Genomic DNA, 461,373 nt, shown 5'->3' on the forward strand with positions numbered 1-461,373 from the left:
ATATCCAGCATTGCCCCTCCCGCAAGGTTTCTGTTGAAGAATCGATTGTTCATATCATAGTCTTTGAAGCTTCCAAAATTCATGGTTATGAGATTGACCTTGCCAAGTGCACCCGAGTCCAGTAACTCCTTAAGTTTTCTGTAAATAGGCATATGATAAATAGTCATCGCTTCGCCTATGATCACATTGTGCTGCTCCGCCAGTTCCAGCATATCTCCAAGTTCACCGCTGTTCAATGTTATAGATTTTTCCACAAGTATATGTTTTCCATTCTCTATCGCTCTTCTCATAAACTGTATGTGTGTATTGTGTGGAGTCGTTATATGTATCACGTCCACTTCCGGATCCGTGAACATCTCATTGTAGTCTGAATAAACCTTACCTATGCCATACTTCTCAGCAAATGCCACCGCTTTGTCATACGTCCTGTTACCAACCGCATAAATGTTCCTGCCATTCTTTTTGAGTGCCACTGCCATCTCATTTGCGATAACTCCTGTTCCGAGAACTGCCCATTTGATATCTTTCATGTCTGTTTCCTCCATATATAATTATGTATTTGGATTGTATATACACTTTTATTCGACAGTATTCCTCTCAGAGAACCTTCCATATCATCCACAGATATATGTCCAGATATCTCTCCGTCATCCTTGGCATCCACGAGTTCTCTCGCCAGCGATATCTTGAGATGGTGAAATCCCTTCAGCTCTATTCGTTTGCAGAATCTCGACACCGAGGCCTCGCTGACACCGCACTCCTTTGCCAGCTCCCCGACTGTCATATCCACAACCTTCTTGGGATTCCTAACGATATAATCGCCTATTTTCTTTTCTGTATCAAAGAATGAATCCATAGATGCGCATATCTGATTTATAACTGATCCCTCCATATTTTCCTATTTTCTTTCTTCTTTCGAAAATAATCCATCATATAGCGTCTTCTATACAATGCCACTAATAGTTTTCTTAGTTAAATTTGTTTTCATATTTGTTGCAGACTTTAAATCTATTTTCATGCCATTTACAACTCTACCATTCTTCTCCCATCCAGTCAAACAAATGTATTTTCACTTGAAACTCATTTATCAAATAAAAACAGAGTATCTGGAACCCCTATCACGATACTCTGTTTTGAATGACTTTCTTCTATATAAATATCTATTCGTTTTATTCGCCATGTGCAATATTTCTTGCTACGTATACACCGCTTGCAGATGCGTGTGAAAGGGAGTGTGTTATTCCGCTGCCATCTCCTATGATATACAGCCCCTTGTATCTTGTCTCAAGCTTATCATCTACTTCAACCTCCATGTTGTAGAATTTGACCTCAACTCCATACAACAGTGTATCTTCATTTGCCGTTCCTGGGGCTATCTTATCAAGAGCGTAGATCATCTCGATTATTCCATCCAGAATTCTCTTTGGAAGGACAAGGCTCAGATCTCCCGGTGTGGCATTGAGCGTAGGTGTGATGAACGCTTCCTCTATCCTGCTCTGGGTGGAGCGCTGTCCCCTTATGAGGTCGCCAAATCTCTGCACTATTACTCCTCCGCCCAGCATGTTGCTGAGTCTCGCTATGCTCTCGCCGTATCCGTTGGAGTCCTTGAACGGCTCTGAGAAATGCTTTGCCACAAGGAGCGCAAAGTTTGTATTATCCGTCTGTTTTGCAGGATCCTCATAACTGTGGCCATTTACCGTTATGATTCCATTAGTATTCTCAGTAACCACGGCACCCCTTGGGTTCATGCAGAAAGTTCGCACCTTGTCTCCATACTTCTCCGTTCTGTATACTATCTTGCTCTCATAGAGCTCATCCGTCAAATGTGCAAATATAGCTGCAGGGAGCTCTACTCTGACTCCTATATCTACTCTGTTAGATTTTGTGGGCACATTAAGATCCTTGCACACTGTCTCCATCCATTTACTTCCGCTTCTTCCAACGGATATGATACATTTGTTACAAGCAAATGTACCCTTCTTGCAGCATACACTATATGTTCCATCGTCCATCTTTTCCACCGTTTGTATAGGAGTGTCAAAATAGAAATCCACCTTGTCCTGAAGATATGCATACAGATTCTCTAGAACTATATAGTTGATGTCCGTGCCAAGATGTCTGACCGAAGCATCAAGCAGATGAAGCCTGTTCTGCAGACACACTGTCTTGAATCTTGTGCCGGCAGTGGAATAAAGCTTCGTACCCTCTCCGCCGTACTCCATATTGATATCATCCACATACTTCATGAGGTCTATGGCCTCGTTCTTGCCGATGTACTCATACAGACTTCCGCCAAAGTCATTTGTAATATTGTACTTTCCATCGGAAAATGCACCTGCACCGCCAAATCCGCTCATGATCGAACAGCTATCACATCCCACGCAGCTCTTGATCTTTGTGCCGTCTATCGGACATTTTCTTCTCTTAAGCTCATGTCCAGCCTCAAACACTGCAACCTTGAGATCCGGAGCCTGCTTTGTCAGCTCATATGCAGAAAATATTCCTCCTGGTCCTGCTCCAATAATTATCACGTCATACCTCATACGCGCACCCTCCAAAATCATTTTATATTTTTTGTAAAACCCTATCCATACTCTGTATCCACACACATATTTTTACACAAAAATATAGTTGACCACGGCAATCCATGTCGTAGTCAACTATTATCGGTAGCTGGTAGATACGCCCAACCATATTATGGGCTTATACATATATAATTGTAATTCTTTCGTCATAAAAAATGATTGCACTATTCATATTTACTATATCTCACGCAAAATATCTGTGCTCATGTGGATGCCACAAACTGATCGTCCACATTGCATCCTTAAAAATTATAGCATATTACATTTAGTTTGCGCAAGCGCCCCGTCGCAATGCTCATTATATATATCATAACGATGCTATGATTGCCGCGATGAATGTTCCAAGCAGGATTAATATGCTTATTACCAAAAGCACTTTCATAAGTGTTCTTTTTCGCTTCCTCATGTTTTCTAAAACTCCGGTTGAATAGAACACCGCAACCAGCAACGCACCTATAGCAACTCCCATAAGCGTCCCCATCAAATAATCATAGACCGGAAGATTGTTATCTCTGCTGATCACCATCATCGTCAATCCTGCAATCAGTGAAATCAACCCCACTATGCTAAATATACGCAACCTCATCAACAATGTATTCTTCTCAGTTTCTGCATAATCCGCTACAAGCTGCAATCTCTCTTTCTCTTCCTTATTCATGTCCTCACCCTTCCTTTCTCCATCAATGATATCCCTGATATCAACATCATAGAAATCTGCCAGTTCCACCAGGATACTGAGATCCGGCATATTGCTGCCTGTCTCCCACCTTGACACACTGCGGCTTGTTACTCCAAATCGCTCAGCAAGCTGTTCCTGGGTAAGCTGTTTTTCCTTTCTCAGTTCTCTTAGGAATGAACCGGACTTTTTCTGATCCATATCTGTTGCCTCCTTTCTATTGAACATCAGCCCATTTTAAGTTGCCTTCGGCAAGGGCTGATGCTACATGTCAAGCTTTTGCTAAAAACTTGACACATTCATTGACAGAATAGTGTTTTTCGGGTGTTTTTTACAGGACATGATGCGAGAATTGGCTGTTTTCAGCAAATATGTAAATACACCAGATCACTAAATCAGGTTTAGTCTTTTTTATCATTTTAAGTCCCATACATAAAAATATAGTTGACCACGACATTTTTATTGTCGTAGTCAACTATTATCAGCAGCCGATAAATACCCCAGCCATATTATAGATCTATACGTATTATATTATTGTTTTTCTTCTATATTGCGTCTCTTCTATATAAATAATAATTAGCTATTTTTATAATTACCACCATATCCGGCACCATACTGAGCATTGCCATACGGATTGTAATTGTCATTGCCATTCGCCGGATCATTGTACTGGAAATTGCCATAACCGGGGAGTAGAAATTCTTCATTTACTCCCCAAAATAATATTTAACAATGTTCTATATTATAATTCTTATAAATCTAGCTATTACAATATATAATCTCCAATTATTGAAATTATTTTCAGCTACTATATATCACATTCTATTAGACACACTTTTTATTTTTGTTTCTGCTTTACATTTATTATTTAACGATTCATTTTTTTATTCAGATAAACTACATCTGAATTTTGCTACTATATTATCATCATTCAAGTACTCATCATAATTATACTTGGTTATTTTTTCAAATGCATTTTCTTCCATTATATAAAACTTATTAACGCTATACAGTTTATGAGATTCTAAACTTTCTTTGTATTTCTTATTAAGCTTGTCAAGCATTTCTTTATTATCATCTGTGTTGAGAATAAAGATTTTATTCATTGCAGAAACATTGTTATCATATTCCGAATTATTCTTATCTTTAACTTCAGTTATCTCTGAATATACTTTTACATTTTCTGAATTAACTAATTTTACTATAATATTTTTTATATATGATTCATAATCATCTCTTAATAATAGATTCAAATAATCATCAGTTATAATCTCTTTATCATCTATCTTAGAAACCGTTACTGTTACAATATCACTTTCTGTTAGTCCTTGTGGATAAACTATTAATTGTTCATCTTGTAGCGAGTTTGGAGCAATATAACCTTCATAAATAAATTCTTCATCATATTCACTATCTAAATACTTATATAATTCCTCAATTCTTTTGATTGCAATCCTCTGTGAAGATAACAAATCATCATAATTGGTGGATAATCCCGCTTCCTTTAATATTTTCTTCTGTCTACTTGTTAATTCTACTTGAGAATTCTTCTGTGAATGTTCTGTTTTTATTTTTACACCACACCCTACTAAACATATAATAAAACAACAAATCAAAAATAATGCACTTTTTTTTCGCATGTCGCTATCCTTTCCAAAACTTAATATTATCCTTATCTGTTTTTTCAAATGCTACCCGAGTATCTATAATTGCTTTATGAGTTTCTTTAACTAAAGTATCTAATTGTGTTTGAACATTATCTAAAGTTTCTATAACGTTTTTTATTTTTATTTTTCGACGTTTTTCAACTTTTCCGTGTTGCCCTCATAATTACAGGATGCTACAATCGGGACATGGGTGCTAACCGTCTATCGGTAGCACCTTTTTCTGTATTCACATTAACACGCATCTACGTGTATGTCAAAGTATTTTATCCCCTGTACCCTTAATATCCTATCTGCAAATCTCCTATCCTTAGATCTTCCCTCTGAGGTTTTTATGTCATTTGTCGGGGCAAAGCTCATTTTTTGCTCTAAATTAGGGTCAAAATAGGGTCAAAACCCATTTTTAAGCAGAAAAAAAAGACCTCCGAGGGCAAACCCTCGAAGGTCTGAAAATCCTTTATTTATGCGGTTTATCAGCGATTACTCGATGATAGTTGCAACTCTTCCTGAACCTACAGTTCTACCACCCTCACGGTCTGATTTGGTCGCATTTAGAAACTTATATGTTACGGTTTTTGCCATTTTGTGACTCATTTTATGGGTATTTCACCTATTATTTTTACTTTTTCCGAGGAAAATGTTGCAAATTCATATCACGATAATCCGCTATTTTCCGTTCACCTATGTACTAATATAACATGGGCGAAAAAAGATGTAAATTGGAAATTTTAACAAAATCAGGGTTGTGATACACATTTTAGGGGGGGGCGTGATACACGTTTTTGTGTATCATAGCGTGGTGGGATAAGTTTTAGCATACGGCACCAGTGCCACGATACACAGTGTGATACAAATTTGAGAAAAGTACACTCCGAAAGCCTATTGTGTGTATCTTTACTTAAAATACTTTAACCAGAACTTTCACTTACTAAAACCTACTTTGGCTTATATAGTGAAAACGGCTTATTCTTCTGAAGTAATATGGCATCCTGATCATTTTCTGTTATGTCTGAAATATGCCTATAAACCAACTGCTTTTTATGTATTCCATACTGCGGAAGTGGTTTGATTTCTCCAGTCTTTTCATTCAATACAGCAGGCATTAACATATATTCTCCATATTGATGATATGCATCTTTAAAGTAATTAAATGATTGGAAATTATCCCTAGGATTTGCACGAATTATACGAGATACGTTAAGTATCATCGTCTCGTCCGCAGAAAAACCACCTTTTTCGGCTCGCTTCATAGCTTCATCAATATTATTTCCAACCACTACGTAATATCCTGATGTCTCCCCCGGTACATCTCCTTCTACTAATGCAATCCTTATATCTTCTTTTTTATCATCTCTTCCTATTATCTTTATCCAATCTTCAAAAATCTTAATCGCATATTTTTCATTAACAAACGGCAACAGCAACGCCGGCAACGGCATATATCCTAATACAAAACCTGCCCCACGCCAAACTGCTTTATTCCACGCCTCAATATCTATCATCGAAGTGATAAATAAATTTTTTCTTTCTTTTTCTGGCAATGGTCTCAATTTTCCAAGCGGCGGTTTTTCTTTCGTATTAATGCCTCGCAATCTCCAATATAATCTATCATATCCATTCTCGTTGCTAATATTATAATAAGTGCTTCCCTGAAGCGGAATTGGAATATACTCCAAATCGCTCTCATCAAAAACAACCGGAATATATTTGTTGTTCATTGTATCCGACATATATAATTTCTGATATATGAGATTCCCTTCCCATTTAACACCCCGACCTTTTCCCAGTTCTACATTTCCATATATTTTATCATAATATCCTTTTGAACCAATCACTATAACATAGTCGGCTCTATTTATACTATTTTCCATCCATCTTGGCCAACCTTCAGAAGGAGCCTCTTCATACTGATCCAGAATAGCATCAATTCCTTCTCTTCTCAATTTGTTAGCAAAAGAAAGTACTTGATCTGCAAATGATAATGAATCTTGTGAATAACTTATAAAAACAATGGGGTTCTCTTGTTGTGCCATTACTCTCACCTCCAAATCTCTATTGAACTTCATTTTGTCTCAGCGCTATTTACAATCTTCATATTTCTAATCATATCATCTAACTTAACCAAATGGTCATAAACGCACTTTATATCAGCACGTTCGAACTCCTTTTGTTCATCTTCGAAATGGGTTCCTTTATTCAGGACGCGCCAATTCCCAGCTTCTTTAAGGCTCTTGAGTTCTGCATTAATGTCTTCCATACCTTTTATCTTACCAGTTTTCTTAATCAAACCATCCACTATAGAACTTAAATCTGGTAAACTCTTGGGACTTCTCATCCCTACAGATATCGTCGCATCTGAAGATTTAGCAATTAAATTCCACAGATTATATGAAATACACTCCATTGCTTGTCGACATTTTGAAGCAGCATCTTTTGTTTCATTTTTATTGTACTTATCCTCTGCAGCCATCAATGGCGTTTTTGAATCAGAGTATTCTACTATTACACCTCGTTCCTCTAATGAATCTGCCGGAATAAATTTATACACAATAGCATTTTCTTTTACTCTCTTTTGACCTAACTTATCTTGCAATTTAAAAATGAATTGGTCTCCGTGTGTAGACAATATAATCTGTGTATTTGCAAAATCGGCATGATTCATCAACAAATCCGCTACACCATTTCTATGATCATCATCAATGGCATTTACGATATCGTCAAATATAATAAAGTTTAAATTATCATGCACCGCTTTTGCTAAAAGAATTGACAAGCCCAAAATTTTAATATGGCCTTCACTTAAAACTTGTAACGCTTCCGATGTGCTACCATCAGCAAATGTAATATACATTTTGTCAGAAGTTGCATCCGGTAAAATCAATTCTTCTATCTTTTCAAAATCTGCATCATCATGATTGATTGTATTATAATAATCGACGATTTTCTGTTCTAAATCCTGTGCTACCTGCCTCGGCAACTCATTATTATAATTAACCAAACTACCAATTATCTTATTATAAGCTTCTATAATTTTTACATTAAATTCACAAATTCTTTTTTCTTCGTGAATTTTCTTTATTGTATCCTCGCTTTGTTCATCAAACTCCTTAATCTCTTTTTGGCATCTCTTTATTATCTGCTCCTTTTCATTCATCTGAGTTTTTAATGTCACAAGTGCATTTCTTACAGCACTAAGCTTTGCAACTTGTTGATCATATTCAGAATTTGATTTGTTTGCCGCCTTATTGTATTCTTCTATTTTGTTTCGGGCAACTATCTTGTCAAATCCCTTTAATTCTTCACAAAATTCAAACCACTTACTCACAGTATCCACATACATTCGAATATCTTCCAATTCTACGGAAACCATATTGTCTGTTTTTATTTGTAATAGTTTAAAAAATTCTTGATTTCCCGAAATAAAATCTAATATCTCACGAATGTTCTCCCTAGCATTTTGAGCGGCATCATTGATTTTTTTCTGTATCAGTTCTATTTCAGTAAATGTTTTTAACTGCTCTTTAGCATATTCATATGGATTTCTTTCAGCATTAGCCAAATTCGTTCCACAAGCAGGACAATTCGTTGTTTCTTCCAATTCAGATATAATCTCATACAAATTTTTATAATTTACCTGCAGAGCCATATCCGATAATTTGTTTCTATTTTCATTAACAATTTTAAGATTTTTCTGCAATTTTAAAATATAATTTATAAAGCTTTCAATATGTTCTACCGGTATTGGAGTAACATACTGTTTATCTCGCTCTGCAATTTTTACAGTCAAAATACCTGTCGTGGGATTCTCAAGATAATCTAACGCACTGTCAACCTCTGTTATTTCCCGTTTTTTAAGTTTTGCAATTTCTTCTACAAGCAAATCTCTAATTCTATTTAATTCATCTTTGCTTTCTTGAAGTTGTTTTTCTTTAGAATCTCTCGATAGCTTTTTTTCTTCAAATAGTTTCTCCGTAACAGAACTTGTTGTTAAATATTTCTCATCAAAATTTGTCGTGAACCCTTGTACAAACTCGTTAAAGGCTGATAGTCCAAATAAAGCAGCTATTCTCTCACTCTGATTCTTAGAATTCAATACACTAATATGAGAAAAATCAGCAATTCTATTTTTTTCTACAAATGCGAATCTGTATGCATCATAATCAATTATGGCTTCATCTTCCGAGCCATCCTCATATGTACAAGTAATCGTAGGCTTTTTTCCTTTTTTAGTCGCAGTATTTTTGATGTAAGTAGATAGTTTAATTTTATTTGCATCTGCTTCTTCAATAACACCAAGCAAACTGTATTCCAAAGCTTCACTAAAACTGGATTTTCCAGAACCATTAGGTCCATAAAGGAATACATACTGCTTATCAAGATTAAATGTTCGACTCACTGAAAAACCTCTAAATGAATCTACTTCTAAGCCATTTAATTTCTTTATCTTCTTTGTATTCATTTCCGATCCAAATGATAAAGTCTCAATAGTTTTATCACATACGCCTTGCTTCTCACCGATATACTCCACAAATTTATTAGCTCTTTTACCACCAGCAGTCCCGCCAGCTTCTATAAGAGTTTCATAATGTTTTAGTAAAATATTGACCAATGTTATATCGTATTCATTCAGTTCTTCTAATGTTTCCGACCAACGTTTCAACTCTCTGCCTACAATTTCACTCATTTGTACCATCTCCAATACCTTATATTAATTCGCATTAATTTTTTTATACATCTTACCTTTCGTACTACCGGTACTCTCAATCAGTCCCTGTTCCGTCATATCCTTAAGCAGTACTTTAATTCTTGATTCCTTAACACCTGCAATACTTTCGAATTCATAAGCTTTATACCACTTATCAGGCTGCATAGCATTCAAAATAGCATCGTATTTTTCCTGTGTTTTTTTCGTCACTTTTTTTTCGCCACTTTTTTTCGTCACTTTTTTTTCGCCACTTTTTTTCGCCACTTTTTTTCCGCCACTTTTTTCCGCCACTTTTTTTACAAAAGGAAGTGACAGTATCGTTCTATCCGGATCAAATCTCTCTTCAATCACCGGTTCTTCCCAGCCTTCATCTGCCCAAACATTAAAGATATTCGGCACACCACTTCCAGCTCGTTCACCAATATTGATGAGATTAAACATTTTCATAAGAGCCTTGTTTCTTGGATCGGATTCGCCACCAAGACGCATCTGCTTTTTACCCGTTCTGACATAGCCCGGATTTGCCAAAATCATCTTGTCCGGTTCCTTGCGAACAACAACACCTCGCAATCCGTGATAATCTGCATTAATCAGGCAGTTTGCCAAAGCTTCACGGAGTGCCTTGTGCACCGGAGTGTCGTCAATGCGTTCACCTCCGACCATTTTGAAAGGTACCTTAATGTCTTTAATAATCTTGTTATAAACTCTAAAATAAAAGTCACACACGTTTCCGGACCATTCACCGGAACTGGACTGCAATCTGTCGCTCCAGCGTGTTGTAGAATCTAACTCTTCCCTGTAGTCCAAAAAATACTCAGGGAAGTGGCGTACAATGTTATATTCGTCCCCAAACATCAGCATACCTGCTGCCGTAGGATGCAACTTTCCGTCTTCCTCTGAAATAGCAGCCGCACCAATGCTTCTCAAATACTCATGATCGCTCAGACGCTCAAAGGGATGTCCCTCTTTTAAAGAGCGATGGCTGTTGCGATATCCATGAATGGTATCATAATTCAAATCTTCCATCGGAACCTTATCAAGCACTTCCATATCCATAGTACGCTCGGTCTGATCACGGAGCATGGTCTTTACCTGCAATCTGGTACAATGATAATCGCCCTCATAATTACGGCGGAAAGTGCCATTAAAAATATCATTGTTGATGTATACCGGCTTCTGCTCACGCTTCGCCATGGGCACATAAATAACCATAATGACATCTTTATTGTCACCGACTTCATACATCTCTACGTCATCTTCCGACAGGAGATTAATATTCACTTTCTTAGAATTGTTGATGGTATCCCAAAAGTCTTTTCGGAGCTTGGACGCATTCTGAAGACCGGTAGTTTTCCAACTGCCATCTTTTTCTTCTTTGACACCAAGAATAATAACACCGCCATAGCAATTTGCAAAAGAAGAATATGTGTCCCACAAAGATATTGGTAAACCACCATTTGCTTTCTTCACTTCTCTTCTGTTGTCTTCTCTGTATTCATCAAATTGTGAAAGGTCAAAAGTATTCTCCAAAAATCTCATCTCGCTTTCTATTTTGCAAAATATAGATTCTAATTATTAACTGCTAAATTCCCAATTTTTCAAATAAAACTTTATTTCGTTTTTCGGCATCCAAAATAAGTTTATTGTATGAAATAAGTTCTATATATGCGCGCTTCTTTTCATGATATTTATACATCCCTAGCTTATCCGGAGTTTCAATAAAATCCCTATCTTCTGCAACTTTAATCATTTTTGGGGTCAGATCACATACAGCATATAGATAAAACTGAGTATTACTACCAACCTTAATGAGTCTTCCATTTTTATCCGTCACTTTATTCGTACATAGTTTATCTACATATCCTAATAGTTGTTGAATGGGATTTTCTTTTGCATCATAATCATCACGCATTGGTCTTTTCAACTCAAATATAACTATTGTTTCAAATTCTCTTCCTGTATTATTTTCGTCTGATAATGCTATTGGATGATCTAACATCAAAATATCAGTACGCTCCTCTTTAGGATTATTATCAAACGGAATATCAGAAGAAATATATTCACAATATGCCAATCTTTCATCAATCAGCCATAAATTATGCGCTTCATACTCAATGTCTTCTGAAGTTTTTCTCATCGGATAAATTAAATTATGGATATAAGACTCTTTGTTAAATCTTCCATCCTCTTTCAGATGAATTCCTTTTCGTAACATCTCTAGAATAATTTTCCTATGATAGACATATTCTGCAAGTGCCGACTTATTTGCTTCACTTATCTTCTCAAATTGTTCCTTGAATTTTTGTTCATATTGTCCTAAATCATCTATACCAGTTGACATTTTATCCAGCATATCTTGATTTTCTTTTTTTAATTCCACATCAAATTTTCTTTTAATTCTATATAGTTCTTCGTCAAGTTTCGCATCACTTAATGTAGGTTTAATCGCATTTATTGAATCAGGCATATACTTCAACAAATGACCAAATTGCGGTGCACTACTCGAAATATATTTTCGTATTCTTGCATCTTTTTTTTCACGAACTTCTAATAAATAATCTTTTAAATACTCTTCAACCTGTTCTTTTGCCTTTGAAACAATATCATCCATGGATATATCATCTTCACCTGCAGTTTCTGAAATATCAAATGAAGTTCTATTCATTTCAACGTTATCATCCAAATATTTTCCTGTTAATATTCCTACATAATAGAACCCCTTATCATCATATATATTTTTATCCAAATCGACTAAAGTTTTATCTAGATCCACAGGTTTTACCATTCTATCATTAGCATATAGATAAATCTTACTTCCACCAACAGATGCATCTTGGATTTTAGCATTTACTAAAGAGAATTTTTCAGTTCCAACAACAAAATTAATCGGATTATCCTCTCTCTTTATTCGTTTTTCAAACATATCATTAATACAATATCTTTCATCATCAATAACACTAATAATCGGGCAATTCGGAGACATAAGATATATCATGCAATGCTGCATAATTTTTGTTGCTATAACTTCTGGGCTTTTTCCAACATGCTTCCTATATACTGGTTTATAATCAATTAGTTCTACCGTTGTACAATAATCTCTTTCTTCTACTTCTTTTAATGAATCATCAATATCCAATTTATCTATTGAGAATTCAAACTCTCTCTTTACCCATGTATCATCATCTTTATAAATACTAGTAATTTTTGTATTATCAAATGCCTTTAACCACGAAAATCTACCAACTCCTTTTCCTCCTTTTTCTGCACGATATGTAGAGTCAGACTGCAAAAAAGATTTCATGTTATTGTCGTCTAATCCAATGCCATTATCTGAAATACTGAAACCAATTATTTCATTTATTGTACTATTTATTCCTTCCACTGGAGCAATTTCCTGCGGTTCTCGTATTATCTTTATATCGATTTTCCCCTTAAAATTCTCACGTTCCATCCTTTCTTCAATAGCATATATTGAATTCACAACCGCCTCAAACAAGGGAATTAGTGGTTGTGTTTTTGGCAAATCAAAATTCTTTACTCTACCAGCTAGGTCAATTGTAAATCCTGCCATAACAGCCTCCTATATCTCGATTCAGGTAATCGATATTAAAATTTTTCCTCAATCGCTACCCAATGTTCATCTGCCATACTTTCCGCAAACTCAGTATTATTAATATACAACTGTTCATCTTCATCCCTTACAAATCCCCATTTGAGACCATACTGTTCTGCATAACGCTTAAATGCTAAGAATTTATTACCCATTTGCATATCAATATTTTTACTGTGTCCGGAAGCCTCGCCACCTTTTGTTTCAATAAGCCATGTTTCTCCGTTTTCTTTCTGCACAATGTAATCCGGATAAAACAACCACTGTTTCTGCAATGCATCCGTGTATACGATTGACAAATACTGCTGCCCGGCATCTCCATTCTTGTAAAACCACTTCACCTCACGATTATTTTCGCAGTAACGCTCAAATAATCTCTCAGGTAAAGATCGTGTTCTATCGGTACAAAATGCTGTTGTATATTTCCAATATGCATATAAGCGGAATTCTTGTTCTTTCTTAACTTCACTGAACTTATACATCTCTTGTTCCGGAATTGTGAACGTATCTGTCTTAGGTTCCAAAACAAAAGATTGCTGAACATTCATCTGACTGGTAACATGTTTAAAATCCATTTTTAACTTCTGCGTATTGTTAATAATAAATGCATAAAAAGCGTTCGTATCTAATGCAAGAAATTTATATTTATTATTCTTTCCTTTTCGAAACATTCTTTCCAGAATCGCCTTTACCTTTTGTGATTGCATACCGGTTACCTTTTTTATTTCATCTATCGCATGCAGCAAATATATACCATGCGTATGAGTGTTCACCTGCGTTTTCATCACAATTTGTCGTTGTGCATCCTGTTTTGTCAATTCCTCCGTTGTACGAAAAATTCCTCGCAAAATGTGACTATCAATTTCTTCATCAAAATTATAGCCTGCTCCTGCCAAATTAACTTTGTTATTTTCTTTATTCCCAGTTAATGAATAAGTAATTTTAAAGTATTCATGTACTTTTAGCAAGGTTTCACGTTCGCCCAAGCCATCGTAATCCAAATTACGCAATTCTTTGGTAAGCGAAAATCCTTTTACTTCATCTTTCAAGAATAAGCGCCGCAACTGATATGCCTTATCCAAGGAAGATAATACCCCTTCCTTATACTTTGTATCCAGCGTATACAAATAACAAAAGTCCAATACATTTATACCATAATGCTTTCGTTCCGGCATTCTTCTTATACGTCCAATCGTCTGAATCTGAAATTCCTCACTTCCACCTTCTCGCAACTTAACAAGTATCTTTGCCCGAGGACAATCCCATCCGGTAGATATAGCTTGCTTCATAAGCAAAAATGCAGGTGTACCATCTAAAGCGGTTAAATCGTCTGCCACCATCTTGTCGTCACTCATCCAAATATTAACCATTCCATTGTCATATGTATATCCCAGGGACTCCAGTTTTTCCTCAACAGCTTTAATTGTTTCAGATTGTCCGGCAGGAAACTGAATCAAAACAAGCGGACGTATATTAGCTCCTACCAACTTATAATTTTCTGCAATTTCTTTACGCTTCTCATCTGCCAAATCAAGTAGATAGTCATAATCATTTACTATCTGTTTATCCTCATCTACACCTTCATTCACATAAATTGCACGTGTAATCAGCCCGGCATTTATAACCTCATCTTCCGGTATTTCATAATACTCCTGATGACTGACTTTATTTGCTGTCGCAGACACACGTATAATATTCTTTGCTGCAAAAGCATTTATAATATCATTCGCCTTGCTGGTATTATTAGTATGTTCCTCATCAATGATAACTACAAAGTTTGTTCCCTCTTTGTGGGCATCTGCAATTCTATCAAACAGATTTTGTCTCTCACCATCCTTAAGTGCATTATTTCCACGCTTAGTTACAAGTTCCCAATTGATAAAAGTGATGCTTCCCGGCGTGAAACCAGTTAGTAAGGAATACAATAAATTTCTCGTATCTCTCTGTGGTGTAATGCGTTCCATTTGTTCCTTACTTTGTTCTTCCAAGTCTCCTTTACCCGGACATAGCCAAACAAATGCTGTATTATTATCTGTATTGTTCAAATATTCATCAATATATTTAATCAGAATAATTGTCTTTCCCGCACCGGTGGGAGCCTTGACAGTAATCACTTTCTTGCTATCTCGTTCTACCGTCTTTTGAATCAAGAAGTCGACGCAATCATTCTGAAACTCAAAATCTTTTATCCCTTTTACCATAATTCTCCCGCCTCTCTTAATTCAAAAGCGAAATAATAGTCAGGTATTGTATACATATCCGCTGCTCCAAAAAGCACCTCTTGCGATGCGGTTAGTAACACATCTTGAAATACATAAATCGCTTTAATCTCGTTATATTCAGACCATTTTTTTTCTAATTCATCAGCCTCATCATCACTCATAATCATGATATAAGAATTATCATCAATTTTAATACCATGTTCTAATTGAATCATTTCGGTCACATGATCTAGCAAAGCGTCTGCTAAATACTCTTCGGATTTTGATACAAAATCTGTATGGTAATACTTTAGATTTGCCGGAATACCTTCCGAATATATACTTCCATCCTGTCTTTTACCATTAATAACTGTTTTAATTCTTTGATATGTTATATCTTCACAAATATTGTTTTCGTTATTCGTACAGAGAATAAACTTACGATGTCCTCCATCCTCCTTATTCAACTCCAAAACTGCTTGTGCTGTAGTTCCTGAGCCAGCAAAAAAATCAAGCACAGTTACATTTTTTTTAACCATTCTTTGAAGTAACCATTTAATCAATTTAACGTCTTTGGGATAAGAAAATGCCACATTTTCAAATAATTGTTTTATAGTTTTTGCCCCCTGCGTACTTGAAAATTCATCTATAATACCCATTGGCCTATTGGTTCTTTTAATAATATTCCCTTCATTATCACAATTAAGATATTGTTTCGTATAGACAGTCCAAATTCCCTTTGCGTCCTTTTTTATCTCTATAAATCCATTTTTTAACCCCCACATGTATTTATCCTTTGACCATCTCCAACATGCTTTCTTACCACTATTATTATCTTTTGGATTAATATATGTATGATCAGGAGTTTCTATTGGATAATCTAGTGATTCTGAATACTGAATTGAACCCATACCCAACTTCTGTAGATAATACTTACCTCTGATCCTCTCATATTCATCACTACATTTATAACGTTCCTCATTACTTATATTTACTCCAGCTATCTCTATCATTGTAATATCTTTGGCGTAAACCAAAATATATTCATGTTTTATCCTGAATAGCTTACTATCCGAACTACCGCCACCTTCCTTATTGGCCCAGACCAAATTCGCAACAAAATTATTATCTCCAAATATTTCATTGCATAGCAAACGCAAGTTAGCTTGTTCAACATCACTAATACTAACAAAAATTAAACCATCGTCTGTTAATAAATTTCTGGCTAAATTAAGTCGCAAAGACATAAAAGATAGCCACTTACTATGGCAATAAGTGTCCTCTTTAACCACAAAAGCATCATCATACACAAAGTCTTTGTTTCCTGTATTATATGGTGGATCAATATAAATAACATCCACTTTTCCTCTATGCGTTTTCTCAAGCAAATGTAAACTATGCAAATTATCCCCTTCCAACAGGAAATTATAGTCCTCGCCCGGTGCCATACATATTTCGCGTTCTTTTACTTCCGTAAAAACCGGAATATTATCACGCATCATTACATCAACAGCTTCCTCATGCTCTTCCCATACAAGTCCATAGCGTTTTGATAGCAGTTCTTTTTCAATCTGATTTATTGCAATCAAAGACTCATCATCGCTATGCTGTTCTTTTAAAGTTTCCAAAAACTCTATCATTTTATCCCGACGGATTTTAGACAAATTGCTCATACGTTTCTCCTGTTCTATACTTCATATTCCTGTTTTTCCTTTTTACTCAAACACAAGTAGTTCAAGTAACACTTCTGACATTTTCCCTTGCTACATTTTCGTGGCAAATCATTGTTTCTAATATTTGAAGCAGCATCTCTGATATCACGACTTACATTCTCAAGCAATCCTTCAGTTACTCTCTGACGTTCACTTTCAGAATTATCCAAATTATAGATTTCCAAATAATCTGCAGTTTCCCCAGTTAGTTTTTGATATCCCAATGCATATATTTTTAACTGTTCTGCATTTATACACTCTGTAACCTCTCGACTAGCCGTTTTAAAATCAACGATATAAGTTTTCTCTTCACCGGATATTTCACGACGTTTTACCAAGTCAATCCGTCCATTTACCTTTATTCCATCTCCCATATCCAGTTCAATATCCGCCTCCGCCATTGTTATATTTGCAAAATCATCCTGATTTTTAGTTACATATCCAGCTATGGATTTTTTTGCACCTTCCAACATGTTGTCTTGTAGCTTAGGATTTGCATAAGGTAAGTAAAAGCTGTCATTCACAATCTGTTCAATATCCTCAGATGACAATGTTTCTCCACTTAAGAATCTTCTATGTATATTCATAACAATCTCATGCATTGTCTTTCCATACCCTAACGCTGGTACAATAGGTTGTACAAATCCGTAAAACATGGATAACTTAAAACGGTATGCACAGTCAAAGTAATCCTGTAATATAGAAAAATTAAGATTGAGTGGGGCTGCATCCTCGCTCATAGGCGGAATATGGTTCCCTGTATATACCATTTTTTCATCAAAGCCAAGCATATATGGAGATTCTTTCGCTTCTACCATAAACTCTGATACTTTCTTTTCTCTTGCATTTCCAGGAGATCGGGTTAGGAATAAAAACTTCTTTGCGCGCGTAATAGCAACATAAAACAATTTACGTTCCTCTTCTACGCCTCCTGCAAATCTATCTGCATTTGGAATCCAATCCTTTTCTATCACATGCCAAATACTCTTTCCTCCCATCTTTGCTGACGGAAAGTTATTATGATTCATCTGTGGAATAAAGACCGCAGTAAACTCCAATCCTTTGGATTGATGCACTGTCATAATATTCACCGCATCTGGTCTAATATATGTATTCGCAATATGTCCTTCTGGATAATATCCATCTGCGGTGTATTTTAAGAAATTACAAAAGCTACTAAGCTTATTAGCAGGTATTGTGGTGTAATAAATCGTTTCAAAATCATTAATTACCTGACTAAACTTTCCTAAATTATATAAAATAATCTCTGATGAATTGCTCTCATCTACAATTGATATTCTACGTAAAAAATCATGATATACCTTCTGTAATACAAACTCTCCATAGAATTTTTTGGATTTTACATCAATTACATTTAGCGTAGCAATTGCTTCTGCTATTTCCTTTTCATCTAATTCATAATCTATACTTTTCCAAAGCTGAAATAATTCCATCATTCCGATTGTACCGGCAAGATAATCAAATATTCCCTTTGCCGCCTGACATTCGGCAGTGCTGAACAGCTCATTTACGCCTTCAATAATGTATGGTATCTCATACTCGTCAAACATTTTGGCAATATCCGGTCCATGCTTACGTTTTCGAAGCAGAACAGCCATCTCAGAGTATTTAACACCCGAATCATGTAATGCCTTTATACGCTTCGCAATGAATTCATATTCTTCATCGCACTCATCAAACTCCCTATAAACCGTATCGCCTTCTTCATATTTTATGAGTTTTCCTGATTCCATTACCTTCGGTAAGCGCTTTTCATTATTTACAATAACACGCTTTCCAATATCGACAATCGCTTCTGAACTCCTATAATCTGTTCCCAAAACAATATACTTATTGATTCCATATCTTTCTCTAAAAGTGAGTATATTCTCCGGATCACTTCCTCTAAACTGATAAATCGTCTGATCATCATCACCAACTATGCACAGATTACATCCACCTTGTTTGATAAAGTGAATCAACCTTTCCTGTATTGGATTTGTATCCTGATACTCATCTACTGTCAGATACTTTATCTTACTTAAGATGATATCTGCGAAATCCTTATTGTTTTCCAACTGATTAAGCATCTCCTGCATAATCAAAGAATAGTCAAAATAATTCTTTCTATAGAATGTGTCTTTGTATTTATCAACTGCAGCTCTTGTTTTTTCATCCCACTTGTCTCTTTCAAACCAATTTTCATTTAATGTACTAATTACACTCAAGAATAAATTGGTCTCTGTATATATTTTCAACCCCAAATCCGGCATACCACAGAAGTTATAATTTTTCTCAATATATAGCTTCGTCTTAATTTCATCTAAAACTGTAAATTTCTGAAACTGAACAATATATTCCTGTAACATCTTCAAGCAGAAACCATGTATTGTACCAATATACATATTGGCAAAGCCCTTCGTATTTTCCAACACTGCTTCACCATATTTATAAACCCTGCTCTTTAATTCTTCTGCTGCTTTCTCCGTAAATGTAAATGCAACAATATTCTCAGGCAAAATATCTGGATTTGATTTTAAAATATTAATAACCCTACGGGTAACAACACCGGTTTTACCGGCACCTGCACATGCAATTATTTCCAAGTCCTCATCAATAGTTTTTACCGCTTCAATCTGATTATCAGACAGATTTTCAAACAAATCCATTGGTTATCCTCCTTGCCAAGTCTAAAAAATTAAAGACTATTTATTCAACATATAAGTATACAGGAAATGGTGTCCAAAAATCCGGACTCATTCTTTCACATATTCCATAATATCTCCATAGTCCACATCAAGCGTCTTGCAAATCTTGCCCAGCACACCCAATGTCACTTCTTCATCTCTCCTAAGCTTCGTCATTGTATTAGGTGCTATTGCTGCCTGCTTCCTCAAATCCGCTTTGCTCATTTTTCTATCCACTAATAACTTCCATAATCTGTTGTATGATACAGCCATAATGTGCCCTCCATCATGCATCAAAAAGTATCAAAATTCTATTAAACATTATAACATAAGCTTTTTTCATCTTCAAGAAACCTTCGCATAACCTTGCGATGTTTTAAAAGTTCATTCAGGCTCTTCTCACACGATATTTTCCGCTGTTTAATCTCTTACTTGTGCAAAACGAAATTCCCCCTACTCCTTATTTGTCCCATTTCTCAGTTTTTCTTCTCGCCTCTTCCCGTCCTTCGCCAGATACGCACTTTGTGCCCACAAGCCCCTTTGTGCATTCGGTTAAGGGGCAAAGCCCCCTAAAACCCCGTTTCCATATAGGTGCTCCACTTTTTGGAGCCATATCATCAAAATAGCTCCACTATTTGGCGTCACTTTTCAAAAGATGCTCCATTTTTTGGAGCCACTACAAAATTATCAAAATATCTATCATCTGATGGTGCTCCACTTTTTGGAGCCATTTTTACAAAAGTGCTCCATTTTTTGGCGTCACTTGCTAAATGGTGCTCCAAAAAGTGGAGTACCTCTGTTATATCCAAAGGGTTTTAGGGATTTTTCCCTAACCAGTACAGCATTTTGCACCGGATATCCAAAATGCGTATCTGGCAAAAGACACTTCTAAACTTACCTGCATCATTTTACGACATAAGAATACCATTTCAGAAAATAGCAAAACCGACTGGATTTCTCCAGCCGGTCCTCACCCCGCTTGTCTTTCTACCATACACCCAAGTCATCTAACGCATCCAACCACACCTGTATTTCCCCGCTAAGCATTAACCTCACATACTCCACCGGGTCATCTAGCGCCAGTGCATCCATCCGTCCTTGGGAGTTTGGAGTGGTCCGAAGACCCTGCTCCCATTTCCCACAGTCAAGACTTATGATGTGATTGGTATCGTAGTGAACCACATTCACCGTGTTATTCTGCTCGTTGTAAAATCCTCTTACCATTCTCATGACCATCCACCTGCCTTTCGAAAACGCATCTCTGTTGCCATATCCACTAGATTGCCTTCCGGTTCCCCGGTAGCCTCCGCATTGAGTAAATCTGCCACCTGCTTCTGCTTATTCGGATAAAGGTGTCCGTAGATATTCATGGTCGTATTCACAGAATCACGTCCCACCCGCTGAGCGATTACCAACGGTTGCATCCCCTTCTCAATTAACAAAGCAATGTGCGAATGGCGAAGGTCATGCACACGGATAGGTTTTAGTTTCGCCTGCTCCGTCTTTTGTTTCATCTTCTTTTGAATTGCCCTGTCCGTGATAGGGAAGATTCGGTCCTCCGGTGTCACTCCATATTGTCTGTCCACAAAATCCTTCATCTCCTCTGCCAGAAACTTCGGAATAGTAATCTTGCGATTAGAGCTCTCTGTCTTCGGTGGTGTAATATAATCTGTCTGATTTCTCCTGTAATAGGTCTTGGAGATGTTCACCGTCCCGCTTTCAAAATCAATATCCTCGCTGGTAAGTGCCAGCAGCTCCCCTACCCGGCATCCAAGCCAGAATAACATCTGAAAGATAATTCGGTACATCTCCTCATCCGAACTAAAACCTTGTATAAACTGTTCGTACTCATCCTTGGTCCAGAAGTTTAACTCTTTAGCATTCGGACGCCCCATTTTATCCACCTTCTTACAGGGATTGTCTTTCAGATCATAGAACTTCTCTGCGTGGTTAAAAAGTGCTGTCATCTGGTTCTGTATCATTCTCAGATACGTTGGCTTGTAATCCTGATTCAAAAGCGCATTCTGCCACTTGATGATATCCACCGCAGTAATTTCATTCATCTGTTTCTCACCAAAGTAAGGAATGATTTTGGTTTCAAACAATGTCCGCTTCGTCATTATGGAACGCTCCTTCAGTCTCGGTGCCTTATCCTCAAAGTACACTTCTACAAAAGAAGCAAACTTCATGTCCATACTGGCACTCTGCTTCTGTAAAAAATCACGTTCCCACTGCCGGGCATCCTTCTTGGTAGCAAATCCGCGTTTCATCTTGGATTTACTCTCACCAAGCCAATCCTTATAGTTGCACTTGCAAAACCAAGTGTTTCGTTTCTCGTCCTTATAAACCGGCATACTCATTACCTCTCTTTCTTGTAGTCGCCACACCTAGGATTACTCCGGGTATGGCTTATTCAGTTATCAAAGTTCATCTATTGCGCTTCGCCATATCCGTAGCACTTCTTTTCGAAGTAGGCTCTCGGAACGGAACCTGCCTTGGTAAAATAACCCTGTGCTTTCAGTTCCTTATTCCATCCACGGATAACTGCATAAGCGGTTGATTCTGCAATTCCCAGAAGTTCTGCAACTTCCTTCGCAGATAAATAGCGTTTCGTCATACTCCTTCCTCCTTTCCACTAAAACTTATGTACGCTCTTGCACATGGCACTCACCTCCCATTCGCCAAGTCAGTAACCATATTGTTACTGTTGGTGTTTTGATTATGCAGTAACATATGTGTTTCTGTCAAGGAATGAGCGAGAATTTTTATCACTTATAAAAAATGCTTCTTTTTATAAAAATCTCTTCCCCATAGATCCAGCTCTGCATTCTGTCCTGAATTGTGAACTTTTCTATTGCTATACAGTAACATTTATGTTATTGTATTATTAGAAACGATATTGTTACTATTATGAAATTGGAAGGAGTTACACGATGGCTATTGGTGAACGAATAAAACGAATCAGAAATTTCCGCAAATTAACACAGGCACAGCTCGGTGAAGCTGTTGGTTTATCCGACGTACGAATCCGTCAGTACGAAATCGGCAACCGCACACCCAAAGAGGATATGATACAGGAGCTAGCAAAAGCTTTGAACTGTAATTACCGTTCCATCTACGAGCCTTCCCTCTACGCAGCGGAAGATGTAATGTATGCTCTCTTTGAATTGGATGAGCACTACAATATGCCCCTCTACGAAGTTACAGATCCCGAAGACCCTACCGAGAAGCATATCGCTGTTGGTTTTGATTATTCCTTACTTGATGATTTCCTGAATACCTGGAAAAAGAAAAAAGAGGACTTAGCCTCCGGTAAAATTACCAAAGAAGAGTATTTTGAATGGAAGATTAACTGGCCTCACGCCGAAGATTAGAAACACGTGTATCATACGCGTATCACAAGCCCATTTTGAGTGAAGAACTTGAAAAGGGCTTTTTCTATGTTCGACCATCTTCCGTTGAGAAATGTAACCTCGCCTGCCGGCTCGGTCGTGGCATTCGCCACATAAGAAAAGCCACTAATCCCAAAGGTCTTGAGCAAACTCAATCCCTTGGTTTTAGCGGCTTTCTTGCATTTCTCATTGCTAACACGCAAAAACCGCAACTCCTCATAAAATGAGGAATTGCGGCTTGTATTTAAGTTTCTATGATACGAAATCAAAGATTACTCGATGATAGTTGCAACTCTTCCTGAACCTACTGTTCTACCACCCTCACGTTTTATTCATGTGTCAAATGTCGTCAAATATGTCCATTTTCCGTGGGTTTTGTCCATATATCACACGCATTTTACACCCATTCCATGAGGTTTTCAATTTTTTAGGGTCAATATAGGGTCAAAGGCGCTAAATAGATGGGGCTTTAGTCGTCAACATCATGACCGTAATACTCCTCCCAGCTTCCAGCACCCGACTCAATCACCGGGTCATTCAAAAAACATATCTCATCGTCTTTTGCTTTCTTGCTGAGAACTTCCGCAACCAGTTCTTCGTCTTCTATATAAATATCATTATAGAAGTTATACAGGGAAGCGTAAACACCATTTGCTTTTGCAAGAAAAGCGTTTTGGGAAATCAAATCTTCTGCTGCCTTCGCCTGACTATTAAGCTTCTCAAGTTCTCCCGGAAGATGAGAGAATATTATATCCGTAACATCATCTATATCAAGCTCTGGAATAACGAACTCCTTCATTTTCTGTCTCAGATCATTGAAGCTAAATGAATTATAGGCAATATAGTTAAACACAAGCTTCTCCATGCGCTTGTTGTCCTCTTCTTCCATCTCACGTAAAGCATAATCCATATCGTCTTCCGACATTTCTGTATCTGCTTCACAGCAGCCCGTACCCTCATAAATATTTAAATAAAACCTGTGAAGCATATTAAATACGTGCGCTGCCTGTTCTAAACCCATCGCCTTATCAAGAGGGCTTGCCTTTTCATCATCAGGACTTGTTATAAGCTCTTCTATTTCAGATGGTAAAATGGAATATATGATCTCGGTGATCGCATCCAACTCCATCTCCGGCAAGTCGCCGCTTTCCATCTTTTCACGAATTTCTTTATAGTCAAGCCCTATGTATGCTACATACTCAAACAACTTCCGCTCGGCGGTATACTCTTTTTCTTTACTCATCGCAGGTATCTCCTTTCACAGTTTTTCTTAAAATACCTCTTACCTGTGTTTTACCGACTGGAATACACATAAGATAGATATTATCCTGCGTCAGATCCATGAAATCTCTGACATCGTACATGTATGTTAAAATCTCTGACTTTGACATCATGTCGCCGGTCCTGTAACGTTTCCCCTTATCTTCACAGTAAAACAGTGAGTCTTCTTCCTCATCTAAGATATCAAGCAAGTCATCAATAAAGACGGAGCGGTTTAATGGCTTTTCGCTTGGGTAGTTTTTCCTAAGAAAACCCTTGTACACCTCGAAAAGCCATGAGAACGGAACAATATCCCAGACAAGTACAGGTTCAATTTCTTTCCAAAGCTCACGGATCGGATCATTCAACGTCTTGATATCATCAAGCTCACGAAGACAGATATCAGGGATATGGTAGTCCTCGTCACAGTCCACACACATAAGAGCATGATTTAAGATGTATCTTAACACACGCTCATCCACAAGCACTGTAGACTTTAAATATTTGTTTTCTTTTCCGACAAAGCTTCTAAGAAATGGGATTGACAGTATTCTTCTGTAGGCAGATCCTGTTGTGTCTTCAAGCTTCAAGTTATCATTTAAGCAAAAGATACAGCGACCAGAAAATCTAAAATCAAAACTATCTCTGTACTTATATTCAATTCTGATGATATCGCCTGTTGCAAGGAGCTTCGCACGTTCCAAACCTTCAAGCTTCTTATTCTTTGATACCCTGTTCTCATCGGATAAAATAACAAGCTTGTTGAAAATGGCGGGGCCTATGTATTTATCCTCTGATAACTCACGGAGAGATATGGAACTTGTCCGCCGTTCTCCGCACAGACTGCGAATTGCTCTAAGGAGTGAGCCTTTACCATTTGCACCTGTATTTGAAACGAAAAATATCAATTTATCAAAGTGTGCAAATGGGCGGCATACAGAAGATATGACTTCCCACAAAAGGTCGTAGAGTTCTTTTCTGTCATCTGCGATCTCCATAAGCCACTTATCAAAATTGAAGATGAACTTTCCATCTTCTGTATCAAATTCAAACTCAGGATTAACAGCAGTTGCATCAAATGGCACAGACATTTTCCCAAGAAAAACATATTTGTCCGGGTCAAATGGATAAAGTTTCTTTGTGGAATAATCGAAGACGCCATTTGCCACAGGCACAAGGTGCTTATCCATAGTAAGGTGAGCAATCGGAGCTTTAAGCTTGATTGAAATAATTACCTCTTTAATATCGCTCTGCTTGGCAAGGTAATTGAGCTTTCTCACAGCATCCGCAATCAGATCATCAGCAGGAACATACAAGCCGTAATCTCTGCTGCTTTTGTCGTTATCGTATATGGCTAACATCGTCTCAGAGTCGCCGTCAGGGTTACAATCAATATTCACAACATTGAACATGTGTACAATTACATCCGCCATGACGGCATTATCGAGACGATCTGGAGCCTTATAAGCCGTATGGTAAATATGATTGTGGTTATAAATTTTGTTTTTAATAAAAGCAACAAGCTCCTCTTCCACATTCTCAAGCGGAGTGGTAAGTGAAACATGTCTGAGATATTCCGCAGTTGTCTCCCTTAAAATAGCATTTCTAGTCATCATAATATCCGCCGCCTTTCTTTACTACTGATAAATACCAGTCTTCATCCCATTCCGAGTCGTCCATCTCATAAAAGCTTATGATCTTAAACAACCTGTCAATCTGCCTGTCAAGAAGATTTATTTTCTCGTCTTTCTTACGTGAACTGCTTAAGATATTGCGTGTACGTTCACGCTCTCTTATAAGGCACTTCTCAATAATACCTTCTGCGCTCTTTTTGCTGACATTTGCAACAACCCCAACATGGGACTCTTCGTTAAAATGTGTCATATCTACGATGCCTGTTGTGACAAAGTTTAAAACAAGTTCATCAATCAGCATCTGTTCTGTTTCATTGTCTAACATTTTGTTCTCTCCTTTTTTCTGGCTTTATATAAACCAGTTATTTTTTATATCCGTTTCAGGCACCCCCCCACGAGGTGCCTATTTGAAAATATCAAGGAGATAAAATAAGATGCTAACTATGGTAACTTATGAATATCTGGCAAATAACTCCCGGCAGTAAAATCAGATGGCAAAATATATCTTATAAGTCAAGCGACATTACGCTCGTCATCAGACGAGGCAGCGCTTGACCAGACCAAAGAGATACCACAATAAAAAAAGAGGTCTAGGTAATGACCACAGTCATCAACTAGACCTCGTAACTATAAAAAAAAGGAAGCCGGACGCATCCAACTTCCTTAGGCATAGTCCGCAGACGTCCGCCGCAATTCTGTAATATATTATGCCATACTAAAGGCTTTTATGCAATAGTTCTTTATGATATATTATAAATATTTTTTTAGTAGTTCTAGCTTTGTTCTAGTATCCGTGTATACAATAGTATTGAAAATGGATGTAGAAACCTTTGCTCTCAACTCTTCAGAGTTTTTTTCATACAATTTGATAAACGACATAATTTTTTTCTTTGGGCATTTCAATAATTTCATCATGAAACTTATGAGAATTACATAATCAACAATAGAGTCAAACTTAATATTAGTAATTCCTGTTTCAGCACTTATAAATCCATCTATTCTCCTACTTACTTTACCTGTTTTAAATCGGGTATCAAAAATTATATTATTATGAGCTACGGAGTTCCTTAAATCCTTTAATGTATACACTATCATTGGTAATAGCTTACCATCTCCGTCATATACAACCTTTATACCAACGCTCTCAGAAACCTTTTTCCTAACATCAGGGGCAAGGCAATCAATAAATGTACCAAATTCGCCAAGACAAATTAATTCAAATATCGCCCATATAGGAAGTGGCTGGTCTTTATCATAATAATGATTTACTATAAACCGCTTGCCATAGTCTCTGGAAATAAGGCTGTACACCTTATTTCTAAGATTCATCCTCTTATTTATAGCCTTTTTGTATCCATCACTGCCTATCGGATATGACTTGTAATCCGTTAATAGCTTTGCATAAATATCCGCAAATCGTTTACTGTTTGCTTCCTCTAAAATAACTTCTAATACATAGTTTTTAAACGTCGTTTCCAGAAACATTATCTCTGGATAAAACATCGTCTTAATTGCCATATCATACTCATAAATCGCCTGCACCTCATCAAAGGAATTAAATGTATACATATTTGTCGGATTATTATGATAACGATATCCCTTATACCCATGGAAATATCCCATATATCTAAGTTTTTTCTTATCACCACTTCCTAAAATTTTTAATCCTTTTGTATCTCGCATATATGCCATTAACGCATTTATACTTTTAGGCTTCTTTTGCATTCACACCAAACTCCTTTAAATAAAAATCAAATTACAAACTATAATATTGCATCATTATATTTTATTATATCTAATCTATGATACAAAATCTATGTTTTTTTGTACTATATATTTAAAGGCTTTGTTACTACCTATACTGCTTGGCACGTGCAGCCGCTGCATTCGCCCGGTTTCTTGCAGTCTTAGCCTGATAGGAATTTCTATTGTAGGCTTCCTGTTTCCTTGCGTAATATTCAAGGTATGCAGCTTCTTTCTTAGCCTGTTTCTCTTCATAATAGTAATTGTTAGTGTTTTGATATTTTCCTGTACCCCAAAACCTGTCAATACTATCTGTCATACCTTCAACATTCCACTGCCGAAGTTTCTCCTTAACCATCCTGTCTATATCCTCTTGATCCTTCTTCTTCTGTTTCTTTCGCCACTCAATAAACCTTTTAAGATAGGACTTCTCATTTTTAGCTTCTACTTTCTTTGGTGGATTTCTCTTTGCTTCAAGTATGGCTATTGCCTGCCCTACTGAAGAAGCCTTCCCCCTTTTCAAAAGCTTTATTATCTGGTTTAAGGATGAGTTATCGTAATAGCTGATATAAAAGTTGCCAAGACATTTACTAATCACAGCCCAATATCCCTTTTTCGCACCTGAGCGCCAGATAAGTTTATATACCGGCTTCCTTGTAAGAAGAAAGAGAAATATAGTTCCAAAGATAATCGTATATGACAGGCAGTCTTTTTCACCAAAGTAAGCATTAAGCCCAAACCAAAAAGCTGCCGGCGCAGATATCAGAAAAGCAAGCGATCCCAGCTCACCTTCTGCGAGCCAGTGGTTTAACCACAATCTAAAGAAATATAGTTTATGCTGCCTCTTAAACTCCTTCACCTTTTTCACCTGTGCGATCTGCGCATCATTTTTTCCTGCCATAAAAAACCTCCCTCTATAACCCATTATCATGTGTACTACTTACCGTACATATAGTAAACTAATTTGTTATCTTTGTAAATATATCTCAGCAAACAAAACCCCTGACATCTGAGCTAGGCTAATTGTTTATGATATTGAAAAGTGTCAGTAGATCATGGGAACTGACAAGTGAACTTTCTGACAAGGCATGCTTTAGGATGTCGGCGTCGATTGGTCGCATTAGAATGATGCTCCTTTCTGGTGAAGATGTTAAGGATATGATGCAAATAAATAACAGAAATTCATTGATTAATCAATGAATTTCTGTTATAGTGTAATTGTTATATGAAACAGCATATCTAAGTGCAGAACTACTTAGTAGCTCCACACTTAGAACACTTCTGTATAGATACATATTCAGCCTTATGGTGTACAGTGTGTGTCTTAGCCGGAATTGTCTTAGTTGTATATTCAGCATCATGATGAACTGTTTTGTACTGTGCAGCATGATGCTTAGTTTCATATATTTCTTCAACGTGATTATTGCTTCTGCATGGTCCATCACCGAGCATGTGTATAAAACAATCATGTTCTTCACACCATTCGAGTCCAACACCAGTTACATCTTCACCAGTATCGTTCTGAATTACACGTTCGCCGACGCAAACTTTCTCATCATAAGCATCCTTAACGCATACTTTTTCATCCCATGCGTCCTTTACCTTAACCTTCTGAGTCTTCTCAGGCTCATCGACGATGGTCTCGTCCCAGGCATCCTTAACTACCTTCTGTTCAGTTACCCAGTTATGTGAGCAACCAGTCTTTTCAGTTGATGGCTCCTCAGTTGGCTGTGGAGCAGGTGCCTTGGTTGTGTCTTCGGTTGGCTTTTCTGTGGTAGCCTTAGGCTCCTCCGATACGTTTTCTGATGGCTTCTTATCTGTCTTATCGGCAGTTGCCTTATCAGTCTTGCCTGACTTTGCTGCCTTATCAGAAGTCTTATCAGACTTAGAGTCTGTGTTCTTATCCTTGGATGTGATAGTTACGTTATGGTCATCACCTACAAGGTTCTTCCAATAGTCCTTATCTACATCCTTAGTGTTGATAGTTACCTTTGTTTCAGTGGTTGCATCAGTGCTTGATGCAGTGGTACCGTTAGTACCTACGTTTACGTTCTTGTGGTTGCAGCCAACGAGTGAGATAGCACCGCCTACGAGCATGAGTGTGAGTGCTGCTGCAGTTAATATTTTCTTATTCATGATAGATCACCTTAATTTACCTTTCTGTGTTATTGCGACTTTTATGTAAGTCACGGATGAAGCTTAAAAATGTTATTAGTGACAGTTGAGTCTTTTTAGAATTTGCCTATAACACGGATTACATAATTAAATCCCTCCCCCATAAAAATATAGAAATTTTATATCTCTACCGAACATCCGACTGAGGATGTATAATAGAACCAAATTATATCTACGATAATTTATAGGGCACTCGTGAACAGATATTCAGTTGCTGTGCAACTATATATCTGCTCATGAGCAAGCGGAAAAAAACACCCTTAGTTTTTTTCCGTGCAGTAAGAGCTTTCACCGAAATGAAATGGAGATGAAAGTGTGTCTCAGACACAACACCGTCGGCTGTGCCGACCATATCAGACAATATATATATATATTGTCTGATGTGTCAGTGTCTCTTATGCCCTTTATACTTTTTTCTCGAAAAATATGACTTTTTAACTCCAAATGGCGATATGCCTTATTTATCAATGCTTGCGCAGGGTGCAATTCGATGCCTAAAAGGGGGTGCAATTAAGGTAACCTTCGTTACCTTAAGGCTCATAAACCGCATCAATGCTAGTGCAGGTAGTAACCTGCTCAGGCATGTCGATGACACAGGGGTGCAAATGATAAAACCCCCGAAAAAAATAGCTTTTGTCACCCTATTTTCACTACATCATTGATGTACTATATTTACTACTATATTGTGGTATATTCATACTTTATGGAGCAGCCATAATCACAAGATCGACTAACTTTTCATACCAAAATCTTTAATACCTGCTACGTCAATGTAACCCAATATGCTATAAAGCATTGATAATCTCGCCCATTTCGAGACTCCAGAAAGTCCATTTTATAATTAAATAACCCATTTCGTGACCAGTAAAAGTCCATATACCGGTTAAATAGCCCATTCGGAGACCAATATAAGTCCATATACCGGTTAAATAACCCACTTGGAGACCAATATAAGTCCATATACCGGTTAAATAACCCACTTGGAGACCAATATAAGTCCATTTCCATAGAATATAACCCACTTGGAGACCAGCAAAAGTCCAATTACTAATTAAATAACCCATCTGGAGACCAATATAAGTCCATTTAATTTAGATATAGCCCATTTGTGGGTCAAATTAGGGCTATATAATTTTTATATCGACTTTGTTATATCATAGTTTCTTCAATATGTAAAGGTTGCCGTACGCACGTTATCTCTTACATTTTCATTTATCGTACACAATTATAGAATTTTATTATATATAATTACGAAACGGAGGAGTAAACTTTGATATCATATAAACCTCTTTTTAACACCATGAAGCAGCGAGGAATAACCTCTTACCGTCTTGAAAAGCTGGGATTTTCAAGAACTAATTACTACAGTATCAAACACGGCAATCCAGTCAACACAACTACTATCGACTCCCTCTGTAGATTGCTTAATTGTAACGTGTATGATATCCTCGAATATATACCTGATGATAAGATAGACGAATATCAATAAAAGACCGGGAAGTTAATTTAATGAGACACGAGACACTCAATTTTTTAAACTTTTAAAATTTCATACATGTAAAAAATAAAAAAGTATATTTTTTGCGTGTCTCATGTCTCACCCTACTTTTCCCTTGTAAAAAAAAAATGTGGACTGACCGAGCTTTACGCTCGGCACGTCCACATTTTTCGGTTATATAATTATCTTTAATCTCTGTTCCTCTCTTATAAACTCTCTCCATACCTTAAGAGCAAAGGGGAAGGAGTCAGTAGGGGGGAGTGTCAAGGCTTTCGTCAGGAGCTTCCATATTATATAACTCCTAACTTCTATAATGAGTGTACAATCTTATCTGCAATGCCAAGCTTTACAGCTTCATCGGCATTTAAGAACCATTTACGATTAGTTATCTTGCCACGAACCGTTTTCTTACTTAACCCTGTTCGCTCAGATATAATGTTGAGTGCCGTTTCTTTATGGTTCTTTAGATCGTCGCAGATATAATCTATTCCCTCTATGCTCTCATTTGAGATACTACCACCTGAAAAACACGGCTCATGGAACATCACACGGCTATATGGCATGAGGCATCGCTCAGAACCGGCAAGGAACACCAAAGCAGCAGCACTGTACGCATATCCTGTCACAACTGTTCTGATTTTCAACGGAGTGTGAAGCAGATAATCATACAAGTTAAGTGATGTAAGGCTGCCACCGGGACTGCTTATGTAGATCGTCACATTAACATCAATCTGATTGATGATACCTGAAAAGGTGCAATCTTCTTCGATAATTATAAGCTGACTAAGCAGGGAGTCCACTGTATCAGGTGTAATTCTCCCCTGAAGCCAGAGTTTTCTATCGTTAAACATGTAATCTTCCATCGAGACAAGCCTGCTTCCATCCTTGCCACCAATACCTATACTTGGGTCTCTAAACATATATATTTCCTCCTTAGAAATCTGATAATCTGTAGTGACAAACTGTGTCTTTCCTCTCTGAAATCTTTAGCCGGACAGAGACCGCTGTTGCTTTCGGACTGTAGACGCTGCAACTGCATCTTCGCTATATGCTATTGTCAAAGAGCATATTTCACGCTCTTTTCTTGCAAAAGAAAAGGCACCAGAGGGTACACTTCTAGCGTGAAATACTCTCTGATGCCTTAAAAAGGTCTTTATAAACTTGTAATCACTCCCATTTATGGGAACGGTTTTCAATATAGCACAGTTCAAAGGATGAAGTCAATACCTATTTGGTAATATTGGATATCTTATTACTCGAAGCGTCATACATGAAAACGTCATCAGACAGATAGCTTCCGGAGTCCTGCAAGGTCTTGTTCGCAGATCTAACTATCTCTAACATACCTGTTTTGTCAACAAAAGCGTCCTCCGGGATAAGGAAAAGCTCATGTATACTTGATGGCAGGATGTAAACTCTGTCACACCTATGATCTTCGCAGAACGCCTTTAACACATCATCATACAGAATAACGGACGCTCCGTTTATGCCTACGATATTTGTGATAATGTATACCTTGTCATCTATGTTGATCTTTTCAACTGCATCTTCGCCGCACACACGCTTTATCCAACTAGCAAGACTCCTTACACTATACGGAAATTTCATTTGCGTATTACGCTTTGCTATTTCGTACACAACTTCAAGCGGCATGCCGATGACGTCAAGCATCTCTTTCGTAAGCTTTGATGTGTAAATCCCTTTGTCACTTATACTTACAAACACATGCAGTACAGCGACAAGACCATCTGCTACAGGCACATAGACACAGTTAGATAAATACTGCTCATTGTTATCTGTGCCGGTCAGCTTTACAATGACTCTTTTCAAAAGCTCCGATTTGTTTAAGAACACAAACGGATCAATATTTGCTGCCATCGCATCCTTTGTATTCTCATCGACTATCCTCTGGACTTCGACACTTACATCCTGTATGGACATGCGATTGTCCATGTAGCGTCTGTAGTAGTCGTTTAGGTAGACATTTGGCGATACACGGTTATTCTTAGTGCGGACTGTAACCCCTACAAGTATCTCATCGTGGTTCTTCACTACCTTCTGAACTTCTACATCGTCATACTTTCCAAGCAGGAGATCCCTCACTTCATTTGCAAAATCTGTCAACTCTTTCAGGTCGTTTGCCATTTTTACTTTACCTCTCTTTCGATTTTTGTTCTTCGATTGAGCATCACAAGATGCATAAAAGCCATTTGCAATTTATGCAACGGCTATTAGAGGCAAAAAAAATGCATCAACAGATACTATCTGTTAATGCACTGTATAACGTTATTTTGCAGCATCAAGCATATTGGCTAATTCTCTCTGCTTGTTCGGATAGAGGTGTCCGTATGTATTCAGCGTGATCTTAATATCCTTATGACCTAATCTTTCCTTAATTCTCATCGCATCAACACCCCGATCTATCAGATATGATGCATGGGAATGCCGTAAGTCATGAATACGGATGCGCTTAACACCGGCTTTTTCAATATCACGCTTAAACTTATTTTCTACTGCCTTAGGTACGACAGGAAACAATCTCTCATTCCTCGGGTACTTGTACAGCCGGTTATAGTAGTCCTTTACCTCTTCCAGTAAGAAATCCGGCATACTGATTGATCGTATGGAGTTCTCAGTCTTAGGAGCAGTGATAATATCCTTTCTTTCCAGCCTGTAGTATGTCTTAGTAATGCGAAGCTCCTTCCTGTCAAAGTCAAAATCTGATATTGTAAGCGCAAGAGCTTCACCAATTCGTATACCTGTCCAAAACAGCAATTCAAAAAGCACGTAATACTTATCAGACTTATCTACAACAGAGATAAACCTGTCATATTCTTCCTTTGTCCAGAAATCAATATGGTCTGCATCTGATTTTCCCATCTTCTCAACACTTACACAGGGATTTTTAAGACCATATATCTTTGCAGCGTGCGTATATAATGCTGTAAGCTGGTTCTGTACCATGCGAAGATATGTCTGTGAATAGCCTTTCTCTTCCATGGCATTCTGCCACTGGATGATATCCGATGATGTAACCTCATCAACTTTCTTGTTCTTGAAGTACGGAAGAATATGCTTGTCAATCATGTACTTTTTATTATAGACAGTACGTTCTTTAAGCTTGTTCTTCTTGTCTTCAAAGTATATTTTGACATATGCTTCAAATGAAATATGCATGCTTCTATTTTCTTTTGCAATGAAATCAGCCTGCCAGCGTAAAGCATCCCTTTTTGTCTTAAACCCCCGCTTAGTAGTCTGGTGTCTGTCACCTTGCCAGTCTTTGAAATAGAACTTACAAAACCAACTTGCGGTCTTGTCGTCTTTATACACACCCATTAAATCAACCCCTTTCAACAAACAAAGGTGTTAGCTAGGCTAACACCTTTGCTCAGAACTTATGCACAACTCATACCGTACCATCGCTCATTAAAATAAGCTCGTGATACTTTTCCGGGAATGGTGATGTAATTATTTGCTTCAAGCTCTGCATTCAGGCTTCTTATCATCTGATATGCTTTTGAGCGACTGATCCCAAGTAAGCCTATCAAATCATCAGCAGAATAATATATTTTCTCCATGCCATCACATCCTTTCCTTAAATTTATGTTGGGGCATTTATGCCGTTTGGTGTACGTTTTTTCCTCTCTGTATATATAATACCTTCTCCTCTATACACAGTCAAACGACCACAAAAGGCTGTAAATCTCCTCATAAACGAGTAGATTTTTCTTATCTCAAAAAAAAATCTGCTCATATATGAGCAGAAAAAATAATTATAAAATTTTTATAAATTTTTATTTTTCGACAATTTTCATTGCAGTAGTGGGCTTCGGCATCACCTGCTTTTGTGCCGGATACACATTCGGTAAAGATAGTAATAAACCACAAAAGTAACCGCCCACGTCTGGAAAACTAAGCGGCATTTTTGTCAAACTAATTTTCTTGGGCTAACCGTCTGTCGGTAGCACCTTTTTCTGTATTCAAATTAACACGCATCTACGTGTATGTCAAAGTATTTTATCCCCTGTACCCTTAATATCCTATCTGTACCCTCTCTGTTTTTAGAACTTCCCTCTGGAACTTTTTGTGTCATTTGTAGGGTCAAAGCTCATTTTTTGCTCTAAAATAGGGTCAAAATAGGGTCAAAACCCATTTTCAAGCAGAAAAAAAGACCTCCGAGGGCGAACCCTCGAAGGTCTGAAAATCCTTTATTTATGCGGTTTATCAGCGATTACTCGATGATAGTTGCAACTCTTCCTGAACCTACAGTTCTACCACCCTCACGGATAGCGAATGTAAGACCCTGGCTCATAGCGATTGGGTGGATGAGCTCGATTGTCATCTCTACGTTATCACCAGGCATGCACATCTCTGTACCAGCTGGAAGGTTACATACACCTGTAACGTCTGTTGTTCTGAAGTAGAACTGTGGACGATAGTTGTTGAAGAATGGTGTATGACGACCACCCTCGTCCTTTGTCAGAACGTAAACCTGTGCTGTGAACTTTGTATGACATGTAATTGAACCTGGCTTACAAAGAACCTGTCCTCTTACGATGTCCTCTCTCTTGATACCACGAAGAAGGGCACCGATGTTATCACCAGCCTGACCTTCGTCAAGGAGCTTTCTGAACATCTCGATACCTGTTACTGTTGTCTTCTGGATCTCTGGCTTGATACCAACGATCTCAACTTCATCATTGAGGTGAATTACACCAGCCTCTACTCTACCAGTAGCAACTGTACCACGACCTGTGATTGTGAATACGTCCTCTACAGGCATGATGAATGGCTTATCTGTATCTCTCTGTGGATCTGGAATATATGAATCAATTGTATCCATAAGCTCCATGATCTTGTCTCCCCAAGGTCCCATTGGATCCTCAAGAGCCTTAAGAGCTGAACCCTTAACGATAGGACAATCATTGAATCCGTACTCCTCAAGCTGCTCTGTAACTTCCATCTCAACGAGCTCGATAAGCTCCTCATCGTCTACCATATCACACTTGTTAAGGAATACAACGATGTAAGGAACACCAACCTGACGTGAAAGAAGGATATGCTCCTTTGTCTGAGCCATAACACCATCAGTAGCAGCAACAACAAGGATAGCACCATCCATCTGAGCTGCACCAGTGATCATGTTCTTAACGTAGTCAGCATGTCCTGGACAGTCAACGTGTGCGTAATGTCTCTTCTCTGTCTCGTACTCAACGTGAGCTGTAGAGATAGTGATACCTCTTTCTCTCTCCTCTGGAGCCTTATCAATGTTCTCGAAATCTGTAGCTGTGTTACCAGCAACTCTCTCTGAAAGAACCTTTGTGATAGCAGCTGTAAGAGTAGTCTTACCGTGATCTACGTGTCCGATTGTACCGATGTTACAATGTGGCTTACTTCTATTAAACTTTTCCTTTGCCATGATATAAAATCCTCCTTAAAAATTATACCCCACGCGGGTTACTCGGCTAAAAATCATTATATAGAAAATACTAGAGATTTTCAACCATTTTTTATCTCTTTATACTAGCAGGCTAACGATATGTAATCTTTAACCTGCCAGCATATATAATTTTTTATTTATATGACCTGAAAGACCAGGAAAATGTCTTTCGTCAAATATCTTACTTAGAATGCTCTGCGATAACCTTCTCCTGAATGCTCTTTGGACACTGAGCGTACTTCTCAAAGAACATTGAGTAGTTACCACGACCCTGTGTTGATGAACGAAGCTCTGTTGAGTATCCGAACATCTCTGCAAGTGGAACGAATGCTCTGACGATCTTACCACCGCCGATATCATCCATACCCTCGATCTGTCCTCTCTTAGCATTTAAGCTTCCGATTACATCACCGAGGTACTCCTCAGGCATTGTAACCTCAACCTTCATGATAGGCTCAAGAAGAACTGGGTCAGCCTTAGCCATAGCCTCCTTGAATGCCATAGAACCAGCGATGTGGAATGCCATCTCTGATGAATCGACCTCATGGTATGATCCATCGTATACGTTAGCATAAACACCAAGTACTGGGTAGCCGCCAAGGATACCAGCCTTAGCTGCCTCTTCGATACCCTCTCCAACTGCTGGGATGTACTCCTTAGGAATAGCACCACCGACAACTGTTGACTCGAACTTGAATGTCTCCTCACCGTTAGGATCCATAGGCTCGAACTTAACCTTACAATGACCGTACTGTCCACGACCACCTGACTGCTTAGCATACTTGCTGTCGATATCAACTGGCTTTGTGAATGTCTCCTTGTAAGCAACCTGAGGTGCACCAACGTTTGCCTCAACCTTGAACTCACGGAGAAGACGATCAACGATAACCTCAAGGTGAAGCTCACCCATTCCGGCAATGATTGTCTGTCCTGTCTCTTTGTCTGTATGAGCCTTGAATGTAGGATCCTCCTCAGCAAGCTTTGCGAGTGCCTCACCCATCTTACCCTGATCATTCTTGGTCTTAGGCTCGATAGCAAGCTCGATAACTGGCTCTGGGAATTCCATTGACTCAAGGATAACTGGATGCTGCTCATCACAGATTGTGTCACCTGTAGTTGTAAGCTTGAAACCTACAGCAGCTGCGATATCTCCTGAGTAAACCTTATCAATCTCTTTACGAGCGTTGGCATGCATCTGTACGATACGTCCTACACGCTCCTTCTTATCCTTTGTTGCATTCAGTACATATGAACCTGAGTTCAGTGTACCTGAGTAAACTCTGAAGAATGCAAGCTTTCCAACGAATGGATCTGTCATGATCTTGAATGCAAGAGCTGAGAATGGCTCATCATCTGATGAATGACGAACAACCTCGTTACCGTCTGGATCAACACCTGTGATATCAGGGATATCTGTTGGTGCTGGCATGTACTCGATAACACCGTCAAGCATCTTCTGAACACCCTTGTTCTTGTAAGCTGAACCAAGGAATACAGGAACTGCCTCACTTGCGATAGTTGCTCTACGAAGAACCTTCTTCATCTCATCGATTGATGGCTCCTCGCCCTCAAGGTACATCATCATTAAGTCGTCATCTAACTCGCAGATCTTCTCGACAAGGTTCTCATGCCACTTGTCTGCAAGCTCCTTAAGGTCATCAGGGATAGTTGTGATCTCGATGTCCTCGCCCTTATCATCTTTGTAGTAGTATGCTTCCATCTCGAACAGATCGATCAGACCGATGAAGTCTGACTCTTTTCCGATAGGGATCTGTACTGGAATTGCATTCTTGCCCAGACGATCAATGATTGTCTGAACTGAGTAGAAAAAGTCTGCACCCATTTTATCCATCTTGTTGATGAATGCCATACGAGGTACATTGTATGTGTCAGCCTGACGCCATACGTTCTCTGACTGAGGCTCTACACCAGCCTTAGCATCGAATACACCTACAGCTCCGTCAAGTACACGAAGTGAACGCTCAACCTCAACAGTGAAGTCAACGTGTCCCGGAGTATCGATGATGTTGATTCTGTGCTCTAACGCGCCAGCCTTTGGTTTGTGATGATCCTCAAGTGTCCAATGGCATGTTGTAGCAGCTGAAGTAATTGTTATACCTCTCTCCTGCTCCTGCTCCATCCAGTCCATGGTAGCTGTACCGTCATGAGTATCACCAATCTTATAGTTAACACCAGTATAGTATAAGATACGCTCTGTAAGAGTTGTCTTACCGGCATCGATATGAGCCATAATACCAATGTTTCTTGTTCTGTCCAATGGATATTCTCTTCCAGCCAACGGATTGTCCTCCTTTTGCTATTTTTCGTAACACATCTATTGTGTCCCATATACACATAAGCATGCATACAAATGCATTCTCACACAGATAACTAGAATCTGTAGTGAGCGAATGCCTTGTTTGCCTCTGCCATCTTGTGCATGTCTTCTTTTCTCTTTACAGATGCACCTGTGTTGTTAGCTGCATCCATGATCTCCTTCGCAAGTCTCTCTTCCATAGTCTTCTCACTTCTTGCACGTGAGAAAGCTGTTAACCAACGAAGTCCAAGAGCCTGTCTTCTGTCAGGTCTTACATCGATAGGTACCTGGTATGTTGCACCACCGATACGTCTAGCCTTAACCTCGAGGAGTGGCATAATGTTGTTCATAGCCTCTTCGAATACCTCTAATGCAGGCTTACCAGTCTCTTCTGCGATACGATCAAATGCACCGTAGACGATCTTCTGTGCTACACCCTTCTTACCATCTAACATAATGTTGTTGATAAGCTTTGTAACGACCTTATTGTTGTAAATTGGATCCGCTAATACGTCTCTCTTTGCGATATGTCCTTTACGTGGCACGGTTCTTCCCTCCTTAATTATTTATTAAATCTTCGGTACTCACATTCTCTATATAATTATGGAATGTGTTCGTGCTGTTATCTGTCTTAATTGTTTCTATCTGAATTATTATCTATATAAAAACATGACCTTACCAGCACAAATTAGAATTGTGTTCTAGCATGTTTTATTTTGCATCCTTAGGACGCTTTGCACCATACTTTGAACGAGCCTGACGTCTCTTTGCTACACCTGCTGTATCAAGAGTACCTCTGATGATATGGTATCTTGTACCAGGTAAGTCCTTTACTCTTCCACCACGGATAAGTACAACGCTATGCTCCTGAAGGTTATGACCCTCACCTGGGATATAACTTGTTACTTCGATTCCGTTTGAAAGACGTACTCTGGCGATCTTTCTAAGAGCTGAGTTAGGCTTCTTAGGAGTAGCTGTCTTAACTGCTGTACAAACTCCTCTCTTCTGTGGTGAGCTTGTCTCTACTGGCTTCTTCTTAAGTGAGTTGAAACTTCTCTGAAGAGCTGGTGCAGTTGACTTCTTCTCTACTGTCTGTCTTCCTTTTCTAACTAACTGGTTAAATGTTGGCATGTTTTCACCTCCTGTATATAAATTAAAAATGATAAAGCATGTTTTTACGCATGCTTTATCATTATATAGTCGAGTATTTTCTCTGTCAAGCATTTATTTGACAAATATTTTCTTAACGAACTCAAAGACTCTCTCTGTTTCCATTGCCAGTCTGGCTTGATCAAATTCTGTATAACCTTCATTTACAAGAAACGCCTGTCCCATTATATATTTGTGCATTTCCTCATTTATCTGATCTGCAACAATCTCATCACAGTGAAGTGTCTCAACTAACATCTTCTCTGTCCTGGTATCCTTAAACAGTCCATGTCCCGAGTCATTGTCTGCAACGAGCTGTCTGAACAACACCCTCTCACTGTCTGCAAACTCACAGAGAATAGTGGTCTGGCTGACATAATCCGCATTCTCTTTCTTACACAGACTTGTCTTCAGGGAACCGTAAACCTCATTTATACGCTCTGTTGTAATCTCTATAACAGCTCCCATATCAACAAAATTCTCATATATTGGTTGTGTTGAACAGGAAATCTCTTTTGCCAGTTTTCTTGCTGTTATTGCGGCAATTCCTTCTCTTCTGGCAAGGTTATACGCCGCTTCTAATATACCTTCTTTATTGATTTTCTTTACAGCAGCCATATTATTCCATTTCTTTCTTACTAAATATTTCCAAAAAGAAATCCGGCATATCCTATTTCTCACAGGTATATCTGAATACCTTTATGAGAAATTGACATATCCCGGATTCCCCTTATATCCTTCATGTCGAGCAACTTCGCAGCCACTACTTTTTTATATACATCCAAGCAAATGAGTGATTACTCTTCGTCAGCATCTCCGGCTGTATCAAGGGTCTCAAATACGATCTCCTCTGAATTTACATTCTCTAACTCTTCGTAATCATCTGTATCCTCATCTTCATCAAAGAAGTTAAGCTCTTCCATATCAGTGTCAAGCTTTACTGAACGATATCTCTTCATTCCTGTACCAGCAGGTATAAGCTTTCCGATGATAACGTTTTCCTTAAGTCCGATAAGTGGATCAACCTTACTCTTGATCGCAGCATCTGTAAGAACCTTTGTTGTCTCCTGGAATGATGCAGCCGACATAAATGAATCAGTTGCAAGTGATGCCTTTGTTATACCAAGCATTATCTGTGTTCCAGTTGCAGGCTCCTTGCCCTCTGCGATAAGCTTCTCATTTGTATCTTCAAACTCAAGCAGATCTGCCTGTGTTCCTGGAAGATAATCTGAATCTCCCGGCTCATCAATTATGATCTTCTTAAGCATCTGTCTTACGATGATCTCAATGTGCTTATCATTGATATCAACACCCTGAAGTCTGTAAACCTTCTGAACCTCACGGAGCATGTAATCCTGAACTGCACGAACACCCTTTATCTTAAGGATATCATGTGGATTAACTGATCCCTCTGTAAGCTCATCACCAGCCTCAAGTACCTGGTCATCAAGAACTCTGATACGTGAACCATAAGGAATAAGATATGCCTTTGACTCACCTGTCTCATCGTTTGTTATGACAACCTCTCTCTTCTTCTTGTTGTCACGGAGCTGTACCTTTCCGCCAAACTCTGCAATGATCGCAAGTCCCTTTGGCTTTCTGGCCTCGAAAAGCTCCTCAACTCTTGGAAGACCCTGTGTGATATCGCCACCGGCAACACCACCTGTATGGAATGTTCTCATTGTAAGCTGTGTACCAGGCTCACCGATTGACTGTGCAGCGATAATTCCAACTGACTCACCAACCTGTACAGGCATTCCTGTTGCCATGTTCGCACCGTAGCACTTTGCGCACACACCGAGGTGTGACTTACATGTGAGGACTGTTCTGATCTTAAGCTTTGCATCTGATCTTACAACTTCGTTTCCATCGTCATCCTTAACGGTGAATGGAACGCCGTTGGCATCGACACCCTTCTTAACAATGAGCTCAGCTCTCTTAGGAGTTACCATATGATTTATCTTGACAAGCATGTTGCCCTCTGCATCATATACAGACTCTGCAAGGTAACGTCCTGTGATTCTCTCCTGAAACTCCTCGATCATTTCCTTGCCCTCTCTGAAGGCCTCAATGACCATACCCGGAATTGAATCTCTTCCTATACTACAATCAGGCTCTCTGATTATAAGATCCTGTGATACATCTACAAGTCGTCTTGTCAGGTATCCTGAATCGGCTGTACGAAGAGCTGTATCTGACAGACCCTTACGAGCACCATGCGCCGAAATGAAATACTCCAGAACGTCAAGTCCCTCTCGGAAGTTAGACTTGATTGGGAGCTCAATGGTCTTACCTGTTGTATCTGCCATCAGTCCTCGCATACCTGCAAGCTGCTTGATCTGCTGATTAGAACCACGGGCTCCAGAATCAGCCATCATGAATATATTGTTATATTTATCAAGGCCTGCGAACAGGAGATCCTGCAGATGTTTATCTGCCTTCTCCCAGATCTTAACTACTGCCTGATATCTCTCCTCGTCTGAAACAAGACCACGTCTGAACTTCTTGGTGATTTGGTCAACGAGCTTCTGTGCATCCTCAAGGATATCCTTCTTCTCATCAGGCACCTTCATATCTGAAATAGATACTGATATAGCACTTCTTGTTGAATACTTATATCCTATTGCCTTGACATCATCAAGAACCTCTGCAGTCTTTGTTGCACCGTGTGTATTGATACACTTGTCAAGGATTGGCTTGAGCTGCTTCTTTCCTACATGGAAATCTATCTCAAGCTTCAGAGCGTTCTCACGAACAGTTCTGTCTACATATCCGAGATCCTGTGGAATGATCTCATTGAAGAGGAGCTTTCCAAGTGTTGTATCGATAACACCTGTAACTTCCTCGCCCTCGAACTCACCGGTTCTTCTTACATGGATCTTGGTGTGAAGTGTAATTCCACCATTCTCATATGCAAGTATTGCCTCATTCTTGGACTTAAAATATCTTCCCTCTCCGATCTCGCCTTCCTTTTCCATTGTCAGATAGTAGATACCAAGTACCATATCCTGTGAAGGAACGGCAACAGGCGCACCATCTGATGGCTTCAGCAGGTTGTTAGGTGAAAGCAGAAGGAATCTACACTCAGCCTGTGCCTCTACTGTAAGTGGAAGATGGACAGCCATCTGGTCTCCATCGAAATCGGCATTGAAGGCTGTACATACGAGTGGGTGAAGCTTTATAGCCTTACCGCCTACAAGCACTGGCTCAAATGCCTGGATTCCAAGTCTGTGAAGTGTAGGGGCACGGTTAAGCATAACCGGATGCTCCTTGATGACATCCTCAAGAATGTCCCAAACCTGTGGCTCAAGCTTCTCTACCATCTTCTTTGCCTGCTTGATATTGTTTGCCTTACCTGTAGCTGTAAGCTCCTTCATAACAAATGGCTTGAACAGCTCGATAGCCATCTCCTTAGGGAGACCGCACTGGTAAATCTTAAGCTCTGGTCCAACTACGATAACTGAACGTCCTGAGTAGTCAACTCGCTTACCAAGAAGGTTCTGACGGAAACGTCCCTGCTTACCTTTCAGCATCTCTGAAAGTGACTTCAGTGCTCTGTTACCAGGGCCTGTTACCGCACGTCCACGTCTACCGTTATCTATAAGTGCATCAACTGCCTCCTGAAGCATTCTCTTCTCATTTCTCACGATGATCTCAGGAGCACCGAGATCAAGGAGTCTGCGGAGACGATTATTTCTGTTGATGATTCTTCTGTACAGATCGTTGAGGTCTGATGTTGCAAATCTTCCACCTTCAAGCTGTACCATAGGTCTGATATCTGGTGGGATAACAGGTATTACATTCATGATCATCCACTCAGGTCTGTTCTCTGATGTTCTGAATGCCTCCATTACCTCAAGTCTCTTGATGATCCTTGTACGCTTCTGGCCGCTGCATGTCTCAAGCTCTTTCTTAAGCTCTGCGCTCTCGGCATCAAGGTCTATTGCCTTGAGAAGCTTCTGTATAGCCTCTGCGCCCATCTCTGCAACGAATGAACCGTAACCATACTCCTTCTCTGCCTCTCTGAACTCCTGCTCGTTGAGGATCTGCTTGTAAGCAAGCGGAGTATCCTTTGGATCTGTTACTATATATGATGAGAAGTACAGTACCTTCTCAAGCACTCTTGGTGATATATCAAGGATCAGTCCCATACGGCTAGGGATTCCCTTGAAGTACCATATATGTGATACGGGAGCAGCGAGCTCAATATGTCCCATACGCTCTCTACGAACGTTGGACTTTGTTACCTCAACTCCACACTTATCACACACGATTCCCTTGAATCTGATCTTCTTGTACTTACCACAATTACACTCCCAGTCCTTCTGTGGTCCAAATATTCTCTCACAGAACAGACCGTCCTTCTCAGGCTTAAGTGTTCTATAGTTGATAGTCTCAGGGCGCTTTACCTCACCATGTGACCATTCTCTTATCTTTTCAGGAGATGCAAGTCCGATTTTTATTGCGTCAAAGTTCAATGACTTTTCCTGTTCTGCATTGTCTACATTGTATTCTGGCATCTTACAAAGCTCCTTTCTTATTCTTCCTCATTATTATCCATATAATCTGAATCGCCGAGGTCTTCCATATCACTTATATCGCCGTTCTCATCAACCTCTGAGAATCCGCTTGCCTGAAGCTCATCTGCGTCATCGCCTCTGAACACCTCAGGTGCATCGCTCTCATCCATATCATCGTCTCTGTCTGATGATCTGTCGCTGAGAAGTCTCTTGATACTTGTGTTGTAATCATAAGCTTCCATGGTCTCGCTGAGATCAACTTCAACCATCTTCTTGTTGCCTTCCTCGTCCTCTTCCTCTCTTACGACTCTTACATCAAGTCCGAGAGCCTGGAACTCCTTGAGAAGTACCTTGAATGACTCAGGCACACCAGGTGCTGGTATATTGTCGCCCTTGATAATAGCCTCATATGTCTTAACACGTCCTACAACATCATCAGACTTAACTGTCAGAATCTCCTGCAGTGTGTATGAAGCACCATAAGCCTCAAGAGCCCAAACCTCCATCTCTCCGAAACGCTGTCCACCAAACTGAGCTTTACCACCCAGTGGCTGCTGTGTTACCAGTGAGTACGGACCGGTTGAACGAGCATGGATCTTATCATCAACCAGATGGTGCAGCTTGAGGTAATGCATGTAACCGATAGTTACAGGGGCATCAAAGTTCTCACCTGTTCTACCATCACGGAGCTGAACCTTACCTGTTCTGTTGATAGGCACGCCCTTCCACTCTGCTCTGTGGTCTCTGTTCGTGTAGAGGTAATCCATAACCTCAGGCTTTACTGTATCCTTGTACTTAGCCTCGAAGTCTTCCCATGTACCATTTGCATAGTCATTGGCCATCTCCAGTGTATCCATGATGTCAAACTCTGTAGCACCATTGAATACAGGAGTGGATACCTTGAATCCAAGAACCTGTGAAGCAAGTCCGAGATGGATCTCGAGAACCTGTCCGATGTTCATTCGTGAAGGAACGCCCAGTGGGTTAAGCACGATATCAAGAGGACGTCCGTTTGGAAGGAATGGCATATCCTCAACAGGGAGCACTCGTGAAACTACACCCTTGTTACCATGACGACCAGCCATCTTATCTCCGACCTGGATCTTTCTCTTCTGTGCTATATATACTCTGACCTTCTTGTCTACGCCTGCCGGAAGATCGTCTCCATCAGCACGTGTAAATACCTTTGCATCTATAACAATACCGAATGCTCCGTGTGGAACCTTCAGTGATGTATCTCTTACCTCTCTTGCCTTCTCACCGAAGATGGCACGAAGAAGTCTCTCCTCTGCTGTCAGCTCAGTCTCTCCCTTTGGAGTAACCTTTCCAACGAGGATATCACCGGCACGAACCTCTGCGCCGATTCTGATGATACCATTCTCATCAAGATCCTTGAGGACATCATTTGACAGACCTGCAAGATCTCTTGTGATCTCCTCCTTACCAAGCTTGGTATCACGAGCCTCACACTCGTATTTCTCTATATGAATTGATGTGTATACATCATCCTGTACAAGTCTCTCGCTGAGAAGAACCGCATCCTCGTAGTTGTAACCTTCCCATGTCATGAAACCGATCAGTGGGTTCTTACCAAGTGCGATCTCTCCGCCAGATGTTGAAGGGCCATCTGCGATAACCTCTCCAGCCTTTACGTGGTCACCCTTGAACACGATAGGTCTCTGGTTCATACAGTTACCCTGGTTGCTTCGTGCAAACTTGATGATGTGATATACATCCTTTGTTCCATCCTCATCTGCTCTTACACAGACCTCTGTGCTGTTTGAATATTCTACAACACCATCTCTCTTGGCAACGACGCAGACACCTGAATCTACAGCAGCCTTTGCCTCCATACCTGTTCCAACCACTGCTGACTCTGTCATCATAAGAGGAACCGCCTGACGCTGCATGTTTGATCCCATGAGGGCACGGTTAGCATCATCGTTCTGAAGGAATGGAATCATCGATGTAGCAACTGAGAATACCATCTTAGGTGATACATCCATGAGATCAACCTTTGACTTAGGGAACTCGGTTGTATCAGCTCTGAATCTTCCTGATACATTGTTCTTGACAAAGTGTCCATTCTCATCTATAGGCTCATTAGCCTGTACTACTCTGTATCTGTCCTCCTCGTCTGCTGTAAGGTAAACAACCTCATCTGTAACAACAGGGTTAGAAGGATCTGTCTTATCAAGCTTTCTATATGGAGCCTCAACGAAACCATACTCGTTGATACGCGCATATGTAGCCAGTGAGTTGATAAGTCCGATGTTAGGACCCTCAGGGGTCTCGATAGGACACATTCTACCGTAATGTGTATAGTGTACATCTCGGACCTCGAATCCGGCTCTGTCTCGTGAAAGTCCACCAGGACCAAGGGCTGAAAGTCTTCTCTTATGAGTCAGCTCTGACAGAGGGTTATTCTGATCCATAAACTGTGACAACTGTGAACTTCCGAAGAACTCCTTAACAGCAGCCGTTACAGGCTTGATATTGATGAGGGACTGAGGTGTGATAGACTCAGCATCCTGTGTTGTCATTCTCTCTCTTACAACTCTCTCAAGTCTTGAAAGACCGATTCTATACTGGTTCTGAAGAAGCTCTCCAACCGCTCTGATACGTCTGTTGCCCAGATGGTCGATGTCATCGTCATTACCAATGCCATACTCGAGGTGAATGTTGTAATTTATGGAAGCAAATATGTCTTCCTTTGTAATATGCTTTGGTACGAGGTCTGACATGTCTCTCTCTATGGCAGCCTTGAGCTTCTCTGTATCATCGCCATACTCCTCGAGGAGTCCCTCGAGAACCGGATAATATACTCTCTCCACAATGCCAAGCTCAGCAGGATCAAAATCCACATAGTTGGCAATATTGACCATCATATTAGAAAGAACCTTAACGTTTCTCTCCTCTGTCTGGATCATAACATAAGGAACTGCTGCATCCTGAATTGTGTCTGCAAGCTCCTCTGATACTGTTGTTCCAGCTTCAGCGATAACCTCTCCTGTGCTAGGATCGATAGCATCCTCAGCAAGGACATGTCCTGCTATACGAGCCTTGAGAGCAAGCTTCTTGTTGAACTTGTAACGTCCAACCTTTGCAAGATCGTATCTTCTCGCATCAAAGAACATAGCATTAATAAGGCTCTCTGCATTCTCAACTACTGAAGGCTCGTCTGGTCTGATCTTCTTGTAAAGCTCTACCACGCCCTCTGCATATGACTTTGCAGGATCCTTGTTAAGACTCTCCATGATCTTTGGCTCCTCGCCAAATAAATCTACGATCTCCTGATCTGTTCCAAGACCAAGTGCACGGATAAGAACAGTCACAGGTACCTTTCTGGTTCTATCCACACGAACATAGAATACATCGTTGGAATCTGTCTCATACTCCAGCCATGCACCTCTGTTAGGAATTACTGTACATGCATACAGCTTCTTACCAACCTTATCATGTGTTATATCATAGTAAATACCAGGTGAACGCACTAACTGGCTTACTATAACTCGCTCTGCACCATTGATAACGAATGTTCCTGTCTCTGTCATAAGAGGAAGATCACCCATGAATATCTCATGATCTGACATCTCCTTAGCATCTCCGACTCTGAGTCTGACCTTGACTCTGAGAGGCGCCGCATATGTTGCATCTCTCTCCTTGCATTCCTCGATACTGTACTTCAAGTCATCTTTACAGAACTGAAAATCTACGAACTCAAGACTATACTGTCCAGAGTAATCAGTGATAGGAGAAATATCCCTGAATGCTTCCTTCAGACCGTCAGTTAAGAACCAGTTGTATGAATTCTTCTGAACCTCTATGAAGTTAGGCATCTCCAGGACGTCCTTCTGCTTAGCGTAGCTCATTCTGTAGCCTTTTCCAGACTTGACAGGACTAATTCTGTTCTTTTCCATCGACACATTCACCCCTTGGAATTTATTTTTATGCTTTTTAAGACAAACCTTAGTTTAAATAAGTGTTTTAAAGCCATTTATCACCATATTATGATGTGTATGCACACGAAGCCATAATAGTGACAGTTTACTATCCTAACAGCAAATGCAATATTTGTCAACTATATTTTGGAAATTTTTTAGATTTTTTTATTAATTGAGAAAAGATGTATAGAAAAACCGGCCCGGCGGGATGAGATCCATCTCCGCCAGGCCGAATAAAGTCTGATAATAAAATAAGGATCAAATTACTTTAATGTAACCTTAGCGCCCTCAGCCTCGAGCTTTGTCTTAGCTTCCTCAGCCTCTTCCTTAGTAGCGTCCTCCTTGATTACCTTTGGAGCACCATCTACAGCGTCCTTAGCTTCCTTAAGACCTAAGCCTGTAAGCTCACGAACAACCTTGATAACCTTAACCTTGTTAGGACCAACCTCTGTAAGCTCTACGTTGAATGAATCCTTCTCCTCGGCTGCTGCTGCACCGTCTGCACCTGCTGCTGCAACTACAACACCTGCTGCTGCTGATACGCCGAACTCCTCTTCACAAGCCTTAACTAAGTCGTTTAACTCTAATACTGATAAACCTTTGATTACTTCAATAATTTCCTGAGTTGTCATTATGTTTTTCCTCCATATAATATAATTTGTTATTTTGTAATGCATCCACACATCATTCTCGTATCATGCGGATACCCTTTGTCCATGATATAGACAGTTGAATATCTGACAGCATATGATCCCGGCAGTGCCGATATATACATCAGATGTTCTATCAGGCTTAATATTAAGCCTCCTTCTGCTCTGCGATCTGCTTGATAACACGAGCGAAGTTTGCGATAGGTGACTGGATACTTCCAAGGAACTTGGAAATAAGCGCGTCTCTTGAAGGGATCTTTGCAATAACCTGGATTCCTTCTGCATCGTAGAATGTACCTTCTACAACGCCGCCCTTAAGCTCAAGAGCTGGGGCATTCTTTGCGAAGTCTGCAAGAACTCTTGCAGCCGCTGTAGCGTCATCCTTGCAGATTGCAAGACCAGTTGGTCCCTCTAAACAACCCTTAAGGCCTTCGAACTCTGTTCCCTCGATAGCGAAGTTAACCATTGTGTTCTTGTATACCTTGTATACAACACCAGCTTCTCTTAAATTCTTACGGAGCTGTGTATCCTGCTCAACTGTAAGACCACGATAGTCTACAACTACTGCAGTAGCAGCGCCTTCAAGATTTGCCTTGATCTCTTCTACTATTGGCTTCTTTAACTCTACCTTTGCCATAATGCGCCTCCTTATTTTACTAATGACTGCACATTCCAAGATATAAAAAAACTCTCAAAGCCCTAAGACCTGAGAGTAGATTGTTAATTCAATAACGATATCTTTCCTCGGTAGGTGATATAACATCTTACGCCCTGGGGCACCTACTGTCTTCGGCAGTTCATCGTTGTTCAATGTAACACACCGCAAATACAATGTCAATAATTATTTTAATTTTTTTGCACAGCCTGCTGCAGATCCGTTTATTGCCAGACTCACGCGCCGATCGTCTCGTCCACAGCATTTGCTATTGCGTCTGCTATGGCTTCAAAATTGTAATCATACAGGTAATTGTCGTAATCATTGTTGATAAAGCCTGTTTCTATGAGCACTGCGGGCATTTCAGTCCGGCGCAGCACCGCCAGCCCCGGCCTCTCCTCAACATTTATATTTCGAAAGCCCAGCTTTTCAAGCTCGCTGTTGATCTCCTGTGCAAGATTGTATTTCACTCCGCTTTTATCGTAGACAAGGGTCTGCACTCCGCTGTACTTGTTGGCCTCCGGTGCAGAGTTGCGGTGAAGCGATATAAAATAATCTGCTCCGCTCTCATTTCCCTTCTGTGCTTTGCGGACCGGAGAATCGTATACATCCTCCGTTCTGGTGTATACCACATCATATCCCCTGCGGGTGAGTTCATCCCCAAGTGCCAGCGCCAGGTTCAGGTTATCGTTTTTCTCAAGCCTGCCCTCATACGATGCACCGTTGTCATATCCGCCGTGCCCGGCATCTATCATAATTTTTGTTGCCATATAAAACATCCAGCCCCGGTTGTTTATTCCATTTATAATATGTAACAACCGGGGCTGTGATAACACGTTTATTCAAGGTTTATTATTTGAACCAGAGATCCAGATCCACGTCTCCGGATATACCGTCAACGGTTCCGGACTCGGTGTACTGCCATCCTGTATATTTGTATGGGAAATTAGGAACATTTGCATAGTGTGCAAGCCACAGCTCGTAATCCCCGAGTCTGTCCATGTCAAGGCACTGTGCGAACATATTCCTGCTGGCATATATCATTGGCGTGTAGCCTGCCGCCTTTATCGTCTCACAGAAGCCGACTATGCCATCCGTTCTCTCATCATTCGATGCGTTGTCGCCTCTCGCCTCACTGTCGCCGATAAGCTCCGAGTCGATAACTATAGGATACTTGACGTTCATCTTGCCTATCTGTTTGAGGACAAAATTCGCTTCCTCTACACCCTCGTCATATGTTATCGCCTGGGTGAAGAAGTAAAGCCCTGTCGGTATTTTGTATTTGATGACGGCCGCCTTGCTGTCCTCAAAGCTTGAATCCAGCATCAGTCCGCCCTGCGTGTAGCCTCTGTAACCCACTCTGAGCATAACAAAATCTATGTCTTTGTTCTTCGCCAGAGTCTCCCAGTCTATGTCTGACTGGAATGTTGACAGATCCACACCCACCAGTGTGTCCTTTATATTGTCATCGCTGTAATGCATATATCCATCGTCGCCCGTGTAGAACTTCTCAACATCGAGATTGTTTCTCTCCACCTTGTCGCTGATCTTGTACAGCAGCGCATCAGGGCCGAGTTCTCCGACATTGATGTACGCTGTCGGTATATAGTTCCAGTAATTGTCATATATAAGACTGGTTATCTCCGTATCCTCGAGCGTATATCCCGATTCATAGGAAAGCCCCGGAGATGCCTTGGAGTTGGTAAATCCTCCCGCTCTTCCTATAAATATTCCTATAACAATTCCAGCAATAAGACATACCGATCCAACCAGTATGCACCAGTTTCTGGTAAATTTCTTTATCTGTTGTGTGTCCATATCTCTACCTGTCTCTTCCTTCTTAGCTTAGTCCGCCTTAGTCCGCATACACTGATTACATATTATCAAGGAAATGTTCCGTGCCAAGCCGCAAATGTATGACCTTGTCATACTTCTTCTTTATGGCATGTCTGAACCTTCTCGCCTCACTGTGTGAGAACATTCTCTCAAGATCCGCTTCTCTGAGTATCGGTTCATCACAGAGTATCTTGTACTTGATGTTCCAGTCATACATAAGACTTGTGCAGTTATCTATGCTCACCCGCAGCATCGTTCCTTTGTTTTTACCCATGAACACGCTTCTGTTCCATCTGTGTTTTGCAACCGAATTCTTGGCATCAAATACAACCTCAGCCCCCGGATACTTCTTCCATATCGCATCCAGGAACAACTTCAGCTTGTCCTTGTCAAAATATCTCATCATATCGTATACAACAAACAGGATCGCCACATTCTGAGGCTTCTGCACTTCATCAAGCCATTCGTAATCAAATATTGAACTTCCTATGTTGACCTCTCTGTCCCGGATCTCCATGTATTTTCTTCTTATATCTATGCGCTCCGGGAGATCAACATTGTACCACTTTATACGGCCGTTATCCACACGGGAAAACATGGTATCCAGTTCGCATCCGACATTGACGATAATTCCGTCCGCATATCTGTTTATGAAGTTTCGGACCCTCTCGTCCACAGCGACCAGCCTCTCCATCATGACTGTCCTGTCGTAAAATGTGTATCTGGCATTCCTCTTCTTATGCTCGATGCCCAATTTGTCCGTGAGCTTTATGGCCTCGTTGTCCTCATATAACTTTGGATAACGCTCCGCCATCATCGCCCTGCACCAGATGTCATTCTCTATGTCAGCAGGTACAAAATCCGAATCTCCCTTGATGCAGCCGGCGATCTTCTTCATGATGGTCTTGCACTCCGGTATGAGGGGATGCTCGAGGTAATCGTGTGTCACCGCATAATACTGATAGTAATGCACCTTCATATTCGTCCTGCTCGCGTTATCATACAGCCTTCTGGCATAGCAGTTGAGCATGTCGTCATTTGTCGTGAATATATCCATCTCATCGCATATATCCGTTATGTCGTAATACACGGGACTTGTCATATCCGTCCTGCCTGCCGCATCCTTCACCCAGTAAGCAGAGAGGAAATGCTTTATCCCCGGCGTGTAGTAATATCTGTACATAAAACGGCTCTTGTCACTCATCTTCTGTTCAAGCTCCGTGTCCTCAAATTCCGTGTCAAGAACCGGGGAGCACAGTATGAGCTTGTCCGGTCTTCTCCTGCCCTTCTTCCACAACTGTATGGCAAGCGATAACGCCAGACAGCCTCCGGATGAATGTCCGAGAAGCACCAGACGCTGGACATCCTCCGAGTCACACAGCTTGTCATACGCACCCGTAAGCATATCCAGTGCCTCTGTCACCGAATGCTCCGGCGCAAGCGGGTATATCGGAACCACCGCCCCATAGCCGGTTCTCTCCACCGTGTCGAACACAAACTTCCATTCATTGTGTGTTATCCTCGACACAAATCCTCCACCGTGTATATACATGAAGAACTCCGTCGCCCTGCCGTCTTTAGGCATCACATAAAAGCACAGTCCGCCCTTCTCAAACACCGATCTGACCTTAAACTTATCTTCATTATAAGAAGGCGGATTATAATCCTCTTTTTTGTGAAGCTTAACCGCTGTTTTATATATGTCAGAGGCTTTCATATGCCTGTCATCAAGCATGACGTGCCCCATCTTTTCTATTGCAATAGTTAAGTAATTCTGACTCTCCATTGTCCACCTTTCCAAATGTCCGGTCTACAACTCTCTTTCAGTTATTTTTGCACATGTCAATAATATAATCAAGAAATGATTTTATTTACTGTTGCAATATTGTCAATTTATGATATTATAATTGCGGTAAACAGGATGCATACAGCATAGAAAGGCAAATCTTATGAATATTACGATGTTAAAGAGTAAGATACACCGCGCAGTTGTAACTCAGGCTGAGCTCAATTACGTCGGCAGTATAACTGTAGATTCTGAGCTTTTAAAGGCCGCCGGAATCCTTGAGTATGAATTAGTACAGATTGTTGACATAGAAAATGGTAATCGTTTCGAGACATACACCATAGCTGGAGAGCCGGGATCAGGAGTTATGTGCCTCAACGGTGCTGCTGCCCGTCAGGTCCAGGTCGGAGATCACATAATTCTCATGTGCTACGCATCAATGACACCTGAGGAGGCAAAGGAGCACACGCCTAAGGTCGTATTTGTTAATGATGACAACTCCATCTCACGTATTACCGATTATGAGAAGCACGGAGAGCTTTTCAGCTAGATCATATATAGAATAAAAAGAACTATTCGTTTTAACTAAAGACGAATAGTTCTTTTTTATATTCGGATATGACCGGTCTTATCTGTCGGCATCCTCAAGGATAAGTCTGCACATCTCCGGCACATTTACCTCATCCATAATTATGTCTGCTTTTATGTCTCTGTCGGCATCATCCACCGGGGATATATTGGAGTGTACATAACAGGTGTGGAGTCCGACCTGCTTCGCCGCCAGCACATCACATACCGCGTCATTTCCCACCATTATGGATCTGTTCGGATTGATATGATTTCTGTCCAGGAGCTGCTGATAGAACGCTGCATCCGGCTTCATTGCACCGAAATCCGAAGAGAGCGATATATCTGTAAAATATCCCTCTATGCCAAGTGACTGAACCTCAGGGAAGGTGAAAACTCTCTGTGCATTTGACAGGATGTATAATTTCTTTCCGGCCTGCTTGAGCTGTTCGAGCATATCCGTCACGCCGTCATACAGTCTTATATATCCTGTAGACGCCTTGCGGAACTCCTGAGCCGCAGCCACTGTCAGCTCTGCACAATCGGACGGTGTCTGATCTTTTTTCAACGTGAGCTGCTCAAATACCTCAAGTATCTGTATCTCAGGGAATTTGAACCTCTTCTTTGCCATGGCCTGTTCTGCGCGTCTGATCTGTCTCTTGTACCTTGATCTGAGTCCTGCCGGATTGTATTTCACTCCGTGCTGCGCATAGAACTCACACATATGTTTCCACACAGCGATGTCCTCCTCATCAGTGTGAATGTCTATCAATGTTCCATATAAGTCAAATATAATATTGTCGTACACGTCATACCTCCGGGTAATTCTTTATTTTTTAGCGATAGCAGGCTCTCGCACCGCCAATGTATTTTGCACGGGTTCTCGCCATAACCACATGTGCACTTCCGACCATGCTGTGCTCAGATCTGACCGGAACGGCCACCGGCGCAAGATGCATGCCTATGAGAGTATCTCCTATATCAATGCCTGCCTGTGCCTGTATAGCCTCGATAGCCACTGGCTCCTTCATATCTGCGTATGCCGCTGTGGCAAATGAACCGCCCGCCTTGAGCTGTGGCACAACATTGACTATCGGTATCCTGTTCGCCTTTGCATATTCCTTCTCAACTATTATTGCCCTGTTCAGATGTTCACAGCACTGCGCCGCCATGTAGACACCTGTGTCTTTGAGTTCATCGAGTATTGCTCCCGCTATACATTTGCCGATCTCCTCACTGGAGAATGAGCCTATCCTCATATTTGCAACTTCGCTGGACGAGCAGCCGACCACCAGTGCATCGCCGGGTTCAAGTCCCGCAACTGCAAGAAGATCCTTCACAGCGCCGCGGACCTCATCTTCGATCTCCTTCAAATGGTCAAAGGCTTCTGTTGAAACGCCCTGTCCCGCAGGTCTGAGTCCTTCCTCAATGCTCGTAGGTTCAGCTTTCTCCGGCTCAGAAATATCCTGAACCTCCTCATATTCATCCTTATCTATGGACACCGGCACACCGGTCTTGCCGAGCACAGTCACGCCGCCGTACCATGTGCTGTCCACCTTGAGCACATCGCCCACTTCATATTCCATTGAGTATTCATCTTTCTTTTTTATTATCTTCACCATCTTTGCCATGTCACAGATCTCCTTTCCTGTACATTTGCATTTACATGCGCTTTATTATCTTATATAGAAGAGAGCCATACATGACTCTCATAACCTTTTCGTATTCGTCCCGTGTCACGTACTCCCCGTAGGTCATCATCTCATATGTAACACCGGCTTCTCTGACCTGGTAATCCAGGCAGGACAGGCCATTGCGCTCGTAGAACGCCTTTCTCCGACACCTCTGGTCGTAATTCGGCGCATTCTCATCAAGGGGCTCGATATTCAGAAACAGCTTCTGATCCGGATACTCTGCTCTCACCCTTTTTAATATTGCAGAGCCGTATCCACCATCTCTTGCCGATTCATCTATCGCAAGGAACATGAGCGTTTTCACCCTGTCATCACCTATCACATATGTCAGTCCGACAAACCTGCCCGAGTCCACAACCGCACGAAACCTCGCCTTTCCCTGTCTGCATCTTCTGGTGAGCATCCACATAGGAGGTCTTTCTTCCCTTGGGAACGCAGTCACGAACAGGTGCTTTACCTGTTTTCTATAATCATCAATATCAACAAATTTTAATTCCATATTATAACCTTCTAAGCTCAGTCGTTCTATCTGTAAACATATTTTATCTGTCAACATATTTTATCTGGACATCTCCCGATGTGGTATCGACAATGCACTTGTTTTCATTTTCCATATGAGACTCAGGTATGTCCACCTCTCCGCTCTTGCTGTTCACAAGGAAACGTTTCTCCGACAAGAATGATATATCCACGTTACCACTCTCCGTCGCAAACCAGAGCATATGTCCATCGCACGCATCTACATTTATATCTCCTGAAGATGTCATGAACTGTCCAACCTTTGCCGCCTTTATATTATACCCCTCAAGCAAACCCTTGCCCGCGGATATTATGACATTGTCGCCGTGGACGTTCATTATCGAAAAGTCGCCGCTGCTGCCATTCACCTTCACACTGTCCGCATCCACAGAAGCCATGGTGACCTCACCGGAATCTGTGACGACATTTACATTTTCTGCGGTTATATTGGACAGATACGCTCCGCCATTCACCTCAGTTACTTCAAATGTCCCACAGGATATCTGCACACTGGACACCAGAGTTCCCGTCTTCGAGGTCATGGATATATCTCCATACTCTCCCTCCGGTATACTCACCACGACATAAGGATCGTCTCCAAAGCCCATGTCTGAACCAAATGTCCTGTTGTCGGCACAGGTCATGACCAGCGCATCATCCTGCACCGTCACGGAATGTATGACGTCGGGCGAATCGAAATATGTGACGTGACATTTGTCATCATCGGATTCCACCAGTTTCACATCCATGTCGTCTGCCACCTGTATGTTAATGTCCCGGAACTTCTCAGTTATGGTCATCTCTTTTTCTGTGTAAGAGCTTTTCGCTTTTGCCTTTTTTTCTTCTTTCATCGTCATACGCGCCTGTCTTCCAAGCCCGGCGGATATGATCACCGCAGTCAGCATGACTCCGACCACCAGAACAACTATGGCCCGCATGATCCATTTTGCAACTTTCAAATGCATTTACCTCAATACAAATATGTTTTACATCCAACCCATTATATATACAAAACGGATGTATTGCAAATCCTGCAATACATCCGCGTGTTGTAACTCTATAATTCTATATATCCAGTGCCATGTGGTTCATTATTTCTTAACCACAGTATTTTTTGCAGCACTCCATGTTGAATAATATGTCACCTTGCCGACTGTCTTATAACATCTGACGCTGACATAATATCTCTTGTTTTTAACCAGCTTTGTCACGTTTGCAGATACCTTTGCCGCACCCTTCACCTTGATGGTCTTTGCTCCTGTCATGTTGCTCTTGAGTGAGTATCTGATCTCATAACCTGTAGCCTTGGCATTCTTGCCATATGTAATCTTCAATGTCTTTGAAACGCTGTTTGCAAGTTTTGTCACTGCCACTATCCTGTATGTATACTTTGTTCCATTTGTATTGTTTGTATAGGTCACAGTGTAATTTGATGCTGCAATCACCTTGCCCGCTGAATCCTTGACTGTGACTGCAGGTTTCTTTGCCTTCGTGTCGTATGTGTAGGATGTTGCTGCCAGAGTCACGCTCTTGATCTTGGCGATCTTCTCCTCTGTGAGCTCATAATGCGCATCATCACCTGTGCCAACCTTCTTTGAAATGATCTTCACACCGTCAGTCGTTGTAGTTGCCGCCTTGATCTGAGGCTTACATAATAGAAAAAATCCACAGGTCGGCTGACATTTGCCAGATATCCTGTGGATCCTTAGACTTCATTATCACTATACAATTATTTCCCCAGCGTGTTCGCCCTGTTGTCGATATTCTTCTGGAAGTTGATGACCTTATGGTCGTATGGCTCATCCATCAGCTTGGACTGGATCATAAAGTCCGCTGTGGCTTTGTTGTTCGCCATCGGTATGTCGTACACCTGAGCGATACGGAGCAGAGCCTTCACATCCGGATCGTGTGGAGCTGCGGTCAGGGGATCCGAGAAGAAAACCACGAAATCTATCCTTCCCTCAACAATCTTCGCACCTATCTGCTGGTCTCCTCCAAGCGGACCGCTGTTGTAGCCCTTCACCTGAAGATTTGTCCTGTCTGTTATCATGCGGGCTGTAGTTCCCGTTCCACACAGCTCATGCTGGCTCAGTATGTTCCTGTTGTCCTCGCACCATCTGATGAGCTCTTCCTTCTTCGCATCATGGGCTATAAGAGCTATCCTTTTCTGCTTTGGTATGGTCATTGTGATGTAATCTGCACTCATGTCTGTACCTCCTGTTCCTGCTATTTGCGAGCATTACTCCCATACCCTTACTCTACCCAATCCATCCATCATTTTCAATATAAAACACTATAATACAGAAAAAATTTACTGCATTATTACATTTGCAATTTTGCCGAACTTTCCTCTGTTTTTTCTCCCATCTGTGTGGTATTCTCTTATAGGACGCTTTATAAATTTAAGTATTCTTACTTATTACATTATTTCATAAAGAGATACACAGACAAAACCATATGTCTGTTCAATTATAGTTTAAGGAGATTCACAAGATGAGAAAAATTGGCTTTGACAATGACAAATATCTGTCCATGCAGTCTGAGCATATCAGAGAGAGGATCGGACAGTTCGGAGACAAGCTGTATCTGGAATTTGGTGGAAAGTTATTCGACGACTATCACGCATCCAGAGTCCTTCCAGGATTCGCTCCGGACAGTAAGCTTCAGATGCTTCTCCAGCTTGCAGACCAGGCTGAGATGATCATATCTATAAATGCTGCCGACATAGAGCGCAACAAGATCAGACACGATCTCGGCATCACTTACGATCAGGATGTCATCAGACTTATAGGCGTATACAAAGAAAAGGGACTGTATGTGAGCAGTGTGGTAATCACCAGATACGCTGGACAGTCTTCTGCGGATGTTTTCCAGAAGAAGCTTGAAGCAATAGGGATCAAGGTTTACCACCACTATTCAATCGATGGATATCCAAACAACGTAGAAAAGATCGTCAGCGATGAGGGATACGGCAAGAACGAGTATGTTGAGACTACCAGACCTCTCGTCATCGTCACAGCACCTGGCCCTGGAAGCGGCAAGATGGCTACATGCCTCTCCCAGCTCTACCATGAGAATAAGCGCGGTGTGAAGGCTGGCTATGCAAAGTTTGAGACATTCCCTATCTGGAATATTCCTCTCAAGCACCCTGTAAACCTGGCATACGAGGCTGCAACTGCCGACCTCAACGATGTGAATATGATTGATCCGTTCCATCTGGAAGCATACGGTGAGACCACAGTCAACTACAACCGTGATATAGAGATCTACCCTGTCCTTGCGGCTATGTTCGAGGGAATCTACGGACACTGCCCATACAAGTCACCTACAGACATGGGTGTCAACATGGCAGGAAACTGCATCGTTGACGACGAGGCTTGTCAGGAGGCTTCAAAGCAGGAGATCATCAGAAGATATTATCAGTCCGTGAACAGATTTGTCAGAGACGAGGCTACAAAGGATGAGGTCTACAAGCAAGAACTCATCATGAAGCAGGCAAAGATCACCGTGGATGACCGCGCCGTTGTCCCTGTTGCTAACAAGCTTGCCGAGGAGACCGGTTCTGCTGCCGCTGCACTTGAGCTGCCAGACGGAACCATCGTCACAGGTTCTACCTCAGACCTTCTCGGGCCTTCATCAGCAGTCCTCCTGAATGCCATCAAGATACTTGGCGGCATCGACAAGAAGACACACCTGATCTCAAGAACATTTATCGAGCCTATACAGAAGCTCAAGACTCAGTACCTTGGCAGCAAGAATCCAAGACTCCACACAGACGAGGTTCTCATCGCCCTGTCCATGTGTGCAGTATCAGATCCAAATGCCAAGCTTGCTCTGCAGCAGCTTCCAAAGCTTGCCGGATGCCAGCTTCACACATCTGCCATACTGTCGGCGGTTGATATGAACACATTCAAGAAGCTTGGAATCGAGTTCACGAACGAAGCGGTGTATGAGGACAGGATGTAAGCGCATAATATTTTCGAATTTTTATGAAAAAACGGCAGAAAGATACAAAATAATTTAAAATTGTATCTTTCTGCCGCTTTTTTGCTGTTTAGCGATAATTTTGTGATATTTTGAACATCCAGCTACTCTTCAGATAAAAACAGTGCGTTATCTCTTCTCCTTATACATCATGAGATGTGCCACCATAAGAAGTGCACTGGATATCCAGATCGACTTGAACCCCAGATGCAGCGTGCACACGCCGCCAGCTCCGGCGCCAAGTGCGAATATGATGATGATTCCATAATAGTGCATGGCCTTTCTGAGTGCCCCAGGCTCTTTGTCCCTGAGGTATACCGACAGACTCTCCGTTCCGCTTCGGAGATTTCCTATACACATCGTGCTGGCATAGCCGTAGCCATTTACTTTTCTGAAAGTCTGAACCTGCATGGAGCAGGCAAATGACACAAGCATCGTGGCGAGCAGATTGAACCTCACCGGTATGAATCCAACCGCAAACAATATCACGATCTCCACCAGCACAACTATCTGTCTCCAATGTATGCGGGATGCATTCTTGTATCTATGGCTTATCCTCTCCGCCACCAGCACGCCAAGTGCAAATGCGATCAACGGAAAAAGGTATCTCAATGCAATCTTAAAATCTCCCATCATAAGATGCTGGCTCATGAGAACCACATTTCCTGTCTGGGCGTTGGAGAACACCTCATCTCTGGCATTGTATGTATATGCATCCTGAAATCCCCCCGAAAGCGCAAGTATCGCACTGAGCAGGAATGTTTCGGATGTCTGTCTGAGTTCTCTGTTCTTTCTTAGCATACGCATCGTCTCTTTTCTATCTATATTTAATATTTGCAGTCTGTCTCATGCAGTAGGTAGTTCCCTGATACAAACTGCAATCCAATTAAACAAGATAACACAAATTCTTTATTTTACAATATGTATTCTTTTATAAACATTCTGTTAAATATCCTTGGCTGTTATTGCATTTTTTACCATAACAAATTATTATACTTACACAACTTGACAAATGCAGGTTCTATGCTATTCTATAGTCATATGGAGAGTCCTGCCAATTATATAAGTGGACATTCAGCAGAATAGCGTCACCTTTCAGGTGAACTATAAAAAGGACTATGTACGCATAGTCCTTTTACATTTTATAAGGAGGCATATTGAAACACGAATTAAAATTATATTGGATAGATATGAAATATATCCGCAATCTACACGCCAAAGATGACAGAATATACAACTCAAGTCCACAACTAGCTAAACATACTCGACCATATATCGGAATTATAGTCACTTGTAATGGTCAAAAATATTGTATACCATTAACATCCTTCAAACCAAAACACGAAAACATGTCTGATAGGATTGATTTTTCTCGAATTATTATAAATAGCAAAATCATCGCCGCTCTCAATTTCAGCAGAATGATTCCAGTTGAAACATCCCAATTATCAAGAATAGATACCAAAATAAGAAAGCACGATACCTCTGAAATTGCCAAAAGAAAGCAACTCTACAGGCAGGAGCTCCAATGGTGTAATGAAAATTACGACAAAATAGTCAACAAAGCCAACGTTCTTTACAACAAATACATGTCCGGCGAATATTTTAAACGAAGGCATGATTGCTTAAACTTCGCAGAATTAGAAAAGATATGCAAGCACTATAATTCACAATAAAAACCGCCACAGTCGGAAACCCATCCGGCTGCAGCGGTTTGCTATCCTTTATATTACAATTTACATTGCCTTCTTATATATCTCAGCGATCTCCTCCTGTGTGAATACCACAGGGTTGTTAGCTATGCTGGCTGCTGAAACCTTCATGCAGTTCTCAGCCATCCAAGGAATATCCTTCTCCTCGATTCCGAGATCTGAAAGCTTGACATCCAGATCAAGATTCTTCAGAAGAGTTCTGATCTTCGGTGCCAGATCATCCGCCGTGATACCACCAAATATTCTGGCGATCTTCGCAAACTTGAAATGATCTCCCTTGTAGGATGCCTCGATGATAACAGGTGTCAGAGCTGCAAGTCCCTTGCCGTGAACTATATCCTTAAGTCCGCTGGCCGGATGCTCCATTCCGTGAGCCAGTGTAACTCCGGCTGTGTTGATGACCATACCGCCTATGGTGCTGGCCAGTGTTATCTTCTCCCAGCTCTCCTGGGTTCCTCTGCCCTTATATACATCCACAAGATTGTGGGCAATAAGATCAATCGCATATAGTGCAAGCGCATCTGTAAATGGCTGCGAGATCTTTGATGTGTATGCCTCCATGCAGTGACACAGTGCATCAAATCCAACTGCTGCAAGCACATGCTTTGGCATGGTCTTCATGCAATCCGGATCCACGATGGATACCTTTGCCACGATGGCATTGCATCTGAGTGACTTCTTGTCGCCATTTTCCGGATTGGTGAGAACCGCAAATCCATTTCCCTCTGAACCTGTTCCGCAGGTTGTAGGAATAAGCACAAGCGGAAGTGCCGTATCGCTGACCTTTCTGCCAAATATGTAATCGTTGATATCTCCATCATTGAGTGCCAGGAACGCTATAGCCTTTGCGCAGTCCATGATGCTTCCACCACCTATGGCAACGACCACATCACAGCCATTTGCCTTGGCAAATTCTGCACCTTCCATAGCTGTTGTAGTGAGCGGATTCTGTGCAACCTTATCAAACAGTGCAGTCTCAAGACCTGCTGCTTTCAGACTGTCATTTACCTTGTCATACAAGCCTGACTTCTTTGCACTGCTGCGGCCTGTGACGATGAGCGCTTTCTTACCATACGGCTTAGTGAGTTCACCGGTCTGGGCAACCTTTCCGGTACCAAATGCAATATTTACAGGAAGATTGTAGTTGAAGGCAATAGGCTGAACAAATTTTGTCTCATCCTCCTCAGCCATAACAAGCTCGATAGCAGCCTTGACCTCTTCCTCTCTGTTCTCTTCCTCATCTACGATCTCATCATCAATGAGGACATCGACATGTGAAGCGAATTTTTCTTTATATTTAAGCTTACATATTATGAAGAATACCACACCAAGAAGTGACCAGCCACCCGCCATAGCCCATTCCTGCCATACGAGTGCACTTCCTGAATTTGGAACTATGTACATCACAACCATAAAACCAGACATGAGGACTGCCAGTGCACCAACAATCTTATAATGCTTAACCTTATATGGTCTCTTCATATCCGGTGCCTTCTTCCTGAGTATCAGGAATGAAAGGGATACCATGCAATATGCAAGACAGCATCCAAAGTTACCTGCGTCAACTATCCATACCAGCATCTTACGGCCTGCAAGAGGAGCAAGAACTGAGAGGAAACCGATGAGGTAAAGTGCATTTACAGGTGTCTTGTGCTTCTTGTGAAGCTTTGCAAATGTCTTCGGGATCATGTATGACTCTGCCATGGAGTACATTGCACGGCTTCCTCCGATGAGGAATGAGTTCCAGCTAGTAACGATACCGCACATACCTCCTACAATAAGAACCTTCGACATAATACTGCTGTTGAACGCCTTTGCCATGGCATCCGCTGTAACAAGACCTGATCCATCCATGGATGCAGCTACCTCAGATGAATTCATGACATAACCTACACCTATGATGATAAGTGCATAGAAAAGAACCGCAAGAACAATTGAGAGTATCATGATCTTACCGATCTTCTTGAGAGGTACATTGATCTCCTCTGCAGCCTGTGGGATTACGTCGAATCCAATGAAGAAGAATGGTGTGGTAACAGCAACTCTGAGGATAGTCTTAAATATCTCCCCTGTGGAGTCTCCGTTGAACATCTGTCCGTCAAGGTTTGAGGCATCTCCTGTCACAACTGATGCAACTATGAGAAGAATACCAACACCGCCGATCACAACTGTAAGTATGGTCTGCAGAAGTGCTGCTGTCTTCGCGCCCTTTATATTGATATATGTTATAAATATCGCAACTATTATTGCAACCGCAAGCCACGATGCATAGATATCAAAACCTGCCACCGTGTACAGATATCCCTGAAGGAACTTTGGATATATATAAGTGATGATGGTTGGAAGTGCACACGCCTCGAAACATACAACACTGACATATCCAAGTACAATAGCCCATGTACATATGTAAGAACCTATCGGTCCCATAGCCTTATAGCTGAACACATGCTCGCCGCCGCACTGAGGCATGGCCGCTGTAAGCTCTGCATATGTGAGTCCAACGAAGAATACCATCACACCGCCAAGTGCAAATCCGATGGCCGCTCCTATTACTCCACCTCTCGTGATCCAGTCGCCTGAGGATACTACCCAGCCCCAGCCGATCATGGCTCCAAAGGCTATCACCAGTATGTCCCAGGCAGAAAATACTTTATCAAATTCTGATTTTTTTCCTGCCATAATATCATCCTTTCTAATACATCCAAGCACACCATCCACAGTTTGTTAAAATGTTAAAAAAATGGCGTCAGGAATCACACTTTTCGTGTTCATCTGACGCCATTGTCATTTTCTATATTCGCGATGTAGTTGGAATTGCATATATATGTTAATTCACAATTTCTTTTATGCTTAATCCTCAAATCTCAGATCTATCATCTGAAGTATGTACTTTGCAGTTTTCTCAAGGCCAAGTACACTGGAGTCTATCATCATGTCTCGCATGCTGCAGTCTCTCATATCTCCACCTGTCATGTAGTTATATCTGGAACTGAGCATCCCATCGTTGTACTTGACAAGCTCAGCCGCCTTGTCATGATCAAGCCCCTTCTTCTCCATGACATACTGTATTCTCTTTTCTGTAGGTGCATATATGAATACATTCAGACAGTCATCTCTGTCCTTGAGTATATAATTGCTGCACCGTCCTATGATGATACAGGAAGATTTCTCTGCAAATTTATTGATAACCTCAAACTGCTTATAAATAACCCTGTTTGTAAGGTTTGCATATCGCGGTCCAAAGCTTGTATCAAATTCATACTTGACTGTCTCGCCCTGATCCGCCTTCTTGACAAGATCTCTGTCAACGCCAATCTCCTCAACGACCTTATCTATCAGATCTCTGTCGTAATACTCAACTCCCAGAGATTTCGCTACCATCTTGCCAATCTCTATTCCACCGCTGCCATATTCACATCCAACGGTCACAACAAAATGTTTCATCTACATCGCTCCTTCCAGGGGCTTCGCGTTTCCCCTATTTACTTAATTCTGCCACTGCATCTGTGATGATCTCAACAGCCTTATCACACTGCTCTTCGTTCACGATAAGTGGTGGGATCATACGGATTATATGAGCTCCGATGGCTGTGATCAGAAGCTTTCTGTCAAGACATCCATGTTTTACATCCACACCGCCGATCGTATCATCAAACTCAACACCAACCAGGAGCCCCTGATGTCTTACTTCCTTTACATGTGGGATCTTCTCAAGCTTTGCTGCGAAGTAATCTCCCATCTTCTTTGCATTTCCTGCAAGATCTCTGTCAAGCAGCTCATTTACCTCTGCAAGTGCTGCTGCACATGATACAGGATGTCCACCAAATGTTGTTCCATGTGAACCAGGTGTAAATGCCTTTGCAACCTCAGCGGTTGCACATATAGCTCCAATCGGCATTCCGCCGCCGAGAGCCTTTGCCATGGACACGATATCCGGCTTGATTCCGTAATTCATGTATGACATGATATTTCCTGTTCTGCACCAGCCTGTCTGAACCTCATCTATAAGGAGAAGCATGTCATTCTCATCACAGAACTCTCTGAGTCCCTTCATGAATTCCATTGTTGCAGGATGTACACCGCCCTCGCCCTGTACAGGCTCAACCATGATCGCTATAGTGTTCTCTGTACATGCATCCTTGAATGCCTGAAGGTCGTTGTAAGGTGCATATGAGAAGCCGTATGTCATAGGACCAAATCCCACCTGGCAGCCATTTCCCGGCTGACCTGTTGCTGACATGGCGCCGAATGTTCTTCCATGGAAGCCCTGCTTTGCAGTCACGATATGGTAACGGTTTGGACCATACTTCTCAATACCATACTTACGGGCCATCTTGATCATAGCCTCATTGGCCTCTGTTCCTGAGTTCTGGAAGAATATCTTGTCCATTCCAATAGTCGTACAAACCTTCTCAGCAAGCAGTGCCTGTGGAATTGTGTAAGGATAGTTGAATGTGTGCATGATGTCACCGACCTGATCCTTGACAGCCTCAACAACCTTCTCATTGCAGTTACCTGCGCTGTTTACTGCGATTCCGGCGTAGAAATCAAGATATCCGTTGCCGTTCTCATCATATATGTACATGTCCTTTGCTGTCTCAGCGAGGAAATCGAAACGCTCATATGTCTCGATCATGTACTTGTCTACCTTGTCCTTAATGTCCTGAAATGTTAATCCTGTGTCTTTTAATTTCATAATCCTTACCTCCACTACATTTTGTAAAATCAGAAGAATCATGGTGCCGGATCGTTTTTGTCCCCAAGCATCAAAAAAGGCAAAGGAGACTGCGGACGAATGTTCGTCCAGGCTCCTTTGCCTTAAATTCTTGTTCTTTATATTTGACACACTTAAGATACCACTCAATATAATACATGTCAACACCTTTTCTTAATTTTCTTAAGATTGGCTTATTATCTGACTTTATTTGTATTACCATGCACTTCAGAACATTATTTTATTGAACATTTTGTGCATTATATTGGACAGATGATAATCTTTTACAACCACATTGTATGTACATTATTTTACACTTAATACCGCTCATATTTCCATGTTAGTGATAGTCCAGGAATACACATATACAGCTCACCTTTTCATTCCCATCGTTGCTGTACACATGAACCTTATCAGTCTCAAACCTGTATATCTGGTTCTTGCCGACCTTCTGTTTTGTATCACCTGCCTCAACAGTCAGAACACCCTCTGTAACCGACAGGTATTCTCTTGTCTTCTCACCATGGGAGCCGCTGACATATGTGCCTCCCGGCTCAATGTCTATACGGTATATCTCCACCTCATGGCTGTCCTCATACGGAAAACACGTCCACACTTTATACTGTCCCTTTGCCTCCTTGATTGGAACAAGCTCCTCTGGATTCACAAGACAGGCCTCCATCGGCGGCGGATCAATAAGTTCATGAAACTCAACTCTGAGGCCGCTGGCTATCTTGCCCATGACACCCAGAGACGGATTAGCAGTGCCCTTCTCAATCTGCGCCAGCATGCTCTTGCTGACACCCGTCTGCTCAGACAGCACATCCAGGCTCATACCTTTGGAGGTCCTCATTCTATTCAGATTCACAGCAACATTATGTGATAAATAATCCATCGTACCCCTCCCGCTCAACATTATCACAAGGCATTTCCCGCTTTCGCGGGTCCTCCTTGTGATATATTACTGAGCGGGCGCATTCCTATGCACTCCGTGCGGCGCCCGCATTATCTCAAGGCATCTCCCGCTATCGCGGGTCCTCCTTGTGATATATTATGTCGTGTATCTTCTAATTTTTCAAGCGTCTACTTAGACGCCGCCTCCACTGCTGCCTCGAAGATATCCAGGCCGGCGGCAAGCTGCTCATCTGTGATGACAAGCGGTGCAAGGAATCTTATGACATTATTGTAAGTTCCTGCGCCCTCAACCAGCAAGCCACGTTTCCAGCACTCGGTGATGACCGCAGAGGTAAGCTCAGGAGCAGGCTCCTTGGTCTTCTTATCCTTGACAAACTCTATTCCTACCATTCCACCGAGTCCTCTGACATCGCCAACGCACTCATACTTCTCCTTGAGCTCATTGTATCTTGCCACAACCTTCTCACCAATCTCACATGAACGTCCTGCAAGATCATCTCTCTCCATGATCTCGATAGTCTTGAGGGCTGCTGCACAGGCAAGCGGATTTCCACAGTATGTACCGCCTATTGTTCCAGGAGCGACAGCCTCCATGATCTCTGATCTTGCGATGATGGCTGACAGCGGAACACCTGCTGCTATAGACTTGGCTGTTGCTATGATATCAGGCTGTACGCCTGACTCCTGCCAATATACACTGGCAAATATTCTTCCTGTTCTGCAGAAACCGCTCTGTACCTCATCCGCAATAAGAAGGATTCCATGGTCATCACAGAGCTTTCTGACAGCCTTTACCCACTCGATAGGTGCAGGTATGAAACCACCCTCGCCCTGAAGAGGTTCAACAACAACTGCCGCAATGGTATCTGCCGCTGCGCACTGTTCAAATACATCTGTGAGCGAATTCATATAGTAATCAAGAGCTGCCTCCTGTGGCATTCCCTCAGGATTCCTGTAGTAATATGGGAACTGTGCCCTGAACACTCCATTTGCAAGCTCACCCATCCCCTTTGCATAAGCCTTCTTGGATGTCATGGCCATTGTGTAATGTGTTCTGCCGTGGAAAGCTCCCGAAAATACGATGATATTTGGTCTCTTTGTAAAGCTCTTTGCAACCTTTACAGCATTCTCATCAGCTTCAGCACCACTGTTTGCGAAGAACACCTTCTTCTCGTCGCCCTTTACTGGTGCAATGGACGCAAGCTTCTCAGCGAGTGCCACATATCCCTCATGGGTTACCACATTGAACATGCCGTGGAAATATTTGTCAGCCTGTGTCTTGACAGCCTCAACGACCTCCGGCTGTGAGAATCCGATATTCAGGACTCCGACACCACCTATCCAGTCTAGGAACTTGTTGCCATCCACATCCTGTATCATGGCACCCTCACCCTTGTCTATAACAACCGGATACGCACACCTAATGGCAGATGGCACTGCCTTCTCTCTTCTCTTTATTACCTCCGCTGCCTTTGGTCCCGGCAGTGTCTCTGTGATTATCTCTGGTAAATCTGTTCTAAGCATAATTTTGTCCTCCTTTATTTTTTCAACCAGCAGCCTGTGCACCAGGGTCAGGCTTCCTTTCTGAAACACCGGCTGTCTTTTTTACTCTGCATATAGAATCGCACAACCGTAGGTGTTATGCCATATTCCCCAGGCACAAAATATTAGAACGCATTTGTGCTCATAGCACATTTTCCACCATTGACACAGGTCTGATATGCAGTAATAATAATATATAATGTGCTTTTCGCAAGACTATATATGTGCGCGTAATACAGGAGGGAACACTGACATGGCCATTTTTCTGAGAGATTTGTACTATGATACCAAACGAAAATACAACCTTAACCTGATATCCGGTGGAAAGGGAATGGAGAACATCGTAAGCTGGGTATACATATCAGAGGATATATCCACATCCACATTCTTGAACGGAGGGGAACTCATCATCACAACCGGCGTGACCTCCGGTGAACGCGAGGACTGGCTCAGGGCATTTATCAAAGAGCTCATAAAGAGGGGAACCTGCGGACTCATTCTGAATACCGGCAGATATATATTTGAGGAGGACATAACCGATGAGATCGTCAGACTGTGCTACCGCTATTCATTTCCTCTTTTTACCATGCCATGGGATACAAGGATATTCGATATCACCCACGACTACTACAACAGGATATTTGAAGACTCCAGGGATGATGGCAACATGACCGCAGCATTCCAGAATATCCTCATGGGGAATTCCCTGACCGACGAGCAGACTGACACAATAAAAGGCTCCGGATTCAACAATGGCTGCTACAACGTTCTGTCCATCGATACAGAAGCAACAGATGAGTTCATGTATATCCTGCAGAAGGTCTGCAACAATACAGATCTTGTCTTCCATGCATTTGTATATGATGGCAATCCGACAGTTATCCTGAGATGCCCTTCCTCTGGATCCATCGCAGACAAATGCAGTGACATCGCAGAGGCTCTGGCGGCAAGATTCCCGGACCGCAGCATACATATGGGTTCCGGAAGCCCGGTTCTGTCCCTGACAGAACTCCCCTTGAGTTACCGCCGTGCAGTTTCTGCAAGGGAATTTACCGCAGACAACATATATTGTGATTACAACAGTCTCGGATTCCTGCGTATTCTTCTGGAAGTTAATGATGCCCAGCTCATACACTCATTTATCGCAGAGCAGCTCGGTGGTGTCATAGAGTACGACAAAAACCATCACTCAGCTCTGACGGACACTCTGTACGAATATCTTAAGTGCAGCGGCAGTGTTCAGCACATCTCTGAGAAAATGTTCTGCCACAGGAATACGATAAATTACAGGCTCCGGATAATAAAAGAAGAGCTGGAATATGATCTCTCCAATGCGGAGGTCAGATTCCAGCTCATGGCTGCATATAAGCTCAGAGAGATACGAAAAGTATAACTCTCTCCAATTATATCCATTACATAAAATGTGCATACACCGATGCAAGTATAACCGTAAGTATTCCCGTAACTGCAATCGACAGACTGCTCATGGCTCCCTCAACCTCGCCGATCTCCATAGCCTTGGCAGTTCCGATGGCATGGGCTGATGATCCCAGGGCAAGTCCCTTTGATATAGGTTCTTTAATACGGAATATCTTGAACACGATCTCTCCGATTATATTGCCGATCACTCCGGTCACAACTATGACTGCAACCGTGATGGTCACATATCCGCCAAGCTCTTCCGAGACACCCATTCCGATAGCTGTGGTTATGGACTTCGGAAGAAGTGTCACATAATCTTTATGGGAAAGTCCCATGACCTTGCACAACACAAGGACTGTAGTCAGACTCGTTATAACTCCGGCAACTATACCGCCGAGCACAGCCTTATAATTGTGCTTTAAAAGCTCCCACTGCTCATAGAGTGGGATTGCAAGACACACTGTAGCCGGTGTGAGGAACCAACTCAGATACTTTGCGCCTTCATTGTACACATCGTAATCCACATCAGCCACAACCAGCACCACTATAGTCACTATGATGGACACCAACAGTGGGTTAAGTATAGCTATCTTAAGTTTCTTTTTAAGTACACTTCCAAACATATATGCCAGAAGGCTTATAGTCACCCCTGCAAATATGGACGATTCAAACATATCACTCATTTTCAGTCTCCTTCTTCCTGTCTCTCCTTATTATAAGCTGTGATACCCAGCCTGAAGCAAGCATGACCGTTATGACGACAACCACCGTTATGACGCTGACTGGCACAAGCACAGGCTTAAGCGTTCCCCACGACGACATAAGGCCCACACCAGCTGGTATGAACATGACCGGCATGATCTCTATGAGAAACTTGCCCACACTCTTCACATCGTCCAGCTTGAGGATCTTGGTCTGTAGGCAGATAAACATGATAACCATACCATATATACTCGCCGGAATCGGTAGTGGAACTATGTACTTAAGTATCTCACCGATAAAGGATATGGCGAGGATTATAAGAAACTGCTTCAAATATTTCATCTTTTTTGTCTTCCTTCTATATATTTATCATACACATATGGAGCAACGATTCACAACCTTGGTATACATGCCTGTATACAACCTCCACATATCGAGCCTTTTTCATAAAAAAGGAGGTTCGATACACAGATATAGTTACTCTGTATATTCAAACCACCCTTTAACCCTTTGATTATTATATTCTCACTTTGATTTTATTCAATAGAATATTCTGCTTTTTCTAATTTTTGATAAATATAACAAATTTTTTATTACAATCCTAGAATTTTTCGTAAATGTTTCTATCCGCTATTATACTTGCAATAATCTCATCCTACGAATTTTTCATGATCACTGTGTTCACAATATCCGCCGCGTGCTCGCACACATCCATACAGTTCTCTATGCAGGCATATATGTTTTTCCACACGACCACAGTCCTAAGGTCACTCTCACCGTACAGTCTGTGCATATTCTCCACATACAATCTGTCTCCCTGCTCCTCAAGATCATTTACCCTGATTATGCTCTGCTCAATGGTCTTTGAACTCTTGAATCTCTTCAATTCTCCGATCACATCCTGCAGTGCCTTGATGCACTCGAGGAGCAGTTCTACCATCTGGGGTACATCCTCTCTGATAGTATCCACATTGCACATATAAATCTGCAGGAACACATCCTCAACAGCATCGGTAATATCATCCAGATAGTTAGACAAGGCAACCAGATCCTCCCGTTCAATCAGTGTTATGAACGCCTGACTGAGCACAGTCATCATCTTATGTTTCTTGCCATCGGCCTTCTGCTCAAGCTCATGCATACGATCAAGATTTTCCTTGATGGTGTCCACCGAAAAATCCACGACTACGTTCTTCAGAAACTCCGCAGCCTGATACGAGATCTCCACACATGTATTCAGATTTTTAAAATAAAACTCGTCCTTTTTCTTCTTCATAGTTTTTCTCCTTATAATCAAAACTCTATATTCGTAGGTGATTGAAAAACTCATAAGCTGTAATAGTGTAAGTGATTTTTGCATTACCAAATCAGGGGAATACGCAGCCGCCGGTCCTTAGGTGGCGCCTGCATTTTCAACCACCTACAAACTACCCCAGCCACACGATCAGCAGCTTTGCCATGCCATATCCTATGACACCGCAGCCAGGAAATGTGAGCACCCAGGCGAGCACCATATCACGCACCACCTTGAGGTTGATCGCAGATGCCCTCTTCTCAGCACCCACGCCCATGATGGCTGTCGTCTTCACATGGGTGGTGCTGACCGGGATTCCGCATACCGTCGAGAGCAGGATACAGAGTGCCGCCGACAGATCAGCCGCAAATCCCTGATATTTCTCAAGTTTTACCATATCCATTCCAACAGACTTGATGATTTTCTTTCCTCCAATCGATGTTCCAAGTCCCATGACAACCGAACAAAGTATCATCATCCATATTGGTATCGTTACATTTTCTGCACTGCTCTGTCCATTTACGAGAAACAGCCCAAGCAGGAGAACTCCCAGGAACTTCTGGCCATCCTGGGCTCCGTGCATGAATGCCACCGCCGCCGAGCCGGCCACCTGTGCTTTTGAGAAGAAAGCATTTGTCTTTCTTCTGTCAAAGCGGTAACAGATAACCGTGAGCAGCTTGCACACCACAAATCCGACTGCGAATCCGAGAACGGTTGACAGCACAAGACCATATATTACTTTTATCCACTCTGAAGGATTTACACCGTCCAGTCCTCCCTGAAGTGCTATGGCTGCGCCCGTAAGTCCGGCTATCAGGGCATGGCTCTCACTTGTCGGTATGCCGAATGCCCATGCACCGATTGCCCATATTACGATCGCCGTCATTGCCGCACACAGAGCGATCATCGCCGAGTCTGTGTCACCTCCAAAATTCACCATGTTCTTGATAGTCATGGCTACCTTTGAATTGACAAGCGACATGATAAGCACCCCAAGGAAATTGCAGGCAGCCGCCATAATTATCGCCTTATCCACATCTATGCATCTGGTAGACACACACGTCGCTATGGCATTTGGTGCATCCGTCCATCCATTTACCAGAATTACTCCAAGTGTCAGCAGAACGGCGATCAAAAGCGCCGGATGGCTCACAACCTGCTCTGCAAAATATGAAAATGTAATATTCTCCAGCATGTCTATCTCCTCTTGTCCTGTATGGCCTTAATGATCTGTATTATCGCAGTTGGTGCAAATGCAAGTCCCGCTATCTTCAGCACATCCGCCGCTCCAAGACTTACCACGCTGAACAGACTGTGAAGTCCCGGTATGAACAGGACCGCAGCCAGAAATGCCACTCCGGCTAAAAATGCATATACGCTGTATTTATTTGATCTAAATCCAAGCTTAAACATCGACTCCTCACTTCTGCAGTTAAAACCGTGGAACAGTCTGGCGAGTGTCAGTGTTGCAAATGCCATGGTAGTGGCTTTTGCCGGACTCACCGGCAGGCCAAGATGGAATGCTGTCATGGTCGCTATAGCGATGAGAAGGCCCTCCGAGAGCATCTTTGCCATAAAGTCAGATGTCAGTATTCCCTTCTTAGGATCCCTCGGTTTTTCTGAGAGCAGCGATGGATCAGCCGGCTCCATTCCTATCGCGAGCGCAGGAAGAGAATCTGTGAGCAGGTTGATGAACAACAGATGTACAGGTGCAAACGGAACAGGCAGGGCCGCTATCGAGGTATAAAGCACCGCCAGTATTCCAGCTGTGTTTCCTGACAGCAGGAACAGTATCGCATTCTTTATGTTCCTGTATACATTTCGTCCATTTGACACCGCCTTGATGATGGTTGCAAAGTTGTCATCTGAGAGTATCATAGCCGCCGCATCCTTGGACACCTCCGTGCCGGTTATTCCCATGGCAACACCTATGTCTGCCTTCTTGAGTGCAGGGGCATCATTGACACCATCGCCTGTCATGGCTACTATATTGCCGTTCTTCTGCCATGCATCGACTATCCTTATCTTATTCTCCGGTGACACCCTGGCATATACAGATATCTTTGTTATGTCACGTGCAAGCTCCTCATCAGACAGAGCGTCAAGCTCCTCTCCCGTGAGTGCCATGTCCCCATCTTCGTATATTCCGATCTGCTTCGCTATGGCAACCGCTGTGATCTTGTGGTCTCCGGTTATCATGACCGGCTTTATGCCCGCACGCCTTGCATCGGCAACCGCTGCCATAGACTCCGGGCGTGGCGGATCCACCATGGACACAAGTCCAAGGAATGTAAATCCATACTCAGTATCAACTCCCAGTACCTCATCACTTTCCTTATATGCAAATGACAGTACACGGAGGCCATTCTCTGAGAATGCCTTGTTCTGAGCCTTGATCTTCGCTTTTTCTTCATCTGTCATAGGCTTTACGCCATCGCTGTATCTCACGCTCACGCATCTGTCAAGCAGCACATCCACAGCACCCTTGGTGAGTATGGTCGGAACCCCATGAAGCAGATACTTTGTACTCATAAGCTTTCTGTCCGAGTCGAACGGAACCTCCTCCATTCTGTCCATGCAGTCCCTGAGTACATCCTCCTTCAGACTCCATTTTACAGTCTCCGCAGGAACAGAGATACCTGTACCATCCGTCTCCATGCCTGGCATCATGTGGACCTGACGGAACATCTCAAGCAATGCATATTCCGTCGGATCTCCTATTCCTTTTCCATCCACTATGCTGGAATCATTGGTGAGAACCGCATCATATAGCAGATATCTGTGGAGCTGGTTATGGGAATCAAGCTCCTCCGGCTTGTAAAGTTTTCCATCCAGATATATCTCCTGCACGGTCATCTTGTTCTGTGTAAGTGTTCCGGTCTTGTCTGAGCAGATGACTGACACGCATCCAAGGCTTTCAACCGCCTTGAGGTTCTTGATGATCGCATTCTCCTTCGCCATCTTCTGGGTGCCAAATGCCTGCACGATGGTAACTATCGAACCAAGAGCCTCAGGTATAGCTGCAACTGCAAGGGCGACTGCGAACATCATGGAATCAAGCACCGCCATCTTCCTGTATATACAGAGGACAAATACCAGCGCGCACACGATCATGATGAATGCCGCAAGCCTTGCACTGAACTTGTCAAGGCTCTCCTGAAGCGGAGTCTTTCTTTCCTTTGCCGCATTCATAAGTCCTGCGATCTTACCGAGCTCCGTATCCATTCCTGTTCCGGTCACAAGCACCTCTGCTCGTCCGTATGTAACAAGACTTCCTGAATACACCATATTTGTCCTGTCTGCAAGAGGCACGGAACCTTCTATTATTGCATCATTCTTTTCCACATTTGTAGATTCTCCGGTGAGTGAACTCTCATTTACCTGGAGTGAGAAGTTCCTGAGTATCCTTCCATCGGCAACTATCATATCGCCCGCCTCGAGCAGCACGATATCACCCGGAACTATCTCGCGGGACGGAAGCTCCTGCTTCACACCATCTCTCATAACTTTTGCATTTGGGGATGAAAGCTGTTTCAAACTGTCAAGCGAACGCTCAGCTTTCACATGCTGCACCGTTCCAAGCACAGCATTCATGACGAGTACCGCCAAGATTACTATGGTACTCTCGATATTGTCAGAAAACATAGAAATGACCGCTGCTATGATCAGTATGATCACCAGCAGGTCACAAAACTGGCTGAGGAACACCTGTAATGTGCTCTTTCTCTTGCCTTCCTGGAGAACATTTTCTCCCTTTTCACTGCGGATCTCCTCTGCCCGCTCCGTCGACAGTCCGCGGCTGTCTGTCCTGAATTCTTTTAGTAATTCATCACCGGAACAGTTCCAAAAATTTTTCTCTGTCATACACACCAGACTCCTTTTCTTCTTAATCTCTGTAAACAGGTTGTGTGTGTCATGCAAAGAAAAAGGAACGAGACCTTCATTGCATGATAAACACACAATAAAAGTCTCGTTCCTTTCAAGTTCTATATACACTACTATATATACTCCGAAAGCGTGCGTCCCGGTTCCCTGCACAGGTATGTCCCAGCCAGAAAACGTGATGACGAGATCGCACAACATCTTATAACCGATGTGAACTACTCCCTGATATTTCCGACATAATAACACGGGAACCCTTTGATTGTCAAAGGATTCCCGACTAGTATTTGGTAAAGAATTTATAAACTTTTAATTCAGCGCATCATATCCGCTCTCCTTTGTACGGATCTTAGTTGCAGTACGGATCTCGTAGCTGAATATCTTGCCGTCTCCAACCTCGCCTGTATATGCCGCCTTCTGGATAGCCTCGATGGTCTTCTTCTCCCATTCCTCAGATGACACAACTATCTCAAACTTGATCTTCGGCTGCATCACCACATCTACCTCAGTACCACGGACAAGCTTCTTATATCCTCTCTGTGCTCCGCATCCCATAACCTGAGACACTGTAATTCCATTTACATCTATAGCGTTCAGTGCTTCCTTGACGTCCTCAAAGACCTCCTCGCGCACGATAGCCTCAACCTTTATCATCATATCAGATCTCTCCTTCCTTATTCTAAAATCTATCTATACCAATAAACATGCAATTCGAACCTCATAACATATACCTAGTTGAGATTGTTTAGCACTACCAACTCAGGGATATACGAAGGCGCCGGTCCTTAGGTAATCTTCGATTACCTGCAACAGCCAACTCTCCCGCTATGCGGGTCCCTCTCTATTGCATATACCGCTGCAGCCTGAGTTAAGCGGAAGCGCTCCCTGATTGGTATTCTAAATCAGTTCAACAATCTATACATATCTGGTTCGCAATTGCATCTTCCTACGAATCAAGTCCATTGAATGTTGGATATGCACTCTCACCGTGCTCTGAGATATCCAGACCTACCTTCTCTTCTCTGTCTGTTACACGGAGTGGTGTGAAGAGTCTCACGATCCCAAGACAGATAAGTGTTCCGACTATGGCTACCGCGATTGTTACAACGATACCTAAAAGCTGCACCAGGAACAGATGTACATCGCCAAATACCAGACCATCCCAACGGGCTACACTGTTGATCGAGCTCTTTGCAAATAAACCTGTTGCGATACCTCCCCAGATACCTCCGATACCATGACATCCAAATGCATCAAGTGCATCGTCTATCTTCAGCTTACCCTTCAGGAATGAGATTGTAAAGCAGCAGATCGGGCTGACAAGTGCACCGATGATGAATGATGACCAGATCGGTACGAATCCTGCACCAGGTGTTATAGCCACAAGACCAACTACAAGACCTGTTGATGCACCGACCAGAGTAGGCTTTCCGTCCTTTATAACATCTATTATCATCCATGAGAGCATTGCGCTGGCACTGGCAATCGCTGTTGTCATAAATGCATGTGCTGCAAGACCATTTGCGCCGAGGGCACTTCCGGCATTGAAACCGAACCATCCAAACCAAAGAATGAATGCACCGAGTGCGACAAATGGAATGTTGTGAACTCTGTATGCTGTGTTCTCGTATCCCTTTCTTCTTCCAAGGATGATAGAGAATACAAGGGCGCTCACACCTGAGCTTATATGCACTACATTTCCTCCCGCGAAATCAACTGATCCGATCTCTCCGAGGAAACCACCCTGGCCCCATACCATGTGAGCCATTGGGTAATAAACGATGATCGACCAGAGCATGATGAAGAAGAACAACGCCTTGAACTTCACACGTCCGACCAGTGAGCCGGTGATAAGCGCCGGTGTGATCATGGCGAACATCATCTGAAATGCAACGTATACAAGGTGAGGTATATTGTCCGCATAAGGACCAGCCTCATCCATCTTTATCCCGTTAAGTGCAAACCACTTGAGATCTCCTATAACACCTCCGTGGTTCGTGCCAAATGAGAGCGAGTAACCGAACAGCACCCACATGACAACTGAAAGTCCCATGATGGCTGTACATGCCATGATGGTATTTACAACATTTTTCCTCCTGACGAGGCCTCCGTAGAAGAATGCAAGTCCGGGTGTCATGAAGAACACCAGAGCCGCACAGATCATAATAAAACCAGTATCTCCCGTATTCATAGTTTCTTCCTCCTTAACCTTTATTCACCCGAAGGATGCGATATCTCATTCTCCCGGTACTACATACGCGAAAAGGCGCCAAACGAATCTTTTCGATTCATTTGACGCCTTTGTCGTGATTTATAATAGCAGACTTCAGAAAATAATGCAAGAGGTAATTTTAAATTGTTTTTCTCAAGCTGTTTTGTTGTTTTTATGAAGTTTCTTAACCAAGTCTTTGTTGTCGGCTCAATTTCGATATACTGGACTTTTTTACGGCGTGCTATCCTACGCCACCCCTGTAGACTCCATTCCAATCTTGCCAGCTGCTGCCATACTTGCATTTGCCGTAACCGGCATATGTTCCTTACATGCAATTGCAACATCACGCATGGATGGCACTGACACACTCTCTGTCTGCCAGAACCGCTCTGTAACCACGGATATTGCATGTGTGATATGTCTGTAATCATTCTCGCATCCCAGAGCCTCACTGACATATCTGTAATGAATTTCCTCAAGATATTCAACTATATCTATTCCATCATCAATACTATCTAAATTTACATTATCGGATGATATCATCTGATTCACATAGTCATGCAGCTCTGTCTCGTATTGGCAGTGTTCTCTAAGATTCCCAGAAAATATACTGTTGTGCGGATATGTGAATGAATCCGCCACATAGTGAACAAGCTTTCCGAGAAGAAAGCTCTGTCTGACAGTTCCCATTCCGCCTTTCTCAAGTTTCTTTGTAAGTTTTTCCATATACTTCATGACATTTTCGTAATTGTGTCCTCTAAGTTTCTCCTCGTCACGGATGCTGCCCCTGAAATAAGTCAGCATATTGATATCCGGCTCTATGCTGCCAAATATGAACGCCGCCTTCTGCAGCTTAGATGCGCCGGCATCCATGTGATCCATAATATATCTGCTCAGATTCATATGGTCTGCTGTTCTCATATTTAACGCCTCCTGCCTGTTCTGCCATCAAGCACAGCTTGATAAGCTTCTCATGTACAAATGTATCCTCTATATCTTTTTCGTTGTATATAGTGTAAACGATAGATATAAAATCCACAGGAAGAAACTATAAATACTTTCTAAATAGACCGTAAAATATTCAGAAATTCATGGCAATTAAGAGAGTTCCAGCAGTGATGCATACCACGCCAACAGCCGCTTTCTTGGTCAGCTTTTCGTGGAACACGATTCCTGAAAATGCAATGGTGATGAGCATGCTCAGCTTGTCTATCGGTACTACCACGCTTGCCGGTCCGTCCTGAAGTGCCCTGTAATAACACAGCCAGGATGCTCCCGTGGCTATTCCGGAGAGCGCAATAAACAGCAGCTCCTTCTTCTCTATGCCCTTTATCTCATGCTGTTTTCCTGACACAAACACCATAAGCCAAGCCATGACAAGAACCACCGTTGTCCTGATCGCCGTGCCCAGATTTGAGTTGATATCCGATATCCCTACCTTGCCGAGTATCGCTGTCAAACTGGCAAAGACAGCTGAGAGCACCGCGTACAGCAGCCAGCTGCCATGCAAAAGTCCCATTCCCCGCTGTTTCTGTGCCACACTGCCACCGTCTGTTGACATATATTCGACATCTTTCCCTGACATCTCCTGATCATCTGCAGTTTTCTTTTTGGTGATCATAAGCATGGTGCCCACACCTATCATAACTATTGAGATACCCTTAACCCAGGTGATCCCCTCATGTAGGAATATGAGGGCAAGCAGAATCGTGAGCACGGTGCTTGATTTGTCTATGGGAACGACCTTGTTGATATCCCCTTTCTGCAGCGCCCTGAAATAACACAGCCAGGATGCTCCAGTTGCAAGGCCGGAGAGGATCAGAAAGAGAAGTGTCTTACCGCTGATATGTGTGTCTGCAGTCCAGGCTCCTGTGACAAGAACCATCAGCCAAGCAAACAGCAGAACCACAACTGTCCTTATAGCCGTCGCCACATCAGAATCCGTCTTTCTTATACCGCATTTTGCAAGTATCGCCGTGATCCCCGCAAATGACGAAGAACTCACTGCAAATAATATCCACATTTTACGCGCCTCCCATTTATATGTGACCGTAAGCCATACTTACATTTATCATTTTGTATCATCTTTACTATAGGGTAACACTATTTTGGCTCCAAATCCATCCTTGCGGCAACCCCGCTCAAAGCCGCATAAAAGGCAGGCTCACATAAGGACACTTTCAAAAAGTGACCGATTGAGAGCAGCACAACGCCACAGAGATTTAAAACTCTGTGGCGTTGTGCTTTTTTATAGCTAACAGGAAAATGATTAGAAAAAATTTTGATCTTTGATTAAGGTTTCGGACGGCAAATTGGCACAGGCTGTGTTTTATACTCCCCAAAGCAAAGCCAAGCACCATACCGCAGGCGATAATGAGTCCGTACCAAGCGATATTCAGCCCTTCAATTCCGAAAAGATTTTCTATTGCATATCGGTTCAAATCCTTGTTCCCTCGCTTTTCTCAGTCTACCCGCAGCATACGGTAACCGACGCCGATATGCGTCTGAATGTATTGCGGACTGTCCTTTTGCGACTCCAGCTTTTTGCGCAGGGTCGCCATAAACACCCGCAGAGAAGCAATATCTTTTTCCCAGCTGCTGCCCCAAATCTGCTGCGTGATATAGGTGTGCGTCAGCACCTTTCCGACATTATGAGAGAGCAGACACAAAAGCTTGTATTCAATCGGGGTCAGGTGTAATTCCTCCCCATTTAGATAAGCGCAGCCGGCAGCATAATCAATTTTAAGCTTGCCGTTTTGGAAAACGGGTGAGTCGGCGTCGCCGCTTGCCTGAAGCAGCAGCAGCCGTCTTTGCGTGACCCGAAGGCGTGCCAAAAGCTCCTCTATGGAAAAGGGCTTTGTCAGATAGTCGTCCGCCCCGGCATCCAGCGCCGTGATTTTGTCTTTATCCTCGCTGCGCGCACTGATCACAATAATGGGCATATTTGACCATGAGCGGATGCTTTCGATCACCTGTGTGCCGTCGATATCCGGCAGCCCCAGATCCAGCAGAACGATATCCGGGTTATGGGAGGTCGCTTCTATAATAGCGCTGTGTCCGTTCTCCGCGGTCAGGTAGCGGTAATCGTGCGCCTTTAATGTTGTTACGATCAGATTGCGGACGGGACGGTCGTCCTCCACAACGAGAACAAGGGGTTTATTCATTCAGAGTCACCTCGCTGAGCGGTAAAGTAAAGGTAAATATGCAGCCGTGCGGTACGTTATCCGTAAGCGTCAGCGTTCCGCCGTGCAGCTCTACGATAGATTTACACAGGGTAAGCCCGATCCCGAAGCTTCTGCGGCTGTCTGCGACGGTATTTTTTCCGGTGTAAAACATCTCAAAAATATGCGGCTTCATATCGTCTGCAATTCCGTTTCCGTTATCGGTAACTCGGATCACGGCATCCCCACCCTGTTTTTCGGCACTTACGCAGATCTCGGAGCCTTGTTCGGTATATTTCAAAGCATTATCAATAAGGTTGACAATGACCTGCACGATAAGATGTGCGTCCATACGGGCAAGGATCAAATCGTCGCACCTTACCGTCACCTTGTGTCCGACGGATTTTTTCTTCAAGTGCGAAACGGCTTCGTTGACCACTTCGTCTACAAGCTGGTCGGTAAGCTCCAGCTTCAGGCGTCCGTCATTCAGCCGTGTAACATACAGCAGATTTTCCACCACGCCGATCAGCCATTCGGAATCGTCATAAATATCTTTATAGATCTGCTGCTTGGTTGCTTCGTCCAGGCAGTTTCCGTTATGCAAAAGCGTGTCCGCATTACCCGAAACGGAGCAAAGCGGCGTGCGCAGATCGTGTGAGATCGACCGCAAAAGGTCGGCGCGCAGCTGCTCGCTTTTTGCAAGATCTGCCGCCCGTTCCTTTTCGGCGGCGTTGTGAGCATTATCCATTGCCAGCGCACATTCGTTCACAACCGACAGTACGATGCTGCTCTCAAATGAATCGGGTCTTTCGGGTTTCATCGGTATCCCGATTACACCGTATACTCTGCCGCCTGCACGGATCGCAAGATAAAGACATTCGGATTTTCCAAACTGTGCTGTCGCTGCTCCTGCACGGCAATCGTTTTGAAGCACCCATTCTGCGGTCTGCCGCTCTGCATCGCTTAGCAGCTTTTCAGCGTGTGTATCCTTTTTTTCGGCATACAGCCGCCCGGACAACATTCCGTTTTCGCCTTTCGTATAGGCAACAATACTGCGGTCAAGCAGCCGCGAGAGCTGCATACAGGTCACGCTTAAAACATCATCGTTGCTTTTTGCTTTTTGCAGCAGACGATCAGTGTCGAACAGCACCTGCACACGGAACGCGGAGCGAGCCGAGAGCCTTGCATGATCTTTCAGCTTCGAGGCAAGCGTGCCGGTGAGAACGGAAGACGCCAGCATGACTGCAAAGGTAACGGGATAGCCTACGGCATATGTCTGAAAGGACAACCTGGGTTCGGTAAGGAAAAATCCGAACAATACAACACTTAGAAGTGAGCCTGCCATACTGCAAAGGTATCCTTTGGTCAAAACGGAGATCATCAGCACACCTAGGATGTATACCGTAACGATATTGGTATCGGGAAAGTCGAGATGGTCGAACAGAAACCCGATCGCCGTACATACGGCAAGCGCCAGGACGGTCACGGCAATATCCCGCAGCGACGGTATCTCTGCACCTAAGAACAGACGGCGTCTGTGCGGCTTTGTGTAGTTCAGTGCATCGGGAATAATATGAATGTCAACATCGGGGGCGGAGGAGATCAGCTTTTCAGTGAGAGTCGGTCTTCCGAACAGCCATCTGCGTCTGGCACTGCTTTGCCCGATCACAATTTTTGTGACATCGGAAAGCCTGACATATTCCGAGATCTGCAGCGGTACATCCTCGCCGTGCGTCATAACGATCTCGGCGCCGAGCCTTTGCGCGAGCTGTATGTTCTGCGAAAGTCGGGACTGATCCTCATCATTTATGACCGTATCCGTCTGCACATAGATGGCGGTAAATCTTGCATGAATGGTCTTAGCCATCTTTGCGGCGGTGTGTATGATCCTTGCATTGGATGGCGAAGAGGATAGGCAGACAAGAATATGCTCGTCTGTATCGAATTTTGACTGTTCGTTTTGTACTTTCATCGGTTTCACCGCCATTTTTATTTTATTATTATACAGTAAAACTGTAAAAAAATCTACCGCAGTCTAAAAATCATTCTTCTGCCCATCGGAAAGAATAATATCGACATTTCCGTGCGTTTCACGAAAACGGCGGATCTCACATAATATTTCACTTTCGGACAGCCCCTGCGGCAGCAGAATTTCGGAAGGCTCACGGGATTCGTTTTCCTTTAACAATGCTTTTCTGTTTTCTTCAAGAAATCGATCCAGCCTGCTCATAAGATAAAATCCGAAAGCAAATATGCCAAGCAGGCTGACGATCAGCAATAGTTCAGCCATCCTCACTCACCTCTGTTAAATGCGAAAACACTTTTGCAGTTCTTTGTAAGCACCGAGAACCAAAAGAGTGGTCTTGTTCGTAAGAACGGTTTCCGGTGAAACTGCCATATTGATTTTTCCGTTCTCCTTGGTCGCCATGATATTGATGCTGTATTTTCTGCGGATATCCAGCTCTCCGACGGTTTTTCCGATCCACCCCTCCGGAACCTCTACCTCAAAAATGGCATGAGCCTCATCGACCTCGATGTAATCCCGTATGTGATCGGCGGTGTACCGAATAGCAGCCCAATTTGCTACCTGTTTTTCTGGGTAAACGACCTCGTCCGCTCCGTTACGCAGAAGAAATTTCTCCTGCACATCACGCTCGGCACGGGATACAACTAATTTTGCGCCGAGTTCTTTCAGCAAAGAAGTGGTTTCCAGCGAATTTTGAAAATTTCCTCCTATGGTGACTATGCACACATCAAAGTTTCCGATTCCGAGCGACTTTAAAAATTCCGTGTTTGTGCTGTCACCTATCTGTGCGTTAGTAACGATCGGCAGAATTTTATTGACCCTTTCTTCGTTGCTGTCTACCGCCATCACCTCATGCCCGAGCTTATTCAGCTGCAAAGCGATATGCCTACCGAATCTGCCGAGACCTATCAACAATATGTTTTTCATAATATAGTAACTCCTTTATCCGACTGTGATATTTTCGAGCGGCAGCTTTGCACCGCTCTGATTTTTATTGGAGATCGCCGCGTAAATCAGGGTAAGTCCGCCGACTCTGCCAAGATACATCAAGACGATCAAAATAAGCTGAGAAAGAACACCGAGCTGCGGTGTGATCCCAAGGGTAAGCCCGACCGTTCCGACAGCGGACGCCGTTTCGTAAAGGCAGGTGCTAAGCGGCAGACCTTCTGCCGCGCTGATAACAATGCCGCCGACAAAAAACAGCAGGAAATACATTACGGCAACGGCTGCGGCGTTTTTCACTGCCGAACCGTCAATGCGCCTGCCGCAGACTTCGACATCGTCCTTTTTGCAACAGACGGAGAATGCACTCAGAATCAGAACGGCAAGCGTGGTCGTTTTCATACCGCCTGCCGTGGAGCCGGGCGATCCGCCGACGAGCATCAGCAGAATCATAATTGCCTTGGAGGAACCGGTCATAGCGGGAAGATCGGCGGTATTGAAACCGGCGGTTCTCGGTGTGACAGACTGAAAAAGCGACGCAAGAATCCTTTCGGCGAGCGGCAGCCCCGTAAAATCACAGAAGAAAAAGAATACTGCGGGAGCGATAATGAGGATTGCCGTTGTTACCAATATGACCTTACTTTGCATACGGTATTTTTTGAAATGCCACTTGTTTGTGCAAATATCGTCCCAGGTCAAAAATCCAATACCGCCCACAATAATTAAAAGCATAATTGCAATGTTTATTGTAGGCTCTCCGATGTATCCCGTAAGAGACGGGTATTTGTTTTCTGCGGTGCCGAGTATGTCAAAGCCGGCGTTGCAAAAGGCGGAAATCGAATGAAATGCCGCCATCCAAATTCCCTTGATACCGAAGTTTCCGCAAAATGTCGGCAGCATGACGATCATTCCGATAAGCTCGATCAAAAAAGTTCCCCGTACAATAAAGCGGGTCAGGCGGACGATCCCGCCGACCTTCGGGGCAGAGATGGCGTCCTGCATGGTACTGCGCTGCATCAGCGATATTTTTCTGCCAGACAGCATGGCGAAAAATGCCGCAACTGTCACAACACCGAGCCCGCCTATCTGGATCATCAGCAGTATTACCGTCTGCCCGAAAGCGGACCAATAACTGCCCGTATCCTGCACGACCAGCCCCGTAACGCAAACGGCCGAGGTCGATGTGAACAGCGCCTCGTGAAACGGCGTAACAACTCCGGCAGTCGATGAAAACGGCAGCATCAATATCAGTGCTCCGATCAGAATAACCCCGGCAAAGCCCAAAACGATCAGCTTAAAGGATGACAGTCGCTTTTTTCTATGTGTAATTTCAGACATATATACTTCTCCTGTTTTTGTTTGTTTATAAAGAGTATATTATGAAATATAAAAAAACGGTGTAATGATCCGGTGTGCTGTATTAAGATTGCATTAAGATGCTCATTCTTTGAAAAAACAGTGCAGAGTATAGCAAACGCCGAAGGTGCTATATCCATTCTGACAGAACGCGGCATCATATCATGATCAGACATTCGAATAAAATATCCCCATATAATTTCTGGAAATAAAAAATTTCAGAATTATATGGGGCATTTTATGTCTGTTCTATATTTCTACTAATAAATTATTCACACAAACATATATATCATAGATAATCATACACTTTACAAAAGTCCCTTAACGTCCTCCGCGATCATCTCTGCATCAAGACGATTATCCTTAAGAACCTCTTCGACATCGTACCTGTCAAGGAATTCCTTCTTAAGACCATAATTCAGCACCTTCATATCTGAATCGCCATAGAATCTTGCAATCTTCTCACCGAATCCGCCGTCCAGTATACCATCCTCGATGGTGACGACAACTGAGTGGTCTGCCTTGAGGCTTTCAAGAAGTTCCTCATCGAGACCTGTGATATAGTAAGGATTGATGACAGTGGCATCTATACCAAGCTCACTCTTCATCTCGTCTGCTGCAGCATTTGCCATACTGTAGAAGGTTCCAAGGCCGAGTATGGCAACCTTGCTTCCCTTCTGTGTCACCTCATATTTATTCAGATCTCCAAAGTTCTTCGTCACAGGGCTTCCACTTACCATTGCACCGCCTGGGAGCTTGATGGCCACAGGATGCTCATTCTGCTCTATGCTCCAGTCAAGCATAGCAATATACTCTTCCTTTGTTGTCGGAGCAAGATATACAAGATTCGGGATATTTGAAAGCATAGGGATATCCTGAAATCCCAGATGTGTCACATCATTCATTCCATATACAGATCCTGCAAATGTCACTATAGTGGCTGCATTGTTGTTGATACAGAGATCCTGGGATATCTGGTCAAATGTTCTCTGCACAAATGAGCTGTACACACCGAACACTGGTTTTCCGCCGCCTGCTGCAATTCCCGACGCAAGTGCCACCGCTGTCTCCTCTGCGATTCCCACGTCGACAAACTGCTTTCCGGCCTCACGTCTCTTATCCTCTGTAAATCCTATAACCGTCGGTGTTCCCGCTGTGATGGCAACGACCTTTGGATCCTTCTTCATCTTGTCAAGCAGGTAATCACAGGACACGCTTGAGTAGTCCTCCTCGTCACCTTCAAATAACGATCTTCCTGTCTCTATGTCAAATGGTCCGCTGTAGTGCCACTGCTCCTTGTGCTCCTCAGCTGGGGCATAACCCTTTCCCTTGAGGGTTCTGATGTGGACCACAACAGGCTTCTTTGAATCTTTTACCTTCTGGAATGTGTCTATGAGGGCTGCCACATCATTGCCTTCATGCACGTAATAATAATCAAGTCCCATGGCGCGGAACAGATTGCACTCTGCTGTTCCATTAGTGTCTCTGAGTAATTTGAGATTTGTATAGAGTCCTCCGTGGTTCTCGGCTATGGACATATCGTTGTCATTTACAACTATGATAAGGTTGCCATCCAGTTCTTTAGCGTAGTCCAAGCCTTCAAGGGCCTCTCCTCCTGACAGGGAGCCATCGCCTATCACCGCTATCACATTGCCCTCTGCCCCCTGGAGATCCCTTGCCTTTTCAAGGCCTGCAGCCAGACTGATGGATGTTGAAGTATGTCCAACCGTGAAGAAGTCGTGCTCGCTCTCATGCGGGTTGCTGTAACCAGTCACATCATCATAGTTCTCCTCATAGAGGTATGCATCCTTTCTTCCAGTAAGCATCTTGTGCGGATAGCTCTGGTGTGACACGTCATACACAATCTTATCCTTTGGTGATTCAAATACATAGTGAAGTGCTATGGCTGCCTCAACCATACCAAAGTTTGGTCCAAAATGTCCGCCGTGTTTGCTAGCTCTGATGAGAAGTGCATGTCTCATCTCGTCTGCAAGTGTTCCCATCTCGTCTACTGTCAGTTTCTTTACATCCTGTGGTCCGTTGATATTTTCAATATACATTTTTTCTTTATCCTCCTGTTTTTACATAGTGCATTCGCCATCGGTAATTTTCCTGTCCCATACAAGCTTGCCGGTCTTCACGGCCTCCTCATATTTGGATATCTTGTAATGTAATCTATCCATGGTGGCTTCGATCTGTTTTCTCTGCTCCTCAAGCTTCTCATACTGCTCCTTAAGGAGATCCAGCCTCGCGCCAAATGTAGCATCTCCCATCTGGACCAGTTTTACATATTCAATAAGCGCCTCTATCGGAACCCCAGCATTTCTCATGCATACGGTGTGTTCAACCCAGCTGACGTCCTTTTCCTGATAATCCCTGTTGCCGTTGGCATTTCTCGCTACAGGAGGGATAAGCCCAACCCTCTCGTAATACCTAAGCGTATCAGCGGTGATATCAAACTTTTCACTTACTTCTTTGATAGTCATATTGCCACCTCTTTCTCTGAATCCATCCAATATTGAATATAGCACTTGGAGCAGACTCCAAGTCAACCCCCAATTTTCTCCCTTATGGGGACGGAGGTACCTGACCCCCTGGGAACGGAGGTGCCTGACCCCATACAGGAATATAAAAGAGGCGGGCAACGTAGTTACCGCTGTCCGCCTTTATAAGCATGAATATGTCAACTTCTTTTATGTTACGCACTGATTCCAACTGTCGAGCAGATGTTTACTGCAATGATATCATCCACTGTTACACCAAAGATGGCGGCCAGAATGATCAGGTTGTCTACGGTTGGCATAGCCATACCCTTCTGCCACTTGTATATCGCATTTGGAGTGGCAAATCCAAATATATCCTGCAGATCCTTTACAGAAAAACCTGCATTCTGTCTAAGCTTCACAATATTTCTGCCTGTTCCTGTCATGTCAATTGTTGGTACATTACACATAATACTTCCCTCCCAAAATTCTCATCTCATCTGCATTGCTACAATTGTGACAGATTTCTTCTTCACAAAGACGAGTTCAAAAACACGCAAAAAACGCCCATCCACATGAATACTTCTATAATACTCACATGGATGGACGCTTTTTCGTACATCATGATTCCAATCTATAAATGCTGATAGATCTGGCTGATCTCAGTCTATCGAAACCTATCTGATCTGTTATGTATTTGCTCAGATCATTCAGGTCAGCATATTTGTATGATCATGTTCCGTACGCTCTCGCCCTGTACCATATGAGTACATATGTTCACGCAGCTTATCATCTGTATATAAAGTATTCCCTGCCACATCACTATTAAACTCTCGGGGTATGTATTTAGCGAAAACTATACTTAACATGATTCTTTCCTTTCCTGACTACCCTTCCGGGTTCCTTTTCCTAAGTCATTTTTTATTGGTGTGTCCTGATTTTCTTCTTTTATTTGACCACCTAAACTGTACTCTACCACAGATATAATTATTTGTCATTACACTACTGGTAGAAAACATACATTTTTATGGCCTTTTTATATCATTTGACATCTCTTTTCTGGCCTGCAACGTCACCGCCTCATCTGCCATCACTTTTCCAGTCTGCGATGTCACTGCATCTTCAGTCGCTGTTTCTTCTGCCACTTTCTCTTCCGCAGCTGCCAGCTCCCTCTCTATCCAGGTCATGATAACATCCACCAGATACTCCTGCTGTCTTGGACCAAGCTCCACTCCCGGGGCAAATGTATGCCACTTACGTATGCATTCCCGGCAGCATGTAGCCGTGGCATGCTGTGCCACAAACACCGGATGTCCCCGCATGGGAGTCTGCTTTCCGTCATTTGGTATGAATGCCGGAGCTTCCCTCTGCGCTATGAAATCCCGTGCATGCTGTCTTATGGTATCCAGCCCCTTTTCATGTATATAGTCGATATCTTTCTGTGTCAAATGAAATCCACTGCGAAATTTCGACCTTCCCAGACGCTCAAAAAGCCGGGCGTACCATTCTTCCTTTGTCAACCCTATCATCTCCATTTATAAGTGCCATCGTATTTCCTCCGTATGAAAACTGATTATAGAAGCTGATTAAGCCTCTGTGTCTAATATATATCTAATCCGTACATTTTCCAAGTTCATTGTTCACTGCCTCACGAATCTTATAAAAAAATTTTTTAAAGACCATAAAAAAACTCTTGATACTCGTATATATATTGAGAGTTAATGATATACCAGTTACAATAAATCATCGGGACGATACGATGGGCTTTACAATAAGGAGGTTTCAACTATGAAAAAACGAATGACAGCTTTACTACTCAGCGCCTGTATGTGTGCAGGTCTTGCCGGCTGCGGCACAAATACACCGGGGAATAATCCCGGTCACACCAAAACTGATTCGTCGGTCACTTCCCTCACTGACAACATCACTGTGACTTCGGTCAAAACGGATATAACATCATTTGACCAGCTAAAGAACGGAATCAATGAATTCTCTATGAATATGTATTCTGCACTTCCAGCTGACAAGAACATATTTTACTCACCTTACAGCATTGCAAGTGCACTGTCCATGCTGGATGTAGGTGCCGGCGGTACAACAAAAAATGAGCTAGAAAACGCTCTCGGCATAACAGACCTTGATGAGTGGAACGATGAGATGAAGGCATATCTGTCAAAAGACTGGTCTCAGAATACATTTGTCAACACAGCAAATTCAGTATGGATGAACAAGGGAACGACTTGGGCGGCCAATATAAATTCCGACTTTCTTATACCTGCCAAGGATTATTACTCCGGTGAAATCTACGAGGCCGACTTCGATGGTCAGGCAGACAAGGTCGTTCAAAATGTCAACAACTGGGTGAGTGACAACACCAACAAGATGATCCCTGAAATCTTAAAGGAGATTCCTGGTGGAACCGTAATGATGCTCATAAACGCAGTTTACTTCGAGGGGAAATGGGATACTCCTTTTACCGAGGATAAAACTTTTCAGAGCAGCTTCTACGGAACCGACAAGGAAAGCGTTGTTGATATGATGCATCTCTACGGTGAGCACTTCACATACATGGACAACGGTGAGATCAAAGGAATCACTCTTCCATACGACGGCGACAATGTTGTCATGAAGGTGTTCATGCCAACCGCCGATGACGGAGACATAAATGAACTCTTTGACAAACTAAGCAACGAAGAAAAACAGAAGCTCATCGACTCTCTGGATAATGCCAACAACGTAGAGATCGATACACTCCAGCTCCCAAAATTCACAGATGAGCAGAGTATCGACGGTCTTGACGACATTCTGAAAAACATGGGAATCCAGTCGGCATATTCGGAGAGTGCTGACTTCTCCAAGATCGCCGATGGCATAGCCGTTTCATCAGTCAACCACAAAGCAAAGGTGATCGTGGACGAGAACGGAACCAAGGCCGCAGCAGAGACAGACATCATGATCAAGGAAACAGCAATGATGCCAAGTGAGGAAACATATAACTTTATTGTGGACAAGCCATTTGTGTATGTGATTGAAGATCAGAGCACTGGCATGATCCTGTTCATGGGCAGGGTGAATTCGCTGTAATTTTTGATTATCGACACATACCAGGACTTGCTTCAGCAGCTTTTACTCGCAAAAAATGGAACATTTTCACTTTTCTTTGCGAATATCAAAAAAGCACACAAGATCTCAAAATCTTGTGTGCTTTTTTCTATAGGCCCGCTATTCCGACTTTCTCTCTGAATTCTCATTGGATTCTGTCGTGTCACCTGTTTCTCTGAGATTCTTCTCTCTTATATACTGAATAGCCTCTTTTACGGCTGCTTCCTCCTCATCCTTTGCTATCTTTCTTGCATAGGATACAGTCTTTACTAGGTTGGCTATGAGTATAATGGCAAGCGGAACAAGAATTATGGGTACAAATATAAGTGGGTTAGACACAAGCCTCACTATCTTGCCAAGTATGAGTGACGACCACACCACCCTGCCAAGCAGGTCTCTTGAGTCCACATCGTAACGGTCCACCACATTATTGGCATCGCCTTTTGTAATATACCTGTAATTATTACCATCTGTCTCTATCGAGACAACTCTATGTGTATTTACTGCACCAGAAAGAGCCGGATCCGATGAATAAAATGATATGACATCATTCTCATGTATGGCTGATGGATCTGTCTGCTTAACAATTGCCTAGTCTCCCCCATTTTTTAAATAATACAATATTATATATCATAATAACGTATTATTATATGGGAAAATGTCAAGTATTCATGTATTAGTAATCTGCTTTTGTGCATATTGCAATATTGCATATGTGCACTATGTTCTACATTCTATCGTCTTGTGAAAATTTCGGGCCTACTGAGCGGTTGTCGCACGGCACCAGTCAAGTACAGCCGAGTAATAAGCCATCACACTCTCATGCATCTTGCAGATCATATCCACATCAAGTTCTTTAACCGCATTCTCCAGCTCCTGCGCCTCATCGCCCAGTTCCATGGCTCCGATCGTTCTGGATGTACTTTTTACCGTATGTATCAATATCCTGTAGCCGTCCCAATCTTTTTCATCATAAGCCTTCTGTATCTCTGCGCGCTTGTCGTCAGCTGCATACATTGATATGATTTCTTTCAAAAAGTCTTCACTGCCCCCGCAGTATGTAAGACCTTTCTCGTGGTCAATGTGAACTTCTTTACAAGATATGTCTAAATCCTGTTTTGAAAACCCATCTCGAGTCATATTTTCACATTTTTCTACCGCGCAAGTCTCTTCCGTAGCTTTATTCTGTTTTCCCATAACATCTGTTTTTTCGTCTACTGTTCCGGCACCCATTGTTGGGCTTTCCCGATCTTCATCACATACCGCCGGATCCACCAGCTTATCCTCAGGTATATATCTCATCAGGATATCTTCCAGCACCTCCGGCTGCACCGGCTTGCTGATATAATCCTTAAATCCTTCCGCCAGATACATCTCTCTTGCACCCATGACAGCATTTGCAGTCATGACTATATATGTACTCCTGCCACACAGGCTGTCGCGCATGAGCATAGCACGGTGAAATGTCTCCATGCCATCCATCTCAGGCATCATGTGATCCATAAGGATGATATCATACCTGTACTTTTTTATAAGCTCCAGACACTCGGCACCGCTGGCACAGGTCGAAACCTTCATACGTGTAGGCTTAAGCATCATCTTGATAACTTTCAGATTCATGACATTGTCATCCACAACAAGAACACTGACATCCGGGGCACACAATTTGCTCTTATACGTCTTTCTCTCCTTCATATACTGTCTGTACCTGTCCTTAAAATCGCCTATTCTCTCATCGGACAGACGTTCCTGGCTGATTTTTACCACAAATGTAGTCCCATGTCCATACTTACTATGGCAGGTTATACTTCCACCCATCATTTCCACAAGGTGATATGTGATGGCCAGTCCAAGTCCTGTCCCCTCTATAGATCGGTTATTCGACAGATCAAGCCGCTCAAAATCTTTGAAAAGTCTCTCCTGATCTTCCTCTTTTATTCCGATTCCAGTATCACGAACAGCCATGACCAGTTCCACATTATGGGGATCTGCACCATGATCCTCCATATGGACGGTCACTCTGATCGAACCTTTCTTCGTATACTTCACAGCATTTCCAATAAGATTTATCAGGATCCGGCATATTCTGGCGGAATCGCCTTTCAGATCATTGTACAAAATCTCCTGAACCTCGGCATCAAGCTCCAGATTCTTCTGTCTTGCTCTGGACTCCATAACAGACAACACATTGCTGAGCAGCTGGCTGAAATGATATTCCTCATTGACTATCTCCATCCTGCCCGATTCTATCATGGAGAAATCCAGCACATCCCTAACCAGATCTACCAGGATATCACTTGAGCTCTGTATATCCCTGGCACATTTCATGGTTTGTTCCTCGTGTGTCTCTCTCATTATTATCTCATTCATCCCCACTATGGTATTTAGCGGAGTCCTGATCTCATGGGACATATGCGCAAGGAACTCGGATTTGGCATGGTTCGCCACATCAGCATCATCCTTCGCCCTGGTAAGCTCCTCATTTATCTGCTCTATCTCCTCTAGTTTACACTTGTATACGGCATTCTGGAATCTCACTATGGATCCGATAACTATGCCGAATATTATAAGGCTCTGGAGCATGTCTACATACACACTTCTCTCATTTGCCAATGGGATCACCAGTTCTGGGTATTTATACGAGACTATGTAACATGCAACCACCATTATGATCTGGACAGCCAGCATGACATAGCAAAACATGCCATCTATCAGAAGGAATGAGAATATCATGCCTAAGCCAAACCAGAAACCCATACCGCTGTACGCTCCGCCCGAGGTGAAGAACATCATCGGAAATGCCATCAAAGTTATAACAAAAACGATCACTATAGCACTCTGTCTCACCATCTTTTTTGCATTTGCAAGGTAAATGCATATGCCGAGCACAGTCAACGCGCTCAATATGGCAACATCTTGTATAAGTGGAGTTTTGATGATCAGGCTCGCTATAAAGCTGATGATCCCGCCAATGGTGCCTCCACCTGTAATTATATTAAAGAGGAGAAGCTGCATATCCGTATCATTGTTGAGCCTCTTCTTCCAAGGTACAGCCTTTGAACTTTTTTTATCTGATTTCTCATTTACTATCTTCCCCAAAGTGTCCCCCCATCTGTATTTAACCGATAACTCCGTACAAGGTCTCAAGGAAAACTATTGGAAGGAACGGCTTCGTAATATAATCCTCAACCCCCATCTGTCTCGCTCTCTCTATCAGCTTATAATCCTTATAAGCTGTTACGAATATGACCGGTACGTCTGTGATCTTTCGTATCTCTTCCAGCGTCTGGAATCCATCCATGTCTGGCATCTCGATATCGAGCAATACCAGGTCTATCTGCTGATTTCCCACTATGTCTATGGCCTGCTTTCCGCTCTCAGCCGCAATGACCTTGTAGAGGGGCTCGTTTTTGCAGATATTCTCTATAAGTCTGATATTTATCTTCTCGTCATCTACAACGAGGATATTGCTGACCATCTTCTCGACCTGTCTCATGTTGTAGTCTTCATCCTCATCAATCATACTGAGCATGACTTCTGCAATGTCCGGATCAAACTGACTGCCCTTGCCCTTCTCCATCTCATCGCGCACTATCTTCTGTGGCAGGGCGTATCTGTAGCTTCGGTTGGATGTCATGGCATCATAGCTGTCTGCCACCGCTATGATTCTTGCACACCTTGGTATATTTTCTCCCTTCAGCCCGCTTGGATATCCTGTTCCATCGTACCTCTCATGGTGATACTTTGCGCCCACCGCCAGCTCCGGAAATGCATTTATATTCTTGAGAATATGGTATCCATTTACACAGTGAAGCTTTATCATGGAGAATTCTTCATCCGTAAGTCTTCCCGGCTTGTTGATTATGTTGTCCGGAATACGTATCTTACCCATATCATGAAGCAGTGCTATCTGATATATCTCGTCCTGCTCCCTGATCGTTCCGCCCATCCGCTTCACCAGCTCACGACTGTATCTGGCAACACGCACGGAGTGGCCTTTTGTGTATTTGTCCTTTGCATCTATCGTCTTGGCAAATGCCTGCATGACCATATTATTCAGGTCTGTGAGTTCGTTATTTGTCTCATCGAGCTTGCTCATGATTGCATCCGTACTATTCTTGGATCTGGTACAGAAGAACACTATAATTATATATAAAACTATTCCAACGCCTATATCGTAGCCTATCAGGTTTCTTATTCCGTGGTACAGCTTCTCATTTGTGATGACCATGACCACATACCATTCATCAACTATGGAACAGCTGAAAACCGTCACCTTCTTGTCATCAACAACCGCTTGAAATGGTTCGCCGTCATTGTTCGTTATGCCCTTCATGAGTGCAGACATTTCACCCTGGGTATAGTCCTGTCCTACATCTTTCTTGTCTGAATGGGTTATCACCAAGCCTGACTTGTCGCAGACGAATGCATATCCCTGACCATTTAATTTGATTTTTTCCGTCTCAGCCTGTATTTGATCCAGAGTTACATCCAGAGATATTACGCTCACACCATCATAGAGTAACTGGCTGACTGACATCAGAATATCACCTGTCTGCGCATCGATGTACGGCTGGCCCAGGGTTGGCTGGCCGTCTGCCGCCACTGCTGCCTTGTACCATGCCCGCTCCTGAGGAACATAATCATCGTTGGGAACCCAGTCTGTGCCATCAAGATATTCGCCGTTTATAAAGCCATATACACCTGTGAACGCCGCATCTATATCCTGGAGATAATAATCTGATTCATTCGTGAGAAAGTTCAGTATATCCTGCCCCGACTGACCTTCTCTCATCATATGCTCCACAGTGATCTTCGTAACTTCCACCGCATCCACAGCTCGATTCAGATACGAATTCATATATTCCTGCTCCTGCTTAACAGTCTCTGCCGCCAAAGCCAGAGTATCATTCACTGACTTCCTATAAAATGTCATGATCGTACATAACGACAGTACCACAATCGCCACAAAACTCACTATCAGCGTCAGTATATACTGCCTCTTGCTTGCATTCTTCATACCGAATCCCCCATCTCACGTACATTATTCCGGTCCCAGATCAGCTCAAGTTTATACTTACATATAAATATAATTGTAACACACTACCACCATTAATCAAATATTTAATGGGGGACGGAGGTACCTGGCACCTCCGTCCCCAGAGATAAATGACACCCGTTAGAGCGCGCCCATGGCGCGCAAACAAAAACAACCTCCTGGCGGTTTCCCACCAGAAGGTCGTCAATTCCTACCCCGAATAGGCAGGCCATTGCATACATGTTGTCAAATGTAGGAAGGCATTCGCCCCTCTGCCACTTGTAGATCGATACAGGTTCATTGAACCCGAGAAATGCCTGCAATGCTTTTACGGTGATTCCTTTCTGCTCTCTCACTTCTTTGATCCTCTTGCCTGTTGCGCAAAGGTCGATCATTGGAAAATTGTTCTGTGTCATAAATGATACCTCCCATTGTAAATGCTATAAACTATCTGACTACCAATATCTCCAATAGTCCTATAACTGGGTCAATATCCCGAACACTAATAATAAAATATGTCAGAAGGAATCTACAGATACTATAACACAAATAAACCACAGGTTAAAAGTAAACCTGTGGTTTAAAATCACTATGTTTTTATATATGCTCACATATGCTCAAAAGTGGCTTAATTCCTACGTTTTTACACTTCCATTATTCATGACAATATCATGACAAATCAACTTTTTGCCCCTTTTTTGCCCCTAAATCAGGCTATTGCATGAGTTCATTTACTCTCTTCTGAATCTTATCAGGATCATAACCTGCCGCCTTGAGGCGGTCAACACGCTCCTGACCATTTCCCCACTTTCCGGCTATGACTTCATGAGCAACTGCATTGATGATCTTATCCTGTGTCATCTGTGCTGCCTTGACAAGTTTGTTGACTGCTGCCTGAACCTTGCTATAGTCATATCCAGCCTTTGTCAATCTGCTCTTGCGATCAGCACCATTGCCCCAGTTGCCCGCAAGCACCTCTTTAGCCAGTGTGTTGATGCTCTTCTTTGTTGTAGATGCTGATGTCTTCTTAGCCTTGCCTGCCAGCTTATTCCAGCTCGCCGCACTGATATAAGCCTTGTTGAGATCAAGGCTGCCACTGTAACCTGAGAGCTTACCAACGGATGTGTACTGTCTGATATCACATTCGTATCGACCTTCATTCCATGGATGCTCCTGATATCCCGTCCACTCGTAATCAGGGTACTGAGCGACCCACAGGCCATATCCAGCTTTCTTTACTGCGTCCATGGCACTCTTCTGCACGTAGATAAGCGGCTTAATGCCTGTCTTTTTCTGTACGTAGCTGCACCACTGTAAGCACCATTCCAGATCCTTGACACCAAACAGATTGTTGTTCTTGGCTTCCCAATCCAGAACAAGTACCGCCTTGCCGATGTACTTCTTTACATACGCAAGGAAGTGGTCAGCTTCTTTCTGTGGATCTCCGCCATTTGCATAGTGGTATACTCCCAGAAGTTTTTTTCTACTCAAAACTTTATCGCAATGCGCTGCAAAGTATCTGTTCTTGTAGTCTGTTCCCTCTGTCGCTTTCACGATACAAAAGTCATACGCTATCTTACCGAGGTCTATTCCGGCATCCCCCTGCCATGCGCTGATGTCTATTCCATTCATTTACCATCACGCTCCTTTCTCTCCATATCTCCGCCTCTGTAAAATCGCTTAAATATTTCGATCAGATAGTCCCATCCTCTGGTACAGATGAATGCAATAATAAAAGCACCAAAGAATACAGCTACAGGGTAATACCATAGCAGCCGAATATCGAAATATGATAATGCTACAAACAAGCATATCTCACATATGATGAGACTTGTCATAAGCACCTGAAAAGAGGTTGGAATCTTCTTCAGTATTCCAACCTCTTTTGTAAACTCTGTGATAACTGTGATCAATGTGCAAATTACTGCAACAACTAATAATAATATTGCTAACTTATCCATGATTATATCTCCTTCCTATTCCTGATCATGTGCTGCTTTATTCAAATGCTTTTCCATCTTGTCGATTGCTTCTGTGACTGGCCCGTTACATCCAAGTTCCTTGAGACCTTTCAGGCATGCAAGTGTACCATATGTAAGCAGACACTGTTCTTCCTTCATCTTCTTAATCTCCACATCCTGTTCATTCTGCCTGGAATACCATTTATATATTGATATGAGTATCCCTCCTATCAATGCAAGAGCTCCAAGTACCTTCCCAGCCTGAATTATTGCTTCAAAATTTATATACATGCTCAACCCCCCTATATAAGATTCTTAGGTCTTGCAACTCCCACAACGACTAAGCTTATATTTGAATCTGCTTTGTTTGTATTTTTTGCTTTTACAGTTATCGAATATGTAGTCTGATTCATTGAAGAAGCTTCATATCCCATGTATGTGACACCACTAGGGATATTTTTAGGAATAACTAATATTCTACCCGTATTTATTGGAAGCTCTACATCAACGGCATATTGAAGTGTCGTTCCTGCGTCAGTTCCTGGTATAGTCGCTGTTGCGCCTACTATATCAGATATAACAAGGCTTTTTGTTGCAATTTTTTCCGCATAGCTTTGCGCATTAGCAGCATCTGTTTTTGCGGTATCTGCCGTGCCCTGCGCCTTATCCGCTTTCGACACTGCGGTATCTGCTGTTTTCTGCGCTTCCTCGGCCCTACCTGTAGCTTCCTCAGCCTGTGATGCTGCGGTATCTGCAGTAGACTGTGCCTTTGCAGTAGCCTCTGCCGCTGTTTTTTCAGCTTTCGATATCGCCTGATTGATTTTCTTTGTAGTTAAATCCGACTCCTCTTTTGTATATTTATTACTAAGTGGAGGGAAAGTTGATGCAATCGCAACCGGCCCACTTGCATTTATTCCATCGTGTACAATTTTGTAAAGCGGCATGTCGGCGACACTTACATTATTGGCTATTATGCCAGTTTCATACACAGGTAACTGTGGCTCCTGTGAGGATTCTACAGACTGTCCTGTCAAGATCAGCAATGACATATCCTCAAGACCTTCCTCTGACAGCGTGTATCTTGCAACAAGCATATCAATTCGCTTTTTACCTGTTTCTCCACTAGGGAAAGTAAGATCTTCATATGTACCTGTAACCCTAGCATGGCACCCCTGGAACATAATGTCACACGGATATACTCTAAGTGTCGTTGAATTAACCAGCACTGGTGGCTGGGAGACCGACAAAAATCCATCGCCATCCCATTCTGCTCTGTGCAAGGCTCTATCATCTGCACTCGTTACATGTGGTTTCCCTGTTTTTCCTGTTATTATCTTCATAAAATCCGCCTTTCTTCTATGACACTGAATATTCAATGTCTATGCTGTTATCATCTATCTTCGCTATGATATTTGTTATCTGCTTTTTTACTGTTGCTCCTGTGATTTTCTCTGTGCCACCTGTGATATCGCCTATCTGCATTGACATATCTGGGAGTGTCATATCTAAGCTGTCCACATTAAGCTCCTGTATTCTTGCTATACCGCCTGTTCTAAGCTCATCAATATTTGCTGCCGAACTATAATCATATATTGCTGTGCGTTCTTCCAAACCTTTATATGTCTGCGTATCAGTGATATTTCCCACCTTATCAACGTACAAGTGCAGCACCTGACGGTCTTTGAGCTCGCCTTGACCAAGGCAGATAAGATGATTATATCCATTCTTGACCTGTGTGATATTGTAGTTGATATCCGATCTCATACAATCCTTATCCTCTGTATAATCGTAAGGCACCGCACTACTCATAGTCACATATCCATCTTTAATCGCAAGCCTGAGAACCCTGTTCTGGGTGCTCAACAGCGCACATATGCCATCATAGAGACTCACATATCTGTTGAACTGAAATGATTGTACATTCCATGATTCGCCTGTCATTCTGTATATGCTGCTAAGTCCAGCCACTTCAATGAGCTTATTGATCACTGTAACTGCATCACCTGATACAATCTTGTAATCCGTCCCCGCCGGAGGCTCTATGATCTTGTCACACAAGATTCCTCTGAGATTTCGGCCAGTGTATTTGATTTCTCTGTCGGATGTCACCACACCGACATTATCAACTATTCCGCCGTACTCAGTGTTGTTGATATACCACCAAGAACCGCCTTGCAGGATGTTGTTATCCTGCGCTACAGTGACCTCGAAATCCTTATCCTTTGCAACATCCACATCTATATTGAAGTTCTTGAGAGATCCCTGTTCTACCCTGTCTGCATCAGTGTATATCAACCTTATGTCCATTTTGGTTCACCTCTCTCATGTATTACACTTAAATCAAAATCAAAGCTTCCATTCCACATCACACGATGATTCCCGGGGGATATCTTTTCAAACACATCGCTTTGCTTGTCCCTGTATCTGAACATGTTTTCCTGTGTTCCATCTGCTTTCACAAGAGTTATCGTAAGCTCTGCAGAATTAATAACAATCTTATCTCCATCGCCAACAACACACCTAACGCTGTAGTAATGATTGTCAACATATATGACTGGATTAACAGCACCACTATGTATGCTGAGTACAAAATCACAGCTTCTGAAGTCATCTACCTCTAGTTTACTGATATTGTCAGAAATTGAGTTGTAATCATATTCATAACAATACTCATAGCCTTTACCTTCAATAAACTCATCTGGTACATGCTTATAGTTGTGCAACTCTTCCTTCATCCATCTGCCACCATCTGTTACTACTTTAAGTGACAGATTCATCGATGTAGCCACGTCAAGATAATTGCTCTTCGCCGAACTAAACACATAGCATTCAAGATAGTAATCTCCTATATAGAGCCTTCCCTTCTTTTCTGCTATAATATCCTTCTCACAAACTTCATACAGCCTATTCTTAATATCTGTACACTTTTTCTTATTTGCCGCAGATATAACAATAGGGATGGTCTTTGAGACCACCCCTTTTCTAAAATTCTCGGCACGGTTTCTGCTGCTGTCGTATGTCCACTCATAATCTCTGAGATCATTACTGTTTGCAAATGTTCCTTTCTTGCCAAACTCTATAACCTCACCGAGATGATTCACATATTTAAGCTGTTCAAGCATTTCTCACCATCCTTCCGAACTCTCTGCCATCAAGTTTCAATCTCACACCCTCTGTAAGAGCTGTCAGTATCCACTCATACATGTTGTCATCTATGTGTCTTATAATCTCCAGTATCTTATAAAGTACCTTCAGTGATTCCGAATCACCAGCCACTGCACCGCCTGTTGCCTCTGCCATATCCTCCGCAACTTTCCTGATCCAGCCGGTATTCTTCTCAAGTGGCACTACAGCCTCAGCTCCATTACCCTCAAGGATACCAACCTGGCCACGCTTAAGCACACCACCTTCAGCAAGCTGAGGAGCGTCAAGCTCATCTATCCTTGATATCGACACCTTAGGGATCTTATTCAAAATAGATATAGCTGAATTGATTGCCCTGATAAAGCCATTGATAATCCCTGTAGCCTTGCTCAGTATCGCATTGACCGCTGATGTCACAGCACCAGATAATCCGTCCGCTATTGCTGTTCCAACCTTGCTAAATATATTCTTAATCTTCTGCCATGTAGAGCTAAAGAAATTCACCATCGGTGAAAATACATTCTTTATACCAGCCCAAGCCTTGCCAAATATATCACTGAACCATGTGCCTACGGCAGAGAATGTGCCCTTAATACTTGACCATATTCCACTAAAGAACTCTGGTGCAGCGTTCCACGCCTTCTTGATTCCCCGCCAAGCTGCAGCAAATGATTCTTTACAGTTATTGATCGCTGTAACTATCAACTTGATAGCAGACTTAAGCGTTCCTGAAAGCATCTTACAATACCATTCAAGGATTGGTTGCAGCACATTTAGGTAATCTTCCATCAGCATCGAAAGTAATTCCACCAGTGGTGGTAATATCATATTGATAAGATCTGTCAGCGGTGTGACTACCTGCATTACCAAGTCGATAATCGGTGTCAACATATCCAAAAACGGCTGTAACAATTCAAGTATAGGCTGCAAAATAGCCATCAAAACAGGCAGTAAAGACTGAATAATCTGAGTCACCGGCGGCAAAAGCATATTGATCAGATTCGTAAGTGGCGGTAAAACCGCCTGAATAATCTGCATCATCGGTGGTAAAAGCAGATTAAGCAGTGTTGTCAGTGTTGTCAGCACAGGTCCAACCAACTGCAGAATCGATGGTAAAATCGATGTCAGGGTGCTAAAAATAGAATTTAGAGCGGTTGATATCGACTGTCCCAATTCCCCACCTATGCCGGGCAGTAATGTCTCAAGTATTCCGGGCAGATTATTGACCACCTCAGACAACAACGATGTCGCTCCCTGTATCAACGATGGCAGTAACTGCTCAATAAGAGGCGGTATGTATGGTGCCAGCTTCTGTGCAAGACTTGATATACCTGTAACCACCCTCGGCAGTGTATCGGCTATCCTTGGTACAAGATTATCTGCTACAGCCATAGCCGAATCAACAAGGTTGTTCATCAGCACTCCCATATCCTGAGATGGGTCAGCCATACCTATGAGCAGATTCGTCCATGCGGACTTCATCATGCCAATAGAACCTTGAATGGTTGTGGCCGCTTCCTTGGCTGTTGTGCCTGTTATCCCCATATCAGTCTGTACAACATGAATAGCCTCTATCATCTTATCAAACGATACACTATTGACATTATCTGCTGTCACAGTCATGGTGTCACCAAGTACACCAGAGTCATTGATAAGCCTTGCCATCTCGGATGCAGTACCACCATAGCCAAGTTTCAAATTGTCAAGCATTGTATAATTCTGCTTGGCAAAACCCTGATATGCGTTCTGAATCATCTCCATACTGGTGCCCATCTTATTGGCATTATCTGACATGTCTGTTATGGCCAGATTCGCATACTCAGCCGCCTGTGCTGTATCGCCTTCCAAACCTTGCAACAGCGAAGCTGAAAAGCTCGTTACAGTGTCCATGTAATCATTCGCCGACAGTCCCGCCGTCTTATATGCATTATTTGCATACTCAACAACCTTATCTGAACTGTCCTTGAACAGTGTCTCAACACCACCGACAAGCTGCTCGTAGTCCGCATACCCGCTTACAGCCTTAGCAGTAATGCCAGCTATTCCAGTGGCCACAGCCGTTGTTGCGACAACAGCTACCTTTGCTGCCTTGAGCGCAAACTTGCCGATATTGCCAAACACAGAACTCATCTTTTTGCTTGTCTTCTCTGCCTTGTCGCCAGTCTCTTCAATTTTCTCATTCGCATCCTCATTTGATACTGCGATTCTTCCCAGTATCTTAAATACTTCCAAAAGGGTCTACCCCCTTTCCTCGATAATAAAAAAATAGAGACACACGTTCTGTGTGCCCCTATGGTTTAAAATTCTCTATGATCGACATGGAATCCTTTATGGTTGTTTCAAGTTCGTCTCTGCTTTCAAATGCCCCTGATCTGACCGGCTGTGAACTGCCACCTGATGTGCCATACAGCCTTGTCTTGAAGTCATTAAATGATATGTTCTCCCAGCACTTATGGATATACATATCCCAGAGCTTATCGTCATCGTCTAACCGCACGAATGTGCATACAAACTCATCAAAGCTCTGATTGTCTATCATCGTATCAAGCAGAGTGTACGGATCCGCATATCTGTGAAATATCAGATCCATGAACTTGAGATAGCCTACTGTTTCTTCTCGAACAATCTTGAAACAACCTTGATAAAATCCGCAAAGCCCGGAAGTGTGACCGCATCATATAACATCTGTGTGAATACAGAGAGGTCAAGATCTGCTACCTCATCCACTGTCATTCCTGACAGGTGTGACAGGCAGACAAATACCTCATGCTGACAGTCTGACAGCTTAGCCAGTATCACATCTACAAGCTCAAACGCAAGGCCAACACCCACATTCTCAAGGAACTTCGATGTGTCCTCATCATCCTCATCACCAGCAAGTTTCTCACGTTCCTTCGCAATGAGCTCTTTGAACCCATTGCCGCTGAATGAATCTTTGAAGTCCTTTACCCCCAGCTTGCTGAACAGCTTCAAGAATGAAGCGATATCTGTTGCTTTGGGATTTCTAAGTGTATATGGCTTGATCTCCTGCACATCCTCTACTGCCTCAGTATCTTCAACTACTTCGGCATTCTCTACTGCTTCTATATCTTTGTTCTCTTTTATCTCGGTTGTTCCCATGATTATCTCTCCTTTTCTATGTCAATTAGTCTGTTACTTCTGTACTGGAATCTATAGACTGCTGAACCTGCTCCGTTGTCGTGCCGGTAGGCAAATAGATGTGGTATGGCAGTGTATCAGCTGCTGGTGACAGATCCGCATAGCACTCCATTGTCAGCGCAAATGTGCCGTTCTCCTTGTTCTTGCCCTCTATCTCAAGGCCTGATGTACAGAGCGCATTGTCAAAGATCACGATAACAGGACGACCATCTAAGAATCTTCCAATGTATCCGAAGTTCTCAATGTAATCATCCTTTTCAATTCTTGCCTTGGATTCGATCACATCGTATCCTTCCGCTGTTGATGTGCCATTCTGTCCGATAATAGCCATCTTGATCGTCTCAGGCGACAGCTCCACCATGTTTGTATCCATCTGTGCTGTCTCGCCTGTCTTAACTGTTAACTCCTTAACTTTAACAAGCTCACCATCAACCTCTATATCCTTGAGCTCAGGTTTGATTGACAGCTTTGTGCCGCCGGATGTTGCACCAATCAGAGACTCTGCAAAGTTCCAAGCCTTCTTTGATGCGTCATACTTCAAGCCTTTGTGAATAGTTCCAGCACCAAACACAATGTTCTTCGGTGTCTTGTCTGTGATACCGGATGACTTAAACTCTTCAAAAGTTAATGTATCTGCCATGTTATAATCACCTTCCATTCTTATATTCCTTGATTGTTAAATTGATCTGTATATGTTTGAGGTCTGCATCCCCTGTTGGCACTGGTGACGCATTCCCATAAGAAACGGCAACCCCCGCACCACTTGCAAGGATTGCCGTTCGTTCAATATTCTGTTCTATCTTCTGCTTGTACTTCTCCAGGCTGAACCACGAGCCTCGTGTGAATCCATCTATGATGAATGTTATTTCCTGACACCCATCCTCTTCAGGAGTATCACCCTCGGAGTAATCACCAACAAAGTATGCCTTTGGTGGATCATCCTGCCACTCCATGAATGCATATGGAATCTCAAGCTCATCTTTGAGTACACTGTTGATATATGATAATGTCTCGCCTGTCATGCCATCACCGCCTTACTCACTGAATGTCTGATTGAGAATAGAACCAAGTCGCTTGATAATCTTGCTCTTGGTCTTGTCAAAGGCTTTCTGTAAAGGTCTGAGTGGCTTCTTACCATAGGTAAAAACAGCTACTATATTTCCTGCCTTATCCTTTTTTACCTTACTGAACTTACTGGCTTGTTTCAAGCTCATTCCATCAGGTCCCACAGGAGCCCACCATCCGCCTTTACGGCCATTCTTTTTCAAAGCATATTCGCCTGTGCCGTATTCTTCCCAGATAGCATTCTCCCTAGGATTTCCAATTACAGCCTCACCCTTATCTTCATCGACATAGTGAGTCCATTCGCCTTTGGTGTGACCTGTATCAACTCTTGTCTGTGCTATCTTTGTCTGAGCCTCAACCTCTACAGCAACTTCATACAGGAATGCAACAATAGCATCATTCAGAGCTGCCTCAACCTTTATTCTGTTGTCTGTGAACTCCACATTTCCCATTACTGCCCTCCTGTATACTTCAGATATATCTCAAGCTGCTCATGCATCCCCATCGGATCATCTATCAGCATGATGTCATATACCTGGCCATTAACCACCATACGGCTGTTCTCAGCCTTGATCATGTCACTGAGCTGTTTATAATCAGCCACGAACATATGCGTGGATTCCTGCACCTTGGCATTGTATGTTGTGTACTTACTGTCACCGCCTGAGAGGTCAAGCCATCCGGTCAAGGTATCTTCAGATATCCATGTGACTTCCTGTTCGCCTATCTCATTTCTGGTTATGCTTTTAACCTGTATATCTGCAACTGCATTTCCGCCTATTCCTCGCATCTCAAAACCTCGCTTTCATGTACGGTTTTAAGAAGCCAAGAAGCGACTTTGGATATCCCATGAGGGAATTGTCGCCATCCATATTGAAATAGGTCACAGAGTGCCTACTGATAGTCTCAGACTGCACACCAACCTTATCCCTGTTGTTCAGGTCCCATGAAAGCATGTTGGCAACTCCCAGCTTGATATCCATCGGATATACTATCTTTGTCACCATGGCGACCGGTTCGCTTACAAGCTCCTCATTCACCTCTATATGTCCATTGTCCATATCCACAGCTTTGATGGTGTACAAGCCATCGTTGTAACGTGACTCTGACACCTGTATAGTGTCGCCAACCTTGAACAGCTCAGATGCATACTGAAAGCCTGTCACAGCGTCCACAGGAGCCACAAACCGCCTGTTCCTGTCCTGAAAGTTATTGTTTGTGTACTTCCGGATCAACAGCTCCAGTGCCTGAAGCTTAGCCTCAAGCACTGAATCTTTCTCCTCGGTGTCTACATACTTTTTCAACTCTTCGACAGTCATGATCATATGACCACCGCCTTACTTCTTAAACTTAGCAAGTACAACCTTTGAAGCGTTGGTGAGTGCAGCACCATAATACTTAGATGCTGTGATATCATGTCTCTGCTTCTTCGGTAACCATTCGTGATCAACCTGAACATCTTTCTTGAGGAAAATTGTAAGAGCAGGAGCTTCCTCTTCTGTAAACTCGGTCTCATCTGAATCAGGCTGAAGCTTGATAATAGGGCAGAGATAATACTGTGAACCAGCTGCAAGACTCTTAACCTTATCACCGATTACAAGCTCATCTTTGCATGTTGGCTGAACTGTACTAAGATGCTTGTTTGTGTCTGACTCAGCAGTTGAATCAGCCACTATAGTAATAGTTCCCTTCTCTGTGTCTTTCTCGTAAGTCATAAGCTTGATCTTCTTTGACTTCTTAACCCAGCATGAACCAATCTTACCTATAGAGCCTGTCACAATAACGCTCTTATCAAACTTGTCCGCTGACTTAAAGTTGTCATCCTTGAGAAGCGTTCCCTCCTGTTTAGGGTTTATGAACATAACCTTCTCTATTCCATCCTCTTCATCCTCGAACTTTGTGTTAGCATCAACAATGCCATCATATCCGATTACTGCAAGAGTATCTGGTGTATATACATTCTCTGATGTGTATGCAGCATCAAGCAGATCATTATCCAACTTGCCTACAATAGACTTTGAAAGCTGAGTCTCAGCCTGTCCAACAGGGTTTCCTAAACCACTATTGATTGCTGTCTGATATATTGATACGCTCTTAGCTGCACACTTAATAGTGAATGTCTTCTTTGTTGCTGTGAGCTTAGATGCCTCAATTTCATCCCCTGATTCCGGATCAAAATCCTCAGCATCGCCGATATACTTCCATGATGGAACTGTCTTTGTATCTCCTGGTACACCCTCAAGGGATGTATCAACATGGGCATACTTTAAAAGCTTGGCCTGTGCCTCTACCTTTGCATCAATCATATCCCCCATTACTTCTGGGTTAATGATGTCACTTACCTTTGTAATTGCCATATTCTTTCACCTTTTCCTTTCTACCTTACTTTGTTCCATGCATAGCAGCTTCATATAGCTCAGGTGTTTCCTGGGCAATCTTAGCACGCTCTGCATATGATTTCTTCAATATGTCTTCTCTCGTCAGTCCTGTATCTTTATTTGTAGGATCTGGCAGTCTATTCTCAATGATGTGCCTCTCGCCATCATCTGAGCCGGATGAAGCTGTGAACTGAGCCGGGAACTGTGTCTTTAAGTCTGTGAGCATGTTATCCCATCCCTTTATGTGGCCTTCATCATCAAGCTTAAGCTCCTCATTCTTCTCCTTGAGGGCTGTCTTGATCTTATAGGTCATATAATCAGTATCAACCGCATGAGCCTCAAGCAGAGCCACCTTGATAGCTGAGTTGACCTTAGTCTCCTCAAGCTCTTTCTGGAGTCTTGCATTCTCAGTCTCGTAAGTTGATATCTTCTGCTGCATGCCCTCATCACCCTTAGAGGCCTTCTTAAGCTCCTCTATGAGCTTATTTGCATTGCCAATCTCCGTGTCTTTGCCGGTGATCAGTCCGTTGAGCTTCTCAAGTTCTGAATCATACTTCTCCTTGCTGACGTACTTGCCCTCGGACAGATCTGTGTATCTTACATGCTTGAGCTTATCTGTCTCAGCGCCGTTCTTCTCGTCAATCTTTGCCTGCACCTGCTTATACAAGTCATCTCCTAACAGTTCCTTTAATTCCATCGTTTCCATCCTTTCTTGGCTTTAATCGTAGCCACACATGGCAGTTATCACTCTTGCCGGAGTTTATTCTTTGTCGGTCACAGTTTTATTGCCTTAAGCCGATTTTGGGCATAAAAAAAGACCATGTTTTTATCATGGTCTGAATTAGCTAAATATTATGTTTTAATTATTTATTTTAAATATCCATTCTCATACAAAAAAACGTTTTCTTCAACTGTCAAAGCTGAAAAAGGGTTAACCCAAGAATCATCCTCTGTTTCAAAATCAGGTGTTTTAAATTCCGATGGAATAAAGCCGAGTTTATCGCATATTCTCTGATATTCTATCTCTTTATCCATCACAGCACCTCCATTTTTACTCCAGCATCTTCAAATATGCTTCTTACATCGTCATTATACCCCTTTATCTCTAATTGAGCAAGTGCAGATGACGCTATTGGCGCATTAAATTTCTCTTTATCCACTGAATATTTATATATCTTCCCGTCGTGGCATGCGACTAGTCCAAATTTATAAGCACGTTTTTGGCAAACCATTAAATCTGCCAAGCTTGGCACGCCACTTCCCGGGTGATTATGGATTGCTATGATTGTATTTGGCCTGCTGTTGGCTAACATTTCCATCATTGCCTTATTTGGCTTTGCTGTACTTTCCTCATGATATTCCTTATTTATTTTAGATTTTCCAGTCATATAGTCAACAAATGCAATATCCTCGTATCTTGTTCCCGAACGATGAGTTAACATTTCTTTTGATCGCTGCCATGCGATTCTATTAACCCTATCACTATCTGATATTTGATTGAATTTTCTTCTGTAATCCGGAGATTCTATTATTTTTTTATGAATAACTGTATCTTTATAAATATATTTTGGTTTACTTTGTTCTTTTTCATGCTCAATCTCACACGACACCTTAAAATACTTCGTCTGGTACTCTTCAAAATCCTTTGTCTTATCCAACCCGAAGTATTCCGCTCGCTCCCTCAGTGTCTCAAGTTCTTCATCATCCAGCGCCCATCTGGCACGCTGTAAGAGACAGCAACGACAGTTACAGTCTTCCGCCGGATCTCCAAACATTCCAGGAGCCTTAATCTTACGACCACCAACCTCAAAGGGCTCATCGACTTCCCGGATCTGTCCATCAAGCATCTGATGATGTTCTCTCGTTGCTCCGTCAAGAGTGGCATCCCACTGTTTCAATACATCTGCCCCTTTGCTTTTTGCAATATACATAGCGTCCAGCGCTGACTGTACCTGTATACGATGCCCTTCAGTCCTCGCAATGCGGATAGAGTTGTTATAAGCCCTCTGAAATGGAGTATTTGCCATGTGTCTTGAGAGCTTACCAGCCACCTCATTCCACGTTGAGCCATTTGCAATGCCTCTTGATACCTCTGCTCTGACCGCTTTCTTGAGGTATGTCACATCCTCGCCCATTTTGTCGTAGAGCGACTTACTGAGCTTGCTGTCCGTCTGAATAGCTCTCACAACTGCCGCCTGATCTATCGGCATGATGATTGGGATGCCTGTCTTTTGCAGGTCATACATGACACCTGTGTATCCGTCTCTATAGCACTTCGTCAGGTAGTCAGACACAGTTGCATATGAGTTAGACTGCAGGTTACTCAGAACACCCTCAAGCTGCACTTCCAAAGCCTCCTGATACTGTTTCTGATAGATGATGCTCTGCAGATTCTCCATATCAGTTCGTTCTGAAAGCTCTCTTATCTTCTGCTCACAATCTCTCAATGCCCGCTGATATACCTGTTTGAGTTCTTTGATTGCCTGCTTTTCTCTATTCAGTTGAGCTTTAGTTACTTGCTTTTGCGCTTTATTCATATGTTAACTCTCTTCTGATTTTGGTAGCTCTATTGCTATTCTCCAAATTGAACTTGTATTGCCTGGAATGAAATACTCTTGGTCATTTATAATAAAACTTTCACCAGAAACACCTGATGCAACATCTGGCCCAGCTAATATATAGTATGCTGATGGAATAGCGAGATACCCTGCAGGATACACATATTGAGCAAGACTTACCACGTCATGTATGTTGCTATCTTGACTCCATGCCTGAGCATAATGAGATGCCTCATCCACATCAGAATAAATGATGTACCTAGCAGAAGTGAATGACATATAAGCTATTCTATCTTCATTTGTTTTTAGATCTTTTGCAGGCAATACGATATGTAATAGATCAGTAATGTTAGATCCCTCACTGAATATTCCAATTCCGAATACCACTCCTTCTTTGCATGATACAAAATGCAAAAATGCATTAGCCGCACCACTATTGGCTGATCTAGTCAAACTCATGTTATACGAATAACAATATGTAGATGTGGACGGAGTAGCCCCCTGAATCACAGTTGTCATAATCAGATTAGCTCCAGAAAGACTAAACTTAAAACCTGTTGTGTTGTGCTCATCATCTCCCATGTATAATATCCACGTAGTGTTAGACTCTACAATATTTAGTTTCATGCCAAGGGCTGCCGCAATCTCCTGCATTTTTGCGTCATTTACGTCCGCATTGTAAAACGTTGAATCCGCCTCTTTTTTTCCCAGTCTTATTCTTTGTACAGTATATCCCATCAACTAACCTCCGTTTCTGTTGGCAATAATCCATATATGCCGCATACATACCCATATGGTTTTGTATATAAAGATGTATTAATAATCATCCCATACGCTCCTGTACTAATTTTTTTCGCATTAGCAATCATATCATCAAAAGATTCATTGCTTGCGGTCGGCACTCCCTTCTCAGTGATGACCGCCGCAAGCCTTCCTTTGACATCACTGCCATGTTTTTTTACTTCATCAAGTTCCTTGTAAAGCTGTCCTGCAAGATCTGTCATATACCGCTCTTCAATCTCACTCTCAACTGCTTCACAGCCCTCAAGAACCTTCATTCTTGTGAGCTTGGTGTTGATCTCGTTGATGATGTTACCCTCACTATCAAGCTTCTTGAAGCATACAGTGAAGCCGACATTGCCCGGCACTGTACATGCAGTAGCACCAACAAGCCAATCAAAGGTTATAATGCTTGCATCATCAGAGAGTGTATAATTCTCTATAAAATACACATCTTTCTGCTCTTCTTCATTCACATAGTTGATTGATATCTGATATTCAGTGAGATCTATGCCCTTATACGTTGCCGGCACTTCAAATGTCAGCCGGTTTACATCTTTGTCATGATATACACCGATGACCTCGCCAGCCGGCATCTTCACCGCTCTTGTATCTAAATCTATCTTGTATCTTTTATTTTCCATCTGCTCCACCTCCGTTCTCGACATCTGTATTGATGTTATCAAGCACCTTCTGAGCCTCTTCCGTGTTCTCCTCCTCATTCTTAGGCAGCTTGTCCTTGATCTCCTCATAATCAATATCAAGCCAATCACAGATAGCTTTGATAATAGTCTCATCATTAAGTATGCTTGCAACATTAAGTATTGTATTGATCTCTGTCTGCCTTACCTGAGCCTCTGTAAGTTCTATTTGTGCATTTTCCTGTGCATTGCTCATAATCTCATGAGCGAACTCAAAATAAACATCCTCGGCCTTATATGCCTTGTTCTCAGCCTTGTTGATCTCGTCAATGACAATCTCTACTATCCTCCTCAAGAACTTTCTAAGAGCTTTCTCTATCTTTTTTGCCTTAAGGTCAAGCAATGAGTAGGCCGCCTTAATGGCTATATTCGTAGTTGCTGATGTGTCCTTGAGTCCGGCGGTATTCAGCCCCATGCCAAACCTGTATATATTCTTTTCATCAAGCTCCAGCTTAGCTTGCCTTGCCTGGTATGGGACGTCAACAGTCTTGACATCTACGTCACCATCCTCACCTATACCTATGATCTTCTTTGTTTTGAGGTTTGTCTGAAGCTCATTCAGGTTGTCTCCCTGAAAGCCTTTGATAGCATATAGTGGGGAATCAAAGTCTATGAGGTTGTTTGACAGGCTTGAGGCCATCAGGTCATAGTCATCTATGAGTGGCTTTACAGGCTTAAGGCTTGAGAACTGCTTCTTGTTGTTATCCAGCCGGAAGAATGGAATATAGCCAAATCCATCAAAGTAGGTGGCCTTATCTCCATTACTCTTTGTATAAAGTACATGAGGCTTTGGGTTGATTGGTTCAGTATCGTCTAACACCACCGCCCCATTATTAACCTGAACATAATAATATGTTTGCTTATCATCCCAGACCTGTATTCTCTCAATAGTCTTGTGCCCTTTGTCTATCCTGTCCGTATAGTGGTAAATCGTGTATGCACAGCCATCATCTGTGTCCTTAGCTCTTACCTCAATAACTCCGATACTGTCAGCATTGGCAAATGACATCATATCTTTGGCGTTCTTGTATGCGTACATATACGCAAAGCCTTTGACCTGCATATCCGTGATAGCGTCAGAAAGCTCAGACATGAACTCATCATTGTTGTTGAAATACTTGTCCATGTGCTTCTGCAGTTCAGTGTCGTTGGACTTTACAATGCCATCCCCTGATAAGATATACTGAGTGCATTGGTCAACCAGCTCTGTGAAGAACGGATGCGGTATCTTCACATTGCTTCTAGTCTTGTCCTCTACCAGTTCGCCGTCCGCATTGTAATAGAACAATCTATACTTCTCTATGTCATGATCGCCGTCATAGTATCTTTCGCCTGTCCGGGCGAACTGCTTCTTTTCTGATGTGCGGTCACTGTCTATCAATTTTTTTATCTCGTCAGGGGTTAGCATTCTTCCATCTCCTTCATGTCAATTTAAAACAGCCATGAACGAGGCTTACGCCATCCCTCAATGCCGTACCTAAGAGCTGCCATTGCATCGTCCATCACCGGTACAGGCTCATCAAGATATTCGCCTGTCTTTTCATCTTTTTTCCATTTCCACTGTTGTAGCTCCTTGATAGTATTCACGCAATGAGGAGCAACATATATTCTTCGTCGTATAATGTGATTCTTATCGACCACACCTTTGAGCCAGTCTATCTGAGCCTTGACAGATCCAGCAGAACCGCCCTTGTCAACGCCCTTTGCACGATAACCAGCACCCTTCCATGTTTTGATCCTGTCTGGTTCTGCGGAATCACACCACATTGTCTTATTCGTTGGTATAGCATGTTGAATCGCCAGTGGAATAATCTCCGCCGTCTCTTTCTCATGCACATATATCTCATCTAGGATGTATATATCATCATCCTTGATACCCAGAAGGAGGATGGCATTGGCATGGTTGAATCCAAAGTCTTGTCCTATTGCTATATCGTCATAGTCATTAAGGTTCTGAGATACCTCAGCAACTTCCCAGTTGTGCAGGATGAGGCCGCCTATCTCACCCCATTCACCCAAGCCATATATCTTGTAACCTTCCGGATCTACTTCCTTTCTACGCTCCATACGGCGGTGATATGCCGCATCGATGAAACGATTCCCCAGGTATGTACTGTGATGCGTCAGTACATCGGGATCGTATCTATCAAAAAAGACCTTCTTTATCCAGTGATTCTTATTTACTGGATTGAAGGTCATTCTTATCTGGTAAAACTGCCCTGGTGGTAGCTCTCCACGCAATCTATCATCTATAATTTCCACATCTGCCTGTGTCAGCTCTGTTGCTTCCTCGCACCACACATCTGTGAGCTTTCCCTTCTGGAATGTGATTGACTTAAGCTTCTCTCGTTGCTTATCATCATTCATCCCACGGAATATAATGCGGTTGCCATTCGCTCGGCATTCAAGCGAGAGCGGCGATGTGGTCATCTTCCAATATCGCTCCGCCTTATCTCCAAACATCCGATACACGGCACCTGTAAGCTCTGCATAGGTGCTGTCTCTGTTCGTGATATCTGATTTACGGACACATACAAGGTTCCTGCCCTTATCCTTCATCAGCCGCAGGATGTAGTTCTGCGCTGTGTCAACACTCTTCCCAGATCCGGCAGAGCCTTTCATCACGATATATCGTTTTTTGCTCCGATCTACTTTCTTGAATCCCGGATTTGCTTTTACGTCAATATTCAATCAGCACCACCACCGCCGGTATCGTCATCATCGCCGTAGTCGATATTGATGTTGAGGTCCATATCTACATCAGCCTCTACCTTCTCAGTATATAAGCCATATGCTTTACCAAGGAGCTCCGCTGCCTTATTGGCATCCGACAGCCTTGCTGGTATCTCCACGATCTGTGGTGTCTCTTTCTTGACTGTCTGTTTTCTCATTGTGCCGTTATCATCTGGAGCATACATCGAACGTTCTTCACTGGTCGTTACAACAATGCATTCTTTCTTTTCTCGTCTCATGGTTGCTGTGAGATACTTTAACACCTCATCTTGATCGGCAATCAACGCTTTTTCTTTTTCTGCCATGCGTTTTGCTATATATTCCTGCACCTTAACATTTGTTAACAACCTTGCTGCTGCTTGTGCGGCTGTTTTCGGTGAATACCCTGCCCTTATAGCTGCCTGTGTGGCATTAAGGTCAATCAAATATTCATCACAGAATCTCTGCTGTTTAGCTGTCAGTTTTGCCATAATGTCACACCTTCTTTCTGCTACTTTCTCACCCTCTTCGGGATCACAATCTTGTACAGCGGTTTACATACATTCTTTACCTCTCCACCCCAATTTATAGTTGGCTGAAATTTGTATATCTTAGTGCACTTAACCATCACCTTTATCATGGCTATTGGTAAAGCCAGCCTGCCAAGTATCGGATGTATGTATTCAAAACTATATTCAGGTCTCACGACCTCAAACCTTTTAATCTTACTCATATCTCACACCTCAAACAAAATAGCCCAGTGGGGAGAGATCAGCGTTCACTTTTCACAAGGGGAGGTGCAACCACTGGGCATAAGAAAAGGGACACGACCGAAATGGCAAACAGTCATGTCCCTTATGAATCAATATAATTTTACCATACTAGTATACCACGTTTGCTAGGTGCTATGTGGTGCTAAATGGTGCTAAATGGTGCTATTTGGTGCTGAGTTTTCCAAGACCTTAATTCTAAATGCCTCAAGTGCAAAACCATGTATATGTTTTATCCTGCCATATGAATAATCAAGTTCTTTGGCAATCTCCTTCAGGTCCTTATATTCAATATATTTCATGAACAATACATTGATGTACTTCGGTTCGTCCAGCATATGTATCTGTCCTATGACCTTATGCTTGAGCTCCGTGAACCGCTCTATGTCCTCATGAATCTCCTTCTCAAGGTCAACATACTTTGCCACCTTTTTGCTCATAGAATCAGCCTTAGCGCTTGTCTGTACCTTTTCTGATGAATAATCAAATGCACCGGTGCAAGTTGCATCTTCCTTGAGTCCTGCAAGCTCTATCTTTCTCTGTCTGATCTTAACATCCAGAAGCTTCACCTGTTTCAAATACTCTTTTGCTTTCACCGCCTCACCTCCTACTTGTTCTCCCGGATGGTGAAATCCAAGCCTGTTTCTTCCTTTAGTGTCTGTATCAGATCATCCCAGATAATTTCTTCATCACACAGCGCATCAGTCTTTAAATTAAATCTTTCGCAGAATCTCTCAAGCCTCTTCTGTCCAAAATCAAACTCATCCCGAAGTACCATGCAACTCATTATCAAAATACAATCTATTGTATTCAGTTTGATTTTATACACAGCTTCATCAAGCTGCTTCTGGTTGACCTCAAGCGGAACAAATATGGCTCCCCTGGTCCTGAGTTCTTTCTCTGCTGCTTCCATGCCCTGTGTCTTGATGACATTCATCAGCCATGCAGCACCCGCCATTCTTGCTTCGTGTAGCTTTCTATCTGATTTTGCCATCCTCTCACTCCTTCCGCATGAATCTGTTCATCAAATGGTTGTCTGGATCCATCTTCATTCTGAATCCTATCTGTCCTTTATTCTCTATCACTCCCGGATCATTGAGCTCTGCCCCGTCAAGAAAGCTTCGGAGCTTCTTCATGCAGTCCGGGCATAAATCTCTTGATCCTGTCACATCATCGAACACATCAACTATCCTTGCCCTTATCGCCGCTCCGTGTTCAAACGGCAGGTCGTAGAACCCGCCGCATCTATCGCATTTGCCTGCATATGCCATTATGTATCACCTCTCTAGTAAATAATATATTCTTTGTATTTATTCAGCAGATTCTCCAATCTGATACAGTCGTTTGATCTGTCCATGTATCCTGCCATGAAAAATCCCTGTTCGATATTGCAAATTCTAAAGTATATCTTTTTGAACATCCATTTATACAGTTTTCTTTTAACCATTTGCTCAAATCTCCTTTATCAATTCTGGATCATCAAAAATGTTGCCGATAACTTTCACTCTGTTCCCACACTGTATATATTTAAACAAATCGTCGTTGTTTAAGCTTTTACTTCCACGTCTCCCCATTGCAATAGAAAAACTCGCTCGATAATCCGAAAAGAATACCTTTCCTTTTCGCTTTTTTGTGTCTTTATTTGGGAATGGACAATCCTCATTGTCAAATTGGAACTCTACAATATCATTCTCCCAAATCAGTTTGCCGTTCTTATCTTTCAAGCCTGTGCACTGACAGATAGTATCTGGTCGCACTTCAAATGCAAATGGCGAACCTGCTTTATTGCTGATATACCATTTATCATTTTTGCAATGCAAAAATCCTGTAACCCACTCTCCATTACAAATTTTCGCCTTGAATAGACATCTATCTTTCATCCACTCCACCTCTCTTCACGATCTCCACAGCATCATCAAAATTAACCACCAGCTCTCCGCCCATGCCCTGATTGCCGTACCTTTCAAATGACTTGTCCTGCAGCTCTGAAACAGCCTTGTCCACATCGTAGACTGTTGGATGCTCCTCAATAAGTTTTTTTGTCTCAATTCTCATTGATTTCTCTGACTTACGTTTCTCTAGTCCTTGTTTCTCAAGTGCCTTTATCGCCATATCAAATGCCTTTCCGGTATCATTCACATAGGCATAATGTGAATATCTATAATCTGTTGTTTCCTTTAATTTGGCTATTGCTTCTCTCTCTTCCATATTCCCACACTCCTATCTTCTCAGCCTTGCCACGGCCGCATTCCACTCGTTTATGAATTTAAGCACCCACGTAGCCGGGTATGTGCTTACAGCATACTGTTTTGAGATTGCAACTGCCCTTGCCCAGTTCGGATCCTGTTTGATCTCGTCTGAAATCTGTGCCATCACTCCTCAACCTTCCTTTCTGCTTCAATCCATCTGAGTGTGCATTCATGACAATGCCCTGTGCATCTACAGCCATCAAATCCGGCCTCATTCGGGCACATGATAATCTGTGCCAACTCTGTATCACTGAGCGACCGGATGTAGTCGCCGTTTGTCATCGGTTCATAGTTGTCCACAGCGTTCTTAGTACAGTGTGCGCATGGTTCCTGTGTCTCGTCCATGGCTCTGTATTTGCAGTTTTCGCAGCCTCCTGCTCTCTCTGGTACTATCTCCATCGTATTTCCCCCTTCCTGATCATCTCTCTTATGTCTGTGTTGCATCAGCACATGGTGCTCATATACCTTGATGATTGTCCAGCACTTCCAAACTCTCACCGGGACATTCTCCTCTTTTCCGTTCTTTGTGAGGATCTTCACCACCCGCCCCGGTCGGCAGATGGTGTTGAATGTAGCTTCTAATTTAAAATCTGTCATGTGTTCTCCTTTTTACTCGGCTTTAATTTGTATTTTTGACCAGTCAACTGTTTGCAGTATGTTCCACAATCTCTCTTCCCGTGATCTCCATGCAGTCTCAGCATATGTGTGTGCTTTTGCGCCATAATGATAATCATTTGACTTCAAATGTTGCACAGCAGCCTCATGTGTGAAGAAAATACCAGAATCCACCGGATATTCTTCATAGTAGCTCATGCTGATATCCAATTCATAAAGCGCATCTTCAAGATCTTCAATGCTATATGCATCATCCATGGCATCTTTTAACTCTTCTGTCCACTTACCTGCATCCTTCAAGCTCTGGATAATCATACTTTTTTGCTCTTCGTCTCTTCTTAAACAGTACATTTCTCCTTCATATATGACCTCACACGCATTTTCGTCATACAAACAAACACCATCTGGATTATTCAATTCATCTCCATATATTCTTTTATAGTCGCGTATTACCCAATAGCGTGGGTCAGCCTGACATAAATGATCTTGTGTATTCATCTCTCTCTGAAGGTTGACCAAAAAATCTATATCATCTTTAAGTAGCTGACGTTTTTCGGTCGTATCTTCATGTCGTTTCGTTTTCCAAAATTTCGCCATATTAAAAGCCTCCTCTATACAAAACATAACTGTCCATTCTCTTCTTCGCCTATCCTCATGTTTGGCACCCTCTTCCTTACGCAAAGTTCAGGAAGATTCGCCCTTACCATCGCCGCCGGTATAGGTGGACAGACTGCATTTCCACATCTCTTAACCTGTTCACTTCTTGAATATGTCTTACCTGTGTTGTCATGATCTATGATGTAATCATCCGGAAACCCTTGGCACCCATATAACTCCTTTGGCTCAAGCATTCTGAGACCAATGTCCACTATCTGATACTCAACACCTTGGATTGTTACAAGACCGAACCGGTCTCTTGATGTCACTGTGTCAAGTGGCTGTTCTATATCCTGCCCTGTACCCTCTCCGTAGTATTTAATCAAGAATGCTCTGACCTCTCCAAAATGTCCGGCTGATGTTGTCACTGTATGCAGCGGTTCTCTCTCATCCTGTCCTATCCCTGTCTTGTAAAACTTGCTGAGGAACGAAGTCACAAGGCCATATCTGTTTGAACTGTCCACTGTCATAATTGGATTCTCTATGCCTTGACCTCGCACCCCTCCTGAATTGGTCTCAGAATGGTATTGGATAAGAGTCGCTGCAACCAGCCGGTTATGATCTACTGTCGTTATCGTATCAATTGGGTCTTCGGCTTTACTTCCACCTCCTTGGTAATTCCCGCCATACGTTTTATCTATAACCGGAGCAAGTCTCGGTTCACACAAATAATGCTTCCCACTACTCACAATGGTTGGTAACGGCTTCTTTATGTCGTGAACTCTCGGCGATTGTCCTTTTCGTTCTCCATATCCAATGGGTACAATGAACGGCTCTGGATTATCCAGAACGAACTTCTTCAGCCCTCTTGCAATCCTCTGCATAGTCTTTGGCGCAAGTGGCCTCACCGCCCGAATGCCGTACTTCTCCTTGATCTCCTCTGATGTATCAAAGATGCTCGGACATGGCAGGCTGAAATCAAGCTGTGTATATGCCCCAACATAAGGCTTGAGCAGTCCCTCCTTGACCTCTTTGCTGTCCGCTGGCGCGTGTGTAGGCTTTGGCCACATGATAGGTACACCATCACACCTTGCGATCATGAAGAACCTTTTTCTTTTAGTCGGTGCTCCGTAGTCTGCCGCCACAAGCTCTCTGAACTGTACCTCATATCCCAGCTCATTGAGCTGCTTTACAAATTGCCTGAATGTATCTCCTTGTTTTGCCTTGATTGGATGATGTCCTCTGTTGAGCGGGCCCCATGTCTTGAACTCTTCGACATTCTCAAGCATAATCACTCTCGGTCTCACAAGTGCCGCCCATCTGCATGCTACCCATGCAAGCCCTCTGATGTTCTTATCCTTTGGTTTCCCACCCTTGGCCTTGCTGAAATGCTTGCAGTCCGGAGAGAACCAGGCAAGAGCTACCGGATGTCCCTCACAAGCTTTCACAGGATCAACCGCCCACACATTCTCACAATAGTGCTTTGTGTTTGGATGGTTGACCTTATGCATCCTTATGGCTTCCGGGTCATGGTTGATAGCAATATCAACGCTGTAGCCTGTAGCCATCTCAATCCCTGTTGATGCTCCACCACCTCCGGCAAAGTTATCAACAATAAGTTCTCCGTTTATCATGGCTGCACCTCTAAGAAATCAAACAATGTCGGTGAATCAACCTCATTCTCCTCTGCCTGTAAATATCCAACACCATCTCTGAAGTAATCCGGATTGAGCTCACATCCCTTGCCAAATCTGTGCATCTTGACCGCCATCATTGGTACTGTCATAAGGCCGCCAAACGGATCATATACCACATCGCCCGGATTGCTGTACCTGTTGATAATCCTCTCAACAATATCAAGCTGCAGCGGGCACACGTGCATCGTTGCCCTTCGTCTGCTTTGCGTCGTGTTGAGCGTCCTCATCCGGTTTATGTCATCCCATACCTCAAGCTGATTCCAGGATCCCGGAGCAACCACCATGAATGTAGCTGGAAGCCTGCCATCTGTATCCAGGTACTTTGCAAGTGCCACATGCTCCTCATAGTTGTATATGTGCTCTCTGCTGTACTGCCTGTACACTCTCTGTAAGTTATCCACAGATACACCCTCAAGCTCCTCTTTGCTTATCAGCCTGTCTCCTGAACTTCGCCAATATCCGTGGGCATCTATCTGCCACTGTGCCCTCGTGTATTCATCTTTGGTTTTCGTTATCGGTTCATCGGCATAAGCTGTTGACCTGTCAGTTGGCAACTTACGGAACAGCAGAATGTACTCAGGGCATCCCACCCCCATCTTGGAACCATCCTTGCACTGTTCAGACCATCCAAGGCGGTATGTCTGGTTGTTCTCCCTTACCACATCAGTAACCACAGTGATCATGCCGAAATACTGGAATCCGTGGCGCATATAGTGTTCTATGCAGTCAGCATGGAATGGCTCAATAGTCGGCATTCCTGTGCCAGTGGCATTTCCAAACAGCACTCTATCCTTAACGTGGATGGCTGCCACTCTTCCCGGCTTCAGCACCCTCAGAAGCTCCGGCGTCAGGTAGTCCATCTGTTCAAAGAACCGCTCTGTATCCTGATTGTGTCCAAAGTCGTTATAATTTGCGCTGTACTCGTAGTGATTGCCAAATGGTATTGATGTGTGTATCAAGTCAACGCTGTTGCTCTCCATTGCCCTTGTCTCTTCCACACAGTCGCCATACACAGCCTCATAATGCTTACCTCTTACCGTTCTCTCTTCTCTTGTACCTTCCACACCCATCTTCCTCTCTAATCTCTCCGTTTTGTTTGCTGAATCAAGGCCATACTTCTTCACGATCTCAATCATCTTCTTGACCATGTGATTATGATTCTTCCACTTCTCGATCAGTGCGTCCTTGATCTCCCGCTCATTCTCCATGTAGATGATGTCTATAACTACTGTGTCATGCTGCAGGAACCTGTAACACCTGTGCACAGCCTGTATGAAGTCATTGAACTCATAATCAATACCAGCAAATATCTCCCGGTGGCAGAATCGCTGGAAGTTACATCCTGAACCACTGATTGACTTCTTGGTGGCAAATAGCCTTGTCTTGCCATTGCTGAAGTCTATGACTCTCTGCTCCCTAAGGTCGTAGTCCATGGATCCGTATATGTCCACTGTCTCCGGCAGAGCTTTCTTAATAGCGTGTCTCTCTGCTTCCTGATCGTGCCACAGAATGAAATGATCCTCCGGAGAGCTATCAACTATCTCCTTCATCTTCTCGACTCTGGCATCTATGCTCTCACGCTTGATCTTGGCTGCCTCTTTAAGTCCTGTGCTTGCCTGCGTGAAAAGCTCCATCTGGCCGTCCCTGTCAACTGAATCTCCGTAGTGTATCGGTATTTCGTGCCACCTCACATCCAATGGAGGTAGAACGTATCCATCATCGGAGTAATCTGGATTGAGATCCGATGGTTTTGTGATAAAGAGCGCCCAGCTACTCACCCACAACCAAAACTCATCTTCCATGTTCGGGTACAGTGTCAGGTTATTTGCCTTTGTTGAATCCCTCTGGAAAAATCTTGTAAGTGCCTGTCCTGTGTCCATGACTTCAAGATATCCAGCATAGTGTATAAGCTCCTTGTACTTGTTCGGTGATGGTGTAGCGGTCGCTACGAGCTTGTAAGGTACATTTTTGAACTTGTCAAGGAACGTCTGGTATGTCTTAGATCCAAATGATCTAAGCACGGATGCTTCATCAAGTGAGGTTGCCGCAAAATACGATGGATCTATATCTCCGTCTCTCACTCTCTCATAGTTCGTCAGAACGATCTGACTTGTGCTTGCCTCAACCTCTTCCATGGTTCGGCAATATTCAGGTTTCTCATAGCCCAGAAGCTCTACAGCATCCCTTGTGAACTCCTGCTTAACTCCAAGCGGTAATACAATCAACGCTCTACCACCGGTATGTTCTGCTGCAAGGTGGCAAAACTCTATTTCCTGTGCAGTCTTGCCAAGCCCAAACGACTCAAACAAGGCTCTACGTCCACCCTTCAGCGCCCATGCCACCGCATCACTCTGATGTGGCTTTAGGGCTTTATTTATGCGGCTCTTATCGACCTCAAAGCCGCTGTCAGTAGCAAGCTCTATCTTGCTCTCTAAAAACTCTCTGTATGTCATTCACTTCTCAGAAACCCGCTATAGCATTACCCCGGCCGGAGGTTCGGCTCCTTTCGTGTGTTATTTATTATTCAGCTCATCAGCCAGCATCTTCTCAAGCTGTCCAAGCTGCTCAGAATGATCTGTCTGTTTGAAGTTTGCAAATCCATTTGGATTCACGTTCCGTGGCTGTCCTCGGCTCTTACCGTCATCCTTAAGCGCATATAGGCCTGTCCATCCCTGCATTATCGACTGATTGAGAATCTGTACCTGTTCATGCTTATCGTGTGATAGCGACTCAAGCTCGTTCATCATCAGCGTTATGGCCCTGTCACTCATAGGCTTCTTGATGTCCTTACGAAACTTGATGAACTCTACTATGGCATCATTAAGCTCTGGATCATCGCTGTACACTGGTTCAGACTTTGGTGCTGTCTCCCCGCCTTTTTCTTTTGTATTTTTCTTTTTACTCTCTTTCTCTATATCTATTTCTATATCTGTACGGCTAACATTAGCTTTACTGTTAGTTTTACAGTTAGTTTTACAACCATTTACATCAGACTTATTATTAACATCACCTGTTAACCTCTTCTGTTTTTCCCTGTAATCTCTCATGTAATCCTTCATGTAAGCCTTTTTATTATCAAGCTGATCAAGCGTCTGGTACTTACCCCATTTTGGAATTGTGATCACTCCATCCACAATCTCAATCATGCCGTACATTGCAAATATATCTATGGCCTGTTTTACCATGGCTGGCTTCTGGCCAAACAATGTAGCAAGCATATCAGCGGTATATGCCACACCGCCCTGAGCAAATACACCGCTATTATTCATGCGCCCCGCAAGGCACAACAGTTTAATCCATATGAGGATTATTGAATCTCCCTTGGGAAGAGCAGATATAAGCATAATCTTGTCATCTGTGAATATATCTGTTGCCAGCTTTATCCATTTTGCTTCTGCCACCCATGTCACACCTCCTTGATCCTTATTCCATACTTATAAAGCATCAACTTGCGCTTTATGATGTATTCCTTTGTTCTCATGCCCTTTGTATCTTCCACAACCATTTCAAATCCATCCCAGTAAACGAAGTCCGCTATGTATGAGCACTTACACTCCAAGAGCTTCCCTGGCTTGAATCTGCCCTTGTTGGGTCCTTTTTCATATATCTCATTTGTGTGTTCTCTCTGAGCTGGTATAAGCTCAAATTCTCTCTGAAGCTGCAAGCCTGTTATCTTGCCAGCTTTCTCAAGCAATTTCAGCTCTGTATATCTCTGAGCTTCTTTCTTGCTGTCAAATGTGATGCCGTCTACAACAACCTTCCTGTTGCCGTATTTAGCTCGTGATCTGTTCCAAGCCATTGTTACTCCTTTCTCCCTGTCACCCAAATGAGTGACAGGGATATATGCTTAAACCTCTGCGTTACTGTGTGATGTATTAACGCATGTCATGAACTCTACTTGAAACTTCCGAACAGTGCCGCTTCTGCAGCGTTCATCTGCTGTGGCTCTGTCTGTGGATTCTCTGTCGGTGTCGGCTGTGGATCCTGAACACTGTTCTGTGTATTCTGAGCATTATTCTGAGTATCCTGTGGCTCTGCCTGTGGAGCCTGTGCTTCTGGTTCATTCATCTCTGTTGCTGTGGCTTCCACATACTCATCATTGTCATTCTCAACGTATGTAGGATGTCCCTCAGCGTCCAAGGTTGCCATGTCGCCCTCAAATGCCTTCTGGAGTTCTATGCTCATTACTCCCCACTTGCTGATCAGCTGTCGGAGCATTGTCTTGTAAGCCATGCCATCAAAATTCTTATACCAGAACGATGAATACATCCAGGAATCACGAGGATCATAGTTACCGGCTTCATAGTCAGCATATGATACTCTCTGCTTCTCTCCGTACTTTGTCTTGATCTTTCCAGCATCCTTATAAAATGCCTGTGAATACTTGTCTGCATGAGCAAGCATCTGAGCCTTGCTCCAGTACATCGTCTTTCTGAATCCATTCACGAGCTCAAACATTGCATAGTAGCCGATGGTCTCAGCCTCTTCACGCTTGTCCCAATCATCTACCATGAGATTAACCTTGATGTCCTCGTTGAGTGGATCGAAATATTCAAGCTCTCCCTCCTTGATAGCAACAACATTCAGTCTCTTATACTGACCAGAACGGATCGCAAGCTGGATATATCCCTTATATCCCATCTGGAACTGAGCTTCCTTAACGCCAGTCTTTGTATTGTTGAATGGGACCATGTAATAGTGTCCGAGCTGTGGGGATGGTGAAAGCTGTAAGCTCTCGCCGAGAAGTGCAGCTGAAAGAATCGACTGATTCGTGCACTCCTGAAGTGTAGGGTTGGTATTATATGCTGATACGATAGCAGATATAAACCTCTGTCCATTCTTTCCACCAACCACCTTGTTGATCTGATTCTTGATTGCATCTTTTGTAAGATACTCTGTAATTCCCAGATTCTGCTGTGCTTTACTTTTTGCTACTAAACTGTTATTTACTGCCATTATTTTCTACCTCCGCTATTATACTCATTAACTCTGTCCCCAGGTCTAACATATCAATACTGCTGCTATTTAACTTTGCGGTCTCTACAGCCTTGTCTATAATCTGCTTCGCCGTATCTGTTCCAAAGTCTTCTTCCACGATGGCTCGTACGCCTCTTATAGCTGTCATCATTTCGGCGATCAGCATGATTGTTGCCCCATCCAAATGCACCGAACCTTTATTTAATACGATCATCTTGACCACCTCCTATTCGCAGAACGACCAACTGCAATGCGGGCATCCTGTTATAAGGTTTGTTCCTGCCGCCTCTACTGATATTCCTCTTTCTATCGATGTACCATTTCTTTTTATCTTTTCATATATGTTCTTATTGCAGCGATAACAGATGCCATCATCCGGTGCAAAGTAGGGGAGGCAGTTCTTCTTGCAATATCTTTCCTGTGCCTCTATTGCCTCACTTATGTTGTAATGTTCCATCTACATATCCTCCTAATGCATAATCGTATCTTCTAACATCTTGCGCAGTACCTCTTTCAGAGCCTGTGGCATTTCCCCTGTGTTGTCCCTGTTGCTTCTTGCTTTGGACAATATGTCAAACGTATCATTTATAAGCCCCTTCATAATCTCGTCAAGGTCTCCCTCAGCTCTGGATGCTTCCATTGCTCTGCTTATCAGCTCTTCTGCAGCTGACTCTCCATACTCTTTAGCAAAGGATTCTCTCATTCCCTTCACCATAAATGCCAACTCCGATACAAGAACCGGTGTTGTTCCTCTCATTGATACTGTTCCTGTTTCTGACTTAATCATCTTGTTACCTCCTACTTAATCGCTCTAAATGTTATATTTCTGCTCTGGAAGAACTCTCTCAAGGCTGCTGCATCATCCGTTGTAAGTTCAACCTCAAACTTGACTACCATCTTCTGTGGTTCCGGCTGTGATTCCTCTACTGGTGCTGGCTGTGCATCCTCAGGTGGTGTCATAGCCTGTGCCATTGCAGCTCTCTCCTGTGCCTTGCGTTCTTCTTCAGCCTTTCGCCTTGCCTCTTCTGCTGCTTTTCGTGCCTCTTCTGCAGCCTTTCTCCTTGCCTCTGCCTCAGCCTTTGCCTTTGCGATCTCTGACATTCTCTTAGCCTCAGAAATGGCCTTGTTAATGTCTAATGTCTCCTTAAATACCTCTGTAGCCTCAAAGCCAAACTCCGGGAGCTGGCTAAGTGTAAGAACTCCATTGCCGATCTCATACATCTTAGACTTCATCTGATCTTCAATACTCTTCATTGATGTAGACGCATTCAGCCACTTAGGATCCTGTATCTTCTCAAGCGTTACGAAGTTCTGAAAACCTATCTGGGAAAACAGCTCTTCAATGGCTTTCTGCTTTTCAGCCTTGCGCTTCTCGTCAAATGCCTTGACCTGTGAGTCTATCTGCTCAAGGGCTTCATCTGTAAGGCCTGCAAGCTCTTTCATCTTCTCTTCAAAGTCATTAAATGGTTCAAGATATTCTTTCTTCTTGGTTATTCTCATATCCGATATAGCCTTCTTCAGCTTGTTCAGCCTTGCTCTGTCATCTTTTGCAAGCCCCTTCTGATCTTCTGAATAATACGCATTCTTATATGTCTCTACTTTGTCCATGATGTAAGCCTTGGCTTCATCATAGTTCTCGATGTTGATCTCACCTGTTTTAATCGGTGATATTCTAAGTTCAAATGTCTCCATGTTAACCTCCTAATTCAGCACCAGCTCCATCTGGTGACTCTCCTTGTTCTCTCGCACCATTGCCATGATGCGTGCTGTCTGTCGCTGTCTCTCTTCCTCACAGTCGCAGTGTTCGCCTGGATCCAGGTAAGCACCACACTGCGGACATTCGTTGTAATACATGCCATTTCCTTTCATATCTCCGGGAGTATCAGCGGTGGTTCTTTCTTTGACTGTACGCACTCCCAGAAGTCTCTTTCAGCGTCAATAAGATACTGAATGTCTTTCTCTACCTCTGACCGCTCTATCTTGTAGTGCCTGGTCTGCAGATACACATCACCGTTGAACTCTGACTTAAGCTGAGCCTTGAGCACCACAAAATCAAATTCCGTTACCATCAGGTAATGTAGGACCTGTATGTAGTAGTTGTCCGGGATCCTGTGATCCCATTTCTCCTTCTGCCTCGACTGTAAGATATTCGTGGTCTTACATTCCCATATGCCTTTACGGCCATCCTGATCTATGAGCCAGCCATCAAGAGATGCATGCGCCCACGGATACTTGTCATTGAACCAGATGTTATTTTCTTCATAACACACCTGATATTCCGGATAGTCCAGTTTGAACATTCCACGGAGAAGCGGCTCGGCTTCTGTTCCATATTTCACATATGGCTTATCCGATATATCGACCGGTTCAATTCCATATGCTTTTTCTTTCCAAAGCTCCACATTGCTTTTATATGGATTCATTCCCACAATAGCAGATGCATCAGACCCGCCTATCTTGGTTCTTGCCTTAAGCCATTCTTCGTGGCTTCCAAGCACTTTCATCTCAACCATGTTCTATTCCTCTCTGGCATCTTCAATGCTGTTCATAAGTTCAAGCACGCCATAAAGTCCCAGCTCCGTAAACACGGTTCCAAGCAAGTACGCCACCAATCCTACCGCCGGCAGTGCAAGCAGCACTTCTACGTTGAATAAGATGTTGTAGGCCAACAGCAAAAATAAAATAGTCATTATTACAAGACTCACGGCCTTGACAGCCTTTGTGTCTAAGTTCTTCCTCTTCATTGCTTTTCTTCCCCTTTTCTGCTATGATTTTCTTGAGTTATTTCTTATTTGCACCGGCGGAACTGCTATTCCAAAGGTGCTTTTTTTACTGTCAGGGATCTAATTCATCCCAGTTTATGACGGCTTCTTTTGCTACCTTATTTATGTCGAACGGCGGCACTCGTCTGCCAGCGTCAAGCTGTTTCTTGTACTTCAGATAATCCACCAAGGCAAGCACATTGACCCTTGTTACTCCGGCACCATCCAGTATGGTGTATGGTCCATATCTGCCAGACTGGACATATCTGTCAAGATCTGCTATACGTCTGGTTGCTGTAGATAATGACATCTCAAATATCTTCATCATTTTCGCCTTACTTATGTACGGCAACCGGCCAATCTCCCTGACACCTATTACCTGTATGTCCTTGACTGCTCTGCTCATTGCTCTCATCTCCTTTCCTGTGATATAATTGATAAAAAACTAGGGGGGATCTTATGCCTGTCACAAAATCAGATATCAAAATATTGAATTATGTCCACCATCGTCATTTCCGACCTGTCACCTATATGTCTCTTTCTGGTAAATTCAGCAAGCATGAAGTAGACAATCTTATCAAAGGTGAACTCTTATCCTACGTTCCTATAATCGTTGATTATCAGGGAATCCCATCGGAAAAGCTTGCCGCCGAATCTGCAATATCACTTACCAAAGATGGTATATATGTAGTTGAACAGAATCAGTGGTTTGATACCCAATATCTGCTTACGCAAATAATCGTCCCTATACTGGTTGGTGTTGCAAGTGCCGTCATCACAACAGTCTTATTACGATTACTGTAGCTATGCCTATGGCTGCTCCTATCAGTCCCATCACTGCAGGTCTGATATAATCGCACCAAAGATCTTCCATGAAGTACGGCTCCTTGAGTTTCTTCTTAATCTTTTTGAACATCTATGATCTCCTTTCTTGTTATGTGTTACAATGGTAAAAAACTAAGGAGGTTCGCTCTATGTATGAATACGATTACGATAAAGTCACCCTAAATTTGGAAGAAAAATATAAACTCTTTATTACCAAACGCAAAAAGAAAACAACCGAAAAGTTTTTAGGCGATTCTAAAGAATATTTACTTGGAATTCGTTTCATTAAAGCCAACTACTCTGGTCAGCGAAATGAAATAGGTGAACAAATACCTGATGGTACATATTCTATAACCTGGTATTATGGCCGTTATCTTATATGGAAAAGGAATAAAGCTTTTTATGGAATGCTTTCATCGTTTGTAACTCCTATAGTTGTTTCCATAATTACATCAGTACTAACAGTAATAGTCCTACGCATATTAGGCTTAGGATAAGAATTGCGGTTCTGTATCTGCGTTCCTTCTTGTAAAGATGTTCAAAGAACTTCACTTCATCATCTGAAACTGGAAAAATCTCCTGGAAGGCTTTTCGTTCTTCTAGGATTTTTTCGTTCTTCATCTCTTTTTTGATGGCTTTCAGGTCATTTGCTTTCAATGTTTTGTTTAACTCCTCTGTTGTCATGCCTCTCCTTTCTTATTTTTCTTTATTCCTCCATGTGTTATAATCACTCTAACAAAAGGATTTATTTACAAGGAGGGATTTTATGGCACCTATAGTTGTTGCAATCATTTCAGTAGTTGGATCATTTGTTGTAGTCTATCTAACAGCAATAAAGGAATTATTTACACAGAAGTATCAAATTCGCCGAGAACAGCTTGATAACTTCTATATACCTTTCTATCAGTTCTATTGCCGTGGACTTCTGCTCTATAACAAACTCAGTAAACTTGGTCCTGAGGCAAGAGGTAATCTCTTAGATTTATTGACCAGTAACATCTATCTCATGGAGCCTGAATCACAAGCACTTTATCCTGATTTTTACCTTGCCTTTCTCAATATGCTTGAGGCTGAAAATGGCAACAAGGACTATCCTTTAGATAAATGTTCTGAAGAACTTGATATTGCATTTAACAGACTAAAAAATGCTGTATTCACCGAGTACAAAGGAATATTAAAGAAATGCAATCTCCCAGTACCTTCAATACCGCAGCAGTAACCATTCTATCTTTGAGTACGCACGCAATTGCTGATATATTTGCAATCAGAACAACAACTACCACTATCCAACCAAACATCTTTCCTCTCCTTTCTGCTGTCCATTTTAATTGGATTCAGATGGCAAAAAAATATAGTCTAACGGCATATCATACAGTCTTGACAATTCCTTAGCCTGTGAGATTTTAGGCTCTGATGTGCCTTTTTCCCAACTAACAATAGTCTGCTTACCTACTGCCATATGTTTTGCTACTTCTTCCTGTGTCATTCCTGCATTTACTCTTGCTGCCGCTAAACTAATCTGGATCTTTTTCTGTGTTTTCAATTTTGCTCTCACTTCCTTTCTGTATCATGTTCACATTGTATATCCATTTTAATTGGATGTCAATACCAAAATTCATTTTAATTGAACTTTTTGTTGTCAATTATTCAATATTGTTGTATTATAATAATAAGTTTTAAAAGGGGGTGCACCTTATGTCAGACGATAAACAAAAAGAAGTGTTTGCAAGAAATTTAAATAAATATTTAGAAAGAAGTGGAAAAACCCAAAAAGAGGTTGCTCAGGCAATTGGAGTTATTCCTACTACATTTAATACTTGGTGCTTGGCACAAGCTCTACCTAGAATGGGCAAGGTCCAACTTCTTGCTGACTATTTTGGTATAAACAAATCAGATCTTATCGAGGATAACTCGGATACTGAGTATTATTTAGACGCTGAGACCGCAAAGAAAGCACAAGAGATATTCGAGAACAAGCAGCTCTCTCTTCTCTTCGATGCTGCGAGAGATGCCGATCCAGAGGATTTAGAGACTGTTCACACCATGCTCATGGCTCTCAAAAATAAAGAAAAGAAGTAATGTACAAAATACATCCCACTGATTTTGTTATTATGACTTTAATTATGCCGTAAAGGGGGATGATTGTATGAATTATGATATAAATGTCCAGATGATGGATTTGAAATCATCGAAGATAAAGGAAACTGTGACAGAGAATGATGACGGCTCATATACCATCTTTCTCAATTCAAGATTTACACAGGAGCAACTAAAAGATGCCTACATCCATGCCATAGGTCACATCACCAGAGACGACTTCAACAAACACAGCTCTGCTGATGCTATTGAGGTTTATGCGCATGGATTAAATAAAAAATAATGAAGGAGAGATTTTCATGAAAAAGAAACTATTAACAATTATGGCTGTATCAACACTAGCTTTGTCTCTTACCGGATGTGGTAATGCAGATAATTCTACTACTGTTTCCACCACCGAAACTGTAACAACAGAGGCCACCACTGAAGCAACAACAGCAACTTCTACAGAAGAAGAAACCACTGAAGCTGTCACATCAGAAGAAACTTCAGAAACAGAAGCTCAGTCTGGTACATTAGATGGTCTTGCTCAGTATCTTCTGGATCAAGGAGTTGTTACAGGTTCAACATCGGAAACTATGTACTCATATATCGGAGCAATCGGCGGATTCAAGTATCTTGATTCTAATGTAGAAGTTTATGAGTACGACATGAACTCAGATACGTATAAGCAAATAGTTGATACTAATAGCGTGAGTGGTCTTACTGTGTCCGCTATCAATGGGCCTTACGTTCTTATGTTTAGTAATGATGACGTGAACCAGTCTGTAATAGACGTATTCAATGCATACAAATAAGAGCTTTTATATGATATAGAATAAAAAAAAGGGGGGCTAGTTGATATGTCATTATTTGGACCATCAAAAAGAGAATTACTAGAATGGCAAGCATTTGTTACAGGCCAGCAATCGTCAAAACTTCACATGACTAAGGCACAGCTAAAGGCAAGTACACAGCAGATGGCGAACGACAGTCTTAGAATATCTAGCGACTGCATTAGGATTATTTCTGAAACAATAAAGCCTGAAGTGTTTTTTTCAAGGATGGATTTATTATATCAGCATACATATAAATTATCTATTTGTGAAAAATACATACAATTCTCAGGTGCATTACCATCACAGGCGTTGGCACAATTTGGACAAGATCATTTTAATGCTGTGCAAGCTTTTATTAACAGATATGCCCAAGCCACATATAGTAAAGCTGATACACTAAAGACACCCAAGGGAAAACTGAACCAAGCAGCAAAATTCTATGATTCACTTATCCCTTATTTCAATAATATAGAACCTCAAAATATACAGATGATTGAAAATATAAAGCAATCCATGTATGCTAATTTTGATGACAAAAAATAAAGTTCAAAATAAAAAAATCCCCCAGGTGCTACCAACACCTGAGGGAAGTTACCCACAAACCGAAGGCTTATGACTAACGTTTCAACAAACTACATTATATCATAAGCCTTCTCATTTTAGTAGGCTTATTTTTTTATGCCTATTTTTAGATAGGATGGTGATTTTATGTGGTGTGAAACACAGAAAAATGGATCAGTGAAATACTGTGAGAGATATACGGATCCGCTCACAGAAAAGGTGAAGAAGGTCACTGTGACGATGCCTAAGGCATCCCCGCAGAACCGCAACAAAGCGGCGAGAATTTTGCAAGGCAAAATAGATAAGCTGTTGACTGCATCACCAGTTAGATCAGATACAACGCTCAAGGAGCTGGCTGATGCTTATATAGCATCATTGCGACAGCGCAAAAGGAAAGAAAGCACAATCAGAACAGAAAGCACTAACATAAATTGCTGTATAAATATAATCGGTAATGACGTACTTGTTGATAAACTCTCTCCTCGTTATGTAAATGATAGACTTCTCTCTTCGGGGAAAAATATAGACACCGTGAATACATATATAAAATTCTTAAAATTCGCTTTGAAATGGGGAATTAAAAGCGATTATCATTCAAACAATGATATATGGTTCAAGCTTGACTATATCCATAAGGAGAGCCCAGATGAGATACCAGAGGTATACGATATCAGTAACGAATACCTTGAGCCTGATGAAATCAAAAAACTACTTAATTACTTTAGAGATAACAACCAATGGCAGGATTACTATACATCATATTTCATGATCCTTACAGGGATGCGTATAGGTGAACTCATTGCTCTTGAAGATGCCGACGTTGATTTAAGAATAAACACTATACACATAACAAAAACTTATTATCCTTCAACAGGATATGTTACATCTGCAAAAACAAGCGATTCGATCAGAGACATTCATATACAACCTGAATTGCTCACGCTCATCAAAAAGTTACGACTTTGGCGAAAAGAGGTTCTATTTGAAAAAGGTATTAAGAGCAGCCTCTTCATACCAAATTTAAAAACAGGCAACTACATGGTTTATTTAACATATAATAATCATTTAAAGGCCGCTTCACTTAAATCTCTTGGGAGAGAAATAACGACACACAAACTGCGCCACACTCACGCATCTCTCCTAGCTGAAGTTATGTCTGCAGAACAAATATCTCGTCGACTTGGACATCATGATGACAAAATAACCAAAGCAATATATATTCATGTTACTCAAAAGATGCAGCAGAAAGATAATGAAGCTGTTGACACCATATCAATTATCAACTAAAAAAAGACGACCACTCAGTTTTCACACTGAATGGCCGTTTTTTAAATTTTGCCCCTTTTCTGCCCCTATGAGTTATTTTCATAGGCTGCAAATGGCTTTAAAGCTTGATTTTCCTTAATTTTCTATCAAGTTGATGATAAACCTGTGGTTTAAAATTTTTTATTCAGTTTTCCCGTTCTGCTTCGCAAGCTTGTACTGGGTCATCTTCCTCTTGGAAGCTATGCGCTTATGCTTCTTTGCCTCAGCCCGCTCCGCAGACCGGTCAGGAAGAATGCCACAGGCCTCAAGGGCTCTCGGCCATGGCCCAAGGTAGGATTTTATCCAGCCAACCTGCTCCGGTGTAAAGTCTGACTTTTTCGGATATCTTCCAAGTGAAATATATGCATCCAGAAGCATCTGACAACATTCTTCACGTGTATAGCCAGCTCTCTTGTTCTCCATACCTCTTTCCTCCGGATCATCTCTGCGTTTCTATGGCCTGAGAATTATTTTACTTTGACAGACTTCACTGAGCTGCCAAGTCCCATGTATCTCTTGCCATTTATTGTCTTGTAAGCTCTTACTCTCACATAGTATCTCTTGTTCTTTGCTAGATTCTTGATAGTTGCACTGCCATACTTTGCGCTCACATACTTTGTCTTTGCAGACTTAAAGTTCTTGTTTGTAGCATATGTTATCTGATATCCGGTAGCACCGCTTACCTTCTTGTAGGTCACCTTAAGACTTCTGCTGCTGTTTGATGCAAGCTTTGTTATTGATGACTTTGCAGGGGTAACTATCAGAGTTACGATTCCGCTTGCCTTGTTGTAATTGCTGTTGCCTGAGACAGTGATCTTTATCTGTACTCTGCCCGGCTTCTTGGTTCTCACAAGACCTGACTTGCTGTTCACTATCGCAATATTCTTGTTTGTTGATGAGTAAGTTACAGTTCCCTTACCAGCAGCCTTAACGGTTATATATCTGTTGTATACATATAATGTGTTGCCTGTCACTGTCTGGTCTGCCTTATTGATCTTGAAGGTCTGCTCAACACTGCCTGTATAATCGTTCTTACCTGTTATAGTTACCTTGGCTGTTCCGGCGTTCACGTTATTTGCATACGATGCTGTATAATCAGCCGCCTCAAGTTTCTTACCGTCAACTGTTACTGTAACCTCAGGCTTCTGTGCCTTGCCTGTATATGTCACATCTGCAACTTCTATAACTGTGTTGTCCTTTGTGAGTGTAACCTTTGTATCCGGCTCCTCTGGCTCTACAGGAACCTCCTTGACTGTTATCTTGATAACGATCTGTCCAGCCTCGTAGTTCTCTGTTCCCTCAGATGAAACTGTGATCTCAGTCTCACCGACAGCCTTGATTGTCACACGTCCTGTCTCAGGATCTACCTCTGCCACCTCTGGTGCAGATGATGCAAATGTAAGTGTACCCTGTCCTGTAACCTCGAGATCAAATGGCTCTGCATTTTCAAGAACCTCGATCTCAGTCTTTTCTGTAGTTATCGTCTTTGTAGACTTCTTTATCTCGAACTCGCCCTGAATTGTACCAGAGAACTTACCAGTTCCCTTTACTGTACAAGTACCCTTTCCGGCATTTACGTTATCACTGTATGTAACCTCATAGCTGCTTGGATCAAGCTTCTTGTCATTTACATATACGGTAACTTCCGGTGTGAGCTCCTCTCCAGTGTACTCTGCGTCTGCTATCTCAAGCTTTGTATTGTCCTCAGTGAGTGCTGTCACTGCCATGATCTTGTACCATGCAGTTCTTCCACCTCTTGATGTGATCCTGCACACAACATCATTTGTCAGGTTGATCTTGGCTGAAAGTCCGTCAACCACAACATAATGGCCATCCGCAGTTGTCTTGTATGTCATGTCAAGCTTTACAAGATCTGCGCTCTCCGGCAATACAACACCGACCTCAAATGGATCAGCCTTTGTTCCTGTTCCATTCAGAACCTCTCCATTTGCCTTGTATGTGTAGATAGAATTCCAATTCTCATCGGATTCTGTCTCTGTGGTAAATGTTATCTCTGTTCCATCTATTGTCATGGACTCAAATGTAGGAAGTCCTGAGAATGATGCTGCTACATCTGCTCCTGTGAGCTCATAGTGAAGCTCGATAGTGTCGTTATCCTTTGCAGCCAGTGAACCAAGCCCACCGTTGTCAAAGTCGTCTCCGTTGTATGACAGCATCCATCCTGACATTGAGTAGTCAGCAACTGATGCAAGTCCGTTTACAGATACGATATATGGGCCATAAGCTGACTCTTGAATATCGTAGGCTATTCCGGCATTATCCAGTGCACGCTTTACAGCGTCAACCGCGGAAGCTGCCTCAACCTTTGTGTTCTTAAGGATAACTCCATCCTTTGATGCACCATTTATTCCGGCTGCACTTGCTGTGTAGTCATATACACCTATGTTGAAGATAGTAACTCCGTCAATTACAGTTCTTACCTTCTTGTATGTCTCTACAAATTCTCCATCTTCTGCTGTCAGAGGAACATTTGCCATGATCTCTGCTGCAGGTGCCACGTTCAAGATGGCCTCTCCGTCATTGATCTTGGTAACTGTGTCAGCTGTGAGCTTCTTGACTGCCTCTATATTAGCAGCCGATACATATGAAGCCTGATTCTCTGTGATGCTCTCATCTGCTGCGGCTGTGCATGAATATGCAGATCCTGATATTGTCAGATCCTCTGAATAACCTGCAAATACGCCTGTTGTGGCTGCGTCACTGCCATTTACAGTTCCTGCGCTGTAGCAGTCTGTGATCTCCACGCCTGCGTCATTTGACGTATTACCCTTGAAAACACCTGCAATACCGCCTGCATTTGTCTGGCCTGTGATCGTTCCTGCATTGTAGCATGAAATGATCTTGCATCCAGGATCCTGTGGATAGTATTCATTGTGGCTTCCGAGTATTCCACCAACATTTGTCTTGGCTGTGATGTCACCATAGTTTGTCGAATTCTGTACGCAGATATTTCGGCTGCTCATAGATCCTATGATTCCGCCGACGGTACCACCGTTTTCTGCCTTAATAGTTCCATGATTTACACAGTTCTCAATCACTGTGTTGCTTATTTTGTTCGTGTTACAGTATCCTACCAGACCACCTATCGAAGCTGATGTATTTGTGCCTGTGTAAGTGATATTTACTTTAGATGTACAACCTGCTACTCTTGCCGGTGCATCTGTGGTTCCCTGATACAGGTATCCCACAACCGCTCCTGCTGCAGTCTTGGTGCTCATGATGATAGTTCCCTCTACTGTGAGGCCGCTGATCCTTGCACCCGCCTGTCCAAATATTCCTGAGTAGCCTATATCATTCTGATACAGATTGCTGATAGTATGTCCCTGGCCGTCAAATGAACCCATGTATATGGCACCCGATGTACCTATTGGTGTCCAGCTATATCCTGAAAGGTTGATATCCGCTGTGAGCACTGCATTTATGTCGACCTTCTTATTGACATTTACCTCATTTTCAAACCAGTACAGCTCTGCACCTGTGCTGATCTGGTATACTCCGTCAACCTGTTCGGGCTCGGTCTTGCTCTCGCCATCCCAAGCAGTTGCACTTGACGCTGTGAGGCTGATGGTCTGTGACATCTCGCCGGAAGTATCCTCCGGGATCTCAAATGTTCCCTCGGCATACATGTATCCGGCACACTTCATAGTGTAATTGTACTGTCTGCCTGCAAGACCATTGAAGCTGCCGTCATTTACTGTTACGGCATTTCCTTCAGTATCCTTTATGCTTACCTTATATCCTTCTACTGCTTCGTTTGTAGCACCATCCACTACATCAAGCTTTACCTGGACAAAGTCTGTCTTTGCCAGCTTAAATGACATATCCGGGAGACTTCCAAGGTATGCCACACGTACGCTTGCTGCCATCTGTACAGGCTTTCCTGTTGCATGGCGGACCTCTCTGTGTGAACCGTATGGCGAACCAAATCCGCCCTCATACAGAACTCCGCTCAGCGTGTACTCGTCACCTGCAAAATACTGAGGTATCTTGACTGTAACTGTCTGGGCAGCAGGATATGATGCAAATGCATACTGGTTGCTTGCTCCTGAGAATTCATTTCCCTCACCATCTGACAGTTTTATAGTTCCGGCCATGTTGTAAATTCCTGCAAGCTTGTTGGCCGGAATATACAGACCGTCGTATGCCTTCTTGCCATCCTCTGTACGCTTACCATATGAAACCTCTATGGTATCACCGGCTCTGAGTTCATCTGCTGAGATCTCGTCACCATCAGCGTTCTTATATGTGTATGATACCGGGACTTCCTTTGCACGTACTACCTGATATGTGCTAACTCCGTCCTTTGTCACCTTTATTATGTTTGATCCCTCTGTGAGACCGCTTACAGTGTAGCTTCCATCATCATTCTTCTTGACATCTGCTGTTGTAAATCCACTGTATGTAAGCTTGTTTCCCGTGATCTGTGGATGAAGAACTGATACTGCCACTCCATCCTCCGGTGTAAATGTGTACTCTGCACCGGCTGCTCCCTCAAGATAATACAGAACATCGATCTGTGCATCCAGATTGTCTACAGCAGTCTTAGCAGTCTCTGTGTTGCGTCCTGCATTTAATGTCATATTTGTCTGAATGTCTGAGCCGTCATTTCCTACAGTGAATACGACTACACCTGTGTTTTCAGGCCAGATCGCACTGAAGAATGAACCGCCCATACCAGGCTTGTTGATCTCTGCATCATAGGTTACGAGAAGTATCGCTGTTCCCTCTGACTTTGCCTCGATCTCTGCTATCTCTGAATGCTCGCCAGGTACAACGCTGATCACATCACTTGATGGGTTACCATTCTCATCGATAACTGTGTAGTGATAATCAGGCTCTGCTGATTTTGCATTCATGATACCCTCTATAGCCTGCCAGTTACGGAAGCACTCAAGGTGATACTTGTCACCCTTCTGCATTGACACATAGCCCTTCTCATTGGATGTCATGTAGATATCTGCGACATCTGAGCTGTTGGCTGACATGTCATGTACAACTGTGCCAGGGCCATATGTGCTGTCGCCGATGTACATATCCTCGGCTGTTACCTTGTACTCAGCATCTGTGGTTGTGGAGAACCAGTTCCAGTATGTAACTCCCTCTCCACCAGTTACACGGTAGTAATATGTGATACCACTTCCAAGCTTATACTTGTATGTGTCATATCCGGCATCCTTGCTGTCTATCTTGATGCCAGCCTCATCCTTATATATATAGTATGTTGAAAGTGTACCAACTCTGAGCTCAGTTCCCTCTGGAACTGTGAACTCTACTGTCTTTGCCGCTGCAAGAGCTACTGAATAACCGTAGCTTCTGTTGGATGTAAGTGTGTTTGACACAGTCTTAGAGATATAGTCATCTGCTCTATCTCCAACCGGATCATATGTCACTGACACCATATCAGCATAGTAGAACAGTCCTGCATACTTTGCCCAGGAGTCATCTGACCCCTCCCTGGTCTTTACAAACTCTGCATGTCTGTCCACATTGTCAGGAGACATAACCTTACCTGTGACGGTATAATCAACGTCTTCCTTCCAATATTTTTTGTTGCCATCTACAGTGTCATAACCTGTACATGCTATATCTGTGATGCTGTATATGCTGTATGACTGCTGTGGATCGTCTGTGACTACGAGATCTATAGATCCCATATCTGTCTTCTCGTCACCGCTCTTCTGATATGCTGACAGACGGTATGTACCCGGCTCAAGCTCAAGGGTATACTTGCTGCCATCAGGCTCTCCAACTTCAATCTCATTGCCCTCTGAATCAGCCAGAGTCATGTAAGGAGCAGAATAATTCATGGTTACAGATACTGTATTTCTCTTGTCACCCCTGATCTTCTTCTCAACTGCCTGAACCTCATCTGCAGTTGCAGTGAGATCTGTCATGACCGCCTGAACCTCTTCACGTAGAGCCTCGTCCTTAGCTATCTCATCTGCATGCTCTGCATAGAGCACATAGAGCTCTGTCTTGTCCTGAGTCTCATAGTATGCATACTCAGAGTCAAATGTATTCTTATCCGGATTGTAGCCATATCCCAGATCTGCGCCATAATCTGCGAGCGTGAACTGCCAACGGATAACGTGTGTATTGTCTACTCCGGCTGCAGAATCTACCTGATATTCTCCTGCGCCGACATTTCCCAGTATATTGTCAACTGTGTTCATCCAGCCAGACATGCTGAAATAATCAAACTGGCCAAGATCTTTTCCTGTCTTGTCCTTAAGCTCAAGTGCCTTTCCATTCTTCTTCTGATAAGCATCCTTAAGCTCCTGTGGAACATTTGCAGCTCCCTTATCAATGCCCTTTATGTTGGCAAGATAATAATCGGAACTATTGTATTTGTCTGTTCCTGAAGGTTCTGTTTCAAGTCCCTCTTTCTTGAAAAACGCGTAAGTAGCCTGTGATACGGTAAGCTTAGACAGGTCGATGTCTATGCCTTCCTCTTTCCAGACTTCACCGATCTCTTTGTAGGACATTCTCTCCGGCTCGATATAGAAGCCCTGACCAAGAGTAAATCCCTCAAGAGACAGCACAACGTACTCAGTGCTGTAATCAACTTCGCCATCACTCTCTGCGGCGGCAGCCTGAACATAGCCCCAGCTTGCATTTGAAGCAAATGGTGCCACTAAAACTGCGCATGCCAATAAGAATGAAAGCATCAATGTCCTGATTCGTTTCATCTCCTATTTTCCTTTCTTTATTTAATTGTAGGTTATAAAGCAGGGAATATGTATTCTGCTTTTCCCACGCCCAAAAGCTAACAGATGAACTGTCGTGTCATCCGCATCCGGGTACTCCGCATATCCCGGCTGTCTGTGTCTGTCAGACGCCGTCACGCGGCCGGAAATCTCATAAAATCTGCGGGCATTCTGACTGAAAGACACAAGTCTTAACACAGTAATGGCGGTTGCACCGGAATCTCACCGAATTTCCCCCTGATCGGATGCTTTTCAGGACGGCATCCGAGCAGATTTTCACTATGAAATCACAGGGTTTATAGTAATTGTGAATCGGGTAATTGTCAACTCCAAGTACCACTTAATGTACTTTTTTGTCATATTTTATTAGTAAGGTGAGATATGTGTTTTATCCATATCACACATTTCTGCATAATATGTAAGTAGAGAGAAATTACTGAGAATACCTTTGGATTTCATTCTGCTGTCCACAGCATACATTTGGTTTACAAAAGCCGGGTATCCCTATTTTATAGAGATATCCGGCTTTTCTTCTGGCTCTTATTCTGATTACTTTTTAGTTACGGAAGCCAGCTTATTCTGACCTCTTTGAGCTGTCCTGTTGTATCGTCAAACTCAAATGTATAGCCGCTGCTTCCCATATAAACCTCAGAATCTACACTGTACTTGACTATCTTGCCATCTACTTCTGCATTCTCACCGCACTTTTCAAGCAACTGATCCTTGGTGATAGTTGTAGGGAATGAGAAGTTCACCTGCTTTGCGCCGTCAAGCATCATCTCACTGATCTCTGCATTCATGCTGGCATCATAATCCGGGTTTGGCACAAAAAGGTGTGAATACCTTACATATGAGAGAACGCAATCCTCTGCCTTCCGCTCACTGTCAGTAAAGTTGCCAAACATAAACTGCATCGTTACGTAGTCATTGATTTCTGCTGTGTATCTGTCAGTTTCGTAATTTTTATTTACATTGTTGCCACTGTTATTGAGAGAATTCTGCTCAAATGGTATTCCACCGTCTATAAGATCCTTCAAGGTGGACTCACCTAAAGTGAATTTCTTTCCATTATATACAAATGACCTATTGTCAAGATCTGCGTAATTCTCGCTGAGTCCCGATGCCAATGTGAAATCCTCATATACAGGCATCGTAAATTCTGTGGATTTCTCACTGTCATCACTGTAATCGGTTTCATCTGCATATGAATCATCAGATTCAGTATCACCTGTATCCTCAGCCTCAGATTCCTCCTCCGTTGCCACTTCTGTTTCGGTTACCTGCTCTGTTGACTCCGTCTCTCTGGTGGATTTGCCATCATTTCCACATCCAACTATAGAAATTCCCATCACCACCGTGATAAGTCCTGCAATCAGCATTTTCTTGTTCCTCATATAATAATCCTCCTTAAAACCTAGTGGCTTTATTATTAAGAATGTCACTATATTTTATCAAGCCGTAATCGGTTGCAACGGGGCAACTATGGGTAGCGAACCGAAATCATAGGTGTTTTCGTCACTTTTTTGTAATCTATAGTGTTTATTTCTCCGTAATGTTCATGAAACTATAATAAGTGTCTCTGTCCATGGCATCCGGATTATCATCGGCAAATCCGCTGACTGTATATATGTTCCCATCCTTCAGATCAGCATATGCATTAAAATAGTATGTGATATTTCTCTTGCCGTCCTTTATATATAAGGTCGAATATGTGTAGTAATAAAATGTCACACCATTTACCTCACACTGACCTTCCTCTGTTACCTTTGATATTCCGGCCCCGGTCTTTCTGTCTGCCATATCAGATGCTGTCATCCAGCTATATGGTACGATCGAAGTCACAACCGTGATCTTATCACCGTCTGAATAGTATGTCTTACCTGACAAATCCTCATTCTGAAGGCTGTAATTTTCAGGGATTTCATATGACACGGTAGTATCTCCATTCACGACACTGTCCACTACTCCCGTCTCCATAGCTTCGTCCTCCTGCCAGTATGCGCCTGTCATATCATTTGTCTCATCTGTGGGAACGGCCCCCGCAACAATGGCCACAGCTTCATCGGCAGCCTTCTCATATACCTCAGCTCTCTCCGCCCCGCTCAGCGCATCTATATCTATCCCATCAAATCTTATCGAAGTAAAGAAACGCTGCCCTTCCCCGGCATCACATATAAGCTGATAAAAATATGATCTGTCGAACTTCGCACCTCGTTCATTTGCAAGACTCGCTATGTATCTGATATATTCCTTCCCCTGTATCTCGAACTTCTCAGGCTCCAGCTCCATCACATAACCTGCGTCCTCAATATTTTTCTTGCGCTGCTCTCTGTTGTCCCAGAAATCCGCCATCGTCTTATCCTCCACATCGATCTGTATCAGATAATCATCACAGCTTCTTATATTAAGGCAGCCACTCTCATGTATGATTGCCTGTCCTACCGGATTCACAGAGAAGGCATATCCCTTGAACACTATATGCCAAGGCTCTGTCTCATCGTCAGCTATTTTATTTCCATCCTGTTCAGTTTCACTTTTTTCTTCCGTCTTCTGCGCACTGTTCAGATCAATAACGCCCATAAACTCAAGAGCGACAAATGCAGCTCCCGCCAGTATGCATGCTATTACGATCGCGCAGACAATTTTTTTACATTTTTTCATCGGCTGTCTTATCCTCAAGTATGATCTGAAGTGTATCTTCTTTCTTCATCCTTCTTATCTCAAGCCCAATTAGGATCAGAAGAATAATAAACACCAGCATGACAAATGCTGCGGCAATTATGGTTGATGTCTTGTAATTCAGAAACAGACCATCACCGTCCACCCCTGTGTACAACTGTATGTAATCTCCATCTCGTACCCCCGGTACATCAAGCCACACAGTATCCATGATCTTTCGGCCATTGTCATCCAAATATGCCAGATCAGCTTTTGTATACTGCTGATACACCTTCTCCACGCGCACATTTCCGTTCTTATCTGAATGGCTGATCCACTCGTTCCTCACAAACAGCACCGCCACCACAATTACACAGAAAACGCATATGGCTGCCATCACGCAAAATAATATTTTCAATCTGGCAAGCCTGCCTTTTCCCCTGAGATTCTTCAGATGGACAGCATTATTCGCTGAAGTCCCATCCCCGGACACCTCTTCCGGCGCCTCCGGCTCATCACCCTTTCCATATATAAGTTCTCCAACCTGTACATCCAGAATCTCACATATACACACAAGCCTGTCCAAATCAGGATACGCCTTATCCCTCTCCCACTTGGACACAGCCTGTCTGCTGACTCCCATCTTTTCCGCAAATTCCTCCTGATTCAGCCCGGCTTTCTTCCGGTACTCCTGAATCCTGGATCCTATAAGCAGCATTTGTTTTCCTCCTTATCTCCATCTGTTATACTGTTTTTTTCAAACAATTAATCCATGCTTTTGCCAAAGTTATATGCCCCTCTTTTGTAGGGTGTGATCCGTCTAATGTTTCATAACGTAAATTCTGTGATGCCAGATCTGCAACTTCAATTCCCGCAATTTCTGCAGCAATTTTTATTGCCGCATTGTATTCATATATCGATACACCAGCCCATTTATGTGGAAATTTCCAACTATTATCGCCTTTCATATAACTTTCCATCAATGTCCCACATATAATTCTACTTTTCGGATAATTCATCTTTATCTTTTGCAACATATTATAATAGGACGAGAAAAATGAAGGGCTTCCCAACTTATCATTTGTAATATGAACACCGTTTCCAAAATCATTAAACCCTAAATATATTAGAATCATATCAGGTGTGTACTGCTCTGTATGCAAATTTGATGTACGCTGATCACAATTTCCACTAGGGAATTTTTCACCTGCAACCTTACTTCCAGAATAAGAATTATTAACACAAATGTAGGCGTTAATGAACTGGTTTACCTTTGCCCACCATGTATCATATACCGATGTCATGTCATTTCTTAAAGAGTTGTACTCATCATAAAACACCTTATATCCAATCGGATTATATCCTGAATATGTACTTATAGAATCACCCAAAATAGATACAAATTTTACTTTATTTTTCATTGAAGTCCCCTCTACTTTCCTCTCTTCTTCAAAGTTTCTCGACGTTCTAGTCTATTCTTAACCTAATCGGCCCTAATCGTAACATTTCTACTCAATGGGCCAATCGATAACGCTTTTAACACAATATCCTGACACACTTTCGCTGACGCCTTATCTCCCTGATAACCATTTTCATTTGCTTCTTCAATAAGCTTCTGTATATTTATCATCATAAAACCTCCAATCTAAGTGTCTCCATTACCATGTTTGACTTTGGTAATTCATACGCATATTCTGCAACTAAAGTCATATCCAGTTCATGAACAATCTTTCTATAACTTGCAATTAATTCTTTGTACAAATCAAAAGAAAATTTTCTTTTATTCCGTATCAGTTCCACAAGAAGACGCTCTTTATCATAAATTACAATATCCACACCATCATAATTCATTGTAGTTTTGCCCATATCAAATGCTTCGCTGTTTTCATAAAAATGCTTCACTCTTTCATCGCTGATTTTTCTTGTATTTTTCGGTGTCGCAACATAATAAAAATTTGGTATGGTATCCGTCAATCCATAGTAATAAAAGGCACTATTCAGAGTTATAATTGCATTGGGATATTTCTTAGAAATAATCTCCAGCTCCGGCACATATCTCTTATCAGAATAGATGCCTTTTTCTTTTACATACAGTTCCCCTTCTTGAACACATTTTTTAATTTTATAATCCGTTCCATATTTTTCCAAACACTCCTGATATGACAGCAACATTTTCCTTCATATGTTTTTCTGATTTAGCACCGTTTATCTATTTTGTTCCATGCTCCACAATCATCTCAACATTCTCAAATACATCGACAAACACCTGCTTTGCTCTTTCTAAAAGCTTACGGCATATCTCTGGTTCCTCAAACAAAAAACTAACACGCAGTTCTACGCTTTTAACATTTGGGTACTTTTCTTTATATTGTCCTGAATCTATGTACCAGATATAGGTATTGAGTTTATCTTGCAACAGCAATAAATGTCGATTCATATCTGACCAGTCCATTCCGTCTGTAAGAAGAAGTAACAAGCTGGAGGTGTCTTGTTCATATGCCAAGCCATCAATGGTATCTGTTTTTTCAATATTAAACTTATCATCGTTATTCTCTAACTCCATATCATCACCTATTTCCTTTATTGTATCCTCCGTATGCATTGATGTCGCATTTTTCGAATACACTTTTGATTTCCTGCTCATTTCCAGCCTCTACCAATTGCTCAAAATCCTTCGGCAGCGTCTTTCTCTTTGCTATAGTACCATTCTCCTTTCCGAATTCAGAACTATATCAAAATAGCTTTCATCATTTTTACTTAAATATAGATTCAATTCCTTTTAAATCATCTATTTTTATAATAGGAATAACAGCTTTATCGTAATTATCAAATCCATTGAACAAACTTATTAGTTCGTAACCTATCAACCTCAATTCACGAGCAATCACATTGCTTTGTAAAATATCATAATTGATTTCTTCATGAATCTCCTTCCCATTTAAACAGTAGTTTTGTAATTCTTCCTGATACATCCGATCCAATAAAGTCAAATCTAACTGTTTCTCACATCCAATATCGGATAATATACGATTAATCCCCTTCGTAAACTGCTCCATAGACACCTCACCATCCAAATGAAACAGGAACCCCCGATCAATTAATGCATCAACCCATGCATCATAGAACTCATTAAATGCATCTTCTGTATTATTTTCCATTAATAATCGATACTCAGGCAGAACTGTGATGTCATATCTTGAATTAGTGATAATCTCATTAAAAAACTTATACAAATTTATGTCAGTTGTCTCTTCTTCATAAACAATGTCATAGCCATCATAATCACAGGCAATATCAAATAAATCTTTCTTTTTTTTCGTACCATGTAATAACTTTAAAAAGCTCATGATCCATCCTCCGCTTAAACTAATATCTCTGCCTAACTGCTTCCTCGTATCTTTCAATGGGGCCCATTTGGTTCATTCCCGTCAAGTAGCGGCTTGTGCTCTAACTCTGTAGTCATCTTATTGCCTCCAAAACCACAAAAAAGTATATCTTTTCTAAATCACATTGTAATTATATCATTCAATTTTTTCAATTCTTCTTCATAGGCACAATCTGTCCAACAGGAACTAATATTTTTTCTTTTACATATTTCTGCCTTTGCATCTCCAAATGCGCTTCTCGTTTTTTCAAGATTTTTCTCTCGTACATTCTGCCCCGCTGCGTTCCTTCTCCAACCACAAAAATATACCTTAGCTTCTTCTTCAATTTTTCTTTTTTTAGAAGCAATTTTTAATGTCTCTTTATAATCTGGGCGCATCATAAATTCTTTAGGAATTCTTTTATTTAACGCTTCAAAAAAGTCTAGCGGAACAAATTTATGCGTTGGATCATATTTTATTTCAAGATAATCTACCAATTTTTTATAATCATCAATAAAACATTTGGCCTTATACCCTTTCTCTATTTCCAATTCAAATACCACCGGATATAATCCTAAAGTTGTCAAATACAAGCGGTATGGAATTATATCCGTCAAGAAAATACAACTAAAAATTTTTCCATTAAACCCAAATGGAAATGTTGCTCTCTCTTCTCCCTTTTTCATCATGTCTTTATGCAGGGTTCTTAATCCAGTAAATTCAAACATTTTCATCCAATCACCTTCGTTCTTATACCAATATCAATTTCATTATATCACTTTGGCGAAAAGTATCCTTTCGCCAAAATGTATATCTCCTGTTCCCCCAAGCCTATCCCCTGGGGTAAACCTCCACTTATATCATCACTCTACGGAAACAGAAACGCACATCTATTTTATTCCCCAAATGGCAAAATCCTTTGATTTATTGAGCTTTTCTCGACAGAAGGCAGACTGTTTCGACTATTGTTTCATTTTCCAAGGGCAATTCTTTCACTTCTGTTCCATTCACCGGGACAGGGAAGTTGAAGATAATCTTCCTAATCCAGTTGCCATCCGGCTGCTTTTCCGGGAATAACTCAATCCGCTCAATAAACGCCCGCATGAACTCCTTCCGCTCCACTTCGGAGGCTGCTTCATAGACCTGATCGAATGCCAGCAACAGGCGGTAGATATTATCACCCGAAATCTTCTCCTGCCGGATACTCCGTATCTGGCTTTGCACATCGTCAATCTGGACTTCAATCTCATCTATTGCGCCATATTGCTCGTCATATCGGCGCTGCAAATCAGAAATTTTCCGGTCATAATACGGGTCATTCACATCTAAACCGTCCATCTGCCGTTCCAGTCGGGCCTTTGTGCCTAATGTCTGCCGAAGCTGCGCCTGTAATGCTTCCAGCTGCTTCTCCAAATCGTTCGTATCGACAGCGGAGCCGATTTTCGCCTTGATTGCATCCGCAAACCGTGGGTCACTGACCATAGCAGAGATGATTGACGCTACCATGCGGTTCATTTCCATCTGCTCAATATTCAGCCGGAAGGTACACTCGTGGCCTGTTGGCGTCACCGTATTCTTGCAGTAATAGTAATAGCGGGTCTTTTTGTCCTTGCTGTGGGCTTTCGCAATATTCCCGTACAGGCTTTTGCCGCAGCAGGGGCATTTCAGAATACCGGACAAGATATGTGCGTGGGTAGGGTCATTGACTTTCTCACGCCGGTAAGCATTGATTTTCCGTTTTTCCTGCGCGAGGTTCCAATCTTCTTCTGAAATGATAGCCTCATGCTTCCCCTCGTACACAGGGAACTCCGATTGCTCAACTACGTGCATCTCATTCCGTGTGCCGATCTTCTTCTCTGTCCGGCGTCTGCCATAGGCGATTTTTCCCATATATACCGGATTATCAATGATACTCTTCACAAAGCTGGCAGAAAAACCGGGAATGGTGCCGTTCTGCCTTAACTTCTTCACAAAGCCCTGCCGGTTCAGATATTTTGCCACGCCACTGACACCATCGTTGGTGTGAATATAGCGGTCAAAGATGGTGCGGATCACGTCCACTTCATCCTCAGCAATCAACAGTTCGCCTTTTTCAAGGCGGTATCCATAAGGGGCAAAGCCACCGTTCCATTTTCCTTCACGGGCTTTCTGCTCCCGTCCGGCCATCGTCTGTGTCCGAATATTTTCACGCTCTATCTCTGCCACCGCAGAAAGGACAGAAATCATCAGCTTGCCGGAATCTTTGGAACTGTCAATGCCGTCTTCCACACAAATCAGATTGACACCGAAATCCTGCATCAGCTGCAAGGAATTCAGAACGTCAGCGGCATTCCTGCCAAACCGGGACAGCTTGAACACCAGCACATATTCCACACCGTCTTTGCAGTCCTGAATGTCTTGCAGCATCCGCTGAAATTCGTGCCTGCCCTGAATATTCTTGCCGGAAAAGCCTTCATCAGAATATTCACCAGCCACTACCATATCTTCGTATTCAGCGTATTTCCGCAGTTTGTCTCGCTGAGCATCCAGACTATATCCGTCCACCTGCATGGATGTAGATACCCGTGTGTAGAGATAACATTTTGTTTTAGTTTTCTTCATGCAGGCCGCCCCTTTCTTCCAGCTCTAAACATTCATCCGTTACTTTCTTCTTCGCCAGACCTTCATTCTGAATGTAGTACTCCAACAAACGGAGTACATATTCCGGCGCATGGCGGTTATCCAGTTCCCATTCTGTCACAGTCCGATAGGGAATCTGAAAATATTTACAAAATTCCTTGCGATTCATGCCAGTGCTTTCCCGCAATTCTTTTATTTTGGTTTTGCAGTCCATTTCATTTACCCCATAAAGCAAAAATACACGTTGCGTATTTATTATAGCATACGCCAAACAAATACGCAACGTGTAAATTTAATTTATATCAAGCGGCTTTGTCAAATTCCTGATACACAGGAACGGGTTGCTTTCCTGATGCCGCAGACTGTGTACGGCCATCCTTCTCAGTCTCCTGCATCTGCCCCAACAGCTGTGGCCCGTACTTCTGCAACAGCCGCGCCATCACATCAACACAGCGGTCAAATGCCGCATTATATTTCGGATCATCATAAACTTTGCTCAATAGGCCGCTCCTTTCCTCTATGGCTGCTCTGCGCATAGATGTTCAAAACTTCTGCCGGTATCTGTTCCAAAATCGCCACGGCACTGTCATAGTCGCGCCGCAGCTTGAGGTCTTCGATCTGCTTTAGGGTGCTGACCTTCTGCGCCGATGCAAGAGATTCTTCCAGTTCGGCATTTTTCGTTTTCAACTTTTTGTTTTCGGATGCTGTTTTCGTGAAGGCTACGCCATATTTCCGCAGCAGTGTGTCCATCTTCTCCACGCTGGGAATATAGGTATCCAGAATCTTGCAGATTTCCTCCGCCCGGCTTTTGGCGTTAAAGGGATTGATTCCAGTGAGCAGATCCTCCAGTTTGCTTTTCTGTTTGGTCAGTCTGGTCATCTCCTTAAATACGCGGGGCGGGATATGGTCGCGCCCGGTCAGGCTGGCGCTCTCGCCACGCTCCAAATCTGGAAACTTCTTGACCATGTGTTTCCAAAACTCATCCTGCCACCAGGTCAGCTTCTTTTTATTGCCCATGATGTCTTTGGCGCTGAGCCTGCCATCCTCCGTCAAAGGGACAAAACAAAGGTGCATATGGGGCGTTTTCTCGTCCATATGCACCACGGCGGATATAATTGTCTCTTTGGACTGATGCTGTTCCAAAAAGTGCAGAGCTTCCTCGAAAAATACCCGAATTTCCGCCCGTTTCTTTCCCTTAAAGAACTCCGGGCTGGCTGTGAACAGCGTCTCGATCATACGGATACTGTCTTTCCGGGTACGGCATCCGGCAGCGGCAATTTGCCTCTCTGACTCGGCCCGGTACTTGCCGGGCGGTTTGACCAGATGGAAGTTGTACTTGCTTCGGCTGGTATCCACATCGGGATTACTGGCGTACTTTTCCTTTGTGCGCTCGTTATGGGCCTCGATATTGCCGATTTCAGGCCCCTTATATTTGGCAAATCGCATAATCGCGTATTGTGCTTTTTCCATACTCAATCCCTCCGTTTCTGCCAGACAATGTCATATCCCAGCACGTCAGCCAACTCCACGGCCTCCCGATACCGCAGCGATTCCCGCTGCAATTTTCCGGAAAGATTGGATACGCTGTCGCTCCACCCATACTCATCGTGCAGCTGGTCAACGACTTCCTGCATGGTGTAACCGGCGCGGATGATCTGCGCCTTGATTTCGTTTCGGATACTTGACTTCATAAAATATATTCCTCCATTTTCGCAAGTGAAGCCCTTTGTCACTTGATAGATAAAACATGATTTTCGGTTGCGTCATAAAAAGAACCGGCTACGCTGGGGAGCGCACCGGCTTTGGTCAATGGTGAAATTTGTGCAAATGCTGTTTTGCGATAGAAATGATTCCCTGCGTATCGTTGGTCAACGGCGGAATATTCGACTTCACAGAAATGCGGGACTTTTCACTGTTCGGGCTGTATTGTCACAAAATGCTGTAATCTGTACGTCGTTCCGTGAGCCGCCATCCGGCGAACTGTATACGGATAAAAGAGAAACATTTCGCTGTTTTGAGATTGCTCTAAAATATGCCTGCAAAATCACCGCTTTTACTGACCGCTTCAGGTGTGGTCAAAATGACCACACCTACTTCACAGCACAAAAGCGCGAAGAATTTCACGGTTCTGGTGGTGGACAAAATATCCATAACCACTTTTACACATCAAAATAGGTGTACCCAAAATGGGCACGACCACTTTATCCAAATGAAGCGCCTCTACAATATATGAGGTAACAGGGTCAATCGCTGCGTACATACGTACCGGCGACCAGATCGGAAATCAATCCCGCCAGTCTTCCGGTACGTACGTACACTGTGAAGCGTCCGTAAACTCGTTTATATGCGGCCTTGCCACTGCCTCGATCCCCATAAAGCCCCATACCCGGCGTCCTGCCGAATTGGTAATCGTGTTGCAGTGTTCCAGATTGTACTTACCGCAGGCTGCCACCAGCGCATCGCTGAAGCTGCGGCGTTTGAGTGCAGTCAGGCTATTTTCCTCGCACCACATCCGGTAAATGTCGTAGCAATCCTTTGAACTGATGGACGCATCCGCTTTCAGCCGGATATAGCCCTCGGATTCCAGAAAATCAAACACGTTATTGTTGTCCCGCTTGACGGCCTCCCGGTTCTCTTTGGTGCGCTGGCTCTCGGTGAACTTGAAGTTGTTCGCTACCAACCGCTGCAATCCCGCAAAAGCCCACAGCAGAATGCCCTCCACCTCGGCCTTCATCTTCTCTGCCAGGTCGGGATCATCCACACGGTCGGCAGGTTTCTCTTTGGCGGTCAGCACCAACTGCCGCCGATAAAAGCCATCACTGCGGTCAAAGAGAGCCTGCAAGTCGCCATTGCTGAATGCCAGCAGCCGGGCGCACATCCATCCCTGATAGCTCTGCTTGCCTTTACGCTCCAAATCCATTTTACCCTGTGCGGTGACGATGGATTTGGCATAGTTGGTCTGCCGCAGGGCCTCCATCCGCATATCATCATCGACACACAGCAGAATGTGTTCCAGATCAGCGCGGGCAAAACGGTTCTCGGAAATTTTGCCGATGCTGCCGTCCTTCATGTTGCTGCCGAACAGGGCGGACAGCACCGCGCCGATCTGGCTCTTACCCTCGCCGCCATTGCCCTTAATGACCATCATGCGCTGTCCCTTGTTGCTGGGGATCAGGCAGTAGCCGATATATTCCTGCAAAGTGGGAATGTCCTCCGGGTAAAGAAGCCCATCCAGAAAAGCCAGCCAGCGGGTCGGCGTGGGCGCATCGGGATTATAGGCCACCGGCAGGCGGCAACGCACGATGTCCGGTTTTCCCTCCGTAAAGGAGCCATCCAGAAACAACGTGCCGTTTGCCAGATGAATGCGGTCAGCCTCCGGCGGGAAATCCTCTACCAGCGCCGCCAGCTTCATCAGCTCCACGATATTGCTGATTTTGCGGGGGATATTGCTGACCGCACAGCATTTCAGTTCCTCAAAAATTTCTCCACGCAGTGGCAGCTCATCGGTCACGCGGCCATCAGGCGTGAAAAAAGCCCCGTTTGTGTAGATGATTTTGTGTCTGCCGAGAAAATCATCACAAAACAGGGCTTCATTGATACTCTTGCCGTCAAACCAGATGGGCTGGTTGGCCTCACGCGATTGCTCGTTCTTCGCCACGGTGCTGCACCTCCTTTTCCAGACGTCTGAGCCGCTGCTCCAGCGCGGTGATAGTGCCGTCCTTCAGCAGCATATCCACCGCTTTCACACGCTGCTTCAGTTCCGCAAACATGAGAACGTCCAACAAATCATTTACATACTCGATCATATGACAGGCTTCCACAAAGCGGTCATCCAGTTCATCCTCCGGCGATTGCGGGGCATATTCGACCTTCCAGCGTTCCAGCAGATGCAGATAATCGCAGAGCACCCGCTGGCAGTGTATCTCATCGTTGCGGAAAGCCCGCGCCAGCGGATAGGGCTTTTTCAAAGCCATCGCTGCCGGGGGCTTGTCCGGGTCGATGCCAAAGTCATAGGCCAGCTTCTTTGCGGCCTCGTAGCTGCTCAGGCCGAACAGCCGCGCCACAAAATCGATCACATCCCCGGTAGCCCCGCAGCCAAAGCAATAGAAATAATCCCTGTTCAGCTTCATGCTGGGATGCCGGTCATCGTGGAAGGGGCAGCAGATCATATCGCCCCGGTTGACCTTACAGCCGTAGTATTCGGCGGCCTGCTTCACGGTGACAGCGGATTTTACAGTTTCAAATAAATTCATAGGCTTTGTCCTCCATTATTTATTGACGGTATCTGCCCGTCTGCCTGAATATACGGGGAAAAAGCCTATAAACCGAAAAATCCGCTAAAAGTGCAAGAAATGAAAAAACGCCGCCCTGAAATCTTGCAAAAATGCAAGACCTCAGAGCGGCGAAGCCAGCGGAAAGCATTTGCCCGCGCTGGTTTTATCAGGTATAATGGATAAAGAGAGTTTTCAGAAGAGAGGTGCGTCACATGGAGGGAGCCTATCTGCCCGGCAATATCCGGCAGCGGATGCAGGAGCTTATGAAGGAACATAAAATTACCCAGGCACAGCTGGCGACCCGCATCGGCAGCACCGAGAGCGCCATCAGCCGGTTTGTCAGCGGTAAGACTGATAAGATCAGCACAGAACATTTGCTCCGCATTGCGAAAGTGTTTGAAGTCTCCACAGATTTCCTGCTGGGGGAAGTCAACACGCCCGACCGGACAAATTTTGATATTGAAGAACTGGGCCTGTCGGTGCAGGCGGCGCGGAATCTGTACACCGGAAAAGCCAATGCAGAGATCGTCAACCGCCTTTTGGAAAGCCCTCGCTTTGCAGAAGTCACCTATATGATTGAGCAATATTTTGACGATACGCTGGCCGCCGGTTTCGCCGGACAGAACCAGATGCTTACTACTCTCAGCGCCATGCTGCGCCGAAGCAATAAAACAGACGCTGCGGTGCAGGCGGCCAGAACTGTCAACCGGCAGAAAGTTCCCGTATATCAGGCAGACCTGACGATGATACAGAACACATTTATGGCGGCGCTGCGGGAAGTGAAGAAAGAGATCGGCAACGATTTCACAGCAGCGCAGTCCTTGACCAAGGGCATCACTCAGCAGATGTTTACCGAACTCACCAAAGGGGCGGATGTTCATACTCCGACCATCACGCCCGAAATGATTTCCGCCGCCGTCACCCAGAGCGCAGCGGGGATGGACGGTGTGCAAAAGGAAGCATTAGACAAGTTCGGTCAGGCGCTGACGGAATTTCTCCAATCCACCTTAGACCACGCGCAGGAGAAGCAAAATGCCGACCCGGAGCAATGAGCAGCTGTGCAGACTGGCACAGAAAGGGGATACGGCTGCCCGTGACATTCTGCTGGAAAAGAATCTGGGATTCATCCGAAAAATTGCGCTGGAGCAATACCGAAACATGGGGCTGGATGAAAATGATATTGGAATTGATTTGGATGATTTGATGCAGGAGGGAAGTATCGGCCTGCTGAACGCGATCCCTTTGTTTGATGCCGGACGGGGCATGAAATTTCTGACCTATGCAGCACCGGCGCTCCGCAACGCCATGACGGACTGCATCCGCGCCGCCCTCGGTTTATTTGAGCAACGGATGGTGGATAAGAAAGACGGCCCCGGCTTCCAGAGAGTATATCTGGATGACGTTCTCTCAGAGGATGAACGGATGCTGCGGATCGAAGCCATAGCCGACCCTCACACCCAAACGCCGGAGCAAATCTATATCCAAAAAGAGCAGCTGATAGAATTGTATGCGGCGCTGGACAAGCTGACAGCCAGAGAGCAGACCTATCTGCTGTACCGCTATGGCTTTACCGATGGAATCGAGCACCCACTGATCGGCGCGGCGCTCCATTTCCATCTCAGCGAGAGCTGGACAAAGAAGGTGGAGGGCGAGGCGATGGACAGCCTGCGCGGAAAGCTGCCGTGGTGGTTCTGATACGATGGGAAGCAGCGGCTGACGGGGGCTTTGATATACCTTTGTTCCGCAAATGACACGGCTGACAGACAGTGCTTGCCCGCACCGCCTGCCAGCCTTTTTCTGTCGCTTATGCTGCCCCGCAAGGGGCAACCTTTCCCGCCAGAACGCCGCAACTGTGGCCACACTTTTCAGGGTGTGCTACAATTCCGGCTGCCATCTGCTCCACAAAGGTATAACACACTAGACTTTCCTACGGAAAATCGTGTGCCACGAAACCGCCGGTTTCTTTGGATTCTTCCGGTCAAAGGGGAACACTATCCCCTCTGAACACCCCAGACAAAGGAGAACGCTGTTCCCTTTTGGAATCCCCTTGCCAATAGGGATGCTACCGCCCTATTGAATGATTTAGATAAAAAACAAAATAAAGCATAGTTCGCCAGCACACCGCTATTCTGTCATTACCTTACACAGACATCTTGTAACTTTTTCGTTAATCCTATTGACTCTGATACTTCGGAAGAGATATAATATATTTGCTACTTAGCGAGCCTAAATAGCAAAGCTAAAGAGAGGCGACGATATGAATAACAAATATGTCCAGCAATTCAAAAAAGGCTCTCTGGAAATGATACTTTTATGCCTAATCGGACGCAAGGAGACTTATGGATATGAAATTATAACTAAATTGAACAATAGTGCGTCTGTTTTGGGATATGCGAAAGAGGGAACCATTTACCCCATTTTGTATCGTTTGCAGGAAGCAGAACTAATCAAATGCCGATTGGCTCCGGCTGCGGCAAATGGCGGCTCAAAAAAGTATTATTCTTTAACGGATAAAGGCAGGAATGTACTTGATGAACTAATCTTATTTTGGTCAAGCTATGAAAACTGCGTAAACGGCTTTATAGAAAGTTATCAACAAGCGAGGGTATCCAAATGAAAGAACAATATATCAAACAGGTTGAAAAGGAACTATCTTTACCACGCAAAATGAAAAAAGAGGTTGTACGTGACTTGAATGAAGTTTTTGCGTCTGCTATGGAGCATGGAGAAACAGAGCAGCAGATTATCCAGCGTTTGGGGACGCCAAAAGAATTTGCAGACAGCACCGCAGAACAGTTTGGCATTGATAACACCAAATCGAAAAAAAGGAACGGTATCATTTCTACTCTTGCTGCGCTTGTTATCGCGGCTGCTGCCTTTTCGGTATATGCTGTTACACAATCAGGAAAAGTACCAGAAGGAGCAATCGGACAAGCCGACGCGACAACAAATATACAGATTGAGGGCGCGTTTGCCTTTGATATTTCGCAAATCCTTTTGGCTATTGGGTTTGCAGCAACAGCTATTGCTCTTTTGTTAATTATCCGAACCATACACAAAAACAGGAGGTAACCAATGAAGAAATATATTTCTGTATTCACAATCATGATTATGATTTTTTTGGCTGCGTGTTCTAATCAAAATACCTCATCTACACCGACAAGCAATGAGAACAATACGCAATCTAATAGTGTTACAAAATTGGACGAGGGTGTTTGGCCTGAGAATGAGTACACAGAGGGGCTTCCTGTTGCGCCTGGTACGGTTGCATGGGCTACACTTGATACAGAACATGAGAATTGTAATATCAACCTTACCGGTATTAGCGAAAACGACTATAACGAGTATATGGAGCTTTTGAACCAAGAAGGCTTTTCCGTAATTGAAAATGTGTCAGAGGAAATCGAGGGAGAAAACTATGTTTCTATCGGGACACTTTTATCAAACGACGAAAAGTGGTTAAGTATCAGCTACATACCCAATAGTCTAACTATCTACATTTCCTTTGACAATAACTGAAAGAGATCACGGAATAGCAAAGCCAGCCGAGCCAGTCAACGGTCAAGATGAACGGCGCAAGCGCCGCCGTTGACAGCCCCGCCCGCCTTTGCAGATAGGCAATCAAGGGGCGACAGCAAGGAGTGCTGCCGCCCACAGTATTATCAGAGAGGGAGAATTCTATGAGAAATCGGATTGTAAAAGTGACAGAAGTTGTAGTCAGAAGCGCTTTTTACATCATCTCAAACTATGTATTTGTTAGCATGGGACTATCATTTCATACTCAATGGATTTCAATTCTATTTTTGCTTTCAATGGTATGGTCTACTATTGATTACGGAAAGTCCATAAATGAAATAATCGAAAAAAAGGTAATTGCTGAAATACTATGTATATGTTGCATTGCACTGAGTATAGCGATGGCATATTTTGTGGGATATATTCAAGGAGCATTCGTTTCCCTCTGAAAATACAGGGCCACAACTTTCCGCTTAATATATCAGCATGGAACAAGTTATCAAAAAGTCATGAATGCTCGTAGCTCACCGGCCCGGCCAGCAAAAGCAGTAAATCTGAAATTGATTTACTGCTTTTTTGCTCAATAGACTCTTAAATCATCTGAAAATATTTCAACGCATCCCTGATCGCCGCTTCCTTCTCCGGCGGACATTTTGGCACTTTGGCATCTTCCTTCTTTGACAGGTTATAATTTTGCCCCACATCCAGCCCGCACTTGCGCTTTATCTGTGAGATGTACAGGGAAGATACCTTCAAACCGGTATGCTCCAACACATACGCCTTGATCTGCTCATAAGTCGCGCCCTTCTGGAAGCCGGACATATCCATATCTTCCAGCGAGAACTCCACCCGCACCTTCTTCGAGTCGATTTCTCCCTTGGAAAGCAAAACAACAGTCTCTACATGAACAGTACCCGGAAATTGATCGACAGCGCATGCCTTAGTCACGAAATATCCGTTCTCCTGCAGAGTCACCAGATCCCTGGCAAGTGAGGTAGGCTTGCAGCTGATGTACACAAGCTCCTTCACACCATAGTTGATGATCTTCGTCAAAGCTTTAGGATTGATTCCATCACGAGGCGGATCAAGAACTATGAAATCCGGCTTCTCCTCTATGTCATCTATGACCTTAAGAACATCCCCCGCAATAAACTCACAGTTGTCAAGGCCATTGAGCCCGGCATTCACACGGGCAGCCTCCACAGCTTCCTCGACTATCTCCACACCGATGACCTTCTTTGCGACAGGCGCAAGAAGCTGGGCTATCGTTCCGGTTCCGCTGTAGAGGTCGAATATGACGGCATCCTTTGTGTCACCCACATATGAACGCGCTTTGTCATAGAGCCTTTCTGCACTCTTTGTATTTGTCTGGAAGAACGAGAACGGCGATATCTTGAACTGAAGTCCGAGGACCGTCTCATATATATACTCTGTTCCGTATAGCAGATTTGTCCTGTCACTGATGACCGCATCCGCCATGGAGTCATTCTCCGTGTGGAGGATTCCTGCGATTTTTCCCTCAAGCGGCAGCTCCAACAGCCCCTTCACGTATGCATCAAGGTCGAGAGCCGCCAGATTCTGGGTGGTTGTCACCAGATTCACCAGCAGATCGCCATTTGTCGCCGAACGTCTGATAACCAGATGGCGCAGAAGCCCCTCGTGCTGCATCTTTTTGTAATATGGGAGTCCCGCCTCCTTGCAGAACTGGACAGTATATTTCACTATCTTGTTCAGATCATCATTTACTATATAGCAGTCATCCATCTGTACGATGTCGTACGTGCTGTTCTTCTTGTGAAGTCCCAGTGCCAGCGGACCATCCTTGTACTCATCGCCAAATGAGAACTCCATCTTGTTCCTGTATCCCTTTGTCACAGGAGATGCAATTATCCCCTGCCACTCATAAGGATGAGCCTCACCATCGATCACACCGTCAAGAAGCCCTTTGACAAGCTCCTCCTTCACCTTCAGCTGATTCTCATAGCTGAGCGTCTGGTAGCTGCAACCACCGCACATACCAAAATGCGAACAAACCGGTGAAGCATCCTCAAGCTCCGATTTCTCAAGGACCTCAAGGAGCCTTCCGTCCGCCTTGCCCTTCTTCAGCTTGGTTATACGGCAGCTCACCTTCTGTCCTTTTATCGCACCCTTAACTGTTACTTTTCTGTCATCCATATGAAAGCTTCCCTTGTTTGGGAACTCATATGTGTTTATCACACCTTCAACTATATCGTGTTTCTTCATATCATTTTACCTGTCCTTTTCTATCAGTCTCTATCGTCATCTTAATTCTGCAACCGCTCATTGTACGGAGAGAAATCTACATATAACTCCTGCACATCTGCCTCTTTTTTGTTGACCATAAGTCTCTCCAGCAGTTCGTCTGCATCCGCCTGTCCAATAACAGATCTGTACAACTGAAGCAGCTTGAGCATATTATGATACTTCTCCATCATAGATGAGTTGTAGAAATACGGCACCAGTCTTTTTATTCCAGCCACCTCAAGCTTATTTCCATCTCTTTTTCTGGCAACAAGCCAGTGTGGTATAATGCCACAATTTAATTTCTGATTGCCTTCTTCGCACAACGAAGCCTTTGCAGCCTCAAATGCATTATCCAGAAGCTTTGTTATATCATCAGTGCATATCCTGGTCTCCTCTTTATTGCCATACCATTCCATAACAGCCTTTCTCACCGCAAGACAATTATACCTGTTTATTCTGCCTTCTCTCTGTTCAAAATCAGTAGGATTGGCTGGAATAGACAAATGTACTATTCGATCCGCATAATTATGGAAATCCAGTCCCTCCTGACCTATAGAGGTCGTAGCAAATACAAATGGCGCAAATGGCGAGTTAAACGCAGCCTGAAGATTGGATATACTACTCACTTTATCGTCGTCATTACTGCTTCCTATACATCGCGCATAATATGTCTCTACGCGACTTTCCGCCCTTTTCTGCTCATTGCCTGTCCTGGATATCTGAAGTCTGCCATCTTTTGTATGTTCATACAATGTAATATTGATTTTGGTTGCCTTATGTACATTATGGCAATCTGACAAGAATGCCGTGTTCCCTATATATTTCAGCTCTTGCAATACATACTGAAGCTTTCCTTCTTCACAGTAATCCTTTATAGACTGTCTGAGACTATCCACATCCATCTGTAAAGTGCCTCCACTGTCCCTAAGGGCAAAACCTTCTTTATTCCTTTTTATCGGCAGTCCCATCTCAGACCACACGGCAAACATACCTGACTCTGATGTCGTAAATATCTTTTCAACCGTTTTTATACCTTCATCACCACTATTACCCCGCTCCGGATTTTCTTCGAAACCAGCCACCAGGCCCAGTATTTGTTCTAATATTTGTTCTAGTATGTCCTTTGCACTTTCCTGAAAATCCTGAAGTTCTTTCTCCGTAATACTCTTATCCTGTTCCTGTTTCAATATCCACCAGATAAGTCTCCGTGTCACTTCTCGGCTGATAAGCCATGCCATAGCTCTCGGTACAACAACTCTGTCTGAGAACATAACGGTCTTGCCAAAGTTTTTGTGCTCTGCAAATGCACCTTTAAGCTCTTTCCAACCGACCACAGAAGGAACCCACAGAAGTCTGGCTGCTCCTGGATGATTCAGAAGTACATCCTCCCTTGTCATGCCATTATACTTACCAGATTTCAGCATAGAATCGATATCCAGAGATTCTATGTCCAGAATATACTCCAACACCTTCTCATAAACTCCATGCCATTCCCCTAGTGTTTTGGACATATCTTTAAAATCATCTTCAAGAATATAACATTTTGAATTATTTTTATATCTTATTTTTCCAGCGCCAACATCTTCATCAAAATTGCGTTTAATTTTATAGCCATCATCGCCGCCGGCCTGTTTGTTCCCTCGATTCATGAACGAGAGAACATATGGGATTCTCTCAGCATATGCTGTCGCTGTACCTGTACCTATATGATACCTGCCATTGCCTGTATCATATTCAACAAGCTCATTCGTATAATCAAGAAGGGCTTTAATCCCACCACATCCGATTTCCTGTTTATCAGTATCTTCAGCGTCTGTGCAGTCTTCTCTCAATTCACGTAGCACATTGATTCTCTCCATTCTGGTAAACACTGATCCCATCTGCCTCTCAAAGGCGTTTTTCTTTTCCAGAACATTTTCCTTGCTTTCTCTGTCCGATCGTGAATATTTTTCAAGTGCAGTCTTATAAGCCTCAAGGGAACTTGAAATTACAGACATACCATTTGTTCCCCCTCCTTTTTCAAGGAAGCGGCACACATCATATATACTTGCATTTTCCGTGCCTGCTGTATCGGTATCCGTCTCATCCTGATCTGCATTTTTACTCATATACATCCTAAATGGAGTTGCAGACAACATCAGAACATATGGATTTCTGTCTTCCCCATCAGACTCCTGTTCCAGAACCTTTCTTATGATACTTTCCTCATCATCTGAAGCCTGACCTATGATCTCCTTGAAATTTTGGAATTCATCCATAATAACCAGCCCGCAGTCCAGCCAGTCCATCGTGATCTCCGCAAAGCCTTTCCTTACGATCTGCCAGGTATTATAAAAGTTTTCTATTTCATATTCATCACCATTACGGCTATCCCTGATAATATTACATGCTTTATTAAACTCTTCATCACACTTACACTTGGTCATGTACAGACCCATCATCTTTTCAAAATCTTCATTTCCCCGACTTGCTTCTGCTGAAATAATTTCATCATCAGAAAAAGCCCGTATCAGTCTATACAGATATTCTCTCTCTTCTACCTTGCCCCGTCCCTTTATATCGATAGATGTCCTTTGTGTCATTGGCAATATTCTAAGTCTGGTCTTCAATGCATTGACTCTGCCCAAAGATTCATATGTGTGATCATTTCCATATACCTTATAATAATCTTGAAGTACCGCTTGAAATTCCACTTCATATTTAGATGAATTGAACTCTTTCCCCGAAAGACAACTGGCACGATTCGTCCACCCCTCGTCTTCATTTTTACCAAGTCCGAGTTTTTCCTCATTCTGCTTGGCGATATTCGTGTTGGAACATATATAAATAACATTAAAATAATAATAATCCGCTTCGTTTTTTATCTGTTCTCCAGACTTGCCGGCAATTTCCTGCTCAAGGAGTTTACACATAAGGCACCTGATGACGCCCCTCGCAATAATAGTCTTTCCAAGGCCCACCTCATCTGCAAGAAGAAATCTTCCGCTGGTACACTCTCCCATATAACTGTCAACGATCCTTCTTATAGCACGTTTCTGATAATCTGTATATTCAATTTCTGTCTTTTCTTTGCCCATAATATCCAATTTCCCCTTTTAAGCATTCGAATTGCGCCATCATATTTTCGACCAGCTTTTTATCCATACATGCAATTTCTGCCTGTTCCTCCTGTGACATACCTTTATTTCGAAGCGCATGCACTTCGTATATGGACTTCACACGATTCTTATACCCTGTTAGAACTGAATCCAGGCTTCTCTTCTCGTTTATACATCTTTGAATCAGCTCTTCTAACGTAGGAATACAATTTCTTATATAGCACTCATACTCCTTAACGCCCAGCCGTTTCCCAGAATCATCAGAGTCATTCTCCGGCTTATCTATACTGCTGTCTTTATAATTTCTGCTGCTTAACAAACCTGCTATTTTCTCATATATCAATATTCTCTGCACATCTAACAGATTATCTGCCGCGTCTGTCTCGTCTCCATCATTATCATTGGTCTGAGCACACCAGCATATATGTATGTTTGCCCGAGCGTATTCTTTGTTCTTATATTCAAGTGTCAGGATAAACTGCTGCCCTGCTTTTCTCCTGTTAAGTCCTGACCAGGATATATCAGTCTCCAGAACATCAGAATTGGGATCTTCCGATATCTCATCAGCAAATGTGATTTTTAGCAGATTCTCACTTCTTTCCGGATAATCGACAGGACATATCTTTACGGATATATGATCGTATTCAGCACTTTCATCCCTCACGAATTTATTTTCTTCTGGGATATTTCGCTTTGCTATAGATTTTTCAAAAGTAGTCAGGCCCTCATTGATCGAAGTGATCAGCTCACCGACATTATCCTTCTCTTGCGCCGTCGCAATCCCGGTCCTGCAAACGGTCAGCGTATAATTATCACTTTGGCTGAATTTCACAGCATACATCTGGCTTATCTGTAGTGCCAATTTTCTAAACTCACTATCTATATCGAGTTCATACTCTTCAGACTCAGTGCCTTGGGGTCTTTTTCTATATGTATACAGTCTATAATCTTCTTGAAAAACTGTCTTTATATAGTCATACCGCTGTTCCGTTATATCTTGAAGCTTCACCACCAGTTCTCTGTTATTTCCAAATGCTCTGTTGGAAAAATTCAGTGATCCCACATAAACCCATTGATCTTTATCTGACAGATATGCCTTAAAATGTGAACTTGATGGTTTTCTGTTTACCTGATTCTCCTCTATCTCATACACAAAGAACTGGCGGCTGTCAGTTTTGTCATCATCCTCCACTATCTGCTTTTCAGCACAACGTTCATACCCCAGCTTTGTCAGTTCATTTTCCATAGTATATATGTTAGTTTTCTTTGGGCATTCTCTCAGAAAACTTTCTGATAAAAACGGTGAAAAAATGTGATCTGCCCCTTTTAGCATATCTTTGAATTCTGTACCTGGGAAAGCTTCCCCAAATGCTGTGATCTCCGGGAGCTCATCCTTTTTAAAGTAATATGAGTCCACAGCAAGATTCTCTATTACCTCGCCTATATTACGGTTGTCGATATATGGACTATCCGATCTGCCGTTTTCTCTTTCATATCCAAGCAATCTATCTATCGCACCTGATATATCAGCTTTTGTGCCTTTCAGTTTTACATATTTGTCCCTGTCTGTTTCAGGCACGTCCTGTTCTCTGTACGCCTCAAGCTCCATACATGCAGCAAATTCCTTGTTGTGTGAATTCACCAGATTCATACTGCCTATAATCAATCGGAACAATGTATCTGCCCCCTCGGCCGTCTTATCTTTTTTCTCAAACTTCACCAGATACATTTTGGGATGGAAACTGTGATCGCGCTCTCCAAGCGAAATCGTGTAATACGCCATAAATCGTCTTGTATACTGATACATCGTGGAGGCCGAGCTTTTGTCATAGCCATTATTACATACAAATCCTATGTGTTTCTCCATCCATTTCATGTCCTCGATACCTTTATCGAACAGCATCTTCAACCGCTCTGTGATCGACAGACTTGTACCACTGTCCATACCCTTTGCCGGTATATCCCTCATATATAACAGTGCCGACAACAATGCTTTTGCATCAATACTATATGTGCACAGCAATGCGCCCGTGGTTTCATATCCCTTTGGTGGACGAAGCTTGTCCAATAAGTATATATCCTCTATATTTTCCATATTTACTCCCATTTTATATAATTATAAAACAATTCTGATATATAATAGCTTACACACATGGTTATGGTTCCCGGATATCTGTTTTGACTTTCTGTAGGACGATACTCCCACCTGAATGTGTCTATATAATCCTCTGTGTCTTCTATATTTCTTAGATTAGTGCCTAATTTTGACGCAGCCCCCTGCACGTGTTTCTCTCTTTCCTCCACGATACTGGCAATTTTCTCTATATCACTTGTATTTATGTCTTTCTCCAATTCTATGGTTAATTTATTAATAAAATCCCAGCATTCACCTAAATCCCCGTCTTCCCCCTGACTGATAAAACTTTTACAATCTTCATATTTCTTTTTCCAGTAATTTTCTATTTTTTCTTCTTTTATTTCAGTGCTAATCTCGAAATATACTGCAATCTCAGATCTGATTTTTTCTTCATATGATTTACGTTTATCGTCATCTCTGCTGAACAGCAGCCATTTATAACTGAGCTTGGCAATATACTGGATAATAGAATATATCTGGGACTGGCGAAGATATTCATACATATAAAATCCATTATCTTTCCCTACTATACTCTCGCCATACTTGTCATACTTGTCAATTTTTTCAAATTCATAAAGATACTTACTCTTTGGTTTTATTTTTAACTCTTCAAGTAAATCTTCAAGTTTTTCATATTTGAATTTACCCTCTTTACCTTCTTTATATAATTTTGATACAGAATCTTCCCTTAGTACATCTTTTTTATTTGATACAGGTGCTAGGAAACTGGCGATAATATTTGATGTATATGAATATCTGCATATTCTATCATCATCCGGCATCAACACCCGCCTTATATAATCCAGTTTCTCTATTTCATCCAGTTTCCCCGGGCTATAGATATAGTCCTTTTCATAATCTGTAAGATCCTCTACATCTGAGCCAACTTCAACATTATCTATCACATTTTTCACAAATTTATATCGGTCTGTTTCTTTCAGTATGTCCAATAAGCATACACCATTTATCGAATACTTTTCGTCCAGATAATGCAGCATCTTCATCTTATTCTTATATTTCTTGTAAGCGCGATCCTTTGCATCATCAAAGAATCCCTTTCCTTTGCACTCCTCACGATGTTTTTCAACTATATGATGACTGATCATTCTTTCATAATAATCAACATCATCCTCTGATCCTTTTTCTTTAAGTACATGATATATGGCATTGAGATAATATATATATACAAGGTTAGGCATAAGTGTCGTACACTCTGGAAACAGTATCTCCGAGATCCTGTTATTCATCGGTCTGAGCCCCAGAACATCCTTGTTATTTGCCTCCTTAAAAAAATTGCTTATTCCCCTATCACCTTTCCCATACAAACTGCAAAAGCCAAACTCCACAAGTATCCCCCTTCCCATACTCAAAAATGCCGGACACCTACATCACAATGAAGTGCCCGGCACCAATTATACTACCTTTATATCTGCTCTATCCCCACAGATCCTCAAAAAACTTCTTCCTCTTCTTCTCCTCCGGTATGGAACATCAGCCATTTAAAGCTACCTTCGGCAGGGCTGATGCTACATGTCAAATTTTCTTCGAAAACTTGACACATTCGACTCTACCCTCGGCAGCTCATTCTGCGCAAAAAACGGCGTTCCGTGCTGGTCAAAATCAAGCAGCATATACGTTCCAATCCGGTTGTCCCTCGGCAGAGCCAGACTTCCCGGATTCACTATATATGAACCCTTGTAGCTCGTCAGGTCACGGCGGTGGGTGTGTCCATACATTACGAAGTCATATCCTTCCGTGTCGATAAGCTCCTCCAGATATGAAATACCGCTGTTCACACCATACCTGTGTCCATGCGTTATAAATGCCCTCTTATCTCCGATGTTGAATTCGTCATATATCGGGAGCTCCGGGTTGTAATCGCAGTTGCCCCTCACCATGTGGATCTCACAGTCAAACAGATCATGTATCAGCTTTTCATCTCCCTCAACATCTCCGAGATGTATCAGCATTTCCACGTCGCCAACTATATCGTGTATCTGTTTTAAGCAGCTACTCTTGCCATGAGTGTCACTTATTATCAGTACTTTCATCTATTCCTCCTAACGAGAATCCATCGATCCCACTGATCATTAACTGATTTATTCCTGATTCTCACTTACTCTCCCTGTGCGCTCTGATGACGTTCTTCATCAGTCTCAGTGCATTTCCCCTGTGACTGATCTTGTTCTTCTCCTCAGGATCAAGCTCCGCAGTGGTCTTGCCCAGCTCTGGAAGGTAAAATATAGGGTCATACCCGAAACCGTTCTCGCCGCGCTCCTCGTAGCCTATGATTCCCTCTATGGTTCCGCGCTCTGTGTACTCGCTTCCATCCGGGAACACTGCTGCTATAGCGCATACAAATCTTGCTGTCCTCTCAGGATCTGGAACCCCGGCCAGCTTGTCTATTATGTACTGGTTCTTTATCCTGTACGATGTGTCCTCGCCTAGGAATCTCGCGCTGTATATGCCAGGCGCCTTGTCCATATAGTCGACCTCAAGTCCTGAGTCATCCGCAAGCACCAGGCATCCGCTCTCCTTGCTGATGGCTCTCGCCTTGATCAGAGCATTCTCCTCAAATGTCTGTCCGTCCTCCACTATGTCTATATCGATCCCAGCCTCTTTCATGGACTGTATCTCAAATCCGAGGTCAGCAAGTATCATTCGGACCTCCTTCATCTTTCCTTCATTTCCCGTTGCAAATATCAGCTTATCCATAATAGTTCTCCTTTCCCACAGCTTACATACACTTCCTGTTTATTCTGTCTTATCCGTAAATGCCTTGAGGCAGACGTTACATTTTCTCTCTTTTTCCGCACTGTACCACTGATTTCCATACAGACTTATATAGCCTTCTCCATCGGAGATGTCAAAGCTGTCGGTCATGGAATCCGCATCATACTCTATGGCTATCGGGTATTTGCTGCCCGGCGTGGTTATATGTACTATGACCGCAAATTTCTTTTCATCCGGGAGCTTGACCACATCATCCAGGTTGACCGTGTAGTATCCTGCGTACTCCATCTCGCCTGACGCGACAAGCTTCTTATTTGCCAGATCGTCAGTGTCCTCAAAATTTGTAGCCACATATACTTCATATGTCGTCTTTGCATCAGTAGCATAGAATGACACAGCCTCGAGCTCCTCGCTCTTGCCTGCCGTGTAAACATTTGCAAAATAGGCATCCTCCTGGTCAAATCCAAGAACTCCTACCCAGCCCAGCTTGTCCGACTGGTATATCTTATCGTAGTTGTCTGCACCCTCAAGTCTGGTGTACACAACACTGGTCTCGCAAATATGCGCATCATAGTATGATATATAGAAATATCCATCCTCGCCAAATTCGGTTCCCCAACTGTTCTTACAGATAAAAGCACCATCTTTCTTCGGCGCCTTGTTAAAGTTGTTCTTGCTGTAATTGTCATCCCATCCTACTATTACCACATCGTGGTTGATTCCCTCTGAACCATCATAATAGTACGCATGAGTCTCCTCGTTGTAATACTCCGAGCTACTGTCGGCATCTATCATATCGCTGTATATCGCAGTCTCCACACCGCCCTTGGTGTACACTGCCTCTTTCACAGCCTTCAGATTCTTGTCGTCAATTATCTCCGCCTCCTGCAAATGCTTCACGGCCTTAAGCTTGGAGTTCGTCTTGTCATCCCCGTACGGATCATCCTTCTCGAGAACCGGTCCCTTCCAGGATGCAAGATATGCAATACTCATCCTGTACTGGCCACCCTCAAACTGTTCAACGCCAAATCCGTTGTTCATGGTCATGTTATCCACAGAGAACTGCAGCTTTTCATCCGGCATAAGAGTTGTCTCAAGCGCAGCCAGCGACGCAAATGCCCAGCATGTTCCCGAGTCTCCCTGGTCTCTGACCTCTGTGACCCTGCCCTCTTTTCTCATGTCGTAGGCGGCCGGCAGCTTACTGTCCTCACCGACCTTCTGCAGGGATACACGGCCTGTGTCATAATTGTACTCACATGTATAGTCAAGCGTGTCCGCTATATACTCTATAGGGACAAATGTCTCGTCATCCTTCTTTATCGGCGCATCCGCGATCTTCACGTCCTTGCCGTCCAGCTCTGCATCCTGGGAATCAAGCACCAGTCTGGCGACTCCTTCATTCCTCTTGATCACGATACTGCCATTCACATACTCTATGTATGTGCACTTCATCTTATCCTTGAGCATCTTCAGCGGCATCATAAGGTGAAGATTATTGCTTACATACGGCTTGTACTCGTCCTCTTCCACCTCACTGCCATTTACATACAGTGTGAGTCCCGCTTCATTGTAATCGCCCGCAAGCTTCTCAGACATGCCGGAAACTGCGTGTTGATCCTCCTCGTTCTTCTCCAGACGTCCCGACGGCTCCTTTGTTCCGTAATACGCCAGAGCACCTATGGCAAGGATCAGAATTATATATACAAATTTCTTCAAGCTTCTTCTCTCCTTCGTTTAGGCGGCTTTGGTCCCATAAACTGATAGAAATATGATTTTATCATTCCGTTGTATATCTTGCGGTTTCTGTCAGCCTTTCTGCCGATATACTTCTCCGCATCCGTATACGATGTGATGAGGAACATTGACCAGTCATCAAGATTCCTATAGCTCTCGCCGATGGTCCTGTACAACTCAGGCAGAGCCTCCTTCTCCTCAAGTCTCTCTCCGTAAGGTGGATTTGTGATTATAAATCCATACTTCTTCGGATTTCTCAGATCCTTCACATCCCTCTGCTGAAAATGGATGTGCTGCTCCACTCCTGCTGCCCTGGCATTCTCCATGGCACACTTCACCATATCGCCATCCAGATCATATCCCTGTATGTTCATCTTCACATCGCGGTCTATGAGATCATGAGCCTCATCCACCGCATTGTACCATATCTTCTTGTCACAGATCTTGGACCACTCCTGGGCCGTGAACTCCCTGTCCATTCCCGGTGCGATGTGTGCGCCTATCATGGCCGCCTCTATCGGAAATGTTCCACTTCCGCAGAACGGATCTACAAGGACTCTGTCGCTGTGCCACGGCGTGAGCATGATCAGCGCGGACGCCAGCGTCTCCGATATAGGAGCCTTTCCAACCAGCTTTCTGTATCCCCTCTTGTGAAGTGACACACCTGACGTGTCAAGTGCTATGGTCACTATATCCTTGAATATAAATACTCTCACCGGATAGCTTGCACCATCCTCCGTGAACCATGACACTCTGTATGTCTGCTTCAATCTCTCAACCATAGCCTTCTTGACTATGGACTGTATATCCGATGGACTGAAGAGTGCACTCTTGTTTGATGTCGCCTTGGACACCCAGAATTTTGCATCCCTTGTCAGATACTTCTCCCAGGCGATGGCCTTTGTTCCCTCGAACAGCTCGTCAAATGTGGCGGCCTTGAAGCTGCCACATTTAAGCATGATACGCTCGGCTGTCCTTATAAAAATATTTGCCCTTGCAATCGCACTCTCGTCTCCGGCAAATGTGATCCTTCCGTCCTCCACCTGGACTATCTCGTATCCAAGATCAAGTATTTCTTTTTTCAGTACCGACTCCAGTCCAAAATGACATGGAGCTATAAGTTCTACTCTACTCATTTCCTGCCCTTTCTGTGGGTTGTATATTTGTTCTATCTCTGTCTTGTGAGCGGGCCTCTGTACTGCGCCAGGCCTCCCACCGTGTTGATAACTCTGTATCCATCCTCGCTCATGATGAGCGCAGCCTTCATGCTGCTCACCCCATGAGCACAGTATACCAGCAGATATTTGCTTTTGGGAAGAGTATACTCCCTCGCTTCTATCAACTCAAATGGAATATTTACCGCCATGGGGATGTGTCCCTCCAGAAATTCATCGCGGTCCCTGACATCCACTATTATGCCGCCCCTTGCAACAGCTTCACGTATGATGTTACGTATGGGAATACTTGTGAATCCCATTTCTCCACCTCCTTCATACCGACAGAAAAACCTCTTCTGTTATATGATATGAAGGAAATGTCTCATCGACACAATAAAAACGAAGATCCCGGCAGGCGAAAAGCCAATTCCGTCTGTCGGGACCTTATAATTACTTCTTAAGCTGTGCAAGACGCTCGGCAACCTGCTCAGACATCTCAGTGTACTTGGCAAGCTTTGCCTTCTCCTCCTCAACCTTTGCGGCTGGGGCCTTGTCAACGAACTTTGGATTTGCAAGCATTCCTGATGCACGCTTGATCTCTCCGGCAAGCTTAGCAGCCTCCTTCTCAAGTCGCTCGATCTCCTTGTCGATATCCACAAGCTCCTCAAGAGGAATGTATACAGCGGCATCGTGGATCAGTGTTGATACTGCATTCTCATCGATTCCTGTCTTGTCCTCCTGAACGTGTACCTCGCTGGCATAACCCAGTGTGGCAAAGAAGCTCTTTGATGACTCAAATATATGTCTCACGTCCTCCTTTGCAGATACGACATATACCTTTGCCTTTCTGCTAGGTGGTACGTTCATTCCTGTACGAAGGTTTCTGATGGCACGGACTGCTGCCTTGATAGTGTCAACAGCGGCCTCGTCAGCCTCAAAGTTCCACTCGTCTGTGTACTCAGGCCACTTGGAGATCATGATCGACTCCTCCTCGTCCTGAATGTTGCAGAAGATCTCCTCTGTGATGAATGGCATGTATGGATGAAGAAGCTTAAGTGCCTGGATCAGAACTGTCTTAAGTGTCCAGAGTGCTGCTGCCTTTGTCTCATCCTCATCGTTGTAGAGACGAGGCTTAACCATCTCGATATACCAGTCACAGAACTCCTCCCAGATGAAGTCGTATACCTTGGATACAGCGATACCAAGCTCGAACTTCTCCATGTTGTCTGTCATCTCTTTTGCAAGTGTGTTGACCTTGGACAGAATCCAGCGGTCAGCTATTGTCAGGTCAGACAGCTTCACATTTGTGAAATCTGCCTTCTCCATGTTCATCATGATGAAACGTGTTGCGTTCCAGATCTTATTTGCAAAGTTTCTGGAATTCTCAACTCTCTCCCAGTAGAAACGCATGTCGTTTCCAGGAGCATTTCCTGTTATAAGTGTCAGACGAAGGGCGTCTGCACCGTACTTATCTATAACCTCAAGCGGGTCAATACCATTTCCAAGTGACTTACTCATCTTACGTCCCTGGTCGTCTCTTACAAGTCCGTGGATCAGCACATGCTTGAATGGGCTCTTGCCTGTCTGCTCAAGTGCTGAGAATACCATACGGATTACCCAGAAGAATATGATGTCGTATCCTGTTACAAGCACGCTTGTAGGATAGAAATACTCGTACTCCGGAGTCTTGTCCGGCCAGCCAAGTGTTGAAAATGGCCACAGTGCTGATGAGAACCATGTATCAAGTGTATCCTCATCCTGTGTAAGGTGTGTGCATCCGCACTTTGGACATACTGTAGGAGTCTCACGGCTGACGATGGTCTCACCGCACTCGTCACAGTACCATGCAGGTATTCTATGTCCCCACCAGAGCTGTCTTGATATACACCAGTCACGGATATTCTCAAGCCAGTGGATGTATGTCTTGTCGAACTGCTCAGGCACAAATGAGAGCTCATCTGTCTTGATGATGTCAAGAGCTGCCTGGCCCATCTCCTTCATGCGGACAAACCACTGAGGCTTGATCATTGGCTCTACTGTTGTCTTACATCTGTCATGTGTTCCTACGTTGTGGCTGTGCGGAACTACCTTTACGAGAAGTCCCAGTGCGTCAAGGTCTGCCACCATCTGCTTTCTTGCCTCGTAGCGGTCCATGCCTGCATACTTGCCTCCGAGCTCATTTATGGTTGCATCATCGTTCAGTATATTTATCTCCTCGAGGCCATGACGCTTTCCAACCTCGAAATCGTTAGGGTCGTGGGCAGGTGTGATCTTTACACAGCCTGTTCCGAACTCCTTGTCAACATATGGATCTGCGATAACCGGGATCTGTCTGTCTGTAAGTGGCAGCTCCAGCATCTTTCCAACTATATCTGTATATCTCTCATCGTCAGGATTTACAGCAACAGCTGTATCTCCGAGAAGTGTCTCAGGTCTTGTTGTTGCTATCTCGACAAATCTTCCAGGCTCCCCAACTACAGGATAGTTGATGTGCCAGAAATAGCCGTCCTGCTCCTCATGGATAACCTCTGCATCTGATATGGATGTCTTACATACAGGACACCAGTTGATGATCCTTGAGCCCTTGTAGATGTAGCCCTTCTCATACAGTCTCACAAATACTTCCTTGACAGCCTTGGAACATCCCTCGTCCATGGTAAATCGCTCTCTGTCCCAGTCCGCGGATGAACCCATCTTCTTGAGCTGGCTCACGATACGGTTGCCGTACTCTTCCTTCCATGCCCATGCATGCTTTAAGAACTCCTCACGGCCGATCTCTTTCTTATCTATTCCCTGCTCCTTCAGCTTCTCTGTAACCTTGACCTCGGTTGCGATGGCTGCGTGGTCTGTACCAGGCTGCCACAGTGCTGAGTAGCCCTGCATTCTCTTGAATCTGATAAGTATATCCTGCATGGTATTGTCCAGGGCATGTCCCATGTGGAGCTGTCCTGTTACATTTGGAGGTGGCATTACGATCGTAAATGGCTTCTTGCTCCTGTCAACCTCTGCGTGGAAATACTTCTTCTCCTCCCACTTTCTGTAGAGTCTGTCCTCTATCTGGGAAGGATCATATGTCTTCTCTAACTCTTTCATCTCATTCTTCCTTTCTATTGTTACTGATTTCTTACTGTTTGATAAATCCGGACCGGACTTTTTACCCCGGAGCTTTCTTATTCCCTATGCACTGCACAAAAAAACCCGCTCTCCGGACATTCTGTCAGAAGGGCGAGTAAATATTCGCGTTACCACCTTGTTTTGTATCTCATCTTATCCTATAACGGGAACGCCCCGGCATGGCTTATCCTTGTTAATTATCTTTCAGCCATGCAGCTCAGAAGCTACCTTCACAAGTCTCTGTCAGGAACGGTCTCACAGCCCACGAACCATTCTCTCTGTCTGACTCCACATGCTACTCCTCTTCGTCACAGCATTTGCATATATCTTCTTTATTCATTGTGATAGTACAACATAGGCTGGCTGTACGTCAAGCACAAAGTCATCCTATCTGGTTTCTGAACTGATCCTTGAGTGCACTCAGGATGGAATTCATACGCCTGTCATAGTCCTCTATGTCGCCGTGCATTCTGTTGTACACAGCCTTCTGGACTTTGTTGTATATGGACATCTCATGTACATCCTCCTTTGAATCAGCGATCTCGTTCATCAGATCGTCCAGGAATCCGGCCGGCATACCGCGCTTTCTTATCTCCCTCTGGAGTGTCGCCGTGTCCACCGTCACCGCCATTACACAGAAGTATTCTATCAATGACTCATTGTTCTTATTCAGCGCAAATGCTCTGATGAAAGCATCCTTTGCCTCCTCAAGCTGAAGATTGCCCGACAGCGCAACGCCTTTGTTGTGATATATATTTCCAAGGAACTCATCGTACTCACCATGTGACTCCTTGTACTCTATGATGTCATCGTATATGGCGTCAGCCTTGATGTAATGCTTGTACATCATGTAGCTGTCAGCTCTCTTCTTGTCCAGCTCATACGGCTTGAGAGTCCTGATCCTCTTGCACTCGTCCATGAATTCCTTCACTTCATCCTTGCTGTAGAACTCACCAAATGTAAGTATCTCCACCATGATATCCTGGATATACGCATTCTTGGCATTGAGCGCGTCTATCTTGTCCGCAAGATCCTCCATGTCTATGGCCGTTCTCAGCCAGTTGCTGAGTCTGTCCGCAAGGTCGTCTTTACCTATGAGCACCATATTGTTGAATATGTAGTAGCACAGCTCCTCATATGAATATATGGTTATCTTCGTATTGAGGAATGTGTACGGATTGTCCGCTGTCTTTGTCTTACAAATAATAATTCCACTCATATGTGTATCACTCTCCCGGATCAAAATGCTGTCCTCTGAGGTATGACGGGATGCTGAACGCACTCTGCTCATACTCATCGGAATCTTCGTCATCCAGATCCTCTTCATCTATGGTTTCTTCATCGTCCGGCTCTGACTCGTCGATCTCAGTCTTGCTGTCATCTGCATCGTCTGTAATGTCATCTGATTCTGATTCGTCATCATCTACCTCATATGCAGCATCCACAGATTTCGTTTCGTCATCATCTACCTCATATGCAGCATCCACAGATTTCGTTTCGTCATCATCTACCTCATATGCAGCATCCACTGATTCCGTTTCGTCATCATCAATTTCATCTGAAATGTTCTCAGGATCAGAGACCGCATCATCTTCTAACTCTTCAGCCTCCGTCATATCCGCCGCATCGTCGTCAGTCTCTTCCACAACATCCTCTGCTTCCGTTCCGAAATCATCCGGCTCTTCCACAGGCTCCGGCTCCACAGGTGACGCTGTTCCGTAATATACCACAGGCTCTTCATGTACCTCCGGCTCGGCTTCCACCGTCTTTGCATTACCATGCTCCACCGCCTGATCTTCGCCTCTCAGTTCCTCGGTGTCACCCATGCGTATCCTGAGCTCCTCTTCCCTTCGCGCTGCCTCAAGCTTCTCCGCATGCTTTCTCCTGATGGCTTCTATGTCAAATTCTTTTCTGTATATCTTATTTGTGGTAGGATACAAACTTCCAAATCCAAGATCACGGATGACTATCGCGCCCTTATCCGCACCATAATACTCCACGGATATCGACAGCTTTGTCGTCTTCTTTGGTCTCGCCGGAAGTCCGTATATCTCCACAGTCTCCCGCCATTCTTCCTCAGTCAGTATATCCTGGTATACGATCTGTATCCTTCTTGTGTTGTCGAGGAATACCTCTATGCTTCCGCGGGTGTTGAACCACTCAAGCCCGCCGTATGCTATCGGCCAGAACGTCTTCTTCTCATCCATGAGATTTATTCCGATATTTGTCTTGACCGTCTGCTCCGTATCTATAAAATATCTGCTGAGCGCCTCCGTGTACACACCGCCAAGCGATCTGTAACATGCACCCTTTGTATATATATTCTGTCCAACAAATACCCTTCTGCCCTGACACAGAACCGCAGCCGACTGCTTCATCCAGTTGTCAGCAAATCCTATTCCCGTGAGGAATACAGAGGATATAAACACCTGTGACATACATTCCTTAACTATATCCGCAAATGCCTCATCCATATCCTCATGGTATTTTCCAAATCTTTTCATGTTCATCCTGTCATGGAAGTTCACATGCTCAACGGTCACTATCAAAGGATATTTCCTTGTCATATCTATCCTGTAAAAATCCAGCCCGCTCCTGCCGAAATCAAACAGTCCCACGCTGTTATTCCTGAGCGGCTCAGGCTGTGCAAATATATAGCACAGGCCACTGTCCAGATGGCTCACTATATTAAACTGGTCATGGGTCAGACGGAGTGCCGACTTAAGTCCTCTGACTGCAGCTATGATGCGCGGATCTGTGTCAGCCACTGTGACTGTCAGTTTCTTTATCACAAAACCCTCAAACTGCTCGGTAAACTGTCTTATATGCAGTATCATCATCTTCACAAGAAGATCTCCCGCCTTATAATTACGCCCCGCAACTTCTATATTCTCATTTCTCAGGGTACACTCATACACCTGATCCACAACCGTTCCATTTTCCTCGAACCTGCAGGCTGAAGCCTTCGCCCCTGCACACCAGCCAGCCAGATCTATGAACTTGTAAGCTTCACTCTGTCCGTCATCCGTCTTTTTGTTGTACGCGCTGTAGAACATGATGTTAGGGAGCATATATGTATCCCTCGCCTCCTTGTGGTACACCGATTCCGGCTCCCGCGTGTCAACATTATAATAACTAAGCTGTGTATATTCCGGGCCAAGATCCAGACCCAGATATAACTGTGTGTCAGACATAAATTATGCCCCTCCTTGTGAAAAATCAAAAAGTTAAAGCAACATCAAATTGGCGTCGAAGAAATGGCTGTTGTACAGATATGTGTCCATTGCCTGTATGAGCTCATGGTCATTTCTTGTCTCCTGGCTAACCAGCATGCTATTGATAAGTTCAAAGCTGCTGCTTCCATCCTTATGGAATGTCTCATTTTTGAGTATGTCGCTCTCAACCACGACTGAAGTTCCAACCACTCCATCGATGGAGTAGACAAGCGACTCTCCGTGGAATACGACAACTTCCTTAACATACACTCCCGGAATTATCTCATTCATCCTCTCGGATTTGTAGTTTGCCATACTGCTGCTCTCCTGTCCAAAGCTGTAGCTGACCCATACCTGCTTTCCGCTTTCACCCTTGAATATGACATATGTCTTGAATCTCATATCCCCTGGCAGCTTTACGATCGACTCAAATTTTCTGAAGAACGGAAGTATCTTGCTGTATTCTATAAACTGTTTTACATTTGCCTTGATCCATTCCTGCTGCTCCTCAGTGTATCGTCCACTTCGGTTGCTAAAATAATACAGCAGGCTCATTCTGGATATCTCGTCCTTTATATTGCCCTTGGCGATCTCCTTGTACAGATCCTCCATTATATATGAAGGGATCTTCTGATCCTTTATAAAATACTGGTGCGCGCAATATCTGAGGAAAGCTTTCACCACCATGCCTCGGCTGCGGCCGCGATAGTACACCTCAAATATATCGTATATGGACTCTATATATCCGTCCGCGAACATCATCTGTGCGAGTATGTTCTCAGACAGCATATCAATATTTCTGTAATTTGAATTGACCGACTTGAAGAGATTTGCCATCTCCTCGAGTGATCCGTTGTAATTGTTGATGAGATATGACAGTATCTTCTGTCCGGCGTACCCTCTCCTGTATATATACACGCATATGGATATGAGCAGCCTGCTCTCATCGTATCTCTTGTCATCGATTCCAAACTCGGCTATCTTGATCAGCTCATCTATATCCACATCCACATAGCCAAATCTGTACATTCCCTCAAATGCATTCTCATACATATCCAGAGCTATATAATATGTATTTATCCTGGAAGCATATGAAGGATCCACGTAATCCAGATCTATCTTGGACAAATATTTTCCGAGAATGTCCGCATCGAAATTCTCATGATAATACTCAACCATATGGGTAAGCGCTTCCTGTCTCACCCTGTAGCTCACCTCAGGGCAGAGTGCGATATCTCTGGCAAGATTTATCTCCTTTGCATCCCTGTGTGTAAATATATCTATATCGTTGTAGAGGAACAACAGGTATCTGTAATCCCTTGGACTGTACTCGTGACAAATGTCCAGATAGCTCCTCTCGTCTACGATTCTCTCCATTCTGTACTGTACGGTGCTCACATATCTGCCGCCGTTGTCATCCAGAAGTGTGACTATGGCAGACGGCGATATTATCTCTACATATGCCTCACCATTAACCACCGGAACCTTGACCTCTCCGCCAAGCTCACTGTGGGATACCAGTATGTGTGTTATATTCTCATTATCACACACGAACTTTCTCTTGAATATTATGTTGATGAGCTTTGTGGCAAATTCCGGTTTCACCGTATCAGGATCAAGGAATTCATCGTATATGACTGTCAGGTCATCGCTCACATTCCCCTGAAGTATCATCTTCTCCATAAAACGCTCAATGGCAGGGACAAAATCCCTGTACACAGACTTCTGGTTCTCCTTGTTCATGATGACATTTGCATATATATACGCCAGCTCCTCGTCCGTCAAAACGTTCTTGTAACTGAAATATCTGAGTATGGCCTCAGGTATCTCATCGTAGTGGTTTTTGTCCATGCTCCTGATAAAGCATTCATTCAGACCAACATACTTGAGATCCTTGTCCGATGCGTCACTGTAATATCTGTGATAACACGGATCGTACATCTTATTCTTGATCAGTATTCCGCAAATGGCATCCAGAGTCGTCCTGTCATGCCTCATATCGTATATCTGCTCAAGCATCTTAAATGCCTGCTCGTCAAAATCCTTCTGTCTCGAAGCAGTCTTGACAAACTCCACGATGACATCCTCTGAGACAAATTCATTTCTCATGCCCCATCTGAGGGCTGCGATCTCAAGCGGTGCGATCTTCTTCATCATGAGCGGCTGCTTGTTGAACATGTCGCATATCTCAAAGTATATTACCGGACTGTTTACACCTGAGTTAAACAGCTTCTGTATATCCTCGTAGAGAACCCATTTGTCCTCTGTATAATTCACATCCACAAATAACAGTATCCAGAAATAGAACAGCCTGTTCTTGTCATTTGCCTCAAATCTTTCTCTGACCATGGCAGCAGTTCTGTCTATGATGAACTTCTCCCTGCGCAGAAGCGACTTCAGGTAACTGAGATAACACTTCTCCATGTCCTCCATGCTGGTGAAATTGGCGTCCGCATCTATTCTCAGGAATTCCTGCTCGACAAATTCTGTGTGTCCCTCCAGAATCTGCATATGAAGCAGTCCCAGCCTGTACATTCCATACTCCGGTCTGTATTTTATAAGGGTATTCAGGGCATCCCTGGTCTCCGCTATGTACTTCTTCAGATCGATCTTGTCCGTTCTGAAGTCAATATATGCACGGATCAGAGCCTCCTCCGCCCTCTTGATGGTGAATCTCGTCTGCCTGCTCTTTGGAGTCATCTTGATGACCTCAGGCTTTCTGATGCTCACCTGTATTCTCATATTCTGATACGTGTTCCATATATAAATGTAACCCGATGACTCCCCATCATGGATCTTCTGCGGATCTATGAGGAAACTGAGGTCAAATGTGTTGCCATCGAAGCTGTTCCACTTCAGCACGCTGGTCTCAGGTATGAGGAAATCGCAGTCCGATGCTATCTTGGTATTCGTGTAGCCCCAGGTGTTCTTGGTGATCGTAACCGATGCCCTGACCAATTCGGATGGCATCTCAACCAGCAGATCGTTCTGAGCCACGGACAGTGTGAGTGCCCTCTTCTTGTGTGTATACACAAGGAATTCCTCCATGGCCTGTCCTATGGACAGTGACATTCCCAGTGTGTCATACACCCTCTGAAGCTTTTCATCCCTGCCTATAAAAGTGCGCACAAAATCCTCGCTTCCGAATATCCTTATGGCATCCTCCCAGTTCTCCTCTGCATATGCTGCAAACTGGAACAGATCCTCGAGCTTCTTACCCTCGACCTGAATATATGGCGCGACTATAGCTATATGATAAGGGATGATAAACTCTCCCCCATCAGTGATTATATTTATATGACCCTTGAATGATTTGCCTTGCTCGATTCCTCGGGCGTCAAATGAATAGCTGACTCTGTTCTTCCTGCCCACAAATGTGTGACTCTTGAAATCCAGTATATAGCGGCTGTCGTATACCATCAGTTTCACTGCACAACTGTTTGAAGAATCCACTGTAAACTCTCCATCATACACAGTTCCCGCCTCGATATTCAATTCTATCTTGCTGACTGATATGGCTACCGCTGGTCTGTCAACCTTAAACTCACCACGAGCATACTGTTCAACTATTCCCTTCATCGTCTGGTCTCCTGTATCTATTTCTATTGTCTTTTTGTCAAAAATCACTCATAGTGGTTGTATTTGAAGCTTCCAATCGGTATAATTGACAAAAAGACATATATTCAGATTATAACAAAATATTGTCTCTTTTTAAACAATATATACAGAAAAATAACTTAAAACAACTGAAAAAGGGGTTTTTTTATGAAAAATGGGGTTATCAATCTAAAAACAGAGAATCTCCTCAGTCAGGTCGAAACTGTTCGTGCAGATCTTAACATGAATCCACTGGGAGTTCCCGAATCTGTTACTAAAGCTATTGCGGACAACATGAGTCAGTTATCAGTATACCCTGATCACAACACAAAGAAATTAAAGGAGGCCATATCCGCATACTCCGGAGCAAAGACAGACGACATAATCGTCGGCGGCAGCTCCTATGAATTTGTCAAGATACTGTGCGAATTTACCTCGCCTAAGAAAGCTATCCTGATAACACCTGGAGCACAGAATTACGAAAAGCTGCTCTCTATGAACAGCTGTGAGATAATCTACTACTCCACACCTGAGGAGGAGGATTTCACCCTCGACATCGCAGATTTTATATCGAAGTTGTCAGAGGACATCGATATTATATTTATATCGAATCCTAATGGTACAACATCACAGATAATCGATGCAGAGTCTTTGGAATTTATAGCCAAGATATGCGATGGCAATAACATAACCATGGTCGTTGACGAGGAATACATGGATTTTGTTGATGATCTGGAGAGTAATTCTGCCATTCCTCTCACATCGGAATACGAGAATGTTATCGTGCTGCGAAACACAACGAAATTTTTTGCAGTTCCCGGACTCAGGCTGGCATATATGATCACATCGAATCCTGTTCTCAAGAAAACACTTGAGATCACCGGACTGCCATTTGCGATAGGCAAGCTTGTGGAGGCCGCCGGAGTCGCCATGTTCACCGACGAAAAATACATTGCCGAATCAAGAGAGCTCATCAGAACCGAGCGCAACCTTGTGTACTCGGCACTGTCCACCCACAAGTCGATCAAGCTGTACAAACCGGCCGCCAACTTCATACTGATCCGTATCCTGAGGGATGCTATTTCCGCGGGTGATGTGGTGGATTACTGCATGCCAAAGGGTCTTTATATACGAAGCTGTGCTGATATAGGCGGACTTGACAACAAATACATAAGATTCTGTTTTATGAATCCAAAACAGGATGACCTGCTGGTCAACACCGTGCTGGAAATAGTCTAGGAAATTACTGTTTTATTTACAGACAACATAATAATAGAAAAGGAGAATTTAAACTATGGAAAACATGACAACCAAGATCACATCGTCTTATAACAATGCACTGGACATCAAAGTAGTTGACGGACATTTTGCAACTAACCATTCCCACATCAACAGATACATCGATATGACAACCATCAAAAGCAGAAGAAAGATGGCTCTCGCTGCTGCCAAATCCATGGCTACAGAGTATGTTGCAACAACGATCGTTGACACCATCGTCTGCATGGACGGAACAGAGGTTATCGGTGCTTACCTTGCAAATGCCCTCACAGAGAACGGTATCGTGTCCATGAACCAGCACCAGACCATATACATCATGACACCTGAGGTTCATTCTTCAGGCCAGCTCATATTCCGTGACAACCTTCAGCCAATGATCAAGAACAAGAACGTTCTCCTTCTCCTTGCATCGGCAACCACCGGCAAGACAATCAAGCAGAGCATCGAATGTATTGAATACTACGGTGGAAGCATCTCAGGAATATCAGCTATCTTCTCAGCTACAGACGAGGTTGCAGGCCACGAGGTTCACTCTCTGTTCAGCAAGAAGGATATCGACGACTATGCTTCTTATTCCGTTGACGAGTGCCCTATGTGTAAGGCCGGCAAGAAGATAGAAGCCATTGTCAACAGCTATGGTTATTCGATGCTGTAATACCACAGAAACAACACAACCTTTCCCTCGCCGCTCACATAAACTAAAACGGCTGCCTCGATGGCATATGGCCTTTCTTACCGAAAACCACACACCATCAAGGCAGCCGCTTATTTTATATTATTCTATTTTCCAAGATAAAATTTCTTTGACCTTTTATGATATACGATCACTCCGGCCAGTGCACCGATCACCGCTGCCACAATAAACCATGCCCATATCGGCACATCTTTGATATTGTAGCATCTGATGTTGATCCACATCTGGTTGATATCCTTGGTGGCATCCTCATCGAAATACTCCATGACCGCACTTCTCTCTATGGCGTCCTGTGACGGATACTGAGCCCCAAGCTGTCTGTTGACCTGTTCCGCAGGAGCTCTGAGAACGTAGTCAGGATCTGAGTTGTCCCCTGTGAAGAAATATCCAAGTGGATAATCAACAACATCCTCCTCGTCATCTTCTGCACCATAAGTGTAATCCAGATAAGAATATACCGTATCGTCATCCCCACCTGCTATGACTGAGGTATAACCAATGTAATACATGTTGCGGACTGCATTGTCAGGTCTTGACACAAAGTTGATAAACGCCTCGGCCGCCTGCTTTCTGTCAGCGTCACCGTCTATTCCATTTTTCAGCATGACCCATCCGTCAAAGTACAGATTTGTGCACTCCTCAGGGACCGCAAAGTCAAGCTTCACACCATCCTCCTCAGCCTGATCCATGGCATAAACTGCATCTCCTGACCACTGGTAATTCGCGACAACCTTTCCTGTTATCATGTCTGCCTTACCGCTGTCAGTCTCAAATGAATACACATTATCCTTTATGTCCTGAAGAAGATCCTGTGACTTTGCTATAGTCTCAGGACTGACATCGTTCATGATATCCTTGAGCTGCTCTGAGTAATCATCCTGAGCCCTGAATTCAGTGTCCATCAGCTTGTCTCTCTGCAGTGCTCCGACTGCGGCAAAGTAGGAATCTCTGACATTGTCTTTTATGGTGATCTGTTTTGCAAACTTAGGGTTGTTGAGGACTGTCCATGTTCCCGCCTCGTCAGCAGTCATCTTCTCCGGATTGTACAGAATTCCCGTAATTCCAAACATGAAGCCAGCCGCATATTTGCTCCAGGTCTCACCATTTATCTCATGAGTCTCAAATGTATCTCGAATATATGGCGACACACCATTTATATAATAATTCTTGTCGTTGTTCTCATCGAAAAAGCCATCAGATAAAGGCTCAAGCTTGTTCTCAGACATAAGCTTCATGATCATGTACTCCGAAGGACATACAAGATCATACACATCGCCGAGAGTCAGCATATTATAGAGATCCTCATTGGTGCCGAAGCACGAATACTGAACATTCACCTTCACACCATAATTCTCGTAATACCAGTTCTCGAAATCCTCCACCATGGAATTCTCACCAAATATAGTTGTTCCATTGTCCAGTTCCAGGGCTTCGTCTTCATCCCAGCCACCCTCGTCAATGTACTCTTCCCAGCTGCACACCCTGAGAGTGACCTCTTTTTCAGTAGCAGATGCGCCGTCACTCTTGACAGAAGCAGCATCTCCTATATCCTCCGCTGCCATTACCGGCAGCATCTGTCCGGCAAGCAATGAAACAGCCATGACTGCTGCCGCCAGCTTTCTGGAAATCGAACGTCCAAAACATATATGTCTTATCATCGCTCCACCTCCTTCTTTCTTCCGGCCACATTCATAGCCACAACGATTATGACAACCAGTGCAAAAATGACTGTTGAGAGCGCCCACAGGGCTGTCTTAACTTCCGTCTGTGAACCCTTTGTCGCATTTACAACGTAAGTACTTATGGTGTCAAATGTCGCAGGCTTGGTGTATGTCGCGATGAAGTAATCATCCAGTGACAGTGTAACAGCCAGCGCAAATCCCGAGATAATACCCGGAAGTATCTGAGGTATCACTACCTTTGTGAGTCCCTGGAAAGGTGTAGCTCCCAGATCTAACGCAGCCTCATACAGACTGCTGTCCATCTGCTTGAGCTTTGGCACTACCGACAGATATACGAAAGGTGCCGACAAAACCACATGGCCGATGACAAGCGGAACATAGCTGTCCTTGCTCATGCCGAATGCAACTATGAGCAGTATACATATAGAGAAACCTGTCACAACATCTGCATTTACAACAGGCACCTCATTCATGGCATTTATCGATGCTGAAGCCCATTTTTTTGAATAAAAAGCACCTATAGCACCGAGTGTTCCTAGAATGGTTGCTATCAGTGCTGAACCGGCAGCCAGAAGAACAGTTCCAACGATCATTGACCTCAGCTCATCTTTGGTGAACAGAGTCACATAATTGTGGAGCGACCATCCGTGAATGCTTCCGATATTTGCCGATGTCGTAAAGCTGTACACAGCCAGTATCAGTATAGGCATATATATGAGAAGCAGCATAATGCATATAAATATAATCTTAGACCATTTCTTCATTATAACAACGCACCTCCTCTGCTTCCACCGTCGTCATCCGTGTACTTGTTTGTCACAAGTGTGAATACAAGTATTATCACAAGAAGGACGAGTGCTATCATGGAACCGCCGTTCCAGTTGTATGCTGAGAAGTAGCTTCCTATCAGACTACCCATGATGTATGTGCTGTTGTAAAGCATGTCAAGCACAACATAGTTAGTCATAGATGGTAAAAATACCATAACTATTCCGCTGACGATTCCCGGAACGGTGAGCGGAAGTGTGACCTTGACAAATGTCTGGAAGCTATTTGCCCCAAGATCCACAGCAGCCTCCATAAGACTGCCATCAAGCTTCAATATGGTTGTGTATATAGGAAGTATCATAAATGGCAGGAAATCATATGTCATTCCTATAACCGAATTGAGAAACGGGTGGAATGCCAGATTGCCCTCTATAACCGTGAGCACTTCCTTGAGTGCTGTGATCCTCAGTGTGAAGTTGATCCACATCGGGAGCACGAACATCATGACAATTACCGATTTCCTTTTCATCTCACTTCTCGCAAGTATATATGCGATCGGATATGCCAGCAGCAGACACACCAAAGTAGTCGCTATGGCAAGCAAAAAGCTGTATGCCAGAGTACCTATGGTGTTCGGGCTGGTAAAGAATCCCGTCAGATTGTCAAATGTAAACCTGCCCTCGCCGTTGGTGAAGGCATAATAAATAATTACAAACAGTGGTGCAACTACAAAGCATATGAGAAATAATGCGTATGGGATGCCCAGCTGTTTTCTTGAAAAACGTAAGCCGTTCATGTTCATCCCTCCATCTACCTTTTAAGTGAAAACTTCATCTTATCCTCTGGAATTATCAGGCTGACTCTGTCCTCCATGTTCCACAGGTACTCGTCATCCACGATAAAGTCCTCCTCATTGTCAGTTCTCACCACATAGCTGTAGTGGTCTCCCTTATATATAAGATTGATGATATGTCCGCAGAGTATACCAGCTTCCTCGTCATCACTCATGTCGATATCCTCTGGAAGTATAGATACTATTACCTTGATCTTCTCACGGTCTATCGCCTCACCATTTGCATCCACCAGCACGCCATCCTTCATGGCTGAACCCGGAACGATCTCCGTGAGGTCACATGATACCTTACCGTCAAATACGCCGAGGGCATAATTTCTATTGACTGAGCTCTCAATCTTGTTGATTGCAGTCTCCGATATCATGATGTGTATTCCATCAGGTTCAACATTGAGGCCAACCTTGTCTCCAACCTTGGCGGACTTTGTGGTCTGAATAACTATCTCATTTCTTCCGGACTCAACGGTGATCTCATAGTGTACACCCTTGAACACAACAGATGTCACAACTCCCTTTACAGCGCCCTGTTCAGGTGTAGTGATCATCACATCCTCGGGTCTTACTACGGCGTCCACCTTTGTTCCAATCTCCACGTCATCCAGACAGACAAATTCTGCACCACAGAATCTTACCTTTAACTTGCCCGTCATAATTCCGTTGAAGATGTTACTCTCGCCTATGAAATCCGCAACAAATGCATTCTTTGGCTCATTATATATATCTTCAGGAGTTCCTATCTGCTGTATCTCACCCTCGCTCATGACAACTATCTTGTCTGACATGGTGAGTGCTTCCTCCTGGTCATGTGTTACATAGATAAAAGTGATTCCCAGCCTGTCATGCATTCCCTTGAGCTCTATCTGCATCTCTTTTCTCATCTTGAGATCCAGTGCGCCAAGAGGCTCATCCAGAAGAAGTATCTCTGGCTCATTGACAAGAGCTCTCGCTATAGCTATTCTCTGCTGCTGTCCACCCGAAAGCGTGGCGACTTTTCTGTCCTCAAAGCCCTCAAGGTCAACCATCTCAAGGACCTTCTTGACCTTCTTCACGATCTCTGCCTTAGGAAGCTTCTTGAGCTTGAGGCCAAATGCTATGTTGTCAAAGATATTCAGATGTGGGAACAGCGCATACCTCTGAAAGACCGTGTTGATAGGTCTCTTATTTGGTGGAAGCTTGCTGATATCCTGTCCATCCAGTAATATCTCTCCTGAAGTAGGAATCTCGAATCCTGCTATCATTCTAAGTGTCGTGGTTTTTCCGCAGCCTGAAGGGCCTAAGAACGTGACGAACTCGCCTCTCTTCACTTCGAGGTTAAAGCCGTCAACTGCTGTGAATCCATTGTCATAGGTCTTGACAATGTTTTTCAATTCAATGATATTGTTGGAATTATTGTTGTTTTTTTCCATTTATTTCCTCCTTAAGTATCGTGACATACTCCGTCACTTACTTACAGTGCCCCAACAAAGCGCATTTGTCATCTGCCATTCCAAATGGACGACAAGAGCGACCGCCCCGCCGTCAGCGGACAACAAATCCACGCTCCATGTATCACTGCTGTATATCTCACCAGCCCGGGGAGCAAATAACGAAAAGCCTATCTGATAGCTCTCCTCGCATGAGCACAACTTTATCTTGCCCTCATACTGTCGGGGAATCAAAAACATGTTAAGAAAAAACCCCTTTATGATACCGGGTGATGGCATGGATCACGGTTAGTAGCCCTATCCACCTGCCTCTCCATGTCGAGATACATTTTAAGGCACGGTATCCAGGGTAAAATAGCTAACAGACTTCCTATTTTTCCCAAAATCCACGAAGATCATTCTGCATTTTATGCAGAAAAATCGACCCTGTCTCCAAACATTCCGCATATTCGCGGCTGCATCCCTGCAATTTGAAACAAAGTCGATTTATTCTAACATATAATCATTGGTAATGATATATATTTTCATTTAATTCTTTAACAAAACAGGTCGTTACCTGTTATTTCATTCTGAACAATGCCGGAATGACTAAAGAGGCAGTCACATTTTACTGAATCCATCAAATCCGAATCGCTATTCAGATAATAGCTAATAAATTCTAGATCAGAAGTACCGCCAGCTGCACCAGTGCTGACAGCCATATGAGAACCACCAGATATATCTTTGCCGCTTTTGTCATGTCGAACCTCCACACACAATAATCCATCACTCTTCAGGACATGCTATGCAAAACCTCAGAATATTCTGCAACACATTCTATATTTATTTTGTTCAATAAGAGTATTTTTATGCCTGAGTTCGGAAGTTCCCACAGTATCATCTGATAATCCTTCTTTCCGTTTTCCCATATTTCCATGTATATACATACGTAAGCTTCATCTGCCCGTGCTCTGACTGCCATTCAAGATGTCCGTCTTTCATCCGAAAATCTATACCCAGCTTGTCCGTGTCTATCTCTCCTGGCTGGTATGCTCCATCTTGACCGTCACGAGATACATCGCTGATACCAGCGACCTCATGTCTCACCTTCTCAACATCCGCCTCCACCTGCGCTTTGGCCATGTAACCAGCCGCAGAAAACATAGCCAGATCAAAAATCACGGATACAAAGCCAGCCAAAAATACAGTCATTATCTTCTTAAACAGATAGGTTCTTACCTTTCTGTCATCGACTGGTTCAAGCCTTCCTCTATATCTTCTATTGTCAGACTGTCTATAATATACAACTGCCCCAGCCACCCAGAATACAGCAACAATACACAGGCATATTCCAGGAATCGACACTCCGGGGAGCCAGCGCCACCACCCTACATAATACTTTATGACCACCACTGCAAAACAAAGTGCACATGCAGCCGTGATACATGCTGATATCACGCTATCCCTGTCCCTTCCATCAACGATGCAATAATCTTCTCGTTCTCTCGGCAGATTTTCCAGCACACAATTATATTTCCTTCTGTCATCTGGAACCTCATATCCGGCCTTGATCAGTTCTCTCAGGTACAGCCATGCGTCCAGGTAGGCAAGCCACAAACCAACCATAGGGCAAAATGTAATAACGCTGGTCACCATCATAACATCGCAAAATGTACTGACAATATCATCAAAAAACACACCACAGATCATTCCTGCAAGTGTAGGGACAGATACCGCCACCACAGCAATCAGAATTATACGCATTACGCGCCTGTCATATTTTATCTTCATACGACTTCACCCCATTTTTGAACATCAAATAACTTATTATCTCCTACCTGCACTACATCAATGCCAGCCCCACAAACATCTTAACTGCTGTCTCTATGATCTCATCCGGGAACTCGAATCCCGCCGTATGGAGCTGGGCATGATCCTCACCATCGCCTACGCCGAAGAATGCTCCCTTTGTCTCCTGCAGATAGTATCCGAAGTCCTCCGACCACCTCATCGGCTCAGCAAGTTCTGTAACCACAATATTCTGGTCAGCAGCACATTTTCTAAGTTTGTCCACATTCACAGCATGATTTTCCGTTGCCGGGAACCGCTCTATCTCCTGTATATCAAGGGTGAAGCCCCCATCGTCCGCAGTATTTTGTGCAATCTGCTTTATCTCATCCACATACCCGGCAAATACCTTTTCTCTCTCAGCCCTCACCGTCATGCGCAGCGTTCCTTCTGATGCAGCCACACCGTAATTGGCACTTCCAATATCCATTCCGATGAGCGTCATCCTGACAAATCCCCTGCTGCGGTTGTACTCCTCCGTAAGCTTCTCTATCTCCAGCAACAGCCTGGCAAGCGCAGGTCCCGGATTCTTTCCCGCCTCAGGATATGCCGCATGGCTGGCTGTCCCTATCATATGTATCTCAAGCCCCGTTGATGCGCATGCAAATGTTCCATCTATCGTCAGCACATGATTTCTCGGATATCCCGGTATGTTATGAAGTCCATAAATCTCACCTATATTCTTCTCAATTATAAGATCTCTGCACAGCCTTGCCCCGGCACCGATCTCCTCGCCGGGCTGGAAAATGAAATAGACGTCCCTGTGTGTATTTCCGCATTTTTCCATTGCACGGGACAGCCAGGCCGCAGCCCCACATAATATACTGCTATGTCCATCATGCCCGCAGTAATGTCCCGGCTTTCCATCCTGCCCACACACTGCATCCATGTCTGCCCTGAACGCGATCGGCGATCTTTCTTCATCCCCTATTCTGTCATAAGAAGATTTCAGCACCGCATAAAACCAAGCACCTCTATCCACGATCTCAAGGTCAGTATTCTCCCTGAGAAACGCCATGAGCACCGCCTTAGTCTGCATCTCATGCATCGAAGCCTCAGGAATGCTGTGAAGCCTGCGCCTGAGGTCATATATCTTTGTCATCAGCTCTTTGTCAATTTCCATAATGCCTCCGTGCTCCTTCTCATCTATCACAGCCCAAGACACATCCTTATAATACCGAGTATCAGCATATGCACTGGATAGAACAGGTAATTCACCAGCTTATTCTGCCTGCCGCGCTTGCCATTGTATGTCAAAGTCAGTCCAAACCCCAACAATGCCCACGGTTCCTTGAACATCGCCAGGTAGCAGAACGGTATTGCAATTGCGGACTTTTCATGAAATATATACAGGAAATATCCTATAAGTATGGCGTGGTAGTCATAATCAACCGCAAGATTCATCGATATAAGACACACTATGGCAACTATCGGTATCGTTGCTATAAACCATACTGCCTTGGGAAGCTTCTCCATTTTTTTCCTCAGCACATCAATGATCCATATCATTGCCAGCACCATCGCCAATGTAAACATAATATTATTTGCATTCCATTCAAAGAATACGCCACTGGAGAACATGTCATAAGGGATCTCAGATATCACGCCAAATATAAGCAGCATTCCAAGATACTTCCACTTGTTTCTCGTATGAAAATATCCTTCCACCAACATATATATGAATATCGGGAAAGCTATCCGCCCCAGGACATCAAATACATCACTTACAGCCGATATTATTCCACCATCCAGATACGGATACAGCAATGTCTTATTCGTATGATCTATGAGCATTGAAATGAACGCTATATACTTAAGCTGTGCTCCGGAAAGCAGACCTATTCCGTTCAATGTTATTTTTCTGCACGTTTCACAAGTTGCACCCTCTGCCTGCTCAAAGTTATTTTTTATTTTATAATTATGAACTTTCATGCAATTTCTCCTTTGTTTTCCCAACATTTACTGATGTTTTAGTCCTAATAAGTACAGTAGTCGTTTTTAGGCCCCCGCACTTATGCACTACCACACTTTTCAACAGTGTTTTCACTATAAGTATAACATAACTGCATTGAATAACAGAGCTTAACTTTTTTTCAATACGCTTAAATTTATGACATTGCGCATTTACATGTAGTCAGCATATTTGCTGGATAAATAAACAAAATACCAGTCTGCAAAATCAGATGTTTTTCTAATCTTTGCAAGCTGGTATTCGATCACCCTCTGTGTCAATCTGAGCATATGACCTATATGTTCAGATCGTATTTCTCCACCTCAAGTTCCACACATCCGTCAGTTTCAAATACAATAGCCCGAGCATTGCGCGGTGTATATATAACTGTAGACAGCACTTGTTCTCCATCATTTACAAATATCTCTATGGAATTCCAATCCATCACTATTCTCATTTTTGAAAGTCCATTGCCATTCTTGATTTTGACCTTGCGCACACAGTTTGTATCACGTATCCATCCCGCAAATGTTCTGTCTATCTCAAGCATTTGTGCTCCCGGGGTATAGCTGACATTGGTTTCATGAATCTCATTCTTTGCAAAGTGCATTGTAAAATGTCCGCATTCAGCTTTCTTTATATCAACTGTCATATCGATAACTCTGCCGTTAATGCCTTCATATGTCTTCTCACCACGCAAAGTATCATTAACTACCAGCTTGTTCTGCCTGTATCCACAAAGCTCTCTGACCGGAGTCTGAATCAGCTTGCTGTCAGAGATCATTAGTTCTCTTGGAACTGCCATCATACATGCCCACTTCTGTCCACGTGGCAGCGTATTTACGCTGTCCCAAGACTGCATCCAGCCAATCATCACTCTTCGTCCATCAGGTGTTCTTATAGTCTGTGGTGCATAAAAATCAAATCCACTGTCCACAGATACCGCTTTTTCATACTTGAAAATATGTTTCTCTTCATCCACATCGCCTGTGAAGAATACCACGTTATTTCCATTGTGAAACTCTCCATCTGCTGACATGTCCTGTGGGGATACTATAAGCACCTTATGTCCATCCATCTCAAAATAGTCTGGGCACTCCCACACTGCGCCAAATCTGCCTGTTTCATCCTTTGCAAATACTGATTCAAATTTCCAGTTGTACATATCATCTGAAGAGAACAGTACAACCTGAGGGATTCCATCATATGTCCGGTTTCCAGCCAGCATATAGTACCTGCCGTCCGCGTCCTTCCAGACCTTCGGATCTCTGAAATCAGCACGGCTGCATTCCTCCGGCATGATCTTCCCATCAACAACAGGATTGCTGGATATTTTTTCATAACTAATTCCATCGCCTACAGCCATACACTGGTTTTGTATAACATTCTTAGTTCCATCAGCCAGTTTTTCCTCAACTACTCCTGTATAGAACAATACATGCTTCCCGTCATTCTCTATAGCAGTTCCTGAAAAGCACCCAAATGAATCAAATTCCGAGTCTGGCGCCAGCGCAGTTGGAAGCTCTTCCCACTTTATGAAATCCTTTGAACTGGAGTGTCCCCAGTGCATCGGTCCCCACTCCGTGCTGTATGGATGGAACTGATAAAACAAATGTGCCTTTCCTCCATATAGGGAAAATCCATTAGGGTCGTTTAACCAGCCCACCGGAGTTGTAAGATGGAACTCCGGCTTGTCTGCTCTGTCTACTCTGTTCTTTTCTATATATTCATCTGCCTTCTGGCATGTATACATACTGTGACCTCCTTCTGTTTGATTAGATTGTTTTTTCGGTTGTGCTGTCAAAGAAGTGCAGCTTATGTGGCATGAATACGAACGAAACCTTGTCGCCTATCTGGCTTATCTCATACTTTGATACTCTTGCAACAGTCTTGCTTCCCGCAAACTGGAAATACAGATTATTTTCATTTCCCGTCCACAAGAAGATCACACCCGTTCTTCTGCGAAGGGATACAACCGACTAGTTCAATATTCAACAAAAAGATCAAACCGCCCACATCCCTTTATTTATCCGGGGTGTGGGCGGTTTTTACCAAAACTTCTGCTTTTTACTGCGCATACTCAAACTGATGCTCTTTGTAGTGATGAGCCTCCTCCAGCATCATGTCCTTGACCTTCATAAGTCTGACCTGAGTGCTTCGCTCATTCTCATCAAGCTTCATGCTTATATACTTTATGCCCTCCCGGGTCTCCGGGATAATGACATGCTCAAGAGCATTTACGCGCCTTCTGGTCTTCTCTATCTCCGCTGCAAGCATCTGGCAGGACTTCTCAACCTCCGCCAGCCTCAGCATATCAGGAAGTATATCCGAGAGGGACTTCACTGCATCATCCAGCTCTCCGGATGTAAATGCAAATCCATATGAATATATGTCATTTGAATTTGCGCTTTTCGTCTTATAGTCGTACACCGGAATGTCAACACTCATTACATTCCTGTCGCCAAGAGCGATCCGCACCTCCTGCTTCGGAGCCATGAGCGCCGTACTCAATGTCTGCTCATTCATCCCCGCCTTCGCTATTACGAAGTTGGTGTTGGCAGCTTTGATGCCAGCCTCAACCTTCTTTCTCAGTTCCATATTCTCTCTTGCCATGTCAAGGAACTGCCTCATCAGTTCATCTCGCTTATCCTTCAGGAGCTTATGACCTCTGGACGCCGTAACCAGCTTCTTCTTAAGCCTTGTCAGCTCCATACGTGTAGGATTGACAACCACATTAGCCATCCGTCTTCTCCTTTCTTCCAAATATATTTTCCAGTTGCCTGACATGTATTATAAAATCAACGTGCATATGGCAATTTCGAATGTTATACACTGAATTGTGTCCCCCTTTGCGGCATATATTGCCAATAGGGGGAATTTGAGGTCGCCGGTCCTTAGGTGACGCCGTGAAGGCGGCACCTTAGTACCGCTGCAGACCGAAATAAGCGGAAGCGACCCCCGGTTGGCAATATATGCCGCAAGAGGGGCCGAACACAACCCATATCTTTCGAAATTGCCCACGCCCTCTACTTTCCGTAATACATGTCAAGCCACTTGTCGTCGATACGTTTCAGCTCGCCTCTAGGAAGAATGGAGAGAAGCTTCCAGCCGATGGCCAGTGTCTCCTCGATACTTCTGTCAGTGCCGTACCCCTGGGATACATACTCCTTCTCAAATGCCTCTGCAAACTTTGCATATATGATATCTATATCAGAAAGTGCCGACTCACCCAGGATAGTCATGAGCTCCTTGGCATCCTTTCCTCTTGAATAAGCAGCAAATAACTGGTTCATGGTGCTGGCGTGATCTCCTCTGGTCTTGCCCTCACCGGTTCCCTTATCCTTAAGTCTGGACAGCGATGGAAGTACATCGATAGGCGGTGTGACTCCCTTTCTGTACAGCTCTCTTGAAAGAATGATCTGCCCCTCCGTGATATATCCCGTAAGGTCAGGTATAGGATGAGTCTTGTCATCCTCAGGCATGGTCAGGATCGGTATCATGGTGATACTTCCATTCTTGCCCTTCTGTCTTCCTGCTCTCTCGTACAGAGTTGCCAGGTCAGTGTACATGTATCCAGGATAACCACGGCGTCCCGGAACCTCTTTTCTTGCGGCTGATACCTCACGAAGTGCATCCGCATAGTTCGTGATATCCGTGAGGATTACCAGAACGTGCATGTTCTTCTCAAATGCAAGATACTCAGCGGCGGTAAGTGCCATTCTAGGTGTGGCGATACGCTCAACCGCAGGATCATTTGCCAGGTTGATGAAGAGGACTGTTCTGTCTATGGCACCAGTCTCCTTGAAGCTCTCTGTGAAGAAGTTTGCCTCCTCAAATGTGATACCCATGGCTGCAAATACGACGGCGAATGGCTCATCTGTTCCGCGCACCTTTGCCTGTCTTGCTATCTGTGCTGCAAGCTGGCTGTGCGGAAGTCCTGAAGCCGAGAATATCGGCAGCTTCTGTCCTCTTACCAGTGTGTTCAGTCCGTCTATGGCTGATATACCTGTCTGAATGAACTCAGACGGATAGTTCCTGGCAGCCGGATTCATCGGCAGACCATTGATATCTCTTCTCTCATCAGGAAGTATCTCAGGGCCGCCATCTATAGGTCTTCCAAGTCCGTCAAATACACGGCCAAGCATATCTTCTGATACGCCGAGCTCCATACTCCTTCCAAGGAATCTTACTTTGCTGTTTGAAAGATTGATACCTGTCGAGTTCTCAAAGAGCTGTACCAGGGCATCCTCACCATTTATCTCAAGGACCTTGCATCGTCTGATCTCGCCGTCCGCCAGCTCAATCTCACCCAGCTCATCATAAGCTACATTCTCAACTCCGTGCACCAGCATCAGAGGACCCGCAACTTCCTGTATAGTTCTATATTCCTTTGGCATAGTCTTAGTCCTCCTTCTCTATAGCTTCCTGAAGCTCCTTGTCAAGCTCCCTGGATATCTTCTCGTACTCTTCATCCACATTCTCAGGAAGCACATATTTGAATCGTCCGATCTTTTCTCTGATCGGCATGTTCAGAATATTTCTTATGCTTGCTCCACCGGCCAGTGCCTGCGCTGACTCCTCATAAAATGCCATGATGAGCTCCATCATCAGAAACTGCTTGTGAAGCGGTGTGTATGTGTCCACATCATGGAATGAGTTCTGGTGAAGAAAATCCTCTCTGATGGATCTCGCCGCCTCCATCTTCAGTCGGTCTCCCGCTGAAAGGGCATCCATACCTACCATCTTAACGATCTCATCGAGCTCTGCCTCCTCCTGAAGCAGGGTCATCATCTTCTGTCTGTCGACCATGAACTTTTCATTTACATTTTCCTCGAACCATTTGCCCATATTGTCCACATACAGAGAGTATGAAGTCAACCAGTTGATGGCAGGAAAATGTCTCTTGTACGCAAGCGATGAATCCAGTCCCCAGAATACCTTGACGATTCGAAGTGTTGCCTGTGAAACCGGCTCGGAAATATCACCACCCGGAGGAGAAACCGCACCGATAACCGACAGTGCACCGGTTCTGCCCTCGCTGCCGAGAGTCTTGACCATTCCGGCTCTCTCGTAGAACTGTGCAAGTCTTGAACCGAGGTAAGCAGGGTAACCCTCCTCACCAGGCATCTCCTGCAGACGTCCTGACATCTCTCTGAGCGCCTCAGCCCAACGCGATGTGGAATCCGCCATGAGTGCCACCGAGTAACCCATATCACGGAAATACTCAGCTATAGTTATACCCGTATATATAGATGCCTCTCTGGCCGCAACCGGCATATCCGATGTGTTGGCTATGAGGACTGTTCTCTGCATGAGTGAATGTCCGGTCTTCGGATCCTTCAGCTCTGGGAACTCGTTCAGAACATCTGTCATCTCATTTCCGCGCTCTCCGCATCCGATGTAGACAACGATATCCGCCTCAGCCCACTTTGCAAGCTGATGCTGGATAACTGTCTTGCCGCTTCCGAAAGGTCCGGGAACCGCAGCCACTCCTCCCTTTGCTATAGGGAAGAATGTATCTACAACTCTCTGTCCTGTGATAAGTGGCATGATCGGTGGTATCTTTTCCTGATATGGACGGCCCTTACGAACCGGCCACTTTTGCATGAGTGTCAGCTCCCTGTCACCCTTGTCTGTCTCAACCACACACACAGTCTCCTCAACTGTGAATTCTCCTGCCTTTATCTCTTTGATGGTTCCTGTCACACCATAAGGCACCATGATCTTCTGTGTGACGACCACAGTCTCCTGAACTGTTCCTATCACATCGCCTGCCGACACTTTATCACCCACCTTGGCAGTCGGCACAAATGTCCACTTGATATCTCTCTTCAGCGATGGGACTTCAACTCCTCGCTTCAGGTTGTTACCACATATCTTCATGATATCATCCAGCGGTCTCTGGATTCCATCGTATATACTGCTTATAAGTCCCGGTCCCAGCTCAACCGACAGAGGCATTCCCGTTGACTCGACCGGTGCTCCCGGTGCAAGTCCTGATGTCTCCTCGTATACCTGAACTGATGCCTGATCTCCGTGCATCTCTATGATCTCGCCGATAAGTCTGCTCTCACTTACACGCACCACGTCGTACATATTTGCATCACGCATGCCCTCAGCGATGACCAGTGGTCCGGCGACCTTCTTAATCTTTCCTGTAGCCACTTAACAGCTCACGCTCCCTTCTATACTCACTCGCTCCATAGATAATTGCGAATCCTCTTTCCGATATGATTGAGGCAGTTTAGTATATCAATCAGTGGTCGCTTCCGCTTAACTCAGCCTGCAGCGGTACTAGGATGCCGCTGACGCGCCATCTAAGGACCGGCGGCTTCGTATTCCCCTGATTTGATAATACTAAACGCCTCTATCAAAATCGAATTATACCGATTTCGCAATTACCTATATCCGCTCGTTTCACCATTATTTTCTAATCATTCTTCATTAAATAAAATATCCGAGCCTACAGCCTGCTCAACGGATTTCTTTACTCCCGCTATTCCGGCCCCTGTATTGCCAGATATCCCCGGTATGAGAATGATCGCAGGCTTCATAACCTCTCTGTATCTGTCTATCTCTTTATTGAGATCCGAAGCCAGTGCCTCGGTCATATATATGACTGCATAATTGTCCTCTGCCAGCCTTTTCAGCAACGTGACCCCATAATCCAGATTATCTACAGGGAATGTATCCAGGCCCAGAGTTGCAAATCCGTATATACTGTCATAATCGCCCATAACAGCTATCTTATACATACATCTCCCTTACCCTTTCCCTGATAGCCTCCTCCGGAAGCTGGTTCAGCTTGCATGTCAATATGATCCTGACTGTCTTTATCTCGTTGAGCCTCGCCAGAATGTACGCCACTATCGGTCCCACCGTAAATGGGTTGTACTTCTGAGGCTTTATCGTTTCTATGATACGGTTGTCACACCATCTCTCAAATGCCGATGCCGACTCAGAAAGTGCCTCTGCCCCACCGGCGTATGCTGTATCTGCAAGGTATCTCTCTATCTCCTCCATGCCAGCCACCGCAGCCGTCGCCAGCCTGTCAATATCCAGAGTGTTGCACTCCGCCATGGCTCTCTTCATGAAATCCTTGTTTTTGCCTGTCTTCATGGATCTCACCGCTATCTTGATATCTGCAACAGCCACCGTCGTCTCTGCATAATCCCTGAGCAGGCTGTCATCTGCCTTCTTTGCAGCCTGCATGATCGCCAGCAGTGTTCCTCGATCTATCACAGCATCGCACATCTGTCCATCTCCAGCCTGTGCCATACAGTCCCAAGCCTCCCTCGCGCAGTCTCTCATGTGTTCTGGAAGTCTGTCCCACGCCTTGTCACTTACGATGGACAGCATCTTCTGACCGTCTATCTCGGCATTGTCGAAGAACACATGGGCAGGAGTCTCCCCAGCAACCACAGTCTTGATCGCCGCCTTGAGGTTGTGATACAGATCTGGAAGTCTTATGACATCGAACACGGACATATCATCCACCATCTCAGCCACAGCAGCCCACGTCTTGTCAGTCTCCGCCCTAAGTATGTCATTTTCATCCATACTGGCTTTATCACTATCGCCCCAGCCCTTCTCTATGATGAACTGAACCGCCTTCTTGTAGGAATCCGTGGCCACGAGCTGTTCTATGACTGCCTGACTCATAAGCGTCATCTCAAGTGCCCTGATCCTGGCAACTGCATATATATATTTGTCTGCCATCTGCCTACCTCCAGCTATCTGTTATCAACAAATAATAATTCATTTACCTTGTCTGCCAAATGTTCTCTGTTCGCGTCCAGCATTGCCCTGAATGAACAGTTTTCCTCGATTCCTCCGTAGATCAGGATAAATCCTCCATCTATATCACAGTTCCCATTGGACACCGTAAGGCTTCCTCCATGAGCTGCAGCTATCTGCTCTATCTGCTTCTCAGTCTGTGGTGTAAGTCGTTTTCTGTCTTTCCCGGAGAAACATATCTCTCCGCTTTTCGGCTGTACCGACTTCTCCAGACATTTGACGATCACCTGGAAATACTCCTCATCCGGGAGCGCCACCATTGCGTCATATGCCTTATCCAGCATATTCCCAATTATGGACTGCTTTGCCGCAAGTATCGCCTGTCTCTTCTTAAGCTCTGATGAGGACTTTGCCCTGAATGATCCGGACTTTTCTGCCTGGGCAACCTTCTCTCTGGTCTCCTCATTCATCTTATCCACAGTCTTTTTGGCATTTGCAATGATGGAATCCGCGTTTCTGGCAGCCTGAGCTTTGATCTCTTCAGCTTCCTTCTGCGCTTCCTGAAGGATCTGTTCTACGATTGTTTCCAATCCCGTCATAAAGTACATCCTCCTTACGAAAAGTTATAATTTGATTCCATTTACTGCAAGAATTGATACCAGAAGTGCAAGGATCGCATATGTCTCAACCATGGCTGGGAAAAGCATCGCCTTACCAAACTGATCAGGCTTCTTTACAACTATTCCAACTGCTGCAACTGCTGTCTTGCCCTGGTGCATTGCTGATACAAGACCAACTACCGCTATTGGAAGACATGCTGCAAGCATCATAAGTCCCTGTGCTACTGTGAGCTCCTTCGGTGTTCCTGAAAGGATTCCTATGTTGGACAATGCTATGAATCCAACAAGAAGTCCGTAGATACCCTGTGTACCCGGAAGAAGCTGGATGATAAGAACTTTTGCGAATTTGCTTGGATCCTCACTTACTACACCTGCTGCCGCCTGACCAGCAACTCCTACTCCATATGCAGATCCCATGCCTGCAAGAATTACTGCCAGCGCAGCTCCCACTAATGCCAAAACCGTTCCCATTGTCATAATATTTTCTCCTCCTAAAATTGGTTTCTTATTTCTGTGTTTCTGTACCACTTACTATATCAACGTACTTCGTATTCTCCCTGAACGGCCTGAATGGATTGCCGCCGCCCTCGTAGAATTTGCCGAAGAACTCTACATACTGGAGACGGCATGTGTGCACGTATGCTCCCAGCATGTTGATCGCAAGGTTGAACAGATGTCCTACTATAAATACGATGATGAACACTATGGCTCCGAATATTCCATCGCCAGCCATGCTTCCCATCTGGTTTATTACCTGTGCTATAACTCCCGTCGCAAGTCCCAGTGCAAGAAGTCTGGAGTACGACAGCAGATCTGACAGCCAGCCTGTCAGGTTGTATATGTCATACAGTCCAAGTGCAAGTCTGAGCACCGGATTCTTGTGGTCTCTTCCCGACATGAGCACGATGATCGCAGCTCCCACAATCGCCAGTCCGTAGCTTGTATTCTTAAGCCAGCCAGGGAAATTGAACTGCATCTGTGCTATGGATGCGAACAGCTCCGTCGGCATGAGCATCAGCACAAGTCCTGTGATGAGCATGAACCACGACAGCACGTCGCATATGAATGATTTCACATCTCCCTTCTTCAGACACATATATCCCTTGAGTGCCAGTCCGCCGAACAAATGCATAAGTCCGAACAGCAAAGAGAATAACAAAAGCTTCATTGGGTCATCCAGCGGTGCAAACCATACCGGCTTGAACGTCACCTCGTGGTGGAAAAACGTCCTCGATACCACCGTTATCAGGTCTCCGAAAAAACCACCAAATAATATTCCCCATATCAGTGTGGATATACCACAGTACATGAACAGACGCAGGGACTTTTGAAGTCCGTTCTCCATCTTCGGGAATTTCCTGATCAAAATAAAACATGCCAGGAATATGATGAGTCCATACGCCGCATCGGACAACATGAGTCCGAACAGGAATATATAGAATATCGCCATCGGTGTGGTTGGATCCATCTCACCTTTTCCCGGAAGTCCAAATGACTCCAGTACACCCTCCGCCGATGCGAACATCTTCGGATTCTGAAGCTGTATAGGTGCCGCTTCATCCTCCGGAACATCATATACATCAGCCATCAGGCTGAAATTCTCATTGAGTACAGCCACTACCCTGTCTGCATCTCTCTCCAGCACATATCCCGATATGACAAATGTGCTCTTTGACTGGAGAAGGCTTCCAAGGACCTTATATTTATCCGCCCTTATGCGGTAATAGTCAGCCAGAAGTCTCAGCTTGTCTCTGTCATCAGCCATGGATACTAGTTCATTCTTCTTGTCCTCTATCCACTGTTCGAACTCCCTTATATCCGCCCTGTACTTATCCGTCTTCTGTTCAGGTGTTCTTTTGGAGAAATACGAAATTCTTGTAAATCCATGGGATCTCAATATCTCCTCCACCCTCTGTGATACAGTTTTAATGGCTATTGCCACCATACAAGTCTGGTCCTTATCAGATCCTACAACAGTGACTGTGTATCCCGCTATCTCCGGTTCCGCAGAGCTTATATACCCCTGAATATCCGTCTCCGTGAGCCCCGGTGGCATAGTTCCGATCATCACATCCGTCTTCTCGGTCCCTGTGGTATTGATCGGTATGTCCATATTCAGCCACGGCGCCAATCCGTCTATAGCCACCTGACATTTGACTATTCCCGCCTCGCAGCCGGCTATGTCCTTGCTGATCTCCTGGATCTTTTTAACCTTACGATTATAATCCCATCTTCCAGCTATGATCTCCTGAATGTCAGCCTCTGACGCCTCCTGACGTCCTTCCAGGCTGGCAAATATGGATTTCTCCTCCGGAGCATATTTATCAATTATCTGTAAGGCTTCATCTGTATTCTGTACTCTCTTCTCGTACTTTGCTCTCTGGCTTGTGGTACTCATCTTCCTGAAGTCATCAGTCTCTTCGTTATCAGTCTGTATCTCAACCATTCCCAGCGACTGGAGCTTCTCAAGAATTGCTTTTCTGTCCCTCTTCATGGCACAGATCTCAATCTTCTTCATAGGAAGTACCGCCATACATTTACCCCCTTTCTTAAAATGCCTGCAGGACTTTTCATCCCACCAGCTCTGCGATGATCATGGAAGTAACCTCGCCTTCCATGGACGCTGCACGTTCCCTGAGATGTGCGATCTCAGCGGTGGCAATATCCATCGCCTTCACCGTGAGCTTCTCCTCCTCAGATCTGCCGGCTCCCTCGGCACTCTTCATGCTTTCTCTCGAAGCTGATCCTGCGGCCGCGATCATATCCGCAGCCTCCTTCTTTGCAGCAGCTACTGTATAGTCGGCTTCTTCCTTGGCCTTGCGAATGATCTCGTCAGCTTCAGACTCTGCATCGGTTATCTTCTTCATAGTCTCCTGCAGCATAACATTCCTCCCTTATAAAAATTTATGAGCAGACTCAATTCCATAAACACTTCATCAAAGCATCACTTTAGATTATTATGTCAAAACTCAAGTAATATTATTTTATAATGAGTTGGCTATATTGTAAATAAACATTTTGTAAAGTTTGTACAACCCCCTTGATATTTTTTTATTGTTAATGTACAATGTGACTATGTTGATAATACTTATGTTTATCCATTAATCATTTTTCTTCCTTTTAACGCGGTTATATGTCGAACAAATGATGCAGTTTGACGAAAACCGTATAAAAAAAGATCCCATGACAGTCTTGACCATACTGTCATGGGATTCTTTTTTGAGTATGAACGGGGTCCCCCTTACGGCATAACTTATGATACTACTCAATCATTCCGATTCTTCTTACGTGACGCTCATCATTTGAGAATGGTGTGTCGAGGAATATGTCGACTATCTTAAGTGCAAGTCCAGGTCCTATGACTCTGGCACCCATAGCCAGCATATTTGCATCGTTGTGCTCTCTTGTCGCCTGTGCCGAGAAGCAGTCGTGGCAGAGTGCAGCTCTGATTCCCTTTATCTTATTCGCTGAGATCGATATTCCTATTCCTGTTCCGCAGATGATGATTCCCTTATCACACTCACCTGAGGCTACTGCCTTTGCTGCTGCCTGTCCATATACCGGGTAGTCAACTGACTCTGTGCTGTAACAGCCAAAGTTCTTGTACTCAAGGCCTCTCTCCTCAAGATGCTTTATAACCTCCTGCATAAGCTCATATCCGCCGTGGTCACATCCAAGTGCTATCATGTTCTGATTCTCCTTTTTATATAATATTTTTTTCGAAATTAACTAACAGCTTATTATCCTGTGTCCTGCAGCCTTGATGAGACGGTTCATGATGGCGTAGCCCATGTCCCCCTCCTCAAATGACTCGCTGTATATATACTGTGCACCTATGTCATCACAGGTTCTGAGCAGACTGTACAGTCCGGCAGACACAGTTATCTCGTTCTTCTTGCTTCCGGCATCGTATACGTTCTCGCATACTCCGTCATCATAAAGACTGACATTGTCAGTGTCACACAGTACCGCAGTCTTGTATCCCTGCGCCTTTTTCTCCGCAACAAGACTTCTTATCTTCTCAGCCGCAGCCAGTCTATCGCCCTCTACTATGCTGAGTTCTCCCTTTGGAGCATAGTGTGTGTACTTCATCCCCGGAGCCTTAGGTCTCAGAGCATTGTTCATACCTGTTATCGCCGGATCTATAGTCACATCGCCAACGATATCCCTTATCATCTCCGGAGTGATATATCCAGGCCGCAATATAGTCGGTCTGTCTCCGGTCATGTCCACTATCGTCGACTCTATACCGATTCCGACTGCCCCGCCGTCGATGATCATATCTATCCTGCCGTCCATATCCTGCTGCACATGCTGCGCAGTGGTCGGGGATGGTCGTCCGGACAGATTGGCACTTGGAGCTGCGATATACACTCCCGAATCCTTTATGAGCCTCATGGCAACCGGATGCGATGGCATCCTGATGGCAACCGTATCAAGTCCGCCAGTGGTCGTGTGCGGAACGACCTCTTTCTTGTTGAGTATGATGGTGAGTGGTCCCGGCCAGAATGCTTCCATGAGCTTCTTCGTGTCGTCACTCACTGTCTCCGCCAGTTCATACACGCTTGATGTCTCTGCTATATGGACTATGAGCGGATTGTCCGATGGCCGGCCCTTTGCCGCATATATCCGATGTGACGCATCCGGATTCAGCGCGTCTCCTCCAAGGCCATACACTGTCTCTGTCGGAAATGCTACAAGACCACCTCTCTTAAGTATCTCCGCCGCCTGCTCATACATGCGGTCGTCATCCACTCCTGCTTTTGCAATTATAGTGTTCATCACTTTACCTTCTTCTATAATAAATTGTTATCGCTTCTATATTATTGCATATACGCCCATATTTTAGCCCAGCACTGCATGTGTGTCAAATGTTTAGGCTATATTTGGGTAACATATATCATATAACGTCCGCCGCCGTCATATAAAATAGTAATTACACTTCCCGGGTATCACCGATGCGTACTTCCACCAAATTATACATACTTGTATTTGCCATAATATTTGCAGTAATACTTCCTCCAATCCTCTGCTACATATTTATAGTCCGTCCCGCAGACCATACAGCCGGGCAGGATACTTCCACCAATACAGGAAATGAGCACACATCCACCGAAGGTTTGGACACCACAGATGCGGCCAAATCATTTACGATCCTCATCGATCCGGGACACGGCGGATTTGACCCGGGTAAGGTCAGCCCGGATGGGATCATGGAAAAGGATATAAATCTGGCCATCGCCTCAAAGCTGGCATCGGCACTTACGGATCAGGGATTTTCCGTGTATCTGACCAGAGACTCCGACAAGTCCCTGAACAGTGAAAATGCATCCAGCAAGAAGACTTCAGATCTGAAAGCCCGCACCAACCTCGCCACAAATGTAAACGCTGATCTCTACATCAGCATCCACCAGAACAGCTATTCAGCCGAGTATGTCCACGGAGCGCAGGTATTTTATTACTCCACTTCCTCCGGTGGTAAAGCCTTGGCGGAGTGCATCCAGGAGCATCTCATCTCCGAAGCCGATCCATCCAACACACGGGCAGCAAAGGGCAATTCCGAATACCTTGTTTTGCGGGAAAGTCCATGCACCGCCGTCATCGTTGAGTGCGGCTTTCTGAGCAACACAAAGGAATGTTCCGATCTGTGCAATGATGAATACCAGACCGCCCTAGCAAACGCCATCTGCAATGCAGTCTGTACATGGCATGAACAGCACGCCAAATAAAACCAGGAGCTCTGCTGTGACAGCGGCAGAGCCCCCAAATAGATGTTAAGTGTAATTCTGTGCATATAATTATGTTCTATATGCTACTGCTGCCTTTTAACCCCCTATAGGCATCACCCCCAAATAGTTTATTTTTCCAGCCCTGCCATGCAATGTAAAGACAGATGTGTTGTGATGTATTATTCTCCTTTTATGTGCCATGTGTCAGTTATGGAAATGTGTGAGCACTGTCATATCACTATCTCTGGGAATTGTATCTGAGACGATAAGAATCAGACAGAATTTGTAGAAAAATAAAGAAATGAGCTCATCTAAATATCCTGAGCACGTCCCGCTCACAACTCCACAATAACGCATAAAAAGCCATTTTCCAACCCCATTTGAGCATATTTTATGAAATTTTCATAAAAGTATACATAACGTAGAATTAGGGATATTTTTTCACGGAAAATTCCAATATTTTCTCCATATATCCTATTTACTTGCTTGACAAATGTGGTAAACTATAATACACATTTTAATACCATTAAATTATTGAAGGGGGTCGATTCTATGAAGATTGAACGTCTAAGTGAAAATCAGATAAGATGCACACTCAACAAAGCCGATCTCACCGAAAAGCAGCTCAAGATCTCCGAGCTTGCCTATGGCACACCGAAGGCAAAAGAGCTCTTCAAGGATATGATGCAGCAGGCATCTGTAGAATTAGGCTTTGAGGCTGACGACACTCCACTTATGATCGAAGCCATACCGGTATCACCAGATTGTCTCATACTCATTGTGACAAAGGTTGAAGATCCGGAAGAACTGGATACCCGCTTTTCCAGATTCTCAAAGACCAGCGAATATGATATTGATGACGATGACGAATACATGGATGATGATGACATAGATGACGATCTTGACGACAACGATGAGTCCAGGGATAACAACGGAACCATCGCAAGACTTGAGATCAGTGGATCCGGTTCCGTTCCACAGGGCGTAAGAGAGGCACTTGAGGGCATTTTCAACACCATATCCGGACTTGCCGGAACCGCAGGAGATTTTGCCGCTGCGGCAAATGGCAGCAATACATCATCTGATGACAGCACCACAGGCACTGCCGCCAGTACAACAGGCAGCACAAAGGAATCAGGTTCAGCAAGGGAGAGCATGTGCTCACTGTACATCTTTGACTCACTTGCAACCATCATAAGTGCAGCAAAACAGGTTGCTTCTTTCTACTTCAGCGAGAACTGCCTGTACAAGAATCCTTCCAACGGAAGATATTATCTGGTTCTCACGAACAGCAATAACACAAGCCAGGAATTTGTGAGAGTCTGCAATATCCTTGCAGAATACGGAACAGCACAGAAACTCACATATGCCATGCCGGCACATTTCAAGGAGCACTTCACCGCTATTATGCCGGAGGAAGCACTTCAGACACTGTCAGCATTATAAGTAATAGCCAGAGATTCCGGCGCAGCAAAAAAGACGTACCGCACAAGCGATACGTCTTTTTGTTTTATATGTCAATATCATCATTCTCGATAACTGCTTTTGGATTGGTGTAGAAGAGCTCCGTCATGTAATCCTCTCCATACTTTCGCTCTATGTACTCAGCACACTCCCTGAGGTATGGTGCTTTATCCTCTGAATCCAATGCATCACTTGCCACAAAGTGAACAAGCTCTCCCTTGAGAAGCTTTCTCGAAAAATTCTTGATGTCATGTCCAAGATCTCCAACCACAGCCGATGCACTTATCTGTACATATGCACCAAACTGAATGAGCTCCTCGACCTTGTCCTCGTCTTCCTCAAGACATTCATACTGTTCTACATTGGCAACTATCGGTATATATCCGTCCATATTGATGTCTCTTATAGCTTCAGATATCGTCTCAAAATCCACATCATAAGGGAATCTGATCATAACATACTTGCTGTCTGCCATGGAATCCAACTGACCAGATATGATCTTCTGGTGGTTCTCATCGTTATACTCTATCTCTCTTCCAAGATAGACTCTGTAATCCGGATCTATCTTTCCAGCTTCAACGTTGAGCTGTTCCACAAGTCTGTCCAGTTTGTCTCCATCCATTATCGGATTCTTCTTGTTGTATGGCGGGGTGGCAACTATCGTCCTTATTCCCTCATCATACGCTATTCTGAGCATCTCTGCCGCTTCCCGGAAATTATCCGGTCCATCCTCTGTTCCCGGTAAAATATGACAATTAATATCTATCAGTCCAAATATTCCCTGCCCGGGAGGATTTGTTCCGTCTGTCTTCATATATCTCTCCATCCTTTATAGTACACCTGGTTACTTTGGCAAGTATACTACTCAGCCTCCTTTTTTGCAAGATAATCATTGATCTCCTGCTCAAGCTCCTCTGCATCAAGTCCGTGAACGGCTGCTGCCTCCTCAAGACTCTCTCCTGCTGCTGCAAGGCATCCTATGCAATGCATACCTGCTGCCATCAGTATTGCTGCATTTCCTGCATCAACTGCAAGAATGTCATTTATAAGCATGTCTTTACTTATCTTTACCATTATTTATATCCTCCTTAGATTGCGCTCTTACTCAGCATTCACATTATATTATACCCAATTTTAAATGTCTATCCCTTTTATTGTTACTTATTGATAAAACCCGTTGTTGATAAATATTATTATCACTTGCTAATTAATGAGTTTTGTTTTACAATAAGCGTGTGATTATTTTTACTTTATAAGGAGGAAACAATTATGGCATTCGTTATTGGCGATTCATGTATCGGTTGTGGTTCATGTGCTGGTGCTTGTCCAGTAGGTGCTATCAGCGATAATGGCGGCGTATTTGTTATCGATGGTTCACAGTGTATCTCATGTGGTGCTTGTGCTGGTTCTTGTCCAGTAGGAACAATCGCAGAGGAGTAATCTACATGATCCGTAACATTCGGATCCATGCTAAGTAACTTATACTACAACTATTATAAAGAAAACGGAGCGGTAACTCGCTCCGTTTTCTTTTTATCTTTATTCCTCAACATAAGTGTAGGATTCATTGTGCCACTGGAGCATCATATCCGTATACTCATCTCTTGACACAACTATCTCCTTGTCCTCGACAGGATCATAATATCTTATGTCTGCCTCATTATAGCTCACTATGAGAACATATCTGCCATCGCTTATCCTCGATATTACCGGTATTCCCGAACTCACATAACCGAGGAGCATATCCAGCGAAAGACCTGTAACATCTATGCCCTGTCTCTTTCCAAGAGAGTTAAGAGCCTCGACAGGATCTGTATACTGTGCTATATCATCCTCTGTCACCTGTACTCCCTGATACGTCAGAACCATGTACAGACAGTCGCCGAGTGACGCATCCACACTTCCCGTACTGCGATGGAATATTCCAGAGGCAATGGTGTTGTATTCCTGGCTCTCAGCCTGCCTGTATATTACCTCGCCTTCGCTTGACACCACTATACCTGATACAGACACTGCATAATTTATCGCATCACCCGCCACGTCATATATCTTTGAAAGTCCAAGATTGTCGTACACATGATAGGTCACCTTATCACGCACTACTGTCATTATCATACTTGCAGCATCAGGATCTATCTTTTCCTTTGTTATGTTCAGCGCCGGTATATAGCTCAGATACATATTTGACGGAACCGTAAAATACAGCCTGTCATATCCGGTTATGGATGACAGATGGGTAGTTCCTATCGTCTCCTTTGTATCGTCCTCCTTGAAGGTTATGAAATCATCGTCCACAGACTTGAATCCACTGTCGGATTTCTCTCCTCTTGTCAGATACAGCAGATTCGTATCCACATCAACCTGCATCAGATAATACCCGCTCTTTGCGTATTCCTTTATCTGCTCGCCATCGCTGTTTACTATATACAATCTGGATGCAGGTATGTTATCTCTGGACTCCTCGCTGTACCTCGTACCAACAAATGACTCAGCATCCACATCAACCTGCGCATCAGATATGCTCGACACTCCGTATACCATATCCGAGTCCTTAAAGCCATAGCATATCAGACATTCCCCTGCTCCGGCGGTGATCTCATAACTCTTTCCGGTATGCATATTCATCAGAGTCAGCTTTGTATTGCTGCTCTGGTCCTCGCTCTCTCCATACGCCATAACTTCCATGTTCACCGACACCTTGACATCGCTGGCTGACAGTCCCTCCGCAATATAAGACTGCTGTCTCGTCCTCATGTCCACGGCGTTCACCTTTCCGCCGAGCATGTAATAAAACTTATCTCCGTCGTAATATGTCAGTCTGGAGGTCTCGCTCTTCATAGCCTCATAAGGCACATTGCACTCGACGAACAGAAGCTCGTCCACCTCCAGAGTCGTATAATCAAATGTATACAGCGCAACTCCGAGCTTTCCCTCATGATCTCCGCTGTTCATATATCCATACACCGCAAATGTCATATTTCCATCTTTGTCAAAGCTTATGATGTTCATGTCATGGTCGGCGTAAGTGTTTGAGTCATTTGCATGGTCATCCATTCCTGATCCGTACACCAGAGTTATCTGTCCATCGCCGTAGTCATACATCCAGAGCTGTCCATTTCTCACAAATGCGATCTTCTTGTTATCCTCTGTGTAGCGGTATTCCAGATCATCCGATGACACGATACCTATCTCATACACATTGTTTATAGCATCTATGCCGTCTTTGTCAAAATACTCGTCCACATATCTGTCATAGCTGAGCATGGTGATCTTCGGCTCAGTCTCCGTAACAGTATCTGCATCCTGTTCATCCGAATAGGCCTCATCATACGAAGCTGTTTCGTCAAAATATATTCCATCAGTGCCGGCTCCGTCCGCCTCATCAGTCTGGCTGGCAACAGGCACATCCTTGTAGCTGATCTTATAGAACTCCTTAACTGTATAATAGCTCATGACATCCTGCGATGTGATGGACATGGCTTTATATTCCATCTCGATCACCGCATAGTTGACATCTATCTCCTTTATATATGTGTTTACATCGCTTATAACCGTAGGCTTAAGCCCATCCCAGAGGAGATCCGAGTATGCATTTGCAAGGTTCACATGTCCCAGTCCGTAGGAATCTCCCGTTCCGCCACCCGTGTATTCCTGCTTGTAGGTTCCTATGACCGATTCCGACTCCAGCTTGTCAAATGCAAATGTCGCATCGTGGAAATCCTTTGCGGCATTCAGCAGTTGGGACTCATGATAATTGTCATTTACGACCACTCTGGTATAGTATGAAGCACTCCTGCCATCACCGCTCTTAAGCTTGACAACCAGCATATACTCCATATCCTGCTTGAGATCCATTCTCGCACTTATATCAAGCACATCGTAGCCATCAGTTCCCGAGGCCGCCTCCAGATCACCCTTCTCTATAAGGGAATCTCCGGATATCGACCTGATCTCATACGAATACGACGCATCCTTAAATGCATCATTCTCCACCATTATCTCAAGATTCTTATTCTCATCTATCGGCGTCACAGAGTCCCTGAGAAGTGTGAGGTCGACCTCCCCTGTATAACCATGCATACAATTGAGAAGCGAATCGCCATAGCACACATAAGCTAATGGCAACTCTGCATCCTTCATCTCCGCAGCCAGATTCTTGTAACTTCTATTCTGAAATATATTGACCAAATATATTGTGATCACAAATATTGCTGCCATCACAAGTATTCTCACAAGTACATTTATTTTCTTCTTCACTTAATAAAACCTTCTTCTACGTCTTCTATGCCTGTCGCGTCTCATACAGAATTCATTGCACACAAGCAGTTCGATTATATTTCTCATAACACAATTGGCGCATCCGGGTCCCTCTGGAACATATGGCGGTTCCTCGTACGAAGCTTCACCTGCCGAAGCCATTCCTGCATAACAATCCTCCGATATCTGCCCACTTTCGCTCAGATCATCGTACACCCTTCGCGCAACACGGCGCATCTCTTCTCTGTCAGGATATTGAACAAGCATCGGACTGCCCTCATACTCGAGCTTGTCACACTCCTCCTCCACGGCCATACTGACCTTTCGGAGTTCTTCCGGGTACATCTCCTTCATGTACTCAATATCCCTCATCATTTCATCTGTCCCATCATCACAGTCAGGAAGCATGATTCCTGTCGAACTCATACTGTATCCACCAGTCTCACCCATACCGGGTATCACAGGTGTCTTGATATTATAGACATTTCCATCCCTTATAAGCCCTCTGAGGTTTTCATCGTCCGGGCTGTAAGGAATATACTTAAATTCTTCACTCATACAAATCTCCCTATCTGCATTGTTGTGTGTCTATTACATAGATATGCAGATGGGGAGAATGTGTGAATATCTCTGTTACTTTTTTCAGAGCTTACTTTATCTGTCTCCGAATGAGATTCCAAGTGTTCTTGCCTCGCTGATGATGTCGTCATCAGGAGATACGTATTTGAGCTTTCCTGCACTCTCTGAGAGTGGGATAGCTGTAACCTTGTTGTCAAGGAATACAACAAGCTTTCCAAAATCCTTTGCCTTTATGAGCTCTGCTGCCTTTGCTCCAAATCTTGATGATATGACTCTGTCATATGCATCCGGACTTCCACCTCTCTGGGTATGTCCAGGTATTGCTATTCTTATATCCTGTGTTGTGTACGCCTTGAGCTTATCAGCCAGCTCATACGCAACTGATGGATATGGATTGTTGGCTATCGCTTCTTTTCTCTTCTTCTTTGGAAGCTCTGCGATCTCCTTCGGAATAGCACCTTCGGCAACTGCAACTATCGTGAAGCCCTTGTTGTCCTTTGTTCTCTTGTCTATAGCCTTATATACCTTATCGATATCGTATGGGATCTCCGGGAGCAGGATCACATCTGCGCCACCGGCGATTCCGGCGTGGAGAGTTATCCAGCCAACCTTGTGGCCCATAATCTCAACGATAAAGATTCTGTTATGCGATGCAGCGGTTGTGTGGATACAGTCTATTGTCTGGGTCGCTATATCAACAGCACTCTGGAAACCAAATGTCATGTCAGTTCCCCACAGATCATTGTCTATGGTCTTTGGCAGACCGATGACATTGAGTCCCTCCTCACTGAGGAGATTTGCGGTCTTCTGTGAACCATTTCCACCTAAAACGCACAGGCAATCCAGCTTCAGCTTCTTATAGGTATCCTTCATGGACTTTACCTTGTCCAGACCATCCTCAGTTGGCTCTCCCATGAGCTTGAATGGCTGTCTTGAACTGCCGAGGATCGTTCCACCCTTGTTGATAATACCTGAGAAATCAGCCGGCTTCATCTTGATATAGTTGCCTCTAATGAGTCCCTTGTAACCCTCAAGGAATCCATAGATCTCAACCTCGTCAAACAATTCATACAAACCCTTTGCGATTCCGCGCATAGTTGCATTTAATGCCTGACAGTCACCACCACTAGTCAAAAAGCCTACTCTTAACATACTCTGCACCTCTTTCTTTTATTTTTCTTATGTACACAGACTGTCTGTATACATTATAAGTATACTCTTCCCTCAAGAGCCCTCAGAAGCGTAACCTCATCTATACACTCCAGATCTCCGCCTACAGGCACACCGCTTGCTATACGGCTGACCTTGATACCGGCCGGCTTCACAAGCTTTGATATATACATCGCAGTCGCCTCACCCTCCGGGCCTGAACCTGTAGCGATTATGAGCTCATCCACATCTTCATTCTGAAGCCTTCTCATGAGCTCGGATATCCTGATATCCGCCGGGCCGATACCCAGGGCAGGATTTATAACTCCGTGGAGCACATGGTAAACGCCATCAAACTGTCCTGTTCTCTCATATGCCGCCAGATCCCTCGGGGTCTCCACCACCATTATCACCTTGTGATTCCTGTTTGGTGAACTGCATATAGGACATACCTCCCTGTCAGTTATCGTGTAGCAACAACTGCAGTATTTTATGTTCTTCTTTGCATTCACAATGGCATCGGATAACGCCAGCGCCCTCTCCTCAGGCATACTGATTATGTGAAACGCCAGTCTCTGAGCCGTCTTGGAGCCTATTCCTGGGAGTCTTCCCAGCTCTTCTATAAGTCTGTTTACTTCTCCTCCATAAACTTCCATTAGAACGGCAATCCTCCAAGTCCCATTCCACCTGAGATCTTGCCCATACTGCTATTGTAGTCATCCTCCTGTGCTCTCAGTGCCTCGTTCACAGCCGATATGATAAGATCCTCAAGTGTCTCTATATCATCAGGATCAACAACCTCAGGATCAAGCTTGATCTCCATGAGTTCCTTCTTACCTGACACCTTTGCAGTGACAACTCCTCCACCTACAGATGACTCATACACCTTATCCTCAAGTGTCTTAGTTGTCTCCTCCATCTGCTTCTGCATCTTCTGTGCCTGCTTCATAAGATTGTTCATATTACCAGGCATCATACCTCCTGGGAAACCGCCTCTCTTAGCCATTACAATAGTCCTCCTTATTCTGATTAAATAATTTATAATATGATATCATCATTTCTTATCTATTGGAAAGTTGATCTTGTTCAGGTTCAGTATATTCTCCGTCTCAAGCCTTCCATTATCACTGTGGGAATTCCTTGTACAAAGTATCTCAAATTCAATCTCTCTTCCAAGATATTCCTCGATCACACTCTTCACATGCTCCACATTCTCAGGCTTGTCAAAGTATAACTTCGGCATATCGTCATCCGTCAGCGGGATCATGAGCAGAAGTCTTCTGTGATCATCGGACAGTATGAGCTTCGTCCTTATGGCCGGATCAGCATCATTTCTCTTGAGATATCTTCTCGCAGGAACCGACAGCTTCTCCAGTATATCATTCCAGTTCTCCGCAGCTCTCTGCAGATCCTCGAACTCTGCCTTTGGAAGCTCCATTGCCAGCTTGTCCTGATATTCCTTCATGCCCTTCTGATCTATCACATCGTCAGCCGGGCTTACGGAGGCAGCACTTTGAACCGGCGCAGCCTGTATGCCATTTGCCTCAAGGTCATCAAGCTTCTTCTCAAGCATCCTTACCCTCTCGATCAGACTTGTGGTATCAACCTCCATCTGTGGTCTGCACAGCTTTATAACAGCCATCTCAAGCACTATCCTCTTCTGTGAGGAATACTTGATGCTGGCGGCTGTATCCGAGAACACGTTTATATATCTTACTATGGTGCTCTCCTCCATATGACCGGATATCTCTCTTATGCGTTCCAGATTCTCCTTGGTCATATCCAATCTGTCGCCCTCCGCCGAGGACAGCTTGACAACGAGTATGTTCCTGAGAAACCATGTAAATTCATTTACGAAACGGCCAAGCTCACGTCCCTGCCACACAACTTCGTCAACCACATCTATGGCATGTTCAACATCAGATTCCAGCACGCACTCCAGAAGTCTTGCAAATGTATCTATGTCCACAGCTCCTATGGTCTCAAGCACATTATCATATGTAAGCTTCTGTCCGAGATTGAATGCAACGCACTGATCCAGAATAGACAAGGCATCTCTCATGGAACCATCGCCGGATTTTGCGATATAATCTATCGCCTTCTTATCCGCATCAAGTCCCTCCCTGTTCATAAGCTCCTCCAGTCGATCCGAGATGACATCCACCGGGATACGTCTGAAGTCGTACTTCTGACACCTTGACGATATGGTTATAGGTATCTTGTGGGACTCCGTGGTAGCCAGTATGAATATTACATATGATGGCGGCTCCTCGAGAGTCTTTAACAGAGCGTTGAACGCTCCCGGAGACAACATATGAACCTCATCTATGATGTATACCTTATACTTGCCCTCAGTAGGAGGATATGCTACCTCCTCCCTTATCTGCCTTATATTGTCAACACCATTGTTGGAGGCCGCATCTATCTCAATGACATTAAGCGATGATCCATCCGATATGGCTCTGCAGCTTGCACATTCATTACATGGGCTTCCGTCCACCGGATGCTCACAGTTACATGCCTTGGCAAATATCTTGGCGATCGAAGTCTTACCTGTTCCTCTTGTACCGCAAAATAAAAAGGCATGACCAAGTCTATCATTCTTAATCTGGTTTCTAAGAGTGGTAACTATATGATCCTGCCCCTTTACCTCGTCAAAAGTATCAGGTCTCCATTTTCTATATAAAGCTACATACGACATCACCAATACCTACCTTTGTATCATAAAACTCACACAGACTATTATATCTGAATTTACATTTTATATCAATCAGATAAGCAATATTTGAATATGGTATTGCCTGGTGCCTATACACAGAACATCTCTGTCCGCAAGCTGCCAGCTCCTGCCCGCCGGAAGCCTGATCCCATTTATGACAGTTCCATTTGTGGAATCAAGATCTTCGACATAGATCTTCTCTGCATCCTCGTATATCCTTATGTGCCTTCTACTGACGCTGATATCCTCTATAACCTGATCCGCCTGTCGTCTGTCCCGCCCCAATACAACTCCCTCCGGCGTCACCGGAAATTCAGTAGCCACAATGCCTCCGTCTTCGATCAGTCTCACAGACAGTCTCTGCTCCTGTGCGGACTCTCTGCCATCGAGATTATGCTGTGTAAGCAGGGTTGTACAGTCATCCTCCGAGCCAAGCACCGTGGTATCGCCAGGTATTTCGTCAGCCAAACTTACATGTTCCAATGCATCAACATTCTGTTTTTTAGGTCTTCTGTTTTCATCTTCCTCCGCATATCGCAGCTCTGAGCACTCCACGCCCTCCTGTCCCCGCCGTTCATCCTCAGCAGCAGACAGCTTCCTCTTCATCTCCACATAGACAAATAACTCCACGGACAGCACGATGAGTGCCAGCATTATAAATCTCACATCCGCCGCATGCCCCTGTATATAAAATTGAACAGCCGCTATTCCCGTAAATGCCGCCACAGTAAATCCTATGAGTATGAAAAATATCCTATCATATTTGTTTTTCTCCGTTGTCGGTATCGTCAACGCCGCCGCACTGCTTTGATCCGTTCCGAACACCTCATCCATCAAAAGCTCCTGCTCACGGGCCGCAGCCAAAGATTCCACATTTCTTTTTCTATTGCCGGAGCAGCATTTTTCCTGCTCACGGGCAGAGACCTCATCCACATATTTCTGCATCCGCTCCATGTCATAATTTGCCGACACCACCATGTCATATATCTCATACATAAAATCCACAAGCTCAGTGTCCCTGTGATCTACCCTCTTTATGATCTTCTCCACAAGATTCTTTATTCCCATTCTGACATCCGTTCCCTGTCCCGGCACATACACGTATCTGAAACTCTTCTCTGCATCCGAGTAAAATATCTTGTCGGATTCTATCAGAAGATTGTCCGGCTCAAGCATGTATTCTCCCGTCTCCATGACCACACTGCACAACGATCTTATGAGAGCAACAGCCTGCTCCATGGACATTATCCCCCTGTCAGATATATCGTCCAGGCTCTTCATGCCATTTATTTTGCAGTATATGAACATATCTCCGTTGATGGCCCTGAATTCCGGCTGTATTATTCCCTCGACAAAATTATTGTACAGCATGTCCGTCTCATAGGAATTTATGGCTGCTGCACTGACCTCCACCACAAAAAAAGTGTTAATTCCCTCTACCTGGCAATAACTTACCATATTCCTGCCACCTCCTAAGTTCATTTCCTACATCCCTTATCTCCTGTCTGGCCGCAGTCTTTCTGTCACATCTGCCGTCATCTATCAATATCTGTATCCCCGGAAATGACTCTCTGTAAGTTATCTCCGCAACCAGATTCTTCCCATTCATGGCCATTTCCGCATTCACACCATCGGCACATATCACGGTCTCGGATACATTTGTGGACATCGCTTTCTCTGCACTGTCCGTATCCCCCTCACCACTCTCATTGATCCTGTATTCCTCTCGGTTGTACAGTACCAGATATGCCTCCCCCGATGCCGCCGCATGGTTAAACGCTATAAACAACATGTTCATCACCACAAACACGGCACACACAAGTATCGGTGTTATCAGGCACATCTCCAGAACTATAGATCCATTGTCATCCATATATCTGACTCCTCCTGTCTTTTCTTCTCTTCTCCTATCTTTTCCCGCACTCTGAGCACTGAGGAAGTCCCCCGCACTCTGACTTTTTCTTTCTGTATATCGTCCGCTTCAAGCCGGAGCAGCCCAGCGAATAGTGATATTTGTCTCCCTGTTCAGTGACATAAATCACACCATTGCTTTTATATCTTCCACAGATCCTGCACGCCGAAAGCCCGGAATATCTGTCATCCAGAACCTCCCCACTCACGCTTCTCACAGATATCCTGATATGGTAACAGCTCCGCGAGTTGTGGTACACCGAACCATTCTCAGCCACATACACATACTCATCATCATCGTCATCATCCTGCGACCTGTCATATCCCAGGTACGCCCTCTGTCTTATCCTGTCCACGCACCCCACGGTGGATCCTCCGGCAAATGGCAGATTGATCTTCAGCATATATCTGACCTTGAGGCACACAAATCCGTCATCCGACAGCTCTGCATTTATCACCTTAACCCCGGACATTCCGCCGTCGACATATGTGTTCACCGTGCCTTTGTCATCTATGTACTCCCTGATCTTCCTGTTCGCCAGCACGAGCGACACACCATCTGCCATACCTTCAGCATACGGCCCCATGTCCGCGCCCTTTTCGGCTAGCTCATACGCATAGCTGTATTCCGCAAGATACGCAGCCGTCTCATGTAAGCCCTCATATATCACAGTCCGTGTCCGTATACATCCGGCCATGGCAAACACAGTCAGCATGGCAAATATAAACACTGGCAGCACCAGCGATGCCTCCACACTGGCACTACCATGGTCACATCCCAAAGGAGCTGTCTTATATATTCTCCTGCCATACCTGATCCGAACAAAATCTATAGTAATATGCGCTTGGAGAGGCGATTTATCTTTCATATATTTACTTTTCAACATACAACAAGAGAACATATAACACCCCCCTTCAGGATATTTTCATATCTCAATAACTCACACACTGCCTGAAGCTGTACCTGTACAGTCCGTCATCTATCTTCGATACGCCCTCGTGATCTTCTATAAACGATGCAAATTTCCTGTCCTGACTGACCTCAACATCAAATGTCAGAGAATACATCATATTCTTCATCTCAAACGACTCATCCGTCTGTCTGAAATTAAGCTGTATAAGATCCGCCATCCTGTAATACATGCCTCCTTTATTCTCTATCAGAAGTATCGCCAGATAATCCCTGTAGCTCACAGCATCCACGCCTTCATAGTCCACGGAATCCAGATTCATCAGCTTGTCAAGATTGTTGATGTCCGTCACCCAGTATTCGTCTGTCTTCATAAACTGAACGCTTTTGCCGTCAAGCAGCAGCCTTATATCAACAATTGTCTCAGCATAAGCCCAGCATCCGAGCAGCAGATATTTCGCCGCCCCATAGGTGACCCCCGGCACAAGAGCCAGCACCGCAGCTATGGATGACACTTCGGCCATCTTTGCGCTGTCTGAGAGCAGATATGCCAGATTGAGCGGCAGTCTGTGAAGCACTATCCTGTTCACGACCCCCTGCAGATTGTCATGGTCATTATCCTTTCCGGCGATAATGTATTCCACCTCACACTCAAATGGTCTGTCCTGTTTCCTGTCAGTAAATGTATTGAAATTCGCCAGTGCATACCCGACACCATATATGTCATCCACTATTCCGGTCTGTGATCTCTCTCCATCCAACATGAGCTGCCTCTGGAATTTATCCAGATCGTCAAATTCTATGTCCTCCCACTGTCTCGTATCCTCCGCCTGTCCGTCTGACGGAAAGCCATCCAGATCGTATGCCTGATCTGACACCACCCGCCCGGATGGCGTGACAACATTCAGAAGTCCACCTGTCAGGATGCTTTTCAGCGCTTTTCTAGGATCCGTACCGCTCCAACTGCTCTCATCCTGATTCGACTCATTCTTACCATTTTCCACAGCTCCAGAAGCATCCTCCATGGCCTTATCCCCGGATGTTATCATCTCAAGAATGTCTTCTATTCCCTTCTCCTCCATGTACACCTTCATATGGTCGGTTATCTGCAGCTTCATATTCTCGCAGTCATTCTCCAGAAGTCCCCTGCACTCTGCCAGCGCCACATCTTCAACGCTCATATTGTCGCCCTGACCATTTTCCAGAGTATATTCCAGATAATCCTGCGCCATCTGCTCAAGCTTTCCCTCACCGTGTCCGCCAAATGTGCTGTCGACCGCCAGCAGATGATACTCCTCAAACAACTCCTTGTCGTACGCCGCCTTCACATCACAGGCTGCGCCCTCGGCCGCCATTGCGGCCTTGGCACTGCCCATTCTTATCCGCGCCATCTCAAGCACGGAGAGCCCCAGAAGCAGCATGGAGATCAGGATTATACTCAGAAAAACCGTTACATGTCCCTGATTTCTCATACAGCTCCCCCTTAATATATCTTCTTTGCACTCTTGTTGATCGAGTTCCATATGTTGTTCACCAGAGAAGTTATCTGCTGCTTGAATATGACGCACATCGCGATCAAGACCACCATTATAAGGATTATTTCGACCACTCCCATACCTGACTCATCTTCCATAAAATCTTCCCATCTCTTCATACATTTTTCCTCCTTAAAACTTATTATCTTAAAAATTTATTATTGCGGGCAGCATGACTATTACCATGACCACTCCCAGCAGAACCACCATCGGAAGAAGCAGCTTTGTCCCGGCTTCCTCCCCCTTTCTCTTCGCCATCTCCTTTCTGGTCTGCATTGCGTTCTGCTCCTCGCCCGCCATCATGATCAATATATCTCTCGTGCCTTTCTTCACATTCTGTGACAAAAGCGACATGAGCTTTATATACATCGGCAGATTTATCCTGTGCCCCATGTTGTAGTAAGCCTCACTCTCGGATACTCCTGCCTGGATCTCATTTAGCGTATAAATCAGTTCCCTGGTCAGAACACTCCCGCCCTGATCCGTACCGGCACAATCTTCCCTGCCACTCTTCACTATCCTTGCAAATGCACCTCTGACCGTGACTCCTGCTCCAAGATAGAGCGTCAGCTTATCCACAAGCTCCGGGTACTCCGACATGAGCTCGTCGGATCTCTTTTTTTCCATTCCCTGGATCTTCGACCTGTTTCCACCCCATATACAAATGGCTGCGAAACCACCGAGAAACAGTATCATAAGACCGCTTCCGCCTCCCGAGGTGGGCCTGACCGCATATCCGTTTATCTGCTCCGGCAGCGCCACCTCGCTCGAATCTCCACTTCCCGCCTGTATCTCCCTGATGCCTTCCCTTATATCCTTCAGAGCCTTTTCCCTGCCTGTCTCTTCCCTTCCGCACACGCGTATCTGATATGTTCTCTCCGCGCTCAGCTCCCTGTATGTAAGAACAGCCGTGATGGACACTATTCTGTCTTCTCCCTCCGCTATATCGCCGATACGTCCATCGGACGACACCAGCTCGTTGTCCTCGCTTATCCACTGCACATCGAGTCCGAGCGCATCCAGGTGATCCACAAGCTCCAGATCATATATCACTTCGTCGGGGGATTCATTTTCCCCAAGATACAGGTCTTCAATCTCACCAAATCCCTGCTCAAACACTGCTTCCATATCGTCAGGATCATATTCCAGCGGCATGACATCCACATCAAAATCAGTCTTTTCTCCATCTATGTCAGTCTCCAGAGTGACGGTGGACACATCCCCTCCGTACCCATCTCTGGTGAGCACCACCTGATGAGGCGCAAATGCTTCCTTTGCCACAAGGATCACCGCAAGAATACATGTCACCAAAAGCGTCAGCAGGATCTTCGCAATAATGTCTGTGTACATCTCCGCACATTTATCCCTCGCCGCGGCATCCGTACATATGTATACCCTCTTTATCTTCGTGAGCATCTTGTCATTGTCCATATGCGGTTCTATCCAGCCGTATATTTTTCCCGCAGCCCTTTTCAGCATATCCATCATCCTTTCACATATGTATATCTGTGATCTTTCTGCCCCATATCACCGTCGCCGCCGTGATCACCAGACACGCACTCATGGCAGCTATCCCCAGAGCATTGCCATACAGCGCATCCATATATCCAGGATTACACACCCTCAGATACAGAATGATGACAAATGGCATGGCAGACATGATATTCTGCTCCAGCCGTTTTGACGTTATCATCGTGTCTATCTCTTCCTCCACTTCCAGACGCCTGTCAATATTTTCAACCATCTTCTTCATCATCCTGATGAGATTTCCCCCGGAGCCCTTTGCAACTGCGACCACATGAGCAAATTCCTTCACATCCTGAAGTCCTGACCTGTCCGCCATATCCCTCAAAAGACTTTCAACATCAGAGCTCATCTCAAGGCCGTTTATTATGAGCAGCATTTCCTGTCTGATATAAGATTTCCCCTGATACATTCCGTCCAGCTCGTGACAAGCTGGAACAAACGCTTTTTCCAATGAATATCCCGCCGCCATATTTGCGGACAGGGACAGCAGCATTTCCTTAAATTCATTATTAAGTTTATTCTTTCTCTGCCGGCATTTACCATCGGCAATTTTCCTGAGAAATACCAGAATCCCCGGCGTGAACACCAGGCACGGTATAAGACTGTCAAAGAAGAGCACCGACACCATCACCGCTATGACTGAATACACAGCGATACCGGTTACGATTTCCCTGACACTTAGTTTATAAGAATCATAATCTATACCCTGTCTCAGCACACATCCCTCCTTGAATCACTGCTCTCATTAACGCTTATAAATCCAGCCGCCACGAGCTTTGATGTGTTGTGAAGATCATTTATCTTTCTAAGCATTCCTTCCACTCGCCCCCTGTCCTTTCCCATATTGCTCTCATGAAATTCATACAATTTATTCATGACAAATTCACCTCCTTCCAGTCCTGTGACCTCGCTTATCTCTATACATCTTCGGGATCTGTCCCTCAGTCTTCCAAGCTGGACAACTATGTCCACCGCCGACGCTATCTGCTGCCTTATCGCCAGAACAGGCATATCCGCACCCATCAGAACCATGGTCTCAAGCCTCGTCAGCATGTCCCGGGCAGAGTTTGCATGTCCTGTTGACAGGCTTCCATCGTGTCCTGTGTTCATGGCAGTAAGCATATCTATCGCCGCCGCATCCCTGACCTCACCCACTATTATCCGTGAAGGTCTCATTCTGAGGCTCGTCTTGATAAGATCCCTTATGCTCACCGCATTTTCGCCCTCGACATTTGCACTTCTCGCCTCAAGGCTCACCAGATTGTCGATGCCCGCAAGCTGAAGCTCCGCCGAATCCTCTATCGTGACAATTCTCTCATCCGCCGGTATATACCCTGACAGGGCATTCAGAAATGTCGTCTTGCCCGCGCCGGTTCCTCCCGAGATGATTATGTTGTAGCCCGCCACGACCAGATTCTTCAGGAAATCGGCAACCTCCATGGTGACTGATCCGATCTCCACCAGCTTGTCCATGGTCATCTTGTCCTTCGGAAACTTTCTTATGGTCATCACGCTGCCGCTCAGGCTCACCGGCGGCAGCACCACATTCACTCTCGAACCATCCTTAAGCCTTGCATCCACTATCGGCGATGCCTCATTTACTATCCTGTTGCACTCCGCTACGATGCCCTGGATTATGGTCTTGAGCCGTTCCTCGCTCTCAAATGCCTTGTCATACCTGTACATCCTTCCTGCCCGCTCGACAAATATATTGCTGTAGCCATTTATCATTATCTCAGTCACCTCTTCATCGTCGAGAAGCTCTGACAATATATCAAGCCTCCTCAGACTGTTGAACAGTTCCTTCTTCAGCGCAAGCTTATCCCTCACACTCAGCACATTCCCGGACTCAGATTCGAGAATACACCTGTCGATCATATCGCTGACCTGCTCATCTCCTATGTCACCCGACATATCTATACTCTGCATGACCTTACTTCGTATCAACTGTCTGTCATCCTGTTTCATCTTCTGCTTCCTATTTCACTTTCTATAAATCTCAGCATCTCCGCACTTCCCGGAACCGCCAGCGGCACGTTCAACCTGTGCAGCCTCCGAGCAATCTTGCCGAGCTCCCTTCTCTCCAGAACCCTCTCGAACATCCCAAGCTTGTCCTGGGACAATTCATCCTTAAGCTCCGGAACCATTATCTCGTCAAATGCCCCAAGTATCGCCAGATCCTTGAGAACCGCCTGTCCCATATCAAACACAACCGTTGTATATCTGCCCCATCTGCGGAACTCGTCGATGAGCCACACCATATCCTCCGTGTCCAGCTCCAGTGCATCTATGTACGATCCCAGATATCCAAGCACGCTGTATTCCTCAAGCTCCACGATATTTTGCTCCATATATCCGGTCAGATCCGGTGACCTCTGTTTCACCAGATATATCACATTCGCCAGAACATCCTCATGGTCGTGAAATGCACTGTACTCCTCCATGCCCACATACAGGCCGCCCCGCACCTCATCATTCATGCACAGGCTGACCGCAAGGTTTGTCTTACCACACCTCCCTATGGGTGATATAACTGCATACGACCTGAACAGCTTTCTTCTGCGGTCCGTATCGTCTATATTCATATATCTGAGGATCTCTGAAGAAATGTTCCGTACCCTGGAATATTTGAATATCCTGTTATGGCTGATCTCTTCTGATCCATCGACTCTATCCCTCGTCATAAATATCATCCGGCAGGCCACCGGCACTTTGCTCTCATCCAGAGGAATATTCTCATCCATCAGCAGAACATCCAGAGTCTTAGTCTCAAGATACCCATACAGTTCTCCCTCCGATGAAAATGCAAGCGCAAACAGCGGATTGTCCCTGTCCGAATTGATATGGTTCATAAGACTTATCATGTAAGCCCTGTCACCATCCAGTATTCCAATCTTGTACTGCTGAATTTTGTCACCTCCACTCTATAGTGCACACGTAATACATGACTCCGCCCATTATGGCAGCAGAGAAATGTACCCTAGACTTCATCAGATTCCTATAAAATTGTTTTGTTGAAATTTCTTTACGATTCGTAACTGACATTAAAACTTCTTTTAAAAGAAAAAATAAAGATATAACTCCTCCGGCCAAAAAGGAGTAAACAATCACCCGGATCACATCGGTTCCTACAAATGTGCCAGCCGTCGCCAGCAGCTTGATATCACCTGCCCCCAAGGCTTTTTTATGAAATAATACAAACAAGATCACCACAGGAATAACACAGCCTGCCACACTGCTCAGAAGTCCATCACACGGTCCTCTGACAACTGCCGACATCAGGAATCCCTGTATCATGCCAACTGCGATAAGCCTGTTCGGAATCCTCCAGTCTCTGAAGTCCGATACCACCGCCATGCTCACAGTTGCGATCAATGGTATTACATAATATATGATCTCTGTCCTCCCTTCTCTCTGAGTTGTAAGCACACCTTACACCCTCTCTCAGCCTTTGTAAAGGGGGGATTTCATAAAGAAAATTTTATAAATTGCGGCTATATACAGGCTGTATATTGCCCAATTTCAATATACAAAAAGCCCGTCCTGTTACGAACGGGCTTCTGATTTTACAGCATGTATATATAATTTTTTTTACTAAAATTGTCCATTTCCCATGTTCTGATTGTTATTTGGGTTCCGGTTATAGTTCTGGTTAGGACTCTGATTAGGATTCATATCAGCCTGCTTCCTTGCCGCCATGGCATTATCAATGTTCTGTATCTCGCTCCTGCTTATGGCTATACTGTCCTGAAGAACCTTTACATTGTTGAAATACTGGAGCAGCTCCTGAGGTGGATTCTCCTTGTTCTGCTCGTAGAAATACTTGCCGATCTCGACCATGTTCCTGTCGATCATCTGCACCTCATTTGATATCTTGTTGTTGAGCTTTGCCTTCTGCGCTGCGTCCTTCGTCTCATCCACCGCATTATTTGCAAACTTCTTGGTCTTGTTGAACACATCCTGGAAAAAATCTGACATATCATATACCTCCATGTAATATAGATCTTTCTTTATCTGCCTTAATATATCCATGTAAAACTAAAAAAACCGGGAATATGGGTGTTGATTCCATAATCCCCGATTTTTTATTTGACTTTGTTTCTCACTATGTCATGTATACTTATGGCCTTTCACATCAGTCGTCTATGTACTTATTCAGTGTATCAACCACATCATTGAGATTATAAGGCTTTGCGATATAATCATCAAGCTGGTTCTCAAGGATCCTCTCCTTGTCACCGAACATGGCTCTCGCCGTAACCGCAATGATCGGAAGTCTCTTTCTCTTCTCCTTGCGCTCTATCTCCCTGATCTCCTGTGTAGCTGCTATACCGTCCATAACTGGCATCTGTACGTCAAACAGTGCCGCATCATATATCTTGGTCTTGAACAGTTCAACAGCCTTCTGGCCATTCTCAGCTATATCGTATGAGAATCCTGCCATACCGAGAAGCTTACCGATAACCTGCTGGTTGACCGGCTCATCCTCTGCAACAAGTATCCTTGCCTTGCTGTGTGCATTGATGGAGAATACCGCTGGCTCCTCCTTCTCCTTGAGAAACTCATCTGCCGCATCCGCAGCCTTGATGACCTTGAGAGGTATCTCAACAATAAATGTTGAACCTATATCTTCCTTACTCTGAACTGTGATGTTACCACCCATCAGCTCAACGATCTGCTTGGTGATGACAAGTCCCAGACCTGAACCACCGTACTTTCTTGTATCTGATGCATCTACCTGGCTGAATCTTATGAACAGCTTGCTCATGTTAGCCTCTGAGATACCTATACCGGTATCTGCAACTGCCATTCTGATCTTAATCTTGTTGTCTCCATCATCCATGGATGCTATCTTGACTCTTACGCTTCCCTCGGATGTAAACTTGATAGCATTTGAAAGCAGGCAGTTGAGAACCTGCTGGATTCTCTGTCCATCACCGCGGACAAGCTTTGGAATATTGCTTCCAAATGAACAGTCGAGCTGCAGTCCCTTGTTGGTTGCGATCGGAACCTGTGCAGCAACTGTGTCCTCAATGGCAGTCCTGATGTCAAATGTCTCTTCCTTGATCTTGTACTTACCAGCCTCAAGCTTGCTTATATCAAGAATATCATTGATAAGTCTGAGCAGTGTGTCTGCACAGTTCTTAGCTGTGATAAGGTTATCTCTGTAATCAGCCTGAAGATCCTCAGCCATAAGTGTGAGCTGGAGCATACCGAGAATACCGTTTATAGGCGTTCTTATCTCGTGGCTCATGTTTGCAAGGAACTCGGCCTGTGTCTTGTATGCTGCATTCGCATCCACGATGGCCTTGCTGAGCTTCTCCTCAGTCTCCTTCTGCTTGGTCACATCTATGACTACCATGTTGATGTAATCAGCCTCAGACTTATACATAACCGTGTTGAACACCTTCTGAAGTGACTCCATGGTGATCTCAACATCCATCAGATCTCCCTCTTTGGTGCCGGAGTTGTTATAAGCTGTGAACCATGCATTGATATCCTGAAGTACCTCTATCTTGCTCTCCTTCAGTATCTTGTCCTTGTAGTCAGACACATCGAGCTTGAAATACTCCCCAAATATCTCATTGGCGTCTACTATCTCGTAGTTTGTTCCGTTGACAGGATCATTAACGATCCTCGCCTGTGCAAATCCTATAGGAAGGTTCATGAAAAGCTTCTTATACTTATCAGACTTTCCTGCTGATCCCATGTTGCCATCTCCGAATACCAGTAATACCAGAACAGCAACGACCGCTGCCAGGACGCCACATATAATAGCTCCCACACCTATACCGGCGACTCCCAGCACTCCCGCCAGCAAAGCCAGAACAGCCATGGCCAGTGCAAGCGGCTTAATCCCAATTTCCTTAATTTTGTCCATTAATGCACCTCTGTTTCTATAAATATTGCGTTTGCCACATAGACACTCCTATGCATATCCACATGGATACATTATATTATAAATAATTATTAAGGTCAACGCTCATATAGTTTTTTATGCTGAATAATGTACAAATTTTCTCTGTTATTTTGTACATATTGGACTACTTTTTATGGTCTCCCAGCCATTCTACCTCGTTATTATGCATATTTTATCTATCAACAGATCTGCATTACTCTATCGCTGCTTCATCATCTGTCCGATCCTCATCCTCTGGCTTCCCCTTTTTGCTACCGCGCTTCTCCTTGATGGTCTTCGCATTCATAAGCAGTGCAAACACAAGCCAGCCGGCAAATGTGAATATCAGGCCGCTCTTGAGTCCTCTAGGGAAATACTTGAACTCTATCACATGGTCTCCCTTCTCAAGATCCAGTGCGATAAATGCTCCCGCAACAGTCTGTATATCGGTCTTTCTGCCATCAACATAGGCAGTCCAGCCCGAATCATATGGTATGGATGTGAACATCAGGCCAGCCTCATCGACTGATATATGTCCCTTCACATATCCATCCTCAAATTTGTTGATATTTAACTGATTGTCAGCCCATCCCTCATACGCCTGGTCAAATGCAGCACCGTTGAGAGTGGCTATCGTAAGTCTTGCAGATGTATTGTCAGGTACACCCGCAGAGAAATAATACTCGACCTCCACGTTGGTTCCCTTTATCAGATGTCCCACATGGTATGTCTGGTACTGAAGTCTCTCGTAATTCTGCTCCTCACCGTTCACATATATCCTTATCTTGGTGATTCCATTGCAGTTCGCTATGATGTACAGATCATTCTGTTCCTCTGTTATGTCAAAGCTGAGTCCAAAGCTCACGATACCCGGTGTGATATCGGAAAGTCCAAAGTATTCACTGTACGGATTGTCATGTGTTATCGTGATGTCATTTGAAGAGCCAGTTACCTCCGGATATATCTGGCTGAACGTACCAGCCACCCCAGTCGACTTTTCCACGAAATTATTTATACTGTCAAACATATTCGATGCGTCAGAAGTCCAGTCTTTCAGCTCGTTATTCACCATGAAGCCCAGCTTGAGCGCCCGGCTGTTCTGGTATACATCAACGCCATCCACTGTATCCACATAGTCCATATCGTAGGACATATGCTCATCCTGTCTCCTGAACAAATATCTTATGCCCAGAACCGAACTTGACACCGGATTTGCTCCGTCAAACAGGAACTCATTGGCACCTGTGTAGAAACCAAGTCCGTGCATGGCATTCACAAGGTCATTTGAAACCGTCGAACCAAACAGGCTGACTCCCTGCATATTGTAATAGGTAGATTCATCCACCACCTTGGTGTTGTTGAGCTCCGTTCTATACGGAAAATGGCCTGTCTTAACAGAATCTATAGCGGCCTGCACACTAGCAGCATCGCCATAGTAATCCGGTATGTTCACCGTTCCGTTGCTCTCGTATCCCTTTGCCGCGCTGAACACGATCTCAGTCAGACACAACACTGAAAGTATAGCTGCCACTGCGAATCTGCCTTTGCCGCGGACAAGTCCCAGCACCAGGATTCCCGCCGAGTACACAGCAAACAGCACCCATGTGAGGATAATTACCGTCCTGTCCATATCAATATTCTTGTCTTCATAAACCAGTAAACCGAACGCCACGATGATTCCCAGGGCTATTCCCGGTATCTGCTTCTTGTCTGTATTTGCAATGGCCTCGTATCCCATGCTCAGCAGAATGAAGATGAACAGGAATGAAAATCTGTTCGGGATTCCGTACTGATCATGGAAGCCGTGCCATATATAGTTGAGCAGCGTATTGTTGAAGCTCATCATGAGAAATACGATCAGTATCACATTCTTAAGCTTCTCGTACCATTTGATCTTTGTATTGAAAATATATATTCCTATCAGCAGTATGGCAAATGTACCGCAGTACAGGTTCACACCGCCGTCAAACTGCTGGCTCTTTATCGGCTCAGTCAAGACAAACATCTGCTTTATCATATCCCATATGCTTCCGTACCACTCCCATTTAGGGAAATGTCTGGTGGCAGACGCCGTGGTGTTAATCCCGATATAAGCCGGGATCAGCAGAAACGCAGACATAGCCGCAGCCATGACAGATGTTCCCGCAAATCTCAAAGTGTCCTCTGCGCCCTTGTATATGTTCTTGTGATTGGTGAGTATAAACTGGAGAACCAGGAATACACATATCATGAAACATATATAGTAGTTACACAGAAGTCCATAGAACAGACTGAGTGTGTACAGTCTGTAGTTGCTGCCGTCCTCCATCATCTGCTCGAAGCCCTGCATGATAAGCGGAAGTATCAGTATACAGTCCATCCACATGAGATTCCATGAATATCCTATGACATAGTTGCTGAGTGCATATGCCACAGCAAATGGAATGATGAGCAGGTTGTTCTTGTTCCTGCACTTGTATCCAAGATAGCTCGCCATGGTCATACCGGACAGAGCTATCTTGATACTTATGAGCAGGCACATCGCTATGTACAGATGCTCCCTGCTGAACAGCACGATTATAAAGTTCAGAGGGCAAGCCATATAGTAGGCGATTATGTCAAGCAGATTGCTTCCCATGCCTATGTCCCACGTATAGAACAGGCTTCCCTCGTTCACCAGTTTGTCATGATAATCAGAGAAGAATGGCAGATACTGGTGAAGACTGTCCACCATGGTAAGGCTGTGTCCGCCAAATGGTCCTATCTCCGCCACCACCCACAGCACGAACATAAATATCGCCGGGATGATAAAAGCGATTATCATGATATAGTTGTCAGCAAATATATCCTTTACAGGCTTTTTATCCTTCTTAAATACGAAGCATTTGCTGAATATATAGTTTATTACAAGTACAACTACCTGAATTATTATCTTTGATATAAACTCATTGTATCTGAAGGAGTCGCACAGCAGGTTGGTTCCAACGACCTCCACCACCATGGCAAACAGACGCATGCCCACAAATGATATGAACTCCCTTATGATCCGGCCTACGCTCTTCCTCTGCTCCGACCTGAACACGTAAAATCCATTTGCAAAGTAAGCAAATAATATGGCAAGCATTATCGCTATGATATTCGCCGCACTTCGCGACAGATCCGTCACAAGTCTCAACACAAAGAATGATACAAGATTCACAGCCGTGGTCATTCCTCCGGCTATAACATATCTGACCATCTCTTTCTCCATAAGCTTTTTTATTTTGTCTACATATTCATTCATATTTCCATACCGATTCCTTACATGATATTCAATAGTTATATCAAATATGATGTACTAATTATAGTTACATATTCTTAAATATTTGCTACTTGAAGTTCGCAAGAAGATATACAAGAGGTGAATTCCAGTAGATCGTTACCTCATTACATGAATAACTCTGTGCGTTGTCGACATAGCATCTCTCCTTTGGAATCTTTGCAAGAACAGCCTTCGCATATGGATCCTCAAGGTTTCCATCGGCACCGCCCACAAGCATTCCAGGCATTGCCTTGCCCAGTGCCTCTGAAGGTCTGTGGTGTGGATTCTCAGGAGTCTGTGAACCATATCCTGTCACATAACAGTAGCTGACTGCATTTCTTCCAAGTATATAGTTGAGCTGGTCTGCCGCATAGTCCACATATGAATCGTCGCCCAGAACCTTTGATGCCATGAGCAGAAGGATTCCGTTATCCGCAACGACCATGTTGCTTCCCCATACATAAGAGCCGCCTGTTGTTGAACCGAAGCCGCTGCCGGCATAGTTATCTACAAGCTTGTCAGCACCCTTCTTAAGTATCTCCTTCTCTGCTGCGCAGTCCTTTACATTTACACAGTAGTCATATATTCCATAATATCCGACATCCGCCCATCCAAGGCCGTACTTAACGCTTCCCTCGATGGCTGTCTTCACATAATCATTGTAGCTCTCATCACCTGTTGCGATATACAGCTCCGCTGCTGCCCACAGGTACTCATCGCTGTCATTGCTGTCAGGATACTCACCTGTAACTATGCTTCCAACGTTCTTAAAGCCTGCATCTCCCTGATGCTGCTCAAGATACTTCCATGCCTTCTGAGCTGCAGCAAGACATGAATCTGCAAATGCTGCATCGTACTTTCTGTATACAACTGAAGCCTTTGCCATAACAGCCGCAAAATCGCCTGTTGCTGTGTTGGATATAGGTGAGAGTATCATCTGAGCAGTCTCCTCAACAGCAGCCACCATCTCAGGGAACACCTCTCCGGTAACCTTGTGATAAACTCCGCCGCTGGTCTCATCCTGCATCTTGAGCATCCAGTCAAGCTCGTATCTGACCTCATCCAGAACGTCAGGAACACCGTTGCCGCTCTCAGGTATTCCGATAGCGTCGTCCTTTGCCGCATACTCTGAATCCTCATATGTAAGGAGCAGATCCTGTACCGCCTTTGCGCCCGGAACAACATATCTTCCGTAGTCTCCGGCATCATGCCATCCGCCGGTCACATCCTTTGCAACATCTGAGCCGTACACTATGGCAGTTCCCGTGTGACATGCAGCGTGTGCAAAATCACCGGCTATGGCTGAATCAAGCTCTGTTCCACATCTCTGGTCATAGAACATGAGCACTGACGCCTTGTATATATCGTCATACACGCCATCCCCAACAGGGAACTCGTATGATTCTGCTCCGGTGTCGAGAACTATCTTGTATGTACCCTGATCCTTGACATCAGAGAAATCTATAACCGCACATTTGTCGCCCACAGCAGGATCGTAATCCCAGCCAGATACGTCACCCTTGCTGACTACCTTGTCATCAGCGACGCTCTTTACCTCGTAGCTCTTGGCGTCTCTGTCAGTCACTGTGGCAAGCTTCTTCGCATCCTTGCCGTAACCCATCTGGTTGATGCCAACCAGCTTTGGATCAGGAATACCCTCAACGCTCTGTGCGCTTGAGGCGTCAACTACAGTGAGCTTGATATTGTCAAAGTATACCTTGTGAGGCACGCTGTCATCACCAACGCCCTCGAAATGTCCCAGATTCATACACATTCTAGGTGCCGGATCCGATGCCTCGCTCATGGTGAACTGGTTGGATATGTGCTGTGTCTCAGTGCCTATCGTTATGTCATCCATCACATAAGCGTGGTAATCACCGCCATTTATCTGAAGTCTGTACTGAATTCCTCTCTCAATGGTGCTGTGCACGTCAAATGACAGCTCATACACACAATCCTGGTTGAGCTCAAATCCGTCATAGTATATCTGGTTCGCATAATCCAGGCTTCCTGTTCCGGTTATATCCAGACACAGTTCTCCGTTCTCTGCTCCGAGTACGGCCTGTCCGCCATTTGAATATGTATGGCACTCGTCCGTGTCATTGTCATCAAAGTTCAGGTCTATCAGGACATCCCCTGCCTTGACCTCTGTCTTCTCCTGTTCAGCCTCCTCCGAAGCAGCCTCCTCTGTCTTCTCCTCCGAGGTCGCAGCCTCGCTGGTCTCCGCCTGGCTTGTCGCCTCTGTCACATCGTCCTTGCCCTGACCTCCGCAGCCAGCCAGCATGGACATACCCATAGCCGCAGCCATCGCAATGGCCAGTACCTTCTTCATCTTTGCCATGTTAACCCTCCATAAACCTTATAATCTCCTGAAACGCCATATGTCCCCCAAAGATATCCAGTGCACTCCCTATGGTCACGTCTATCCTGTTCCTTCCGAGACTTCTGAGCTGTTCCAGATCGTCAAATGATGCCACACCTCCGGCATATGTCATCGGCAGCTTTCCCCATCTTCCAAGCATGTCCGCAACATGGGTCTCTATGCCTGACGCCTTGCCCTCCACATCCACCGCATGAACGAGATACTCGTCGCAGTATTCTGAGAGCCGGTCAAGCGTTGCCTCCTCCACCTTTACATTTGTAAATTTCTGCCATCTGTCAGTGACAATATAATACTCTCCGTCCCTCTTCCGGCAGGACAGATCCAGCACCAGATGTTCTCTGCCCACAGCCTTCTCAAGTGCCTTCAGGTTGTCGTAGTTGATCTCTCCATCCCTGAACACAAATGATGTGGCTATGACATGTGACGCACCCATATCTATGAACCGCTGTGCATTGTCAGCATTTATTCCCCCGCCTATCTGCAGTCCTCCCGGATATGCAGCCAGAGCGAGCTGTGCCTGTCTTACATCGGCGTCATAGTATTCGCTGGACGCAGGATTGAGAAGTATGATATGACCACCCTTAAGTCCATAGCTTTTGTACAGTTCAGCAAAGAAGTCTCCGTCCTTCTGTGATACAAAGTTTTCATCTGCTCTGTCACCCTCATCACAGAGACTGCCTCCAACTATCTGCTTTACCTGTCCATTGTGTATGTCTATGCATGGTCTGAATTTCATATCGTCTGTCTCCTGTCGCGTTTGTCACCTTTTGGTGTAAATTTTGCTCATATAACTGCTATTTTATCATACAAAATACAAATATGACACAATAAATGGATTAACCAGGCAAAACTTTATTTGATTACATGGGCCAAAGGCTTTACAATAGATACAATTATGTGCTTTATGGAAAGGATGGGGAACAACTTATGAATTACTCACTAAAAGCCGAACTGGACAACTGCTATTCCTATGCCGATTCGCTGGACAACGACGGCTACGGTGCGCGCCAGAAGACAGGACTCAAGACAAGAGAGATGCTTCAGTTTGACCTGCTTCAGTTTCTTGCATATCTGTCCAGCTCCGACCAGGCAGAACTTACCCTGGAGATAAAATTTGTCCGCGAATACCTGAACCAGCACTTTACAACAGACAAATTCCGCACATTCAAATATGAGAGAACAACCAGGGATTTTGCCGTGACACCACCTAGATCCCTTACATATTTTGTACAGGGCGATCTGGCCCGGGCAAAGGTAAATCCCAAATCAGTATACCGTTCCAGAGATTACGTCAGAATGTTCAAGCTCATGGGTCAGGAATTCATCGCCTGCAACAACATGACTGACGACAACGAGATAGCAAGGCTCACAGGCTACTGCCTCATGCTCGACAAATATCTCAAGTCCATGAACCTGTACGCCATAGATCCAAGCCCACTGCTCGACAAGTACAACGCACTCCCAAAGAGTGCTTCCCCAGTCTCACAGACTCCGGCTAAGTCGACAGCTTCCGAAAGGGCTGAACCCGTCAAGGATGTGGACACTCTTCTCGAGGAACTGAATTCCATGACCGGTCTCGAGAGCGTGAAGAAGGACATCACCAACCTCGTAAACCTTCTGAAGATCAAGAAGCTCCGCGAGGAAAACGGCATGAAACAACCGTCCGTATCTCTCCACCTTGTATTCTCCGGCAATCCGGGAACAGGAAAGACCACGGTGGCAAGACTTCTTGCAAATATATATAAGGGTCTGGGCATACTGTCAAGAGGACAGCTTGTCGAGGTCGACAGAGGCGGACTTGTTGTGGGATATATTGGTCAGACAGCCGTCAAGACAACCGAGGTCATAGAATCAGCCCTCGGCGGGATCTTATTTATAGATGAGGCTTATACTCTCACCGCAGGCAAAGGTGAGAATGATTTCGGCCAGGAGGCAGTGGACACGCTGCTCAAAGCTATGGAGGATCACAGAGATGATCTCATAGTCATAGTTGCCGGCTACCCGGATCTCATGGAACGGTTCCTGAGCTCCAACCCGGGACTTCGTTCCAGATTCAACAAATTCATCACATTTGAGGATTACACCGGGGACGAGCTTATGTCCATCTTCGAGAGCATGTGTTCCAAGCAGGAATACAAGCTGGACGATGATGCCCGCGCATACGCCTCAGAATACTGGCACGACAAAGCCGCACATCACGACGATACATTTGCCAACGCCCGTGAAGTCCGTAACTTTATGGAATCCGCCATATCCAGGCAGGCCACCAGAATAGTTTCCATGGACAACATTGACGTAGCCACACTTGAGACCCTTACAAAGGAAGATCTGATGGCTTAGGCTTGTAATATTTTTTGGATAAAGAAAGAGAGGTATTTTATTTTGAACAGATCATTATCGACAGATAATCCTATCATGTATTTTCTAACCATAGTGTGCGATATAGTAATATTGCATTTTCTGTGGCTGCTGACTTCCTTGCCAATCCTCACGATAGGTGCATCGACCACAGCACTCTACTACACCACCATGAAATGCATCAGAAACGGTCAGGGCGGCGTGGTCAAGCTGTTCTTCAAGAGCTTCAGGGAGAATTTCAAACAGGCTACAGGGATAGGAGTTCTGGCTCTGCTTGCCGGTGTCCTGTGTGCATTTGACATGTGGTTCGCCGTGAGCAGGAACATCAAGAGTATGCTGGTCATATTCACCATCATGTCACTTATCTACCTGTTCACTGTCCTGTATGTATTCCCACTTCAGGCGCAGTTTGAGAACACAGTCAAAGCGACCATCAAGAACGCATTCCTCATGTCCATCAAGAATCTTCCATGGACACTTCTCATGGTTGCGATAACGGCAGCGATCGCAGCGGGATGCTATTTCAGCTCCACCGTGCTCGGTCTTATGCTCATATGTGTCGCAGGACTTCACGCTTATCTGTGCTCACTGGTATTTGTACACATCTTCAACGAGTACATGCCGGAGGAGGAAGAGAAGAGCGACGAGGACTTCCATATAGTTGACGATACAGACGAGGACTAACACCCCTTGCCAACACATACAGATGAATAATATACATGGCGTGCGCCGGCTTTCTTCATAAGGCCGGCGCACACGTCTATGGTGACACCGGTTGTATATATGTCATCCACAAGCAGGATATTTCTGTACTCCGGGTACACTCTGCCTATGTCCATGGATGTCTTTATGTTGTTTGCCCTCTCCAGGTTGTCCAATTTCTTCTGCGGTGTGGTGTACTTTCTTCTCACCAGCATATCCTCACAGAATTGAAGCCCCAGTTCATCAGCGACAACCTTCGCCAGTACAGCCGCTTGATTGTAGCCGCGCTGTCTCTGCTTTCTCCTGTGCAAAGGTACACTGGTGACCGCATCTATTCCATACCTTCTGACATACGGGCGCACCTTCTCCGCCATCTGAGCTCCGTAGAAATCACAATATTCTTTTTTGTTATGGTATTTTATCGCCAGAACACTGGCTTTGACGGGTTCCACGTAATTAAATACAGGGAAACCTTTTTCGAAATTTCTTGAATGTTTTTCACAGTCCAGACAGAGCTCCCGCTCTTCACTGTCGACCTCCTTGCCGCACACCATACATGACGGAGTCTTCACATAGGGAAGGCTGTTATGCCCTCTGCATATCAGCCCTTCTCCCATCGGAAGCACCTCGTCACATATCGCACACCGGCGGGGATACAGGAGATCCGTGAGCAGTCGTCCGAACCCGAACTTATCTGCGCATCGTTTCATCTTCTCTCCATCTCCCTGAGTCTCAGTGCAAATGAGGTGTATCTCTTCTGTTCATCCTCATTGTCTATCATCGTATTTACCAGTCCTATATTGCCCACTATGACCACGCTTCTTCTGGCTCTCGTCACCGCCGTGTACAGCAGGTTTCTGTTCAAAAGCTTAGGTGGGCATCTGAGAAGCGGGATCACAACCACGGGATACTCACTTCCCTGCGACTTATGTATGGTTATCGCAAATGCATGCTCAAGCTCCTCAAGCTGGTTGTATGGATACTCAGTCTGTCTTCCATCGTCAAATTCCACCACGATCCTCTGCTCGTAGTCGTCAACAGCCTTTACAAATCCAATATCGCCGTTGAACACTCCGACTCCTTCCTCCTTGGCAAATCTGCCCGACGGATCCAGTATCTTCCACTCCTGCTTGTAATTGTTCTTGACCTGCATGACCTTATCGCCCTGTCTGAACACCACATCGCCCCGGTCATGCTCGGGCTTTCCGTGTCCCTCCGGATTGAGGACATCCTGAAGCTGCTTGTTGAGGTTCTCAACACCCATATCATACTTACGCATAGGTGTCAGCACCTGTATATCCGATTTATCCACACCAAAATATGATGGAAGCTGATTTGTCAGAAGCACCTTGAGCTCTGCCACGATCTCATTATAGCCATTCCTTGGAACAAAGAAGAAATCCCTGCTCTTGTTCTTGATCTCCACATGCTCTCCATCCTTTATCCTGTGGGCATTGCCTATGATATCGCTGTCCTCGCCCTGTCTGTATATCCTGTCCAGCACCGACACGCTGAACACACCGGACGCTATGATATCCTTGAGCACATTTCCCGGGCCAACTGACGGAAGCTGATCCGAATCACCCACAAGCACAAGTCTTGTGCCCGGAGCCACAGCCTTGAGCAGACTGTAGAAAATGCTGCTGTCAACCATGGACATCTCATCTATTATGATAACATCGGCCTCAAGTGGATTGCTCTCATTCCGCATAAATGTATACGCAGAAGTCTCTTCTCCTTCCACTCCACCCGTAAGCTCGAGCATTCTGTGTATGGTCTGTGCTCCGTATCCTGTGGCCTCTGTTATCCTCTTGGCTGCACGTCCTGTAGGCGCAGCGAGAACTATCTTCATCCTGAAGCTCTCGTATATCTTGATAAGTACATTTATGATCGTTGTCTTTCCGGTTCCGGGGCCTCCGGTTATGACCGCAACGCCGTGATCCACGGCATTTCTTATGGCAAGTCTCTGGGCATCAGCCAGCTTCATATTCTCTGACTTTTCTACCGTCTCAACAACCTTGTCTATCTTGAGCTTTGCCTTTGAGAAATCTATGTTGAGCTCACACAGAAGTCTTGCCGAATTGAGCTCCATATAATAATTAGGTGCTGCATACACGGCATTTGTCACGTTTGACTCTGACTCCGTATCCAGCAAATCCATGTCTATGTCAGCCACCGGATCATCAAGGCTCACATCTGGGAGCTCCCCTGAATCTGGATCGTCCTTCAACTCCTTTATGATTATCTTGCCGGCAACGCTGAGCTCAAGTATCTGATTGCATATAGACATCTCAAGCTCCGGATCATATGGCATGTACTCATTCATCAGCAATGAATATGTCTTGTCTACCAGCATCTTCTGGGGAATATACATATGGCCAAGTCCATTTGCACCGGATAGGGCATACATAATAGCGGCTCTTACCCTGAAATCCGAATCTCTTCCGATACCAAGTCTGTCCGCAATCTCGTCCGCTGTCCTGAATCCAACGCCCGTTATATCCTCTGCTATCTTATAGGGATTTGTCCTCACTATGTCGTACACTTCGTCACCGTATTCATTGTAGATCTTTACAGCGAGGTTCACCGGGATATTGAGACCGGTCAGGAACATGAGCGCATCCTGCATCTCTTTCTTCTCGTTGTATGACACGGCAATGTCTCTGGCCTTCCTCTCTGATATTCCACGTATCTCCGCAAGGCGCTCCGGCTCTTCCTCGATTATCCTGAGTGAGTCCATGCGAAACTTCTTCACTATACGTTTTGCCAGAGCCTCTCCGACACCCTTTATGATGCCCGAACCGAGGTACTTCTCAATACTGAGCACATCATCCGGCATCTTGATCTCACATGAGGTGAATTTGAACTGCAAATCATAAGTTGGATGCTCTACATAATCCCCCTCCGCCGATACATAGATCCCCTCTGCAACGCCGTGAAGATTCCCCACAAAAATATCTTCGCCGTCCTCGCCCTCAACGGCGAAGACGGCGTACCCATTGTCTTCATTCTTATATATAACTTTCTCTACGTAACCTTCTCTTACCAAGTTTTCTCTCCTCTGAAGACTGAGTCCTCAGCTCCTGTCTTAATTGTTCTTCTCGCTGAGAAGCTCGATGTACTTTCCTGTACCAATGGCCACCGCTCTGAGTGGATCCTCCGCTGTCATGGTGGTTATTCCTGTCTTCTCCTCAAGCAGCTCCTCAAGTCCGTGGAGCAGCGCACCACCACCAGTCAGAACTATACCACGATCTGCAATATCAGCAGCAAGCTCAGGAGGAGTTCTCTCCAGAACTGAATGAACAGCTTCACATATCTGGGACGCAGGCTCACGAAGTGCCTCCTCCGTCTCATCCGATGTGACCGTAACAGTCTTCGGAAGACCGGTTACAAGGTTTCTGCCTCGTATATCCAACGTTATATTCTCAGGTCTTCTGTAACATGTACCTATCTTGATCTTGATCTCCTCGGCGGTTCTCTCTCCTATGAGAAGGTTATGCTTCTTTCTCATGAATCTGACAACTGCCTCATCAAAATCATCTCCGGCCACCTTAATGGATGCACTGACAACAGGACCTCCGAGAGAGATGACTGCTATATCGGCAGTTCCACCACCTATATCAACTATCATGTTACCACATGGTCTGTATATATCTATTCCTGCGCCAATGGCTGCTGCCACAGGCTCCTCAATTATGGACACATCCCTGGCACCGGCCGCATAAGTTGCATCCTCAACTGCCTTCTTCTCAACCTCTGTAACCTGAGAAGGTACACATACGCTGATCCTAGGTCGTCTTCCAAAATAACTCCTTCCGACAGCCTTCTGTATGAAATACTTGAGCATCTTCTCTGTTATCGTATAATCAGAGATTACGCCCTGCCTGAGAGGTCTGATGGCCACTATATTACCCGGAGTTCTTCCAAGCATAAGTCTCGCCTCTTCACCAATAGCCACTATCTTATTAGTATCCCTGTCGTATGCAACTACTGAAGGCTCCTTGAGTACGACTCCTTTGCCTTTCACATACACCAGTATACTGGCTGTACCTAAATCTATACCAATATCTGCGCTTGCCATCACAAGTCTCCCTTCTATTCGTTCACGTCCCTTAATATTACAAGAGATGCATTGCTGCCGTCAAGCCATTTCATGCTAACTTCAGTCAAATCCATGATCTTGTCGAGACTTCTTATATAGCTTCTCCAGTGGACCTCCTTGCTGTCCGTAGCCAGATGCTGATCCGGACCTCCCATGAGCTTGTACTTATCTCTGAGATTCTCTATAAGGAGCTTACTGTCCTTGTCTGTAAAATCATATCCAAGCATATCGTTCAGAGTCCTGTTCGAGAACAGCACTCTTCCAGTATCAACTTCTCTAATAAATATACCCTCATCAATATAGTTATATGTATCGAGGAGAACACTGTTTATGCGTTTAACGCTGTCATCGCTCTCTATCTTCTCAATGGCACTTCTGAGTACATCACCTGTCTGCTTTACAAATTCAATCTCCTCTGTGGTCCACAATTTGTTGATAGAGGTATTCGCCAACACAAATACCGCTCCATAATTGCCATTGACATACACAGGAACTGCGGTAAAGCTCTTAACAGGCCCCCCTGACATGATCTTCTTAGCTGCTTCATCCATATGCTTTGCATCTATCACAAGGTATCCCTTGTCCACCAGCTTGCCCGAGCCCTGACCATTCTGCCATGATCTGAACTTCATGTTGGCGCGCTGCCACTCTGTCACATACTCCTCCGCAGACATGCTCTGATTCTTGGACCAGATATACTGGCAATCCAGATCTCCCTGCTTGTCCTTCACATACAGGGCTGCCACGTCAGCATTTAAGACCTCGCCCACCTGTGCTATCACGTCATTGATAACCTGCTGGGAGCTCTTATCTGAAGTGTTCAGGGCATCAAGCAGAATCTTCTGCCACTGCAGCTTGTTCTCCATTATGACCTCCTCTGACTTGGCACGGATCGCCTCCTTTGCCAGGATCTGAGAGCTGAATGCGTATTCGGAGAAAATGCGTCCAAGCTGCCACTGCACCTTGTATACGCTCTCCATTTTCTTCGCATCCTCGTCATCATATGAGCAGCATATCCATGTTGCCACATGCTTGCCATCTATCATGATCGGTGCACCACAGATCATACTTCCCGTGATGTCATCGTCCATTTCCATCATAACCGGAACATTGTTCCTGAGAACTACCTCATTTAACTTCATATATATCTGCTTATACTGAGGCTTCTCAAACATATCATAGAAATAACCCATATGCTTCTGAGGGCCGGCCGGCTCAACCATCTTCTTGCCCACAGGATCTATGATAGTTGTATAAAGTCCTGTGAGTGCAGAGAACGCCTTCGTTATCAGAGTCCACTTCTCGGTATCTATCTGATTCCTTTCCTCATCCGACTGGGTATTTGTCTTCATAATGTATGAGAGCTTGTCATCGAACTCCTTCTTAGCGCGCTCAACACTGTTCTCAAGAGCCTTCTTGTCCGTAATATCAGATATAAAATACTCAACCGTGTATGTGTTATCAGCCGCCTGTGTCACAGAGCTCTGGGACTTCACCCAAATAACCTCGCCTCTGTCGTTGACTATCCTGAACTCTTCCTCGTAGTCCTTGTCCTCGCGCTTCGTGGCGTTTCTGACATTCGCCATAACCCTGCTTCTGTCCTTCGGATGAATATAATCCTCTATGAGTCTGTCACCAAGCTTGATGGCATCCACATTTATTCCCATCTGCTTGGCGTTCGGGGTTATATACTTGAAGATCGGTCTGCCATTCTCGTACTGCTGTACCATGACAAAGCTCTTGATCTTAGACATGGCAGATAATATATACGCCGCCTGATCCTCATTGTATCCGGTCTCCTTGTCCTTTATGAACAGGAGCTCTATTCCATCCATGTCGCCATCTGTGGTTCTCACGATGTGACACTTAAGTCTCATCTTATTTATATCTCTGTGAGCTGATACGATCCTAGTCTCCATCTCAAAATCATCCACTCCGGTATTCTGAACCTTGTAGAGCTGTCCGATCAGAAGGTCATAATCACTCTTAGGGAGCAGGTCGCTGAGTCCCACCAGCCCACTGTAGAAATTGCCATCTGTATATCCATACTCAGATATGTTCTTAGATACGTATCTCGTTCTCCATACACCCTCCGGCTTATACAGATACAGAGCTATAACGCCTATATGGTTTATGATCCTCTCAAGACTCACGCTTCCTATCGTAACGTCTGATCGAAGCTCAAACAATACCATATACGCCTTCTTGTCACCATATTCAAACTGGTTGACAAATCCACTGACTACATATCTGTCCTTGTCGTTAACTATAAGTCCAAGTCTGTGCCATATGATAGCCTTCTTGTCGTCAAGTGTCGGCCAGAACTCATCGCTGACCATAAACTTATCCGGCTCCATGGCAATGGATTCAACATCCGAACCCACGATCTTAACTGCGGCATTGTTTATGCTGAGGACTTCACCATCCTCGCAGAACACAACCGCAGGATATTCAACTATTCCCAGAAAATCTGAATAACCACTAAGTCTGTTTATCTCCATAAATATCTCTCCATATATCCACTGCACAAGTGCAGTTTTATCCCATTATTATACACCCCGTATATTATTTACCCCTTAATGCACATAAAACTTTCCTATGTCCCATCACATAGAAAAGTTTCATGTTACCATATATCATATATTACTACTGTGCATCCTCAGCATCACTAACCATAGCAGTTGCCTCGCTCTTCAGTCCGGTAAATGCCTTGTCGGCAACATCCTTTGTTGAAGCACATGCAGAAATAACATTGTCCAGTGATGACAGAAGATCTGACATATATCTGCTTACGCTCTCGCACTCCTTCTTCACATTGTTGCGAAGTCTGGTTGCATCATCTGTGGCTGCATTTCTTGTATTGGCAGCATCCTTCTGAGCTTCCTCTCTCATAACCTTGCACTCGTAATCTGTCTTTGCCGACAGAGCCTCTGCATCTGCGTGAGATTTATTTCTTGTCTTCTCTGCCTCTGAGTATGCCTCATCCTTCATGCTGTTGCACTTTGCCTCGGTCTGATCATACATCTGCTGGCACTGTATCTCTGTATCTGTCTGGAGCTTTGTGCATCTCTCCTTGACATCTGTCTCGTATGCCTCGAGCTCTGCAGTTATAGTATTCTTCTTGTCTGTGCACTCCTTCTCAGTCTGTGCGATCAGTGCGTCTGCGCTCTCACGGGCCTCAAGAAGTGTTCTTGATATTGACTCGTATCTTCCTGCATTCTCAAGCTCTCTCTGCTTGTATGCATTGATCTGCTCCTTGAGTGACTCTATCTCGCTCTCCTGCTCTGAATTGGTCTTCTTGAGAGTCTCTATGGTCTTGGAAGACTCTGTCATATTGACCTCTCTCATGGTCTTGAGACTCAGAACAGCCTCGCTGAGCTTGTTGACGTTCGCCTTAAGCTCCTCTACTTCTTTATTGTGCTTTTCCTTAAGTTCATCAATATAGTAATCAACGGATGCCTTATCATATCCACCAAACTTCACTGTCTTCAGTGATTCTACTCTATCGTCAGTTACAACATCTTCTACCTGTTTTGCCATGACCTTACCTCCGAAAAACTAATCCTATTGTAGATACTCCGTAATTATAGCACACATAATTCTGTAAGCAAAGTATTTTTACCTTTTATGATTACAAACCACTTTTTTTATGCTATATTGTAACTGCTCATTGAATTTAAATTTTACGGAGGATCATATAGATGAAACACCATTCAAAACTTGTCATATTAGGTCTCGCGGCAACCCTCGTGATGACATCACTCACAGGCTGTCTTCACCGCAAGAAGACCACCTATCAGACATACATGCAGAACATTCTCGACGTCAACTACAAAGGAAGCTTTGACGGATACGTGAAGGACAACGACGGCTCCGAGGAGGACGCCTCAGCCATGTACAGCGACAGCATAGATTATCTGGCCGGCCAGCTCATCAATCATTACTCACTGAACAACGCAGAGACAGACGAGGTGGATGCTATATTTGACGAGACCGCAAAGGTCATCTACTCTAAGGCCAAATACGAGGTGTCAAGAGCCTATAAGAGCGGAAGCGACTACTATGTGGACGTGACCGTGTATCCTATGGACATTCTCAATCAGGCATTTGACGATGTGTTCGCATATATCGACGACTATAACAAGAAGATCAGCGCCGGCGATTTCAACAACACCACAAAGGAAGATTACGAGAAAGAATTTGCCCAGGGCGTGTCGGATATCCTTCAGAATAAAGCCGCAGACATGGATTACCGCAGTCCTGTTGTGGTCTCTGTGAAGATAACCGATGACGGCGACTATTACTGTGTTGACCCGGCGGGGCTGTCCCAGGTTGATGCATCCATGCTTGCAATAGAGGGTTCCCAGCAGAGCTCAGGCTCTGACAGCTCTGACAGCTCAAGCGAGGACAGTTCAGACGAAGGCGATATCTCCTCGGGTGGCGAGACCGCCGAGTAACTATATGCATTAAGAATGTGTCTTAAGAATATACATTAAGAAAAGCTCAGCCTGTGTGATTTCTACTGAATCCATCACACAGGCTGAGCTTTATATATATGTTATCTCCGGCTACTTTCTCACCCTGACTGACTTTGTCTTGCTCCATGCTGAGTAGCATCTTGTGCCAAACTTGTTCGAAAAGCTTCTAACCCTTACATAATATGTTTTTCCGCCTTTAATCCGCTGCTTTGCTCCAAGACTCGCAGTCGTCTTGCTTCCACCGCTTAACACCGTGAATGCATATGTACCCTTTTTAAAGTTTGATGTTGTTGAATACTGGATCTGATAGCCATCTGCGCAGCTTATCTTTCCCCACTTTAATCTTACAGACGCAGCCGATGGGCTCTTTATCTGGCTTATACCTGGTATCTTCGGGCTGACAGTAACAGGTATTATCTTCTTCACCTTCACATGATTCGAATCTCCAGCATATACGGTGATGTTTGCCTTGCCTATATACCGGGCTGCGATCGTTATTGTTCCAGCAGAGTCTACCTTTACAGCTTTTTTATCCGAGCTGTAGCTGAGCTTTCCGGCACGTGCGCTCACGCTCTGTGAAATAGATATTCTCTTCGAGCTGGTTGACATCTCTATTCTGTAGCTGCGCTTTTTCAGCGTTATGCTGTTCGGCGCCTTTTTGATCGTAAAATTGATCGTCTTCTGTCCCTGATATGTGCCAGCGCCTATAATTACAGCCTCTGCTGTTCCGGCTGCTTTGTTCTTATTGTATGAAACCGTATAATCTGTATCCTTCTCCAGCGTTTTGTCGCCAAGCTTTACTGTTACAGCCGGCTTCTTCGAATTACCATCATATGTATATTCTGTCTTGTTAAGTGTAACCTTTGCTGACGATATGCTCTTACGCGTGAGCTTTGAGCCATACGCATAGCTAGTCTCACCCTTTTCTCCACAGTATACACATGCATAGTAATACTCTGCCGGAGAATCATAATCTGCTGCCTTCTTCAGATATCGTGCAGTTGTTTTCTTTGCTGTGTAGCTGTGATCGACTGGGTCTGTTGCTGTACCGGTTTCAAAAATCTCACCACACATGCTGCAGACAACATCTCCTGTATATCCGCCGCCCATACAGGTAGCTTTCTTCTCTCCTACAAGCGTTCTATCATGGTCTGTCTTTGGAAGAATCTCAGTAGTCCTGCTGAGTTCTGCCTTGCACACGGTGCAGTATATAACCTTGTCTCGGCTGCCTTCAGCCTGACATGTAGCCAGATTTACATTCTCATACACAGCCTTTCCCTGGGTATGTCCGAGTGGCTCTGTCTTCTCATCCTTTGTCTTTTGGCATCGCTCACATGTGTATCTGATCAGACCTTCTGCTGCACACAAAGCTTTTTTCTTAACCACGCCTGAATCCCATCTATGTCCCAATGCACCAATGGCTATCTTCTTGGTACTCTGATAACTCTTGCCATTCAGCGTGCATTTTGCTGTACACACCTTTGCACCATCGTTCTCGCAGGATGCCTGCGTTATCTTGCTTGTTACAGTCATCGGTTCACTGATCACATGACTCGAATCTCTGGTACAGGTGAGAACCAGCTTGCAAGTGTTGCCATTTGCTGACCACTCATACTTTGGGGCGTAATCATGTCTCAGGCTATCCCCATGTGTAAATGTCTTTTTGCGATTCACTCTTCCACAGTTATCACAGGAATAATAATATTTCGCAGCAGTTGTACAGGTCGCAGCCTGTGCAAGAGTTTCATCATTTACTATTTCCGCAGTGTATGAATGTCCGCCTATCTCTGTTATATCAAGTTCATACTCAGCCTTCACCCACGGATTATATTTACTGGCAACCGTAATCGTTACAACGCCGTTGCCGATTGCCGAAAGTGATGCCGCAGTCCTAGACACTTCATTCACCTTTACAACAGTCTCATCCGACGATGTAACCGCATACTCATGTATGTCCGCTCTCGTTGGCCAATCCATTATATTTATACTCAGTTCCGCTCCAATTTCATACTCACTTGGTGAAGTAGTCCTGTTATCGCTGTCCTTCTCCTGCCAATACACATATCTGATACTGGTAGGAAGTGACACGATCTTCTCATATCCGCACTTTGAACACGTCTCTACTGTCTGGCTTTCACCCTCATCTGCCTCTGATATGACATACTCATGTCCCCCCTGATCTGCCACATTGAACGTGTATTCCTGACAAATTGAGCTGTCATATTTATGAACTATTCTTATGGTTACATCACCTGTTCCGACCGCCGTAAGCTTAGCATCATATCTTCTATAAGAAGATTCCGGATCACTCACTTTTACAATACCTTCATCCGATGATGTAACTATAAACTCAGAGTTGTCGACCTTCGTTGGTGCATAATCTACTTCCAGATTGATCTCATCACCTACTTCCACATCAGCAGGCTTGTAATATCCATTACTATCACTCCACCATACAGTACGTGTTATTGCCGTCGGGATTGTCACCGTTTTTGTCGTCCCGCACTTTGAACAAATTTTTTCTGTCTCTCCAGATCCCGGTTCTGCCTGACTTATTACATAGTCATGACCACCCACATCTGTTACCGACACAGTGATTACCCTCTTCATATCCGGATTCACGACCGGATATACAGTAACCGTCGTCTCACCTATCTTATTCATATGGAATGTTCCAGCATAGTTAGACGAAGGGGTATACGAAATAATAGACGGGTCTGCTATATCAAACACGAATTTGTCATCGGATTTGCTATCTGATGCCGTCGAGAAAGATATGTATGTCTCTATATCCTTTCCTACTTCGAACTCCTGATCATATGTGGCTGATGAAGCAGTTTCCGATAATCTCCAGTACACGTACATCGTCTTTGGTCCTGTTACTTTACATCTCGTACATACGCCATCTGTAAAGCTATGCCCAAGAGCCGGAACCTCATCCTCTATCTTTTTGTAGCCACATTTAGCGCATGTGTATACTGTTCCACCTGTCTCTGTACATGTGGCCTCTTTTTTCACACCTTCACCATACACATGCTCCGTGCATGCATCATACCGCTGTCCAAGCAGCTTATCCAGCTTGGCCTGCGCTGCATCCACCTTTTTCTGCCACTTCTCCGGATCTACAGTCTCATAATATTCATCAAACAGCTTCTCAAATTCAGCTATTGTGTACACCTCATATTGGCTAGTATAGTTTGAAAGCTTGCTTGCATTGAAGCATGAAGTATTGCCATACCTGCCATAGAGTGTGAATCCGACTCCCATCACCTGATCTGCTGCCCAGAACATATTGGTATAATGTCCAACCGTGACTCCCTCCGAATCCGCCTTTTGTTCAACAGCTGTAAGCTGACTCTGCGAAGTTATGGATGAATATCCCAGCTCATCCCTTATCTTGTTAAAAGATGCCTTCTCACTGTTCCATCCTGCCGCCGGATCAGTATATCCAAACGCCAGATTCTCACATGACACCTGAAGAAGTGAATGATTTGTGAGTCCTGCACCTCTGTCCGCGCCTGACTGTGCCACCGCCATGAAATAGAAATTAGTCTTAGCCGCATTCCTCTTCATTGCCCCGACATAGTTTTCGTCTGTGTCCCTTAACGAATTAATTTTATTCAATACCGCAAATGTCGCCTTTGTGTTTTCAAGCGATATGGCGTCTTTCTTATCTCCGGTAACAACAACCTTGTTATTTCTCGATTCCGGAAGACCTGTATTATTTCCTCCCGCCCACTTGGAGAAATCTTCCTCACATGCCTCCTGCAGGACAGCCTTGGCCCGATTCAGATCATATTTCTGTTTTGTTGTCAGGTTGCTTTTCGCAAGCATCCAGTCTACAAAACCTATAGAGCCCTGATCATATACGGTCATCACTTCACTCTGATCTTTCTTCACCTGTTCCAACTCACTCTGAGCCTCTTCTATCTGCTGGTCAAGGGTACTGGCCTTAACAGTCTGAATACCTGTCGTCTGAATACCTGCCGTCAGCATCAGCACTGCACACATTACCACTGTTGCTGCTTTTTTACACAGTGTCCTTCCCGATAAGCTTCCTTTTCTTTTCATAATCTTTGATACTCCCCCTTTTTTCACATTCTATTTATATTACCCCTTTACCCACATGTACTCCGGCGCGCCCATGCAGGGGATTTATTATAAAATAAGGAGACTCATTATAATAATAAACAAGTCTCCTTATCCAGTATAATATACTATTTTATTTCTCCTTGAAGGTGAACTCCTCGTTCGCAAGCTTGAATCTGATACCATCTATGAGCATCATATCCGTTCCGCTGCTTATGATCTTGCCACCAAGGTAAGTGTGGTTGGTCGACTTGTTATCTCTCAGATAGTACACGCCGTTGACATTGATAATGTAAGCATGGCGGCGACTGACTGAATTGTTGTCAGTTACCTGATAGTCAACTCCCTGTGTAGACTTACCGATACAGAATATCGGCTTGTCGATCCTTATCCTCTCACCTGTTCTGGTTCTTATGATGACAGGGCCGCTCTTGCCACGGTTGTTGGCTGTGAGAACTGTTGTCGAACCGTCATCGTTGTCATCAAATCCAATATCATTTGATGAGAAATCCTTAACTTCCTTTGCAAGCTTGAATGAAGAAGTTGTAACATGAGGAGTCTCAGGAACCTCTACCTTAGCCACATTGACCGGGCTGACTCCCGCTGACTTCATAAGCTCCTGCTCATCCTCAGGATGTGCTATATTGTCATTCTTCAGGTCTGTTATAAACTTATAAAATTCTGACAGATAAAATGTAGGATTGTGATCAAAGTATTTGATAAGCTCATATCCGGCATCGGATGCCTTCTTATTCGCAAACTTCATATTGCCCATAAGATCCCTTATAAACTTCTCCATATTACATCTGTCCATAGGCTTATCTATAGGCAGGAATATGAGCTGAACAGCCATATTCTGGAAGTCTATATACATATATCCCTTATTCAGTATAACCTTTCCAATGGACAGATCATTCGCCTTGAGATACATGAGCTGATCTGCAATACTGAATATCAGATCAACCAGCTCATCCTTGTGTATCTTCTTCTCAAGGAACTGATTCATGGTAGTCATGGCTGGAATAGAATATGTCAGAGCTCTCTGACCATCTATATATTCCTCATGGCAGAACGCATTATTGCCCACAAACTGAGCATTGTACAGCTCTACCTCATTGTGAAGAACCTCTACATCGTCTTCAATCTTAAAGTACAATTTGTACTCATCACACAAATACATCTTATCACTCATATAAAACCCTCCGATATTTATCGCACGATATCCATGTAAGTCCCGGAGTCAATTATTCTACTGTAACTGACTTTGCCAGATTACGTGGCTTATCTACGTCCAACCCCTTTGCATCGGACGTGTAATACGCTATAAGCTGCAGGATGACAGCAGCCGAAAATACCGTGAACAATCCATCCTGCTTTGGTATGGATATGTGTTTGTCACATACATCTTTATCATTGTACTCTTCATCCATGCTGACAAGAATGACGTATGCGCCTCTTGCCTTAACCTCGCGTATATTGGAAATCATCTTTCCGTATACAGATTCCTGTGTAGCCAAAGCTATGACCGGAACGTTCTCAGTTATGAGTGCTATCGTTCCATGTTTTAACTCCCCTGCCGCATAAGCCTCAGCGTGAACATAAGAAATCTCTTTCAGCTTCAGTGCACCTTCCAGTGACAGTGTATAATCCAGTCCTCTTCCTATGAAGAATGCATCCGGAGCCATCTTTATATAGTTTGCAACTGTCTTTACTTCATCTGCCTGCTTGAGTGTCTCCTCTATCACCGGGATAACGCCCTGAAGCTGTCTGATGAATGCCTTTGCCCTGTCCTCAGAGTATATACCCTTGACATAGCCAAGTCTGCATCCAATGAGATACATTGCAGCCATCTGTACCGAATATGCCTTGGTACTTGCAACTGCGATCTCAGGACCGGCATGTGTATAAAGGACGTAATCGCTCTCTCTGGCGATGGTCGATCCCTTTACATTGACTATGGACAGAACCTTTGATCCACATCTCTTGGCAAGTCTGAGTGCCTCGAGTGTGTCAATAGTCTCTCCTGACTGTGATGTAACTATTACGAGAGTCTTTTCATTTATGAGTGGTTCCTTGTATCTGAATTCTGATGCTATCTCAACATTAACAGGAATCTTTAACTCCTTCTCAATCATGGCCTTGCCGACTATTCCGGCGTGCATAGCTGTTCCGCATGCAACCACTGTGATGTTCTCAAGATTCTTAAACACCTCATCATCGATGCCGTCCTCAGTGAAATCAGGAAGCTCATTCACTATACGAGGAGTTATCGTGTTTCTCAGTGCCTCTGGCTGCTCATAGATCTCCTTCAGCATAAAGTGCGGATATCCACCCTTCTGAGCTGCCGTTATGTCCCATGTTATCTTGAGCATCTCCGGCTCTACCATGTTCCCCTTCATGTCTTCTACTCTGATGCCTGTGCTTGAGAGTGTCAGTATATGATACTCCGGCACAACAAAGTATTCCTTTGAAAATGATATTATCGCTGTGAGGTCTGATGCAATGATCGATCCCTCATCTGTGTATGAAGCGATCATCGGACTTACATTTCTCACTGCGTATATCTTGCCCGGTCTGTCTGCAAACATAATGCAGAGTGCAAATGAACCGGCTATAGCCTTAACAGCCTTTCTGATAGTCTCGATGGGATTGCCATCGTACAGTGTGTCCAGAAGTGCTGCTACTACCTCTGTGTCCGTCTCGGATACCAACCTGTCGGCCAGTCCGTATTCTCTCACAATGTCGTTATAGTTCTCTATAATTCCATTATGTATAAGTGCCACATCTCCGCACCTATGTGGATGTGCATTCACATCCGTAACTCCGCCGTGAGTAGCCCATCTCGTATGGCCTATTCCACAGGTTGATCTGTACACAGGACTGTCGTCGCTGCACATCTCCCTGAGGTCTTCCACTCTGCCGGCTTTCTTCTTGATCGTCAGTGTATCATCATCATTAAGCAGTGCTATTCCCGCACTGTCATATCCCCTGTACTCGAGCTTTGCCAGTCCGTCAATAAGAATGTCCTTGGCTGGTTTCTTTCCTACATATCCTATGATTCCACACATATTAAATTAATCTCCTTTCGGCTTATAACCACGCTGTATACTGATAATATTATAATATGGCGCACTTAAAAAAGGTGAAACCACCATACATAACAGCTATGGGTGTCTGGTCATGATTCTTTGTTTTGGAGTTACCCCCATATTTGGATATCATGTGCGCATCCAGACTCTGCGTGAAGGCATCCGCCGAATATTCGATAACCTTCAACCTCGTTATCCCTGAAAGCCAAAGCCCAGGGGTCATGGCGCTAAGATTTCTAAATCTTTCCAAAGGCACACTCCTCCTGTCCGTGCACCTAACAAAATTCTATCATGAAACATCTAATAAATCAATGCAGAAAGGCCTCTGCGTATAATCTTTGTAACATAAAATTTACTTCAGCTTTATAAATAAAAACAGGGAAACACCACGGATCCCGGCCGTGTGCCCGGCCTGTGATGCTTCCCTCATTATATCCACTATTTTATATCTTAGCTTATAAAGCATCCACCTGGGAAGTCCTTCTCGGTGGTCAGGAGTGACAGATTGCCCTCAGGATCCTCTGCGCACAGAAGCATACCCTCTGATACGACTCCGGCAAGCTTACATGGCTTAAGATTTACTATAGCCACAACCTTCTTACCTACCATATCCTCTGCTGAGTATGTACCCTTGATTCCTGATACTATCTGCTTTACATTGTTCTTGCCAAAGCTTACCTGTGAGCAGAGAAGCTTTCTTGAATTAGGAACCTCCTCACATGCAACAATCTCGCCGATCATGAGCTGCATCTTCTGGAACTCCTCAATGCTTATCTCCTGCTTGTCAACTACATCAGGATTGGCCTTGAGTGCCTGGACCTTCGCCTCAGCTATCTTGATCTTCTTGGTCTCAGCAGAATTCTCCTTCTCTTCCTTCTGCTTCTTGGCCTGCTCGTACATGGACTCCTTCTCCACTGGAGCGAACTCGGCAACCTTAGCCATAACTTCCTTCACGTCAAGACGTGCGAATAGGATCTCAGGCTGCTCTGTTACCTTTGTTCCTGACTTGTACAGACCAAACTTTCCAAGCTCTGTGACCTTTCTCTTCTCGGTATTGAGCTGTGCCATGATCTTCTCAGTTGTCTCAGGCATATATGGCTCAAGGAGTGTTGCACCTATAACGATGCTCTCGACAAGGTTGTACAGAACTGTGTTCAGTCTGTCCTTCTTGTCCTCCTCCTTTGCGAGTGCCCAAGGCATTGTCTCATCTATGTACTTGTTGCATCTCTTGAACAGTGCAAATATCTCTGTGATCGCATCTGCAACCTTGAGCTTATCCATGCACTCTGCAACCTTGTATCTGCAGTCCATAACGACCTTCTTAAGATCCTCATCGACAGGCTCTGTGACGTTGGTATTTGTCACAATGCCACCGAAATACTTGTTTGACATCGATATGGTTCTATTGACCAGATTTCCAAGTGTATTTGCAAGCTCTGAGTTGAGTCTCTCAACCATGAGCTCCCATGAGATAACTCCATCATTCTCAAATGGCATCTCGTGAAGAACAAAGAATCTGACAGCATCCACGCCAAATATATTGACCATATCGTCAGCGTACATTACGTTGCCCTTCGACTTACTCATCTTGCCATCACTCTGGAGGAGCCAAGGATGACCGAATACCTGCTTTGGAAGCGGAAGTCCGAGTGCCATCAGCATGATAGGCCAGTAAATGGTATGGAATCTCAGGATATCCTTGCCGATCAAGTGAAGATCTGCCGGCCAGTATTTATAAAACTTCTCATCGCTCTTTCCATCTACGTCATATCCAAGTCCAGTTATGTAGTTTGAAAGTGCGTCAACCCACACATATACAACGTGCTTTGGATCAAAGTCCACTGGGATTCCCCACTTGAATGATGTTCTTGATACACACAGGTCCTGAAGTCCCGGCTTAAGGAAGTTGTTAACCATCTCGTTACGTCTTGACTCAGGCTGTATAAACTCAGGATGCTGCTCTATATGCTTCATGAGCTTGTCCTGATACTTGCTCATCTTGAAGAAGTATGCCTCCTCCTTGGCCTCCTGAACAGGTCTTCCACAGTCCGGACACTTGCCATCTATGAGCTGTCCATCTGTGAAGAACGACTCACATGGTGTACAGTATTTTCCTACATAATGTCCCTTATATATATCACCCTGATCGTACAGCTTCTTAAATATCTTCTGTACCTGCTTCTCATGGTAATCATCTGTTGTACGGATAAACTTGTCATATGAAGTATTCATGAGATCCCATATTCTCTTGATCTCACCTGATGTCTCATCAACGAATTCCTTTGGGGTCTGCATGTTCTCAAAAGCCTTGTTCTCGATCTTCTGTCCATGCTCATCTGTTCCTGTCATGAATCTTACATCATAACCTGCGAATCTCTTGTACCTTGCAATGCTGTCAGCCAACACGATCTCGTAGGTGTTGCCTATATGAGGTTTACCTGATGCATATGCAATGGCGGTTGTAATATAATACGGTTTTTTTGCCATTTCAAAAACCCTCCCTGAAAAAATACTACAAGCACAAATGAAATGCTTGTGCAACTTTACCGAAAAACTCCTCGGTAATTGTAAATTATATGCCTTTTTATTATTTATTGTCAAGAAGATGGGATATTAAATAAGTCTGTTACGATGGTCATTCTATAACACTGCCAATAAACTTGTCATCGTCTCTCTCTCAAAAGCGCATCACATTCCTGAGAACGGCAAACATCACCGCCCCGGCAATACATATAAATATAAGTATATTGTCAAATCGCGATAACTTTCTGTTTCCATATCTTACGAATACATAATCGTTTTTTACAATTATGTATGCCAACGCCGGAAGAGCTATAAACATAAATTGATTATAAGCAAATGCCTTTGCAAGATCCAGCCTTACGGCCGCAAGGATAGCCCGTGTTATCCCGCATCCTGGGCATAAAAATCCGGTTATCTTTCTGAATATACATGGTATGGCAAGTCCTGTCACTCTTATGAATATATAATAGAGGATGCCTATCCCCACGAGGATGGCATCCCTTTTAATTATCGCATTTCTTCTTGATTTCTGTATCTGATCCATGCTCTGTATTTCTTTGTCTCCGCCGACTACTGCTGGCTGTTATCACTGCCTGAAGCATCTGCTGATGTGTTAATATTCTGATCTGACTGCTGGCCAAATGTATTCTGGTCTAAACCGGCCTGCTGACCATATCCCTGCTGATTGTATGCATTCTGATCATATCCCTGCTGGCTGTATGGCTGCTGTCCGTATGCCTGCTGGTTATATGCATTCTGGTTATATGCATTCTGGTCATATCCCTGCTGACCATATGGCTGCTGTCCGTATGCCTGCTGGTTATATGCGTTCTGATCATATCCCTGCTGGCTGTATGGCTGCTGACCATATCCCTGCTGATTGTATGTATTCTGACCATATCCCTGCTGGTTGTATGCATTCTGATCATATCCCTGCTGACCATATGGCTGCTGACTGTAGGTCTGCTGACCATATCCTGTATTCATCTGAGGTATAGCCTCTGCATATTTGTTTGCAGTGTCCTGCATAAGCGCATATGCAATAATTCCAAGTCCAAATACCTGAAGAAGGACGTATAAGATGCCTGAGTTGCTTGATGGTACACCGTTCTTATTCTTTATGATATCAACTTTCTCGCCCATCTTATATGCCCAGAACCATCCATAGATGTTACATGTAACGATAGTGAGCAAAAGCGACATTCCACCACTTGTTGCATCTGTCTCTCCTGACTCCTGATTGATATCGTCTGTTAGCACAACAAACCAATACAATCCATATATTCCGCATGTCACAATTGAAAGCAGAATACATATTCCAATATTCCTCTGTTTGATCATAATTGATAATCCTCCTTAAACTTAAATCCTTAATTGAATTATGTAGGACTTGTGTATGACTGCAATTATTCCACTCATATGTAAACCACTGCATAACTGCAATAAAAATAACAGAATAGCCCCGCAGACACAACTCAGTCTACGGGACTATTTTCTCATACATTTTGTCTGTACGCAACTGCATCTATACATTTTTCAATGTATATTTGTATGCAATTTGATTCATTACGCATTTTTATTGATGGTATCCTGCATAATAGCATATGATACAATTCCAAGTCCACATAACTGGAGCAGAAGGAAAAGTATGCTTGAATTTCCTGCTGACTGACCATTCTTTGTCTTTATTGCATCAATCTTCTCGCCCATCTTGTATGCCCAGAACCATCCATAGATATTACATGTAACGATAGTAAGCAACAATGCTACCCCACCGCTTGTTGCATCTGTCTGTCCGGATTCCTGATTAGCATCGTTTGTAAGGCAAACGAACCAATACAGTGCATAAATTCCAAATGTAATGATTGAAAATACTATGCACAAAGCAATGTTCCTCTGTTTGATCATAAAATGTCCTCCCTTGATTTAATTATAAATTTTTTATAAAAATTTTATAAAATATATAAAACCATATATATACATCTTTGTCAATAAAAATCAAAAAATTAAGCTGTTTTTTGCTTTATTATCTATATTTTTTTATAATCAGGCATAAATCTTCAAATATTTACATTCATAATTTATGTGATGTCGTAAACTGTTTTACTTTTGAAACCATGTGCTATATAATAAAATTTCAGACAGACATATCTCAACACCCGTATCCTAAATATATTGCCAGGATCCACAGATTATGTTTGTCCGTATTGCAAACAATTTATAATTCTAGAGAAAAGAGGACATTTGTTATGAAAAACATGCTTAACTTCAAGAATTTCACAGCTGATGAGCTGATGGATATTCTCAATCTGGCACTTGACATGAAGAAGAACCCTGATAAGTACGCTCACGCTCTTGAGGGCAAGAAACTCTACACTCTTTTTGAGAAGACTTCCACAAGAACATTTCTTTCATTTACAACAGGTATAACTGAGCTCGGCGGTACATATTACAACCAGCTCTGGAAGGATTCCAACTTTACACTCGGTGAGCCTGTATCAGAGATTAAGTATGTATGCAGGAATGTAGATATCATCATGGCACGTCTTGTAAAGAATGAGACAGTCGAGCTGTTCGGCAACAATGTTACTGTTCCATTTATCAACGGATGTGACAGTTCTTATCATCCATGCCAGATCCTGGCAGATGCCCTCACTATTATAGAAAAGTTTGGCAGTCTCGATGTAAAACTTATGTACATCGGTGCCAAGAATAATGTATTCAACTCTCTTGTTGAGTTCTTCGCAAAGATGAAGAAAGGAACCATCTATGGACTCACACCACTTGTAAACAACACTGTATGTGGTGATGACTTCTTTGAAGCAGCAAAGGCTACAGGCCACTATGTTGAACTCGATCCTACCATGAGCATGGAGGAGGCAAAGAAGTACGCAAAGGATATGGATATCCTCTACACAGATACATGGGTAGACATGGAGTTTTTCAACAACCCTGCATACAAGCAGCAGAAGGAAGAGACTCTCGCCAAGATGATGCCTTACCAGCTCAACGAGGAATTTACAGAGGGCAGCAAGGCTATAGTATTCCACGACATGCCTATGCACCAGGGATTTGAGATCTCACAGGGCGTTATCGACAAGAACCTCAACCACATTTTGGATGAGGCTGAGAACAGACGTCACGCTGAGAAGGCTGTTATGTATACCCTTCTTAATTCTTAAAATATTCATTCTGATAACCTAAGGAGGATCATGTCAAATGAGACATTTAATAGACCCAATGGACCTGTCAGTTGAGGAGGTTGACCACCTTCTCGTGCTGGCACAGGACATCATCGACAATAAAGAGAAATACAGCGAAGTCTGTAAGGGCAAAAAGCTTGCAACTCTGTTCTTTGAACCAAGCACACGCACAAGACTTAGCTTCGAGGCTGCCATGATGGAACTTGGCGGAAACGTTCTCGGATTTTCATCTGCAAGCTCCTCATCTTCAACAAAAGGTGAGAGTGTGGGCGATACCGTCAAGATCGTCAGCTGTTATGCCGATATTATAGCTATGAGACATTATAAAGAGGGTGCCCCGATGCTGGCTTCCATGAAATCAGATGTTCCTATTATTAATGCTGGTGACGGCGGTCACAATCACCCTACGCAGACATTGGCCGATCTTCTCACAATAAAGAGAGAGAAGGGCAGACTAAACAATATGACCATAGGTTTCTGCGGAGATCTTATGTTTGGTCGTACGGTTCATTCACTTATAAAGGCCATGTCACGATACAAAGGCATAAAATTTATTCTCATATCACCGGATGAATTAAAATTACCTGATTATATAAGAACAGAAGTCATCGAAAAGAATAATATACCATATGAGGAGATTTCCTCTCTTGAGGATGCTATCGGATCTCTGGACGTTCTCTATATGACAAGAGTCCAGAAAGAACGTTTCTTCAACGAGGCGGACTACATAAGACTGAAAGATACCTATATTCTTGACAAGTCAAAGCTGGCTCTCGCTAGGCCTGACCTGTCGATCCTTCACCCGCTTCCTCGTGTAAATGAGATATCTGTTGAGGTGGATGACGATCCGAGAGCATGTTATTTCCGACAAGCACTCAACGGCAAATATGTCCGAATGGCACTCATCATGGACCTTCTCGGACTCGACAAGGATTTTAAGGCATAGGAGGAATGATCATGAATATTGACAGTATTCAGAATGGTATTGTACTTGACCATATAACAGCAGGCAAAGCCCTGCAGATATACAACGATCTTTATCTTGATAAGCTGGATTGCTCCGTTGCTATAATCAAGAATGTTAAAAGCGAGAAGATGGGAAGAAAGGACATTCTTAAGATAGATCAGGATATCGACATAAACCTTGATGTTCTGGGGTATATCGACCCGGATATATCCGTCAACATCATCAAGGACGGCAAGCTCGTTGAAAAACGTAAGATCGAACTGCCTGAGAGACTGGTTGGAATAAAGAAATGTACCAATCCAAGATGCATTACGACCACAGAGCAAGGAATAACCCATATATTCAAACTCACAGACAGAGAAAAGCGAATTTACAGATGTATATACTGTGAAGCAGACAAGTAACTGTTTACTTTTCAGTTTTATGTGCTATAATCTATAAAGTTGCGATAATCCGAGAATTATCTAAGAGGTGAAATATGGAACAGTATGTTATCAAGGGAGGTCGTCCTCTGGAGGGCGAAGTTACCATTGCGGGTGCTAAGAATGCCGCACTTGGAATACTTGCCGCTGCAGTCATGACCGACCAGGAAGTCACAATAGAAAACGTACCGAACGTCAGAGATACAAGAGTCCTTCTTCAGGCCATTCAGGGTATCGGCGCAAGGGTCCGTTACATAGACGAGCACACGGTTGCTATATGTGGTGGAACCATCAATCCGAATACCGATCTCTGTGTCGACGACGAATATATCAGAAAGATCAGAGCATCCTACTATCTGCTCGGCGCACTGCTTGGCAAATATAACCATTCACAGGTCGCTCTTCCAGGCGGATGCGACATCGGAGCCCGTCCGATAGATCTGCACATAAAAGGTTTTGAAGCACTTGGAGCCCACGTTGATATAGCAAACGGTATGATATCCGTTGAGGCTGATGAGCTGATCGGAAGCCACATTTACATGGATGTGATCTCAGTAGGTGCCACCATCAATGTCATGATGGCCGCCGTAATGGCAAACGGCAAGACTACCATAGAGAACGCAGCCAAGGAGCCACATATCGTTGATGTTGCCAATTTCCTCAACAGTATGGGTGCTAACATCAAGGGTGCCGGAACTGATGTCATCCGTATCCGTGGCGTAAAGTCACTTCACGGAACTACATATTCCATCATTCCGGATCAGATCGAGGCAGGAACCTTCATGGTTGCAGCAGCAGCCACCAGAGGCAACGTCCTCATCAAGAACGTAATTCCTAAGCATCTTGAGGCTATAACCTCAAAGCTTACAGATATAGGTGCCACTGTCATCGAGTACGATGATTCAGTGAGAGTAATGTGCAACAAGAGACTCAAAGCTACCAACATCAAGACTCTGCCATATCCGGGATTCCCGACAGATATGCAGCCACAGATGGCGGTTACACTTGCACTGTCCAACGGAACAAGCATCGTCACCGAGAGCATATTTGAGAACAGATTCAAGTATGTCGCAGAGCTTTCAAGAATGGGCGCACACATCAGAGTCGAGGGCAACACCGCTATTCTCGATGGTGTGGAGACATTCACCGGTGCAAATGTTGCAGCACCTGACCTGAGAGCAGGCGCAGCACTTGTAATTGCGGCACTTGTGGCCAACGACTTCTCTACTGTATGTGATATCAAGTATATCCAGAGAGGCTACGAGAAGTTCGACGAAAAGCTTCGCGGACTTGGTGCTCTCATCGAGAAGGTAGAGACGGACAAAGAGATCCAGAAATTCAAGCTCAAAGTAGGTTAATATATACGACATAAGGCGAAAAGCTTTTGCCGGTCAGCACTTGTCTGACCGGCAAAAGCTTTTTTATTGCAATTTTATTACTTTTTTATAACTTTTTTCACAAAAATGGTGCTCATTTGCAATAATTATGGTAAACTTAGACTGATGTAATTTTGTCATAAATACTATTTTATATATAGATTTGTTTTATGAAAAATGGAGGTTACTATGGATATCAATACTAAACGAACCCGGACTACTATTTCTATCGTAATGCTTATTTGGGCGGTCGTCTGCATCGCGGTGACCGGACTGTATGTGGGAAACAATCACGCAGAAGCCGCGACCACGGGAACTCTCACGTCTGACTACGTGTATTTCCGCAAATCACCAAACGGCACGCCTATAAAATATAACGGCTCGGCCATACTCCTCAGGAAGGGTCAGAAGATGACCGTACTAAGCACTTCCAACAAGACATGGTACAAGGTCAAGCTTACATACAAGAAGAAGAGCTACACCGGTTATGTGTACTCCGCATTTATCAAGGTAACAAGGACAACCTCCAAGAAGGCTCACCTTCGAAAAAATGAAAACTATGTATATTTCCGAAAAACGCCAAACGGCACGCCGCTGAAGTATAACGGATCGCCGATCATGCTCATGGGCGGTCAGAGCATGACCGTACTGAGCACTTCCAACAAGACATGGTACAAGGTCAAGCTTACATATAAGAAGAAGCGCTACACCGGTTATGTATATTCCAAGTTCATCGTGATCGACTCCACTTCAGCCACAACAAAGGCCACGACCAAGGCTACTACGCAGCAGCCTACCACAGCGGCTCAGGCAGCCAAGAGCGGTTACGTGAATGAAGACTATGTATACTTCCGCCATACGGCAGCGGGTACACCTATAACCTACAACGGAAGCGCGATCATGCTCATGAAGGGACAGGCACTCTCCGTGACTGATACATCCAACAAGTCATGGTACAAGGTCAACCTCACATACAGCAGCAAGAAGTATACAGGATTTATCTCCTCATCGCTCATCACAATGGGAACATACAAGGAACCTGACGGTAACCAGACATCGGATGCAGCATTTGAAAAGCAATTATCCGCCCAGAACTTCCCTGAGAGCTACAAAGTGCTTCTCAGAAAGCTCCATGCGGAGCACCCAAACTGGATATTCAAGGCGGTACACACCAACCTTAACTGGAACGACGTGGTCAAGAACGAGGTCAACGTACAGGGACGTGTCAACAACCTTGTAAACTGTACATCTTACAGTCCTAACTACGGCTGGAGATCACAGACCGTTGGATACAACTACAAGACAGACTCCTACTCATCATATGATGGTTCAACATGGTTTGCAGCCTCGGACGATCTTGTAAAGTATTACCTCGATCCGAGAACATATATGTCATCCGCAAGCTCCATGTTCGCATTTGAAAAGCTGTCATACGACTCATCACAGACAAAGTCAGGAGTTGAGGCTATATTATCTGGTTCGTTTATGCACAATGCGCACCCAACCGGTTCGACCACCACATATTCGTCCATGATAATCACCGCAGCACAGAAATCCGGCGTCAGCCCTTACCACATTGCTTCACGTATCAAGCAGGAGGTCGGAGGCTCGATAACCTCGGGAACAAACGGTAAGAATGCCACATATCCCGGCATATATAACTTCTACAATATCGGTGCATTTGAGAGTGCATCAGGCAACGCTATAACAAACGGTCTGAGATGGGCTTCATCGGGCACATCGTACAACAGGCCATGGACAACACCTGCCAAATCAATAATCGGCGGTGCGATGTATATCGGAGAGTCCTACATCAACAAGGGTCAGAACACTCTGTATACTCAGAAGTTCAACGTAACCTACACAGACTGCCTGTACTGGCATCAGTACATGGGAAATGTACAGGCCCCTACAACAGAGGCATGGAAGGTATATGATGCCTACAAGTCTTCAGGAGCACTCAACAAGGCCATAACATTTGCCATACCTGTTTACAAGAATATGCCAAGCACAGCAATGAAGATGCCTGCGGCTAATCCGGGCAACCAGAACAACTACCTGAAAACACTCTCTGTAAGCGGCAAGAAGCTGTCACCTACATTTGCAATAAACAGCACTACACAGTACACGGTAAATGTGCGCTCATCTGTATCAAGTGTGAAAATAAACGCTTCACCTGTAAGCAGCTACTCCACAGTGAGCGGAAAGGGAACAAAAACCCTGAAATCAGGAAAGAATACATTTAAGATAGTATGTAAATCCCAGAGTAAAGCTACACGTACTTACACCATAATAATTAACAGAGGATAAGGAGGACTCGGTGGATAACCGTATATGAATATTATGAGGACTACAAGATTTAGCTTTAGAACGTTTATGACAGAAGTTGCATGTGTGTTGACTATGATGCTTTTCATGCTTCATACCACTTATGCCGCTACAGTCGCATTTAGTGTTGAGGTTCCATCCACCACGGTCGTTGTTGGCGATACCGTGGAGATCAAGGTAAGTATAAACGCAGCCGATCAGGCTTTATCAAGCTACAGCTACAATATCACATATGATTCCACATTGCTCAAGGCTGTGAGCGGCGGCACCGTGGAATCTGAGGGCACCGTAAGCTACTCCCAGGCAAATGTAAAGCCTGGAGATGCAATGACAGCAACATTTACATTTACCGCCATTGCAAGCGGAACTGCCAGCATAGAGACATCAGCAGTTGAGGTCATCTCCGACACAGAAGAGTCGATAGACATGACACCGTCATACAACTCGGTAACCATCAGCGATAAGTCAGCCGCCGCTTCCACCGAAGCAGCTTCATCTACTGTCAGCGATACCGGTTCAGAAGCCGAGCCTGCAACACCTCTTGCATTGATCGACAGCGAGACCAAGCCTGTTGTTACTGAGGATGAGGTAGGAACACTCACAGAGGCAGATCAGAACGCATCCGCACCTGCAGATACCCTTGTAAGCGTTCACTCAAACAACAACACTTATAACATCATTCCAAAGCCTAATTCAGTCTCAGTGCCAACCGGATATCTTCCAGTGAAGATCAACCTGAACGACACGGACATCAGAGCTTATATGAAGGGAAGCAGTTCCAACACCGTTCTCCTCTACGCAGCAACAAACGACGGACACCAGGGCTGGTATTTCTTCAATCCAAATGAAGGAACTTTCCTTGACGCAACGGATCTCATCGAGGAGACGGATTCGCTGTCCAGCTTCATAGACAAGCACAAGTTCGTAATAATGCTCATAGCCATCATAGTTCTTGTGATACTGGTCGTTGTCATCATCATCCTTGCTGTCTCACTCAAGGGTCTCATCGCTGATTACGAGGCTCAGATAGACAAGCTGAAGAAGGACAACGAGGAGAAGGAAAGCACAGCAAATGAAACATCAGAAGCTGCCGAGCCTTCCGCAAAAGCCGCTGAACACGTCAGAATGCCTCACCACGACAATAGCGAGGTGCCCACCATCAACAACAAGGCGCTCTTCCCTGGGGACAACGAGGTTATCCACGAGAGTTACGCAGACTCCGATTACGACAATCAGGTATCTCCTGATGAGGACGATGTCATCCACACTGACGACTATGACGACACTGCATTTGAGGATGTCGCCGATGACAGCGAGCCTATAGATTCAGCATTTGACGTCAAAGAGGATACGGAGAGTACGGAGAGCAAGATCCAGGCATCCCTCGACGAGATAGATGCGGCACTTGAATCCGCAAAGAAATACAAAGATTAATACTCACGGAATAACGTGATATACAAAAAGCACATGTATCAGTTTCAATCTGATACATGTGCTTTTATATTTGTCTGAATTTTTTTAATCTGCTTATAAGTATGCTTTCAGCACATCCACCTTGTCCAGCTTCTCCCATGGGAGATCAAGATCTGTTCTTCCGAAGTGTCCGTAAGCTGCTGTCTGCTTGTAGATAGGTCTTCTGAGGTCAAGCATCTTGATGATACCTGCTGGTCTTAAGTCAAAGTGCTCTCTAATGATCTCGACAAGCTTCTCATCTGAAAGCTTTCCTGTGCCAAATGTGTCTACCATGATGGATGTAGGTCTTGCAACACCGATAGCGTATGAGAGCTGTATCTCACACTTGTCAGCCAGACCTGCTGCAACTATGTTTTTAGCCACGTAGCGGGCCGCATAAGCCGCTGAACGGTCTACCTTGGTACAATCCTTGCCTGAGAAGGCTCCGCCGCCGTGACGGGCATATCCGCCGTATGTGTCAACGATGATCTTACGTCCTGTGAGACCACTGTCTCCATTTGGTCCACCTATTACGAATCTTCCTGTTGGATTGATGAAGAACTTGGTATTCTCATCGATGAGCTCCTGTGGAAGAACCTCGTCGAATATATACTTCTTAACGTCAGCGTGGATCTGCTCCTGGCTGACTTCCTCTCCATGCTGTGTTGAGAGAACGACTGCATCAAGTCTTACAGGCTTGTCATTCTCATCGTACTCAACTGTTACCTGTGTCTTACCGTCCGGTCTTAAGTATGGGAGTGTTCCGTTCTTTCTTACCTCTGTGAGCTTTCTTGCAAGCTTGTGGGCAAGTGCTATTGGATATGGCATGTACTCAGGTGTCTCATTTGTTGCAAATCCGAACATCATACCCTGATCTCCGGCACCGATCGCCTCGATGTCATCCTCGCTCATGAGGTGCTCCTTTGCCTCGAGTGCCTTGTCAACTCCCATGGCAATATCTGATGACTGCTCGTCTATGGCTGTGATAACGCCGCATGTATCGCAGTCAAATCCGTACTTTGCTCTGTCGTATCCGATCTCTCTGATCGTCTCACGAACGATCTTCTGAATATCCACATAAGCGTTGGTTGTGATCTCTCCCATGACAAGCACAAGACCTGTCGTGATGGATGTCTCACATGCCACACGGCTCATTGGATCCTGCTCCATCAGTGCGTCAAGCACTGCATCTGATATCTGGTCACAGATTTTGTCAGGATGTCCTTCTGTTACTGATTCCGATGTAAATAATCTTCTTTCCATACTACTTCCTTTCCTTTTTGTACATAAGAAAAACCGCTTCGTATGAGCGGTTTGATCGTGTCTGTCAAGCCTCTCATTGTTCGAGCACAAAGCCTGTATCTCCTACATCTCTGCGTCGCTCAGGTCGGCACCTTCCGAACACATCGGGGTTGCCATGGCTTCTTCGTCCCTTCTGACTCCACCATTCTGAATAAGAGCGTTTTTCTAATATCTATAAATGCAATCATTACTCTATATCATTGAGAGTTATTAGTCAACATATTTTTGGGGGAAATGATGCTTAATGAATTATTTTCCATATAAACCATATAAGCAGCAAATGCAGGGGATAAAACAGGTAGAAAAAATACTTGAGCTTCATCCTTCCTCTCTCTCCGCTGTACATATTCACAGGTATCATCGCCAGCAGAGCATATAGCTGATTCATGCCCAGGCAGAGAATGTATACCAGCGAACTGAGCACCACGATCTCAATGTTCTGCTTCTTATTGAAATATGCCAGAGTATAAGCATCCGCTCCACTCCGCTCCTTCTCGATCAGATAGAACATAACTATGATTCCCACTCCCGCCATGCCGTAGTCGAATCTCAGGAACTCCGCCAGAAGTGCTGCGGCCAGTGCGATCTCGACCTTCCATCTTCCGATTGGCCCCCGGCTATCCATGGCGTATATGGCAAACAGTCCGGCTGTCAGGGTGAATAATATGTTCTGAGCCCCCGGATACCAGATCGTATCGTGCATTGCCAGATCAAATGGTATCTCTGACACCACCGCAAATATTCCAAGTCTCAGAAGATACCTCCTCACGTCGGATGTACGCAGAAGCCCCTGTACAAGCAGGAATGCAAATACAGGAAATGCCAGGCGCCCCACAGCGCGCATTATGTAGTTGTTATCCATGAATACTATGCCTATGTGATCTACGGCCATACACACACAGGCTGTCAGCTTGAGCGCATTTGACGACAGCCGCCTCAGCCCTCTTTCCTCAGTTTCTTCATTATATTCCATATACAGTCCTTTCCTACCGCCTGCTCTTTCTATCATTAACACCGTAACAGAAAAAACAGCACATGACTTATGTTCATCATGTGCTGCTCTTCTCACAAAACCTTATATATCTATCTTCAATCGTCTAGATTCTCTTTCTGAGAGCCTTAGACAATGCTGACAGCTCCTCTGTATCAGCCTTACCCGGTATCCAGGTCATAGTCACGTTGTCCTTGATGTATCTTGGAACAAGATGCATATGGAAGTGGAATACAGTCTGGCCTGCTGCCTCGCCGTTGTTCTGAAGGATATTCAGTCCGTCCGGATTCAGCTCAGCCTTCTGTGCCTTTGCCACCTCTGTAGCTATAGTAAATATCTTGGCTGCTGTCTCAGCATCCATGCTGTATATATTGTCAAAATGTTCTTTCGGGATAATAAGCGCATGGCCCTTGTTAGCAGGATTCACATCAAGTATTACTCTGCAGATACTATCCTCATAAACTGTCGCTGATGGAATCTCACCGTTGGCTATCTTACAAAAAATGCAATCGTCCTTATTCATATAAGTTTTACCTCCTCATTGCCTCTATCCATTGTAAACCATCTGACAAAATATTACAAGCACCAAAGAGAACACCAGTTTTATACACCAGTCAAATAATTCTATAATATTGACCTGTAAAAATCATTCTTTCTGTCCCTGCTCTGCGGGAATGTCTTTCTGGCACCTGCTATGACCGCAGGATCAAGCTCCGCAACGAGCAGTCTGTCGCTCTCCCTCTCAGCCAGTTCATTTCCAAATATATCATATATATGTGAGCTAGGAACATATCTTTCCCTTTTTCCCATGCCCACTCTGTTCACGCCTATCACGTATGCCTGATTCTCAATGGCCCTCGCCCTGAGCAGTGCTTCCCACTGGGCGACTCTCTCCTCAGGCCAGTTAGCTATCACAAGTATGGCATCGTAAGAATCCCTGGCCGCCGAAAATATCTCCGGGAATCTGAGATCATAGCATATGTATCCGCCCAGCCTCAGATCCTTGACATTCGCCTGACAAATGCGGCTGCCTGCCCGGTACACCCTGTCCTCACCGCTGAACGAAAAAGGATGTATCTTGGTATAATCCATGATCACCCGATCTCCACTGACAATCGCCAGCTTATTTTCAAATACCTTCCTTCTGCTCTCATCAAACTCACCGCTTCCATCAGCCATAAAAGCTTCTATATAACCAAATGCCATGGCCATATCGTATTTCCTGCTGTTCTCCATGAAAAACGAAACGCTCTCCGGTATCTCACCATCCCTGTACGCCTCCCACATGCGCGCGGGCATCATGGTAAATCCCGTCAGCGTCATCTCAGGAAACACCAAGAGCTCAACGCCATTCTCATATGCCTCCTGCATGACCTCAAGACAGTGCTCCCTGGCATACTCCTTATCCTCGTATCCAATATCGATCTCCGTGATTCCGACCTTTATCATATCCCGCCTCCTGTGTATACACTCTGTATATTGTTCGAATTCTATATTAAGTATTTTACACAATAACGTGTGTTTTGCAAATGTTAACCTGCGCTCAAAATTTATGGTTGACATTTCTCCCGTGTGTATATATAATGTCAACCATAGCCCTTGTGTATAGGTTAACAAATCCAGGCAGTATTCGTCATCAGCCCGTCGAAGCTACCTGGATTTGTTGTGAATAAGCTGTACACGGGCATTACAATCACTGGAGGATTATTACAAATGAAAAAAGCATTTACCACTGTAGAGCTGGTCATGATGGCCATGTTCACTGCAATTCTGTGTGCATCCGCTTACCTGAGCATTCCAACACCGCTCCCTAACGCAGCACACATCACATTACTCAACTTTATGATAATTCTGATAGCTCTCGTATTTGAGCTCAGAGACTCAACGATCATAATAGCACTTTGGATGATCATGGGTGCCATCGGCGTTCCTGTATTCATCGGCGGAGGCGCAGGCCTTGGATATCTGTTCGGAGTATTCGGTGGATACACCTTCTCATTCATCATTGCATCAATCGTAGTCGGTCTCATCAAAGGCAAAAAGTACAAGAGACTTAAGTATACCATCGTTGCGATCATAGGAGTCGTGATCATTGATATCGTGGGAATGATCTGGTGGAAGTTCAACGGTAACCTCACATGGAAGGTTGCATTCTTATCAGGTTTCGTGGCATTCATTCCACTCGACCTCGTTAAGGCTGTCATCGCCGCACAGCTCGTTCCACTGTTCAAGAGACTTCTCCCTGAGAAGGACGACAAAGAGGCCAATGAACAGGCAAAAGAAGCCTGATTAATGGAAATACACAAACTTAAGTGCAATTATAGCTGTCGGCTATGATTGCACTTTTTTGTTACCATCTCGTTTAGTAAACATATTTACTAAAATTAAAAGGGTCACAAACCCGTATGTTATCATTTTTGCGGGTGATCGAATGCAGTATATGGAATTTAGCAAGGATAAAAAGTATATAGAAAGAATCCGGGGACTGCGGGAAGATCATGACTTTACACAACAATATGTTGCCCGCTATCTGAACACCTCACAGACCATGTACGCACGTTATGAAAGGGGCGCAAGCGCGCTGCCAATCCATCACCTTATATATCTCACCGAGTTATATAACGTGTCATCCGATTACATTCTTGGAATCACCAACAACCCTGTTCCATACGAAGAATATTACAGAGAAGCCGCTGTCACCGACCAGGATCCCAGATCACCGGGAAAATACAATATACACTGGAAGGGCAACAGCTAATTCTTTCCCGCACATTTGACCACTATCAACCTGTCACCGGCTTTCACGTCATCCCCCTCAAGGCTGTTGAGCTTTCTTATGGAATCAAGACTGGAATAATACTGTTTTGCGATCGACCATATGCTGTCACCGTCACGCACAACATAGCCCACTATACCTGGCGCCACCGCTTTCTTCTTCATATCGACCGGAGCCACCGTCATGTCATCGATAAGCTCTATCTCTTTCCGGGTAAATATGGTCATTCCCATATCCACTATGGCTTTTATCTCCACCTCGTCATTGCCCGGCAGCGCCGCCGTGATCTGATTGAGTGCAGGGGTAATCCTGATGGAATCCTGAGTTCTGAGCGGAACAGTCTCCACCCTGTATGAAAATGGAGCTACCACCTCCATCTGACACAGAGGTCTGCTGTCATCCGATGACACATAAAGAACTGCCGCCTTCACAGCACCCTCGACGACCACGGCGTCATCCGCCGGCCTGACATCGTCTATATCCACACTGCCCGTCACATTTACGATCTGGAGAATGGACGGCTGGCTGCTCTTGAGCCTCTCCTTCTTCACGACCCTCGTCTTTGCATTGTTTCTCATGAGAAGGTTCTCGTAGCTGAATCTGCTCCTGACGGGATCGACCTGCGCAGAATATGAGAACATATCCTTGAGAAGGTCTGCCTCCACGTCCTCGTACACCTTGATGTCCACATTGAGGCTGCTCTCCACCTGGAGTATCCTGTCCTCACCGCCGTCATTTGCACGCACGGACACCGAACCGCGGGATGCGGTTATCATATCGTCCAGTATCATATCCTCGTCTATTCCATCGCAGTTCACAGTGTCCTGGAACTCCCTCGTGGCGCTGACATACTGCACCGGAGCCACCTCGTCATCCGGCTTGTATATGACAAATATGTCCATCTTGCCGCTTATATGTACCCCCACATCCGTGGCACGGCTCTCTATCTCCGAGAAGTTCACCTGATCCCACAGCACACGTCCGATATTCGGCTTATTTGCCGGGATCTCTATGTCCTCCTTTATCTTCATTATGTCTCTGGAAGACGCCGCAAGATTTGTAAAGCTTACCTTCTCCGTCATGCACTCTATACCAGAGCCGTTTGCTATGCCCACGGCGCCCTCCGCGGTGATCTGCTGGCACGCCCAGAGCTTCACGCCCACAAGCCCTCTCACCTCGTATTTTCTGGAATTTATCACGGTCACGTACAGATCCTCCAGCACACCCTGTACGGAAACCTTATCTCCCAGCGACAGTTCATCCGCATTTATCGTCTCCTCAAATGGCAGCTCTCCGTCATGGCTCTCAAATGAATACCCCTCCCGGTCCGTCTGGTATAGGATGGCGTAGCTCACAGTTCCTGTGATGCGCGCCTTGCCCTCCATGACGTCTATGTTTTCTATCGTCACCTGTCCTTTGCTGGCTATCTGTCTGTCTATATCCCCCTTCACATCAGGGACATTGAAATCGTCATCCACGGTAAACTCAACATATTTTGCCGCCTTAAGATTCGTCGTTGTGATCCTGTTCTTAGTAAGCTCCATATTTTCCCCACCTTATTTTTTATGATATACCGTTCTACTTGAATACAACCGGAAGATCCATCTTCACTATCCTGACCACCATATAAGGAAATGATACATTGTCTCCCTTCACGCCATCCGTCGGAGTCGCCACCTGCCTTAAAACTCCCTTGATGTAAATGGCATTGTCGTCCTTGTACATCTCCTCCAGAGTCACCCCAACGTCATCCCTCTCCTGCATGCCCGCAGCGATGACTATATATGTATATGTGCTGTTTGAATATACGAGATTAAATGGGTTTTCCTTCTTTTTGTCTATGATGGTAACCAGTTCATCCGGCAGCATGGTCTCATCGCACACGTCATAGAGCAGCGGCTCACCACTGTCCGACACCTCAAACCTTGCACATCCAACGCAGAATATCATGAGCTCCAGTGCAACCACCAGCAGGAAGGTAAGTCTGCCCCACATTCTCCCTCTTAGAAACTCTTTTTCATTTTCCACATGTATCACCTCCACCATTTGCTTTTTAAGGTGTCTGGCTGTCATTTTAAGCCACTTAACACACTTTGGTATAGTATATGTACCCCATTTGCTCTTTATGTCTGTGAACGCAAAAAAGAGGCGGGATATCCTGTTTGATATCCCGCCTCCGTATCAGAAGCTCGTCCTTCTGTATATTATTCTGTCATTCTACTCTGCGTCTGCAGGTGCGCTCTTCTCAGCCTCGATCTCGGCCTCAGCCTCTGGTGTGACCTCGATTCCAAGCTCAGCGAGCTGTTTGTCGTCTACATAGTCAGGCGCATTTGTCATGAGACATGATGCATCCTTTACCTTAGGGAATGCGATTACGTCACGGATAGAATCCTGCTTTGCCATGAGCATGACCAGACGGTCAAGACCATAGGCAAGTCCTGCGTGAGGTGGTACTCCGTACTTGAACGCATCCAGAAGGAATCCGAATCTCTCGTGAGCCTCGGCCTTTGTAAAGCCAAGGCACTCGAACATCTTCTCCTGAATGTCATCCTGATGGATTCTGACTGAACCTCCACCGATCTCATTTCCGTTTAATACTATATCATAAGCCTTTGCACGAACCCTGCCCGGATCAGAATCGATGTACTGAAGATCCTCCTCCATAGGCATGGTAAATGGATGGTGCATAGCTGTGAATCTGTTCTCCTCGTCTGACCACTCAAGAAGTGGGAACTCTGTGATCCACACGAATCTGTATACATTCTTGTCCACAAGTCCCATGAGCTCTGCCAGATGGCATCTCAGTGCGCCGAGGACTGTCCATACGATCTTTGTCTTGTCCGCTGCGAACAGAAGCAGGTCGCCAGGCTTTCCATCCATGGCTGCCACAAGGGCGTTCATCTGCTCCTCTGTCATGAACTTGGCAAATGATGACTTGTAGCTTCCATCCTCGTTGATAACTATATATGCAAGTCCCTTTGCGCCGTATGTCTTTGCATACTCGATAAGGGCATCTATCTTCTTTCTAGGCATGCTTCCCTGTCCCTCGGCATTGATACCGCGGACTGTTCCGCCATTTGCAAGGGCACCTGTGAATACTCCGAACTCACAGTCCTTGACAACATCGCTGACATCCTTGAGCTCGAGTCCAAATCTGAGGTCAGGCTTATCTGAACCAAATCTGTCCATTGCCTCCTGCCATGTCATTCTCTGAATTGGAAGCTGGATGTCGAGATCAAGTATCTCCTTGAAGAGCTTTGCAAGAAGACGCTCATTTACATCGATTACATCGTCAACGTCAACAAATGAGAGCTCCATATCCATCTGGGTGAACTCCGGCTGTCTGTCTGCACGGAGATCCTCGTCACGGAAGCATCTTGCGATCTGGAAATATCTGTCGTAACCAGAGCACATAAGAAGCTGCTTGAAGAGCTGTGGTGACTGTGGCAGAGCGTAGAATGTACCAGGGTGTACACGGCTTGGCACAAGGTAATCTCTTGCTCCCTCTGGTGTTGACTTGGTCAGCATAGGTGTCTCTATCTCAAGGAATCCCTCATCTGCCATGAACTGTCTGGCGATGGTGGCTACCTTACTCTTCATGATAAGATTTCTCTGGAGGTCAGGACGTCTGAGGTCGAGATATCTGTACTTGAGCCTTATCTCCTCCTTGGTCTTGCTGTTCTCCTCTATAGGGAATGGAGGTGTCTCTGCCTCTGACAGTATACGGAGGCTGCTTGCAACGACCTCGATGTCTCCTGTTGCAAGGTTCTCATTCACTGCACCCGCACGCTTGCACACTGTTCCCTCGATGGCTGCAACGAACTCTGAACGGAGCTTTCCTGCCTTCTCGAAGCACTCTGCGCCACACTGTGACTCCTCAAATATAACCTGTAATATTCCACTTCTATCTCGAAGATCTACAAAGATTATTCCACCTTTATTTCTGCTCTTCTGAATCCAGCCCATCACGGTAACTTTCTCACCTATGTTGGCACTGCTAACCTCTGTACATCTGTGGCTTCTCTTAAGCCCCTGCATAGATTCTGCCATCTTACGCTATCCTCCTAAAATTAAAAACTTTCCTTATGTCACTATACACTTTTTTCATTTTTCGTCAAGACCTGGAATATCGCCGTGAAGCACCTGATCCACCCTGCTCATGATGTCTGTGGTGTTGATCAGCCGCTGGAATGCCAGGAACGCCCTCATGTCGAAGTGTCTCACCTCATCTATCACCATTCCAAATGCCGTATCCGCGTCAAATGCCTTCCTATATGGTCTGTCGCTGACCAGTGCACTGAACACATCGCACACTCTGATAAGTCTTGCGCCGAGTGGTATCTCCTCGCCCCGCATCCTGTACGGATATCCCGAGCCGTCATAGTTCTCATGGTGATAGTGCACCATATCCACTATGTCCTGATCGTAGCCCTCACGCTTAAGTATCTCCGCGCCAAGCTTGGCATGCAGCCTGACGTATCTCATCTCCTCGATCTTCATCGCACCCTGCCGCCGTCCATATATGTAAGGACTCACCTGCAGCTTGCCCACATCGTGCAGCATTCCCGCCACGGCAACCTTGTGTATGAATTCCTCATCGCAGCCCAGCTCCCTCGCCAGCTCAGATGCCAGTATACTCACACACATTCCATGGCGCACCGCATCATTCATATCAACTGAATAGCATTCTTCTGCATCCTTCTCCAATGCTAATCCCATATAAATCCCGCTTTCTTACGCTCGATCATCTCATCTATTCGAGCTATATAATCGTCTACACTCTTACAATTCTCTATTCTGTCTATACGTGTCCCCTCTGTCACTCCGTCATGTCCTGGTCTCACCACAAGCTTCGATGAGCTTCCGGCACCGAGACCGATGATGTCAGTCCTCTCCTCCATGATGAGTATATTGTACAGGCACTCAAGCCCCGGCTTCGAGTAACCCACGTTCTCCAGATTGCCGGTCATGTTCTTCTGTCTGTACAGATAGTATGGATCAAGCCCCATCTCAGCCGCCGCCCTCGTAACAGCACCAAGCTGGCTGTCTATATCCGACTTCAGGGTGTCACGGTATTTGTCCATCTCTATGTTCAGATTCGCCGCCCTCTTGATGGCAAGGGTGTGAACCGTCAGACTTTCAGGGGAAAGCTCCTTCACCTGTCTCAGCGTGTTCTCCACACTGTCCGTGTCCTCTCCCGGAAGTCCCACTATCAGATCCATGTTGATGTTGTCAAAGCCCGCTCTCCGGGCATTCTCCATGGCTATGACCGTCTGCTCCGGCGTATGTGCCCTGCCTATGGTCCTTAATGTCTCCTCGTTCATGGTCTGTGGATTTATGCTTATACGCGTCACTCCGTGGCGCTTCATGACCTCAAGCTTGTCAAATGTGGTACTGTCCGGTCTGCCCGCTTCTATGGTGAACTCCCTCACCTGTGACAGGTCAAATGACTTCTCTATCATGCTGCAGAGTCTGTCCATATGCTCCGCAGATATGGATGACGGCGTTCCGCCTCCCACATATATTGATATGAGCCGTTTTCCGGAATATGCCTCCGCAACGTATGCCATCTCTTTCTCGACTGCGTCCAGATATGCACCCACCTTATTCTTATATACCGCGATCGGATATGAGGTAAATGAACAGTACAAACATCTTGTCGGACAGAACGGTATGCCTATATACAGACAGTATTCGTCCTCCTCCGCCACAGAGTCTATGATTTTTTTCTCCCTGTCAGCCACCGCCACTGCCAGCTCGGCTTTCTCACGGGAGGTTCCATATATCTCCTGGTAGTTTCCTATTATATCCTCTGAGGTCATCCCTGCTTCCATATAAGACACAGCTATCTTCGTAGGTCTGATACCCGTCAGGGAGCCCCACGGAAGTCTGCGGTCTGTATACTCCGAAAGCATGTTGTATATCGCCAGCTTTAACGGATTCCTCACGGCACTCTTATCCCGGCAGTCGCCATCCACAGGGATCTGTGTGCTGCACGCCAAAGTCCGCTCTCCTCCGTCTGCTACAGAATACAGCTCTATATTTATTCTATTGTCATCTATATCCGCCACAAGCGCCTTGTCTATCTCCGCCTTAAGCTCCGGCTTTTTGTCAAATATCTCCGGAACCACTATTCTTTCACCGCCGTAGAAGGCCTGGAGACTCACCCGGAGATCATTGTTGTAATCTTCTATATTCTGTATCAGTAATATCATATTTCCACCATGATCCGCCCATCAGAAGAACGGATTCATCTTCTTCTCTTTTCTTATAAGTGTTGTCTCCCCGTGTCCAGGGTACACCACGGTATCATCAGGAAGCACAAACAGCTTCTCTCTTATGTTCTCGAGCAGCGCATGCTCATCACCTGTAGGGAAATCCGATCTTCCCACACTGTATTTGAACAGCGTATCCCCTGAGAACAGTATATTCTCTGACTCGAAGTAATAGCACATTCCGCCTCTGGTATGTCCCGACACACTGATGCATCTCATCTCAGTGCCAAGCAGCTTCTTCACACTGCCGTCGCTCAGATAGTGATCCGTCTCAGTCTCTATCGCCTTTTCAAATACACTGGTCATCATCGCCGACAGGTTCACCCTGCTGTTGCCGAGAACTTCCTTCTCGTCCTCCGAAGCATATGTATCCGCACCTGTGAGCTTCTTCAGATCTCCCATCGCCGCCATGTGATCCACATGACCGTGAGTGAGATAAATGCCAACGCAGGTATACTCATTCTTCTTCAGTGTGTTGTATATATAATTCGCATTCCATGAAGGATCAATGACTATCGCCTCCCCGGTCTGCTCATTTGCCACTATATAACAATTCGTCTGGAATCCTCCCAGCTCACTTCTGATAACTTTTAATTCCGCCATATAAACCTTTCCGGCCATCAGCCCGTAGTTCTCTCTATATCAATTATATTATCAACATTCCTTATCTTGGCAATTATCGTATTCAACTGTTCCTTCGACTTGATCGCAAATGAGATCGTGATCGTAGCCTTGCCCTGCTTGCTTGTACGGCTGTTGATACTGTTTACGTTTATATTTGCCTCGCTGAGGATCTTGGTTATGTCAAATAATATGCCGTTTCTGTCATCTGCATATATATTTATCTCGGTCATGTATGTGTTCGATGCAACAGCGTCATCCTTCCACTCTGCCTCGATGACTCTGGCTCTGTCCGCCTCGCTCATGCACAACACATTTACACAGTCAGTACGGTGTATGGACACACCTCGTCCTCTGGTGATAAATCCTATGATCTCATCCCCCGGAACAGGTGAACAGCACTTGGAGAATCTCACGGCAACGTCATCTATGCCGTTTACGATTATTCCACCCTTGCCGGTATGGTTGCCATGGTTCTTCTTCACCGAATACTCGTCCAGAACCTCAGCGTTCGTGGCAGTCTGTGGCTTGTGCTCCTTGTTGTACTCATCAATCAGACGGTTTACTATCTGACCTTCCTTGATTCCGCCATGTCCAACGGCGGCAACTATGGAATCCCAATCCTGGAAATTGTACTTCTTGTATATCTTCTCCTGATACTCAGGCTTTGAGTACATGGAGTAGTCTATTCCCTTTGATTTGCAGTAGTTCAGTATGAGCTCTCTTCCGCGGCTGATATTCTCATCCTTGAGCTGATGCTTAAACCACTGGTTGATCTTTGTCCTCGCCTGTGTACTCTTGACTATATTCAGCCAGTCACGGCTTGGTCCTGTGGAGTTCTGTGAGGTTATGATCTCCACACGATCTCCGTTGTTGAGCTTGGTATCTATAGGAACCTGTCGTCCGTTGATCCTTGCACCGACCATCTTGTTGCCCACCGCCGTGTGAATGGCATAAGCAAAATCTATAGGTGTGGATCCGCTAGGAAGGTTCTTAACATCTCCGGCAGGAGTAAAGCAGTATACCTGTTCAGCAAAGAGATCAAGGTCAGTCTTGACAAAGCTCATGAACTCCTTGTTGTCATCGGTATCCCTCTGCCACTCAAGGATCTGACGGAGCCAGGAGAGCTTTTCCTCCTCCTTCTGCATGACCGTACCGGTTATGTTCTCCTTGTACTTCCAGTGCGCAGCGATACCATACTCAGCCGTTCTGTGCATCTCGTAGGTTCTTATCTGTATCTCAAATGGCTGTCCCTCAGGTCCGATCAGTGTGGTGTGAAGGGACTGGTACATGTTGGACTTAGGCATGGCTATGTAGTCCTTGAATCTTCCCGGAATAGGCTTGTACATCTCATGAATGATACCCAGTGCTGAGTAACAGTCCCTGACCGTATTCACCTTGATACGTACCGCAAATATATCGTATATCTGATCCAGAGTCTTGTTCTGGTTCTTCATCTTCTTATATATACTGAAGAAATGCTTTACTCTTCCGTCTATCTCAGCCTCAAGTCCGGCATTATCAATATGCTTCTTGACATCGGCAACGACCCTCTTGATATAAGCATCCCTCTCGGTAAGCTTCTCGTCTATCTGCGCCTTGAGATCCTTGTACACATCCGGCATGAGGTACATCATGGACAGGTCATCCAGCTCGACCTTGATCTTGCTGATACCAAGTCTGTGTGCGATAGGCGCATATATATCCATGGTCTCTCTGGCCTTCTCTATCTGCTTCTCCGGTGACTGATACTGGAGGGTTCTCAGATTGTGGAGTCTGTCCGCCAGCTTTATCAGTATGACTCTGATATCCTTCGCCATGGAGAGGAACATCTTACGCAGATTCTCCGCCTGAACCTCTATCTTGTCCGTGGTCATCTTGAGCTGTGTCAGCTTCGTAACTCCATCCACAAGGAAAGCAACCTCCTCGGAGAACTCCGCTGCTATCTCCTCAGATGTCATGACTGTATCCTCAACGACATCGTGGAGTATCCCTGCCACTATCGTCTCCTTGTCGAGCTCAAGCTCTGCCAGGATTATGGCCACATTCAGAGGGTGCATGATATAAGGCTCCCCGGACTTTCTGAGCTGTCCCTTGTGGGCAGCGTCCGCCACCTTATATGCCTTCTCTATCATAGTGATGTCGGCAGATGGGTGATATGTGAGTATCCTTGAGATAAGCTCCTTATACAATTCCTCCGGCGGTGTAAAATCTGCCGGTGTGGACAGATCTATCTCTCTCTTCGCCTTCATCTGCTTATTCGCCTGCTCCTCCAGCTTTATAAGTTCATTCTGAGGAACATTCTTGCCAGACGCAAGAGCCTTCTCGATGGCTGCTATTCCATCCTTCGTGGCCTGCTCCGAGGTGATAACACCTGCTTCCGCAGCCCTCTTTGTCTCCTGAGCTATTATATTGTCCTGTGTCTTATCCAATGTCTCTCCCATATGCTCACCACACTTCCTGTTTTATTCTGCCCTGATCATTCGCCCTCAAACTGTACTACTGAAGCCACGTCATATTTGGAAAGTCTCTCTCTTCCCTTCAAGTCTGTCAGCTCTATGAGGAATACCATCTTGACTACTATTCCGCCAAGGCTCTCTATAAGCTTAGCCGCAGCCTCTATGGTTCCACCTGTTGCAATAAGATCATCCACCAGCACAACCTTCTCACCCGGCTTGATGGAATCCTTATGTATCTCTATAGTAGCCTGTCCATACTCAAGATCGTAAGACATCTCCACGGTCTCTCTTGGAAGCTTGCCCTTCTTTCTCACGAGAACAAGTCCTTTGCCGTTCTTGTAGGCCAGCGGTGCTCCAAATATAAATCCTCTGGACTCTGCTCCGGCGATGACATCGTAATCTACTCCCTCCAGCAGCTTGTCCATCTCATCGATGGCCAGCTTCATGCCCTCAGGATTCTCTGTTACACTTGTCACATCCCTGAATATGATTCCCGGCTGTGGAAAATCAGGAATACTCTTGATATACTTTTCTACCTCACTCATCTTACGTCCTCCTGTATGATATATATTACAAATGTACTTAATAGTATTCTCATCAAAGTCAGCTTATATTCCCTTGTTATAGGCCTCCATCTTCATCTGGAGTGAACGTCTTCCCATATATTCATTGATGGTCGGATAGTATGCGACATCTATCACTACGGCGTTCGGCTGACCATTTAACATTTTAACACATTCATCCTCTCCAAACCACTGTTTTATGTTATTCACAAATGTATCCGGATCAAAATCTATGGCATCCACGCACCTTCCGTACCCGGTATCAAGCTGGAGCTTCAGAAGATTTTTGTTTCTTCCAAGTATCTGCGCCCTTCGCACCGGTACTGCCGCCTGTGCAAACAGCGGTTTCCTGTTACCCTTTCCGTATGGTTCAAGCCTCTCGATCTGTTCCGTCAGCTCTATGCTGTTGTACGCCAGCGGCATGGCCACATCTATCATCAGCTTAGGTGTTATATCTTCATCCGTCAGCACCGCCGCTTCATTGAGCTTCCGCCTCAGCTCGTCAAGCCTCTCCTTCTCTATGGAAAAGCCCGCCGCCATGGCATGTCCGCCAAATGCAGTGAACATCTCCCGGAACCGGTTCAGCTCCTCGAACATGTTGTAGCTGTCTATGGATCTTCCCGATCCTTTCAGTATCCCCGGCGTCTCTGCGTCCGTGAACACCATCACAGGTCTTGTGTATGCCTCCTTGAGCCTGCTGGCGATTATTCCCACAACGCTCTCATGTACAGCCGGTATATACACCACAAGTACCTTGTCCGCAAGGGTAGCCGCCTGTCCGAACTCTCCGTTCACAGTGGCTGTCTCAAGCATATCTGTGATATGCCGGGCTCCGGCCTCCGTCATGCTCTTTCTCTCATTGTTGACAGCCAGCAGTTCCCTAGCCCTTGCCTCGGCGACATTTGGATCTCTCTCAAGCAAGAACTCAAGGCTCTGTTTCGCATCCCCCAGTCTTCCCGCCGCATTGATGCACGGCCCTATCAGAAATCCCAGATCATACGTTGATATCTTCTTCTCATTTCTGCCGCTGAGCCTCATGAGGGCATTCAGACCCGGATTGCGGCTATCCTTCAGACTTTCAAGGGCATATTTTACATAGAGTCTGTTCTCATCCACCAGATCCATCATGTCACAGTTGGTAGCCAGCCCCAGGATCTCCATGAATTCATTTACCTCGCTCTCGGCTATCCCGCATATCCTGTACATGTACTGGATGAGCTTGAACGCAACGCCGGCCCCGCATAGCCCCTTGAATGGATATTCACAGTCCTGCCTCTGATTGTCTATGACCGCATCCGCCTGGGGCAGCATATATACCCGCTCGCCGCCATCACTCTCCTCAAATGGGATCTGATGGTGATCCGTGACGATGACCGTAAGCCCGCGCTCCTTCGCATATCTCACCTGTTCTATCGCCGCTATTCCATTGTCGCAGGTTATGATAGTATCAACACCATCCGATATGGCGGCATCTAAAAGTCTTTTATTTATTCCGTATCCATCATGCACTCGATGTGGAATGTCGTAATCCACCACGATGCAGTCATCAGCGCAGCTTCCGTGCAGCGCCGCCCATGTTCTCCGAAGACCGAGAAGCAATATATAATTGGAGGTAACCCCGTCCACGTCGTAGTCCGAGATTATCCTTATTCTCCTGTTATCGCTGAGCTTTTCCTTTATTATCTCACCGGCTTCCACCATATCCTTCATCAGTGCCGGATCGTGCATGGAATCCCAGCCGCCATCAAGGTACATAGCTATGGCTTTCTCCCCGGTGACTCCTCTGTTCGTGATAACCCTCGCCACAACAGGACTCACACCGAACCTCTCGCCTATGGCATTAAAGTCCGCTCTTTTGCCCGCCACTCTCCACTCTGGCTTCTTCACATATTTATCTATTATATCCTTCTGCTCCGGTGTCAATGTCATCTTCTGTTCTCCGTATTATTTTATCGCAGGAACATATCCGCATCCCTGCTGTATCCATCCACATATTTTAGCAGACGCATTATGGTATTACCAGTGTAAATGCCGCCATTTTGCCTGTAAATGTTGACATTTCACCTGTTATGTCTATTTGCTTTTTATTGTATAAATGTTATAATAAATATACATTTTGAATATATCTTTTGTGCATTTTGATGGCAGTATCTGAAAGTTCTATCACAAATGCGCAGTGCAAAGGAGGAGATATTTTTATGGCAAACAGATTCGTACTCAATGAAACCTCTTACCACGGAGCGGGTGCCATCGCTGAGATCGCCACAGAGGCAGTCGGCAGAGGCTTCGCCAAGGCTCTTGTGTGCTCAGATCCTGATCTGATCAAGTTCGGTGTGACCAAGAAGGTCACCGATGTTCTGGACGGTGCAGGACTTGCATACGAGATCTATTCCAACATCAAGCCAAACCCTACTATAGAGAACGTGCAGCAGGGTGTGGCCGCATTTAAGGCTGCTGAGGCAGATTACATCATCGCCATAGGCGGCGGATCATCCATGGACACTGCCAAGGGTATCGGCATAGTTATTGCCAACCCTGATTTTGCAGACATCAGAAGCCTGGAGGGTGTTGCACCTACAAAGAATAAATCAGTTCCTATATTTGCAGTTCCAACTACAGCCGGAACCGCAGCAGAGGTAACTATCAACTACGTCATCACAGATGTTGAGAAGAACCGCAAGATGGTATGTGTTGATCCTAAGGACATTCCTGTTGTGGCATTTGTCGATCCTGAGATGATGAGCTCCATGCCAAAGGGACTCACAGCAGCCACAGGTATGGATGCACTGACACACGCAATCGAGGGTTACATCACCGCAGCCGCATGGGAGCTGTCAGACATGTTCCACCTCAAGGCAATCGAGATCATCAGCCGTTCGCTCAGAGGGGCTGTTGCCAATACGCCTGAGGGCCGTGCTGATATGGCGCTGGGCCAGTATGTTGCAGGCATGGGCTTCTCAAATGTAGGTCTTGGAATCGTTCATTCCATGGCTCATCCACTGGGAGCTCTGTATGACACACCTCACGGTGTTGCCAACGCGATTATCCTGCCTACTGTAATGGAATACAATGCAGAAGCAACAGGAGAAAAGTATCGTGAGATAGCAAGAGCCATGGGCGTCAAGGGCGTAGACGACATGACCCAGGAAGAGTACAGAAAAGCTGCAGTTGACGCAGTACGCCAGTTGTCCATCGATGTAGGCATTCCTACAGACCTTAAAGACATTGTAAAGCCAGAGGATATTCCATTCCTGGCACAGTCAGCCTACGATGACGCATGTCGTCCGGGCAATCCAAAGGAGACTAGCGTGGAGGATATCACCAAGCTCTACGAGTCATTGATCTAACTGACCCATTAGATCAAAATATGTCAGTCCTTTGCCGGGACTTACATATTATATATGGGACCTCACCAGTCCCCTTAACCCCCTAAAAACTAACTAAAAGAACTCCTGTTACAGAGATTTTGCTCTCTCTGCATCAGGAGTTCTTTTTTTATTCGTCGGATCCATCTGTCATGCTCTGATGGACTCAAGAATATACTCTTGAAACTCATTCATATTCTTAAATATAAAATCTGCCTTATCCCTCATCTCATCATCCGGCTGCACGAGGTCCGGGATCATGGCAATCTTCATCCCTGCCGCATATGCTGCTCTGACTCCGTTGTATGAGTCCTCCACCGCCCATGCACTCTCCGACTCAACTCCAAGCTCTTCACAGGCCTTCAGGAATATATCCGGTGCGGGTTTGCTCCGATCTACCATGTCTCCACATACAAGCTTGTCGAAGTAATCTATCACCCCGAGGTTGATGAGCTCCATGGTGACTACCTCTTTTCTGGTGGATGTGGCAAGGGCACATGGTATGCAATTATCCCTGAGCATCTTCAGCATGTCCGTAACTCCCGGCTTCAGCACAAGCTCTCCCTCTGCCGCTGCACGGTGGAATTCCGCCGCCATCTCAACCTTGAGGCTCTCATATCTCTCCTCATCCAATGTATCCTGTCCTTCACCACATCTTCCTTTGTACATCTGCACGAACAGCTTCTTCGCCGCCTCACGGTTGAGTCCAAGGGCAGCCATACAGAAGCTCTCTATGTCCTCTATGCCATATTTGTCCGCTGTCTTCTGCCAGCTCTTGACAACCAATTGTTCTGAATCGAGGATGACTCCATCCATATCAAACACCACTGCTTTACAATTCATATCTCTTCCATCTCCCAATAATACAACAGGCTTCCACAGCATCTCTGCCATGGAAGCCTGTTATCATCTGTCATCTGACATCCGTCCGATAACTTTATTCTATTAAGCATCTTTTTCTGTCTTACCAAGCTTTGTCTTCATGTAGTACCAGAGTGGTCCTGTGATACATACTGAAGAGTAAGCACCGATAACTACACCAGCCATAAGTGTGAGAGCGAACTCCTTGATAGAAGCTACACCCATGATATACAGAACGAATATTGTCACAAATGTTGTGAGTGATGTATATATTGTTCTGCTGAAGGTCTGATTGATACTCAGGTTGACTATATCCTTGTATGTGGCCTTCTTAGGCTTCATAACACCTATATTCTCTCTTACACGGTCGAATATGATGATCGTCGCATTGATCGAGTAACCCACTATGGTAAGCAGACATGCGATACATGTGTTACCAACTGTAAGTCTCAGTATAATGTACAGACAGAATACCATGGCTACATCGTGGAGAAGTGCGATAACTGCACTTGCACCGAACTTCACATCGTGGAATCTGATAGCAATGTATATAAGCATCAGGATAGCTGCAAGGATGACTGAGAATATAGCGTTCTTAGACATCTCGCTGCTGACCGATCCACTTATTACGTTTGCCTCCTTGACATCTGCGCCAAGCTTGTCTGTGAGTGCGCTGCGCACCTTGGACATCTGTGAGTCATCTGTTCCGTCATCTGAAAGTTCAGGCATCTTGAACACGATCTCATTTGTTCCGGATACTGTCTGAACTGATATTCCTGCCTCACCGATACCGGCAGCCTCTGCAATGACAGGAACTATATCTTTCTCAGCCTCGCTAAGTGAGTACTCTTTGTCAAAACCTACTGTAAGGCTTGTACCGCCTGCAAACTCAACACTGAAGTTAAGTGGTGAACCCTTTGACTTATTATTAACAGGCATCATACAGAAGCATGCGATGATCACAATGAGTGATCCGAGCATACAGAACTTACCTGCCTTCACGAAGTTTGTCTTCTTTGGCTCTCTTGCAACGCCGAAATACTTGGCATCTGTAACGCCGAGATTTACAAGCGCTGTGAGCAGTGACTGGCTGACTGCCAGAGCTGTGAATACTGAAAGAACAACACCGATAGCCAGTGTGATCGCAAATCCCTTGATAGTACCTGTTCCGAATATTCCAAGTACAAGAGCTGCTATAAGTGTTGTAACGTTACCATCTATGATGGCTGACAGGGCATTGTGGAAACCACCCTTTACAGCCTGCTTTACGGACTTGCCATCCGCCAGCTCCTCTTTGATACGCGTGAATATGATTACGTTGGCATCGACCGCCATACCTACTGACAGGATAACACCAGCTATACCAGGAAGTGTCAGTGTTACGTTGAACAGATTGAGTACCAGCAGATCAAGTATTGTGTAGAATGCCAGAGCAAATGATGCCACAAGACCTGGGATCCTGAATACTATGATCATGATAAGAAATACAAGTGCAATACCGATCGCACCTGCCTTAAGGCTTGTGCTGATGGCATCTGATCCAAGTGTAGCACCTACTATATTGGAACGAACCTGCTTAAGTGTAAGAGGAAGTGCACCGATACGGATAGTAGTAGCAAGCTGCTCGGCCTCCTCGTAGCTTCCGATCTTGTTGATTTCTGCGCTTCCGCCTGTTATGGCTGACTGTACTGTTGGTGCACTTACGACCTTGTTGTCATATATAATGTATACTATATTCCCAACATTTGCCGCGGTAACATCAGCGAACTTCTGAGCTCCCTCATCGGTGAATGCAAGCTGTACCACATTGTCATTGCCGTTATCTGAGTCAATTCCGGCTGTGGCATTCTTGATGTCATCTCCTGTAAGAGCAGCCTCATACTCCTGTCCCTGTGACCACTTTGTATAATTGTCCGGATCAAGAAACTCAAGCTTTCCCTCTATATTCAGAGCATTAAGTATCTCATCTGCATTTGTTACACCCGGGATCTCTGCTGTGATCTTCTTGTCTCCATCTTCATAGACTGAGTACTCATTGGTGTAGGCCTCTACACGCTGCTCAATCTTATACTTGGTATCCTCGAGATCCTTGTCGCTGTAATCATCCTCCTGAATCTCGTAAGTTACACTCAGACCACCCTTAAGGTCAAGTCCAAGCTTGATGTACTCGACTTTACCTCTGTCTGCAACACCGAATATCGCTGTATATATAGCAACACCCAGTATAAGCAGAAAGGCAATGATGACGAGCACAGCGTTTCTCTTTGTCTTCTTCATCGTCTTCTCCTTTTACCCTTTTTATTCCTCTTCTGCCTCATCGGCCATAGCCGCCTTCAGCATGATTGCACATTCTATACGCTTCTTCTGAAGCTCACAACCTATGTCATATGCATCAAGTATATTGCCGTGGAACTTGTATGAGTTGGCCGCACAGCCACCGCTGCAATAGAATCTTGCAAAGCAGTCCTTACACTTATCCTTGGCATATACATTGCACAGCTTGAATTCATTGACTATATCCTGATTCTTGATTCCATCGAATACATTTCCTATACAGAAATCGTCCTCACCAACAAACTGATGGCAAGGATAAAGGTCTCCCCAAGGAGTGACCGCCATGTACTCTGTACCTGAACCACAACCGGAAAGTCTCTTGGCTACGCAAGGTCCACCCTCAAGATCTATCATGAAGTGGAAGAAATTGAAGCCTCTTCCCTCCTTATGTCTCTTGATCATCTCCTTAGCCAGGATATCGTACTGCTCAAGCAGTACCGGTATATCCTCTTCCTTTATAGCATATGGCTCGTCCGGAAGTGATACAACAGGCTCAACGGATATCTGGTCAAATCCCAGATCCGCCATATGAAGCACGTCCTGTGAGAAATCAAGATTGTTATGAGTGTAAGTACCTCTTACGTAGTAGCTCTTGCCTGCTCTCTTCTTGGCAAATTCCTGGAACTTGGATAGTATGACATCATAACTTCCCTTGCCATTCCTAGTAGGTCTCATGTAGTCGTGGACTTCCTTCCTTCCATCTATGCTGAGCACCACGTTCGCCATCTCTCTGTTGGCAAATTCCATGATCTCGTCATTCAGAAGCACTCCGTTGGTAGTAAGTGTGAATCTGAACTTCTTGTCATACTTCTCCTCAAGGCTTCTTCCGTATTCCACGGTCTTCCTGACTACATCCCAGTTCATAAGCGGCTCACCGCCGAAGAAATCCACCTCGAGATTTCTTCTTAAACCGGAATTCGCAACCAGAAAATCCAGGGATTTCTTTGCCACCTCAAGTGACATAAGCGCCCTGTCTCCCTTATATTCTCCCTCACCGGCAAAGCAGTATCTGCAGGCAAGGTTACAGTCATGGGCGATATGCAGACACAACGCCTTGACAACTGTCTTTCTCTTCTTGAAATCTATAATATAATCTTTGTATACGTCATCTGTAAATAATGTTCCGTCCTCTACCAGTTGGGCTACCTCGTCATAAGCCTCGGAAACATCTGCGCTGTCATACTGTGACAGTGCCTTTATAATCTGCTCTTTATCATTCTCCTCATATAAAGAAATAATATCATAGACAAGATCGTCTACGACATGTACAGAACCACTACAGACATCAAGCACTATATTATAACCATTGTTCTTGTACTGATGAACCATAATTCTCCTTCAATATATTTCATCGGATCTATCCGTGAAATTCTAATTCAAGGCGCCACACACGGCACCCTTATACACGCACTAAAGAGGACTGTCATCATAAACGACGGTCCCCTTTAGCTGATCAAATACAAACCTGTTACAAATTACTTGTTGTTAACATTCTCACAGCTCTGATTACCAACTGTGCATGATGTCTTACAAGCTGACTGGCATGATGTCTGGCACTCGCCACATCCACCCTTGACCATTGTATTCTTCATAGTCCTGTTTGTGAGTGTTTTAATTCTCTTCATTCTGGATACACCTCTCTTTTTATGTCATATATCGGGATTATAACACAAAGATATATAAAGTAAAAGTTTTTTTTAACTGAGCATAGCCCCCAGCATCCCGCCTGCAACGCACATAATACACTTGGTTATAACTGCTATTCCCTCTCTGTCGCCTGAACCTGTAAACAGCACCGACACGGTCAATGCGACCGATATGTAAGTCAGGCCATACACCATCCCCCACAGGAAACGCTTCTCCCTGACTTTTCTGCCCGTAACAAAGCCCCCGGCAAATGTGGCCACTATGTATATCACAACAACCAGTATACCGAGCACCTTATCGCTTATCCCCACTTTGTATACGACCACCGCCGTTATAAACAGCATGATTATCGTGAGCAGATAGGACAGGATCAATCCCTTTACAACTCCCATAAATTTCTGACTTGCAGACATACTACCACCATATTCTTTACTCTTTACATTATTATGATGTTCCTCCTCATTTTATTAATAAAAATACAGCCTGTTTACTCAAACAGGCTGCATATATCTTCTATATCATAAAAGGTTTTGTATGCACGCTCGCGCGTGATACCATTTGGTTTTATCAGATCCACCACCATGACCGTACATAGCCCTGCCCGGCTGGCAGATATGATACCATTCACAGAGTCCTCAACGGCCACCGCTTCGTCCGGGTTTACGCCCAGCTTCCCGCAGGCCTTCAGATATATATCAGGCTCCGGCTTTCCGTGGGTGATCTCGTCTCCGCATACCTTTTCATCGAAGTATCCGGCTATTCCAACGCTATCAAGTCTCTGCTGCGCCCTCGTCCTCGCAGTGGAGGTTGCAAGTGCCATCTTCACGCCGTGTTCTTTTAAGAATCTCAGCGTGTCCTCGACATGTGGCTTTATGTCTATTCCATACTTTTCCACATGTTCATCGAACAGATCCATTGTTCTCTGTCTGAACGCAAGATAATCAAAATCTTCGCCCATTATTTCCTTAAACACCCGGGCGTTGGAGGTCTTGTTGCCTCCAGCCACCCGGTCACATACATTTTCCATCTGTGCCTCAGGAATCCCTATGCTCATGCCGTTTTCCTTCCAGCACTTCCTGTATATCTTCTCCGTGTCTACCAACACGCCGTCCATATCAAATACAACTGCCCTGTACATAGCACTTTCTCCTACATTAAGCAGCGGCGTTTTTCTTTCTTCTTCTGCCAGCTATGATGATGAATGCAAGCAATGCAAGAAGCAGGATCGCTGCGATTATTATTATGATCAGCACAACCGGTGACATCTTTTCGCTGAGCTTGAAGGTGAATACCTCTCCGGTCTCTCTGTCATATGTTGTCGCTATATTACCGGCCTTATCCTGGGCTGTTACCTCAACCGTGTATGTATCATACTGGTCTACCTGCATCTCATACTTGTTATCTGCCTGATAGCTTGCAGGATCTATGGTATTGCCATTTATAACGATGGATGTGATCTCGTCTTCCTCATTCTCAAGACCTATCGTCATGTTGAATGGCTCTCTGAGAGTCTCTCCATCCTCAACACCCGTTATGATGATTCGTGGTGCAGTACCATCATACGTATAATCAAATTCCTGTGTTGCCGTGTGTCCAACCTTGTCAGTTACTGTAAGTGTTATCTTGTGATATCCGTCTGTCATATCTGAGAAATCGATAAGATTTACTCCGTCTATCTTGGCGTCAACCGAGAAGTCTGAAGTATCACTTACATCCCACAGTGCTTCGTAGCCCTTGTCTCGTATATCAGCAAAATCTGATGCATTGAGAAGCAGTGTTCCGTCATCGCTTGCAATGCTCTTGCTCATGAATCCGGCAAGTGTCGATGTAGCCTTGAGCTCAGGTGGTGTGTTATCGACTGTGAATACCAGGCTGTAATCATCAGCCTTATTTCCCAGTTCATCCTGCGCTGTTATTGACACCTCGTATACACCATCCTCAGAGAATCTCTGGCTTCCTGTGCTGAGTTCTGAAGAATTGCTGTAATTTGTAAAGTATGATGATGACACATCCTTGCTGTCCTTCTTCACGGTTATCTTCACATCATCTGTCGAGAAGAATGACTCCTGAACGCTCAGTGACATATCAACATAGTTCGGTGCGGAAGAATCCATACTTCCTATTGGGTCGTAATTCTTTACTTCCTTGTTGTCCTTATCCACTGCGCTCACCTTTACAACAGGTGCCTTTGAGTCAACCTTGAAGGTCTTGGTCTGGCTGGCTGCCACATTTCCTGCAAGATCTCTTGCATTTGCTGTGATCGTGTACTCGCCATCCTCTGTAAAGTTGTAAGTTGCGGTATGTGGATTGCTTCCTGAGAAGCTGCTTGTTCCCAGCGTAGCGATATTCGATGCCGCTGTTCCGTCCGTCTTTCTGGTTATTGTCACGTTAAATGCATCTGCGGCAAGATTGTTGTTCTCATATGCAAATGAGAATGCCTCATCTATGCTGATGGTTGCATTTACCGCCGTTGTCTGTCTGTCGTTCATTCCTGAAATCGATATAACCGGTGCAGTCTTATCGATTCTGAACTTCACTGTTCTGGTCACAGCCTTGTTGCCCGCCTTATCCTCTGCGGACACGGTGACTGTGTAATCGCCCTGGGCGTCAAATGTCACACCGCTGAGTACCTCTCTGACTGTGCTGACTCCATCGCCCTTTGTTCCCCAGGTAACATTCTTTCTGATATCTCTGTTCTCTACAACAGATCCACCCTCATTTGTTCTGACTACATGAATGGTGTACTTTCCACCTCTCATGTTATCTGTAAGTGTTACAGGGACTGTCACATCGCTGTTGTTTATAGTGTTGACATTTCCAAGCTGTATCTCAGGCTTGTGCTTGTCTATGTAGAAATGGGTTCCTGTTGTTCCTTCATTTCCACACTTGTCGGTAACGGTCATGGTGAGATCATACTCACCTTCCTTATCATATGTGTACTTCTTGCCCCATGTTCCGCCGTTACTCTTTATATAGAAGTATTGCGGATTCTCATCCACTGCTACTTTTCCATCATTCTCTGTGATAATAGTGTTCTGAAGCGACTTGAACTGTTCCTCCACACCAACTCTGAATGATATTGAAGTCTTGAAGTAATTGTTATTATCCAGTCTGTACTCAGGATCATCGTCCACATACACAAGTGGCTCTGTGGTGTCGACGTAATAATTCTTTGTATTGAGAGCACTTGTGCCCTCCTGAACACTGAACGCCTCGTCTGCTGCCGGCTTCAGTGCATTGCCGGAATTATCGGCTCCCTCAACTGTGAAATAATATACAGTTGCCTTGCCGCCCTTAGCTGTCATCTTATATGCTGCAGTGGTCTTGCCATCTGCTGTCTGGAACGGAACCGTTGTCTCTGACCCGTTCGAATCACTGTAGGTCTTGTAGTGTACCTTAAGCGTTGCATTCTGTGCATCCATTCCATAATCGTCTTCTATGCCAAATGTAATAGTTCTGCTCCTGTTAAGGAATCTGCTGCTTCCACCGGACACAACTGATATCTCAGGGCTCTTCTTATCTATTACAAATGAAGTTGTTGCCTTACCCGACTCATTGCCAACCTCATCGACAGCAACGATCGTGATATTATAAAGTCCAGGCTCTCTGAATGTTGTGGACTTTGCTGCATTTGCAGTGTAATCCGCATCCAGCTCATACTTGCTTATGCTCTTGCCATCGCGTGTTCCTGTCACAACGAACTTCTCCACGAAGTAATTGTCAGTTCCCCTTGCTGTTATGGTCACATTGCTGTTATTCCAGTAATTTATCAGCTTTCCGCCGGCAGTTCCATCTATTGACACTGATGGCTTGACGGTATCAACTATCAGGTGTATCTCCTGACTGGCCTTGCTCTCGTTTCCTGCTCTGTCCTTCAGCTTAACAGTCATCGTGTACTCTGTATTTTCATCTGTTATGCCAAGGGCCTTTGCATCCAGTGTCTTTTCTATATCATTTCCTGATACATTAATGCTTCCTGTAATGTCCTGTGATCCGGCTGCGCTGCTTCTGCCTACTGTATATGTAACTTTGCCATTGCTGTCATTGTTATCGGAACCAGAGACCTTGATCTTCACGTCACTCTTTGATCTGTAATAGAATGTCGATCCTGATTTGTATTTCTGGTTTGCACACTCCAGCTTCACATTTGCCGGTGCAGTCTTATCATAGTAAACCTTTATGCTCTGTACTTCTTTGAACTTCGTGTCAGCATTGTTCGGATCGTGTATTCTCGCCATGAGTGAGATCTCGTACACACCCTCATCTGGAAGCTCGTAGGATATGTTGACCGTATTCTTGTCATATGCAGCGGCAACTGTACCCTTTACCTCAACTGCCTTATCCTTCTTTCCTGCAAATGATGTTCTGGTGATCACCAGCTTTGCGTCATCTGCTGCAAGCTGGAAGCCTGATACTGCACCCTCTACAGTCAGAGTATCATCATTTCTCCAGAATATAGCGCCGTTGTCAGCATCTGTACCGTTCACAGATAACTTCTCTCCTGAAAGGCCATCCACATTGACATACACATATGTGTTCGTCTCTGTCTTATTTCCAGCCTCGTCAGTTACCACAACTGTCAGGACATAACTTCCTGAACCATCTATGCTTATCTCTTTTCCGCTCTGCAGGCCATTGTCACCTGTAGATGTTGAATACCAGTTCTTGACCGATGTATATGATCCATTTGCATCTGCCCTCTTGAGTGAAGCGACCGCCGATGCAACACCTGATGTGGCATCGCTGTACTTTATATTAAGAACAGCTTCCTTTGCGTCTGTGACTGTGTACTGCTGATCATTGTTTGTCCTGTCTGTTCCGGCGTTGTCCGTAACCTTTACAACAGGTGCTGTATTATCCACCTTGACTACAGTCTCTATCCTGCCATCTATTCCGGCGAAGTCCTTTGCCGCAAATGTGATGGTGTGCTCTCCATCAGCCAGATATATGTCTGACTTTGTTGAATCCTGTACATCTCCACCGCTCACACGGACATCGCTGCTGTATGTGAACTTGTTTCCTTTTTCAAGGATCGTTTCCTTCTTGCCATCCACGCTGTATGACACGGTGTCTATGTAAGAATACTCTCCAGTTGCCTTCACTGTCAGCTTTGTGGATTTCACATAGCTTGTGGAACCGCCTGTAACTGTGAGTTCAGGCTTTCCTTCCTTTACAAATACAATGTCGCCATCCTCATCTGCGCCGACTGAGTTATTGCCAAACTCGTTCTCCTTGGCGTAAATGACAAGCTTCTTTGCATTGTCTGCATTGTCCTTCTTGAACCACTGTGCACTTATCTCGAATTCATATTCATATCCGCCGGACACAGCCTTTTTGCCTGTGCACTCCACTGCTGAAGCTGCACCCGTAAGCTCGTAGTACAGGCTCACGTCATCTATCTCAGTGTTATCACTGCCGACTGTAACCTTCTTCACCTGTACAGTGAACTTATAAACGTCATCTACCTTGAGCTGAGGGAATCTGTAATCCACTCCGTTCTTCTGTATGACCTCAGGGGTAACACTTGTTATGACAGGAGCTCCGTTGAGCTTCTTGACGATAACACTGGTCTCCTCTGACTTGTTTCCTGCAACATCGACCGCTCTGAACTTGTATGTTCCACTCTTATCAGGTGCAACAAACTGGGATGTGCTCTCAGTCTTGCTCCAGGTCTTTCCATTGTCTGATGAATACTCCACATAGTCTATTCCTGTGGCATTTTCCTCTGCTGCATCTGTGGTATCCTTGGCGTCTATCACAAATGTTCTGTCGGCATCACTGCTTGTGAGGTTCAGGAGATAATAGCCATCGCTCACCTTGTTGTGAAGGTTGTAGTTATCATCAGCCTCAACCGATATTGTAGGTGCCTGCTTATCCACGGCAACCTTTATGGTTCCAAGCAGCTCGAAATCACCGCTCTCATCAGTACCTGTATAATAGTAAATAGCTATCTTCTGTACTGCTGTGTCATTCTTCAGCTCATACACATTATCAAATGTGACAAGCTTTCCTGCTGCATCTGTGGCTGTAGCGATCTTATCGTCCGCTGTAGCTCCTTTGTAAACAGCCACTCCCAACTTGCTGCTGTCGATTCCGTCAACTTTGTCGGACTTGATCTTGAACTTTATTGCCTTGTCAAAATCCTTGAAGCCATACACCATATCCGCCTTATCGCCCTTTACAATGGCAGTTACATCTATGGTCTGTATATCTTCCTCCTCCGCAAACAAATGAAAATGTGAATCAATCGCCACAAGAGTGAGTGTCATAACTACCGCCATCGTAAGCGCGATCAGTCGATGCAAAAGTGATTTATTCTGCATAACCTTTTTCATGTCCCTCTCCTCCTATATCTCTTCATCGGAATGTACTATAATTACATTCTTTATCATTCTTACTGAGCTCGCTGCGCGTCCTCCCTGAAGAACGGCTGTGGAATCATCTGCGTCATCGCTTCTAAGTACGTCCGTTGCTTCCTCGTCTGCGTCATCGCTTCTGAGTATGTCCGTTGCTTCCTCGTCCGCCTCATCACTTCTGAGTATGTCCGTTGCTTCCTCGTCCGCCTCATCACTTCTGAGTATGTCTGTTGCTTCCTCGTCTGCCTCGTCATTTATGAGTACATCCGTTGCTTCCTCATCCGCATCTTCTCTGAGGATGTCTGTCGCCTCCTCAAAGCTGCTGCCATTGATGTCAAGATTCTCTTCGTCTTCCCTCAGAATATCTGTTGCCTCCTCGGCATCATCGCGGAGAATATCAGTTGCAGTCTCGCCTTCATCCTCCAGTCTCTTTTTTCCGAGATCAGCTATCGCTTTCTCGTAATTTGCCATTCCCTTTTCAGAATGTTTTTCGGCTGCAGTTGACTTTACATCCCTTACCGAAATTCTGGATGTATGGTTCTTGATCGCCTCCTGTTTGGAGGCACCGCCTCCCTGTACACTCTCATAGCCCTTCTCCTTGATCTCATCGATCTTCTTACGGGCTGTTGAGCCTGTGGCAATTCCCACCGCCTTCGGTATCTTTAACACGAAGAACAGTACCACCGCCACAATAGCGAATACGATCGCAAGTGCCAGGCCGCCATATAACATTACATTATAAACTGTTGCCATAACCTTTCACTCCTCCCTTACTCGCTCGTTGACCTTGAACTGCCATTTACTATGCTCTTAACTGTCAGGTCATTGGATAACGACTGCCATCCCTGCTTAAGGCCATTTGCAAGTGCCGGAACTTTGTTACCGTTCTCGTACACTTTCCTCACAGCCCTTGTGGCACTGGCATTCCATGCTGCCGAATCGCTTCCAAATTTATTCGAATATCTATCGACCAGATAACTCAGATGGCTTACGTACACGACCGCTGCGTTGTCATCGGTTCCAAGTGTAGTCTCAGCGTTGCCATATATTCTCTCTGCCTCATCATAGTAGCTGTCATCGCCGCTGTTCTCCGCCATCTTGATATATGTCTCAGCCTCGTTCATCGAGTATTCTGAATATGCTTTCTTGGATGTCTCTGTCGCATTCTCGTCCTCTATATCCAGACTGTTCAGATAAAGCGCTGCACTGTTCGCCGCAGAGTTGTAATAATGTAACTGCTGGCCCGCATCATCCGCATTCTCGGCAAGTTCTGTATATACTGAGTACATAACTCCTGAATACTGGCCATTGTAGTATTTTACGCCTCTGTCCGCCGGGAACTGGCTGTTCAGCACCTCTGCGTTGTCGTCCAGGTTCTTCATCGCCTCATCCATCAGCACCTCTATTCTGTTCGCAAGCTCCGGATCATTGGATATCTCGCCAAGATATATGTAAGCTATGTTGAGGTAATTGGTGTATTTGTCAGGATTGGTGTCATCTATGTTGTCACTGTTGTAATCCTGGAATGCAAATATATTTTCCTTGTTCGTATCAAAGCTTGCAGACTTGTTTATCTTGCTGTCACATATCGCAGCGTAATACTTTGCCTGCTTTGCCTGATCCGGGAAGTCCTTGCTCTCATCAACCATATTGAAATATTTCTTGGCCGCACTGTAGTCCTTGACCTCGTCGTAATACAACATGGCTATCTTGAACTTTACGTCGTCCTTTATCTCGTCCTTGTTCTTAAGTGCAAGTCTTATTCCCTTTTCTGCCGCCGTCTCGGTGTTGGCCGAAGTGTTTCCATCGTCCTCTGTATAATAGTAAGCATATGTCTCCATGTAGCCTATATAGGCATCCGATGCGGTTGGGTCTATGTCGACAGCCGCCTTATAGCACTCAAATGCCTTGTTGTAATCGCCCTCGTCGACTGCATCCCTCGCCTCGTTGACCTTGTTGTTGTAATCAAGATCCTTGAGCTGGCCTTTCTTTACTCCGCCTATCACAGCACAGCACGCTGAGAGTATCGATAATCCCGCAACCACTGAGAACGCTGCTATCTTATGCTTTGCCTTTGCCTTGTATGCATCGTCGAGCTCGTTGTAGTGATCCAGCGCATACAGCAGTTCTGAACAGGACTGATATCTGTCCTCAGGACTCGGCTGACAGCACGTCTGTATAATTCTCTCAAATCCTGATGAGAGCATCGGATTCCACTGTCTGATAGGCTTTATCTCGTAAGGAGGCTCACATGGATTCTTGCCGGTAACAAGGTGATAGAGCGTTGCTCCCAGATTGTAAATATCTGTTCTTGCATCCGTGTTGTAGATTCCATGTCCTTGCGCATCACCGAACTGCTCCGGTGCCGCATAGCCTCTTGTTCCAAGAGCCGTGGTATCCGCATTGTTCTCCACTATGTATTCCTTAGCCGTTCCAAAGTCGATAAGCTTTACCGACCCATCCGGCTTCAGCATGACATTTGAAGGCTTCATATCTCTGTATATGATCGGCGGATTCATGGAATGCAGGTAGTCAAGTGCACTGGCAAGCGCCCTGCCCCATTCGATTACCTTTTCCTGTGGCTGTGCTCCCTCCGCCTTGAGCACATCGCTGAGTGGACGTCCTTCTACGAAGTCCATGACAACATAGATCGTGCCATTCTCATTGATGATATCAACGATTCGTGGCAGTACCGGATGATCCACATCCTTGAGGATATTTGCTTCTCGCTCCAATCCCTTTAAGAGTGTGGCTGTACTCTTGGAGCCATCATTCTTGATCTCCTTTACAGCCCACTGTTTATTAAGTCGGTTATCCATGGCAAGATAAACTATTGACATACCACCCTGGCCGACTTTTTTAAGTATTTCGTATTTTCCGTCTAATACCGTTCCTAACTCTGTCATATATTGATCCCCATTACTCCGATTTAATAAGCACTACTGTTACATTATCCGTTTCTTTTCTGTACTTCACAAGCTCTGTGAGGAACTCACAGCCCTCCTTCATCTTCGCCTCGTCGACGCATGTTTCCGGGCCAAGTCTCTCTATCATCTCCTGAGGCGTTATCTTATGTCTGAATCCATCAGAACACAGCATGTAATGCGCTCCGGGAGCTGCCTGCCCAACTACGAAATCCGGTTCCACCACAGGTGAAGCTCCGATACACTGGAGAAGCACGCTTCGTCTGCTGTCCGTCTCCGCCTGCTCCGGTGTAAGTCTTCCCGCTGCGATCTCCCTTGCAACAAGCGTCTGATCTGCGGTGAGCTGTCTTATCCCTGAAGTGATCTCATACACTCGGCTGTCTCCAACATGGAGAATGTAGTACATTTCTCTGTATATGAGGATCGCAGAAATGGTCGTACCAAGCATAAATCCATTCTGCTCGCCATACGCCTTGATCTTCTCATTCTGCTCCACGGCAAGTCTTATCCACTGGTATCTCAGCAGTTCTTCACTAAAGCTGTTGTTGTCAACCATCTCAACAAACTGTGTGTCAAACCAGTTGCAGAAAGCTGTTATGACTTCCTTGCTGGCAACCTCTCCCTTTTCCAGACCTCCCATGCCATCACATACGAGGGAGAACACGACCTGTCCATTTGGAGTATCCGCTATCTTGATCGCCAGCGAATCCTGATTTGTCTTTTTCTTTATTCCTACGTCTGTATTGTATACTGCGCTAAACCCCATATACATTCCTCCCAATATTTATGTCTCAACTCTCGTTGCGGATATTCTATCTAATGTGATAGACAAGCTCCTCGTCCCCGAGTATAACGATCGCATTGTTCGTCAGGAACTTTTCTTCGCCCGCCTTCAATTCCTCTCCGTTCACAAATGTACCATTTGTAGACTTGTTATCGCTGATGAAGCACACGCCATTTCTCTTGGTGATAACACAATGAACTCTGCTTATAGCTGAATTGTCAGTAATCGCATAGTCCACAAGTCTTGCCTTATGTCCGATCTTGAACTCTGCCTTGTCCAAGCTTATTCTCTCGCCCGTCTTCACCCTAAGGAAATATGGTGCCGGTGCTCCATCAAATGGATTGCCCTGCACTGGCTGTGCCTGTGGCATCGGCGGTGTCTGTGGCATTGGTGGTACCGGCTGCATCTGCGGCATTGGTGGCACCGGCTGCATCTGTGGCATTGGTGGCACCGGCTGCATCTGCGGCATTGGCTGCGCCTGTGGCATTGGTGGAATCGGGTTTCCTCCAAATGGGTTGCCCTGCATTGGAGGTATTGGCTTTATCTCCTGTGGCTGTGTTTCAACCGACTCTGCTGGCTCAGGCTTGACATCCTGCGGCTCTGTCACAACAGGCTCTACAACCTCCGGCTTGGCATCCTGTGCTTCTGCTTCAACCGCCTCATCATTCTCCGTTTTATCACTCTGCGGCTGTGCTCCAGCCACCTCAGGCTTAATTGGCTCCTCCATCGGTGGCACGCCTACCGGTGGCATTCCATTTGGTCCCATTGAGCCGTTTGGTACCTGTCCATTCGGTCCCATTGGCGGCATGCCCATCGGTGGCATTCCGTTTGGCACCTGGCCATTCGGTCCCATTGGCGGCATGCCCATCGGTGGCATTCCGTTCGGTGCCTGTCCATTCGGTCCCATTGGGCCGTTTGGCACCTGTCCATTCGGCCCCATTGGCGGCATGCCCATCGGTGGCATTCCGTTTGGCACCTGGCCATTTGGTCCCATTGAGCCGTTTGGCATCGGACCGTTTGGTTCCATCGGCATCATGCCCATTGGCGGCATTCCGTTCGGAACCTTGCCATTCGGCATCTGACCATTTGATCCCATCGGGCCGTTCGGTCCCATCGGTGGCATGCCCATCGGTGGCATTCCGTTTGGCATCTGGCCGTTTGGTCCCATCGGCTGTGCATATCCATTCATTCTCGCATTATTTCTCATAACCTCGAGTCTGCTCACCTTAGGTGACTCACCTCGAAGTATGTGGCTGTTGCCACCCTTTGGAGCATTTGTGGAAAGCTCCTTCATCCTGTCTATCTCAGCAGCGTCTATGCCTGCTTCTGCAAGCATCGCCTTAACCTCGTTCTTCATGTCCGAGTTTGAAAATGTACCTCTCATATTCGCACAGTTTATAAGGCGTGCTACGTAATTGTCATTGTCATTCTCTGAGTATCTCGCATCAACTATCACCGACTTCACAAATGCTCTGACATCGTTGAGATCTGTCACTTCCTTCTGTACCGGAGCGACAATAAAGCAGACATCGTATGTCTCAGGCGATACAAATACACACTGCTCGTCCCTTGCAACATAGCTGAGCGAAACCATATTCTTACCAAACATCTCCAGTGCATGCAGAATGTTGTACAGAAGTGTGAGTATCTCCTTCTTGTTCATCTCCTGTCTCAGTATCTCCGCAAGAGGCTTCTTGTCATCGATCTGATAATTGAACACCCTGACTCCGGCATTCTCCTGCATGTCACACGGTGCCATCTCAGGCATAGATCCGCTTCTGCTCATATCATACACTTTAGCATCTATCACATCACTGATATCCAGACTGTAACTCACTCTGTAAGTTCCCCCCGCCGGAACTACAACAACCTTTTCTCTGTTCATTTTTTCAATCCCTTTCGTCTAAATCCGCATATTTTCCGTCAAAAATTATTCCTTCATTCAAACACCAAAAGCAGGTATTGCTACCTGCTCTTATCCCACATCGTGGGTGGTGTATATTAACTTAATTTGAAGATAAAGTCCTCTCCACCGATGCTTATCATGGCATCGTTTGAAAGCTTCTGCTCTGCATTCTCATCCAGGCGCGCTCCGTTGAGATATGTGCCATTTGTCGCCTTGTTATCCTTCAGATAACATCCATCCTCTCTCTGGTAGATGATGACATGTACCTTGCTGATGGCACCATTACCACCGACATGGTAATCAACACCTCTTGCCGCCTTTCCTATCTTGAACACAGCCTTGTTGACCATAACTCGCTCGCCTGTGTTGACACGGACTATATATGGCATAGCCTTTGGAGCGTTCTTGTTAACCGCTGCCTTCTCAGGTTCGGTATCCTTAACTACGTTCATTCCTCCGGTCAGCTCAACAGTGCTTCCTGTGCCCTTCTGCTCAGGCTCCTCTGCCTTCGCCTTCACCGGATCCATATTCGTCTCAGGCTCCGGCTGGTCACCGTTCATGAACTGTGGTGCAACTATCTGTTCTGTAGGGTTATCTATCTGAGTTTCCTCTGTCTCAGCAACCGCCTTCTGTATGATCTTCGCACGGTTGATCTTGATATTCTTAACAACAGGTGGATTATCCATAAGCTCGTCCGTAGATATCAGAACCGGCTTCTGCTCATCCTTCTTGTCAAGCTCAACCTCCGTAACTCCATCGGCAGCCTTTGCAACCTCTGTAAGTCCTGATGGCTCATGTACTGCCATATCTGATGTGAGAGCCTCTGTCATGCCCTCCTCGTCGTCCTCTTCTTCCTCATCAAGGCTCTCATCTAACTCGAGCTCCTCAAGAACGCTGTCATCAAATACCGACATATCTATCTCGCTTGATACATTCTCTTTCTTCGTCTCATCCGAATCAAAATCAAGATCCTTGAATATTGCATTCGCTGCGGCCGCCTCGTCGCTGATCTCCTCTACCTCATCAAGCTCGTCTTCCTCATCATCGCCAAATGATACGTCCTCAAACTCAGGCAGATCATCCATACTTGTATCAGATTCCACCGTGTCAACTGAAGACTGTGAAACCGACATATCTGATCCTATATCAACGAAGTTCTCCTCCACCTGCATTCCTGCAGACTCCATAAGCTCTGTGAGCTGTGCATAGAAGTTTCTCACTGTGAACTTGTCTGCATTCAACAGATTGAGAAGCTTTGCCACATAGTTGCAATCCTCACTGTCATCATAAATAACGCTCGTCAGCAAGTCCTTTGCGAACATCCTGAATTCGGCATTGATATTGGCTTCTGACTCAACTGGAACACATAACATTCCAACATCGTATGTAACCGGATTAACATATGTAAAGTCCTTGTGAAGAACCACATATGATGCCGGTATTCCAAGATCACGTAAATTAACTATACCAGAAGCTACCCCTCTGATTATCCCCAATATCTTCTCAGCATTTACCGTATTCGAAAGGAGTGCGTCAACCGTTGTCCTGCCTGTAACGTTATATGTAAGATAATCGTTCTCATCATCCTCTTCATAAATGATATCAATGAGCTCAGGAATCCGGTTCTCCTCCAGATAATCCAATAACTCCTCGTCAAACTCACAATCATCATTCAGAATATATGACAAATATTTCTCAGAGCCGATATTTCTTACCTTGAAACTTATTTTCCTCATCAAATATTCCTCCTATCGCACCTCCATAAGCGCATAACTAGATGCATAAAAACCCAAAAGGGTACATACTCCTTTATTATATATAAAAAGTCTATATATCGCAAGCAGTTTATACCCTTTTAGATAATTTTCGCTATATAATTTTGTCTATATTTTTTTACTCTGAATCAGTGCTTTCATCGGAGCCATCTTCTGATCCATCACCCTCTGCAGCTTCCTTTTCCGCCTTGGCTGCATCAGCCTTTTCTATGTCAGCAAGATGTCCCTCGTATGTCTTATTAAAGATACATGCTCCCTGGCTCTCATCTGATGTCAGGTAGTAGTAGTAATCATGCTTAACCGCATTCAGGACACCCTCTATGGATGCCTCGCCCGGATTACATATAGGGCCGACAGGAAGTCCTGTGTACTTGTAGGTATTGTACGGTGAATCAACCTCCAGATCATCATATGACAGTTCTGCCTGATTGTACTGACCGTCAGTCACAACATAGAGAACAGATGGATCTACCTGAAGAGGCATGTCATCATTCAATCTGTTGATAAATACTCCCGCAACCATCGCTCTGTCTGAATCCAGCTTACACTCCTTCTCAACTATGGAAGCCATGGTGAGAACCTCAAAATCTGTATATCCAAGCTCCTCTGCCTTCTTCCTGAAGTCATCTGTGTAAATGCTGTTAAACTTGTCTATCATGTCTTGTATGAGCTCCTTTGGAGTCATATCTGCATATATGTCGTAAGTAGCAGGGAACAGGAAGCCCTGTAATGCGTACTTGACTTCCGATGAAGGTATCTCAAACGGATACTCAAACTCTCCCGACTTGCACGCCTCAAGGAACTCCTTTGCAGAGCAGAAGCCCAGCTCCTCGCATCTGTCAGCGATCTGTTCAACCGTAAATCCCTCAGGAACTGTCAGTGTATATTTTACCTCTCTGGTCGACTCCACGTAACACAGAGTCTTTATCATATCCAATGTCGACATACCTGTTGTGAGTGTGTAAGTACCCGGCTGAAGACTGTGGCTGTACTGCGAGCCGGTCATTCTGAGCTGGAATGCAAGCTTATACTTTATAAGCCCCGCATCCTTAAGTATAGATGCTGCCTCCTTGACAGATGTATCCTCAGGTATGGTAACCTCGATCTTCTCTCCGCCGCCGGCACTGTAGGTGCCCTCGTATTCCTGCATAAATCCGGTATACGTCTCCTTAACCTTGTATACCCCGAACAGCACCAGACATACCGCCAGCGCTATTATAATAACGGGTCTTGCTATGTTTCTCCAATCCATCTCTTTCTCCTTCTGTATCTGCAAATTTCATTTGCCTGTTCTGTTAACTGATGTTATCATTACCCTATCTTATACCAAGAAAGGAATGATATACATGGCAAATCCAATAGTTACTATCACTATGGAAAATGGCGATGTCATGAAAGCAGAACTCTATCCTGACATTGCTCCAAACACTGTAAACAACTTCATCTCACTGATCAAGAAAGGCTTCTATGACGGAATAATCTTCCATCGTGTAATAAAAGGCTTCATGATACAGGGTGGAGACCCTCAGGGAATCGGCATCGGCGGTCCTGGATACTCAATCAAAGGTGAATTCTCACAGAACGGATTCAAGAACGATCTGGCCCACACTCCGGGAGTGCTGTCAATGGCCCGTTCCATGATGCCTGACTCAGCAGGTTCACAGTTCTTTATCATGCATAAGACATCTCCTCATCTGGACGGTGCTTACGCTGCCTTCGGTAAGGTTATCGAGGGACTTGACATCGTAGACAAGATCGCAAATGTGCCAACTGACTACAATGACAAGCCTCGTCAGGAACAGAAGATGAAGACTGTAACAGTCGAGACCTTCGGTGTTGATTATCCTGAACCTGTAAAGGCTTAATTGAAAGTATTATAACCCATATAGCAGTTTTTGAAAACACTTATAATTCTTCTTACAAAAAAATAAACATCTGCCCTGCGATCCCAGGTATACAGGAGTTCGCAGCAGATGTTTTTTTATGTTCATTTATTGTACTATCCTTCCATCCTTCATCTCATATATCTCATCGCACAGATATTCCAGCTCCTCCCTGTCGTGACAGGCGGTGATTATAAGACTTCCTCCATCACGCAGCTTCAGCAGCTCCTTCTTTATGTTCTCTACAGACTCTTCATCAAGTGCGTTGATAGGTTCATCCAGCACTATGACATCCGGCTCTCCCATGATTGCATTTGCTATGCCAAGCTTCTGCTTCATTCCAAGGGAATACTTTCTGTATACCCTCTTATCATCCGGATCAAGACCTGTCCTCTCTATGGCATATCTGACATCGTCATCACTGATCCCTCCCATGAGCTTTGCCAGAAGCCTGAGGTTCCTGAAGCCTGTGTACTGAGGCAGAAATGACGGATTCTCTATCAGAGCACCTATACTCCGTGGAAACTTTATGTCCCTGTGGAGCTCCTCATCATCTATATATATGTGTCCTCCATCAGGTATGAGCAGACCACATATAGCTCTCATAAGCATTGTCTTGCCACAGCCATTCTTTCCACGGAGTCCATATATCCTGCCCGGAGTCATGGTCAGACTGATATCATCAAGTATGACTGAACCCTTTATCTTCTTATTCAGATTTTCTATCCTTATCTCGCTCATATGTATTCTCCTATCAGATTATATCCTTATTATCAAAATACACGATTCCTCCTGCAAATGCAGTGATCAGCATACCAGCCGCAAGCACCACTCCACTCATGGGATTAACCCCATCTGCCACTACATATGACACTCTCTGCCACATCGTATAATTTCCCGACAGATACCATACAGTATAGTATGCCGACAGAACATACACTCCACACACCGCTGCAAAGCTGATGACCGGCGTGATTATAAAACCCGCCAGTACCTGAAGCTGGCTTATCCCCAGCGTTACCAGCATCGGTATAAATAATGTTATCAGAAGCAGATCTGCGGCACTAAGATTGTATGTCTGCGGAGGATACAGCCGTGTTGTCAGCGCCGCCGTCATATCCATGGTCATATCTGCCCCATATGCCGCCGCCATTAAATATATCGTCAGCACACATACAGCAAAATACATTACCACAGCCACCGTACAGTATATGAGCTTGCTGACCCACCAGCTTCTTCTGCTTCCGGACGCAAGGCACACCACTCTCGCATTTGCGGCAAAATCATCACTGGAATAATATGCCAGGAAATAGGCCAGGCCTATCTGGAACGCAAACCAGTATATCGGTATGTAAAATACGCTCCTTGGATCAAAGTAATACACCTCCATCCCCTTCATCGCAAACAGAAGATAGTCCGCAAATGTTCCGTTGGTCAACAGGATATTCCCATCTGCAAGCTCGATAAGATATGCGTGGAGCTCACGTGTCTGCGACACCGCAAACAGTAACGGCAGTATAAAAAGAACACATCTCCTTAATATTCCATTTTCCATATCTCTTCCGAGAAGTCTCAGAGTCCTCATTCCCGCATCACCTCATATCTGTCCACCACATACATTCCTTTTTTATCTGTATTTCCTTCTTTCATAGAATATCCCTTCTTCTGTGCCATATGTATATAAGAACGAGTGCCGCTGCACTCACCGCAGCATACATCGTCACCATCTGGTACCTGTATGTAACCACATTCTGCAGTGGATTGACCATCTGCATGGCTGACCAGGTTCCAATCCCACGTCCCTCAAACATCACACCGGTAAATACATACAATGCGAACGGAGCCATTATCGTTGAAAATCTGCTCCCGCACCACCTCGCAAAGCACATAGCCACAAGACCTGTTATCCCTCCAAACACTGCATCGAGCAGCGTAAACAGCAACGCATAGCACACAGGATGCTCTGCAAATATTCTCGGGAACATGTGGCAGTCTATAATTCCTGCATACAAAAATGTCAGTTTTTCCGGTCTTTTATCCGGATATATCCCCGCAGCAATGAACATGGCTATGAGCAGCGGGCACGCCACGGCTGCCGCTCCCGAAGCCGCCACAGCCGCTTCCTTTGCAATCATATAGCTTAAGCGGGACGTCTTAATACATATACTGCTTTCATATCCGGTTTTTTGATCCTGATAACACGACCCCGCATACGGAAAACACGCAATCAGTGGCAGCAGTACGTAAAACAAGCTGTTGTATGCAAACTGATAGTCTGTCCCGATCCATGTCTGGATCAAAGCCCTGCCTCTGTTAAATCCATACTGGCTGACATTAAGCCATATGTCCGCCAGCCCAATCAACGTTCCCAGAGCTACGCTTACTGCAAGCCACTTATTTCTGAACGCTCTGGTCATTTCAAATCTTAATACTCTCATATCTCAACACCACTTCATTCAATATCCAGTCTGATCATCAGCTTATCAGGTTCAAGGGTGAGTACATAATAGAAGCTCTCCCGCTCCAGGTTATCCCACGTATCCCTGCTAAATGACACCCGCGCCAGACTTGTCACATACCATATATCCTGATTCATTCCGGGCTCCAGATCATTACTTGTAAACGTATTCAGTTCCCGGCCAGAATACAAATTCACCGAACTGCACCATGTCTGTGACTCAAAGCCACACTCAGTCGCCGCCATCACAGTATCCCAATCGATCGGTTCTTCAGTTGTATTATCTACATTCAGGCGTGTACAGATAAACCGATCCTCCGGGCTCAGCACATCCACACTGTCCACATTAAAACGTGCTTTATACTCATCTATACTGTATATGCGGGTCTCCCTGCATTTTATAAGCAATCCATCCACCGATACATTCTCAGCCGCTTCTACAACTCTGGTGTCATCACTGTACGCCCTGTTAACGCTGAATATTCTTCCGCACCACAAGGTGACTGCACACAAGCTCACAACACCCAATGCCATCAGAACACCTCTCCTCATGCATATACCTCCACAAAATCTGATTCCCACCTCATGGCTTGTCATCCGCTTCCGGCTTTGGGAGTGCATCCAGATCCACAAAATCCGGAAGATCCGCCGGATTGTACGTAAAATATCCTGTGATCACCTGTCCATAATAATATTTCACGCCATCCTCCGGCTCCTGTGGCACAACAAGTCCAATCGTACATTCCATTGTCTCGTGTCCTTCCAGTCTGTATAGATAGTACCAACTGGCTCTGTCATCGCCCTCTGTGTGGACTGATTTGTCAAAGTATACCATTCCTTCTACGAACGAAACCTCACTCTCACCGGGAATCCTCTCCACAATGTCGTATGGGAACACATTCTTCACAACCGCATCCCCGGTATTCGTCAGTCTGCACTTAATAAAATACAGCTTATTGGTCTTTACCACAGTCTGCGTATGCTTATCTATCACATCCTGATACTGTGCAGTTATCTCCTCACACTCCTCAGGAGTATACGCATCCCCTGCCGACTCCTGAAATTCCTTGTATCCCGGAGCCTCCTCATACAGAGCATCCCAGTCTGTTATCTCCTCCTCCGACTCAGGCTCCGGCAGAGTCTCACTGCGAAAATATTCAACCGGATATTTATCCTCTGTTGTTATCTCGTCACCTGTGTATACATCAGCCGACAGCAGCTCTATCTTCACCGCTCCTGACATCAGCACGTTATCACCCACACCTTCTTTTTCACTTATTTTCTCTCCGGTCTTGTTTCCCGAAGCTTCGCTGTCTGTCTCTTCAGATGCCGCCTCAGACGACTTCCTTAACGCTCTGTCCTCTGGGGTTTCCCGTTTTTTCTGGAGCACATACGCCGAAGCTGCCACTGCTGCCATGATCAGCACTGCTGCCACTGTCATCACAAGATATCTTTTCTTCTTCACTTCTACTCCTCCCAACTCTGCCTTTGCCATCCGTCTTATGTCACTGCTTTAATCAGTCATAAATAGTGTAATTTCTTGTGGAATCCGGACTCCACCAGCCCTTTGAATCAGTCTGTGCTTTGACTGTCCTGTGCATCCTCAAGCCTGCATAGGCATAGCCTTTCTCGTTTACCATGTTTGTGATACTCGCCTCAATTCCAAGCGGAATAATATGCGTATCAGATTTTACTATTGGGTTTGTCCCTTTTGATGAATGCGAGCCCATTACTGTGTAACTGAGCTTTGGTCCTACTGTTGGATATACATAAACCTTTGTCTTATTATATTTACGTCTGTACGAACTATAACCATATCCGCTGTTATTGTTGCTAAAAGTAAACAGCTCGTTATCTGTATTAGAATATGATTCTTTGCATGTAACCACTGTACCTGCATTATTTGTATGTACATTCTCAGCCTTAGCAGGTGCAGCAATTCCCGCTGCTCCTGACACTGCCATCGCTCCTGCAACAGCGAACATCGCAAGCTTTGATTTCATTGACTTCTTCATAACCTTTTGTCCCTCCTAATTAATTATCTGCGGTCTTTACTCCAATTTTGCCACTTTTAACAATTTTGCTATTGTACTTTTCTGTGTCTGATAGTACAATCCGTTTATCAAGATTTTTCCAGCAAATGATTGTCTTGATATTTCTAATATCCTGAAGCTCAACTCTTCAGGATATTTTACTTTGTCTCTTTCTGTGAATCGATATTCCTGAGACACTCTGGGAGTTCTATCTCTCCCCATGCACCGAAACATCCTGTCAGTCTAATCACATCTTCTGCCATATTCTCAAGTATGTCCGACAGCATATTTCTAACCCTCTTCTGCGTCACGCATTGTCACCCCCTTTTTATTTCTTTTTATCAGAGATGATAATTTTAATATCATCACTTCTATAATCTGCAACAACCATATCCATACAATATAGTTATTGTAAGATTTCACCCCAAGACTCACCGCTCCAATTATCAGCACACCTGCTATACCACGAGCCTTTATCATATTTTTTCTATGTTGATTATATTTAGGTCTCTGTTTTGATGGTATAGGCGCAAATAATGCTATAACTACTATCTCCGATACCCACAATGAATTCTGCAGTTTGCTTGACAATATAATATTTTCTCCGCATGCTAACACCACGATATAAAACAATACAGTCACCGCTGTACAGCCATACCATGTTTTCATATGTATACCGCCAAGATAATTTCTTGTAAGTTCTATTGTCAATCCTGTTATTATTGCTATATCAACGTGTCCCAATATTGAAAAGAGGCCCAAAATAATTAAATATTTCTCTACCTTGTCAATAAGAAGCAGTATAGAATATTGTATTTTTACATCACGATCCTCATCGCTTCTGTATTTTCTGCCCAGCAGGATCTGTGTTAATAATATTCCCAGCTTATTGTTTAGATTATCTATTTGACCACCTCCACTTTTCTTTTATCATACAACTACTTAGATTGCAATATATTTTGCTTAATTTGTCATGAACGGTATCTATCATGTCATAAACGACAATTGACGCGGTATAAATCGTCTTTGTATAATGTTATATTATCTTTATGGAGGTTGCCATGATACATCATATCGTAGACTCTTTTTGTTATATTATTGAAATTTTATATGATCTCATCATGCTCTCATCCATTGCCGGAGTACATATAAAAGAAATGCGACATCCTGTGATAAGTGCAATTTTATACTTTTGTTTGGGAACCTTTTTTTCATCCCTGTTTCCAGGTGCGCTTGGGTGGATCATCTTATGTTCACTAGCCTATTTAACGACTCTTTTTATCTTAAATACGACTATATTTAATTCTCTAATTGCCTTCGTCATATCACACACTTTTATCCTTCTTATTCAAAATTCTATAATTCTGTTATTTTACAGAGTGAATTTTAATAATCAGATAGCCTCCTCCATCGCAGGCTCCCTGATTACTTTTTCTATTGCTTGTGCTATATGCAGGCTACTTCCATTCCATAGCTTCTACTCTCAGTTGATTAATGGCAGATTTTTATCCAAGTACCTTGTAATACATGTTTTTCTGATAATCATGCTTGAGCTGGGACTGCGTAAATACAGCACATTTAACACAATCATATATATCCCCCTCATCTCATTTTTCACCGTGATAGTCCTCATCACCGACATAGTAATCCTCAGCCAGCAACAGATCATCAGCAAGCAGCAGCACGATCTGGCAAATTACAACGTCTATCAGCCTATGATGGATGATCTGATTGAGGACGTCACGGGAAGGCAGCATGACTTTGACAATATATTGACCGGTATTCGAATGCTTCCATATACACACACCGACTACAGTTCATTAAAGGAGGCTCTTATCAGCAGTTCAGATGAGGTTATATCCGAATACAGAACCACCGAGCTTCTAAAAATCAACATGTTCGTGATCGCCGGGTTTATATACAGCAAACAAAAGCAGGCAGAAAAGGCGCACAAAAAGCTGAATATTGTCGTTCACAGCTATCTGCTCGAGAGCCGGATGCCTGAATATGAGCTGGTCAGGGTTCTGGGAATACTCATCGACAATGCACTGGAGGCCATATCTGAGCACGATAGTATGACTCTGCACCTGGATAGCCGGGACGGCAGAATCATCATCACCACTCTGAACAAAGGTCCTCTGCTAACACCCGAGATCAGAGCAAAGCTTTTCACAGCAGGCTATACCACCAAGACCTGTGATCGTCAGAAGCACGGCCTTGGTCTTTACAATCTCAGGCGTCTGGTATTTAAATATAATGGAAAAATATATCTGGAAAACGATTATCTTCTGGATGATACTCTGGTGCGTTTTGAAGTAATGGTTTAAAATACAACACATAGAAGGAAGGAGTCTTTTATAATGAGAGCTTTGGTAGTTGAAGACAATGTGGCACAATTAAATGGTCTGGCAGAGATAATAGAAGAAAGCTTCCCCGACATAGAATGTCTGAAGGCCGCCTGTTATGATGATGCTCTGGCTCTGGCAGATTCGCACAGCATCCAGCTTTTTCTGCTGGATATACAGCTTGGCGCCGACCCGGATAAGGACGGAATAAAGCTGGGAGAACAATTGCGAAGAAATCCGCGTTATCAGACAACTCCTATTTTGTACGTGACAGCTCTTGTAAACGAAGCTCCCAGAGCGATCCACAAGACCAACTGCTACGATTATCTGGTCAAGCCCTACTCACAGCAGGATCTGATAGAATCTGTCTCCAAGCTTCTGAACTTTTCTCTGATCAGGGAGGAACCAATAGAGCTTACCGACAGAGATGGTGTACTTGCCAGGATCAGACCAGACAATATACTATACATTAAATCCGAGCTGCGAAACATGCATGTCCACACAACCACCGGACTATTTATATCCACAGGAACACGACTCTCTGTATTTGCGGACTCTCTTCCATCGTATTTTGCGCGCTGCCACAAGAGCTTTATCGTAAACCTTCATCATGTGGATACCTACGACAAGGTTACCGCCATGGTATCGCTTGACACACCGGACTATCAATGGATACCGGTTGGCCGCAAATATGCCACAGAGTTTGGTCACAGACTTAAGGCTTCCACAACTGCGCACAAACACGTTGAACAGGCTTAGCAATGATAAGGAGTATTTGAAATGCCGAATTCTATAATTGATCTCCTATGCTTTACATTGGAAACAATGAAGGATGTTATTTTTATATCTGCCCTCATCGGAAGAAAATTCCGGGATATGCGCCACCCAATTATTGGAATGGCTGCTTACCTTATACTCGGGAATGCAGTTTCCTTAATTTTCCCAAATGCATTTGGATGGCTGGCATTATGCCTGCTGTCCTATCTCATGCTGTTGTATATTATGAAGACCAGATATTTTTATGTATTGATGGCGTATATTCTTGAATATCTGTATGCGGCTTTTCTTGAGGATATCATCATCATGGGTATGACACGTCTGGGTGTGAACAAAGAGATATACCTGTCCATTTCCTGTGCTGTATTTTCATTTCTGATCTCAGTGGCTCTGTGCAGATATGCGCCTATGAACCGTGTGTTCCAAACCTTCATGGGCGGCAGTGGAATTATCAAATTCCTGTCTATTCATTTGTATGTTGTGTATATGATCGAGACCGGGCTATACAAATTCAGTTTCATCGACACTTCGGTGTATATACCTGTGATATCATGCTTTGCGGTTGTGGTCATTCTCTCGGATATCATCATTCTGGGACAGCAGCGAACCATAGGAAAGCAGCAGCACGACCTGGAATGCTTTAAAACCTATCAGCCTATGATGGCTGATCTGATAAAGGATCTGCGAAGCAAACAGCACGACTTTGATAACCATCTGACGGCAGTCAGAATGCTTCCATACACCTATAGGGATTATGAGTCTCTGAAAAATGCCCTGATAAACTATTCGGACAATATGGTATCTGAATACCGTGAGTCTGAGCTGCTTCGCATCAATCTGTCTGTTGTCGCCGGTTTTATATATAGCAAGATGATCAATGCCGAAAAGAACGGAAAGACTCTGAATGTGATAGTCAGACAGCATACGTTGAAAAGCTGTATGCCCGAATATGAGATCATACGTATACTTGGAATATTAATAGACAATGCTCTGGAGGCTGTAGATGCTCCGGGATCTGCCACCCTGTCTCTTGACAGCAGTCAGAACCAGATCATCATAAGCACCATGAACAAAGGTCCTGTGTTGAGCTCTGATCTTAGAAGAAATATGTTTACCTACGGCTACACAACCAAGACCATCGACAAGCAGCATCACGGATATGGTCTTCCGAACATGAAAAAGCTTGTGGATGAATATGAGGGAAAGATATGTCTGGATAACCGAACCATATCCGGACAGAATTATATTTGCTTCGAGGTGACAGTGTAACGCAGCTCATGCACATAGAAAACCGGCAGTATACAGTTGGACTTCAACTCATATACTGCCGGTTTTCTATGCTTATCTATGGTCTGCCTGTTACAGCTCTACATCCCAGAAATCCTTGATGGTTGCAAAGTAATCCTCCGGTGTCTCTGCACGGCGGATAAGTTTGAATGATCCGTCCGGTCTGAGCAGAACCTCTGCGGACTTAAGCTTTCCATTGTAGTTGTAACCCATGGCAAATCCATGAGCACCTGTGTCGTGGATGACAAGGATGTCTCCCATGTCGATCTTTGGAAGCATTCTGTCTATAGCGAACTTGTCATTGTTCTCACACAGTGAACCTGTCACATCATACTTGTGATCACATGGCTCATTCTCTTTGCCAAGGACTGTGATGTGATGGTATGCACCATACATAGCAGGTCTCATGAGGTTGACTGCACATGCGTCCACTCCGATGTACTCCTTGTGTGTGTGCTTCTCATGGATAGCTGTTGTAACCAGGTGTCCGTAAGGTGCCAGCATGAAACGTCCGAGCTCTGTGAAGATAGCCACATCACCCATGCCTGCTGGTACAAGCACTTCCTCGTATACCTTTCTTACACCCTCGCCGATGACCATAATGTCATTTGGCTCTTTGTCCGGTGTATATGGGATTCCAACTCCGCCTGACAGGTTGATGAAGTCAAGCTTGACGCCTGTCTTCTCCTTGATCTCAACTGCTGTCTCAAACAGGATCTTTGCAAGTGTTGGATAGTATTCATTTGTCACTGTATTGCTGGCAAGGAAAGCATGCATTCCGAATCTCTTCACGCCCTTTGCCTTGAGGATCTTGTATGCCTCGATGATCTGATCCTTTGTCATACCATACTTTGCATCACCAGGGTTGTCCATGATGGTGGTAGATATGGAGAATTTTCCACCCGGATTGAATCTGCAGCAGATCTTCTCTGGAATTCCTGCTGACTTCTCCAGAAAATCAATGTGTGTGAAATCGTCAAGATTGATGGTTGCGTTCAGCTTCTTCGCAAGCACGAACTCCTCTGCAGGGGTGTCATTTGATGAGAACATGATCTCATCGCCCTTAAATCCCATCTTGTCTGACATCATAAGCTCTGTCAGTGATGAACAGTCAGTTCCGCAGCCCTCTTCCTTGAGGATCTTGAGTATTGTTGGGTTTGGAGTAGCCTTTACAGCGAAATACTCCTTGAATCCTTTATTCCATGAAAACGCCTTGTAAAGCTTTCGCGCATTCTCTCTGATTCCTTCTTCATCGTAAATGTGAAATGGTGTAGGGATCTCCTTGATGATCTCTTCTGCCTTTGCCTTTGTAATAAATGGTGTCTTCATATGTTTTGTCCTTTCTGTGCTGTATTATGGCAAGTATCCTGCTACATATATACGATGACAAAACGCTGACTTACCTGTGCAGGAGCGCTCTCGCTCGTTTCGTCCTGCAGCGGTACTAGCGCTCGCCTGCTCGCTGAGTACCGGCAGACTCAAATGTCCTGCACATGGTATAGTCAGATTTTGTCATCAATTTACTTGTTCTGGATACTTGCCTTATATTTTTGCAGAGATGTCCAAAAATATTCAGACACCTTTCCTGCATATTATGCGTTGTTCTCCGCTGCGACAAGATTCTCACTCTTGTGCATCTTACGAAGAAGTGGCTTTTCTATCTTACCTGTAGCATTTCTCGGAACGTGCTCAAATATGATCTTCCTTGGTCTCTTGTATCTTGGAAGTTCTTTACAGAACTCGTTGATCTCTTCCTCTGTACAGGTCATGCCATCCTTTACCTCTATGATAGCCGCTGTGATCTCTCCGAGACGGGCATCTGCGATACCGATGACTGCAACGTCCTTAATCTTCTCGTATTTGCTGAGGAAGTTCTCTATCTGTACAGGGTAGATATTCTCTCCACCACTGATTATAACATCTTTCTTTCTATCTACAAGATAAATAAATCCATCTTCGTCCTGCATAGCCATATCTCCTGTGTACAGCCAGCCGTCCTTCAGGCACTCCTCTGTCGCCTTCGGATTCTTGTAGTAGCAGGTCATGACACCAGGTCCCTTGAGGATAAGCTCGCCGACTGCGCCTTGCTCAACCTCTGTTCCGTCCTCATTCACGATCTTTGCCTGCCAGCCGTAGCCCGGCACACCGATGGCTCCGACCTTATGTATGTTCTCTACTCCCAGATGTACAGCGCCCGGTCCGATAGACTCTGAAAGTCCATAGTTCGTGTCGTACTGATGGTTAGGGAATATCTCTTTCCATTTCTTTATAAGACTCTGTGGCACTGGCTGTGCTCCGATGTGCATCAGTCTCCACTGTGACAGCTCGTAATCCTCCAGATGTACATCTCCGTTCTCTATGGCAAGCAGTATGTCCTGAGCCCATGGCACCAGAAGCCATACTATAGTACACTTCTCGTCGCTTACAGTCTGAAGTATAGTCTTGGCGCTTACTCCCTTGAGCAGAACTGCCTTTCCGCCCACTATCAGACTTCCAAACCAGTGCATCTTGGCACCCGTGTGGTACAGCGGAGGAATACACAGGAATACATCATCCTTTGTCTGTCCGTGATGTACATTCTCGACCTTTGCCGCATGCATCAGGCTCTCATGGTTGTGCAGAATAGCCTTTGGGAATCCTGTTGTTCCAGATGAGAAATATATAGCCGCATCATCACTGTCCTTGATGTCTCTCTTCTCGAACACGCTTGAGCAGTTGGATGTCAGCTTGTCATAGTCCTCTGCAAATGTAGGACAATTGCCGCCCACATAGAAGAGGATTCTCTTCTCAGCTATCTCGTCAACGACAGCCTCTATACGTCCGATGAACTCAGGGCCAAATACAAGCACGTCAACATCTGCAAGCTCTACACAGTATTTGATCTCCTCCGCATCGTATCTGAAGTTGAACGGAACCACTATGGCTCCCGTCTTCAACACTCCGAAATATATTGGAAGCCACTCAAGGCAGTTCATCATGAGGATACCTACCTTGTCTCCCTTCTGGATTCCACGTGACACCAGAAGATTGGCAAATCTGTTTGCCTTCTCGTTGAACACGCTCCATGTTATCTCTCTTCTGTACTGACATGTAGGATTAGACTCTATGAGTTCATACTCTCTCCATGTAACCCTTCTCGTCTCCTGCACATCAGGATTTATCTCTACCAGAGCGACATCATTTCCATATTCTCTGGCATTTCTCTCTAAGTAATCTGTGATTGGCATAACTATAACTCCCTCTTTTCAATACTTTAACGCACTAAACTGTGCTTAATTAGTAAGTATATCCTTAAAAAGTAACCATTACAAGCCTTATTTTAATCAACATCCTCACATAGTCTTTTTTTCATATTATTATAATATTCTTCATTTATCTCAAACCCAATGTAGTTGCGCTTCAATTTTTTTGCCGCAACCAAAGTTGTTCCGCAGCCACAAAAAGGGTCTAATACTGTTTGTCCCTCTAATGTCGTCATTGCTATAAGAATCTCCATTAACCTAACTGCTTTTTGAGTCGGATGTAAACCCCTATCTGTGCTCTGGGTCTTTACTTTTATAATATTGGAACAAACCTCCAACCCCTCATTCAAATCTGTAAGCTCCTTTAATTTCTCTTCATTGAAGCCTCCAACTCCATATTCAAGGATATTGTCCGTTAATGTTCCGCCCTGTGGATAAGGCTTCATAAACCATAGTATGGGTTCAAACAATGGTCTCAAGTTTCCAACTTTCCATCCTTTCCACCTATCTTGGTTTTCCGTATCTCCACGACGCTCAAAAACACATTCAACACGTTGGGCTCTATACGCAGCCGAATCCTTTTCCCACGCAAGCATATCTTTAAATATAAATCCTGCATCTTCCATAGCACAAATACATCTATGAGCCATTCTCCTACCTGCAAATATAAAGCAACTTGCCCCCGGTTTTAGCACTCTTAACCAATCCGAAGCCCATTTAGAACACCAATCATAATATTCTTTAGGAATATTTTTATCAGACTGAGACCACCCATTCAAAGGCTTTCCTCTAGATTTAAAAACTGTGCCTATTTTTTCTTGCGCAGGACTTGTTCCTAAAAGAGCACTATTAGTATTTGTGTGAATAACATCCCATTCTTCAAAATTTATTCCATATGGTATATCTGATAAAATTAAATGAACCGACTCTGACTCTACATTCTTTATCAACTTTGTAGAATCTCCTAGCTCTATTTTTCCCATATAAACACCTACTTTATAAGACTTTTTACATATTTTTCTATTGCATTTCTTTTTTCGTTTAATTTTCCAATCTTAATTAACTCAATTATTGCCGTTTCTCTATCATATTGATTTATTTTATCTATATAATCATTCCAATACTGTGTTCCTAATTTACCTCTTTTCAGTATTTCTTCCTTGCATTTATTTATTTCTATGTTCATTTCATTTGTATCTATCCCTATTTTTTTTGCTATATATGCATCCATCTTTGGCATAAGAGAATTTTTAGCATCACCCAATGATTTACTATCATTCCTATAAATCATTTTTGAAGCATCCCATATTGATTCCAAAGTAAATGAAGTATCTTCCTTAACATTATATTTTAACATAATATAAATATGTTCCCATGATAATAAACATACATTATCCATTAATGCTTTAGAATATATTTGACTTTCCTTTTTAGGATACTGAAAATAAGGGGCAACTAATACAGCATATTCATTTTCAGAACCTCTCCAATCACTCAAATTACTAATTTTAAAATCTTTTTGATTTTTAGCAGTTCTACTTAGCCTAAAACATTTGGCATCAGCAACCAAGCTATAATTATAACCGCTTATACTTTCTGCCAATACATCTGCACTATTTCCTCTCTCACCCAATGCTTTTGAATTAAGGCCTAACATCTTAAAACATCTAGCAAGAACTATATCCGAACTTTTTGAATATAGTTTTTCTTCTGTGGATGAGTACTCAATACATTCAGGTATGATTCCTATTTCCCTCACTATTCCTATAAATTCATCATCCGCCATACCATTCACATACTCAAAAATTTTCTGAGTTGCATCTTGAAATTTAACACCATGCAAACTAAATATATAATCAATCAATTTTTCAAACATTATAACACCTCCGCCATAATCACAGAACATTCGTTCTGTATGTGTCAACAAATATTATCTACGCATAGAATGATGCCTTGATCATATTGATATAGCTGTTCATCACCTGAGATCCCACAAATGTGGCGATCATCAGTCCCACACTGAGCGCCGGGCCAAATGCAAAATGATCGTCCTTGCCCTTCTTACGCCTTGCAAGAAGTACCACACCCTGACATCCACCAATGATGAGTCCGATAAAGAATGCTATGACAGTAGCCTTCCATCCAAGGAAGAATCCCGCGGCAAACATGAGCTTGATATCTCCGCCGCCAAAGCCATCCGGAATGACCAGCACTATCAGGAACAGCGGAAGGCTCACACATATCATTCCTATGAGTCTGCTCACAAGTGAGAGATCACCACCCGTCAGAGAAAAGCCTCCTCTTGTGAATATGGATATAACTCCAAGCACCAGTATGCATACATTCAGCACAAATGGTATCTCCATGGTGTCCGCGTCTATGAATGTGATGATAGTCAGCAGTGCAAAGAACAGGAATACCGTGACCGCCTCAAGGCTCACATCAAACTGCCACACCATCAGCACTCCGAACACTCCACCAAGTATCTGTATGAACAGGCATCTCGGAGAAAACTTCTCAAAACTCTTCGGTTTCCCCTTGAAGATATTCTCATTGTTCGGCAGCTTGAGTATGATCTCATTCGCCAGTGTGAAAAGCACCACCCCAAGTAAAAACGCAACTATATAGGAAATTATATCAGTTGAATTCATAATTAATTACTCCTACCCCTTCTAAAATATAAATATGTCAATACATATTCTTCTAGTCTCATACAACTACATTACAGGTATCTAATATAATAAATATCCTCTCCATAGACAGGTGAGCACACTATTTTGTTGTCGAACTCAGCAGCAAGCGTTGTCATAATATCAAAATCAGAGAATACGAGGCCGTCGGCACTTGGCGACCGACCTTGGAGCCTTATGTGCCGCTACGCGCCGAAGTCAAGCGAAAGCGACTCTGATTTGATATATGATAACACTGCTGCGTCCGTCATCAAATGCTCACCGTCCGTCACCTACTGCTCACGATGGTCGATGACACGCTGTGTCTTCTTCTCACTTCTGGGCAGCGTTCCAACAGGGACAACAGTGATCTTCGGTGTAACTCCGATCCTTGACTTGAACAGATCTCTGATCTGACGTCCTGTCTGCTCAAAATCTACACGTCCCTCGGCCTCAACTGTAACCAGCATGATATCCTTATTGGCAGGCTCGTCATGGGCTATATTTATGGTGTACTCGCTTGGGACTCCATCCACAAGTGCAAGCAGCTCCTCAACCTGACTTGGGAACATATTTACGCCGTGTACCTTGAACATATCATCACTTCTGCCCTTGATGATATCCAGTCTAGGATGCTTTCTTCCGCATGGACACTCACCCGGAATGATCCTTGATATATCGTGTGTCCTGAAACGGATAAGCGGAGCCCCCTCCTTAACCAGAGTAGTGATAACTATCTCTCCCTCCTCTCCGTCAGGGAGAGTCTTTCCGGTCTTCGGATCTATTATCTCTATATAAACATAATCATCCCAATAGTGCATTCCATTCTGGGCATCGCAGCTTATTCCGATACCAGGTCCATAGATCTCTGTAAGTCCATATATATCATACAGCTCTATTCCAAGCTTCTCTTTTATATACTCTCTCTTCTTCTCACTCCAGCGTTCTGAGCCAAATACGCCCTTCTTCAAATGTATCTTATCCTTAAGCCCTCTCTTATCTATCTCTTCGGCAAGAAGAAGTGCGTATGATGATGTTGCTGTGAGAACTGTACTTTCAAGATCGATCATCATCTGTAACTGTTTGTCAGTATTTCCAGGGCCCATAGGAATCACCATGGCACCAAGCTTCTCCGCGCCTGCCTGAAATCCTATTCCGGCTGTCCACAGACCATATCCCGGTGTGATATGTACTCGGTCTTTCTTTGTCACTCCGGCTGTCTCGTAGCATCTTGCGAACATGGTTGCCCAGTCATCGACATCCTTTGCTGTATAAGGTATGATAACCGGCTTTCCTGTTGTTCCTGAAGATGAATGGATACGTACCACTTCCTCATCCGGAACAGCCTGTATTCCCAGTGGATAAGCATTTCTCAGATCATCCTTGCTTGAAAACGGAAGCTCCTCAAATGCCTCCTGACTTGTCACATCTGTTATACCAAGCTCTCTGTACTTCTTACCATAATAGCTGTCAGTCTTTACAAGTCTTTTTATCTGAGCGTCCACCTGACTGAGCTGTGTGTCATTTAACTTCATAATTTTTACTCTCCTTTTTCCCTTCGGTCAGCCCATCGCCAACTACATCTTCATCGCATATTCAAATACTTTCTTGTTCACCTCTACAAACTTCGGATTCACTCCATTCTCAATAGCTGAAATTATATCCGCCTCGTAAAGTCCAAGTCTGCCGCTGGCTGCTGCAACTCCAAGAAGTGCTATGTTGTAGAACTTTGCCGAACCAAATTCACGGCTTATCGCCGCGCCGTCCATGACTATACAATCGCATTTATCCTTCAGGTAGTCAAGCATCGGCTGCGCCTCGTAGCCTGAATTCATAAGCGAGTCAGTCGCCGGTTTCACCGGGACGTTATTGGTGATGACGATTCCTCCCTTTTTCAGATAAGCCAGATTGCGCACCGCCTCTGCAGGCTCAAACGCAAGTATAATGTCAGCACCGCCCTGGGCTATGAGTGGCGAATACGCCTCACCGATCCTCACATGGCTCGTGACACTTCCGCCTCTCTGCGCCATTCCTATGGTCTCCGCCGAATGTACTGTCTCGCCCTTTGCCATATAAGCCGATGCGATGAGCTTGGACGCAAGAACCGTTCCCTGTCCGCCTACTCCGCAGACCAGAATATCTTTATTCATTGCAAGCACCTCCTATCGCACCCACCGGACAGATCTGTGAACAAAGACCGCATCCCGTACACAGGCTTTCATCTATCGCCACCTTACCATCCTTCAGGATTATCGCAGGGCAGCCTATCTCTCTGATACATTTCTTACACTGTATACACTTTTCGGATATCTCCATCTTGCCAGACGGCTTGGTGATGGCTATACATGGCGACTTGAAAATGATCGCTTTGACACCTCTGATATCCGCACACTCCTTAACTGCTGCCACGCTCGCCTCAAGATCAAGCGGATCAACAGTGACTATCTTCTTCACTCCGATTCCTTCAAGAACCTTCTGTATACTCACCTTGTCCACGAACTGGCCCATCATGTTGCGTCCTGTTCCCGGATGTGGCTGGTGTCCCGTCATGGCTGTGGTTGAATTGTCCAGCACGCACAGGATCATATTTGCATCATTGTACACTGCATTTACCACGCCGGTCATACCAGACGCGAAGAATGTGGAATCTCCCACAAATGCAAAGCACACGCCATCTTCATCCACCCAGTGGAAGCCCTGCGCCATAGTGATTCCGGCTCCCATGCACAGACAGGTATCCACCATGTCAAGCGGCATGGCATTTCCAAGTGTATAGCATCCGATATCTCCGCAGAAATAACTCTTTCTGCCGGCCATCGCCTTCTTTACCGCATAGAATGACGCTCTGTGAGGGCATCCCGCACACAGCACAGGCGGCCTTACAGGAAGTGCCGGTGCATCTGACACATCCACCTGGGAAGTCTTCTCAAGTCCCAGAAAATCGCACAGGATGTCTGCAGCCTTGTTTGTGCTGAGCTCTCCGCTTGTCGGCACATCACCGGTCTGCTTGCCTCTGACATCTATATCCATATGATATTTGCCTGCAAGGCGTAATATCTGATTCTCTATGTATGGGCTGAGCTCCTCAAGACACATGACCTCCGTCACTCCGTCTAGCGCATTCTTCACAAACTGCTCCGGGAAAGGATGTGGGGTCGCTATACGGATCAGCTTCACATCAGACACATTCTTAAGTGTCTCTTTTGCGTAGCAGTAGCTGATTCCCGATGCGAATACCGCCTTGCTGCCGCTTCCCTCCACCGTGTTCATGGAGTAATCGCCAAAGTCATCCCCGATCTCTACATTTCTCTTCTCTATCATGGCATGGTTGGCAAATGACAATCTCGGGAAGATAACCCATTTCTTTGAATCCTTTACAAACCCCTCATATTCCTTTGCCTTCCACTCGTCTTTTACCTCTATGGATGCGTATGCATGACACACTCTTGTTGTCGGCCTGAACAGAACCGGTGTCTTGTATTTCTCCGAGTAGTCAAATGCATCCTGTATCATCTGATATGCCTCCTCAGGAGTCGACGGGTCAAATACCGGGATCCTGCAGAAGTCTGCAAACATCCTTGTATCCTGCTCCGTCTGTGACGATATCGGTCCCGGATCGTCCGCAGACACGATGACCATTCCGCCCTTTATCCCGACATACGCCAGCGACATAAGCGGATCCGATGCCACATTGAGACCCACCTGTTTCATGGTCACAAGTGTCCTCGCTCCACTGTATGATGCACTGGCGGCAACCTCCATAGCCGCTTTCTCATTTACCGACCACTCCACATGGACTCTGTCATGCGGGTATTTTGCTACTGTCTCCAGTATCTCCGAAGACGGGGTTCCCGGATATCCCGCCACAAGGTTCAGACCCGCCGCAAGTGCGCCTAGGGCTATGGCCCCGTTACCCATAACATATTCTTTTCTCATAACAATACTACCTTCCAAGTCATTTATAAATTCTCTTATATTTCGATATTATAACCTCCACGGCTTTCAATGACAACAAATATTCGGGGCAGCACCACTTTACTGTTATAAAGTGGTGCTGCCCCTTCAAATTCATGCTCTTCTTTTTAACATGCATATGTGATACAATGTTTCTTGAATTTTTATAGAAGGAGAATAACCATGAACAACCGACCATTTGCCGGCAGAACTGCTGCCGTTATAGATCTGGCAAAGCTCAGGAGCAATATTGCCAACATAAAATCAAGACTGAAACCGGGTGTTGAATTTATCGCTGTCATGAAGGGCGATGGATACCGCCACGGCATTGCAGGACTTTACCCGACACTCAAGGAATGTGGCATAGATAGCTACGCCGTTGCCATCTGGGAAGAGGGAAAGATGCTCAGGGACGCGGGGGCCACAGAGTCTATCCTTATCCTCGGCGATACAGCAGATGACATGCTGGATGAGGCCGCAAAGTACGACCTTGATCTCACTGCCTTTTCAATGGAGGGTGCTGAGAACATGGCTGCCGCTGCAAGAAGAGCCGGCAAGAAACAGAATGTCCAGATAAAGCTGAACACCGGTATGAACCGAATAGGATTCCCGGTATGTCAGGAATCATTTGACACTATAAAGAAGATCTGCGAGATGGACGACCTGAACGTAACAGGTATATTTACACATTTTGCAAGGGCAGATGAGGGGGATCACACAAGCGCCAGAAAGCAGCTTGACCTATACCTCCACGCCGTAAATGAACTTGAGAAAATGGGGGTTGTCATACCAAAGCACCACGTAGCCAACAGCCCTGCCATACTGATGTTGCCTGAGGCACAGCTCGACGCAGTCAGATGCGGTGATATCCTCTATGGTCTCACTCCTTCTGATGATTTTGACTGGAAGAATTCAGGACTTCAGGAGATCCTCAGCTGGTACACATACGTTGCCATGGTGAAGGAAGTTCCTGCCGGTTCAGAAATCGGCTACGGCGGAACATTTGTCACCAAAAGGCCTACAAAGATCGCCACTCTGCCTGTCGGATTTGCCGACGGCTACAGCCGCTATCTGTCCAACAAGGGCAAGGTCATCATAAACGGCCATGAAGCGCCGATCATCGGACGCGTATGTATGGATCAGTGCATGGCAGACATTACAGACATCCCGGATGTAAAGCGCGGCGACACCGTGACTCTTCTCGGCGAGGGCATGTCCATCGAAGACATGGCAAATATGCTCGACACCAACGTGGATGTGATCGTGTGCAACATATCGGTGAGGGTACCTAGGGTTTATATAAATGGGGATGTCTGATCGGCATCGCCACGGAGGAGAAGGTATGACTTTTGGAGAACGATTGTATGAATTGCGAAATAAAAATAATCTATCCCAGGAAGAGCTTGCGGAGGTTTTAGATGTGTCCCGGCAATCGATTTCCAAATGGGAAAATGATAAGGCATATCCTGAGATGACAAGGCTGCTGTTTATGAGTGATTATTTTGATGTCTCATTAGATTATCTGATGAGAGGAATTGAAAAAGAAAATAATGAAGAAAAAGTAACTGCAGACGATGCGGACAAAAATTCAAATGATAAATACAAAACAAAAAACATCCTGCTAGTATGGAATAATTTTCTGTCCAATTTATCCCCAAAGCAAAAGACATTATTTATGTTGCTGTATGTCTTGATTATCTGCTCATTAGTCGCACTCATTGTAAGTGTAATATATCTCGGTGGCTACGAAATAGGAAAATTCATCGGATATCTGACAAAATGACCTGAAATAGCGTGCTGCAACCACAAGTTTACACAAGTGCAACCATATATTTATGGTCTGTTTGTGCTATAAATGCTACCTTTTAATTACAAAATTTATTAGGAGGCTGCTTATGAAAACGAACGGAAATGATTTCAAGAATTGGATGAATCACGGAACCCAAATCCAGATATTGGTAAGAAGGATAATGATTATAGGCCTGATCGCACTTATGATATATGGCACAGGTTATGCTATTGGAACATTTATTGCACACCTTGGGTTTTAAGGGTGGGGATAAATCTGAAATAAAGGGGACTTTTAAAAAGCAAAAAAGCCCCCATCTTTTGTGTTCAACCTACTCTTCCTTCGAGCTGGATGTAGATCCTTTATCTATTCTCTTTATTGCGTTTCTTATAATCTCTTTTGCTTTATCCTCATTGTTCGTTTCAAGTAGTGCGAGGATACTATCAAGTAAAATACATAACTCCTGATTTTGCATTTCTTCCATCCTTTCCACCGCCTTTCTTTATCTGAAGTATAGCGGCTTTATTTGTTGTTTTCAAGCTCTTTTCCATCCTTTATTCCCTGTTCCATCCTGATCTTGTACTCCATCAGACGCAAGAGATAATCCGGCATCTTGCGGTTTCCAAGTTCCCAATCCTGAACTGTCCTATATGGTATCTCGAAATACTCACAAAACTCCTTTCTGGTCATACCAGTGCTTTCTCTAAGCTCTACTAGATAGTCTTTACTGTCCATATCGCACTCTCCTTTGACTACATATCTCCCGTTAGCATGTTACTTTTGTGCCCGCGTTGCGTATATTGCACATTTATATTATCATACGCATTGTGTATATGCAAGTTGTTTTTCGCCATATTACATAAAAATTAAAAAGTGTCAGGTACAGATAAACTTTTGTTTATCCGCACCTGACACCAATCTACCTCCGTTTTCTATTTCATCACCGCATTATACACATCCCTCTTAGGGACTCCGCGGTCTACAGCCGCCTGCTTGATCGCATCCTTCTTGGACATACCCTGATCAACGTACATCTGGACATGTTCCTCCACGGACATAGCCTCGAACGAGCTCTTCTTCTCCTCCTCAAGCTTCTTCACATCAAGCCCTTCTATCACTATGACGAATTCTCCTCTCGGATCTTCCCCCTCGTAACGAGCTATCGCCTGAGAGAGCATCATAGGCTCTATGGTTTCATGTTTCTTGGTGATCTCTCTGGCAAGTGTTATATGCCTGTCACCGAGAGCCTCCATGAGTTCCGCCAAAGTCTTCTTCAGCTTGTGTGGAGCCTCATACATCACCATAGTCCTCGTCTCTCGCTTCATCTCCTCAAGCACTCTTGTTCTATCCTTCTTGTCATACGGCAGAAACGCCTCAAATGCAAATCTTCTGGTCGAAAGTCCTGAGCTGATGAGCGCCGATATACATGCACACGCCCCCGGCACCGGTGTAACCTCAAGCCCTGCGGCAAGAGCCTGTCTCACAAGCTCCTCCCCGGGATCAGATATACCCGGAGTTCCGGCATCAGTGATAACTGCAACGCTTTGTCCCTGCTGCATCTTCTCAACGAGAACCTTCGCCTTGTCGTATTTATTGTATTCATGATAACTCGTCATGGGAGTCTTGATCTCGAAATGATTGAGCAGCTTGATACTGTTCCTCGTATCCTCCGCCGCTATCACATCCACCTCGGAAAGAACCCTGACGGCTCTATATGTCATATCCTCAAGATTTCCTATGGGTGTTGCCACCAGATATAATTTGCCTGCCATATATAAACCTCACTATCTGTAATATGTACATTAGGGTGTTTACAACATTTTTCACTTTCATGCTGCAGCCGTTGCCTGTTACCGCTTTGCACTGCCTTCATACGTCGCCAGCAGCTGCTCCGTGTACACTCCCGGAGCTTTGTAGACTATCATAGGCGGATCAATCTTGATCATGGAGTTGCCACCCTTAACGGCCTCCACTATGACCATGTTTGGCTCCTTATCTATGTATGGATGTACAAGCTGCATCCTCTTTGGCTCAAGCCTGTGCTCATGCAGGCATTCAAATATCTCAGCCAGCCTGAACGGCTTATGTATCATATAAAAGCTTCCGCCGGGTTTAAGGGCATGCTCTGCCGCTGCCACCACCTGATCCAACGTCACATGCACCTCATGTCTCGCTATGTTCTTCGGAGCATCCGGATTCTCCAGACCGTGACTGCCCTTTATGTATGGCGGATTTGAGGTCACTATGTCAAAGGAGGCCTTCTTGTAGTTACAAGAGACCTCCTTTATATCTCCGTTATCTATTCGCACTAAACCGTCAAGCCCATTGAGGCTCACGCTCCTTGCCGCCATGTCCGCACATGCAGGCTGAAGCTCTATGCCTATAAACCGTGCTCCATCTGCCATTTTACCGCTAGGCTGCTGATTCACCCCTGCATCCGAATTAGTAACTCCATCTACGGCAATACAATCATGTGAGGATCTATAATCATCGGCATTCAAACCAGCAAGTCTCTCATCTCTGGTAAGAGCTTCATCCCCATACTCCTTTGCAGCAAGAAGTATAGGTATGATACCTGTTCCCGTTCCGAGATCCAGATATCTGCCACCGCGCTTAAATCTCACATAGTTTGCCAGCAGCACAGCATCCATCCCAAAGCAGAACATTCCGCTGTTCTGTATGATCTGATAACCCTTGCACTGCAGGTCATCTATCCTCTCACAGGATTTTATAACCACTTCCGGTCTAATCGTCAAATTTGGACTTTCCACCCTTGTCCTCCAATGCCTCAAGTGCCTTGTACTCCTCAGCGCTGAGTCTCTCTGAATTCTTTCTTCTCTTAGGCTTGAACTTGAGTTCAGCCACAGGATACTCCATAACTTCCTTGTTGTCATCCTTGTCTGTCACCACGATCTTAACCTTCTGCCGGAGAACGTTCACTGACATGACCTCGCCCTTGTTGCCATCTATGGTCCTGACGAAATCTCCTACATTCGGAAGCTTCTCATTCAGATACTCGTAAGTGTCCTGCTCATGCTTCAGACAGCACATAAGTCTTCCGCACACACCGGATATCTTAGTAGGATTCAGTGACAGGTTCTGCTCCTTTGCCATCTTGATTGATACTGGAACGAACTCCGACAAATGCTTGTTACAGCAGAGCTCCCTTCCACATATGCCGATTCCGCCAACCATCTTGGTCTCATCGCGGACACCGATCTGTCTGAGCTCTATTCTTGTCTTGAACACAGATGCCAGATCCTTTACCAGCTCTCGGAAATCGATTCTCCTGTCTGCTGTGAAGTAGAACAGCACCTTATTGTTGTCAAATGTATACTCAGCCTCAATGAGCTTCATGTCCAGCTTATGCTTTGCGATCTTCTCAAGACATATGCCAAATGCTCTCTTGCTCTTCTTCTTGTTATCCTCGTATCTTCTGGTGTCATCCTCTGTGGCAATTCTTATGATCGGCTTGAGTGACGCCGTTATCTTGCCCTCTTCTACCTCTCGTCTTCCCAGAACCACTTTGCCGTACTCCACACCCCTTGCGGTCTCGACAATGACAAAACTGCCGGCCTCGACCTCAAAGTTCTGTGGATCAAAATAATATATCTTACCGTTTGGTCTGAAACGAACTCCTATAATCTCTTTCATTAACAATTCTCCTTCATGGTTAGGAGCATAAGCTCCATGACAATGTCAAAGCTGACATTCGCCTCAAGTCTGACCTTGGCCTTGTCCATAGACTTGAGTACCTTTTCTATACCCTCATAGCTGATGTGTGAGGACTGCTTTCTTATATCAGAATAATACTCCTTGAACATCAACCGGCCCGGGTTATTGGACACCTTGAGCATAAGAATGTCCCTGTACCACATCATCATCAGATCGATGTAGTCACTTACCTTGAGCTTGTACAGCTCCATATTCTTAATGGCAAATATCATGTCATCAACCGACATATCACTTATATGTCTCATGAACTTCACCACATTTTCCTTGATCTCCTTGTACTCATCACTAGTTGCAAGCCTGATGGCCTTTCCCAGATTGCCCTGGGCAAAATCCATACAGAAGTCAGCCTTCTGCTTGTCCAGCTTGAGCTCGTTCATGAGATAATCAAGTATATCATGCTCCCTGACAGGCTTCACATTCAGCACTATACATCTGGACTGTATCGTCTGAAGCATCTTATCAAGATTGTTGGTGAGCAGTATGATTATTGCATAGGCCGGAGCTTCCTCGATCGTCTTTAACAAAGCGTTCTGTGCATTTACATTCAGAAGCTGTGCATCCTCTATAACATATATCTTATATCTGCTGCTATAAGGCTTGATATCAATATCAGAATTCACCTGATCACGTATCTCTTCAACCGAGATCACATTTGGCTTGTCGTGGGTCACCCACACGATATCAGGCTGATTTCCCGTCTCACACTGAAGACATGACTTACAATGATTACATGGCTCTGTACCGCCCTCCTCACACTGGAGAGTCTTGACCAGCGCCCTGGTAAGGGTCTTTTTTCCACTTCCTGTCTCGCCATTGATGATGTAGCCCTGGGATATCTTACCCAGCTCAATGCTGCTCTTGAAGTGGCGTATTATGTCCTCATGTCCGATTATGTCTGTGAAATCTATCATATATACCAACCCCCTTACAATTAATTGTTTCTGTATGTCTATTCTGACCTTCTCCAAAATCAAAATATATTAAAGATTAAGTTTCTTCTCTACATACCCTACTATTATACCATGAATCTCATCAATAGGTAAAGTAGCGTCTATCCTTACTATTCTCTCAGGATGCATATCTGCCAACTTGCGGTATCCATCCACGACCTTCTGATGGAAATCAAGCTTTTCATTTTCCATCCTGTCAAGCTCGGCCTGATTTTTCTTCCTTGCTATTCCTTCCTGTGCGTCAAGATCCATAAGGAATGTCATATCAGGCATGATTCCCTGAAGTGCAAATTCATTTACCTTATACACCGTGTCAACTCCGAGTCCTCTTCCGATTCCCTGATACACAGCGGATGAGTCCACAAATCTGTCCGCGATCACCGCCTGTCCGGCATCCAGTGCAGGCTTAATATTCTCTTTCACAAGCTGGGCTCTCGCCGAAGCATACAGAAGCAGCTCAGTCATATATCCCATCTCTGTAAAATCCTTGTTCAATATAACCTCGCGGATCGCCTCACTTATGGGATTCCCACCCGGATCTCTGGTTATCAGCACGTCATAGCCTTTCTTCTCCAGATATTCCTTAAGCAGCTCCCTCTGTGTGGTCTTGCCCGCTCCGTCCGGGCCCTCTATAGTTATAAATATTCCTCTCATATCCTAACCCTGCCATATGCTGTTCCTGCACATGTACACCTTTCATATTTATATTGTGATTCTTATCAAACCTTCCAGATCATAGTGCTACATATCATTCTCCGCACAGCACTTTGATATAACCGTCATTGACTCCTGCCACATTAAGTCCGCTGTCTATCATGGACTTTATTCCGTTCACTGCCTGCCGGTCAACAACCTCTCCCGGCGCCAGCACAGGTATTCCCGGCGGATATGCATATACAAATGCCCCCGACACCTTTCCAGCCGCACCCTCAATCGGCACGCTCTCCGCAAGTCTGTCCCACGCGGTTCCCGGCGGCATAGCTGACCTTCTGCCGGATATGATATCCAGCTCCTGCTGGTCTGTTTTATCCGGCTCATAGCCAAGGTTCCCGTCTATCTCAGCCACCGCATTAAATAGTATATCATAACTGTCTGCACTGTCCACAACAGATGATATACAAATGACATAACTCACCGATGCCATCTCAACAATCAACCCATACCTGTCCGCCAGAATTTCAGCAAGCATAACCCCTGTAAATTTCTGTCCCGACTCGTCTACAGTTCCCGGTCTCACGACAAATACCAGCCTGCCCTCATCATGGTCGAACACTTTACACGCATTACAGATCTCATCATTTTTCACTGAGGAAGCATCAGGTCTGAACAGCCGTATATTTCTGAGCCCATCACATTTCCCGGCAAATGCCTCAAGCCTCCGCCCATACCTGGCAAATTCATCTCTGTTATTTGCGCCAAATGCAACTGCCTTCTCCATGCTCTGCATAAATATATATGAAGGCGAAGATGTCTGGAATATCTGCAGATATCTTCTAACCCTCTCATCAAGCTCAGGATTCATCACATGAAGGAGCGATGTCTGGGTAAGTGCCGGCATGGTCTTGTGCAGGCTCTCGATGACAATATCCGCGCCCTGCTGCATGGCGGTCTCATGTCCTTCCATGAAGTTCAGATGTGCTCCCTGTGCCTCGTCCACAATGAGATATATTCCATACCTGTGTGCGATTTCGGCTATGGTTCTTATATCAGATATGACACCCTCATATGTCGGCGATGTGATTATCACCGCTCTTGGCTTTCTGCCATCCGTTATCAACATGTTGATCGCACGCTCTACCTTATCCGGAGATATATCACCCAATATGTCCGTCCTCTCTGACACTTCACGATCATCTTCACCATTGACAGCCGCCTTTTCCTCTGTTTCATGATTGACTTCGCTGCTGGCAGCCATCTTTTCCCGAGTCCCGCGATTGCTTTCGCCGCTGGCATCCGTCATCCCATCTGTTATCGTCTGTTCTCCATTCTGATTCACGCCACAGCGCCATCTCATATCAACATAATCCGGCACTATGTATTCAGGCTCAAGCTCAAGCATGCAGATGGCGTTGTACACCGCCTTGTGGCAGTTCCTTGCCGCAAGTATCACGTCTCCCCTGTAACAGGTGGCGTGTATAGCTGTCATAAGTCCGGATGTGGAACCGTTCACCAGCATATATGTTGCAAATGTTCCATACACCTTCTTCATCTCGGCAATACTGTCCGCTATGAACATCTCCGGCTCATGCATGTCGTCAAGATCTTTAGCCTCAGTGAAATCATGTGCATACACCCCGTTCCAGAAGTTTTCCCGGGATTTTGAAATGTTATCAACATTTTGGACGGCTTCTATCGGCTGTCTCTTGTGCCCAGGCATGTGCCACGGGTATGTACCCTTCTCTATATATTTTTCAAGTGCTTCATTTATATATTCCTTCACCAGTTTTCTCCGTAACATAGATTCTGTGTGATATAATACCATACTTTTATGTATTTGTAACAGCACAGACTTCTCCCAACGTCTGCACAGATATAAAAAACAGGAGAAGCTCTATCCGGCTTCTCCTGCGAGGGGGATGAAAAGAAAGTTTTGCCTATTTTATGATCTTCCAAATGCTGCAACGGCATCCTCGATCTTCTGTAATTCGTCATCGGTCATGACTGTATGTGCCTGCTTTTCAGCAGCCTTGAGATTGCTGATGATCTGCTCAGGCTTTGAAGCACCGATAAGCACTGTTGTGACCTCCGGCTTGTTCAGCAGCCATGCTATTGCCAGCTCTGAGAGCTTCATATCATATCCGGCTGCGATCTCATTTAACTGGTTGAGGAGAGGTCTAGTTTCAAGCACCTGATCCTCATGAAGGAATCTTCCGTCCTTCACAGCCCTGCTGTCCGCCGGCATGTCCTTCAGATATCTGTCTGTCAGCATTCCCTGTGCCAGAGGCGAGAAGCATATGAGTCCCTTGCCTGATGCGTATGTCTGCTTCAAAAGCCCATTGTTCTCGACAGATCTGTCCAGTATGCTGTATCTGTTCTGATTTATCACAAATGGCACATGAAGCTCATCAAGTATGCGCTCCGCCTTTGCCATGGTAGGTCCGTCATAGTTGGAGAGTCCGACATAAAGTGCCTTTCCACTCTTCACTATCTGCGCCAATGCTCCCATGGTCTCCTCGAGTGGAGTGTTCGGATCCATTCTGTGATGATAGAATATATCCACATATGGGATGCCAAGTCTTTTAAGGCTCTGGTCAAGACTTGCTATGAGATATTTTCTGCTGCCCCAGTTGCCGTAAGGGCCTTCCCACATATCGAATCCGGCCTTCGTGCTGATTATCAGCTCATCCCTGTACGCACCCAGTTCCTCTCTGAGTATCTTTCCAAAGTTTTCCTCCGCACTTCCGTACACCGGGCCATAGTTGTTTGCTATATCAAAATGTGTTATTCCGTTGTCAAATGCGGTAAAGCACATCTTCTTCATATTCTCATAATCATCATTTGTTCCAAAGTTGTGCCAGAGACCAAGTGCCAGAGGCGGCATCATGAGACCGCTCTTTCCGCAATGCCTGTAAAATCCTGTACCTTCAACATTCTTATATCTATTCTCTGCTGCCTTATAATCTCCCATATTGATACCTCTCTTAAAATTATCCTTACGATGGTTTCTTTTTATATATGCAAGTTATCACTACATTTTGAAGTATATCATACCTATTACATCAAAAAAATATGAATATTTTTGTATTATATATGAAAATTTTATTATGATTTCTATAAATGTCCTACCTAAATTATCCCGGACATTTTTACTATCCTCCGTATGCCTGTTACGCATTTACTGGGAGCTTATCTCCACCGAAAAAAGATCATACTGATTCTCATAGATCATTTCTTCTGCCTGTATGCCATCACAGGCGCAGCTCACATTCATCTCACTTGTCTCAACTCCTGTGAAATAGTCAGCCACAATACATCTGAAACATATGTCCAAAAGGCGACATCCCCTGTCATCATATTAACATGATATACAGACGATGCCGCCTTTCTGTGTCCTTTATTCTGCTTTTACAGCCCATCTCATCTTCGTCGATCTTGCTCTCGGATTGCGGGCGCACTCCTCCGCTGATGGTCTGATGACATCCTTGCTCACCTCACTGTAAACACCAGCCTTCGCTCCCGCCTTGAATGCCCTCTTTACCAGTCTGTCCTCACCTGAATGGAATGTCAGTATCGCCACTTTTCCACCAGGTCTGAGCGCATCCGGCAGCTTGTCAAGGAAATCATACAAAACCTCAAACTCACTGTTCACATCTATTCGCAGAGCCTGAAAACACCTCTGACAGGATTTCTTTACAGCCTCTTTTCTGTCCTTCTCCGGCACAAATGCCAATGCCTCCTCGATGGCATCCTTCATCTGCGTGGTGGTCTCCACATAATTCTTAGTTCGGTTTCTCTTCATGATGACCGTGGCGATCTCCTCCGCATAAGGCTCGTCCGAGTTCTCCTGGAACATCCCAACGAGTTCCTCATACGAAACCTCTCGTAGACGCTCCGCCGCCGACTCACCCTTCTCCGGATCAAGCCTCAGATCAAGTGGTCCATCAAACTTGTATGTGAATCCCCTGTCTGGATTGTCTATCTGCATGGAAGACACTCCGAGATCCGCAAGGATAAAATCAAATCCCCCGGCCTCCTCTGCCACCTGGTCGATATTCCTGAAATTTGTCTGCTTTATCGTGAGTATATCCTCTCCGTATCCAGCTTCAAACAGTCTCTGCTTCGTCTTCACTATCTCTATAGGATCAACATCCAGTGCATACATATGACCTTTTCCCTGAAGCTTCTCAAGCATACGCCTTGTGTGACCACCATAGCCCAGTGTCGCATCAAGCCCCTGCTGTCCCGGCTGTATCTGAAGGAAATCCAGTATCTCATTTACACATATTGAAATGTGCATCCCTGCCGGGGTACTTCCCTTGCTTATGACTTTCTCTATCGTATCCGCATATTTTTCAGGATCGTGCTCCTTGTATTTCTCCTCAAACCTCTTCGGATGGGTGCCACTGTAGTGCACTCTCCTCTTGTGTATCTTTTCTTCCATATATTCTTATCTCCTTAGCCGCCGTCTGCCATACAAGGCCCCGGAACATTTATGTCATAATACCATATATCTGCGAAACAAGCCACACAACACTAAAAAAATGGAAGCCACGGCATTCATCCGTGACTTCCAGAATAATAAGATCATATATTTAATATTATTTACCAGCTATAATGTGATGTATCATGGTGAGCTGGCTCCTGAGTGCATCCACAGATATCTGTCCCGGAGCGGAAGGTATTCCCGCCGTGGCAAATGATACTGTATTGCCATACATCTCGCCTGTGGTTCTCGTCTCCACGCCGAGCTCGCCCATGGATATAACTATGAGAGGCGTCTGATTTCCTCTATCCTGCAGTTCCTTTGCAGCCTGCATCATATCTACGACCTGCGATCCCTCCTCAGGCATCATGGCTATCTTGGCTATATCTGCACCTGTGAATATGATGGACTTAAATCTGTCAACTATCTGTTCCATAGGTATAGTAGTCTTGAAATCATGATTAGACACTATGACATACACGCCCTTGGAATGAGCCTCCGCTATGACTTCATCCACAATCTCCATGTCGGAGAAATATTCTATATCCACGATGTCTATATATCCACTGTCTATAGCGTCAATAAGAAGGTCGTGATACTGGCTGAGTGTTGCCTCCATGCAGCCACCCTCGCCCTTTGTTCGGAATGTAAATATAATAGGGAACTGCCCCAGCTTATCATGGATCTTCGCCAGAGTCTTCATAAGTGCCTCTCTGTCAAAGCACTTCTCGTACATATCCGCTCTGAATTCCACCATGTCTGGTTCCGACTTCGCTATGATCCTCAACTGATAGTCCACATCATAATCCGTCGGAGCTACCAGAGGTACACAGATCTTAGTCATTCCCTCTCCTATCGCCACATTCTTCACATTAACGACCTTCATCACTGCCTCCTGCCTTTTTCACATTTTCCCTGCACGTTGTACAGCTATTACTTTATCTCAATTGCATCCATGAATGTCTCACACAGCTTCTGCGCGTCAACCTTGTCGACCTTATCCCAGTAGCTGATAGAACATGTGACTACATCCTCGCCTGTAGGATATACCAACAGCACCTCTGTTCTGTCCATATCATATGATGTGAGCTGTATCACAAGATATGTTACCTCTGTGCCATCCTTTGCCTTCACTGTGCCATCTGTCATCTCGTTGACCTTGGAGTTCTCATCGTTGTAATACTCTGTGTAAGTATCCTTCATGTTCTTCACAAGATCACTTGCTGAATAGTGTGTATATGTAGAATAGCTTGCATATACATCGCCCTTCTCATCATTATAAGATATGGTATACTCTGAAGCATAGCTTCTCTCGTATCCCTTTGGATCATTGATCTTTACTGACTTATCGCCAAGGCTTAATGTAACCTTTGAAAGGTCTTTCTCCTCTGTGCTGTCATTTGACTTCTCTGTGGTTGCTTCCTCTGTTGTAGCTGCCTCTGTTGTCTCAGGCTCTTCCTCCTCAGTATCCTTTGAGTCGGTGCCGAACTTTCCGTCAAGTCTGCTGTCAACACTTACTGAGTCAAATATCTCGCTCCATGCTGATACGATCTTTTCCATCTTATCCATGTTGATGTACTGATCTACATCATCACTGTTGAGAACTGAGTAATCAACCACATCTCCTGCTGCAGGAGCCTCTATCTTGTTGTCCTTCTCTGCTACCTTGAGATTTCCTGAGCACTGAAGAACATCCTCGCCTGATACTGTAACTGTGAGCTTTGCATCATTTATGCTGAATGACTCGCCCTTCTTGACATCTGCAAGGACACCCTCAAATGCAGCCTGAGCAGTCTCACCCTGTACATCAACAGATATGCTTCCACTCATCTTACCGCTGTTCTTGTCATAGTCTGATGTCACATTTCCTGTGAACTCCTGGCTCTCTCCGCCGCTCATTGCTGATAATGTGTACTTCTTGTCAGTTGATATCTTATCTCCTGATGTGTCAGTCTTTGACTCACTCTTGAGCTCTATATTTACATCTGAACCGTATGTAAGTGCTATCTTTGTTACAGCATCTGATGTGACATTTCCGTCACCCATGTAATCTGCTGTGAATGAAATCTTAACGCCTGCTGCTGCAAGATCATAATCCCAGTCAACACGGATCACCTTGTCGTTTTCTACGTATACATTTGCAACGGCATCCTTTGTCATTACTGCGCTGACCAGAGATGGAATAGTGCCGATGGACTGCTTGAGCTGATCCTTTGTAACACCCATCTGATCCATCATATCATCTGACAGATTGCTGTCCATGTACTTGTTCAGACTGTCAACCAGTGCCTGTGAGAACTCATCTATAGCGTCTGTTGTGATTGTCACTGTGTAGTGGTCTGCCTTGATAGTCTTGCCATTTGCATTTGTAAACTCATCCTTGCCGACCTTCTCATATGTTATGGACTCTGCAAGCTTATCTGCAGCCGGCTTGAGATCCTCATCTATGATCTTCTGAAGAGCCTCGCTGTCAACTGAACCGCCGGCTCCCGCATCCTTGCTGTCGAGCTCTGCCATAACACTGTTCATGTCAAATGAAAATGTCTTGGTAAAGAGATCAGGACATGACATATAGAGCGTCTGACCGATCATTACAACATCCGCACTGACTGTCTCGCCTGCCAGTGTCATGGAAGAACCAAGCTTGAAGCTGTTCTGTCCGTCGCTCTTGGCTGTGCTTGCGTCAAATGTAAATGTTGAACCGTCGAGCTTACCATCTCCGGCAACCTTGTCGATGGTAAAATCTGACTGAACGTCCAGCTTGTCGACATCTATGTCATCTGCTCCGACGATACCCACAATATTATTGTTCTCAAGTTCCTTTGCTGTGTTCTCCATCGCGTCCTTAACCGCATCCTTAGGACTCTTCTTGATGAACACGAAGAATACAACAACAAATGCTGCTATGATAACAAGCGCTGCCACAACTGCTATTATGGCTATCTTGATACCCTTTCTCTTCTTTGGAGACTCAGGCTTGTGCGCCTGATCACCATACATGTTCACGGTCTGATCATATACACTCTGCTGTGCATTCATCTGCTGACCGTACTGATCTGCAAACTGCTGATTTGCATCGTACTGCTGCTGGCCATACTGTCCTGCGTACTGCTGGTTCGCTCCATACTGCTGCTGGCCGTACTGTCCTGCGTACTGCTGGTTTGCTCCATACTGCTGCTGGCCGTACTGTCCTGCGTACTGCTGGTTCGCTCCATACTGCTGCTGACCGTACTGTCCTGCGTACTGCTGGTTCGCTCCATACTGCTGCTGGCCGTACTGTCCTGCGTACTGCTGATCTGCTGCGTACTGCTGGTTTGCATCGTACTGCTGCTGACCGTACTGTCCTGCATACTGCTGGTCTGCGCTATACTGCTGACCCGCATCACCCTGCTGGTTCTGTGATGGCTGTGGACCATCGGCGCCGTTAGGATTCATTCCGTCCGGCATCTGATTCATGTTATTATCACTCATAATATCTCCCTTTCTGTGTGAATAACCATTATCCTTCCTCTGTAAATTTACACAAATACTTATAAAATGTAAACATTTTTTATTATCTCTTTATATTATGTAAGCAATGTGAAATGGCACGTTAACGCCTGATACGCCACATTGCCGGCACTAAAAATCAGCTTCACCATCGAAACTGAGGCCAAGTTTTCCAAGTATGGACTTTGGAACATAAGCCTCTATAAATATGCCATCGTCCAGATATTCCTCTGTCTGGATCTCACCATATTTGTGGATAAGTCCTGTGAGTCCTGCTTCAGAATATGCAAATGTATGCCTTATATATGACTTCTGATTTCTGAGTATTTCCTCTATCGCACTGGCAAGCTCCGGGAGTCCCTGTCCCGTGGCAGCCGAGATATACAGAGTCTTGTCCGCTCTCAGATCGCGCACACCCACCAGGTCATCCTTCGATATTCTGTCTATCTTGTTGAATACAGTTATCACAGGTTTTCCCGAATTCTCATCTATCTTGAGCTGCTTTAATGTGCTGTACACCGTCTCTATGTTCTTATCCCAGTTTTCATCCGATGCGTCCACAACATGAAGGATGACATCACAGTATTTTGCCTCCTCCAGAGTGGAGCCAAAGGCCTCGACCAGATGATGCGGCAGCTTCCTTATAAAACCGACCGTATCGGTGAGCAGTATGTTCTGTCCCCCCGGCAGCTTGTATCCTCTTGTCGTAGGATCAAGGGTCGCAAATAATTTGTCTTCCTGTAATACTCCTGCCCCCGTGAGTGCATTCAGCAGGGTCGATTTGCCCGCATTTGTGTATCCGACTATGCCCACAACCGGCACAGCGCTCCTCTGTCTCTGCTTTCTCTGCTGGCTTCTCTGGGATTCAACGTTCCTGAGCTCCGCCTTCAGTCTGGAGATCCTGTCCCTTATGACTCGTCTGTCTATCTCCAGCTTCTTCTCTCCCGGTCCTCTCGTTCCGATTCCACCGCCAAGTCTCGACAATGAATCTCTCATACCAACGAGTCTGGTGGCTCTGAACTTAAGCTGTGCAAGTTCCACCTGCAGCTTGCCCTCGTAGCTTCCAGCATGTGCTGCAAATATATCGAGAATGACCATTGTCCTGTCCATAACCTTTATGTCCAGTGCGTCCTGAAGGTTCATCAACTGTGCCGGTGACAGCTCGTCATCACAGCACACTCCTGTGGCGCCCAGCTCATATATCATCTCCCTGAGCTCCTCAACCTTTCCTCTTCCCAGATACAAGTCATTTGCAATGCGGTCCCTGTTCTGCACCAGCCGTCCCACGACCTCGGCTCCGGCTGTGTCTATGAGCTCCGTGAGCTCGTCCAGGGATGCCTGGATCTCCAAGGAGACCTCTTTCTGTGTATATCCACCTGTATCGGCGGCAAATATGATTATCTTTTCTTTTATCTTCTCTGCTTCGAGATCATAAATTGTACTTTTCCTGTCTGCCATGATCCACCTCTACTTTTCAACGGTGACTGTGACTGTGTGATAGGATGATCTGTTGCCGCTGCTGTCCTGCGCACAGCACACAACTGTATAGCTGCCCGCCTTGGACTCCATTTTGTTAACAGCCACACATATAACGTCCTGTCCAAGACTTGTGAGTGCCTGTCCATCCAGAGTCTTGCCATTGCCATCTGTGGCCACTCCTGTCCTTATCAGTGTATCACCATCCTGTGCGTTCACATAAGATGCAACAAGATCTGCAAGCTCATCAGCCTGTCCATTGTAACTCTCCAGCTTTATCTCCACAGGAACCCTTGTTATAACGGGAGCTTCATCATCCTCCACTGTTATCTCGATACTCTTACATATCTCACTGCCCTGATCTGTAAAGCTGTACTTTACTGTATATTTTCCCAGCTTCATATTGTCCACGGTTCCCTCAACCTTCAACTGATCCGTTACATCCTCACGCTGTGAATTGAAGGCCCATATTCCCGCCATTGTGTCATAGTTCTCGCCCTGGTTTATGCTGTGGCTCTCCGCACCGTATATCACGGCTGTTCCTGCGGTCGGATTCTCCTCAACCATGTCTGTCGGATCCCATCCGGTCTCATCAGTGTTATCCAGTCTGGTCACCGGCACAGGTCTTCCCAGCGGGCCATAATAGTCACTGTCAAATATATCAACATATGTTCCAGACTCGCAGTTCTCATATATCCATTTGGTATCTGCAACGCACAGTCTGACGCATCCCAGTGATGCCCCGGTTCCAAGCTTGTTGAATTCCCATGTCTCAAGCGAATCCTTTGTGGTGTCCAGATAAGGCACGGAATGGAACAGGGTGTCGCCATCTATCTGTGACACATACTGGCCATAACAGTTGTCAAACAGTGCAAGCCAGTCCCACTTGAGCTGTATGTTGAACAGTCCGACAGGAGTCTCTCCCACCGGTGATACCGAACAGCGCATTGCCTTTACCGGAACAGTGTAATATCCAGCAGCGTCCAGCTTGTATATAGTAACTATATTTTCCTGTCTGTTTATCTTGATGGCGTATGGACAGCCATTGTCCGCCAGATCCTCGCCATTATAATTCTCTTCCTGCTCAGTCGCCGGAACCGCTATGTCCGTACATTCCACAGTTCCCTGAACCTTGAGTTCCGCAACCTTTTCTGTTGTTGCTGCTGAGGCATCGCCATTCGTATTATCACTGTCCGCCGATGTTCCTGTGGCAACCGAGTCCTTTTCATTATGATTATCCAGTTTGCTCTTAAGTCTATAGTTTTTCACAGCAAGGCCTATGACCAGTCCAAGCAGAATGACTCCCACTGCGTATAACGCAATTCTCTCGAGCTCCGCATGTCTCTTCTTGTTACGCTTATTTTTTTGTCTGTTATTCTTTTCCATATTTTCCATTTCTTTCTATAAATATATGTCAAATGTTAGTATGCACAATCAAGCCATTTTTAATCGTTACACTTTAACATAACATTTTATATAACAAAATAAAACATTTTTCTTTAAAATTAATCAAAAACCACATTGACTTTATCGCGAACTGTTGTACAATCGAATATCAGGCGAAAAAAATTAAGGAGGTTTATTATATATGAAAGATCTGACAGTCGGAAAGCCAATGAAAGTCATATGGTTATTTGCTGTTCCTATGATACTGGGACAGATCGCACAGCAGTTATACAGTTTTACAGACTCAGCCATCGTGGGCAACTACGTAAGCTCACAGGCACTCGCCGCGGTTGGCGCAACCTCAGTCATTTCGAATATGATAATAGGCTTCCTCAACAGCGGAACCATGGGACTTGCCATCCCTATAGCCAAATACTATGGTGCAAAGGACTATCACAATATGAGAAGATGTATCGGTGCATCGGCCATCATGACACTGCTGGCATCCATTGTCCTGACCGTTCTGAGTCTAATATTTATAAGGCCTATCCTGGTACTTCTCAAAACACCAGACGACATATTGGATATGGCAGCAAGCTACGTTATAATCATAATCGTTGGAATCATATTCTGTTCATTATATAATCTGTGCGCCAACATACTGCGTGCAGTCGGAGACAGCAAGACGCCTCTTATATTCCTCGGTATATCAGTTGTACTCAATATCGTTCTGGATCTTATGTTTATAAGGGCATTTGACATGGGAGTACGGGGTGCAGCCATCGCCACCGATATATCACAGGCGCTGGCGGGCATACTTGCCTTGATCTATATACTTGTGAAGGCAAAGCATCTGATTCCGGAGAAGGATGAATACTCCGTAGAGAAGAGTGACCGGTCAGACCTCATACAGTCCGCACTTGCCATGGGATTTATGAGCTGTATAGTGAACATCGGAACGGTCATACTCCAGAGAGCCATCAATGGACTCGGAACTGATATAGTAACCGCCCACACAGCGGCAAGAAAGATATTTGATATCCTCATGTTCATGTTATATATAGTAGGAAATGCCGTGACGACATATGTAAGCCAGAATATGGGCGCAGGCAGGTACGACCGGGTACATCAGGGTGTGAGGGCTGCGATCATCATAAACACGATCATAACCACTGTCATGATAATATTCGGCTGGCTGCTCAGCCCGGCACTTATAAAGCTGGTTGCAGGTACATCTGCCAGTGCCATCATAGATCCGGCCGTGAGATATGTAAGGATCGGCGTGACGTGCTTCTATGTACTTGGTCCTCTGTTCGTCCTGAGATGTGCAATGCAGGGAATGGGCAGGAAGATCGTTCCGGTCATGTCATCCACTATAGAGCTGATCGGCAAGGTACTTGCGGTTATGATCCTCACTCCAAGACTTGGATATCTCGGAGTTACCATCACAGAGCCTATCATCTGGTTCTGCTGTACACTGATGCTCTCCATAATGTATCTCACAACCCCTGTGGAGAAGCTTGTTGAGAAGAGACGTGCTGCAAACTGATATTGCATACAAATATAAACCAACAAATAAAGCCCCACTGCCGGTGGTCTTCATCAACGCCGACAGCGGGGCTCTTTGTATGGCTAAAATGAGTATTACTTCTTATCCTTTTTGATAACGATATAGCCTGCACCAGCCATGATAAGTGATGCTATCATTATCGCAAACATTACGTCTACAGGTGACTTATCTCCTGTATTTACCACGTTCTGTCCATTTCCACCTGTGCTTCCATCCGTTGTTGCTGCTGTGGTAGCCTCAGTTGTCTTGTCGTCATTGCCAGGCTTCTCAGTTGTTGGAGCCTCGGTAGTCTGATCCTCTGTGGTTGGATTCTCTGTGGTTGGAGCCTCTGTTGTTGGATTGGCCTTACCCGGATCTGCCTCATCCTTCTTAACCAGTGACTTATCTGTTATGATAAGTCCATTCTTGTCCACTGGATTCTTCTTGAGCATATCATCTGTGAGCTTCACTGCCTGGATTCCATCAAAGTAGATAGTTGAGTCAACTGTCCACTTGCCAGTGTGATCCTCCGGCACGATCGAGTTGCACCATACAGCAAATTTGACTATATCCGATGCATCGAGTGTACCACCCTTCTTACCCTTGAATGAGCTGAATGGAATAGTAACATACTGTGCCTTTGTTCCCTTTACGAAATCTGTGAGGTATACCTCAAATTCCTCGCCGCTTCCATCTGTGATCTGGATCACAAGTTTCTGTCCCATACCGTCCGGCTGTACCCACATCTCAAGCGCATTATACTTTGAGAAATCATTGTTTGTAAGCTCTGACTTAATCCTTCCTGTCCACACCTCTGATCCATTTGTCTCAAGCTTATACTTGAACGCACCGCCGTATGTGCCACCGTTCTTATGAGTCTTGTCAAGAACAAAGCTTGAGCTGCATCCTGCGGCTGAGTTAGATGTGTATGTGGAATCCAGAAGTCCGTCGCTTCCTGAATAGTACTCGAAGTCCTCGATGACATTTGCAGGAGCCTTATCCTTGGCCTTTCCAAGGCTTATGTGTGACAGCTGTGCGAGCTGCTCGCCATCTGCCAAGAGTGTGATGGTTGCTGTATCTGTCTTTCCAAGCTTGCTGAGATTTTTCTCTGTAAGATCAGCCGTGTAAAGTGTTGGCTCTGATCCTGCAGCGGCAATCTCGGCTCCAGCCTCAGCGTTGAGTGTAAGCTTAACACCTGTATCAGGATTGTTGATAATGAACTGAACCTTTGATGCATTCTTAACACCAGCCTTGAGTGTTGTCGCCTTGAGGATGGTATCTCTGTCAAATGGATATACCATGTAACCCATCTGGCCCGTGTATGTATTTGCAGATACTCCTGCAAGGGTTCCCATGTTACTGTAGAATCCTGTATCGCCACCAAATATTGATGAGTCGTCGTTGTAGTACTTTATGAAGTCATTTATAAGTTCCTGTCCATGTGTGTCGTCATACTTATATGGAACGTAGAAGTTGGTATCTCCGAAGTTGGCCCATACGAGGTAGTATGGCATGTTGTTCTTCTTCGCAATGTCGTTGACTTCCTGATACCAGTTCTTTCCTGAAGCCTCTGTTCCAACCGGATTACCCTTTACGAGAAGTCCCTCGTTGTCTGAACCGTCCTTCTTCATGACTCTGACACCGCACTCAGCGATGGCTGGTATCTTGCCTCTCTTTGCAGCTATTGATGACACGATATTACATGTTGTATCAAGACTGTCAAAGAAAGAGTTGTCTGCTGCTGCAGGGTACGAATTGTAATCGTTGTAATAGTCAAATGCAAGGATATCTACATACTCATCGCCTGGATAGTATGACACGTAAGCTGCCTCTGATGTGACAGGTCCGTTTGGCGAGTATACCCAGAGAAGGTTGTGTACACCGCTCTGCTCCATGTAATCCTTGGTATATCTGTAGAGAGACTTGTATGTCTCAGCTGTGTTCATTGATCCCCACCAGAACCAGCTTCCTGTATTCTCGTGGAATGGTCTGATCATGATAGGTATTCCGGCAGCCTGAAGCTGTGATGCGTAGTCTGCGATCACATCAAGGTAAGCTGTAAATACCTCATTGTACTCTCCACCTGGGAGAATCTGCTTTACTATGTCATTTGACAGATCCTTGGACTCTGAGAAATCACATCCGTAGAAACTGTATGTTCCATCCGAGTTATTCACTATCTTGGAGCTGGAGAAGTTTGGCATATGCATTGACAATGACACGATCGCACCATTTGCCGCTGCAGTCTTGCTGTATGCCACTGAGTTTGCCAGTGCCGAAGCCGCGTCTGAACCGCCTGCCTCCGAGCCTGTAACTGCCAGTGAGTCGATTCCGAACACACCGCTGACCTGTCCAGTCACATCATATACATCACCGAGTGACGCCTGTGGATTTACGCTTCTGCTCACATCATTCTGATGTCCGAACAGAACCTGATCACTATTCATGAGCGTATTCAGGTATGCCGCAAGTGCCTTTGCACTGTCTGCTGCATTCGCATCGCTCACTCTAACTGATGATGGCATCTGTGAAAGATCCGCTGGTGAACCAGCACCAGGAGTCTCTGTTATCTCGACAAAATCCTTTGTTGTATCTGCCTGTGACAGAACAAGATTATCAAGATATACATTTCCCTTAAAGCTTGTGCTGCTTCCTATGATTCCTATTGTCACATCTCTGAGTGGTTTATCTGTAGGAGTAAATCCCATAGTAACTGTAACCTTCTTTAATCCATCTCCGATATCCTCTGCATCATCGTCGATGGTTGTATCTTTATTTATTATTCCATCTGCAAAAAACTTGATCTTGCTTCCCTTGAGCTTTGCCGGGTAGATTATATCCACACTGAGCTGGTTGTACTGGCTCACATCCATAGCCTCTGTAGGAACACACTTAACCTTTGCCTCACTCCATGAGGAAGTTGAATCTGCTGAGTAGTCAACAGAAACCTTAAGTCTCTCATTTGCACTGTCATATGATATGTCAGGTGTGGCATTACCGGCCTTGTTGGCTGCATCGCCGTGCTTGTATGCATATCCGGCCTCTGTGCTCCACTTGTCATAATCCTCAGCCGATGAGAGATCTGAGATCACAGCAGGATCTCTCTGCTCAAGTCCGCCGCTGCTCTCCTTAACATCAAGTACCTTAACGTTGCTTATTGTGATCTTGCCAGCATATGCTGAGTTGGAATTGTACTGGAATACGATCTCCTGTACATTTCCCACCTCTGATACATCAAATGCAAATGATATATCGCACTTGCCATCGACAAAGTTCTCAGCCTTGATGAACGGATAGTCGCCTGACTTGGCGTAATCCCAGCTGTCGCCTGTCTTCATGGCACATGCAAGCTGGATCGCATTGTATGATCCGTCTGATGCCTCAGCGCCGTCAAGGCCTGATATATCGCCATCAAGTGAAACTGTAGCTGTAAGCTTTGCCTTTGCTCCAACTTTGACATTGTCTACTGTAGGAAGATCTGTATAGCTTTCTGTATCATTGCTGGCAAATGCCTTGTCTGTCCACTTTGCATCGCTCGCTGTGTCAAATACAAGGCTTGCATCTGCGAAGTTTCCAGCCTCTGTCTCAGTTGTAGTCGGCTTCTTGCCACTCTCTACCTTGTCAACTGCAACGCCGCCGATGAGAACCTTTCCTGTAAATGCTGAGTTTGCATTGTACTGGAATACGATCTCCTGAACATCGCCTGCATCCACTCCGTTAAAGTTGAACTCTACGCTGCACTTGCCATCTGTAAAGTTCTCACTCTTTAAGAATGGATAGTCATCTGACTTGACATATGTCCAGCTGTCGCCTGCCTTGATAGCGCAAGCAAGCTGGATCGCATTATATGATCCGTCTGACGCCTCAGCACCGTCAAGGCCTGATATATCGCCATCAAGTGAAACCGTAGCTGTGAGTTTCACCTTTTCACCTACAGTTGCACCCTCTATTCTCGCCATATCAGCATATGTATCGCTGTCATTGCTGGCGTACGCCTTATCCTTCCATGTCGTATCTGAAGCAGCGTCAAATGTGAGAACTGCATCTGAACTGCTCCATACTGTATTGTCTGTGATCGAAGGTGCTGCCACACCTGTCACATTTCCTGTTGCTGATGATCCGCCACCTGGCTCTTCTCCACCACCAGGCTCCTCTCCTGAATCATCACTCTGAATCTCTACATCAGATATTGATATTGTTCCAGTATATGCAGAGTTTGAATTGTACTGGAATATTATCTCGTTCGCAGCTCCTGTATCCTCCACATCAAATGCAAATGATACCTGTGTCTTGCCATCTGTAAAATTTTCCGCTTTAAGGAATGGATAATCATCAGACTTGGTGTATGTCCATCCATCGCCAGTCTTGATTGCACAGGAAAGCTGGATCGCATTATACGTTCCGTCAGCAGCCTCCGCACCATCCAATCCTAAAAAATCCCCATTAAGTGTTACATTTGCCGTGAGCACAGCCTTTTTACCCACAGACACATCATCGATCCTGCCTAACTCTGGGTATGTACCTTCATCATTGCTGGCATAAATTTTATCTGTCCACTTGGCATCTGCGCCAGTGTCAAATACCAGTTTGTCTGTAGTGATGCTCCACGCCATTTCCGCAGACGGATCTGCTGCATCAGCTGAGACTATTGCCCCTGCACTTCCCCAGAATGAGCCAACCATTGCAACTGCACATGTCACAGCAACAAGTCTTGTTCTAAATCTCACCATATTTCCTTACCCTTTCTTTTTTGTGATATTCCTCCACTTTACTCACCACGAACAGCCTAATTCGTGATTAATATTTATACATATACTTATATTAACTCATTTTTTAATTGTTGAACATGTCATTAATTACCGAATATTTAAGTTGTTTTTTATTGCTTTTGCACGCCATATTAGTCAATAATTTAAGTTATTTGCAATTAATATTAGTTTCTTGTTACCGCACGGATTGTTACAGCTCGCAGAGCGGGCAATCAGTGGTTTAACACACGTTGTAATTAATACATAAAAAAGCCAGCTGGCATAATACCAACTGGCTTTATATTAGTTTATTCATTTTTCAAATATTGAAGTATCTAATCAAAATATCTGAATGCTTCCACACATGCCATTGATTCTTCCACTATATTATAAATATCTATGAAAAAATTCGTTGTGCCTAGAGATTAAACTTACCGGAATATAAACTATCAGGGTACGAATTGCATCTACTCATAACATGCACTGCATGAACTTGTATATGTACCAACCTCTTATAAGCACTGGTCTTGCGGTATGTGATATGACCTGATGCCCTTGAAACACCACTCATATCTTGTGTTTTGAACAATCACGATGGATCAAATCTGGTATCAAATACCTGCGTCCTGGCACTTCAATCATGCTATATACAGCATCTACATGTGGACTGATTCAAGATTTATCTTAAAGGCATCTCGTGTGGAAACAACTTCCCAGTTCTGAGTTACCATCATGATAAAAATGTTCTTCAATTGTCTCCAACGGAACCTCCTCCTTTCGTGAACTTGTACCACGGATCTCTGTTTCCTGCGCACCATGTGTAAAGTCTTTTTCACGATTCTATAAATCTCTGAGATAACTTCGTACATGTTACGTGTCACGGGTGACAATCTATGGTGTGCCATCTGTATCTTTTTCAAATGGCCGTTCTTTAATGTACCTTTATTATACATGATGCAAGGCAAATCGTCAACATATTTTTTGACAATTTATCAATTTTATTGTCATTGTTGTTGCGTTTTATTATCAAATTGTCTTTTATGTATATAATTGTGTGAATATTATACACATTTTATCTGTCCATCTTCTATCCTTACGATACGATCGGCCTGATCTGCTATATTTCCATCGTGAGTAACCATAATTATAGTCTGTCCATCTTCACTCTGCAGTTCTCTAAGCAGTCTCAGGACTTCTTTTCCTGATTGAGAGTCCAGATTTCCGGTAGGTTCATCGCAGAGCAACACTTTTGGTTTGTGTATGAGCGCTCTGGCTATCGCAACCCTCTGCTGCTGTCCACCGGACAACTGTGACGGATAATGTGTCAGTCTCTCTGAAATTCCAAGTTTTTCAGTAAGCTTATCAAAGTACTCCTCATCTACCTTAACCTTATCTATCATCATTGGCAGGAATATATTTTCCTTTGCTGTCAGCTCTGGCACCAGATTGAAGAACTGGAATACGAAACCTATATTTTTTCTGCGGAATTTTGCAAGCTGTGCATCTGAATATCTGAGTATATCTTCATCATCATAGAATATCTCTCCTTCTGCCTTTGTATCCAGTCCGCCCATCAGATGCAGCAATGTTGACTTTCCACTGCCTGATGTTCCTATAATCGCCGTAAATTTTCCATACTCAAATTCCACGTTACAGTTGCGAAGTGCATGAACAGCATTTGTTCCTTCACCATACGTCTTATTTAAATCCTTTATCTGAATCATATGCATCGTCCCCCTTACTCTTTTTCAGCCAGATCATCAATTATCTCTTCCGATTTCTTCTTATGAATGACCAGCACCGTAATAATCGTCGAAATCACAACAAGGAATGTTCCTATCAGTACCAACGCTCTTCCCATAGGGACAACAAATATCTCGCTGTCGAACAGAAATACATGCTGGAGTCTCGTTACCTCTTTTATAACATCTGCATCGACGTTCCATAAATCTGTCTCCGGCCAGTTGAACATGTTTAGCGCCTGTTCGTACTTGTAGCGCAAAAGCCATCTCATGCCATACACCATACCGGCTCCGACAGCACATGATACCAGGGCATTTCTTATGTTATGCCATATAAACGTCATGTTCCATGAGTGCTTCTCCATTCCAAGAGCCCGCATGATCGCCACGTTCCGCCTGCCATTCTGGTAACGCATGGTGACAAGTTCCCAATATCCCCATGCCGCCATGATAAGAAGAATAAAGAACAGACATATTGTGCTCGCATACTGTGATATATATGCCTCACGATACTCCTTATCACACTCATCTATCGTTCGTATCCTGAGTTCCATTGAAGAGTCCAATATGTCAGCAAACCTGGATACAACTCTATCAATATCTCCCCTGTTGCTTAGAGATATATATGTAACGTCATAACATGTCTTAAACATCCCAATACTGACTGCTGTGTCCTGTGAGGCCACTATTGCATATCCATACTGTGAAGCTCTGCCAAGACCTGCATACAATATCGGATCGCTCTCCTTTGTGGTCTCCGGAATCACAATTATCGCATCCACGATTTCAACAGTCTCCTTGTATTCGCCTTTTCCGTTCACTGTCATTGTATGCATTACATCGCCTATCTTATATGGCGACTCCGCGGTCATTCCGTCATATTCATATTCAACACACGCCACACCATTTTTATGGGTACCTATTGACCCCTCTTTTACATATTTATCCAGCTTTCTCATTCCGTTATCATCCAGCCATATCGCTGGAACATTGAAATAAAATCTATCGTCTGCATGATAGAATTCTTCTGTATCTTCAGGAAACTGGACCTCCGCCTGCCACAATCCATCCGGAATATCCTCGTCATTTCTATCATAAAATATATCAAAGCCATCGTTTGTGGAGAAACTCTCTATTGACTTTACTTCGTTCATATCCGCAATGCTCTTGCGCCCATCCTCAGTAAGTCCTGTATCTGTAAGCAATACTCCACCAGTAATCCCCGACCCCTGATCATAAAGGCATATATCTACATCACTGGTTTCCATATCCAATTGTCCATATGTATAATATGTGTCTCTGTCCAGATCATCATTGTGAAAATATCCTTTTCCCTTGCCGTCCATAGAGCAGAATGCGTAGCACATCACCGCCGCAAACAGGATCAGGGCAACAGACAACATCTGCATTGTATTTGCAAATGGAATACCGGAAACCACCGATTTGATTCTCCCGAATGATCTCACACGATCTCTTCTTATAAGTCTTCTTGATTTTATATGAAGGTATATATAAAAAAGTAAATATCCAAGAGTAAATGTACCTGTTGCACACACAACAGAGATTACAAATGGATTTTCTGTAATCTGCTGTACACACCACTCCACTGTATAACCGCGCAATTTAGGCAGCCTCAGAAAACGACTTTGAATCTCGAGTATGACCTCATATACAGTGATTCCAACGACTCCGCCGCATATCACTCCTGAAACCAGCAGGATTCCCCATTCCAATATATGTATCCAAGCCACTTTCATCCGGCTGGCTCCTATATCTCTCACGATATCCAGGGATTTCTGCCTCTCGCTCATAACAGTTATCATCACGCCAAACAGGGATATAGCCGACAAGATCACAGCAATAACACTGAAATATAGTATTCCCTGGACAGAGTCCGACAGATAACTTTCGCTGTTAAGCTTCTCGTTTCCAAGGGTAATGTTGCAGATATCTTCTGCAGCCGATCTGCTGCGGCCGGATCTTGGCCATATTCCAGTTTTGTCATAATAATCCTGCGCAAACTCTTCCATAGCGCTCTCCGACTGCTCTGTTATCTCGTCATCACCATACAGTGAGACAGCAGTATATACGAATGTATTCTCATCCAAATCACAGTCATCCCGCCACAGATATATAGTTGGCATCTGTACTTCCGAAAGGTCAGATCCCCAGTCTACTCTGTTCTCCTTAAGATCTCTTCTGCTGTCTGTACACAATACACCTGTGATAGTAAACGTAATCTGTCCCACATGTCTACCTGTTCTCAACAGATATGTATCATCCAAATCATAACTGTCAAATGTTACTTCCTTTCCAACATACGAGTCAGGATCAACAGTAAAAAACATATCCTCCAACACATAATCGTACACTGCTGCCTCCCCGGTTTTTTCAGGGAATCTTCCCGACGAAAGCTTTACATATTCAAGATCCTCTGCCGCATCGTCAATATATGTACCATATGTATACTGTGTTTTGTCATTTCCCAGCTTTCCACATATAGCCGTACGCCCGATCATGCTGACCCTTTTGTCTTCTGACATCTCCTCATAGGCATCACTGCCAAGATTGCTATACAGATAAAATGTCTTACTACTTCCCCGCAGCTTGTCATCATACTGCCGTCTACATTCTGTTCTCTCCATCAAAAGTGCAATCAACAGGAAAGCCGTTAATATCACTATCGAGGTAAGCATGCTCGCAAACTGCTTTTTATGATATCTCCAGTATTTTGTTATCAGAAATAAGTTTGTTTTCATATGTCCCCCCCGCTATACACAATTAGCCCCGTCAAATTATGACGGAGCTATATTTCTATATTTTTAGCACATTCTTTATAATATCAGCATCTTACTCTGAACGATCCTGCAGTCCTATTATTTGCACCAGTCGGTTCAGTATAAAAATAATATGTTTTTCCTTTGCTTACTCCAAAAGTTGTTGAAAGTGAAGTACCTGTGCTCCCTTCAGCAGGCGGATATATAATCTTTGCTATATTTCCACTGGAATCCTTTACTGTTATTTTCACTTTTCCTTTCGTTGAAGCATTATATATCAGTGTCATAGTTGTACCTGCCGTTGTTACATGTCCTACTTTAGTATAACTAGTGCAATCATAGTCATAATAATATGATGCAACCGCTCTTGCAACACTATTATTTTCTACAGCTAGCTCTTCTGCCATTGTGGTCTCGCTCTCCCCCGCAAGTGCACTCACCCCAGGCATACATGATATCGTCATTACCGCTGTCATCACGCATACAATCATTCTCTTAAACATCCTCATATGCATATCCTCCTTATTCTTAATTCATTTCTCCTAGGTTTCTACAGCTTTATCTTTGGTGGTTTTTTAGGCTGATGAAGAATACTTATACAAAATGGCACATCTGAATTATTCTTTTTTACTTCATTGTAAGTGATTCTTTCAACCATCTTTAATACTTTTCTCCTTATCGTCTCACTCACCCCGATTCACCTCCTGTCCTATTATTTTTGCCAAAACCATGAGAACCGCACATAATATAATTGCCAACATCATAGCCATAATATATTTTCTGTTCATATCCCCTAATACACTGCCACCAATTATTACTGAAGTTTCTACAATTAAAATTATCCTTGTCCATCTTTTTAATATTCTCAATTCACTTTCATCAAAACAAACATTTGGATGATTTACAGTTCCAATTATGAATATTACAAAAAATGCCATGAAAAACATAATACATATACCTTTATAAATACACTGTCCTTGTAACCTACTACAGATACATACTACTGCAATACATATTATCAGCGACAACAAATAGCACTGTGAGAAATTTTTTGCATGATAACCACCAGTCCGACTTCTTAACAGCTTAAAGAATCCTAAAAATATAAAACTGATAACCACATTTCCCATTCCTATGCTTATACACAGTAGAGACAATATTGTTACAATTCTTTCGATCAATGTTATGCAGGCATATATATAATGTTCTCTTAATTGTGCAGTAATTATTTTTTCTTTTTCCAATGTATCAACTATACTCTCTGCAAGTTTTGCAACCATATTGCGCCCCCATATTTGTAATATAGTAACGAAATTACCCAATAGCAATATGTCTTGCAGAAAATGACATTATCTTGCAGAAAACAACAAAATTGCCCGGGAAATTGTTTGATTAAGAATTTCTCAGGCAATTTATCATAATACAATTGAAAAATAAAACTTATTATCTTCACATCCAATCGTATATGTTCCATTATATTTATCTATTATACTTACAACATTTTTTATACCTACTCCATGTTCATCGAATATATCTCTTTTATTTGTGACAATCTCCTTTCCCCGGTATGATAAATATTTTTTATTGTATGAGTTCTCAACAGACAAAACTGTCTCATTATCCTCTACGGTGAATCTAAACATAATAATTTTTTTACTATCACATTTTTCACAGGCTTCAATTGCATTATTAAGTAAATTTGCCAACAATACTACCAAGTCTTCATTTTCTATATTGAGATTTTTTAAATCATTCACTTTAACTACAAATAAGATCCCTTTTTCAGTCGCTTCATTATATTTTTCATTAAGTATTGAATTTACAATAACATGATTCGTGTCTATACATATTTCGTCAGACCTAATTTTGTCTTTCATCTTATTTATATAATTTTCCAAATCAATATACTGATGGTTATCTACCAATGCCGAAATACATAAAATATGGTTTTTGAACTCATGTGAAATACGCTTCTGTCTCTGATAATTTTTTGATATCGAATCATACAGGTTCAATTGATTTTTTACTTGTATTTCAAGAACTTCTTTTTCGTGTTGCTCTATAGCGTTATCAATCACACTATTCAAAATTACATATACGATTAAATTCATTCCTATCATGCCAAATGCTATCATATAAGCAACCCCTATCTGTTTTGGACTATCTATATCAGAAAAAGCCGCTATCATTCCAGCTATAACCATAATAGTGAATATAGGAAATACAATAAACTTTAACCACTCTGAATCCCTAAGCATCTCTGTTTTTTTCCGATAAAAGAAACGCTTTATAAATAAGATAATCAGAAATAATACCATCTTGTCTATTACTATCAACAGCACCCCCTGCATCTCATATTTACTTTTTACATCTCCCGCTTGCGACAATATATGGGAATTTCCTACATAAACTACATAATCTATCCCCCACGCCATAGCCAAAAATAACATGGCTAAAATTACTGAACGCCATATACTTATTTGGTAAGTCAAAAACATTATTGTTGAGATACTTATTATTGCAACTATCAGTTTTATTATTTGGACAGATGATAGCAATAATCCACTGGCAAAAAAACATATTACCATAACAACAAATAGCGTAATTTTTTGCCATTCTTTTAATTTATCTCTTCTATATACAAAGCTCTGAAAAAATAAATTGCAACAAAACGTCTCAAATATAACAATAAATAAACTTCCAATATATTCAAACATCTACATTCTCCCCTTAAATGCAATATACTTTTCTTCCACCTCCCTATACCTTGCCCTTGGTATGGGTATCGACTCTCCTGTAAATAGTAAAACACTATACCTGGAAACCTTTTTGACAAACATTAAATTAACCAAAAAACTCTGATGAACCCTGATAAATCTATTTTCTTTAAATTCTTCTTCTAATTCATCAAGTCGTCCATACATGTTTTTTACGCCGCTTTCTCCACTTATGTGAAACTCCAATCTATGAAGACTACTCTCGACATATATTATCTTTTCAACCATTATTTCTAGCGAACCCTCTGTGAATATAAATCGTCTTATCTCCCTTGAAGTATTGATCTTTTTGTCAATTGCATCCATACATTCTTCAATAGCAAATTGAAAATTCTCATTGTTTTTTAATAAATATCTAACCGCTCCAACCTTATATCCATCAATTGAATAGTCTATATATGCTGTGATAAATACTATAAATATTTTTTCACTATATAATCTTATCCTTTGCGCAACATCAACTCCATTCATGCCCTTCATATTGATATCTAAAAATACAATTAAATAATTTACGATCTTCTCACCTAACTCACACAATTCCTCTCCCGTCGTATATATATCTATCTCGTATTCTATATTTTTTCTTTTCAAATAGTCCTCAAGTCTCCTGTATATTTCATTCCTAAAATATCTTTCATCATCGCAAATTGCTATCTTATACATTTGTGCCCCCTGGTATAGTTTATCTATTATGTTAATTTTATAACATTTGTCATATTTTGGGAATAAAAAAATAATAGGCAGACTGAAATCTCAGCCTACCTATTATTTCCCATATATTTATCTTTTACTGGTGGTAATAGCTCAGGAAATCAGCCAGCTTTGCTGTTGCTGCCTTGAGTATCTCCATATTCGGAAGATATACTATTCTGAAGTGATCCGGATCCTTCCAGTTAAATCCCGTTCCACATGTGACGAGGATGTGCTTATCCCTCAAAAGATCAAGAGCGAACTGTTCATCATTTGTGATGTTGAACTTCTCCTTGTCAAGTTTCGGGAATATGTAGAACGCTGCCTCCGGCTTAACCACACTTATTCCCGGTATATCACAGAGTGCTTTATAAATATACTCTCTCTGATCATAGATCCTTCCTCCAGGCAGAAGCAGCTCATCTGCACTCTGGTAGCCTCCAAGACAGGTCTGAACTATACTCTGAGCAGGAACATTCGAGCAAAGTCTCATGGATGACAGGAGGTTAAGTCCCTCTATGTATCCCTTCACATTGCTCTTGTTTCCACACAGACACATCCAGCCAACTCTGTAACCTGCAACTCGGTGAGACTTGCTCAGTCCGTTAAAGCTTATGGTGAAAAGGTCAGGTGCCAGTGAAGCCAGAGCCACATGCTCTTTATCATCCATGACAAGTCTGTCATATATCTCATCAGCAAAAAGGATAAGCTCATTCTCCCTTGCAACCTGAACTATCTGCTCAAGAACCTCCTTTGGATAGAGAGCTCCTGTAGGGTTGTTAGGGTTGATGACTACGATTCCTTTTGTTCTTGATGTTATCTTTTTCTTGATATCTTCTATATCCGGATACCAGTTGGACTGCTCATCACAAAGATAATGAACCGCTGTTCCTCCTGCCAGGTTAACAGAAGCCGTCCACAACGGATAGTCAGGCATCGGGACAAGTATCTCATCTCCCGAATCAAGCAGTCCCTGCATGGACATGGTGATAAGTTCGCTGACTCCATTTCCTGTATATATGTCATCGATTCCCACATTTGGAATATTCTTCAGCTGGCAATACTGCATGATCGCCTTTCTTGCAGAGAAAAGTCCCTTTGAATCCGAATATCCCTCGGTATCTCTGAGGTTATATGCCATATCCCTTACAACTTCATCAGGTGCCATAAGTCCGTGCGGTGCAGGATTTCCTATGTTCAGTTTGAGGACATTTACCCCTTCAGCCACCATTCTGTTTGCCTCGTCCATAACAGGACCTCTTATGTCGTAACACACATTGTCAAGCTTTGATGATTTTTCGAATTTTCTCATGATACACACTCCTTTATATCTCTTGATCCCTTGTTGTCTGTGTTTGCTGATTGTTGGTTTTAACTTGCGTTTTCTTCGAGATTACTCCGCATCTGCCGATGCCCGCGAGCAAGCTCGCGCATCGCAGCCGCTTGTCACCCTGAAAACGCAAAATAAAAGCCCTAAGCATACTTATAATATGCTTAGGGCGAACTTTCTTGTCCGTGTTACCACCTAAATTCAGGAACTTGTTCCTGCTCTCAGCCGACAGCCATCACTATCGTTGTTCCTATAACGTGGAACCTTCCGTTGACCACTACCCGGAAAACTTTCGCGGTCACAGCTCGGGGACTGCTTCCTTAAGGTGTCCTATAGGCTCGCACCAAACGCCTACTCTCTGAAGTGACAGTGACTTAAGTACTCCTTCCTGTCTTTGCCTTTATCTGATTTTTAGGATAGCATTCTGATGTCGTGTTGTCAAACAGTTTTTTTATTTCATAAATGCACACTCATCCTCGTTACAGAGTATTCCCTCTGGATTGTACATATTCATATGGAATATATGGCCGCTGTCAGGATTGTTCTGTCCATACGCTTTTGTGATATGTGCAACTCCAACTTTGTTCAGCACCTCATCCAACGCTTTTGTATGTGATGCCAGATCATCATTTACACTGTACATGAGATACGCCTCCGGAAACTCAGCATTTACATAATCAAGCTGATCCATAAACAGCTTGTACTGTTCCTCAGTCACTGCATATGCCTGGCTTATTTTCTTACTTTCACATTTTTCAGCTTTGTCGTGCGAACTTGTTTTTCCGTCACTATTCTGGTCATCATCCACATCATTTCTCAGATACCATGCGGATATATTGTCATTTCTCTCTGCCATCTTGTATGCACCACAGTTAAGGCATACCTTCTTAGGCAGTAGATCATATGTGAAGAAATCAAGCTTTGCCCTGTAATCGCTGTTTGATGCTATGATGCAATAATTTGCCGTGAGCTGTGCCCCCGCCGAATCACCGACCATGTAGAGATTGTCCATGTCTATTCCAAGTGTCTGCGCATTCTCATGGATATACCGAATGAGATACGCCACATCCTCTATGGCCGCAGGATATTTGTTCTGCGGTGACAATCTATAGTTAAAGTTCACCACCACGTACCCGTGCTCCGCAAGAAGGCAGCAATAGTGGCTGTACAGTTCCTTGTCACCATAGAACCAACCTCCGCCATGCACGCTCACTATCACCGGATATTTTCTGTTTTCATCTGTCATATACGATATTGGAACGCAGATATCCATGTAGCTGTTGGATGTATAGCTTGCAGAATCCACGTCTGCGGCATCCCCGGAATCGGCAAAGAATATAATGTTCCTCTCTACACCTTTGTCCCATGTTTCAATCAGCTCATTGAAACGGACCTCATCAAGCTCCTTTTTGTAATCCAGATTCTTTATCTGTACAACATTTGCCGGATATTCAAGCCCTCTGTCTCTCGCCGCATCACTTGCTTTCCAGGCGTGGCGCATATTTACCCATGCCGGAAGATTCTTCTCCACCGCACCGCGGCTGAATATCTCTGCTACGTTCTTCATCATTCTTTCTCTGTCCATAATTTCCTCCATTATTTTAATCTCTGTGCTGTATCCTGAAATAGTCCAGGTACTTTTTAAACTTATCCTGCGCAGTAAGGCAGGTATCCCGCAGATATCCTCTTTCTCTATTCCATTCTGAAAGTCCTCTATAGTAATACCATTTGAGATCTTCATCTATGATAAATGGAACTATATCATATTTCAGACACTCCTTGAACAATATCAGCCTGCCAACCCTGCCATTGCCATCTTGAAACGGATGAATACTTTCAAATTCATGGTGAAAATCCAGAATATCATCTAGTGTCTTTTCATTGAGCTTGCGGTATCTTGCAAGGAGATTTTTCATTTTCTCTGGAACTTCTTCCGGCAAAGCCGTATCATGACCGCCCACCTCATTCGGAACTTTCTTGTAATATCCCACCGCAAACCATTCTTTTCGTGAGTCCTGAGTTCCATTCTTGAGAATCAAATGCAGCTCCTTTATCATTTTCTCACTTAATAAGTTCTTTGCATCATCGATCACCAGATCTATACACCTGAAATGATTGGTCGTCTCGACTATATCGTCAACATTTATCGCCTGATCACTCACGCCTATAGTATTTGTCTCATATATATACCGTGTCTGATCATGACTGAGCCTGCTGCCCTCTATATGATTGGAATTGTAAGTTAGATCCACCTGTATCTGATGATAAATACCACCTTTAATTCCATTTTTTTTCTCTTCTCTCAGCACAGTCAGCAGATCCCGGTTCTCTTCTCCCGCAGATTGACGCATTGGTTTCTGCGCAGAATCCGGTATATTCCACGTCTTTCCCGTCAGAAAAGCCCCAGGAATCTTATCATGAGCGCAGTAATTTCTAACGGTTCGTTCTGACACATTCCATTTTTTTGCAGTCTCTGCAACTGAAATATAACCCATGAAAATCCCTCCTTTTACGCAATAGGCTTTTATCATCTGCACAGTGTTTTGTATATAGATAGTATATGCCGTTACCGGCAATAAATCAACTTTTTCAAGATTTGAAACCGTTCATTTCTTGCCGATAGCGGCATATCTTACATTACTCATATATAGGTTCAAAGTCGTCTGCTCCGTGTCCACACAGAGGACATACATAATCTGCCGGAAGCTCACTTCCCTCATATACATAGTTACATATCTTGCAGCGCCATCCCACTATCTTCTTATCTGTCTTAGGAGGCTTGTCTGCCTTTGGCTTTACATGCGCCTGATAATCAGCATATGTGAGAGGAGCCTTGTCTGACAGCATCTTTGCGTCTACCACCTCCGCGATGAACAACGTGTGTGTTCCAAGGTCATGACGCTCAACCACCCTGCCACTGATGACCGCGCAGGCATACCAGCCCATGTATGGGATTCCGTTGATATCCTCCGGCATCTTTATTCCTTCGAATTTGTCCACGTCTCTTCCCGACTGAAAACCGAAGTGCTTTATCGAGTCAAATGTACACTGCTCGTCAAGTACACTAAGGGCAAACACACCACTCTCCTTGAGCAGATCACATGTGTAATTCGTGTTGAGAACCGATATCGCAACCCGCGTTGGATTGTTCGCCACCTGTATACAGGTGTTGATGATGCAGCCATTTGCCTTGTCGCCCAGCTTTGTGGACAACATGAAAATCCCGTATGATAAACTGTAGATCGCCTTTTTATCCATGATAATAACCTCCTTGTCAATCATAATTAATCAGTTATATAGATTTATTCTCAATAAGATATTTCTATAATACCACATTATCATGCAAAAAGCTCCCCCTGTTTATCACAGGGAGAGCTTTTATTTAGTGAATAAATCTATCTCTCAACAGATATTATGTCATTTATGCCGTTGTCTGATTCCTGATAAAATACTTTTATTTTATCCCCGCTCTGTATAAATATCAGTTCCTCGTTCTCTGAGAAATCCTGCTTGTATACATTGCCATTTTCATCCGTGATATACACATATGTCGTCTCATCCATGTTGATATATTTGATATCAGCTACCGTGATCTGTCTGTTTGGTATATCGTCCGTCATGCTCTGCGTACTCTTAAGTCCGTTCTCTGCCAGCAGCTTGTTGTATGCCGCAAGTGCGTCCTTCTGGGTAGTGTCTGTAGCTACAATATTGTACTTCTCCACATCGACAAGCGCATACATCTTTACCAGGCCACCGTTGTCCTTTAAGACCATGATGTAGGTTGGTATTCCGCTGATATTGATGAGTGATGGGAAGGATGCCTTATAACCAAGATGCTGTACCTGCCCCTCTGCCGATGACATGGCTGAGTATTCCTCTGCACCTGCCACCTTATAATATTTGCTCTCTCCTGTCCGGAGATTCATCAGAGCAAATCCTATGTTGGACTCGTCACCATTTACCGATGTGACACCTGTATATACCCACACATCGCCGTCCATAACCTTGTAACCATAATCATCCGTAGTCCTCTTGCAGCCCTTATTGCCAAATACGCTGTTCCAGTAGCCGCCTGAGAGCTCGCCGTACCAGTCGTATTTCTGGCACACCAGGTCGCCATCATATACACGGTCCACCCAGTGTGGAACATCACTGACTTCATGGTACTCTGTATCGCCCGTACACGGATCGCATATAACCACGCCCTTTACATCCTTTGCACCGAAGAGTCCTGCATGCGACTCAAGAACCGGACAGATGTAATATGGATTGCCATCGTCATTGAGCTCCAGATAGAAACCTTCAAATATATATGTCGGATAAGCCATCTGGACATGTCTGTACAGGTTCTTGTTGAAATACGCTGAAGGTGAATACACTATAGGCTTTTCAGTCTGTATATAGTGTGCCTCATTCTTTACAGGATCCACAAGAACATAACCCGGGATTCCGTTCTTCCTGTTGTTCATATATTTGATGAATCCCGCATAGTTGAGTGCTGCAACCTTCATCGGCGCGCCATTGTAATCTATAGTGCTGTAATTGCCGCTGACCTCGTACTGGCTGACCACATCCGAGAGTGAACCGACGGCTCTCTCACCTATGATCCTCGCTGTGCTTGTATCCATCAGCGCAATGTCATTTATCTGCCTGCTCTCAGGGATATCTGTCTGAAAATCTCCATCCTCTATATTGATGAGGCTTGCGTACTTTGATGCACAAAACAGCTTGGATGACGCCGCCACCATAATGAGTCCGACCGCTATCATTATTACTACTATCCATGCTGCCGGTTTCGTCGCTTTCGTTGCGACACTTCTGGTATCATTACTCTCCACCGTGAAATCAAGCGTACAAAAGCCAACAAGCGCAACTGAAATAACCATCCATACCCAGAAACTTGTACTCTGTATGTTGATCGCCGGTGTTGCCGCATAATAGTATATAAGCTCTCCCACAACAAGCACTGCAAATGCTATCACATTCCATTTGCCGAGCCTTCCTGGGGGCTTTGCAAATATCTCCTTTGCCGCTCCTGTGCTTTTCTTTTTCTTTGTCTGTTTACCCATGTTGCCCTTCTTTCCGGCTTACCACGGTCTGATTTTTCACTGCATATAATTACCGGATCGTGTCTGCCATTAATCTATCTACTCCATATGTCTGCCCCATATATTATCATCTATTCCGATAAAAATATATATCTATCCGGTATATGTTATGCCTCGTATCGTTCTGCCAGTGAACGATTGTATATATGTGCTCTCCTGTGCTTTTGGTTATTCTCTTGCTTTCCCTATCCACTTCACAGCCTTCGCCAGCCTCTTCCCGGAATCGGCAAAATGCCCACCTGGATTTATCTCATATATCACATCGTTGTCCTTCTTCAGCAGGTCGCAAATCTCCTTTGTCCGATCCGCCACAGTTGACATCAGCCTGTCGGATGTCCGCGATTCCTTGCCGCCGAGGCTGATGTATATTTGTTTATTCGCTAGTGTTGGCTGGCTGTTTACATATTCCACAAATCCCGGATACCACATTGAACCTGAACATGTGGCGCACCCGGCAAATATATCAGTCTGGTACATTGCCCAAAGTGCAAAAAGCCCGGCAAGCGAGTATCCCATGATATAAAGAGGTCTGTTCGCCCGGCTTTGAATATCCAACTGCGGGACGACCTGCTGTTCTATATAATCCAGTGTCCGTCCTGCCTCTCCGGCAAATGATCCATCGACCTCATCCGATCTCCACGGTGAGAGATCCCTGTTCCAGTCATCTATCTGTATCGCAACAAGTGTAAACTGTTCTTCTACCACCAGTTCTCTGATAGAATCCGCTGTGTGCTCCATTTCATCTCCCCTGTGTGGGTACATGACCCAGAGGATGATCGGACCATTTTCCGAAGATATAAGTGTGTGTACCTGCATGTTTTTCATCTCCTATAGTGTGTCGGCTATCTTCTGGACTTCCTCCACTGATATGTTCAGTTTCTTCGCTATCTCTTCTATAGGAACCTTCACATCCAAATATGCCCTCACTGCACCCTTTAATTCTCCTCGCGCCTCGCCTATAGATATTCCTCTTTCTTCTCCTCTGGCTTCCGCCCTATCAAGTACTTCACACATATTTTTTAAACCTCCTTTATTTCCGTTAGCCTGCGCCTGTTCAAATCTTTCGTCCTGCGTCAATACGCTCATGAGCTTTAACACCTCGTCCTTATCTGTACAAATATCACATCAAGACCAATAATGCAATTGAAAACGATATGAATCGAAAATAACCCACTTGCTCAATTGAATTTCACAAGTGGGTTATGCATAACTTTAAATGATATTTTATTCTAAATCAAAAGATAAATCTGACTTATATCCCTGACATTTCGACCTAAATTCCTCAACCTTATTTCCTGCATCATCATAATTACCTGTTGGACTTAAACAGAACTCATAGAAACTGTTTGCCTCAACATAGTATTCTTTTAATTTTGAATAATATGACGCTGACTCTGGTATATTCTTTATACTGTTCTTTGCATCATCCAGCATCTTACTTATATCATCATATGTTCCATCGTTTTTACGACACTCTATATAACAATTAACAACATTTGAAAATGAGTCTACTCTTACACGATATAATCCATCAAATCCTTGCCTAACCTCAAAAAAGTTATTTTTGTTATTTATATCAATAAATGTTTGAGTATCTACCCCTAACTTGGCACATAAATCATTTATGAATACCTCCCCATTTCCCTCACCATCATCAGCATCATAAATACCATAATACCAAACAGTTATAATACCATCTGCCACATCGGTACTCTTTTCTACAGCATCATTCAACTCTTTATACACAGTTTTTGCTTCATCCTTATTTTCTTGTACTGTAGCCTGAGTAGCGGATTTTGCATCATTACCGCTATTGCTACCTCCACATCCGACTACCCCCACTGCCATACATAAGGTAGCCATAATTATACATTGCTTTTTTATAAATCTTCTCATTTGTGATTCCTCCTATTATTTTTCTTTAAATGGATTCGGGTAATTAACCGGTATATGATATGGTGAACCCTTTTTGTCCTGAGTTATCCGTGGATCATTTGTATTTCTACAAAAGTCTTGAACTCGTCTTTGGGTTACTCCCCATAATTCTGCTGCAACTTTGGTTCCCATTTCAGACATATTCTCCCCTCCTTAAAAGTATATTATTTTCGCTTTCGTTTTATCCTACCTTATCATACTTTATCCTACTTTTCAATATAAAGTACACCTCAATGCTATATTACAAAAAAGGCAGGTGATTGAATGAAACCATTAAAGAATAAAGTAAGTATTACTCTCGATGAAGATCTAGTAGAAAGAATAAAACAACTGGCCGAAAATGATGACAGATCTTTCAGCCAATATATAAATCTGGTATTAAAAGATTATGTAAACAAAGTTGATGCGACCCATCCAAAATAAATGTTTTTAGTTATAAAATGGCTGATACTCACATCATCAGCCTTTTTGTAACTGCATTTCTATTTTTCTCAAATAGTATTTCTTTCAAAAACCATTTTACCAAATGTAAAATCACCCCCATTTTTCCTCGATAATTCCACTCTGAGCGTCATTTTTGCGCTTTATAAGCGCATTTGCCTAAATCTATTGACTTCCTGTTTTTATTGCTATAAAGTGTGCCTACCGGCCGGAACAATCTTACACAGGAGGAAGTATATGCCTAAAAATAACAATGACTACGATGATATTTTCAAGACTCTAAAATACAATCACAAGCGTCTGTTTATATCACTGATCAACAAAGCATTTAACAAATCATATCCATTGAATATTGTTCCAACAATCTTACCTACTGACAGTTATATCGAAAACCCAGATACTGACAAAATCGAGGAACGTGAATCTGATCTATTGATGAGTATTTGTGGTGATACCTACCTGATTGAATGCCAGAGCTATGAAGATGGCACCATGGCGATCAGAATTGCCGAATATGCTTTTCTGTCTGCTCGGAATAATGCCGTTTGGGAAAACGGAAGGGTTATTCTAAATATGCCTGCATATGTAGTTGTATATATTAAGAGCAGTGAACATACTCCTTTATATACAGAGATCTCATTGAAATTTCCAAATGGGGAATCCGTAAATTATGATTGTAAAAATATCTTGCTAAAGGACATTTCCAAGGAAGACATGATTTCTGATAGACTGTTTCCTTATATTCCATTTTACATAACGAGATATGAGAATGAAATCTGCAATAAGGGCAATATCGATTCTGCATTATCTGATCTGTTATATTTTAGAACCGAACTTACAAAACTTTACCAGAATAATGAATTGTCACCGGAAGAACTTTTGGATATAATGAATTATATAAACAGGATCATTAAACATATTGCGGATGGCAATGAATATGAGGAAAGGATGGTGAGTATCATGGGTGGTACAGTGGAAGAAACCCCATCTCAAAAACTCAAAAGACTGGAAGATGAGAAAAATATACTCAGTCTTTTTTCAAATGGAGCAGATTTTGAATTGATCAGAAAGTCTTTTTCCGAAAAAATCATTTCAAATGAACGATTATTGGAACTGCAAAAATCAGCTACACAAAAATAAAATTTCACAAGATATAAGGATCATCTGTGGGTAATCAACTTGCTCACGGATGATTTTTATTTATACGGCGATTTCTCATAGTTGACTTATCGCGGGATCTGTATTATATATTATAATACAGGTAATACAAGAAGGAGGGCCACCACATGATCATAGAGCTTGACATGAGTAGTGACACACCCATATACGTACAGCTGCGCAATCAGATAGTAAAGGGAATCGGCAAAGGCGAGATACAGCCAGGCGAAAAGCTTCCCACTGTAAGACAGCTTGCGGCGGATGCCGGCGTGAACACAATGACTGTGAATAAGACATACCAGATACTAAAAAATGAGGGATATATCAGAACTGACAGAAGGCTTGGAGCATTTGTATCAGAAAATATCAATATGAACGCCGAGTTCCGTGACAAGCTGGAGTCAGAGTTGGAACTTCTGTCCGCCGAGGCAAGCATAACCGGGATGAACCGGGAAGATTTTCTCAAGTTATGCGATGAAGTATATTCCAAAATGAAGTCTTCTCCAATCCAAATATCCACTTAAATTACTAGAAAGGAGCAACATATGAGCATAGCATTATTTATCATCTTCCTGTTTATGAACTTCTTCATACTGCTCATAATGAAGTTCGTATATACAAGTAATTATTCGTATACCGAAGGAATGCTCCTGGGTGTCCACATTCCAAAGGAACACATTGAAGACGAAACCGTCCTGAATATTGTTGCTGCTGCCAGACGTAAGATGAACCGGATTATCTGGATAAATCTCATACTTGGAACAGCCCTGTGCTTTGTCGTGTTCTGGGAGATCATTATATTCATACTGGCATACACTGTCTGGATGATCGCATTCTGTTTCTGGATAACATATGCAAACAACTCCGCGCACAGGAAAATGTATGCCTTAAAGATGAAAAATGACTGGGTGGTCCCTGATCAAAGAAGAAAACGTTACATTGATACAAATGTGTCAACCCAGATCGGCAAAAGTGAGATCAGTTTCAATTATCATGGAATAATAATCCTTGTAGAACTCATTTGCCTAGTGCCATTTGCGATAGGGAAAAGTGCGGTCATATCAACCACAATGATAATAATGGGACTCTGCTCCGTCCTGATGTCACTTACATCCATGATATTCCACATATATGTAAACCGACACGAGCGAACTGTGTACAGCTCGGATACCCAGCTCAACCAGACCGTCAATAGAACCATGAAGATATACAAGGGACTTGCAATGCTGATTCTTTCGGCAACAAATGCTGTCGCATGGGTATATATCACTATTGACACCCTGATTCATTGCATATCATCAGCCAGTAAGTCCCGGCAAATTTCGCTTTCTGATATCCTTAATTTCAAGGGTGCGCTTGTAAATGTCTCGCTGTGCAGCTCCGCACTCTATGTCTATATATTTGTCCAGACTCTTGCTGCCATCGGATTGTTTGCACCTCTCCTCATGGCACAAAGCAGAAAACGTGAACTCTTGGCCGCCGACACCCAGCCTCTCTACGTGGATGACGACGAATACTGGAAAACCGGATATTACTACAATCCTTCCGACCCGCATGTGCTGGTTCAGAACAGATTGCAGAGTGGAAATTATACATTTAACTATGCCACCAGGAGCGCAAAGATTTTTACAGGACTTACATATATCCTTATCACCGCCTGCATTGTCTGGACGATAGGCGTGCTTGTGCCATTCATAAACGTGCATATCGACACTCATCTTGACTCCAACAAACTCACAGTGTCTGCTGCCATATACTCATCGGAGATATATTTTGATGACATCGAGGAGGTTCAGCTTCTGGATGAACTGCCAGACGATGATTTTGTTCGCACAAACGGAGGTGCCACCGATGAATACCTGATCGGCCATTTCAAGAGCAGCACCTACGGCAAATGTGAGCTGTATGTATACGCAGACAGTTATCCCATCATCATGATAAAGACAAGGGATGAAGTGATATTTATGAACAACAAGGATTCTGATGATACTTATTCTATCTTCGAATCCATACATTCATGAGATAACGCCAAAACAGGTACAATAGATAAGACCATCATGCATTTTAACACTAGATACATGATGGTCTTTTGATCTGTTCACACATAGTCATTCCGTCTATACTATCATTTCCTTAAAAAATGCTCCCTGTTCGGATACTCCTGCCTGAATGCCGCCAGTGCTGCGCTCTGAAGTATGGCAAATTCCTTGTCCATGTGCAGCATATGCGGCGCGTCAAATGCGATGGAGCTTATCTGATCTGCGATCTTCTTCGCCACGCCCTCATCCGAGAGCTGCCCCATGCCAAATGCTATGGATGTGAAACCTCTGCCGCCTCTGCTCACCTCGATGAACTTGAGGAACGCATTCCTGAGTTCATATAGCAGTATCTCCTGTTCCTCGGCACTTCTCCTGTCTGCGTCGAACAGGCAGAGCTTGCTTATGATCTCCACAGCCTGTTTCTTTTTCTGTCCTCCGATATCAACAGAGCCGCCCTCCGATATGTATTTGAGCTCCATAAGGCAGCCCACAAATGCATCATTCTTCGGCTTTCTCTTGCCATATCTCGCCGTCCACAATCTCTGACGGAAGACAGTAGACGAACCGGCGCTGTCACCGTCCATATCCGTGCTGTTATTTTCCAGCAGTTCAAGTCTCTTATCTGCATCCGTCTCTTTGTAAAATTCTTCTATCCAGCTATTTTCCATATGCATCCTTCCCGAATATTTAATTCACAATTTTTTATTCACGTATCAGTCGGTTACCTTTATCTGTGCAGGAAATCATCCACGCTGTCAACATCGACCTTCCAGTAAGGCGACACGTAATATTTGCCCTCGTCAAGATTATGACCATCAAGGCTGTTTCCCTTGAAGAGATCAACTGCCAACCGCGCTATCTCTCCCGCCTGGGCCTCCTTGTCATTATAAACTGTTCCCTGCATGTTTCCCTGCTTTATCGCCTGGAGAGCATCATCAAGTCCGTCTATTCCAAAGATCACAGGCCATTTGTCCCGGCTTATACTTGAGTTATCGTACGCCTCAACTGCGCCCAGTGCCATCTCATCATTGTTGGATATGACAAGCTCTATCTGACTGCCATACTGACTTATAAGCTGAGTCATTCTGTTCTCCGCCTGACCTCTGTTCCAGTCTGCAAACTGATAACTGAGCTTCTCAAGATCCACTCCCTTATCCATGATGGTCTTCACCGAACAGTCGGTTCTGCTTATGGCATCCTGATGTCCGGCCTCCCCCTCCAGAAGAACATACTGTATCTTGCCATCACCGTTGCGATCCACTTCGCTGTGCTTCTTTATATAATTTGCCGCAATCTCACCCTGCATATCACCGGATTCTTTTGCGTCACAGCCAACATAGTAGAGCTTTTCCCACTGCATCAGGTCATCACGCACCGGCTCTCTGTTGAAAAAGATCACTGGTATATCACTCTGCCTTGCTGACTTGATAATATTTGCCGGTGCGGTTCTGTCTACAAGATTTACACACAGCACATCGCAGCCTGCATCTATCATCTCATCAACTATCTCATCCTGCTCACGCTGATCATTATCACCACTTCTCACCGATACTATCACATTCATGTTTGTGGTCTCCATAGTCTTAAGCTGAGATTTCACCTTTTCAATCATGGCATTTATGAATGGATCATCTGCTGTATAAGTGACCACCCCGACTCTCATGGTTTTGTTTGATTTTTTATTGCTGCTGCCGCAGCCCATAAGCGAGACTATCATCGCAGCTGCCAGCAAAAGCACATATATTTTTCTTCGTTTCTGTCTACTCATATGAATATAAAAACCTCTCTACATCATCGGAGAACAAATCGTCACTGTATATTATCTTTATGCCCTCCTCCCGACTCTTCATCGTATACAACCTGCTGTTCAGACCTTTTACTACCTCTGTCACACTGGCATAGCCAACACCGTATCCATCCGGAATAACAAGGCACTTTATCTTGCCCGCATCAAGCAGCGCCACAGATTTTACGCTGGTCCCCATTCCATATATCTGGGCGCCATTGTACATACCGTTATCCGCATTCTCTCCTATCTCATCGATCGCATATGTGTCCATCACAACCATGTAGTCCACCTTTCCCAGAATATCCACAATGTCACATATGTTCTGATTGCCACATCGGCTGTACACCCAGCTCACCTCGCATCCGGTTCCTTCTATCGCATCCATAAGTCCTGCTTTTCCACTCACACTTCCCTCTGTCTGGGAATATCCGGTTATAATTCCTATGCTTTTGCCACGGAGTCCGTCCGCATCATTTGCCCTGATCTGTTCTCCAAGGGTATATCCTATCTTGTAGTTATCAGGTTTTATCGTGACAAATCCCGAGGCGCCATCTTCACTGTATGCATCCTGGGTTATAAGTACAAATGGTACATCGCCAAGCTGTCCCAGCATATCCGATGTATCCTCGCCCGGTGCAGGACAAATTATGAATGCATCTACATCATTTTCAAGCTGTTCATCTATTAGCTCCTTCTCATCCTGGGCTGACTCGATATCATCGGTGTTGCATATGATAAGATGTACATCATTGACATTTGCTGATTGTTTAAGTCCATTTATAAGTCCATCCCACCTCTTATCACCGGAATTTGAAAGTATGACCGCTACTCTTTTCTGAGGTACATTTTCCCGGAATATCTGGTGTATAAAGAATCCGGCTATTACAACCAAAAACAGCTCCGCGATCAGGAATGTTATCTTACTCTTCTTCATCTGTCGCCATCCCCCTTCCAAAATCCTGCCTCTCAAGTCTCTCTCTGTTCTCCTCCGTGTAAGGAATGGCTGGAATGTGAATGACAACCTTTGTTCCCTCGTCCGGCTCACTGTACACCTTTAATCCATATTCGCTGCCAAACATCAGCTTTATCCTGGAGTGAACATTGATAACACCCACTCCGGAACCATGCTTTGGCACCTTATTGTTGTCCACAAGGATGTTCCGGACAACATCCTCCGACATACCCATGCCATTATCCTCAACTGAAATGTAGATGTCATTGCCCTTCTTCTCACCGCGGACAGTTATCTTGCCGCCATCGTCCTCATCCATGTTGCCCACACCGTAGTATATTGCATTTTCCAGGATTGGCTGCACGATAAGTTTAACTGTACAATAGTCATTTATCTCTTCGTCTATGATAAATTCTGTAGCAAATCTTTCTTTATATCTTACCTTCTGTATGTTCATGTAACTCGTGCTGTGCTGGATCTCGTCCGCTATCCTTATGACAGTTCTGCCTTTTGACAGACTTATCCTCAGCAGCTTTGCAAGCTCAGATATCATAAATACTGCATCTGTATTTCTGTTCGCCTCCACCATCCATGTTATGGACTCCAGTGTATTATACAGGAAATGCGGATTGATCTGACTCTGGAGCGCATCCATCTCACTCTTTCTCCGCTCATTCTGCTGTCTGATTATCTCCTGCATCAGAACCTCTATCTGCTCATAGGATTTCTTTACCGAATATCCCAGATGTCTTATCTCGGAAGATCCTCCAATATATATATCCGTGGTTCCACCTGTCTCATATGACTTTACTGATTCATTCAGCTTAAGTATAGGCTTTGAGATTTTCTTTGTTATGATCCTGTTCACCCACAAGAGCATCATAAGCAATATCACAACCGTAGTTATGATGTAATATCTGTACTGATTGATGCTGGCAGTCTGAACACTTTCCGGGACAACTCCTATGATCTTCCATCCAGTGTAGGCTATACTGCTGACAACAACATTTTCTGTGCCACCCGTCATCTTGATCTCATATGTACCGTCATCGTATACCGCTGCCTCTGTACTTTCCTCTGTGAAAAAGCCTCTGTCTATCTCTGCTCTTCGCGGATGGTATATGATATCTCCGTCACGGTTGCACAGATAATAATAAGTCTCGCTTGAAGAATCATTGATCCTTGAAAGAGCCTCCTCGATCACGGAATACTTCATATCTATCAGAAGCACGCCGTTTACCGGCTTATCTCCATCATTGATATCAACAGAACGGCTGAGGGATATGACCCAATAATACCTGTTGGCGCCATCTTGAAACAGATCTTGTATATGAGGTGTAGAAAAGTGCATATTCTCTATATCTTCAGATGCATTCTTGTACCATTCCTGTTCCTCCACATTAACCTTATCCTTCTGCACTGCAACCGGCTCCGCAGCAATAAGCTTCCCGGAATTGTCGTACAACGCCATACTCTGCACTTTGTCAACATTCACCTCATATAAAAGGCTGAACTGTCTGCTGAACTCCTGACTGGAGATGTCATATTCCTGGATAATGTTATAATTCACTCCATTAGATATCTGTCTGATACCTGCCAGGTCTGTATCCACTTTATCCACAGTACTCTCTATCATGCTTTCTGCATTTGACACTGCAGTCTGCTTTATCGCAAGCTTGAATCTATTGTAAATAAGAAACCCCATAACAACAGTTGTGGTTATCGTCAGTCCTGTGAGCACCGCCATGATTATTGACTGTATGTCAAATCCTATAAATCTGCCATGATGAAACCAGCCTCGCAGCCTCGCGCGCAGAGAATATTTATTTTTCTGCTTTTTGCCCTGAGCATCCTTTTTCTCTCTAATCTTCAAAACAATTCTACTCCCCTTATACTTTCTCTGCTCTACTTATTCCCCGCATGTTCAGTTCTGTACTTTGATGGCGACATTCCAAATCTCTTCTTGAACACATAGCTAAAGTAATTTGCATCCTGATATCCAACCTGCTCTGCTATCTTATAGCTCTTCTCATTTGTCTCAAGTATGAGATTGGCTGCGTGATCCATCCTGTAATCCGTCAGATACGAGATAAATGCCTTGCCTGTCTCCTTCTTGAACACCGATGAAAAATACGAATTGGACACACCAAGCTCTGAGCACACCGTATCCAGCGACAGATCGGGCTCCATATACCTGTCAACTACCATATTCTGGGCATCCGTTACCATTCTTCTGGACGTGTTATTTCTGGCATTTTTCAATTCCTCGCCGATCGCCATCGATGTGTCTATGAGCCATGCTGTGAGGGTAACTTCATCCATCTCAGGAACCTTCTCGTATGGGTTGCTGATCCCACCTGAAAAATTATCAAAATCTATAAAATTATTTGCGCAGAATCTGTAGAATGTTCCTACCATCTCCATGAGCGTCAGCTTGTACCTGTTCATGGTCTGTGCAGATCTGTGCAGCTTCTCTATCTCATCATGTACTGCGCCCTCAATGGCATCTCTTTTGCCAAGATATATTGACTTGATAAGCTCATGCATATTTGCATCTTCATACTGTACTGCTGCCTTCTGCTCCTTCGGTGCGATCTCAGCAATATTTATAGCCCTCTGGGTTCCGTATAGAACCCTGTATGATACAGCTTCCCTGGCACCCTCATATGAGTTGTTGATATTCAGAAGACTGTCGCACACTCTGCCAATACCGGCAGTCACCACGGCACCCATGACTCGGTAAGCCCATCTGCAGAATCTGTCGCAGGCATCCGTCAGCTCTGCCATGGCATCCTCTGAGACTATCTCGATGATGAGCACCGTGTTGCCCAGATATGTAAATACCTTGCATTTCCATGTATCAGCAATTCTGTCCTTGATCTGCTGTTCCACTGACATTGACAACAGAAGCGGGTTCATTCCATCTGGAACGTGATGCTCCGATGTATGAAAAACCGCGCAGCAATAAAGCGGTCCCTTCATATCGATCTGGTATGCTGCAAGGAATTTCTCATAATCCGACTCGCTCACTCTGCCCTCTATCAGTGATACAAACAGATTTGTCTGAAGAACAGGCAGAGATGCATTGAAATAATTTGCAAGCTTCTCTACATTCAGCTTTTCCTCCCTCTCCTTGTCCAGAGAGTTCTTGACCCTCTTCAGACAATCCGAGAGTTCTAATGCATTTATAGGCTTGAGCATGTACTCCTCTATCTCAAGGTGCACCGCCTCCTTGGCATACTCAAACTCATCAAACCCTGTGAATATGATGATGTGTATATTCTGATAATCATTGTTGAGTCGTCTGGACAGCTCAAGACCGTCCATATATGGCATCTTAATATCCGTTATGACCACATCCGGCTGCAGCTTCTCCACCAGTTCAAGAGCCTTCACACCATTGTTGGCACTTCCCACAACATCAAACCCAAGCATATCCCAGTGAATCTTTCTCTCTATAACATCTATAACCTCTTCCTCGTCATCGACAAGGATAACCTTGTATTTATCCATCTAACAGAAATCCTTTCTATATATCAAATGCCACCCGGTTCACCGGTCTTTTCCAGCAATGTAATTATATCAAATACCGCAGAGAATATCTGTACTTTTATTATTATTTCATTATTTCTTCATCTATACCGTCAAGGAATTTTCCTCACCTGTCCGTGACTCGAAACCTTGCCTGTTTCCAGCTGAGGATCCAGCTTGTTTACGGCTGCATGCATGGCTGCATTTATATACTGCGACATCGATAGTGAACACGACTGAGCTTCAGCGCTTTTTGCCACTGCGGAGACCGCATTGCCCTTATCGCGGTCAAAGCAGTGTGCAGATAAAAGTAAGCTGAAGTGAGGGAAAGGGAACACTCGTCCAGAAATTCACAATATATAAATATCTCCTCAGGCCAGCCTTCCTTGCATGCGCCTGCCACTTTTATGCATGCCACCTAATCGATAGCTAGACGCGACTGAGCTTCAATGATTTTTGCTAAGGCAGAGCGCGCAAACGCCCTTATCGCGCGCGGCGCCGCATGCAGATAAAATCATTGGAGCGAAGGAAGCGGCTGCGTGATTAGGTGGCATGCATAAAAAAGTGGCATAGATGCACAGAAGGCGTCCGCCAATCCACATGCCTTGCGTCATGCGTGCACTTCGTGCACTTCACAAGGAATCCTCCCGCTTATGCGGGCCCCTCCTTATGAAAAAAGCCGCTCAATCCATCCTGTAGACGATCCGAGCGGCTTTTTATATAAAGGTTTTGTGAGAGTTAAATTTGTTGTTCCTTACTTCTTCTGTACATACTTGAGACAGTCAAGAGTTACAGCGGCAAGGATGATGATACCTTCGAATATGAACTGAAGGTTTGTATCAATACCAAGAATAGTAAGTGAGTAGGTAAGTGATGTGAAGATAAGAACACCAGTTACAACACCGGAGATCTTACCGATACCACCTGTGAATGAAACACCACCAACAACGCAGGCTGCTATGGCGTCCATATCCCAGCCCTGTCCATAAGCTGCACTACCTGAACCAACCATTCTGTTACACTCAAGCCATGATCCGAATCCGTAAAGGATACCGGCAAGGATGAATGCGCCAAGTGTTACCTTGAAAACTGATATACCTGAAACTGCTGCTGCCTCTGGGTTTCCACCTACAGCGTACAGATTCTTACCAAATGTAGTCTTGTTCCAGATGAACCATACTACAACTACAGCAACTATTGCCCAAATGATAATAGTTGGGAAGTTTCCTATTGTTGGGATGAACATATTTGGTATTGCTGAATCAATAGCACCAAATGAAACACCCTTTGTCGCATATGTTACAAGTCCGAAGATTATCAGCATGTTCGCCATTGTTGAGATGAACGGATGCATCTTGTACTTCGCCATGAAGAAACCTGCAATACTTGAGAATACTGTTGTGAGGATAATACATGCAACAAGTGCAAATAATGCTTTTCCTACAACCGGCATACTTGAGAAATCAAATATGTGTCCGAACACACCACCTGTATTTGCACCGTTGTGCATGATAATGGTAGCTGTAACCATACCCATACCAACCATACGTCCAATCGAAAGATCGGTACCAGTCAGGAGGATAAGTCCCGCAACACCGAGTGCCAGGAACATTCTAGGTGATGCCTGCTGAAGTATATTCAGTATATTGGTAACTGTGAGGAGCTGTGTGTTCTTCACAATCGGAGTGATGATACAAAGTGCAATGAATATCAACACGATTACTATATACAGACCATTCTTGTAAAGGAACTGTGTTGTATTGAATGTGTACTTGTAATTCTCAAATTTCTGTGCTCTGCTCTGCATGAATGTGTACTTGGACATTCTAAGAAGATCTATCAGATGATACTTGTGTGAAAATGCATCATGCTTTCTGTCCTTGATCTCCTGAAGTCTTGACTCATGTGTCATCTGTGCATCAAAGAGCTTGTTCTTGTATACATATTTCTCGTCCTTGATCTCTTCCGAATCAGAGAGCTTTGCAAGTGTCTGCTCATGCTCTGTCTTGAGTGTCGCCTTTACTCTCTCATAGGACTCATTTTCTGCTGCCTTCTCAGCCTCGCAGCTTGCCACTACCTTGCTGTAGTACTCGCTGTCATAGTGCTCCTTAAGGTATCCCTCTGCATCGGCGATGAGCTTTGCAACCTTATCTTTGTTGGCTGCCTCAACTGCCTTTGCCTTCTCCAGGGCTGCCTTATCCTTTGCGATTATGCTATCCTTTTCATCCTTTGATAAATTCTTATCTTCCTTTGCGATAGCTATATGGTTCTTCAAACTACGAACCTTGTCAGATCCATCAACTCGAAGTTCATCGATCTGAGCCTGTATCTTTCCAACATATTCATCAATCGGCTTGAGGAGTTTTTCCTCTGCATCAGCCGAAAGGATCATATTTTTATCTGCCATATCCATGCTCCTCTCTATTACAAATATTTAGCACTAAGTCTTAACAATTCTTCCTGATTAGTCTCCTTGGTATTTACAATTCCGGCAAGGTGTCCATTTGACATAACACCTATACGGTTTGTGATACCCAGGATCTCCGGCATCTCAGAGGAGACAACTATGATAGTCTTGCCCTGCTTTGCCATGTTGATTATAAGTTCATATATTTCATACTTAGCTCCTACATCGATACCTCTTGTAGGATCATCCATCATGAATACATTTGGTGAACGCTCAAGCCATTTTCCGAAGATAACCTTCTGCTGATTACCACCGGACAGGTTGGCGATCATATCGTCAGGTCCCATACACTTGGTGTGCATGACCTTGATCTCCTCAGCTGTGGCACGAACCATGCTGTCATGTGACAGTGCCACGCCGCTCTTGTAGTGGTTCATATTTGCAATGGTGGTATTGAAGGTGATATCTGCCTTGAGGAAGAGACCATTTGCCTTTCTCTCCTCAGTGATAAGGGCAAATCCGTGATCCATAGCATCCTTTGGACCGGTGAAGTTCATGATCTTGCCACCATACATTACATTTCCTGCTGCTCTTGTACGAATACCAAAAATTGTTTCCAGGAGCTCTGTACGGCCTGCACCAACCAGACCATATAGACCGAATATCTCACCCTTCTTCACATCAAATGTGATGTTCTGGAGCTTCGGTGCATACTTTGTGGAGAGTCCCTGTACTGAGAGGATCGTCTCACCCGGCGTATTGTCGACCGGTGGGAATCTGTTATCAAGTGAACGACCAACCATGGCTGATATAAGCTCGTTCATGTTGGTGTCCTTGCTGTCCTTTGTCATGACCAGACTACCGTCTCGGAGAACTGATATCTGATCACAGATCTCAAATATCTCATCCATCTTATGTGAGATGTAGATCAGGGAAATTCCCTGCTCCTTGAGCTGTCTCATCATCTTGAAAAGCTTTGCAACCTCAGGTGCTGTCAGCGATGATGTAGGCTCATCAAGTACGATTACCTTGGAATTGTACGAGATAGCCTTTGCGATCTCACACATCTGTCTCTGGGAAACTGACATTCTCTTCATCGGCTGTGTAAGATTGACCGTTATACCCAGCTTTCTGAACAAGTCTGAAGCTTCCTTCTTCATACGGCCCTCATCGATGACTCCAAGAGAGTTCTTTGGATAACGTCCAAGGAACAGGTTGTCAACAACGCTTCTCTCAAGACACTGATTTAATTCCTGATGAACCATCGCAACTCCATTCTCGAGTGCATCCTTAGGGCCAGAAAAATTTACTTCTTTTCCATCTAATATTATTGTGCCTTCGTCCTTCTGATAGGTTCCGAAGAGACACTTCATCATTGTCGATTTACCGGCACCATTCTCACCCATAAGTCCCATGATCGAACCAGGTTTAACATTCAAATTAATATGGTTAAGGACCTTGTTTCTGCCGAATGATTTGCTCATGCCTTGAATCGATAAGATGTATTTATTCTTATCTTCTGCCATATCTCTACTTCCTTTCATTGAACATCAGCCCATTAATAGTCGCCTTCGGCGAGGACTGATGCTACATATCAAGTTTTCATAGAAAACTTGATACATGCTCTTAGTAAAAGAAGGGTATCAAATGTTTAGTCTGACACCCCTCTGAGTTAAATCATTTCCTATTGATCAATCATCCAGGTAACTTATATTACTTAGAGAGAATTGATGTGTATGATGCTGCATTGTCTGTCTTAACCATGTTGATTGCAAATGCATCGTACTCGCCTGGGTTACCAAGACGGTTTGTGATGTTAGACTCTGTCTGACCATCACCACCGATGTAATCTACATTCAGGTTAAGAAGATCATCATAGTTCTGAAGAAGTGGCTGGTATGTTGAGCTCAGGAAGTTATCTGAAGCGTTGTAGATATCAAGCCATACCTTCTTGCTTGGGCTCTTGCTTGAGTCAAGCTGCTTTGAAACCTTGTCATAAACCTTTGTTGAATCTGTGAAATCCTGATAGTTGTCTGCTGTTACTGCAATGTTCAGTGCGTAGTATGATCTCTCGTCTGCGCTGTATCTGTAGTCAACACCTTCCTCAAGCTGGTTTCCAGCCTCGTCTGCTGTACCGATACCAGTATCAATATCTACACCGTCAAGTGCATTACGGAGAACTCTCAGTGTCAGGTAAGCCTGAACATCTGCATGCTGTGAAATTGTTCCGCCGTAGCCCTCTGCGATTGCTGCAACTGCATCGCTGTTAGCATCGTATCCAAATGTAGGAACCTTTGCGTCCTTTGCCCAGGCATTGAACATTGACATTCCCATACCATCGTTATTTGAAACAACTACATCAATCTGATCACCAAATGATGCTGTCCATGTTCCTATTGCATTACCAGCTGTAGCTGCATCCCATGTAGCTCCTGCTGAGTTCTTCATCTCCTGTGATGCAAGCTCTCTGATCGTATATGTCTTGCCATCTACATCAAGCTTAGCATCCTGTACTACTGTTGCCTTACCATCTACGTTTGTTCCGGCTGGTGTTGAATCAACTGCTCCGCTTGCATCAACTCCTGTGCCAAGTGCTGAACGAACACCTCTTGTACGCGCGATTGAATCATTGTGTCCGATATCACCGATTGCAAGTACATATCCGATGACTCCATCACCGTTACGATCGATCGTTGCTGCGTTTGCCTTGATGTAATCAAGAACCATCTGTCCCTGAAGCTCAGCACCCTGATTAGCATCAAATCCTACATAATATGTGTCCTTGTTGTAGCTAAGGGCATCCTTGTCAAGCTCTCCTGTTGAGCTGTTGGATGGCTGACGGTTGAACCAGCAAAGTGGCTTGTCCTTGTTTGCTACTCCGCTGCTTGAACTTCCGCCACTTGAGCTTCCGCCTGATCCACATCCTACCATTGATAATGCAAGTGTTGCAGCTGCTGCTACAGCTAAAATTCTTCTTTTTCTCATATTACGTTCCCTCCTGTTCTTTGAACATCAGCCCATTTGTAATTGCCTTCGGCAAGGGCTGATGCTGCATGTTAAGTTTTCTGAAACTTAACACATCCTTTGGCTTTGTGTGTTTTATTTTTTCGTCTTGCCTCATTGACTGTATTCATTATAATTTGACAGGGGTTTTGAAAGAATAGAATATTTTTGGATTAATTAGCAAAATTTTGCGATTTATTGAAATTTTTATAGATATTTTTAACAATAGCGGTTGTTTAATAGTTATATATTAGGATATTTTTGACTTAATAGTGATGGTTTAGCTTGCTTTACTGGGCAATTTTCACCTGTCACCGGCAAGTTTGGAGGGCGGGATGGTCTGTGATAACATATTCTATACGGTGGCTTAGCGGCGTTTTAGTGGCACTTCCTATAACAGCTTGTTTTTATCTTTTGGTTGTTTTCCATCTGTTTTGCGCATAAAATTATCCCTCTTTAACTTAAAATATGCAAATAGATACAATTTCGTGCTCTTTTACGTATAGTCATAAAAGCAAGCTGCCTTCCTCACATAGCACATGCCTCTCGCATCACTGCACATTTATGGCGATGAGCAATTCATGCTAAAACATGGTCATGTACAGTAATCCACGCAAGCAAAAAAGAGCGTGGGTTCGACTCACCCACGCTCTTTTTCAGGCTTACATATTCACATTCAAGTAATTTCCACAATAAGGACATTTGCTGGAATATCCAGTCGCTGCACGGAAACTCGAACCACAATTCGGGCATCTGACCGCCACAAGTCTCAGCTTATCCGGTGCCACCGGCTTGTCGTCCATGAGCTCTTCCTCACCAGGAAGCCTCTCATCCCTTACTGAATCCGGATCATAGCCGTATTTGCCGTTATACTCAAATATATCTATCGTCAGACCTATCGGGTACATGCCGGCACCCCTTGTGAATCCCGTTGGTATTATAGCCTCCCGCTCAACATGGTAGCTGTCAAAATAATGCACGATTGTGTCCATCATATATGTATTGTTCACCCTGACAGAAGTATTCTCCGTGTATCCATATATCTTTGCAGGATACCTCACGCCCTTTTTCACTATCATCTTCTTGTTGTGAACCAATATCGCCACCACTATGTCCATTCCCCCACCGATCAGTAAGAAACTTCCCGGAAGGCTCAGCATAGCCAGGGGGAATTTGCCAGGCTCCGCCACAATTGCAAATATAATTCCCACGAAAACACCGACAGCAAGAAATATACTGCCAACCAAAACCACTATCTTATGAGCTGCATTCATCTTATTTCTCCTTTTCCCCAATATCTGCAAAAACCACCGATTCTCTGCTCATACAATGTCTACATCACCATCTGCCAGATTATGTACAATACAAGCAAGTGTCCCGGATAAAATGCATAACAGAAGTATTTAAACCACTTCTTATGGTATCCCAATTTTCCATTGTATAGCCATATCACCGGCAATGCGATTAGCGCAAACGCCTGCTGCGGGAATTCAAAGCTATGTCCCGCTATACTAAACGTATAACAATATCCACTAAGCAGCTGTGCATTGATATAATACATACACACGAGCTGTGCTATCAATTTCCATGGTTCCTTGCCCCGGAACAGATAGAACATTATAACCATGACAACTCCCGCTCCATAGAAATCAACCATGGTGATCGTTCCTATCACATATCCCACAAGTGTCACAACAACCGCAACCGGGATCCACAGCCATACCTTGCCCGTTTTCCTTACCTTGTCTATCAATGCTATCAGCAGTAATCCTATGAGAAATGTCCAAAGTACATTCTGATGAAACAGATACAGGACACTGTCTCCGGACACAAGATCAAATGGAACTTCAGATATCACCGCAAATATCAGCATTCTGCACAGATATCTGCGGAAATTACTGGTATGGTAAAATCCCTCAACTATCATGAACGCAAATATCGGAAATGCTATTCTTCCTATGCACGTAAGTATATCCACATACGGAAACAACGTTGCCCACATGTGATCACTGAGCATACATGTCATCGCAATTATATGCAGCATACAGGAGCTGAATACTCCTGCCTTTATATCCCAGGACTGTTTCCCCGGATCAATCATTTTACCATTCTGTATATCCGTCATATTGGTTCCTCCTTTTTATATGACTTCGTCATATTGGTTCCTTCTCTTTATAATGTGCCGCCAACTCCTTCGCCCTTGTTAAATCCGAATATGGCGCAGCATATCAGATCTACGATAAACAATACCGACAATGTGATACATATAATGTTCTGCACTTTTTTGCTCTTGGAATTCAGAAATTCACTGAGCTTCGGTGCCGCTATATACACTCCAAACAGACTTCCCATGCCAAACGCAAGGAGTCCCACCAGACATATTCTTCCATTTACATTAAGAAACTCGTTCTTGTAGTCCCAATACTGTGAGTTAAAGAAGAAATCCAGTGCCCAGCTCGCTATAAATTCTATGATTCCACATACCACCATCGCCATAGCAAACAGCTTTGCTTTATCTGCCTTGAAGCGGTCAAGCAGGAATATAATAGCAACGCCGCCGACTCCGTACACAGGCAGCCATGGTCCATACATGGTTCCACGGTTTACAAGAACATGATCCATAACTATATAGAGTACGACCTCCCACAGCCATCCTATAAAACAGAACACAAAGAAGAAGAAAATGAAGTCCCTGAGACTGTATTCACTCTTCACCTTCATTCCCTCAGGCACCTCGACCGCGACATCCTGGAGAATATAGACCGGCTTGGTCCATACCTCAGCAACTCCCGCGTCTCCTGCCGACTGATAAGCAGCCTCGATAACCTTTTTGTTATATGGTGCAGCATTGAATGCTTCCTCGACAAAATTTTCCACACCTATATTCTGTCTGAACCAGAAGTACATCTCCACATCAAGCTCCATCTGGAACGGTAATGCTACCAGAAGTCCTGCAACCGGTATAGCCTTGATCATCCACACGTGGATGCATGACAGATCCGTCAGGAACATTTTCCACTTATAGCCTCTCGTCATCTCCCTTGACATGTTCTTCGCATCTCTCCACTTGAGTCTTGGATTCTCCGCCAGGAGATATGGAACCATCCTATACTGATAATACTTGTACACACCACCGATTATCGTGAGCCACCAGAGTGTCATAACAACATTGTAACAGAACATGACCCACATAAGTCTGAGTAAATAATGTCTGTGGAAAGGTGCAAACATTCGGTTGATGGACACCTTGTCACTGTATCTGCACTCCATGGCATAACGGCATTTGCCCACTATCGCCGCACTCTGTATAAAGAAATGGACAACAGCCATGATAAGAGCAGATATCAGGAGCATCACTATGACCTCGCCGGGATTTCTCTTCACATATGCCGTGTTGGCACCTAAAAGCTTGATGATCCAGGTCTGCTTCGCCGTCACCGAATCTATCATCCGGGCAACTGTCTCTGCTTTTTTCTCCGACATATGCTCAATCATCGGCATATTCTTCACATATTCCTTGAGTATGGTCACATTGTCCGCCTCATGCTCTGTCTCCTGCCCGAGCACCTGATCTATTCCCTTCACGAATTTTGTCTGTGAAGAATCATCTACCCCAAGATAAGAGAATACAAAACACACAGCGACCATAGCCATCCAAGCCATAAGTCCACGTTTAAATACCGTGTTCCACGCTCCCTTTCTAAGCTGTTTCCTGTTCCAAGTCATTATAATACATTCTCCCTTATAGAATTTTAAATGTTATCATCTTACGTCTATATCACACATTTTTAATGTCACATCACACAGGCAAACTGCGAAACTCATAACCTGAATTATAACTTGATGGTTTCGCAGCGCCCCCCTAGATGAAGTCGAAGGTCGCCTGTTCATAGGAAAGTTCCTGATATTCCAGCTCCTCCTGATCCGTCTTGCTGGTGTAGTCCACCACTACCGTTTGCTGCTTTCCGCCCACCATCTGCTGTCCCAGGATATAGTTCACGTCAAAGCGTCCTGTGATGGCCGGTGTCGCGCCACGGGCAGGTACGATGAGCTGCACATTGTTGGCTGCCAGCATGGCAAATATAGGCTCCCATATGTATATATCCTTCGCCGCACCAAACGGGTTGTCAATAAATATTGTTTTAGACTGTACCGACTCCTCCGGTGCCAGGCTGTACATTCCGGCAATGTAGTTGATGACAGCAACCAGGAACTGGATGTAGATACCCTGCGACTGTCCTGTACTTCCAACAGCCTCCTCATATCTGAGGTAACGGCTCTGTTCCTTTATCCTCTCTCTCTTGTAGAGGTTAAGTCTGATCGCATTCATATCTGTGACCATGACACCGAACAGCTTCTTGAGTCCCAGACAGTCACGGATGTACTTGATCCTCTTTCGTTCATCCTCGTAGGCATCCGCACCCTTCACTATGTCATCTATATAGTCAGACATCCTTTGCTTCACAAATTCATCCTTCACATAAGGTATAGTTAGATCGACCATCTTGATCACATCATCGCCCACCGTGATACGTGACAGCTTTGGAAGCTTCTCAAGCTCAGTCTTCACATCCATACATCTCTGTACACACTGGTTCTCGAAGTTCTCCTTAATGGCAACCATATCCTCGATGCCCTTCTCAACACGCTCCTTCTCCAGCTTGATGAACTCAATGATCTGAAGAAGATTTGCCAGAAGCTCCTTTGCCTGACTGTAGGTATCCGGAACCTGCACATCCTGCCTGATCGTATTGGCCATCTCGAATACTCCCATCTCCACTAGTGTATCCGCCGTCTGTCCCTTGAATCTCATGATCTCATTCTTTGCGCGGTCAAGGGCTTTCATGCTCCTGTCGTACTTCATGAGGCTTGTCTCAAATAACTGTCTGAGGGTATCCATGTCCTCATCAAGCACATTTCCACCTGAGACATCTATATCGTTGGTATCGATGATCCTCTTTACGTCCTTATACAGATCCACCATGAAACCATACTGCTTATAGTAATCGCTGTACGCCTTCTCAGCTTCTTTGAATATGCGGTTCATATCCGCAAGCACCGCATCTCCATTGGCTATGGCTGTATCTGCATCGGCTGCAGATATCTCCTCACGCACATAGCTGCCATCACCGTATGTTCTATTGATGTTCTCTATCGCATACTCTATGCTTCCCTCAAGCTTGCTATACGCCTTCTGGTCAGCCTTCTGCTGCTGCATCAGCGACGCCTCTATCAGTGTGAGCCTTGCCAGCTCATCGTCCATCTCCCTGAGATGGTCCTCTGACGTCGGATAGAGCTCTCCTGCCCCGGCAAATACCGCCATGTCAAAGCCTCTCTTCTCTATGGTCTTCTGTATTCTGTCCATTGACTTCTTCAGCGCATCCATGAGCTTCTTCTTGTCCTCAAGATCCGGCGCATGCTCCTTTGAAACCGCCAGCATAGCCATAAATTCCTGTTCAAGCCGTTCATCTGAAATGTCCAAAGTCTCCTTGTATTCCTCCGGTATTCCGTCCTGCCATGCCGCAGCAGCCACGCCTGCACCATCTGTATTTTCAGCAACTCCCGCATTCTCAGACTTCGGCAGATACGGTTCGAAATACTCCGTCCACTTGTACTGGATATCCTCTATATTCCTTGTAAGCCCCGCAAGCTTTGACTCAGTCTCTCCAACCGTCGTCGACCACTTCAGCACATCGCTCTGAAGTCCTGACAGCTTTGCCACAAGGTCAGACTTCCTCTGCTTATACTCGGCAAGTCTCTGCTCCTCCGGTCTTGCAAGATCCGACAGCTGCTCTATCATGACAAATGTCTGTCTTCTGTCAGATTCCTTCTGCTGACTCTGCTGCAGGTCTCCATATCTCTCGGTGTTATTCTTAAGCTCCGTCTCTGTAACCTTGATCGATGTCTTAAGCTCCTCAAGCTCATCATTCTTATCGAGCAGTGCCTGGTTCAGCTCTCTCTCCCTGTCCTCGGCACCTGTATATCTCGCATCCACAAGCCTTGTGACAAATGCAAGATCCTCCTGATAAGTCGCAAGCTTCTCATTTATCAGACTGATCTCCTCCGTGAGACCTGATATCTTATCAGCATTTGCCTTTCTGGCGTCCTCTATGGAGTCCTTAGACATGAAATATTTCCTGTCTCTTCCTATGATAAGCATGTTCTCGGCGGGAACTATCGCTGAGTCTGAAAGCTTATCCATATCGTACACCATTACACATTCACTGCCGGTGTCTATCGAACCGAGATTTATATCGTCCTCCAGACTATCAAATCCCTTTGTCACAACACTGTACGGCAGGTATGGATTTGCCTGAAGCAGCTCCTCCTTTGTATCACCCGGGAGTGCCGACAGATAATCCGCACCATGCATGGCCATGAGCCCATGTCTGGTGGAGATGTAGTTTATCACAGTCTCAGCACCCTCCGACGGCGGAAATGGTCTGCCATCCTCATAGCATTTCGCAAGCTTTGTCAGTCTGTCGATCTCCTGCTGGCGCTTGATCGTCTCTGTTATGGTGCCCCTAATCCTGTCATTTATAACACCTGTTATATCCTGTGGATTCTCCACAGAGTATACTGCCATGATGCTGTCGAGCTGACTTCCCGACTGCCTGTACGCCTCGGCGTCAAGCCTTGCATCCTCGCAGCTTCTCTCCAGCGCATCATACTCAGCCTGCACAGTCGTCAGTCTGTATCTGTCATCGTACAGCTTTGTCCTGCCATCTGCTATGGCTATCTCCAACTCTGTCATCTCAGCAAGTATCCTGTCAGACTCCTCCTGAGCCTTGTTCATCATATCCTTCACATCACCCACTACGAGCAGGTTGACTGATGCAGCCAGCTCACTTATTCGGGCACTTATCTCATCAATCTTGGCTGTGGCATCAGCGATATTATTCTCCGCCACCGCCTGGGCGATCTCGCCCTCCCTCATGACCTTTCTGCAGTACTCCGCCTCCTCAAGTGCGTGATCATAGCTGGTCTGGGCCTCTTCCCTTGCCGCCATGAGCTCTGCAAGCTTCTTCTCATCACGGATGCGTCTGTTGTACGCATACACCGCCATCTTCTCACTGGATGATCCGATGTTGTTTCTTATATTGTCGACTATCAGTCTGCTCTCTTCGTACTGTCGCTTGTTCTCCCTGTATACAAGGTAGTCATTTACACTCTCCTTGTAGCCGATCTGGTTTTTCAGCTCCGCAAGCTTCTTCTCATTGTCCTCTATCTGCGTGGCAGTGTCATCCATCTTGCGGTTCATGTCCTCAAGGCGCAGATAATCCCTGGTGACCCTGAGATTTGCCAGACGCTTGTTCTGCTGTTCCATCTGCTCCCCGGCGTCAGCCTTTGCCTTCGCAAGCTCCTCCATATGGGTGTCGCCCTCCTGTGTACACGCCCTTCCTGTGGCATACACATCGGCCAGGCCCTTACATATCCTGTCGTTGTCCTCGTAGAGACCTATGCATGAGTTCACCTTGCCCTCGAGCACATTTATCAATTCTATCTGGTGGTCATAGTTGGCTATGTCACGCTTTCTCTGTGCCAGAACGTTCAGCTTGTCCTTGATGTCGAGAAGAGTCTCTGCCATGGTGTCTTCCTCACCGTTTCGTCCTGTCTTTGTGGCAAATGCCTTCTCTATGATCTCCTCTATGAGCAGATCCTCCACTACCTTCCTTGTGGTCCTGTAATTTGTTTCAAAATACGTTCTTACGTGCCCCTCTGTCTTGTTGATTCCACGTATGATTTCCCAGTGGCTCTCGTGGAGACCATAGCCGCTTATAAATCTCTGGTACTCGCCCTTCTTGTCAAATACCCTGACCTCCAGACTCATATCCCTGTGTCCGAGATCCTTAAGATATGTCTTTAAACCGTTGAATGTGATCCTCTCATTACCCTCCGACAAAGGAAGGTTCACTATGTCATTCTTGTTATATTCCCTGTAGAAAATGCAGTAATTAAAATACTCTATGGATGCAGTGTCCTTCTGTACCTCCCCGGCATCCGCCGTATCCTTTGCCTTTCTGGCACAGAATCCGGTGGTCATGTATCTGTAGCCATCCTTTATATCCGCCTCGTCAAGCTTCCACTCGATCAGCGAATGGATGACTGTGTTGCCGCCACCCGCACGGAAAAGCTTCTCCACAGGCTGCTTCTCATCCAGAGTACAGTTCGGTATCAGGTTCTGAAGGAGCAGAAGCATGAGAATACTCTTTCCTCCTCCATTTGCCAGATCATACAGCGTGTTCTTGCCATACATTCTCATGGTGAAGTCATCGTACTGCTGTGTACCAAAGTTATATTTTACATTGTTGACCCTTATCCTATTGATACTAGGCATCCTCTTCTTCACCTCCAAGCAGCTGATACAGCCGTCCTCTGTATTCCTCAAAATAGTTCTCCGACAAAGCTTTCATCCTGTCTGTCGGATAGTACCTGTCCGCATTCTCCACAAATAACCGCTGGGCCGACATGAAGTTGAACACCAGCTTCACATAACCCGCCCGGGATGCCTTGGACGCCCTGGCGCTGTCGCCCTCCTGATTGCCCGTCACCGCCGGGAGCTCATCCCACAGAAGCGCTATCGCCTTGAAGCTGTCCTGCTCCACCTCATCAGTTGACAAAACATCAAGCTTCTTCGTTATGTCCGCAAGATATTTGCTTGTCTCATCTATAATGTTCTCTGACTTCACATACTCCCTGAACTGATAGCTGGATGAATCCTTGTAAAAATAGAGAAGTGTCATATACATAATGAAGTAACACAGATAGAGCTCCTTGTTCAGACGAAGTCCCAGAAGCTTCTTCATATCGTCATTCGTATAGCCAAATACCCTGTTGCCCTCTCCGGCTGTTATATACAAGCTGTCATTGTACTCGTACAGTGACAGGTTCATCTTCTTCATCATATTCATGACGATGTCGTACACCTCGGCATTGCCGTAGAATTCATCGTACAGCGGGCCGTTGTCGGGATGCTTCTTGCAGATCTCCTCACCTGATATTAACTTGGAATATATCTCTATCGCCTTGTCCAGATTCTTACTTTCCATCTTTTTCTCCTATTCTCCGTACAATCACTCTCAGCTGGTTTTGTTAAACTGAATTCCCGTAACGTACATGTCCTCGCCAATCTGTATCTCTTCGTCTGGATGGAATTCCAGTGTAAATGTCATGCCTCTGAACGCATCCAGTGTGAGTTCCGGTGCATACATCTCACGGGAGAGACCAGAACCGCCATGCCCCATATCACCATCGGTCTGATTCTGCAAAATAGCAATACCTTTGCCAGTTTTTATTCTCTCTATGTGATCTACCAGCATTCCCTCCAGCATAGTGTCCGGCTTTGCCAGTATCTCATCCACGCTGTATCTGTCCTTCTGAGCCAGGTGTGTGAGGAAGGAATAGTAATCTTTGTTGTCGTAGATTTCTTTTCCAAACTTAACTTCAAGTATTCCATTGAATTCCTTGAGACTCAGATGTCCCCATTTGTTCAGCTGGTCAAGGAGTTCGTGGAACAGCTTTGTAAAGTTGGCACTTATCTGTTCATCGAGAAGTTCATCTTCGTAACGGAAGTTCGGATCAAGCTGCTCCTTCTTCACCTTTGTGGTCTTCGCATTGTCCTCGGACTTCAGCGTGAGCATGTGATCTATGGATGTCATACTAAATGTTTTCACGATCCTCGGAGCGAAGAGAGGCGCAAGTATGGTGAGTATCTTATCCGGTCTGTCCTCTTTTATGATACTCTGAAGCTGTCCTGCAAAGTCAAATGCAGGTCTCAGCTTCTGAAGCTTTGCCTTGTGTATGATATTGTCCGATATGTTCTGCAGCTCCATGGTGCTGCTTATCAGACTTCCGTGCTTGATGATGGTCCTCTTGAGTTCAAGCTCAAGCTGGCTTATCTCCTCCATCGCTTTCAGGTTGCCCTTGCCCATATTATCATAGCTCGCCTTAGTGATCGCTTTGTCCACCAGAGCTTTGTTCTTGGCAAAGAGCTTCTGCTCGTCAGCGAACCATTTGCCGACGGTCTTCATATAATTCTCGTACTCCTCCGCGCCCTTGAACACGTCGATGGACAGAAGATTTACTATCTCATCCTTCTCGCGGATCAGCCTGTTCACCTCGCTATTGATCCTGCGCACGACCTCGATACCGCCACGGAAGTTCTCTCCAACGATCATCTTTTCCAGAAGAAGCTGCTGCACGTTGATCTTGCTCTCGTCCTTGATCTCCTTGGTGTCCAGATAGAATTCGATTCCATCCGCAGTAATGAAATACAGGACCTTGCCATCCACTATATGGCTGTCTATCAGCTTCACTCGTCCCGTCTTGCGCTGCTTCTTTCCCGGATCATAGAACGTGAATTCAAATGCTCTTCCGTCGTTCTTGATCTTGTCAAATATATACATTATCAGGTCAGCCCTGTCATCTCCCGCAATCTCCACATCGAAATCACGGTCAAGGAGCTGCCCCATGAATTCCTCATATTCATCGTATGACACTTCACGCTCATTGAAGCTGTTCTCCTGAATAAAAAAACGCAGAATCGCCATGGTTATATAACCCATGTCCAGCTGTGCATAACGACCTTCCTTATACTGCGCAAATGTGGTCTCAGCCAGAACAAAAAACGGGTAATATTTCCTCAGATTCTGCATTCTTGCATTATGTTCTTCAATTATGTCATTTATCATCACGTATTTGAGTGCCATGTTTTCTCTACCTCTGTACTTTCCTGATTATAATAGATCTTATACCATATACTTTTCCTGATATATCTGCCCATATTCTGAGACACATATCTTCTCTATCCGCATATGGACACACAGATTTAGTATACCATGACACTTTTGTTCACACAACGATATTTATCTTCCGTACTTCAGCTCATTTATCGATCTTCCACACACTGTCAACATGAATTCCGTGGCACTCTCACTGTTCTGTCCCACATCATTCAGCCCGACATATCCCGGCTGATAGCCCTCGCAGTCACCCTCTATCTGAAACTGGACTGTGACCGTCACCTGCTGCCCCTTATATGTGGCATTCCCTTCAAACTGCACTATCTGACTTCCGTCCGTCGCGACAAATGCCTGCCAGTGTTCATCGCTGCAATAGGCATCCAGACCATCCCCATAGGTTGTGTCTCCATCCGGGAATATCTTCTGTTCCTTTATATAATCTATCCTCTTATCCGGAATATCGGCTGCATCTTTGCCGATCCCCGCCTCACCGATACCTGTCACGCACATGGACAATGTGAGTATGACTGCCAAAAGCTTGCAGAATTTGTTCTCCCTAAACTTCTCCCACCGCTTGATATTCAGTGCAAATGCAAGGATTCCTCCCACGATCGCACCACCCACATGCGCATAGATATCTATATTCTTCTCATTTGTATACAGAGCATATATGACCACAACAACTATGGATATCATCATATCTTTTCTGCTTGCTTTCCTGTTGCCCATGAATGTCAGGAACACAGCAGCACATATGATTCCGAACACCGCCCCTGATGCTCCTATAGAGAAATGCATTCTGTCAGGATCAGTCATATGATACACATTCATGGATATGATCCCGGCAACAATTCCTGATACAAAGTATATGATAGTCGTCCTCAGGGAGCCAAGTTTTCTCTCCACCGTGGAGCCAAACATATATAGTGCAAACATATTGCCAAAGAGATGATCAAAGCCAGAATGCAGGAACATCGCCGATATAAGTCGTCCATACTCGCCATTCAGCTTCACATACTGATAGTTGAGTCCACCGGTTCTGGAGTAATTGTCCACACCGATGCACATGATGCCAGCTATGACATTTGCCACTATCAATGCAATCGTAACTATAGGGATCGTCCTCTTTATCTGTGGCTGTGGGGAAGCTCCACCGCCCATCTGCTCAGGTCTGATCACATATGCTGTGTCCTGGTCAATATCCTGCTCAAATCTCCCATAGTCATCATGTTCAAAGCCATAGCCGAAATTGTTTTCTTCCATATAATACTCTCCTGACAATGCCCTCCACGGCTGGCATCCACATACTGTTCATTGTTTTACACGATACACTGTTTTTCCACCTTGCAGTACCATTCTTCACACCTTTTTTCTTAGTCGAATACTCTCTTAAGAACCTCGTCCCCATACAGAACCTTCTTGGCAAGTTCTCTGTACTTCTCCTCATGAAGGTATGTGTGTCTGTGAGGCTTTATCTGTGGTGCCATGTCTATCGCCTTTGCGAAATCTTCTCTCTTGAGATCAAGTGTAGCTACATAATCCCAGAAACCGGTCTTCTCAAATATAGCATTTACCCTGACATATCTGTGATCCTGAACGACCGCCATGATATATGTGGCAATTCCCACCTGGATTCCATGAAGCTGTGGCTGTTCAAGCATCTTGTCAAGTGCATGTGAGATCAGGTGTTCGCTTCCGGATGTCGGTGTGCTTCCGCCTGCAATCTCATTAGCAACACCGCTCATGGCAAGGGAATCGAGAAGCTCCTTCAGGAAGAGGTCATCCTTGATCGTCTCAAATGGTGTTCTGACGAAACTGTTCACTGCCTTCTTCGCGATCATAACCGCGAAATCATTCATCTCTGAATATCCAAGGTCTGACTCGAAAAGCCAGTCGTAGAGAGATGTGATCTTGGATACCATGTCGCCGATTCCTGAGTAAAGGAATCTCTCCGGTGCAGACTTAATGATCTCCGTATCCGCTATGATTCCGTATGCCATCCTTGCAGGCACCGATGTACGCCGTCCATTTACCATAAGTGATGCGCTGGCGCTTGAGAAACCATCCGATGATGCCGATGTCGGAATACTTATAAAAGGAAGCTTTCTGAGATATGCCGCATACTTTGCCACATCAATAACCTTTCCTCCGCCGATACCCACGATCACCTGGGCCTTCGCATCTATATCAAATGCCAGCTTGATTATATCCTCTATATTGGTGGAATCCAGCTCTCTGTACTCCACAACTGTCACATTTTCTTTCTTCAGAGAATCCATGACCTGCTGTCCAAACATGTCTATGAGTCCATTTCCAAAATAAATAACAGCATTCTTCATCCCGGAAGCACTTATATATTTGCCCAGATCATTCAGGGTTCCCTTTCCGATCTTAAGAATGGTTGGTATTGCTATATGACTTCCTGCCATCTGTTTATCCTCCTAAATACATTTCTACCATTATACATTATATGATCAGCAAAAATAAACAAGACAATACACATTTTGTCTCATACCTTTACTTACCTTTCTAATTTCTAACCATGTCTGCCTTATGCTGTTTTCATATCCTTTAAATTTCTTACAGCATCTTCATATTTTTACCCGAAAAACACATTTTCTACACAACTTCTCCAAAATTAGAACACATTTTCTCGGTATATTATTAACTGTAAACAGCGAGAGCGTAAGCGAGTTGTTTACATCCCCTTTTTCATAAACGACTGCAACACTCTCCCCTCACATAATGTAGTTGCAGTCACTCCCTTTTAATACAAAAAGAAGAGGCTGCCAGAGATGGCAGCCTTTTCTTTTTGTATTCAGATAATTTATAATTACTCACTTCTGAGCGCTATAACAGGATCCTTCTTAGCTGCAAGTCTCGATGGGATAAGTCCTCCGATCAATGTCAGTATAACGCTGATGATTACCAGCATCACTCCACCCTTCCAAGGAAGCGCCGATACACCGGCAACGTTGATATAACTCTCTATCACCTTACTGATCGGTATATTGATCAGCACCGTCACGCCGATTCCTATGAGTCCTGAGAAGAGACCTATTATAAATGTCTCCGCATTGAACACTCTTGAGATATCCTTCTTTGAAGCTCCTATGCTTCGCAGAATACCAATCTCCTTTGTTCTCTCAAGAACTGAGATATATGTGATTATTCCGATCATGATGGATGAAACTATCAATGAAATTGCCACAAATGCAATGAGTACATAGGTTATCGCGTTGATGATCTTGGTCACCGATGACAGCATGATTCCGATGTAATCAGTGTATGTGATCTCCTTGTCAGGATAATCCTCGTTGTACTTGTCTATAAGCTTTGTTATCTCGTCCTTATCCGCAAATTCTGCACAGTAGAGGTTGATGGAAGCCGGCTTTGCAAGCTCTGCATATCCAAGCTTTGACATGTTATCCTCATAAGTAGATGTTGACTCCTGGAAGAAACCGTAACCCTTGAGCATATCGAAGAGCTGATCCTTGGTCATGGACGCCATCTGTGCCTGCATGTCCTCAGTAACCTGACCTGAAGCCATAAGCTGCTGCATAACAGAATCCATATCCACATCATCCGCTGTCAGTTCCTTGCCATCTGAAAATGGCATTCCTGTAAATATGTCAGTATCAGGATTATCCATCTGAGCCTTGAGTACATCTGTCTTCTCGTTCTCTGAAACTATGTAATTGGCAAGCTCCGATGTGTAACCTATATATCCCGGCTGCATGGTAGTTGCATACGCTTTATCCGAAGCCCTGATTACTGCCGACACCTTTACTTCAAGGCCCCCGGCCACTGCAGACTTCAGAAAATCAGCATCAGAACTCATATCTGTGTATGTTCCATCATCATTCTTCTTGTACAGATTGCCCGGAAGCACAACCTTAAACTTGAGATTAAGAAGGTCATCGTATGTAAACACCATCTGCTCAAGCTCCGGTGCCTCTCCGCCAGCAAGTATGGTTGAAACCATATCGCTCAGTTCCTTTGAATCCCTAAGTCCAAGAGTATACAGTGTAAAATCACTTATCTCATTGTTCTTGTCGACGACAAGTACAACCTCGTTCTTGTTCTCAGGCCAGTGTCCTGCCAGTACATCGTACTGCTGCTTGAGCAGAGTGTCATTGTCAAGCATCTGTGTCCACATGTCCATTGATGATGAGCCGTAACTAAACGCCGACATGAAATCTGCCGTTGACTCCTGTGCCTCCGCCATACCTCCAAATCCCATATCTGCCATTGTGGTGCTTGGATTTACCTGGGCAACACCGCCATTTGCACTGTTCTCGTTAAACACATATAATGGTGTATCATATGTGTATGTTATATCACTTGTATACTTGGTGAAGCCGTTTGCATCGTCTTCTATATAATTCTTAAATGACTCAAGGTCGTTCTCCTTCACATCTGACACCATGGACACGAGCATGTCTCCCATGATATCTCCCGAATATATCTTGTCCTCGCCAGCGTGATTGTGATCTGAATTCTCCTCGTTGTTACCTACCATCTTTGAGAGCAGCTCATTGTAATCCATCGCTTTCTTCGTTATCTGCACTGGATATGTGGCAAGTGTCTCCTCCTGTACATCGTTTATGTACTTCTGGAATCCAGACGATAGCGACAATATAAGTGCTATTCCTATGATTCCTATACTTCCGGCAAATGCTGTTAAGAATGTCCTTCCTTTCTTGGTCATGAGGTTGTTCAGACTCAGCGAGAACGCTGTGAACATACTCATGGATGTCTTTCTAGGTTCATAACTTCCGTCATCCTCCTTTGCTTCATCCTCATCTGAGAATGGATTGGAGTCATCTATTATATTTCCATCGAGGAGCTTTACGATTCTTGTTGAATACTGCTGTGCCAACTCCGGGTTGTGCGTGACCATAATAACCAGCTTGTCCTTGGCTATCTCCTTGAGCAGTTCCATGATCTGAACACTTGTCTCTGTGTCAAGTGCACCCGTTGGCTCATCCGCCAACAGAATATCCGGATCGTTTATGAGTGCTCTGGCGATGGCAACTCTCTGCATCTGTCCACCGGACATCTGGTTTGGTTTCTTGTGAATCTGATTTTCCAGACCGACCTTCTCCAGAACCTCCTTCGCTCTCTTTCTTCTCTCTGCCTTTGATACTCCTGACAAAGTGAGCGCAAGCTCTACATTTGACAGTACCGACTGATGCGGTATCAGATTGTAGCTCTGGAATACAAATCCGACTGAATTGTTTCTATATGAATCCCAGTCTCTTGACTTGAAATCCTTTGTCGACTTGCCATTGATAACCAGATCTCCACTGGTGTACTGATCCAGTCCGCCCACTATGTTCAGAAGCGTTGTCTTTCCACAACCCGACTGACCAAGTATGGACACAAACTCATTTCTCCTAAAGTTCACAGATACACCCTTAAGTGCCTGAACAACTTCATCACCAGTGTGATAATCCTTCACGATATTCTTAAGCTGAAGCATTCTGTCCTCCCTTTTTAAGATTATATTGTGCAAAAGCATAGTAAGGTGCTTTGCGCCACGTCTGTGTGCATACACATAACGTATTATGTTCTATATGCATTACTCTTTTATATATTTGTCAGTATTACTGGCAAATCATAGCATTTAATTTTTTTCAATGCAATTAAGGCGGACTATTCTTTATAAATGTTTTATTTTTTTCATTTCTATCGATAAGTTCAAACTAACTATATGTTGAACTTTTGGCTAAAAATTCTTTTATTTTCTTATTATATGGGGTATAATCAGCGTAAGTGGGTACATTGTATCCAAATATAATTTTACGGAGGATTTTACAAATGTTAGTTTCAGCAACAGAAATGTTAAAGAAAGCTAAGGCTGGTCACTACGCAGTAGGTCAGTTCAACATCAACAACCTTGAGTGGACAAAGGCTGTTCTCCTCACAGCTCAGGAGCTTCAGTCACCTGTTATCCTTGGTGTTTCAGAGGGCGCTGGAAAGTATATGACAGGATTTGAGACAGTTGCAGCAATGGTTAAGGCTATGGATGAGTCACTTGGAATCACAGTTCCTGTAGCTCTTCACCTTGATCACGGAACATACGAAGGATGCTACAAGTGTGTTAAGGCTGGATTTACTTCAATCATGTTCGATGGTTCACACTATCCATTCGAGGAGAACCTTGCTAAGTCAACAGAGCTCGTTAACGTAGCTCATCAGCTTGGCCTCTCAATCGAGTGTGAGGTTGGTTCTATCGGTGGTGAGGAAGACGGAGTTATTGGTATGGGCGAGTGCGCTGATCCAGCGGAGTGCAAGACTATCGCTGATCTCGGCGTTGATATGCTTGCTGCTGGTATCGGTAACATCCATGGTAAGTACCCAGCTAACTGGAAGGGACTTAGCTTTGAGACCCTTGATGCTATCCAGCAGAAGACAGGCGTTATGCCATTAGTTCTTCACGGTGGTACAGGTATCCCAGCTGACATGATCAAGAAGGCTATTTCACTTGGCGTTTCAAAGATCAACGTTAACACAGAGTGCCAGTTATCATTCGCAGATGCTACAAGAAAGTACATCGAGGCTGGTAAGGATCTTGAGGGCAAGGGATTTGATCCTAGAAAGCTTCTCGCTCCTGGTTTCGAGGCTATCAAGGCTACTGTTAAGGAGAAGATGGAACTCTTCGGATCAGTTGGTAAGGCTAACGACTAATTAACAGATCTTTAACAGAACAATTAACAAATGTAACGATAAACTGTTCGACAGCTTTCGGACAAGTATCGCTCACGTAAACTTAAAGGAACCCCATCACAGCTTGCACAAGCCATGATGGGGTTCTTATTCTTACTTATTTTTCTTTTATATTATTTTTTATCTTCACTAATATAAATTTCTAAATTCTAATCTTGCTTCTCTGCCTTATCCTTTTTTCTGCTGATTGTCCACCCTATAGGAACTGATATTAGCATGAAAAGTGCCGCTGCCACGCTGATCCATGCACCGACTCCGAGTCTTGCATTTGCCGCTGCATCTAGCTTTCCAAGATCTATCAATGACAGAACAAATTCAAATATCAATATTCCGCCAACAACTATAGATATAACAAGGTCTGCTATATAACAGCCTGCCTTGTTGATAAATGCACAGATCACGTCTGCTATAATAACTACCGCCACAACAAGCATTGACAGTACATTTATCCCAAACACTCCAACTATACTTCTGGCATCTGTCCCCATATAAGCATAAGGAATAAATACTGATACAACAGCCATGATAATGCCGATCAGGTTTAACATATTAGGTACATGTGTGGATCCCTTCTTCACATCATCAGGTATGTTCTGCCTGTTCTCATATCCCATATAACCCATAGGGTTGTTGTATGGCGTTGGCTGTACCGGCTGGCCGTACTGCGACTGTGGCTGGTATGGCTGCTGGGTTGGCTGGCCATACTGCGACTGTGGCTGGTATGGCTGCTGGGTTGGCTGGCCATACTGCGGCATCTGCTGGTATGGTGTCTGCATTGGCTGTGCTCCCTGGATATACTGTGACTGTGGCTGATATGGCTGCTGGGCTGGCTGACCGTACTGCGACTGTGGCTGGTATGGATGCTTCACCGACTGGCCATACTGTGGCATATGCTGATACAGTGACTGAGCTGGCTGTGCTACCTGACTATATGGTGCTTGAACTGACTGCGATCCCTGACCATTCTGTGCCTGACTATTCTCAGCCATCATAGCCTTTTTCTGCTCAGAAGTCGACCTGCCATCAACTCTGTCAATATCTTCTACTCTATTCTGTTCATCCATGTTCGTCATCTACCTCCGATGTAATTATTCGACACATCCCTTACATATCGAGATACCTCTTCAGATACTGTCCTGTATAGGACTGAGGTATCTTCGCAACTTCCTCAGGAGTTCCTCTGGCAATGACCGTTCCACCGCCAGCACCTCCTTCAGGTCCCATGTCAATAATATAATCTGCGGTCTTGATAACGTCAAGATTATGTTCGATAACCACAACTGTGTTGCCGCCCTCGCTGAGCCTTCTGAGTATATCCACAAGTCTGTGCACATCAGCAAAATGAAGTCCCGTGGTTGGCTCATCAAGCACATATATCGTCTTTCCTGTTCCTCGTCTCGAAAGCTCTGTTGCAAGCTTGATTCTCTGCGCCTCTCCGCCCGACAGAGTGGTGGATGGCTGTCCAAGCCTGATATATCCTAGTCCCACATCTCGCAACGTTTCTATCTTCCTGAGTATTCTCGGAACATTTGCAAAGAACTCACATGCCTCATCAACAGTCATATCGAGAACTTCATTGATACTCTTACCCTTGTATTTGACCTCCAGGGTCTCCCTGTTGTATCTCTTTCCTCCGCACACCTCACATGGCACATATATATCTGGCAGGAAGTGCATCTCTATCTTGATTATTCCATCTCCACGACACGCCTCACATCGTCCACCAGATACATTGAAGCTGAATCTTCCCTTGCCGTAACCTCTTGCCTTGGCATCCTTTGTACCGGCAAACAGGTCTCTTATCAGGTCAAACGTACCTGTGTAGGTAGCCGGATTGGATCTCGGAGTTCTTCCTATAGGTGACTGGTCTATATTTATGATCTTGTCCAAAGCATCATAACCGATGATATGGTCATGCTTTCCTGCCTTAACCCTGCTTTTATTGAGTCTTCTCGCAAGTTTCTTGTACAGGATCTCATTTACCAGAGAACTCTTTCCCGAACCTGATACACCTGTAACGCATGTCATGACTCCAAGTGGTATATCCACATCTATATGTTTAAGATTATTCTCATAAGCATTCTTGACTGTGAGCCATCCGGTTGGCTTTCTCCTCACATCCGGAACCTCTATCTTCTTCCTGCCGCTTAAGTAGTCACCGGTGATAGAATTCTCACATTTCATAATGTCTTCAGCCGTACCCTCAGCTACCACATATCCACCATTTGCACCGGCTCCCGGTCCTATATCTATAATGTGATCCGCCGCCCTCATAGTGTCCTCGTCGTGCTCTACAACGATAAGCGTATTTCCAAGGTCTCTCAGATTCTTGAGCGCTGCTATCAGCTTGTCATTGTCCCTCTGGTGAAGTCCGATACTTGGCTCATCCAGAATATATGCAACTCCGACCAGACCTGAACCTATCTGCGTGGCAAGTCTTATTCTCTGTGCCTCTCCACCTGAGAGCGTGCTTGTACCTCTACTCAGACACAGATAGTCAAGTCCCACATCAATAAGAAAATGCAGTCTCGACCTTATCTCCTTGAGTATGGCCGCACCTATCATCTTCTGTCTGTCAGTGAGCTCCAGATCTTTCATGAACTTTGCAAGTTCTGTGATAGGTAGTTCTGTAAGTTCGGCAATATTCTTATCTCCAACTGTAACAGCAAGGGCTGTCGGCTTAAGTCTCTTACCACCACAGACCTCACACGGAGTTACAGTCATGAATGTCTCATACTCGGCCTTTGTGGACTCCGCAGATGTCTCCCTGTATCTTCTGGCAACACTCTTTATGAGTCCCTCAAATGTTATATCATACACTCCCTCCCCGCGCTGTCCTTTATAATGCACCTTAACCGGTCGTGAGTTCTTTCCATATAATAAGAGATCCTTGATATCCTGTGGATATTCCTGAAATGGTGTATCAAGAGAGAATCCATACTCCGCACTGAGTGCCCTGAGTATTGCATTTGAATAGCTCTTGCCATCATTGCACGACTGCCATCCCAGAACCACTATGGCTCCATCATTTATCGACAAACTCTGATCGGGTATCATAAGATCCGGATCAAATTCCATCTTGAAGCCAAGACCTGCACATGTCGGGCATGCGCCAAATGGATTGTTGAACGAAAAGCTTCTCGGCTCTATCTCATCTATGCTGATTCCGCAATCCGGGCATGAAAAGCTGTCTGAGAAATTGATAATGGTATTCTCCTTCTGAACACCATTCTCATCCCTCTCCCCGATCACCTCAATCTTCATAAGCCCCTCTGCAAGCTGAAGTGCGGTCTCTATGGAATCTGTGAGTCGCCTCTCCACATCCTGTCTTACAACCAGACGATCGACAACTATATCTATACTGTGCTTCTTGTTCTTATCGAGCTTTATCTCCTCCGACAGCTCATACATGCTGCCATCGACTACCACTCTGACAAATCCGCTCTTCTTTGCCTTCTCCAGCAGCTTTACATGCTCTCCCTTTCGGCCTCTGACCACAGGCGCAAGCACCATGAACTTTGTCCTCTCAGGTAGCTTCATGATCTCATCCACCATCTGGTCAACCGTCTGTCTGCTTATGACCTTACCACAGTTCGGGCAGTGTGGTATTCCCACTCTGGCATAGAGAAGTCTGAAATAGTCGTATATCTCAGTGACAGTGCCAACTGTGGATCGGGGATTTCTGTTTGTTGACTTCTGATCTATGGAGATTGCAGGGGAAAGTCCCTCTATCTTATCCACGTCCGGCTTCTCAGCCTGTCCAAGGAACTGTCTCGCATAGGAGGACAGCGACTCCATGTATCGTCTCTGTCCCTCCGCATATATCGTGTCAAATGCCAGTGAAGACTTACCTGATCCCGAAAGTCCTGTCACGACAACAAATTTGTCCCTTGGAATCTTGACATTGATATTTTTCAGATTATTTTCACGTGCGCCCTCAATAGTAATATACTTCCTGTCAATATTCCTGCTGGCGTTGAAATAATCATCATCTTTCATGCTCGCATCCGTTATATTCTCCAAATGCTCACCACGTTCATAATTCTTATTGTCTTCCATCTTGATCTAACCTTTTCTCTTTATTATTTATATTTGTTATATCTTAATTATCTACCCTGCATCCATCTATTCTTTATCATAATCTCTCAGTGCCGCCTTATACACCTTGAGCTGATCCCTGATCTCTGCCGCCACCTCAAAGTTGAGGTCTGCTGCCGCCATATTCATCTTCTTGGTCAGCTTGGCGATAACCTTCTGAAGCTCCTTCTTCGTCATGGACTCAGCGTCCTTATCCTCCTCTGGAAGTTCCTCCTTCTTCACCTCTATGGTTATGAGATCCCTTATGCTCTTCTCTATAGTCTTAGGGGTTATTCCATGTTCCTCATTATACTTCTGCTGTATCTCACGACGTCTGCTCGTCTCATCGAGGGCATACTTCATAGAACCCGTGATAGTATCCGCATACATGATGACATGTCCATCCACATTTCGGGCTGCTCTTCCTATGGTCTGGATGAGTGATGTCTCCGATCGCAGGAAACCTTCCTTATCAGCGTCAAGTATGGCTACCAGTGTGATCTCCGGTATATCAAGACCCTCTCTCAGAAGGTTGATTCCAACAAGCACATCAAATACTCCAAGGCGGAGATCTCTCACTATCTCAACTCTCTCCATGGTGTCTATATCCGAGTGCAGATATTTTACCTTTATATCATTGTCCCTCATATAGCTGGTGAGATCTTCAGCCATACGCTTGGTAAGTGTTGTCACAAGTACCTTGTGTCCCTGCTCGGTCTCCTTGCGAACCTCTTTCAGCAGATCATCTATCTGTCCCTCCACCGGTCTGACCTCAACCGGCGGATCAAGAAGTCCTGTAGGTCTGATGATTTGTTCAGCCATAAGCATCTGGTGCTCCTCCTCGTATTTGCCCGGTGTGGCTGATACAAACATGACCTGATCAAGCTTCTGCTCAAATTCCGAGAAGTTGAGTGGTCTGTTGTCAAGTGCCGATGGAAGCCTGAATCCATAGTCAACCAAATTCATCTTACGGGATCGGTCTCCCGAATACATCGCGCCAACCTGAGGCACAGTCATATGTGACTCATCTATAATAAGAAGAAAGTCATCATCAAAGAAATCCAGCAGTGTGCTCGGCGTCTCTCCGGCTGATCTTCCAGCCAGCGGACCGGAATAGTTCTCTATACCAGAGCAAAATCCAGTCTCTCTCATCATCTCCATATCAAAGTTAGTTCTCTCCTCGATACGCTGTGCCTCGATGAGTTTATCCTTTGACTTGAAGTAAGCAACTCTGTCCTTGAGCTCCGCCTCTATCCTCTTCAGTGCCTTCTCCATCTTCTCCTGTCCAACCACATAGTGGGACGCCGGGAACAGACAGGTATATGTCAGATCCCTCTTTCCCTCTCCAGTGAGCGGATCAAACTCTGTGATCCTGTCTATCTCATCACCAAAAAACTCTATCCTTATTCCATCGTCAAATGTTGACACAGGTATTATCTCAAGTACATCCCCGCGCACTCTGAACGTGCCTCTCTGCAGATCCATGTCATTCCTGTCATACTGTATATCTGTCAGTTCATCGATGACCTGATCTCTGTCCTTTATCATTCCGACTCTGAATGACAGCATCTGATTCCTGTACTCGTCCGGATCACCGATACCATATATGCACGACACAGACGCGACCACGATTACGTCCTTTCTGTCTATGAGCGCAGCTGTTGCACTATGTCTCATCCGGTCAATATCGTCATTGATAGACGAATCCTTTGCAATATAAGTATCCGTAGACGCCACATATGCTTCCGGCTGATAATAATCGTAGTATGATACAAAATACTCCACCGCATTGTTCGGGAAAAATTCTTTCATCTCCCCATAAAGCTGCGCCGCCAGAGTCTTGTTATGTGCAAGTATCAGTGTTGGCTTATTAAGCTGCTGTATGACATTCGCCATGGTAAAAGTCTTACCAGATCCGGTTACACCCAGCAGCGTCTCAAACTGATTACCTTCCTGAAAACCCTTTACCAATTTTTCTATTGCCTCCGGCTGATCTCCGGTGGGCTTGTATTCCGATACCAATTCAAAATGATCCATAAAAGTCTCCTACTCTAGGCTAAAACCTGCATCTATTATATCGAACATTAGTTCCCATATCAAGTAAAAACACGGCAGTTGCTCAAGTTTATTTATGCCCTGAACAACTGCCACTATACTTCATCTGTTTGCTCACAACACCTTCTATACCGCTAGTTCATCCCTACCCAGGCTTATCTCATAGCAGCCTTTCTCATCGACAGTCACCACGACTCTCTCAAATCCTGTGTAAAATCTTAATATATACAGATCATCTGCCCTTGAGATAACCACCTCAGCATTCATCTCCGCAAGATCTGTCATATTGTCTTTCAGCACACCCTCGCTGACTCTGATGATCTGTCTCTCCTTCTCCACCTGTCTCTTTTCCTGAAGCTCCTTATAATAAAGGAAGAGATTCTCCTCCAACGCCTTTGATCTGCAGCTGCATCTGTGAAAATAGCTACCGATGATCATGTAAAGCATGTATGCTGTCTCCTGCTGTCTGTGTGATGTCTTTTCTGTAAATGAATATCTCATAATCGTTACCTCCATAATGAAAAAATAAAATAGTTTTTGCTGCCCCGGATACCGGGCAGATGCATATTCAGTTTTCATTTGAAATCTGCCCCATGCCCAAAAGGCAACAAAAAAAGAGTCATGATCGCAGACTTGTAGCACTTGCTACTTATCATGTTTTCAAACTCTTCTACTTAAAATATGATTTATTCAATTTTCATTATGGATATCAGCAATCGCTGATGTATATGTTATATCAAAAACTAACTGAGGTGTCAACATATTTATAAATATATCTATAAAACACAAGAGAGCCAGATTTCTCCGACTCTCTTAAATATGCATCCACAAATGCATACCCCAATTAGTATCTATAATTTCCTACCTTATCGCATCCTTCATGCTCTTCACATAATCTCTCACATAAGGCACACAGTCCTTGCCGTACTGGGCACACAGCTTGACGATGGCTGAACCGACGATGACACCGTCTGACTTCTCCGCCATCTGCTTTGCCTGCTCAGGTGTGGATATTCCGAAACCTACAGCGCAAGGAATGTCCTTCGCCTTCTTCACCAGATCGACCATTGCTCCTATGTCTGTGGTGATCTTGGTTCTGGTTCCGGTTACACCGAGTGATGACACGCAATATACAAATCCACTCGCATCATTTGCGATCATGGATATTCTCTCATGGGATGTAGGTGCGATGAGTGAAATGAGATCCACATCATACTGCTTGCAGATTCCATCAAACTCGTCCTTCTCCTCGTAAGGAATGTCAGGAAGGATCAGACCGTCTATGCCAATCTCCCCGCATGTGCTGATGAATCTCTCCGAACCGTACGAGAACACGACATTTGCATATGTCATGAACACCATAGGTATTGTCACTTTCTTGCGGAGCTTTCTCACAAGGTCAAATACCTTGTCTGTCGTCACGCCGCCTGCAAGCGCTCTTATATTTGCGCCCTGAATGACCGGACCCTCGGCTGTCGGGTCTGAGAATGGGATTCCCAGCTCTATAAGGTCTGCACCGGCCTCAACCATTGCGTATACTACCTCCTCTGTCACATCCAGCGACGGATCGCCACATGTCACAAATGGTATAAATGCTTTTCCATGTTCAAATGCTTTTGCTATATTACTCATGAAGATCCTCCCCTCTGTATCTTGCGATGGCTGCAACGTCCTTGTCTCCACGTCCTGATACATTGATCACTATTATTTTATCCTTGTCCATTGTAGGTGCCAGCTTCATGGCGTAAGCCACAGCGTGTGCGCTCTCTATCGCTGGGATGATTCCCTCGATCCTTGACAGATACTCAAATGCATCCACAGCCTCGTCATCTGTGATCGCCACATACTCTGCACGTCCTATGTCGTGAAGGTACGCGTGCTCAGGTCCGATTCCCGGATAATCAAGTCCCGCTGAGATCGAATATACAGGTGCGATCTGGCCATATTCATCCTGACAGAAGTATGACTTCATGCCATGGAATATACCAAGCTTTCCAGTCGCAATAGTTGCCGCTGTCTCAAATGTATCAACACCTCTGCCTGCTGCCTCACAGCCGATCAATCTGACGCTCTCGTCAGGTATGAAATCATAGAAAGCTCCGATGGCATTTGAACCGCCGCCCACACATGCCATGACGACATCAGGAAGTCTTCCCTCCTTCTCCATGAGCTGTGCCTTGATCTCTTTACTGATCACAGCCTGGAAATCACGGACGATCTCAGGGAAAGGATACGGTCCCATGACTGAGCCGAGTACATAGTGTGTGTCATCGATCCTGCTTGTCCACTCACGGAATGCCTCAGATACCGCATCCTTCAGTGTTGCTGTTCCAGTCTTTACCGGATGAACCTTTGCACCCAGAAGTCTCATTCTGTACACGTTGAGAGCCTGTCTGATCGTGTCCTCCTCGCCCATGTATATCTCACACTCCATGCCCATCATGGCTGCAACTGTAGCTGTTGCAACACCGTGCTGTCCGGCACCGGTCTCCGCGATAACTCTTGTCTTGCCCATTCTCTTGGCAAGGAGCATCTGTCCGATTACGTTGTTGATCTTGTGCGCTCCTGTGTGGTTCAGATCCTCTCTCTTAAGGTAGATCTTTGCACCGCCCAGATCCTTTGTCATTCTCTCCGCATAGTAAAGTCTGCTAGGTCTTCCCGCATACTCGTTGAGCATCTCTGTGAGTTCTCTGTTGAACTCCGGATCATCTTTATATTTCTTGTAAGCCTCCTCCAGCTCCAGCATCGCATTCATCAGAGTCTCTGGAATGTACTGGCCGCCGTGAACGCCAAATCTGCCTTTTGACATATGTTCTTCCTCCTGTTTTTGTCTTCTCAGATATATTTTCAAATGTAATTTCTACACTTTTGTATTGTGTTTCTTCTATATAATATGTTACTCGCCTCTAAGTTCCGCAAACAACTTCTTCTTGTCGGGACTTCTCATAAATGTCTCACCTATGAGCACCGCATCAGTTCCATTTGCCTTGAGCCTGTCTATGTCCTCTTTTGCCTTGATTCCACTCTCAGACACATACACCATCTTCTGGGGTACTAAAGTGTCAGCCGCAGCTCCTGTACCAGTGACAGGTACCTCCGTCCCCATATGGGTGGCTGGCACCGTATCCGGTATCAGCTTTCTAAGACGAACACTGTTCATGATGTCCACCGTAAATGTTCTGAGGTCTCTGTTGTTCACCCCGATGATGCCGGCTCCGCAGGCTATCACCCGTCTGACCTCATCCTCATCGTGAGCCTCAACCAGAGCCGACATCCCAAGTTCATGCGCAAGCCGAAGATATGAGGCAAGCTGCTCGTCATCCAGTATTGCGCAAATCAAAAGCACCGCCGAGGCTCCTATGACCTTTGCCTCATATATCATATACTCGTCAACTGTAAAATCCTTCCTCAGCAGCGGTATATTTACCTCCTTCTTTATATCCATCAGGAACTGATTGCTTCCCTGGAAATAAAATGGCTCAGTGAGCACCGATATGGCTGAAGCACCAGCCGCCTCATATTCCTTTGCGATCTCAACATAGGGAAAGTCCGGTGCGATAAGCCCCTTGGAAGGCGATGCCTTCTTGACCTCACAGATAAACGATATTCCATCCGCTGCCAGATTATCCCTAAATGGGAACTTACTATATGGGCTGCTGCCGTTATCCGTCTCTCTGGCAACTATATCAAGTGCCTGTCTCTTCATCTCCTCAAGAGGAACTTTTTTCTTCTGCTCCGCCACACGTTCCTTTGTCTTTTCCGCTATCTCATCTAATATCATCTCTTACCTCTCTATGCAACCTTCTATCATAGTCTGCGATGAAGCTTATCTACTCATTTGTCAGTCTTACAAATGCATCAAGCGTCTCAGCAGCCTTGCCACTGTCGATCACGTCCTCTGCCACCTTTATTCCGTCTGCTATGGAGTCTGCCTTGCCTGCGATGTAGATACAAGCTGCTGCGTTCAGTACAACTGCATTTCTCTTGGCTCCTTTAATCTTGCCTGACAGGATATCGCGGGTAATCTGCGCGTTTTCCTCTGGATCGCCGCCCACCAGATCCTCCTTGCTGCATCTCTCAAATCCGAAATTCTCTGGCTTGATCTCGTACTTTGTGATCCCGCCATCTTTGATCTCTGCAACTGTTGTAGGTGCGCTCATGGATATCTCATCCAGACAATCCTGTCCGTATACGACAAGTCCCCGTTTTACGCCAAGACCAACAAGTACAGGAGCCATCTGATCAACAAGCTCCTCCTTGTATACTCCCATAATCTGCATCTGAGCCTTTGCCGGGTTGGTGAGAGGTCCAAGGATATTGAATACTGTCGGTATTCCAAGTGCCTTTCTGACCGGACCTGCATATTTCATCGCCTTGTGATAAACCTGGGCAAACATAAAGCTCATGTTGCACTCAGCAAGAACCTTGCCCATCTTTTCAGGTGATATGGAGATATTTACACCAAGGGCCTCAAGGACATCCGCTGCGCCACTCTTGCTTGATACGCTTCTGTTACCGTGCTTTGCGATCGGTACTCCGGCCGCTGCTGCAACTATACCACTCGTTGTCGATATGTTAAATGAATTCGCACAATCTCCGCCTGTTCCCACGATCTCAAGAACATCTATTCCGTCATGTGGAAGAGACTCCGCATGGTCTCTCATTCCATTTGCACTGGCTGTTATCTCGTCAAGCGTCTCGCCCTTCATGTGAAGCGCTGTGAGATATCCCGCCGTTGTCTCTCCCGGCACCTGGCCACTGAATATCTCATCCATGCTGGCATATGCCTCATCGTATGTAAGATCCTGTCCTGCTGCTACCTTCTTAAGAGTTTCCTGTATCATCGCCATATCCTCCTTATTTTATATCAATTTATATCTCTAAAAAATTCCTGAGCATTATCTTGCCCTTCGGTGTCAATATCGACTCCGGATGGAACTGAACTCCGTATACCTCGTGATCCCTGTGTTTTACTGCCATGATCTCTCCATCCTCCGTTCTTGCTGTGACCTCCAGACATTCTGGGAAATTCTCATCGGCTGCTGCCAGTGAATGATATCTGGCAACCTGTATCTTGCTCTGAAGTCCTCTGAACAATCTGCAGTTCAGATTCACATCAACCAGCGACATCTTTCCATGCATAAGTTTCTTTGCATATGTGACTGTCGCACCATATGTCTCACAAATCGCCTGATGTCCGAGACACACGCCAAGGATTGGTACTTTTCCTGCATAATATCTCACCGCATCCTCACACATTCCCGCATCCGAAGGTCTTCCGGGACCCGGTGAGATGATTATGTGATCCGGCTTCATCGATTCAATCTCCTCACAGGTGAACTCATCATTTCTTATGACCTTTATATCCGGATTTATTGCCCCCACAAGCTGATACAGGTTGTAGGAGAAACTGTCATAATTATCTATAAGTATTGTCATTTTTTCCTCCTTATATATAGTTGTTTGTGATTTCAATTCACAAACAACTGCTCATCTCAAGTGCTGTTGTAACTGCCTTTGCCTTGTTGATACATTCCTGGAACTCATTTGCCGGAACACTGTCTGCGACGATTCCCGCTCCCGATCTGACAAATACCTTGTCACCCTTTTTGTATGCGATCCTTATGGCTATACATGTATCAAGATTCCCTGTGAAATCTATGTATCCTATGGCACCGCCATATATTCCTCTCTTGTTGTCCTCCAGCTCGTTGATAATCTGACACGCCCTGATCTTCGGTGCTCCTGAGAGTGTGCCCGCTGGGAGAACCGCATCCACTGCTGACAGCTCATCGAATCTGCTGTCGTCGATCTCGCCTCTGACTGTTGAGCCGATGTGCATTACATGTGAATATCTCTGAATCTTCATGTACTGCTCAACCTCAACGGTTCCGAATCTGCTTATCTTTCCAAGATCATTTCTACCGAGATCCACCAGCATGTTGTGTTCTGCCAGCTCCTTCTCATCCGCCATAAGTCCGGCCTCAAGTCTCATATCCTCTTCCTTTGTCTTTCCCCTTGGTCTCGTTCCAGCAAGAGGAAATGTGTGGAGCACGCCATTCTCAAGCTTTACCAGTGTCTCAGGTGATGCGCCCGCAACCTCTATCTGGTCGCCGCTGAAGTAGAACATATACGGAGAAGGATTTGTGCTTCTGAGAACCCTGTATGTATTGAACAGTGAACCCTCCATCTCAGCCTCAAGTCTGTTGGACAGAACCACCTGGAAGATATCTCCCTCGAATATGTACCTCTTTGCCCTCTCAACCATGCTGCAATACTTCTCTTTGTCAAACAGCGGCTTGAAATCACTCTTCATCTTAACCGGCTCTATCTCCGCCATCTCTCCATCGAGGATGAGCTTCTTCATATCTTCTATATCAGCAAGTGCATTTGCATATCCAGCTTCTATATTGGATGTGTCAGCATTTGCAATGAGGATCAGCTTTGACTTGAAATTGTCAAATGCAATGACCTTGTCAAATAACATCAGATCCAGATCCTGAAACCCTTCATCATCCTCGGCATCGATCACAAGCTTCTTCTCACTGTACTTTATGTAATCATATGAGAAGTAACCAACAAAACCTCCTGTAAACGTTGGAAGTCCTTCTATCTTTGGACTCCTGTAATCCTTGAGTATCTCTCTGATGAATACCTCAGGATGAGTATCGTCCGCTTTCTTTATCACATTTCCATCTATATCCTTGAGCTGTATGTGTCCATTCATGCATGTGACATCAAGCTTCGGATTGTAACCAAGAAATGTGTACCGTCCCCACACCTCCTGATTCTCCACGCTCTCAAGTATGTAACAGTGCTCATTTGCCGCTTTCAGCTTTCTGAGTAAGTTGATAGGTGTGATCACATCCGATAACATCTCACAGCACACCGGAACCATCCTATATCCGTCTGCCGCATATTTCTTTGCCTCGTTAAGTTCTGGTCTTATCATGTCTCATCCTCCTTGCCAATTAATATAAAAAAAACCACAGGACATAAAAAAAATTCCTTATCCTACAAACATTAGGACAAGAAATCTAATCTCCTGCGGTGCCACCTAATTTCATCAATAAATAAAAAAAAATATATATAAATAATTTATATATATTTATATATATCGATGCCCTCGACCATATACAATCATATATGTACCTTCTATAACGGTAGGTCTCCGTCTCCCCTACTTGAATCTCAAATCTTTCGGTTTGCCCTCACAAGTCCATTCACCTGCACTCCCATCGCTGCAATCACACCACCTGCAACTCTCTGAACATGTTATATGCCGCTACTCCTCTTGATCAACGGTTTATCTTATATCTGTAACCATAATGCGCTTTCCTAGTAAATTTGTCAAGATTAAATTTTCAAGTTTCTGCCATATTTTCACTTGTTTTTTACTGTTTGCCGCATATTTACTGTACTTTTTCCACTTATCATTTATTTTATACTTTCTTAATTATTTCCTGATTGACTACCTCACCCAACTGAAATATCCTAGGGGACGGAGGGGACAGGTACCTCCGTCCCCTCCGTCCCCATGATGAACGACGAAGTTTTCATCGGATTTTATAAAGTTATCAACATTAAGGAGCAGTTATGAACACAAGTACAATTTCTTCAAATTCTGAAGAGAGGATGGGCACGGCGCCGATATTTAAACTTATGCTCTCCATGGGCATTCCAACATTTGTGGCGCAGCTCATCAATCTCTTATACAACATAGTGGACAGAATATACATAGGACATATCCCCGAGGTAGGCGCAGCATCCCTCACCGGAATCGGACTGTGTCTCCCGATCATCACCCTTGTAAGTGCATTCAGCGTGTTCGTGGGCGCGGGCGGAGCACCTCTGGCTTCCATTGCTCTCGGTAAAGGCGACAGGGACAAGGCACAGCGCATCCTGTCAAATGGCGTAACCCTGCTCATCATATTTACAGTTATTGTTATGGCTGTCATCTACACATTGAAGAAACCGCTTCTGTATTTCTTCGGTGCCAGCGATGCCACCTATCCACATGCCGATGACTATCTGAGCATTTACCTTATAGGCACTATATTTGTCATGATCACCACCGGACTGAACACATTTATCACAGCCCAGGGACAGTCAAAGACCGCCATGTTTTCTGTGCTCATAGGAGCCATATTCAACATCATCCTCGATCCGATATTCATATTTGCACTGAACCTCGGAATCAAGGGTGCGGCCATAGCGACCGTCATATCCCAGGCGATAAGTGCGGCATGGGTTATCAGATTTCTGACATCCGACAAGGCTAGTCTTCGCATATCAGCGCAGATGATGCGTCCACAAGGCAAGCTGATCCTGTCAATTGCAGCTCTCGGTGTGTCACCATTTATCATGCAGGTCACGGAGAGCCTTATAACCATCGTGTTCACTCACGGGCTCCAGAAGTACGGCGATGACCTGTACGTGGGATCATTCACCATACTCCAAAGTATCATGCAGATTATATTTATCCCGATGAGCGGTTTCTCCCAGGGAGTCCAGCCCATCATCAGCTACAACTACGGCAAGGGCAACGTGGACAGAGTGAAGAAGACATGTACCATACTGATAACCATGTCCATCATAGTGTCATTTGTCCTGGCTGGGGCCGCATTCATGTTTCCGTCCGTGGCAGCCGGAATATTTACCTCGGATGAATCCCTCAAAGCACTCTGTGCAAAAGTTCTTCCGATATACATATTCGGAATGATGTTCTTTGGCATACAGAACGGATGTCAGCAGTCCTTCATATCCATGGGACAAGCAGGCAAATCCCTTATATTTGCACTGCTGAGAAAGGTCATACTGATAATCCCACTCGCGATCATCCTGCCATACTGCACGCACTCAGTCATGAGTATTTACTACGCCGAGCCTATCAGCGACATAGTGTCCGCATTCTCATGCGGCGCAACATTCATGCTGACATTTAAGTCAATGATGAAGGGCGCAGGGCAGAAGTAACCCTCCTCATTTTCCTTCTCAGCAACACCATGCCCACCACGCATGACACGATCTCCGTGATCGGGAATGCCCACCATATCAGTGATACATCCGCATGACCGCCTCTGACCAGAGCCGCAAATGCTCCGGCAAGCGGCAGGATGATTATCAACTGTCTGAGCAGCGATATCACAAGCGATTCCACACCGCCTTCAAGGGCCTGATATATTCCCTGAAATGCAACATTTACCCCGGCAAATACGAAACTTAGGGAGATTATCCTCATGGCGTCTATAAAATACACTCTGGACTGTCCCGCATTAAAAAGTCCGGCAAATGCAGCTGGAAACAGCTCTGTCACAGCCATTCCAAACACCATCAGCACTATTGTGTAGATTATTCCATACTTAATCGCATCATTTATCCTCTTTCTGTCACCCATTCCATAGCTGTATGCCGTGATCGGGGTGATCGCATCCCTGAGTCCAAATGCGAGAAACAGCACAAACTGCTGAACCTTGTAGAACAGACCATATGCAGTCTGCGCCGACTGGTTAAACTTGAGAATGAGATTCAGCGCGTATACCATGATGGACATAAGTGCCTGGGCTATGATGGCCGGGAGTCCTATGGCATATATTCCCCGGATGATTCTCCAGTCAGGCTTCATGTATGCACATCCATGTTCAAATTCCTTATTAAGTCTCAGATGGAACACGCACAGCAGAACCGCAGACGCTATCTGACCTATAATAGTCGCATAGGCGGCTCCTCTGACACCCATCTCAGGAAATGGTCCCACTCCGTATATGAGAAGCGGATCAAGTATGATGTTTATGACAGCTCCCATCACCTGACCTATCGTTGAATACATGGATCTGCCAGTTGCCTGAAGCAGCTTCTCAAACAACGAGAAGAATATTATTCCAAATGAATACACACAGCATATTCTTAGATAATCCACAGCCATCTCTGTGACCTGCGTGTCCATAGTCTGTGAGACTATATAAGTCCTCACTCCCAATATTCCAAATAACAAACACACCACATATATTACAGCACCGAGAAACAGACTGTTGCCAGCCACCTTGGCAGCTCTTTCCTTATCACCCTGACCAAGGGTTCTGGCAATAAACGCATTTGTGCCGACTCCCGTGCCTATGCCCAGAGCAACCATGAGCATCTGCACCGGAAATACCAGCGTGAGGGCATTTAACGCAGCCTCACTTCCCACCTTCATATTTCCCACAAATGCGCTGTCTACGATGTTGTACACCGCCTGAAGCGCCATGGAAAGAATCATAGGAATACCCATCTGGATCATCAGCTTTCCAACTGGCATATCTTTCATCTTATTTCTCTCTCTGTTTTCCTCTTTGTTCTTATCTATTTCTTCCACTCTTCAAACTCCTTTCCCTGAACAAAAAAAGCAGCTACCGCCTAAGTTAGTTGGACTTACGCTGAATAGCTACACACTAGAAAATTATTATATATACACATAAAAAGCGAGTGACAAAACTGGATTTACGCAATCTTTGCCACTCGCTTTCGATGTGTATTATACTTTTTGTTTTTGAAAAAGTAAAGTTGTAAAATTTATAATGGACTGAACATGTTATCCAGAATATCCTGATAATTTCTGTCACCAAGTGTCTCTATAGCTATTATCATCGTATACTTTCCGTCATCTGATCTTACTATTACATTTGTCAGAGAGTACTCAGTTCCAGACATATCAGCCGTTGCTGTACATATGTAGTGCTCTTCGCCAAATACTGTACACTTGGAATAATCAGTCTCAATATTGCTTGCTTCAGCGCCAATTCTACTTGCTGTAGATGTAATAACAGTATCCATCTGAGCAACAGTTGCCTTTGCTACTGTATTCTCATCAGCCCACACATCATAACCGTAATTTCCACCACCCTTAGGGGACTTTATTTTGAGCAGAATATAGTGTGTACCATCATTTGCACAGAATGCATAATCGTTTCCTACCGTAAAGCTATTGTCCAGATTATCCAATGCCCTCTGTACAGTCTCATCGCTATTGGAATCCTCCACAACCTCAGAGATATCGGTGGCAGTCAGTAATGAACCTCTTGTCTGAATTCCATAGCTTCCTTCAAGGTTGATCTTAAATCCAAAATACGAATTCTCATAACCATTCTTGGTGTATACACCTACTATTGAAGGATCAGCTTCTGCCTCTTCACTGTCCTCTGTATCTTCCTCTGTGTCCTCCTCATCAATGGCGACCGAACTGTCCTCAGTATCATCTGCAGTGTCCTGTGTTTCAGTATCCTGCTCCTCTGTTGCTGCTTCTGTCTCAGCTTCAGTTGTAGCCTTAGTTACAGAATTGTCATTGCCCCCACAGCCTGTCAGCATCAATCCCATCATCATTGCAGCCACTACAATATAACTTGTTCCCTTTTTCATATTGTTCATTTCCTCCTAAATGTATAAAATTAGCAACATCTCTATTATAAGGTAACTATTATATTATGCAAGATATTTATGATTGCAAACTATACAAACCTGACGGCTGTCCACTATAGCTATGAACTTTTCTTTATTATATACGTCCACCATATACAGGAAAACCACTGCTCGCTCCATAGCTCTCGATCTTCTTGAAATTCTTAAGAGCCTCCATATCCTCTGCACTTATCTCGAAATCGACCTCTGTATTGCTCTTCATGTGCTCTGGATTGGCCGTCTTTGGCAGTGAAATTGTTCCGAGCTGGATAGTATATCTGATGCAGAGCTGTGGAACAGTCACACCATACTTGTCCGCCATAGCCTTGATCTCAGGCTGATTGAGTATCTCACCATGTGCGATAGGTGAATAAGCCTCAACAAGTATATCGTTCTTCTGACAGTAATCCACCAGTTCTATCGGAGTATTGCTGATGTGAAGAAGTATCTGGTTGACCATAGGCTTGATCTCAGCAGTCTCCATGCTGCTCTGTTGCCCTCCACGTATCTGTCATCGCTCTGATTTACCTTTACCCAAGGCTGTGGGCTGTGAATGATCATCATATCGAGATAGTCAAGTCCCATCTTCTCAAGCGTTCCATCGATTCCCGCCTTGGCCTCCTCATATGTCTTGTGCTCAGCCGCAACCTTTGAGACTACGAACAGTTCTTCTCTTGGAATACCACAGGTTCTAACTCCTTCGCCTACTCCGCGCTCATTGCCGTATGCCTGTGCAGTGTCAATATGTCTGTAACCTATCTTTACGGCCTCCCTCACGGCATCTGCTATCTTGTCATCGTCGATGAACCATGTTCCAAGTCCAAGCTTTGGAATTGCTACTCCATTGTTAAGTGTGTAAGTTTCTTTTAACATTTTTATATCCTCCTGTTTCTTTTTATTTCAATTTCAAATTATTTCCAGCTATGTTTATTACATCTGTTCAGTTACTTATCTGACACATTACTGTCCAAGGCCGAGCCCGCTTATCCAGTCGGCCACATCCTGCTGTGTCACACCCGACGAGAATCTCTGACCATCCTTCCAGTCTCCGCTTCCTGCCTCAGAAGCCAGATCATCTGCACTGCTTCCCAGTCCTGAGCTCGCCGATGTGCAGAACGGATATACAGTCTTGCCAGTGAAGTCATTTGCCTTGACAAATGAATCTACCGGCCATGCAGACGTTCCCCACCATATAGGATAACCTACAAATACCGTATCATACGATTCCCAGCCAGGAACTTCAGTGGTGGTAAGCTCCACATCCCTGAGGCTTTCGTCATTGTGTTCCTTTGATACCCTGCTGCTGTCATCATTGTAGTTCAGATCATCCGATGTATACTCCTGGGCCGGGGTGATCTCAAATATATCTGCTCCTGTCTCTGCCGCTATATATTCTGCAGCATCTTTTGTATTTCCAGTTGCTGAAAAATAGATCACCAGAGTCTTACCTGTCTCTGTGTCAACATTGTCTGTCTCATCAGCGCTGCTTTCCTCGCTGGTCTGTTCCTCTGATACCGTAGAGTCAGCGTTGTCGTTGCTTGTATCGGCCTCATTGACCGCATCCGTAACAACCTCTGTCTGGGTTTCTGCCTGTGTGGTACTTTTACTTTCTGTGCTGTCACCACTTCCGCATCCAACAAGTCCAAAAGCCATAACAGCACACACTAAAAATGCTCCTAATTTCTTCATTAAAGCGTCCTCCTGTCTGTTTTAACTACCATATTTTCGAAAAACGTCAGGAACTGTTTCTCTGACATATCTAATAATACTCTTTGGAGTTCACTTCAAGGCAAGGACTTTTTTGTATTCTTGATTTTTCTATCGTCTGCTCATTTTTGCTGTATTTTCACTCCACAAATCAAGCACCATATATTTTGTATCTTTTTCCTTCTGAATCACCCATTTTAGGAAAATATTATCTCCTTTTCCATATAAAAAGGCCCGAAAGACACAAAATCTGTAAATTTGTATCTTTCGAGCCAATTTCAATCTTATTTGCGAAAATATTGTATCTTTTCTGTTGTAATCTGCCTGATGGAAACAATTTTGAGATAATTTTCTTCCACCGGATTTCAGCCAATCTTTATGATAAAGTCATATCTCCATCCTTAACCCAGCCGAGTTTTCTCACCACCATGTTGATGAGCGGGCAGAGAACTGCAGGAAGTACAAATGAGATTAGGATCAGACCAACCCAGTCCATAGCTGTGACCGCTGTCTTGCTTCCCGCCTCGATATCATTCATCCAGCCTGTGTATACTCCGATCTGTCCAACCAGACCACATGTACCCATACCTGATGATACAGGAGTTCCATTCATCTGAAGCTTGAACAGACATGTTGCAAGAGGACCTGTGATCGCAGAGGTAACTATAGGTGCGATCCAGATTCTCGGATTCTTGATGATGTTACCCATCTGGAGCATTGATGTTCCGATTCCCTGTGAAACAAGGCCACCCCATTTATTCTCTCTGAATGACATAACTGCAAATCCAACCATCTGCGCACAACATCCCGCCACAGCAGCACCGCCGGCCAGACCTGTAAGTCCGAATGCCGCACATATCGCAGCGGATGATATCGGAAGTGTAAGTGCCACACCGACGAGAACTGATACCGCAATACCCATCCAGAACGGCTGAAGGTTTGTAGCCAGCATGATGAGATCTCCGACCTTCATGGCTATGGCACCGAGTGTAGGTGCAAGAAGTGCAGACACAGCCACACCACTTCCGATGGTAACCAGAGGTGTCACCAGTATGTCAATCTTTGTCTCCTTTGAGACAACCTTTCCAAGTTCAGTTGCAATAACTGCAATAAAATAAACTGCCAGCGGGCCTCCTGCGCCGCCCAAGGCATTTGCCGCAAATCCAACTGTTATCAGTGAGAACAATACGAGCTGTGGTGCCTTAAGAGCATATCCTATAGCCACCGCCATCGCAGGTCCTGCCATCGCAGAAGCGAGACCGCCAACTGTATAATCTGTCCCATTCACGGTCGCAACAACCGCTTTGAGAAATCCTACACCAAACTGATTGCCAAGTGTGTTCAATATAGTTCCGATCAGCAGAGTACAGAACAATCCCTGTGCCATGGCACCCAGGGCATCTATTCCGTATCTCTTGACACTGAACACAATGTCCTTCTTCTTCAAGAATCCTTTTACCTTTTCCATCATTCTTCTCCTTATTGAAATTATATTGCTGTCAATTACTTCAATTTCTCAAGTATACCCAGTGTATACTTCCATGTTCTCTGCACACTGGCTACATCCATAGACTCTCTGCTTGTATGGATATTCTTCATATCCGGGCCAAATGATACACAGTCCAGACCCGGCATCTTGCCAGCGAAAAGTCCACACTCCACTCCGGCGTGAATCGCCTGTATAACAGGCTTTCTTCCATACTGCTCTTCAAACACATCCACCATAATATCTCTGAGAGGAGAATCATGTCTGTACTCCCATGCAGGATAATCCCCCTGCACTTCCAGACTTCCACCAGCCGAGACAGATACACATCGGAGCTGATCTATCAGATTTTCCTTTTCAGACTGTACACTGCTTCTTACTGAAAAGCTTGCTGTGACCTCATCCTCAGTTGTATTCAATATTCCAAGATTCAGCGATGTCTGCACAAGCCCTTCTATATCATTGCTCATCTTCTGAATTCCATTTGGCATCATCATAAGACTCCTGATAACTATATCCGATGACTTTTCTGTCATAACTCTGTTGATCATGGTTCTACCATACATATCGTTCTGCACATCATCCGCGTTATTATATGAACCCAGATCATCTGACAGATCCGTTTCTACTTTCACTATAAGCTCTGGATCAGTATTTCCAAATTCATGCCTCAGAATATTCTCATTCTTTTCCGCAGATTTTACAAAGTTATCCACATCCTCCGGATCAATACCCACATATGCCTTCGCCTTGTTAGGTATTGCATTGTCCTTAAGACCGCCCTGTATAGATATCAGTCTGTATGGAACATCCCTTCCTATATTATATAGAAGTCTTGCAAGCTGCTTGTCGGCATTTGCCCTCTGTTTTATGATCTCCACGCCGGAATGTCCACCGGTAAGACCCTCTACAATAATTTTCACAACTGAATGATCATCTTCTGCATTCTCATATTCAACCGGAATATGGCACGTAGCACACGCACCTCCGGCACATGACACCAACAGATACCCCTCATCCTCAGAATCCAGATTGAGCATGATCCGTGACTTAAGTGGACTACAGTCAATCGCCGCAGCTCCCAGCATTCCTATCTCCTCATCAACCGTAAATACGCACTCAATCGGTGGATGTGGTATATCGTCGGCATCCAGTATAGCCAGTGCAAATGCCACAGCTATCCCGTCATCTCCGCCAAGGGTGGTTCCATCAGCGGATATCACTCCGTCCTCAAGCACTAGTCTCAGTCCGTCCCGCTCAAAATCAATATCACAGTCAACATCTTTCTCACAGACCATATCCATATGTCCCTGTAGCATGACAGGGGCACTGTCCTCATACCCGGCAGTTCCGTCCTTGAATATGATCACATTGTTGCTCTCATCCTGTATATATCTCAGATTTTTGTCTATGGCAAACTTCACCAGATAATCACTTATCTTCTTTGTATCCGACGATCCGTGTGGAATCCCGCATATCTCCTCAAAGAAACGAAAAACTCCATATGGCTCGATATTTGATAAAACTCCCATGCTATATTCTCCTTTTTATAGTATTTTTCATGCCCAATTACTTTATTAGAATACTTTCTATCAGGTATTTCATTTCAACTCTACAATCCGTATACTATCATGTCTCTGATTATATATTTGACACCCGTCAATTTCAACTCACCTCTCAAATTTCATAGTACCTGCATTCGTTGACTTTGTAACCTCTTAATGATATATATTAATCAAATGCGTAACTTAGCATACAACACAGATTGCACAGACATCCATGTGCAGTAGATTGGAGAGTATCATGTCAGAGAATTGTACACACAACTGCAGTACCTGTGGTCAGAGCTGTTCCAGCAGAACAGAACCACAGAGTCTTATCATAGAGCCACATCCAGGTTCACATATAAAGCATATTATTGCCGTGGTCAGCGGCAAAGGAGGAGTCGGCAAATCCTCAGTAACCTGTCAGCTCGCCGTTCTCATGCAGCGCATGGGTTACAAGACAGCCATACTTGACGCAGATATCACAGGACCTTCTATTCCAAAGGCATTTGGCGTACATAAGACACCAGAGGCAGAAGGAGATTTCCTGTATCCCGATGAGACGGAAACAGGAATCAAGATCATGTCTGTGAATCTTCTTCTGGACGACGAGACAACACCTGTCCTCTGGAGAGGACCTATCATAGCGGGAACAGTCAAGCAGTTCTACTCAGACATCATCTGGGGAGACATAGACTATATGTTCATCGACTGTCCTCCTGGAACCGGCGACGTGCCACTTACCATATTCCAGTCCATCCCTATAGATGGAGTTGTGGTAGTTACCACCCCTCAGGATCTCGTATCTGTCATCGTTGGAAAGGCTGTTCACATGGCAGACAGCATGAATATCCCTGTCATTGGTATGATAGAGAATATGTCATATTTCATTTGTCCTGACTGCAATAACAAGCACTATATATTTGGCAAGAGCCAGCTTGAGCAGGTCATAAGAGACCTGTATATAGGGCACGCGATCCGTCTGCCTATCAATCCTTCCCTTGCGGGGCTTATGGATAGGGGTGAGATAGAGCACATGGAAGCAAATGCTGATCTTCAGGAATTTGCTGATCTCATAAGCACATTTGACCCTGACAAATACTAATTCACCTGTCAGTTAATAACAATTATCATCTATTTTGGAGGTAAATAATATGGATATCCGGCACATCCTGAACAACTGCATATTGTGTCCAAGAAAATGCGGTGTAGACCGTACATCCGGTCACACAGGTGCCTGCCATATGACAGACACAGTCAGGGTGAGCCGTGCAGCACTACACATGTGGGAAGAGCCATGTATATCCGGAGAGAACGGTTCAGGTGCCGTATTTTTCTCCGGATGTGCACTTGGATGCTGCTTCTGCCAGAATAAAGCCATATCCGGAGGCAAGGCTGGCAAGGATATATCCATATCAAGGCTGTGCAACATTTTCTTTGAGCTTCAGGATAAGGGTGCCAACAACATCAATCTTGTCACACCGGATCACTATATACCACAGATCATATCAGCTATAGACATGGCGAGATCACGGAACTTCAAGCTTCCATTTGTATATAACTGCAGTGGTTATGAAACGGCCGAGATGATACAGCTACTTGATGGATATATAGACGTGTATCTTCCTGATTTCAAATTCATGTCACCGGATCTGTCCGCAAAATACAGTAATGCTCCAGACTATCCTGAACATGCCAAAGCCTCCATATCTGAGATGGTCAGACAATGCGGAGGAGACCAGACCCGCTTTGATGACGACGGAATTATGCAGAGAGGTGTTATCGTCCGTCATCTGCAGCTTCCTGATCATCTGGATGATTCCAAGTCAATAATCACATATCTATATAACACATACAAAGATTCAATATATATAAGCATCATGAACCAGTACACCCCTATGCCGGGAATTGAGAATAGATTTCCAGAGCTTGGCAGAACTATAACTTCTTCTGAATACGATGAGCTTGTGGATTATGCCATTGATATCGGCGTTGAAAATGGATTTATACAGGAGGGTGAGACAGCAAAAGAGAGCTTCATTCCAGCATTCGATAACGAAGGCGTGTAACCTACACATCTTCAAATAAGGAAATAAATAAAAGACCATGGATTTTTGCACAAAAAAATGGACCAGCCACAACATATTGCAGTCAATCCATCTTGTAGTGGGCCGCCGGGGGCTCGAACCCCGCACACCCTGATTAAGAGTCAGGTGCTCTACCAAATGAGCTAGCGGCCCGTATTTATTTGTTATGTTCGTCACAACAGAATAGATTATATATCAGTTCTGAGAATAATGCAAGTGTTTTTCTCATTTTTTTCAACTTTTCTGACATCCAGCAAATGATTTCAAACTGAGTGACAAAAAAATGGACCAGCCACAATTATATTGCAGTCAATCCACCTTGTAGTGGGCCGCCGGGGGCTCGAACCCCGCACACCCTGATTAAGAGTCAGGTGCTCTACCAAATGAGCTAGCGGCCCGTATTTATCATGTTGTGTTCGTCACAACAGATTAGAGTATACATTAGTTCTTTTTATAATGCAAGTGTTTTTTTCAACTTTTTTCATTTTTATTTGTTCGGTATTACTCTGCTCCTATCCCATACCAAAATTACCAGTTATATATATTGTTTGAATATCATTTTCGCCTATGTTATTATTATAAGGTATAACTTTTTCAATAAAAAGAAGATTTTTACAATAAATAGATGGAGATTACTATGAGACTGAGAAATGTAAAAGGATCAAGAGAGACTATCGCAGCAAATGACTATGTAGTGCACAATGAAACAGGCATGAAGGGGCATTGGCATGAGTTATTTGACAACGATAACCCTATACATATTGAGATAGGCATGGGCAAGGGACAGTTTATCATGGAGCTTGCAAGACGCAATCCTGATATCAATTACATAGGCATAGAGAAGTATTCAAGTGTCCTGGTGCGTGCCCTTGAGAAAAGAGAGCTTGAACCTGAGATGACGAATCTCTACTTTATAAGAATGGATGCCGAATATATAACTGACGTATTCGATACAAATGAAGTAGATAGAATATATCTCAATTTCTCGGACCCATGGCCAAAGGACAGGCATGCCAAGAGACGTCTCACATCTACACATTTTCTTGGTCTGTATGATCAGCTCCTCGCCCCTGAGGGAAGAGTTATATTTAAGACTGATAACAGAGGACTCTTTGATTTCTCTCTGGAACAGGTTCCCGAGGCAGGATGGATCCTTGAGAACTACACATATGACCTTCACAATTCAGAATACAACGAAGGCAACATCATGACCGAGTATGAGACCAAATTCTCAGCAATGGGAACACCTATCAACAGACTCGTCGCATACAGGGAAAAGAAATAAACGTTGATTTTGCATTTGTTGACACACAGTTTTTGGTATACTACAATGAAGATTACAGCAAATTTATTGAAAGGAGTTTCATCATGGATACATCTTCTATAGAAAGTCTCAAATTGGTGCGCAAGACCAATCAGGATCTGTTGAATTTCTTCAATGATTCATATATCAGCAAGCTTGAGCAGGTTCAGTCACTCAAAACTGAAGATTTTGAACTCAAGGCAAAGATAGACCAGCTTATAAAGACATTAGATGTATACTCCTTCAAGACAAGCACTGGTCACAATGTATTTTCACCATTCTCAGTAGACACCACCTCACAGCAGGAAAAGGCTACTCAGATAGAGCTTCAGTTAAAGGAGCTTCAGGATATGCAGCAGACTCTTCATCTTCAGATCAAAGAGGACGAAGAAGAAACCGCATTGCTTAAGAAGCGTATAACTGATCTATCCACCTCCAACAGACATATAGATGATCTTCTGACGGAGGTGACTGAGGAAGTATCTACTATTAATAATGAAGATACAACAGAAACAGACGGACCAGATACTGATTCCCTGACAGCAGCGGATCACGGAAAAAATATCCTCAGATTGTACCAATATGAGAAAAAACAGCTTGCGGACAGGATTCAATCCGACATCACAGATGTTCTTGACTCCAATTCACACAAGCTGGATGTACTGTCCTGGCTTATAAGATCAGATATCAACAGAGCTAAGGTCACTCTCGAAGAGCTCACCTCATCAACGGCAAAACTTGCCGACCATGTAGATGAACTTGCCAATTCTCTCTCTGGAGAATCAGACAGCGAAGAGCCTGTATGGAATCATCTTGAGAAACTTTTCCAGGGTTACAGGGATGAACATCCTGAATGTGGCATATCATACGACATCAACTGTGCTGATTATGCCATGAATATTCCAGGTATTGTAGCCACATATCTTTTATCAATAACTAAAGATATTATGAACAACATATTTGTTCATTCAAATGCCAACAAGGTCTCAATCAAGATATATCTGAGCAGTAAGCTCATAGATGTATATATCAACGACAATGGCGTGGGTATAGACAACAATTATGATACCAACAGTCCATGGTACAGCAGTCTCCACAGAATCAAGGAGATCATATATCTGTTAAATGGAACTCTGAAGATCGATGGAGATTCAAAAACCGGAACAAATGTAAGATTTACTATTCCACTTGAATAATAACGTATCTGTTGAAAGACATATATTACTTAGTTTACAGGTTGGATATCTTAAAGTAACAAAGTGTTATATTGTGTATATGTTGTTTTATCAACACATATATATTTCGAATAAAATAAACATAAAAGGAACATTATCATGAAAGAAAAAATTGCACAGCTTATCTCAAATAACGTAGAAGGAATCGAAATGTCAGATATCATTGCTTCAATCGAGATCCCACCACGCCCTGATATGGGTGATTTTGCATTTCCTTGCTTCAGACTGGCAAAGGTGCTCAGAAAAGCCCCAAATATGATTGCAGCCGATATAAAGGAAGCCATAGGAGATGTAGATTTCATCGAGAAGATCGATGTAGCAGGTGCATACCTGAACTTCTATATCAAGAAAGATGTATTTGTAAAGACAATGATAGAGGCAGCCAACACAGATGACTTCGGCAAATCCGATATAGGCGAGGGACAGACCATATGTATTGACTACTCATCTCCTAACGTTGCAAAGAATTTCCACGTTGGCCATCTCAGAACTACAATAATCGGTAACTCTCTTTACAAGATTCATTCCAAGCTTGGATACAATGTTGTAAGAATAAATCACCTTGGCGATTGGGGCACACAGTTTGGTAAGCTTATCGTAGCTTACAAGGCATGGGGTTCAAAGGAAGCTGTTGAGAAGGATGGAATCTCAGAGCTCATGAAGCTGTATGTGAAGTTCCATGAAGAGGCTGACAAGAATCCAGAGCTTGTTGACGAGGCAAGAGCATGGTTCAACAAGATGGAAAATGGAGACGAGGAAGCACTCAGCATATGGCAGTGGTTCAAGGATATAAGTCTTGTTGAATACAAGAGAACATACAACCTCCTCGGAATGGATTTCGACTACTATCTTGGAGAGAGTTTCTATAGAGACAAGTGCCAGGCTGTTGTGGACAAGGTTAAGGCTGCCGGTCTTCTGAAGGAGAGCGAAGGTGCTATGATCGTTGATCTCTCAGATTACGATATGGCTCCATGTATCATAACCAAGAAAGACGGAAGCTCAATATACGCAACAAGAGATCTTGCTGCTATATTCTATAGAAAAGACACATATCACTTCTCAAAGTGCTTATATGTAACCGGTCAGGAGCAGAAACTTCATTTTGCACAGGTATTCAAGGTAGTTGAGCTTCTTGGAAACGAATGGGCAAAGGATCAGCTTGTTCACATTCCTTATGGTCTTGTAAGTCTTGAGGGAGCAAAGCTTTCTACCAGAAGCGGTAATATCATATACGCAGAGGATATTCTGAAGGATGCCATTGCAAAGAGTCTTGAGATAATCACCGAAAAGAGCCCAAATCTTCCAAACAAGGAGGATGTAGCCAAGAAAGTTGGTGTTGGTGCTGTTCTTTTCAATGACTTATATAACCAGAGAATCAAGGATGTATCATTTAGCTGGGATAAGGTTCTCAACTTTGATGGTGAGACCGGTCCTTATGTTCAGTATACACATGCAAGATGCTGCAGCGTTGTAAGACTTGCTGAGTCATTCGATCCATCAAAACCGGTTAACTACAGTCTCATTACAGAGCAGGATGCCATAGAGTTATTAAAAGAGATCAACAGATTCCCATCTGTGATCAAGGATGCTGCTGATAAGTATGAGCCATCTGTTGTAGCAAGATATGCAGTTGATGTTGCTCAGGCATTTAACAAGTTCTATAACTCAACAAGAATCAATGTAGATGATGTTGAGCTCAAGAATGCAAGAGTTATGCTCACATATCTCACTAAGAATACAATATCTGAGGCACTTAACCTCCTTGGAATCGAAGCTCCAGAGGCAATGTAATCAGTGTTTCTTCTATATTAATATATGACCATATAACCTGGTTAAAGAAAAAGAGAATGTTTCACGTGAAACATTCTCTTTTTCTCATATATCTCCAGGAACCATTTTAAATTATATTGTCATAGATATTATTGTTTTTGATACTTTTCTCTAAATAATATTACTCATGATATTTCTGTTCTGAATATTCTTATCTGGCTGTCATTGTTCTGGATGTTATTGTTCTAAGTATTATCGTTCTGAGTATTATCGTTCTGAATATTTCATTCTGAATATTTCATTCTGAATATTTCATTCTGAATATTGTCTTCTAAACACTATCTTCCAGACATCATTGTTTCGAAATTATTATCCTAGATAATTTTGTTCTGAATATCTTTACTTCAGGTATTTTTTTATATCTGAATATTTTTAGGTATTCTTCTCTTGTTTTTCTAAGTTTTACAGTTTTCTTTGTGAAGAAATTGTTTATTACAATAACAAAATCATATTTCTAACCATATTACGTATTATATAATCTCTTCTGTTCTATTCCTTTATATACTTCTATATTCTACATTGCGTTTTTATGAATACAGAATCTTTAAAGCTGTTAATTAATAAATTATATGGTGATTTAAATAATTTCAATAAATAGATCATTTGTATATTTAATTTTGCTTTAATATTATATATATTTGAATGTTTCACGTGAAACTTTATGATAAACGTATTTCAACTCAAACTTCAGATATCTCATACATTTGTTTTCTACACTTATAAATCTTTTACATCTTATTTGTTGTTTCTGCTACCTTATTATTCATTTACATTATTACAAAGTATTTTACAACTCAATTATCACTCCATGAACTACTTTTCTGATTTATTTGATAATATTCATGTTTCACGTGAAACATTTTCATCATTACATATAATATTTATATGTCTAAGTAATCCACATATAATAATTGTACTTTCTTGTCTATTATTCTGATTTTTTAAAGAATTTCCAGAACTTTCAAGCATAGTCAATACTTTACTTACCTTTTTAACCATTAATTCAATTATAAAATGTTTCACGTGAAACTTTACCCATATAACGAATACAAAACATGCACCCACTGTTTATCAGATTTTACACAGTTTAATTGCCACTTTGTATACGATATTATCTATTCATTAGATAATAGAATGTTTCACGTGAAACATTTTATTAAACATCATATTTTTTCTGTATTTTGTAGAATTAGCACTTTATAAGTGCTATAATAGACAAGCACTATTTATAACATAAAATATCATCATATTTTATCTATATTAAATAAGCAAACAACAATGTTTCACGTGAAACATTCTTTTTTTGAATGAAAAGGAGACAAAATGGGCAGAATTATAGCGATTGCTAACCAGAAAGGTGGCGTTGGCAAGACAACAACAGCCATAAACCTTGCCGCATGTCTGGCAGCAAAGGGTAAAAAGGTTCTGGCCGTTGATATGGATCCACAGGGCAATATGACAAGTGGATTAGGTGTAGACAGGGATTCTCTTGAATACACAGTCTATGATATGTTGAGAAATGAGTGCAACATAGGAGAATGTATGCTCATAAACGTATATCCTGGTCTTAATCTCATTCCTGCCAACAGAGAACTGGCAGGTGCTGAGGTTGAATTTGTCGGAATGGAGGATATGCAGCACATTCTTAAGACACATATCAAGAAGGTAAAGAACAAATTTGATTACGTTATCATTGATTGTCCTCCTGCACTTGGAATGCTTACTGTAAATGCTCTTACAGCAGCAAATACGGTACTTGTACCTATTCAATGTGAATTTTTCGCACTGGATGGTCTCTCACAGTTGGTATACACTATTGAACTGATAAGAAAAAATCTGAACAGACTTCTTACTATAGAAGGTGTTGTATTTACAATGTTTGACTCAAGAACCAATTTATCAGTTCAGGTTGTTGAAAATGTAAAAGAAAACCTCAAACAACACATATACAACACAGTTATACCAAGAAATGTCAGACTTGCTGAAGCGCCAAGTTACGGAATGCCAATAATTGAGTATGATCCAAGATCAGCCGGAGCTGAGCATTATATGATGTTGGCAGATGAAGTTATAGAAAATGACTACTATAGATAATGGAGGGCTAATATGGCACAGAAAAAAGGTTTAGGAAGAGGTTTGAACGACCTTTTAGGCACTTCAGAGGCTTCAAAGCCGTCCCGAAGTAGAAATAATCAGCAAAACTCCTCTGAAAACACAAGTAAAGAGGTAAAAACAGTAACCAAAGAGGTTGTGAAGGAAGTTGTAAAAGAGGTTGAACAGAAGATTAAAATCAATCTCATTGAGCCAAATAAGTCACAGCCAAGAAAGCAGTTTGATGAAGAGGCATTACAGGAATTATCTGATTCCATTAAGAAATATGGTGTTCTTGAGCCTCTGATTGTCACTAAAAAAGGCGATTATTATGAGATAATTGCAGGTGAAAGACGTTGGAGAGCTGCCAGAATGGCAGGAATAAAGGAAGTTCCTGTAGTTATACGTGATTATACTAACAAAGAAATAATGGAGATTTCTCTTATAGAGAATATTCAGAGAGAAGATCTGAATCCAATTGAAGAAGCTGAGGCTTACGAATCTCTTATATCGGAATATAATCTCAAGCAGGAAGAAGTTGCAGAGAGAGTATCAAAAAGCAGATCAACCATAACCAATTCTCTCCGACTTCTGAAGCTTTGCGAGGATGTAAGACAGATGGTCATGTATAATATGATATCAACAGGACATGCCAGAGCACTTATTCCTATAGAAGATCCTAAATTACAGTACGAAACGGCTGCAATTGTATACGATCAGAAGCTCAGTGTTAGAGAAACAGAGGCATATGTAAAGGCAATTCTGGAGAAAAAGCCGGAAAAAGAGGAAAAACAGAAGCCTCAAAAGGATTTATCCGTCTTCTATTCTGATATAGAGAACAAATTAAAGTCAATTTTAGGTGCAAAGATAGCTATCAAGGCATCTAATAACGACAAAGGCAAAATTGAGATAAACTACTATTCTCAGGACGAGCTTGACCGAATAACAGAGATGCTTTACTCAATCAATAAAGAAATGATGTAGTAACCATCTGCATCATACATATGCACAATCAAGGAAGGACAATATTATAATGGAAAGTTCCATATTACAAAAAATAGGTATTGATCCTGCCTACATACTAATTGGTATGCTGGTTCTCATAATAGCCTTGTTTGTACTATTATTCATATTGATGGGCAATATTAAAAATAGAAACAAACAGATAAAAAGGCTGTTGAGCGGAACTCAGGCAGGTGATCTTGAAGATATTATCATGAAAAGATTCGCTGAGATGGATGCTGTAAAAAACAATTCCAAGCGACTCACAAAGGAACATAAGGAAATACAGAGTCATCTTTCAGCATGTGTCAGTAAAATTGGTCTTGTAAAGTATAATGCATTTGAAGGAATGGGTGGTAATCTAAGTTTTGCACTTGCTCTTCTGGATACAGAGAACAATGGTGTCGTACTCAACTGTATGCATACCAGAGAAGGCTGTTTTAACTATGCAAAAGAGATCATAGGTGGTGAAGCATATGTTGCACTGTCAGAAGAGGAAAAAGAGGCTATTGAACGAGCTAAAACCCTCGAGGATGAAATAGCTGAAAACAAACTAAAATAACCATATTTCAAAAAATTATTATACAAAACATGCAACGTACAAATGTGTATGAAACACATAAAATAGAAAAGCGTATAAAACGTAAAATCGCTAAAACGATAAGAACAAGATTTATAAAATAAACAAAAAAATAAAAAGAAACAAAAACATGAAAATATATTATGTAGCTACATTATTATAATATATTTTCAAATAAATTTATATATTTAATAGGAGGATATCATGATTGATATTAAATTCTTAAGAGAAAACCCAGACGTAGTAAAACAGAATATAAAGAATAAATTCCAGAATGACAAACTTCCACTTGTCGATGAAGTAATAGAGCTTGACAAACAGGCTCGTGCTGCTCAGCAGGAAGCTGATACACTCAGAGCAAACAAGAATGCAATAGCAAAGCAGATCGGTGCTCTTATGGCTCAGGGAAAGAAGGAAGAGGCTGAGGAAGTTAAGAAGCAGGTTGCTGAGACATCAGCAAGACTCAAGGAGCTTGAAGCTTTAGAGCCTGAGCTCAAGGAGAAGGTTAAGAAGATCATGATGATAATTCCTAACATCATTGATCCATCAGTTCCTATAGGAAAGGATGACTCAGAGAATGTAGAGGTTCAGAAGTATGGTGAGCCTGTTGTTCCTGACTTTGAGATTCCTTATCATGCAGATATCATGGAGGCACTTGGAGGAATTGACCTCGATTCAGCAAGAAAAGTTGCAGGAAACGGCTTCTACTATCTCATGGGCGACATAGCAAGACTTCACTCTGCTATTATCTCATACGCAAGAGATTTCATGATAGACAGAGGATTCACATATTGTATTCCACCTTTCATGATCAGAAGCAACGTTGTCACAGGTGTTATGAGCTTTGCTGAGATGGATGCCATGATGTATAAGATTGAGGGTGAGGATCTGTATCTCATCGGAACTTCAGAGCACTCAATGATCGGTAAGTTCATCGACACTATAATTCCTGAGGATGAGCTTCCAAAGACTCTTACAAGCTACTCACCTTGCTTCAGAAAAGAGAAGGGTGCTCACGGAATTGAGGAGAGAGGTGTATACAGAATCCATCAGTTTGAGAAGCAGGAAATGATCGTTGTATGTAAGCCTGAGGACAGCAAGATGTGGTTTGACAAGCTGTGGCAGAACACAGTTGATCTCTTCAGATCAATGGATATCCCTGTAAGAACACTTGAGTGTTGTTCTGGAGATCTTGCAGATCTCAAGGTTAAGTCTGTAGATGTTGAGGCATGGTCACCTCGTCAGAAGAAATACTTCGAGGTTGGAAGCTGTTCAAACCTTGGCGATGCACAGGCAAGAAGACTTCAGATCAGAGTAAAGGGCGAGGATGGCAAGAAGTATCTCGCTCATACACTCAACAATACAGTTGTTGCTCCACCAAGAATGCTTATCGCTTTCCTTGAGAACAATCTCCAGGCTGACGGAAGAGTCAGAATTCCAGAGAAGCTTCGTCCATACATGGGTGGAAAAGAGTATCTTGAGAAGACAGGAAAGTAATAATATAAATAAAAACATACAACAAGGGAGGTGTCGGAATGCATAGTTTTCTTCCATCTATAGGCTTTACTAACATAAAAAACAGACAGCAGCTTGAACCTATATACAGGCAGATCCTTGAATCGCCTGACAGGAAATTTATATCAACTATAAGTGCTGACACCTGTCTTGTACAATTCAGCAAAGACTTTGGGGAGAGATTTGGAATATCGCTTGTAGGTGAAATGTCAAAGGATGGCTCAATATCCATTGAGTATTATTTTCCTTACGTCACATCAAAGCTTTTGACCGATGACGAAAATATATACGTTGAGAAATATTCTGACAAGAGAGCATATGCCGGTGTTAGCAGTGATTTCAGTCTTGGAATGACTCTTATTTTCTTCATAACCAACATAGCAGACTATGAAAAATCATTGTGGATGAACAGATCAAACAAGTACTTTTCAAAGGCGTATTTTTCCGGTCTGTCAGTAAATGGTATGATTATTCTTGATGTGGATGATCACAGTGATAAAAATACATCCTACGGCAATGCAAAGAGAAGTAAACTCATCGAGGCTGCAAAGAAGGGTGATCCGGACGCAATAGAAAGTCTTACTCTTGAAGATATGGACACCTATAACACCATTGGAAGAAGGACTCACAAAGAGGATGTTCTGTCCATAGTGAAATCAAGCTTCATGCCTGTCGGTATTGAGACTGATCACTACGCAGTTATAGGAACTATCACATCATATATCGAGACAACCAACAGCTATACAAATGAATCGATATATCTGATTGATGTAGAAAGCAATGATCTGACATTTACCGTAGCGATCAACAAAAACCATCTTCTGGGTGAACCTGCTCCGGGAAGAAGATTCAAGGGTGATGTGTGGCTTCAGGGGCATATAGTTAATTCTTGACTATAAACTCTATAAATGTTACACTTATAATTGATGTGCATCTGTAGCTCAGCAGGATAGAGCGTCCGCCTCCTAAGCGGAAGGTCGTGGGTTCGAATCCCGTCAGGTGCACTATTTTTCACTAATAAATTTTCTAAAGGGACATGACTATGAATTATATTGTTATGGATCTTGAATGGAATCAAAGCTACAATGGGCATATGGGTGAACATCCACGTATGCCTTTTGAAATTATAGAGATTGGTGCCGTTAAGGTAGATAAGAATCTCAACATCATTGACGAATACTCAAGTCTTATCAAACCAAAAATTTATAAGAAATTACATTCAAAGATCAGAACAATTCTGAACTATGATGAGGATGACCTGAGTCTCGGAAGAGGATTCAAGGAAGTCTGTTCAGAATTTCTTGACTGGTGTGGAAAAGATTACATATTCTGCACATGGGGACCTATGGACCTCACAGAGCTTCAGACTAATATGGACTTTTATTATATGGACAAGCTTCCTAGGCCACTTAAGTTTCTGAATCTCCAAAGTATATATGCAAGCGTTACGAATACCTCAGGAATACCTCAGAGTATGAGTAAACTTGAAAAAGCGGTCAGTGAGATGAATATTCCGGAAAATGAACCATTTCACACAGCTCTCAACGATGCAAGATACACCGCACTTGTTATGAAAGAGATGAAAGCCAAGAATATAAATCAGCTTTACAGCTTTGATCTCTATATAACACCTAAGAATAAAGAAGAAGAGATTGAAGTATCTCATAATAACCAGTACGAATATATCTCAAGGGGTTTCAGAAATAAACATGCAGCACTGGACGATGAAAAAGTAACTCAGATTCGTTGTTACAAATGCAGCAAGAAGGTCAAGACACATATTGACTGGTTTGCAAATAGTCCATCATCGTACATGTGTGTTGGAAAATGCTGGATGCATGGTTATTTTTGTGGCAAGATAAAATTCAAATCTGTAAACAATAACTATTATGTTCACAAGACAATAAAACCTATCGACAAACAGGGTATAGAGGCAATTAAACAAAAACAGGAAGATATTCGTGAAAAAAGAAAAGAAAAAAGACATATGAAATCTTCAAACTAAAAAATAAAACAGCCATTTAAGGCTGTTTTATTTTTTTATGCTATTGGCTTTTTAGCAGCTCCCGCTTTTCTCGGGTACTTGTTGTCTGTATTTGCAATCTTCTTTACAAACACAAAGCTTCTCTGGTTATTGGTCTCCGGTATATTCGTATTAAATATGTTCTCGACCTGTCCCCCAAGAATCCTGATTGCTTTCTTTCCATCCCGCATCTCTTCCGGCAAAGCATTTGACTTATAAGATACAAAATATCCACCCGGCTTGACAAATGGAATACACCATTCCGACAGAGTTGCAAGATTGGCAACTGCCCTGGATACAGCCAGATCATATTTTTCTCTATGCATCTCATCTCTGCCTCCATCCTCTGCTCTTGAATGAACAGTGTGGATATCCTGCAGTCCAAGTTCATCTATAACTTCATCGAGGAACTTTAATCTCTTATTCAACGAATCCATAAGTGTTATATTCAGCTCTGGAAAAGCAATCTTCAGAGGAATTCCCGGAAATCCTGCACCTGTACCAACATCTATAACGTCAATATTCTCATGAAGATCTTTATACTTTGAAAGAAGCAGACTGTCAGCAAAATGCTTTATTATTACATCTTCCTTTTCAGTTATGGCTGTAAGATTCATTACCTTATTCCACTCAACCAGAATATCATAATATTTTGAAAATTGTTCTATCTGCTTATCACTCAATTCCAGACCAAACTGTTTTGTTATGGAATTTAATCTGTCCATATTGTTCTCCTTCAACAAATTATTCTGAATAACTTCTATACCAGTTTAGTCTCTACCCTTCATCTTGAGATACACCAGCAATACTGATATATCAGCCGGAGAAACTCCTGATATTCTTGACGCCTGTCCAATATTTTCAGGTCTGATGAGAGACAGCTTCTGTCTGGCCTCGATTCTAAGATTTGATATATCATTATAGTCAATATCTGCCGGCAGCTTTTTCTTCTCCAGCTTCTTAAACTGATTTACCTGCTGATTCTGTCTGTCTATATATCCCTGATATTTTATGGTTATATTTATCTGTTCTATAACATCATCCGGAAGTTTGGTTCTTCCCTCATCTATTGGATCAATCGCCTCATATGACAGTTCCGGTCTTCTTATAAGTTCTGCAAGAGATGCAGCAGTCTTAAGTCCTGTACTTCCAAGATCCTCAAGGAACTTCTGTATGGTTGAATTTGCTCCAACCATGGTGCTCTCAAGTCTCTGTATCTCATCCATTATCTGTTGTCTCTTCTTTGTAAATGCAGCATATCTCTTGTCATCTATAAGACCGATCTCATGTCCAATCTCCGTGAGCCTCAGATCAGCGTTATCCTGTCTGAGAAGAAGTCTGTACTCAGCTCTGGATGTCATCATTCTGTATGGCTCCGATGTCTCTTTTGTGACAAGATCATCTATAAGAACTCCTATATATGCCTGTGATCTGTCAAGAACCACCGCTTCCTTGCCCTGTACTTTTCTGGCAGCATTGATTCCTGCCATTATACCCTGGGCTGCAGCCTCCTCATATCCTGAACTTCCATTTATCTGGCCGGCACCAAAAAGTCCTGATACACTCTTAAACTCCAGAGAAGGTTTTAAGTTAATGGCATTTATACAATCATACTCGATGGCATAAGCATTCCTTATTATCTTTGCATTCTCCAGTCCCTTCATGCTGTGTATCATCTCATACTGAACATCCTCAGGAAGAGAGCTGCTCATTCCACCCATATACATCTCATTCGTATATTCACCCTCAGGCTCAATAAATATCTGATGTCTGGTCTTATCAGGGAATTTCGTAACCTTATCCTCAATGGAAGGGCAGTATCTTGGTCCTGTACCCTCGATCACGCCTGAAAACAGAGGTGATCTGTCTATATTATCTCTGATTATCTCATGTGTCTTCTCATTTGTGTAACAGAGCCAGCATGATATTTGATCACGTCTTATATCAGCCTCAGTATTTGTAAATGAGAATGGAACTATCTTCTCATCGCCCTTCTGTTCCTCCATCTGAGAAAAATCTATCGTTCTTTTATCCAGTCTGGCAGGGGTTCCCGTCTTGAATCTTCTTATCTCTATCCCTGCATTCTTCATGGAATCTGACAAATAATTAGCTGCCATAAGTCCATTAGGTCCGGTGTGATATACGACATCTCCGTATATACATCTAGCCTTGAGGTATGTTCCTGTACACAAAACCACAGCCTTTGCAAAATAAGTTGCTCCCGAATATGTCTTTACACCCTTAACCACATTATCCTCGATAATAATTTCCGACACCTCTGCCTGTCTCAATGTGAGATTATCTGTATTCTCAAGGGTGTGCTTCATGGTTCTGGAATAATTTGCCTTGTCTGCCTGGGCACGAAGAGAGTGAACCGCCGGACCCTTAGACGCATTGAGCATCTTTGACTGAATATACGTCTTGTCTATATTCTTGCCCATCTCTCCGCCAAGTGCATCTATTTCCCTTACCAGATGTCCCTTAGAGCTTCCTCCTACATTCGGATTACATGGCATCATGGCCACACTGTCCATACTCACCGTAAAAATAATAGTATTCAGACCAAGTCTTGCACTTGCAAGAGCTGCCTCACATCCTGCATGTCCTGCCCCCACAACTACCACATCATATTCTTCATTCAAAACAGGCATACAAATGTCCTCCTTCCAGTACCTTATATCCTGCAATCTATTTTCCCATACAGAATTCCTTAAATATCTTATCAGCCAGATCATCTCTGGCAGTTTCACCTATTATCAAACCGAGATGTTCATACGCATCCATGAGATCAATGGAGAAAAAGTCTTCCTCCATTCCCATATCTATGCTTTCTTTAACCTTTAACAGTGCATTTTTGGTGCACACAAGTTCATTTTTGTGTCGGGTATTAGTGATATAAAGCTGATCATTATATGTCAGTGTACCCTCAAAAAACATCCTGTTCAGAAGCTCATACAATTCTTCACTGCCATCACCGGTCAGTGCTGACAACTGAATTATATCTGCATCTATATATTTCTTAATATCCGATTCGTCTATCTTCTTTTCCAGATCAGATTTGTTGAGTATCACAACAACATTCTTATCCTGTATTCTGGACATGATCCTGTGATCGTTCTCATCCAGGTCAATTGAACTGTCTACCACATAGAGCACAAGATCAGCTTTATCCACAGACTCTAATGCCTTATCCACACCTATCTTCTCAACTACATCATCTGTATCTCTTATTCCCGCAGTGTCAACTATGTTCAGAGTTATACCTCTTACATTTATCACTTCACTGAGCGTATCCCTGGTTGTGCCGGCCATATCTGTTACAATCGCCCTTTCTTCGCCCACAAACATATTCATCAGCGAAGACTTACCCGCATTCGGTTTACCAACAATAACCGTATTTATTCCCTCAGACAACACTTTTCCATTGTCAAATGTTGTCAAAAGGTTATCCACACTATCTACAAGGTTATCCACAATTATTTCTAACTTTTGTGGAAAACCATCCAGACTGTAGTGTTCAGGATCATCCAAAGCAGATTCAATAAACGCCACATTGTACAGAATCTGTTCTCTCATATCAATGATCTTATCCCTAAGTCTTCCCTGAAGCTGCTCCACAGACGTTCTGGCTGCAAAGTCATTCTTTGCATTTATTATATCCATGACGGATTCTGCCTGTGACAGATCTATCCTTCCACCGAGGAATGCTCTCTTTGTAAATTCTCCAGGTTCGGCTGCCCTTGCACCACATTTTATTACCAGATCAAGTATCTTTCGGAGAACTACTGTACCTCCGTGACACTGAAGTTCACACACATCCTCACATGTGTACGTATGGGGAGCCTTCATGACCAGAAGTATAGCCTCATCTATCATTCTGTCATCCTCATACACACCACCAAATGCAGCAGTGTAAGATTTCATATTTACCGCTTTTTTGTTTTTATTTGCAGCGCGGAACAACATGTCTGTTATCTCACATGCCCTGTCTCCGCTGATCCTTATTATTCCAACTCCGGCATTACTCATACCGGTGGTTATAGCTGCAATGGTATCTTCCTTGAACATATCTGTCTTACACTTTTCCTTTCACCGTGATTAAACAACCTATCTATGTAGTGTACAACATTACCAATTCATTTTCCATATAAAAAGACTAAACTGCAACAAAAAAGAGACCATTTTCTCAAATGATCTCTTTCCTGTCACCATAAAATATTGCGATGATCTTTACACGCATCAGCGTGACTATTATTTCTTCTTGAGATATACAATAACCTTACGATATGGCTCCTCGCCCTCGCTTCTGGTTGCTACATACTTGTCGTTCTGAAGAGTAGCATGGATTATTCTTCTCTCATAAGGATTCATTGGCTCAAGAGCAAATGATCTCTTTGATCTCTTAACCTTGAATGCTATATTCTTGGCAAGATTCTCAAGTGTCTCTTTTCTTCTTGCTCTGTAGTTCTCTGTATCGAGCTTAACTCTGATACGTGACTCGCTCTTCTTATTGATAGCAAGTGTAATAATATACTGAAGAGCATCTAGAGTCTGTCCACGCTTTCCAATCAAAATTCCCATCTCTGGTCCCTCAAGATTGATAGACAGAACATTCTCTTCCTCATCAAAATCCATCTGGATCTCTGTCTGGATATCCATAGCCTTGAACAGGCTGTCAAGGTACTCCTTAACATCGTCCAGGAATGTCTTCTTTTTTCTTGCCTTTATGATACAAGGCTTTGAACCTATACCAAGAAATCCCTTTGTCTCTTCGCTGATAACTTCATACTCAAGATCTGTACTAGGGACTCCAAGTTCAACACTGGCCTGCATAAGGGCTTCATCTTTGGTCTTACCTTTGAATTCTAAGAATTCCATTATTTATTTCCTCCCTTATCGTTGCTATTGTTCTGGTACTTAAGCATTATATTCGCCTTAGCTCCTATACTGCCTGGTTTATAGTTTACATTTTCTCTGCGGGTTACATCATCACTGTCAACATTCACTGAATGTGCAGGATTAACATAACTCTTAAGTCTTGAAGAAGCCATCTTATTTATATTCTCTGACTGACTGTTCTCTGTTGGAACGTTACCATTCTGAGCATCCATCATTCTCTCATAGAAAGATTTCTTATCAGGGTTCTTCTTCTTTGCCTGCTTCTTGGCAGCCTTCTCGGCACACTTTGCAAGCAGCTCATCCTTGTCCTGATGATTATAATAAGCATCAACTATAAGCTGAGATATTATCATAATAACAGAACCAACTATCCAGTAAAGACCGATAGCTATAGGAAGAGTTATACAGAATATAAGTGACATGATAGGCATGTAGTACATCATACCCTTCATCATGTTGTTGGCTGTCTGCTGATTGCTATCCATGTTGCTATTCTGTGATGACTTCATGGATATCTTTGTCTGTAAGAACTGCATGAGAGCAGAAACGATAGGAACCACCAAAGCTATTGAAAGCTTCCATCCCGGTGCATCTGCAATATTCAGTCCAAACAGGAACTGGTTCATATTGTGGAACTGATCAACATAGCTTGTGAGAGTAGCATTACCTGTAAGATCAAGATTAGCTATCAGCTTATCCCAATCACTCTTAGAAAACTTATCAAGCACATCAATGATCTGATTCTTTGTAGGGTCATCACCCATCTGCTTCAATGCCATTGTAACTGTGCTTACCTTCGATTCACCTGCTACATCACTTATAGCCTTGACATAATCTGTCTTGGTACTCAGTATCTCTACAATCTTTCCGTAGGTCTTTGTCATTGAAGGAACATACGCAGGTATGTTCTGGATAACCCTGTACAGACCATAGAATATAGGCAGCTGTATAAGCGAAGTCAGACATCCTGATGCCATACTGACACCATATTTCTTCTGGATCTTCTGAGTTTCCTGCTGCTGCTTCATCATTGAGTCCTGATCAGTCTTGCCTTTATATTTCTTTGTTGCCTTGGCAATCTCAGGCTGGATGAAACTCATGATCTTACTTGATCTCTGCTGCTTGAAATATAATGGGAACAGCGCGCCTCTCAGTACAAATGTGAACAAAATAACGCACACACTGAGATTGACGTATGTGAATCCCATATGGCTTCCAATAAATCCAACGAACATGTAAATCCAATTGAATATCTTACCGAGCAGCCAACAAACTGGTCCGAGTATCATACCATCTTCTCTTGTTAGAAACATAATTTTCTCCTTTATGGAACTGGATCATATCCTCCTTTTGAAAAAGGATTGCATCTAAGTATCCTCCATACTGCAAGGAGACCACCTTTTAAAACTCCATACTTTTCGATAGCCTCAATTGCATACTGCGAACAAGTAGGAAAATACTTGCAGGTAGCATGTCCCTTAAGCGGTGACAAATACTTCCTGTAAAATTTGATTAAACCAATAAATATTTTTTTCATTTCTTTACCCTATGTGGCTTATCTTCTTTAACCCACACAAATGCATCAAAGCACTCTCAATGTCCTGACATTTCTTGTCCTTTGATGACGGTCTGGCTACTATCACTATGTCATAGCCAACATCAATATTTGCTCTGTTTAATCGGTAAGCTTCTCTAATCAATCTGGTTACCCTGTGTCTTACCACACTGTTACCAACTTTCTTACTAACAGAGATTCCGAGTCTGTTGTAATCCAAGCCGTTGCTTCTCAGATACATAACTAAATATTTATTGGCTACCGAATTCTTTGTGCTGTACACACTGCCAAACTCTCTGCTGTTTTTTAATGTAATCATCTTACTCATTGTGTAACCACCGAAACTTTGATTATTAGAAAAACTGTTGCTGTGACCCTATAAAAAAAGGTCACAACCATGTGACCTTACGCTGATAATTTCTTTCTTCCCTTAGCTCTTCTAGCGGCCAGTACCTTTCTGCCATTAGCAGTACTCATTCTCTTTCTAAAGCCATGAACCTTAGATCTCTGTCTCTTCTTAGGCTGGAATGTCATCTTCATTACAAAACACCTCCTTCTTTACAAATTTACTTGCCTATTATAAATAAATAGGTAATGTGAGTCAAGCCTTTTTTGCCGTTTTTCCTATATTTTATAAGGATTTCAGCCACTATTTGATAAAGGTGACGAATCGTTCTGGATTAATTAGGTGGATACATTAATATTAATCACAAAATGTTGTGGTTTCATAGATTAATCACATTTTTGTAAGCATTTAATTTTTGTTACCAGTCGCTTTACATAATGTTATCCACAATTTGTTGGTAACTTGTTGATAACTTTTTACTTTTGTGGGTTTAATTCTAAAAAACCCAGTATTTATCGCTGTTTGTGATGTTCACAAATATAAAACAGTCATTTTTTTATATTTACATAAGTTTGAAAATAATAATTATTATGAAACTTATGTAACAAAGTTATCAACATTCCATGTGGATTATACACAAATAAGATTTTTTATTAACTTTTTCATTTTTTGCCCCTTATTCTCGTTTATTTTGATTTTACCCCCAAATACGTGTACCTAACCGTATAAACATGTAAAATCAAAATAAAGGCAATTTATCTTGTTTTTGACCTTAATATGCTTGAAATAGGGGTGCATTTATTATAAAATGTAATAGTGTTATTAATAATAGGAAGAATTATTTTTTTGAGGAAGGTTTTTTACGATGAAGGACTTAATATTAGCCAAGTGGAATGACATTTTGAATATACTTGAAAATGAACATGGAATTTCCCATATCATGATCCATACATGGATCGAACCTCTCAAGATATATTCAGTTGAGGATAACAAGGTCTATTTCACTCTGGACGAGGATTACGGACAGAGAGGCGTAGAATTTCTCAAGAGAAAATTATTTGATATATATCTTGAAACAGTTCTCAGAGAGCTCTTTCAGGACGATTCAATTCAGGTTATATTCACACTCGAGAGTCAGATGAGAAAGGATGAAAAGTCCCCTACATATTCAGAGGACTACAACGATGCCATTGCCAAGAGCAATCTCAGACCTGACTACACATTTGAGAACTTTATTGTTGGTGAGAGTAACAAGCACGCTCACGCAACATGTCTGGCAGTTGCCGATTCACCTGGACAGGACAAGTTCAATCCGCTTTTCCTGTATGGAGGATCAGGACTGGGCAAGACTCATCTTATGCAGTCCATAGCCCACTATATACTCCAGCACAATAGTAATATGAAGGTTCTCTATGTGCCATCGAACAAATTCACGAATGAGATCATAGAAGCAATCTCCAAGAATAAAACTGAAGAATTCAGAAACAAATACAGAACAGTGGATGTTCTTCTGATTGATGATATCCAGTACCTGATTGGTAAGGCAAGTACGCAGCAGGAATTCTTTGACACCTTCAACGCTCTTCATGACGAAGGTAAGCAGATAATCCTGTCGTCGGATAAGCCACCAAAGGAGATCAAGACTCTGGATGAGAGATTCAGATCAAGATTTGAGTGGGGTGTTCCTATCGACATCCACGCTCCTGATTACGAGACACGTATGGCTATCCTCAAGAACAAGGCTGAGATAAAGGGACTTACCGATATCATCAGCGAGGAGATATTTGAGTATATCGCCAACAATATAACCTACAACGTACGTGAGCTTGAGGGTGCGCTCAACAAGCTCAGCGTATATTCAGAGCTCGGAGATATCAAGATCACTGAAGAACTTGCCAAGAACGTCCTCAAGGATTTCATATCCAAGGATTCCAAGGTTACCATAACACCTGAGCTCATTATCAACACTGTTTCAGAGCATACTAATATATCAGTCAGTGACATCGTATCCACGAAGAGAAGCCAGGATATAGCCACTGCCCGTCAGATATCCATGTACCTGTGCAGAAAGTACACGGACAAGGGTCTGAAGAGTATAGGAGATGCATTTGGAGGAAAGGATCACTCCACCGTGCACAGCAATATACAGAAGGTTGAAGATAAGATTGAGAAGGATCCGGAATTTGCTGAGATGGTTGACGTCATAATCAAGAAGCTTAATCCACAAAAATAGCAAGTTATCCACATTTTTATCTTATAAACTCACTTATTTGTTTATAACCTTACAAACATAACTTGATTGTATATTGTTATTTGATGTTTGTTACATGTTGTTATGTGTTTGAGAATTGTTCTTACTCCTGATGAACAGGATTTTGCCATGTTGGTAAATGGTCAGTTTATGAACAGGTTAAAATTGATTAGTAACATGGACACATAATTCTCTAAGCCTTGATTTGTAAGGGCTTGATACACTTTCAACATTATCAAAAGCACTACTACTGATACTACTAATTATCTTAATATATTTATAGTTAAGCGCTCGCACTGTTTGTTGTTATTTGAAGTTATACACACATATCATATTTTGATGATCATTATATTTGGACATGAAAGGAGATCACACTTAAAATGAAAATTTCCATAAGAAAATCTAACTTACTTCAGGGTATAAATATCGTATCAAAGGCTGTCTCCAACAAGACGACCCATCCGATACTGTCTTGTATCCTGGTTGAAGCTGCAGGCGGTGTTATTAAGCTCACAGCTAATGACATGGAGATAGGAATAGAAAGTTATGTTGACGGTACTGTTATAGAGGACGGAAAGGTTGCACTCGAGGCAAAGCTTTTCTCAGATTTCATAAGAAAGCTTCCTGACAGCGACATAACTATAGAGAGTGATAAGGACAGCAAGACACTTATCAAGTGTGAGAGACTTGAGTTCAACATACCTGGAAAGTCAGGAGAGGATTTCTCCAATCTTCCTGTTGTATCAAAGGATAAGTTCATAACCATATCTCAGTTTGCGCTGAGAGAGGTTATCAATCAGACAATATTCTCTATATCAGATAATGAGAACAATAAGCTTATGACCGGTGAGTTATTTGAGGTATCAAACAATAAGCTCAGCGTGGTTTCTCTGGATGGACACAGAATATCCATCAGATATATAGAGCTCAAGGGAGATAATTCAGACATTAAGGTTGTAGTTCCAGGAAAATCCCTCAGCGACATAAGTAAGATCATGAACGGTGGAGTTGATGATCCTGTAAATATTTATTTCACGGACAACAATATATTATTTGAGTTTGACAATACAAAGGTTGTTTCAAGACTGATAGAGGGCGAGTATTTCAGAATAAGCCATATGCTCTCAGTTGATTATCAGATCAAGATGAAGATAAACAAGAGAGAGTTCCTTGACAGTTTGGACAGAGCAACTCTTCTTATAAAGGATTCAGACAAGAAGCCTATCAGACTCAGCATTGATGACAGAACTCTCGGTCTCAAGATCAGTTCTCTCATCGGTTCTCTGAATGAGGAGATAGATATCGAGAAGGAAGGTAACAATCTTGTCATTGGATTTAATCCAAAGCTTATAATAGATGCACTCAGAGTAATTGACGATGAGAATGTAACTATTTATTTCAACAATACAAAATCTCCATGTGTTATCAAGGATGATGCAGAGACATATATCTACCTTATCCTTCCTATGGGAATCAACGAAGAGTAAGAAGGGGTGAGAATATGGAGATAATCAAGTTAAGAGATGAATTCATAAAGCTTGGACAGGCGCTTAAGGCTGCCGGTCTGGTGGAGTCAGGAGTTGACGCAAAGGAGGTCATAGTTCAGGGACTGGTTGTGGTTAACGGTGAGATAGAGACCAGACGTGGAAGAAAGCTTTATGATGGTGATGAAGTAGAATTTGATGGTGATAAGATAAGTATTCAGAAATAATTGTGGTCGCCATCTTGCAGATGGTGAAGGTTATGTATATAGAGTCGATAGAGCTGAGTAATTACAGAAATTACAGTAATGTGAAAGTAGAATTTGGAAAAAATACGAATATCCTGTACGGCGATAACGCCCAGGGCAAGACAAATATACTTGAATCCATATACATGGCAGCGACTACGAAGTCACACAGAAAAAATACGCAGGATAAAGATATCATAAAGATAGGTGAAGATGAGAGCCATATAAGATTATTTGTCAACAAGAAAGACATATCGCACAAGATAGATATGCATCTTCGAAAGAGCAAAAATAAGGGAGTGGCGATTGATGGCATACCCATAAGGAGGGCCACGGAATTATATGGTCTTCTCAATGTCATATTCTTTTCACCTGAAGATCTGACTATCATTAAAAATGGACCAGCCGAGAGGAGAAGGTTCATGGATCTTGAATTGTGTCAGATAAGCAGATTGTATTATCAGAATCTGGCATCATATAACAGGATACTCAATCAGCGAAATAATCTGTTAAAGCAGATTTATCATAACAAAATTCTCATGGATACACTGGATGTGTGGAATATGCAGCTTGTGGACTATGGATCGAGGATAATAAAAGAGAGAAGAAATTTTATCGACATGATGAATGAGATAATTGGGGAGATCCACAGTCATCTCACATCGGGCAAGGAAAAGCTAGAGATAGTGTATGAGTGCAATGTCGATGAAGATAAATTCGATGAGACACTTCAGGAAAAGACTGAGATGGATATCAGATATTCAAGTACACAGTCTGGTCCACACAGAGATGATATAAGTTTTCTCATAAATGGAATAGACGCCAGAAAATATGGTTCACAGGGACAGCAGAGAACAGTTGCCCTGTCACTCAAGATGGCGGAGATAAAACTTGTAAAAAGGATAATCAATGATAATCCGATATTGCTTCTGGACGATGTCATGAGCGAGCTGGACACCAGCAGACGTGATGCATTGATAGAAGAGATAAAAGATATACAGACTATCATAACCTGTACGGGATATGATGATTTTGTTAAAGAGCAGGTAATAATCAACAATGTTTATAGCGTGGTAGAGGGAACGGCCACCAGAGTAAGAACGGAGGAAGCATGACAATGGAAAATGATAATTATGGAGCTGAACAGATACAGGTTCTGGAGGGACTGGAAGCAGTCAGAAAGAGACCTGGTATGTACATAGGAAGTACATCCTCCACTGGACTTCACCATCTTGTATACGAGATAGTTGATAATTCTGTAGATGAGGCTCTGGCAGGATATTGTACCCACATTCAGGTGTATATAAATGAGGATAACTCCATCACCGTAGTGGATGATGGACGAGGAATTCCTGTTGGAATACATAAAAAGCAGGGAATACCTGCTGTTGAGGTGGTATTTACCATACTTCATGCCGGCGGAAAGTTCGGCGGTGGAGGATATAAGGTATCCGGAGGACTTCACGGTGTTGGTGCATCAGTTGTAAATGCACTTTCAACATGGCTTGAAGTCGAGATTACCAGAGATGGCAAGGTGTACAAGCAGAGATATGAGAAGGGCAAGGTTATGTACAAGCTTCAGGTTATAGGTGAAGCACCTGAGGGAGTATCAGGAACAAAGGTTACATTCCTGCCGGATCATACAATATTTGAAGATAACATATACGATTACGATATACTGAGAAACAGACTTCGTGAGATGGCATTCCTTACAAAGGGCCTGAAGATAAGTCTTACAGACAAGAGACTTATTCCTGAGAAGGTAAGATCATTCCACTATGAGGGTGGTATAAAGGAGTTTGTAACATATCTGAACAGACACAGAGATCCGCTGTACAATGAGGTAATCTACTGTGAGGGAGTCAGAGATGGAATAAGTGTTGAGGTGGCACTTCAGCACAATGATTCATACAATGAATCCACATACAGCTTTGTAAATAACATCAACACACCTGAGGGTGGAACACATCTGACAGGATTTAAGTCAGCCATAACAAAGGTGTTCAATGATTATGCAAGAAAGAATAATATTATCAAGGATAAGGATGACAATCTCTCGGGTGATGATCTGAGAGAGGGACTTGCAGCCATCGTATCTATCAAGATAAGTGATCCTCAGTTCGAGGGTCAGACAAAGCAGAAGCTTGGTAATTCAGAGGCAAGACCTGCAGTTGAGAGTGTTGTAACTGAGCAGCTTACATATTATCTTGAGCAGAATCCGCAGATTGCTAAGATAATTGTGAATAAAGCGGCTGTTGCACAGAGAGCTAGAATAGCTGCAAGAAAGGCAAGGGATGTTGCAAGAAAGGCAAATCTTTCAGACAACATGGCACTTCCTGGAAAGCTTGCGGATTGTTCAGACAAGGATCCAAAGAACTGTGAGATCTACATAGTCGAGGGAGATTCCGCCGGTGGTTCAGCTAAGACAGCGAGATCAAGAGCAACACAGGCCATACTTCCACTCAGAGGTAAGATCCTTAATGTTGAGAAGGCAAGAATAGACAGAATCCTTGGAAATGAAGAGATCAAAGCCATGATCACCGCATTTGGAACAGGTATCCACGAGAACTTCAATATAGAGAAGCTCAGATATAACAAGATTATCATCATGACCGATGCCGATGTGGATGGAGCTCATATAGCAACTCTTCTCCTCACATTCTTCTACAGATTCATGCCTGATCTTATCAGAAAGGGACATGTATATCTGGCACAGCCACCACTTTACAAGCTGGAGAAGAACAAGAAGGTATGGTATGCGTACAGTGATGATGAGCTGAACAGTATACTTGATGAAGTCGGAAGAGATCAGAACAACAAGATACAGCGATACAAGGGACTTGGAGAGATGGATGCAGAACAGCTCTGGGAGACAACCATGGATCCAGAAAAACGAATTCTTCTCAGAGTGGCAATTGATGATGACGATGAGTCAGAGATCGATATGACATTCAATGTACTTATGGGAGATAAGGTTGAACCACGTCGTGAGTTTATAGAGACAAATGCCAAGTATGTAAAGAATCTCGATATATAGTATATTGATTAAATAAATGTGATAAAACATAACCAATATCGAGAGAAAGGAAATCAAAAAATGGATGACGATAAGATTTTTGATAAAATAGATGAAGTTGGTCTGAAAAAGACAATGGAGCGTTCATATATAGATTATGCCATGAGCGTTATCGCTGCCAGAGCTCTTCCTGATGTAAGAGATGGTCTTAAACCTGTTCAGCGAAGAATACTTCATTCTATGATAGAACTTAACAATGGACCTGATAAGCCACACCGTAAATGTGCCCGTATCGTCGGTGATACAATGGGTAAATATCATCCACATGGAGACAGTTCAATATACGAGGCACTTGTAAAGCTGGCTCAGGAGTGGAATACCAGATATCCACTTGTGGATGGACATGGAAACTTTGGATCGGTCGACGGTGACCATGCCGCTGCCATGCGATATACAGAGGCAAGACTTTCCAAGATATCCATGGAAATGATGGCAGATATAAACAAAGATACAGTTGATTTCACACCTAACTTTGATGGTACAGAGAAAGAACCTGTGGTACTACCATCACGTTATCCTAACCTATTGGTAAATGGTACATCAGGTATCGCAGTAGGTATGGCTACCAATATTCCACCACATAATTTAAATGAAACTATCAATGCAGCCATAAAGATCATCAATAACAGAGTGGAAGAAGGACGTGAGACAGAGATAGATGAGATCATGGACATAGTAAAGGGTCCGGATTTCCCTACAGGCGCACAGATACTGGGCAGACAGGGAATAAACGATGCATATAGAACAGGTCGAGGCAAGATAAAAGTACGTGCAATCACAGAAATCGAAACAATGAACAACGGAAAGCACCGCATTGTTGTAACCGAACTACCATATATGGTAAATAAATCACTTCTTATAAAGAATATGGTCGATCTTGTCAAGAACAAGAGAATCGATGGAATCACAGATATAAGAGATGAGTCTTCAAGAGAGGGAATGAGAGTTGTCATTGAGCTTAGAAAGGATGTCAATGCCAACGTAATACTCAACCAGCTCTTCAAGCACACACAGCTCCAGGATACATTTGGATGTATCATGCTGGCTCTGGTGGATGGAGTACCTAAGATACTCAACATCAAGGACATGCTCACATACTACCTGAAGCATCAGGAGGATGTTGTCACAAGAAGAACAAAGTATGATCTGAACAAGGCTGAGGAGAGAGCCCACATATTACAGGGTTATCTCATAGCACTGGACAACATAGATGAGGTCATCACGATCATCAGAAATTCAAAGAATGTTGGAGAGGCTAAGGCAAAGCTGATCGAAAGATTTGGACTTTCCGAGGCACAGGCCGGAGCAATCGTTGATATGAGACTCCGTGCTCTGACAGGTCTGGAAAGAGAGAAGATCGAGAACGAGTACAATGAGCTTATTGCGAAGATAGCTGAGTACAAGGAGATACTTGCAGATGAGAATAAGCTTCTCGGAGTTATCAAGACTGAGCTTGCAGCGATAGCTGACAAGTACGGTGATGAGAGAAGAACATCCATAACTGCATATTCAGATGATATAACAGATGAGGAGCTTATCAAGAGAGAAGAGATAGTTATCTCCATGACAAAGCTCGGATATATCAAGAGAATGCCAAAGGATACCTTCAAGGTACAGAACAGAGGCGGCAAGGGTATCAAGGGAATGAACACCATCGACAACGATATAATCGATGAGATATTCCTTACTAATACCCACAACTTCATAATGTTCTTCACCAATATGGGAAGAGTATACAGAATGAAGGGATACGAGATACCTGAGTCGGGACGTAATGCAAGGGGTGTTGCGATAGTCAACCTTCTTCAGCTTCTTCCTGGTGAGAAGGTAACAGCTATAATTCCTATAGCCGGATTTGACAAGAAGTATCTCATGATGGCTACAAAGAATGGTATTGTAAAGAAGACCAAGATAGAGGCATTTGAGAATATAAGAAAGACCGGTCTGGCAGCCATAACACTGAATGAGGGAGATGAACTCATAGAGGTTAAGGCAACGAGCGGTGAGAATGATGTATTTCTTGTAACTGCCAAGGGTATGTGTATCAGATTCAATGAGGAATGTGTCCGTGATACAGGACGTACATCCATGGGTGTACGTGGAATAAGATGCGACAAGGGCGATGAAGTTATAGCAATGCAGCTTGATGTTCAGGGCGACGAGATGCTCTTCGTAACCACAAAGGGTATGGGTAAGAGAACTGAACTGTCAGAATTTGCCCCTCAGATGAGAGGCGGTAAGGGTGTCAAATGTTACAGGATAACCGAGAAGACCGGTGACATCGTCAGCGCAAAGGCCGTGACAAATGACCATGACATTATGATGATGACCAATGAGGGAATCATGATCAGAATGCATTGTTCAGATATAACTGTAATAGGAAGAATAACCTCAGGTGTCAAGCTTATGAATATCGGCAAGGATGGCAACACATTTGTGGCATCTGTTGCAAAGCTTGCAAGAAGTGATGAAGATGAAGAGGCAGAGGACTCAGAGAATCCAGAATCAGCAGAAAATGAAGTATCAGAGAATGTAGAGAACGATACGGAGAATGATGCCGAGAGTAATTCAGAGGAGTAATTATAATTACAAATAAAGATAGATGTACTGTGTTGTAATATGCAAGACAGTACATCTTTTTTTATGTCCATGGATGTTTACAGATTGTGTGCAAATAGCCGTTATGATATACTTATCTTGGATTACACATTGGGAGAAAATAATCCTGAACGCAGGATTTTGAAGGTTATTATAAAGAGATTGGAATTATGGGAAAATACAACAAAATTATTGGGGGTAAAAGGCATGACGGCGAATGTGATACAGGTGGTGGCATCGGCAGCTACAACGGCTGCATCTACAGTTACAGAGGCAACAACGGAAGGAAAACTGGACAAGATATTCCAGAGTTCCGAGAAGGCGTCTGAACTTTCTTACAGTATAATGAACATCATATATATATTGGCGGCGATGATCATAGTTGTTGCGATATTTACAGTGGTGTTATACATATACAAATTCATCATGAACAGGAGAGATCCAAACTACAAAAAGAACGATGATACGTTCCTGGATGATTAAAACAAATTTATAAAATGGCGGTGAAGAGATGAGAGTTATTGCAGCAGAAGAGATTACCAGAAATGTAAGGGAGATGTGCATCGAAGCAAATGTAAATCTGTCTGAGGATATGGAGAAGGCGGTCAGGGATTCAGTAGAATCTGAGGACAGTCCACTCGGAAAGCAGATACTTGGACAGTTGTGTGAGAATCTGGATATAGCAAAGGAGAATGATATTCCTATCTGTCAGGATACGGGAATGGCTGTTTTCTTTGTGAATGTTGGACAGGATGTACATATAGAAGGAATGAACATAACTGATGCCATAAACGAAGGTGTGAGACAGGGATACACTGACGGATACCTGAGAAAATCAGTGGTAAAGGATCCTCTTATCAGAGAAAATACAAAGGATAATACCCCGGCGATTATACATTATGATATAGTTCCGGGAGATAAAATAGAGATAACTATAGCTCCAAAGGGATTTGGAAGCGAGAATATGAGCAAGGTGTACATGCTCAAGCCGGCAGATGGAGAAGAGGGCGTGAAGGCTGCTGTTCTTCAGGCTGTAAAGGATGCCGGACCAAATGCATGTCCTCCCGTATTCGTAGGTGTGGGTCTTGGAGGAGACTTTGAGCTCGCTGCGAAGCTTGCAAAGAGGGCTCTTACAAGAAAGGTAGGAGTTCACTCAGACAGAGAGCATATAGCAAGGATAGAGAGTGAGCTTCTGGAGATGATCAACAACACTGGAATAGGACCTGGCGGTCTTGGAGGAAAGACCACGGCACTGGCTGTGAACATAGAGACATATGCCACTCACATAGCCGGAATGCCATTGGCAGTTAATATGTGCTGTCATGTGAACAGACACGTTACGAGAGTATTATAGGAGGAGGTTAGGTTCATCATGGATAGACATATAAAGGCACCATTTGACAGAGAAGAGGTAAAGACCCTCAAGGCAGGGGATTATGTATATATAGATGGAATAGTGTACAGTGCCAGGGATGCCGCACACAAGAGAATGTATGATGCCATCATGGAATCAGGATGCGTGGACGCCAGTGGAACTGAGTTATACGAGAAGGGCATAGTTCCTATAGACCTTAACGGCAATGTGATATATTATCTCGGACCGACACCGGCAAAACCTGGACAGGTCATAGGCTCGGCGGGACCGACAACCAGCAGCAGAATGGACAAATACACTCCACTCATTCTCAGCAAGGGTCTGTGTGGAATGATAGGAAAGGGAAAGAGAAGCCAGGAGGTTATACAGGCAATAATAGCCAACAAGGCTGTGTATCTGGCAGCCGTTGGCGGTGCAGGAGCGCTTCTCTCCAAATGTATCAAGAAATCCGAGGTGATCGCGTACGATGATCTCGGAACAGAGGCTATAAGGAAGATGACAGTGGAGAATTTCCCAGCTATTGTGGTTATAGATTCAGAGGGACACAACCTGTATGAAACAGCGGTAAAGGATTATCTTGAGCAGAATAAATAATACAGGAATAAAATAAAAAGTATACAGAATCTCAACAATGAATTAGCAAAAATGCACAAAATAATTGTTGAATATTACAGTCACAATAATGTTGACTAAAATATATTAAACTTGTAAAATTTTAATATGAGTTAGTCTCATATTAAATTAATTGTTGTATTAACAAGGGAAAGAAGAAAAAGGAGAGATTTAATGAGAAGAGAAAAAGTTTTCAACAGATCGTTATTGATCCTTGCAATCATGTCAATCATGCTCTTTGCAATGACAATAACAGCATCGGCAGCATCAGGAAGAGCAGTAACAAATCTTCAGCAGACAGATGATACCAAGACAGGTGTCACAGTTCAGTGGAGCGGTAATTATGGAGAGGAATACTTAGTGTATTTATCCCAGGATAGATCTTCAGGATATCAGGCATTAAGTTCTTATACTTCAACATCAAATAAGAAGTATATTTACAATCTTCAGGCCGGCAGAGCATACTATGTAATAGTTCAGACATATGTCAACAAGCAGCTTGTTGGACAGTCAGATCCTCTTCAGGTCATAACAACTCCTGAGAGCGTAGATTACAAGTCAATAAAGCAGACTTCAGGCACAAAGAATAAGATCGGTTTACAGTGGAACAGAGTTTCAGGTGTAACAGGATATGTAGTTGCCAAGATCAGCGGTTCAAAGGTTGAGGCTCAGTATAATGTTACTACAAACAAGGCAACTGTACCTGCAAAGGCCGGAACACATTATAGTGGATATTATGTATATTCATATAAGAGATCAGAATCAAACTACATAGCACTTGGTTATGGACAGTCAACAGGTACACTCTACTCAGCACCTGTTAACCCACAGTATGTTGCCGATGCAAAAGCAGGAACTCTCTTATGGAGCCCAGCTATAAGTGGTAATGTAATAACAATTGGATGGAAGGCAAATCCAAACTATGACTATCCTACAGGATATCAGGTTCAGATCTACTCTCTCAACGGAAAGACCAGATTATACACAACAAAGGCTACAACAAAGACCAGCGTTAAGATCAACAACGCAAAGGTTCGTAAGGCAATCAACAACAAGGGATTCAAGGTAAGAATCCGTGCATACAAAAAGGCAAATGGTGGTGCTAAGTGCTGGAGTGACTGGTCAGCATTCAAGACAATCATACCTCAGGCATGTGTAAAGAAGAGTAATGTAACTTCTGTAAGCAGCACTGCTGCAAAGGTTACCTGGAAGAAGGTAGCAAATACAAAGTATTATCTTGTATACTATACAAAGAATCCATACGCTTCAAATGTAAAGTGGACAAAGAAAAAGGTAAGCGCTAAGAGAAATTCTTATGTAATAAGGGGACTTCAGGCTTATAAGACATTTGGAGTATATGTTGTTCCTGTTGTCAAGGTAGGAGGAAAGACCTACAGAGGACAGGCATGTGAGTTTGTTAAGGGATATATAAAAAGATACTATAGATAGTATAGAAACATCTACAAAACGATAAGAGGGCGGATACAAAAAAGTATCCGCCTTTTTGTCGATTTTAGGCTTATTATTTTCTTGTAAAAACTCCTTGACATTCACTGCCAGGTTTGGTATTATAAACAAGCGTCAAAAATTAAATACTCTTTGGTAGGAGATTTTTATTTAGGCATTTTGCAGAAGTACTCAAGTGGCTGAAGAGGCGCCCCTGCTAAGGGTGTAGGCCGTTTGCGCGGCGCGAGGGTTCAAATCCCTCCTTCTGCGTTTCCTTTTTTGGAGATGCTTATGACGTTATTCCTCGATAGCTCAATGGTAGAGCACTCGGCTGTTAACCGAGGGGTTGTAGGTTCGAGCCCTACTCGGGGAGCTTTAATTAAATAATATGGTGCGATAGCCAAGTGGTAAGGCCCCGGTCTGCAACACCGTCATCGCCGGTTCAAATCCGGCTCGCACCTCTCAAGCGGAAGATATATGTAATATATATCTTCCTTTTTTTGTAACCTTGAATATGCTTTTTTTGTCTGTTATACTGTAGAGGTATATTGGCTATTGAAATAGTAGGAGGTGGGGTATGACTCAAATTTTAAAAGATTCAATAAAAATTGAATACAAACTTGATCAGGTTACTCCTATTAGCAAATATGAAATGAATGCCTATAATGTGCCTTTTGCAGGCAACACAAGCATGTGCAGGGAAGTGTTTGTTAAGGGGGAAAGAAAACTCGAATTCTCAATAGATGGGGATATGAGTCTTAGTCAGATAATGCAGAAACCGGTTTTCAGGGATGAACTGGTGGAATACATATTCAGCATAAGCAAGCAGCTTGTGTCAGTCATACAGAATGGACTAGCACTCGAGAAGGTAGTGTGGGATACGAATTATATGTATGTGAGATTTAGTGACTTCTCCATACAGCTTCTGTATCTTCCATTTGAAAGCAAATTTGACAAGAAGGACATTGGGGAGTTTGTGAAGAGCATCTTGTCAGGATTTGTCTATGCACACACACCAGCCATAGAATGTGCTAACCAGATAGTTGATTATTTCAACGATCACAGGGAGTTTGATGCATTTCATTTCAATGAATTTGTGTCAGATCTCAGAGCATCAAGTCAGCTCCTTATAATACAGGGTGAAAAGGGCAAGAGTAAGGTACTCACTTCAAATGAGAATAATAAAGAGCTTGCAATCCACAAAGCCGAGGAGGCAGCCAGAAAGGCTGAAGAGGCAAGAATGCAGGCCGAAAATGAGGTAAAGAGACAGATAGAGGAAGCAAAGTATCAGGCGGAAGTTGCCAGACAGGCAGAGGAGACCCGTATGAAGGCCGAGGCGGCAAGGGTCGAAGCCGAGATATGGAGACAGAAGGTCACTGCTGAGGCAAAGGATTATGAGCAGACAGCGGTACTCACAGCTCAGGATATGTACTCATATCAGGGCAATTCCGATGACAGTGAGAGGCTTAAGGCTGAAGAAATGTTCAGGAATGCCGAGGAGGAGCGAATCAGGGCAGAGAAGGTTTCATCGCAGTATGCAGATGAGATAAGACGTGCCAGAGAGCAGGAGATGCATGCTGAGGAGGCTAGAATGCAGGCAGAATTTGCAGCCCGCAAGAATGCTGAGGAGGCTAAGAGACAGGCAGGCCTTGCAAAGCTCAAGGCGGAGGAAGCCAAGAGACTCAGCGAGCAGCCGGATGAGGAGCCACCTACAACACTGTTCAGCAACAGAACACTTGTCACAGGCAGCAAGCCGACCCTCACCAGAAAGACTACGGGTGAGAGCGTTCAGATTAATAAACAGGTATTCTGTATTGGTAAGGCTGATCAGGGTGTTGACTATAAGGTAACAGGAAACAAGTCTATAAGTAGAAGACATGCCTATATCACCAGTATCAATGGAACACATTATTTGAGAGATAACAACTCAACAAACCATACATTCCTGAACGGAACTCAGGTGTACAGCAATGTTGATGTGGCTATCCCTGATAACAGTGTGATAAGGCTTTCAAATGAGGAGTTCATATTCAGGATAAATTCTTAAATATGAAGTTCGATAAATGTAATAAATCAGGTTGATCCGTAAGGGATGTGTCAAGTTTTCTATGAAAACTTGACATGTAGCTCCAGCCATTTGCCGAAGGCAAATTTTGCATGGCTGGAGTTCAAGATGGAGGAAGAGATATGTATTGTGATAATTGTGGTTGTGAATTGGGGGAGAACGTAAGAAAGTGTCCTGTCTGTGGAAAAGAATTTCCTTTGATAGAGCCGGAAGTTGACGACAGCACAACTGTGCTTACAAGTGAGCCGGACGTCGATGAGGACGATGACAGCACAACTGTCCTGACAGGCGGAACACAGGGCATGCCTCAGATGATGCAGCAGCCACAGGGTAATCCTGTGCCACCGCAGCAGCCTCAGATGGGAATGCCACAACCTCAGATAATGCCACAGGAAGGCGCCGATATAATGATAAAGAAAAAGGGCGAGAAGAAGGGTATGAGCAAGGGTGCAAAGGCCGCACTCATAGCTATACCAGTGGTTATCGTCATCGCTATAGGCGTCTTTGCATTTATATTTGTTCCAAAGTTTAGAAAGTATAACGAGGCCAACGACCTCATGGACCAGGGAAAGGTTGAAGAGGCCGTGACACTGTATAAGGATCTTGGAAAATTCAAGGATTCCTATACAAAGGCAAACGGAGACGCTTATTATGAGTATGCCGAGGGTCTTGAAAAAGAAGGCAAGAACCTTGAGGCGGCTGAATATTATAAGAAGTCAGGCAATAGCAGAAAGGCTGCAGAGAACTACAGCAAGTCATCTGACGGTGACGAGGAGAGTTTCAGCAGCGATGACGCATTTGATAAGGCTTATCAGTGTTATTACAATGCGGGAATGGATCAGATGAATGCGGCATCCTACGATGCAGCCATAGATGCATTCAACAACGCAGGCTCATACAAGGATGCATCGGACAAGGTTATCGAGTGTACATATAAGAAAGCGGAGGCACTTATAACAGCCAAGAAGTACGATGACGCCATCAGTATTCTGTCAACCATAGAGGAGTACAGCGATTCCCAGACTCTTCTTGCAAAGTGCTATTACAACAAGGCATCAGAGCTGCTCGACAGCGGCAAATATGACGATGCGTATGATATGTACATGAAGTCAGAATTTGATGACTACAAGAACAAGGCCAGTGAGTGTACATACAAGAAGGCAGAGCAGTATTACAAGAACAAGGATTACGAGAATGCCATCAAGAGCTATGATAAGGTGGACAAGGATTACAAGGACTGTGTAGCTGAGAAAGACAAGTGTTATCAGGCACTTGGAGCCCAGGCATACAAGGACAAGGAATACAAGAAGTCAGTTGATTACTATGAGAAGGTAGTCAAGACTGATGTGTCCAAGAAGATAGCAAATGGAAAGCTTGCATTTGCAAATGCAAATAAGAACGCAGCCAATGAGACTACAATGACATATCTCGGAGAACTCAGATACGACGGCAACGAGAAGGCTCAGAAGCTGTATTCAGAGCTTGTGAAGTGGAATATAGAATCATTTGTAAACAGCAGTGAAAAAGATCTTGATAAGGGATCTAACAGCATCAAGACAAAGAATGGATCAGATATATATATTCATACGTCATTTGGATTTGACGGTGATGACTCTATGAAGATATCGGGATACGTTGTGTATGCGGATGGAAACAAGTCTGACGTCATAACATTCTCAGATCCTGTGGTTGACGGCTGGTCAACATGGGTCAAGATATCAGGTGATAGTGCACCTAAGGGTGTAACATATCTGTATCTTCAGAACGAGACGACCAAGAAGATCATAGAGGTATATCCGTTCACAATAAAGTAAAGAGACAGGGTGATATATGTGATAAACAGACCTGAATTGCTGGCTCTGGAATTCTATAAGTCGCGGCCTTTTAAGGGCAGTGACAAGGGTATCCGTTACATGATACAGAAGGATGTTGTGGAGATTGAGCCGGAGGGGGAAAAAGATCAGACAGAGGAAGATGCACCGAAGGAGACAAAGACTGTACTCACGGCATTTATATGGCCGGAGCCATTCTGTTTTGAGGTCACACCGGATGAACAGAAGGGATCGAAGCAGTTTGATTTTTCCGAGGAAGGATTGTGTGAGGCCATAGCCTGGTTGAATGAAAATCATGATACATATGCACAAAAAAAACAATAATAAACTACTTAAAAGAATAATTGGAATAACAGCGACTGTCATCATTCTGATGGCAGCAGTTGTTGCAATTATTTTTTTTCATCTTATGAGAAAACCTCAGATAAAGCTTGTGGAGGCCATGGTAAATACCATCAATTCTTCCAGAGAGTCGGAGATGAATCAGCAGTATGGCACATTTGACATGGGTATGAACATGATAAATGGCAGTCAGAGCTTTTCATTTGAGGATAATTCTGATCACAGCGTTGACATATCGCTGAAGAGAAGTGCTTCGGATCACAATTTTCTTGCGGAGGCAGGAGTTGATGACAAGACATTCAAGCTCTATGCAAATAAGAGGACTTCTCTCATATATATAGATGATATGGCAATCAGAATACAGTACGCTGACAATCTCATCACGAACATGAGCAATTCTCAGGTGGTATCACTGCTTGGGATAGACAGCGACACAGTGTACTCATTTGGCACTGCCTATGAGAACTGTATGAGGATGGCTGCAAATAATTATGCGGACATCAACGGTGACGATATCCAGACAGATATTATCCAGAAGACACTTAAGTATTTCTTCAATATGGAGGGTACGAGTGAGGGAAAACAGACTGTGGTTACTGGGGATAGTACACAGGACTGCAAGGTGTACTCGGTCATCTTCAATGTGGATGATTTCTATAGTTATCTGGATGAATGTTTTGGCACACATGATATAGATCTTCAGGAAGTGTATGACATGTTTGGCAAATACATACCGGAGATAGATACCATTGACAATACGGCAGAATTGGTACATGATATAAAGCAATTTGTGGATGAAATGTTAGACGGCAGGGATATCACGCTCTATTTTGCTGTGAACAGTAAAAATGAGCTGGTCAAGCTGTATGCGGATCATGTGTCCGACAGGAATATGAGCATGTCGCTGACATTTTACGGAGACAAATATACAGCACAGTCGTATGAGTTCACTGTTACTGACAATTCTGACAACCATCTTGTGATAAAAAAGAGGGATGTGAGCAGTGACGGAGAGACAGGAGTGGTGTTTGATGTGGATATATCGGCAGCCGATCTCATGGATTCCATGAAGCCTGTCAGTATAAGTGCATCGCTGGAGCTTAGATTGTCTGGAAGTGATGCAATTCTTGGTATACAGGTTGGAGATGCCGTGTTCAGAAAAAATGCGGAGATCACCGGATATGATAAGGGTAACAGCATTGATCTTGCGTGGAGCGGGGACAGTGATGGAAGCATGCATATCGGCTGTGATTCAGGAGCGATAGAGAAACCGGAATACAGGGACAGCCTGGATATATTTGACACAGATGTGATAAGTGCGTATAAATTTATAAAAGAGATAATGAACAGATAGATGGAGATTTGTATATGAGTGATACATCAGTTGTGGATAACTCCACGGGCAAAGAAAAAAGCAGATATACATCGGGAACCATATATAAAATGATAATTGCTATAACGTTCCTTCTGGCATTTGGACTGATAATGATATTCAGCGCATCCAGTTACGGCACGGCTGCCAGCAATTTCAGAAGCCAGTTGGTGTTTATCGTTTTCGGAGCATTGGCAATATGGGGATTGGCGTTTTTCCCATACGGTCTGTATAAGAAGCTTACATGGCCTGCATATTTTCTGTCATTGATACTGACATTTTTGCTTCTCACGCCATTGGGAGTAAATGTAAATGGTGCGACGAGATGGATTCAGATCCCTCACATACCATTCAGAATCCAGATCGCTGATATAGTGAAGACTCTCATGATCATATTCATAGCTTCATTTATAAGCAGCAAATGGAGAGAGATGCACAAGTGGCAGACTGTCATAATACTGTGGGTGCTTGTGGGACTCCAGGCGGGACTTCTGCTCGTCATATCCACAAACCTGAGTTCGTGTCTGGTCGTTCTTGGAATATGTTACTGTTCAACATTTATAGCCAGCAAGAACTGGAAACTGCATTTAGGAATATTGCTGATAGCTGTGGTGGTGGCGGTGGTCTATGTGAAGGTAGCCACGAGCTACCTGCCTACGGAGGAAGAACTTCTGTCAAATGACAACTTCCGTGCAAAGCGAATCCTGGGATGGCTGTACACAGAAAAATATGAGAAGAGTGCAGGATATCAGGTCATACAGTCGTTGTATGCCATAGGAAGCGGATCTTTCTTCGGCAAGGGACTTGGAAATGGAACACAGAAGCTTTCGGCTATACCGGAGGCCCAGAATGATATGATCTTCGCGATAATCTGCGAGGAGCTTGGTGTGGCAGGAGCAATCATGTTATTTCTTCTGTATGGCTATCTGTTATACCAGATGTATGTTATAGTTAAAGAGTCATCGAACGTATTTGGAAGCATGATGGTCATAGGTGTGATGGTACACCTTGTATGCCAGATAGTGATCAACGTAAGCGTTGCGACAAATGTAATTCCGAATACAGGTGTCACTCTTCCTTTCATAAGCTCGGGAGGTTCCGCACTTCTCATGACCATGGTCGAGTGTGGTATGTGTATAGGAATCAGAAGGCAGCAGACGAGAAGAGTGTATCAGAAGCATTTGAATGAATAAAATCTATGTGAGGAATAAGAGAGGTAGTATATGGTAAAGTTTAGAAAAATTGCGTTTTTGACAATGGCAGCAGTATTGTTGTCAACTTGTGCGACAGGAATCTCAAATCTGTCAGAAAGCAGGGTCGGCGGACAGTACACGGTGTACGCTGCGGAGACTCAGGCTGATGCCGGAGAGAGTGTTGCGACATTGACGGATGCAACTGCCACTGTGAAGAATAAGAAGGGCTGGTATACCAAGAACGGTAAGACATATTATTACGATGAGAACGGCAAGGCGTTAAAGAGCAAGTTCCTTACATACAAGGGCGACAAATATTATTTTAACAGATATGGCCGCATGGTGAGAGGTCTTAACAAGATCCAGAATAATTACTATTACTTCAGAACAAATGGCAAGGCACTGGTGAATACCTGGAAGAAAATAAAGGGTAAGAAGTATTACTTTGGTTCTGATGGAAAAGCCTATAAGGGTGCACATAAGGTAAAGAATAGCAAGTATTACTATAATTTCTCAAGTAATGGTTATCTTGCGGAGGGTGTCAGAAAGATAAATGGCGTGACATACAGATTTGGTTCCAATGGAAAGCCATATACAGGATGGTATACTACAAAGCTTGGAAACAGACAGTATTACAGCGCTTCAGGTGTTGCATACAAAGGACCTAAGAAGGTAAATGGCAAGCTGTATCTGTTCGACAAGAATGGTGCACTGGTGAAGGGCAGAGGCTGGAAATATTACAACGGCAAGCGTTACTTCGTAAGCGTCAAGGGAACATTACTCACCGGATACAGATATGTGGATGGAGCATACTATTACTTCAGTAAGAGCGGTGCCATGTACAGAAGCAAGTGGGCATATGCGAATGGATATAAGTTCTATTTCAACAGAGGTGGCAAGAGACTCACAGATGTTGATAAGATCCTCGGAAAACAGGGTTCCTATGAGATAAAGGTCAACAAGACCACAAATGTTGTGACTGTATATGCAAAGGATGGCAACAAGGGATATATCATTCCGGTAAAGGCATTTGTATGTTCAGGCGGTGACACAACACCTCTTGGAACATTCTATACACCTGCAAAGGGAAGATGGTGGACACTGATGGGACCATGTTATGGACAGTGGGATACACTTATAACAGGTGATATACTGTTCCACTCTGTGTATTACGGAGAGGAGGATCCTACCACATTATCAGTCAGCGCTTATAACATGCTCGGAACGACATGCTCACACGGATGTATAAGACTTAAGGCAGGAGATGCAAAGTGGATATATGACAACTGCGATCTTGGAACAAAGGTAACTATATTCGAGAGCAATAAGAGCGGCCCGTTCCCTAAGCCTACATCAGTTCAGCTTGATTACAGCCATACATGGGATCCTACAGATCCAACCATGGCATACAAGTGTAGAGAGAACGGATGTCATAAGGGAATAGCGTGGTAATATCGTGTTCAATGTGGAGAGAATAGATATATGAAAAAAGCGTCGTGGATGGACATGGGCAGAAAATATATATTATTTATGATTGCGGTCATCTGTTTTGCAGCTATCTGCATGGGATGCGGGAAGGTGGATGACGGTCAGGAGGAGAGTACCGGTATCCAGATAAAGAGCGGTGATGTTGAATCCGCGGAGGATATGGCTCAGATAGGAGTGTATCTCGATGTGGATAAGAACAGTTCCGAGATAACGGATGTGAAGTACAAGATATCCGGTGACATAGGTATCGTGAGTTTCAGGTACAGCGGAGTGAAGGTTGAACTCAGAGGCTCCTGCAAATACGAGATGTACGATCTGGCGGGCGTTGAGAACACCAGCAATGGTGACATGATAACCGGCAACATCCAGGGATACAGTGCTACTTATTACACTCTGACTCCCGGACGTATAGCTTTCTGGAGCGATGGAAAAATTAACTATTCGCTATATATATACGTCACAGCCAGTGATGAGGTACTCAATGAAGTGCTGTCACATATAGTATTTGAGAACAGATATACGGACAGGGCTGATGTCCAGCAGCAGATAGAGACGGACAGCAGAGCATTTGCTGAGAAGATCGTGAAGGTGTTCAATGATGAAGATCTTGAGACTATGAAGGATATGGTTTTATATCCTCAGGAGACAAGTGGTGGACAGTCCATAGCAAATGAAAATGAGCTGTTGAATATAAGCAAAAAAGACTTGTTCACAGATATACTCATGAAGGCTCTGAACGATGAGAATGCGCTGGATAATCTGAGAAAAACCAACGACGGTTCCGAATATGTAATCGGAACAAATTATAAAAATGTACATTTTATATTGAACGATGACGGACAGTTTGTCATCACAAAAATAAATAACTGATATTTACCCCCCTGCACATAAGGGCAACTGATATGTGCAGGGGATTTTTGTGCTTAAAATACTGAAAATGTTCTATTTGCCACGAATAAGTTCAGAATGTGATAAGTATGGTGGAATAAACAGATATAGTGAGAAAATTTAGAGGACGATTCGCGTTGAGACTGTGTATTAAAGTCCTTAGAATTGTATCAGGACAGGAAATAACTTAAGACAGGACCTGATCTGAGACAAGGAGGAGATATACACGATGACAGAGAGAGTTTACAGTATAAGTGAGGCAGCAGCCAAGGTTGAGGTTGAGTCACATGTGCTTAGGTATTGGGAGGAAGAGCTTGAGATCGATATCAAGAGAAATGACATGGGTCACAGGTGCTACAGTGAGAAGGATGTAAAGATACTTCAGAGGGTTAAGACTTTGAAGGATAAGGGGATACAGCTCAAGGCGATAAAGGATATGGTTCACAGAATGTATGAACTTCTTGACGAGGGAGAGAGCACAGAGGAAAAAAATGCGGATGATGCGGTGACGGAGCTTATCGCAGAGAGTGAAAATACAGAGAAGAAGACCATAGAAACCATAAGGGTGAGCAGCGATGTGGGGGATGATTCAAGAATAGTTGATTTCAAGATGGCACAATTCCAGAATATCATGGACAAGATAATCAGCAACTCCATAAAGGACAACCTTAAGGTGATAACACAGTCAGTGTCCGCTGCGGTGTCCGATGACGTGGTAAAACAGATGGATGTGCTGATGAAGGAGAAGGAGGATCAGGAGGAAGCGAGATACAGAAAGCTTGACGCCACCATAAGAGAACTTCAGCAGACCAGACAGGAGGTTGCGGCAACGGAGATAAAGAGGAAGAAAAAGGGCATTTTCAGAAGAAAACAGAGAGAGAGTTTATAAAAACTTCACACACTAACAATAGGGATTAATGCTATAATTAGCGCTAGTAAGATGGGAGTTAACACGAATGAAGATTACTAAGAAAGTTAAGATAGCGATAATTTTTATATGGATAGCAGCGATATTGTC

Annotated in this window: 406 protein-coding genes, 6 tRNA genes, 1 pseudogene, 3 riboswitches and 3 other annotated features (2 of these 419 only partly in view); of the genes and pseudogenes, 86 read left to right on the forward strand and 327 right to left on the reverse strand. The window is 43.8% G+C overall.

Annotation, left to right across the window (positions count from 1 at the left end):
• From DWW70_RS04965 to DWW70_RS05040, 16 genes are all read right to left on the reverse strand, one after another.
• On the reverse strand, nucleotides 1-530 hold the 5' portion of the coding sequence (locus DWW70_RS04965; RefSeq protein ID WP_118649348.1) for a Gfo/Idh/MocA family protein. 442 nt of this gene lie to the left of the window's left edge; 530 of the gene's 972 nt are visible here — the first part of the coding sequence; it begins with the start codon at nucleotides 528-530; its stop codon lies beyond the left edge, outside the window.
• A complete protein-coding gene (locus tag DWW70_RS04970; protein ID WP_082418105.1) occupies nucleotides 527-892 on the reverse strand; it encodes a MurR/RpiR family transcriptional regulator in 366 nt (121 codons plus the stop codon). Before DWW70_RS04970 ends, DWW70_RS04965 begins: the two co-directional genes overlap by 4 nt.
• Before the next feature lie 277 nt (nucleotides 893-1,169).
• Nucleotides 1,170-2,543 carry an NAD(P)/FAD-dependent oxidoreductase gene (locus DWW70_RS04975; protein ID WP_118649349.1) on the reverse strand — a complete coding sequence of 458 codons (1,374 nt, stop codon included), beginning with the start codon at nucleotides 2,541-2,543 and terminating at the stop codon, nucleotides 1,170-1,172.
• Between the two features lie 90 nt (nucleotides 2,544-2,633).
• Nucleotides 2,634-2,732, reverse strand: a riboswitch (purine riboswitch).
• A 160-nt stretch (nucleotides 2,733-2,892) separates the two neighbouring features.
• Nucleotides 2,893-3,462 carry a helix-turn-helix domain-containing protein gene (locus DWW70_RS04980; RefSeq protein WP_015534190.1) on the reverse strand — a complete coding sequence of 190 codons (570 nt, stop codon included), beginning with the start codon at nucleotides 3,460-3,462 and terminating at the stop codon, nucleotides 2,893-2,895.
• Between the two features lie 683 nt (nucleotides 3,463-4,145).
• A complete protein-coding gene (locus DWW70_RS04985; RefSeq protein ID WP_147360138.1) occupies nucleotides 4,146-4,949 on the reverse strand; it encodes a hypothetical protein in 804 nt (267 codons plus the stop codon).
• 911 nt (nucleotides 4,950-5,860) lie between these two features.
• Complete coding sequence (locus tag DWW70_RS04990; protein ID WP_158576510.1) at nucleotides 5,861-6,958, reverse strand: toll/interleukin-1 receptor domain-containing protein; 1,098 nt, start codon at nucleotides 6,956-6,958, stop codon at nucleotides 5,861-5,863.
• Between the two features lie 29 nt (nucleotides 6,959-6,987).
• Complete coding sequence (locus DWW70_RS04995; RefSeq protein WP_158576511.1) at nucleotides 6,988-9,609, reverse strand: AAA family ATPase; 2,622 nt, start codon at nucleotides 9,607-9,609, stop codon at nucleotides 6,988-6,990.
• Nucleotides 9,610-9,633: 24 nt separating this feature from the next.
• Nucleotides 9,634-11,169, reverse strand: coding sequence for an ATP-binding protein (locus tag DWW70_RS05000; protein WP_243017680.1), 1,536 nt, complete (start codon nucleotides 11,167-11,169; stop codon nucleotides 9,634-9,636).
• 43 nt (nucleotides 11,170-11,212) lie between these two features.
• Nucleotides 11,213-13,201 carry an ATP-binding protein gene (locus tag DWW70_RS05005; protein WP_118649353.1) on the reverse strand — a complete coding sequence of 663 codons (1,989 nt, stop codon included), beginning with the start codon at nucleotides 13,199-13,201 and terminating at the stop codon, nucleotides 11,213-11,215.
• A gap of 35 nt (nucleotides 13,202-13,236) precedes the next feature.
• The gene (locus DWW70_RS05010) at nucleotides 13,237-15,441 is read right to left on the reverse strand and encodes a DEAD/DEAH box helicase (protein WP_118649354.1); all 2,205 of its coding nucleotides are present in this window, start codon (nucleotides 15,439-15,441) and stop codon (nucleotides 13,237-13,239) included.
• On the reverse strand, nucleotides 15,435-17,114 hold the full coding sequence (locus DWW70_RS05015; RefSeq protein WP_118649355.1) for a site-specific DNA-methyltransferase: 1,680 nt from the start codon (nucleotides 17,112-17,114) through the stop codon (nucleotides 15,435-15,437). The genes DWW70_RS05010 and DWW70_RS05015 overlap by 7 nt, the downstream gene beginning before the upstream one ends.
• A 14-nt stretch (nucleotides 17,115-17,128) precedes the next feature.
• Entirely contained in the window at nucleotides 17,129-19,822 is a 2,694-nt protein-coding gene (locus DWW70_RS05020) for an ATP-dependent helicase (protein ID WP_118649356.1), read from the reverse strand.
• Between the two features lie 87 nt (nucleotides 19,823-19,909).
• Nucleotides 19,910-20,113 carry a helix-turn-helix domain-containing protein gene (locus tag DWW70_RS05025; RefSeq protein WP_118649357.1) on the reverse strand — a complete coding sequence of 68 codons (204 nt, stop codon included), beginning with the start codon at nucleotides 20,111-20,113 and terminating at the stop codon, nucleotides 19,910-19,912.
• A gap of 714 nt (nucleotides 20,114-20,827) precedes the next feature.
• Nucleotides 20,828-21,070 carry a DUF6061 family protein gene (locus tag DWW70_RS05030; protein ID WP_118649358.1) on the reverse strand — a complete coding sequence of 81 codons (243 nt, stop codon included), beginning with the start codon at nucleotides 21,068-21,070 and terminating at the stop codon, nucleotides 20,828-20,830.
• A complete protein-coding gene (locus tag DWW70_RS05035) occupies nucleotides 21,067-22,194 on the reverse strand; it encodes a site-specific integrase (RefSeq protein ID WP_118649359.1) in 1,128 nt (375 codons plus the stop codon). Before DWW70_RS05035 ends, DWW70_RS05030 begins: the two co-directional genes overlap by 4 nt.
• Before the next feature lie 77 nt (nucleotides 22,195-22,271).
• A complete protein-coding gene (locus DWW70_RS05040; RefSeq protein ID WP_058353765.1) occupies nucleotides 22,272-22,457 on the reverse strand; it encodes a hypothetical protein in 186 nt (61 codons plus the stop codon).
• A gap of 316 nt (nucleotides 22,458-22,773) precedes the next feature.
• On the opposite strand from DWW70_RS05040, the gene DWW70_RS05045 reads away from it, so the two are divergent.
• The gene (locus DWW70_RS05045; RefSeq protein WP_118649360.1) at nucleotides 22,774-23,214 is read left to right on the forward strand and encodes a helix-turn-helix domain-containing protein; all 441 of its coding nucleotides are present in this window, start codon (nucleotides 22,774-22,776) and stop codon (nucleotides 23,212-23,214) included.
• An 11-nt stretch (nucleotides 23,215-23,225) separates the two neighbouring features.
• Here DWW70_RS05045 and DWW70_RS05050 read toward each other — a convergent pair whose 3' ends face one another.
• The 7 genes from DWW70_RS05050 to DWW70_RS05080 all read right to left on the reverse strand — a co-directional run bounded on the left by DWW70_RS05050 (nucleotide 23,226) and on the right by DWW70_RS05080 (nucleotide 30,005).
• The gene (locus tag DWW70_RS05050; RefSeq protein WP_118649361.1) at nucleotides 23,226-23,435 is read right to left on the reverse strand and encodes a hypothetical protein; all 210 of its coding nucleotides are present in this window, start codon (nucleotides 23,433-23,435) and stop codon (nucleotides 23,226-23,228) included.
• 266 nt (nucleotides 23,436-23,701) lie between these two features.
• Nucleotides 23,702-24,475, reverse strand: coding sequence for a hypothetical protein (locus DWW70_RS05055; protein WP_055271903.1), 774 nt, complete (start codon nucleotides 24,473-24,475; stop codon nucleotides 23,702-23,704).
• The gene (locus tag DWW70_RS05060; protein WP_118649362.1) at nucleotides 24,468-26,108 is read right to left on the reverse strand and encodes a DNA primase family protein; all 1,641 of its coding nucleotides are present in this window, start codon (nucleotides 26,106-26,108) and stop codon (nucleotides 24,468-24,470) included. The genes DWW70_RS05055 and DWW70_RS05060 overlap by 8 nt, the downstream gene beginning before the upstream one ends.
• Entirely contained in the window at nucleotides 26,098-26,451 is a 354-nt protein-coding gene (locus DWW70_RS05065) for a hypothetical protein (RefSeq protein WP_118649363.1), read from the reverse strand. The genes DWW70_RS05060 and DWW70_RS05065 overlap by 11 nt, the downstream gene beginning before the upstream one ends.
• Nucleotides 26,452-26,876: 425 nt before the next feature.
• Nucleotides 26,877-27,851: an Abi family protein gene (locus tag DWW70_RS05070; protein ID WP_118649364.1), complete on the reverse strand. Its 975-nt coding sequence runs from the start codon at nucleotides 27,849-27,851 to the stop codon at nucleotides 26,877-26,879.
• Between the two features lie 127 nt (nucleotides 27,852-27,978).
• Nucleotides 27,979-28,770 (reverse strand): hypothetical protein, encoded by a 792-nt coding sequence (locus DWW70_RS05075; protein ID WP_118649365.1) that lies wholly within the window; start codon nucleotides 28,768-28,770, stop codon nucleotides 27,979-27,981.
• 350 nt (nucleotides 28,771-29,120) lie between these two features.
• Nucleotides 29,121-30,005 carry a hypothetical protein gene (locus tag DWW70_RS05080; RefSeq protein WP_118649366.1) on the reverse strand — a complete coding sequence of 295 codons (885 nt, stop codon included), beginning with the start codon at nucleotides 30,003-30,005 and terminating at the stop codon, nucleotides 29,121-29,123.
• 1,309 nt (nucleotides 30,006-31,314) lie between these two features.
• Here DWW70_RS05080 and DWW70_RS05090 point away from each other — a divergent pair.
• A complete protein-coding gene (locus DWW70_RS05090) occupies nucleotides 31,315-31,533 on the forward strand; it encodes a helix-turn-helix domain-containing protein (protein WP_082419695.1) in 219 nt (72 codons plus the stop codon).
• 317 nt (nucleotides 31,534-31,850) lie between these two features.
• Here DWW70_RS05090 and DWW70_RS05095 read toward each other — a convergent pair whose 3' ends face one another.
• From DWW70_RS05095 to DWW70_RS05170, 16 genes are all read right to left on the reverse strand, one after another.
• Nucleotides 31,851-32,462: an ATP-dependent Clp protease proteolytic subunit gene (locus DWW70_RS05095; RefSeq protein WP_118649368.1), complete on the reverse strand. Its 612-nt coding sequence runs from the start codon at nucleotides 32,460-32,462 to the stop codon at nucleotides 31,851-31,853.
• A gap of 307 nt (nucleotides 32,463-32,769) precedes the next feature.
• On the reverse strand, nucleotides 32,770-33,687 hold the full coding sequence (locus DWW70_RS05100) for a DUF5688 family protein (RefSeq protein ID WP_118649369.1): 918 nt from the start codon (nucleotides 33,685-33,687) through the stop codon (nucleotides 32,770-32,772).
• Nucleotides 33,688-33,828: 141 nt separating this feature from the next.
• Nucleotides 33,829-34,878: a site-specific integrase gene (locus DWW70_RS05105; RefSeq protein ID WP_055271912.1), complete on the reverse strand. Its 1,050-nt coding sequence runs from the start codon at nucleotides 34,876-34,878 to the stop codon at nucleotides 33,829-33,831.
• Nucleotides 34,879-34,937: 59 nt separating this feature from the next.
• Nucleotides 34,938-35,120 carry a hypothetical protein gene (locus DWW70_RS05110; protein WP_055271913.1) on the reverse strand — a complete coding sequence of 61 codons (183 nt, stop codon included), beginning with the start codon at nucleotides 35,118-35,120 and terminating at the stop codon, nucleotides 34,938-34,940.
• Between the two features lie 653 nt (nucleotides 35,121-35,773).
• Entirely contained in the window at nucleotides 35,774-36,961 is a 1,188-nt protein-coding gene (tuf, locus tag DWW70_RS05115; protein ID WP_004850603.1) for an elongation factor Tu, read from the reverse strand.
• Between the two features lie 202 nt (nucleotides 36,962-37,163).
• Complete coding sequence (gene fusA, locus DWW70_RS05120) at nucleotides 37,164-39,281, reverse strand: elongation factor G (RefSeq protein ID WP_118649370.1); 2,118 nt, start codon at nucleotides 39,279-39,281, stop codon at nucleotides 37,164-37,166.
• Nucleotides 39,282-39,373: 92 nt separating this feature from the next.
• The gene (gene rpsG / locus DWW70_RS05125) at nucleotides 39,374-39,844 is read right to left on the reverse strand and encodes a 30S ribosomal protein S7 (protein WP_004850607.1); all 471 of its coding nucleotides are present in this window, start codon (nucleotides 39,842-39,844) and stop codon (nucleotides 39,374-39,376) included.
• A gap of 166 nt (nucleotides 39,845-40,010) precedes the next feature.
• Nucleotides 40,011-40,430 carry a 30S ribosomal protein S12 gene (gene rpsL / locus DWW70_RS05130; protein ID WP_004850608.1) on the reverse strand — a complete coding sequence of 140 codons (420 nt, stop codon included), beginning with the start codon at nucleotides 40,428-40,430 and terminating at the stop codon, nucleotides 40,011-40,013.
• 93 nt (nucleotides 40,431-40,523) lie between these two features.
• Nucleotides 40,524-41,066, reverse strand: coding sequence for a hypothetical protein (locus tag DWW70_RS05135; protein WP_118649371.1), 543 nt, complete (start codon nucleotides 41,064-41,066; stop codon nucleotides 40,524-40,526).
• 179 nt (nucleotides 41,067-41,245) lie between these two features.
• Nucleotides 41,246-44,968 carry a DNA-directed RNA polymerase subunit beta' gene (rpoC, locus tag DWW70_RS05140; RefSeq protein WP_015534192.1) on the reverse strand — a complete coding sequence of 1,241 codons (3,723 nt, stop codon included), beginning with the start codon at nucleotides 44,966-44,968 and terminating at the stop codon, nucleotides 41,246-41,248.
• Between the two features lie 17 nt (nucleotides 44,969-44,985).
• On the reverse strand, nucleotides 44,986-48,888 hold the full coding sequence (gene rpoB / locus DWW70_RS05145; RefSeq protein ID WP_118649372.1) for a DNA-directed RNA polymerase subunit beta: 3,903 nt from the start codon (nucleotides 48,886-48,888) through the stop codon (nucleotides 44,986-44,988).
• A gap of 287 nt (nucleotides 48,889-49,175) precedes the next feature.
• On the reverse strand, nucleotides 49,176-49,544 hold the full coding sequence (gene rplL, locus DWW70_RS05150) for a 50S ribosomal protein L7/L12 (protein WP_015534196.1): 369 nt from the start codon (nucleotides 49,542-49,544) through the stop codon (nucleotides 49,176-49,178).
• Nucleotides 49,545-49,710: 166 nt separating this feature from the next.
• Nucleotides 49,711-50,199 (reverse strand): 50S ribosomal protein L10, encoded by a 489-nt coding sequence (gene rplJ, locus DWW70_RS05155; RefSeq protein WP_015534197.1) that lies wholly within the window; start codon nucleotides 50,197-50,199, stop codon nucleotides 49,711-49,713.
• 36 nt (nucleotides 50,200-50,235) lie between these two features.
• Nucleotides 50,236-50,373: a sequence feature (ribosomal protein L10 leader region), on the reverse strand.
• An 80-nt stretch (nucleotides 50,374-50,453) separates the two neighbouring features.
• Nucleotides 50,454-50,987 (reverse strand): N-acetylmuramoyl-L-alanine amidase family protein, encoded by a 534-nt coding sequence (locus DWW70_RS05160; protein WP_015534198.1) that lies wholly within the window; start codon nucleotides 50,985-50,987, stop codon nucleotides 50,454-50,456.
• Between the two features lie 82 nt (nucleotides 50,988-51,069).
• A complete protein-coding gene (locus tag DWW70_RS05165; RefSeq protein WP_022216759.1) occupies nucleotides 51,070-52,035 on the reverse strand; it encodes a glycoside hydrolase family 25 protein in 966 nt (321 codons plus the stop codon).
• Between the two features lie 55 nt (nucleotides 52,036-52,090).
• The gene (locus DWW70_RS05170) at nucleotides 52,091-53,839 is read right to left on the reverse strand and encodes an alpha/beta hydrolase fold domain-containing protein (RefSeq protein ID WP_022216758.1); all 1,749 of its coding nucleotides are present in this window, start codon (nucleotides 53,837-53,839) and stop codon (nucleotides 52,091-52,093) included.
• 163 nt (nucleotides 53,840-54,002) lie between these two features.
• Between DWW70_RS05170 and panD the strand changes: the two genes are divergently transcribed.
• Entirely contained in the window at nucleotides 54,003-54,389 is a 387-nt protein-coding gene (gene panD / locus DWW70_RS05175) for an aspartate 1-decarboxylase (RefSeq protein ID WP_015534201.1), read from the forward strand.
• A gap of 78 nt (nucleotides 54,390-54,467) precedes the next feature.
• Here panD and DWW70_RS05180 read toward each other — a convergent pair whose 3' ends face one another.
• The 6 genes from DWW70_RS05180 to DWW70_RS05205 form a co-directional block, all read right to left on the reverse strand.
• Nucleotides 54,468-55,214, reverse strand: a complete 747-nt coding sequence (locus DWW70_RS05180; protein ID WP_022216757.1) for an HAD family hydrolase — start codon at nucleotides 55,212-55,214, stop codon at nucleotides 54,468-54,470.
• A gap of 28 nt (nucleotides 55,215-55,242) precedes the next feature.
• On the reverse strand, nucleotides 55,243-55,779 hold the full coding sequence (locus DWW70_RS05185; RefSeq protein ID WP_117550523.1) for a TIGR01440 family protein: 537 nt from the start codon (nucleotides 55,777-55,779) through the stop codon (nucleotides 55,243-55,245).
• A 289-nt stretch (nucleotides 55,780-56,068) separates the two neighbouring features.
• Nucleotides 56,069-56,599, reverse strand: a complete 531-nt coding sequence (locus DWW70_RS05190; protein WP_118649373.1) for a GNAT family N-acetyltransferase — start codon at nucleotides 56,597-56,599, stop codon at nucleotides 56,069-56,071.
• A gap of 43 nt (nucleotides 56,600-56,642) precedes the next feature.
• Nucleotides 56,643-57,578 carry a DUF4097 family beta strand repeat-containing protein gene (locus DWW70_RS05195; protein WP_158576512.1) on the reverse strand — a complete coding sequence of 312 codons (936 nt, stop codon included), beginning with the start codon at nucleotides 57,576-57,578 and terminating at the stop codon, nucleotides 56,643-56,645.
• 132 nt (nucleotides 57,579-57,710) lie between these two features.
• A complete protein-coding gene (locus DWW70_RS05200) occupies nucleotides 57,711-58,229 on the reverse strand; it encodes a fibronectin type III domain-containing protein (protein WP_118649375.1) in 519 nt (172 codons plus the stop codon).
• A 119-nt stretch (nucleotides 58,230-58,348) separates the two neighbouring features.
• A complete protein-coding gene (locus DWW70_RS05205) occupies nucleotides 58,349-58,825 on the reverse strand; it encodes a methylglyoxal synthase (protein WP_055147786.1) in 477 nt (158 codons plus the stop codon).
• Nucleotides 58,826-59,112: 287 nt separating this feature from the next.
• Between DWW70_RS05205 and DWW70_RS05210 the strand changes: the two genes are divergently transcribed.
• A complete protein-coding gene (locus DWW70_RS05210; RefSeq protein WP_118649376.1) occupies nucleotides 59,113-60,585 on the forward strand; it encodes a DUF1846 domain-containing protein in 1,473 nt (490 codons plus the stop codon).
• 147 nt (nucleotides 60,586-60,732) lie between these two features.
• Here DWW70_RS05210 and DWW70_RS05215 read toward each other — a convergent pair whose 3' ends face one another.
• A complete protein-coding gene (locus DWW70_RS05215; protein ID WP_055224431.1) occupies nucleotides 60,733-61,404 on the reverse strand; it encodes a YoaK family protein in 672 nt (223 codons plus the stop codon).
• 356 nt (nucleotides 61,405-61,760) lie between these two features.
• Here DWW70_RS05215 and DWW70_RS05220 point away from each other — a divergent pair, with 356 nt between their 5' ends.
• Nucleotides 61,761-62,279 (forward strand): type III toxin-antitoxin system ToxN/AbiQ family toxin, encoded by a 519-nt coding sequence (locus tag DWW70_RS05220; RefSeq protein ID WP_118649377.1) that lies wholly within the window; start codon nucleotides 61,761-61,763, stop codon nucleotides 62,277-62,279.
• Nucleotides 62,280-62,339: 60 nt separating this feature from the next.
• On the opposite strand, the gene DWW70_RS15400 is transcribed toward DWW70_RS05220, so the two are convergent.
• The 5 genes from DWW70_RS15400 to DWW70_RS05245 all read right to left on the reverse strand — a co-directional run bounded on the left by DWW70_RS15400 (nucleotide 62,340) and on the right by DWW70_RS05245 (nucleotide 69,468).
• Nucleotides 62,340-64,994 (reverse strand): bifunctional amino acid transporter/iron-containing alcohol dehydrogenase, encoded by a 2,655-nt coding sequence (locus DWW70_RS15400; RefSeq protein WP_118649378.1) that lies wholly within the window; start codon nucleotides 64,992-64,994, stop codon nucleotides 62,340-62,342.
• 171 nt (nucleotides 64,995-65,165) lie between these two features.
• Nucleotides 65,166-65,759, reverse strand: coding sequence for a cytidylate kinase-like family protein (locus tag DWW70_RS05230; RefSeq protein WP_022058945.1), 594 nt, complete (start codon nucleotides 65,757-65,759; stop codon nucleotides 65,166-65,168).
• Nucleotides 65,760-65,793: 34 nt separating this feature from the next.
• A complete protein-coding gene (locus DWW70_RS05235) occupies nucleotides 65,794-67,011 on the reverse strand; it encodes an aspartate aminotransferase family protein (RefSeq protein ID WP_022058946.1) in 1,218 nt (405 codons plus the stop codon).
• A gap of 358 nt (nucleotides 67,012-67,369) precedes the next feature.
• Nucleotides 67,370-67,924 (reverse strand): XRE family transcriptional regulator, encoded by a 555-nt coding sequence (locus DWW70_RS05240; RefSeq protein WP_022058947.1) that lies wholly within the window; start codon nucleotides 67,922-67,924, stop codon nucleotides 67,370-67,372.
• Nucleotides 67,925-68,112: 188 nt separating this feature from the next.
• Complete coding sequence (locus DWW70_RS05245; RefSeq protein ID WP_118649379.1) at nucleotides 68,113-69,468, reverse strand: aspartate aminotransferase family protein; 1,356 nt, start codon at nucleotides 69,466-69,468, stop codon at nucleotides 68,113-68,115.
• A 271-nt stretch (nucleotides 69,469-69,739) separates the two neighbouring features.
• On the opposite strand from DWW70_RS05245, the gene DWW70_RS05250 reads away from it, so the two are divergent.
• A complete protein-coding gene (locus tag DWW70_RS05250; RefSeq protein WP_158576513.1) occupies nucleotides 69,740-70,879 on the forward strand; it encodes a PucR family transcriptional regulator in 1,140 nt (379 codons plus the stop codon).
• A 19-nt stretch (nucleotides 70,880-70,898) separates the two neighbouring features.
• On the opposite strand, the gene DWW70_RS05255 is transcribed toward DWW70_RS05250, so the two are convergent.
• From DWW70_RS05255 to DWW70_RS05345, 18 genes and pseudogenes are all read right to left on the reverse strand, one after another.
• Complete coding sequence (locus DWW70_RS05255) at nucleotides 70,899-71,591, reverse strand: LrgB family protein (protein WP_015534210.1); 693 nt, start codon at nucleotides 71,589-71,591, stop codon at nucleotides 70,899-70,901.
• Nucleotides 71,584-71,952: a CidA/LrgA family protein gene (locus tag DWW70_RS05260; protein WP_118649381.1), complete on the reverse strand. Its 369-nt coding sequence runs from the start codon at nucleotides 71,950-71,952 to the stop codon at nucleotides 71,584-71,586. The genes DWW70_RS05255 and DWW70_RS05260 overlap by 8 nt, the downstream gene beginning before the upstream one ends.
• A 313-nt stretch (nucleotides 71,953-72,265) precedes the next feature.
• Nucleotides 72,266-72,886: a DUF47 domain-containing protein gene (locus tag DWW70_RS05265; RefSeq protein ID WP_158576514.1), complete on the reverse strand. Its 621-nt coding sequence runs from the start codon at nucleotides 72,884-72,886 to the stop codon at nucleotides 72,266-72,268.
• A gap of 151 nt (nucleotides 72,887-73,037) precedes the next feature.
• Nucleotides 73,038-74,099 (reverse strand): inorganic phosphate transporter, encoded by a 1,062-nt coding sequence (locus DWW70_RS05270; RefSeq protein WP_118649383.1) that lies wholly within the window; start codon nucleotides 74,097-74,099, stop codon nucleotides 73,038-73,040.
• 2 nt (nucleotides 74,100-74,101) lie between these two features.
• Nucleotides 74,102-76,768, reverse strand: coding sequence for a cation-translocating P-type ATPase (locus DWW70_RS05275; protein WP_118649384.1), 2,667 nt, complete (start codon nucleotides 76,766-76,768; stop codon nucleotides 74,102-74,104).
• Nucleotides 76,769-77,095: 327 nt separating this feature from the next.
• Nucleotides 77,096-77,443 carry a P-II family nitrogen regulator gene (locus DWW70_RS05280; RefSeq protein WP_004850656.1) on the reverse strand — a complete coding sequence of 116 codons (348 nt, stop codon included), beginning with the start codon at nucleotides 77,441-77,443 and terminating at the stop codon, nucleotides 77,096-77,098.
• 289 nt (nucleotides 77,444-77,732) lie between these two features.
• Nucleotides 77,733-78,977: an ammonium transporter gene (locus tag DWW70_RS05285; protein ID WP_118649385.1), complete on the reverse strand. Its 1,245-nt coding sequence runs from the start codon at nucleotides 78,975-78,977 to the stop codon at nucleotides 77,733-77,735.
• Nucleotides 78,978-79,244: 267 nt separating this feature from the next.
• Nucleotides 79,245-79,919, reverse strand: coding sequence for a zinc dependent phospholipase C family protein (locus DWW70_RS05290; protein ID WP_118649386.1), 675 nt, complete (start codon nucleotides 79,917-79,919; stop codon nucleotides 79,245-79,247).
• Nucleotides 79,920-80,079: 160 nt separating this feature from the next.
• On the reverse strand, nucleotides 80,080-81,021 hold the full coding sequence (locus DWW70_RS05295) for an EamA family transporter (protein ID WP_118649387.1): 942 nt from the start codon (nucleotides 81,019-81,021) through the stop codon (nucleotides 80,080-80,082).
• A 439-nt stretch (nucleotides 81,022-81,460) separates the two neighbouring features.
• Nucleotides 81,461-82,162, reverse strand: coding sequence for a response regulator (locus DWW70_RS05305; RefSeq protein WP_015534217.1), 702 nt, complete (start codon nucleotides 82,160-82,162; stop codon nucleotides 81,461-81,463).
• On the reverse strand, nucleotides 82,155-84,131 hold the full coding sequence (locus DWW70_RS05310) for an ATP-binding protein (RefSeq protein WP_118649388.1): 1,977 nt from the start codon (nucleotides 84,129-84,131) through the stop codon (nucleotides 82,155-82,157). The genes DWW70_RS05305 and DWW70_RS05310 overlap by 8 nt, the downstream gene beginning before the upstream one ends.
• A gap of 63 nt (nucleotides 84,132-84,194) precedes the next feature.
• Complete coding sequence (locus DWW70_RS05315; RefSeq protein ID WP_015534219.1) at nucleotides 84,195-84,449, reverse strand: hypothetical protein; 255 nt, start codon at nucleotides 84,447-84,449, stop codon at nucleotides 84,195-84,197.
• 15 nt (nucleotides 84,450-84,464) lie between these two features.
• Complete coding sequence (locus DWW70_RS05320; RefSeq protein WP_015534220.1) at nucleotides 84,465-85,112, reverse strand: potassium channel family protein; 648 nt, start codon at nucleotides 85,110-85,112, stop codon at nucleotides 84,465-84,467.
• A gap of 15 nt (nucleotides 85,113-85,127) precedes the next feature.
• Complete coding sequence (locus tag DWW70_RS05325) at nucleotides 85,128-86,465, reverse strand: TrkH family potassium uptake protein (RefSeq protein WP_118649389.1); 1,338 nt, start codon at nucleotides 86,463-86,465, stop codon at nucleotides 85,128-85,130.
• Nucleotides 86,466-86,791: 326 nt separating this feature from the next.
• Nucleotides 86,792-88,543, reverse strand: coding sequence for a 1-deoxy-D-xylulose-5-phosphate synthase (locus DWW70_RS05330; RefSeq protein WP_118649390.1), 1,752 nt, complete (start codon nucleotides 88,541-88,543; stop codon nucleotides 86,792-86,794).
• 21 nt (nucleotides 88,544-88,564) lie between these two features.
• Nucleotides 88,565-88,969 carry a MerR family transcriptional regulator gene (locus DWW70_RS05335; RefSeq protein ID WP_118649391.1) on the reverse strand — a complete coding sequence of 135 codons (405 nt, stop codon included), beginning with the start codon at nucleotides 88,967-88,969 and terminating at the stop codon, nucleotides 88,565-88,567.
• A 212-nt stretch (nucleotides 88,970-89,181) separates the two neighbouring features.
• Entirely contained in the window at nucleotides 89,182-89,436 is a 255-nt protein-coding gene (locus tag DWW70_RS05340) for a helix-turn-helix domain-containing protein (protein WP_015534224.1), read from the reverse strand.
• A 672-nt stretch (nucleotides 89,437-90,108) separates the two neighbouring features.
• Nucleotides 90,109-90,486 (reverse strand): annotated as a pseudogene (locus DWW70_RS05345) (DUF4186 domain-containing protein); the annotation flags it as partial.
• A gap of 268 nt (nucleotides 90,487-90,754) precedes the next feature.
• Here DWW70_RS05345 and DWW70_RS05350 point away from each other — a divergent pair.
• Nucleotides 90,755-92,050: a serpin family protein gene (locus tag DWW70_RS05350; RefSeq protein ID WP_118649392.1), complete on the forward strand. Its 1,296-nt coding sequence runs from the start codon at nucleotides 90,755-90,757 to the stop codon at nucleotides 92,048-92,050.
• Nucleotides 92,051-92,188: 138 nt separating this feature from the next.
• Here DWW70_RS05350 and DWW70_RS05355 read toward each other — a convergent pair whose 3' ends face one another.
• The 50 genes from DWW70_RS05355 to DWW70_RS05580 form a co-directional block, all read right to left on the reverse strand.
• On the reverse strand, nucleotides 92,189-92,494 hold the full coding sequence (locus tag DWW70_RS05355; RefSeq protein ID WP_055147822.1) for a hypothetical protein: 306 nt from the start codon (nucleotides 92,492-92,494) through the stop codon (nucleotides 92,189-92,191).
• Nucleotides 92,495-92,827: 333 nt separating this feature from the next.
• The gene (locus tag DWW70_RS05360) at nucleotides 92,828-95,167 is read right to left on the reverse strand and encodes an ATP-binding protein (protein ID WP_055147825.1); all 2,340 of its coding nucleotides are present in this window, start codon (nucleotides 95,165-95,167) and stop codon (nucleotides 92,828-92,830) included.
• A gap of 19 nt (nucleotides 95,168-95,186) precedes the next feature.
• Entirely contained in the window at nucleotides 95,187-97,088 is a 1,902-nt protein-coding gene (locus DWW70_RS05365; protein ID WP_118649393.1) for an HD domain-containing phosphohydrolase, read from the reverse strand.
• Between the two features lie 104 nt (nucleotides 97,089-97,192).
• A complete protein-coding gene (locus DWW70_RS05370; protein ID WP_243017681.1) occupies nucleotides 97,193-97,522 on the reverse strand; it encodes a helix-turn-helix domain-containing protein in 330 nt (109 codons plus the stop codon).
• Between the two features lie 298 nt (nucleotides 97,523-97,820).
• Nucleotides 97,821-98,738 carry a GH25 family lysozyme gene (locus tag DWW70_RS05375; protein WP_118649394.1) on the reverse strand — a complete coding sequence of 306 codons (918 nt, stop codon included), beginning with the start codon at nucleotides 98,736-98,738 and terminating at the stop codon, nucleotides 97,821-97,823.
• The gene (locus tag DWW70_RS05380) at nucleotides 98,735-99,067 is read right to left on the reverse strand and encodes a hypothetical protein (RefSeq protein ID WP_118649395.1); all 333 of its coding nucleotides are present in this window, start codon (nucleotides 99,065-99,067) and stop codon (nucleotides 98,735-98,737) included. Before DWW70_RS05380 ends, DWW70_RS05375 begins: the two co-directional genes overlap by 4 nt.
• Nucleotides 99,068-99,082: 15 nt before the next feature.
• Nucleotides 99,083-99,358 (reverse strand): branched-chain amino acid ABC transporter permease, encoded by a 276-nt coding sequence (locus DWW70_RS05385; RefSeq protein WP_118649396.1) that lies wholly within the window; start codon nucleotides 99,356-99,358, stop codon nucleotides 99,083-99,085.
• An 11-nt stretch (nucleotides 99,359-99,369) separates the two neighbouring features.
• On the reverse strand, nucleotides 99,370-100,407 hold the full coding sequence (locus tag DWW70_RS05390) for a hypothetical protein (protein ID WP_118649397.1): 1,038 nt from the start codon (nucleotides 100,405-100,407) through the stop codon (nucleotides 99,370-99,372).
• Between the two features lie 16 nt (nucleotides 100,408-100,423).
• Entirely contained in the window at nucleotides 100,424-101,374 is a 951-nt protein-coding gene (locus DWW70_RS05395) for a hypothetical protein (protein WP_118649398.1), read from the reverse strand.
• The gene (locus DWW70_RS05400; RefSeq protein WP_118649399.1) at nucleotides 101,365-102,189 is read right to left on the reverse strand and encodes a hypothetical protein; all 825 of its coding nucleotides are present in this window, start codon (nucleotides 102,187-102,189) and stop codon (nucleotides 101,365-101,367) included. Before DWW70_RS05400 ends, DWW70_RS05395 begins: the two co-directional genes overlap by 10 nt.
• Complete coding sequence (locus DWW70_RS05405; RefSeq protein WP_118649400.1) at nucleotides 102,182-104,443, reverse strand: phage tail protein; 2,262 nt, start codon at nucleotides 104,441-104,443, stop codon at nucleotides 102,182-102,184. The genes DWW70_RS05400 and DWW70_RS05405 overlap by 8 nt, the downstream gene beginning before the upstream one ends.
• A 58-nt stretch (nucleotides 104,444-104,501) precedes the next feature.
• A complete protein-coding gene (locus DWW70_RS05410) occupies nucleotides 104,502-104,801 on the reverse strand; it encodes a hypothetical protein (protein WP_118649401.1) in 300 nt (99 codons plus the stop codon).
• A gap of 14 nt (nucleotides 104,802-104,815) precedes the next feature.
• Nucleotides 104,816-105,331 carry a hypothetical protein gene (locus tag DWW70_RS05415; protein WP_118649402.1) on the reverse strand — a complete coding sequence of 172 codons (516 nt, stop codon included), beginning with the start codon at nucleotides 105,329-105,331 and terminating at the stop codon, nucleotides 104,816-104,818.
• Nucleotides 105,332-105,356: 25 nt separating this feature from the next.
• A complete protein-coding gene (locus tag DWW70_RS05420) occupies nucleotides 105,357-106,010 on the reverse strand; it encodes a hypothetical protein (RefSeq protein ID WP_133302890.1) in 654 nt (217 codons plus the stop codon).
• 7 nt (nucleotides 106,011-106,017) lie between these two features.
• The gene (locus DWW70_RS05425; RefSeq protein ID WP_118649404.1) at nucleotides 106,018-106,392 is read right to left on the reverse strand and encodes a hypothetical protein; all 375 of its coding nucleotides are present in this window, start codon (nucleotides 106,390-106,392) and stop codon (nucleotides 106,018-106,020) included.
• Nucleotides 106,393-106,404: 12 nt separating this feature from the next.
• Nucleotides 106,405-106,887, reverse strand: coding sequence for a hypothetical protein (locus DWW70_RS05430; RefSeq protein ID WP_118649405.1), 483 nt, complete (start codon nucleotides 106,885-106,887; stop codon nucleotides 106,405-106,407).
• Nucleotides 106,887-107,225, reverse strand: a complete 339-nt coding sequence (locus DWW70_RS05435) for a phage head completion protein (RefSeq protein ID WP_118649406.1) — start codon at nucleotides 107,223-107,225, stop codon at nucleotides 106,887-106,889. The genes DWW70_RS05430 and DWW70_RS05435 overlap by 1 nt, the downstream gene beginning before the upstream one ends.
• Nucleotide 107,226: 1 nt before the next feature.
• Nucleotides 107,227-107,760, reverse strand: coding sequence for a hypothetical protein (locus DWW70_RS05440; protein WP_118649407.1), 534 nt, complete (start codon nucleotides 107,758-107,760; stop codon nucleotides 107,227-107,229).
• Nucleotides 107,761-107,772: 12 nt separating this feature from the next.
• Entirely contained in the window at nucleotides 107,773-108,792 is a 1,020-nt protein-coding gene (locus tag DWW70_RS05445) for a N4-gp56 family major capsid protein (protein WP_118649408.1), read from the reverse strand.
• Between the two features lie 25 nt (nucleotides 108,793-108,817).
• Complete coding sequence (locus DWW70_RS05450; protein ID WP_158576515.1) at nucleotides 108,818-109,510, reverse strand: phage scaffolding protein; 693 nt, start codon at nucleotides 109,508-109,510, stop codon at nucleotides 108,818-108,820.
• 170 nt (nucleotides 109,511-109,680) lie between these two features.
• A complete protein-coding gene (locus DWW70_RS14820) occupies nucleotides 109,681-109,848 on the reverse strand; it encodes a hypothetical protein (protein WP_158576516.1) in 168 nt (55 codons plus the stop codon).
• Entirely contained in the window at nucleotides 109,848-111,350 is a 1,503-nt protein-coding gene (locus tag DWW70_RS05455; protein WP_118649410.1) for a phage minor head protein, read from the reverse strand. Before DWW70_RS05455 ends, DWW70_RS14820 begins: the two co-directional genes overlap by 1 nt.
• A 3-nt stretch (nucleotides 111,351-111,353) precedes the next feature.
• Complete coding sequence (locus DWW70_RS05460) at nucleotides 111,354-112,109, reverse strand: hypothetical protein (RefSeq protein ID WP_118649411.1); 756 nt, start codon at nucleotides 112,107-112,109, stop codon at nucleotides 111,354-111,356.
• Nucleotides 112,109-112,795, reverse strand: a complete 687-nt coding sequence (locus DWW70_RS05465) for a hypothetical protein (protein WP_118649412.1) — start codon at nucleotides 112,793-112,795, stop codon at nucleotides 112,109-112,111. Before DWW70_RS05465 ends, DWW70_RS05460 begins: the two co-directional genes overlap by 1 nt.
• Nucleotides 112,785-114,260 carry a phage portal protein gene (locus tag DWW70_RS05470; protein ID WP_118649413.1) on the reverse strand — a complete coding sequence of 492 codons (1,476 nt, stop codon included), beginning with the start codon at nucleotides 114,258-114,260 and terminating at the stop codon, nucleotides 112,785-112,787. The genes DWW70_RS05465 and DWW70_RS05470 overlap by 11 nt, the downstream gene beginning before the upstream one ends.
• 23 nt (nucleotides 114,261-114,283) lie before the next feature.
• Complete coding sequence (locus DWW70_RS05475) at nucleotides 114,284-115,543, reverse strand: PBSX family phage terminase large subunit (protein ID WP_118649414.1); 1,260 nt, start codon at nucleotides 115,541-115,543, stop codon at nucleotides 114,284-114,286.
• Nucleotides 115,540-116,055 carry a terminase small subunit gene (locus DWW70_RS05480; protein WP_118649415.1) on the reverse strand — a complete coding sequence of 172 codons (516 nt, stop codon included), beginning with the start codon at nucleotides 116,053-116,055 and terminating at the stop codon, nucleotides 115,540-115,542. Before DWW70_RS05480 ends, DWW70_RS05475 begins: the two co-directional genes overlap by 4 nt.
• 20 nt (nucleotides 116,056-116,075) lie before the next feature.
• Entirely contained in the window at nucleotides 116,076-116,297 is a 222-nt protein-coding gene (locus tag DWW70_RS05485; protein WP_118649416.1) for a hypothetical protein, read from the reverse strand.
• 192 nt (nucleotides 116,298-116,489) lie between these two features.
• Nucleotides 116,490-116,930: a hypothetical protein gene (locus tag DWW70_RS05490; protein WP_118649417.1), complete on the reverse strand. Its 441-nt coding sequence runs from the start codon at nucleotides 116,928-116,930 to the stop codon at nucleotides 116,490-116,492.
• A gap of 11 nt (nucleotides 116,931-116,941) precedes the next feature.
• Nucleotides 116,942-117,328, reverse strand: a complete 387-nt coding sequence (locus tag DWW70_RS05495) for a hypothetical protein (RefSeq protein WP_118649418.1) — start codon at nucleotides 117,326-117,328, stop codon at nucleotides 116,942-116,944.
• 4 nt (nucleotides 117,329-117,332) lie between these two features.
• A complete protein-coding gene (locus tag DWW70_RS05500) occupies nucleotides 117,333-117,605 on the reverse strand; it encodes a hypothetical protein (protein WP_118649419.1) in 273 nt (90 codons plus the stop codon).
• A 14-nt stretch (nucleotides 117,606-117,619) separates the two neighbouring features.
• On the reverse strand, nucleotides 117,620-117,781 hold the full coding sequence (locus DWW70_RS14825; protein ID WP_022217084.1) for a hypothetical protein: 162 nt from the start codon (nucleotides 117,779-117,781) through the stop codon (nucleotides 117,620-117,622).
• Nucleotides 117,782-117,785: 4 nt separating this feature from the next.
• A complete protein-coding gene (locus DWW70_RS05505) occupies nucleotides 117,786-118,214 on the reverse strand; it encodes a YopX family protein (RefSeq protein ID WP_118649420.1) in 429 nt (142 codons plus the stop codon).
• A complete protein-coding gene (locus DWW70_RS05510) occupies nucleotides 118,204-118,542 on the reverse strand; it encodes a hypothetical protein (protein ID WP_118649421.1) in 339 nt (112 codons plus the stop codon). The genes DWW70_RS05505 and DWW70_RS05510 overlap by 11 nt, the downstream gene beginning before the upstream one ends.
• 12 nt (nucleotides 118,543-118,554) lie before the next feature.
• The gene (locus tag DWW70_RS14830; RefSeq protein ID WP_158576517.1) at nucleotides 118,555-118,707 is read right to left on the reverse strand and encodes a hypothetical protein; all 153 of its coding nucleotides are present in this window, start codon (nucleotides 118,705-118,707) and stop codon (nucleotides 118,555-118,557) included.
• Nucleotides 118,707-119,180 (reverse strand): hypothetical protein, encoded by a 474-nt coding sequence (locus DWW70_RS05515; protein ID WP_118649422.1) that lies wholly within the window; start codon nucleotides 119,178-119,180, stop codon nucleotides 118,707-118,709. The genes DWW70_RS14830 and DWW70_RS05515 overlap by 1 nt, the downstream gene beginning before the upstream one ends.
• A gap of 12 nt (nucleotides 119,181-119,192) precedes the next feature.
• Complete coding sequence (locus DWW70_RS05520; protein WP_118649423.1) at nucleotides 119,193-119,795, reverse strand: hypothetical protein; 603 nt, start codon at nucleotides 119,793-119,795, stop codon at nucleotides 119,193-119,195.
• Between the two features lie 14 nt (nucleotides 119,796-119,809).
• Nucleotides 119,810-121,429, reverse strand: coding sequence for a DNA cytosine methyltransferase (locus DWW70_RS05525; protein ID WP_118649424.1), 1,620 nt, complete (start codon nucleotides 121,427-121,429; stop codon nucleotides 119,810-119,812).
• Nucleotides 121,426-123,945, reverse strand: coding sequence for a DNA methyltransferase (locus DWW70_RS05530; protein ID WP_118649425.1), 2,520 nt, complete (start codon nucleotides 123,943-123,945; stop codon nucleotides 121,426-121,428). The genes DWW70_RS05525 and DWW70_RS05530 overlap by 4 nt, the downstream gene beginning before the upstream one ends.
• A 60-nt stretch (nucleotides 123,946-124,005) precedes the next feature.
• Nucleotides 124,006-124,893 carry a phage replisome organizer N-terminal domain-containing protein gene (locus tag DWW70_RS05535; protein ID WP_118649426.1) on the reverse strand — a complete coding sequence of 296 codons (888 nt, stop codon included), beginning with the start codon at nucleotides 124,891-124,893 and terminating at the stop codon, nucleotides 124,006-124,008.
• Between the two features lie 5 nt (nucleotides 124,894-124,898).
• On the reverse strand, nucleotides 124,899-125,291 hold the full coding sequence (locus DWW70_RS05540; protein WP_118649427.1) for a DUF1064 domain-containing protein: 393 nt from the start codon (nucleotides 125,289-125,291) through the stop codon (nucleotides 124,899-124,901).
• Between the two features lie 95 nt (nucleotides 125,292-125,386).
• Entirely contained in the window at nucleotides 125,387-126,448 is a 1,062-nt protein-coding gene (locus tag DWW70_RS05545; protein ID WP_118649428.1) for a recombinase RecT, read from the reverse strand.
• Nucleotides 126,435-126,683 (reverse strand): hypothetical protein, encoded by a 249-nt coding sequence (locus DWW70_RS05550; RefSeq protein ID WP_118649429.1) that lies wholly within the window; start codon nucleotides 126,681-126,683, stop codon nucleotides 126,435-126,437. The genes DWW70_RS05545 and DWW70_RS05550 overlap by 14 nt, the downstream gene beginning before the upstream one ends.
• A gap of 12 nt (nucleotides 126,684-126,695) precedes the next feature.
• Nucleotides 126,696-126,926 (reverse strand): hypothetical protein, encoded by a 231-nt coding sequence (locus tag DWW70_RS05555; protein WP_118649430.1) that lies wholly within the window; start codon nucleotides 126,924-126,926, stop codon nucleotides 126,696-126,698.
• A 12-nt stretch (nucleotides 126,927-126,938) separates the two neighbouring features.
• Nucleotides 126,939-127,256 carry a hypothetical protein gene (locus DWW70_RS05560; RefSeq protein WP_118649431.1) on the reverse strand — a complete coding sequence of 106 codons (318 nt, stop codon included), beginning with the start codon at nucleotides 127,254-127,256 and terminating at the stop codon, nucleotides 126,939-126,941.
• A gap of 11 nt (nucleotides 127,257-127,267) precedes the next feature.
• On the reverse strand, nucleotides 127,268-128,161 hold the full coding sequence (locus DWW70_RS05565; RefSeq protein ID WP_118649432.1) for a DUF1351 domain-containing protein: 894 nt from the start codon (nucleotides 128,159-128,161) through the stop codon (nucleotides 127,268-127,270).
• A 9-nt stretch (nucleotides 128,162-128,170) separates the two neighbouring features.
• Nucleotides 128,171-128,338, reverse strand: a complete 168-nt coding sequence (locus tag DWW70_RS14835) for a hypothetical protein (protein ID WP_158576519.1) — start codon at nucleotides 128,336-128,338, stop codon at nucleotides 128,171-128,173.
• The gene (locus DWW70_RS05570; protein ID WP_118649433.1) at nucleotides 128,335-128,982 is read right to left on the reverse strand and encodes a YqaJ viral recombinase family protein; all 648 of its coding nucleotides are present in this window, start codon (nucleotides 128,980-128,982) and stop codon (nucleotides 128,335-128,337) included. The genes DWW70_RS14835 and DWW70_RS05570 overlap by 4 nt, the downstream gene beginning before the upstream one ends.
• 3 nt (nucleotides 128,983-128,985) lie before the next feature.
• A complete protein-coding gene (locus DWW70_RS05575) occupies nucleotides 128,986-129,213 on the reverse strand; it encodes a hypothetical protein (protein ID WP_118649434.1) in 228 nt (75 codons plus the stop codon).
• Between the two features lie 91 nt (nucleotides 129,214-129,304).
• Nucleotides 129,305-129,637 (reverse strand): hypothetical protein, encoded by a 333-nt coding sequence (locus DWW70_RS05580; protein WP_022215959.1) that lies wholly within the window; start codon nucleotides 129,635-129,637, stop codon nucleotides 129,305-129,307.
• Nucleotides 129,638-129,690: 53 nt separating this feature from the next.
• Here DWW70_RS05580 and DWW70_RS05585 point away from each other — a divergent pair, with 53 nt between their 5' ends.
• Nucleotides 129,691-130,035, forward strand: a complete 345-nt coding sequence (locus tag DWW70_RS05585; RefSeq protein WP_118649435.1) for a hypothetical protein — start codon at nucleotides 129,691-129,693, stop codon at nucleotides 130,033-130,035.
• On the opposite strand, the gene DWW70_RS14840 is transcribed toward DWW70_RS05585, so the two are convergent.
• Nucleotides 130,007-130,147 (reverse strand): hypothetical protein, encoded by a 141-nt coding sequence (locus DWW70_RS14840; RefSeq protein WP_158576521.1) that lies wholly within the window; start codon nucleotides 130,145-130,147, stop codon nucleotides 130,007-130,009. The two genes, DWW70_RS05585 and DWW70_RS14840, sit on opposite strands and share 29 nt — an antisense overlap.
• Before the next feature lie 58 nt (nucleotides 130,148-130,205).
• Here DWW70_RS14840 and DWW70_RS14770 point away from each other — a divergent pair, with 58 nt between their 5' ends.
• Nucleotides 130,206-130,553, forward strand: coding sequence for a hypothetical protein (locus DWW70_RS14770; RefSeq protein WP_147360139.1), 348 nt, complete (start codon nucleotides 130,206-130,208; stop codon nucleotides 130,551-130,553).
• Nucleotides 130,554-130,822: 269 nt separating this feature from the next.
• Entirely contained in the window at nucleotides 130,823-131,275 is a 453-nt protein-coding gene (locus DWW70_RS05595) for a hypothetical protein (RefSeq protein WP_118649437.1), read from the forward strand.
• A gap of 105 nt (nucleotides 131,276-131,380) precedes the next feature.
• On the opposite strand, the gene DWW70_RS05600 is transcribed toward DWW70_RS05595, so the two are convergent.
• On the reverse strand, nucleotides 131,381-131,599 hold the full coding sequence (locus DWW70_RS05600; protein WP_243013734.1) for a helix-turn-helix transcriptional regulator: 219 nt from the start codon (nucleotides 131,597-131,599) through the stop codon (nucleotides 131,381-131,383).
• Between the two features lie 152 nt (nucleotides 131,600-131,751).
• Here DWW70_RS05600 and DWW70_RS05605 point away from each other — a divergent pair, with 152 nt between their 5' ends.
• The 5 genes from DWW70_RS05605 (at nucleotide 131,752) to DWW70_RS05625 (ending at nucleotide 134,819) form a co-directional block, all read left to right on the forward strand.
• A complete protein-coding gene (locus DWW70_RS05605) occupies nucleotides 131,752-132,135 on the forward strand; it encodes a helix-turn-helix domain-containing protein (RefSeq protein WP_118649438.1) in 384 nt (127 codons plus the stop codon).
• A gap of 67 nt (nucleotides 132,136-132,202) precedes the next feature.
• On the forward strand, nucleotides 132,203-132,436 hold the full coding sequence (locus DWW70_RS05610) for a hypothetical protein (protein WP_118649439.1): 234 nt from the start codon (nucleotides 132,203-132,205) through the stop codon (nucleotides 132,434-132,436).
• Between the two features lie 16 nt (nucleotides 132,437-132,452).
• Nucleotides 132,453-132,950: a hypothetical protein gene (locus tag DWW70_RS05615; protein ID WP_118649440.1), complete on the forward strand. Its 498-nt coding sequence runs from the start codon at nucleotides 132,453-132,455 to the stop codon at nucleotides 132,948-132,950.
• 45 nt (nucleotides 132,951-132,995) lie between these two features.
• Entirely contained in the window at nucleotides 132,996-133,514 is a 519-nt protein-coding gene (locus tag DWW70_RS05620) for a hypothetical protein (RefSeq protein ID WP_118649441.1), read from the forward strand.
• Nucleotides 133,515-133,679: 165 nt separating this feature from the next.
• A complete protein-coding gene (locus tag DWW70_RS05625) occupies nucleotides 133,680-134,819 on the forward strand; it encodes a tyrosine-type recombinase/integrase (RefSeq protein WP_118649442.1) in 1,140 nt (379 codons plus the stop codon).
• 159 nt (nucleotides 134,820-134,978) lie between these two features.
• Here the strand turns inward: DWW70_RS05625 and DWW70_RS05630 are convergent, their stop codons facing one another.
• From DWW70_RS05630 to DWW70_RS05715, 18 genes are all read right to left on the reverse strand, one after another.
• Complete coding sequence (locus DWW70_RS05630; RefSeq protein ID WP_055271920.1) at nucleotides 134,979-135,260, reverse strand: homing endonuclease associated repeat-containing protein; 282 nt, start codon at nucleotides 135,258-135,260, stop codon at nucleotides 134,979-134,981.
• Nucleotides 135,261-135,304: 44 nt separating this feature from the next.
• A complete protein-coding gene (locus DWW70_RS05635; RefSeq protein ID WP_243017682.1) occupies nucleotides 135,305-141,547 on the reverse strand; it encodes a DUF4430 domain-containing protein in 6,243 nt (2,080 codons plus the stop codon).
• A 162-nt stretch (nucleotides 141,548-141,709) separates the two neighbouring features.
• Nucleotides 141,710-141,852, reverse strand: a riboswitch (cobalamin riboswitch).
• 273 nt (nucleotides 141,853-142,125) lie between these two features.
• The gene (locus DWW70_RS05640) at nucleotides 142,126-142,959 is read right to left on the reverse strand and encodes a hypothetical protein (RefSeq protein WP_117875135.1); all 834 of its coding nucleotides are present in this window, start codon (nucleotides 142,957-142,959) and stop codon (nucleotides 142,126-142,128) included.
• Between the two features lie 145 nt (nucleotides 142,960-143,104).
• The gene (locus DWW70_RS05645; protein WP_118649443.1) at nucleotides 143,105-144,226 is read right to left on the reverse strand and encodes a hypothetical protein; all 1,122 of its coding nucleotides are present in this window, start codon (nucleotides 144,224-144,226) and stop codon (nucleotides 143,105-143,107) included.
• Nucleotides 144,213-144,941, reverse strand: a complete 729-nt coding sequence (locus DWW70_RS05650) for an XRE family transcriptional regulator (RefSeq protein ID WP_117549549.1) — start codon at nucleotides 144,939-144,941, stop codon at nucleotides 144,213-144,215. Before DWW70_RS05650 ends, DWW70_RS05645 begins: the two co-directional genes overlap by 14 nt.
• 25 nt (nucleotides 144,942-144,966) lie before the next feature.
• Complete coding sequence (locus DWW70_RS05655; RefSeq protein ID WP_117875129.1) at nucleotides 144,967-145,644, reverse strand: GDSL-type esterase/lipase family protein; 678 nt, start codon at nucleotides 145,642-145,644, stop codon at nucleotides 144,967-144,969.
• Nucleotides 145,645-145,706: 62 nt separating this feature from the next.
• The gene (locus DWW70_RS14845; protein WP_158547590.1) at nucleotides 145,707-145,856 is read right to left on the reverse strand and encodes a hypothetical protein; all 150 of its coding nucleotides are present in this window, start codon (nucleotides 145,854-145,856) and stop codon (nucleotides 145,707-145,709) included.
• Nucleotides 145,853-146,371 (reverse strand): type IV toxin-antitoxin system AbiEi family antitoxin domain-containing protein, encoded by a 519-nt coding sequence (locus DWW70_RS05660; RefSeq protein ID WP_243002940.1) that lies wholly within the window; start codon nucleotides 146,369-146,371, stop codon nucleotides 145,853-145,855. The genes DWW70_RS14845 and DWW70_RS05660 overlap by 4 nt, the downstream gene beginning before the upstream one ends.
• Nucleotides 146,372-146,432: 61 nt before the next feature.
• Complete coding sequence (locus DWW70_RS05665) at nucleotides 146,433-146,867, reverse strand: DUF6572 domain-containing protein (RefSeq protein WP_117549554.1); 435 nt, start codon at nucleotides 146,865-146,867, stop codon at nucleotides 146,433-146,435.
• 109 nt (nucleotides 146,868-146,976) lie between these two features.
• Nucleotides 146,977-147,570, reverse strand: coding sequence for a hypothetical protein (locus DWW70_RS05675; protein ID WP_117875125.1), 594 nt, complete (start codon nucleotides 147,568-147,570; stop codon nucleotides 146,977-146,979).
• Between the two features lie 158 nt (nucleotides 147,571-147,728).
• Complete coding sequence (locus DWW70_RS05680) at nucleotides 147,729-148,322, reverse strand: DUF6037 family protein (protein ID WP_243017683.1); 594 nt, start codon at nucleotides 148,320-148,322, stop codon at nucleotides 147,729-147,731.
• Nucleotides 148,323-148,512: 190 nt separating this feature from the next.
• Nucleotides 148,513-150,189 carry a recombinase family protein gene (locus tag DWW70_RS05685; RefSeq protein ID WP_118649444.1) on the reverse strand — a complete coding sequence of 559 codons (1,677 nt, stop codon included), beginning with the start codon at nucleotides 150,187-150,189 and terminating at the stop codon, nucleotides 148,513-148,515.
• The gene (locus DWW70_RS05690) at nucleotides 150,176-150,421 is read right to left on the reverse strand and encodes a helix-turn-helix domain-containing protein (RefSeq protein ID WP_117568913.1); all 246 of its coding nucleotides are present in this window, start codon (nucleotides 150,419-150,421) and stop codon (nucleotides 150,176-150,178) included. The genes DWW70_RS05685 and DWW70_RS05690 overlap by 14 nt, the downstream gene beginning before the upstream one ends.
• Before the next feature lie 88 nt (nucleotides 150,422-150,509).
• Nucleotides 150,510-150,707, reverse strand: a complete 198-nt coding sequence (locus DWW70_RS05695; RefSeq protein ID WP_117466784.1) for a hypothetical protein — start codon at nucleotides 150,705-150,707, stop codon at nucleotides 150,510-150,512.
• A complete protein-coding gene (gene mobV, locus DWW70_RS05700; RefSeq protein ID WP_015537326.1) occupies nucleotides 150,691-151,677 on the reverse strand; it encodes a MobV family relaxase in 987 nt (328 codons plus the stop codon). Before mobV ends, DWW70_RS05695 begins: the two co-directional genes overlap by 17 nt.
• 2 nt (nucleotides 151,678-151,679) lie before the next feature.
• A complete protein-coding gene (locus DWW70_RS05705) occupies nucleotides 151,680-151,898 on the reverse strand; it encodes a hypothetical protein (protein WP_015534241.1) in 219 nt (72 codons plus the stop codon).
• A gap of 593 nt (nucleotides 151,899-152,491) precedes the next feature.
• Nucleotides 152,492-153,865, reverse strand: coding sequence for a DNA primase family protein (locus tag DWW70_RS05710; protein ID WP_118649445.1), 1,374 nt, complete (start codon nucleotides 153,863-153,865; stop codon nucleotides 152,492-152,494).
• The gene (locus DWW70_RS05715; RefSeq protein WP_015537325.1) at nucleotides 153,840-154,460 is read right to left on the reverse strand and encodes a CHC2 zinc finger domain-containing protein; all 621 of its coding nucleotides are present in this window, start codon (nucleotides 154,458-154,460) and stop codon (nucleotides 153,840-153,842) included. Before DWW70_RS05715 ends, DWW70_RS05710 begins: the two co-directional genes overlap by 26 nt.
• Nucleotides 154,461-154,693: 233 nt before the next feature.
• Between DWW70_RS05715 and DWW70_RS05720 the strand changes: the two genes are divergently transcribed.
• The 6 genes from DWW70_RS05720 (at nucleotide 154,694) to DWW70_RS05745 (ending at nucleotide 158,446) form a co-directional block, all read left to right on the forward strand.
• Nucleotides 154,694-155,533: a helix-turn-helix domain-containing protein gene (locus tag DWW70_RS05720; RefSeq protein WP_118649446.1), complete on the forward strand. Its 840-nt coding sequence runs from the start codon at nucleotides 154,694-154,696 to the stop codon at nucleotides 155,531-155,533.
• Nucleotides 155,514-156,176 (forward strand): sigma-70 family RNA polymerase sigma factor, encoded by a 663-nt coding sequence (locus DWW70_RS05725; RefSeq protein ID WP_117466788.1) that lies wholly within the window; start codon nucleotides 155,514-155,516, stop codon nucleotides 156,174-156,176. Before DWW70_RS05720 ends, DWW70_RS05725 begins: the two co-directional genes overlap by 20 nt.
• A gap of 562 nt (nucleotides 156,177-156,738) precedes the next feature.
• Complete coding sequence (locus DWW70_RS05730; RefSeq protein WP_118496174.1) at nucleotides 156,739-157,098, forward strand: PadR family transcriptional regulator; 360 nt, start codon at nucleotides 156,739-156,741, stop codon at nucleotides 157,096-157,098.
• Complete coding sequence (locus DWW70_RS05735; RefSeq protein ID WP_015537323.1) at nucleotides 157,095-157,553, forward strand: DUF1700 domain-containing protein; 459 nt, start codon at nucleotides 157,095-157,097, stop codon at nucleotides 157,551-157,553. Before DWW70_RS05730 ends, DWW70_RS05735 begins: the two co-directional genes overlap by 4 nt.
• 3 nt (nucleotides 157,554-157,556) lie before the next feature.
• Nucleotides 157,557-158,000, forward strand: coding sequence for a hypothetical protein (locus DWW70_RS05740; protein ID WP_015534247.1), 444 nt, complete (start codon nucleotides 157,557-157,559; stop codon nucleotides 157,998-158,000).
• Nucleotides 158,001-158,161: 161 nt separating this feature from the next.
• Nucleotides 158,162-158,446 carry a hypothetical protein gene (locus tag DWW70_RS05745; RefSeq protein WP_015534248.1) on the forward strand — a complete coding sequence of 95 codons (285 nt, stop codon included), beginning with the start codon at nucleotides 158,162-158,164 and terminating at the stop codon, nucleotides 158,444-158,446.
• A 142-nt stretch (nucleotides 158,447-158,588) separates the two neighbouring features.
• On the opposite strand, the gene rlmD is transcribed toward DWW70_RS05745, so the two are convergent.
• From rlmD to DWW70_RS05810, 13 genes are all read right to left on the reverse strand, one after another.
• On the reverse strand, nucleotides 158,589-160,241 hold the full coding sequence (rlmD, locus tag DWW70_RS05750) for a 23S rRNA (uracil(1939)-C(5))-methyltransferase RlmD (RefSeq protein WP_118649447.1): 1,653 nt from the start codon (nucleotides 160,239-160,241) through the stop codon (nucleotides 158,589-158,591).
• Nucleotides 160,242-160,282: 41 nt separating this feature from the next.
• Nucleotides 160,283-163,339: a helicase C-terminal domain-containing protein gene (locus DWW70_RS05755; protein WP_118649448.1), complete on the reverse strand. Its 3,057-nt coding sequence runs from the start codon at nucleotides 163,337-163,339 to the stop codon at nucleotides 160,283-160,285.
• Nucleotides 163,314-165,455 carry a phospholipase D-like domain-containing protein gene (locus tag DWW70_RS05760; protein ID WP_158576523.1) on the reverse strand — a complete coding sequence of 714 codons (2,142 nt, stop codon included), beginning with the start codon at nucleotides 165,453-165,455 and terminating at the stop codon, nucleotides 163,314-163,316. The genes DWW70_RS05755 and DWW70_RS05760 overlap by 26 nt, the downstream gene beginning before the upstream one ends.
• A 2-nt stretch (nucleotides 165,456-165,457) precedes the next feature.
• Nucleotides 165,458-166,843: a hypothetical protein gene (locus DWW70_RS05765; protein WP_117549687.1), complete on the reverse strand. Its 1,386-nt coding sequence runs from the start codon at nucleotides 166,841-166,843 to the stop codon at nucleotides 165,458-165,460.
• A 180-nt stretch (nucleotides 166,844-167,023) separates the two neighbouring features.
• On the reverse strand, nucleotides 167,024-167,548 hold the full coding sequence (locus tag DWW70_RS05770; RefSeq protein ID WP_117549689.1) for a metallophosphoesterase family protein: 525 nt from the start codon (nucleotides 167,546-167,548) through the stop codon (nucleotides 167,024-167,026).
• 61 nt (nucleotides 167,549-167,609) lie between these two features.
• On the reverse strand, nucleotides 167,610-168,212 hold the full coding sequence (locus tag DWW70_RS05775; protein ID WP_022217550.1) for an XTP/dITP diphosphatase: 603 nt from the start codon (nucleotides 168,210-168,212) through the stop codon (nucleotides 167,610-167,612).
• A 39-nt stretch (nucleotides 168,213-168,251) separates the two neighbouring features.
• A complete protein-coding gene (locus DWW70_RS05780) occupies nucleotides 168,252-169,946 on the reverse strand; it encodes a lectin like domain-containing protein (RefSeq protein WP_117875115.1) in 1,695 nt (564 codons plus the stop codon).
• On the reverse strand, nucleotides 169,943-171,100 hold the full coding sequence (locus DWW70_RS05785; protein WP_117875113.1) for a THUMP domain-containing class I SAM-dependent RNA methyltransferase: 1,158 nt from the start codon (nucleotides 171,098-171,100) through the stop codon (nucleotides 169,943-169,945). Before DWW70_RS05785 ends, DWW70_RS05780 begins: the two co-directional genes overlap by 4 nt.
• 32 nt (nucleotides 171,101-171,132) lie before the next feature.
• A complete protein-coding gene (locus DWW70_RS05790) occupies nucleotides 171,133-171,441 on the reverse strand; it encodes a rhodanese-like domain-containing protein (RefSeq protein WP_117875111.1) in 309 nt (102 codons plus the stop codon).
• 130 nt (nucleotides 171,442-171,571) lie between these two features.
• The gene (locus tag DWW70_RS05795) at nucleotides 171,572-174,214 is read right to left on the reverse strand and encodes a valine--tRNA ligase (protein ID WP_118649450.1); all 2,643 of its coding nucleotides are present in this window, start codon (nucleotides 174,212-174,214) and stop codon (nucleotides 171,572-171,574) included.
• A 125-nt stretch (nucleotides 174,215-174,339) separates the two neighbouring features.
• Nucleotides 174,340-174,556 (reverse strand) — a binding site (T-box leader).
• Between the two features lie 61 nt (nucleotides 174,557-174,617).
• Nucleotides 174,618-175,454: a hypothetical protein gene (locus DWW70_RS05800; RefSeq protein ID WP_118649451.1), complete on the reverse strand. Its 837-nt coding sequence runs from the start codon at nucleotides 175,452-175,454 to the stop codon at nucleotides 174,618-174,620.
• 7 nt (nucleotides 175,455-175,461) lie between these two features.
• Entirely contained in the window at nucleotides 175,462-177,429 is a 1,968-nt protein-coding gene (locus DWW70_RS05805; protein ID WP_118649452.1) for a DUF5716 family protein, read from the reverse strand.
• 33 nt (nucleotides 177,430-177,462) lie between these two features.
• Nucleotides 177,463-181,029, reverse strand: coding sequence for a DUF5717 family protein (locus tag DWW70_RS05810; protein WP_022217545.1), 3,567 nt, complete (start codon nucleotides 181,027-181,029; stop codon nucleotides 177,463-177,465).
• Between the two features lie 186 nt (nucleotides 181,030-181,215).
• Here DWW70_RS05810 and DWW70_RS05815 point away from each other — a divergent pair, with 186 nt between their 5' ends.
• Together DWW70_RS05815 and DWW70_RS05820 are read left to right on the forward strand one after the other, a co-directional pair.
• A complete protein-coding gene (locus tag DWW70_RS05815) occupies nucleotides 181,216-182,286 on the forward strand; it encodes a pyridoxal phosphate-dependent aminotransferase (protein ID WP_117875107.1) in 1,071 nt (356 codons plus the stop codon).
• Nucleotides 182,287-182,341: 55 nt separating this feature from the next.
• Nucleotides 182,342-182,983, forward strand: a complete 642-nt coding sequence (locus DWW70_RS05820) for a phosphoribosyltransferase (protein WP_022217543.1) — start codon at nucleotides 182,342-182,344, stop codon at nucleotides 182,981-182,983.
• Nucleotides 182,984-183,108: 125 nt separating this feature from the next.
• Here DWW70_RS05820 and DWW70_RS05825 read toward each other — a convergent pair whose 3' ends face one another.
• The 21 genes from DWW70_RS05825 to DWW70_RS05925 form a co-directional block, all read right to left on the reverse strand.
• Nucleotides 183,109-184,680 carry an extracellular solute-binding protein gene (locus tag DWW70_RS05825; RefSeq protein WP_117875105.1) on the reverse strand — a complete coding sequence of 524 codons (1,572 nt, stop codon included), beginning with the start codon at nucleotides 184,678-184,680 and terminating at the stop codon, nucleotides 183,109-183,111.
• On the reverse strand, nucleotides 184,677-185,468 hold the full coding sequence (locus DWW70_RS05830) for an ABC transporter permease (RefSeq protein WP_055146251.1): 792 nt from the start codon (nucleotides 185,466-185,468) through the stop codon (nucleotides 184,677-184,679). The genes DWW70_RS05825 and DWW70_RS05830 overlap by 4 nt, the downstream gene beginning before the upstream one ends.
• On the reverse strand, nucleotides 185,468-186,268 hold the full coding sequence (locus DWW70_RS05835; RefSeq protein ID WP_004850757.1) for an ABC transporter permease: 801 nt from the start codon (nucleotides 186,266-186,268) through the stop codon (nucleotides 185,468-185,470). The genes DWW70_RS05830 and DWW70_RS05835 overlap by 1 nt, the downstream gene beginning before the upstream one ends.
• Nucleotides 186,269-186,282: 14 nt before the next feature.
• Nucleotides 186,283-187,731, reverse strand: coding sequence for a polyamine ABC transporter ATP-binding protein (potA, locus tag DWW70_RS05840; RefSeq protein WP_004850758.1), 1,449 nt, complete (start codon nucleotides 187,729-187,731; stop codon nucleotides 186,283-186,285).
• Nucleotides 187,732-187,764: 33 nt separating this feature from the next.
• Entirely contained in the window at nucleotides 187,765-187,989 is a 225-nt protein-coding gene (locus DWW70_RS05845; RefSeq protein ID WP_015534264.1) for a hypothetical protein, read from the reverse strand.
• A 636-nt stretch (nucleotides 187,990-188,625) separates the two neighbouring features.
• Nucleotides 188,626-189,519, reverse strand: a complete 894-nt coding sequence (locus DWW70_RS05850; RefSeq protein WP_118649453.1) for a hypothetical protein — start codon at nucleotides 189,517-189,519, stop codon at nucleotides 188,626-188,628.
• 52 nt (nucleotides 189,520-189,571) lie between these two features.
• Nucleotides 189,572-190,699 carry a M20 metallopeptidase family protein gene (locus DWW70_RS05855; protein WP_243017684.1) on the reverse strand — a complete coding sequence of 376 codons (1,128 nt, stop codon included), beginning with the start codon at nucleotides 190,697-190,699 and terminating at the stop codon, nucleotides 189,572-189,574.
• A 26-nt stretch (nucleotides 190,700-190,725) separates the two neighbouring features.
• The gene (locus tag DWW70_RS05860) at nucleotides 190,726-191,508 is read right to left on the reverse strand and encodes a TraX family protein (protein ID WP_015534268.1); all 783 of its coding nucleotides are present in this window, start codon (nucleotides 191,506-191,508) and stop codon (nucleotides 190,726-190,728) included.
• 314 nt (nucleotides 191,509-191,822) lie between these two features.
• Nucleotides 191,823-193,280, reverse strand: a complete 1,458-nt coding sequence (locus DWW70_RS05865) for a glycoside hydrolase family 32 protein (RefSeq protein ID WP_118649455.1) — start codon at nucleotides 193,278-193,280, stop codon at nucleotides 191,823-191,825.
• Between the two features lie 22 nt (nucleotides 193,281-193,302).
• Nucleotides 193,303-193,476 carry a hypothetical protein gene (locus DWW70_RS05870; RefSeq protein ID WP_227135321.1) on the reverse strand — a complete coding sequence of 58 codons (174 nt, stop codon included), beginning with the start codon at nucleotides 193,474-193,476 and terminating at the stop codon, nucleotides 193,303-193,305.
• A 118-nt stretch (nucleotides 193,477-193,594) separates the two neighbouring features.
• Nucleotides 193,595-194,269, reverse strand: coding sequence for a V-type ATP synthase subunit D (locus tag DWW70_RS05875; RefSeq protein WP_118649456.1), 675 nt, complete (start codon nucleotides 194,267-194,269; stop codon nucleotides 193,595-193,597).
• Nucleotides 194,270-194,553: 284 nt separating this feature from the next.
• Nucleotides 194,554-195,924: a V-type ATP synthase subunit B gene (locus DWW70_RS05880; RefSeq protein ID WP_118649457.1), complete on the reverse strand. Its 1,371-nt coding sequence runs from the start codon at nucleotides 195,922-195,924 to the stop codon at nucleotides 194,554-194,556.
• 4 nt (nucleotides 195,925-195,928) lie between these two features.
• Nucleotides 195,929-197,692: a V-type ATP synthase subunit A gene (locus DWW70_RS05885; RefSeq protein ID WP_022217533.1), complete on the reverse strand. Its 1,764-nt coding sequence runs from the start codon at nucleotides 197,690-197,692 to the stop codon at nucleotides 195,929-195,931.
• 269 nt (nucleotides 197,693-197,961) lie between these two features.
• Nucleotides 197,962-198,282 carry a V-type ATP synthase subunit F gene (locus DWW70_RS05890; RefSeq protein ID WP_022217532.1) on the reverse strand — a complete coding sequence of 107 codons (321 nt, stop codon included), beginning with the start codon at nucleotides 198,280-198,282 and terminating at the stop codon, nucleotides 197,962-197,964.
• A complete protein-coding gene (locus tag DWW70_RS05895; RefSeq protein ID WP_022217531.1) occupies nucleotides 198,275-199,246 on the reverse strand; it encodes a V0D/AC39 family V-type ATPase subunit in 972 nt (323 codons plus the stop codon). Before DWW70_RS05895 ends, DWW70_RS05890 begins: the two co-directional genes overlap by 8 nt.
• Nucleotides 199,247-199,260: 14 nt before the next feature.
• The gene (locus DWW70_RS05900; RefSeq protein WP_118649458.1) at nucleotides 199,261-199,863 is read right to left on the reverse strand and encodes a V-type ATP synthase subunit E; all 603 of its coding nucleotides are present in this window, start codon (nucleotides 199,861-199,863) and stop codon (nucleotides 199,261-199,263) included.
• A 24-nt stretch (nucleotides 199,864-199,887) separates the two neighbouring features.
• On the reverse strand, nucleotides 199,888-200,361 hold the full coding sequence (locus DWW70_RS05905; protein ID WP_004850778.1) for a V-type ATP synthase subunit K: 474 nt from the start codon (nucleotides 200,359-200,361) through the stop codon (nucleotides 199,888-199,890).
• A gap of 28 nt (nucleotides 200,362-200,389) precedes the next feature.
• On the reverse strand, nucleotides 200,390-202,417 hold the full coding sequence (locus tag DWW70_RS05910; RefSeq protein ID WP_118649459.1) for a V-type ATP synthase subunit I: 2,028 nt from the start codon (nucleotides 202,415-202,417) through the stop codon (nucleotides 200,390-200,392).
• A gap of 37 nt (nucleotides 202,418-202,454) precedes the next feature.
• Nucleotides 202,455-202,766: a vacuolar (H+)-ATPase G subunit gene (locus tag DWW70_RS05915; RefSeq protein WP_015534275.1), complete on the reverse strand. Its 312-nt coding sequence runs from the start codon at nucleotides 202,764-202,766 to the stop codon at nucleotides 202,455-202,457.
• Between the two features lie 379 nt (nucleotides 202,767-203,145).
• Entirely contained in the window at nucleotides 203,146-203,571 is a 426-nt protein-coding gene (rpiB, locus tag DWW70_RS05920; RefSeq protein WP_015534276.1) for a ribose 5-phosphate isomerase B, read from the reverse strand.
• A gap of 42 nt (nucleotides 203,572-203,613) precedes the next feature.
• Nucleotides 203,614-204,666: an L-threonylcarbamoyladenylate synthase gene (locus tag DWW70_RS05925; protein ID WP_022217527.1), complete on the reverse strand. Its 1,053-nt coding sequence runs from the start codon at nucleotides 204,664-204,666 to the stop codon at nucleotides 203,614-203,616.
• 176 nt (nucleotides 204,667-204,842) lie between these two features.
• Here DWW70_RS05925 and DWW70_RS05930 point away from each other — a divergent pair, with 176 nt between their 5' ends.
• Both DWW70_RS05930 and DWW70_RS05935 read left to right on the forward strand, forming a co-directional pair.
• Nucleotides 204,843-205,613, forward strand: a complete 771-nt coding sequence (locus DWW70_RS05930) for an N-acetylmuramoyl-L-alanine amidase (protein WP_022217526.1) — start codon at nucleotides 204,843-204,845, stop codon at nucleotides 205,611-205,613.
• A 552-nt stretch (nucleotides 205,614-206,165) separates the two neighbouring features.
• Complete coding sequence (locus DWW70_RS05935; RefSeq protein ID WP_015534279.1) at nucleotides 206,166-207,059, forward strand: adaptor protein MecA; 894 nt, start codon at nucleotides 206,166-206,168, stop codon at nucleotides 207,057-207,059.
• A gap of 64 nt (nucleotides 207,060-207,123) precedes the next feature.
• Here the strand turns inward: DWW70_RS05935 and DWW70_RS05940 are convergent, their stop codons facing one another.
• Nucleotides 207,124-207,891 (reverse strand): CpsB/CapC family capsule biosynthesis tyrosine phosphatase, encoded by a 768-nt coding sequence (locus DWW70_RS05940; protein ID WP_022217525.1) that lies wholly within the window; start codon nucleotides 207,889-207,891, stop codon nucleotides 207,124-207,126.
• Nucleotides 207,892-207,938: 47 nt separating this feature from the next.
• Nucleotides 207,939-208,151, reverse strand: a complete 213-nt coding sequence (locus DWW70_RS05945; RefSeq protein ID WP_015534281.1) for a DUF1858 domain-containing protein — start codon at nucleotides 208,149-208,151, stop codon at nucleotides 207,939-207,941.
• A 195-nt stretch (nucleotides 208,152-208,346) separates the two neighbouring features.
• Here DWW70_RS05945 and DWW70_RS05950 point away from each other — a divergent pair, with 195 nt between their 5' ends.
• On the forward strand, nucleotides 208,347-208,517 hold the full coding sequence (locus DWW70_RS05950; protein ID WP_015534282.1) for a DUF362 domain-containing protein: 171 nt from the start codon (nucleotides 208,347-208,349) through the stop codon (nucleotides 208,515-208,517).
• Nucleotides 208,518-208,616: 99 nt separating this feature from the next.
• On the opposite strand, the gene DWW70_RS05955 is transcribed toward DWW70_RS05950, so the two are convergent.
• From DWW70_RS05955 to hisA, 21 genes are all read right to left on the reverse strand, one after another.
• Nucleotides 208,617-211,334 carry a hypothetical protein gene (locus DWW70_RS05955; RefSeq protein ID WP_118649460.1) on the reverse strand — a complete coding sequence of 906 codons (2,718 nt, stop codon included), beginning with the start codon at nucleotides 211,332-211,334 and terminating at the stop codon, nucleotides 208,617-208,619.
• Nucleotides 211,335-211,892: a hypothetical protein gene (locus tag DWW70_RS05960; RefSeq protein ID WP_015534283.1), complete on the reverse strand. Its 558-nt coding sequence runs from the start codon at nucleotides 211,890-211,892 to the stop codon at nucleotides 211,335-211,337.
• 96 nt (nucleotides 211,893-211,988) lie between these two features.
• Nucleotides 211,989-213,065, reverse strand: a complete 1,077-nt coding sequence (locus DWW70_RS05965) for a 6-phosphofructokinase (protein ID WP_015534284.1) — start codon at nucleotides 213,063-213,065, stop codon at nucleotides 211,989-211,991.
• Between the two features lie 53 nt (nucleotides 213,066-213,118).
• The gene (gene recR, locus DWW70_RS05970) at nucleotides 213,119-213,718 is read right to left on the reverse strand and encodes a recombination mediator RecR (protein WP_022217523.1); all 600 of its coding nucleotides are present in this window, start codon (nucleotides 213,716-213,718) and stop codon (nucleotides 213,119-213,121) included.
• Nucleotides 213,718-214,068, reverse strand: a complete 351-nt coding sequence (locus tag DWW70_RS05975) for a YbaB/EbfC family nucleoid-associated protein (RefSeq protein WP_015534286.1) — start codon at nucleotides 214,066-214,068, stop codon at nucleotides 213,718-213,720. Before DWW70_RS05975 ends, recR begins: the two co-directional genes overlap by 1 nt.
• Before the next feature lie 48 nt (nucleotides 214,069-214,116).
• Nucleotides 214,117-215,763 carry a DNA polymerase III subunit gamma/tau gene (gene dnaX, locus DWW70_RS05980; protein ID WP_015534287.1) on the reverse strand — a complete coding sequence of 549 codons (1,647 nt, stop codon included), beginning with the start codon at nucleotides 215,761-215,763 and terminating at the stop codon, nucleotides 214,117-214,119.
• Between the two features lie 69 nt (nucleotides 215,764-215,832).
• Nucleotides 215,833-217,239, reverse strand: a complete 1,407-nt coding sequence (locus tag DWW70_RS05985) for a DUF6382 domain-containing protein (RefSeq protein WP_022217522.1) — start codon at nucleotides 217,237-217,239, stop codon at nucleotides 215,833-215,835.
• Nucleotides 217,208-217,654 carry a hypothetical protein gene (locus DWW70_RS05990; protein ID WP_015534289.1) on the reverse strand — a complete coding sequence of 149 codons (447 nt, stop codon included), beginning with the start codon at nucleotides 217,652-217,654 and terminating at the stop codon, nucleotides 217,208-217,210. Before DWW70_RS05990 ends, DWW70_RS05985 begins: the two co-directional genes overlap by 32 nt.
• 34 nt (nucleotides 217,655-217,688) lie before the next feature.
• Nucleotides 217,689-218,561 (reverse strand): TadE/TadG family type IV pilus assembly protein, encoded by an 873-nt coding sequence (locus tag DWW70_RS05995; RefSeq protein WP_147323108.1) that lies wholly within the window; start codon nucleotides 218,559-218,561, stop codon nucleotides 217,689-217,691.
• 64 nt (nucleotides 218,562-218,625) lie between these two features.
• Nucleotides 218,626-220,074, reverse strand: coding sequence for a DUF5702 domain-containing protein (locus DWW70_RS06000; protein ID WP_015534290.1), 1,449 nt, complete (start codon nucleotides 220,072-220,074; stop codon nucleotides 218,626-218,628).
• Between the two features lie 11 nt (nucleotides 220,075-220,085).
• Entirely contained in the window at nucleotides 220,086-220,256 is a 171-nt protein-coding gene (locus DWW70_RS06005; RefSeq protein WP_015534291.1) for a Flp1 family type IVb pilin, read from the reverse strand.
• A gap of 28 nt (nucleotides 220,257-220,284) precedes the next feature.
• On the reverse strand, nucleotides 220,285-221,616 hold the full coding sequence (locus tag DWW70_RS06010; RefSeq protein ID WP_015534292.1) for an immunoglobulin-like domain-containing protein: 1,332 nt from the start codon (nucleotides 221,614-221,616) through the stop codon (nucleotides 220,285-220,287).
• Between the two features lie 13 nt (nucleotides 221,617-221,629).
• Entirely contained in the window at nucleotides 221,630-222,382 is a 753-nt protein-coding gene (locus DWW70_RS06015) for a type II secretion system F family protein (RefSeq protein WP_055271948.1), read from the reverse strand.
• Nucleotides 222,376-223,632, reverse strand: coding sequence for a CpaF family protein (locus DWW70_RS06020; protein WP_117549734.1), 1,257 nt, complete (start codon nucleotides 223,630-223,632; stop codon nucleotides 222,376-222,378). Before DWW70_RS06020 ends, DWW70_RS06015 begins: the two co-directional genes overlap by 7 nt.
• Nucleotides 223,629-224,573 (reverse strand): hypothetical protein, encoded by a 945-nt coding sequence (locus tag DWW70_RS06025; RefSeq protein WP_330410625.1) that lies wholly within the window; start codon nucleotides 224,571-224,573, stop codon nucleotides 223,629-223,631. Before DWW70_RS06025 ends, DWW70_RS06020 begins: the two co-directional genes overlap by 4 nt.
• Before the next feature lie 4 nt (nucleotides 224,574-224,577).
• Nucleotides 224,578-225,093, reverse strand: coding sequence for an A24 family peptidase (locus DWW70_RS06030; RefSeq protein ID WP_055222450.1), 516 nt, complete (start codon nucleotides 225,091-225,093; stop codon nucleotides 224,578-224,580).
• A 165-nt stretch (nucleotides 225,094-225,258) separates the two neighbouring features.
• A complete protein-coding gene (locus DWW70_RS06035; RefSeq protein ID WP_055271950.1) occupies nucleotides 225,259-225,642 on the reverse strand; it encodes a hypothetical protein in 384 nt (127 codons plus the stop codon).
• A 157-nt stretch (nucleotides 225,643-225,799) separates the two neighbouring features.
• The gene (locus DWW70_RS06040; protein WP_015534296.1) at nucleotides 225,800-227,545 is read right to left on the reverse strand and encodes an ATP-binding protein; all 1,746 of its coding nucleotides are present in this window, start codon (nucleotides 227,543-227,545) and stop codon (nucleotides 225,800-225,802) included.
• A 232-nt stretch (nucleotides 227,546-227,777) separates the two neighbouring features.
• Complete coding sequence (locus tag DWW70_RS06045; protein ID WP_243017685.1) at nucleotides 227,778-230,780, reverse strand: GtrA family protein; 3,003 nt, start codon at nucleotides 230,778-230,780, stop codon at nucleotides 227,778-227,780.
• 130 nt (nucleotides 230,781-230,910) lie between these two features.
• Nucleotides 230,911-233,184, reverse strand: a complete 2,274-nt coding sequence (locus DWW70_RS06050; protein ID WP_015534298.1) for a glycoside hydrolase family 9 protein — start codon at nucleotides 233,182-233,184, stop codon at nucleotides 230,911-230,913.
• 1 nt (nucleotide 233,185) lies between these two features.
• Nucleotides 233,186-233,962 (reverse strand): phosphoribosylformimino-5-aminoimidazole carboxamide ribotide isomerase, encoded by a 777-nt coding sequence (gene hisA, locus DWW70_RS06055; protein ID WP_117549738.1) that lies wholly within the window; start codon nucleotides 233,960-233,962, stop codon nucleotides 233,186-233,188.
• Between the two features lie 191 nt (nucleotides 233,963-234,153).
• Between hisA and DWW70_RS06060 the strand changes: the two genes are divergently transcribed.
• A complete protein-coding gene (locus tag DWW70_RS06060; RefSeq protein ID WP_118649462.1) occupies nucleotides 234,154-235,566 on the forward strand; it encodes an AAA family ATPase in 1,413 nt (470 codons plus the stop codon).
• A 42-nt stretch (nucleotides 235,567-235,608) separates the two neighbouring features.
• Nucleotides 235,609-236,268: a YesL family protein gene (locus DWW70_RS06065; RefSeq protein WP_055222447.1), complete on the forward strand. Its 660-nt coding sequence runs from the start codon at nucleotides 235,609-235,611 to the stop codon at nucleotides 236,266-236,268.
• Here DWW70_RS06065 and DWW70_RS06070 read toward each other — a convergent pair.
• From DWW70_RS06070 to DWW70_RS06090, 5 genes are all read right to left on the reverse strand, one after another.
• Nucleotides 236,265-236,996, reverse strand: coding sequence for a ComF family protein (locus DWW70_RS06070; protein WP_118649463.1), 732 nt, complete (start codon nucleotides 236,994-236,996; stop codon nucleotides 236,265-236,267). The genes DWW70_RS06065 and DWW70_RS06070 overlap by 4 nt on opposite strands.
• A complete protein-coding gene (gene recD2, locus DWW70_RS06075) occupies nucleotides 236,993-239,335 on the reverse strand; it encodes an SF1B family DNA helicase RecD2 (protein WP_118649464.1) in 2,343 nt (780 codons plus the stop codon). Before recD2 ends, DWW70_RS06070 begins: the two co-directional genes overlap by 4 nt.
• Before the next feature lie 39 nt (nucleotides 239,336-239,374).
• Nucleotides 239,375-240,367 carry a rod shape-determining protein gene (locus DWW70_RS06080; RefSeq protein ID WP_015534302.1) on the reverse strand — a complete coding sequence of 331 codons (993 nt, stop codon included), beginning with the start codon at nucleotides 240,365-240,367 and terminating at the stop codon, nucleotides 239,375-239,377.
• Nucleotides 240,368-240,381: 14 nt separating this feature from the next.
• Nucleotides 240,382-242,889, reverse strand: a complete 2,508-nt coding sequence (locus tag DWW70_RS06085) for a PAS domain-containing protein (RefSeq protein ID WP_117875073.1) — start codon at nucleotides 242,887-242,889, stop codon at nucleotides 240,382-240,384.
• A 145-nt stretch (nucleotides 242,890-243,034) separates the two neighbouring features.
• Nucleotides 243,035-243,928: a hypothetical protein gene (locus DWW70_RS06090; RefSeq protein WP_015534304.1), complete on the reverse strand. Its 894-nt coding sequence runs from the start codon at nucleotides 243,926-243,928 to the stop codon at nucleotides 243,035-243,037.
• A gap of 161 nt (nucleotides 243,929-244,089) precedes the next feature.
• On the opposite strand from DWW70_RS06090, the gene DWW70_RS06095 reads away from it, so the two are divergent.
• Nucleotides 244,090-244,845, forward strand: a complete 756-nt coding sequence (locus tag DWW70_RS06095) for a hypothetical protein (RefSeq protein WP_117875071.1) — start codon at nucleotides 244,090-244,092, stop codon at nucleotides 244,843-244,845.
• A gap of 111 nt (nucleotides 244,846-244,956) precedes the next feature.
• Here the strand turns inward: DWW70_RS06095 and DWW70_RS06100 are convergent, their stop codons facing one another.
• From DWW70_RS06100 to DWW70_RS06135, 8 genes are all read right to left on the reverse strand, one after another.
• Nucleotides 244,957-248,937 (reverse strand): hypothetical protein, encoded by a 3,981-nt coding sequence (locus tag DWW70_RS06100; RefSeq protein WP_117875070.1) that lies wholly within the window; start codon nucleotides 248,935-248,937, stop codon nucleotides 244,957-244,959.
• 151 nt (nucleotides 248,938-249,088) lie between these two features.
• The gene (locus DWW70_RS06105) at nucleotides 249,089-250,147 is read right to left on the reverse strand and encodes a DUF6382 domain-containing protein (protein WP_015534306.1); all 1,059 of its coding nucleotides are present in this window, start codon (nucleotides 250,145-250,147) and stop codon (nucleotides 249,089-249,091) included.
• Between the two features lie 52 nt (nucleotides 250,148-250,199).
• Complete coding sequence (glmS, locus tag DWW70_RS06110; protein ID WP_055146190.1) at nucleotides 250,200-252,023, reverse strand: glutamine--fructose-6-phosphate transaminase (isomerizing); 1,824 nt, start codon at nucleotides 252,021-252,023, stop codon at nucleotides 250,200-250,202.
• A gap of 49 nt (nucleotides 252,024-252,072) precedes the next feature.
• Entirely contained in the window at nucleotides 252,073-252,294 is a 222-nt protein-coding gene (locus DWW70_RS06115) for a hypothetical protein (RefSeq protein WP_055146187.1), read from the reverse strand.
• A 200-nt stretch (nucleotides 252,295-252,494) separates the two neighbouring features.
• Nucleotides 252,495-254,531 carry a methionine--tRNA ligase gene (metG, locus tag DWW70_RS06120; protein WP_022217505.1) on the reverse strand — a complete coding sequence of 679 codons (2,037 nt, stop codon included), beginning with the start codon at nucleotides 254,529-254,531 and terminating at the stop codon, nucleotides 252,495-252,497.
• A gap of 190 nt (nucleotides 254,532-254,721) precedes the next feature.
• Entirely contained in the window at nucleotides 254,722-255,111 is a 390-nt protein-coding gene (locus DWW70_RS06125) for a DUF2752 domain-containing protein (RefSeq protein ID WP_015534309.1), read from the reverse strand.
• Nucleotides 255,112-255,137: 26 nt separating this feature from the next.
• The gene (locus tag DWW70_RS15315; protein WP_117875068.1) at nucleotides 255,138-255,908 is read right to left on the reverse strand and encodes a DUF4234 domain-containing protein; all 771 of its coding nucleotides are present in this window, start codon (nucleotides 255,906-255,908) and stop codon (nucleotides 255,138-255,140) included.
• Between the two features lie 225 nt (nucleotides 255,909-256,133).
• Entirely contained in the window at nucleotides 256,134-256,475 is a 342-nt protein-coding gene (locus DWW70_RS06135; protein WP_004852487.1) for a DUF4234 domain-containing protein, read from the reverse strand.
• 341 nt (nucleotides 256,476-256,816) lie between these two features.
• Here DWW70_RS06135 and DWW70_RS06140 point away from each other — a divergent pair, with 341 nt between their 5' ends.
• The 6 genes from DWW70_RS06140 to DWW70_RS06165 all read left to right on the forward strand — a co-directional run bounded on the left by DWW70_RS06140 (nucleotide 256,817) and on the right by DWW70_RS06165 (nucleotide 264,297).
• On the forward strand, nucleotides 256,817-257,749 hold the full coding sequence (locus DWW70_RS06140) for an ornithine carbamoyltransferase (RefSeq protein ID WP_022217503.1): 933 nt from the start codon (nucleotides 256,817-256,819) through the stop codon (nucleotides 257,747-257,749).
• 37 nt (nucleotides 257,750-257,786) lie between these two features.
• A complete protein-coding gene (pyrB, locus tag DWW70_RS06145) occupies nucleotides 257,787-258,716 on the forward strand; it encodes an aspartate carbamoyltransferase (RefSeq protein ID WP_022217502.1) in 930 nt (309 codons plus the stop codon).
• Between the two features lie 11 nt (nucleotides 258,717-258,727).
• Nucleotides 258,728-259,141: an aspartate carbamoyltransferase regulatory subunit gene (locus DWW70_RS06150; RefSeq protein ID WP_118649465.1), complete on the forward strand. Its 414-nt coding sequence runs from the start codon at nucleotides 258,728-258,730 to the stop codon at nucleotides 259,139-259,141.
• A gap of 74 nt (nucleotides 259,142-259,215) precedes the next feature.
• Nucleotides 259,216-260,517: a UDP-N-acetylglucosamine 1-carboxyvinyltransferase gene (locus DWW70_RS06155; protein ID WP_015534313.1), complete on the forward strand. Its 1,302-nt coding sequence runs from the start codon at nucleotides 259,216-259,218 to the stop codon at nucleotides 260,515-260,517.
• Between the two features lie 207 nt (nucleotides 260,518-260,724).
• Nucleotides 260,725-262,845 (forward strand): cadherin-like beta sandwich domain-containing protein, encoded by a 2,121-nt coding sequence (locus DWW70_RS06160; protein WP_243017686.1) that lies wholly within the window; start codon nucleotides 260,725-260,727, stop codon nucleotides 262,843-262,845.
• 24 nt (nucleotides 262,846-262,869) lie between these two features.
• A complete protein-coding gene (locus DWW70_RS06165) occupies nucleotides 262,870-264,297 on the forward strand; it encodes a cohesin domain-containing protein (RefSeq protein ID WP_117875340.1) in 1,428 nt (475 codons plus the stop codon).
• A gap of 93 nt (nucleotides 264,298-264,390) precedes the next feature.
• Here DWW70_RS06165 and metK read toward each other — a convergent pair whose 3' ends face one another.
• From metK to DWW70_RS06185, 4 genes are all read right to left on the reverse strand, one after another.
• Complete coding sequence (gene metK / locus DWW70_RS06170; protein ID WP_022217499.1) at nucleotides 264,391-265,578, reverse strand: methionine adenosyltransferase; 1,188 nt, start codon at nucleotides 265,576-265,578, stop codon at nucleotides 264,391-264,393.
• 70 nt (nucleotides 265,579-265,648) lie between these two features.
• Nucleotides 265,649-265,775, reverse strand: a riboswitch (SAM riboswitch).
• Nucleotides 265,776-265,858: 83 nt separating this feature from the next.
• Nucleotides 265,859-266,590, reverse strand: a complete 732-nt coding sequence (locus DWW70_RS06175) for a TraX family protein (RefSeq protein WP_118649656.1) — start codon at nucleotides 266,588-266,590, stop codon at nucleotides 265,859-265,861.
• A gap of 124 nt (nucleotides 266,591-266,714) precedes the next feature.
• Nucleotides 266,715-267,131, reverse strand: coding sequence for an HIT family protein (locus tag DWW70_RS06180; protein ID WP_015534318.1), 417 nt, complete (start codon nucleotides 267,129-267,131; stop codon nucleotides 266,715-266,717).
• Nucleotides 267,132-267,232: 101 nt separating this feature from the next.
• Nucleotides 267,233-268,057 carry a nitrilase-related carbon-nitrogen hydrolase gene (locus DWW70_RS06185; protein WP_118649466.1) on the reverse strand — a complete coding sequence of 275 codons (825 nt, stop codon included), beginning with the start codon at nucleotides 268,055-268,057 and terminating at the stop codon, nucleotides 267,233-267,235.
• A gap of 264 nt (nucleotides 268,058-268,321) precedes the next feature.
• On the opposite strand from DWW70_RS06185, the gene DWW70_RS06190 reads away from it, so the two are divergent.
• The gene (locus DWW70_RS06190) at nucleotides 268,322-268,897 is read left to right on the forward strand and encodes a biotin transporter BioY (protein WP_015534320.1); all 576 of its coding nucleotides are present in this window, start codon (nucleotides 268,322-268,324) and stop codon (nucleotides 268,895-268,897) included.
• Between the two features lie 151 nt (nucleotides 268,898-269,048).
• Nucleotides 269,049-269,366: a helix-turn-helix domain-containing protein gene (locus tag DWW70_RS06195; protein WP_117875344.1), complete on the forward strand. Its 318-nt coding sequence runs from the start codon at nucleotides 269,049-269,051 to the stop codon at nucleotides 269,364-269,366.
• Here the strand turns inward: DWW70_RS06195 and DWW70_RS06200 are convergent.
• The 9 genes from DWW70_RS06200 to recJ all read right to left on the reverse strand — a co-directional run bounded on the left by DWW70_RS06200 (nucleotide 269,363) and on the right by recJ (nucleotide 281,231).
• A complete protein-coding gene (locus tag DWW70_RS06200; protein ID WP_055271962.1) occupies nucleotides 269,363-270,928 on the reverse strand; it encodes a DUF3794 and LysM peptidoglycan-binding domain-containing protein in 1,566 nt (521 codons plus the stop codon). The genes DWW70_RS06195 and DWW70_RS06200 overlap by 4 nt on opposite strands.
• Before the next feature lie 34 nt (nucleotides 270,929-270,962).
• On the reverse strand, nucleotides 270,963-271,412 hold the full coding sequence (locus DWW70_RS06205) for a protease complex subunit PrcB family protein (protein WP_238051193.1): 450 nt from the start codon (nucleotides 271,410-271,412) through the stop codon (nucleotides 270,963-270,965).
• 189 nt (nucleotides 271,413-271,601) lie between these two features.
• Entirely contained in the window at nucleotides 271,602-273,434 is a 1,833-nt protein-coding gene (gene aspS / locus DWW70_RS06210) for an aspartate--tRNA ligase (protein WP_118649467.1), read from the reverse strand.
• A gap of 54 nt (nucleotides 273,435-273,488) precedes the next feature.
• Nucleotides 273,489-274,103 carry an HD-GYP domain-containing protein gene (locus DWW70_RS06215; protein ID WP_022217474.1) on the reverse strand — a complete coding sequence of 205 codons (615 nt, stop codon included), beginning with the start codon at nucleotides 274,101-274,103 and terminating at the stop codon, nucleotides 273,489-273,491.
• Nucleotides 274,094-275,599 carry a coproporphyrinogen dehydrogenase HemZ gene (gene hemZ, locus DWW70_RS06220; protein ID WP_118649468.1) on the reverse strand — a complete coding sequence of 502 codons (1,506 nt, stop codon included), beginning with the start codon at nucleotides 275,597-275,599 and terminating at the stop codon, nucleotides 274,094-274,096. Before hemZ ends, DWW70_RS06215 begins: the two co-directional genes overlap by 10 nt.
• 21 nt (nucleotides 275,600-275,620) lie before the next feature.
• Nucleotides 275,621-276,262, reverse strand: a complete 642-nt coding sequence (locus tag DWW70_RS06225) for an MBL fold metallo-hydrolase (RefSeq protein ID WP_243017687.1) — start codon at nucleotides 276,260-276,262, stop codon at nucleotides 275,621-275,623.
• Nucleotides 276,263-276,279: 17 nt separating this feature from the next.
• Nucleotides 276,280-278,724, reverse strand: a complete 2,445-nt coding sequence (locus DWW70_RS06230; RefSeq protein ID WP_015534327.1) for a RelA/SpoT family protein — start codon at nucleotides 278,722-278,724, stop codon at nucleotides 276,280-276,282.
• A 35-nt stretch (nucleotides 278,725-278,759) separates the two neighbouring features.
• The gene (locus DWW70_RS06235; RefSeq protein ID WP_117549784.1) at nucleotides 278,760-279,284 is read right to left on the reverse strand and encodes an adenine phosphoribosyltransferase; all 525 of its coding nucleotides are present in this window, start codon (nucleotides 279,282-279,284) and stop codon (nucleotides 278,760-278,762) included.
• 63 nt (nucleotides 279,285-279,347) lie between these two features.
• Nucleotides 279,348-281,231, reverse strand: a complete 1,884-nt coding sequence (gene recJ, locus DWW70_RS06240; RefSeq protein WP_118649470.1) for a single-stranded-DNA-specific exonuclease RecJ — start codon at nucleotides 281,229-281,231, stop codon at nucleotides 279,348-279,350.
• Nucleotides 281,232-281,500: 269 nt separating this feature from the next.
• Here recJ and fucO point away from each other — a divergent pair, with 269 nt between their 5' ends.
• Nucleotides 281,501-282,649 carry a lactaldehyde reductase gene (fucO, locus tag DWW70_RS06245; RefSeq protein ID WP_015534330.1) on the forward strand — a complete coding sequence of 383 codons (1,149 nt, stop codon included), beginning with the start codon at nucleotides 281,501-281,503 and terminating at the stop codon, nucleotides 282,647-282,649.
• 168 nt (nucleotides 282,650-282,817) lie between these two features.
• Here the strand turns inward: fucO and DWW70_RS06250 are convergent, their stop codons facing one another.
• The 13 genes from DWW70_RS06250 to mltG form a co-directional block, all read right to left on the reverse strand.
• Complete coding sequence (locus DWW70_RS06250; protein ID WP_071849498.1) at nucleotides 282,818-283,510, reverse strand: HAD family hydrolase; 693 nt, start codon at nucleotides 283,508-283,510, stop codon at nucleotides 282,818-282,820.
• 102 nt (nucleotides 283,511-283,612) lie between these two features.
• The gene (locus DWW70_RS06255) at nucleotides 283,613-285,805 is read right to left on the reverse strand and encodes a protein translocase subunit SecDF (protein ID WP_015534332.1); all 2,193 of its coding nucleotides are present in this window, start codon (nucleotides 285,803-285,805) and stop codon (nucleotides 283,613-283,615) included.
• Nucleotides 285,806-285,826: 21 nt separating this feature from the next.
• On the reverse strand, nucleotides 285,827-287,191 hold the full coding sequence (gene scfB, locus DWW70_RS06260; RefSeq protein ID WP_055146142.1) for a thioether cross-link-forming SCIFF peptide maturase: 1,365 nt from the start codon (nucleotides 287,189-287,191) through the stop codon (nucleotides 285,827-285,829).
• A 146-nt stretch (nucleotides 287,192-287,337) separates the two neighbouring features.
• Nucleotides 287,338-287,487: a six-cysteine ranthipeptide SCIFF gene (gene scfA / locus DWW70_RS06265; protein WP_015534334.1), complete on the reverse strand. Its 150-nt coding sequence runs from the start codon at nucleotides 287,485-287,487 to the stop codon at nucleotides 287,338-287,340.
• Between the two features lie 72 nt (nucleotides 287,488-287,559).
• A complete protein-coding gene (locus DWW70_RS06270) occupies nucleotides 287,560-287,922 on the reverse strand; it encodes a TIGR04086 family membrane protein (protein ID WP_015534335.1) in 363 nt (120 codons plus the stop codon).
• Nucleotides 287,923-287,996: 74 nt separating this feature from the next.
• A complete protein-coding gene (locus DWW70_RS06275) occupies nucleotides 287,997-288,647 on the reverse strand; it encodes an HAD family hydrolase (RefSeq protein ID WP_055146139.1) in 651 nt (216 codons plus the stop codon).
• Between the two features lie 16 nt (nucleotides 288,648-288,663).
• Nucleotides 288,664-293,844: an Ig-like domain-containing protein gene (locus DWW70_RS06280; protein ID WP_118649471.1), complete on the reverse strand. Its 5,181-nt coding sequence runs from the start codon at nucleotides 293,842-293,844 to the stop codon at nucleotides 288,664-288,666.
• A 12-nt stretch (nucleotides 293,845-293,856) separates the two neighbouring features.
• A complete protein-coding gene (locus DWW70_RS06285; protein ID WP_118649472.1) occupies nucleotides 293,857-294,618 on the reverse strand; it encodes a hypothetical protein in 762 nt (253 codons plus the stop codon).
• A gap of 17 nt (nucleotides 294,619-294,635) precedes the next feature.
• A complete protein-coding gene (locus DWW70_RS06290) occupies nucleotides 294,636-296,771 on the reverse strand; it encodes a serine/threonine protein kinase (protein ID WP_118649473.1) in 2,136 nt (711 codons plus the stop codon).
• 13 nt (nucleotides 296,772-296,784) lie between these two features.
• Nucleotides 296,785-297,555 carry a PP2C family protein-serine/threonine phosphatase gene (locus DWW70_RS06295; RefSeq protein WP_118649474.1) on the reverse strand — a complete coding sequence of 257 codons (771 nt, stop codon included), beginning with the start codon at nucleotides 297,553-297,555 and terminating at the stop codon, nucleotides 296,785-296,787.
• 46 nt (nucleotides 297,556-297,601) lie between these two features.
• Nucleotides 297,602-299,458, reverse strand: coding sequence for an FHA domain-containing protein (locus DWW70_RS06300; protein ID WP_118649475.1), 1,857 nt, complete (start codon nucleotides 299,456-299,458; stop codon nucleotides 297,602-297,604).
• A gap of 116 nt (nucleotides 299,459-299,574) precedes the next feature.
• Nucleotides 299,575-301,215 (reverse strand): DUF6382 domain-containing protein, encoded by a 1,641-nt coding sequence (locus DWW70_RS06305; RefSeq protein WP_118649476.1) that lies wholly within the window; start codon nucleotides 301,213-301,215, stop codon nucleotides 299,575-299,577.
• Between the two features lie 157 nt (nucleotides 301,216-301,372).
• Nucleotides 301,373-302,506, reverse strand: a complete 1,134-nt coding sequence (mltG, locus tag DWW70_RS06310; RefSeq protein ID WP_055146128.1) for an endolytic transglycosylase MltG — start codon at nucleotides 302,504-302,506, stop codon at nucleotides 301,373-301,375.
• 94 nt (nucleotides 302,507-302,600) lie between these two features.
• Here mltG and DWW70_RS06315 point away from each other — a divergent pair, with 94 nt between their 5' ends.
• Entirely contained in the window at nucleotides 302,601-303,119 is a 519-nt protein-coding gene (locus DWW70_RS06315) for a peptidylprolyl isomerase (RefSeq protein WP_015534342.1), read from the forward strand.
• A gap of 126 nt (nucleotides 303,120-303,245) precedes the next feature.
• Here DWW70_RS06315 and DWW70_RS06320 read toward each other — a convergent pair whose 3' ends face one another.
• The 8 genes from DWW70_RS06320 to DWW70_RS06350 all read right to left on the reverse strand — a co-directional run bounded on the left by DWW70_RS06320 (nucleotide 303,246) and on the right by DWW70_RS06350 (nucleotide 308,534).
• Nucleotides 303,246-303,878: an ABC transporter ATP-binding protein gene (locus tag DWW70_RS06320; RefSeq protein ID WP_117875331.1), complete on the reverse strand. Its 633-nt coding sequence runs from the start codon at nucleotides 303,876-303,878 to the stop codon at nucleotides 303,246-303,248.
• 13 nt (nucleotides 303,879-303,891) lie between these two features.
• A complete protein-coding gene (locus DWW70_RS06325) occupies nucleotides 303,892-304,722 on the reverse strand; it encodes a hypothetical protein (protein WP_117549805.1) in 831 nt (276 codons plus the stop codon).
• 61 nt (nucleotides 304,723-304,783) lie between these two features.
• The gene (locus tag DWW70_RS06330) at nucleotides 304,784-305,575 is read right to left on the reverse strand and encodes a hypothetical protein (protein ID WP_015534349.1); all 792 of its coding nucleotides are present in this window, start codon (nucleotides 305,573-305,575) and stop codon (nucleotides 304,784-304,786) included.
• Between the two features lie 14 nt (nucleotides 305,576-305,589).
• Nucleotides 305,590-306,147: a hypothetical protein gene (locus DWW70_RS06335; protein ID WP_015534350.1), complete on the reverse strand. Its 558-nt coding sequence runs from the start codon at nucleotides 306,145-306,147 to the stop codon at nucleotides 305,590-305,592.
• Between the two features lie 31 nt (nucleotides 306,148-306,178).
• On the reverse strand, nucleotides 306,179-307,060 hold the full coding sequence (locus tag DWW70_RS06340) for a hypothetical protein (RefSeq protein ID WP_238051178.1): 882 nt from the start codon (nucleotides 307,058-307,060) through the stop codon (nucleotides 306,179-306,181).
• A gap of 52 nt (nucleotides 307,061-307,112) precedes the next feature.
• Nucleotides 307,113-307,610 (reverse strand): hypothetical protein, encoded by a 498-nt coding sequence (locus tag DWW70_RS06345; RefSeq protein WP_015534352.1) that lies wholly within the window; start codon nucleotides 307,608-307,610, stop codon nucleotides 307,113-307,115.
• A 176-nt stretch (nucleotides 307,611-307,786) separates the two neighbouring features.
• Nucleotides 307,787-307,939, reverse strand: coding sequence for a hypothetical protein (locus tag DWW70_RS14850; protein WP_156332998.1), 153 nt, complete (start codon nucleotides 307,937-307,939; stop codon nucleotides 307,787-307,789).
• Nucleotides 307,920-308,534, reverse strand: coding sequence for an accessory gene regulator B family protein (locus DWW70_RS06350; protein ID WP_117875329.1), 615 nt, complete (start codon nucleotides 308,532-308,534; stop codon nucleotides 307,920-307,922). The genes DWW70_RS14850 and DWW70_RS06350 overlap by 20 nt, the downstream gene beginning before the upstream one ends.
• 638 nt (nucleotides 308,535-309,172) lie before the next feature.
• Between DWW70_RS06350 and DWW70_RS14855 the strand changes: the two genes are divergently transcribed.
• Genes DWW70_RS14855 through DWW70_RS06365 form a run of 3 tightly spaced genes read left to right on the forward strand, consistent with a single transcriptional unit; the run spans nucleotide 309,173 to nucleotide 312,019 of the window.
• Nucleotides 309,173-309,955: a sensor histidine kinase gene (locus DWW70_RS14855; protein ID WP_015534354.1), complete on the forward strand. Its 783-nt coding sequence runs from the start codon at nucleotides 309,173-309,175 to the stop codon at nucleotides 309,953-309,955.
• A gap of 33 nt (nucleotides 309,956-309,988) precedes the next feature.
• Nucleotides 309,989-310,732 carry a LytR/AlgR family response regulator transcription factor gene (locus DWW70_RS06360; RefSeq protein WP_118649477.1) on the forward strand — a complete coding sequence of 248 codons (744 nt, stop codon included), beginning with the start codon at nucleotides 309,989-309,991 and terminating at the stop codon, nucleotides 310,730-310,732.
• A gap of 21 nt (nucleotides 310,733-310,753) precedes the next feature.
• Nucleotides 310,754-312,019 carry a sensor histidine kinase gene (locus DWW70_RS06365; RefSeq protein ID WP_055222414.1) on the forward strand — a complete coding sequence of 422 codons (1,266 nt, stop codon included), beginning with the start codon at nucleotides 310,754-310,756 and terminating at the stop codon, nucleotides 312,017-312,019.
• A gap of 90 nt (nucleotides 312,020-312,109) precedes the next feature.
• Here the strand turns inward: DWW70_RS06365 and DWW70_RS06370 are convergent, their stop codons facing one another.
• The 8 genes from DWW70_RS06370 to iorA form a co-directional block, all read right to left on the reverse strand.
• Entirely contained in the window at nucleotides 312,110-313,366 is a 1,257-nt protein-coding gene (locus tag DWW70_RS06370; RefSeq protein WP_022217445.1) for a diaminopimelate decarboxylase, read from the reverse strand.
• A 263-nt stretch (nucleotides 313,367-313,629) separates the two neighbouring features.
• The gene (locus DWW70_RS06375) at nucleotides 313,630-315,264 is read right to left on the reverse strand and encodes a class I adenylate-forming enzyme family protein (protein WP_015534358.1); all 1,635 of its coding nucleotides are present in this window, start codon (nucleotides 315,262-315,264) and stop codon (nucleotides 313,630-313,632) included.
• Nucleotides 315,265-315,356: 92 nt separating this feature from the next.
• On the reverse strand, nucleotides 315,357-316,262 hold the full coding sequence (locus tag DWW70_RS06380; protein WP_118649478.1) for a DNA-methyltransferase: 906 nt from the start codon (nucleotides 316,260-316,262) through the stop codon (nucleotides 315,357-315,359).
• An 8-nt stretch (nucleotides 316,263-316,270) separates the two neighbouring features.
• Nucleotides 316,271-317,155, reverse strand: coding sequence for a HindIII family type II restriction endonuclease (locus DWW70_RS06385; RefSeq protein WP_158576524.1), 885 nt, complete (start codon nucleotides 317,153-317,155; stop codon nucleotides 316,271-316,273).
• 58 nt (nucleotides 317,156-317,213) lie between these two features.
• Entirely contained in the window at nucleotides 317,214-317,930 is a 717-nt protein-coding gene (locus tag DWW70_RS06390) for a prepilin peptidase (RefSeq protein ID WP_118649480.1), read from the reverse strand.
• Nucleotides 317,931-318,241: 311 nt separating this feature from the next.
• On the reverse strand, nucleotides 318,242-319,483 hold the full coding sequence (locus DWW70_RS06395; RefSeq protein WP_015534360.1) for a phenylacetate--CoA ligase family protein: 1,242 nt from the start codon (nucleotides 319,481-319,483) through the stop codon (nucleotides 318,242-318,244).
• 42 nt (nucleotides 319,484-319,525) lie between these two features.
• A complete protein-coding gene (locus DWW70_RS06400) occupies nucleotides 319,526-320,098 on the reverse strand; it encodes an indolepyruvate oxidoreductase subunit beta (RefSeq protein ID WP_015534361.1) in 573 nt (190 codons plus the stop codon).
• The gene (gene iorA, locus DWW70_RS06405) at nucleotides 320,091-321,884 is read right to left on the reverse strand and encodes an indolepyruvate ferredoxin oxidoreductase subunit alpha (RefSeq protein WP_199669319.1); all 1,794 of its coding nucleotides are present in this window, start codon (nucleotides 321,882-321,884) and stop codon (nucleotides 320,091-320,093) included. The genes DWW70_RS06400 and iorA overlap by 8 nt, the downstream gene beginning before the upstream one ends.
• Before the next feature lie 201 nt (nucleotides 321,885-322,085).
• Between iorA and alr the strand changes: the two genes are divergently transcribed.
• From alr to DWW70_RS14860, 3 genes are all read left to right on the forward strand, one after another.
• Nucleotides 322,086-323,219: an alanine racemase gene (gene alr / locus DWW70_RS06410; protein WP_118649481.1), complete on the forward strand. Its 1,134-nt coding sequence runs from the start codon at nucleotides 322,086-322,088 to the stop codon at nucleotides 323,217-323,219.
• Between the two features lie 25 nt (nucleotides 323,220-323,244).
• Nucleotides 323,245-323,685, forward strand: a complete 441-nt coding sequence (locus DWW70_RS06415; protein ID WP_158576526.1) for a helix-turn-helix domain-containing protein — start codon at nucleotides 323,245-323,247, stop codon at nucleotides 323,683-323,685.
• 112 nt (nucleotides 323,686-323,797) lie between these two features.
• The gene (locus DWW70_RS14860) at nucleotides 323,798-323,953 is read left to right on the forward strand and encodes a hypothetical protein (RefSeq protein WP_158576528.1); all 156 of its coding nucleotides are present in this window, start codon (nucleotides 323,798-323,800) and stop codon (nucleotides 323,951-323,953) included.
• Nucleotides 323,954-324,022: 69 nt separating this feature from the next.
• Here DWW70_RS14860 and DWW70_RS14865 read toward each other — a convergent pair whose 3' ends face one another.
• The 15 genes from DWW70_RS14865 to DWW70_RS06480 form a co-directional block, all read right to left on the reverse strand.
• Nucleotides 324,023-324,175: a hypothetical protein gene (locus DWW70_RS14865; protein ID WP_015534365.1), complete on the reverse strand. Its 153-nt coding sequence runs from the start codon at nucleotides 324,173-324,175 to the stop codon at nucleotides 324,023-324,025.
• Nucleotides 324,176-324,213: 38 nt separating this feature from the next.
• Nucleotides 324,214-324,426, reverse strand: a complete 213-nt coding sequence (locus DWW70_RS06420) for a helix-turn-helix domain-containing protein (protein ID WP_015534366.1) — start codon at nucleotides 324,424-324,426, stop codon at nucleotides 324,214-324,216.
• Nucleotides 324,427-324,623: 197 nt separating this feature from the next.
• Nucleotides 324,624-325,463 (reverse strand): 16S rRNA (cytidine(1402)-2'-O)-methyltransferase, encoded by an 840-nt coding sequence (rsmI, locus tag DWW70_RS06425; protein WP_118649483.1) that lies wholly within the window; start codon nucleotides 325,461-325,463, stop codon nucleotides 324,624-324,626.
• Between the two features lie 78 nt (nucleotides 325,464-325,541).
• The gene (locus tag DWW70_RS06430) at nucleotides 325,542-326,462 is read right to left on the reverse strand and encodes a tRNA1(Val) (adenine(37)-N6)-methyltransferase (RefSeq protein ID WP_118649484.1); all 921 of its coding nucleotides are present in this window, start codon (nucleotides 326,460-326,462) and stop codon (nucleotides 325,542-325,544) included.
• Nucleotides 326,437-327,345 carry a PSP1 domain-containing protein gene (locus DWW70_RS06435; RefSeq protein WP_015534368.1) on the reverse strand — a complete coding sequence of 303 codons (909 nt, stop codon included), beginning with the start codon at nucleotides 327,343-327,345 and terminating at the stop codon, nucleotides 326,437-326,439. Before DWW70_RS06435 ends, DWW70_RS06430 begins: the two co-directional genes overlap by 26 nt.
• Nucleotides 327,345-328,337: a DNA polymerase III subunit gene (locus tag DWW70_RS06440; RefSeq protein ID WP_118649485.1), complete on the reverse strand. Its 993-nt coding sequence runs from the start codon at nucleotides 328,335-328,337 to the stop codon at nucleotides 327,345-327,347. The genes DWW70_RS06435 and DWW70_RS06440 overlap by 1 nt, the downstream gene beginning before the upstream one ends.
• 69 nt (nucleotides 328,338-328,406) lie before the next feature.
• Nucleotides 328,407-329,030 (reverse strand): dTMP kinase, encoded by a 624-nt coding sequence (tmk, locus tag DWW70_RS06445; protein WP_118649486.1) that lies wholly within the window; start codon nucleotides 329,028-329,030, stop codon nucleotides 328,407-328,409.
• Nucleotides 329,031-329,124: 94 nt separating this feature from the next.
• The gene (locus DWW70_RS06450; protein WP_158576530.1) at nucleotides 329,125-330,816 is read right to left on the reverse strand and encodes an aminotransferase class I/II-fold pyridoxal phosphate-dependent enzyme; all 1,692 of its coding nucleotides are present in this window, start codon (nucleotides 330,814-330,816) and stop codon (nucleotides 329,125-329,127) included.
• A gap of 159 nt (nucleotides 330,817-330,975) precedes the next feature.
• Nucleotides 330,976-332,004 (reverse strand): aldo/keto reductase, encoded by a 1,029-nt coding sequence (locus DWW70_RS06455; protein WP_118649488.1) that lies wholly within the window; start codon nucleotides 332,002-332,004, stop codon nucleotides 330,976-330,978.
• Between the two features lie 207 nt (nucleotides 332,005-332,211).
• Nucleotides 332,212-332,367: a hypothetical protein gene (locus tag DWW70_RS14870; RefSeq protein ID WP_158576532.1), complete on the reverse strand. Its 156-nt coding sequence runs from the start codon at nucleotides 332,365-332,367 to the stop codon at nucleotides 332,212-332,214.
• Between the two features lie 63 nt (nucleotides 332,368-332,430).
• Nucleotides 332,431-333,477: a 16S rRNA (cytosine(1402)-N(4))-methyltransferase RsmH gene (gene rsmH, locus DWW70_RS06460; RefSeq protein ID WP_117549834.1), complete on the reverse strand. Its 1,047-nt coding sequence runs from the start codon at nucleotides 333,475-333,477 to the stop codon at nucleotides 332,431-332,433.
• A gap of 157 nt (nucleotides 333,478-333,634) precedes the next feature.
• Nucleotides 333,635-334,405, reverse strand: coding sequence for a type I 3-dehydroquinate dehydratase (gene aroD, locus DWW70_RS06465; RefSeq protein ID WP_117549836.1), 771 nt, complete (start codon nucleotides 334,403-334,405; stop codon nucleotides 333,635-333,637).
• A 47-nt stretch (nucleotides 334,406-334,452) separates the two neighbouring features.
• Complete coding sequence (locus tag DWW70_RS06470; protein WP_118649489.1) at nucleotides 334,453-336,990, reverse strand: hypothetical protein; 2,538 nt, start codon at nucleotides 336,988-336,990, stop codon at nucleotides 334,453-334,455.
• 150 nt (nucleotides 336,991-337,140) lie between these two features.
• Entirely contained in the window at nucleotides 337,141-338,466 is a 1,326-nt protein-coding gene (hflX, locus tag DWW70_RS06475; protein ID WP_118649490.1) for a GTPase HflX, read from the reverse strand.
• Between the two features lie 9 nt (nucleotides 338,467-338,475).
• The gene (locus tag DWW70_RS06480; RefSeq protein ID WP_118649491.1) at nucleotides 338,476-339,870 is read right to left on the reverse strand and encodes a L,D-transpeptidase family protein; all 1,395 of its coding nucleotides are present in this window, start codon (nucleotides 339,868-339,870) and stop codon (nucleotides 338,476-338,478) included.
• Between the two features lie 202 nt (nucleotides 339,871-340,072).
• On the opposite strand from DWW70_RS06480, the gene DWW70_RS06485 reads away from it, so the two are divergent.
• Complete coding sequence (locus tag DWW70_RS06485) at nucleotides 340,073-341,419, forward strand: MATE family efflux transporter (protein ID WP_015534375.1); 1,347 nt, start codon at nucleotides 340,073-340,075, stop codon at nucleotides 341,417-341,419.
• A 95-nt stretch (nucleotides 341,420-341,514) separates the two neighbouring features.
• Here the strand turns inward: DWW70_RS06485 and DWW70_RS06490 are convergent, their stop codons facing one another.
• From DWW70_RS06490 to DWW70_RS06570, 17 genes are all read right to left on the reverse strand, one after another.
• Nucleotides 341,515-346,149, reverse strand: a complete 4,635-nt coding sequence (locus DWW70_RS06490) for a glycosyl hydrolase (RefSeq protein ID WP_118649492.1) — start codon at nucleotides 346,147-346,149, stop codon at nucleotides 341,515-341,517.
• Nucleotides 346,150-347,228: 1,079 nt separating this feature from the next.
• Nucleotides 347,229-347,897 carry an ABC transporter ATP-binding protein gene (locus DWW70_RS06495; protein WP_055271992.1) on the reverse strand — a complete coding sequence of 223 codons (669 nt, stop codon included), beginning with the start codon at nucleotides 347,895-347,897 and terminating at the stop codon, nucleotides 347,229-347,231.
• A gap of 8 nt (nucleotides 347,898-347,905) precedes the next feature.
• A complete protein-coding gene (locus DWW70_RS06500; protein ID WP_118649493.1) occupies nucleotides 347,906-350,668 on the reverse strand; it encodes an FtsX-like permease family protein in 2,763 nt (920 codons plus the stop codon).
• A gap of 83 nt (nucleotides 350,669-350,751) precedes the next feature.
• Nucleotides 350,752-351,195: a hypothetical protein gene (locus DWW70_RS06505; RefSeq protein ID WP_055271994.1), complete on the reverse strand. Its 444-nt coding sequence runs from the start codon at nucleotides 351,193-351,195 to the stop codon at nucleotides 350,752-350,754.
• Between the two features lie 41 nt (nucleotides 351,196-351,236).
• Nucleotides 351,237-351,377, reverse strand: a complete 141-nt coding sequence (locus tag DWW70_RS06510) for a cyclic lactone autoinducer peptide (protein WP_118649494.1) — start codon at nucleotides 351,375-351,377, stop codon at nucleotides 351,237-351,239.
• Nucleotides 351,370-351,966 (reverse strand): accessory gene regulator B family protein, encoded by a 597-nt coding sequence (locus DWW70_RS06515; RefSeq protein WP_118649495.1) that lies wholly within the window; start codon nucleotides 351,964-351,966, stop codon nucleotides 351,370-351,372. The genes DWW70_RS06510 and DWW70_RS06515 overlap by 8 nt, the downstream gene beginning before the upstream one ends.
• 135 nt (nucleotides 351,967-352,101) lie before the next feature.
• Nucleotides 352,102-353,403 carry a GHKL domain-containing protein gene (locus DWW70_RS06520; RefSeq protein ID WP_118649496.1) on the reverse strand — a complete coding sequence of 434 codons (1,302 nt, stop codon included), beginning with the start codon at nucleotides 353,401-353,403 and terminating at the stop codon, nucleotides 352,102-352,104.
• The gene (locus tag DWW70_RS06525; RefSeq protein WP_118649497.1) at nucleotides 353,404-354,126 is read right to left on the reverse strand and encodes a LytR/AlgR family response regulator transcription factor; all 723 of its coding nucleotides are present in this window, start codon (nucleotides 354,124-354,126) and stop codon (nucleotides 353,404-353,406) included.
• A 124-nt stretch (nucleotides 354,127-354,250) separates the two neighbouring features.
• Nucleotides 354,251-355,465 (reverse strand): aminotransferase class I/II-fold pyridoxal phosphate-dependent enzyme, encoded by a 1,215-nt coding sequence (locus DWW70_RS06530; protein WP_055146066.1) that lies wholly within the window; start codon nucleotides 355,463-355,465, stop codon nucleotides 354,251-354,253.
• 180 nt (nucleotides 355,466-355,645) lie between these two features.
• Nucleotides 355,646-355,887, reverse strand: a binding site (T-box leader).
• A 47-nt stretch (nucleotides 355,888-355,934) separates the two neighbouring features.
• Complete coding sequence (locus DWW70_RS06535; RefSeq protein ID WP_022217427.1) at nucleotides 355,935-357,068, reverse strand: alpha/beta hydrolase; 1,134 nt, start codon at nucleotides 357,066-357,068, stop codon at nucleotides 355,935-355,937.
• Between the two features lie 16 nt (nucleotides 357,069-357,084).
• Nucleotides 357,085-357,978 (reverse strand): Fic family protein, encoded by an 894-nt coding sequence (locus DWW70_RS06540; protein ID WP_118649498.1) that lies wholly within the window; start codon nucleotides 357,976-357,978, stop codon nucleotides 357,085-357,087.
• A gap of 142 nt (nucleotides 357,979-358,120) precedes the next feature.
• Nucleotides 358,121-358,741, reverse strand: coding sequence for a flavin reductase (locus DWW70_RS06545; protein ID WP_015534383.1), 621 nt, complete (start codon nucleotides 358,739-358,741; stop codon nucleotides 358,121-358,123).
• Nucleotides 358,742-358,878: 137 nt separating this feature from the next.
• The gene (locus DWW70_RS06550; protein WP_118649499.1) at nucleotides 358,879-360,552 is read right to left on the reverse strand and encodes a hypothetical protein; all 1,674 of its coding nucleotides are present in this window, start codon (nucleotides 360,550-360,552) and stop codon (nucleotides 358,879-358,881) included.
• A 207-nt stretch (nucleotides 360,553-360,759) separates the two neighbouring features.
• The gene (locus DWW70_RS06555) at nucleotides 360,760-361,407 is read right to left on the reverse strand and encodes an alpha/beta hydrolase-fold protein (protein WP_158576534.1); all 648 of its coding nucleotides are present in this window, start codon (nucleotides 361,405-361,407) and stop codon (nucleotides 360,760-360,762) included.
• 12 nt (nucleotides 361,408-361,419) lie between these two features.
• On the reverse strand, nucleotides 361,420-361,605 hold the full coding sequence (locus DWW70_RS06560) for a hypothetical protein (RefSeq protein ID WP_055146045.1): 186 nt from the start codon (nucleotides 361,603-361,605) through the stop codon (nucleotides 361,420-361,422).
• 210 nt (nucleotides 361,606-361,815) lie between these two features.
• On the reverse strand, nucleotides 361,816-362,487 hold the full coding sequence (locus DWW70_RS06565) for a hypothetical protein (RefSeq protein ID WP_118649501.1): 672 nt from the start codon (nucleotides 362,485-362,487) through the stop codon (nucleotides 361,816-361,818).
• Nucleotides 362,488-362,502: 15 nt separating this feature from the next.
• Complete coding sequence (locus tag DWW70_RS06570) at nucleotides 362,503-362,667, reverse strand: DNA-binding protein (RefSeq protein WP_118649502.1); 165 nt, start codon at nucleotides 362,665-362,667, stop codon at nucleotides 362,503-362,505.
• A 123-nt stretch (nucleotides 362,668-362,790) separates the two neighbouring features.
• Here DWW70_RS06570 and DWW70_RS06575 point away from each other — a divergent pair, with 123 nt between their 5' ends.
• The 4 genes from DWW70_RS06575 to DWW70_RS06590 all read left to right on the forward strand — a co-directional run bounded on the left by DWW70_RS06575 (nucleotide 362,791) and on the right by DWW70_RS06590 (nucleotide 366,146).
• On the forward strand, nucleotides 362,791-362,949 hold the full coding sequence (locus DWW70_RS06575; RefSeq protein ID WP_055222395.1) for a DUF6364 family protein: 159 nt from the start codon (nucleotides 362,791-362,793) through the stop codon (nucleotides 362,947-362,949).
• 255 nt (nucleotides 362,950-363,204) lie between these two features.
• Entirely contained in the window at nucleotides 363,205-364,107 is a 903-nt protein-coding gene (locus tag DWW70_RS06580) for a hypothetical protein (protein WP_055222394.1), read from the forward strand.
• Between the two features lie 146 nt (nucleotides 364,108-364,253).
• Nucleotides 364,254-364,649, forward strand: coding sequence for a GntR family transcriptional regulator (locus DWW70_RS06585; protein ID WP_055222393.1), 396 nt, complete (start codon nucleotides 364,254-364,256; stop codon nucleotides 364,647-364,649).
• Nucleotides 364,650-364,670: 21 nt separating this feature from the next.
• Nucleotides 364,671-366,146, forward strand: coding sequence for a PH domain-containing protein (locus tag DWW70_RS06590; protein ID WP_118649503.1), 1,476 nt, complete (start codon nucleotides 364,671-364,673; stop codon nucleotides 366,144-366,146).
• Between the two features lie 104 nt (nucleotides 366,147-366,250).
• Here the strand turns inward: DWW70_RS06590 and DWW70_RS06595 are convergent, their stop codons facing one another.
• From DWW70_RS06595 to DWW70_RS06675, 17 genes are all read right to left on the reverse strand, one after another.
• Nucleotides 366,251-366,832 carry a DUF6553 family protein gene (locus tag DWW70_RS06595; RefSeq protein ID WP_118649504.1) on the reverse strand — a complete coding sequence of 194 codons (582 nt, stop codon included), beginning with the start codon at nucleotides 366,830-366,832 and terminating at the stop codon, nucleotides 366,251-366,253.
• A gap of 59 nt (nucleotides 366,833-366,891) precedes the next feature.
• On the reverse strand, nucleotides 366,892-367,932 hold the full coding sequence (locus tag DWW70_RS06600) for a galactose ABC transporter substrate-binding protein (protein WP_055280358.1): 1,041 nt from the start codon (nucleotides 367,930-367,932) through the stop codon (nucleotides 366,892-366,894).
• Nucleotides 367,925-368,887 carry a substrate-binding domain-containing protein gene (locus tag DWW70_RS06605; RefSeq protein WP_015534391.1) on the reverse strand — a complete coding sequence of 321 codons (963 nt, stop codon included), beginning with the start codon at nucleotides 368,885-368,887 and terminating at the stop codon, nucleotides 367,925-367,927. Before DWW70_RS06605 ends, DWW70_RS06600 begins: the two co-directional genes overlap by 8 nt.
• Nucleotides 368,874-370,778: a cache domain-containing sensor histidine kinase gene (locus tag DWW70_RS06610; RefSeq protein ID WP_118017063.1), complete on the reverse strand. Its 1,905-nt coding sequence runs from the start codon at nucleotides 370,776-370,778 to the stop codon at nucleotides 368,874-368,876. Before DWW70_RS06610 ends, DWW70_RS06605 begins: the two co-directional genes overlap by 14 nt.
• 32 nt (nucleotides 370,779-370,810) lie before the next feature.
• Nucleotides 370,811-372,418, reverse strand: coding sequence for a response regulator (locus DWW70_RS06615; RefSeq protein WP_118017061.1), 1,608 nt, complete (start codon nucleotides 372,416-372,418; stop codon nucleotides 370,811-370,813).
• 772 nt (nucleotides 372,419-373,190) lie between these two features.
• The gene (locus tag DWW70_RS06620; protein WP_117549881.1) at nucleotides 373,191-374,843 is read right to left on the reverse strand and encodes an ABC transporter permease subunit; all 1,653 of its coding nucleotides are present in this window, start codon (nucleotides 374,841-374,843) and stop codon (nucleotides 373,191-373,193) included.
• Nucleotides 374,844-374,860: 17 nt separating this feature from the next.
• Nucleotides 374,861-376,369 carry a sugar ABC transporter ATP-binding protein gene (locus DWW70_RS06625; protein WP_015534393.1) on the reverse strand — a complete coding sequence of 503 codons (1,509 nt, stop codon included), beginning with the start codon at nucleotides 376,367-376,369 and terminating at the stop codon, nucleotides 374,861-374,863.
• 187 nt (nucleotides 376,370-376,556) lie between these two features.
• Nucleotides 376,557-377,828 carry a substrate-binding domain-containing protein gene (locus tag DWW70_RS06630; RefSeq protein ID WP_118649505.1) on the reverse strand — a complete coding sequence of 424 codons (1,272 nt, stop codon included), beginning with the start codon at nucleotides 377,826-377,828 and terminating at the stop codon, nucleotides 376,557-376,559.
• Between the two features lie 680 nt (nucleotides 377,829-378,508).
• The gene (locus DWW70_RS06635; RefSeq protein WP_015534396.1) at nucleotides 378,509-379,120 is read right to left on the reverse strand and encodes a zinc-ribbon domain-containing protein; all 612 of its coding nucleotides are present in this window, start codon (nucleotides 379,118-379,120) and stop codon (nucleotides 378,509-378,511) included.
• Nucleotides 379,121-379,179: 59 nt separating this feature from the next.
• A complete protein-coding gene (locus tag DWW70_RS06640; RefSeq protein WP_118649506.1) occupies nucleotides 379,180-379,971 on the reverse strand; it encodes a TraX family protein in 792 nt (263 codons plus the stop codon).
• Nucleotides 379,972-380,018: 47 nt separating this feature from the next.
• On the reverse strand, nucleotides 380,019-381,572 hold the full coding sequence (locus tag DWW70_RS06645; protein ID WP_118649507.1) for a DUF975 family protein: 1,554 nt from the start codon (nucleotides 381,570-381,572) through the stop codon (nucleotides 380,019-380,021).
• A gap of 136 nt (nucleotides 381,573-381,708) precedes the next feature.
• Nucleotides 381,709-386,184, reverse strand: a complete 4,476-nt coding sequence (locus DWW70_RS06650; protein WP_118649508.1) for a hypothetical protein — start codon at nucleotides 386,182-386,184, stop codon at nucleotides 381,709-381,711.
• Entirely contained in the window at nucleotides 386,177-386,896 is a 720-nt protein-coding gene (locus DWW70_RS06655; RefSeq protein ID WP_004852816.1) for a DUF6063 family protein, read from the reverse strand. The genes DWW70_RS06650 and DWW70_RS06655 overlap by 8 nt, the downstream gene beginning before the upstream one ends.
• A 30-nt stretch (nucleotides 386,897-386,926) precedes the next feature.
• On the reverse strand, nucleotides 386,927-388,555 hold the full coding sequence (locus DWW70_RS06660; protein ID WP_117875304.1) for a hypothetical protein: 1,629 nt from the start codon (nucleotides 388,553-388,555) through the stop codon (nucleotides 386,927-386,929).
• Nucleotides 388,556-388,711: 156 nt separating this feature from the next.
• A complete protein-coding gene (locus DWW70_RS06665; protein ID WP_118649509.1) occupies nucleotides 388,712-389,851 on the reverse strand; it encodes a rhomboid family intramembrane serine protease in 1,140 nt (379 codons plus the stop codon).
• 110 nt (nucleotides 389,852-389,961) lie between these two features.
• Nucleotides 389,962-391,017, reverse strand: a complete 1,056-nt coding sequence (locus DWW70_RS06670; RefSeq protein ID WP_117549897.1) for an iron-containing alcohol dehydrogenase family protein — start codon at nucleotides 391,015-391,017, stop codon at nucleotides 389,962-389,964.
• Nucleotides 391,018-391,421: 404 nt separating this feature from the next.
• Nucleotides 391,422-394,073, reverse strand: a complete 2,652-nt coding sequence (locus DWW70_RS06675) for an ABC transporter ATP-binding protein/permease (protein ID WP_118649510.1) — start codon at nucleotides 394,071-394,073, stop codon at nucleotides 391,422-391,424.
• A gap of 338 nt (nucleotides 394,074-394,411) precedes the next feature.
• Here DWW70_RS06675 and fba point away from each other — a divergent pair, with 338 nt between their 5' ends.
• A complete protein-coding gene (fba, locus tag DWW70_RS06680) occupies nucleotides 394,412-395,281 on the forward strand; it encodes a class II fructose-1,6-bisphosphate aldolase (protein WP_022058049.1) in 870 nt (289 codons plus the stop codon).
• A gap of 188 nt (nucleotides 395,282-395,469) precedes the next feature.
• Here fba and DWW70_RS06685 read toward each other — a convergent pair whose 3' ends face one another.
• From DWW70_RS06685 to DWW70_RS06730, 10 genes are all read right to left on the reverse strand, one after another.
• Nucleotides 395,470-396,384, reverse strand: coding sequence for a hypothetical protein (locus DWW70_RS06685; protein ID WP_118649511.1), 915 nt, complete (start codon nucleotides 396,382-396,384; stop codon nucleotides 395,470-395,472).
• Between the two features lie 40 nt (nucleotides 396,385-396,424).
• On the reverse strand, nucleotides 396,425-399,319 hold the full coding sequence (uvrA, locus tag DWW70_RS06690; RefSeq protein WP_118017109.1) for an excinuclease ABC subunit UvrA: 2,895 nt from the start codon (nucleotides 399,317-399,319) through the stop codon (nucleotides 396,425-396,427).
• A 126-nt stretch (nucleotides 399,320-399,445) separates the two neighbouring features.
• Entirely contained in the window at nucleotides 399,446-401,434 is a 1,989-nt protein-coding gene (uvrB, locus tag DWW70_RS06695) for an excinuclease ABC subunit UvrB (RefSeq protein WP_055272008.1), read from the reverse strand.
• 144 nt (nucleotides 401,435-401,578) lie between these two features.
• Nucleotides 401,579-401,953 carry a hypothetical protein gene (locus tag DWW70_RS06700; RefSeq protein WP_015534409.1) on the reverse strand — a complete coding sequence of 125 codons (375 nt, stop codon included), beginning with the start codon at nucleotides 401,951-401,953 and terminating at the stop codon, nucleotides 401,579-401,581.
• Between the two features lie 360 nt (nucleotides 401,954-402,313).
• Nucleotides 402,314-403,084 carry a tryptophan synthase subunit alpha gene (gene trpA, locus DWW70_RS06705; protein ID WP_199669320.1) on the reverse strand — a complete coding sequence of 257 codons (771 nt, stop codon included), beginning with the start codon at nucleotides 403,082-403,084 and terminating at the stop codon, nucleotides 402,314-402,316.
• Nucleotides 403,077-404,261: a tryptophan synthase subunit beta gene (gene trpB / locus DWW70_RS06710; protein WP_015534411.1), complete on the reverse strand. Its 1,185-nt coding sequence runs from the start codon at nucleotides 404,259-404,261 to the stop codon at nucleotides 403,077-403,079. Before trpB ends, trpA begins: the two co-directional genes overlap by 8 nt.
• Before the next feature lie 87 nt (nucleotides 404,262-404,348).
• Complete coding sequence (trpC, locus tag DWW70_RS06715; protein ID WP_118649512.1) at nucleotides 404,349-405,233, reverse strand: indole-3-glycerol phosphate synthase TrpC; 885 nt, start codon at nucleotides 405,231-405,233, stop codon at nucleotides 404,349-404,351.
• A gap of 49 nt (nucleotides 405,234-405,282) precedes the next feature.
• Complete coding sequence (trpD, locus tag DWW70_RS06720; RefSeq protein ID WP_118649513.1) at nucleotides 405,283-406,296, reverse strand: anthranilate phosphoribosyltransferase; 1,014 nt, start codon at nucleotides 406,294-406,296, stop codon at nucleotides 405,283-405,285.
• Between the two features lie 28 nt (nucleotides 406,297-406,324).
• Nucleotides 406,325-406,891 (reverse strand): anthranilate synthase component II, encoded by a 567-nt coding sequence (locus tag DWW70_RS06725; protein WP_118649514.1) that lies wholly within the window; start codon nucleotides 406,889-406,891, stop codon nucleotides 406,325-406,327.
• Between the two features lie 37 nt (nucleotides 406,892-406,928).
• Nucleotides 406,929-408,404 (reverse strand): anthranilate synthase component I family protein, encoded by a 1,476-nt coding sequence (locus DWW70_RS06730; protein ID WP_118649515.1) that lies wholly within the window; start codon nucleotides 408,402-408,404, stop codon nucleotides 406,929-406,931.
• Between the two features lie 644 nt (nucleotides 408,405-409,048).
• Here DWW70_RS06730 and DWW70_RS06735 point away from each other — a divergent pair.
• A complete protein-coding gene (locus DWW70_RS06735; protein WP_118649516.1) occupies nucleotides 409,049-410,428 on the forward strand; it encodes an MATE family efflux transporter in 1,380 nt (459 codons plus the stop codon).
• Here the strand turns inward: DWW70_RS06735 and DWW70_RS06740 are convergent.
• The 7 genes from DWW70_RS06740 to DWW70_RS06765 form a co-directional block, all read right to left on the reverse strand.
• Nucleotides 410,394-411,758 (reverse strand): MATE family efflux transporter, encoded by a 1,365-nt coding sequence (locus DWW70_RS06740; RefSeq protein WP_118649659.1) that lies wholly within the window; start codon nucleotides 411,756-411,758, stop codon nucleotides 410,394-410,396. The genes DWW70_RS06735 and DWW70_RS06740 overlap by 35 nt on opposite strands.
• Nucleotides 411,759-412,003: 245 nt before the next feature.
• Nucleotides 412,004-412,846: a hypothetical protein gene (locus DWW70_RS06745; RefSeq protein ID WP_022217400.1), complete on the reverse strand. Its 843-nt coding sequence runs from the start codon at nucleotides 412,844-412,846 to the stop codon at nucleotides 412,004-412,006.
• Between the two features lie 136 nt (nucleotides 412,847-412,982).
• On the reverse strand, nucleotides 412,983-413,369 hold the full coding sequence (locus DWW70_RS15405; protein ID WP_330423956.1) for an aldo/keto reductase: 387 nt from the start codon (nucleotides 413,367-413,369) through the stop codon (nucleotides 412,983-412,985).
• Complete coding sequence (locus DWW70_RS15410) at nucleotides 413,303-413,758, reverse strand: aldo/keto reductase (protein WP_330423957.1); 456 nt, start codon at nucleotides 413,756-413,758, stop codon at nucleotides 413,303-413,305. Before DWW70_RS15410 ends, DWW70_RS15405 begins: the two co-directional genes overlap by 67 nt.
• A gap of 87 nt (nucleotides 413,759-413,845) precedes the next feature.
• Nucleotides 413,846-414,574: a flavodoxin gene (locus DWW70_RS06755; RefSeq protein WP_015534419.1), complete on the reverse strand. Its 729-nt coding sequence runs from the start codon at nucleotides 414,572-414,574 to the stop codon at nucleotides 413,846-413,848.
• Between the two features lie 394 nt (nucleotides 414,575-414,968).
• Nucleotides 414,969-416,060: a PTS transporter subunit IIC gene (locus tag DWW70_RS06760; RefSeq protein ID WP_055272015.1), complete on the reverse strand. Its 1,092-nt coding sequence runs from the start codon at nucleotides 416,058-416,060 to the stop codon at nucleotides 414,969-414,971.
• 35 nt (nucleotides 416,061-416,095) lie between these two features.
• Complete coding sequence (locus DWW70_RS06765) at nucleotides 416,096-417,610, reverse strand: aminoacyl-histidine dipeptidase (protein ID WP_118649517.1); 1,515 nt, start codon at nucleotides 417,608-417,610, stop codon at nucleotides 416,096-416,098.
• 271 nt (nucleotides 417,611-417,881) lie between these two features.
• On the opposite strand from DWW70_RS06765, the gene DWW70_RS06770 reads away from it, so the two are divergent.
• Together DWW70_RS06770 and DWW70_RS06775 are read left to right on the forward strand one after the other, a co-directional pair.
• Nucleotides 417,882-418,727, forward strand: a complete 846-nt coding sequence (locus DWW70_RS06770) for an Mrp/NBP35 family ATP-binding protein (protein ID WP_022217397.1) — start codon at nucleotides 417,882-417,884, stop codon at nucleotides 418,725-418,727.
• A gap of 49 nt (nucleotides 418,728-418,776) precedes the next feature.
• Nucleotides 418,777-419,691: a radical SAM protein gene (locus tag DWW70_RS06775; protein WP_022217396.1), complete on the forward strand. Its 915-nt coding sequence runs from the start codon at nucleotides 418,777-418,779 to the stop codon at nucleotides 419,689-419,691.
• 98 nt (nucleotides 419,692-419,789) lie between these two features.
• On the opposite strand, the gene DWW70_RS06780 is transcribed toward DWW70_RS06775, so the two are convergent.
• Nucleotides 419,790-419,862, reverse strand: a tRNA-Lys gene (locus tag DWW70_RS06780).
• Between the two features lie 172 nt (nucleotides 419,863-420,034).
• Nucleotides 420,035-420,107: transfer RNA gene (locus DWW70_RS06785), tRNA-Lys, on the reverse strand.
• A 239-nt stretch (nucleotides 420,108-420,346) separates the two neighbouring features.
• Between DWW70_RS06785 and trmB the strand changes: the two genes are divergently transcribed.
• The 10 genes from trmB to DWW70_RS06835 all read left to right on the forward strand — a co-directional run bounded on the left by trmB (nucleotide 420,347) and on the right by DWW70_RS06835 (nucleotide 431,270).
• Nucleotides 420,347-420,994 carry a tRNA (guanosine(46)-N7)-methyltransferase TrmB gene (gene trmB, locus DWW70_RS06790; RefSeq protein WP_015534422.1) on the forward strand — a complete coding sequence of 216 codons (648 nt, stop codon included), beginning with the start codon at nucleotides 420,347-420,349 and terminating at the stop codon, nucleotides 420,992-420,994.
• 83 nt (nucleotides 420,995-421,077) lie between these two features.
• The gene (locus tag DWW70_RS06795; RefSeq protein ID WP_118649518.1) at nucleotides 421,078-422,208 is read left to right on the forward strand and encodes a sensor histidine kinase; all 1,131 of its coding nucleotides are present in this window, start codon (nucleotides 421,078-421,080) and stop codon (nucleotides 422,206-422,208) included.
• Nucleotides 422,209-422,346: 138 nt separating this feature from the next.
• Nucleotides 422,347-424,038: an arginine--tRNA ligase gene (argS, locus tag DWW70_RS06800; protein WP_055222373.1), complete on the forward strand. Its 1,692-nt coding sequence runs from the start codon at nucleotides 422,347-422,349 to the stop codon at nucleotides 424,036-424,038.
• 1,362 nt (nucleotides 424,039-425,400) lie between these two features.
• Entirely contained in the window at nucleotides 425,401-426,171 is a 771-nt protein-coding gene (locus tag DWW70_RS06805) for a ParA family protein (RefSeq protein WP_022217394.1), read from the forward strand.
• 12 nt (nucleotides 426,172-426,183) lie between these two features.
• Nucleotides 426,184-427,152, forward strand: coding sequence for a ParB/RepB/Spo0J family partition protein (locus tag DWW70_RS06810; RefSeq protein ID WP_118649519.1), 969 nt, complete (start codon nucleotides 426,184-426,186; stop codon nucleotides 427,150-427,152).
• A gap of 49 nt (nucleotides 427,153-427,201) precedes the next feature.
• Entirely contained in the window at nucleotides 427,202-427,732 is a 531-nt protein-coding gene (locus tag DWW70_RS06815; protein WP_022217392.1) for a DUF4446 family protein, read from the forward strand.
• Nucleotides 427,733-427,954: 222 nt separating this feature from the next.
• Nucleotides 427,955-429,247: a serine--tRNA ligase gene (gene serS / locus DWW70_RS06820; protein ID WP_055145972.1), complete on the forward strand. Its 1,293-nt coding sequence runs from the start codon at nucleotides 427,955-427,957 to the stop codon at nucleotides 429,245-429,247.
• A 38-nt stretch (nucleotides 429,248-429,285) separates the two neighbouring features.
• A complete protein-coding gene (locus DWW70_RS06825; protein WP_118649520.1) occupies nucleotides 429,286-430,158 on the forward strand; it encodes a DUF3881 family protein in 873 nt (290 codons plus the stop codon).
• 37 nt (nucleotides 430,159-430,195) lie between these two features.
• Nucleotides 430,196-430,269 (forward strand) — tRNA-Arg (locus tag DWW70_RS06830).
• Nucleotides 430,270-430,307: 38 nt separating this feature from the next.
• Nucleotides 430,308-431,270: a 3'-5' exonuclease gene (locus tag DWW70_RS06835; RefSeq protein ID WP_022217390.1), complete on the forward strand. Its 963-nt coding sequence runs from the start codon at nucleotides 430,308-430,310 to the stop codon at nucleotides 431,268-431,270.
• Between the two features lie 35 nt (nucleotides 431,271-431,305).
• Here DWW70_RS06835 and rsmG read toward each other — a convergent pair whose 3' ends face one another.
• The 8 genes from rsmG to rpmH all read right to left on the reverse strand — a co-directional run bounded on the left by rsmG (nucleotide 431,306) and on the right by rpmH (nucleotide 438,282).
• Complete coding sequence (gene rsmG, locus DWW70_RS06840; RefSeq protein WP_015534426.1) at nucleotides 431,306-432,013, reverse strand: 16S rRNA (guanine(527)-N(7))-methyltransferase RsmG; 708 nt, start codon at nucleotides 432,011-432,013, stop codon at nucleotides 431,306-431,308.
• A gap of 45 nt (nucleotides 432,014-432,058) precedes the next feature.
• On the reverse strand, nucleotides 432,059-433,939 hold the full coding sequence (gene mnmG / locus DWW70_RS06845) for a tRNA uridine-5-carboxymethylaminomethyl(34) synthesis enzyme MnmG (RefSeq protein WP_118649521.1): 1,881 nt from the start codon (nucleotides 433,937-433,939) through the stop codon (nucleotides 432,059-432,061).
• Nucleotides 433,940-433,976: 37 nt separating this feature from the next.
• A complete protein-coding gene (mnmE, locus tag DWW70_RS06850) occupies nucleotides 433,977-435,356 on the reverse strand; it encodes a tRNA uridine-5-carboxymethylaminomethyl(34) synthesis GTPase MnmE (RefSeq protein WP_118649522.1) in 1,380 nt (459 codons plus the stop codon).
• 183 nt (nucleotides 435,357-435,539) lie between these two features.
• Nucleotides 435,540-436,166 (reverse strand): RNA-binding cell elongation regulator Jag/EloR, encoded by a 627-nt coding sequence (jag, locus tag DWW70_RS06855; protein ID WP_022217387.1) that lies wholly within the window; start codon nucleotides 436,164-436,166, stop codon nucleotides 435,540-435,542.
• Nucleotides 436,166-437,500, reverse strand: a complete 1,335-nt coding sequence (locus DWW70_RS06860; protein ID WP_117549930.1) for a YidC/Oxa1 family membrane protein insertase — start codon at nucleotides 437,498-437,500, stop codon at nucleotides 436,166-436,168. The genes jag and DWW70_RS06860 overlap by 1 nt, the downstream gene beginning before the upstream one ends.
• A gap of 11 nt (nucleotides 437,501-437,511) precedes the next feature.
• Nucleotides 437,512-437,724, reverse strand: a complete 213-nt coding sequence (gene yidD / locus DWW70_RS06865) for a membrane protein insertion efficiency factor YidD (RefSeq protein ID WP_022217385.1) — start codon at nucleotides 437,722-437,724, stop codon at nucleotides 437,512-437,514.
• A gap of 4 nt (nucleotides 437,725-437,728) precedes the next feature.
• Nucleotides 437,729-438,070, reverse strand: coding sequence for a ribonuclease P protein component (rnpA, locus tag DWW70_RS06870; RefSeq protein ID WP_022217384.1), 342 nt, complete (start codon nucleotides 438,068-438,070; stop codon nucleotides 437,729-437,731).
• A gap of 77 nt (nucleotides 438,071-438,147) precedes the next feature.
• The gene (rpmH, locus tag DWW70_RS06875; RefSeq protein WP_004852723.1) at nucleotides 438,148-438,282 is read right to left on the reverse strand and encodes a 50S ribosomal protein L34; all 135 of its coding nucleotides are present in this window, start codon (nucleotides 438,280-438,282) and stop codon (nucleotides 438,148-438,150) included.
• Between the two features lie 671 nt (nucleotides 438,283-438,953).
• On the opposite strand from rpmH, the gene dnaA reads away from it, so the two are divergent.
• The 22 genes from dnaA to DWW70_RS06985 form a co-directional block, all read left to right on the forward strand.
• Nucleotides 438,954-440,321, forward strand: a complete 1,368-nt coding sequence (gene dnaA, locus DWW70_RS06880; protein ID WP_022217383.1) for a chromosomal replication initiator protein DnaA — start codon at nucleotides 438,954-438,956, stop codon at nucleotides 440,319-440,321.
• Between the two features lie 398 nt (nucleotides 440,322-440,719).
• Complete coding sequence (gene dnaN / locus DWW70_RS06885) at nucleotides 440,720-441,826, forward strand: DNA polymerase III subunit beta (RefSeq protein WP_022217382.1); 1,107 nt, start codon at nucleotides 440,720-440,722, stop codon at nucleotides 441,824-441,826.
• Nucleotides 441,827-441,840: 14 nt separating this feature from the next.
• Nucleotides 441,841-442,050: an RNA-binding S4 domain-containing protein gene (locus tag DWW70_RS06890; RefSeq protein WP_015534430.1), complete on the forward strand. Its 210-nt coding sequence runs from the start codon at nucleotides 441,841-441,843 to the stop codon at nucleotides 442,048-442,050.
• A gap of 32 nt (nucleotides 442,051-442,082) precedes the next feature.
• A complete protein-coding gene (gene recF / locus DWW70_RS06895) occupies nucleotides 442,083-443,183 on the forward strand; it encodes a DNA replication/repair protein RecF (protein WP_118649523.1) in 1,101 nt (366 codons plus the stop codon).
• Between the two features lie 2 nt (nucleotides 443,184-443,185).
• A complete protein-coding gene (gene gyrB / locus DWW70_RS06900; protein WP_117549934.1) occupies nucleotides 443,186-445,105 on the forward strand; it encodes a DNA topoisomerase (ATP-hydrolyzing) subunit B in 1,920 nt (639 codons plus the stop codon).
• Nucleotides 445,106-445,165: 60 nt separating this feature from the next.
• A complete protein-coding gene (gene gyrA, locus DWW70_RS06905; RefSeq protein ID WP_118649524.1) occupies nucleotides 445,166-447,724 on the forward strand; it encodes a DNA gyrase subunit A in 2,559 nt (852 codons plus the stop codon).
• Between the two features lie 225 nt (nucleotides 447,725-447,949).
• The gene (locus DWW70_RS06910; RefSeq protein ID WP_015534433.1) at nucleotides 447,950-448,225 is read left to right on the forward strand and encodes a hypothetical protein; all 276 of its coding nucleotides are present in this window, start codon (nucleotides 447,950-447,952) and stop codon (nucleotides 448,223-448,225) included.
• A gap of 28 nt (nucleotides 448,226-448,253) precedes the next feature.
• Entirely contained in the window at nucleotides 448,254-449,096 is an 843-nt protein-coding gene (locus DWW70_RS06915) for a fumarate hydratase (protein ID WP_015534434.1), read from the forward strand.
• Between the two features lie 18 nt (nucleotides 449,097-449,114).
• Nucleotides 449,115-449,711 (forward strand): Fe-S-containing hydro-lyase, encoded by a 597-nt coding sequence (locus DWW70_RS06920; RefSeq protein ID WP_118649525.1) that lies wholly within the window; start codon nucleotides 449,115-449,117, stop codon nucleotides 449,709-449,711.
• A gap of 192 nt (nucleotides 449,712-449,903) precedes the next feature.
• Nucleotides 449,904-451,178, forward strand: a complete 1,275-nt coding sequence (locus tag DWW70_RS06925) for a fibronectin type III domain-containing protein (RefSeq protein ID WP_118649526.1) — start codon at nucleotides 449,904-449,906, stop codon at nucleotides 451,176-451,178.
• A 179-nt stretch (nucleotides 451,179-451,357) separates the two neighbouring features.
• A tRNA-Ser gene (locus tag DWW70_RS06930) sits at nucleotides 451,358-451,445 on the forward strand.
• A 31-nt stretch (nucleotides 451,446-451,476) separates the two neighbouring features.
• A tRNA-Asn gene (locus DWW70_RS06935) sits at nucleotides 451,477-451,548 on the forward strand.
• A gap of 17 nt (nucleotides 451,549-451,565) precedes the next feature.
• Nucleotides 451,566-451,636, forward strand: a tRNA-Cys gene (locus tag DWW70_RS06940).
• A 116-nt stretch (nucleotides 451,637-451,752) separates the two neighbouring features.
• On the forward strand, nucleotides 451,753-453,222 hold the full coding sequence (locus DWW70_RS06945) for an FHA domain-containing protein (protein ID WP_243017688.1): 1,470 nt from the start codon (nucleotides 451,753-451,755) through the stop codon (nucleotides 453,220-453,222).
• A gap of 140 nt (nucleotides 453,223-453,362) precedes the next feature.
• Complete coding sequence (locus tag DWW70_RS06950; RefSeq protein ID WP_118649527.1) at nucleotides 453,363-455,054, forward strand: tetratricopeptide repeat protein; 1,692 nt, start codon at nucleotides 453,363-453,365, stop codon at nucleotides 455,052-455,054.
• Nucleotides 455,055-455,072: 18 nt separating this feature from the next.
• A complete protein-coding gene (locus tag DWW70_RS06955; protein ID WP_022217377.1) occupies nucleotides 455,073-455,396 on the forward strand; it encodes a hypothetical protein in 324 nt (107 codons plus the stop codon).
• Entirely contained in the window at nucleotides 455,377-456,768 is a 1,392-nt protein-coding gene (locus DWW70_RS06960) for a hypothetical protein (protein ID WP_208896142.1), read from the forward strand. Before DWW70_RS06955 ends, DWW70_RS06960 begins: the two co-directional genes overlap by 20 nt.
• 14 nt (nucleotides 456,769-456,782) lie before the next feature.
• Entirely contained in the window at nucleotides 456,783-457,979 is a 1,197-nt protein-coding gene (locus tag DWW70_RS06965; RefSeq protein ID WP_015534440.1) for an FtsW/RodA/SpoVE family cell cycle protein, read from the forward strand.
• 30 nt (nucleotides 457,980-458,009) lie between these two features.
• A complete protein-coding gene (locus tag DWW70_RS06970; RefSeq protein WP_118649528.1) occupies nucleotides 458,010-459,431 on the forward strand; it encodes a L,D-transpeptidase family protein in 1,422 nt (473 codons plus the stop codon).
• 30 nt (nucleotides 459,432-459,461) lie between these two features.
• The gene (locus DWW70_RS06975) at nucleotides 459,462-460,337 is read left to right on the forward strand and encodes a hypothetical protein (protein ID WP_118649529.1); all 876 of its coding nucleotides are present in this window, start codon (nucleotides 459,462-459,464) and stop codon (nucleotides 460,335-460,337) included.
• 247 nt (nucleotides 460,338-460,584) lie between these two features.
• The gene (locus DWW70_RS06980) at nucleotides 460,585-461,244 is read left to right on the forward strand and encodes a helix-turn-helix domain-containing protein (protein ID WP_117549944.1); all 660 of its coding nucleotides are present in this window, start codon (nucleotides 460,585-460,587) and stop codon (nucleotides 461,242-461,244) included.
• A 67-nt stretch (nucleotides 461,245-461,311) separates the two neighbouring features.
• Nucleotides 461,312-461,373, forward strand: the start of a protein-coding gene (locus tag DWW70_RS06985; protein WP_117874346.1) for a sensor histidine kinase. 1,639 nt of this gene lie beyond the right edge of the window; the window shows 62 of its 1,701 coding nt (coding positions 1-62); it begins with the start codon at nucleotides 461,312-461,314; its stop codon lies beyond the right edge, outside the window.

Origin of the sequence: Coprococcus sp. AF16-5 (assembly GCF_003479365.1) — a bacterium.
GTDB lineage: Bacteria > Bacillota > Clostridia > Lachnospirales > Lachnospiraceae > Coprococcus > Coprococcus aceti.

What these genes read in the sequence shown, in the direction of transcription:
- DWW70_RS05990 (WP_015534289.1), bottom strand. Translation starts at nt 217,654, where the DNA reads ATGGATGACAATGGATCTATAGTTCTGGAGATGTGCCTGATAACACCG.
- DWW70_RS05925 (WP_022217527.1), bottom strand. Translation starts at nt 204,666, where the DNA reads ATGAACACTATAATTGCAAAAGCAGGAGTGGATGACGACCGCATGTAT.
- DWW70_RS05715 (WP_015537325.1), bottom strand. Translation starts at nt 154,460, where the DNA reads ATGAATTTATTTGAAACTGTAAAATCCGCTGTCACCGTGAAGCAGGCC.
- DWW70_RS06100 (WP_117875070.1), bottom strand. Translation starts at nt 248,937, where the DNA reads ATGAAAAGAAAAGGAAGCTTATCGGGAAGGACACTGTGTAAAAAAGCA.
- DWW70_RS05880 (WP_118649457.1), bottom strand. Translation starts at nt 195,924, where the DNA reads ATGCCAAAGGAATATAGAACTATACAGGAAGTTGCGGGTCCTCTGATG.
- DWW70_RS06370 (WP_022217445.1), bottom strand. Translation starts at nt 313,366, where the DNA reads ATGAAGACACCATTTATTACAAAGGCAAAGGCAGAAGAGATCATCAAG.
- aroD (WP_117549836.1), bottom strand. Translation starts at nt 334,405, where the DNA reads ATGAAGGTCGTTAATGTGAAGAATGTGGCGATAGGAGAGGGAATGACT.
- DWW70_RS05940 (WP_022217525.1), bottom strand. Translation starts at nt 207,891, where the DNA reads ATGAAGACAGACGGAACAAATCCTCCCGGGCAGGGAATATTTGGACTG.
- DWW70_RS06615 (WP_118017061.1), bottom strand. Translation starts at nt 372,418, where the DNA reads ATGGATAAATACAAGGTTATCCTTGTCGATGACGAGGAAGAGGTTATA.
- DWW70_RS06630 (WP_118649505.1), bottom strand. Translation starts at nt 377,828, where the DNA reads ATGAGAAAAAGAAGAATTTTAGCTGTAGCAGCAGCTGCAACACTTGCA.
- DWW70_RS05135 (WP_118649371.1), bottom strand. Translation starts at nt 41,066, where the DNA reads ATGGCTGCTGTAAAGAAAATCAATAAAGAAGGTATATTAGAAGCGGCG.
- DWW70_RS05320 (WP_015534220.1), bottom strand. Translation starts at nt 85,112, where the DNA reads ATGAAAAACATATTGTTGATAGGTCTCGGCAGATTCGGTAGGCATATC.
- DWW70_RS06365 (WP_055222414.1), top strand. Translation starts at nt 310,754, where the DNA reads ATGCCGAATTCTATAATTGATCTCCTATGCTTTACATTGGAAACAATG.
- DWW70_RS06625 (WP_015534393.1), bottom strand. Translation starts at nt 376,369, where the DNA reads ATGGCAGAAGATAAGAATAAATACATCTTATCGATTCAAGGCATGAGC.
- DWW70_RS05260 (WP_118649381.1), bottom strand. Translation starts at nt 71,952, where the DNA reads ATGAAATATTTGAAGCAGTTTCTTATAATCCTCGCCATATCCTTTATC.
- DWW70_RS05160 (WP_015534198.1), bottom strand. Translation starts at nt 50,987, where the DNA reads ATGGCAACAAAAATTATGATAGATGCCGGGCACGGCGGATATGACAAC.
- mobV (WP_015537326.1), bottom strand. Translation starts at nt 151,677, where the DNA reads ATGGAAAAAGCACAATACGCGATTATGCGATTTGCCAAATATAAGGGG.
- DWW70_RS06175 (WP_118649656.1), bottom strand. Translation starts at nt 266,590, where the DNA reads ATGGAATATAATGAAGAAACTGAGGAAAGAGGGCTGAGGCGGCTGTCG.
- DWW70_RS05645 (WP_118649443.1), bottom strand. Translation starts at nt 144,226, where the DNA reads ATGAAAAAATGTAAAAAAATTGTCTGCGCGATCGTAATAGCATGCATA.
- DWW70_RS05230 (WP_022058945.1), bottom strand. Translation starts at nt 65,759, where the DNA reads ATGAAACATTTTGTTGTGACCGTTGGATGTGAATATGGCAGCGGTGGA.
- DWW70_RS05515 (WP_118649422.1), bottom strand. Translation starts at nt 119,180, where the DNA reads ATGACAGATTTTAAATTAGAAGCTACATTCAACACCATCTGCCGACCG.
- DWW70_RS06620 (WP_117549881.1), bottom strand. Translation starts at nt 374,843, where the DNA reads ATGGCAGATAAAAATATGATCCTTTCGGCTGATGCAGAGGAAAAACTC.
- DWW70_RS06495 (WP_055271992.1), bottom strand. Translation starts at nt 347,897, where the DNA reads ATGCATATGATTCAGATAAAGGATTTAAATAAGACGTATGGTGAAGGA.
- DWW70_RS05915 (WP_015534275.1), bottom strand. Translation starts at nt 202,766, where the DNA reads ATGCTGCAGGAGACTATGAAGAAGATAACCGATGCAGAGTCTGAAGCT.
- DWW70_RS04990 (WP_158576510.1), bottom strand. Translation starts at nt 6,958, where the DNA reads ATGGCACAACAAGAGAACCCCATTGTTTTTATAAGTTATTCACAAGAT.
- DWW70_RS06390 (WP_118649480.1), bottom strand. Translation starts at nt 317,930, where the DNA reads ATGAATTCAACTGATATAATTTCCTATATAGTTGCGTTTTTACTTGGG.
- DWW70_RS05035 (WP_118649359.1), bottom strand. Translation starts at nt 22,194, where the DNA reads ATGCCGGTTTATAAGGACGAGAAACGAAACACTTGGTTTTGCAAGTGC.
- DWW70_RS04975 (WP_118649349.1), bottom strand. Translation starts at nt 2,543, where the DNA reads ATGAGGTATGACGTGATAATTATTGGAGCAGGACCAGGAGGAATATTT.
- mltG (WP_055146128.1), bottom strand. Translation starts at nt 302,506, where the DNA reads ATGGATTGGAGAAACATAGCAAGACCCGTTATTATAATAGCGCTGGCG.
- DWW70_RS06825 (WP_118649520.1), top strand. Translation starts at nt 429,286, where the DNA reads ATGCATAGTTTTCTTCCATCTATAGGCTTTACTAACATAAAAAACAGA.
- DWW70_RS05585 (WP_118649435.1), top strand. Translation starts at nt 129,691, where the DNA reads ATGCCTGTCACAAAATCAGATATCAAAATATTGAATTATGTCCACCAT.
- DWW70_RS05655 (WP_117875129.1), bottom strand. Translation starts at nt 145,644, where the DNA reads ATGAAAAATAAAGTAAAATTTGTATCTATTTTGGGTGATTCTATAAGT.
- gyrA (WP_118649524.1), top strand. Translation starts at nt 445,166, where the DNA reads ATGGATGACGATAAGATTTTTGATAAAATAGATGAAGTTGGTCTGAAA.
- DWW70_RS05900 (WP_118649458.1), bottom strand. Translation starts at nt 199,863, where the DNA reads ATGACGGGATTGGAAACAATCGTAGAACAGATCCTTCAGGAAGCGCAG.
- argS (WP_055222373.1), top strand. Translation starts at nt 422,347, where the DNA reads ATGAAAGAAAAAATTGCACAGCTTATCTCAAATAACGTAGAAGGAATC.
- DWW70_RS05330 (WP_118649390.1), bottom strand. Translation starts at nt 88,543, where the DNA reads ATGTATATTGAAAATATCAACGGACCACAGGATGTAAAGAAACTGACA.
- DWW70_RS06485 (WP_015534375.1), top strand. Translation starts at nt 340,073, where the DNA reads ATGAAAGATCTGACAGTCGGAAAGCCAATGAAAGTCATATGGTTATTT.
- DWW70_RS05580 (WP_022215959.1), bottom strand. Translation starts at nt 129,637, where the DNA reads ATGAGCAGAGCAGTCAAGGACATACAGGTAATAGGTGTCAGGGAGATT.
- DWW70_RS05945 (WP_015534281.1), bottom strand. Translation starts at nt 208,151, where the DNA reads ATGGTAAAGATAAGTAAAGACATGCTTATAAATGACATTCTTGCAGTT.
- DWW70_RS05845 (WP_015534264.1), bottom strand. Translation starts at nt 187,989, where the DNA reads ATGTTTTTGATTCCCCGACAGTATGAGGGCAAGATAAAGTTGTGCTCA.
- DWW70_RS05105 (WP_055271912.1), bottom strand. Translation starts at nt 34,878, where the DNA reads ATGGGTGTGTATAAAGACGACAAGACCGCAAGTTGGTTTTGTAAGTTC.
- DWW70_RS06330 (WP_015534349.1), bottom strand. Translation starts at nt 305,575, where the DNA reads ATGAGAGTATTAAGATTTGAAATGACCAGAGCGTTCAGAAATAAGTGG.
- DWW70_RS05630 (WP_055271920.1), bottom strand. Translation starts at nt 135,260, where the DNA reads ATGGAGAACAAGAGAGCTGGCTATACACGTGAAGAATGTTGTCAGATG.
- DWW70_RS06345 (WP_015534352.1), bottom strand. Translation starts at nt 307,610, where the DNA reads ATGAAGAAGTCAATGAAATCAAAGCTTGCGATGTTCGCTGTTGCAGGA.
- DWW70_RS06685 (WP_118649511.1), bottom strand. Translation starts at nt 396,384, where the DNA reads ATGGATGAACAGAATAGAGTAGAAGATATTGACAGAGTTGATGGCAGG.
- DWW70_RS06520 (WP_118649496.1), bottom strand. Translation starts at nt 353,403, where the DNA reads ATGTTTGAATATATTGGAAGTTTATTTATTGTTATATTTGAGACGTTT.
- DWW70_RS05370 (WP_243017681.1), bottom strand. Translation starts at nt 97,522, where the DNA reads ATGACACAGAACAATTTTCCAATGATCGACCTTTGCGCAACAGGCAAG.
- DWW70_RS06275 (WP_055146139.1), bottom strand. Translation starts at nt 288,647, where the DNA reads ATGTACAGGGCAGTTGTATTTGATATGGACGGCGTGTTGGTAGACACG.
- DWW70_RS06300 (WP_118649475.1), bottom strand. Translation starts at nt 299,458, where the DNA reads ATGAACAGAGAAAAGGTTGTTGTAGTTCCGGCGGGGGGAACTTACAGA.
- iorA (WP_199669319.1), bottom strand. Translation starts at nt 321,884, where the DNA reads ATGAGAAAAGAATATGTTATGGGTAACGGGGCCATAGCCCTAGGCGCA.
- mnmG (WP_118649521.1), bottom strand. Translation starts at nt 433,939, where the DNA reads ATGCCTGTTTTGAATGAAGAATATGATGTGGTAGTTGTGGGGGCAGGA.
- DWW70_RS05030 (WP_118649358.1), bottom strand. Translation starts at nt 21,070, where the DNA reads ATGAGAATGGTAAGAGGATTTTACAACGAGCAGAATAACACGGTGAAT.
- DWW70_RS06585 (WP_055222393.1), top strand. Translation starts at nt 364,254, where the DNA reads ATGATCATAGAGCTTGACATGAGTAGTGACACACCCATATACGTACAG.
- DWW70_RS06525 (WP_118649497.1), bottom strand. Translation starts at nt 354,126, where the DNA reads ATGTATAAGATAGCAATTTGCGATGATGAAAGATATTTTAGGAATGAA.
- DWW70_RS05625 (WP_118649442.1), top strand. Translation starts at nt 133,680, where the DNA reads ATGTGGTGTGAAACACAGAAAAATGGATCAGTGAAATACTGTGAGAGA.
- DWW70_RS06435 (WP_015534368.1), bottom strand. Translation starts at nt 327,345, where the DNA reads ATGAAAGAGATTATAGGAGTTCGTTTCAGACCAAACGGTAAGATATAT.
- DWW70_RS14835 (WP_158576519.1), bottom strand. Translation starts at nt 128,338, where the DNA reads ATGAAAGGAAATGGCATGTATTACAACGAATGTCCGCAGTGTGGTGCT.
- DWW70_RS05640 (WP_117875135.1), bottom strand. Translation starts at nt 142,959, where the DNA reads ATGAGGAACAAGAAAATGCTGATTGCAGGACTTATCACGGTGGTGATG.
- DWW70_RS06095 (WP_117875071.1), top strand. Translation starts at nt 244,090, where the DNA reads ATGAAACACCATTCAAAACTTGTCATATTAGGTCTCGCGGCAACCCTC.
- scfA (WP_015534334.1), bottom strand. Translation starts at nt 287,487, where the DNA reads ATGAAGAGAATTAAAACACTCACAAACAGGACTATGAAGAATACAATG.
- DWW70_RS05905 (WP_004850778.1), bottom strand. Translation starts at nt 200,361, where the DNA reads ATGACAATGGGAACGGTTTTGGCATTAGTGGGAGCTGCGCTGGCAGTA.
- DWW70_RS06945 (WP_243017688.1), top strand. Translation starts at nt 451,753, where the DNA reads ATGACTCAAATTTTAAAAGATTCAATAAAAATTGAATACAAACTTGAT.
- DWW70_RS06140 (WP_022217503.1), top strand. Translation starts at nt 256,817, where the DNA reads ATGAAAAACATGCTTAACTTCAAGAATTTCACAGCTGATGAGCTGATG.
- DWW70_RS06295 (WP_118649474.1), bottom strand. Translation starts at nt 297,555, where the DNA reads ATGGGGTTTAGCGCAGTATACAATACAGACGTAGGAATAAAGAAAAAG.
- DWW70_RS05650 (WP_117549549.1), bottom strand. Translation starts at nt 144,941, where the DNA reads ATGCTGCTTATAGGATCCAGGATTCAGGAGTACCGGAAGAAAGCCGGG.
- DWW70_RS04980 (WP_015534190.1), bottom strand. Translation starts at nt 3,462, where the DNA reads ATGGATCAGAAAAAGTCCGGTTCATTCCTAAGAGAACTGAGAAAGGAA.
- DWW70_RS05610 (WP_118649439.1), top strand. Translation starts at nt 132,203, where the DNA reads ATGAATTATGATATAAATGTCCAGATGATGGATTTGAAATCATCGAAG.
- DWW70_RS06255 (WP_015534332.1), bottom strand. Translation starts at nt 285,805, where the DNA reads ATGAAGAAGACAAAGAGAAACGCTGTGCTCGTCATCATTGCCTTTCTG.
- DWW70_RS05565 (WP_118649432.1), bottom strand. Translation starts at nt 128,161, where the DNA reads ATGGAGACATTTGAACTTAGAATATCACCGATTAAAACAGGTGAGATC.
- DWW70_RS06280 (WP_118649471.1), bottom strand. Translation starts at nt 293,844, where the DNA reads ATGAAAAAGGTTATGCAGAATAAATCACTTTTGCATCGACTGATCGCG.
- DWW70_RS06195 (WP_117875344.1), top strand. Translation starts at nt 269,049, where the DNA reads ATGGAATTTAGCAAGGATAAAAAGTATATAGAAAGAATCCGGGGACTG.
- DWW70_RS06080 (WP_015534302.1), bottom strand. Translation starts at nt 240,367, where the DNA reads ATGGCAAGCGCAGATATTGGTATAGATTTAGGTACAGCCAGTATACTG.
- DWW70_RS06545 (WP_015534383.1), bottom strand. Translation starts at nt 358,741, where the DNA reads ATGGATAAAAAGGCGATCTACAGTTTATCATACGGGATTTTCATGTTG.
- DWW70_RS14855 (WP_015534354.1), top strand. Translation starts at nt 309,173, where the DNA reads ATGCTTGAGCTGGGACTGCGTAAATACAGCACATTTAACACAATCATA.
- DWW70_RS05365 (WP_118649393.1), bottom strand. Translation starts at nt 97,088, where the DNA reads ATGAAGAATGCAAGCAAGAGGCAGTATATACTGACGCTGATAGTGAGT.
- DWW70_RS05810 (WP_022217545.1), bottom strand. Translation starts at nt 181,029, where the DNA reads ATGAAGGGAATAGTTGAACAGTATGCTCGTGGTGAGTTTAAGGTTGAC.
- DWW70_RS05445 (WP_118649408.1), bottom strand. Translation starts at nt 108,792, where the DNA reads ATGGCAATTACAAAGGTAAGTGACATCATTAACCCAGAAGTAATGGGG.
- DWW70_RS05270 (WP_118649383.1), bottom strand. Translation starts at nt 74,099, where the DNA reads ATGCTGGAGAATATTACATTTTCATATTTTGCAGAGCAGGTTGTGAGC.
- uvrB (WP_055272008.1), bottom strand. Translation starts at nt 401,434, where the DNA reads ATGGATCATTTTGAATTGGTATCGGAATACAAGCCCACCGGAGATCAG.
- DWW70_RS06835 (WP_022217390.1), top strand. Translation starts at nt 430,308, where the DNA reads ATGAATTATATTGTTATGGATCTTGAATGGAATCAAAGCTACAATGGG.
- DWW70_RS05665 (WP_117549554.1), bottom strand. Translation starts at nt 146,867, where the DNA reads ATGAGCAGGAAATCAAAAGTGTATTCGAAAAATGCGACATCAATGCAT.
- DWW70_RS06740 (WP_118649659.1), bottom strand. Translation starts at nt 411,758, where the DNA reads ATGAAAGATATGCCAGTTGGAAAGCTGATGATCCAGATGGGTATTCCT.
- DWW70_RS05680 (WP_243017683.1), bottom strand. Translation starts at nt 148,322, where the DNA reads ATGAAAATGTTTGAATTTACTGGATTAAGAACCCTGCATAAAGACATG.
- DWW70_RS06020 (WP_117549734.1), bottom strand. Translation starts at nt 223,632, where the DNA reads ATGAAACAGGATGACAGACAGTTGATACGAAGTAAGGTCATGCAGAGT.
- DWW70_RS05560 (WP_118649431.1), bottom strand. Translation starts at nt 127,256, where the DNA reads ATGATTAAGTCAGAAACAGGAACAGTATCAATGAGAGGAACAACACCG.
- DWW70_RS05250 (WP_158576513.1), top strand. Translation starts at nt 69,740, where the DNA reads ATGGCCATTTTTCTGAGAGATTTGTACTATGATACCAAACGAAAATAC.
- jag (WP_022217387.1), bottom strand. Translation starts at nt 436,166, where the DNA reads ATGGAATTCTTAGAATTCAAAGGTAAGACCAAAGATGAAGCCCTTATG.
- DWW70_RS06810 (WP_118649519.1), top strand. Translation starts at nt 426,184, where the DNA reads ATGGCACAGAAAAAAGGTTTAGGAAGAGGTTTGAACGACCTTTTAGGC.
- DWW70_RS05545 (WP_118649428.1), bottom strand. Translation starts at nt 126,448, where the DNA reads ATGGCAGTAAATAACAGTTTAGTAGCAAAAAGTAAAGCACAGCAGAAT.
- DWW70_RS06165 (WP_117875340.1), top strand. Translation starts at nt 262,870, where the DNA reads ATGAATATTATGAGGACTACAAGATTTAGCTTTAGAACGTTTATGACA.
- tuf (WP_004850603.1), bottom strand. Translation starts at nt 36,961, where the DNA reads ATGGCAAAGGAAAAGTTTAATAGAAGTAAGCCACATTGTAACATCGGT.
- uvrA (WP_118017109.1), bottom strand. Translation starts at nt 399,319, where the DNA reads ATGAAAGATGATGATTATTTCAACGCCAGCAGGAATATTGACAGGAAG.
- DWW70_RS05380 (WP_118649395.1), bottom strand. Translation starts at nt 99,067, where the DNA reads ATGGATAAGTTAGCAATATTATTATTAGTTGTTGCAGTAATTTGCACA.
- DWW70_RS06395 (WP_015534360.1), bottom strand. Translation starts at nt 319,483, where the DNA reads ATGAAGTTAAATGACACACAGCTCAGTCAGGTGGACGCTCAGATAAAA.
- DWW70_RS05295 (WP_118649387.1), bottom strand. Translation starts at nt 81,021, where the DNA reads ATGTGGATATTATTTGCAGTGAGTTCTTCGTCATTTGCGGGGATCACG.
- DWW70_RS05410 (WP_118649401.1), bottom strand. Translation starts at nt 104,801, where the DNA reads ATGGATCTGATATTTCACAGATATGCGGATCCGTACACTCTGCTTGAT.
- rpsL (WP_004850608.1), bottom strand. Translation starts at nt 40,430, where the DNA reads ATGCCAACATTTAACCAGTTAGTTAGAAAAGGAAGACAGACAGTAGAG.
- DWW70_RS05575 (WP_118649434.1), bottom strand. Translation starts at nt 129,213, where the DNA reads ATGAAGAGGAAGAACTTAGACACAAAGGCTGTCAAGGCCGTGAGTCTT.
- DWW70_RS06540 (WP_118649498.1), bottom strand. Translation starts at nt 357,978, where the DNA reads ATGGGTTATATTTCAGTTGCAGAGACTGCAAAAAAATGGAATGTGTCA.
- DWW70_RS05170 (WP_022216758.1), bottom strand. Translation starts at nt 53,839, where the DNA reads ATGGAGAGTCAGAATTACTTAACTATTGCAATAGAAAAGATGGGGCAC.
- rsmI (WP_118649483.1), bottom strand. Translation starts at nt 325,463, where the DNA reads ATGGCAGGCAAATTATATCTGGTGGCAACACCCATAGGAAATCTTGAG.
- DWW70_RS06440 (WP_118649485.1), bottom strand. Translation starts at nt 328,337, where the DNA reads ATGATAGATTTCACAGACATAATCGGACATGAGGACATAATACGCCAC.
- alr (WP_118649481.1), top strand. Translation starts at nt 322,086, where the DNA reads ATGAACAACCGACCATTTGCCGGCAGAACTGCTGCCGTTATAGATCTG.
- DWW70_RS05930 (WP_022217526.1), top strand. Translation starts at nt 204,843, where the DNA reads ATGCGTACTTCCACCAAATTATACATACTTGTATTTGCCATAATATTT.
- DWW70_RS05415 (WP_118649402.1), bottom strand. Translation starts at nt 105,331, where the DNA reads ATGGGAACAACCGAGATAAAAGAGAACAAAGATATAGAAGCAGTAGAG.
- DWW70_RS05455 (WP_118649410.1), bottom strand. Translation starts at nt 111,350, where the DNA reads ATGAATAAAGCGCAAAAGCAAGTAACTAAAGCTCAACTGAATAGAGAA.
- DWW70_RS05280 (WP_004850656.1), bottom strand. Translation starts at nt 77,443, where the DNA reads ATGATGATAAAGGTTGAGGCTATCGTGCGCGAGGAGGTCTTTGAGGAC.
- DWW70_RS06315 (WP_015534342.1), top strand. Translation starts at nt 302,601, where the DNA reads ATGGCAAATCCAATAGTTACTATCACTATGGAAAATGGCGATGTCATG.
- DWW70_RS05705 (WP_015534241.1), bottom strand. Translation starts at nt 151,898, where the DNA reads ATGAAGTCAAGTATCCGAAACGAAATCAAGGCGCAGATCATCCGCGCC.
- DWW70_RS06505 (WP_055271994.1), bottom strand. Translation starts at nt 351,195, where the DNA reads ATGAGGATGTTTAAGAGAATGATTGTATGCGTGATGACAGCGGTAATG.
- DWW70_RS05420 (WP_133302890.1), bottom strand. Translation starts at nt 106,010, where the DNA reads ATGGCAGATACATTAACTTTTGAAGAGTTTAAGTCATCCGGTATCACA.
- DWW70_RS06470 (WP_118649489.1), bottom strand. Translation starts at nt 336,990, where the DNA reads ATGAGTGATAATAACATGAATCAGATGCCGGACGGAATGAATCCTAAC.
- DWW70_RS05805 (WP_118649452.1), bottom strand. Translation starts at nt 177,429, where the DNA reads ATGTCTGACACACAGTTATATCTGGGTCTGGATCTTGGCCCGGAATAT.
- DWW70_RS05835 (WP_004850757.1), bottom strand. Translation starts at nt 186,268, where the DNA reads ATGAACGGCTTACGTTTTTCAAGAAAACAGCTGGGCATCCCATACGCA.
- dnaN (WP_022217382.1), top strand. Translation starts at nt 440,720, where the DNA reads ATGAAAATTTCCATAAGAAAATCTAACTTACTTCAGGGTATAAATATC.
- DWW70_RS06190 (WP_015534320.1), top strand. Translation starts at nt 268,322, where the DNA reads ATGAAAAAAGCATTTACCACTGTAGAGCTGGTCATGATGGCCATGTTC.
- DWW70_RS06960 (WP_208896142.1), top strand. Translation starts at nt 455,377, where the DNA reads ATGCACAAAAAAAACAATAATAAACTACTTAAAAGAATAATTGGAATA.
- DWW70_RS05310 (WP_118649388.1), bottom strand. Translation starts at nt 84,131, where the DNA reads ATGAAAGTACAAAACGAACAGTCAAAATTCGATACAGACGAGCATATT.
- DWW70_RS06975 (WP_118649529.1), top strand. Translation starts at nt 459,462, where the DNA reads ATGAAAAAAGCGTCGTGGATGGACATGGGCAGAAAATATATATTATTT.
- DWW70_RS14860 (WP_158576528.1), top strand. Translation starts at nt 323,798, where the DNA reads ATGAAAACGAACGGAAATGATTTCAAGAATTGGATGAATCACGGAACC.
- DWW70_RS05235 (WP_022058946.1), bottom strand. Translation starts at nt 67,011, where the DNA reads ATGAAATTAAAAGACACAGGATTAACATTTCAGGACATTAAGGACAAG.
- DWW70_RS06105 (WP_015534306.1), bottom strand. Translation starts at nt 250,147, where the DNA reads ATGAGTGATAAGATGTATTTGTGTGATGAGTACAAATTGTACTTTAAG.
- DWW70_RS06290 (WP_118649473.1), bottom strand. Translation starts at nt 296,771, where the DNA reads ATGACAGAGTTAGGAACGGTATTAGACGGAAAATACGAAATACTTAAA.
- DWW70_RS05525 (WP_118649424.1), bottom strand. Translation starts at nt 121,429, where the DNA reads ATGATAAACGGAGAACTTATTGTTGATAACTTTGCCGGAGGTGGTGGA.
- DWW70_RS05165 (WP_022216759.1), bottom strand. Translation starts at nt 52,035, where the DNA reads ATGGACACACAACAGATAAAGAAATTTACCAGAAACTGGTGCATACTG.
- DWW70_RS06580 (WP_055222394.1), top strand. Translation starts at nt 363,205, where the DNA reads ATGCCTAAAAATAACAATGACTACGATGATATTTTCAAGACTCTAAAA.
- DWW70_RS05045 (WP_118649360.1), top strand. Translation starts at nt 22,774, where the DNA reads ATGGCTATTGGTGAACGAATAAAACGAATCAGAAATTTCCGCAAATTA.
- DWW70_RS05440 (WP_118649407.1), bottom strand. Translation starts at nt 107,760, where the DNA reads ATGATCATGACTGTCGAAGAGTTGAAAAAGTATGTAGACACCGAGGAG.
- DWW70_RS06320 (WP_117875331.1), bottom strand. Translation starts at nt 303,878, where the DNA reads ATGAGCGAGATAAGGATAGAAAATCTGAATAAGAAGATAAAGGGTTCA.
- DWW70_RS06135 (WP_004852487.1), bottom strand. Translation starts at nt 256,475, where the DNA reads ATGATCAAACAGAGGAACATTGCTTTGTGCATAGTATTTTCAATCATT.
- DWW70_RS05790 (WP_117875111.1), bottom strand. Translation starts at nt 171,441, where the DNA reads ATGGGATTCACAAGTATTCCCATACGTAACATCATACGTGAAGCTGTT.
- DWW70_RS06155 (WP_015534313.1), top strand. Translation starts at nt 259,216, where the DNA reads ATGGAACAGTATGTTATCAAGGGAGGTCGTCCTCTGGAGGGCGAAGTT.
- DWW70_RS05065 (WP_118649363.1), bottom strand. Translation starts at nt 26,451, where the DNA reads ATGTTAGACAATGAAACAGAACAGATGCTGATTGATGAACTTGTTTTA.
- DWW70_RS05890 (WP_022217532.1), bottom strand. Translation starts at nt 198,282, where the DNA reads ATGTATAAGATAGCTGTTATGGGCGATTATGACAGTATATACGGATTT.
- trpB (WP_015534411.1), bottom strand. Translation starts at nt 404,261, where the DNA reads ATGTCAAAAGGCAGATTTGGCGTTCACGGCGGCCAGTACATTCCAGAG.
- DWW70_RS05755 (WP_118649448.1), bottom strand. Translation starts at nt 163,339, where the DNA reads ATGGGCAAAGAAAAGACAGAAATTGAATATACAGATTATCAGAAACGT.
- DWW70_RS06555 (WP_158576534.1), bottom strand. Translation starts at nt 361,407, where the DNA reads ATGCAGGTACACACACTTATATCTTCGGAAAATGGTCCGATCATCCTC.
- DWW70_RS14840 (WP_158576521.1), bottom strand. Translation starts at nt 130,147, where the DNA reads ATGTTCAAAAAGATTAAGAAGAAACTCAAGGAGCCGTACTTCATGGAA.
- DWW70_RS06635 (WP_015534396.1), bottom strand. Translation starts at nt 379,120, where the DNA reads ATGAATGCAGCTCATAAGATAGTGGTTTTGGTTGGCAGTATATTTCTT.
- DWW70_RS06665 (WP_118649509.1), bottom strand. Translation starts at nt 389,851, where the DNA reads ATGGAAGAAAACAATTTCGGCTATGGCTTTGAACATGATGACTATGGG.
- DWW70_RS05210 (WP_118649376.1), top strand. Translation starts at nt 59,113, where the DNA reads ATGAGAAAAATTGGCTTTGACAATGACAAATATCTGTCCATGCAGTCT.
- DWW70_RS06150 (WP_118649465.1), top strand. Translation starts at nt 258,728, where the DNA reads ATGAATATTGACAGTATTCAGAATGGTATTGTACTTGACCATATAACA.
- DWW70_RS05935 (WP_015534279.1), top strand. Translation starts at nt 206,166, where the DNA reads ATGAAGATTGAACGTCTAAGTGAAAATCAGATAAGATGCACACTCAAC.
- DWW70_RS05995 (WP_147323108.1), bottom strand. Translation starts at nt 218,561, where the DNA reads ATGAAAGATAAATCGCCTCTCCAAGCGCATATTACTATAGATTTTGTT.
- rnpA (WP_022217384.1), bottom strand. Translation starts at nt 438,070, where the DNA reads ATGAGTAAGATGATTACATTAAAAAACAGCAGAGAGTTTGGCAGTGTG.
- DWW70_RS06745 (WP_022217400.1), bottom strand. Translation starts at nt 412,846, where the DNA reads ATGAAAAAGGGAACAAGTTATATTGTAGTGGCTGCAATGATGATGGGA.
- DWW70_RS05100 (WP_118649369.1), bottom strand. Translation starts at nt 33,687, where the DNA reads ATGGCAAACGACCTGAAAGAGTTGACAGATTTTGCAAATGAAGTGAGG.
- DWW70_RS05465 (WP_118649412.1), bottom strand. Translation starts at nt 112,795, where the DNA reads ATGGAAAATAAAAGATACAAGATAGATTTAGATACAAGAGCGGTGAAG.
- DWW70_RS05830 (WP_055146251.1), bottom strand. Translation starts at nt 185,468, where the DNA reads ATGAAGAAATGGTCTAAGATTATATTTATATGCATTATGCTGCTTCTC.
- DWW70_RS05675 (WP_117875125.1), bottom strand. Translation starts at nt 147,570, where the DNA reads ATGAGCTTTTTAAAGTTATTACATGGTACGAAAAAAAAGAAAGATTTA.
- DWW70_RS05505 (WP_118649420.1), bottom strand. Translation starts at nt 118,214, where the DNA reads ATGAAAGATAGATGTCTATTCAAGGCGAAAATTTGTAATGGAGAGTGG.
- DWW70_RS14770 (WP_147360139.1), top strand. Translation starts at nt 130,206, where the DNA reads ATGTATGAATACGATTACGATAAAGTCACCCTAAATTTGGAAGAAAAA.
- DWW70_RS06570 (WP_118649502.1), bottom strand. Translation starts at nt 362,667, where the DNA reads ATGTCTGAAATGGGAACCAAAGTTGCAGCAGAATTATGGGGAGTAACC.
- DWW70_RS05060 (WP_118649362.1), bottom strand. Translation starts at nt 26,108, where the DNA reads ATGATGACTAGAAATGCTATTTTAAGGGAGACAACTGCGGAATATCTC.
- DWW70_RS05985 (WP_022217522.1), bottom strand. Translation starts at nt 217,239, where the DNA reads ATGGTAAGTTATTGCCAGGTAGAGGGAATTAACACTTTTTTTGTGGTG.
- DWW70_RS06550 (WP_118649499.1), bottom strand. Translation starts at nt 360,552, where the DNA reads ATGGGTAAACAGACAAAGAAAAAGAAAAGCACAGGAGCGGCAAAGGAG.
- recF (WP_118649523.1), top strand. Translation starts at nt 442,083, where the DNA reads ATGTATATAGAGTCGATAGAGCTGAGTAATTACAGAAATTACAGTAAT.
- DWW70_RS06500 (WP_118649493.1), bottom strand. Translation starts at nt 350,668, where the DNA reads ATGAAAACAAACTTATTTCTGATAACAAAATACTGGAGATATCATAAA.
- DWW70_RS05910 (WP_118649459.1), bottom strand. Translation starts at nt 202,417, where the DNA reads ATGGCGGTACTTCCTATGAAGAAGATTGAGATCTGTGCCATGAAGAGG.
- DWW70_RS05290 (WP_118649386.1), bottom strand. Translation starts at nt 79,919, where the DNA reads ATGAGAACAGCAGACCATATGAATCTGAGCAGATATATTATGGATCAC.
- DWW70_RS06085 (WP_117875073.1), bottom strand. Translation starts at nt 242,889, where the DNA reads ATGGAGATAAACAGACTTAGTGGTTATTCAGATTTTCTGGGAATAGTT.
- DWW70_RS05725 (WP_117466788.1), top strand. Translation starts at nt 155,514, where the DNA reads ATGCCGACCCGGAGCAATGAGCAGCTGTGCAGACTGGCACAGAAAGGG.
- DWW70_RS06645 (WP_118649507.1), bottom strand. Translation starts at nt 381,572, where the DNA reads ATGACTTGGAACAGGAAACAGCTTAGAAAGGGAGCGTGGAACACGGTA.
- DWW70_RS05315 (WP_015534219.1), bottom strand. Translation starts at nt 84,449, where the DNA reads ATGGCTGAACTATTGCTGATCGTCAGCCTGCTTGGCATATTTGCTTTC.
- DWW70_RS05000 (WP_243017680.1), bottom strand. Translation starts at nt 11,169, where the DNA reads ATGAGATTTTTGGAGAATACTTTTGACCTTTCACAATTTGATGAATAC.
- DWW70_RS06590 (WP_118649503.1), top strand. Translation starts at nt 364,671, where the DNA reads ATGAGCATAGCATTATTTATCATCTTCCTGTTTATGAACTTCTTCATA.
- DWW70_RS05510 (WP_118649421.1), bottom strand. Translation starts at nt 118,542, where the DNA reads ATGGAAGAGAGAGAAGCAATAGCCAAATTAAAGGAAACAACAGATTAT.
- DWW70_RS05470 (WP_118649413.1), bottom strand. Translation starts at nt 114,260, where the DNA reads ATGCTAACCCCTGACGAGATAAAAAAATTGATAGACAGTGACCGCACA.
- DWW70_RS05950 (WP_015534282.1), top strand. Translation starts at nt 208,347, where the DNA reads ATGGCATTCGTTATTGGCGATTCATGTATCGGTTGTGGTTCATGTGCT.
- DWW70_RS06250 (WP_071849498.1), bottom strand. Translation starts at nt 283,510, where the DNA reads ATGAATTGTAAAGCAGTGGTGTTTGATATGGATGGAGTCATCCTCGAT.
- DWW70_RS05425 (WP_118649404.1), bottom strand. Translation starts at nt 106,392, where the DNA reads ATGACAGGCGAGACATTATCATATATCAACAGTGTACTCAAAGATGAG.
- DWW70_RS15410 (WP_330423957.1), bottom strand. Translation starts at nt 413,758, where the DNA reads ATGTTAAAAGAAACTTACACACTTAACAATGGAGTAGCAATTCCAAAG.
- potA (WP_004850758.1), bottom strand. Translation starts at nt 187,731, where the DNA reads ATGGAAAAAAACAACAATAATTCCAACAATATCATTGAATTGAAAAAC.
- DWW70_RS05075 (WP_118649365.1), bottom strand. Translation starts at nt 28,770, where the DNA reads ATGGCAGGAAAAAATGATGCGCAGATCGCACAGGTGAAAAAGGTGAAG.
- trmB (WP_015534422.1), top strand. Translation starts at nt 420,347, where the DNA reads ATGAGACTGAGAAATGTAAAAGGATCAAGAGAGACTATCGCAGCAAAT.
- DWW70_RS06285 (WP_118649472.1), bottom strand. Translation starts at nt 294,618, where the DNA reads ATGGCAACAGTTTATAATGTAATGTTATATGGCGGCCTGGCACTTGCG.
- rsmG (WP_015534426.1), bottom strand. Translation starts at nt 432,013, where the DNA reads ATGGACAGATTAAATTCCATAACAAAACAGTTTGGTCTGGAATTGAGT.
- DWW70_RS05400 (WP_118649399.1), bottom strand. Translation starts at nt 102,189, where the DNA reads ATGCTTGAACAGCTTAAATATGTGAATCATCTCGGTGAGGTTATAGAG.
- DWW70_RS06725 (WP_118649514.1), bottom strand. Translation starts at nt 406,891, where the DNA reads ATGACAATACTTATAGATAATTATGACAGTTTCTCCTACAACCTGTAT.
- DWW70_RS05015 (WP_118649355.1), bottom strand. Translation starts at nt 17,114, where the DNA reads ATGAGCAATTTGTCTAAAATCCGTCGGGATAAAATGATAGAGTTTTTG.
- DWW70_RS06480 (WP_118649491.1), bottom strand. Translation starts at nt 339,870, where the DNA reads ATGGAAAAGAATAACAGACAAAAAAATAAGCGTAACAAGAAGAGACAT.
- DWW70_RS06400 (WP_015534361.1), bottom strand. Translation starts at nt 320,098, where the DNA reads ATGAATAAAGATATTCTGGTCTGCGGAGTAGGCGGACAGGGAACGGTT.
- rsmH (WP_117549834.1), bottom strand. Translation starts at nt 333,477, where the DNA reads ATGGAAGAAAAGATACACAAGAGGAGAGTGCACTACAGTGGCACCCAT.
- DWW70_RS05340 (WP_015534224.1), bottom strand. Translation starts at nt 89,436, where the DNA reads ATGTGTAATGTACCAACAATTGACATGACAGGAACAGGCAGAAATATT.
- DWW70_RS06070 (WP_118649463.1), bottom strand. Translation starts at nt 236,996, where the DNA reads ATGAAACGATGCGCAGATAAGTTCGGGTTCGGACGACTGCTCACGGAT.
- DWW70_RS06000 (WP_015534290.1), bottom strand. Translation starts at nt 220,074, where the DNA reads ATGAGAAATCAGGGACATGTAACGGTTTTTCTGAGTATAATCCTGATC.
- DWW70_RS06770 (WP_022217397.1), top strand. Translation starts at nt 417,882, where the DNA reads ATGTCAGAGAATTGTACACACAACTGCAGTACCTGTGGTCAGAGCTGT.
- DWW70_RS06650 (WP_118649508.1), bottom strand. Translation starts at nt 386,184, where the DNA reads ATGCCTAGTATCAATAGGATAAGGGTCAACAATGTAAAATATAACTTT.
- DWW70_RS06950 (WP_118649527.1), top strand. Translation starts at nt 453,363, where the DNA reads ATGTATTGTGATAATTGTGGTTGTGAATTGGGGGAGAACGTAAGAAAG.
- DWW70_RS05745 (WP_015534248.1), top strand. Translation starts at nt 158,162, where the DNA reads ATGAGAAATCGGATTGTAAAAGTGACAGAAGTTGTAGTCAGAAGCGCT.
- DWW70_RS06335 (WP_015534350.1), bottom strand. Translation starts at nt 306,147, where the DNA reads ATGAGGAGAGGTGTTCTGATGGCATTGGGTGTTGTGAGCTTGTGTGCA.
- DWW70_RS06185 (WP_118649466.1), bottom strand. Translation starts at nt 268,057, where the DNA reads ATGATAAAGGTCGGAATCACGGAGATCGATATTGGATACGAGGATAAG.
- fucO (WP_015534330.1), top strand. Translation starts at nt 281,501, where the DNA reads ATGGCAAACAGATTCGTACTCAATGAAACCTCTTACCACGGAGCGGGT.
- DWW70_RS05335 (WP_118649391.1), bottom strand. Translation starts at nt 88,969, where the DNA reads ATGACTATCAAAGAAGTAAGTGAAAAGTTTGATATCACCGCTGATACG.
- metG (WP_022217505.1), bottom strand. Translation starts at nt 254,531, where the DNA reads ATGGCAAAAAAACCGTATTATATTACAACCGCCATTGCATATGCATCA.
- trpC (WP_118649512.1), bottom strand. Translation starts at nt 405,233, where the DNA reads ATGATATTAGATGAGATAGCGGAAAAGACAAAGGAACGTGTGGCGGAG.
- rpmH (WP_004852723.1), bottom strand. Translation starts at nt 438,282, where the DNA reads ATGAAGATGACATTCCAGCCTAAGAAGAGACAGAGATCTAAGGTTCAT.
- DWW70_RS06980 (WP_117549944.1), top strand. Translation starts at nt 460,585, where the DNA reads ATGACAGAGAGAGTTTACAGTATAAGTGAGGCAGCAGCCAAGGTTGAG.
- DWW70_RS06595 (WP_118649504.1), bottom strand. Translation starts at nt 366,832, where the DNA reads ATGGAAAATAGCTGGATAGAAGAATTTTACAAAGAGACGGATGCAGAT.
- DWW70_RS06775 (WP_022217396.1), top strand. Translation starts at nt 418,777, where the DNA reads ATGGATATCCGGCACATCCTGAACAACTGCATATTGTGTCCAAGAAAA.
- DWW70_RS05615 (WP_118649440.1), top strand. Translation starts at nt 132,453, where the DNA reads ATGAAAAAGAAACTATTAACAATTATGGCTGTATCAACACTAGCTTTG.
- fba (WP_022058049.1), top strand. Translation starts at nt 394,412, where the DNA reads ATGTTAGTTTCAGCAACAGAAATGTTAAAGAAAGCTAAGGCTGGTCAC.
- DWW70_RS05760 (WP_158576523.1), bottom strand. Translation starts at nt 165,455, where the DNA reads ATGGAAAATATAGAGGATATATACTTATTGGACAAGCTTCGTCCACCA.
- glmS (WP_055146190.1), bottom strand. Translation starts at nt 252,023, where the DNA reads ATGTGTGGAATCATAGGATATGTAGGAAAGAAACCAGCCAAGGACATT.
- DWW70_RS05500 (WP_118649419.1), bottom strand. Translation starts at nt 117,605, where the DNA reads ATGGCATATGCAGGCAAATGCGATAGATGCGGCGGGTTCTACGACCTG.
- DWW70_RS05530 (WP_118649425.1), bottom strand. Translation starts at nt 123,945, where the DNA reads ATGACATACAGAGAGTTTTTAGAGAGCAAGATAGAGCTTGCTACTGAC.
- DWW70_RS06970 (WP_118649528.1), top strand. Translation starts at nt 458,010, where the DNA reads ATGGTAAAGTTTAGAAAAATTGCGTTTTTGACAATGGCAGCAGTATTG.
- DWW70_RS05860 (WP_015534268.1), bottom strand. Translation starts at nt 191,508, where the DNA reads ATGAAAGTTCATAATTATAAAATAAAAAATAACTTTGAGCAGGCAGAG.
- DWW70_RS06760 (WP_055272015.1), bottom strand. Translation starts at nt 416,060, where the DNA reads ATGGAAAAGGTAAAAGGATTCTTGAAGAAGAAGGACATTGTGTTCAGT.
- DWW70_RS06530 (WP_055146066.1), bottom strand. Translation starts at nt 355,465, where the DNA reads ATGAGAAAATTCGAAAAATCATCAAAGCTTGACAATGTGTGTTACGAC.
- DWW70_RS06005 (WP_015534291.1), bottom strand. Translation starts at nt 220,256, where the DNA reads ATGAAGAGATGGGAAGATTTTATGGAAGATGAGTCAGGTATGGGAGTG.
- hflX (WP_118649490.1), bottom strand. Translation starts at nt 338,466, where the DNA reads ATGGCAGACAGGAAAAGTACAATTTATGATCTCGAAGCAGAGAAGATA.
- DWW70_RS06675 (WP_118649510.1), bottom strand. Translation starts at nt 394,073, where the DNA reads ATGCTTCAGCTTAAGAATATCGTGAAGGATTATCACACTGGTGATGAA.
- DWW70_RS06270 (WP_015534335.1), bottom strand. Translation starts at nt 287,922, where the DNA reads ATGTCTGCAAGTCAGAAATTTATGGGAGTTGTAAAGGGATTGATCCTG.
- scfB (WP_055146142.1), bottom strand. Translation starts at nt 287,191, where the DNA reads ATGGTTCATCAGTACAAGAACAATGGTTATAATATAGTGCTTGATGTC.
- DWW70_RS05865 (WP_118649455.1), bottom strand. Translation starts at nt 193,280, where the DNA reads ATGTATACATGCCAGAAGGCAGATGAATATATAGAAAAGAACAGAGTA.
- tmk (WP_118649486.1), bottom strand. Translation starts at nt 329,030, where the DNA reads ATGAGAGGAATATTTATAACTATAGAGGGCCCGGACGGAGCGGGCAAG.
- DWW70_RS06060 (WP_118649462.1), top strand. Translation starts at nt 234,154, where the DNA reads ATGAATTACTCACTAAAAGCCGAACTGGACAACTGCTATTCCTATGCC.
- DWW70_RS04995 (WP_158576511.1), bottom strand. Translation starts at nt 9,609, where the DNA reads ATGAGTGAAATTGTAGGCAGAGAGTTGAAACGTTGGTCGGAAACATTA.
- gyrB (WP_117549934.1), top strand. Translation starts at nt 443,186, where the DNA reads ATGGAAAATGATAATTATGGAGCTGAACAGATACAGGTTCTGGAGGGA.
- DWW70_RS06890 (WP_015534430.1), top strand. Translation starts at nt 441,841, where the DNA reads ATGGAGATAATCAAGTTAAGAGATGAATTCATAAAGCTTGGACAGGCG.
- aspS (WP_118649467.1), bottom strand. Translation starts at nt 273,434, where the DNA reads ATGGCAGAATCTATGCAGGGGCTTAAGAGAAGCCACAGATGTACAGAG.
- DWW70_RS05690 (WP_117568913.1), bottom strand. Translation starts at nt 150,421, where the DNA reads ATGGACTGCAAAACCAAAATAAAAGAATTGCGGGAAAGCACTGGCATG.
- DWW70_RS05215 (WP_055224431.1), bottom strand. Translation starts at nt 61,404, where the DNA reads ATGCTAAGAAAGAACAGAGAACTCAGACAGACATCCGAAACATTCCTG.
- DWW70_RS06375 (WP_015534358.1), bottom strand. Translation starts at nt 315,264, where the DNA reads ATGCCAATCACAGATTACTTAGAGAGAAATGCCAGAGAATATGGAAAT.
- DWW70_RS05540 (WP_118649427.1), bottom strand. Translation starts at nt 125,291, where the DNA reads ATGGCTTGGAACAGATCACGAGCTAAATACGGCAACAGGAAGGTTGTT.
- DWW70_RS06795 (WP_118649518.1), top strand. Translation starts at nt 421,078, where the DNA reads ATGGATACATCTTCTATAGAAAGTCTCAAATTGGTGCGCAAGACCAAT.
- DWW70_RS06420 (WP_015534366.1), bottom strand. Translation starts at nt 324,426, where the DNA reads ATGGACAGTAAAGACTATCTAGTAGAGCTTAGAGAAAGCACTGGTATG.
- DWW70_RS06660 (WP_117875304.1), bottom strand. Translation starts at nt 388,555, where the DNA reads ATGGCACTCAAATACGTGATGATAAATGACATAATTGAAGAACATAAT.
- DWW70_RS06010 (WP_015534292.1), bottom strand. Translation starts at nt 221,616, where the DNA reads ATGCTGAAAAGGGCTGCGGGAAAAATATACGGCTGGATAGAACCGCAT.
- DWW70_RS05720 (WP_118649446.1), top strand. Translation starts at nt 154,694, where the DNA reads ATGGAGGGAGCCTATCTGCCCGGCAATATCCGGCAGCGGATGCAGGAG.
- DWW70_RS05325 (WP_118649389.1), bottom strand. Translation starts at nt 86,465, where the DNA reads ATGTCTGAAATTACACATAGAAAAAAGCGACTGTCATCCTTTAAGCTG.
- DWW70_RS06575 (WP_055222395.1), top strand. Translation starts at nt 362,791, where the DNA reads ATGAAACCATTAAAGAATAAAGTAAGTATTACTCTCGATGAAGATCTA.
- DWW70_RS05875 (WP_118649456.1), bottom strand. Translation starts at nt 194,269, where the DNA reads ATGGCTAATGTGGTTGTCAATCCTACACGTATGGAGCTGACAAGGCTT.
- DWW70_RS05730 (WP_118496174.1), top strand. Translation starts at nt 156,739, where the DNA reads ATGAATAACAAATATGTCCAGCAATTCAAAAAAGGCTCTCTGGAAATG.
- recJ (WP_118649470.1), bottom strand. Translation starts at nt 281,231, where the DNA reads ATGACATTGACACCGGAGCAGAAGGATATAATAGATAAATATGTGAAG.
- DWW70_RS05450 (WP_158576515.1), bottom strand. Translation starts at nt 109,510, where the DNA reads ATGGAATTAAAGGAACTGTTAGGAGATGACTTGTATAAGCAGGTGCAG.
- DWW70_RS05850 (WP_118649453.1), bottom strand. Translation starts at nt 189,519, where the DNA reads ATGAAGATAAAATATGACAGGCGCGTAATGCGTATAATTCTGATTGCT.
- DWW70_RS05685 (WP_118649444.1), bottom strand. Translation starts at nt 150,189, where the DNA reads ATGAAGAAAACTAAAACAAAATGTTATCTCTACACACGGGTATCTACA.
- DWW70_RS05005 (WP_118649353.1), bottom strand. Translation starts at nt 13,201, where the DNA reads ATGGCAGGATTTACAATTGACCTAGCTGGTAGAGTAAAGAATTTTGAT.
- DWW70_RS05240 (WP_022058947.1), bottom strand. Translation starts at nt 67,924, where the DNA reads ATGGATTATTTATCACATAATGTTGCTGTGAATCTGAATAGAATGAGG.
- dnaX (WP_015534287.1), bottom strand. Translation starts at nt 215,763, where the DNA reads ATGTCGTATGTAGCTTTATATAGAAAATGGAGACCTGATACTTTTGAC.
- DWW70_RS05095 (WP_118649368.1), bottom strand. Translation starts at nt 32,462, where the DNA reads ATGTTTAGAGACCCAAGTATAGGTATTGGTGGCAAGGATGGAAGCAGG.
- DWW70_RS06215 (WP_022217474.1), bottom strand. Translation starts at nt 274,103, where the DNA reads ATGGGATTAGCATTGGAGAAGGATGCAGAAGAATGCTATTCAGTTGAT.
- DWW70_RS05815 (WP_117875107.1), top strand. Translation starts at nt 181,216, where the DNA reads ATGAAAAATGGGGTTATCAATCTAAAAACAGAGAATCTCCTCAGTCAG.
- DWW70_RS06360 (WP_118649477.1), top strand. Translation starts at nt 309,989, where the DNA reads ATGAGAGCTTTGGTAGTTGAAGACAATGTGGCACAATTAAATGGTCTG.
- DWW70_RS05555 (WP_118649430.1), bottom strand. Translation starts at nt 126,926, where the DNA reads ATGGAACATTACAACATAAGTGAGGCAATAGAGGCACAGGAAAGATAT.
- DWW70_RS05620 (WP_118649441.1), top strand. Translation starts at nt 132,996, where the DNA reads ATGTCATTATTTGGACCATCAAAAAGAGAATTACTAGAATGGCAAGCA.
- rpiB (WP_015534276.1), bottom strand. Translation starts at nt 203,571, where the DNA reads ATGATAGCACTTGGATGTGACCACGGCGGATATGAGCTTATGCAGGAG.
- DWW70_RS05785 (WP_117875113.1), bottom strand. Translation starts at nt 171,100, where the DNA reads ATGAGTAGAGTAGAACTTATAGCTCCATGTCATTTTGGACTGGAGTCG.
- DWW70_RS05495 (WP_118649418.1), bottom strand. Translation starts at nt 117,328, where the DNA reads ATGGCAAAATCAGATAGAAAGCTACACGAAGCAAGAATGGCGGGTGCT.
- DWW70_RS06670 (WP_117549897.1), bottom strand. Translation starts at nt 391,017, where the DNA reads ATGGCAGGAAGTCATATAGCAATACCAACCATTCTTAAGATCGGAAAG.
- rplL (WP_015534196.1), bottom strand. Translation starts at nt 49,544, where the DNA reads ATGACAACTCAGGAAATTATTGAAGTAATCAAAGGTTTATCAGTATTA.
- DWW70_RS05275 (WP_118649384.1), bottom strand. Translation starts at nt 76,768, where the DNA reads ATGACAGAGAAAAATTTTTGGAACTGTTCCGGTGATGAATTACTAAAA.
- DWW70_RS06605 (WP_015534391.1), bottom strand. Translation starts at nt 368,887, where the DNA reads ATGAAGAAGAGTAAGATAACATTCCTGATCGCGGAGCTGTTTTTGGTT.
- DWW70_RS06700 (WP_015534409.1), bottom strand. Translation starts at nt 401,953, where the DNA reads ATGAGATATTCATTTACAGAAAAGACATCACACAGACAGCAGGAGACA.
- DWW70_RS05375 (WP_118649394.1), bottom strand. Translation starts at nt 98,738, where the DNA reads ATGAATGGAATAGACATCAGCGCATGGCAGGGGGATGCCGGAATAGAC.
- hisA (WP_117549738.1), bottom strand. Translation starts at nt 233,962, where the DNA reads ATGAAATTCAGACCATGCATAGACATACACAATGGACAGGTAAAGCAG.
- DWW70_RS06455 (WP_118649488.1), bottom strand. Translation starts at nt 332,004, where the DNA reads ATGGGAGATTATAAGGCAGCAGAGAATAGATATAAGAATGTTGAAGGT.
- DWW70_RS05040 (WP_058353765.1), bottom strand. Translation starts at nt 22,457, where the DNA reads ATGACGAAACGCTATTTATCTGCGAAGGAAGTTGCAGAACTTCTGGGA.
- DWW70_RS14865 (WP_015534365.1), bottom strand. Translation starts at nt 324,175, where the DNA reads ATGGAAGAAATGCAAAATCAGGAGTTATGTATTTTACTTGATAGTATC.
- rpoB (WP_118649372.1), bottom strand. Translation starts at nt 48,888, where the DNA reads ATGGAAAAGAACAGAATTAGTCCTGTCAAGTCTGGAAAAGGCTACAGA.
- DWW70_RS05770 (WP_117549689.1), bottom strand. Translation starts at nt 167,548, where the DNA reads ATGAAAGTACTGATAATAAGTGACACTCATGGCAAGAGTAGCTGCTTA.
- DWW70_RS05070 (WP_118649364.1), bottom strand. Translation starts at nt 27,851, where the DNA reads ATGCAAAAGAAGCCTAAAAGTATAAATGCGTTAATGGCATATATGCGA.
- DWW70_RS06920 (WP_118649525.1), top strand. Translation starts at nt 449,115, where the DNA reads ATGGATAGACATATAAAGGCACCATTTGACAGAGAAGAGGTAAAGACC.
- recR (WP_022217523.1), bottom strand. Translation starts at nt 213,718, where the DNA reads ATGGAAGTTTATGGAGGAGAAGTAAACAGACTTATAGAAGAGCTGGGA.
- DWW70_RS05795 (WP_118649450.1), bottom strand. Translation starts at nt 174,214, where the DNA reads ATGAAAGAGTTAGAGAAGACATATGATCCTTCCCAGATAGAGGACAGA.
- trpD (WP_118649513.1), bottom strand. Translation starts at nt 406,296, where the DNA reads ATGATACAGGAAACTCTTAAGAAGGTAGCAGCAGGACAGGATCTTACA.
- DWW70_RS06385 (WP_158576524.1), bottom strand. Translation starts at nt 317,155, where the DNA reads ATGTTTGAAAAATTGATTGATTATATATTTAGTTTGCATGGTGTTAAA.
- DWW70_RS05385 (WP_118649396.1), bottom strand. Translation starts at nt 99,358, where the DNA reads ATGTATATAAATTTTGAAGCAATAATTCAGGCTGGGAAGGTACTTGGA.
- DWW70_RS04970 (WP_082418105.1), bottom strand. Translation starts at nt 892, where the DNA reads ATGGAGGGATCAGTTATAAATCAGATATGCGCATCTATGGATTCATTC.
- DWW70_RS05430 (WP_118649405.1), bottom strand. Translation starts at nt 106,887, where the DNA reads ATGGGAAATGTGGAGTTCACAGACAACAGAATAAAGGTTGAGGCAGCT.
- DWW70_RS05055 (WP_055271903.1), bottom strand. Translation starts at nt 24,475, where the DNA reads ATGAGTAAAGAAAAAGAGTATACCGCCGAGCGGAAGTTGTTTGAGTAT.
- DWW70_RS05080 (WP_118649366.1), bottom strand. Translation starts at nt 30,005, where the DNA reads ATGAATAAGAAAATATTAACTGCAGCAGCACTCACACTCATGCTCGTA.
- DWW70_RS06805 (WP_022217394.1), top strand. Translation starts at nt 425,401, where the DNA reads ATGGGCAGAATTATAGCGATTGCTAACCAGAAAGGTGGCGTTGGCAAG.
- DWW70_RS06160 (WP_243017686.1), top strand. Translation starts at nt 260,725, where the DNA reads ATGGATATCAATACTAAACGAACCCGGACTACTATTTCTATCGTAATG.
- DWW70_RS05820 (WP_022217543.1), top strand. Translation starts at nt 182,342, where the DNA reads ATGGAAAACATGACAACCAAGATCACATCGTCTTATAACAATGCACTG.
- DWW70_RS05740 (WP_015534247.1), top strand. Translation starts at nt 157,557, where the DNA reads ATGAAGAAATATATTTCTGTATTCACAATCATGATTATGATTTTTTTG.
- DWW70_RS14820 (WP_158576516.1), bottom strand. Translation starts at nt 109,848, where the DNA reads ATGGATAAAGAGATAGAATATCAGAGAATATGCGATAAACTCGGCTTT.
- DWW70_RS06235 (WP_117549784.1), bottom strand. Translation starts at nt 279,284, where the DNA reads ATGAGTGAGGTAGAAAAGTATATCAAGAGTATTCCTGATTTTCCACAG.
- DWW70_RS05350 (WP_118649392.1), top strand. Translation starts at nt 90,755, where the DNA reads ATGAAAAAACGAATGACAGCTTTACTACTCAGCGCCTGTATGTGTGCA.
- DWW70_RS06560 (WP_055146045.1), bottom strand. Translation starts at nt 361,605, where the DNA reads ATGTGTGAAGTACTTGATAGGGCGGAAGCCAGAGGAGAAGAAAGAGGA.
- dnaA (WP_022217383.1), top strand. Translation starts at nt 438,954, where the DNA reads ATGAAGGACTTAATATTAGCCAAGTGGAATGACATTTTGAATATACTT.
- DWW70_RS06535 (WP_022217427.1), bottom strand. Translation starts at nt 357,068, where the DNA reads ATGGACAGAGAAAGAATGATGAAGAACGTAGCAGAGATATTCAGCCGC.
- DWW70_RS05010 (WP_118649354.1), bottom strand. Translation starts at nt 15,441, where the DNA reads ATGGTAAAAGGGATAAAAGATTTTGAGTTTCAGAATGATTGCGTCGAC.
- DWW70_RS05965 (WP_015534284.1), bottom strand. Translation starts at nt 213,065, where the DNA reads ATGTTAAGAGTAGGCTTTTTGACTAGTGGTGGTGACTGTCAGGCATTA.
- DWW70_RS06305 (WP_118649476.1), bottom strand. Translation starts at nt 301,215, where the DNA reads ATGAGGAAAATAAGTTTCAAGGTAAGAAATATCGGCTCTGAGAAATAT.
- DWW70_RS05520 (WP_118649423.1), bottom strand. Translation starts at nt 119,795, where the DNA reads ATGGCGAAATTTTGGAAAACGAAACGACATGAAGATACGACCGAAAAA.
- DWW70_RS05285 (WP_118649385.1), bottom strand. Translation starts at nt 78,977, where the DNA reads ATGAATACGGGAGATACTGGTTTTATTATGATCTGTGCGGCTCTGGTG.
- DWW70_RS05960 (WP_015534283.1), bottom strand. Translation starts at nt 211,892, where the DNA reads ATGAGTGAAGAATTTAAGTATATTCCTTACAGCCCGGACGATGAAAAC.
- DWW70_RS05570 (WP_118649433.1), bottom strand. Translation starts at nt 128,982, where the DNA reads ATGGTTGAGATGAAAGTGCTTGGAAGCCACGAAGAATGGCTTAAGGCA.
- DWW70_RS15405 (WP_330423956.1), bottom strand. Translation starts at nt 413,369, where the DNA reads ATGGAGACTGCTGAGATCAAGCCTATGGTCAACCAGATACTTCTTCAC.
- DWW70_RS05595 (WP_118649437.1), top strand. Translation starts at nt 130,823, where the DNA reads ATGGCACCTATAGTTGTTGCAATCATTTCAGTAGTTGGATCATTTGTT.
- DWW70_RS06050 (WP_015534298.1), bottom strand. Translation starts at nt 233,184, where the DNA reads ATGGCAAAGATGAAGAAGGTACTGGCCATTGCGATGGCTGCGGCTATG.
- DWW70_RS15315 (WP_117875068.1), bottom strand. Translation starts at nt 255,908, where the DNA reads ATGATCAAACAGAGGAATATTGGAATATGTATTCTGCTTTCAATTGTG.
- DWW70_RS06380 (WP_118649478.1), bottom strand. Translation starts at nt 316,262, where the DNA reads ATGGGAAAAATAGAGCTAGGAGATTCTACAAAGTTGATAAAGAATGTA.
- DWW70_RS05550 (WP_118649429.1), bottom strand. Translation starts at nt 126,683, where the DNA reads ATGATCGTATTAAATAAAGGTTCGGTGCATTTGGATGGGGCAACAATC.
- rplJ (WP_015534197.1), bottom strand. Translation starts at nt 50,199, where the DNA reads ATGGCAAAGGTAGAGTTAAAGAAGCCAATAGTAGAAGAGATCAAGGCA.
- DWW70_RS05605 (WP_118649438.1), top strand. Translation starts at nt 131,752, where the DNA reads ATGTCAGACGATAAACAAAAAGAAGTGTTTGCAAGAAATTTAAATAAA.
- DWW70_RS14845 (WP_158547590.1), bottom strand. Translation starts at nt 145,856, where the DNA reads ATGATGATAAATATACAGAAGCTTATTGAAGAAGCAAATGAAAATGGT.
- DWW70_RS06200 (WP_055271962.1), bottom strand. Translation starts at nt 270,928, where the DNA reads ATGGAGCTTACTAAGAACAGGATCACAACGACGAATCTTAAGGCGGCA.
- DWW70_RS06515 (WP_118649495.1), bottom strand. Translation starts at nt 351,966, where the DNA reads ATGGTTGCAAAACTTGCAGAGAGTATAGTTGATACATTGGAAAAAGAA.
- DWW70_RS14830 (WP_158576517.1), bottom strand. Translation starts at nt 118,707, where the DNA reads ATGGCACAGATTTCAGACGAGATCAAACAGGATCCGAACTGGGCAAGG.
- DWW70_RS05435 (WP_118649406.1), bottom strand. Translation starts at nt 107,225, where the DNA reads ATGCGAGGAATAGGCGGAAATGCAGTTGCAGATATACAGGTTAAAAGC.
- DWW70_RS05775 (WP_022217550.1), bottom strand. Translation starts at nt 168,212, where the DNA reads ATGGATAAGCTGATATTTGCAACGGGAAATGAAGGAAAGATGAAGGAG.
- DWW70_RS06035 (WP_055271950.1), bottom strand. Translation starts at nt 225,642, where the DNA reads ATGTCAGATTTTTTCCAGGATGTGTTCAACAAGACCAAGAAGTTTGCA.
- DWW70_RS06640 (WP_118649506.1), bottom strand. Translation starts at nt 379,971, where the DNA reads ATGACGGATATACAGAATGGTAAAATGATTGATCCGGGGAAACAGTCC.
- metK (WP_022217499.1), bottom strand. Translation starts at nt 265,578, where the DNA reads ATGGAAAGAAGATTATTTACATCGGAATCAGTAACAGAAGGACATCCT.
- DWW70_RS05110 (WP_055271913.1), bottom strand. Translation starts at nt 35,120, where the DNA reads ATGGAGAAAATATATTATTCTGCTGATGATTTGATAGGCTTACTTGGG.
- DWW70_RS05020 (WP_118649356.1), bottom strand. Translation starts at nt 19,822, where the DNA reads ATGGATTTGTTTGAAAATCTGTCTGATAATCAGATTGAAGCGGTAAAA.
- DWW70_RS06600 (WP_055280358.1), bottom strand. Translation starts at nt 367,932, where the DNA reads ATGAGTAGACAGAAACGAAGAAAAATATATGTGCTTTTGCTGGCAGCT.
- rlmD (WP_118649447.1), bottom strand. Translation starts at nt 160,241, where the DNA reads ATGAAGAAACACGATATAGTTGAAGGTGTGATAAACACATATGAGTTC.
- DWW70_RS06965 (WP_015534440.1), top strand. Translation starts at nt 456,783, where the DNA reads ATGAGTGATACATCAGTTGTGGATAACTCCACGGGCAAAGAAAAAAGC.
- DWW70_RS05245 (WP_118649379.1), bottom strand. Translation starts at nt 69,468, where the DNA reads ATGCTTAGAACAGATTTACCAGAGATAATCACAGAGACACTGCCGGGA.
- DWW70_RS06655 (WP_004852816.1), bottom strand. Translation starts at nt 386,896, where the DNA reads ATGGAAAGTAAGAATCTGGACAAGGCGATAGAGATATATTCCAAGTTA.
- DWW70_RS06040 (WP_015534296.1), bottom strand. Translation starts at nt 227,545, where the DNA reads ATGGACAAAATTAAGGAAATTGGGATTAAGCCGCTTGCACTGGCCATG.
- DWW70_RS05480 (WP_118649415.1), bottom strand. Translation starts at nt 116,055, where the DNA reads ATGGCAAAACTGACAGCTAAACAGCAGAGATTCTGTGATGAATATTTG.
- DWW70_RS06755 (WP_015534419.1), bottom strand. Translation starts at nt 414,574, where the DNA reads ATGAAGAAATTAGGAGCATTTTTAGTGTGTGCTGTTATGGCTTTTGGA.
- DWW70_RS05855 (WP_243017684.1), bottom strand. Translation starts at nt 190,699, where the DNA reads ATGGAAATTGACAAAGAGCTGATGACAAAGATATATGACCTCAGGCGC.
- DWW70_RS06230 (WP_015534327.1), bottom strand. Translation starts at nt 278,724, where the DNA reads ATGGGAGAGACATTGGATAAGACACAGGACAATATAATAGCTCAGGAG.
- DWW70_RS15400 (WP_118649378.1), bottom strand. Translation starts at nt 64,994, where the DNA reads ATGGCAGGAAAAAAATCAGAATTTGATAAAGTATTTTCTGCCTGGGAC.
- DWW70_RS06910 (WP_015534433.1), top strand. Translation starts at nt 447,950, where the DNA reads ATGACGGCGAATGTGATACAGGTGGTGGCATCGGCAGCTACAACGGCT.
- DWW70_RS05025 (WP_118649357.1), bottom strand. Translation starts at nt 20,113, where the DNA reads ATGGCTGTATCATACAACAGATTATGGAAGTTATTAGTGGATAGAAAA.
- DWW70_RS06045 (WP_243017685.1), bottom strand. Translation starts at nt 230,780, where the DNA reads ATGGTCAGATATGTTATAGCCGGAGGAATGACCACGGCTGTGAATCTT.
- pyrB (WP_022217502.1), top strand. Translation starts at nt 257,787, where the DNA reads ATGAGACATTTAATAGACCCAATGGACCTGTCAGTTGAGGAGGTTGAC.
- DWW70_RS05255 (WP_015534210.1), bottom strand. Translation starts at nt 71,591, where the DNA reads ATGAGTGATATGTTTGAATCGTCCATATTTGCAGGGGTGACTATAAGC.
- DWW70_RS05395 (WP_118649398.1), bottom strand. Translation starts at nt 101,374, where the DNA reads ATGGACATAAGGTTGATATACACTGATGCAGACAGGGTAGAACAGGGA.
- DWW70_RS06565 (WP_118649501.1), bottom strand. Translation starts at nt 362,487, where the DNA reads ATGAGAAGATTTATAAAAAAGCAATGTATAATTATGGCTACCTTATGT.
- rpoC (WP_015534192.1), bottom strand. Translation starts at nt 44,968, where the DNA reads ATGCCAGAATACAATGTAGACAATGCAGAACAGGAAAAGTCATTGAAC.
- DWW70_RS05735 (WP_015537323.1), top strand. Translation starts at nt 157,095, where the DNA reads ATGAAAGAACAATATATCAAACAGGTTGAAAAGGAACTATCTTTACCA.
- DWW70_RS06415 (WP_158576526.1), top strand. Translation starts at nt 323,245, where the DNA reads ATGACTTTTGGAGAACGATTGTATGAATTGCGAAATAAAAATAATCTA.
- DWW70_RS06735 (WP_118649516.1), top strand. Translation starts at nt 409,049, where the DNA reads ATGAACACAAGTACAATTTCTTCAAATTCTGAAGAGAGGATGGGCACG.
- DWW70_RS06730 (WP_118649515.1), bottom strand. Translation starts at nt 408,404, where the DNA reads ATGATAAGACCAGAACTTAACGAGGCAAAGAAATATGCGGCAGACGGA.
- DWW70_RS14825 (WP_022217084.1), bottom strand. Translation starts at nt 117,781, where the DNA reads ATGGTTAAAAGAAAACTGTATAAATGGATGTTCAAAAAGATATACTTT.
- DWW70_RS06180 (WP_015534318.1), bottom strand. Translation starts at nt 267,131, where the DNA reads ATGAATAAGGACGATTGCATTTTTTGTAAGATAGCCAACGGTGAGATT.
- DWW70_RS06915 (WP_015534434.1), top strand. Translation starts at nt 448,254, where the DNA reads ATGAGAGTTATTGCAGCAGAAGAGATTACCAGAAATGTAAGGGAGATG.
- DWW70_RS05205 (WP_055147786.1), bottom strand. Translation starts at nt 58,825, where the DNA reads ATGAGTGCAGATTACATCACAATGACCATACCAAAGCAGAAAAGGATA.
- yidD (WP_022217385.1), bottom strand. Translation starts at nt 437,724, where the DNA reads ATGAAAAAAATATTTATTGGTTTAATCAAATTTTACAGGAAGTATTTG.
- DWW70_RS06125 (WP_015534309.1), bottom strand. Translation starts at nt 255,111, where the DNA reads ATGGATCAGATACAGAAATCAAGAAGAAATGCGATAATTAAAAGGGAT.
- DWW70_RS05800 (WP_118649451.1), bottom strand. Translation starts at nt 175,454, where the DNA reads ATGAGTGGAATTATTATTTGTAAGACAAAGACAGCGGACAATCCGTAC.
- DWW70_RS06225 (WP_243017687.1), bottom strand. Translation starts at nt 276,262, where the DNA reads ATGGCGGAATTAAAAGTTATCAGAAGTGAGCTGGGAGGATTCCAGACG.
- DWW70_RS05190 (WP_118649373.1), bottom strand. Translation starts at nt 56,599, where the DNA reads ATGGAATTAAAATTTGTTGATATTGATGATTATAGAAAACAGGTAAAG.
- hemZ (WP_118649468.1), bottom strand. Translation starts at nt 275,599, where the DNA reads ATGATATTACTGATACAGAATATAGAAGATTACAACAATGATCTCCGG.
- DWW70_RS06860 (WP_117549930.1), bottom strand. Translation starts at nt 437,500, where the DNA reads ATGTTTCTAACAAGAGAAGATGGTATGATACTCGGACCAGTTTGTTGG.
- DWW70_RS05895 (WP_022217531.1), bottom strand. Translation starts at nt 199,246, where the DNA reads ATGGCAGACAAATATATATATGCAGTTGCCAGGATCAGGGCACTTGAG.
- mnmE (WP_118649522.1), bottom strand. Translation starts at nt 435,356, where the DNA reads ATGTTCAAGGAAGATACCATTGCAGCTATAACCACCGGTATGAGTAAT.
- DWW70_RS06925 (WP_118649526.1), top strand. Translation starts at nt 449,904, where the DNA reads ATGAGAAGAGAAAAAGTTTTCAACAGATCGTTATTGATCCTTGCAATC.
- DWW70_RS05975 (WP_015534286.1), bottom strand. Translation starts at nt 214,068, where the DNA reads ATGGCTAAGAGAGGCGGTTTCCCAGGAGGTATGATGCCTGGTAATATG.
- serS (WP_055145972.1), top strand. Translation starts at nt 427,955, where the DNA reads ATGATTGATATTAAATTCTTAAGAGAAAACCCAGACGTAGTAAAACAG.
- DWW70_RS06490 (WP_118649492.1), bottom strand. Translation starts at nt 346,149, where the DNA reads ATGGTGAGATTTAGAACAAGACTTGTTGCTGTGACATGTGCAGTTGCA.
- DWW70_RS06325 (WP_117549805.1), bottom strand. Translation starts at nt 304,722, where the DNA reads ATGAGGACTCTGAGACTTCTCGGAAGAGATATGGAAAATGGAATATTA.
- DWW70_RS06815 (WP_022217392.1), top strand. Translation starts at nt 427,202, where the DNA reads ATGGAAAGTTCCATATTACAAAAAATAGGTATTGATCCTGCCTACATA.
- DWW70_RS06090 (WP_015534304.1), bottom strand. Translation starts at nt 243,928, where the DNA reads ATGGCAAAACAGGTAGAAGATGTTGTAACTGACGATAGAGTAGAATCA.
- DWW70_RS05265 (WP_158576514.1), bottom strand. Translation starts at nt 72,886, where the DNA reads ATGAAGAAGAAAAAGGACGAGTTTTATTTTAAAAATCTGAATACATGT.
- trpA (WP_199669320.1), bottom strand. Translation starts at nt 403,084, where the DNA reads ATGAGTAATATAGCAAAAGCATTTGAACATGGAAAAGCATTTATACCA.
- DWW70_RS05460 (WP_118649411.1), bottom strand. Translation starts at nt 112,109, where the DNA reads ATGGGATATACTGTACAAAGAATAAGACTGGGAAAAAAAGAGGCGGAT.
- DWW70_RS05390 (WP_118649397.1), bottom strand. Translation starts at nt 100,407, where the DNA reads ATGAAGATAATAACAGGAAAAACAGGGAAACCACATGTAACGAGTGCA.
- panD (WP_015534201.1), top strand. Translation starts at nt 54,003, where the DNA reads ATGAATATTACGATGTTAAAGAGTAAGATACACCGCGCAGTTGTAACT.
- DWW70_RS05635 (WP_243017682.1), bottom strand. Translation starts at nt 141,547, where the DNA reads ATGAAACGAATCAGGACATTGATGCTTTCATTCTTATTGGCATGCGCA.
- DWW70_RS05305 (WP_015534217.1), bottom strand. Translation starts at nt 82,162, where the DNA reads ATGAATAAACCCCTTGTTCTCGTTGTGGAGGACGACCGTCCCGTCCGC.
- DWW70_RS05485 (WP_118649416.1), bottom strand. Translation starts at nt 116,297, where the DNA reads ATGAGTAAGATTAAAAGGTTTGAGGTCGTGAGACCTGAATATAGTTTT.
- DWW70_RS05825 (WP_117875105.1), bottom strand. Translation starts at nt 184,680, where the DNA reads ATGATAAGACATATATGTTTTGGACGTTCGATTTCCAGAAAGCTGGCG.
- DWW70_RS06765 (WP_118649517.1), bottom strand. Translation starts at nt 417,610, where the DNA reads ATGGGAGTTTTATCAAATATCGAGCCATATGGAGTTTTTCGTTTCTTT.